Origin of the sequence: Chelatococcus sp. HY11 (genome assembly GCF_018398335.1) — a bacterium.
Taxonomy (GTDB): domain Bacteria; phylum Pseudomonadota; class Alphaproteobacteria; order Rhizobiales; family Beijerinckiaceae; genus Chelatococcus.
In genome coordinates, this window is the sequence record NZ_JAHBRX010000001.1 from 2,410,001 (window position 1) to 2,870,164 (window position 460,164).

Here is a 460,164-nt window from a genome sequence, read left to right on the forward strand (position 1 = left end):
ATCCACCGATCAGATCGACACAATAAGGCACCGCGGCGAAAACTGCGTTGAGGCAGGTATCGATGGCCGCGGGCTTGCCCGGGAGCAGGATAATAAGGCTTTTGCCACGTGTGCCAGCGAGTTGACGGGACAGGATCGCGGTCGGCACCTCCTTGAGGCTTGCCGTGCGCATGGCTTCGCCGAAGCCGTCCAGGATGCGCTCGCACACATCCTCGGTTGCCTCGGGCGTCACGTCGCGCGGCGCGGGCCCGGTACCGCCGGTCACCAGGATCAAGCTGCAGTGGTGAACGTCCGCGAGCTCGCGTAGCGTAGCGGCGATCGTCCCGCGATCATCCGGCACAAGCCTCGCCTCACGCCGCCAAGGGCTCGCCAGTACATGGTCGAGATAGGCCGAGATCGCAGGCCCGCCCCTGTCCTCATAGAGGCCCTGGCTTGCCCGGTCCGACACTGTCACGACACCGATTACCGCCTCGTCCGCCATTTCCGCATCCATTCCGCCGCTCGCGCCGCGCCAGCGGGCGTTGGCCGCCAGCGCGCATCAAAGATTGGATCAAGGCTAGAGCAGATGGGGGCGAGATGGAATCATGGCCAGAAGGAAACCATGGCCAGAAAGAACACGGCCTGACGGAAGCCTCGCCTGACGGAAGCCTGGGGCTTGGAAGGCGCCAAACGGCAGGGCAAGCGCAGGAAAGCCGCCCCTGTTGGCATAGGGCGCGCATCGCCTTCATTCAAAAAGCCGCACACATTTTCTGCTCGATGCTCTATTCCTGTTTTGAAATCCAGTCCTGGGCAACGACTGCCCACAGGGTGGAACAGAAGGAAAAGCCCCCGTGAATGCTCAGACCTCTTCCGTTCTCGCGCGTATCGATGCTGATCTCGACCAGAGCCTGGAACGGCTGTTCGCTCTTCTGCGCATTCCGAGCATTTCGACAGACCCGGCCTACAAGGGCGACTGTGCCAGTGCCGCAGCCTGGTTGAAGGCGGATCTCGAGGCACTCGGCTTCGATGCCACGGTCCGCCCCACACCCGGGCATCCCATGGTGGTCGCCCATCAGAAGGAGGCGGGCAACGGCCCACATGTTCTCTTCTATGGCCATTACGACGTCCAGCCGGTCGACCCCCTCGAGCTTTGGTCCGCGCCGCCGTTCGAGCCGGCCCTGCGTGAAGATGAGACAGGCGCCAGGATCATCACCGGGCGTGGTTCATCTGACGACAAAGGGCAGTTGATGACCTTCATCGAGGCCTGCAGGGCCTGGAAAGCCGTGACCGGCGCTCTGCCCATCAAGGTCAGCATCCTGCTCGAGGGCGAAGAGGAATCGGGAAGCCCCAGCTTGAGGCCATTCCTCGACGCCAATCGCGATGAGTTGAAAGCCGATGTCGCGATGATCTGCGACACCGGCATGTGGGATCGCGACACACCGGCGATCACCACAATGCTGCGCGGCCTCGTCGGTGAGGAGGTGGAGATCACCTGCGCCTCGCGAGACCTCCATTCCGGCTTCTATGGCGGTGCGGCGCGCAATCCCATCCATGTGTTGTCCACGATTGTCGCCGGCCTGCACGATGCGGATGGACGCGTGACGCTGCCGGGATTCTACGACGGCGTACCCGAACTGCCCGCTGAGGTTCAGGAGCAGTGGCGCAACCTGCCCTTCGAGGAGAGCGCCTTTCTCGGGGAGATCGGCCTGGCTGATCCGGCCGGCGAGCGCGGGCGCAGCGTTCTCGAACAGGTCTGGTCACGCCCGACCTGCGAAGCCAATGGCATAACGGGCGGCTACACCGGCGAAGGGTTCAAGACCGTCATCGCCTCCAAGGCATCCTCCAAGATCTCGTTCCGCCTCGTCGGGCAGCAGGATCCGGACAAGATCCGAGCGGCCTTCCGCGCCTATGTCCGCAGCAAGGTGCCAGCGGATTGCAGCGTCACCTTCAAGGAGCATGGCGGCAGCCCGGCCATCAGCCTGCCTGTGGACGGCGAATGGCTCGGCCTGGCCCGTCAGGCACTCGGTGCGGAGTTCGGGCGCGATACCGCGCTGATCGGCTGCGGGGGCTCGATCCCGATCGCAGGCGATTTCAAGCGCATGCTCGCCATGGATTCCCTGATGATCGGCTTTGGCCTGAGCGACGACCGCATTCACTCGCCCAACGAGAAATATGATCTCGCCAGCTTCCATCACGGCATCCGCTCATGGGCGCGCATCATCGGGGCCTTCGCGGCCGCGCGCGGATAAGCCAGCCATGAGCCAGTCCTTGACGATCACGGGCAGAGATCCCGCGACAGGCCGCTCGCTCGCCATTGACATCGCAGACGGGCTGATCGCGTCGATCACGGCGGGGCCGAGGGACGAGGGCGCGTGGCTCGCGCCCGGCCTCGTCGACCTGCAGGTCAACGGCTTCAACGGCCATGACATCAACGGCGGCGGACTGACCATCGCGACGGTCGAGGCGCTGGTGAACGCCATGCTGCGGGTTGGCGTCACGACCTTTTTGCCGACGATCATCACGGCGTCGGAGGAGGCCATCGTCACGGCGCTCGGCGTGATCGCGGCGGCGCGCGCCGGCGATGCTCGCATTGCCCACGCGATCCCCAGCGTCCATGTCGAAGGCCCCCACCTGTCGCCGGAGGACGGCCCCCGTGGGGCGCACCCGCGTACTCACGTGCGGCCGCCAGATATCGACGAATTTCAACGCTGGCAGGCGGCAAGCGGCGGTCTGGTCGGGCTGGTGACACTCTCACCCCATTACCCGGAGGCGCCGGCCTATGTCCGCGCGCTGGCACGCCAGGGCGTCCATGTCGCGATCGGCCATACCAGCGCCGCCCCGGCCGAGATCACGGCCGCCGTGGACGCTGGGGCGACGCTTTCCACCCATCTTGGCAACGGAGCGGCGGCCACCCTCCCCCGCCATCCCAATTTCATCTGGACGCAGCTGGCCGAGGATCGCCTCGCCGCCACCTTCATCGCCGATGGCCATCATCTCCCCGCAGATACATTTCGTGCCATGCTGCGCGCCAAAGGCCTGGAGCGCGCGGTGCTGGTCTCGGATGCGGTCGCGCTCGGCGGCCTGCCGCCCGGTCTTTACGATCAGCCAATCGGCGGCCGTGTCGAGTTGACCAAGGATGGCCGGCTAGGCGTCGCCGGTACGCCATTCCTTGCCGGAGCGGTGCGCCCACTGGCCGATTGCGTCGCGCAGGCGACGATCATGGGGGGCCTCACACTCACTGATGCCCTGCGGCTCGCCACGGTCAATCCCGGCCGCTTCACCGGCAACCGCGGCGTCATCCGGGTGGGAGCGTCGGCTGATCTCATTCGCTTCCATTGGGCGCCCGGCGATCCGACCTTGTCGATCGAAGCCGTCTTCTCCCGCGGAGAACGGCGCGTCTGACGGCTACTCGCCATCTACTGGCGCGCCGAATGTGCAACCTTTCATCTCCGGCAACGTTGAAGCTCTGTGGTACAACGCGGAGAAACATCAATGCTGCCATTGGAGGCGCGACCCTGGGAGATCGTAACGTTTGCCACGACCTCGCCACCCGACCTGATTTCCCCCCCGACCGAGGTAACACCTCTTACAGGGCGGAAGATTGCACGGCGCATGCCGGCTCCGGCCATGCGGCTCGCATCCATCAGCTGCGCGGCGATGCTGGCGATCGGCGCTACGCTTGGCCCGATCTTCTACCCCGAGCCCGCAATGGCTCAAGAGCCTGTCGAGGCGGCGGCATGCCGGAAGGCTTCCATCGAGACACTGAGGCAAGCCGGCGGCAACTCGCCCTTGAAGGATGTCAAGCTCGATCTCGATAGTCTCACCATCGCGAAGGCCAATGCCGAGGTCGGCGGCGTCAAGATCCATACCGTGCTTATCGGTCAAGCAGCCATCCAGCGCGAAAACTCCGATGAGCCCCATACTTTTCTGTGTCTGCTTGGCGAGAAGGAGAAAGTGCTGATGACTTTCTTCACGAAGCGTTGAAGCAAGCACCAATACTGATAAGGGGTGCGGGGAACCATCAGCGGCTCTCATCCCGTCCATGGGCCTTGGCGCCAGCCGATACAAATGGGAAAATTATTGAAAATCAATATATTATTACATCAAGCGACTGATGATCCGAGAGAATCCCACGCCACATCTGTCAGATGCAGGTGCAACTAAAACTCCACCATCCCGCTAACGTTACTTCAAGCTCGATGACGCAGACCATGCGCTGGCCGGTATCCGGCTGAACAAGTTTGAGCTAGACTATAACCTGCGCACCATTTCCGCCCGTCCGCTTCAACTGCGGACCTGCGATATGAAGCGCGGCTTTTGAAACCGGCTTGCGTTCAAACGACTGAAGTGCATCGCCTCATATAACTTCGAGACCCTAGACTGCGAACAGTGCGTTGGGAGTGCGATAAGTCCATGATCGAGTTGAAACGCCGCAGCTTCGTCTCCGGTCTTGCGGCCGGCATCACCGGCCTTGGCCTCAGCGGCTGCGTGAGCCCGAATCCGGAACAGGCAGGCCCAGGTCCCGGTGCCGGGCGACGCATCGCCGATCGCGAGATCCCGCCTCCGGCGGACCTGCCGGCGTCCGATGGGCAGGTCGCCTCGTACTACGGCCCTGTGGATGGAGAGCGTTTCCCCATCCATGCCGTCAATCTCTCCGAGATCAACCCCGCGTACCTGCGTCGCTCGGTGGCCTATTCCACGACCGAACAGCCGGGCACGATCGTGGTCGATCCGCGCCAGCGCTACCTCTATCTCGTCCAGGAGAACGGGCGGGCGATGCGCTACGGCGTCGGCGTCGGTCGCGAGGGTTTCGGCTGGTCCGGCGCGGCGACCATCAATTCCAAGCAGGAATGGCCGGACTGGTATCCGCCGAAGGAGATGATCCAGCGCCAGCCCGAGCTGAAGAAAGTCGCGAGCCAGCTGCAGAGCGGCCTCGGTGTGGCCGGCGGACCGCGCAATCCACTCGGCGCCCGCGCCATGTATCTGTGGCAAGGCAACAAGGACACGCTCTATCGCATCCACGGCACTTTGGAGCCATGGACAATCGGCAAGAACGTATCGTCAGGTTGCATCCGCATGATCAACCAGGACGCGATCGATCTTTATCAGCGTGTGCCTGTCGGCACCAAGGTCGTGGTCCTGCCTGCCGGGGGCTCACACGCCTAAGATCATGGCGCGGGTCCGTCATCGATGTGACCGGGACGAGCCCGGCCAAGAAAGCTTCGGGTGGTGAAGCGCGATCAATCTTGGCGGCGCGGGTCCGATTCCGCGTCCAGATAAAGCCGGCAATCCGGATGCAGGCGCAATGCGCTCGCCGGGCACGCCGTATCCAAAGGGCCCTCAAGAGCGCGTTCGACAGCCTCGCGTTTGGCCGCGCCAGGCACCACGCAAAACAGGCGGCCGGCATCGAGGAGGCGCGGGACCGTGAGGGTCACGGCGCGCCGGGGCACATCCGCAATCGTCGCGAAGGCGCCATCATCGACCTGCTGCTGGCGGCACACATCGTCGAGCGTGACGATCTTGACCGCTTGCGGGTCCGCGAAATCAGCAACCGGCGGATCGTTGAACGCAAGATGTCCGTTGACGCCTATGCCGAGGCAGACAATGTCGATCGGTGCCGCCGCGAGGCTTGCCGCGTAAGCCGCCACCGCCGCGTCGGCGTCCGTACCGGGGTCGATCAGGTGGACGGCGGCAAAGGGCAACCGATCGAAAATCGCGCGACGCAACCAGCTCCCGAAACGCTGGGGCGCGTCTGCGGGCAGGTCGAGATATTCGTCCATATGGAAAGCCGTGACCCGTCGCCAGTCGATGCCCGGCTCCGCGATCAGGGACTGCAACATGTCGCTCTGGCTGACGGCGGCGGCAAAGACCATGCGCACACCGGCCTGCCTTGCCAATCGCGAACGGAGCTCGGTGGCAACGTCAGCCGCGGCGGCGCGTCCCATCTCCGGCCGCGTGTCAAAGGACAGAACGACCGGCCGCACAGCTTGCTGTCCTGCAACTGATTCCATCAGGCCTTCCCTCTCGACCTCATCATTCACCCGCCGCCGCCAAGGGTGACGGCATGCCGGTTCGCGTGCCCCGGGAGGTCGCGCATCCACCGCCGGCTTATGAAACTCCTATGCAACCGATTGCATGTCAAGCCACCGAAGTTCACCCCCTCGCCCCTATGCCGCGTTCGTCAGCAAGGCGATTTTCCGCTAGTCTCTTCGTATGATCAGATATTTCGAGAACAGTCGGGTGCGGGAAAAGGCTTGATGGACGACGAAACATCCCGGCGGCGCGTACCCACCATCGATCAAGTGGCAGCCTTGGCGGGCGTTTCGCGCGCCACCGTTTCACGCGCCTTCACCCGGCCGGAAATGTTGAGCGAAGCCACTGTCCAGCGGGTCAAGGCCATTGCCCGGGACGTCGGCTATGTCCCGAATCAGGTTGCGCGCGCGCTGAGCACCGGCCGGCACGGCAATCTGGCGCTCATCGTTCCCGATGTCGCCAATCCCTTCTTCCCCCCGCTGATCAGGGCCGCGCAATTGCGCGCCGACGAAGCCGGCTTCTGCGTTTTCCTCGGCAATTCCGACGAACTGGCGGCGCGTGAGGACGTCCTTGTCGGCCGTTTCACCAGTCAGGTCGAGGGAATGATCCTCGTGTCCTCGCGTCTCGATGAAGAGCGTATCCGGCTCTACGCCGAACGACGGCCGATCGTGCTCGTCAATCGCGACGTCGCCGGCATTCCGAGGGTACTCATCGACAGCGCGACGGGCATCACGGCCGCGCTCGCACACCTCATCGACCATGGCCATCGCCGCATCGTCTATGTCAGCGGACCATCGGCCTCGTGGTCCAACCAGCAGCGCCGCCTCGCTTTGCGCCGGGAGGCGGCCAAGCGTGGAGTCGAGATCATCGCCATCCCGGCGCGCCCTCCGACACATGAGACCGGCTACGCGGCAACGGGGCAGATTCTGGCCTCCAAGGCCACGGCCGCGCTAGCCTTTGACGATCTCGTCGCGCAGGGGCTTCTCGCGGGCCTGGCCGAACGCGGCATCGACGTGCCCGGCCAGTTCAGCGTCGTCGGCTGCGATGACGTGCTCGGAGCGACCACCTATCCCCCGCTCACGACCGTCTCCGCGCGTTGCAAGGAGGCGGGCCAGGTCGCGGCCGACCTGCTCATGGATCTTTTGAAGGTCAAAGCCATGCGCGACGTCCGCTATGTGCTTGAGTCCCATCTCGTCGTGCGCGGAACGACAGGGCCGGTCGCCGTCTCCTGATCGGTCTTCGTGCCGGCGATCGACGAACGCCGCTTGACACGCAACCGGTTGCACGACACTTTTTCAGGAGAGGCGATCCAGAGCGCCAGCGTCAGAGGGGATCCGATCATGACATTCGCAGGTTCGACATCCGGTAAGCCCGCACGGAAGCGGCCCATCCTTGCCATCACAGCGGCGGCGTTCTTTGCGTCCATGCTGCCCGCCCAGGCCGAGAAGCTCACGATCTGGGGCGGCTGGCCCGAGATGGAACCGTTCTACAAGCGCGTCGGCGAACAGCTGAAGAAGAAATATCCGGATCTGGAAGTCAGCGTCGAACTGATCGCACTGCGCGAACATGAAAAGCGCAATGCACTCGCGCTGCCTTCAGGGGCGGCTGCCGACGTGATCGAGATGGAGGTCGAGGCGACCCGCTATCTGGAAGGCGGCCTTGTTCCCGCAGCGCCGGACAATGTCGTGAAGTTCGTCAAGGACGGCAAGCATTTCGACAAGTTCTTCCAGGACAGCGTCACCTTCGAGGACAAGATCTACGGTGTGCCGCTGTTCCGCGGACAGACCGCGCTCTACTACAACACCGACATGTACGCGAAAGCGGGCCTCTCCGGCGCGCCGAAGACCATGGAAGACTACACCCCTTACGCCGAAAAGCTGACGCAGCGCGATGCGCAGGGCAAGCCGACGGTCAGCGGCTGGAGCCTGCGCCTGTCGGGCGGCGGCCAGGGCGTGGCCGAGAAGTTCTGGATCAACCTGTTCCAGTTCGGCGGCAATCTGCTCGAGGAGAAAGACGGCAAATGGAAGGCCGCCTTCGCCAACGAGGCCGGTCGCAAGGCTTTCAAGCAGTATGTCGAGAATGTTCAGGTCCTGAAGACCGTATCGCCGGAGATGAAGGCGGATGCGGAAGCTTTCGAGCTTGAGCAGACGGCCATGTTCATCCGCGAATCCTGGGTGATCGGCGACATCGCCAAGAAGTCGCCCAATCTGAAATATGCCACCGCGCCGCTGCCGCGCGGCTCCATCGTCATCCCGGTCAATCTCTATGTGCCGACGAAGCCGGGCAAGAAGGCCGACCTCGCTTGGGAATACGTCCTCCAGGCGAACGAGCCGGAAAACCTGCAGTGGCTTCTCGACAACATCGGCTGGTTGCCGAACCGGAAGGATGTCGATTACTCCGCCATCATCGCAAAGACGCCCGCCTTCGGCGCCTTCGTCAATTTCCCCAGTGACTACAAGTTCTTCTCCCTGCCCGCCATCGCACCGGCCAGCGAGATCCTGACCCGCGTCGCGGCGCGCCTCGTGGACGGCTATACCAATCCGAAGCTCCAGAGCGACGCGGCCATCGACGCCTTCCTCAAGGAAGCGGCGGCGGAGGTCGATACCATCTTGAAGCGCGAAGGCCTGCTCGCCACGCCGTAATCCGGCGTCGCGCAACACGTGCCTTCAGCGCATCGCCGGTGTGTTTCTTCTCCCCCGGAACACACCGGCGAATTTTCTTGGTCCCGAATGCGGAGAGAAGGCGTGCGGGAACTGGCCGGTACCTGGCATCGCAAGGGCTTTACTTTCGCCATCCTGGCGCTCCTGCCCGCGCTCATCATCTATACGCTCGTCCGTTTCATCCCCATTATCGAGACGTTGCGTCTCAGCCTGTTCCAGTGGAACCTGATCTCACGCCGCAAGCCCTTCATCGGGCTAGACAACTTCCGGGAACTCTTCACGGACTCCCTCTTTCTCGAGGCGTTGCGCAACACCACGATCATCGCCTTCGGCGTGCTGGCCATCACGGTGCCGCTTGGCCTTGTCCTTGCCGCGCTCATCCACCACCGCACACGGTCGCGTTTCGCGGGCTTTTACGAGACGTCGATCTTCATTCCGCACGTCGTCTCGCTCGTGCCCGCGGCCATGGCCTGGAAATGGATATTCGACGCGCGTCTTGGCCCTCTCAATACCCTCCTCGGCTTTTTCGGGCTGCCGCCGCAGGCCTGGCTTTTCGACCCCGTGCTCGCCATCATCTGCGTCATCGTTCTGTGCTCATGGCAAGCGCTGGGTTATGCCGTCCTCATCTTCCTCGTCGGCTTCAAGAACATTCCCCAGTCGCTCTACGAGGCGGCGCGGCTTGACGGCGCCTCGGCGCTGCAATGCTTTCGGCACATTTCCATACCGCAGCTCAAGCCGGTCCTTCTCTATGTTTCGGTGATCACGCTGATCGCGGCCTTCAACATCTACGCGCAGGTTTTCGTTCTGGCATCGGATTCGCAAGGCGCGCCGGGCCGGTTGGTCCGCGTGCTGGTGCTCGACATGCTAGAGAACAGCTTCCGCAACTATCGCGTGGGCTATGCCGCCGCCGAGGCGGTCATCCTGCTCGCCATCGTGCTCGCCCTCACCGCCATCCAGTTCAGAGTCTTCCGCGAAAAGGGCCGCCCATGAGCGACAGGTCCCTCCCCGCCGCCGAGGCCGGCCCAAGCGCGACGACAGGCGAGCGCGTCCTGAACGGCGTGATCGACGTCATCCTGATCGTCTTCTGCATCCTGATGCTGCTGCCGCTGGTGTTCCTGGTGTCGAACGCCTTCAAATCGCCGCAGGAACTGCTGCAGTGGCCACCCACCATCATTCCGCGTCAAGCGACACTGGAGAACATCACATCGGTTCTTGCCGAAACGCCTCTTCTGCGCTGGATCGGCAATACCTTCCTCTTCGCGGTCCTGTCGACCGTAGCCATCGTCACGACCTCGGCGGTGTCGGGCTATGTGCTCGGCAAATTCCGGTTTCCCGGTGTGCACATCATCTTCGGCATGATCCTCGCGACGGCCATCATCCCGTTCGAGGTCTATATGATCCCGCTCTACCTCGGGGTGCAGCAGCTCGGCCTTCTGAATTCGCTGTGGGGTTTGCTCATCGGCTATCTCGTGATGAGCTTCGGCATCTTCCTCATCCGCCAGTATGTCATCGCGTCAATTCCGGACGAACTGATCGAGGCAGCCCGCATCGACGGGGCGAGCGAGGGCTGGATCTTCCTGAGAATCGTCGTGCCGCTCATGCGTGGCCCGCTGGGGACGCTCGCGGTGCTCGCCTTCTTCCAGTCCTGGACGGCGTTCACCTGGCCGATGATCATCACAGCCACCAAGGAAAGTTACACGCTGGAAGTCGGGCTCGCGCTGTTCCAGACGGGCTTCACCGTCGATCTCGGCCGGCTCAGCGCCGCTGCGGCGCTTGCTCTCCTGCCCAGCATCCTGTTCTTCGCCTTCATGCGCCGCAATTTCGTGCAGGGCGTGGCATCGAGCGGGCTGAAGGAATAGCGGAGGGTTTGCCATGCGTTTTGCCTTTGCCAGGCGAGAGATTACGCCCGCGGCACCTACCGAACTCTCAGGGTTCGCAAGTCGCGCGGGGCTTGCCACCGGCACGCTCGATCCGCTGACGGCCCGGCTCCTTCTTGTGGAAGTGGCCGGGAGGCGCGTCGCCATCCTCGCCTTTGACCTCATCGGCGTGCCGGAAGATTTCCGAGCCCGGCTCGCTTCACATCTCCCTGCCGATCTCGATCTCGTGCCTTGCGCCACCCACACCCACGCCGGCCCGCCTGTGCTCGCCCGCTCCATGCTCGGCCATGCCGATCCGGCCTATGCGGACCGCCTCGTCGCGACGACCGTCGACCTCCTGCGAGAGGCCACCGCCGCGCTGCAGCCGGGCCGCATTGACGCAATCAAAGTGCCTGTGCCCGGCATCGCCCATAACCGCCGCCTCGACGATGGCCCCGTCGATCACAACGCCGATGCGGTGGCCTTCTGCACGGAGGATGGCGCGCTCGGCGCAGTCTGGATGAACTTCGCCTGCCATCCCGTCGTGCTCGGGCCGGACAATCTTCGCTACAGCGCGGATTTTCCCGGCGCCGCACGCCGCCGGCTGGAGGATCTTCTGTCCGCACCGGTGTTGTACACGACAGGCTGCTGTGGACAGATCAATACCGGCCACAAGACGATGGATTCGATCCGCCAGAGCGGGATGTCCAAACGTACGCCCGAAGAAGCTGAGCGGATCGGGACCCTGCTGGCAGATACGGTCGCGCCCGGTTTGCACGGGTTGAAGGGCCGGCCCGTGGAGACGCTCGCCTATGGCGAGACGTCACAGACCGCCGCTTTCACCGCCGTCGAGACCTCCATGCGTGTCCGGATCGCCCATGATGCGTCCCAGGTCTTGGCGAACCCCGCCGCGAGCTTTGGCGAGAAAGCCATGGCGCAGATCGACCGCGACTGGCTGACACATGAACACGCCGGCACCACCCTGACTGTGGGCGCGCTCCGGCTGGGCGATTTCACGGCCTTTTTCCTGCCCGGCGAGGTCTTCGTCGATCAGGCGCTGGCCTTGCAGGAGAAGGTCCCGGGAGCGTTGGTCGTCGGCTATGCCTATACCAATCCAGGCTATATCCCTCCCCTCACCGCCATCCCCGATGGCGGCTATGAAGTCGATATCGCCTGGCGTCCCTATGGTACGCCCGGTCCTTTCGCGCCCGGCACCGCGGAAGCTCTGGCAGAGGCTGCGCTGACGCTGGTCTGACGGATGCGCGTCAACATGACGGTCGCTCTGGATCCTCTTTCCCGGCGCTACACGCCGCCGGGAAGGGATCCATGAACATCGCCGGCCTAACTGCGTCCGATCAAGGCCGAGGCCTCATGGATGACGCAGTGAAACCGCGCTGACAGCCGCATTCACGCCCACTCCAGCGCCTTGCCCCCGGCGGCCGCGCTCTCCTGCGCGAGGATGGCGATGCGCGTCGCGCGCAACGCGTCGGCCGTCGGCACGGCGAGCGGCTCGCCCTTGGTCAGATGGTCGAGCGCGAAACGCGCCGGCGGTTCACCGGGTGGCAACGGCCACTCGCGCAAGGGCGTATCATGGGTTTCGACCAGGAGCTTGTCCTCGGCGAAGAGCACATCCGCCCGGCCACGGGTGCCGGTGATGCGCATGGCGTAATCCCCATGACGGGGCGAGGCCTCCGGCTGCAACCAGTCGACCTCGATGGCGATCTGAGGTCCTCCCTTGACGGTGAGGACCGCGCGTCCAGCGCCGGCAAAGTGCCGCTCGCCCGGCAGGGCCCCGACACCCGGCGCGTCGATGGCCGACACCCAGCCCGAGACCTTGCCCCGCGTGCCGCCGACGAGCCACAAGGCGAGATCGATATCGTGCACGGTGAGATCGGCGAGGATGCCGCCATATTGTCCGGCGTCGAACATCCAGTCCGGACGCCGCGCGGCATGGAACTTGTGCGGGCCGGTGGCATGGATCGTGACGATCTCGCCGATAACGCCATCGGCGATGAGGCCGCGCAGCGCCAGCGTGACCGGATAGAAGCGCTTCTCCAGCATCAACGCGACAAGCGGCCGCCCGGCAAGAGCTGCCTCCAGCGCATCAAGCCCGGCACGCGTGACCGCAAGCGGCTTGTCGACGATGGCGAAGATCCCGCGTTGGGCGAGTGTCGCGACGATGCCGGCGCGCGCGCCGAATTCCGTCACCACGGAAGCCGCATCGACGCGGTGCCGCTCGAGCATCGCCTCCACATCGGCGTAGCCGGGCGCCCCGGTGCGCTGCTCAAGGGTCGCACGGCGCGCCGGATCATGTTCGACGACGGCAGCGATGCCGACGTCTTCGCGGCGGGCGACCTCATCGAGCACATAGTCCACATGCTGGTGCGCCGCGCCGATGACCGCGATTTCAATACGCCTTGCCATGGCTTATCCCTCCGCGCCGACGGGAAATTCATCGGTCGAAACCGCGCGTCCTTCCTCCGACGAACGGTAGATGGCGCTTGCCACCCGAACGGCCTCGAAACCGTCGCGGAAACTCACGGCCGGCGCGCGCCGCTCGTGGATGGCGGCGATGAAATCCTGCCATTGCTGCACATGGCCGGCGATGCCGATATCACCCGGATTGGCGGCACCGCTCGCAATGCCGGAGCTTGCGCCCGGCGCCGGCACATCCGTGAAATCCCAGCGCACGACGCTTGCGTGCTCCACCGTGAAGGCCCCACGATCCGTAAACATGCGCAGACCGGCGGGGTGGCCCGGCGGCGTCGCCGTCGTGGTGACGAGCGTGCCGATGGCGCCGCTGGCGAAGGTCAGGATCGCCGCCGTCGTGTCCTCGATGGGCAGGTCGTGGCCCAGTGTCGTCGCGAGCCCTTGCACGCGCACCACCGGGCCGAACAGCCAGAGCATCAGGTCAAGGCTGTGAACGCCCTGGTTGAACAGCGAGCCACCGCCATGGCCGATCTCGGCGCGCCACGACTTCTCGCGATAGTACTCCGGCGAGCGCCACCAATGCACATCCGCCTCGATCAGCCGGGGCGCGCCGAGCCGCCCCGCGCGCAGGGCATCATGGATATAGACATGCTGCGGCTCGAGCCGCCGCTGCGAGACGACGCCACAGGTGAGCCCGGCCTGTTCGCCCTGCACGACGAGCCGGGCCGCTTCCTCCCAGTCCACGCACAACGGCTTCTCGACGAGCACATGCCGCCCGGTCGCGATAGCCTGGGCCGCCGGCGCGTAATGCGCGCCGCTCGGTGTCGCGATGACGACGATATCGAGATCGGCACCATCGATCATCGCCTCCGCTGTCGCGAACCATTGCGCTGCCTCGCCGCCAGCAAGCGCGGCAGCGTCCTCGGGCGCACCGCCGGCCACAGCCGCAAGCCGCAGGCTTTCGATCTCCGCAATGGCGCGCGCATGTGTCTGGCCAATCGCACCCGGGCCGATCAATCCAACCTTGAGATCCGGCATCCCCTCGCCCTTCCCTTTAACCCAACGCCTTCGCCATGGCCGCGATGACCGCCGCATGCACCACTTCATCGGCGAGCAGGACGTTCTGCGGCAGCCACCAGCTTTGCGCGGCGGTTTCTTCCGTGACGGGCAGATCATCCACCGGCCGGCCGCCGAGCGCGGCGACCTCGGCTCGGATGGCTGGCATGCGATTGATCGGCGGGTAACCGGCGCTTGCCGGAATGCCGGCCTCCTGCAGCGCGGCCACGACGGCATCGCGCAACGTCTTGTCGCGGCGGGCCGTCGCGAGCTGCCAGGGCATCAGATGACGCGCATGCCGGGTGGTACGCGCGGGATCCACGACCTGGACCGGCAGGCCCTCGGCTTGCGCCAAGCCGGCGAGGCTCTTCCAGCCCGCAGCACGCGCCGCATCCATCTCGTTGAGCGTGTCGAGCATCGCATCGGCTAGCACGCCCTGCATCTCGGTCATGCGCAGGTTCCAGCCGACGCGGTCGTGCTGATACCAGCCACCGCCACGGCTGCGGCCGGCGTTGTGCAGTGACCAGATGATATCGCCGAGCTCGGCGTTATCTGTGAGTACGGCTCCGCCCTCGCCCGCCGCGACATTCTTGCTGGTCTGGAAGCTTAGCGTCGCCATGTCGCCGAGCGTGCCGACGCGGCCGTCAACATGCGTGGCGTCGATCGCCTGGGCGGCGTCCTCGATCACGACGATGCCCGATCCGGCAAGCTGTTGCCTGATGGCATGAGCCTCCGCCACCGCGCCTGCGAGATGCACGGGAATGACGGCACGCGTCCTGGCGCCGACCTTCCGCCGCACGTCGTCCGGATCGATCATCAGCGTGGCGGGATCGATCTCGGCAAAGACGGGGATGGCGCCGAGAAGCAACGGGGCGCTCGCCGTCGCAAGGAAGGTATAGGCGGGCACGATGACTTCGTCGCCGGCGCGCACGCCCGCTGCCTTCAACGCAAGTGCGATGGCGATCGTGCCATTGGTGCAGCAGGTGGCCGCGCGCACGCCGTGCAAGGCCGCGAGCCGTCTGCCGAGCGCTTCCACGACATGCCCTTGCGTGCTGCCCCACAGGCCCGAACGCACGACTTCAAGCATGCGGCCCTCGACCTCCGCCGACGGCTTTGGCGGCCATGGAGGTATCAGACGCGCAAGTTCCGGTTGTGCCACGCCGGCTTTCAATACCTCTGCCATCGTCCTGAACCTCCACCTGTGCGCCCCTCGAACGCCGCCCGCGGCCGCTCTTCGATGAGCCCTGCACATTCGGGTTGGCCATGCTATTTCGCTCTATTCCGCGGCAAAGGTCAATGAAACCGATTGCATAAAATGAACCAAGGCCAAAACGCTACGGTGGCGCCACATTTTCTCCAGCAAATAAAGTGGTTTCCGTGAGGGAGTCCGCCCCCTGCGATAGCGCTTCGTTTCATGGAAAGACGCCATCTTGTCATGCCATCCAGGCACTTCATGCAACCGATCGCATGGCAGGAGCGGAAGGCGTGCGAGGGCTATGACGAATCATCGCCCCGCCGAAGGCGTCACCCCTGCGCGGCGGCTCACACGCCGAGCTATTCAGGGGTAGGCCCTGTTCAAATCCTATCCGCTGGTAGGGGCCTGGGCCTTGCCTGATATGGCCTTCCCCACCATGGCCGGGTTTCGTCCCGGCCCTCCCGACACGCAATGCCGGCGCGCTTCCGATCAGGGGCCGGCACAAGGCGGAGACAGCCGCGCGTCATGCGGGCACGGCTGTCATCGGCCAATCGCGCGGTCCAGATGCCTTGAGACGAAACCGTCCAGAAAGCCGTGAGGGCGAGACAGGCGTCAGGGAAGGACGGCGGTCGCCTCGATCTCGACCAGCGCTTCGGGCTCCACCAGCCGGACAACCTGCACGGTCGCCATGGCGGGGAAATTGCGGCCAAAGAACTCCCGATAAGCCGCCCCAAGGGCGCGGCCGTCGGCGAGATACGCGTCGATGTCGGTCACATACCAAGTGAGGCGCACCAGATGCTCGGGGCCGGCCCCCGCTTCCGCGAGGATCGCCGCGATATTGGCGAAGGTCTGACGGGCCTGCGCAACAAAGCCTTCCGGAAAGCGCCCTTCGGCGTCCCAACCGACGATGCCACCCGTCACCACGACGCGCCCTTCGGCCATCATGCCGTTGGCATAGCCCTTCGGGCGCGGCCAGCCAGCGGGCTGAAGAACGGTGTGCACGGGGCCGCTTTCGACAGGCGCCGTCGCTACCCCATCGGAATGTCCGTTGATCTTGTCCGTCATCGCGCTCTTGCCGCTCCCTCGATACCCCTGCCGGCCGCGATATACGCCGACCAGTTCACGCCCGCAGGTCTAATGACCTCCCGTGCCGACTTGATAATTTAAACTTGAAATATTTTCTGCGCAACCCGAGCCAAGCGGGACCTTCATGGTGCGTTGACAGGCACGACTGGAAGGCGCAAGAGGCCTTTGGAAAAGTACGATTCTTGGAAAAGCTAGGCTCCTGGAAAAGCCAAGGCTCCTGGAAAAGTCTTGTGAGACAGTCTTGCGAGAGCGCAAGCTGCCACTGATGGCCCACTTGCAGCTTTAATTCGCCCTTGCTTAAAGCAGGCAATCAGAGGCGCAGTGCCACAGACAATCACGCAACCGAGGTCTTAGCGCATGTTTTCACTTCAAAATCTGCTCTCGGTCGCAGAGGTCTTGCGGGACGTATCGCAGTCTCTCATCCTGCCGCGTTTTCAGAATCTGGACGACGGCGCCATCCGTGCGAAATCCTCGATCCACGACCTCGTGACAGATGTGGATGAGGCTGCGGAACGCGCCATCACGCCCGCGCTCAATAAACTTTTCCCAACGGCCGTAATCGTTGGAGAAGAGAGCACGGCGGCGGATCCGAGCTTGCTTGATCGCATCGGCGGCGCTGAGCTCGCCTTCGTGCTTGATCCGATCGACGGCACCAAGAACTTCGCCTCAGGCCTCCCGCTTTTCGGCGTCATGGTCGCGGCGATCGAACGGGGCGAAGTCGTCGGCGCCATCATCCACGATCCCGTGATGAATGACTTTGCCTGTGCCCTGCGTGGCGAGGGGGCCTGGGTGGAACATCGCGATGGTCGGCGCGTCGATCTGCGTGTCGCCGCGCCTGTGCCGATCGACGATATGAACGGGCTCGTCTCCTGGGCCTATCTTCCCGAGCCGGAGCGCTCGCGGGCAACCGCCAATCTGCCGCGCTTCGCCGTGACGAGCAGCTACCGTTGTGCGGCCCACGAATATCGGCTGCTGGCCGGCGGCCATTGTGATTTCGCGGTCTATGCGAAACTGATGCCCTGGGATCACGCGCCCGGCTGGCTCCTGCATCGCGAGGCAGGGGGATATTCCGCGCGGTTCGACGGCTCCGCCTATCGCCCGACGCTGCACGGCGGTGGGCTGATCTGCGCGTCCGACGCCGCAAGCTGGAACGCCATCAAGGACGCACTTTTTAGCGACTGCCGCTGAATTTCTCGCCCTCGACGCCTCTTCGCAAGGCTTCCCTGGGGACAAATCACCATCTTCAGAAATCTCTGCGATAGCCTCTTGCATTCCGTCCAGCTTTACGGCATGAAGCACCCATCGGCGCCGCAGCAGCGGTCGCCAGATGGATGCGGGTGTAGCTCAGGGGTAGAGCACAACCTTGCCAAGGTTGGGGTCGAGGGTTCGAATCCCTTCGCCCGCTCCAGTTTTTTCAAGAACATCGGTAAGTTAGAGTAGGCCCGCCTAGGCGGGCTTTTCTCTTTTCAGCGCTCCGGAAACGCGCGGAAACGGAGCTCTTAGCTCACCACTTCGCCGAGGAAGCGTCGGACGCCCTCGTATTCGCCGGGGCTATCGTCGTTTGCGCTCCTCTCGCGATTGCTGATACGCATAGCGGCAGCGGCGAAAGTCACGGCGCGTCGCTCCCTGGCTTCAGGATAGCATGGCATCCACTCACCGTCCGTACCGCTGAGGGCGCGATACGCGGCTTGCGCCGATCTCACCCACTCCTGTCGCAATCGCTCGTCCGTGAAGGTGATGCTCCGTCGCGTGCTCTCCGGCCCGTCGACCTTTGGTAGCCATACCGTGAGGCCGTGACGCGGGGCGCGGACAAACGCGCATTCCTGGAGCAAGAAACCATTCGTCCGGCAATCGAAGAGACTGCGGACTGACATGGCAACCCGCTTTCCGCATGAATTCTCAGGTGGCCAAAGTCAGCGCATCTGCGTTGTCCGAACGCTTAAATTTGCCGTAGATCAATCTGTCGGACCAATGCTGTTGCCTGCATTTATTGAGTGTCAGGAGGGCCGCGCGACAAGTTCCGCATATTCCACAAATGGCAATATTCCTGGCATGGGATTGTCCGCCCGCCAGGCGATACCTATGGAGATTTCCTGGCCTAAATCTTCCACGGGCCGCAGAACAACGTCGCTGCCGACAATGCCCTCGATCCATTCGGGGAGGAAGGTGATCCCGAGACCCGCGGCCGCCAACGCCAGTGCAGCTGTCGTATTCGATACCCTGATTCCGGGATCCGGCACTATGCCCGTTTCGATGATCTGGTCGTGAAGCGACTTGAAACTCGATAGGTCAAACCGGTCAAGAGTGAAGACGTCATGCCCGACAAAATCGGAAAGCATGAGAGTGGACCGGCTCGCCAGAGGCGAATGTTTTGGGATGACGGCGACAAATCTGTCCGACACGAGCGGCCTGTAGCGAATAACATTGCCATTGCTCGGTGGCCTCATGATTCCGACGTCGTACTCGCCACGCTCGAGAGCGCGTAGTATCTCGGATGAATCAAATATCCTGACATCAAGCCGCGTCTTTGGGAAACGTTTACGGAAACGCCGCAGAATAAGGGGAAGCAATCGGTGCACCGCCGGGTTGATTGCGCCTATCTTGAGTTGCTCTCCACCCGGATACATATCGCCAGCGGCCAGCTTCGAAAGAAGCACCGCTTCATCGAGCTTGGTCAGAGCTTCGCGAGCAAGCGGCAGAAACACCTCACCGGAAGGCGTGAGCTCCACGCTTCGGGTTGAGCGAATGAACAGTTGAACGCCAAAATGGGCTTCAAGCTTCCTGATTTGCTGACTAAGCGTGGGCTGCGTCATGTTCAGGCGCTTCGCACCGCGACCGAAATGCAACTCTTCGGCCAGCACGATAAAACACTTCATGCTCCACAGTTCAAGTGACTGGCTCATATCCGGATGATCGTACTCCATACTTTCGTGACTTCTGCGAAGACGCGCTGTCACCGACCGCACTGACATTTCAAAACAAAGGCCGCCCTCACCACCTCCACGAGACAGCGTCTCATCATAGCCGTCAAAGTCGAAGTTTTGGAAGGCATATTCGCCAGAGTTATGGGTTTTCGACAGGCGGGACGTTCACCGGGTGTTAAATGTAGGTGGGAACAGAAGGGGTTCGCAGTCAGCCTGTGAACCCCCTCGCCATGCAGCGCGTATTGGCGCGCTCCACATCAACTCCGGGCGGAATGATCAGAAGCGAGAACTCGATTTCCCCCGAGCCGTATGGCTTCTTCCCGAACCGCGTTCTGCAATATGTCGTCATTCACCGGGGTGCCGGCCTTCATCATCCTTTTATGAACATTACCGACAAGCTGACTACGTATCCGAAGTTCGAACGAAAGCGCCATCGAAGCAAGTCTGCGCCGCGCCGCCATGGGCCAGACGTAATCCTGGCGTTCACGTTCCGCGCAAAAATTGAAGTCGGGCAAATCGGGCTCGCCTCGCTCTTTCCTATTTGCCTCGGTTTTTGTTTTATCGATCTGTCCTTCGGCATCGAAAGCGACCGCGTAGACTTCGGCCGCTCGTTCGCGCGACAACATGCCATTCTCGATCTCCGTCGATATCGCACCAAGATCGCGTTCCATGGGATTTCCGAAGCCGCCCCCGGTCGGGCTCGTTATCCTGACCACGTCGTCCCGTCCCATCTCCAGGACAGAGATTTTACCGATCGATCGCTCGTCAGCGCGCCCCGGATTGACGACTGTCCTTCCGAGAAGCCCCTGTTCGCCACCCCGAAAGCCCCAAGGCGCAAAAACGAAGCGGTTCATGTTGCGAACGGTCATAACCGCGCGGTTGGCGGTGTTTTCCATCTCCATTTCAAGCGCTGCTCCGCTTGCGAAGCGACCGGCGCGCCTGCTGTCGGGAACAATACGGATCGCCCGCATGATCATCGGCGTCTCGACTTCGATCACTTCAGACGGAACCATCCGTTGCGAGTAGCGCACCTCGGTTCCATCAACGCCATCGCTGATCCGCCGACCACCGCCGCCGCCATGAATTGTATTGATAACATTGACCCGGTCACGACCGGTCCTTGGGTCAGGAGCGGAAACCACGATGACACCTGCCATACCGGCGCCTGCGGCTCCCACCCCTCCAGGGAGTGCCTGATTGAGGCACCCCATGATGATGTCGTAGGCTCGTGTTGCCGATGCTGCACGCGAACCGCCTGACGCGGGGAAAACTGCGTTTAGAACTGTACCGCGCGGCGCATGGGCGTGGATTGCACGCAGAATCCCGGAATTGCGAGGAGTGAGGGGATCCATCGTAAGGATGAAGGTGATCAGGCACTGCACCACATAGGGATGTGTCGTGGCGCCGGTGACAAGATTGTAGGCCGCGGCAAGTTGGGGATCAGTTCCGGTGAAATCCACATCCAGCTCACCATCCCGAACCGTCAGCGTAACGCTGAAGTAAGCGAGCTGTCCCTCGTTGATACCTTCCAGGTAGTCAGCAAAACTATAGACACCTTTTGGAATTTTCTGGATCACGGCGCGGGCTTTTGTCTCGGAGTAGCCGATGACGTCACGCATGCCTTCTTCGACCATATCACGACCATAGCGGTCGCAGAGCTCGTTTATACGTCGATCCATGCTCTTCAGGCCTGAGATCATAGCCTGGATGTCGCCCCAAAGCTCCGCCGGAATGCGGCTGTTGTCCTCGAAGATGGATTTGATCGTCTTATTGAGCACCCCTCCCTCGTAAAGCTTTGTCGGCCTCACCCGGAGACCTTCCTGAAAAACCTCCGTGAATGCAGGAGAAATACTACCAGGTACAGCGCCCCCGATGTCCGACGCGTGAACAAAGGACCAGCCGACTGCAATAAGTTTGTCTTCGCGAAAAATCGGATACAGCAACGTGACGTCCATCAGGTGCGTCACAAGGCCATCCGTACTGAACGGATCATTGGTGATGACGATATCGCCGGGCTTCAGGTTTTCGCGACCGATCGCGTCAAGGGTGGGACGAAGAGGAGAGCCTATGAAAACATTCACCCCCGACATCATCGGATAGGCGAACATGTCCCCATCCGGAGTGGCGAGAGCGCATTGATAGTCCTGAACCAGCTTCACAAAAGTCGTGTGAGCGGTGCGGTAGACCGCAGCCGAGGCCTCTTCGACAATTGCATTGAAACGATTGCTCATAATGGCAGTTCGAACAGCGTCCATTATAGCTTAGCTCCGGGTCATGAAGATCGCGCCATAGGCGCCTGTACGTGCGATGAAGTCCGGCGGGACGACGATCGTGGCTTCGGACTGCTCGATGACGGCGGGGCCGTGCACCGTCTCGTTGAGGCCGAGATCGGCCCTGTCGTAGACGCGAACCTCCGGGTACACACGCCCCTGGAACCGCATCGGCCGCGCGCCCTTCACCGGTTCTCCGGCTACCACGGACTTCGGCGATGCAGGTTCGGGAATGGACATTGCTCCACGCACTCGCATGCGCAGGTCGACAAACTCGACCGGCGACGCCGGATCGGCGTGGCTGTAGATCCGCTCGTGTTCCCTGTGGAATGCATCATGCATCGCCTTCATATCCTTGTTCTCCACCGCGAGATCCGGAAGGCGCACGTCAACCTGGAACGACTGTCCCACATAGCGCATCTCAGCCCAGCATTCGAAGTTCTCGGATACGAGGCGATCAGCCGACGCCTGACGGCGTAGCCACTCTGCCGCCTTCTGCTTCAGAACCGCAAACTTCTGCGCGATGACCTCGCCATCCACGTCAAAGCCGTGAACAGTCTCCATGGTATCGTTGCTCAGCTCGGAGACGAGGCCTCCCAGCGCGCAGAATACCGAGGGCGTGCTTGGAACCAGGACGCGGTTGACGCCGATTTCAGCGGCGAGTAGAGGGCCCTGAATGGCTCCGGCTCCACCGTAGACCAGCAAGGTGAGTTCTTCCGGATCAACGCCCTGCCTTGCGAGATACGGCAATACTCCTGCAACCATGTTCGAGCTGGCAACCGTGACACACATTTCCGCGGCCGTTGTTACGTCGGTACCAAGACCTTCGGCGATCGACGCCATGGCTTTAGCGGCCGCCGTTCGATCCAGTTGCATGGCTCCTCCGAGGAGCGCTTCCGGCAGGTAGCCAGCCAGAAGATAGGCATCCGTCAGTGTCGGCGCGGTCCCCCCGCGTCCAAAACATGCCGGGCCGGGGAATGAGCCCGCACTCTGCGGCCCGACGCGCAAGACACCCCCGTCGATGGATGCAATGGAACCACCTCCGGCGCCGATCGCCTCGATACCTGTGACTGGCATGACGACGGGGAAATCGCCGACTTCCGCAGCCGTTGACGTGTGGGCTTCTCCATCGCGCACAAGCGAGATATCCGTGCTCGTCCCACCCATGTCCATGGTGAGAACATTCTGCTCGCCGATCGACCGACCGAGATACTGTACGGCTGTGACCCCCGAGGCCGGGCCGGACAGGAGGGTATGCACAGGGAATGTCCGCGCTTCAGCGGCTGCCATTGCTCCGCCATTCGACCGTGTGACGAAGAGCTGCGATCCCGGAAGCCTGTCCGCAACATAGTTTTCGACTGCGCCAATGTATTCATTCATGCGTCGCCGGACGAAAGCATTGAGGACGCTGACGATCGCACGCTCGTATTCGCCGATACGCGGCCAGATTTCGCTCGAGAGACTAACTTCGGCGTCTTCACCGACGATGCGTCGGATCACACGCCCAACGGCTTTTTCATGATCAGCATTGGCGTAACTATGGAGGAGTGCCACAGCGAAGCCCGCAGCGCCCGCATTCGCCGCCTGACGTGCAAGGACCTCGACCGCCGCCTCATCGACCGGCGTTTCAACAGCACCGCCCCGCTGTAGCCGCTCATCGACTTCGAAAACCATAGCGCGATCAACCAGCGACTTTGTGCGGTTCTCAAATATGTTGAGAGGGTTACGAACGCCCATACGCTGAAGTTCGAGCAGGTCGCGGTAGCCCTTGGTCACGAAGAATGCGATCTTCGGACCCTTGCGTTCGATCACGGCATTGGTGCTGACGGTCGTCCCATGCATGACAAGCGCCGGCTCACCCTTTTCTGGAACGAGGCGTTCAAGCAGACGCTCGAAACCCTGTTTGAACCCGTTTTCGAAGTTCGGGGGCGTTGATGGAACTTTCAGGCTGATGATGTCCTGTTCCCCTTCGCGCCATCCGCAAAAGTCAGTAAATGTGCCACCGATATCGACGCCGATCCTAAGCATATCCGCTACTTCTCCTGATTGGACGCGCCTTACTGGCGTTGGAGAAACATTAGCTTTTCCTCTTTTGACGAGAGAAGTTGCAATTCGCCAGCATTGATTTGCTGTTCGAATAAATCCGCATATCAAAATCAAACCTGATCAGCTGACTACCAACATAGTCTTTGATCGAGATGTCCAACGCATTTCAGATCAGTCGGTCCCTGAAGAGCGCAAACGCCAAACGACTATCGCAGCGGCACATTCGGATGCGCCGACATAAGCGAGGAATTTCGCGGAATGAGATTGGGCTCAGTTTCTGGACGACCTGGCGTTAGATACGATCTCCGAAAAGCGACAGCAGGGCGGGTGCTGAGGGCAGCAACTAAAGCGGACTAACCAAATGCTTTGTCCGTGCCTGCAAGAGCGATCGACTGGCGGACAGCTTGATACAGTTCCACTGCCCCTCGGTGACTTTCTGCGAGAGCTGAAGCCAATGCCGAGCGAGTTTGCGGATCAGTCAGGCGTTCGTGTTTGGCGACCACACCGCTTTCATCCAGGCCGAGGTCCGCCAGATCATAAGGATCGCTTACTGCTACTTCAGTCATCACCACCCGACCTCTCGTCGTTTCCAGCTTTATCGATTTCTCTTCAGAAAGGCGGAAAGCGAATCTCGCTTTGTAACGAAGTTCAGGAGAATCGTTTGCGACCTCGTCCCAGCGCGGGCCCGGCTCGACATTTGAAATCAAGAGACTGAAGGTTGCCGGTAAACTGAAGGCGACGTCGGCTGAAGCGAGTATCTCTTGCTGGCAGAATTTCTCGACGTCGACTGGACCTGCTACTGTGATCGTCAAGATCTCCTCGTCCTCGGCTAATTCTGGCAAGACCAAAGAAAGAGCCTTCAGATATTCCTGAAGATGCCAGCATGCAGGGAAGTGCTTGAAGCCAACCCGCGAAACCGCAGGCAGATTCTTGCGCGTCTTTGTCAGATCCAGTTGATCGGAGCCAGCCATTCGCCACATTCCCGTGGGTCCGTCGAGTGCGTTCGAAACACCAGTCTGGCCTGCCTGAACAAGATCGAGGGACATGACGGCGCCAGCCGCAGCCCAGCCAAGATTATTCTTCAGGGCTGGGACGGGGCGTTCGTACCATTTTCCGGTATATGGGAGCAGAGAATGAGATACAGCCACCCCGACGAGGGTCTCCAGAAATTCGGGACCTTTCCCTAGCGCCACCGCGGCTCCTATGCTCGCTGCGACGGTGTCCCAGACACCGACGGAGCGCACGACAGCTGCCCTTTCCCGCGATGGAGTCGCAGCGGCGGCGAGTACCCAATGCGCCTCATAGCCAACTGCAACACCTTGCAGCAGCCGATCCATGGAGAGATTTTCCCTTGCACCTATGGCCAGGATGGCTCCGATGATTGGCGCACCGGGGTGACCCAGTAGGGTGTCATCGTAATCGAGGGCATTTGCAGCTTGCCCGTAGAGATACGCCGTGTGAATCGTCGAGGGAGTGAGGCTTGCTGCTCCGGTAGCATTTTCATTGCCAAACAACGACGACGCGACGACCGCGCTTGGCTTGAAATGCTTGAGTCCAAGACCGGCCGAGAAGCAGGTGATACTGTCAATGAGACACAGTTCGGCGCGTCGGCGTACCGTGGAATCCCAGTCAGCACTCAGAAACATCCCGATCCGGTTCAGTAGCTCGGCCATAACGGTCGGCTCGTTCACGATAGTCCTCCTTCAAGATCCTGTTGCGGGCGGCTTCAAGCGATAGCACTACGCACTTCTGCTCGCGTCGAGCCGCGGATCCAGACGGTCACGCAATTGTTCACCGAGAACGTTGACAAGCGCGACCGTCACCACGAGCGCGGCCCCGGGTAGAGTAGCGATCCACCAGGCCGTACTGATCAAGGCGCGGCCTCCTGCAGCCATGCCTCCCCATGAAGGCTCTGGCGGTTGAACGCCCAGCCCGAGGAAAGACAACGATCCCTCGGTCAGCATCATCAAACCGAGGTCGAGGCTGGCAAAAACAATGACCGAGGGGAGAATATTGGGAAGCAGGTGCTTGATGAGGATGCGAATGTGCGAAGCGCCAAGCAGTTGTGCGCTGGCGATGTATTCCTGCCGCCGCACAACGATGACCTGACTGACGACCAGTCGCGCGTACAACACCCACCCGGTGATCGCCAAAACAAGGATGACGTTGGCCGTACTGGGCCCGAGCGCAGCAATCACGCCGATGGCGAGAACGAGTGTCGGCAGAGCCAGCTGAATGTCACCGAGCCGCATGAAAAACGTGAGAATCGGCCCGCCGAAATAACCGGCCACGAGGCCGATAATGACACCGGACACCATGCGGCAGATGACAGCGATAGCGCCGATGCTGAGAGATACCCGGGCGCCATACATGATCCTCGTCAGTATATCTCTTCCGAGATCGTCAGTCCCAAGCAGATGCCTGGTGGACCCTCCGGCTTGCCAGAACGGAGGCAACAGACGGGCGGACAGATCCTGAGAGTTGGGACCATACGGGGAAATCCAGGGAGCCAGGCAGGCAACGACCACGATCACTCCCAGCAGGCAAGCCGGAACGAGGAGCCGCAGATTGATCGGTCGAGCCGTCTTTGCAGACTGAGGATTTGGACCTTGGGGCAAAGAGGTAATGTCCGCCATTATCTCACCCCCCTCGTACGAGGATCAAGAACTGCATAGAGCATGTCGATCAGGAGATTGGTGATCACCACCAAGATGCCGACGACGAGCACAAAAGCCTGAATGACCGGCATATCGCGGGAGGTAATCGCTGACAGCGCCAGCGTGTTAACACCCGGCCAGCCGAAAACGGTTTCCGTAACGACAGCTCCGCCGTACAGCCCGCCAAGTTCAAGTCCTATGACGGTGATAATCGGCAGCGCCGCATTCGGAAGCGCATGGCCAAAGACGACGGACGCGGCCGATGCTCCTTTCGCGCGAGCGGTGCGCACAAAATCGGAATCGAGCACTTCAAGCATGGAGGACCGCACTATTCGAGCGAAGGTTCCAACTTGAAACGTGGCAAGCGTCACTGCGGGCAGGATGAGGTATATCGGGCCACGAAATCCGGATGTCGGAAGAAGCCGAAGCGTCGCACTGAATATCAGGATCATGACGATGCCGAGCCAGAACGACGGCAAGGACTGGACAAAGACAGATCCCATGATAACGGAACGGTCAAATCTGCTGCCGCGAAACGTTGCCGCCAGCACGCCAACGATCACGCCGATCGAGGCAGACAACGCCAATGCGCTGAAGATCAACAACAGCGTGTTCGGCAGTGCATGGAATATCAGTTCCAACGCAGGGCGTTGGCTTTGGTAGGAGACGCCCAGGTCTCCGCGAACGGCGTGCCATAACCAGTCCAGGTACTGAACGACAATCGGTCGATCGAACCCGTGAGCTTGCCGGATCTGTTCGATTTCTGCCGCGGTTGCATCTTCAGACGCGAGGAGAGCGGCAGGATCGCCCGCCAGGAACATCAACAGAAACGTGATGGCCGAAACTCCCAGCATCACGAGGATGCTGAAGATGAGACGGTTCATAAATCGCCTGCGCATACTACTCGCTCCCCTTTATTCATTTCATGGTTTCTTGGTGACGTTGGCGAGGTAGATGGCGCCATCAGGCCTGGGCTTCCAATCGACCTGTTTGCTTACGCCGTAGATCGCATCGGTGCTATAGAGGAAGGTGACGGGAGCAAGATCATAAAGGGTCTTGTTAAGATCGTCGTAGGCAGCCTGTCGCGAATTGGAATCGGCTTCACCACGGGCTTTGGTAATCTTCGCGTCCGTTTCAGGTGAGCTGAAATACATTCCACGACGGGCACCATCGAGCTCAAGCCCAAGCGCGAAATCAGCATCCATCAAGAGATTGTTGTTCGATCTAATGATCAGCTGGTTCCTGCCCATTTTTCCCGGCTGCCAGGTATCGACGAAGTAATTGGGATTAAACCGCGTCGTTATGCTGATACCTACATCCGCGAGGAAAGACGCGATGCTCTGCTGGACAGGATTGAGTTCAGCGCGGAAATTATAAAATTCCAGCTTCAGAGGTTTTGCGCTGCCATATCCCGCCTCAGCAAGAAGACGCTTCGCCTTTTCCGGATCGAACGGATACGGAGAAACCGCCTTCGTGTAGCCAAAGACACCTTTCGAATAGACCTGACCGACAGGTGTCGCAAAGCCGCCGAGAAGTTGTTCAGCAATCGCAGTCTTGTCGATCGCGTAGTTCAGCGCCCGGCGGACTTTCGGATCGGCGAGCGGACCTTCTTTCGCATTCATGCTCAGCCAGAATGTCTGGTTGCCATCGATGGACTGCACGGCCACGTCGTTTGAAGATTTCAACGCTGCGGTCAGATCGGATGTAACCTGTGTCGCAATGTCGATTTCGCCACTCTGAAGCGAGCTGATCTGTGTTGCCGGCTCCGAGATGAAGCGGAACTCGACCTTACTCGGTATCGGCTTGTCACCACGATAGTCGCAGTTTGCCGCGAGAACGACGCTGTCTCCGACATTCCAGCTCTCGAACTTGAACGGCCCGGTGCCGACCGGCTTCTTGCCGAACTCGACGTTCCCGACTTTCTCGATCGCGGATTCTGGAGTGATGTAAATGATTGTCGCCAGCGTCTTGAGAAACGAACTGTCCGGCTGTTTCAGGGCAAATTTGACCGTATGGTCGCCTTGTGCCGTTACAGATTTCACGTTGCTTACATAGCTGCGCTGCTTGGAGGCAAGCTTCTGATCGTTCACGATGCGGTCGAATGTTGCGACGACATCTGCTGATGTGAACGCAGATCCATCGTGAAACATAACGTCTTTCCGCAATTCAATCTCATAGGTCAGGCTGTCAGGCTGCTTGTAGCTCACCGCCAGATCCGGCTGGAGCTGCATGTTATCGTCGAGCCGAAAAAGCCCGTCGAACATGTTTCGGCTGATCTGCGCGAACATGACAAGAGTTTCGACATTGGGATCCAGCGTGTTCGGCTGCGTCGGCCAGAGAAGATTTACGCTGACGGGCTGCCCTGATCCGCATGCCGCACCCGACGTCGTATCCTGAGCGTGAGTTTGGGTTGCGGTACCTCCCGCAAGAAGCACAATACCGGCCGCCGCGAGCCATGTTTGTCTTGGCATGATCTGCTACCCCTTTTCTTAAATGTTGAAACGCTGCCTTTGAAGGTCCCGTAGATCTCCCTAAGCGAGTTGATGGATGCCTGTATCGCTATTGCAATTTGAAATCCGCCGGCATTTCCGGCACTGCGGCTAGTAGCGCCTTGGTATAATCCTGGGTCGGTCGATCGATGACGGCGGTGGCCTCGCCCGCCTCCACCACGCGTCCTTGCGTCATCACCACGACGCGGTCTCCGATCTGCCGCGCCAAGGCGATATCATGGGTGATAAACAGGTAGGTAAGCCCCTCGCGATCCTGGATATCCATCAGCAACTGGACGATCTGCGCCCTTACCGAGACATCAAGAGAGGTGACAGGTTCGTCGCAAATGAGGAGCTTCGGTCGAAGCGCGAGCGCCCGGGCGATCGCGATACGTTGCCGTTGACCACCCGAGAACTGGTGTGGGTAGCGATCGCCGTGAGAGGCTTTCAAGCCAACCATTTCAAGAAGCTCGCTCGCACGTCGACGCAGGTCGGTCTTCGACGTCGTAATGCCGTTGATCAGGAGGCCCTCAGCAACCAGCTCCGAGACCTTCATTCGAGGATTGAGTGACGCGTAGGGATCCTGGAAGACCATCTGGATGTCCCGGCGAACAGCGCGCCACGCTTTTGCATCGGCGCCTACGAGTTCGTGACCATTGAACCGTATGCTCCCGCTCTGCGGTGCAATGAGGCCCGCCACGCAGCGCGCCAAAGTGGATTTTCCACTGCCGGATTCTCCGACCACACACACGGTTTCTCCTTCGCGTGCGGATAGTGAGGCGTCATCAAGCGCAAGCGGAGCGGTTTTCCCGCCATTGCCCCAAAAGAAGGAATGCTTGACTCCGCTCACGATGAGAAGGTCACCGCTGACTGAGATAGACTCAGGCCGCCGCGTGCTGAGGGCCGTCCGCGAGGGCGCCCTCAGGGTCGGGGTGGCTTTCCAGAGCTGCTGGGTGTAAGGATCGACCGGATCTTTCGTGACCTGTTCCGTCACGCCATGCTCGACGACCTTGCCATGGCGCATGACGACGATCTCATCTGCCAGACTTGAGACAAGTGCGAGATCGTGGCTGATAAAAAGCAGCGATGTATCGAACTCGCGCACGGCCTCGCGAAGGAGATCGACGATCTGCTTCTGAACGATCACGTCCAGCGCGGTGGTCGGCTCGTCCGCCACCAAGAGGGCTGGCTTGCAGGCCAGAGCCATCGCAATCATGACGCGCTGGCGCATACCTCCGGACAGTTCGTGCGGATATTTGTCGAATATCCCCCGGCTCCGCGGCAGCCCGAGTCGTTCGAAGAGTTGCTCGACCCGGCCGCGCACATGATCGCGGTTAATCCTACCCTCGTGTATCCGGATGGCTTCCGCGACCTGATCGCCACATCGGCGCACCGGGTTCAACGCGGAGAGAGGATCCTGAAACACGTAAGAGATGCCGGCGCCGCGTATCGAACGCAGATCGGTTTCCGGCATGGTGATGAGGTCGCGGCCACGAAACTCGATTGCGCCACCGATGACGGCTTTGGCGGACTTGGGGAACAGGCGCGTAATCGCGAGCGAGGTCACCGATTTGCCTGAACCGCTTTCTCCGACCACGCCCACGGTCGAAGAACGCGCGACATCAAACGATACGTCGGAAACAGCTTCCACCTGCTCGCTGCTTTCGCCAAAACGCACAGAGAGATTGCGCAAGGATAACAGCGGAAGCGTCAGATCTGGCTTTGCCACCCTTGTCTCAGCCATTCTTATATCCATTATTCTGTTCGCCCCTGCTTCATCCAGCAATGGTTGTGTGACGATAGTCGGAGTGGCTTTCGGTGCGCCCGTAAGATGAAGAGAAGGTCGCCAGGCTTACTCTAGGTTCGCCAAAATCGTAGGGACTTATGCTGACGTGCTAGCGTCAACAGACCGGCCAGGAGTAATAAAACGCCTATTTGTGACACGCGGGTCGCATGCATAAGTCCACCTCTCATCCTTGTTTTATTAAGAAAACCATACAGAACAGGGCGCCACGGCAACCAATTGGAATTCAGCCGCATTGATTGACAGCGCTTATCAATAGGTGATCGCTGCCCGCATCAATCGGCTAACGTTCGATTAAATATCTGATAGAATGATATTTTATGAATTTTTTGCTAAGCGGTCGGCATCCGCCTATCAGACTGACCGAGGCGTTGAAGCGCGATGGCTCTACGCCACACTTCTTTACCTAGCTCGCGAAACACAGCATGTGCAGACGCTCAGGTGGCCGTCCGGATCCGCTTGCCTGGGCGACAGGCGTGCATGATCACCGGCTAGAAAAGGCACTCTGACTATAACCCAGAAGAATACAGGCCTCAAAATATCGACTTTGACACTTATAGAAAACTCCAATTAATTCGCTCGGGAAATAAACAATGGAGTGGGACATGCATTACAGAATCGGGAAAAATATACGCGCGGCACTTGCGACATCGGCACTGATCAGTCTCGCGTTGCCGGGAGTGGCTGGCGCGGCATCGCTTCGAGTGGGGGTCAACGCGGCTGAGATTGCCACCCTCGACCCTGCCAGGGCGAGCAATACTCAGGATGTATCAATAGTGTCTTGGGTATTCAATGGCCTTGTGCGCTTCCCTCCCGGTAGCGCCGATCCGGCCAAGATCGAGCCCGATCTTGCGGAAAGCTGGACAAGCTCCGAGGACGGTCTGGTCTGGACATTCAAGCTTCGGAAGGACGTCAGGTTTCATGGTGACTACGGAACCCTTACGGCTGACGACGTCGTCTTCTCGCTGCAACGTGCCAAGAACCCGGACACATCTTCCTACTCAAGCGATTATGCAGCTTTCAATTCAATCGAAGCCGTTGACCCATTGACCGTCCGCATCACGCTAAGCCAGCCTGTCGCTGGCTTTCTGGGATTGGTTGCAAACTACCACGGCGGCAACATCGTCAGCAGAAAAGCCGTGGAGGCGCTTGGCGCCAAATTCAAGGCGAACCCGATCGGGACCGGTCCGTTCATGTTTGACAAAGCTGTCACGCAGCAGTCGGTCTATCTCAAGGCATTCCCTGGCTACTTCCGCGGGGCACCGAAAATTGGCGATATCCGTGTGGATCTCATCCCTTCTGATTCGAGCCGGGAACTCGCGTTCCGATCCGGTGAGCTTGATCTTATCAACGGCAAGCGGGAACAGCGCTGGGTCGATCAAGCGAAAGCCTGGGAAAATTCTACCGTCGATATTTTCTCTCCGGGCGAATATCGCACCGTCTTCATCAACATGGCCCACAAACCGCTCGACAACGTCAAAGTTCGTGAGGCCATCGCTCAAGCGATCAATGTGGATCAAATTATCCAGTTCGTTGGAGCGGGGGTGGCTTTGAAAGGCTGCTCGGTCGTTCCAAACAACTATCTGGGCGAAGACTGCAGCTGGACCTATAAATATGATCCGGAAGCTTCGAAGAAGCTACTGGCCGAAGCTGGTTTCAAGGATGGCCTCAACCTTTCGGCAGTGGTCTCATCCAACTCCGCTCAGCAACCGATCATGGAAGTTATTCAGGCACAGCTTGCTGAAGCGGGAATCAACCTTCAGATGCGGATAGTTGATCATCCGACCTATCAAGAGCAGATCCGCAAGGATCTCAGTGACGTTGTCTTCTATGGTGCCGCGCGCTACCCGGTTGCCGACAGCTACCTCAGCCAGTTCTACCATTCTGACGCATCTGTCGGAAAGCCGACCGCGGTCACCAACTTCGCCCACTGCAATGCTGGCGACGCTGATATTACAGCTGCTCGAAAAGCTACGACGGACGAGGAGCGGTTGAAGTTCTGGTCCTCAGCTCAGAAGAAGATTTTCGAACAGGTATGTGGCGTGCCCCTCTTCAGCCTTATGCAGGTCTGGGTCCACAGCAAGGCGCTGAACTACGGTTACGAACTCGAGGGCTCCTTGAATCTGGCGCCACCGATTACCGAACTGACAACGATCAGACGCTGATCAGCTTTTCCCGACTTGCTCCGATCGACAGCGAGTAAGTGTTGCCGCGGTCGGGGTGTTTTTCTATGGCGTGAGTTTCGGGGTTCTGGCCGCGGCATGAACTTCTTCGACGAAGTCGGCAACCAGGTTGCTGTTTCTCGCACGGACCGGACGGATGAGCACATAGTCGAAGTCAATGACCGGCGTGAAGGGCCGCGATGCAATCCGTCCGGCGACATGCTCCAGAGCCAGAGGATCGGCGACGGTCACTCCCAGACCGGCTGCGACCATTTCTGCGACATTCGGAGCGGTCGTTGCTTCGATGACGATGTTCGGTTTCAACCCGAACCTCTCGAAGGCGGCGTCAACTTTTCTGCGCATCGTTCCTGGGGGCGCGTACGCAATGAACGGCTCCTCCTTCAGGTCCACCGGAGACAGCTCTGCCTTTTTGGAAAGGTTATGCCCCTGGGGCAGAGCCACCACTGCCGACGGACTGGTCACGCGATCGACCTGGACAGATGAATGTTCAAGACCGCTGATCGCGAGGGCCAAATCAAGACGACGAAGCAGGACAGCATCTGTCAAAAACTGTGAGCTGCGAGCCTCAATGGAAATGAAGACTTCTGGATGCCGCCTTCTGAAACCTGCTATGACACGGGTAATGAACGGGCCGGATAGTGCAGGCATGGCGCCAATGAGCAAATGGCCATGTTCCTCGCGACGGATCGCGTCCACGGCGCGAGCAAGCTGGTGGACGCCGCCGAAGACGCGCTCAACCTCTTCATATAAACGCATGCCGCGCCCCGTTGGCACGAGTCGCCCGCTCTCACGCTCAAACAATTGCAGTCCGGTATCTGCCTCCAGATCCTGGATGAGTTTGCTCGCGGCCGGTTGGGAAATCCGGAGGATCTCGGCGGCTCGACTGACGGTTCCGGCTTCGATGACAGCCATAAGCGCCTCAAGCTGTCTAAGGCTGGGATCTCTCATGCGCCATAACCTTTGCGAATACACTACCGAATTAAACGACTTTGACTTTCTACCTCTGTTTCCTAAGCTCGGCAATAATCAATGGAGATGAAGGTGGACGCAGACGTTATCGTTATTGGGGGAGCTGTCGTTGGGACCGCACTCGCCTATGGTTTTGCCAAGAAAGGACAGAGTGTCATTGTCCTTGATGGAGAAGATCAGGACATGCGCGCGGCGCGTGCCAATTTTGGTCTTGTCTGGGTCCAGGGCAAGGGTCCCAATGCACCTGCGTATCATCAACTAAGCCGCTATAGCGCTGACCTGTGGCCCGAGTTCCTTCGCGAATTGACAGAAATGATCGGGATGCAGGTAGATTACTCCCGACCTGGCGGCATGAACTACTGTTTGAGCGATGCTGAATACGAAGCGCGCATGGCGGTTATCAGGCGGACCCATAATCATGTGCCGCAGAACGACACGAGGATGGTCGATCGCCGCGAGCTCGAACGCATGATGCCAGCGGTCACATTCGGCCCCGAGGTAGTAGGCGCGAGTTATTGTGAAGCCGATGGCCACGTAAATCCATTGCAGCTTCTTGCTGCCCTGCAGCGGGGCACTATCGCGTTGGGCGGAAAAATCATTTTCCGCAGCAGCGCGGAAGCCATCAGACCCGGAACAAGCGGATTTGCAGTAAAGGCTGCTCTTGGCACTTATACAGCGCCGCGCGTCGTGGTTGCCGCCGGTCTCGCAACGCCTTCCCTCACCGAGCCACTCGGCTTCAAAATTCCCTTGAGATCCGAACGCGGTCAACTCCTCGTCACCGAGCGGCTTCAGCCACTCCTGCCCTTCCCCGGCAGTGGACTGAGACAAACTGCCGATAGCACCATCATGATCGGCGCAACGAAAGAAAATGCCACCGATCGTGGCGTGTCTGTGGACTCGGCCACGAAGCTTGCGCTTCGGGCTACACGAATAATTCCCGCACTGGCAGCGGCTCGATTGGTCCGTCAATGGAGCGGCTTTCGGGTCATGCCTCCTGACGGTTCTCCGATCTATGCGGAATCCGCAGACTACCCCGGTCTTTTTGCGGCGACGTGCCATTCAGGTGTCACATTAGCGGCCGCGCACGCCGCTGTTGTCGCCCCGGCAATGCTTGACGGGAGGCTCTCGACCGACCTTCCCGCGTTCTCAAATGGAAGATTCAATGTTCAAAAGTCTGCTTGAGCGGCACGGCGCGCCGTCTGACATGACCGTGCTCGTCAACGGAGTCGAGACGCCGGCCTGGGATGGAGAGACAGTCGCCAGCGTGCTCCTGCGTGTTCCAAATGCGGGCCGCAGATCACCGGTCAGCGGAAAACCCAGGCTTCCCTATTGCCAGATGGGCGTGTGTTTCGAATGTCTGGCGATTGTCGATGACGTCTCCTCGACGCAGGGATGTCTGGTTCCTGTTCGTCAAGGCATGCGCATCGAGAGTCAGCGCGGTCCCCGGGATATCTCACGATGAGCTACGATGTCGCAATCGTCGGCGCGGGTCCGGCCGGCATGAGTGCCGCCGTTCGTCTGCGCGAACTCGGTGCTTCAGTGGTCGTTATCGACGAACAACCATCGCCGGGCGGGCAGGTATTCAGAGGGACCGAGCGAAACGTCAAAAGCCCGGTATTCTCCGCACTTGGCAAAGACTACCAAAAGGGACAGGCGCTTGCGGCTGCTTTCAGGGCCTCTGGCGCTGAATATCTCCACTCGACGCAGGTCTGGCAGATCGAGGAAGGCTGGAATGTTTTCCTGACTTCCGAGGGCAAAGCGCGGCGCCTTACTGCCCGCTCCGTATTGCTCGCCAACGGCGCACAAGAACGTCCCGTGCCGTTTTCAGGTTGGACGCTGCCCGGCGTTATGACCGTGGGGGCCGCACAAATCCTTCTCAAATCCGGGGGAATGTTGCCCGAAGGCAAGGTCTGGATTGCTGGAGCAGGCCCGCTACCGCTTCTCTATGCAACCCAGCTTCTGAACCTGGGGGGGCGTATTGCCGGATATCTCGATACCTCGACGCCCCCAACACTGTCGGCCTTGAGCCGGTTACCGCGGGCCTGGCGTGACTTCGGAGGCCTGCTGAAAGGACTGGGATGGCTTCGCGACGTCAAACGCAGCGGCATGATGGTCCGGCATTTCTCAGACCTGCGGGCGGAAGGCGATGAGCGTCTTGACCATCTCACCTGGGAAGCGGATGGAAGGCGCCATCGTGTCAAAGCTGATGTCTTGCTTGTTCATGAGGGCGTCGTACCGCGCATCCATGAGACACTGGCGCTGGACTGCACGCACCGATGGAACGAGGAACAGGGATATCTGGCTGCCAAGCTGGACCGATGGGGAGAGACAAGTCGCGAAGGCCTGTTTGTCGCCGGCGATGCCGGAGGCATCGGCGGGTGGCTGGCCGCCACCATATCCGGAGAGATCGCAGCTCTCGGTATCGCTAGCAGGCTCGGCATTTCTTCCGAGATAGAACGACTCCGCCAAGTTGCGCATCTCGACCGGCGTCGTGATCGGGCTCTCGCGCTAAGGCCATTTCTGGATGCCATGTATCCCCCTCCACGCAATCGGCTTGCCGATGCGGTTATCGCGTGCCGCTGTGAAGAAGTCACTGCCGGCGCCATCCGTGCCGCCGCGCGCAACAGCCCCGCAGATCCCAGTGCGGTCAAGGCCGCGACACGATGCGGGATGGGGCCATGCCAGGGCCGCCAGTGCGGTTACACGGTGCAAGCGCTTCTCGCGGAAGTTCACGATCTCCCAATCGAGAGTGTCAATTTTTTCCACATACGTCCGCCGTTGAAGCCGATCACACTTGGGGAAATCGCGTCGCTGGAAACTGCGGAGGCCGCGAAATGAACCCGGATGTCCTGATCATAGGCGGTGGTCTGCACGGGCTTTCGGCCGCCCTGCAGGCGGCCCGTCAGGGCGCAAGAGTGCAACTCGTCGAGCGGCACTTTCTCGGACGCCATGCTTCAGGAGCAACAGCTGCCGGCGTTCGCACGCTCGGTCGAGACGTCGCGGAATTACCTCTCAGCTTAGAGGCTGCCAAAACTTGGCGCGACATGAAAGGACTTGTCGGCGACGACTGCGGGTTCGTTGCCTGTGGACAACTGCAGGTTGCCGAGGACGAACAGGCTCTGGCGAAGATCAAGAACCGCATCGATCGGCTCAAGACCATGGGCTATCATCACGAGCAGCTTGTCAGCCCAGAGGAGATGCGCAGCCTTTTACCCGGCCTATCCCCGCATTGTGTTGGCGGAGCGTGGGTTTCCAGTGACGGTTCGGCCGACCCGCATCAGGCCATCCGTGCCTTTCGGGACGCTGCAGTTCAAGCTGGGGTTACGATTACCGAAGAGTGCCTGGTAACGGCGCTGCTCCGATCACCAACCGGCTGGCGCGTGGAGACAACGCGCGGCGTTTTCGAGGCGAAGCTCATCGTCAATGCGGCTGGGGCCTGGGCCGATCACGTTTCAGCTCTTGCCGGCGATCCGCTGAAACACGCGATCCGCACCTCCATGATGGTCGTGACGGAACGCTCCGTTCCGAAAATCCGGCCAGTTGTAGGATCGCTCGGAAAGAAGCTTTCGTTGAAACAGACCCCTCAAGGAACCCTCCTCATCGGGGGTGGATCGCAGGGAAGACTTGCAGCTGACAGACAATCCGCCACCGTTGATGTCATGGCGCTCGCAGCGTCGGCACGGGCGGCGGTGCGGGTCTTTCCCGAACTGCGTGGGATACGGATCGTCCGAACGTGGGTGGGCATGGAGGCGATGACTTCCGACCATCGCCCCGTGATCGGCTTTTCCACCCAGGTCGAGGGCCTGATCCATGTCTTCGGCTTTTCCGGACACGGATTTCAACTTGTACCCTCCGTCGGGCGCGTTGTCGCTGACCTGATCTGTCAGGGTCGCACAAATCACAATCTGGACGCCTTCTGCGCAAGCCGCGTCTCCATAGAAAGGATTGCCGCATGATAGGTTATGCGATCCGAAGACTTCTGCTGGCGATCCCGACATTGCTCGCCATGCTCACTCTTGTGTTTGTTCTGGTTCGACTGGTTCCCGGGGACGCTGCCGTTGCCATGCTCGGTGATCGGGCAAGCGACGCCGCCCTTCAGGCGCTACGCATTCAACTCGGCCTCGATCAACCAATTGCTGTCCAATACTTACATTTTATGTCGGATATGCTGACTGGTAATTTCGGCCGGTCAATGGTGAGCGGCCGTACAGTGCTCGAAGAGGTGGCGCTGGTTCTCCCCTACACACTCGAACTCGCCGCTGCGGCAATGCTGGTAGGAACATTGCTCGGCGTTCCGCTGGGCGTTATCGCCGCCGTACGTCGTGACCAGTGGCTGGATTATCTCAGCCGTATCCTGTCTCTCGTGGGCCTGTCTTTCCCCGGTTTCGTTTCCGCCATTTTGATGCTTCTCGCATTTGCGGTTTGGTTACAGTGGCTGCCGGTGATGAGCCGCGCCACCAGCGACCCGGTCGACCATTTCCTTAATCTATTGCTCCCGGCGCTGAACCTCGGCCTGATCATGACGGCTTACCTCGCGCGCGTCACACGCTCTTCCATGCTCGATGTCATGGGTGAGGACTATATCCGTACTGCCCGTGCGAAGGGTGTTCACTCCCGCAGCCTCATCTTGCGCCACGCGCTCGGCAACGCCCTTATTCCCATCGTCACGGTGGTGGGTCTGTATTTTGGTACGCTCATCGGCAATTCCGTTCTCACTGAGATCGTCTTTACTCGTCCAGGGCTCGGCAAGCTCATCCTGGGCGCTCTGCAGTCCCGTGATTACACGATGCTTCAAGGACTGATGGTCGTCTTCGCAACCTTCGTCATCATCGTGAACACCACCACAGATCTTATTTACGCCCTCGTCGATCCCAGAGTGAGTCTTGCCCGATGACCGACGTCACCATTTCCCAAACCTTTCCCGCGCGGCAGCCCAACCCGGTTCTGAAGGCTTTGCGTCGCAATCGCTTTTCGTGGATCGGCATTGGGCTTCTGGCGCTGATCATCCTGCTTGCGGTTCTCGCACCGATTATCGCGCCATACGATCCATTGAAGCAGAATATTCTCCACCGGCTGAGCCCGCCCTCGCTCCAGTTCTGGCTGGGAACGGACAGCTATGGGCGCGATGTTCTTTCACGCCTTCTCTACGGCGCCCGCGTGTCACTATCGATCGGCTTTCTTTCCGTGTTGATAGCCATGGTCGTCGGATCGGCACTTGGAATTCTGGCAGGCTATATCGGCGGCGTGTTCGACCAGATCGTGATGGGTATCGTCGACGTGATGCTGTCCTTTCCGACGCTGCTGTTGGGATTGATGGTTGCTGCCATGCTCGGGGCAAGCTTCGAAAATCTGATCATCGCAATCGCCATCACGGAAACCGCTCCGTTCGCTCGCGTCGCGCGGGCGCCGACGATCGCCATGAAACGGCGTGACTTTGTTGAGGCAGGCCGGTCGCTCGGTTTCTCGCCATTCCGGATCATGAGAGTGCATATCCTCCCGAACATCCTCTCCGACATTGTTGTTGTCGCTTCGCTATGGATGGCGTCCGCCATCCGAACGGAGGCATCACTGGCATTTATCGGCCTTGGCGTTCTGCCGCCGACCGCAACCTGGGGCGGGATGATCCGCGAAGGCTTTGAAAACATCCTGAGTGCCTGGTGGCTGGTTGTCTTTCCCTCGCTTGCCATCCTCCTGACCGTACTCGCCCTGAACATACTTGGAGACGCGCTTCGCGACGCGATCGATCCGAAAACAAGGAGCGCGCAATGACGTTGCCGATTCAAGAAGCCGTCACCGAGCGAGTATAGCCCCAGCGTTTTGGCACTGGATGATGAAGGTCTTGACACCGGCCTTGGTCACACGGACGCCGAAGCCCCTCAATCTCCATCCCACAGAGATGCTTACCCCGTAGCTGGTGCTTCCAACGCCTCAACGGCCTTCTTCCAGGCGTTGTTGTCCGCAAGGATGGCGGCGCGCCGGCCGGCCCTCAACGGCGGCTAAGGCGACAAGATACCAGCCCTTCGTAGCAGCCAGTAAACCAGAACGCTCGCGCAGATACATAACCCGCCAGCGATCCAGGCCCCGCCATCGGTATCGAGAAGGGGCAGATCCTTCGTGTTCATGCCAAAAAAGCCGGTTACGAGCGTAGGCGGCAACATCATGGCGGTAATGATGGACAGCGCGTGCAGATGGCGGTTCGTCTCACTGTTGATCTTGGTGTCCATCTCGTCCTGAAGGAGGCGCGCCCGGGCGAGAAGCAGCCCGGCATCGTCGTCCAGCATATCGAGCTGCACGGCGAGGCGCTCGGCAACGGCTCCGAACCCCTGCGGAAGCTTCCGGTCGTGCAAGCGATCTAGCCTCCGAAACAGCCCACCGAGCGGGAGGAGTTGGCGATGGACCTGCGCGGTCATGCGGCGCACCGGTATGAGCTTGCGACGCTCGTCACGCGATGTTTCGCTCAGTATCTGATCCTCGATCAGATCCAGCTCGTCAGACAATTCCAAGAGTATATCGTTGATGGCGCCGCCAAACTGCGCGACAATCGCTTCGAGCAGCGTCGCCGGCCCGTCATAGGACTGACCCGACTCGACGATCCGGTGTATGACTTCGACGGACCGCAGCGGATGGCGCCGGAAACTCACGAAGAGGCGATCGCCGCAGGCAAAGCGCCAGCGCGCAAGTTCCTTGGTGTCTCCCGCGAATTCGCGCTGCAGATCGGCGAAAATGCCATGGATGACGCCATCGTCAACCCGCAGACAAAGGCGCTCATCCGGCTGGTAGAAGGTGGCCTTCACTGCGTCCGGCAAGTGCAAGTTGGCGATGAAGTTGCTCGCGCGCACGTCGCTTTGCGCCAGATGCAGCCAGAACCAGCCCTCATCAGAGCCGAGCGTGGCCGCATCGACGGGTAGGGTCAAACGCTCCGCAGAACCATTCCTCCGGAACCAATAGGCCCAAAGCAGACCAGAACGGTCTTCCGATTCGTCTTGCATGGCGCGCCCACTTCAGATGCTCACGGGGCGTGTATCCCGCAGATACCGTATATTTGCTAGAGAATATTCCGCAATAAGACGTAAAGAACAGCCGGCAAAATGATAGAGCAAGGCAACGACGGCGCCTAGGCCAAGAGAAGGTTTCGAAACCTCGACATCTGCAAGCCGGATATGTTGTCCGCTATTGTCCGGTTACATCAAACGAGAGCACGTGCGTTATGGACACCGGAAGGCCGCAAGCATCGGCCGCGAAAACTGTTCCGGCCGGGACAAGCTCGGCGGACGCATCTTGCGCGTGGGTGGATCGGAGTTGCCGATATCTCGCCGACGGGAACCACGATACGCTTTTGGCCACCATGGCGCCGAGCCAAGCGCGATGACGACGGCGGCTTTCGGGTCGCCGCCTTTGTTCCAGGCCCCGTATATTGAAGCACGATGCTCCGCTACCGCCGCATGCCTCATTCGGACGGCTTCGCGGGGCTGGAACGATGCGCCGCATAGGTTCCGGCTAAAGCAAGGACCGCGAGCAGAAGCGGGAGGAACGACAGCCATAGCACTGTATCCCATCCATAGACGGCGAGCAGCCCACCGGACAGGAAGGAGCCGATCGCCATGGTTCCAAACACCACGAAGTCGTTGAGCGACTGCACCCTGGCCTTTTCGTTCGACCGGTGACACTCCAGCACGAGCGCCGAGGCCCCCACGAAGCCGAAGTTCCAGCCGATGCCGAGCAGGATGAGCGTCAGCCAGAAATGCGCGACATCCACACCCAGCAAACCGACCGCCGCCGACACCCCGATCAGCGCCAGCCCAGCCGAGACCACGCTCGGCGCGCCAAAGCGCGTGATCAGACGCCCCGTCAAGAAGCTGGGAGCATACATGGCGATCACGTGCCATTGCAGGCCAAGGTTAGACGCTTCCTGCGGAAGACCGCACATACGCATGGCAAGAGGGGCCGCGGTCATGAGAAAGTTCATGAGCAGATATGACACGACCCCGCAGATCACCGCCGCGATGAACCGAGGCTGCCGCGCGATCTCGCCAAGCGGCCGCCCACCGGACATGTCAGCGGCTGTCGGCTTAGGAAGCCGGACGCCATACAGAATGACAGCGGAAAGGGCAGCCACCCCGCCCTGCGCCAGGAAGGATGCCGCAAACATATAGGGCATCCAGAGATACATGGTATGGGTGACAAGCTGCGGCCCGATCACCCCCGCAAATATCCCGCCGGCCATGACGAGAGACAAGGCGCGCGGGCGCCGCTCGGGCGGCACACAATCCGCCGCCGCGAAACGAAAAGTCAGGACGACGGCGGCATAGACTCCTCCGAAGAACGTCGCCGTGCAGAAAAGCCAGAAGGAACTCAGCATCACCGCCAGGAACGCGAGCAAACCGGCCAGCACACCGCACCCCGTTCCGGTCATGAATGCAGTGCGGCGGCCGTGCCGCTGGGCGATGGCACCGGCGGGCAAGGTGCTGGCTGCCATGCCGACCACGAAGATCGAGATCGGAAGGGTCGCCAGCGCCGGCGTAGGCGCCAGCATGTCGCCCACGATCGCCCCGGTCGCATAGACAACCACGGCGTTCGCCCCCGCAAGCGCCTGCGCGACGGTCAGCCTTGCGACGTTGCTCCGCGCGTAAGGGTAAACGGGCGCTCGAGATGGTTGGCCTGGTATGCGTGCGGAAGCGTGCGACATTGGGTACTTCAGAGGTTGGGTGATGGATCGAGCAGGGCACGCTGGTGTAATCGGCTTTTCCGCCCCGCGTCAAAAATCCGCCCTGACTCGCGCATTCGGCGCTGCGCCATCTGTGTCGACGATCCTTTTGTCAGGCCTGTGCCCCGACACCGGGACCATCTCAAGCGCCCTCCGCACGTCATCTTCTCTTTGGCTGATCTTCATGGCTCCGTTATGTGGGATGTGGATATTGCAACGCGACGCGGGGATGTATGGCTTCCACGGCCTATTCCTGCCAGTACATCATCGACGAGCTTGTCGAGATTGCGCCATTCCACCCGCAGTCCCGGCTACCTCCGCCATCTGGTGCCGGTCGATATGTACGTGCCGGAATTGTACTGAGGGCTAGGACGACACGGTCACGAGAATAACGTCATGTCATCCTGGGCCCGTCGTTGCGCAACGTCCCGGGATGACAGGCGGTGGTTGAGTGATCGCGCTCGGCGGATCACAGCGGACGAAGGCCTTTGGGCCAACGGCAACGGCACATCCCCACACTGTCGTCGAACTGTCGCACAAGCGTCATAGAAGCGGTCCCGAGAACGCGCTGCGGTCCAGTCGGGCGTGGGCATCCGTCATTCTGACAACTGCGATTTGTGACCGTGTTTCAAGCTCCACCGAGGACAACAGCCCTTCCTGCTCTCGAAGCAGATGGCATCGCCTTTTCGTATGGGCCCACAGCGATCCTCGAACGCCTTGACGTAAGCGTCGGCGCCTCGGAAATCCTGGCGTTGCTCGGCCCGTCCGGCTGCGGCAAGACCACGCTGCTCAAGCTCATCGCCGGACTGCTCGCGCCGACGGGAGGGCGCATCCGCATCGGAGGGGAGATCGTCGCCGATGCCCGCAAGGTGCTGCCGCCGGAGAAGCGCGGGCTCGGCATGGTGTTTCAGGACTATGCGCTCTGGCCGCATCTCAGCGTGGCCCGGAACGTCAGCTTTCCCCTGGAAATGCGCGGCGTTGGACGGGCGGAGCGTGACAGCCGGGCGCGCGAGGCCCTGCGCCGCGTCGGCCTGGCGGCCTTTGCCGACCGCTCGCCGGGATCGCTGTCCGGAGGACAGCAACAGCGCGTGTCGATCGCACGGGCGATCGTCTCCGAACCGCGTCTGGTCCTCTTCGACGAGCCCCTTTCCAATCTCGACCGCGACCTGAAGGAAACGCTCGTCGGCGAGATCTCGTCACTGATCCGCGAACTCGGCCTGAGTGGGGTCTACGTGACGCATGACCACGCCGAGGCCTTCGGGCTGGCGGATCGCGTCGCGGTGATGCGTGCCGGCAAGATCATTCAGCTTGATCCGCCGGAACGCCTCGTCAGTGACCCCGCCTCGCCGGATGTCTGCGAATTCCTCCACCTCGGAACGATGGCCGATGTCGAGATCCGGGAGGGGGACATCTACGTCCCCGCGGCCCGGATGGTCATTGGCCGACTTCCGGTCGGCGGCGACGGCGCGCGCCACGGCCGGCTGCTGCTGCGCCGCGATTCGCTGGTGCCCTGCCTGTCCGGGCCGCAGACACTGCCCGGCACCGTCACACGCGCGTTGTTCCGCGGCGATCATTATCTCTTGACCGTGCGCCTCGGCGAGGACGGCGCGCCCGGCCTGTCCGTCATCGTGATCGCTCCGAGCCGGGCGGCGATCGGCGAAACCATAGCCCTGAAAATTTCCATGGACCGACTGCGCTTCTTTCCGAGCGAGGCAGCCCGTCCAGCTGCACTGGAGACCACACCATGATGCGTAGAGCATTTCTGGCCAAAGGACTTATCGTCGGCGCGATCACGCTCGGCCTCGCCACGGCGGCCACCGCCCAGGAGAAGATCACGGTCTATTCCGCTGGCCCCGCCAATCTCATCGAAACCTTGGCGAAGGGCTTCACGGCGAAGACCAAGATCCCCGTGTCGGTGTTCCAGGGCACGACCGGCAAGGTCATGGCGCGCATCGAGGCCGAGGCCAGCAACCCGGTCGTCGACGTGCTGATCTCCGCCTCCTGGGATACGGCGACGGACTTCAGCAAGCGCGGCTGGCTCCTGCCCTACACCAGCCCGAATGCGGCGAAGGTGCCGGACTTCCTGAAGACCAAGGATGCCGTGGCGCAGGGCGTGTCCGCGCTCGCCATCGCCTGGAACCCGAAGAGCGGCACGCCGCGCCCGACCGACTGGGCCGATCTCGCCAAGCCGCCCTTCAAGGACCTCGTGACCATGCCGGATCCGGCTGAATCCGGCGCGACCTTCGAGCTGGTCGCCGCGCTCCAGGGCGAGAACTTCCAGCTGTTCAAGAACCTGAACGCCAATGGCATGGTCGTGGCCGGTGCCAATGCCGCCGCGCTGACGCCGGTGCTGCAGGGCGCCAAGGCCGCCGTGTTCGGCGCGGTCGACTACATCTCGCTCGGCGGGGCCGCGAAGGGCGAGAGCATCGAGGTTATCTTCCCCACGTCCGGAACGGTGATCGCGCCGCGGCCGATGCTGATCCTCAACTGGTCCAAGCAGCCCGACAGCGCCAAGGCCTTCATCGACTACGTGCTGTCCGACGAAGGACAGGCCGCGGTCGCCAAGGTCTACCTCATGCCGGCGCGTACCGACGTGAAGGCCGACCGTCCGCTGATCGGCGACCTCAAGATCATCTCCGTGGACACGGACAAGGTCTATGCGGCCCGCAAGGAAATCCTGTCCGGCTTCAACGCCGCGACCGGCGGAAAGTAAGCAGCCGTGATCAGTGGGGGACGCGCCGATCAGGGATTTGTTCTCACGACAGTGGCGGGTCTCCTCGTCGTGGTGGCGCTCCCTCTCGCTTTCGTACTGCTGCAAGCCATCTTTCCCAACTTCGGATCAGGCTCGCTGGCCGCGCCGTTCAGCGCGCTCGTCGAAGCCTTTTCCGACAGCAAGCTGCTGGGGCTGACGCTGAACACCATCACGCTCGGCGTGGTGGTGGTCGCCCTGTCCTCACTCATCGCCATTCCGCTCGGCGTCATCCGCGCCCTGTTCCGCGTGCCGCTCGCGTCGCTGTGGGATGTGCTGCTGCTCGTGCCCTTCATGATCCCGCCCTATATCGCGGCGCTCGCCTGGATCATGACGCTGCAGCCGCGCGGCTATCTTTTCCAGATCGCGGGGTTCGATCTCGGCAAGCTCCTGTTTTCCTTCTGGGGCGTCGCGATCGTCATGACGCTGAACGTGTTCCCGGCGATCTATTTCGCGGTATCGCGGACGGTGGGAGCCATAGGCAACCGGCTGACCGACGCGGCACGCGTCGCCGGCGCCACGCCCTGGCGCGCCTTTCTGCGCGTCACCCTGCCTTTGTCAGCGCCCGGCATCGTGGCAAGCCTGCTCATCGTCTTCGCGATGACGATCGAGGAATACGGCACGCCGGCGGCGCTTGGCGCGCGCGCCGGCTTCGACGTCCTCGTCACCGCCATCGACACGCGCGTGTCCGACTGGCCGATCGACCTGTCGGGCGCATCGGCGCTCTCGCTCGTGCTGGTCGCGCTCTCCCTGTCCGCCTTCGGTCTGCAGCTCTGGCTCCTGTCCTCGCGGTCCTACGAGACCGTGGGCGGCCGCTCGGCGGACACGACGCGGCACGCGCTCGGCGCGTGGACCCTGCCGGTTATCCTGCTCTTCGCGGTTGTCACCTTGCTGTCGACGATCGCGCCGTTGTTCGCGATCCTGGCGACGGCCTTCTCGCGTACGATCTCGGGCGGCCTCGCCCTGTCCAATCTCGGCGTCGACAACTTTCTGGCGATGGCCGAGGGTGCCTCCGGCGGCGTCGAGGCGCTGCGCAACAGCCTCCTGCTCGGCCTCGCCACAGCTCTCGCGACCGGCGTTCTCGGCGCGACATCCGCCTATTTCGTGGTGCGCACGAAACTCAAGGGCAGGCAGGTCCTCGATGCCCTGACGGTGCTGCCCAATGCCATTCCCGGTGTCGTCGTCGCCGTGGGGCTGATCCTCGCCTGGAACCAGCCCTGGTGGCCGGCGAGCCCCTACAACACGCCACTGATCCTGCTGCTGGCCTATTGCTGCATCCTGCTGCCCTACCCCGTGCGCTATGCCAATGCCGCCTTCCGCCAGGTCGGCGAAAGCCTCGAGATGGCCGCGCGCGTCTCTGGCGCCAAGCCGATCGTCACCTTCACGCGGGTCCTGCTGCCGCTCATCGCGCCAAGCCTGATCGCCGCCATGCTGATCGTCTTCGCGATCGCGTCGCGGGAGCTGGTGGCCTCGCTCCTGCTCGCGCCGGTCGGCATGCAGACCATCGCCACCTTCATCTGGCGCCAGTTCGACCAGGGCTCCGTGCAGCTCGGCATGGCCATGAGCGCCGTCACCATCGGCGTCACCACCCTGATCTCGCTTGCCTTCGCGCTGCTCTCCCGCAAGGTCGATCGCACCGCCTGACTTGGACCCTCGGCTTGGGGCTCTCCACTTGGGGCTCTCCGCTTCTGGCTCTCGCCCAAACATCTTGCAGATCGGCGCGCCGAGTTCAGGTAGAAGGACAATGGTCCGGACATCTGCGGCGAGACGGAAATCGGTGGAAGTCAAGCAATTACGTACCTTCGTGCATGTCGCGGAACTCGGAAGCATCAGCCTCGCCGCTGAACGACTGCACATCGCCCAGTCCGCGCTGACACGCCAGATCCAGGCCCTTGAAGCCGAAGTCGACGCGCAGCTGTTTCGCCGGCACGGCCGGGGCGTGGAGCTGACCGACCAGGGCGCGGCGCTGTTTGCGCGCGCCACGGTGATCCTGCGCGAGATCGAGCAGGCGCGCGCGGAGATCAAGTCCGAACAGGCGGTCCTCACGGGCGAGGTATCCTTCGGCATGCCGCCGACAGTCGCCGATGTGCTCTCCGGTGTGCTCATCGAGAAATTCTCACGGCTGCATCCGCGTGTGAAACTGCGTGTGGTTTCCGGCTACAGCGGACATGTGCTGGACTGGCTGCAGCGCGGCGTGATCGACCTCGGCGTTCTCTACGAGAACAAGCTGCCATCGACGATCCGGTCTCAGCCCCTGCTGCTCGAGCAGTTGTTCCTCATCGAACAGGCCGGACAGCGGCCAAGCGCGGCGCCTGTGGCGGCGCTCGCCGAAATTGCGGACCTGCGGCTCGTGCTGCCGAGCCGCAGGCACGGCCTGCGGCTCTTGATCGACAGCGTCGCCGCCCAGGCCGGCTATGCCTTCGAGCCGGTCGTCGAGGCGGATTCCCTGCCGGTGCAGATCGACCTCGTCCGTCGCGGCCTCGGCGCGACGATCCTGCCGTTCCTGTCCGTCTTCGCGGATGTCGAGGCCGGGACCCTCTCGGCGCGGCCCATCGTCGAGCCCGAGATCACACGCCGCCTCGTATTGGCCAGCGTCATCGACCGCCCGCCGACACCCGCCATTCGGCAATTCGCGGCCATGGCGGTGTCCGAGGTCGCCGCGCTGGTGAAGACGGGACGTTGGAAAGCCATCCTTGAGTAGCATCGGCAATCACAAAAATATGCCGGATCAGCATATCTGAAATAGCGAAACGGCGTTTCACGCTCGCGCCGCCCCTTGCTATCCAAAAGAGGCAAATAACGCCGTGGGTGGGATAGCATGACCTTCGAGATGTCTGGCGAGACGGATGATATCCGCGAGATTCGTGGCGCGGTGCGCAAGCTTTGCGAGCAGTTCCCCGGCGAATACTGGCGCAAGCTCGACCGGGAGGACGCCTATCCCCAGGCGTTCGTGCAGGAGCTGGCGGAGGCTGGCTATCTCTCGGTGCTGATACCGGAGGCCTACGGCGGCGCGGGCCTGCCACTCTCGGCGGCGGCGGCCATTCTTGAGGAGATCCAGCGGGCGGGTTGCAACGGCGCGGCCTGCCATGCGCAGATGTACATCATGGGCGCCCTGGTGCGGCATGGCAGCGATGCCCAGAAGAGCGCCTATCTGCCGAAGATCGCCTCCGGCGAACTGCGCCTGCAGGCCTTCGGCGTGACGGAGCCGACCAGCGGCACGGATACTACCTCCATCAAGACCTTCGCCGAGCGCCGGGGCGACCACTATGTCGTGAACGGCCAGAAGGTCTGGACATCGCGGGCCGCCTACTCCGATCTCATGCTGCTGCTCGCCCGCACAACGCCACGGGACGAGGTCGCCAAACGCACGGACGGCCTGTCGGTCTTCATCCTCGACATGCGTGAGGCGAAGAACAACGGCCTGACCATCCAGCCGATCCGCGCGATGATGAATCATTCGACGACGGAAGTGTTCTTCGACAATGTGCGCATTCCCACTGAGAATCTCGTCGGCGAGGAAGGCAAGGGGTTCCGCTACATCCTCTCGGGGATGAATGCCGAGCGCATCCTCATCGCCTCGGAATGTATTGGTGATGCCAAGTGGTTCCTCGAGAAAGCCACGGCCTATGCCAACCAGCGGGTGGTGTTCGGACGGCCGATCGGCCAGAATCAGGGCATCCAGTTTCCGCTCGCCAAGGCCTACGCTCAGATGCGGGCGGCCGAACTGATGGTGCACCGGGCGGCCGAACTCTTCGAGGCCGGCAAGGATTGTGGCGCCGAGGCCAATATGGCCAAGATGCTGGCGGCGGATGCGTCCTGGGCCGCGGCGGAAGCCTGTGTGCAGACCCACGGCGGCTTCGCCTTTGCCGAGGAATACGACGTCGAGCGCAAATTCCGGGAAACGCGGCTCTATCAGGTGGCGCCAATCTCGACCAATCTCATCCTCAGCTACATCGCCGAGCACGTGCTCGGCATGCCGCGCTCTTATTGATGATGGCCATGGCCTCACCCAAGGAACCGGTGCTCCCGCTGAAGGATCTGCTTGTCGTCGCCATCGAACAGGCGGTGGCGGCGCCGACATGCACCGTGCGGCTCGCGGATGCGGGTGCGCGCGTCATCAAGATCGAACGCGCCGGCGGCGAGACCGCGCGGCACTACGACCGGGCCGTCAAGGGCACGAGCGCCTATTTCGCCTGGCTCAATCGCGGCAAGGAAAGCACGGTCCTCGACATCAAGGATCAGGCGGACCGCGCCCTTGTCGAGCGGCTCGTCGCGCAGGCTGACGTCTTCGTGCAGAACCTCGCCCCGGGCGCCACCGAACGGCTCGGCCTCGGCTCGGCGGCGCTCGTCGCGCGGTATCCCCGGCTGATTGCCGTCGACATCGTCGGCTACGCCCAGGACACCAGCTTCCGCGACATGCGCGCCTATGACATGCTGATCCAGGCGGAAAGCGGCCTGTGCGCCGTCACCGGCACGCCTGACGCCCCCGTCAAAGTCGGTGTGTCCATCGCCGACGTGGCGACGGGCATGACCGCCCATGCCGCCATTCTCGAGGCGCTGATCGAGCGGGCCGCAACCGGCCGGGGCCGGGCCATCGAGATCGCCATGTTCGACGTGATGGCGGACCTGATGAGCGTGCCGCTGCTGCATCATGACTATGCGGAAAAGCCGACGCCACGCGCCGGCCTGAGCCACGCCGCCATCTATCCCTATGGCGCCTTTGCCTGCCGTGACGGCGAGATCGTCGCGGTGGTGCAGAACCCGCAGGAATGGGCGCGGTTCTGCGCGGGCGTGCTGGGCCGGTCGGACCTCACCGGGGACAGCCGTTTTGCCGACAACCCGTCGCGGGTCGCCAACCGCGAAGCCCTCGACGCAATCATCAAGCCGATCTTCGCCGCCGAAACAAAGGCGCGGATGATTGAGAAACTCGAACGTCATCAGCTCGCCTGGTCCAATGTCTCGCAGGTGGCGGATCTCTCCAGCCACCCGGCCCTCAGACGCATCGACGTCGCCATTCCCGACGGCCTATTCCGCAGCGTCGGCTCGCCGTCGCGGCGGGATCTCCAACCCGGACCCGTGCCGGCGCTGGGGCAGCACACGGACGCGATCCGCGCCGAATTCGCCGGAAAGCCATGATTGACAGGGCAAGACAGTGACGGGGCAGACCGCGCGGACAGATCAGTACGAGGACAAGACGAGATGACCGAGGCATCGCAACTCGACATCGAGCATCTGCGCGGCTGGATTGGCCGCTCCGAGGAGGCGAGTGACGTGCTGACGGATCGCCTCGTTCGCGGATTGCTTGCGACGATAGCAGGTGACGCGCAGAAGCCATGGGATAGCGCGGATGTCCCGCTCACGATGCATTGGTGCCTCGCGCCACCCATCGCACCGATGGCGGCGCTGGGGCCGGATGGACATCCCGCGCGCGGCGGCTTCCTGCCGCCGACACCCCTGCCCCGCCGCATGTGGGCCGGCGGGCGGCTCGAATTTCATGACAGGCTCAAGCGCGGCGACAGTGTCGCACGTCGTTCCGTGATCCGCGACGTGACAGCGAAACAGGGCCGATCGGGCACCCTGTGCTTCGTCACGGTCGACCATGACATCACCACGGCGCGAGGATTGGCGATCCGTGAGCGGCAAGACATCGTCTATCGCGAAGCCGAGCCTCCCCGCAGCGGCGCGGCACCGGCCGGCGGCGCGGCAACGCCCTCGCCCCCGGCGACGCCGGCCGCCCAATGGCAGCGCGTTATCCCGTGCAGCCCGGTACTGCTGTTCCGCTATTCGGCGCTGACCTTCAACGGGCATCGCATCCACTACGATCGGTCCTACTGCCGTGATGAGGAGAATTATCCGGGCCTCGTCGTCCATGGCCCGCTGCAGGCGACGCTGCTCGTGGAATTCGCGGCCTCGCTCAGGGGCGGACGCACACCCACGGCGTTCGACTTCCGGGGAGTAAGCCCGCTGTTCGATGGTGCCGATTTCACGCTGAACGCCAGCGATGCGGACGACGGCAGCCTGCGCCTGTGGACCGCCGACGCACATGGGTGGACAACCATGGAGGCGAAGGCCGTTTGGTAGCGGCCGCTGACGGCGGTTTCGGGGAGGGCACAGCCACTGCGCCGACATGCGCAAGACGCGCCGCGTATCGATAAGATTATGAAACGCGTGCAGTTCGGCAATAAAATTGCCCGTGATGACGGCGGGCGCGAAACAATCGTAATCGAGATTATTGGTTGTTCTCAAACACACAAGCTTGTCTATGATGTGTAATCAAGCGCGATCAGAAGAATATTGGGCGGAACAAGGCTAAACGACATGACGCAGCATAATCCTCCCGCCGCCTTGACCGATAGCGTGGCCACCGCCAATCGCGCCGCCTGGGCGGACCTCACGCGGGACCTCCTGAACAAGCGTGAAGTCGTGGCGACAGGCGGACCGCCGAAGGCCCGCGAGCGCCATATCGCGCGCGGCAAGCTGCTGCCGCGTGAAAGGGTCATGCGCCTCATCGATCCCGGCACACCCTTCCTGGAGCTCGGAGCGCTCGCGGCCCACGGTCTCTACGACGACGCCATCCATGGCGCGGGCATCATCACCGGCATCGGTCGCGTCGCGGGACGCGAGGTCATGATCGTCTGCAACGATTCGACGATCAAGGGTGGCACCTACTACCCCATGACCATCAAGAAGCACCTGCGCGCCCAGGATATCGCCCGCGAAAACAATCTGCCCTGCATCTACCTCGTCGATTCCGGCGGCGCCAACCTGCCGCATCAGACCGAGGTCTTCCCGGATCGCGATCACTTCGGGCGGATCTTCTACAACCAGGCCACCATGTCGGCCCGAGGCATTCCGCAGATCGCCTGCGTGATGGGCTCTTGCACGGCCGGCGGCGCCTATGTGCCGGCCATGTCCGATGAAACGGTGATCGTGCGCCACCAGGGAACCATCTTCCTTGGCGGCCCTCCCTTGGTGAAGGCTGCGACCGGGGAAGTGGTCACCGCTGAAGATCTCGGCGGCGCCGATGTCCACGCCCGCCAGTCGGGCGTTGCCGACCACTACGCGACCGACGACGTGCATGCCCTCGCGATCGTCCGCCGGATCGTCGCCAATCTCAACAGCCGGAAACGTCCGGAGATCGACATCGCCCCGCCGCGGGAGCCGCGTTATGCGATCAGCGATCTCGACGCCATCGTGCCGACGGACCTGAAGAAGCAGTATGACATCCGCGACGTCATCACGCGGCTCGTCGATGGCTCGAACTTCGACGAGTTCAAGCGGCTTTACGGCACCACGCTGGTGACGGGCTTTGCCCGGATCTGGGGCATTCCCGTCGGCATAATCGCCAACAACGGCATCCTCTTCGCCGAAAGCGCGCTGAAGGGCGCGCATTTCATCGAGCTCTGCTGCCAGCGCCGCATTCCGCTGCTTTTCCTGCAGAACATAGCCGGCTTCATGGTGGGGCGGCAGTACGAGGCCGGCGGCATCGCCAAGGATGGCGCGAAACTCGTGGCGGCGGTCGCCTGCGCCGAGGTTCCGAAGATCACGGTCATCGTCGGCGGCTCTTTCGGCGCGGGTAACTATGGCATGTGCGGCCGCGCCTATTCACCACGTTTCCTGTTCATGTGGCCGAATGCCCGCATCTCCGTCATGGGCGGCGAGCAGGCGGCGAGCGTCCTCGCCACCGTGCGGCGCGACAATATCGAGGCGGACGGCAAGACCTGGAGCGCCACGGAGGAAGAAGCCTTCAAGGCGCCCATCCGCGACCGCTACGAAGAGGAAGGCAACCCCTATTATGCGACGGCGCGGCTATGGGATGACGGCATCATCCTGCCGTCGGAAACGCGGCGGGTGCTTGGGCTTGCCTTCTCCGCGACGCTGAACGCGCCCATTCCGGCCACCCAGTTCGGCGTTTTGAGGATGTAGCCTTGACGAGCCCCATGATGACGAGCCCCACTATCATGACAAATGCCGCCGTCCTCATCGCCAATCGCGGCGAGATCGCCTGCCGCATCATCCGCACCGCGAGGTGCATGGGCCTGCGCACCATCGCCGTCTATTCGGAGGCCGATGCCGGGTCTCTGTTCGTGCGGATGGCGGACGAGGCCCATTGCATCGGCCCGGCGCCCGCCCGCGAGAGCTATCTCAATATCAGCGCCATCATCGACGTCGCGCGGCGCACCGGCGCGGCCTTCGTCCACCCCGGCTACGGCTTCCTGTCGGAGCGGGCAGAATTCGCCGAGGCCTGCGCGGCAGCGGGCGTCACCTTCGTCGGACCGCCGGCCTCCGCCATCCGCGCCATGGGCCTGAAGGACGCGGCCAAGGCCCTCGTCGCGGCGGCGGGCGTGCCGGTCGTGCCCGGCTATCACGGCGAGCGCCAGGAGCCAGACTTTCTCGGCGAGAAGGCGGCCGAAATCGGCTATCCCGTGCTCATCAAGGCTGTCGCCGGCGGCGGCGGCAAGGGCATGAAGCGCGTCGATGCGCCGGCCGATTTCGCGGGCGCGCTGGAAAGCGCCCAGCGCGAGGCAGCCGGCGCCTTCGGCGATCCCCGGGTGCTGATCGAGAAATACGTCCTCGCCCCGCGCCATATTGAGATCCAGGTGTTCGCCGATACCCACGGCCATGTGGTGCATCTGTTCGAGCGTGACTGCTCGCTCCAGCGGCGCCACCAGAAGGTCATCGAAGAGGCGCCGGCGCCCGGCATGCCCCCGGAGACGCGCCAGGCCATGGGAGACGCGGCGGTGCAGGCGGCGCGCGCCGTGGGCTATGTCGGCGCCGGCACGGTCGAGTTCATCGTCGACGCCAGCGAGGGCCTGAAGCCTGACCGCTTCTACTTCATGGAAATGAACACGCGCCTCCAGGTGGAACATCCCGTCACCGAGGCGATCACCGGGCTCGATCTCGTCGAACTCCAGCTCCGCGTGGCGGCGGGCGAGGCGCTGCCGTTCGATCAGGGTGGCGTGGCGATCAACGGCCACGCGGTGGAAGCGCGGGTCTATGCGGAGGATCCCGAAAAGGGCTTCCTCCCATCGACCGGGCATCTCTGGGCGCTCCGCCTCCCCACCGACGACGGCCTCAGGGTGGACACCGGTGTCGAGGCCGGCGACGAGGTCTCGCCGTTCTACGATCCGATGATCGCGAAGGTCATCGCCCACGGCGCGACGCGTGACGAGGCGCTCGATCGCCTCGCCGGTGCGCTTGGCCGCTCGGTCATCGCGGGCCCGCGGACCAATCTCGCCTTCCTGAAAAAGCTCTGCGAGGCCCCCGCCTTTCGAGCCGGCCATTTCGACACCGGCTTCATCGAGCGCAACCTGGACAGTCTCGGCGCCGTACCCCAACCTGTGGACGCGGAAGCTGTCCGTCGCGGCGTGCTTGCCCTCCTCGCGGATCACCATGACGACACGGCGCGCAAGCCCGGCTCAGAAGCGCCGTCTCCTTGGGACGCGCGCGACGCCTTCCAGCTGATGGGGCCACGCCGTCAGGGATTGTCCATCACGGTCGACGGGGAGCGCATCGATGACATCGGTATCGAATGGCTGCCCGCAGCGGATCAAACGTCGGCCATCGCGGTGCACTGGGCGGGCGGCACCACGCGGCCAGCTGAAACCGGCACGGACGGGACAGCGCTGGCAGCGACCCCCGACGGCGTTCTCGTCATCCGGGACGCGCGGCAGACGCGTGTCGGCCTTCACGATCCCTTCTCCGTGGACCTTGATCACCTCACGGGCGGAAGCGGCATTGCCGCACCCATGCATGGCAAGCTTGTGGCGATGCTCGTCGTGCCCGGCGATACGGTGAAGAAGGGCCAAAGGCTGGCCGTCGTTGAGGCGATGAAGATGGAACATGTCCTGACATCGTCTTTCGACGGAACGGTCACCGCGATCCACGCAGCGCCCGGCGAGCAGGTGGCTGAAGGCGCGAGCCTGATCCTGCTCGAGCCTCTTGAGACGTGATGCCGATGAGACCCGCCTCCCTGGAGAATGCCCATGCCTGACACGCAGCCGGAACACCGCCAGCCGCATCCGCGTGGAGGGCTCTATTTCGAGGACTTCACCGTGGGTGCCGTTATCAGCCACCGCCTGACGCGGACGGTAACACAGATGGACAACATGTTATTCTCCAACATGACGCTCAACCCGCAGCCGCTCCATATCGACGCGCATTTCTGCGCGACGGAGACGGAATGGGGCCGCCCGCTGATGAATTCGCTCTTCACGCTCGGCCTCATGATCGGCATTTCCGTCAACGACACGACGATGGGCACCCTCATCGCCAATCTCGGCATGACGGACATCAAGTTCCCGGCGCCCCTCTTCGAGGGAGAGACCGTCAATGTGACGACCGAGATCGCCTCCAAGCGCGAATCACGCTCGCGACCAGACGCCGGCATCGTCGAATTCATCCATCGCGCCTACAAGCAGGACGGCACGCTCGTCGCCCAATGCGTGAGGCAGGCTTTCATGCTGAAGCGCAGCACAACGGTTTAGGGTGCCCCATGAAATCCCTTGGTCCCATGAGATCTCTGCTTTTCATCCCCGGCGATTCCCCGCGCAAGCTCGAGAAGGGCCTGACTTCGGGCGCCGATGCGCTCCTTCTGGACCTCGAGGACGCGGTCGCGCCGGGGGCGAAGGCGGAGGCGCGGCGGATTACGGCCGATTTCATTGCGGCAACCAAGGAGAAGGCGGACCGGCCCCTTCTCTACGTCAGGGTGAATGGCTTCGACACCGGCATGGTCGATGACGATCTCGCAGGCGTCATGCTGGCCGGCCCCGACGGCATCGTGCTGCCTAAGGCCTGTGGCGGGCCGGATGTGGCACGGCTCGGCACCAAGCTCGCCGTGTGGGAGGCGAAGGCCGGCACCGGTGACGGCGCGACGCGCGTGCTCGCCCTTGCCGCGGAGAGCGCCCGCGGGATCTTCGCGCTCGGAACCTTTGCCGACGCGAGCGAGCGCCTGATGGGGCTGACATGGGGTGGCGAGGACCTGTCCGCCGACGTCGGCGCCGAGACCAACCGTGACGCCAGCGGCGCTTATACGGAGCCCTACCGGCTGACGCGCTCGCTCACCTTGCTTGCAGCCGCCGCCGCATCGGTCATGGCTGTCGATGCGGTCTACACCAATTTCCGGGATCTCGATGGCCTCGCTGCCGAATGCCGGGAGGGACGCCGTGACGGGTTCGTCGCCAAGATGGCGATCCACCCGGCCCAGGTCCCGGTGATCAATGCAGCCTTCACGCCATCCGAAGAGGCGGTCACCCGCGCGCGGGCGGTTATCGCGGCATTCCGTGCCAATCCTGACGCGGGGGTCGTCGGCGTCGACGGCGAGATGCTCGATCGCCCCCATCTCCTGCGCGCCGAGCGCGTGCTGGCCCGGCTTGGACCGTCAGACCGCGAAGGCGCGTAGAACGCTTAGGTTCAATCGACATCCAGCATTCTCAGCTGTCATGGCCGGGCTCGTCCCGGCCATCCCGATTTATGGAGGCGCCCTTCCTATCGGGATCACCGGGACAAGCCCGGTGATGACGCTGGTATCTCTCGGCAATACTTGAATGTCGATTGCCCCTAGAGCGTGCTGTGCTTGGATGGAATGACACGGCGGCGAGGCGCGCTTATTTCGTGCGGCTCTCCTCGAATGTGGCGGTCTCCAGAACGACCCGCGACCGGAGCTTCATGTCCCCGAACTGGTCATGGGCGGAGATGATGAAGGAACGGGGCTCCGGCCCCGGTTCGCCGGCGACGATCGACAGGCTGATGATATCGCCAAGCCGCGTCATCCCTGTGAAGCGCGTGGTAAAATGCACGATGCGGCGCCCCGGGAACCATCGGCCGGCGGCGCCTCCCGCATAGGCGGCAATCAGCATGCCATGGGCGATGACATCATCGAGCCCGGCCGCGTGGGCGGCGGCGCTGTCGAGATGGATGGGGTTGTGATCCCCGGAAGCCGCCGCGAAACGCGCAAGCGTTTCCGGCGTGACCGGCGGCATGGCGATGGCCGGCTTGATGGTAAGTGGCATCGCCGGGTGACCAGCAGGGCGCGGCGCATTTCCAGCCGCCTCCTGCCTGACGGCAATGGTTGTGCCGAGTTCGGCTACCCTCTGGCCCGTCTCGTCGGCAACAGCGGTCGTCGTTGTCACGAAGACCAGCGCGCCGTCCCGCTTTTCGCTAGCGCCCGTGAGCCGGGGTGTGAAGGTCAGGCGTTGGCCCGCGACGATCGGCGCCCAGAAGGAGAAGGATTGTTCAGCGTGCAGAATGCGCGCCTGATCGATGTGAAGCGCCTCATAAACATCGAAGGGGCTTGGCTTGGCGATGCTCAGGGTGAAGAGGAATGTCGGCGGCGCCGGCAGGGCCATGTCCGCGAATGGCCGCGCTTGTCCTCGACGCTCAAGGACCGCCTCGGTATCGCCGATCGCCTCGGCATAGGCCGCGATGGCCTCGGCCGTCACCGCGATCGCATGCGCCGGAAAGACGCGCCCGATCTGCCGCTCGATACGCCGCGCGAGCGAAGGCCCCGCTGGATTGGCCGACGCGTCCCCGCCCTGTTCGTTCATGCCGTGGCGACGGCCTTGCTGCGCTTCTTTCGCGCCGGCTTTTCCGTCGCCTTGGCCGTATTATCCGGCGTGGCGCCGACACCATTCAGGAAGAAGGCGGTCGCGTGATCCACCACTTCTTCCATGCTGTTGGGCCCATTCTTGCGAAACCAGCCGGACATGCCTTCCGCCATGCCGAACAACGTAAGGCTCGCGAGCCGTGTATCCTGCGGCGGCAAGATCTCCGCTTCGACCGCTTCCACCAGCACATTGCGCACCATGGTCTCGAAACGGTCGCGCCGCTCGATCACGGCGTTACGCGCACGAGGCTTCAGGGAGCGGATCATGTCCGCCATGAGACGCCAGGCGTTGCGCCGCACGATCGACCGGTCGAACACGTAGCGCACCGTTGCCGTCAACCGCTCGCGCGCATCCTGCCCGGGCGCTTCGATGACCGCGCCGAGCCCGTCGAGCATGGCCTTCATCTCACGCTCTTCGATCGCGAGCACGACGGCTTCTTTCGACGGAAAGTAATTGTAGATCGCCGAATGGACGAGGCCGACCTCGGCACAGATATCGCGCGTCGACGTGCCCGTGTAACCAAACTTGGCGAACCGGTTGAGCGCAGCCGTGAGAAACTCTTCCCGGCGTGGCATCTCGGATTTGTTGCGCGTCATGAAAACCTCATATCTGCAATGCTCAGTATATGAAAACGAGGGCCTTGACCAGAGCGACCGCTCTGTGCGACATCATTCCAGACAGAGCGACCGCTCTCTCTGTGATGTTCAAGGTCGCCAAACTCAAGCAGGAGGAGCTGATGCCAAGGACGCCAGCAATCGACGTCAGCGTGCGGCCGATGCCACGGGAGATCGCGCATCGCTACGGCAGGCTTCCCGAGTATCGCCACATCTTCGAGCATATCTTCAAGCGCCCCGAGGTCATCAATGATGGCATCCCGCTGGAAGAGATGGCCGCGGAGATGGACCGGCACAACATCGAGCAGATCCTCGTCAGCGGCTACGACGCGCGCAAGACCCGTGACCTCCATGTCGAGAACGACTGGGTGGTCGGACTGACCAAGGCGATGCCCGGGCGCGTCATTCCCGGCGTCGGCATCGACCCGACGCGCGACATCATGGAATCGCTCGAGGAGATCGATCGCTGCGCCAGGGACCACGGCTTCCGCTTCCTGCGGATGCTGCCCTACGCGGCCGATCTCAATCCGGATGACCGGCGCTTTTATCCGATCTATGCCAAATGCTGCGAGCTCGACATGGCGGTCTGGCTGCAGGTGGGTCACACCGCCGGCCTGATGCCCTCCGAGCCCGGCCGCCCTATCCATCTCGACCGCATCGCGCTTGATTTTCCCCGGCTGAAGATCATCGGCGGCCATATCGGCTGGCCGTGGGAGACCGAGATGATCGCTATGGCGCTGAAGCATCCCAACGTCTATCTCAGCACCTGCGCCCATGCGCCCGACCACTGGCCCGACAGTGTCGTGCAGTTCCTCAAGACACGCGGCAAGCGCAAGGTGATCTTCGGTACGAACTGGCCTTACATCGGCTATGATCGTTACTTCGAGAAGTTCGACCAATTGGGCCTCGACGAAGCAACCGAGCGCCTTTTCCTACGTGACAACCTCCTGCGCGTTCTCGGTCTTCCACAGGAATCCTGAGCCATGCTGCTGATCGACCACTTCGAAAAGGTCGCTCGCGGGGCACCCGATCGCGTCTTCATCCACTTCGTCGGCGACGAGGCGGCTGGGGACCGTACGGTCACCTACGCCGCCGCGGCGGAACGCGCCGCCCATCTGGCGGCGCATCTGCGCACCTGCGGGGTCAAGCGCGGCGATCCCGTCGCGATCCTGATGCCCAATTCGATCGAATGGCTCATCATCTATTTCGCCTGCCAGAAGATCGGCGCGATTGCTGCCGGATTGAGCGCGGATCTCCTTCCCGGCGAGCTCCAGTCCTACATGGATACGCTCGCGCCGCGCGTGCTGGTGACCGCCGCGGCGCAGAATGCGCTGGCGCTTGAACTTGCCGCGACCAACCCCGGCCTCGCGCATGTCCTCAGCGACGCGCCCGTCGGTGGCATGATGGACGCCTGGAGCCCGGCGGACGAGCCGGTGTGGGCGCGAGACCCGGAGATCCCCGACGACGCGCTCCTCAGCATCGTCTTCACATCCGGCACGACCGGCGCCAAGCCCAAGGCCGCCCTGCAGCGCTCAAGCAGCATCATCAATGGCATCGCCGGCTATCAGGAAAATCTCCGGCTGACCTCGCAGGACAGGGTCATGCTGGTGACCCCGCTGCTCCATGGCATGGCGCTGAACTGGGGCACGACGATGTGCGTGCTGTCGGGCTGCACGATGGTGCTGGCGCGCCGTTTTAGCGCGTCCCGCTTCTGGGACCAGGCGGACCGCAGCGGTGCCTCGGTGCTCTGGACCATGGGCGCCGTGGTCGCCATCCTGCTGACGCTCCCACCGTCGGACGTCGAGCGCCATGCCGTCAAGAAGCTGCGCATCCTGTTCGCCAACGGCGCGGCCGGGCGGTGGCGGCAGATCCGTGAACGGTGGGGCTGCGACGTGCTCGACGGCTATGGCATGACGGAGACGCCGGGCACGCTGGCCGGCGCGGACTGCTATGACCTGCCGGATGCCTATCCCTGCGTTGGCAGGCCCGTGCCTGGCGTGGATCTACGGATCGTCAATCCCGACACCGGCGTGGAGGTCGGCGTACGCGAGGTTGGGGAGATTACGGCTCGCTTCGGCCAGGGCTTTGCCGGCTATTTCAACAACGAGGCGGCCTTCCAGGAAGTCGTTCGCGACGGCTGGTTCCACACCGGCGATCTCGCTTATCGCGACGAGGACAATCGCTTCTTCTTTGTGGATCGCCTGAAGTCCATCATCCGCCGCGGCGGCGAGAATATCGCCAGCCTCGAAATCGAGAACTGCATCGTCCAGCACCCCGAAATCCGTGAAGTCATCGCGCTGCCGCAGCCGCACGACGTGCTCGGCGAGACGGTCCTCGTGGTCCTCATTCCGATGGAAGAGGGCCGTGAATTCTCGCTGGAGGAGATCCGGCGCTTCTGTGAAGGCAAGCTCGCGCCTTTCAAATGGCCGGAATCCGTCCGGCCCAGCGACGGCGCCGATGTGCCGCGCACGGAAACGGGCCGCGTGAAAAAAGTGCTGTACCGCAAGGCATTGGGACTGATTCGATGACGGTTGATCCCGCGACATTTGCCGATACTGACGCGATTGCCGCCCGTTGGGCCTCTTTCAAGGCACAACCCGCCGGCATCGATCGGGTCGCCACCCTCAAGGATGCGGTGGCGCGTCACGTGCAGGCGGGCGACACGCTTTACTTCGGCGGCTCCATGGCCCGGCCCAATGCGGCGATGTTCGAGGTCGCGCGGCAGTTCTGGTCGCGCGACCCGGGGTTTACGCTCGCGGCGCCGGCCATCGCCAACCAGCACGCCCCGCTCATCCGCGCCGGGCTCGTGAAAAAGGTGATCGCCTCGATCCACGCGCTGACCTTTCCGACGCCCGCGCCGCATCCCCTTTACGTGCAGGCCGCCCGCGACGGATCGGTTACCTTCGAGAGCTGGTCGCTGCTCACTCTCAAGCAGCGCCTGATGGCGGCGTCGCTCGGCTTGCCCTTCATGCCGACGGGCTCTCTCGCCGGCAGCGACATGGCGAGGGAACTCGCCGCGACCGGGCAGGTCGCGACGCTCGACAACCCCTTTGGTGATGGGGCAGCCACGGTGGTGGCACCCTTCGCGCCAGACGTCACATTCGTGCATGCGCTCGCGGCCGACCGCTTCGGCAATGCCATCATCTGCCCACCTTTCTACGACGGCGCCTGGGCGGCCTTCGCGGCAAGCCGGGCTGTGATCATCACCGCCGAGCGCATCGTGGGGGATGATTTCATCAGCCGCTATTCGCACCAGGTGCAGATACCCGGTCATTGCGTCGCGGCGGTCTGTGAGGTACCGCTCGGCGGCCATCCGAATTCCCTTCCGGGCGACGCCGTGCCCGAAGTGCCGGGCTATCCGGACGACTACGCCTTTCTCGAAGACTTGCGGAATGCTGGGAAGAGCCCGGAAGCGCTCGATCGCTGGTCGCGGGAATGGATCCTCGACTGCGACAGCCACGAAGCCTATCTCGCCAAGCTCGGCGCGGATCGTCTTCACGCCTTGCGCGGGCGCAGGGCGAAGGACGGATGGCGTCTCGAATGGCCGGAACTCGCCGGCCCGGCCGCGGCGCGCGCGTCATCGGATAACGAACGCCATGCGGTCCTCGCCGCGCGCATCCTGCGCGAGCGGCTGCGCAGCGGCGACCTGTCGTGCATCCTTGCCGGCCTCGGCATCTCGTCGCTCGCCGCCTGGATGGCATCGCTGCTTGAACGGCGGGACGGACACAACGTGCCGTTGATGGTCGAAGCCGGCATGTTCGGATATGTGCCCTCCCCTGCCGATCCCTTCCTGTTCAACTATCGCAACATGTCGGGCGGCCTCATGGAAACCGATGCCCTGACGACGCTCGGCGTGCTGACAGGGGGGCCGCGCAATCGGGCGGTGGGCGTGCTCGGCGCCGCCCAGGTCGACCGGGCCGGTAACCTCAACACGTCGAAGCTTCCGGACTTCATGCTCACCGGCTCCGGTGGCGCCAATGACATCGGCAGCGCCGCCTCGGAAGTGCTCGTCACCATGGCGCATTCGCCAAAGCGGCTCGTCGAGGCGGTGCATTTCATCACGACCCCTGGCCGGGCCGTGCGAACCATCGTGACCGAGCTCGGCGTGCTGGAACGCCGCGCCGGCAACGAAGAGTTCGTGCTGTCGCGGGTGCTTGCGCGCGATGGCCATTCCAAGGCCGACCTCGTCGCCATGGCCATTGCCAAGACGGGCTGGGCATTGGCCGTGGCGGACGATGTCCAGCTGGAACCGGCGCCGGACGCGGAGGAGATCAGCCTTGCGCGCCAGCTCGACCCGAAAGGACTGTTCCTTGGCTGACGACGATGATCCTTTCAGCGCACCGCTGAGCTTTCGCACGGATGTGCTCGCCGGCCAGGTCGCCCTCATTACCGGCGGCGGCACCGGCCTTGGGCGCGCCATCGCCATTGCCATGGCGCGGCTTGGAGCGACCGTCGTGCTATGCGGGCGCCGACCCGAACCGCTGGCGGAAACGGCCGAGCTGATCCGCAGCCACGGCGGGGCGGCGCATCCGCATGCCTGCTCGATCCGCGCGCCCGATGAGATCGCTGCCATGCTCGACGAGGTGTTCGCGACCTTCGGCCGGGTCGATATTCTCGTGAACAACGGCGGCGGGCAGTTCGTCCAGCCGGCGATCGACCTGTCGCCCAAGGGGTGGCACGCGGTCATCGACACCAATCTCACCGGCACATGGAACATGATGCAGGCCACCGCCCAGCGCTGGCGCGGCCGGGCCGAGGAAGGACGTATCGTGAATGTCGTCCTCGATATATGGCGGGGCATTCCCGGCATGGCGCATTCCGTCGCCGCGCGTGCCGGGGTCATCTATCTCTCCAAGACCCTCGCGGTCGAATGGGCGCCGCTCGGCATCCGCGTCAACTGCCTCGCGCCGGGCATCGTCGATACCGGCGCGCTGGAGCAATACCCCCCGGATGTGCAGGCGAGGATCCGCACGGACGCCAATGTCCAGCGTCGTCCCGCCAGTTCCCTCGAAGTCGTTGAGGGCTGCATCTATCTGGCGTTGCCATCAGCCCGCTTCGTGACCGGCGAGGTCTTGACCGTCGATGGCGGTCAGCAGTTGTGGGGCGACGTTTGGGCCGTTTCGAAGCCAGATTACTTTCGCTTTTCATCATGACAGGACATGACGATGCCCGAGACCTTCACCAGCATTGATCTTGTCGTCGAGAACGGCGTCGCGCGGCTGACGCTGAACCGCCCTGAGGTTCTGAATTCCCTGACGCGCGCCATGATCGGAGAACTCCTGCAGGCGCTCGCGCAGCTGCGGGACGATCCTGAGGCGCGCGTGCTCGTCCTCACCGGAGCGGGGCGCGGCTTCTGCGCCGGCATGGATCTGGGCGATCCCCTGACCGGCCTCGGCACGAGCCGTGAAGAACGCTCCGCCGTGACGCGCGAGGTCATGGACAGGGAGACCAACGCGCTGATCCGCGCGCTCTACACGCTGCCGAAGCCCAAGGTGATCGCCGTCAACGGCGTGGCGGCGGGCGGTGGCGTCGGCGTCGCGCTGGCCGGGGACATCGTCATCGCGTCCCACTCCGCGTCCTTCGTCCAGGTCTTCACGCCGAAGCTCGGGCTGATCCCGGATTGCGGCTGCACATGGATGCTGCCGCGCCTCGTCGGGCGCGCCCGCGCCATCGGGCTCACCATGCTCGGCGAGAGACTGCCGGCGGAGACGGCGGCGGAATGGGGGCTGATCTGGAAGGCGGTTCCTGACGGAGAACTCGTCGGCGCGGTGGAGACCGTCGCCCGGCACCTCGCGAACGGCCCGCGCGCAGCCTTGGCACTCGTCGCCGAAGCCATGGATCGCAGCGACAAGTATACGCTGGATGAACAGCTCGCTTACGAGCGCGATACCAACGCGCTGCTCAATGCCTCCGCGGATTTCGAGGAAGGTGTGCGCGCTTTCATGGAAAAACGCGCGCCCCGTTTCGATTGACGCCACCGCGATAACAGCCTCGCTGCCGGCCGTGGCCATTGCCGGACAGATGGATACGTACCTTCCCGAACGGGAACTCTATCCAGCAGGGCTTGGAACATGCCAGCTGACGGCAGGAGACCGACACCGATGATCGAACGCACAATCTACGACAGCGATCATGAAACCTTCCGCGATCTCGTGCGCCGCTTCTTCGAGCGCGAGGTCGCGCCCTACCACGCGGCGTGGGAAGAACAGGGCTACGTGCCACGTGAACTCTGGCAGAAGGCGGGCGCCGCCGGCCTCCTCTGCACGTCCGCACCGGAGGAATACGGCGGCCTCGGCCTCGACAGGCGCTACGCGGCCATTATCTTCGAGGAGCAGGCGCGTCTCGGCTTAAGCGGCCCCGGCTTCTCCGTCCATTCGGAAATCGCCGCCCCCTATATCGTGGCCTATGGATCGGACGAGCTCAAACGGCGCTGGCTGCCGGGGCTGATCAGCGGCGAGGTCATCGCCGCCGCCGGCCTGACGGAGCCGGGCGCGGGCTCGGATCTCGCCAATATCAAGACGACTGCCTTGCGCGATGGCGACCATTACATCGTCAACGGCCAGAAGACCTTCATCAGCAACGGCCATAACTGTGATCTCGTCGCGCTGGCCGTCAAGACGGACCCGACCCAGCGCTCCAAGGGCGTGTCCATGCTTCTGGTGGAGGCAGACCGCCCGGGCTTCAGCAAGGGCGCGCCGCTGCACAAGCTAGGCAACAAGGCCCAGGACACCTGCGAATTGTTCTTCGACAATGTCCGCGTCCCGGTCTCCAACCTTCTCGGCGTGGAGGGTGAGGGCTTCACGCAGCTGATGCAGGAACTGCCGTGGGAGCGTGTCCAGATCGCGGTGTCCGCCATTGCCACGGCCGAGGGGGTGCTTGAGGAAACCCTGCGCTATGTGAAGGAACGCAAGGCCTTCGGCAAGCAGATCATCGAGTTTCAGGCCAATCGCTTCACCCTGGCCGAGTTGCAGACCGAATTGCAGATTGGCCGCGTCTTTGTCGATCGCTGCCTTGAGCTGGTCTGCGACGGCAAGCTCGATAGCAAGACCGCCGCCATGGCCAAATATTGGTCCACCGACTTCATGTGCAAGCTGATCGACAACTGCCTGCAGCTACATGGTGGATACGGTTATATGGTGGAATACCCCGTCGCCCGCGCCTTTGCTGATGCGCGTGTCACCCGCATCTATGGCGGCACCAACGAGATCATGAAGGAAATCATAGGTCGGTCGTTGTGAGCGCGCGCGCCTCCGGGCCACTCTCGGGTGTGCGCGTCATCGAGATGGAGGGGGTCGGACCGGGCCCCTTCTGCGGCATGTTGCTGTCCGACATGGGCGCTGACGTCGTCCGTATCGAACGGCCTATGGCCAATGATGCGGCTGTCGACCTGCCGGCGGAACTCGACCCGACGCTGCGCGGACGCCGGACGCTGACGCTTGATCTCAAGACACCGGAGGCACAGGCCCAGGCCATGGCGCTGATCGCACGCGCGGATATCCTCATCGAAGGGTATCGGCCGGGGGTCATGGAGCGTCTCGGCCTTGGGCCGGAGGCCTGCCTCGCGGCCAATCCGCGCCTCGTCTACGGGCGGATCACCGGCTGGGGGCAGACGGGACCTCTCGCCCGCACGGCCGGGCATGATATCAATTACATCGCTCTCACCGGCGTCCTCGACAGTATTGGCGAAGAAGGGCGCACGCCCGTGCCGCCCCTCAACCTGGTCGGCGACTTCGGCGGCGGCGCGATGTTCCTCGCCTTCGGCGTGGCCTGCGCGCTTCTCCATGCCCGCGCGACGGGCCAGGGCCAGGTGGTCGACGCGGCCATGGTCGATGGCGCGAGCGCATTGATGGCGCAGTTCTACGGCTTTCTCGCACAGGGCTCGTGGCTGACGGAGCGTGGCCAGAACATCCTCGATGGCGGCGCGCCCTGGTATGGCACCTTTGAGACGGCCGACGGCCGCCACATCGCCGCCGGCGCCTTCGAGGGTCGCTTCTGGCTGATGTTCCTCGAAGGCCTCGGCCTCGACGCGGCGACGCTGCCGCCGCGGGAGGAACGCACCCACTGGCCGGCACTGCGCACGCGGATCGCGGCCGTGGTGAAGGCCAAGCCGCTGGCGCATTGGCAAAAGGTTTTCGACGGGTCGGACGCCTGCGTCATGCCAGTGCTGACATTGAACGAAGCCCACACCCATCCGCATCTTGTGGAGCGCGGCACCTTCGCGACCGTGGACGGCCTGTTGCAGCCATCACCGGCGCCACGCTTCAGCCGCACGCCCGGCGAGATCCAGACCGGCCTGGCGCGCGCCACCGACAGCGAGACGATTCTCGCGGATTGGGCATAAGCCCCCATCATCGCGGCAAGAGGCAGGGGGGCACCCTGCGCCTCGTCATATAAGCCCAGGGCCGATCGCGTTAGACCGTGCGGAAATCACCACCACGGGCGTTGAGCGCGGACACCATCTCCAGGGCTTCCGGCTGGGCCAGCAGATCCATGAACAACGTGCGTTCGACGTCGAGGCCCTCATAGAGCGGCCGTTCCGCCGTCTCGCGGATCAGGCGCTTCACAGACGCAAGCGCATTGGAGGGAATAGAGGCGAGGTCGCGCGCGCGCTCCATAGCGCGTTCGAGCACCGGGCCATCCGTCACCTCGATGACGATGCCGGCCGCGAGCGCCTCGCGCGGGGACAGCCGACGCCCATGCATCACAAGGTCCAGCGCGCGCGCTGGACCGACGATGCGCGCGAGCCGCTGGGTGCCGCCGGCTCCGGGCAAGGCACCGATGCGGATCTCGGGCAGGCCGATCATGTAATCGCCGTCCTGCGCCAGCCGGAAATCGCAAGCGAGCGCCAGCTCCAGCCCCCCCCCCATGGCGTTGCCGTTGATGGCGGCAATGATGGGTTTCGGCGACATGTCGATACGACGGAGCATTACGTCGATGGCGCGCTCAGGCACATGCGCGCCGTCGCCGAAACGGTCGCCGCGCTCGTTCAATTTGCGGACTACGGCTTCAACGTCGCGCAGATCGAAATGCTGGATGAAGACATCCGGCTCGCCACCCGTCAGGACGATCACTTTCACGTCAGGCTGCGCGATTGTGCGCCGAAGAGCACGGTGCAGTTCATCCGTCACGGAATCGTTCATGTAGCCGTGGGGGGGGTTGGAAATCCTCAGGACAGCAACGGCGTCCTCGACGGACAGACTAACATGGGACATGGGCGTCTCATCTCCATTTTCTCTTGGGATTAAACCAGAGCGAGCGCTCTGTAAAGTCGCTTGGCGAGAAGCTTGACGAGAGCGACCGCTCTGTCATAGTCTGCGCTCGTCCCGGGCCATAGAAGCCGGACTGCAGGGAGGCAATACATGTTGCGGCGACAATTTTTAGCGGCCAGTGCGATCGTCCTGGCCAGCACGACTTTCGCGCCCCTGGCGCATGCACAGGGAGAGCCGGTCAAGATCGGCATGCTCGCGCCCGTGCGCACCGTTCTCGGCAACCAGGCCGTCGAGGCGGCCAAGATTGCGATCGACATGGCGAATGCCAAAGGCGGCCTCAACGGCCGGCCTTTCCAGCTCGTGGTCTATGACGACGGCAATTCGCCAGTCGAGGGCGTGAGCGGCATGCAGCGGCTAGTCGATCAGGACAATGTCAAGATCGTCATTGGGCCCTATGGCAGCACAGTCGCGCTCGCGGGGCTGCCGATCGCGACCGCCGAGGAACTGCTTTACCTGCCGGTCGCCGCGAAGCACCCGGATGTCACGACGTCCGGCTACGACAAGGTTTTCCGTTTCAACTCCACCGTGAAGATGGACGGGGATGTCCTTGTCGAATACATGCAGAAAGCAAACCCCAAGGGCGTTGCCTATATCGGCGAGAATAACGACACCGGCCGCGCCTATCTGGCCGGGCTGCGTGCCATGTTCCCCAAAGATCCGGACAATCGCGTCGTCTTCAACCAGCTCTACGATACTTCATCGAGCGACTACAGCGGCCTTGTAACCGCGGCGAAGGCCTCGGGCGCGGAGATGCTCTATCTCGCCGGCAACAACGTCGAGCAATATGGCAACATCATGCGCGTCGCCAAGGAACTCGGCTACAAGCCCAAGTATCTCGTGCTCGCGCCCGGCATTCTGAACGCGCGCGCCGTGGAACTAGCAAACGGTGGCGCCGAGGGCGCGATCTGCACGGATATCTATGTGCCGAGCATGCCCGGCGCCGAGAACGCGGCCTTCGTCGAGGCCTACAAAAAGAAAGTGGGCATCGCGCCGGAGAAGCTTGAACTGCTGTGGTTCGAGGGCGCCAGCGTTGTAACCCAGGCGATACAGAAAGCCGGGACGACTGATATCGCCAAGCTCGCCGCGCTGATCCACCAGGACACCTGGACCACGCCACGTGGCGAACTCAAGTTCGACAAGACCGGCCAGGCGCTCAGCACGCCGTTCATCGTCGAGGTCAAGGACGGCCGCATCCAGCGGCAGTGAGGCGCCTTCATGTTAGAGTCGATCGCTCAGCAGGCCTTCAACGGCTTCAGCGCGGGCATGAGCTACGCGCTGATCGCCCTGGGGCTCACCCTCGTCTTCGGGGTCCTGCATATCATCAACTTCGCCCATGGCGAGTTCTACATGCTGGGCGGTTTCGGCGTGGTGCTCGCCACGACGATGCTGGGCGCTCCCTATATCATTGCCGTGCCGCTAGGGATGATCGCGGCCATCGCCGTGGCCTTCCTGGTGGACACGGTGACCGTCAGACCGGTCCTACAACGAAGAGATGGCGGCAACTCCGCGCTTATAGGCACCTATGCCGCAAGTATCCTGATACTTGAGGCTGTGCTCTATACTTACGGACCCGCGCCCCGCCGCATCGACGGGGTTATCGGCGCGCTCCACATCGGCGATGTCGTCATCACCTATCAGCGCATCCTGGTCATCGTGGGCGGATTTATTCTGCTTGCGCTGATCCATATGCTTCTCAAGTATACGAGCCTCGGCCGCGATCTCCGCGCCGTTGCGCAGGACAACTTCGCCGCGCGGGTCATCGGCATCGATGTCAAGCGCGTGCGCACCACGACCTTCCTGCTCGCCGCGGGCGTCGCTGGCATCGCCGGGGCACTGATGGTGCCAATTTCCCTGTTCACGCCGTATATCGGCCAGCATGTCGTCATCAAGGCCTTTGTCGTCGTAGTCATCGGCGGCATGGGCAGCGTCGTCGGCGCGGTCGTCGCCGGCATCGGCATCGGATTTCTGGAGATATTCCTGCGCGGATTCGTCATCGACGGTATCGCACAGGCGATACTCATGTCCCTGCTCATCGTAACATTACTCGTGCGCCCGCAGGGCTTGTTCAAGGCGCGATGATGACTTCGCTCTCCTTCCTGAAAGACAAGCGGCTAGACTGGCTCTGGCTCGCCGCCATCTGCGTTGTCGCGGCAGGCGTGCCGGCGCTCGGCTTCTCGAATTACATCTCGGGCCTCATCGTTCTCGGCGCGGTCTATGCACTGCTCGGATTGAGCCTCAATCTGGTCTTCGGCTATCTCGGCTTCACCTCCTTCGGTCACGCGGCCTTCTTCGGGCTGGGCGCCTATTTCGCGACGTTGATCAACGTTTATCTCGGCGTCAACTTCTGGCTGGCCGTCGCCCTGAGTGCCATACCGGGCATGCTTCTCGGGGCGCTCATCGGCTTCGCCTCACTGCGCATCGGCGGTGCCTATTTCGCCATAGCCACCATGACGGCCGCCGAGATCCTCCGCCTTCTCGCGGAAAACTGGGTCGATCTCACGCGCGGGCCCATGGGCATGATGATGCCGCGCCCGACCCTCGCCTTCCTCGCGCCCTTCGCCAGTTTCCAGCAATACTATCTGGCGATCGTACTGCTGGTCACCGGCATCGCCTATCTCGCGATCAAGCGGTTGCTGCGCTCGCCGATCGGACGGTCGTGGATTGCCGTGCGCGAGAGCCTCGATCTTGCCGAGAGCGTCGGCATTCCCACGCTACGTGTCCGCGTGCAGAACCTCGCACTGTCGGGAGCCTTGGGCGGTATCGCTGGCGCGCTGATCATCCCCAAGATCCTGATCGTCACACCCAATCTGCTGACGCCGCTCTATTCGGCAACCGCCGTGCTGATCGTCATCCTCGGCGGACGCGGATCACTCCTCGGGCCCATCATCGGCGCGGTCATCTTCGCCTGGTTGCCGGAAGTCCTGCGCTCGGCTGGAGAGTTGCGCTTCGCGGTGTTCGGCGTGCTCCTCATCGTGGTTGTGCGGCTTCTGCCGAAGGGTCTTGTGTCGCTCTGGCCCTCGAAACAGGAAAATGTAGGACCGTCGGCGCCTGAGGCCCCACAAGCATTCCCCGATATTAGCTCGAGCCCGGTGTCGGCGCCGATCGCGCAATCGGCCGGCGAGGCGCCGTCCGGCCCCCCCGTCTTTGCCGTCTCCGGGCTGACCAAGCGCTATGGCGCCCTGGTCGCCCTCAAGGACGTCTCGTTCTCCCTGCGCAAGGGCGAGATCCTTGGCCTGATGGGTCCCAACGGCGCCGGAAAATCGACCTGCATGAGCATGGCGAGCGGCTTCGTGCGGCCCACCAGCGGCAGTATCAGCCTGTTCGGCAAGGATGTCTCGGCACTGCCGCCTCATCAACTGACCGAACTGGGGTTGGCGCGGACCTTCCAGCAGACGACGATCTTCGGAGATCTTTCAGTCTACGACAATATACTGATCGCCGTTTACAACCGACGGCCGGTGTCGTTCGCCGCGAGCCTAATCCAGTCGGCCCGTTTCCGGGCGGACGAGGCGGCTCGCGCCGAGATCGTGTGGCAACTCGTGGCGGAGGTGGGGCTGATGGAGAAGGCCGGGTCGCTGGCCCGCTCGCTGGCCTATGGCGAGCAGCGGCTCCTGTCCATCGCCATCGCGCTCGCCACCGACCCCAAGGTCCTCCTTCTCGATGAACCGGCGGCCGGGCTCAATCCCGTGGAAGCAGCCACCCTGACGGCGCTGCTGCGGCAGCTCAGGCAGCGCGGCCTCGCGATCGTCCTCGTTGAGCACAATGTGCGCATGATGATGAGCGTCTGCGATCGACTCGTCGTGCTGCACCACGGCGAACAGATCACCGAGGGCGAGCCAGCGGTGGTTCGTAACCATCCCCTGGTGAACGAAGCCTATTTCGGCGTGGGACAGACCCAATGAGCGCGCTCGTCACACGGGACCTCGCGGTTCACTACGGGCCGATCACGGCCATCAGCAAGCTGAGCATCAGCGTCGAGCCCGGCGAGATCGCCTGCCTCGTCGGCTCGAACGGCGCGGGCAAGTCCTCCAGCCTCAAGGGCATCATGGGGTTGGAGACCGCGTCTGGCGGTGTCCTGCTGAATGGCGTGGCTGTCGAGAGCCTGCCGACTTCCAGCCGGGTCCAGCGTGGCATCGCGCTGGTGCCCGAGGGACGTCATGTCTTTCCGCACATGACCGTGCAGGACAATTTGCTGGCCGGTTGTCGCGACAGACACGGCATCGATGTGTCGGCACGCATGGCGGACATCATGGCGATTTTCCCCCGTCTCGAGGAACGCCTCGACCAGCTCGCCGGCACCATGTCCGGCGGCGAACAGCAGATGCTGGCAATCGGTCGGGCGCTGATGTCGGAGCCGAAGGTGCTTCTTCTTGACGAGCCGACGCTGGGGCTGTCGCCAGCCATGGTCGATCGCGTGGCGGAGACGCTGGCCACCTTGCGCAAAAAGGGCCTCTCGATCCTGCTCGCCGAGCAGAACCTGAACATGGCATTGTCCGTCGCCGACCACGGCTATGTCCTTGAGATGGGGCAACCGACCCTGTCAGCCTCCGCGGCGGCCTTGCGTGCGGACCCCCGGGTGCGCGAGGCCTATCTCGGCGCCGAATGAACGCCGCGATCACGGCCAAAAGGCCGGGCGGCGGAAGAGTGGAGGACATCCAGATGTCCAAGGTGCTTTACGAAAGACGAGGCGCCGTCGCGCTCGTCACGATCAACCGTCCCGCTGTCCATAACGCGCTGGATCCTGAGACCCTGGTGCTGCTGGAACAGACTTGGCACCGTATCCGCGACGACGATGCCGTCCGCGTCGCGGTGATCTCCGGCGCCGGCGACAAGGCCTTCTGCGCGGGAGCGGATCTCAGCCGGCTGATAACGCTGTTCAATGGCGCGCGCCAGCCGGAGGACGCGTGGGATGAGCGCGTCGTCGCGGATCCGGCGGTCTTTGAGACAGCGCTGCTCCGGGACTTCGACGTCACCAAGCCCGTGGTCGCGGCTCTGAACGGCTATACCATCGCCGGCGGCATGGAACTCGCGCTCGGCGCGGATCTTCGGATAGCGGCGGAGACGGCGCGGCTCGGCATGCAGGAGGTGAAATGGGGCCTTTTTCCGGCCGGGGGCGCGACCGTCCGGCTACCCCGGCAAATCTCCGAGGTGCGTGCCATGGAGCTGCTGCTCACGGGCGAGCGGATCGACGCGCAGACCGCGCTCGCGTGGGGGCTTCTCAACCGCGTCGTGCCCCAGGGTGACGTGCTGGCCTCAAGCCTCGCGCTGGCGGAAAAGATCGCCGGTCACTCCCCGGTCGCCGTCAGGGCCATCCGCCGCTCGCTGCGCGATGTGCAGGGCCTGCCCGCCGGTGACGCGCTCGCGCTCGAAAAGCGCATCTCGGCCGATGTCTTCCTCAGTGAAGACGCGCGGGAGGGCCAGATGGCCTTCATCGAGAAACGCCCGCCCGTCTTCAAAGGTCGCTAGGGTATCCTGTGTTCGGATTGAACCCCGCCGTCATTCCGGGGCCTCGCATCAGCGAGGAGCCCGGAACCCATGAACACGCGGTTTGACAAAAAGAAGCGTCGGACTCTGCCTCACCCTTTCGTTGACCGTCGTGTTCATAGGTCCCGGGCTCGGGCCTTTCGGCCCGCCCCGGAATGACAGCGGCGATTCCGTATAAGACTGGCATGCTCCAGGGCGCGTTCCGATCTGATGGAAACGCCCTGCCTCAGACGGCCTCGATCGCGATGGCGATCCCCTGGCCGACGCCGATGCACATGGTGGCGAGCGCGCGCTTGGCGCCGCGCAGGTTCAGTTCCAGCGCCGCCGTGCCGGTGATGCGCGCGCCCGACATGCCGAGTGGATGGCCGAGCGCGATCGCGCCGCCGTTCGGATTGATATGGTCGGCGTCCTCCTTCAGGCCAAGCTCGCGCAAGACGGCGATGCCCTGGCTTGCGAAAGCCTCGTTGAGCTCGACGATATCGAAATCCTGGGGCGAGAGGCCGAGCCGCGCGCACAGGCGGTTGGTCGCCGGCACCGGGCCGATGCCCATGATGCGCGGAGCGACACCGGCCGCAGCCCCGCCCACCACACGGGCCAGCGGCTTCAGGCCATAACGCTTGACGGCGGCCTCCGAGGCGATGATCAGCGCCGCCGCGCCGTCGTTGACGCCCGACGCATTGCCGGCCGTAACGCTGCCGCCTTCCCTGCGGAAGGGTGTCGGCAATTTGGCGAGCTTCTCCAGGGTAGTGTCGCCGCGCGGATGCTCGTCCTTGGCGACGACGACCGCTTCGCCCTTACGCTGTGGAATGGAGACGGGCACGATTTCCTTGGCCAGCCGGCCGTTCTCTTGCGCGGCCACGGCACGCAGCTGCGAACGGAGGGCGAAGGCGTCCTGATCGGCCCGGCTGATGTGGAAGTCGGCCGCGACGTTCTCGCCTGTTTCGGGCATGGAATCGACGCCATATTGCGCCTTCATCACCGGGTTGATGAAGCGCCAGCCGATCGTCGTGTCGAAGATCTCCGCCTGCCGGGAGAAGGCCGTTTCCGCCTTCGGCATCACGAAAGGCGCGCGCGACATGGATTCGACGCCGCCGGCAATCATGAGGTCGGCTTCGCCGGCCTTTATCGCCCTTGCGGCGTTGATCACCGCGTTCATGCCCGAGCCGCACAGCCGGTTCACCGTGCTGCCGGGGACCGCCAGCGGCAAGCCTGCGAGAAGCAATGCCATGCGCGCGACGTTGCGGTTGTCCTCGCCGGCCTGGTTGGCACATCCGAAGATGACATCGTCGACCTCCTCCCAATCGACGTCGGGATTGCGCGCCATCAGCGCCTTCAGCGGGACGGCGGCGAGATCATCGGCGCGAACGCTGGAGAGAGAGCCACCGAAGCGACCGATAGGCGTGCGCACGTAGTCGCAAATAAACGCGTCCGACATTGTCCATCCCCTGATACGGGCCTCAAAAGGCCTTCATTCCATATACATCGCATTGCGGATGGCATCCGCCACAGCCATGAGCCGCGGCCCCACCCGGTCGATCAGATCGTCCCGCGAGAGCAGGACAGCAGGCCCGCAGCAATTGAGCGCGAAGGTCAGCGAGCCGCCGCTGCCAACGACGAGCGGCACGCCGACGGCATTGATCTCCTGCCGCCAGTCACCGATCAGCAGCACGAAGCCGCGCTCGGCATAGCCTGCGAGCGTATCCTCGATACCCTGGCGGATCTCCGCCCAGTTGTCGCGGTGGCTCAAGGCTTCCATGAGCTGCGCGCGTTCCGCGAGATCAAGCCCGGCGAGGAAGGCCCGCCCCATAGCCGAACGCGCCAGGCTGATGTGGGATCCGACCTCGATGCCCATGTGCAGTGGGCTCGCGCCACGGCAATGCTCGATGTAAACCATCGAGGTGCCGTCCTGCGCGCCCAACGCCACGGACACGCCGGTTTCATTGGCGAGCGCCTGCATATGCGGACGCGCGACATCACGGACGCTCATGCTGCCGAGCGCGGTGAAGCCCAACGCCAGCGCTTTGATAGAGAGCGTGTATTTCGCCGTAACGGGGGCGTAGGTGAGAAAACCGAGGCTGCTCAAGGTATAGGTCAACCGTGAAACGGTCGCCTTGGGCAGGCCCGTACGCTGCGCCAATTCCTGATTGCCGAGAGGCGGGTCCCCGCGGCGGAAGGCGCGCAGCACATCGAGCCCGCGTGCCAGCGCGGTGACGAATTGCGGATCACGACCGCCGTCGCCTTCGGCCTCGGGTGTGGCCAGCGCGATCTCCCGCCTGCGCATGGTCAGTCCCGCGCGTGCAGATCGAGCCCGAGCAGGGCCCGGCGTTTCAGCCAGGGGCTCGGCCGGTAGCGCGGATCGCCGTAGAAGGCGTGCATGACCTCCAGGACGGCGAGTACACGCGCCGGCCCGACGGCATTGCCGAGCTTGAGCGGGCCTTTGGGATAGCCGAGCCCGAGTTCCACGGCCCGATCGATATCCTCGGGCTGAGCCACCCGCTGCTGCGCCATGTCGGCACCGATGTTAGCAATTGTCGCCGCAATGCGCTGTGCGACGAAGCCGGGGCTGTCGTTGATGACCGTGACCGCATGGCCGGCCGCCGCGAGCATACCATGCGCCGCCGTGACCACCTCCGGCCTCGTCGCCGGATTGCGCATCAGCGTGCGCCGCTTCTCCAGGCCGAACAGGCAGTCGACGGCAACCGCGCGGGCGGGATCGACGCCTTCCGCCAGCGCCGCCGTGGTGCAATCCTCGCCAAGGGGAGTGAGGAGGATCACCGCATCGGCGCTGGGCCGCTCACCAGTCTCCAGGGTAACGCCGCCAGCGACGATCGCGTCCTGAAGGAGCGTAGCGGCGGCCGGATGGCGCCGGCTGATCCAAACGGTTACGCCGTCAGGCAAACCCGGCGCAACCGACTCGGCGGGCCGCTCGATCTTGCCGCCGGGATAGGTGTAGAAGCCCCGGCCCGTCTTGCGGCCAAGTAGGCCACCGGTGTGCCGCTGCGCCGTGATAACGACCGGGCGATAGCGCGGCTCCTCGTAATACTGACGATAGATCGCCTCCATCGCCGGATGGGAGACGTCGAGGCCCGTGAGATCGAGCAGCTCGAAGGGCCCCATACGAAACCCCACGGTCTCCGTCATGATCCGGTCGATGTCGGCGAAACCGGCGATGCCCTCCTGAACGATGCCCTCCTGGACAATACGCAGCGCCTCTGTCGTATAGCCACGCCCGGCGTGGTTGACGATGAAGCCCGGCGTATCACTGGCGCGCACCGCGTAGTGGCCCATCCGCTGCCCGATGGCGAGCAGCGCCGCGACCACGCTTTCATCGGTCATGACGCCGCCGATGACCTCGACGATCTTCATGAGCGGTGCTGGATTGAAGAAATGGAACCCCGCGACGCGGCCGGGCAGGCGCGCCGCCGCCGCGAAAGCCGTCACGGAGAGCGAAGAGGTGTTCGTGGCGATGATGCAATCGTCGCGGACCACGGCCTCCAGGTCCCGGAGGAGCGCCGTCTTGATGTCGATGCGCTCGGCAACCGCCTCGATCACGACATCACAGGGCGCAAGCGGCGCATAGCCCGTTTCAGGGCCGGCGTCCGTCGGCCGGATGCGCGCCACTGCGGCATCCGCCTCCGCCGGCGACAGCTGGCCCTTCTCCGCCTTCCGGCGGATCAACCCGGCACAGAAGTCACGCGCCTCCTCGCAAGCGCCCTTGCGCGCATCGGCGAGCAACACGGTGATCCCCGCCTCTGCCGCGACCTGGGCGATGCCGCGGCCCATAACGCCGGCACCGACGATGCCTATGGTGAGGCTCGGAGACTGCGGGTCGATGGTCATGTCATTCACCCTTGAAAACGGCGGGACGCTTCTCAAGGAAGGCGTTCATGCCCTCCTTCTGGTCCTTGGTGTCGAACAGCTGCGCGAAAGCCTCACGCTCCAGGGCCAGCCCCTCGCCAAGGGGCAGGTCCGCGCCTTCGAGAACCGCCCGCTTGATCTCACGCGCGGCGATCGGCGGCAGGGCGGCGATGGCGGTTGCAAGCGCGAGCGCCCGAGGGAGCACCTCCGCATCAGGCACCACTTCAGAGACGAGGCCCAGGCCATCCGCCTCGCGCGCCGTGATAAAATCCCCGGTCAGGAGGAGCTTCATCGCCTTGAATTTGCCGATGACCCTGGGAAGACGCTGCGTACCGCCGGCGCCCGGCATGATGCCGACCTTGATCTCCGGCTGGCCGAACTTGGCACCCTCCCCGGCAATGATGATGTCCGCATGCATCGCGAGCTCGCAGCCGCCGCCGAGGGCGAAACCGCAGACAGCGGCGATGACAGGCTTGCGGAAGGCGCGAATGGCAGCATAAGCGGCCGCCCCTGGGCTCGCCTGCATGTCCGCCGCGTTCATGACCGACATTGCCTTGATGTCGGCTCCTGCCGCGAACACCTTCTCACCGCCGGTGATGATGACGACGCGGATGTCGGGATCGGCGCCGAGCTCCGCCAGATGCGCGACGATGAGGGCGCGCACGCCGTCATCGATGGCATTGCGGACTTCCGGGCGGTTGAGCCGCAGCAGGCCGATAGACGTGGCAGGCCGTTCGAGCAGGACAGCGGACATGTGAAATTCCATTGTACGGAATAAATTTCTATTGCTTGACCTGTACTTACCGCGACATCATTCCGAGATCAAGATTTCAAAAATTAATTCCATTGTACGGAATATATTAACCGCTTAGCGACTCAGCGTCGCACAGAGATAGATTTGCGTCGAATCGGAGGCAAGCCGTCAATTCGGGTGCGATTTCCTCCTGGTCTTGCGCGAAAGCCACGACGTCAGTAGACCGTTGAAAAGCGAGAAAGCGCAAAAGAATTAACCGCTTAACAGTCGGTTAAAGCCCCCCTTTCCGCATCCGCTTGACTTCCTCTGGCGCCGAGTTACTTTCCGCTCGCCATGCTTAGTTATCGTGATGTCGATTTCTCGGAGGTTTGATCCCCCATCGCTGGCTATTGGAATGGGTGTGTAACACGTTGTTTTTCAATCGGATAAGGACATCCGGATTGTTGGAAACCGATGACACACAGGGTCTTGCAGCTTGCCACTGACTGGAAGCCTTTCCCCCCTCGGGTATCAACCGAGGACAGGATGGTTTTATCCGTGCTTGCTGCAGGATCGTCTTATAGCCCGATGATTTGAGCCAGAACGTCTAGGCAATGACCGTTACGGCCAACGACTGCCGGATATCTCCAGCAGCCATGATGATCACCGTGCCTTTTTGTGCGGTTTTTCGCATGTCGGGCCTGGAGCCAGTCCATCCGAAACGGCGAAGATTCACTTTCACAACCGGCAGCAGCACCGCAAAAGGCGCGGCGTTGCCGTGAACACCTCCAGCATCCATGGAGGAACGGGTGCAGATTATGGATTTCCTCAATACCGACGACATCGCGCTTGAGTTGGACGCGCGCGGCAAATCGGCGGCTCTCGATGCGCTTGCAGCAACGCTCAGTCGACGGACAGGCATTGCCAAGGACAGGCTCCTGACCGCGCTCAACGCCCGCGAGCGTCTTGGCTCGACCGCAATCAACCATGGCGTCGCCATTCCCCATGCCCACCTGGACGATCTGGCGAAACCCGCTGCGGCCTTCGCCAGGCTGGAGCAGCCAGTTGATTTCAGCGCGCAGGACGGCGGGCTGGTCGATGTCGTCTTCGCCTTCATCTGGCCGACGCATTGCAAGGATGGCTTCCTTCAGAATCTCGCCCCGATGTGCCGCTTGCTGCGCCAGCCCGAATTGCTCGCCCAGTTGCGACAGGCCACAAGCGCCGAAGAGATCGGCCAGTGTCTCAACGCGGCCCACGAACAGACCCCTCTCCCGCGCCAGGGGCCCCGCAGCGTCAGCCAGCTCCGCGCCTGAAACGCTGAACCGCAGCCTGCTCCGACGGCGGCTTGCAAGCCGTCGCGGCCACCATTGCCGTGACACCGGTTGAATTTCCCCGGCTGAGCCGCTATAAGCGGCGCGCCCGCATGCTGTGGGCAACATCTGCTGGTTGGGGAGGACGCCATGTCGCACGACGCCCTCTTCCAATTGGGGATGGGCGCAGTTTTGCTGAATGCCTCCCAAACGGAAGAATCTTTTCGCTTGATCGCGGCCGAAACGCGCGCTCCGGTCAATGGCGCGATGTATTTTCATCGCAAAGCCATGGTCGAAGCAGCTATGCGGCCTAATCGGCGCAAGAGGCTCAGCATGATCGCATACGCCGGGGCTGGCACAGCCGACCGGCGGCTTGGCGCGATGCCTCCTCCATCCCATCGATGCGCTTCGAATCGATACGCCGCTTAAGCGACGTCGCCTGTATGTCGGACGGCGCGCGCATCCTTGACCCGCCCTATTTTCGAGCGGGCATGACGATGCGCCGTTGAGCTGACTGCGCAGGCGGTAGCATCGCCTCAGAGCAGAGCCGAGCGCTCCGCTTGACCGCCGCGTCGCCGGCTATCCGGAATTCGTCCACAACACCGCCGTTCACATCCGCGCTATCGCGCCTTTCGTCGAGCGGGTCGCCCAGGCCAAGCCATGATGATTCAAACGCCGTATTATCTCATCGACAAGTCCAAGCTGCTGCGCAACCTCGACATCATCCGGGATGTGCGCGAGCGCTCCGGCGCCAAGGCGTTGCTTGCCCTAAAGTGTTTCGCGACGTGGTCCGCCTTCGACCTGATGCGCGCGTATATGGATGGCACGACCTCCTCGTCCCTCTATGAGGTGCGCCTCGGCCGCGAGACCTTCGGGGGCGAAACGCATGCCTATAGCGTGGCCTATGGCGACGACGAGATCGATGAGGTCGTCACGCATGCCGACAAGATCATCTTCAACTCCGTCGGCCAGCTCACGCGTTACGCGGACAAGGCCGCCAGTCTGCAGCGCGGCCTGCGGCTGAACCCCCAGGTCAGCTCGTCGGATTTCGATCTCGCGGACCCGGCCCGGCCCTTTAGCCGCCTCGGCGAATGCAATGTCGACCGGATCGAGGCTGTCATGGACCGCGTTTCCGGCTTCATGATCCACAATAACTGCGAGAACGGCGACTTCGTGCTGTTCGATGGTCTGCTCTCGACGATCGAGGAGCGCTTCGGCTCTCTCCTCAGGCGTGTCTCCTGGGTCAGCCTCGGCGGCGGCATCCACTTCACCGGTGAGGGCTATCCCGTCGAGGCCTTCTCGGAGCGCCTGAAGGCCTTCGCCGAGCGCTACGGCGTGCAGGTCTATCTGGAGCCGGGCGAGGCCGCGATAACCAAGAGCACGACGCTGGAGGTGACAGTGCTCGACACGCTCAACAACGGCAAAGACCTCGCCATCGTCGACAGCTCCATCGAGGCGCATATGCTCGATCTCCTGATCTATCGCCAGAGCGCCAAGCTGGAGCCGAACACCGGCGACCACGCCTATATGGTCTGCGGCAAGTCCTGCCTCGCTGGCGACATCTTCGGTGAGTTCCGGTTCGAGGCGCCACTGAAAGTGGGCGATCGCATCTCCTTTCAGGATGCCGCCGGCTACACCATGGTGAAGAAAAACTGGTTCAACGGCGTTCGCATGCCGTGCATCGCGCTCCGCGAACTCAACGGCGAGATCAGCCTGATCAAGCAATTCTCGTTCGAAGACTACAAGGCGAGCCTCTCCTGAGGCGAACCATCCCTGAACTCGTGGTTAGGAGGCACCGAGCCGCAATGAAACGTAATGTCCTCATCATCGGCGCCGGCGGCGTTGCTCAGGTCGTCGCGCATAAATGCGCTCAGAACAATGACGTCCTGGGCGACATCCATATTGCCTCGCGCACCGCCGAGAAATGCGCCGCCATCGTGCGGTCCGTCCATGAGAAGAAGGCCATGAAGCGGCCGGGCGTTCTCGAGGCCCATGCGCTCGATGCGCTCGACGTCGAGGCCACCAAGGCTCTCATCGCGCGGACGAAGACAGAGATCGTACTGAACGTGGGCTCAGCCTTCATCAACATGTCGGTCCTGCAGGCCTGCATCGAGACCGGCGCCGCCTATATCGACACGGCCATCCATGAGGATCCGCTGAAGATCTGCGAGACGCCGCCGTGGTACGGCAACTACGAGTGGAAGCGCCGCGAGGCCTGTGCCAAGGCCGGCGTCACCGCAGTGCTCGGCGCCGGCTTCGACCCGGGCGTCGTCAATGCCTATGCGGCCCTGGCGCGTGACGAATATTTCGACCGTATGGATTCGATCGACATCATCGACATCAATGCCGGCGATCACGGCCGCTATTTCGCGACGAATTTTGACCCGGAGATCAATTTCCGCGAGTTCACCGGCCAGGTCTGGTCGTGGCAGAACCGGCAGTGGACCTCCAACACGATGTTCGAGGTCCGCAAGGACTGGGATCTTCCCGTGGTCGGGAAACGCACCTCCTACCTCACGGGCCATGACGAGATCCATTCGCTGTCGAAAAACCTCGACGTGCCGCATATCCGCTTCTGGATGGGCTTTGGCGAGCGCTATGTCACCGTCTTCACGGTGCTGAAAAACCTCGGCCTCTTATCCGAGCAGCCGATCAAGACGGCTGAAGGCCTCGAGGTGGTTCCTCTGAAGGTGGTCAAGGCCGTGCTGCCTGACCCGTCATCGCTGGCGCCCGACTACACGGGGAAGACCTGCATCGGCGATCTCGTGAAGGGGGTGAAGGACGGCCGCGAACGCGAGGTCTTCATCTACAACGTCGCCGATCACGCGGAAGCCTATGCGGAAGTCGGCAGCCAGGGCATTTCCTACACGGCCGGCGTCCCGCCGGCTGCGGCCGCGATGCTGATCGCCCGCGGCGACTGGGACGTCAAGACCATGGCCAATGTCGAGGAACTGCCGCCGCGCCCCTTCCTCGACCTCCTGAATCATATGGGCCTGCCGACGCGCATCCGTGACGAAAATGGCGACCGCGCACTCGACTTCGCGGATGATGCGGAGGAGCCAGTGGCGGCCAGGCGCGTGGCCTCCGGCCGCCGCTGACGGTCCCACCTCCGACCCAGCCCGGCCGAGGTCCATCCGGATCTTCGGCCGGGTCCAACCCAAGCGCCTTCCGGTATTGCCATGCCCCCCTCCGCACTCACGCCGTTCGACCGGTTGAAGGCTGCCTGCGCCGATGACTGGCGCGCCTATTGCCAGCATGACTTCGTGCGCCAGCTGGGCGCCGGCACGCTGCCTGGCGAGGCGTTCCGGCACTATCTGGAGCAGGACTATCTGTTCCTCATCCATTTCGCCCGGGCCTGGGGGCTCGCCGTCTACAAAAGCCGGTCAGTTGCCGAGCTTCGCCAGGGCCTCGACATGCTGAAGGCGATTGTCGACGTGGAGCTCGGCCTCCATGTCGACAATTGCCGGCAATGGGGCGTCGCGGAGGATGATCTGTTGCGCGTCCCCGAGGCGCGGGCGACCATGGCCTATACCCGCTATGTGCTCGATGCCGGCAACCGGGGCGATCTGCTCGATCTCCATGTGGCGCTCGTGCCGTGCATGATCGGCTATGCGGAGATCGCGACCTGGCTGAATGCGCAGCCGTTCCTCAAACGGGACGGCAATCCCTATGCGAGCTGGATCGCGATGTACGCGAGCGACGAATTCCAGGACGCAGCAGACGCCGAACGCCGCTGGCTGGACGAGCGGCTGGCATCCGTTGATCCGGCGCGCTTCGCGGAACTCGCCGGCACCTTTCGCGACGCGACACGGCTCGAAGCCGACTTCTGGCAGATGGGGCTGGAGCGCCGCTTTTAGAATCGGCTGCGCTCTGTGGAATCCAGGCGTCGTTCAAAGGCTCGGGCCTGTCGGTCGGCCGCGTAATGACGATGTGGAGCATACTCAGGGGTTCCGTCCCGGGGCGACGGACCTCCTCAGCCGAACGCCGGGTCCGTCGCGGTTGGCTGGTAGGAAGCGGACACCGGCTTCTTCCAGCGCCTTGACGACGAGCATCTCCGTCGTGCGCTGCAGCTCGTGCCGATGGCACTCGAAGTCGCGCACTGTGCTCCGGGACACACCGGCGGCCGTCGCGAGCTGATCTTGTGTCCAGTCGAGCAGCCCGCGAGCTGCGCGACATTGTTCGGGACGTAAATTCATGGGTTTAGGCCATTGCAATTGCCACCCGAAGTCAACCATAATGTAGGAACTTGAGCAACACCCCACCCCTGTGATCAACTTCGCAAGAGGTCCTGCCGTCGCACATGCCGGATGCCGCGCTATATTTGACCATTCTCATCGCTCTTCCCTTCGTGGGAAGCGTCGTCGCGGCCTTTTTTCCGTCCAATGCACGCAATGCGGAAGCTTGGCTTGCCGGCACGGTGTCGCTCACCAACCTCGTCATAACTATTCTGTTCTTGCCGTCGGTGCGCGACGCGAAGGTTGTCCGCGCGGAATATGAGTGGCTTCCGGACTACGGCCTGAATTTCATCGCTCGCATGGACGGGTTCTCCTGGTGTTTTTCGATTCTTATCTTCGGCATCGGGTTCCTGGTCGTTCTTTATGCGCGTTATTACATGTCGCCGGCGGACCCGGCACCGCGCTTCTTCTCCTTCCTGCTCGCCTTCATGGGCGCGATGACCGGCGTCGTCCTCGCCGGCAACCTCATTCAGCTGGTATTCTTCTGGGAGCTGACGAGCCTTTTCTCGTTCCTGTTGATCGCTTACTGGCACCATAACCAGAATGCCCGTGACGGCGCCCGTGTGGCGCTGACTGTCACGGCAGCCGGCGGACTGTGCCTTCTCGGCGGCATGCTGATCATCGGCCATATCGTCGGCAGCTATGACCTGGACGTCGTGCTCGCCTCCGGCGATCGCATCGTCTCCCATGAGCTTTATCTGCCGACATTGCTGCTGGTGGCGATGGGTGCCCTCACGAAGAGCGCGCAGTTCCCCTTCCAGTTCTGGTTGCCGCGCGCCATGGCCGCCCCGACACCCGTCTCCGCCTACCTGCATTCGGCGACGATGGTGAAGGCCGGCGTGTTCCTGCTGGCGCGGCTCTGGCCTGTCATGTCGAACCACGAGTACTGGTTCTGGCTCTTCGCCTCGGTGGGGGTGCTGACGCTGCTGATCGGCGCATTCCTGGCCCTTTTCCAGCAGGACCTGAAGGGCCTCCTCGCCTATTCCACCATCAGCCACCTCGGGCTGATCACCCTTCTGCTCGGGCTCGGCAGCCCACTCGGCATGGTGGCGGCGGTCTTCCACATCATCAACCACGCGGCCTTCAAGGCCTCGCTCTTCATGGCGGCCGGCATCATCGACCATGAAGCGGGCACGCGTGATGTCAGGCGCCTCGGCGGCCTGTTCCGCGCCATGCCGATCACGGCCACGCTCGCCATGGTGGCCGCCGCCTCCATGGCCGGCGTGCCACTGCTCAACGGCTTCATCTCCAAGGAGATGTTCTTCACCGAGACCATCGAGACCCATGTGGACTCGGCGCTCGATAGCGCCTTGCCCTATCTCGCGACGCTGGCCGGCATGTTCAGCGTCGCCTATTCGCTGCGCCTGATCGATCAGGTCTTTTTCGGGCCGGTCGCCACCGACCTGCCGCGCAAGCCCCATGATCCGGTGATCTGGATGCTGGTGCCGATCGGCCTGCTCGTGCTGATCTGCCTGCTGATCGGCATCCTGCCCGGCCCGACCGTCGGCAGTTTCCTCGCCACCGCTGTCGAGGGCGTGCTCGGCCCCCATCTGCCGTACTACAGCCTGGCTGTGTGGCACGGCTTCACGCTCGCGCTGATCATGAGCTTCGTGGCCCTCATCGGCGGCGTCATCACCTATTTCACGCTGAAGAACTACCTCTCTGGCAATATCGAAGGCGCCCCCCTCCTGCGACGGCTCAAGGGCAAGCGCATCTTCGAGCGTGCCATCGTCATGCTGTCGTGGCGGTGGGCACGCGGCATCGCCGATATCGTCGGCACCACGCGGCTGCAACCACAGCTCCGCCTGCTGCTGGCCGTGGCCATTCTGGCGGGACTTTGGCCGCTGTTCAGGGGCTCACTGTCGCTCGATATCGGCTGGCCTTTCACGGTCGATCCAAGCTTCGTGCTGCTCTGGACCGTGGGATGCGGATGCGCTCTCGGCGCCGCCTATCAGGCCAAATATCATCGCCTCGCGGCCGTTATCATCATGGGCGGCGCCGGGCTTGCCACCTGCATCACCTTCGCCTGGCTTTCGGCGCCTGATCTCGCGCTGACACAGCTGCTGGTGGAAATCGTCACGACGGTCCTCCTCCTGCTCGGCCTGCGCTGGCTGCCGCAGCGTCTGGAGGATAGCGGTGTGTCCATTACCTTTGGCGCACGGTTACGGCGCCTGCGGGACCTCATCATCGCCGTCGCCGGGGGCGCGAGCCTGGCGGCTGTTGCCTATGCGGTCATGACCCGCCCGCAGCTCAACAGCATTTCCAACAATTTCCTTGAACGCGCCTATGCGGAGGGCGGCGGCCGCAATGTCGTGAATGTCATCCTCGTCGACTTCCGGGGCTTCGATACCCTGGGCGAGATCACCGTGCTCGGCATCGTTGGCATCACGGTCTTCGCGCTGCTGCGCCGCTTCCGCCCGGCCCGTATTTCCGTGGAAGCACCGAAACAGAAAAGGTTCCAGAACCAGTTCGATGCCGACCGCTATGACGCGCCCAAGGCCGGCATTGCCGTGCATTACATGATCGTCCCCGGTCTCATCATGCGGCTTCTATTCCCGGTCGTGGCGATGATGGCCGTCTTCCTGTTCATGCGTGGTCACGATGCGCCAGGCGGCGGCTTCGTGGCGGGGCTGACCTTCGCCATCGCCTTCATCCTCCAGTACATGGCGGGCGGTGCCCGTTGGGTGGAGGCTCGCCTGCGTGTCCTGCCGGTCCGCTGGATCGGCGCCGGCCTGCTGGTTGCCGCGGCAACAGGCCTGGCGGCGCTTGCTTTCGGCCGTCCCTTCCTCACATCGGCCTTCCAGTATGCCGATTTGCCGGTGTTCGGCCGCGTACCGCTGGCAAGTGCTCTTTTCTTCGACCTCGGCGTGTTCTCGCTGGTTCTGGGTGCCACCGTGCTTGTGCTGATCGCCCTTGCCCATCAGTCGATCCGCATCTACCGCGCCATGGCAGCCGCCAAGGCGGCAGAGGCCGAAGCCATCGAGGAGGCCCGCTGATGGAACTCGTCATCGCCATCGCCATCGGCGTGCTTTGCAGCTCGGGCATCTGGCTCCTTCTGCGTCCGCGCACGTTCCAGGTCATCATCGGCCTGTCGCTCCTGTCCTATGCGGTCAATCTCTTCATCTTCGCGATGGGGCGGCTGCGCGCCGGCGCGCCGCCTGTGCTCGGCGCCTCGGGCACGGGCGACCTCGCGAGCTATGCCGATCCGCTGCCGCAGGCCCTCGTCCTGACCGCGATCGTCATCAGCTTCGCGATGACGGCGCTCTTCCTCGTCGTGTTGCTGGCGTCGCGTGGCCTGACCGGCAACGATCACGTCGATGGCCGTGAGGTGGACCAGTGAACTGGCTCGAACACCTCACCATCGCGCCGATCCTCATCCCGTTAGTCGCCGGCGCCTTCATGCTGCTTCTCGACGGGCGCAATCGCTTTGTCGCGGCCGGCATCAATGTGGCCTCCACCTTCACGCTGCTCGTTATCGCCATTCTGCTGGTGTGGTTCGAGAGCGCGCAGGATGCCGGCGGCCATGTCTATCTGCTCGGCAACTGGCCGGCACAGTTCGGGATCGTGCTGGTCGCCGACCGCCTGTCGGTCATGATGCTGCTGGTCACGGCCATCCTGGGTTCAGCCACGCTTCTTTTCGCGTTGGCGCGCTGGCACAAGGCCGGCAGCTATTTCCACCCGCTGTTCCAGTTCCTGCTGATGGGGATCAACGGCGCGTTCCTCACCGGCGACATCTTCAATCTTTTCGTTTTCTTCGAGGTGATGCTCGCCGCGTCCTACGGGCTGGCGCTGCATGGCTCCGGCCCGGCGCGCGTCAAGGCCGGCCTCCACTACATCGCCATCAACCTTGCCGCCTCGCTGCTGTTCCTCATCGGTGCCAGCCTGATCTACGGCACCGCCGGCACCTTGAACATGGCGGCGCTCGCCACCCGGATCGCCGGCCTTCCGTCCGACGAGCGGCTCCTGTTCGAGATCGGCGCGGCCGTGCTCGGCATCGCCTTCCTTGTAAAGTCTGCCATGTGGCCGCTCGGCTTCTGGCTGCCATCCACCTACGCCGCCGCATCCCCGCCCATCGCGGCGATGTTCTCCATCCTCACCAAGGTCGGCGTCTACGCGGTGCTGCGGCTCGGCTTCCTGGTGTCATCGGGCGACGACGACGTCTCGCTGCTCTTCGGCGGAGACTGGTTGCTGGTGGGCGGCATCGCAACAATCCTTTTCGGCATGATCGGGATCATGGCGTCGCAGGAGATGGCCAGACTCGCGGGCTTCAGCGTGCTGGTCTCGTCCGGCACCCTGCTGGCGGCCATCGGTGTCGGCGGCGCGGCGGTAACGAGCGGCGCGCTGTTCTATCTCGTCTCGTCGACGCTCGCCATCGCGGCCTTCTTCCTGCTCATCGAGCTCGTGGAGCGTGGCCGCGCGCCGGCTGATGACGTGCTGGCCGTAACCATGGAGGCCTATGGCCTCGATGATCCCGATGAACTCGAGGAGGACGAGGTCGGCATTGCCATTCCGGCGATCATGGCGCTTCTTGGCTCGGCCTTCATCGCCTGCTCGGTGCTTTTGTCCGGCCTGCCGCCCCTGTCAGGCTTCGTGGCCAAATTCGCCATCCTGTCAGCGCTTGTCGACCCGACGCGGGGTTCGCCGGAAAGCTGGGCGGCCTGGGCCGTCTTCGCGACAATTCTGATGTCCGGGCTCGCGACATTGATCGCGATGACACGCGCGGGCATCCGCACGTTCTGGGCCTCAATCGAACGCGATCTGCCGCATGTACGGGTGGTTGAGCTTGCCCCCATCGCGATCCTGCTCTTCCTGTGCATTGCTCTCACCGTGCAGGCCGGTGGCGCCATGCGCTACATGCAGATGACGGCCGAGGCGCTGCACCGCCCTGGCGCTTACATCGGCGCGGTCTTCGCCGCTCCGCCCGCCAAGACGGAAACGACCGGGACGGAGCCGGGCACGACGGAAGCGGATGGAGGAAGGCCATGAGGCGCGTGCTTCCCTACCCGCTGATATCCCTTCTGCTCCTGGTGATGTGGTTGATCCTCAACCAAAGTGTATCGCCCGGCCAGATTCTCATCGGCGGGATCTGCGCGCTGCTCGGCCCGCTTGTATTGACGCGGCTTGACGTGCCGCCGCTCCGCCTTCGCAGGCCATGGGCGATGCTGCGTTTGATCGGCAGGACACTTGTCGACATCGTTCGCTCGAACATGAATGTCGCGCGGGCTATCCTGAATCCGAAGCCGACGCGGCGGGCCGGCTTCGTCGCCATCCCGCTGGCCCTGCGCTCGCCCTATGGCTTCGCGACGCTCGCCTGCATCCTCACCGCAACGCCGGGCACGGCCTGGGTAAGCCTTGACCCGGCGGACGGGACACTGATCATCCATGTCCTCGATCTCTATGACGACGATGACTGGGGCGCGATCATCAAGAACCGGTACGAAGGACTGCTGATGGAGATTTTCGAATGAGCGTGGCGATCCTCGGCTGGTCCCTCCTCGTCGCGCAGATCTTCCTGGCGACGGCGATGGCGATCGCTGCGTGGCGCATCATGCGCGGACCGCGCGCGCAGGACCGCGTGCTGGCCATGGATGCGCTCTATGTGAACGGCATGCTTCTGCTGCTTGTCCTCGGCATCGGTACAGGGCGCACGCTCTATTTCGAGATCTCGCTGGCGATTGGCCTTCTCGGCTTCGTCGCCACCGTCGCGCTTGCCAAGTTCCTCATGCGCGGTGAGGTGATCGAATGAACAATCTAGCCGCCCTCCCGGCCTGGGCCGCACTACTGACGGCATTTCTCGTGCTCCTCGGCTCGGCGCTCGCGCTCACCGGCAACATCGGCCTTTTGCGCTTCGGCAGCTTCTATGAGCGCGTCCATGCGCCCACCCTCGGCGCGACACTCGGCATGGCGAGCATTCTCGTCGCCTCGATCGTGTGTTTTTCGGCGCTTCAGACGCGGCCGGTCGTCCATGAGATCCTGATCGGTGTCTTTGTCACCATCACCACGCCGGTGACGCTCATGTTGCTGGTTCAGGCCACGCTCTACCGCGACCGCCTCGAGGAAAAGGACCCTCTGGAGAAGCGCGGGCGGAAGGCAGGCGCGCCATCGCGATCTTCCGATACCGCCGCCTGAGGCGACCTCGGTTCCGCTTCAGGAATGTAAGGGGCCGCTCACTCGGGCGTGCTCCTGCGGGCATGCGTTGCCGCGGCCTCCTGCCAGAGCGTCAATGCAACCGTCAGCACCATGAAGCCGGCCGTCGCGGCGAAGACGAGTGACGGAAGTCCGCGATCCAGCAACAAGGCGAAGAAAAGCGGACCCGAGAAGTTGGCGATATTGAAGCCTGTCGTCACGATCCCGAACACGCGGCCCTCGGCGCCACGCGGCGCGGCGGCGCGTACCAGCATATCGCGTGACGGGGCGATCACGCCCGAGAGGAACCCGGCGAGCGTCAGCATCACGACGAGCGCGGGAGCCGGCAACCGCGTCACCGCGATGATCGCGACGAGTACGGCTGTGACGCCGAAGGCGACGGCCGCCACATAACCATGGCGGCTGGTGCGGTCCGCCAGAATGCCACCGGCGAGCACGCCGAAGGCGCTCGCGAAAAGGAAGCCGGAGAGCGCCGTATTGGCCATGACGAGATCGACGCCATAGCCCATCGTCAGAGCCGACACCGAGAAATTCTGCAAGCCCCCCGTGCTCAGATTGAGCAGCATGAACAGCACGATCAGAACGAGAACAGCCGGGCTGAGAAGCGCGCTGATCCCGTCGGGGGCCTCGACCGCGCCTGGGGTTTGTGTCACTTGGGCACGGCGCGGCTGGCGCGCCAAGTCCTCGGGCGTTCGCGCGATCAGGATGGCGGCGACGCAGCCAATTCCTCCCGCGACCGCGAAGGCCAAGGCAACGCCACCGAAAGCCGCGATTCCGAGCAGTACGGCCGGCGCGATTGCCCCACCGAAATAGCCGGCGAATGTATGGAAGGAGAACGCCTTGCCCATGCGTCCGCCATCGATGCCGTGTGACAGCCAGGCGTAATCAGCCGGATGATAGACACAATTGGCGAGGCCGGCGAAGGCCATGCCGACAAGCAGAAGAGGGTAGGTCTGGGTGGCCGCGAGCCCGATGAAGCTCACCCCTCCAAGGAGGAGCCCCCCGATCAGCAGCCGACGCGGGCCGAAACGATCCGTCAGAAAGCCGACCGGTGTCTGCGCCAGCAAGGTGACGAGATTGAAGACCGTAAGCGCCAGGCCGATCTCGACGAAGCCCACTCCGAAATGCGCAGGCAGGAGCGGAATGAGCGCCGGCAAGGTCATGATGTGGAAATGGCTGACGAAATGCGCCATGCACACCTTGCCGAGAAGCGCGAGCTCCTGGCCGCCCCATCGCCCCTGCAAGGCCGCGAATGCCGACATCACGAGAGCTCCGCGCGTCTCGCCTCGCCGTCCGTTCGAGCTGGCCGCGTGAGAACGGCGAAGACCAGGGTGCAAGCGAGCACGAGCAAGCCGAGAAAGACGATCACCCCGGCGGTGCCCCAGAGCGTGGAGACCACGCCGGTCACCGGCTGGAAGATCGCGGCGCCCGCGAAGAAAGCGAAATTGATCGCCGCGAGCGCCTTGCCGGCCTTGTCAGGCGAGAATATCGATCGGCCCATCGCAAAGAGCAGCGGCTGAACCGCGATCGTCGCGCCAAAGGCGAAAAGCACAGCGGTGTCAAAGGTGACAGGCAGACGCGCATGGCCGAGAAGGTTCGACAGCAAGCCGTCCGGACCGCCCATGGCAAGCAGGAGAAGCATCACCCCGGCGATCGCGTGACCCGTGGTGATCAGCGCACGGCGATGGCCAATGCGCCGGTCCAGCATGCCAAATGCGATCGGGCCGATAACGAGGGCGACCGTCATCGGCATCAGCACGTTACCCGCCTCGACCCGGCTCACGCCTTTAATGTCCATGAGCCATGGGCCACCCCAGAGGCCGCGGATGCCGATCATCACCGCGAAGGACGCCAGGGCGAGAATGATGATGCCGCGCATGCGGGTGGACACGCCGATCCGCACGACCTCCCGAACCTCCGCGCGCAAGGTGGCGTGCTCGGCTCCGCGCTCGGGAGGCGTGTTGGGCACCAGCAGGAAAACGAGACCGGCGACGACGATGCTCGCCATCGCGGCCGCGGCATAGCCAGCGCGCCACCCGGACGTTTCGATGAGCCAGGCCAGCGGGCTCGCTGACAGCAGCATGCCGCAGTTGCCGACGCCCTGGATGAGGCCCGACCACAGCCCGAACTTCGCCGGCGTCAACATCTTCGCGGCCAGCGTCATCGGGCAGAGCAGCATGCCGCAACAACCGATGCCGAGCACGATCTGCGCCATGAGGAAGCCGGTTGCCCCACCGATAACCGCCGCCAGCGCGGCCCCTATGGTGACGATCGTGAAGAGGGTCAGCGAGACCGTGCGCACGCCATAGCGGTCCAGTGCCACGCCGACAGGAATCTGGCCGGCCGCAAAGGCGAAATGGTAGGCGCCCGTCAAGCTGGCGAGCGCTTCCGCGCTGACGCTCAGATCAAGCGCCATCACGTCTGTCGCCATCGCCGGCAGCGTGCGCACCATGTTGGAAAGCATATGGCCAAGGGCGAGCACGAGAAGCGGTGCGCCGAAGGCCGCTGTCCCCTGAAGGACAGACACTGATTGTACGGACGCAGACTCTCTTCCGCCGGACGCAACCGCTTGCGACCTTGCCATGGATCGTGAACTCCCTCGGCGCCGGACTCCTCACGATCCGGTCGCATTGATGGCTGCACAGTCCTTGTGCAATTCCTGCCATCTTCCCGGATAGTCGAGAGACGCGGTAAAGCCAAGCGCGGGAGGGCAACCGGCGTGCATAGCGGCTATGCGCCGCGTTGTGATGCTACTTAAGCTTAGGCGAAGCGCGCTGCTGGGGCGGAGGCAAGCTTTTCAGTTTTTACTAGCGGCCACGTGACGGCGTGGGCAACACACACATCTCTTCGCCGGAGAACAGGCGCGAGCGGGTCAGGAAGCGTTGTTCCGTGCCGTTATCGAGCGAGAACATGCCCCCCCGGCCGGGCACGACGTCAAGAATGAGCTGCGTATGCTGCCAGGCCTCGAACTGCGAGGCACTGATATAGACCGGCGTCCCCTCGATCTCACCGAGCTTGACGTCACGGTCGCCGACGATGAATTCGGCTTGCGGATAGCACATCGGCGAGGAGCCATCGCAGCAGCCTCCCGACTGATGAAACAGGATGGGGCCGTGCTGCGCCTTGAGTTTCTCGATCAAGGCAACCGCCGCTGGCGTCGCCGTTACCCTGGCCGGGGACACCTCCGTCATGATCACCGTCCTCGCTTGTCGTTGACGCCATTCTTCCCAAAAAAGAGGCCGGACGGTGACAGCTCCGTCCGGCCAGGTTGCGCGAGGGAGCGCGCTCGGGAGGATCTTCAGGACGCCATATCGAGAACGATCCGGCCCTCGATCTGTCCTTTGTGCATCTTGTCGAAGACTGCATTGATGTCTTCGAGCTTGGCCGTGGATACGGTCGCATGGACTTTGCCGGAGGCGGCAAAATCGAGCGATTCCTGCAGGTCGAGGCGGGTGCCGACGATGGAGCCGCGGACCGTTATGCCGTTCAGCACCATGCCGAAGATATCGAGCGGGAAGCCGCCTGGCGGCAGCCCGTTGAGCGAGACCGTGCCGCCGCGCGCGACCATCCCGATCGCCTGCTCGAAGGCCTTGGGGCTGACCGCCGTCACCAGAACGCCCTGCGCGCCACCATCGGTCTCCCTCTTGATGACCGCCGCAGGGTCTTCCTCCTTGGCGTTCACGGTCAGGGTCGCCCCCAGCCGGCGCGCGAGGGCGAGCTTCGCCGGGTCGATGTCGACGGCGGCGACATTAAGCCCCATCGCCTTGGCATATTGCACGGCCATGTGGCCGAGACCGCCGATACCGGAGATGACGACCCAGTCACCGGGCTTGGTGTCGGTGACTTTCAGGCCCTTGTAGACCGTCACGCCCGCGCAGAGGATGGGGGCGATCTCCACAAAGCCGATATTCGCGGGCAGGTGGCCGACATAATTCGGGTCCGCGATGACATAATCGGCAAAGCCGCCGTTGACGGAATAGCCCGTGTTCTGCTGTTCAACGCACAGCGTCTCCCAGCCGCCCAGGCAGTGCCGACAATGGCCGCACGCGGTGTAGAGCCAGGGAACGCCGACCCGGTCGCCTTCCTTGACATGCGTGACGCCGGCGCCAACCGCCGAGACGAAACCGACACCTTCATGGCCAGGGATGAACGGCGGGTTTGGCTTCACTGGCCAGTCACCCTCGGCGGCGTGCAGATCCGTATGGCAGACACCCGAGGCCTTGATCGCGACCTGGATCATACCCGGTCCCGGTTCAGGCACCGGCACTTCCTCGATGACGAGGGGCTTGCGGAATTCCCGCACGACGGCGGCTTTCATGGTCTTTGCCATAGAGCTTTCTCCTTGCATTGACCCGGCTAAGCTAGGGGCAGCCGGGAGGCCGCCCCATGACCAAGATCAACCTTGCTCAGAAGAAGCCAAGCTTTTTCGGCGAATAGCTGACCAGCATATTCTTGGTCTGCTGGTAGTGGTCGAGCATCATGCGGTGGTTTTCGCGCCCGATGCCGGACTGTTTGTAGCCGCCGAAGGCCGCGTGGGCCGGATAGGCGTGGTAGCAGTTCGTCCACACCCGGCCGGCCTGGATCGCGCGGCCAAAGCGATAGGCCCTGTTGCCGTCGCGCGTCCACACGCCCGCGCCGAGGCCATAGAGCGTATCATTGGCGATGGCCAGCGCCTCCTCGTCGTCCTTAAAGGTGGTGACGGAAACGACGGGGCCGAAGATCTCCTCCTGGAAGATCCGCATCTTGTTGTGGCCCTTGAAGACGGTCGGCTTGACATAATAGCCGCCGGCGAGATCACCGGGCAGTTCGTTGCGTGAGCCACCAGCCAACACCTCGGCGCCTTCCTGGCGGCCGATGTCGAAGTAGCTGAGGATCTTCTCGAGCTGCTCGGACGAGGCCTGCGCACCGATCATCGTGGAGGGGTCGAGCGGGTTGCCCTGCTTGATGGCCGCGACGCGCTTCAAAGCCTTTTCCATGAAGCGGTCGTAGATCGACTCATGGACGAGCGCACGGCTGGGACAGGTGCAGACCTCGCCCTGGTTGAGGGCGAACATCACGAAGCCTTCGATGGCCTTGTCGAAATAGTCGTCGTCCTCGGCCGTTACATCCTTGAAGAAGATGTTCGGAGACTTGCCGCCGAGTTCCAGCGTCACCGGAATGAGGTTCTGGCTCGCATATTGCATGATCAGCCGGCCCGTCGTCGTCTCGCCGGTGAAGGCGATCTTGGCGATGCGCGGGTTGGACGCCAACGGTTTGCCGGCCTCGAGGCCGAAGCCGTTGACGATGTTGAGCACGCCCGGCGGCAGGATGTCCGCAATCAGTTCGGCCAGCACGAGGATGGAGGCGGGCGTCTGCTCCGCTGGCTTGAGCACGACGCAGTTGCCGGCGGCAAGCGCGGGCGCGAGCTTCCACACCGCCATCAGGATCGGGAAATTCCAGGGGATGATCTGGCCGACGACGCCGAGCGGCTCGTGGAAATGGTAGGCGACCGTGTCGTGGTCGATCTCCGAGATCCCGCCTTCCTGCGCGCGGATGGCGCCGGCGAAATAACGGAAATGGTCGATGGCGAGCGGCAGGTCGGCGGCGGTCGTTTCGCGGATCGGCTTGCCGTTGTCCCAGGTCTCGGCTTCAGCGAGGAGCGCGAGATTGTCCTGCATCACATCAGCGATGCGATTGAGCAGCAGCGCGCGCTCGGCCACGCTGGTGCGACCCCAGGCATCCTTGGCCGCGTGCGCCGCATCGAGCGCCGCCTCGATGTCGCTGGCGTCGGAGCGGGCGACTTCGCACAGAAGCTTGCCGTTGACGGGGGAGGTGTTCTCGAAATAGCGGCCGCTCAGCGGCTCGGCCCATTTGCCGTTGATGAAATTACCGTAGCGCGCCTTGAAGGGCGTGGCCGTCGCGCGAACGATCTCTGGCTTGTTCAAGGTTTCCTCCTGCATGCGTCGATTCACGGCCGCATATCGATTGCGGTCTCATGCAGTGGATCATCGCGCTGGATGCTGAGGAATGTCAGCCGGGCTCCGCCTGTTTTGCAGCGCACCATGTCGCAGGACTGCGACAGGTGTGATCAAGCGGTCAGTGGTTGCGGCCGAGCCCGAAGCGCGAGAGCTTGCGATGCATGGTGGCGCGGCTGACACCGAGCAGGCGGGCCGCAGCCGAGACATTGCCCTTGGCGCGGGACAGCGCGCGCTGCACGGCCCCCCGCTCAGCCGTCGCGAGATCCTCGCCGGGGCCATCGGGGCCCTCGAAAAGGTCGGCAGCCGGAAACGGCGAGCCAAGGCGCGCGTCCGTCAGACCATAGGCCATGCGGGCCGCGCGATTGGCCCCGACCACGAGATCCTCGCGATCGACGGCGATGAGGCCGACGGCGCCCTTGCCGAGATCCGGCCCGAGCATGACGCGCGCATGGTTGAACGTATCGCGGAAATGGCGCGCCTCGATGCCCTGAGCCGCTTCGTTGGCCGCCGTCGCAATCAGGCGCAGCATGGTCGGGGTCAGATCCGAGCGACAGGTCGAGACATCGAGCGTAGCGACCAGCCGGCCCTCGGCGTCCCATATCGGCGACACCGTGCAGCTCAGGCCGATGTTGCGGGTGAGGAAATGCTGATCGCGATGGATGGTGAGCGCGCGCCCCTCCGCGAGACATGTGCCGACGCCATTGGTGCCCTCGCTCGCCTCGCTCCAGACCATGCCGGTCCAGAGGCCGAGATTGAGGAAATCCGCGTCGTCACCGGCCGCGCCGCGGCGATCGAGCGGCACGCCGTCACGATCGGTCAGAAGCACACAGCAGCCGGCATCGCCTACGGCATCGAACAGCCGGTCGAGCGTCGGCTGCGCGAGCCGGACGAGCCGCTCGGTGCGCTCATAAGCCAGATCGAAGGCAGCGCTTTCAAGGCGATGCGGCGGACGATGCTGGTCCGGATCCAGACCATATTGGGTGACCGAACGCGACCAGGATGCCGCGACAGCTGATCGCGCCGCCGAGGCGCCATCGCTCAATGTGGAATACACCCGTGCGGCATGGTGCGCCTTCGCCGTCCCGCCCATCCCTGCGACCTTTCCGTTCCGCCTCTGCCAGTTCCGGAGCTTTTACAGCCGCTGCTTATCTATGCCGCCATAGTCCGGCGGCAAGGTGGGTCCTGTCAATCACCTGCCGCGCGGACCGCATCGGCCAGGCGTTCCGCCAGCATGATGACGGGAATGTTGAGATTGGCGCGGGGCGCCGTCGGCATCACGGAGGCATCGATCACGCGCAGCCCACTGACGCCATGGACGCGGCCGGAGGCCGGGTCTGTCACCGCCTCGCGATCTCCCGCAGAACCCATGCGGCAGGTGCCGCAGGCATGCCACTGGCCAAAGGCATTATCGCGGACATAAGCCGCGATCGCCTCATCACTCGCAAGAAGATCCGCGAGGCTCATGCCGCCGGCCACGAAATGCTTGAAGAAGGGCGCGCGCAATATCGGCAGCGCGTCGAGGGCCACCGCTGCCGGCGCGGTGATGAGGAAATTGCGCAGGCCATAGCGCCCGAGCGCCTTGGCGAAACCGCTGTAGCGCGACGGGGAGGCATGGGCGACGTGGCCGGCCAGGGCCTCGCAAGCGAGAAGCCGGGCCATGAAGCGCACCGAAGCCGTCAGCCGCGTGACATCGCGAATGTCGGCCAGATGGTTGAAGGCCGTGAGCGGCGGCACGGACGGGTCCGCGCTCTGCAAGGTGACGCTGCCGCGCGCATAGGGCTTGTTGATCCACGACAACAGCGTCGCGATCTGCCGGCCAAGCGGATGCCAGGCGGATTTCGCCACCACCATCATGTACATGTCCGATGGCATACCGTCCGCCATCCCGGAGCTGTAACGCAGGCCGAGATGGATATGACGGCGCGTCGTGCCCCGCAGCCGCGCGGCGCGGGCGAGATAGGCCGACAGCGAAATTCCTGGATGTTCCTGCAGGTTTCGGCCTACTCCCGGGAGGTCATGCACAACCGTGAGTCCCAGCCGGTGCAAATCCGGCGCCGGCCCTATGCCGGATTTCATCAGGAGCGCCGGGCTGTGAATGGCGCCCGCGGCCACGATGGTCTCGCGCGCGCCGATGATGCGCGTTACGCCGTCTGCCGCCCGCAACTGGACGCCGACCACCCGACGCCCGTCCCAGGCGAGGCCCGAGACGGAAGCATCCGCCATGACGACCAGGTTGGGGCGTTGACGGGTCTCGCGATCGAGATAGGCGCGCGCTGTCGACACGCGATGCACGCCGTCGTTCGAGAGCGTCATCGGGAAATGGCCGTCCTCGAAGCGGCCGTTCTGGTCGCCGAGCGCGGGAAAGCCAGCCGCTTGCAGCGCCGCTTCGACGGCCAGCGAAAAGGCTGGCCAGCGCTCGCGAGGGACACGGTGGATCGGGATCGGCCCGCTGTCCCCGTGCAGCGGGCCGCCGTAGTCGAGATCCCGCTCAAGCTTCCTGAAATAAGGGAGCACCGACTGCCAGTTCCAGCCGGTCGCGCCCAGCCGCTCCCACTCGTCATAGTCGTCGGGCGTGCCGCGATTGGCGACCTGCCCGTTGATGCTGGAGCCGCCTCCCATCAGCCGCGGCTGCTCATAGCGCCCGAGTGGTGGGCGCTCGGCTGCGTTGTGCGCGACGGGTCGGAAATAGGCGGGCAATGCGGGCCAGTGGTTGACGGGGTCGAAAGCGACACGGCCGGGATAAATATCCAGCATCGCCGGCGTTTCCTCTCCCGGCTTGATGTCCCGCCCGGCCTCGATGAGGAGCACGCGCCGCCGCGGATCGGCGGAGAGCCGGTTCGCCAGCACGCAACCGCTGCTGCCGCCACCGACGATCACGATATCGAAGGCATCCGAGGCAGGCCCCTTCTCGGGTCCGGCCGCCGCCTCAGCCGACATGGGTGGCGAACCGTTCCGCGAAGGCGCTGGCGCCGGCTTCCGCGACCTCCTGATCCTCGGCCGTCGAGCCGGAGCTGACACCGACAGCGCCGACGACGACGCCCTTGACGGTGAGGGGAATGCCGCCGGCGAGCGTCGTGAAGCGACCATTGGCCTGGGCATGAATGCCGAAGGCGGCCTGCCCCGGCACCACGACCGGCGCGAGGTCGCGTGTTGCCTTGCGGCTGCCGGCCGCCGTGAGGGCCTTGTTGATCGCGATGTCCATGGCGATGAACTTGGCGCCATCCATGCGCCGCGCGGCGACGAGATGCCCGCTTTCGTCGACCACCACGATGTTTTGCGGCACGTCGATCGCCTCCGCCTGCCGCTGCGCGGCATCGAGCACATGGTTGGCCTCGTTCAGGCCGATGCGGGTGATGACCTGCATGATGCGCTCCCCTCAGCCGATCCAGAAACCGCCGTTCACGTCGAGCGTTGCGCCGGTGATATAGGCCGCCTCGTCCGACGCCAGGAAGGCGACCGCGCTGCCGACATCGGCGGTTGCGCCCAGCCGCGCCAGGGGAATGGCCTGCTGCAGCCGCTCCCGCGTTTCCGGGGTGACGTTCTCGCGGATGAGATCGGTATCGATCAGGCCCGGCGCGACCGCATTGGCGGTGATGCCATGCTTCGCCATCTGCCGGGCGAGCGTGCGGGTGAACCCCAGGATGCCAGCCTTGGTCGTGGCATAGTGGATGCCGCCGTTGATCGCCCCCTGCCGGCCGACCAGCGACGACATGCTGATCACACGGCCGCGTCCCCTGGCGATCATGCCCGGCAAGACCGCTCTGGTAAAAAGATACACGCTCTTCAGGTTGGTGGTCATCAGGCGGTCCCATTCCGCCTCGTCGATATCGAGGATGGAGAGCGCATTGTCCTGGCCGGCATTGTTGACGAGGATGTCGATGCCGCCGAGGCCGCGCTCGACCTCGGACACCATTCGCGTCACATCCTCCCCTCGACCGGCATCACCAACGACCGCGAGCGCGCCCTCTCCCAGCGCATCGGCCGTTCGACGCGCCGTGTCACCGTCGATATCGGCGATGGCGACCCGCGCGCCGCGCGCGTGGAGGGCCTCGGCCACGGCCCGGCCGATGCCGCGCCCCGCGCCAGTGACGACGGCGACCCGGCCGTCGAGACGAGACAATGTCATGTTGGTTATCCCTTGACGGACCCCTTGGTGAGACCGGACACCATGAGCCGGCCGAACAGGGCGAAGATGATGAGAATGGGCAGGATGGCGAGCGTGGCGGAGGCGGTCAGCGGCCCCCACTCCCGGCCGAAGAACCCAATGAAGCTGTAGATCGCGGGCTGGACGGTGCGGAGCGCCGGTGAATCGACCATCACCGAGCTCGCCACAAATTCGTTCCACGATCCCACGAAGACCAAGATGGCAGCGGCGCCCAAGGCCGGTCGCACCAGCGGAAGGATCACGTGGCGCAGGATCTGGAAGGTGGTGCAGCCATCCGCCGTTGCAGCCTCATCGAGCTCGCGCGGAATGCCCTCGATCGTGCCCTTGATCACCCAGATCGCCATCGGCAACTGGTGCGCCGCGTAGAGCATCGGCAGGACGATCGGCGTATTGGTGAGCCCCAGAGACGCAAAGTAAACGTAATTGGGAATAAGCAGGGCCGCCGCCCCAATAGACAACGGTATACTTGCGACCACCGCCAGAAAGAGCACCCTCCGCAGGGGGAAGTTGAAACGGTCGAACGCGTAGGCGGCCGGAAGGGCAAGCACGAGGGCAAGAACCACCGCGACCAGCGCATTGACCAGGCTGATGCCCAGGTTTCCACCGAAGCCGCTCAGGAACACGCGCTCATAGTTTTCGAGCGTGGGTGTGAAGCTGACGAATGTCGGCGGAAAGCGAAACAGGTCCGCCTGCCCCTTGAACGAGGTGATGATGCCCCAGATCAGCGGCGCGATGTTGAGGATGACGAGACAGCCGAACAACCCGCTCCACAGCCAACCGAGGCTGGGCACGAAACGGCGGACCGGCGCGGCGGCGACAGGCGATGACATTGTTGCGGAGGTCATGGCCGTCATCCTCACGCTTGCCAGCGGGCGAGCCGCACATAGGACATCACGAGAAGAATATTGCCCGCGAACATGACGATGGCGAGCGACGTGGCCGAGCCGAGATCGTAGTTCGTGAAGGCGCGCTCGTAGACATCCATGGCGAGGATGCGTGTGGCGTCACCGGGACCACCGCCGGTCATCACCAAGGGTGTCTCGACGGTGTTGAAGGTCGACAAGGTCAGGACGATGGCGATGAGCAAAAGAGGTGTCTTCAGCAACGGCAGCGTAATCATGCGGAATATCTGCCAGTTATTGGCACCGTCGATACGCGCGGCCTCATCATAATCATCCGGGATGCTTTTAAGACCCGCCAGGAGCACAAGCACCGCGTAACCGATACGCTTCCAGACCGAGACCGCGACAAGCAGCACCATCGCGCCGGTTGGATTGTTCAGCGGCTGCATCGCATCGAACCCGAGGAGCTGGATGACATAGCTCGCAACACCAATGTCGTTGACGAACACCCAGCGGAAGAGAAGCGTCGCGACCACCGCCGAGATGATCCACGGCACGATGACGACCATCTGCACGATGAAAGCCGTGCGCGCCGGCAGCCGGTTGATCCAGATGGCGAGCGCCATGGCGATGATGATGGTGAACACGACACAGGCCGCCGTGAAGACGCCACTGCGGCCAAGCGTCGGCAGCAGGGAGGGGTCCTCCAGCAACCGCGCATAGTTTCCGAGGCCGATGAAATCCGTCGGGGCTCCATACTCGATACGGAACAGTGTGAACCAAAATCCGTAAAGCACAGGAGAGAACAGGACAAAGAGAAGTAGCGCAAAGGCCGGCGCTATATAAACATACGCGATCGCGCTCGGTCTCATGTTGGTATCATGCCTTGGTTCGCAACGATATCTGCGGCAATTCCACGACGTGTCGGGCGTGCCTCATGTCCGGATCCGCGAAACGTCGACCAGACCGGATGTCGGCTATTCCGCCGCGGGCTACCGCGCGCTTGGCGGGGCATGCGCAAGCGCCCCATGCCCCGTATCGCGCATCAGCGGTTGTTACGGCGGTTGAATTCCTTTTCCGCCTCCTCGAGCGCGGCCTTCGGTTCCGCGCCATTCACGACGACGTTCTGCGCCGCCTTGTTCAGGGTCTGCCGATAACCGCCGACGCCGAAGTCAATGGGGGCGAGCCAGCCGAAATTCCGCGCGCCCTCGGTGGTCACGGTCATATAGCCGTTGCCTGGCTTATCGAAGTAAGACGCGAGCGACTTGATGGTCGTGCCCAGTGTCGGTGCCTGACCACCCACCGTCACCCAAATGGAATCGCCTTCCGGGCCGGTCATATATTCGAGAAAGCGCCCGGCAAGTTCCTGGTTCTTCGAGCCGGACCATACGCCGACCGCCCAGCCAGCCATGACAGCCGGCGAATGGGGCTTTGTTCCATTGCCCGGCCACAGCATCTGACCGACCTTGTCCGCGCCGATCTTCGCCTGGACGCTCGAGACGCGAACGCTCGCGCCCGTGTACATGGCAAGGCGCCCGGCCGAGAATTGCTCGATCAGATCATCCGGCGTCCAGGTCGCCGCCTGCTTCGGCGTGACCCCGTGCTTGCTGATCATGTCCGTCTGCAGCGTGAGCGCCGCCACGCCGGCAGGCGTCGCGAAACGCGCCTTGCCGTTCTCCTCGAAGATGGTGCCCTGCTCCGCGAGCGTCGCGGGGATCATCATCTGCGGATCGGCCTGCGCCTCGCTGAAGCCCTGACCGAACCCCCACCGGGTCACGGTGCCGGACGCGTCCTTGACGGTGAGCTTCTTCGCGGCGTCCGTAAATTTATCCCAGGTCGTCAGGGTCGCCGGATCAATACCCGCCTCTTTCAGGAGATCCGTGCGATAGATCACCGATATGTAGTTCCGCGACGTGAACAGGCAATACTGCTTGCCGTTGATCGCGCATTGATCCCAATAGGCGCCCGCTTGGTCGGCAACCTGCTCCTTCGTCCATTTATCGATGAAGAGCTTGCGCAGATCCGCCATGGAGCCGGACTTGATGGCATCGCCGAGAAGATCCGTGATCACCCAGATCACGTCGGGCGCATTGCCACCCCGGCTCGCCGCGAGGAACTTCGGCGTCATCTGATCCCAGACCTGAGGCTCCACCACGATCTTGGCGCCGGGATTGGCCGCCTCGAACTTGGCGATGATCTCGGCCAGGGCCTTCTCGCGCGGCGCATTTCCGGCCGGGTTCAGAAATGTCCACATGCGGATCGTCTCCGCCATGGCGCCGCTCACTGGCAGCGCGGCGGCCAGTGCGAGCAGGCTCGCCCCACCAATCAGACGCAGGCTTTTCGCCCCTATCGTCGTCATCATCACTTCCCTCCCCTTTCCTTCATTCTGAGTCGCTAACTATTCAGATGCCCTATCTGGATCTTGAGCAGACAAGTCATTGAGGGCGCCCTGCAATGACCTGTCGATATGCTTGCGCGTCGCCGCGCGATACTCGTCCACATCGCGAGCGCGCAGCGCGGCGATAATGGCATGATGCTCGACACCCTCACTCTCAAGGCGATCACGCCAGGAATTGAGGCCGCGCTGGATCCACGCACCAAGCAACTGCATCTGGATCGAGCGATAGAGCGAGATGAGGAGATCGTTGCCGCTCAGTTCCACCAGGGAATGGTGGAACCGTCCATTGAGATCCACATGCAGCCGATGCGACATGCGCTGCGGCGCAGCCTCCAGCTTGGCCTGGATGCTTTCCAGGGGCCCGAGACTTTTCAGGGTGATCTTTCCCGACGCGAGACGATCGATGGCGAGTTCGCCAGCCATGACCTCGAGCCCGAAACGCACCTGCCACAAGTCCGCGACCTGTTTCGGGGTGGGGGTCCTGATGTGGAAGCCACGCCGTGGGATCGCCTCGATGTAGCCTTCCGTCGCCAGGCGCATCAGCGCCTCGCGCACGGGGGTCAGGCTCACGCCGAATTTCAGCGACAACTCTTGCGGATAGAGCCGCGCGCCGCGCTCGAAATATCCGAACAGGATCATTTCCAGAAGCGTGCGATGCAGTGTCTCCTGCAACGTCTCGCCGGGCTTGCCGACCAGTTGGCCAAGCTCGGATGGATCGGGCAACGCGGAGGTCATGCCGGCACCCTCGGCGCGTCGGTTTGTGAAAGCAGGAAGCCATCCAGCATATCGACATTCGGATCGCCACCGTGCCCCGGGGCATCGCGCGCCACGAGATTTCCATCCGCCAGGGACAGCGGCACCAGCGGCAGCTCATCCCGCAAGACATTCGGCAGGCGGTTCGCCTCGTAGCACCAGGCCGCCGGCAAGGCGCGGCACACATGCAGCGCCGCGGACACGCCGACACTCGTGCCGACACCATGGGGCGCGAGCTTCAGCCCCTCGCGTGCACAGAGCTCGCCGATTGCCATGAGACCGCTGACGCCGCCAGCACGCGTGATATTGGGCTGCAGGATGTCAACGGCCCCAGCCTTTGCAAGCATTTCGAAAGCCGGCAAAGTGAATTCGTTCTCGCCTGCGGCGATCGGCACCGGCGAGGCCCGCCGCACCGCGGCGAGCGCCGCCGGATCGTCCGGCGGAATAGGCTCTTCCAGCCAGGCGATATTGAGATCCTTCAGCCCCTCCGCGAGGGTGATGGCGTCTCTCAAGCCATAGGCGCAGTTGGCATCGAGCATGAGCTGATGCCGGCCAAGCGCCTCGCGCACGGCCGAGATATGATCGAGGTCCACGCCGATGCCCCTGCCGATCTTCAGCTTCACGGCGTGATAGCCCTGCGCGATGAGAGCTCGCGCCGCCGCGGCGGAAGCGTCAGGTGTCGGCAAGAGCGCAACGGGGCTGACATAGGTCTCGACCGGCCCGGGCGACCCGCCGAGGCGCGTCGCGAGCGGCTGGCCGGCACTCTTGGCAATCAAATCCCACAAGGCGATATCGACCGCCGCGAGCGCCTCGATCGCCGGCCCCCGGGTATGGCCAAGGGCCCGGAAATAGGTCGCGAGATCCCCCAGCATGCGGGCTGGCTCACCGACATCCTGCCCGATGACGACCGGCGCGATGACATTCTCGACAAGGCTCGCCGCCGCAAGCGGATAGGGGAGGCCAAAGCCCTCCCCCCAGCCGCTCAGGCCATTGTCCGCCGTCACCTTGACGAGCGTCGCATACTGGCCGGTCCGTGGGATACGGCGAAAATGGCTCGCTGGCGCCAGGATTTCGGGCGGCACATTGGCAAGCCCGCCATACTGGCGCGCAAATGTTGCAGCCAAGGGATAAACACTCATGCCGACAAGCTTCATGGGCCACCTCGCCCCAAAGCTTATAAATTATAATTTATTTTTTTCAAGCGATAGCGATAAAGCTTCCCTGCCTCGATTTTATATTGAATTACAATGACTTATGTCTGACGCGTCAGGCGATCGCGATCCGGACGCGGCGATTTTGTTTGCCTTTTTTCTCGATGCCGGTCACGGCGACGCTGCCGATTTCGCCGGTGCGCCGCACATGGGTGCCCCCGCATGGCTGCAGATCGAGGCCCGCGATTTCGACGAGCCGGACCCGGCCCGTCCCCATCGGCGGCTTGACCGACATCGTCTTGACGAGCGAGGGATTGGCGAGAAGTTCATCGTTGGTGATCCAGCGCTCACTGACGGCAGCGTCCTGTGCCGCCATGGCCGTGAGTTCCTCGCTGAGACGATCCTTGTCGAGCGTGGCCTCGGGGATGTCGAAGTCGAGCCGCCCTTCGCCATCGCCCACTGACCCACCCGTCACGGGATAAGGCAGGATGACCGAGAGGAGATGAAGTGCCGTATGAGCGCGCATGCGTGCGTAGCGAATGGGCCAGTCGAGCGCGAGCGATACGCTTTCCCCAACCTCCGGCCTGCGGGCGCCCTCCCCGATCTGATGCAGAACAACGGAGCGATCGGCGCCGTAGACAGCGTTCAAGACGGTGAGACTGGTGCCGTCCGCCAAGGTCATCGTGCCACGATCACCGGGCTGGCCGCCGCCCTGGACATAAAAAATGGTCTGATCGAGTTGTAAGCCGACGTCATCGACCGCAATCACGCGTGCCGTGGTCTCGCGGAGATAAGCATCGTCACGAAAGAGAAGCTGCGTTTTCATGCGCCAATAGTTAGAGCATTTTCGAGCGCAATGGAAACCCGATCGCGTGCACCTCCGGATAGGCGGCGGGTACGCCTGATGCGGGCCTCACGGCGAAATCGGGACATCCCGCTCAGATCATGTCAGAAGCCGTGCAGCGCGCCACCATCGACCACCAGAATATGGCCCGTGACATAGCCAGCCGCGCGCGATGCGAGATAGGTCATCGCCCAGCCGATATCCGCACCGCTCCCAAGCCTTTTCATGGGAATACGCCCATCGATCTTGGCGCGCCGCGCCGGGTCGCTCGATGTCGCCTTGCGAAAAAGCGGCGTATCGATCCATCCGGGGGCGACGCCATTGACACGCACCCCGCGCGGCGCGAGCTCGGTGGCCAACGCGCGTACCATCCCCACATGCGCGGCCTTCGCGGCGGAATAGCCGATGACATTCGGAATGCCAAGAAACGAGCTCATCGATGCTGTAAATAGGATCGAGCCGTTGCCGCTCGCCTCGATCTGTTTGACGAATGCCCGCGAACAGGCAAAAGCGCCTGAGACATGAATATTCAGGACGTCCTGAAACTCTTCCGACGTCATCACCTCGAGCGGTTGCTTGACGGTTCGTCCAGCATTGTTGACCAAAATTGAAACCGCGCCGCGCTTGTCCTGCACCAGCCCTGCGAAATCATTCGCCTCGTCGAGTTTGGTGACATCGCAGACGAAGCCCGCCGCGTTTTCTCCCAATTCCGCGACCGCCTGATCGAGCTTTGCTGCGTCTGTTCCCGTAATTGTCACCCGCGCGCCGGCAGAGAGAAAACAACGCGCGATGTCGAGGCCGAGCCCGCTGCTTCCCCCGGTTATCAGGGCGTGATGGCCGGCCAGCCCAAAGACATCTTTCAGTGTTTCATCTGCCGGCAGCCGCATTTAACTTATCCTTCCACAGTCTCTGAAACCGGCCCGCCGGACAAAACGCTCGACGCGCAATTAAGCCGGGCCATCCTCCGCACCGCGAACATCCACGAGGATCTTCGTGAAACCGCCGGGATCGGCATCCCACGCGCGCATCGCATCCGCGGCCTCGGCAAAGGGCGCCACGCGGGAAATAACGAGATCACCGATTTCGGGGCGTTGTTTCATGGCGGTAATGACATTCTCGAAATCGAGGCGTTGGGCGCCACGCGACCCTCTGATATCGATCTCCTTCATCAGGAAGAAGCGGGTCTCGTAAGTCACCGGATTCTTCGCATAACCGACATAGACGACGCGCCCGCACGAACCGACGATATCGATCGCTTGCGTGAAGGTCTGCTCCGCTCCCACGGCCTCGATAACGACTTGCGGGCCATCATCCCCCGTGAGTTCGCGTATGGCCGCAGCCACATCGACCTTGGAGGCATCGACGCCATCTTCGGCGCCCAAGGCTTTCGCCTGCGCGAGCTTGGCACCGGCGAGATCAACAGCGATGACCCGCGCCCCCCGGGTCACGGCGCCAAGTACGGCGCCAAGACCGATGACACCGCAGCCAAGCACCACAACCCGCTCCCCCTCCATCACCTCGGCCCGGCGCACGGCATGAAAGCCAACCGCCAGCGGTTCGATCAAGGCAAGATCACGCAGCGCCAATCCGTCAACGGGAATAACCTTGCCATGCGGCACAACGATGAACTCGGTCAGCGCGCCTTCCCGTTGCACACCGAGCGTCTCATTGTGCTTGCATGCGTTGGGCCGACCCATGCGGCATGCATTGCAAAGGCCACAATTGAAGTAGGGCAGAACGCAAACATGCTGACCGACCCGGAACTGGTCGGGAACATCAGCCCCAATCGTCTCGATGACGCCGGATATCTCATGCCCCGGAACACGAGGATATTTGACCAGCGGGTTCTTTCCACGGAAACTGTTCAGGTCAGATCCGCAATAGCCGATGTACGCTGTTCGAATACAGATCTCGCCACTTCCGGCGGGCCGCCAGGGCAGCTCCGTATAGGACAGCACGCCGGGCTGATCGATGGAGAGCGCTTTCATGACACATCTCGCTCAAACGATCGCGACGGTGCAGCGATCGATATCATCCCAATCAAGATCGACACCGAGCCCAGGCCGCGCTGGAAGCTTCGCCATACCGTTCTCGATCGGCAGAGGGTCCTTCAAGCCGAAAGCAAATCCCTCGACCGGATAAAGCAACTCGAAGAAATCACAGTTCTTGACTGCCGCGCAGCAATGAAGATTGACGATTTCGGCCGGGTGGAAAATCGATGTATGGATCTCGCAGTTGACGCCGAAGGCTTCCGCCAGCCGCGCGGTTTTCATGACGCCGGTAACGCCGCCGGTCCAGGAGACGTCGGCACGCACGCGATCGACAACACGGGTCGCTATGCATTCGGCGATGCTGTAGGGATGTTTGGCAAGCACTTCCGTGCCGACCAATGGTATCTCGAGAGTTCGTGTCAGCTCGCGCAGCGCATGGACATCCTCGTCGTAGAGAGGCTCTTCATACCAGTAGTAGCCGAGCGCCTCCAACGCGCGCCCGAAGCGGATCGCCTGCTCAAGATTGAATGTCGAGACGGGATCCGACATCAGCGTGAAATCGGGACCCACAGCCTCGCGGACGAGCCGGTGGGCCTCCAGGTCCTCCTCCAGATCCTTGCCCGGCGTATGCAACTTGTAGGCTTTCAGCCCTTCCGCCTTGGCACGCAGCGCCTCCTTGGCGTAATCCTCCGGCTTCGAAAGGATCATCGAGCTGCCGTAGACAGGAACATCTTCCCTATAGGCGCCGAGATACTTGTAAAGCGGCTGGCCGGCGGCCTCGGCGGACAAGAGCCATTGCAGCGTATCGAACGGACCATAGCCGTAGATGGGCAAATGGCCCCACCAGCGGTCAGCCGTCCGAAACTCATGCCATGCCTTTTCCCGATCGCGCGGATCGCGCCCCAGCATGAAGGGCCGCAGAGTATCGGCGATAAGCTTACCCGCGCCTTCCGCTGAACGCCCTGCGAATCCGAAGGTTGTCGCGCTTAAGCCCTCGTCCGTCTTCATGGTAACGGCCAGGAACTGAAAAGCGGAGAAATCTCCGGTCCGGAACGCGCCTGCATCGAATGCATCCGGCAGCCGCCGGCAGCAGCGCACTTCGACATCGCTGATCTTCATGATTTCGGCCTCAGAACTTTCCAAAGCGCAGATAGGCTTCCTGAGGGTCGACGCCCTCAAGAATGGCCTTGCGAACGAGATTTTCCGTCGTGATCGCCTGCTCCGCGGCCGCGACGATCTCCTCGGCCCGCGCCTGCGGGATGCGGATCAGCCCGTCACGATCACCGATCATGTAATCTCCCGGCGCGATCACGACATCGCCGATCTTGATGTCGACATCGAAAGCGCGCGGCAGCCAGTAGCCCACGATGTCGCGGGGCGTGTAGCCGCGCGACCAGGTCTGGAACTCGAGCGCCAGAAGAAAGTTGCTGTCGCGAACATACCCATCAGCGATGCAGCCCAAAACGCCCTTATTCTTCAATGTCTCAGCCGACAGCTCACCCATATTGGCGACGACCCGGTCATTCGGCTGCGAAACCCAGACATGACCGGACTTGGCTTTCGAGAGGAGGCCGGTCCATTCCAGCAATGTCTGGTGCGGATCCGCCTTCGGATCCACCCGACCGTCGATGGTGAAAGCCGGACCGGCAAGGACCTTCTCGGGCATATTCGGCCTGATTTCGGCGGGCAGCGTGAAATCCTTCAGCCCCATGGCCCGCATGACATCATGCACGACGCCGGTATAGCAGCTCTCGAGCCGCAGCGTGAGATTGTCAGTCATCCAGAACTATCCTTCGATTAGCATCGACCAATCAGGCAGCCGGCAAACAGGCCGGCCCGATCGGCTCAAAACTCTTGTAGGTCAGCGCGAATTCACGATGGCCCAGCTCTTCCGATTTCGTGCGCCTGCCCTGGCCAAGGCCGACCACGAGATCACGGATCTCGCGCCCGACATCATCGAGCGTCGCCTCCCCGGCGAGGATGCGGCCCGCGTCGACATCCATGTCCTCCGCCATACGGCGATAGGTCTCGGGATTGGCGCAAATCTTGACGACCGGCGAGATGGCGGATCCGACGACCGAGCCACGCCCGGTCACGAACAGAACGGCATGGCTGCCACAGGCGATAAGCTCCGCGATTTCCGCGGTGTCATTGATATTCGGAAACCCGAAACGAACTTCGCCGTCCGGCACAACGTCGAGGAGATAGAGACCGCCCCGGGGCGGGTGGTCTCCCGGCTTGATGAGCCCGGCGATCGGCGATGAGCCCGACTTCGCATAGGCGCCCATCGATTTTTCCTCGATGGTGGACAGGCCGCCATCCGCATTCCCCGCGGCAAAGGAACCATATCCCAATGTCGCGTAGTATCGCGCCGCCTTCTCAACGCTGTCCCGCAGAACAGCGCCAAGTTCCGAAGTAACAGCGCGGCTCGCCATGATATGCTCGCAGCCGATGAGCTCCCCTGTCTCCTCGAAGATGCAGGCGGCGCCTTCCGCGACAAGCTGATCGAACGCGCGACCGGCCGCGGGGTTGCCTGTGATGCCCGATGTTCCATCCGACCCGCCGCAGACCGTGCCGACGACGAGCTCGTCTATGCCCATGGGCACCGGGTCCTGCGCCGCAAGCAAGGGCAGTTGCTCCCGCACCCAGGCTTGTCCCTCGGCGATCGAGGCGCGCGTTCCGCCGCTCGCCTGGATGACCACCGTCTCCACCGGCCGGCCGCTCTGCCGCACCACATGGGCAAGCCCATATTTGTCAAAGCTTTCGCAGCCCAGCGAGAGCAGGAGCACCGCGCCCACATTGGGGTGGGTGCACAATTCCTCCATCATGCGCTGCGCATAGCCATTGGGATAGCAGCCGGGAAAGCCGATGAGATGGACATCCTGATCGCGGAACGGCCAGGCGATCTCGCGGGCGACATGATGCGCACATTCCACGAGATAGGCGACCGCGACCACATTGCGGATGCCCTTGCGCCCGTCCGCCCGCAGGAAGCCGCGCATCGGCGCTGTCAAATCGGTGCTCATGTCACGTCTCCGTGGCGCGCGCGGGCATCATCCAACGTGTGGGTCGCGGTATAGTCGCTCTTCATATTGTGGACATGCACGTGTTCGCCCGCACGTATATCCGCCGTTGCCGAGCCGATGGGCGCGCCATACTTGATGATCTTTTCGCCGACCCTGATATCCCTGGACGCAAGCTTGTGACCGAGGGGAATATCTTTCGGCAAAACCGCTTCATGACCGGCGATGCGCACCGCGCTGCCTGCCTCGATACGCCGGCGAACCACGACCACATTGTCGTCCGGTCCGAGCAGAATCACACGCGCGTCGAGTTCGCCCCGCAGACCTGGTTCAGCTTCCATCATCGTCTCGCCAACACGGCGCCTCATGCATGCGATGCCGAGCGTGACGCGACGCTCGGCATCGTGCGCTTTCTTAGAAAGTCGGAAGGGATGTATTGACGGTTCCCATCCACTTCTTCTGCAATTCCTGAATTTCACCGGTGGTCCACGCCATGAAGATGGTCGTATTCAACCAATGCAAGAAATCGCCCTCATTACGACGCAGGCCGATGCTCATCGGCGCTGACGCAACCACGAATTTGACAGCGAGATTGGGATTGCGCTGCATGAAGGCGGCCGCCAACCCGCCGCTTGTCACGATGCCCTCCACCTGGCCCGCGAGCAGGGCCTGGCTGGTTGAGGCGTCATCGTCATAGCGCTGGATGACCGTGCCCTCGACGGCGCGCTTTGTCACCGCGATGTCATTCGTCGTGGATCGTGTAACCCCGATCTTCTTGCCCTTGAGATCCGCCAGGCTCGTCAGCGTGCTGTCTTTAGATGTCAGGAAGACCTGCTGATCGACGTAGACCGTATTAGTGAAGGCAATCGCCTTCGCACGTTCCGGCGTAACCGAGAACGACGAAATGGCGATATCGATCTTTCCACTGGTCAAGTTCGGAATACGGTTGGAAGCAACCGTATCGACAACATTCAACTTCACGCCAAGATCGCGTGCGATGATTTTCGCGAGCCCGACATCATAGCCGTCCGGCTCCATCTTGTCGTTCGTCAAACCGAAGGGCGGTGTGCCAAGGCTGACGCCGACATTGATTGTTCCGCGCTTGACGATGTCGTCCAGCAGGTTCTGGGCGGATGCCACGCCCGCTGAGGCGACAAGCGCCAGTCCTACAGCTGCGGCTTTCAGTACACGAAGCATGTTGTTCTCCCTAGGTTATCGGCTGATGGACGCCATTATTGTGAAACTTCTCGTCCAGGCGTCGGCTCGCGAACGAGAGGCATGAGCACAGGACGAAATACATGGCCGCGACCGTCAGATAGACGCTCAACGGCTGATAGGTGGCATTGGCAACGATCTGGCCGGCGCGGGTCAGTTCCACGAAGCCGATGATGGACGCCAGCGCCGTGTTTTTCACAAGCTGGACGAAGAAGCCCACCGTCGGTGGAATGGCGACGCGCACCGCCTGCGGCACGATGACGAAGCGCATGGTCTTGGGCCAGTTCAGCCCGATCGCCGCCGCCCCCTCCCATTGCCCCTTGCCGATCGACTCGACGGAACCGCGCCAGATCTCACCAAGAAAGGCAGCCGCATAGAGGGTGAAGGCGAAACCGGCCGCGACCAGCGCCGGCACGTCATAACCCGCGAAAGCGAGGCCGAAATAGGCGATGAAGAGCAGGACCAGCAGCGGGGTGCCCTGGATGACGTATATATAGGCCTTCGCGATGAAGCGCAGCGGCGCATAGAGCGAGATCCGCGCCAGCATGATCAGCGCCCCGAAGATGGCGCCGCCAAAGAGCGCCATGAACGACAGAAGCAGGGTCCATAAGCCGGCCTGCGCCAGGAAAAGGACATGGTTGAAGGAAAACGTCTGGAACATGCCGCTTCTCCTCAACGCCCGACATATTTGAAAGCAAACAAGGTGCGGTCGAAGACTGTAAACAGGCCTTTGAAGGCCGCGGTCAGCCCGAGATAAATCACCGCGACGATCAGGAATGCTTCCAGGCTACGAAAGGTCAGACCCTGTATATCGTTGGCAACGCCCGTCAGCTCGGGGATGGAAATCACCGAGACAACGCTTGTCGCCAGCATGACCAAGATGAACTGGCTCGTCAGCGCCGGATAGACCGCCGCCATGGCCGGCTTGAGGATGACGTGACGGAACGTGAGGTAAGGCGACAACCCCAGCGCGCGTGCGGCCTCGACCTGCCCCTTGTCGATCGTCTCGATGCCGGCGCGGGCGATCTCGGTGATATAGGCCCCCGCGTAGAGTGAGAGCGACAGGATGCCGGCCGTCAGCGCGTCCAATCGAATGCCAATAGCGGGGAGCCCGAAGTATACGATATATATCTGCACCAGAAATGGCGTGTTCCTGATGATTTCGACATAAGATCCCGCAATCAAGCGTGCCGGCTTTATTGAGGACAGGCGCGCGAATGCTCCGACAATGCCGATGACAAGGCCGAGCAGCATCGCCGCCGCCGACAGAAGGATCGTGTACAGGCCGGCGTGCACGAACTCAGGCCACCGGGCAAGCGTTCCAGAAAAATCGAAATAGAACATCCATCCTCCCGGACTTGAGCGCAAACGGGCACACGCTCCTTACGACCCGTTCAGCGAAGGCCTCTCAAGGGCTTCTTCTCCAGGCCGGTAGCAGTTCACCATCACGACACCGCCGCCGGAGACGCAGGAACCGGTCGGCTAAACCAGCCCTCCATACGGGAAGGCGAGAATCCGCACAACGAAAACGCAAGAACGCCCTTCGCAGAGATCTATACCATATCAGAAATCATATCCTGCCAGGATACGACAAGTAATACTTTAGATGCCCCGCAAGGCGAAGCATAACGCCTCTCAGGACCCGTCGTTGTCACTTTCCAACGCCGCCGCAACGCTTGCCAGGGCATCCCTGCGACTGCATTGCAGATGCAATTCGAGCGCCTCGCACGTCTGATCCAGCGATCCCCCGGCGATCGCCTCGATTACCTTGCGGTGCTCACCAACAGAGCGAATGTGGTCCCACGCATTGTAGATGAAAGTTGTATGCGTCTGCTCGAGCAGACGCATATGCCACTCAGCAACAAGTGAATTTCCTGCCGCCAGGATGATTTTCTGGTGAAACTCGCGATCGAAGACAAGCGCCATCGCGAGATCATCGGGCGTGTCCAATTGCGCGAAATGAGCATGTCGATCAAGAGTATTCTCAAGAGACGCCACAAACTCGGGCGTCATCTGGTGCCTGCCGAACAATTTATGGACGGCATTCATCTCGATCATGATCCGCGCTTCGTAGATCTCCTCAACCTCGGCGCTGGTGAAGCGCCTGACAACCGCGCCCTTGCGCAGCGGCGAAACCACGAGCCCATCGGCCTCCAGCCGCAGCAGAGCTTCCTTGATGGGCGTGGGGCTGATCGACAACTCGACCGCCAGCTCTTCCGGCAACAACCGCCGCCCTCCGGCCAACTGGCCGTTGAGGATGCGGGTCCGCAATTCGCGGTAGGCCTGATCAGCCAATGTAGCACGAACGAAGCTTGCCATAGCGGCATCATTTCACATGGATCGACGCTCGATGCAATATCTTAGATAAAAAATTTTCTATTTTAGATGGAAGATTGTTCGGTTAGGATCCGGCCTGCGCGGAAGGCCACAGCCCCTGCGCGATGAGCACCTCAGCCTTGTGAACCTTCACGATCGACAGGCCGGGACGCACTGCCTTCAAAACCATCGCATTCCTTGGGAGACCGTCTTTGGGCGACCTGATGACAATGACTAGTCCGGCGCTGCCGGCCCACGCCGCAACCGGCACCGCGCCTTACGTGGCTCTCCAGGACATCACCAAGTACTTCGGATCCTTCCAGGCTCTTGATCACGTGAATCTGGAGGTGCGACGCGGCGAGCGCATCGTCATCTGCGGGCCGTCAGGTTCAGGCAAGTCCACGCTTATCCGTTGCATCAACGGTCTGGAACAGGCGAAGAGCGGATCGATCGTCATCGACGGCACCATTCTCAGCAGCGAGCGCCGGGCCTTGATCGCGTTGCGGCGCGACGTCGGCATGGTGTTCCAGCATTTCAACCTGTTCCCGCACCTTACCGTTCTTGAGAACTGCATGCTGGCGCCGGTCCAGGTGCGCGGGCAGGCGCGGGGTGAAGCCCGCGACATTGCCCTGTCTTTCCTGCGCAAGGTACGCATAGAGGATCAGGCCGAAAAGTATCCGACACAGCTGTCAGGCGGCCAGCAGCAACGGGTCGCGATCGCCCGGGCGCTATGCATGCAGCCTAAGATCATGTTATTTGACGAGCCTACCTCCGCCCTTGATCCAGAGATGGTCAAGGAGGTACTCGACACCATGGTTGCCCTCGCTGAGGAGGGGATGACCATGCTGGTCGTCACCCATGAGATGGGTTTTGCACGACAGGTAGCGGATCGGGTGATTTTCATGGATCGCGGCCGCATCGTCGAGGAGGCGCCGCCCGCGACGTTCTTCGAAGCGCCGCGCCATGTGCGCACCCGGGCATTCCTCGCCCAGCTCCTCCACTGAACGCCCGAGATTCCGGCGCGATTCAGACACGGCGCAGCAGACGATGCGCCGCCCCGGTCGCCCTCCCCCTTCCTTCCCAAGCGGGATACACCCCATGAAGATTACAGCCGTAGAGCCTTTCATCCTTCATCTGCCGCTGACCGCCAGCTCCATCTCCGACTCCACGCACAACATTACCCACTGGGGCGTCGTCGGCGCGAAAATTACGACGGACACGGGCCTTGAGGGCTTCGGCTTCACAGGCACGCATGCCCATCTCCCCTCCGACCGGCTGATCACCGCCTGTATCCGCGACTGCTATGCACCGTTGCTGGTTGGCGAGGACGCGACGGAACATGCCCGGCTCTGGACGAAGCTCGCGCGCTATCCCGCTCTGCAATGGGTGGGGCGCGCCGGCATCACGCATCTCGCGCTCGCGGCTGTCGACATCGCCTTGTGGGATCTCAGGGCAAAGCAGGCTCAGCTTCCGCTCTGGCGCTACCTGGGTGGAGCTCACCATGCCGGCGTGGAAGCCTACAATACCGAGATCGGCTGGCTGTCGTTTTCTCTTGAGCAGATCCTGGAAGGCACAAGGCGCGCCATTGAGGTGGACGGCTTCCAGCGCATCAAGATCAAGGTTGGCCACGACAATCCGATGACCGACATCGCGCGGCTCACAGCCGTACGACGCGCGGTCGGGCCGGAGATTCGCATCGCCATCGACGGCAACGGCAAATGGGACCTGCCGACATGCCTCAGATTCTGCGCCGCCGCCAAGGATCTCGACATCTTCTGGTTCGAGGAGCCGATGTGGTATGACGATGTGGGCTCGCATGCGTCGCTCGCCCGCGCGACGAGCATCCCGGTCGCGCTCGGCGAACAGCTCTACACGCTCGACGCTTTCCGCGCCTTCATCGGGGCCGGGGCGGTGCATTATGTGCAGCCTGATGTCACCCGGCTTGGCGGCATCACCGAGTATATTCAGGTCGCGGACCTCGCCCACGCGCATCGCTTGCCGATTGCCCCCCACGCGGGCGAGATGAGCCAGGTGCATGTGCATCTGTCGTTCTGGCACCCGGCGGCCAGCATTCTCGAGTATATCCCCTGGATCAAGGATCACTTCGAGGAGCCGATCGCGGTCAAGGATGGCTTTTACGTCAGGCCCGAGCGCCCCGGCGCCGGCACCACCCCCCTGGCCGAGAGCCTTGCGGGGTTCAGCCAGCCCGTCGCGTAGCGCGGCGCCTCCGCCGGCGGAAACGCGGGCGGCCCTGTCCGGCTGTCATTGGAGAACGAAGAAGTCCTCCACACGGCGCTTCGCCTTGATCAGCACGGGAAGAAAGACCCTCTCCATCTCAGCGACGGAGTAGCGGTCTTTCTGCGTGGAGACATTGATCGCCGCTGCGATGTCTCCCGAGCGATCATGGACGGGCACGGCGATCGATCGCAGGCCGAGCTCCAGCTCCTCGTCGACGATGGCATAGCCACGCCTTGCCACCATGCCGATCAGCGCGCCGAGTTCGCGCGGATCAGTTACCGTGTTCGGCGTCCGCTTTCCGAGTTGCGCCTGCGCGAGGAAAGTTTCGAGCCGGTCTGCGGCCAGGCCGGACAGCAGAACACGCCCCATCGATGTGCAATACGCGGGCAATCGCGCCCCAATGTGCAGATCCGTCATGACGATATAGGGACCGGGCACCCGCGCGACATAAACGACATCATCTCCCGAGAGGGCGGAGGCCGAACAGGATTCGCCGAGTTCTTCGGCGACCCACCGCAAGATAGGCTCCGCATAGGACCATAGTCCGGTCCCGCCCAGCCAGATCCGGGCAATGGAGAGCAGTTTGGGTGACAGGGAGAAAAGACGGCCGGACTGCGTGGCGTAACCTTCCTCCACCAAAGTGAGCAGAAAGCGGCGCGCGCCGGCGCGCGTCAGCCCGGCCTTCGCGGCCATCTCTGCCAGTGTCATCCCCGATGGATACGCGGCAAGGATCTCGAGCACGGCAAGACCTCGCCCAAGTGAACCCACGAGATCACGGGAAGGCTTCTCGGCGGTCATATCCATTCCTGCCCTCTCAACAGAACGTTGACTCTCCCTGAGTCGCGGCCCTAAAGTATCATATATAGAACATATGTTCGCAATGCGAACAAATTGCGGAGAGGATAGCCGATGGCGAAGTTTCTGCCACTGGCCCAAGCGGTGGCCGAGAACCTCAATGACGGCGATGTCGCTGCCTTTGAGGGTTTCACCCATCTCATTCCGACGGCGGCGGCGCATGAGGCGATCAGGCAGAACTTCAAGGATCTGACTCTCATCCGCATGACACCCGACCTGGTCTACGACCAGATGATCGGCATGGGCATGGCCAGGAAGGTGATCTTCTCCTATGCCGGCAACCCTGGGGTCGGGCTGCTGCGACGCATGCGGGACGCGATTGAGAACAGCTTTCCACATCCCCTCGCGATCGAGGAGCATAGCCATGCCGCGATGGCCAATGCCTACGAGGCGGGCGCCGCCGGACTGCCTTGCGCGGTCTTTCGCGGCTATCGCGGCGCCGGTCTCGCCGAGGTCAACCCCAACATCCGGCAGGTCACCTGCCCCTTCACGGGTGAGGTTCTCGCCGCGGTGCCGGCGCTGCGTCCAGACGTCACCTTCATCCATGCCCAAAAGGCGAACAAACGGGGCGACGTCCTGGTCGAGGGCATCATCGGCATCCAGAAGGAAGCCGTTCTTGCCGCCAAGAGAGCGGTCGTCACCGTCGAGGAAGTGGTCGATGACTTCGAAGGCCTGCACCCGAACCTGACGGTGCTGCCGGCATGGACCGTGACGGCGATCTCAGTGGTACCAGGCGGCTCACACCCGTCCTACACGCAGGGTTATTACGCGCGCGACAATGCCGCCTATCTTGAATGGGATGAGATCGCCGCCGACCGCGACCGGTTCAGGGACTGGATGCAAAAGAACGTCATTGAAGCCGGCACAGAAGATTTTGCAGCCCGGGTCGCGCATCTGAGGAAGGCAGCATGAGCACGTTCACGCCCAACGAGATGATGACGATAGCCGCCTCGCGCGCCTTGAGGAACGATGACGTCTGTTTCGTCGGCATCGGGGCGCCCTCGGCGGCCTGCAATGTCGCGCGCCTCACCCACGCCCCCGACATCACCCTGATCTATGAGAGCGGCACGATCGGTACCGCTCCGGATGTGCTGCCGTTGTCCATCGGCGATGGCGAACTGTGCGAAACGGCGACGACCACGGTCTCCGTGCCCGAGATGTTCCGCTACTGGCTGCAGGGTGGGCGCATCTCCATCGGCTTCCTGGGCGCCGCGCAGATCGATAAGTTTGGCAATATCAATACAACAGTGATCGGGGATTATCACCACCCCAAGACACGCCTGCCAGGGGGTGGCGGCGCGCCGGAAATCGCGACCTCCTCGCAGGAAGTCTATATCACCATGGCGCAGTCAAAGCGGGGCATGGTCGAGACAATCGACTTCTACACCTCATTTGGGCACGGCGAGGGCGGCGATCATCGGCAACGTCTCGGCATCGACACGAAGGGGCCGACTTTGCTGATCACGGATCTTGCCATCTGGAAGCCGGACCCGACCACGAAGGAATTCACTGTCGTGTCGCTGCACCCCGGCGTGACGCGGGAACAGGTGCAGGAGACATGTGGCTGGCCGGTGACATTCGCCGACGAACTCACCGTGACGCCACCTCCAACAGGGCTCGAGCTGACTACCCTGCGCGATCTGAAGGCGCGCACCGATGCAGCGCACAAGGGGCAGGCCAGCCAGGCCTGAGCGCTCGCGTTACCCTCAGAGCGGTTGCTGCTTGATATGGGCGAATAAAAGGACCGCGCGGCGCTACAGGGTCAGGAAAATGCCCGGTGGCCGCGACGTCGCCCCGATCCAACCTGAGCCTTTTCCGCGTGCCGCGCGGACAGCGTGCGGCGCTTCAACAGAGCAAAAACCTTTTGGCTGATGCGCGGCTTACTCGTCACCTTGACGAAAGACCCCTCGCATCTTCATCAAAACGTCACATCTAAAATATATATTTACCTATTTAAGTTGACCAACATAGCTTTCATGTTGGAAAGTAAGCTTCTTTGGTCATCAACTTCTATATTTAAAACTGTCTTGTCGCAGATCTCCTGCCATTTCTCCAGAAGAAGCCGCGACATTTCCTTTCCCTCATCGGTCAAGATAAGATTCTTGATCCTGCGGTCATTCGCATCCTGCTGCCGAAGTACGAGGCCGGATTTCTCCAGCTCGTCAATCAGCCGTACAGCGCTTGGGCCTTCGATCTCAAGATAGGCGGCCACCGAGGTTTGCGTGAGATCGCCTTCCTTGGACAAGGCGAGCAACGCGCGCGCACGCGCCAGCGTGACACCCTGGTGACGCAGTTCCTCCTTGAAGGAGCCGATGAGTTTCTGCCTGACCTTCAGGAGCTCTGAAAGAACTTCATTCCCAAGGACAGCCTCCCGTCTCAGTGAAGTCTCTTCTTTCCGAACGCTCGTCATACGATCCTCTGCCAGCCCCAGCGCATCACATCGATAGAATAGACTCCCGCCGCGAATCTCGCTCGCTGGAAATTTGCCCGTGGCGGCAATCTGGTGCGCTAACTGGTTAGAACGTGCGTCGATCTCCATTGTAAGTGCGCCAGCGCACACCCGGCGACCGGCGGCGCAGCAAACCCACAACGTTGTGAAGTAAAAAGAAGGCGGCGCAAGCGCCGCCTATCGAGTTGGGTCAATATTTGGAGGTCATTCCAAATATCACCTCCCAATTCGCTGGAATCACGCACGAAAGTCAAGCACATAACAGTAATCACACTATTGACTAGACAGATAATTGATTATGCTAACTAATTGTGTTTCATCGATCACACCTATGATTCTAATAGATTGCGTTGCCGCTAATCTGCCGCAATGCAATTGCTTATCTTCGCTTTCTGGTGAACCTAAGACGAACTGCACGACGCAAGCGCTCTGCAGCAAGTTTGGACACCGGAGATTTACGATGAAGCTGATCAAGAGCCTTTTGCTCGGCAGCGCTGCTGGCTTTGCCGCCGTTGCGGGAGCACAAGCCGCCGATCTTCCTATGACCAAGGCCGCACCGGTCGACTACGTCCGCGTGTGTTCCGTCCATGGCGCGGGATTCTTCTACATTCCCGGCAGCGACACCTGCATCAAGCTGGCCGGCCGCGTCCGCGCCGAATTCATGTACCAGCAGCCGCTCAACAACGGCCTTGGGCAGGGCCGGAATCGTGACGCCACGGGCTTCCGTGGTCGTGGCCAGCTCGACGTCGATGCCCGCACGTCTTCCGAATGGGGCACGGTCCGCGCGTATTTCCGCTTTCAGCTGACGCGTGATTCGGGCGCGTTCCGCGCGAGCTACGATGGTCCGCAGGGCAGCTCGACAAACTCGAACCTCGACAAGGCCTTCATCCAGTTCGCCGGCATCACGGCCGGTGTCGCCCAGTCGTTCTTCGACTTCTACGCCTCGGCGGCGAACTTCGCCTCCGCGCCGGGCACATCGATGGGCTCGGACGCCGGCAACACCCAGCTGCTCGCCTACACCGCGACCTTTGGGCAGGGCTTCTCGGCCACGATCGCCATCGAAGACCGCAACCAGCGCAACGTCACTGCGGGGGTCGGCGTCGGCCGTGGCTACTATGCGGTCGCAGGCGAACGCATGCCCGACGTCGTTGCCGCTCTCCGCGTCGACCAGGGCTGGGGTTCGGCTCAGCTGTCAGGTGCCGTCCGTCAGCTGAATGCCAGCACCATCTACGGGGACCAAAACTTCGGCAGTCGTGTCGACACCGAGTGGGGCTACGCAATCCAGGCCGGTGTGAAGATCAATCTGCCTGCACTTGCAGCAGGTGACGCCCTCTGGCTGCAGGCGGCTTACGCCGAAGGCGGATTGAACTACCTCGGCATCAGCGGGCCGTCGCTGGGCACGTACAATTCCTCTTACATCCCAACGGCTGACGCCGTGCTCATCAACGGTCAATTGGAAAAGACCAAGGGCTGGAACGTTCTCGGCAACTTCATCCACTACTGGACGCCCAGCCTGCGCTCCACCCTGTTCGGCAGCTTCTGGCAACTCGATTACGGCAGCAAGGTCACCAACAACACCGTCTTCCGTGACTACAAGATCTATCAGGGGGGTTCGGCCCTGATCTGGTCGCCGGTCAAGGCGATGGATATCGGCGTCGAGGTTCTCTACGCGAGGTTCGACCCGAGCCGCCGCTGGAATGACAGTGTCTACCAGAAGAGTTCCGAGGATCAGTGGCAGGGCCGCATCCGCTTCCAGCGCGACTTCTAAGCCCTCCGTAGCCGCCGGCTGGATTGTCAGCCGCACGAGGCCGGTACCACACAGGTACCGGCCTTTTCGCTGTTACAAGCGCGATCCCCGGTCGATGCGCGTGCTCGCCGCGACGCCGCCAGAATGAAGGCCGGGACGGCTCGCAAACCCCGCTGAACTGCAGTATACACACCGGTCATATCAGAAGGTTCAAGAATAGATCTGTTGCGGGGGCAAAGCGATGGCACTGCGTTCCGATGGGCAAGGCGTACCTCAACCCCCGGCCACGGTTCTGATCGTCGGCAGTGGCCCGGCGGGGCTATTCGCAGCCTCGGAGCTTCTGCGCCATGGCGTCAGGCCTCGTATCGTCGAGAAGAGGCTCGCGCCGCACCATGAAACACGCGGCACGGTCATCCAGCCCGCCGTCTTGGAAATCCTGGATCGCGGCGGCCTGATCGGTCCCTTTCTCGATGCCGGCACGCGCATCGAACACATCCAGATCCTCGGGCCTGGTCTGCGCGAACTGGCGCGGGCGGACCTCGCCGGCATAGGCAGCAAATATGCGTTCCAGTGCAGCCTGCCCCAGTGGCGCACCGAGGCCATCCTGCGGGAGCATCTGGCGCGTGAGGGCATCACGGTCGAATACGGAATTGACGTCGAGTCGATCGACGAGCAGCCCACGGGCGTCCAGGTGACGCTTGAGATCGACGGACGCACGGAAACTTTGGATGCCGCGTATGTGCTGGGAGCCGGCGGCGGCCACAGCGTGACGCGACACGCGATGGGCCAGCAACTCGTCGGCGAGACCTACGACGGTCGCTACATCGTCGCCGATGTGGCGCTCAGGCTGTCCACGCCGCCCGGTCACGGCCGTGTCATTGTCGGACCTGACGGCTTTGTTCTGGTGTCACCGCTTCCAGACCACCGTTGGCTGATCTTCGTCAATCGGGACGACGACGATCTGCGCGACGCGCTGCCCGCCGAGGCGGAGCTCAGCGCGCTGGTCAACGCGCGCATCGGCGCCGACGCCGGGCTGCACGATCTGCGTTGGGCCTCTTATTTCAGGATGCACAAGCGCGCCGTCCCCAGCCTCGGAGACGGGCGACGCTTCCTGCTCGGCGACGCGGCGCATATGTCGAGCCCGCTGGGCGGCGAAGGCATCAATGCGGCCTTCATGGACGCGGCCGACATCGCCTGGAAGCTCGCCCTGGTGATCCAGGGAGCCGCCAGGCCGGCTATCCTCGACAGCTATGCCATCGAGAGAGGAATGGCCGACCAGCACGTCCTCGACGTCTCCGATGAAATTCACAGCTTCATCATGGGCCTCGTTGCCCAATGCGGCACCGATCCCGCGCCGTCTCTGCAACCGGCAAGCCCGGCTGAGGTTCTCCTCACCCTGCGCAGGCGATCGATGCTCGATGTGTGCTATGCCGGAAGCATGTTGATCGCGCCACAGCCGGCCAACGACGCAACCGGCACGCGCCTTCCGACCTGGCATCGCCTGAGCGGGACGCGCCACCATCTCATCGTTTTCGGCGACGCGCCGGGCCGCGAGGCTTTCGACGCACGCTGGCAACACACCGTCTCGATCGTCGATGGGCGCAGCATCGGCCTGGAACCGACGGAAACTGGCGCTTCCAACGATGGCGCCATCCTCGTCCGGCCCGATGGTTTCATAGGCTTTCGGGCACCCATGCTGGATGATAGCGCGATCAGCGCACTCGATGCGCATCTGGCCTCGTACCTTTTGCCACAGCATTCAGACGCCGCCGAGGGAGTGCCTGCCGCGGTCGCATAGATTGCACGCTTCACGCCAGCGCGGCGGTCAGGGATGAGATGCGATGATCACGCTATATTCCTATCCGGAACTGTTCGGCGTCGCCGACAACAACGGCTACGGCCTCAAGGTCTTTGCCTTCCTGAGGCTCGCGGGCGTTCCCTTTGTCCACGAGCATGTCTTCGATGCCTCGGCGGCACCGCGCGGGCAGCTGCCCTATATCGTCGATGACGGGGAGCCGATCGGCGACAGCGACGCGATCATCGCCCATGTCGCCGCAAAATATGGGCGCAGCCTAGACGCGGCCCTCACCCCGTCCGCGCGCGACACCGGACATCTGGTGACGCGCATGCTCGATGACCTCTACTGGGTCATGTCCTATTCCCGCTGGAAGGACGAGGCGTTCTGGCCCCAGTTCCGCGATGCCCTGCGGCAACACCACCCGAACCTCACGGACGAGGCCCTCAACAAGGCAAAGGACTTCAACGCCCAGCGCTACCACTTCCAGGGCATCGGCCGCTACGCTCCGCCCGCGGCCTATGCGCGGGGCCTCGCGGACCTTCGCGTGCTGGCCAATCTCATTCCAGCCGGAGGCTATCTGTTCGGCCCGACGCCGACGAGCTTCGATGCCGGCGTCTATGGCTTCATCGCCAACATCTATTTCTACCCGATCGAGACGCCGCTGAAGCAATTCGTCGCGCGCCAGGCCAATCTCGTCGACCATTGCCTGGCCATCCACGGGGCCATCGGCTGCCAGACTGCCTGATTGCGCTTTATGTGAAAGGCGGAAGGCAGGCCTGCCCGCCCACCGCCCTTTCATCAATCGGTCAGGCCGCAGCCGTCTGGGGGCCGATTATGGCGGCCACCTCCGTGACCTTGTCGGCCGGAAATCCGCCTTCGCGGGCATGGCGATAGATATCGTCCGCGCTTTCGGCCTCGTGGACACAGTAGATCTTGTCCCCCGCGACATAACTGGTGTGCCACTTGTATGGCACTCCCAGTCCCGCAACCACATCGCAGGACTTTGCCGCGATCCCCTTCAACTCATCGGCTGTCAGTCGATTCGCCCCGGGAATGTCGCGTTCGATCACGAACATCTTCATCTCATGCTCCTGTTGGTGTCGTGCTCACCCAGGCTTTATGATGGCAAGCCGTTTGACAGCGCGCAGAACGCTGCCAAGAATTGTGAGAAACATATCCAACGCTTCGTCAAACGGCCCGACGCGACATTGATCGTCCGCTCGGGGGCGTGCCGGAAACGGGACTCATGGCTGGAGTTTCAATCGGTGGCACGGCGGATAAAACTTCTGGGCAAGCCGGCAATCCTCGACGAGGAAGGCCGTAGTCAGGTCGTGCGCGGCCATCAGGCGTGGGGGCTTCTCGCGCGCCTGGCCCTCTCGCAACGACCGCTCGACAGGCATACGCTTGCCGCCGAGCTTTTTTCCGAAAGTGTTGATCCCCTCGGATCATTGCGGTGGTGCCTCGCCGCGCTGCGAAAGGCACTCAATGCTTCGGACTGCCTCGTCGGTGACCCGATCGAGCTGCGATTGCCTCCCGGAACTGAGGTCGATCTCTGGCTGCTGGAGCGGGACGCGCTTTCGATCGAGGACATGGAGCCGCTACTCGGCGCGACCGATCCACAATCCGGCCCCGAATTCTCGACGTGGTTGCTGGCGGAGCGTGCGCGCCTCGCCGCCATCATCGACCGCAGCATCAGGCGCGAGACGATGCGAGCGCTCGCGATCCACGACCATGACCGGGCAATCCGGATCGCTGAAATCGCCGTCCGCCGCGACGCCTTTGACGAGAGCGCCAACATCTTCCTCGTCAAGGCCCTCATCTTGGCAGGCCGGTCGGAAGCGGCACTGAAGCATGTCGAAGCGGCCGAGCACCTGTTCGCGGAGGAACTCGGGGTTGCTCCGTCGCCGGCCCTGCGCAGCGCGGCCCGGTTGTCGGTTGCCGCGCCTCCCGGCGGCATCTCGTCTGAGGCGCATGTAAGGTCCCTGATCCGCTCAGGGACGGCCGCCCTCGAGGCCGGGGCGCCGGACGCAGGCATCGAAACACTCCGCCAGGCCGCCGCCCTCGCCGAGAAGGTGACGGACCACCACTTGCGCGCCGAAGCCATGCTGGAGCTGGGAAGGGGCCTTGTCCATTCAGTCCGGGGCTTCGATGACGAAGGCGCCATCATGCTCCAGCAATGCACCGAAATCGCCAGCACGCGCGGCTACAACGGGATCGCTTCGGCCGGGTTCATGGAACTCGGATATGTCGAAGCGCTGGCCGGCCGCCGTCCGGGCGCGGACGGGTATCTGCGAACGGCGATGGGCTTCGCCGAAAGCGCCCGCGATCTGATCGGCATCCATGCAGTCATCGCCTTCAACTTGGTCGATTGGGGGAAGGTCGAACGCGGACTGGAACACTATTCGATCTCGCTAGAGCACGCGCGCAGTGCCGCCAATCGCCGGGGCGAAATCTGGTCACTGGGGCTGGGCGCGTGGGGCCAGCTTGCCGCCGGACATCTGGATGACGCCGAAGCGTGGCTACGCGCGTGTCTCGACCTCGTTGATGACGTCCATTGGGTCGCGTTCCGTCCCTGGCCTATCGCGCTCCTGGGCGAGACGGGGCTTCGTCGACAGCAGGCACCTGCCACCCTCCGTGGGCCTCTTGAAGAAGCCTATGCCCTCAGTTGCCACCTCAGGGACCCCTGCTGGGAAGCCGCCGCGGCACGTTCACTTGCCTTGACCTATGCCGCCGAAGGCGAACTGGTGGCGGCGGCGCGGTGGCTGGATGAAGCCTATGCGCGCTGCATCCGCGAGACCGACGCCTATGTGGGACTTCAAGTCGAAATTCTCGCCAACAGGGTGGAGACGAACGAGAAGCTTGGCCGCAACGACGTGGCAACTGCGCTGTCCCGCGAATGGGTCAGTCTCGCCGCCCGCGCGCATATGGACGCTCACGTGGGCAGAGCCGCGGCGTTTCTTTCTGGACGGTATTCCGACTAGGCAGCGACACAGAAGCGGATGTCGACGGCAATTGTCCCTCGTCTTGGCGTGTTTGGAGCAGGCAGAGCGTCCGAGAAGCTTCGCGTCGAGCCTCAGGACAGACGGTGTCAGGCAACGCGCTTCAGCATGTGCGCGAATTCTGTCTTCTCGACGTTGTTCACGCCGTTGGCGTGAAAATGCGCGATGTGCGAGCCGTGCTCGTGATGCTTCGCCCGTGCCTCGACAGAGGCCCACTCCTCCACGAACACGAAGCGTCCAGGCTCGTCCTGATCCTCAAAAAGGTCATAGCGGATGTTGCCGTCCTCGTTGCGGGACGGCTCGACAACCGCCGAAAGGTCGCGGCGCAGTTCATTCTCTTTGCCTGCCTTAGCCTTGAGCCCGACGACGATAAATAGCTCGCTCATTTTTCATGCTCCTTGCTGGGATGAAGGCGGCGGCCGCGAACGCGAACGCCACCTTCGTCACATGTATCAGTTGTTCGCGCGCCCCTTGGCCGCCTCCTCAGCGGCTTTCTCGGGATTGAAGCCGTCGAAACTGTTGAAGACATCCATGAAGCCGGGGATGGTCGCCTCGCGCGCCCAGTCGCGCTGGAGCTCGCAATACATCTGCACGCGGCTGATGAGCTTGGCACCGGCCTGCTCGATGCGGCGCAGGGCCGCCTCGTGCGCGCCGAGCGAGGTTCCGCCGACCGCATCGACCGGCACATAGACCTCGTAGCCTTCCTGGATCGCATCGAGCGCGGGGAATGTCAGGCACGCTTCGGTCCAGAGAGCGGTCATGATGAGCTTCCGGCGGCCAATCGCCTTGACTGCCTGCTTGAATTCGGTGTCCTCCCAGCTGTTGATCGAAGTGCGGTCGTAGGTCGGCAGGTGGCCGAGCACGTCCCGCAGTTCCTGAATCGGCGGCTTGTTGCGGCCGGTCGCAACATTGACCGTCGAGTGGATGATCGGAAGGTTGTAGTTCACGGCTGCCTTGGCCGTGCTCACGATGTTGAAGACCAGCTCGTCCCGGGGCATCGAGCGGATCGACGATACCTGGATGGGCTGATAGTCGATGATGATGAAGGCCGAATTCTCGGGCGTGAGCAGTTGATCGGTTTTGGCGTTGCGGATGTCTTCGCTGGCCATTGGCAAGTCTCCTTTCCTCGATCGTGTATTGGCGCTGGAGGTGGGCCGAAGCCCTCGATCAGGTGCCGCGTCGCTGCTTGATCGGCTCGAAATTGGTAGGTTCCGCATAGTCGAGCAGCAGGAATGGGCTGATATGCGCGCCCGGCGTGTGGTCCAACGAGCGAACCGGAAAGCCGCCGCCTACCCAACGCTGCCGGTCGTTGCCGTATTGGCCCAGAGCCCTTTTGGCCATGTTCGACCTCTGATCCCTATGCATCGCGTGGCGGGTTGCCTGATGAAAAATGAGTATCAGCGCAACGATAAGGCAAAAAGATTGCTATTGACGACGCAGCGTCCTATTGAGGGGACGATGCGGGATCTCAACGATCTTTATTATTTCGCGGCCGTCGTCGATCACGGCGGCTTCTCACAGGCGGGGCGAGCGCTCGGCATTCAGAAATCAAGGCTGAGCCGCCGCGTGCTTCTCCTCGAGGAGCGTTTGGGCGTGCGCCTCCTCAACCGTTCCTCGCGGCGCTTCTCGGTGACCGAGATTGGCCGTGAGTTCCACGAACGCTGCATCGCGATGCTCGTCGAGGCGGAAGCGGCCGAACAGATCGCCGCCGAGGTACAGGCGGAGCCACGGGGCATAGTGCGGATGAGCTGCCCCACCGCGCTTCTCTCCTTCCAGTTCGGCGAGCTAGTTGCTCGCTTCATGATGCGGAATCCCGGCATCCAAGTGCACCTGGAGAGCACCAATCGCCGCGTCGACGTGATCGCTGAAGGATTCGATCTGGCGATCCGCGTGCGATTTCCGCCGCTGGAGCCGACCGATCTTGTGATGAGGAGGCTCGACGAAAGCACCCAGTGCCTTGTTGCAGCCCCTGCGCTGATCATTGGCGCACCGCAATCGCCCGGCGATCTGCACAACCTGCCCAGCCTTGATCTGGGGCCGCCGCATCGGGATCACGCCTGGCAACTGCACCACGCCGATGGCCAGGTGGCAACCGTTCCGCATTCGCCTCGCCTGGTCACGGATGACATGTCGGTCCTTCGCGATGCGGCGATCGCGGGGGCGGGAGCCGTGCAATTGCCAACCATCTTCATCTGGGATGACATCAGGGCCGGAAGCCTCATACACGTCCTTCCCGATTGGCGGCCTAGGGCGGGTATCGTCCATGCCGTCTTCCCTTCGCGCCGTGGGCTCCTTCCTTCGGTTCGGGCACTTGTCGATTTCCTCGCCCGCGAGTGCGCTATCCAGCGAGCACAGGCCGACAAGATCGTGCCCCCAATCGATGATCCGAGGCCGGATTAGCTCGCCCGCCAGCGCCACATTCGCCGTGAACCCTGTCAATGCGGAGCCGCCGGAACAGCGGCACGGCAACGACGACCGCTCCCATCAGGACATTCGCAAGAGCGATGGTGTGCGCCAGGCTGACTCCGGCCATCAGGTCGCCTTTCTCGTGGCGTGGGTGGCCGCCCGGACGCTCGGGGCAACATCGGTGCCCAGAAGCTCGATCGAGCGCTTCATCGCCGCCGTATCGAGCGAGGCGGTACTCATCTGGAAGGTGATGCGCGAGACACCGCCGAGCGCCTCGCTGGCATGGAGCATCTTGGCCGCGACAGTCGCCGGATCGCCGATCAGGAACGCGCCTTCCGGGCTCGCCATGGCGTCGAACTGTTCCCGCGACGGTGGCGGCCAGCCGCGTTCGCGGCCGATCCTGCCGGTCAGGTGCGCCCAGCCGGGGAAGAACGCCTCTCTGGCGGCTGCGTCGGTTTCGCCGACGAAGCCCATCGCATGGACACCCACCTTGAGCTTGTCGGGGCTATGCCCGGCGCTCTTGCCAGCCTCGCGATAGAGATCGACGAGCGGGCGGAAGCGCTCGAAGGTCCCCCCGATGATCGCCACCATCAGCGGCAGCCCGAGCGTGCCGGCACGGGCAAAGGATTGCGGCGTGCCGCCGACGCCGATCCAGAGCGGCAGCCGTGGCTGATGGGGACGCGGATAGACGCCCTGCCCCTCCAGCGCCGCACGGAAGCGACCCTTCCAGATCGGGTAGGTCGTCTCGTTGAGCTTCAGGAGCAGAGCGAGCTTCTCGGCGAAGAGTTCGTCATAGTCGCGCGGGTCCGCGCCGAACAACGGATAGGCCTCACCGAACGAGCCGCGGCCGACGACGATCTCGGCCCGGCCCCCGGCGATCAGGTCCAGCGTCGCGAACTCCTGGAAGATCCGGACCGGGTCGGCGGCGCTCAGCACCGTCACAGCGCTCGTCAGTCGGATCTGGCTGGTGCGGGCCGCGGCGGCGGCGAGGATGATCGCTGGCGCGGAATCGAGAAACTCGGCGCGATGGTGCTCGCCAATGCCGAAGACATCAAGCCCGGCCCGGTCGGCGACCTCGACCTCCTCGAGGAGATCGGCCATGCGATCGGTCGGCGAGGGAGGTCTGCCCGTCGCCGGATCGGGCAGGATTGCTGCAAAACTGTCGATACCGATTTCCATAGGTGATCCTTATGCTCATTCAGCGGCGCGGGGATATGGGTTCGAGAGCACCGCATGTCAGAACCGATAGTTTGCCATGACGCCGATTAGCTTGATGACCTGAGCCGGGCCGGTCTCCCTAATGAACGTTCCCGGATCGAAGACGCCGACCGAGGCCGCCAGGTTGAGCTCCGGCGTGGCCTGCCAGGCCACGGCGATTTCGGCCTGTGTACCGATGAAGCGCGCGTCGCTATTCCTGCCGCTGCGCACGAGGGCGCCCGAGATCGCGTAGATCCCGTCGTCGGTGCTCTGCCGCCAATAGGCCGAACCCGACAGCGACAGCTCAACATCCCTGCGCGGATGGATCGTGATGGAAGGCCGAAGCTGGATCAGGTTGCGCGGCCCGATCGGCGACTGGGACACAAAGTACTTGCCCCTTGGAAAGAGGGGATTGAGCGTTCCCAGTTCGGGATCGTCCGGATCGTCGTCGCCCGAAATCACATCCGTGGCGAGCTTGAGGTCGGGCTGCAGCGGAGCCTGGGCAAAACGATAGCCGATCTCCCCACCGATTCCCCATGCCACCTTCCGGTGGCCTGCGAACCTGCCACGCTGAATGGCACCCTCGAGGTTCCAGTATGCGCTGCCGGTATCGCCGAATATGCGGGTTCCGATGGTATGGACCAGTTCCTTGCCGACGCCCTGATCGTAGACCGCATTCCGGTCGCGCAGCCCCAAATAATAGATGTCGAAGCCGTTCGCTCTACCATCTCCCAGCCATTGCGTCGCATAGACGCCCCAGAGAGATTTCTGGGTCGACGTCCGATCGTCGAAATTGTCCAGCCGGTTGTCGACCGGACGAAAGGCAAGAGCCGTGACCTGCCGGGTGCTGTCCGTCAGAACCATGTCCAAGCCGTCGAAGGCCTGAGGGATATTAGGACCGTAGCGCGTGTCGACGAAGCGTCCCGCGCCCAGCGCGATCAGCTTGCGGCCTGCAGACATCCGCAGCGAAGTCGCCTCCGTGACCTGCGTCTCCACCTCGATGAAGGCCTGCAGAATATCCGCGCCGGTCGTATCGACGGGCCGCTTGGCGCGGCGGACGCCCGATATTCCGGAGATGATGGGCTGAGCGAACAGGCGCAGCTTTCCGACATGGAAATCGGCATAGGGCATGAAGCGATGCCAGACATAGCCGTCGTGTGGCGCTTCACCCCAACGGACATTGGCATAGTCTTCGTAGCGCGATCGGAATTCGAGGCCTGTCGTGAGATAGATCGATCCATCCGTGCTCAAAGGGATGTATTTGAGCGGCTCCGTCCACCGCCCTGTCCGCCGGGCGGGGTCTGCCAGATAAGACCAGCTTTCGGGGTAACGCTCGATCGTCAAGGTCGGCGCGCGGCCGATATCGGTCCCGACCTGTGCCTGTGCGTCAGCTTGTGCAGCACCAACGATAATAGCGACGACGAAGCCCCGGATCGACGTCGCCGGCGGTCGCCAGCCGCTCCCGCCTGAGCGACGCGATTGATGCCGGGCGTGGCCGCTTCCGGCCGAGCCTTGAGATGGGATGACGGATCCCGACAAGCATTCAGTCCGGCGGAATGCATCGCGCAGGATTCTCGTCATCCCGCTTCGATCAGCCGGCCGCTTTGGGCACCGGCGTGTTGAGCAGCTGCTGCTCCCAAAGATAGGCGATGCCGCTGCCGCTGAAGTGCTGGATGAGAATCTCGGTCAGCTCCTCGGCATGCTCGGTGCGCGCCCAATCGCGTTGCCATTCGCCAGCGAGCGCCATCACGGTCATCACATTCGCGCCAGCCGCGATCATTCGCTGGATGGCAACTTCGTGAGATTCCTTCGAGATGCCGCCCGACGCGTCAGTGATCACGGTCACGTCCCAGCCTTCGCCGGCGGCCTGGATGACAGGCATTGCGACGCAGACCTCGGTCCACAGGCCGGCGATGATCAGCTGCTTGCGGCCCGTCGCCTTCACGACGCTCACCACATTCTCGTCCTGCCAGGTGTTCACCCAGGTGCGATCGATGACGTCCTGGTCCGGAAATACGTCGGTGATCTGCTTAAAGAGAAGTCCACCGCGCGCCGCGATCACGCTGGTGAGAATGGTCGGAACATTGAAGGCTTTTGCTAGCTTTGCAAGAGCCGTTGTATTGTTGACGACTATTTGAGGGTCGTGGCTGTTTAGATTGGCAAGCTGATAGGGCTGATGGTCGATCAGAACGAGAACCGAATCCTCAGGACGAAGGAGCGACTTAAGGCCATTGCGAAAGGTCATGATTATCCTCTTCTCGCGTCAGTTTCAGGCGGGATAAACTGCTGAAACGATGCCTTTTATTGCCGCTTTTGCGAGAAATACGGTAGCTCCATGATCCGTAAAACTGTGTCGCAGAATGAGGAACGCTGCATAGGATATCGAAAATCTGAAGACGTGAACGTCGCGGATGCCGGTGGGGGCGCGTCAGATCTTCAACGCACGGAGCAAGCTTTCCAGATTTCGCTCGCCATCCCTGGTCTGAGCTCCAGCCTTGAGCCCGCCACGGATGAGCTTTTCGGCCGCGGGGCGCTGAAAGAGGCCCGCCCATGCGTCATGCTCGCGACGATACCCGTCTCGAAGCTCTGCGGGGGGCACGGCCTTCTTGGCTGCTGCAATAACGCCTTGGGGTAAGGCAGCAATGTTGCGCGCCAGCCTATCAACAAAGCCGTCGAGCTCCGCCGCCGGCAGAGCGCGATTGATCCAGCCATACCGCTCCGCCGTCGTAGCGTCGATCAGCTCACCTCCAAGGATTACTTCAAGTGCGCGACCGCGTGTCATCCGACCGGACAGATATTGAGTGGCGCCTCCTCCGGGCGTGATGCCCATCAATGCCTCGCACTGAGCGAGGCCGGCGCGTCCTTCAGCGGCAAACGCCATATCGGCCGCCGCGACGAATTCCGCGCCGCCGCCGCGGGCGAGGCCTGCGAGCTTGACGATCGTCACTTGCGGCTGCTGGCGGAGAAGCTCCCCGAACGCTTGGAACGGATTGAGGCCTTCGGGCGCTTCGCGCGCGAGATCGTCGAAGGCGTGGGGCTGATCGATCAACGTCATGTCGACGTGGGCGATGAAGAACTCCGGATCCGCGCTCTGGAACACGATGACGCGGGCGCTCGGGTCGTCGCGCAGGGACAGGAGAATGCTGCGGATCTCGCTCATCAACGGAACGTCGAGGACATTGACCGGCGGATTGTCGATCGTGATCGTCGCAACCCCGTCGGCCCGAGAAATACCAAGCGTGCGGAAATCTGTGTCAGCCATGGCGGATCTCTCTATTTCTCAAGGATTCCAGATCCTGTGTTTGCACATTCAAGGGCGGCTGTGCTGCTGGAGGCGGTTCAGCCACGAGAACGGAATGGGGCTTCAGGACGAGCTCGATCGCTTTTGCGCCCGCCAACAAGGGGTCAGGGAAAGCCCGGCGCACAAGGCGTAAAGTCGCGCGAGCCCGCCGATCGAGGAGGCCAATGGCGCGTCATCCATGAAACGCGGGACGCCGAGCCCGCGCCGTCGCCTGGAGGACTTACTCCCGGGCCTCCTGCCAGTGGGGATAAGTGACATAGGCGGTGAGCGCCCCCTGCTCGTGCGAGCGGATCGTGACCTTCTCGCCCTTGGGCATATGGACGATCTCGCCTGGCCCTGCGGTGACGCTGCCTGAGTTTCCCGCCACCGACAGCCGCCCCTCGAGAACGACCATCACATCATCGACGGCCATCGTCTCCTCGAGTGTCTGGTTCGGCCCATAGCGCCCATAGCCGATGGTGATTGGGGAGCCATGGCGCTGATCGACCAGATTGCCCACAAACACGTCCCCGTCCTGTCCGGGGGAACGCTCCAGCGCTGCGTCGGAGATGGCGAACTTGCGAACCTTCATGGGACCTGTTCCTTCTAACCGGTGTGGTCGAGTGGCTGGCCTGAACTCTCGTGTGCCAACGCGAAATCTCAGGATGATCTTGTTCATGTCGCCCCGCCCGCCCAAGCCGCCCCTGTCGCCCAAGCCGCCGGCGATCATGTTATCTCCCCCGGTCAGTCCGGAAGGGGGATGTGCTCATCCCGGTCATCGGCCGGGAGATCGAAGCGGCCCTTGCCCCAGTTCTGCGCGCGCCATTCGGCTTTGGCTTCTTCGATGCGTTCCTGCGAAGACGCGACGAAATTCCACCAGATGTAGCGGGGTCCCGAAAGGCTCGCGCCGCCGAGGACCATCAAGCGCGCGCCTCTGTCACCAGCCGCGACGGTGATTCTGTCGCCCGGACGGAAGACCATCATCCGACCGGCCTCGAAATCCTGGCCGGCGATCGAGATCGAGCCTTCGACGATGTAGATACCCCGGTCCTCGTGATCCTGCGGCATCGGCAGCCGGCTTCCCGCGTCAAGCTTCACGTCGGCGTAGAAGGTTTCCGAGTACATTGTCGCAGGGGCCTTCTCGCCATAGGCGTTGCCGAGGATGAGCCGGACCGAGACGCCGCTATCCTCGATCACCGGCAGCGCTTCCTTGCCATGATGCTCGAACATCGGTGCCATATCCTCGTGACGCTCGGGCAGCGCCAGCCAAGTCTGGATTCCGAACAGGCTGTTCGGGCCACTGCGGGCCGTCGAGGAGGTGCGCTCGGAATGGGACACACCACGACCGGCAACCATCCAGTTCAATTCGCCGGGACGGATGATTTGGTCGGCCCCGGTGCTGTCCCGATGATGAAAGTCGCCACGAAACAGGTAGGTGACGGTGCCCAGACCGATATGCGGGTGCGGCCGGACATCGACCCCCTGCCCCGTCAGAAACTCGGCGGGGCCCGCCTGATCGAAAAAGATGAAGGGCCCCACCATCTGCCGCTTTGGCGCCGGCAGGGCGCGCCGGACCTCGAAGCCGCCGAGGTCGCGTGTTCGCGGAACGATGAGGGTCTCGATCGCGTCAATGCCGACCGCATCGGGACAGCCGGGTTCGACCGCCGGGTTCCAACTCATGCACGCCATCCTCTCATCAGACTTCCGGTCCTGGGCTTCCAGAACGTCTAAAGTGGCGCGCGACCCTCGATCAAACTAGCCCCGTGATGCGCTAAGCCGTGTCGCAGCAAGTGGAACGCGCCGGCGACGTCCGCGAACACGGCGGCTTGCATGGGTACGATCGTCGAACACGATTGCTTGACCAGGCGTCGAGCCGCGCGTGTCCTAGCCGTCATGGCCCCAGACGTCCGGATTACGTGCGAAGTACTCGATCAGCATCTCCGTGAGCACCCGCACTTTCCGCGTGGGATGCTGACTCGGCGGGCGGACGACATACGCGGCTCCCGGAGGCACCGGATAGCGTGTCATGATCGGGATCAGCGCGCCGGAGGCCACATATTCATGCGTGATGCAGTTCGGGAGCCAGGCGATGCCGAGACCTGCCGCCGCCGCCGCGGCAAGCGCCGTGGCGCTGTCGGCCTTGAACCTGCCCTGCGGCTGAACCGTGACGATCTTGTCGCCATCCATGAACTGCCAGGTTTCCGTTCCCTGCATGAGGGACTGATGGGTGACGAGTTCGTCCGGGGCTTCGGGTGACCCGTGCGCTTCGACATAACCCGGGCTTGCGACAAGCTTTCCATGGATCGGCCCGACGCGCCTCGCGATCAGGTTGGAATCCTGAAGGTAGGCGCCCCGGATCGCGCAATCGAAACCCTCTACGATGAGATCGACGAAGCGATCACTGTAGGAGGTGTGGACGTGGAGCTGCGGATGCTGACGCGCCATTTCCGCTATAACGGGGGCGAAATGCGTCGGGCCGAAAGTAAGCGGCATTGCGACCCTCAGGACGCCACGCAGTTCGCCGGTGGGGACGATCGTTTCCCTGGCCGTATCGATCTCGGCGCCGGCTCGGGCCGCATGGTCTCTGAACGTGATGCCCGCCTCGGTGAGCGCGGCGCCGCGGGTCGTGCGCGCAAGAAGCTGGACGCCGAGCTCCGCTTCGATCCGTAAAAGCCGCCGACTGACGATCGATTTGGAGACGCCGAGCCGGCGCGCGGCGGCCGACACGCCCCCCGCGTCAGCCACCGCTACGAATGTTCGGAGATCCTCGATGTCCAATTCGGGCGTTCCTCGTTTCGCGACGCAGCGTACCAGACTATGGCACTAGCCCGTCACCAAAAGGAACGTCAGAATGCTTTTGGCAGCGTCACAGCCTGGCGCGTGTCTCGAAGCGGCTCGCTGACGACCTATCCCTTTTCTCGCTCGGGATGCTGACGGTGGACGCCGACGTGCTGAACGCCGACCTTCTGGCGTTCGTCACGCATTGAAGCGGCTGCGGGCAGGTCTCTCAGCCTCAGGACCTGTCGCCGCGTTCCGGCGCCTCTTCCGGAATGGACGCCGTATTTGCTGGCCCCTGCCATAGTCAACGGCCCCCTTGCCGACGCGCCTAACCGTTCTCCAAAGCGCGTCATGGCGCGATGAGATAACCATGAAAGCAGCCATCTACGATCATCCCGGCCCGCCGGATGTCCTTCGCCACGCGGATGTGCCCGATCCGGTTTGCCCAAGCGACGGTGTCCTGATCCGCGTCGAGGCTGCCGCTGTCGAGGGCGGCGACCTGATCAATCGCGCGTCCACGCCTCCGCCTCATCCAGCCTTCGTCGTCGGCTATGCGGCCGCCGGCGCAATCATCGCGGTCGGAGAGAACGTGAAGGATCGTCAGGTGGGCCAGAAGGTGACGAGCTTCGATCTCGCCGGTTCGCACGCGGAGTTGCGCGCCGTTGCCGCCAACCGGACCTGGCCTGTGCCGCAAGGGCTCGACATGGCCGCTGCCGCGGCTCTGCCGATCGCGTTCGGGACCGCCCATCATTGCCTCTTCGCGCGAGGCGGTTTGAAGCGTGGGGAGACCGTCCTCATCCAGGCCGGCGCCGGTGGCGTCGGACTCGCCGCCATCCAGCTCGCGCATCAAGCAGGCGCGACTGTGCTCGCGACGGTCTCCGGGGTCGAGAGGGCAGAGCGCCTTATCGAGCTTGGCCTGGATCATGCGATCGATCATCACTCGTCCGACGTCGTCGATACGGTCATGCGCCTGACGGAAGGGCGTGGCGCAGATCTCGTCGTGGACCCGGTAGGAACCACCTTGCAAGGTTCCCTGGCGGTGCTCCGTCCCGAGGGGCGGCTGGTCTTCGTCGGCAACGCCGGCGGTTCGCAGCTCAATATCAATCTGTGGCCCGCGCTCCAGGCGAACCAATCGCTTTTTGGTGTCTTCATGGGAACGCAATTGGAGAAGCCGGATGTATACCTCACGGTCTCCCGCATGCTGGAGCTGGCGGCAACCGGGAGCCTCAAGGTGATCGTGGACAGGACGTTTCCCCTCGCGGCGGCTGCTGAGGCCCATGCCTATGCCGAAAACAATTCCATCCTCGGGCGCGTCGTCATCGTCTCGTAGAGGCAATGAGCGCCCCGGTCAGGTGATGGCGCCCATCGAACCAAACCAGGAGAGAAAAATGGATAAGCCCGAATTCATCGTCACGCCGGGCTTTGGCGAACGTTTCCGCCAAACCTTGCATTTCTCGACAGCCGTCAAGATCGGGAACCGGGTGGAGACGTCTGGCCAGGGTGGTTGGAATGACGACCTGCAGATTCCCGAGGCAATCGAGGATGAGATCGCCGCGGCCTTTGGCAATATCGAGCTTGTTCTGGCGAAGGCCGGCGCGAGCTGGAGCCATGTCATTCACATCAACACTTATCATGTCGGTGGCTTTCCGCCGGTCGTGAACGAAACGATCGTGAAGCTGTGCCGCCAGTACATGCCCAACCACGCACCAGTCTGGACGCAGGTGGGGGTCGAGGCTTTAGGCTTGCCGGCGATGCGCTTCGAGATTCGCGTCACCGCCATCATCCATTAGGCGGCTTCCGCCACGCGAGGAACCAACACCGGCTAAATGCATTGCGATGGTGTCGCATGGAGCGATGCTATGCCTGATACCTCAATTCGGCACCGCCATGGGCAGATTGGCCAGCACCGCTTGTTCCTTCGCGAGGCGGGTCCAAACGGCGCCCCAGTGCTGCTGCCGCCGCACGGCTATCCCTACGCGTCCCGCTGTCGCTCGTCCGCGAGTTTCTCTCCCGACATCATGCCTGTCGCCACGCACCGCGCCGGCAGGAGCCGGCGCGACCTGTTGTCACTTTCTTGAAGGAGGCTGCCATGCCGACCAAGCCGGCCATTGCCCGCATCTGGCGCGGACGCACACGCCGCGACCGCGCCGACGAGTATGAGGCCTATAACCGCAGGGAGGGCGTTCCGCCGCTTGAAAAGACCGCGCTCGGCGTGCAGCTTTTCCGTGAAGACAGCGGAGAGGAAACGTGGTTCACCACCATCTCCTACTGGGCCGACATGGACGCGATGACCGCGTTCACCAAGGGCGATCCGACAAAGGTCCATCATCTCGACCGCGACGCCGAGTTGTTGATTGAGCTACCCGAACGCATTGAGATCCACCGCATCCTGATCGACCGGCAGGGGCTGCGCTGAAGGAGGTTGTGGCGAGGTCGACAGGGGGAGCCGAGCCGCATTTCATGAGCGAACCCAAAGCCCTCCCGCACCGTATCGCCAGCGATCTCGCTCTCGATCTCGCCAATACCTTCGGTGTTCACGATATGGTGGGCAAGGGCTGGCCGGCGTCGGCCAGCGAGGCACGCTGCGCCTGCGCCGTCCAAAGGACAGCGTCAGCGTCCTGTCGGCATTCGATCCCGATCAGATCGGCGCGGATGGACCTGGCTCGACGGACGGCTGCCGCCCCCCTTCATCTCCGGATCATGCGTGTGGTGACGATCCGCCTCGCCGCCGCCGCCGGAAGTCTGGCTACGGCGATCGCGCTCGTCATCCGCAGGCGGCTTTCGAACGACGTGTCCGTCTTTCGCATTCTCATGCGATGCGCCAGGCCCGCCATGACGAATGGATGCTGGCGTCTTGGTTGAAGTTGACACGTAGGAGCTCCTATCAGCATTAACGGTCTTGCTGAAGACCTTGATGGGTCGTGTTTTGCCGAATGTTCGCTTGATCCCCCTTCTGCGCGGGGTTTTCATTCGCCTTTTGGGTGGCGGGTTTTTCCTTGTCCGCGCGAGGTCCCGTGGGGCCCTTTCCGGATCTTCCCCCTGCTGGAATGGGGGGAGGCTTTTGTGACATTTCGGATCTCCTGGCTTTGGCGACGCGAATCGGCACCTGGAAGATCAATCGACACCTGACACACATGTTCCGAGGCGGGGTCGAATCAATCCCGCTTCCTCAGCAGCTTGAGAGGGACGGAGAAGCAATGACAGAGGAGAAACAATAGAGAATGCGGCAAATGTCTGGTGACCGGCTTTCCTCACGATGACTCGCGGGGAGGCTGTCTCTGAGGCGCTCGAGGCGGGAGCTCAGCCGGCCGACGCAATGAAGGCGGCGACACATGAACAGATGTCCACGACCATGATATACAATCGAGAGGCTTTGGAGCAGATGGACGTGTCGCGAAGCTTCGCGTGGAGCGTTCGGACCAATCTGAACGGGAACCGGTAACACGCACCCCGGATATAGGTGCTAAGTCATTGGCGCGCCGGGGAAGATTCGAACTCCCGACCCCCAGATTCGTAGTCTGGTGCTCTATCCAGCTGAGCTACCGGCGCGCGTCCCGCTGATGAAGCAACATATTGCTGTCATCAGGTGAGGTCGGTGAATTAGAACCTCCCGCTTCGCTTGGCAAGCCCCTTTAGTCACAAGACTGAAAGAAAGTGGTCAATTGGGGATAACCTCCCCCGGGAGCGCCTGTGAGGAACCAGCGGACGTCGGGGCCGTGGGGTGCATTGCCATCTGGACATCGCCTGCCGCTCGCGGTGGCCATTCCTGGCAGGGATCGGCGCGCTCATGCGTCAGACATGGCCTTGCAGCAAGCCCGCCTGATGCGGACTTGCTCCAGATCAGGCAGCGCGATCCGGTATCACGATGCGGAAATGCGCGCCCTTCTCGGACGGTTCGAGCGTGATGTCTCCGCCATGCAGATGGACGAGTTCGGCCGCGATGGCGAGACCAAGGCCGGAGCCGCCCGCGCGGGTCGTGCCTTGGAACGCCTCGAACAGCTTGCCACGGGCTTTCTCGGCGACACCGGGGCCATTGTCGATGATGTCGATGGTCACGGCACTGGGGCGGTCGCTTGCGCGCCGCGCTGTCACGACGAGACGGCGCGGCTCGCCGACAGGTGGATGCTGTTCCATGGCCTGCAGGGCATTGCGGCACAGGTTGAGCAGCACCCGTGACATCTGCTCGGCATCCGCATCGATGACGAGATCCGGCTGGATGTCCTGCACGAATTCTAGGTCATCCCCGACATCGAGGAGATCGCGCAGGTCTGAAAACAGCGGTGCCGCCGGCGCACGCCGGCGCTGAGGCACAGGCTCCGCCGCGCCGCCATAGGCGAGCGTCGCCTGGCAGAAATCGATGGCTCGCCCCAGCGTGGCGACAAGACGTGGCGCGAAACGCGCCGTGCCCGGATCGGCGACCTGCAGGAGACGATCGGACAGAAGTTGCGCCGCAGTGAGCATGTTGCGCAAGTCGTGGTTGATCTTGCTGACGGCGAGGCCGAGGGCCGCGAGATGCCGCTTCTGGCGCAGGACGTCCGCAAGGCTGTTCTCCATCTCCGCGAGCGCCCGTTCGGCGATGCCGATCTCGTCGCTGCGCGCCGAGGGTACGATGATGCGGCTTGAGTCCTCCGGGGCGGAGGCGAAGGCCGCGACATTCGCGGAGAGCCGCCGGACGGGACGGACGATCAGCCAGTGCAGGGCGAGATAGACCAGCCCGGCCGTAATCGCCGAGATGATCAGGGAGACGAGGAGAATGCGGCGGGAGAAATCGAGCATCGCCGACCGGAGCGGCCGCGGATCGATGATCATTTCCACGAAGGCAGCAGCGCCCATGCCCGGTCCGATGACCCGCACCGGCTGGTCGTTCGTCTGTAGCAGGGTGCGGAAGGCGTCCACGATCAGGGTCGGCCAGTCGGGCTCACGCAGATCGATGGTCTCGGCCACCTCGGCCGGCGTATCGGCGAGCGCGACCAGATGGCGGGCGCCGCCGACCTTCACGGCGATGGCTTGCGCGCCGACGCTCGCGAGGAGCTTCTGCTCGAAGGCGGGGTTGATACCGCCCTCCGGCGTGGCTTCCAGCACGAGCCCGGCGACCTGGGCCGTAGACAGCCTGTCGTTCAGCCAAGAAACACGAAAACTCGCGATCGAAGGCCCATAGATCAGCACTTCGGCGATCATGACGAAGAGCACGGTGAGGATCAGGAGGCGCGCCGAAAGCCCGAACAAAGGCGCAGAGCCGCCACTCGGGTGAGGCCGCGCCGCGCCCTCAGCTCCGAGAATTGGCGGAAGTTGGGATCGGGAGCCCTCCATCCGCTTGGTCCATCAACCAAAAGATCGCAGAAAACGTACCATGCCCTTCACCCATCGGCTCCGCGTCTGCGGCCCATAGAAACTCAAGGCCACATCGCGCGAAACAGCGGAATAGGTCGATGTCGGCATTTCCAGCCGGGAGAACTGCGCGATCGTCAACCCTTCCGCTATGGCAAGTGTCCAGGGGACAATGAGTTCCCCGGCCGCCGGACCAACGATCGCGCATCCAAGGATGCCACCGCGCCTGGTCAAAACCACCTTAATCTCACCCGCGGCCGCGCGATCCGCCTCGGCGCGCTCATTCTGGGCAAAAGGCGCGCGCAGGATTCGCACGTCACGGTGCCGGGCACGCGCCTCGGTTTCGCTGAGGCCGACGGCCGCGATCTCCGGGTCCGTCATGGTGAGACGGGGGACGGCGGGAGCGGCGGGCGCCGCGCGGAAGAGGATGCCGCGCACGATCCGGCGCGCCTCATCCTTGGCGAGGTGAGCCGCGAAATGGCTGTCCGTGCCAGCGCCCGAGGTTGCGGCCAGCGCATAAACACGGCGATTGCTGGTGGCGTGGCCGCGACGCAGGGCTATCCCCGTTTCCGTTGTGGCGATGCCGGCGGCCTGGAGGTCCAGCCCTCCGAATGTGGGCTTGCGTCCCACGGCCGCGCAAACATGGCTCGCCTCGATGGCGATGTCGCCATCACCCTCGGTCTCGACATCCACATGGAGCGCGTCGCGGGTCGCCTCCACGCGCTTGACCGTGGCGCGCTCGTGAATGGTGATGCCTTCCCGCCGCAGCGCGGCAAGGGCGAAAGCCGCGATCTCCGGATCCTCCCGGCGCAGGGCCGGACCACGATCGATCAGCGTCACCTCGGCGCCCAGGCGCCGTTGCGCCTGCGCCAGCGTCAACCCTGTGCGGCCGGCACCGATGATGACGAGGCGCTCGGGATGATGGGTCGTGTCGAGGATGCTGTCGTCTGTGAGAACGTCGATATCGGCAAGGCCCGGGATGTCTGGGATGACGGGTTCGGACCCGGTCGCGATCAGGAACCGGCGCGGCGTAACCGTGGTGTCGCCCACGCGCAGACTGCGCCCATCGATAAAACGCGCCTCGTCCTGCAGGATACGCACGCCAAGCGCCGCAAGGCGATAGGGGGATTCCTCCGCGACGGACGCCGCGACAACCCGTTGCACATGGGCATGGACGCGGGGGTGGTTGATCCGCGCCGCGCTGGCCCCCATGCCGAGAAACGCGGAATCACGCGCCGCGCGTACATGCGCGCCGGCATAGGACAGGGCCGCGGAGGCGGCTGCGCCGGCGCTGCGCCACGGGCCATCGAGCGTCTGATTGGCAACGAGCACCACAGGCGCGCCAAACAACGCGGCGGTCGCCGCCGCCGTGAAGCCCCCCGGTCCGGCGCCGACCACACAAAGGTCGGGACGCAGGATCTCAGCCATGGTTGCTCCGCTCGGCGACGAGATCGGCAATGGCCTGCCTCAGTTCCGGGATGCCCATACCGCCACGGCTGGATGTCGGGGCTATGCCCGGGAATGCCGCCGGCCGCTTTGCGATGGCCGCCTGCGTCTCCTCCAGGCGACTGGCAAGCGCCGCGGCCGTGAGTTCATCGGCTTTCGTCAGGACGATCTGATAGGACACCGCCGCCACGTCCAGCATGTCGAGCACTTCGGCGTCGATGTCCTTGATGCCATGTCGCGCGTCGATCAGCACGTAGACGCGGCCCAGCGTGGAGCGCCCCTTGAGGTAGCTGCGGATCATCCGTGTCCACGCCGCGACCTTCTCCTTGCCGGCAGCCGCATAGCCATAGCCGGGCATGTCGACCAGGGTGAAGGCCGGTCCCGCGCCGATGGCGAAAAAGTTCAACTGCTGCGTGCGCCCGGGTGTGTGCGAGGTCCGCGCCAGCGTCTTGCGTCCCGTCAGGGCATTGACGAGGCTCGACTTGCCAACGTTGGAACGGCCGGCGAAGGCGATTTCGAGCCCGCCGAGAGGAGGCAGACTGTCCCGCGCGGCGGCGGCCCACACGAAATCTGCGGGCCCCGCGAAGAGCTTCCGCCCCGTCTCGAGCAAGTTGGCATCGGTGCTGGATGTCGCAATGGTCATGCGCATCTTATCGAGCTTTGCCCGGAATTCTGCAAGCACCACCGTCGCATAGAGTAAGCAGGTTGGTATTTTAGGCGGAATGAGCCGGAGGCCGTGCTCAGAACCCCATACGTCCCAGCGTGTCATCACGGTCGATGAGGCGGTGCTTCAAGGCGCCGGCGACATGCAGGACGAGCAGGGCCACGAGACCATAGGCCAGCGCCATATGAATGGAGCGCAACACCATAAAGAGGCCCGCGTCAGGCGCTACAAGGTCCGGCATCGTGAACAGCCCGAAGGGCCGGGTGGGCAGGCGCAGGGGCGATGCCGAAGCCATCAGCCAGCCCGTCAGCGGCAGCGCCGCCATCGCCCCATAGAACAGGACGTGGACCAGCCGTGACATCCGCCACTCGGCCCTCCGCATGGCCTGCGGCGGTGGCGGCGATGTCCTGAGCCGCCAGACGATACGCCATACAACCAGGACGAGAGCGACAAGCCCGTAAGATTTGTGGGCTTGATAGAGCGCGAAGGTGGTGCCGAGATCGGCGTGAAGGCGGGTCATGGTCAGGCCAAGCGCGACGAGCCCAACGAGGAGGGCTGCCATGACCCAGTGCAACACCCGCCCCTGCAGACTCCAACGAGCAGCGGCGGGTATCGACGCAGGCTTCATTCCTGGGACGCCTCGGTCGATACAGTGATTGTCACGTCGTCGGATACCAATGGCTGGCCATTGATCATGCCGAACTCAGAACGCCGGACGACGCCTTTGGCGACAAAATCGACCACCGCGTGGGAGCGCCCGGCGTCGCGCCCCACACTGACGGTGAAGACCGCCGGCTTTGTCACGCCGAGCATGGTCAGATCGCCGTTGACGATGGCCGTCTGTTCGTCGCGTTTCTCCACGTTCGTGGACGAGAAGGTGATGGTCGGATGGTGCGCGACATCAAGGAAACCGGGCGCGCGGATGTAGTCATCAAGGCTGGACGATCCGGTGTCGAGCGACGCGGCCATCACGTTGAAGGAGACGCGGCTGCGTGCCGGCCGGTTGAAATCCAGCGCGAGGCGACCGGAGAACTGGCGGAAGACGCCTCGTGTCTGGGGAAAGCCGACGGCATCGATCACGAAGGTGATGGTCGTGCGCGCGGGATCGATCCGAAAGGCCGATTGTGCCAGCCCGACAGAAGGCGCGAGAAAGACAAGGAGAAGCAGCAACGGCTTGATGCGCATGACGCACACACGCGGTCACCACCGCGCCACCCGTTCACATGAGCTGACCTGTTTCGGTCGGATCGGATAAGTGCCACTGATTATAAACGCGTTCACGCCCGCGCCGCACTCTTCGTGCGGGCGGGCGCTTCAAAGCTTTGTGAAGGAGCCCCGCAGATTGGCCGGGCGCTAAGCAGCTATCAGGCTTTGGCCTTCTTCATGAACATCCCGCGCAGGTTGTCCCACAGCTCGATCTTCACGCCGTTCTTGCGCATGATCCAGCCCTGCTGCAGCACCGAGAGCAGGTTGTTCCAGGACCAGTAGATGACGAGACCGGCCGGGAACGACGCCAGCATGAAGGTGAAGATCACCGGCATCCAGGAGAACATCATCTGCTGGATGGGGTCGGGCGGCGTCGGGTTCATCTTCATCTGGACGAACATCGTGAAGCCCATGATGATCGGCCAGGCGCCAAGCATCAGGAAGTGCCCCAGCACCGGCACCGTCGACGGATCCCACGGGATCAAGCCAAACAGGTTGAAGATCGTCGTCGGATCCGGCGCGGCCAGGTCGTGGATCCAGCCGAAGAAGGGCGCGTGCCGCATCTCGATAGTGATGAAGAGCACCTTGTAGAGCGCGAAGAAGACCGGAATCTGGATCAGCATCGGCCAGCAGCCGGCGATCGGATTGATCTTCTCCTTCTTGTACAGCTCCATCAGCGCTTGCTGCTGCTTCATCTTGTCATCGGCGAAACGCTCGCGGATGGCGACCATTTCCGGCTGCACGGCCTTCATCTTGGCCATGGAGGCATAGGACTTGTTGGCCAGCGGGAAGAAGGCGAGCTTCACCAGCACCGTCACGGTGATGATGGCGATGCCGAAGTTGCCGAAGAGCTTGTAGAAGAAGTCCAGCAGCCAGAACATCGGCTTGGTGATGAAATAGAACCATCCCCAATCGATCAGCAGGTCGAAGCCCTTGATGCCCAGGGTGTTCTCGTATCCCTGGATAGCAGCAACTTCCTTAGCGCCCGCGAAGAGATGCATTGTCGTCTGCACCGAGGCGCCGGGGGCGACAGTCAACGGCCCCGAGAGCACGTCGGCCTGATAGGTCGGCTGATTGTTGAACTGGCGCTCGGAGAAACGGCCGGAATAGGCTTGTTTCTGATCGGGAATCAGCGCGGTCGCCCAGTATTTGTCCGTAATGCCCGCAAAGCCGCCCGTCACATCCGGGAACTGGAGGCCCGTTCCGCCACCCGGCAGGGCCGGCTCCTTGGCGAGCTTCGAATAGCTGACCTCCTGCAAGCCCTTGTCGCCAAGCACACCGACGAGGCCTTCATGCAGGATGTAGAAATTCTGGGTCTGCGGCAGGCCGTGACGCGAGATAAGGCCGTAGGGGTGAAGCGTCATCGGCGTTGTGCCGGTGTTCTCCACGCTGTCCGTCACGGTGAACATCGCGTCGTCGTCGACCGCGATAGTGCGGAGGAACCTGACGCCCTGCCCGTTGTCATAAGTCAGCGTGACCGGTGTCTGCGGCGTCAGGCGCGCGCCCTCGGGCACGGTCCAGAGCGTTTCCGCATTCGGCAACGCCGGCACGCCCTCGCCGCTGCCGACCCAGCCGAACTCGGCGTAGTAGGGATGCGGGCTGCCGGACGGCGACAGCAGGATGATGTTCGGGCTCTTGGGGTTGACGGTCTCGTGGTAGGCCTTCAGCGAGACGTCGTCGATGCGTCCTCCCCGCAGGGCAATCGAACCCGCGATCTTCGGCGTGTCGATGATGACACGGGGGCTGCGCGCCAGCGCCGCCTCGCGGCTGACCGGCGCGGATGTGGCACCGCTCTGTCCCGGCACCGTCTGCGCGGAGCCAGCATCACCAGGCGCTCCCGGCTGCGGCGCGGTGCTCGAAGGCTGCCCCGGCGTCGCATTTTGCTGAGTCTGGGTAGCAGCCTGTCGCTGCTGCTCCACCTTCGGCATGCCGAAGAAATAGTTCCAGCCCGTCAGCACCACGATCGATAGCACTATGGCGAGGATCAGGTTCTTGTTGTCGCCGATCATGGACGATCCGTTGTGTTGGCAGGACGGTGGGCGGAAGGCCGCTCAGCTCGCTTCCGTGTTGACGAAAATGTGGCGATGGCCCGCTTGAGATCAACCGCAAGCATGTCGAAGGGGGCGGATAAAGCGCCGCGCCGGGCCACGACAACAACATCGAGCGCTGCTTCCGGCCACTCCGGCCTCAGCTTGCGCAATACCTCGCGTAGCCGGCGCCTGATACGGTTGCGCTCGACGGCGTTGCCAGTCTTCTTGGTCACGGTAAGGCCAAAGCGCGGCCCCCGCTCCGGCCCTGTGGCGGCCGAGAGGGCAGCATCCGCCTGCGACAAGCAACCAAAACCCGGCACATTCACGACATCGTGCTCATGAGCATCGGCGTCGGGAATAGGCCGGGCGAGCGACTTTCCGCGCGCGCGATCAATCCACTGAACACTCATGCGCTCAGTGTGAAATCGTTTGCCGCGCGCAGCAGCCAGAAACTCGGAACGCTTTTGAAGGCGCGGCAATTGGGCCGAGCGCCGCCCATGCTGAACCGCCGGGACGTCGCACATGCCAGCCTGCGCCGTGTCAGGCTGACAGGCGCGTACGGCCCCGTGCGCGACGCGCAGCGATAATCTTGCGCCCGCCCTTGGTCGCGATCCGCGCGCGAAACCCATGCCGGCGCTTGCGCACGAGCTTGCTCGGTTGATACGTCCTTTTCACGGCCCAGTCTCCGGTCCCGTAGGGGCGCGGCGGCCTCAAGACCTCGCGCCCGACATCGCCCCGGCAAGCCGGTAACGACCTTGATGATTGTTTGCTGCCGATTGTCACCCCGAAACGATAGACGCCGAGACGACGACCAAGACGACGATCGGCGCCCGTTAAGAGCGCCGTCGACATGAGCGGCTTATGGCGGAAGGCATTCAGAAAGTCAACGGCATCAGACGGACGTCACGACCTCCTTGTTGCCCCTGACGCCGTCCTCTCCTGGCTTGTCGGCGTCTGGCGGGCGACGCGCGGCATAGTGCTGCGCCATGGCCGCGCAGACCATCAGCTGAATCTGATGATAGAGCATGAGAGGCAGCACGATCGCACCGACAGCCTGCGCGGGAAAAATGACGTTCGCCATCGGAATCCCGCTGACAAGGCTCTTCTTCGACCCGCAGAAGACAATGGTGATCTCGTCCTCCTTCGAGAAGCCGAGCAGACGGCTGCCGTAGGTGGTCGCCAGGATGACGCAGCCGAGAAGCACGACATCGACGGCGGCCATGACGAGAAGCGTCGTGACGTCAAAGGTCTGCCACAACCCTGCGACGACCGCCTTGCTGAAGGCGCCGTAGACGACCAGCAGGATCGAGCTGCGGTCCGTCATCCCGAGCACGCGGTTGTGCCGACGGACAAAGCCGCCAATCCAGGGCTGCAGAAGCTGGCCCGCGACGAATGGCGCCAGAAGTTGCAGAAGGATCGCGATCACCGCATCGCTGGAGACGCCGCCGCCCTGGGTATGCAGCAGCACGCCCACCAGGAGAGGAGTCAGGGCCATCCCGAAGATGTTGGAAGCGGAAGCGGCGCAGATCGCAGCGGGCACGTTGCCGCGCGCCATCGATGTGAAGGCGATCGAGGATTGCACGGTCGACGGCAGCACGCAGAGGAAAAGAATGCCGGAATAGAGCGTCGGCGTCAGCAACGACGGCGACAGGGGCCCCAGCGCCAGCCCGACCAACGGGAAGAGGACGAAGGTGACCGCGATGATAACGAGATGCAGGCGCCAATGGCGTACGCCAGCGACCACGGCCTCTCGTGAAAGCCGCGCGCCATGCAGGAAGAACAGCAGCGCGACCGCGAAATCCGTGAGATAGCCGAGATAGTCGACGAACGCGCCACGCGCCGGAAGAAGCGAGGCGAGCAGGACGACAGCCAGAAGGATGATGATGAATTTGTCAGGCCGGAAGCGAAAACGCACGATCACGGGCCTCTATCAATGATCAATCGGGATAGGTCCGCACATAAAGCGGTCATAGCGGGGTTGTGAACCCCTTGCTCGGCAACGGCGCTATGCGCTCCATGCGCGCAACCATGCTTCCATGCGACGGCTGAGGTGCTCGCAGAACGGTTGACGGCGACCACATCGCGGCTAATGAAGGTGCCGCGCAAGATGAATTCCAGCATGAAGGGCTCGACGTGACGCTCCAGTATTCCACCCAGGTCGACGTGACAGGTCGTCCCGTTCCGATTCATGGCGAGGAAGCGTTTGCCGGCATGCGCCGCGCCGGCCGGCTGGCCGCGGAAACCCTCGACTTCATTACCCCGGCGGTCAGGGCCGGCGTGTCGACGGCCGAGCTTGATGCCCTCTGCGAGGAGTTCATGCGCAAGGCCGGCGCCGTGCCGGCGACGATCGGCTACAAGGGTTACCGCCATGCGAGCTGCATTTCGGTCAATCACGTCGTCACCCACGGCATTCCCTCCGAGAAGCTCCTCTCGGAGGGCGACATCCTCAATATCGACGTCACGCCCATCCTCGATGGTTGGTATGGCGACTCGAGCCGCATGTATCTCGTCGGCGAAGTTTCCGTGAAGGCCGCACGTCTCGTGCACACCACCTACGAGTCGATGATGGCCGGCATTGCCCAGGTGAAGCCCGGCAACACCCTCGGGGATGTGGGCCACGCCATCGAGGCGATAGCGCTGCGCGAACGCTTTTCCGTGGTCGAGGACTTCTGCGGCCATGGCCTTGGCCAGGTGTTCCATGACGCGCCACAGGTCGTGCACTACGGCGAGCCCGGCACGGGCGTCGTGCTGGAGCCCGGCATGCTCTTCACCATCGAGCCCATGCTGAATGCGGGCAAGGCCGGGGTGAAGGTGCTGGGCGACGGTTGGACCGCCGTGACGCGGGACCGGTCGCTGTCCGCGCAGTTCGAGCACACCGTCGGCGTGACGGAGACGGGCGTCGAGATCTTCACCCTGTCGCCGAAGGGCTTCACCGAGCCCCCCTACCCCGCCGCCTGATCGCGGGCACGATGAGGTCTCAGGAATGCCAATCTCGTTGATCGACCGCTTGTTCATGATCCTCGGTGCTGTCGCCGGCCTCGCCGGCGTAGCGGCGGCAGCCGCGGCCACCCATGTCACGGGTGGCGGCAGCCTCGGCACAGCGGCGGATTTCCTGCTCTTTCACGCGCCCGTCCTCTTGGCCATAGCCATTGCCGACCATGTCGGGCTTGGTCGCGCCGGATTGCTGCGCCTTGGTGGCGTACTCGTCATTCTTGGGCTCATCGGCTTCAGCGGCGATCTTGCCATGCGCGCCCTCACGGGCACGCCCCTCTTCGCGATGGCGGCCCCCACCGGCGGCACGCTGCTGATGATAGCCTGGGTCGCCATCGGCCTGTCCGCTCTCATTCCGCGACGCTCTTGAAAGACACGACAAAGTCGTGTGTCTTCGCTAAAAGACTGCGCCATCCGCATCCTGCCAACGGCGAGACATAGCATGTCCGATAACAAAGCCGCTCCCACCCCTCTCGCCGACCTGCCCGACGTGCATACCCGCGCCGAGGTTCTGGTGCAGGCCCTTCCCCATATGCAGCGCTACGACCAGGAGATCGTGGTCGTGAAATATGGCGGGCACGCCATGGGTGATCCCGCAGCCGCCGAGGATTTCGCCGAGGACATCGTGCTCCTCGAGCAATCCGGCGTGAAGCCGATCGTCGTGCATGGCGGCGGCCCGCAGATCGGCCAGATGCTGAACCGGCTTGGCGTGAAATCCGAGTTCGCCGCGGGCCTGCGCATCACCGACAAAGCGACCGTCGAGATCGTCGAGATGGTGCTGGCCGGCTCCATCAACAAGCAGATCGTCGGCACCATCGCCGCCGAAGGCGGGAAGGCCATTGGTCTTTGCGGCAAGGATGGCAACATGGTCACCGCCCGCAAGGTGACACGCTCGGTCGTCGACCCCGATTCCAACATTGAGAAGGTGGTCGATCTCGGCTTCGTGGGCGAGCCGGAGCGGGTGGACCGCACGGTTCTCGATTCCGTGCTCGGCCAGGAGATCATCCCGGTGCTGGCACCGGTAGCGGTCGGCGCCGACGGCGAGACCTACAACATCAACGCCGACACCTTCGCGGGCGCGATCGCGGGTGCCATGCGCGCCAAGCGGCTGCTGCTGCTCACCGACGTACCGGGGGTTCTCGACAAGAACAAGAATCTCCTGCCCGAGCTCACCGTGGAGCAATGCCGCCACCTCATCGCCGACGGCACGATCACGGGCGGCATGATCCCCAAGGTCGAGACCTGCATCTACGCCCTTGAGCAGGGCGTTGAGGGCGTCGTGATCCTGGACGGCAAGGTGTCACACGCCGTGCTGCTGGAGCTCTACACGGACCACGGCGCCGGCACGCTGATCCGGAGGTAGGGCTGATCAACGTTCAGCCCGCGAACCTGCCTCCTGGAACACTGCCTCCTGGAACACTGCCTCTTGGGACGCGGCCTCTTGGGACGCTGCGTCTTGGGTCACCCGCGCGGGTGACCCAGCTGCGGGCTTGAACCCGGATTCAACGAACCGTTCCCGGCAATCCGCCTCAAGGCCGATAAAGCACACGATAGGCTGGTTTGACCAGCCGGCCGACCGGGTCAAAAAATGCCGGTTCCAGCACGATCGAGACGATCCGCAAGGCATCGATCTGCCGCAAGGCCAATGTCGCGTTGAGCGCCTCGAGGCTCGCCGCGCTCGTGAGCTCAGCGAGCGGCGTGCTATGGCGCCCGCCGTCATCACCGGTTTCCACCATGATCTGGTCCTCAAATCAATTAAACAACTGGCCTGACAATCCATTTTGGCAACCCCAGTTCCAGACCATGCGTGGGGAGCGAGCATTTGCGCGGGATGCGATGCTTTTCACGCGAGCAGACATCAGATCTTGCATCCTCCGCGCCCTGCAACCATCTAAGCAGGTTCCCCCTCGTCCACGCCTCGCGGTCGAGGTCCACTAGAGGGAGCGTGATGTCGACAGAGGCTGTCTCGCCTCGCCGGGCCTCAAGCCCGGGGCAAGCCTTCGATACCACGTTCCGGGAACGGAGCCTTTTCAACGTGTCCTTCCTCAAACCGCCCGTCGACGATCTGCCAAACCTGCCGGAAAGCCTGCCCAATGCCTTACGCCAAGCAGCTCCTTTCCCGGAGGCGCTGACGCACAAGCCATCGCTCGCGCATGTCGACACCTGGATCTTTGATCTCGACAACACACTCTATCCGCACGACGCCAAGCTCTGGCCACAGGTCGACCTCCGGATCACCCTGTTCCTCGTGGAGCTTTGCGGCCTCGACGGGATCTCGGCGCGCGCGCTGCAGAAATACTACTACCATCGCTATGGAACGACCCTGCGTGGCCTGATGGAGGAGTACGGAATCGATCCGGAAGAGTTCCTCGAATTCGCCCATAGCATCGACTACTCATCGCTTCTGCCTAATCCCCTTCTTGGGGAGGCCATCGCTGCTCTGCCGGGCCGCAAGCTGATCCTCACCAACGGTTCACGGGCGCACGCGGAAGCCGTCGCACTCAAGCTCGGCATCCGCGAGCATTTTGAGGACGTGTTCGACATCGTCGCATCCGGCTTCGTGCCCAAACCGGAGCAGAGCACCTATGAGCGTTTTCTTGATCGCCATAATGTCGATCCGGCAGGCGCGGTGATGTTCGAAGACATCGAAAAGAACCTCGTCGTGCCCCACGCGCTGGGCATGGCGACCGTGCTCGTCCTGCCGAAGACCCTCGACCCCTTCCGGGAGGCGGAGGAACAGGCCCCCATGATCGCGCCTCATATCGATTTCATGACCGACGACCTCGCCGATTTTCTTGGGCGCATGCGTGACCGTCGAGGCGAACCGTAAAGGTTTGAATCAACAAGGGCGCCTTTCAACGCCCTTGTTCGCTTCCGCCAGTCTCGGCGTTCTTTTCAGTTGACCAAGTTTTTGTGCGGCCAATCCTTTATTTGGCGAAGCGCCCCTCGTATTTGAACTGCGGCGCCGCCTTCAACTGGTCCTTCGTCGCATTCATGCGTGCATTCCACTTCTTGTCCGCCTCGCTCCACGTCAGCATCAGCGCGGACGGAGCAACAGCAACGTAATGCGTGCCCATGCCGAGGAAGCCCCCTACAGAGAGGATGTAGGCACGGATCGACGTCCCATCGACAACCGCGTCCTCGATCTCGCCAACGTTCTCGTCGCCGGCGTTCCTGACATTCAGCCCTTTGAGCGAACTGGCCAATGCCCCTTGCTCAACTGTGACAAAGCTTGGCCCCTGAGCAGGCGTCGGTGCATTCTGTGCAAACGCCGCCGTCGAAAGTCCAATAGCCGCGATTACAACTGCGATCCGAACCATACTTAAATCTCCTGAAATTCACAGCGGATGGATATCCGTATTTCCGTTATTGAGAATGGCGTCGGTACGATTTTGTTCCATGGCTCTATTTCGCCATGTGTTCTTTGTTTTTGCGATAATTTGTAAGTTCTTCCCGCGCAAAAGCCGCTCACCAACGGACCTGCCGCAGTGAGTCCATCGCCGGCTCCGCAGGCGCATTGACAGCACGGTCATAACCGCTCATTCTCATCGCCTGTTCCGAGGGGGGCCCCGTGAGGGGGCTGAGATTCCGCCGGCTTGTGAAAGAGCACCGCGGTGACCCTTAGGACCTGATCCGGGTCATGCCGGCGAAGGGACGGAAAAGGTGCAAGGCTCCTCACGATTCCATCAGATCGCTGTCACCCGGATCTTCTCAAACCAGGAGTGCATCCGCTTGAACCCAATTTCGATCCTGTCGGATCGGAAATGGGCTCGCTCGACCGCATCGTCTTCACGCGAAGCCCTATCCACTTCGCTTGAGAATGCCGTGGGCGGAGGCTCTCCTCATTAACGAACCGGGGCGCCTTCGCTCCGGCGAGGGTTCTCCGGAAAAGGAGATCCATGAACATTCATCAGCCATCCAAGGCGCATGCGAAAGCGCGCCAGACCATCACCCCAACGCCCGCAGCCGTCACCACCGGCGCCGTCGCGGGATCGGCCAAGATCTATTCCACCGCGCCGGATCATCCCGAGATCCGCGTTCCCTTCCGCGAAATCGCGCTTGATCCCGCCTCCGGCGAGGCCCCGTTCCGTGTCTATGACACTTCCGGCCCCTTCACCGACCCTGGGGCCGCCATCGATCTCAACAGCGGCCTCGCCCAGCCCCGCGCGCCATGGCTCGCGACGCGCAGCCTGACCGCGATCGCGCCACGCGCGGTGAGACCGGAGGACAACGGCAATATCGCCCCTGACAAGCTTGTCGCGCCCTGCCCAGCCGAACGCGCCGTGCTGTCCGGCCGAGCCGGGCAGCCGGTCACGCAGCTCGACTATGCCCGCGCCGGCATTATCACCGAGGAGATGGTCTATATCGCCCATCGCGAGAATCTAGGCCGCGCGGCGATGCTCGCGGGTGCGCAGGAGCGCCGCGCCGACGGCGAGGACTTCGGCGCCGCCATCCCCAGCTTCATCACGCCGGAATTCGTGCGCGAGGAGGTGGCGCGGGGCCGCGCGGTCATCCCCGCCAACATCAATCATCCCGAGCTCGAGCCCACCATCATCGGCCGCAACTTCCTGGTGAAGATCAACGCTAATATCGGCAATTCGGCCGTCACCTCCTCGGCCGCCGACGAGGTGGAGAAGCTGGTTTGGGCCATCCGCTGGGGTGCCGACACGGTGATGGACCTTTCCACCGGGCGCAATATCCACAATATCCGCTCGTGGATCATGCGCAACGCGCCCGTGCCCATCGGCACGGTCCCGATTTACCAGGCGCTGGAGAAGGTAGACGGCGACCCGGCGAAGCTCGACTGGGAGGTGTTCAAGGACACGCTCATCGAACAGGCCGAGCAGGGCGTGGACTATTTCACGATCCACGCCGGCGTGCGTCTGGCCTATGTGCCCCTTACGGCGCGGCGCGTCACCGGCATCGTCTCGCGCGGCGGTTCGATCATGGCGCGCTGGTGCCTCTCCCATCACCGGGAAAGCTTCCTCTATGAGCGCTTCGACGAGATCTGCGACATCATGCATCGCTATGACGTCACCTTTTCGCTCGGCGACGGCCTCCGGCCCGGCTCGATCGCCGATGCCAATGACGCCGCCCAGTTCGCGGAGCTCGACACGCTTGGCGAACTGACGAAAGTGGCCTGGGACAAGGGCTGCCAGGTGATGATCGAGGGACCGGGCCATGTGCCGATGCACAAGATCAAGGCCAATATGGACAAGCAGCTCGCCACCTGCGGCGAGGCCCCCTTCTATACGCTCGGGCCGCTGACCACCGACATCGCGCCGGGCTACGACCACATCACCTCCGCTATCGGGGCTGCGATGATCGGCTGGTTCGGCACGGCGATGCTCTGCTATGTCACACCCAAGGAACATCTTGGACTGCCGAACCGGGACGACGTGAAGACCGGCGTGATCACCTACAAGATCGCCGCCCATGCCGCCGATCTCGCCAAGGGCCATCCCGCGGCCAAGCTGCGCGACGACGCCTTGTCCCGAGCGCGCTTCGAGTTCCGCTGGGAGGACCAGTTCAACTTAGGCCTCGATCCGGACACCGCGCGTGCCTTCCACGACGAGACCCTGCCGAAGGAGGCCCACAAGGTCGCGCATTTCTGCTCGATGTGCGGGCCGAAATTCTGCTCGATGAAGATCACGCAGGATCTGCGCGCGGAGGCGCTCGCCATGGAGCCTTCTGCGATCGAGACTCTTGCCGACGACGCCGAGCGCCTCGCGGGCCTTGCCGAAAAGGCGCGCGAGTTCAACGCCAAGGGGGCGGCCATCTACGTACCGGCGGATTAGCGGAATGCCACGCCGATCCCTCCCTTAGGGCCCCTTCGGGGAGGGGGCGGCGCGCCAAAGAGGTCGGGTGGGGCCGCGCGGCCGGGAAATGCTCTGGCGGCCATACATGTGTGGCCGTCCGCTCAGCCGGGTCAGCACCAGAGCGAACCCCACCCGGCGCCTGCGGCGCCACCCTCCCCCGAAGGGGAGGGATCGGCGCGCGGCAACTGACCTGATGGCCCGGCGTGTGGCTGCCAAGGTGCCCTGCCCCCTTCAGGCTGCTTAGACTTCACCGCTGAAACGACAGAGAAGCTACAAATCGGCGCGGAACGCAATAGTCAAGATTTCACACCTAATATCTCTGCCGTCGCGTCAAATAAAATCCCTTTCCTCGTTTTATGAACAACCGTTCATCGATCTGATGCATTTGCCAGAACTTATTATCGTCATAATCGCCAGTTGACCTCGATCATTCGATTCTAGGGGCTCTGTGCTGGGCGGCGGTGCGAATGATAGAGGACCTGACTGATGCGGATGACCCGTTTCGCTTTGCTCGCCGGCACGGTGATAGCGATGCCGATACTACGCGTGGCGGCTGCGCCCCTCGACCCCGCGTTCATGGCCCCATCCATGGACCCTGCACAGCATAGCTTGCCGCGCGTGCCGCCAGACGGAACGCGGCTCCTGATTGCGCAGGGCGCGCCCGACGCGGGCGATCAGGATGGCCGTCCGCAACGGCAGCGGCCAGAAGGCCGCGAGCGCCCCGAGGGCGGCCAGCAGCCGCCGGGCGGAGGGCCGGGCAGGCCCGAGGGCGCGCGACCGGATATGCAGCGTCAGGAGATGCCACAGAGGCGAGAGATGCCGCAGAGGCAAGAGATGCAACGACCGGAAAGGCCGAGGCCGGAAGTGCCCAGGTCAGAAGTGCCCAGGTCAGAAGTGCCAAGGCCTGAGGGCCAGCGCCCCGATGCGCCGCGATCCATGCCTGATCGCCCCGCTATCCCGCCCAATGGTCGCCCCCTCCCACCTGGAGCCGAAGAGCGCGCGCCCGGCCGCCCTGTCCGCCCCGAGGCCGCCCCCCGCGAAGAGCCACGGCCTGCGCCACCACGAGAGGTCGTTCCCCGACCGGAAGCGCCCCGGCCGGAACCGGAGGGACGTGGACGTCCGCCACGCCAAGCACCCGGCCAGGTGCCAAGCCAGGCACCGAGCCAGGCACCGAGCCCCAATCGTCCCGGAGAGCCAGCGCGGGCGCCTGGCGCGCGACCTGACACACAACAGCAGCAACCGCGACCAGAAAGGCCCGCGCCGGTGGCGCCCCCCCGCCCAGGACGGCAGGCGCCGGACCAGTCCGCCCCACCTGGCGAGCCTGTGCCGCCCCCTGGCGCACGCCCCGGCGCGCAACAGCAGCCGGGCGACAGGCCCACACGCGGTGCGCAGCCGCCAGCAGAGCAACCCCGGCCCGAGCGGCCGGTCGCGCCGGGCCAGCCCGTTCCCCCAAGTCAGCCCGTTCCCCCAAGTCAGCCCCCCCTGGGCCAGCCGTCGCCGCCTACTGGCCCGCGTCCCGGCGCGCAGCAGCAGCCGGGTGACAGGCCCGGCTTCGGCGGCCCTCCCGGCCGCGACATGAGCGAGGAATGGCGCGGCCGTCGGCAGGTGGAGGAGCGCGATGGACGCACCATCATTCGCGAAGGCGACAACAGGGTCATCATCCGTGAGGGCGATCGCGAGGTCATCCGCCACGACGAGGTTGAGCGGTTGCGACGCGGCGCGCGCGATGTGAATGTGGTTAGCGGACGCGGCGGGGAGCGCACCATCACGGTGGTGCGACCGGACGGCAGCCGCATCGTCACCATGGAGGATGCCGATGGCCGCCTCATGCGCCGGATCCGGCGCGGTCCGGACGGGCGCGACGTGATCATCATCGACAACAGCCGCAGGCCGGCGCGTCGACCAGCCGGTCCCGGCTTTTATGCCCCGCCGCTGGTAGCACTGCCGCCACTTATGCTCGGTGCCGTTCCCCGCGACCGCTATATCGTGGAAGCTGAGGATGTCGGACCGGACGTGATCGAGGAGACCTTTCTGGCCCCCCCCGTGGAGCGGGTGGAGCGAGCCTACAGCCTCGACGAGATCCGTTATAATGAGCGTCTGCGCGAGAAGATGCGTCGCGTCGATGTGGATACTATCACTTTCGCCACGGGCTCGGCCGATGTCGCGCCCACGGAGGTTGGTCGGCTGGACGCCATCGCCCGCGGTCTGGCGGCTGTGATCAAGCGCAATGCCAACGAGGTATTTCTGGTGGAAGGGCATACCGACGCGGTTGGTTCCGACACCGACAACCTCGCCCTGTCCGACCGGCGGGCCGAGGCGGTCGCGCAGGTTCTGACCGACAGCTATGGCGTGCCGCCCGAGAATCTCGTGACCCAAGGTTATGGGGAGCAGTATTTGAAGGTGCAGACGGAGGGACCAGCACGCGAGAATCGCCGGGTCACCCTGCGCCGCATCACGCCGTTGATGTCACAGGGCAGCGCCCCACCGGCGCGTTAAGCCGCACGCATTTGGCCCAAAACAATGGCCCCGGGATGCGACCATCCCGGGGCCATTGTCGTTTAAGGTTGCGAGACCCGGCCGATCAGGGGTTCGGCAGCGGAACCGGCGAATGGGACAGGCTGCGCAGATAGGCGATCAGGTCGGCCCGTTCCTCCGGCTTCGCCACGCCGGCGAAGCTCATGATCGTGCCCTTCATGTAACTGCGCGGATTGGCGATGAAGTGGTCGAGCTCCTCATAGCCCCACTTCTCGCCCTTGGCGGCATGTTCCTTCATGGCCGCCGAATAACCGAAGCCTTGAACCTCGCCCTTCGGGCGATCGACGATATTGTAGAGATCCGGCCCGACCTTCGAGCCAGCGCCTTCCACGAAATTGTGGCAGGCGGCGCATTTCGCCGCAGCCTTCTGGCCGCGGGCGGCGTCAGCTGTTTGCAAGCGCACGGCGATCGGTACCACTTCCACGGCAGCCGGGGCGGCCGCGCCCGCGCCTTCCTCGGGCGCCGGCAGGTCATAGCCGGGTACGGCCGGCGGATTCTGCGAGAAGATCGCGCTGGCCACAATGCCAAGGCCCATCGCAAAAACGCAGGTGCCAAGGATGGCGCCGAAGATCTTGTTGAGCTCAAAAGAATCTAGCTGTTGCATCGACAAAACAGCGGCTCCGGTGCGGCCAATGGGCTGAGGCCGATTGGTAGGCTTCAGGCGAACGTTGATAGCAATAACGTGGCCGCACAGCGCAAGGACATGCAGCAAAGTCTGATTACCCGCTTTGAAGCCGGGTTGGCAACTCGTATAAGCGGCTTCCCCTTTGCTACCTTTTGCCGCTTTCCGGCATCAGCGGCTTTGGGGGAGTGATGATTTCGAGGAGACGAGCCGATGTCCCTGCCCGAAGTGATTTCCTACCAAGGCGAACCGGGCGCCAATTCCCATATCGCCTGCGAGGATGTCTATCCGACGTGGCAGCCCCTGCCCTGCGCGACGTTCGAGGACGCGCTTGCGGCGATTTCCGACGGTACGGCTACCCTCGGCATGATCCCGATCGATAATACGATCGCCGGCCGCGTCGCCGACATGCATCATCTCCTGCCGACGTCGGGGCTGCATATCATCGGCGAGTTCTTTCTGCCCATCCATTTCCAGCTGATGGCGCCGAAAGGGGCGACGCTCGCCACCATCAAGACCGTGCACAGCCACGTGCACGCGCTCGGCCAATGCCGGCGAATCATTCGCAAGCTCGGCCTCAGCGCCGTTGTTGCCGCCGACACGGCCGGCTCGGCGCGCTTGGTGGCGGAATGGAACGATCCGACGCAAGCCGCGCTCGCGCCGCGCCTGGCCGCGCAGATCTATGGGCTCGACATCCTGATGGAGGACGTCGAGGACGAAGCACACAATACGACGCGTTTCGTCGTGCTGGCGCGTGAGCCGCAATGGGCCCCGGCCGGAAACGGCCCGACGGTGACGAGTTTTGTCTTCCGCGTGCGCAACGTGCCCGCGGCGCTCTACAAGGCGCTCGGCGGCTTCGCGACCAACGGCGTCAACATGACCAAGCTCGAAAGCTACATGGTCGAGGGACATTTCCACGCCACGCAGTTCTATGCGGAGGTCGATGGCCACCCCGATGATCCCGCGCTGAAGAACGCCCTCGAGGAAATCGGCTTCTTCTCGAAGGAACTGCGCATTCTCGGCGTCTATCCGGCGCATCCCTTCCGCGCGACCCAGATCCCAGCGGAATAAGGCCGTCGAGCAGGTACAGGAGGAAAGGATCGTCGAACGCGAGCTTTGCCTTTCGGCCTTCCTTTTCCATGAGAGCTGAAAAAAGACGGCCGTCATCCCTTCGTCGCCCTTTTATGGCCTTTCTCTCACGCGAGTTTACCCCCGCACGATGAGAGGGAAGGCCAATGACGCCCACGTTCAGACACGCAGACAGCTGCGACATGGCCAATGTCTCCCGCTTTTACGAGCATGTTTGGCAGGAGACCTATCTCAGCCTCATGGATGTTCGGGAACTCAGCAGCTGGCGCGCTCGTCGGGACTGGCGGACCCTGCTGGCTGACGAAGGTACCGTGGTGGTGGCGGAACACGACGGCCAGCTGGTCGGTTTCGGCGCCTGCGGTCCCGCTCGGGATGGTGAACTCGGCACCTTTGGCGAGATTTACGCAGTCCACGTCGCGCGGCAGTTTCGTTCGCGCGGCATCGGAAGTGCCCTCATGGGACGGATGGCCCGGGAATTCGCCGAGCGTGACGTCGCGGATGTCGGACTTTGGGTCTTCCATCGTAATGTGACGGCGGTGGTTTTCGCCCGCTCGCTCGGCGCGGTCGTCACAGGCTCGCGCGACGACGAGCAGGGGGCGGGCAATACCGAACTCGCGCTCATCTGGCCGAAAGCAAGCGATCTCGCCTTGTTCGACGACGGCCAGCATGGATCTTTGCATCATTCACCAGGGCGCAGCCTCGGCATGATGCCGCTCGCGCCTTGCATTCCATCCTCCAAATAGCCCTGTCGGCTGGCCGGTTCAGGCCGGCCGCGTTTCAGAACGATCAGAACGCCTCTCCCTCATGCACGAAGGCGTGGAGGAGATGGTGGGCGATGGCGAAGGGCTTGGGAGACGACAGCCCGTCGGGATGCGTGCCTGCCAGAAGCGCGGCCGCCTCGCCGCGGGAGAACCAGCGCGCGTCCTCGAGCTCAAGCCGGTCGATGGTGATCTCGTCATGCAACGCCTCGGCGATGCAGCCGATCATCAGCGAGGCTGGAAACGGCCAGGGTTGCGAGGCGAGGTAACGGACGCGGCCGACCGCGAGCCCCGCTTCCTCCTTCGTCTCGCGGCGCACGGCATCCTCGATGGTCTCGCCCGGCTCCACGAAGCCGGCGAGACACGAGTACATCTTGTCGGTGAAGCGGGGCTGCCGACCAAGAAGACAATGGCCGTTTCTCACGGCGAGCATGATGACGACGGGGTCTGTCCGCGGAAAATGCTGGGCCCCGCAGGTGTCGCAGATGCGCCGCCAGCCTGCCGCCTCCACCCGTGTTCTCGCCCCGCAATTCGCGCAGAAGCGGTGGCGCGCGTGCCAATGGAGGATGGCCTTGGCTTCACCGAGAGGGCCGAGAACCTCCGGGGACAAGAGCCCCTGCGAGGCGAGTGAACGAAGATCCACGGCATCGAGATGCGGCCGCTCGGCGATGACGCTCGCAGCATCGCTCGCCAGCATCGTCGTGAAAAGGGGCACGCCGGCGATTGTGCCGAGGAAGATGCTCTCGCCATCCGCGCCGAGCGCCGCCGCCTCCGCCAGCGTGAAGCGCGGATCGAGAGCGGGCTCACGCTTCAGGATCGGCACGTCGCCAGCGAGCACGAAGGTCGCGGCATCGGGTCTCTGGCGAAAGGCGCCAACCGTTTCGGCGTTCTCCCGCCCTTCCGAATGCCGCTCCAGGCGATTGATCGCGAAGCCTACGCGCCCGGAACGGTCCAGCGTCGCCGCGAGCGGAGCAATCGGCGCGGTCTTGGAATCATCATGCGTCATGGCACAGCCTTTCGGCCCTTCTTCTACCTGAGCCCCGGGATAGACAGAAGAGCCGTTTCGCTCATGCTCCCGGGCAGCGCCGCGCGGGCCCCTTACGTCTTGCACAGGGTTTGCGAATTACACCCCGGATGGCTTGCATCGGCCCCGTCTTTCCACGATATAGGCGGTGGGAGGTTGGCGTTGGACGTTCCACTCGCCAACCGGGTCAGATCCGGAAGGAAGCAGCCCTAACGAGAATCGGGCGGGTCTTCGTCCAGCCTCCCACCTTGTCATCGTCGGATCTCCGGCGACAACCGTCCGGCATGGGAGCCCGCGTCCAGCATGGGGGCCTGCGCCCAGCGTGCGATCCCGCCGGTGTGAGATGGCCTTGGTGTGTGGTGGCCTTGGCCGAACCGGCCCGATGAGATGACCGAACGGGTGCAATGACCGATCAGCCCAGCGCCAACGACGTGCCGCACGCCTCCGCCGAGGATGAAGCAGGTCCCGCGCTGCCCGGCTTCGATATGCCGCCACCCTCGGCCGTTCCTGCCCCGGCCTACCGTGTTCTCGCGCGCAAATATCGCCCCCTGAGCTTCGATGATCTCATCGGGCAGGAGGCAATGGTGCGCACGCTCTCCAACGCTTTCTCGACCGGCCGCATTCCGCAGGCCTGGATGCTGACCGGCGTACGCGGCGTCGGCAAGACGACGACGGCGCGCATTTTGGCGCGCGCGCTGAACTATGAGCCGCTCGACGGCGGCCCCTCCCAACCGACAATCCACATGCCGGCCCTCGGGCGCCATTGCGCCGCGATCATGGAATCGCGCCATGTGGATGTGCTGGAGATGGACGCCGCCTCCCACACCGGGGTCGAGGATGTCCGCCAGATCATCGACGGCATCCGCTATTCCCCAAGTTCGGCGCGCTACAAGGTCTACATCATCGACGAGGTCCACATGCTCTCGGAGAAGGCGTTCAACGCCTTCCTGAAGACGCTGGAGGAACCGCCGCCGCACGCGAAATTCGTGTTCGCCACCACCGAAATCCGCAAGGTGCCGGTGACGATCCTCTCACGGTGCCAGCGTTTCGACCTGCGCCGCATCGATGCCGGCGCGCTCGTTGCCCACCTTGGGCGCATCACCGACGCAGAAGGCGTCAATGCGGACCCGGAGGCGCTGGCGCTGATCGCGCGTGCCGCCGAGGGCTCGGCGCGCGACAGTCTGTCGCTGCTCGACCAGGCCATCGCCCATGGCGGCGGCGCGGTCACCACCGACGAGGTCCGTACCATGCTCGGCCTCGCGGACCGGGCTCGCGTGATCGATCTTTTCGAGGCTGTGATGCGCGGAGACCTCGCCGCCGCGCTCGCTGAATTGACCGCGCAATACGACGCGGGCGCAGACCCCTATGTCGTCCTCAACGACCTCGCTGGCTTCATTCACCTCGTCACGCGCTTCAAGCTGGTGCCCGATGCCGGCAGGGACGCGGCGCTGACCGAGGCCGAGCGGCTGCGGGGCGCCGACCTCGCCTCACGGCTCTCCTTGCGCATTCTGGCGCGGAGCTGGCAGATCCTGATCAAGGGCTTGCCCGAGGTCCAGCAGGCCGCACGTCCCATCGCGGCCGCCGAGATGCTCCTGGTGCGCCTCGCCTATGCCGCCGACCTGCCGACCCCGGACGAGGCGCTGCGCACCCTGCGCGATGGCGCGCCCTCCACCGGGGGTAACGGCGGCTCCCGTCCTAGCGACGGTGGCGGCGGCAATAGTGGCGGCGGCAGCGGCGGCGGGCCTCGCCTGACGATCGCCGCCAATACCGGCTCAGCCCTACTGGCTGACGCGACGCCACGTCAGGACCCAGCCCGCGAGGTGGTCCGCGCCTCGGCCGAGCCGCAGATCCGGCTGGCGCGCTTCGAGGATGTGGTGGCGCTGGCCGGTGAACAGCGCGATATCGTGCTGAAACGCGCCCTGGAGCAGGACGCCCATCTCGTCCATTTCGAGGACGGGCTTATCGAAATCGCGCTGCGCGAGGGCGGGAGCCGAACGCTCGCGGGCGATCTCGGCAAGCGCCTGCAGGAATGGACCGGCCGGCGCTGGATGGTCGCGCTCTCGTCGAAGCCCGGCGCGCCGACCCTGCACGAAATGGCACAGGCCCGCGAGGCAGAGCGCCGCAGCGGCGCGGAGGGGCATCCGCTCGTTCAGGCCGTGTTGTCGCGGTTTCCCGGGGCCGCCATCGTCGATATCCGCGATATAGCGGCCACGGCCGAGGAGCCGCTGCCGGCGATCGCCGAGACGGACGAGGCGACCGAGGATGGGGGAGCGCTCGCATCCGACGACGACCTGTCCTATCTAGACGACAGGTGATTCGGGATTGAGACGGGAGTGACCGATGCGTGACCTGATGGGGCTGATGAAACAGGCGCAGGGCCTGCAGCAGAAATTCGCTGACATGCAGGCCGAGTTCGAGGCGCTCGAGGTTACCGGCACGGCCGGCGGCGGGGCGGTCACCGTCGTGACGACCGCCAAGGGTCAGATGAAGAGCATCGCCATCGACGAGAGCCTTATCGTTCCGGGCGAAAAGGAGATCCTCGAAGATCTCGTCGTCGCCGCCGTCAACGACGCCAAGGCCAAGGCCGAGCGGCTGATGCAGGACAAGATGGGTGAGATGACCAAGGGCCTTCCCCTACCGCCCGGCATGAAGCTGCCGTTTTAGACCGATCTCCTTCCGGCGGAGAGAAACGATCCACCCTTCCGCAAGTGATACGATGGACTTATTTGCGTTCCCTCTCCCCCGAGGGAGAGGGAGAGGGTGAGGGCTACAACCGCGGTTATGGCCCTCTCCCGGACGCCACGCGTCCGACCTCTCCCCGCCGGGGAAAGGCTGAGAACGGCGCAGCCGCATTGCGTTTCCAGACGATCGGTTCAGATCATGCCCTCCCCCATCGGCCCCGAGATTGAACGGCTGATCCAGCTGCTGGCCCGCCTGCCCGGCCTTGGGCCGCGCTCGGCGCGGCGGGCGGCGCTGACTTTGATCAAGAAGAAGGAGCAACTCCTCGTGCCGCTCGCCGACGCGACGCGGGTCACGGCCGAGCGCGTGCTGGTCTGCACCTCCTGCGGCAATATCGATACCGCCGATCCCTGCACCATCTGCTGCGACGCCCGCCGCGACCCGACGCTTCTCGTCGTCGTGGAAGATGTCGCCGACCTTTGGGCGCTTGAGCGGGCCGGCGTGATCAATGCCCGCTACCACGTCCTCGGCGGCGTGATCTCGGCCCTCGACGGCATCCGCCCCGAGGACCTCAACCTCGACAGGCTCGTCGCCCGCGCCGCCGAGCCGGGCCTGACCGAGATCGTGCTGGCGCTCAATGCCACCGTCGACGGGCAGACGACGGCGCATTACATCACCGACCTTCTGTCATCCTATCCCGTGAAGATCACTCGCCTCGCCCACGGCGTGCCGGTGGGTGGCGAGCTCGATTATCTCGACGAAGGCACCCTCGCCGCAGCCATCCGCCAGCGCACGACGTTCTGAAGGCTGCGCCGGCAACGACCATCGGCCGTGGCCGGGACCAGAGGCCGGCGGAAGCTCTCGCAATCCGCGCTCAATCCGCCAGTTCACTCACCAGAAAAACGCGCACGCTGTCGGCCTCGACGCCGCGGGCGATGAAGCTCTGGCCGATTCCGCGCGCCAGGATGAAGGTGAGCGCGCCGCGCTTGACCTTCTTGTCCTGGGCCATGGCCTCCAGGAGGCTGTCGGCGGTGCCGATATCGCCGGGCACATCCTGCAGGCGTGTCGGCAACCCGAGCCCGGCGAGATGAACCGCGACGCGCGCGGCATCATCAGGCGGACACAGGCCGCGCTCCGCCGAAAAGCGGAAGGCGAGCGCGAGGCCGATCGCCACGGCCTCGCCGTGCACCAGCCGGCTGCCGTCGTAGCCGGTGGCGCGTTCCAGCGCATGGGCGAAGGTGTGGCCGAGATTGAGCAAGGCGCGGTCGCCATCCTCCCGCTCGTCGCGCACGACCACGGCCGCCTTGGCACGGCAGCTCGTCGCCACCGCATGGTCGCGCGCCGGTCCCGGCCCGAAGATGGCCTCGGCATTGCTTTCGCACCAAGCGAAGAAACCGGGATCGTCGATGAGGCCATATTTCACCACCTCGGCATAGCCGGCACGGAACTCACGCGGGCTCAGGCTGTCGAGCAGCCCCGTATCGGCGATGACGAGGCTCGGCTGGTGGAAGGCGCCGATCAGGTTCTTGCCGTGCTTTGAATTGATGCCCGTCTTGCCGCCGACCGAGGAATCGACCTGGGCCAGGAGGCTCGTCGGCACCTGTACGAAGCGCAGGCCACGGCGGACAATGGAGGCCGCGAAGCCGGCGAGGTCGCCGATGACACCGCCACCAAGCGCGATGACGAGATCGCCACGCTCGATGCGAGCGGCCAGAAGCGCTTCGCAGACCTCGACCAGGCGAGGATAGCTCTTGCTGCCCTCACCGGCTGGCACCGTGATGATCGTCGTGCGGAGACCCGCCGTGGCGAGCGCCTCGCTGAGACGCTGGCCATAAAGCGCGCCGACGCTTTCGTCGGTGACGATGGCCGCCGCCCCGCCCGGCGCCAGCGCCGCGATACGCGGCGCCGCCTCAGTCAGCACGCCGCGGCCGATGAGAATGTCATAGGCGCGATCGCCGAGAGGAACATGCACGGTTTCGCGACCGTCTGCGGCGTGTGTCACGGGGGTCATCGATCGGGATCCACTTTGGATAGCGAGAGGTAACTGCGCAAAGCCTCGACGATTTCCTCGACGATGGCCTCGTGCGGCGCGTCGCGGGAAATCACGGTGATGTCGGCCCCGGCGTAAGTCGGGTAACGCTCGTCGATCAGGCGCCGCAGCGTGCCCTCAGGATCGGGCGTATGCAGCAGCGGACGACCTGGGCGCTTGCGCACGCGGCGAAACAGCACATCGAAATCCGCTTTCAGCCAGATCGAGATGCCGGCCTCGGCGATGTTGGCGCGCGTCTCCTCATTCATATACGCGCCGCCCCCCGTGGCCAGGACCTGCGGCCCCTCGCTCAGCAGGCGGCCGACGACACGGCGCTCACCATCACGAAATTGTGCTTCGCCCTGGCTCGCGAAGATTTCAGGGATCGTCATACCCGCGGCGCGCTCGATCTCGTGGTCGGCATCGAGGAAATTGAGATTGAGCCGCGTGGCCAGCCGGCGCCCCACCGTGCTCTTGCCCGCCCCCATCATGCCGATGAGGACCAGCGACCGCCCGTTGAGCGCCCGGTGCAGGGCTTCGATCTCGGGGTCGGTTACCCCAATGTTGCGCGACTCGTCCATACGGCTTTCACTATCATGGAGTTTTTGTTTACGTCATTCCCGTAACTTGATCAGGGCCACACTTTCGGCTGAAATCTCGCGATGGGTTGAAGAGAGCTGTGCCGACCGTCTTCCGTTTCCTCATGATCATCGGAATTCTCGCAGGGCTTGGCTATGCCGGGCTCTACGCACTCGCAACGATGGTCGAGCCCAAGCCTCGCACCGTGACCGTAACGGTTCCGGCGTCGAAGTTCGAGAAGTGATGACGATGGCGGCCGAGGCGCGAGGCGAGACGACCGATGCCGGGAGCAGGCGGCCGCCACTGGCGGGCGGCCTCGCCGAGCGCTTCCTTGAAATGCTCGCGGCCGAGCGGGGCGCCGCGCGCAACACCCTCCAGGCCTATGAGCGCGACCTCGGCGACTATCTCAGCTTTCTAGCGCAGGGGGGTCTGACGCCGACAGGCTGCACCCAACCCGACATCCGTGCCTTTCTCGCCGAAATCCACGCGCGCGGGCTCAAGGCCTCGTCAGCGGCGCGGCGCCTCTCCGTGGTTCGGCAGTTCCACAAATTCCTCTATCTGGAAGGCCTGCGCGCCGACGATCCGACCGTCACCATCGAGGGACCGAAGATCGGCCGGCCGCTGCCCAAGGTGCTCAGCGTGGAGGAGGTGGACCGGTTGCTCGCCACCGCGCGCGAAGGCATCGACGATGTGAAGAGACCGCTTGTCGAGCGCCGCCGCGCCGCGCGCCTCACCTGTCTGCTGGAACTCCTCTATGCCACGGGCTTGCGCGTGTCAGAGCTCGTCTCGCTGCCACGCAGCGCAGCCCGGACCCGCGAGCGCTTCCTGCTCGTGCGCGGCAAGGGCGACAAGGAACGCCTCGTTCCGTTGACCGAGGCCTCGCTGAAGGCAGCCGCCGCGCATCTGGACCTCATTGCCACGGACAAGGAAGTCGCCCGGCAGAAGCGCTGGCTGTTTCCCGCCGACAGCGCCGAGGGGCACCTGACGCGCCAGGCCTTCGCGCGTGATCTCAAGGACCTCGGCATCGCCGCCGGCATCGCGCCGGACCGCCTGAGCCCGCATGTGCTGCGCCACGCCTTCGCCAGCCATCTCCTGCAGAACGGCGCCGACCTGCGCGTGGTGCAGGAACTTCTCGGTCATGCCGATATCGCGACGACGCAGATCTATACCCACGTCCTCGATGCCCGCCTCACGGCGATGGTGCGCGACCTGCACCCCCTGGCTCAGGACTGAGCGCGATCGCCATTTCAAGGCGCGGACGGCCGCTGTGACGGCAGAGGCAAAGGCAATATAGTCACGTGTCATCCCCGGCGGCGCGAAGCGCCGGGAATGACACGCGATGATTGCCGCCGCTGGCTTCTTCCCGACGGGAGAGGAAGCGCCGAATACCGTTGCTCCCAGAACCTGCTCAGCCCCGCCGCAGCAGGAAGACCGCCTGTTCGCCGAACAGGTTCCACACCCACCACGGCATGTTGAACCGTACCGGCTGGCCGCTGGAATTCAGGGCAAGGGCACGTTCCGTCTGGACGTTGAGCTCGTTGCAGAGCGCGACGAAGTCGCGGATCGTGCAGAAATGGATGTTCGGTGTGTCGTACCAGGTCTCGGGCAGGTTGTCCGTCACCGGCATCCGCCCGGACAGGGCAAGATCGGCGCGCACGCGCCAATGACCGAAATTCGGGAATGAGACGATCGCCCGGCGGCCGATGCGCAGCATGTGTTCCAGAACCTCGCGCGGCCGGCGCGTCGCCTGGATGGTCTGGGACAGAATGACATAATCGAAAGCATCGTCCGGATAGGCGAACAGATCGGTATCCGCGTCGCCCTGGACGACCGACAAACCGCGCGCCACGCATTGGTTGACGCCCTCGCGTGACAGCTCGATGCCCCGGCCGTCCACTTCGCGCCGTTCAGCGAGCAAGGACAACAGCGTTCCGTCGCCACAGCCGACATCGAGCACACGTGCGCCGCGATCGACCATCTCGGCCATCAGCAGCAGATCGACGCGTTGCGTCGTGGAGGGATCTTCAATCGCCAAGGGGAAGAACCTTTCGGGGCGGACGGGTATCCGCTGCACGTTTTTGGGGAATCGCTCTAAAGCCCGCGGGCACGCGCGGCGGAATCGAGGAAGCCACGCATGGTGGCGAAAAACACGGGTTCATCGAGAAGGAAGGCATCGTGACCCTTGTCGCTCTCGATCTCGACAAAGCTCACGGAAGCGGCGGCCGCATTGAGCGCGTGCACGATCGCGCGTGAATTCGGGGTCGGAAACAGCCAGTCCGATGAGAACGACGCCACGCAGAAGCGGGTTTTCGTGCCACGAAAGGCGTTGGCCAGCACGCCGCCGTGATCGGCGGCCAAGTCGAAATAGTCCATGGCCCGCGTGATATAGAGGTAGCTGTTGGCGTCGAAGCGTTCGACGAAGCTCTCGCCCTGATAGCGCAGGTAGCTCTCGACCTGGAAATCGGCATCGAAGGAAAAGGTCGGCGCATCGCGATCCTGCAGCCGGCGCCCGAACTTGCGGTGGAGCGCGGCTTCGGAGAGATAAGTGATATGCGCGCCCATGCGCGCCACGGCGAGGCCTTTGGCCGGGCGAACCCCCGCCTGCAGGTAGTGGCCACCGCGCCAGTCCGGATCGGCCATGATGGCCTGGCGCCCGACCTCGTGGAAGGCGATGTTCTGCGCGGAATGGATGGGGCCGGTGGCGATCGGCATGGCCGCGAAGACCCGCTCCGGATAGCTCGCCGCCCATTGCAGCGTCTGCATGCCGCCCATGGATCCCCCGACAACGGCGAACAGCTGCACGATGCCGAGATGGTCCAGCAGCATGGCTTGCGCGCGCACCATGTCGCGGATCGTCACCAGCGGGAAGCTGAGCCCCCAGGGCTCGCCGGTCGCCGTATTGAGGGACGCCGGTCCGGTCGTGCCGAGACAGCTGCCCACGACATTCGAACACAGGACGAAGAACCGGTTCGTGTCGATAGGAAGACCGGGGCCGACACTCGTCTCCCACCAGCCGGGCTTGCCGGTGATGGGGTTGCGGTTCGCCACATGCTGGTCGCCGGTCAGCGCATGGCAGATCAGGATGGCGTTCGAGCGGTCGGCGTTCAACGTGCCGTAAGACTGATAGGCGATCTGCCAGGGTGCCAATGTGGCGCCGCTGTCGAGAACCAATGGCTTGTCGAGCCCAAAGCGCGCGACAAGACTGTCCGGTTCATCGACCTGCGAAGCGGGAACTGGGGCAGTGTCAGCACTAACCAACATGAGACTGTTAAACCCTTTTCCACCTGAAACGGCATGAGCGCAATCAACAGGCCGCGTTCGTTATATCGAACACAGACCCGGCTCGGCAACAGTGTTGTAGGAAAAGCGAGTCCTGCCAGAAAAGCGAGTCCTGCCAGAAAAGTAAGCGCTCGCAGCAAGAGATGGAGCGCGTCCTCCAGACGGGCACGGGCCAGATGGACGGCCAGCCAAGGCCTTTCACTCAGAGCCTTACACTCACTTGCGTTCGTGCCGCCGCACCTTAAAAGTGTTCCACTTGAAATGCCCACTGGGCCAGATTGCCACAACGTTTTTGGGAACGGAACGCACGCGTATGGCCAATTCGGTGACACAATCCGCAGACAGCGCTCCCGCTTCCTCCACGCCTTCGTCCGTCCCGCCCGTCGACCTCAACGTTCTGCGCGCGGACATCGATCGCATTGACGCGGCCATGCATGCACTCCTGATGGAGCGCGGCGACATCATCGACCGGCTGATCGCGTTCAAGCGCACGCAGGGTCCGGGCTCGGCCTTTCGGCCTGCCCGGGAGGCCGCCATGATGCGCAGGCTCGCGGAGCGGCATCGTGGCATCCTGCCGCTCGACACGGCGGAGAGCATCTGGCGTGTCATCATCGGCACCTTCACCTATGTCCAGGCGCCTTACAGCGTACATGCCGACATCTCCGGCGGCGATGGACCCATGCGGGATTCCGCGCGATTTCATTTCGGCTTCACCGTTCCTTATATCGCCCATACCAGCGCGGAAGCCGTCATCCGCGCCGTTGCGGATTCCAACGGCGATCTCGGCATCTTCCGGCCGGACGGCGCCGCCGCATCCGGCCCCTGGTGGACCGGCCTCACCGGTCCCGGCGCCCCGAAGATCATCGCGCGGCTGCCTTTCATCGACCGGCCGCAGCATCCGGCCGCAACGCCGGTTTTCGTCATCGCACAACCGCTGACGGACGGCGGCTCAAGTGAAGTGCGGCTTGTCGCGGCAACCGTCGAGCGATGGCGGGAGGAAGCGCGTATCGCGATCGTCCGGCTCGGCGGGCAGGTTCTCGGATCGGCCGGCGTCCGCGATGGATTGTCGCTTCTCGTCTCCGTTCCCGGCACCGTGACGCTGGAGGCCCTTGATAAGGCCTTGACGGCGGAGCGTCTGGGGCGCATCGACCTCAGTGAAATCGGAAGCCACGCCGAGGTTTTCGTGCTCGATAGGCCGGGCATGGGGGGCTGACCTCCCGCCGCGCGGTCTCCGTTCGTCCTTTATCCGGAGTGTCTTATCATGGGTCTTGTGGCCGATCGTCCCGTCCCGCGGGCCGGAATTCTGTCGATCGATGCCTACGTGCCGGGCAAGAGCAGCGTCACGGGCGTCGACAAGGTCTACAAGCTGTCGTCGAATGAGACGCCGCTGGGACCGAGCAAGACAGCCATCGAGGCCTATAAGCAGGCGGCGGCGACCCTTGAGCATTACCCCGATGGAGCCGCCACCCGCCTCCGGGAGGCGATCGGCGCCAGATTTGGCCTTGATCCCGCCCGCATCGTCTGCGGCGCCGGCTCCGACGATATCCTCAATCTCCTGACACACGCCTATATCGGCCCCGGCGACGAGGGCGTCTATTCCGAATATGGCTTCCTGGTCTACAAGATCGCCATCATTGCCGCGGGCGGCACGCCTGTCGTCGCCAAGGAGACGGAGCTGACCGCGAGCGTCGACGCTCTTCTAGCCTGCGTGACGCCGCGCACCAAGGTGGTCTTCCTCGCCAATCCCAACAATCCGACGGGCACCTATCTGCCGTTCGACGAGGTGAAGCGCCTGCATGCGGGCCTGCCGCCGCATGTCCTGCTCGTCCTCGACGCGGCCTATGCCGAATATGTCCGGCGCAACGACTATGCCTCGGGGCTCGAACTCGTGTCGACCAGCGAGAATGTCGTCATGGTGCGCACCTTCTCCAAGATCTACGGGCTTGCGGCCCTGCGTCTCGGCTGGGTCTATGGCCCCGCCCACGTCATCGACGCCATCAACCGGATCCGAGGTCCCTTCAACGTCAATGCGCCCGCCATAGAGGCCGGCATCGCGGCGATTGCCGACGAGGGTCATGTGGCCGCCTCCATCACGCATAACGAGACATGGCTGCCTTGGCTGACGAAGGAAATCTCAGCGCTCGGTCTCAAGGTGACGCCGAGTGTCGGCAACTTCATCCTGATCCATTTCCCCACCGAGGCGGGCCGTGACGCCAAGGCGGCTGACGGTTTCCTGTCCAAGCGCGGGCTCGTGTTGCGCGCCGTCGCGTCCTACGGGTTGCCCAACGCCCTGCGCATGACCGTTGGCGACGAGGAGGCCAATCGCCGTGTCGTCGCCGCGCTCAAGGACTTTCTCGGGGGCGCGCATGCCTGACCGGCTGGGCCCGCCGCGCTCCGAACCCCTGATCGGACGGCTTGCCATCATCGGGCTCGGGCTGATCGGATCGTCCATCGCCCGCGCCGTTGATCATCTCAAGCTCGCTGGCACGCTGGTCGTCAGCGATGCCTCGCCTGACGTACGAAAGCGGCTCGTTGAGCTGGGGCTGGGCGATGTCGTCGCCGACACGGCCGCCGAGGCCGCCGCCGGCGCGGATATGGTGATCCTCTGCGTGCCCGTCGGTGCCTGCGGCGAGGTCGCGGCCGAAATCGCCGGGGCGCTGAAGCCCGGCGCGATCGTGTCCGACGTCGGCTCGGTGAAGGGCGCCGTTGTCGCCGCCGTGGCGCCCCACCTTCCCGATGGCGTGCATCTCGTCCCGGCGCATCCTGTGGCCGGCACCGAGCATTCGGGACCGGACGCGGGCTTCGCGACCCTCTTCCACAATCGATGGTCGATCGTGACGCCGCCGGAAGGCGCCGATCCCGAAGCGGTCGCGGTGACGCGGGGACTGTGGGAGGCCATGGGCGCGCAGGTGGAGATCATGACGCCGCAGCACCATGATCTGGTGCTCGCGATCACGAGCCACGTGCCGCATCTGATCGCCTACAACATCGTCGGCACCGCCGCCGATCTGGAAACCGTAACGCAGTCCGAGGTGATCAAGTTCTCGGCCGGCGGCTTCCGTGATTTCACGCGTATCGCCGCATCCGACCCGACCATGTGGCGCGACGTGTTCCTCACCAACAAGGACGCCGTGCTCGAAATGCTCGGCCGGTTCAACGAGGATCTGGCCGCCCTCCAGCGCGCCATCCGCTGGGGCGACGGCGAGGCGCTGTTCAACCTGTTCACGCGCACCCGCGCCATCCGCCGCAGCATCATCGACAGCGGCCAGGAAACCGCCGCGCCCGACTTCGGCCGGCGCCAGGGCGAGAGCCACGACGGCTGATCGCCGTACTCTTATTCAGCGGCGCGGATCTCCTGCGAGGCACCTCGGTCCTCGAAATCGAGCGCCTCAATGCGCTCGCCGCGCTTGACGATCTTGTCCGTCGACGTGCGGATCTGCGCCACATCCTCCTGCGCCTGCCGGAAATGCGTATCGAGTTTCTCGACCCGGTCGCGCAGCCGGACGACGTCCTCCAGGATGCGGCGCACTTCGAGCTGGATGGTCTCGGCCTCCTCCCGCATGCGCGCGTCCCGCACCAGTGACTGCATGACCTGGATGGCGAGCGCGAGAAGCGACGGCGAAACGATGATCACCCGGGCCCGATGCGCGCGCGCCACCACATCCTCGAAATGTTCCTGCAGGTCGGCATAGATCGCCTCCGACGGCACGAACAGCAGCGCCAGATCCTGCGTCTCGCCGGGCACGAGATACTTCTCGGCAATGTCCTTCACATGGGTGGCGACGTCGGCCTTGACCCGCGCCGCTGCGGCGCGGCGCATCTCGTCGTTCGTGCCACCACGGAAAGCGAGAAAGCTCTCCAGCGGAAACTTGGCATCGATGACGAGGGGGTGATCGCCCGGCAGGCGGATGAGGCAGTCCGGCCGGCGGCCGTTGCGCAGTGTCGCCTGGAAGGCATAGTGCCCTGCGGGCAGGCCATCCCGGACAATCGCCTCCATGCGGCCCTGGCCGTAGGCGCCGCGCGCCTGCTTGTTGGCGAGGATATCCTTGAGGCCGACCACCTCGCCGGTCAGATTGGTGAGGTTCTTCTGGGCCGCGTCGATCACCGCAAGACGCTCGTTGAGGCGCGCGATATGCTCACCCGTCGTCCGCGACGAAACCTCGAGCCCCTGGCCCACGCGATGCTGGAGGCCGTCCAGCCGCTCGGCGACGAAGCGGGCGAAATCCTGCTGGCGGGACCCGAAGATCTCGGCGATCGTCTGCAGCCGGCCTGTCATCTCCGCCTGGATACGATTGAGTTCCGCGACCTTGTCGTCCATTTCCCGCGCTCGCTCCGCCGCCTCGGCGGCCTCGACGCGGCGCTCGCGGTTGGTGCGCGCCAAGAAAACGGCGAGCAAAAGCAAAATGACAACGGCCGCGCCCGCCGCGCCGACAATGACTTCACCCGCGGTGAGCGGATATCCTGCCAGGTTAAACAGGGTCTGATTCATCGCGGAACTGGGACTCGCCTCGACATCAATGCGAACAAAAGAAGAACACATTGACCCTTGCGGCGCAAGTGATTATGTGGCTGTTACGCTGTCGTTTTCCGGCCTCGACAGCTTTGTCCGCAGCCTCCTGTAAAAAAGGCCCTCGCAAGTCTGCACCATGGCTATCAAACCTATCGTCCTTATCCCAGACCAGCGTCTCAAGACCGCCTCCGAGCCCGTGACGGAGATCACCGACGAGATCCGCACGCTCGCCGCCGACATGCTGGACACGATGTATGACGCGCCGGGCATCGGCTTGGCCGCGGTGCAGATCGGGATCATGAAGCGTCTGCTCGTCATCGACGTCGCCGGCAAGGATGAGCCGCGCGCGCCGATGGTCGTGATCAACCCCGAGATCACATGGGAATCGGACGAGGAGTTCAGCATTCATGAGGAAGGCTGCCTCTCGATTCCCGACTATTATGAGGAAGTGGAGCGCCCGGCGAAGATCCGCGTGCGCTACATGGACCTCGATGGCAAGACGCAGGAGATCGAGGCTGAGGGCATTCTCGCGACCTGCCTGCAGCACGAGATCGACCATCTCGACGGTGTTCTGTTCATCGACTACCTGTCGAAGCTGAAGCGCGACCGCGTGATGAAGAAATTCGCCAAGGCGGCCAAGCGCGAAACGGTGGGCTGAAGCCGCCTGACGGTCGGTGCCGCTGTGGTCATTCCGGTGCAAGCCGAAGGCTTGAACCCGGAATCCACGAACACTGTCAGGACCTTATAATTCGCCTCGCGTGGTCTTGGATCCCCTTCCCGGCGCTACGCCGCCGGGGATGACATCCCTTCAGAGAACGCTTTCCCTTGTCTTTGTCATGGCCTCTTTGTCATGGCCGGGCTTGTTCCCGGCCATCCCGATCGGCGAGGCGCCTCACGGCGCACCGCGCTCACGCCTTGAGCCGCTCCGCATGCCACTTGAGGTGATCGGCGATGAAGGTGGCGATGAAGAAGTAGGAGTGATCATACCCCTCTTGCCGGCGGAGCGTCAGCGCAATGCGAGCCTTCGCGCAGGCCGCCTCAAGAAGCTCCGGCTTGAGTTGGTTCGCGAGGAACCCGTCCGCCATGCCCTGGTCGACCAGGATGTCGGCGACGCGCACACCATCCTCGATCAAGGCGCAGGAGTCGTAGGCGCGCCACGCGGCCTTGTCCGGGCCGAGATAACCGCCCAAGGCCTTCTCGCCCCACGGGCAGTTCAGCGGTGAGACGATCGGCGCGAAAGCCGACACAGCCTTGAACCGGCCTGGATTCTTCAGGGCGAGCGTCAAGGCGCCATGCCCGCCCATGGAGTGGCCGGTGATGCCTTGCCGCGTTCTATCGGCCGGCAGTTCCGCACCGACGATCTCCGGCAGTTCCCGTGCGATATAGCTCGCCATGCGATAATTGCGCGCGTAAGGCGCGACGGTGGCATCCACATAGAACCCCGCACCGAGGCCGAAGTCATAGGCGCCGTTGGGATCATCCGGCACGCCTTCCCCGCGCGGGCTGGTGTCCGGTGCGATCACCATGAGCCCGAGTTCCGCCGCCACGCGCTGGGCGCCGGCCTTCACGGTGAAGTTCTCCTCGGTGCAGGTGAGGCCCGAGAGAAACCACACAACCGGCACCTTGCCCGCTGCCGCCTGCGGCGGCACGAAGGCGGAAAAGCGCATGTCCGTGCCGGTTTCGGTGGAGCGATGCTTGTAGACGCGCTGCTCGCCCCCGAAGGAGCGAGCGCTGGAGACGAGTTCGAGCGTCATCACGCGGCCCCGTCAGTACACGACAACGGAGCGGATGGACTTGCCCTCATGCATCAGGTCGAAGGCCGTGTTGATTTCATCGAGCGGCATGGTGTGGGTGATCAGGTCGTCGATGTTGATCTTGCCCTCCATGTACCAGTCGACGATCTTCGGCACGTCGGTGCGGCCGCGCGCGCCGCCGAAGGCCGAGCCCTTCCAGACGCGGCCGGTGACGAGCTGGAACGGCCGCGTGGCGATCTCCGTGCCGGAAGGCGCCACGCCGATGATGATCGACTCGCCCCAGCCGCGATGACAGCATTCGAGCGCCTGCCGCATGGTGTGGACATTGCCGATGCATTCGAAGGAGAAGTCGGCCCCGCCGCCGGTGAGATCGACGATCGCCTCGACCACCTTGTCGCGGCCGACCTCGTCCGGATTGACGAAATGGGTCATGCCGAACTTCTTGGCCATCTCGGCCTTGGCGGGGTTGAGGTCGACACCGATAATCTTGTCGGCGCCCACCATCCGCGCGCCCTGGATGACATTGAGACCGATGCCGCCGAGCCCGAAGACCACGACATTGGCGCCCGGCCAGACCTTGGCGGTATAGACTACCGCGCCGATGCCCGTGGTGACGCCGCAGCCGATGTAGCAGATCTTGTCGAAGGGCGCGTCCTCGCGCACCTTCGCGACCGCGATGTCGGGCAGCACCGTGAAGTTCGAGAAGGTCGAGCAGCCCATGTAGTGGAACACCTCGCCGCCATCGCAGGCAAAGCGCGAGGTTCCGTCCGGCATCAGCCCCTGGCCCTGGGTGGAGCGGATGGAGGTGCAGAGGTTCGAGCGCTGCGAGAGGCAGGTTTTGCACTGGCGGCATTCCGGCGTGTAGAGCGGAATGACGTGATCGCCGACCTTCACCGACGTGACCCCGGCGCCGACCTCCCGCACGATGCCCGCGCCCTCGTGGCCGAGGATCGCTGGGAATTTGCCCTCGGAATCGAGGCCGGAGAGCGTGTAGGCGTCGGTGTGGCAGACGCCGGTCGCCATCACCTCGATCAGCACTTCGCCAGGCTTCGGGCCGCCGATCTCGACGGTCTCGATGGTGAGCGGCTTGTTGGCCTCCCAGGCAACGGCTGCGCGGCTTTTCATGTCCTGTTCCTTCTTCCCTGAGGATAGTCCGCAAAGATCGTTCCGGCTTCCCGACCCGTTAGGCCTGATCGGGTGAAGCCATTATTTCAGATAAGAGCGTATGATGCGCATGATCCCGTCGATCTCGGCCTCGCCATCGACGGGCTCGGTTGTGCCCCCGCCGCGCCCGGCCTCCAGAAAGGTCTCGCGCAGGTGGCTTTCCAGCACCTCGGCCATCAAGCCGGTCGCGGCGCCGCGCAGCGCGGCGATCTGCTGGAGAAGGGCGCCGCAATCGGCCCCCTGCGCCACCGCAAGCTCCAATGCCTCCGCCTGACCCTTGATCCGGCGGAGACGGTTGATGGCGCGCTTCTTGTCGTCCGGTGAATGGGGCATGGCATTCCACATACTGGAGACGAGTATTCCGCCCCGGACTATTATACTCCATGGGAGTATGTCAAGCTGGTGACGGCGAGACCGTCGAGGCCTGCTGGAGTTCCGGGTCCCGTTCCCAGGCTGCTGTACAGCAGCTTGTCTAGCCGGACGTCCGATACCTCCATTAAATTACTGAGGATTCTATGGTCATAGCAGAGCGGACATTACGTCTTCGCAATCCCGATGGAGAGCACCACATACCCATCCGCATCTTCGCGCCTGAGCGGGACGAGACATCCTGGATGTGCCGCTACCAGATCGCTTGGCCCGAGGGGCAGCAGAACGGCCGGGCCGGCGGCGCTGATTCCGTGCAGGCGCTCGTGCTCGCGCTACAGATGATCGGCGCCGACATTTATACGAGCAGCTATCATCAGTCCGGCAGGCTGACGACTGAGACCCCGGGCGGCGGCTACGGCTTCCCGGTTCCGGCAGGCATCCGCGACCTGCTGCAAGGCGACGACGCCAAGTTCTTCTGACCACCAGGGAGAAAGGACGCTCGCGACGACGGCTTGCGTCCGATGTCCTTGGGTGGAAAGACCCGATTTCCCTTCTCCCCTCGCATCCGCTAAAAGCCCCCCGGAGCCATCAAGGCCTCAAGGTCGCCACCCGTCACGCCGAGTCACACCAATGTCGCTGCGCATCGTCTTCATGGGCACGCCCGATTTCGCCGTGCCGGTCCTCGCCGAGATCATCGGCCAGGGACACGAGGTCGTCGCGGTGTATACCCGCGCACCCGCGCAGAGCGGGCGGGGGCTGGCCGAACGCCCCTCCCCCGTCCATGCCATGGCCGAACGCTTCGGCATCCCGGTCTTCACGCCGAAGACCCTGCGCACGGACGAGGCGGCTGAGACCTTCGCCTCCCTCGAAGCGGACGCCGCCGTGGTGGTGGCTTATGGCATGCTCCTGCCCAAGGCGATCCTGGACGCGCCGGAACTGGGCTGTCTCAACCTGCATGCCTCGCTGCTGCCGCGCTGGCGCGGCGCGGCCCCCATCCAGCGCGCCATCATGGCGGGCGATGCGGAGACGGGCGTCGCCGTGATGAAGATGGAGGAAGGGCTCGACACCGGCCCTGTCGCCATGGTGGAGCGCGTCACCATCGGCCCGCAGACGACTGCCGGCGAATTGCACGACAACCTGTCGCGCCTTGGCGCCGACCTGATGGCGCGGGCGCTCGCCGCGCTCTCCCGCGGCGCGCTCAGCTTCGTGCCGCAGCCGGACGACGGCGTCACCTATGCCAGGAAGATCACCAACGAGGAGGCCCGCATCGACTGGTCGCGGTCCGCCAGCGCATTGCATAATCAGATCCGGGGCCTCTCACCCTTCCCGAGCGCCTTCTTCGAGATCGATCTCGGCAAGGGCCGTGAGCGGGTGCGCGCCCTGCGCAGCACGCCCGCCGAGGGACAAGGCGCAGCCGGCACGTTGCTCGACGGCCAGTTCACCGTCGCCTGTGGCGAGGGCGCTCTTCGGCTGCTGCAGGTGCAGCGCGCCGGCAAGGGTGTCATGAACGCCGACGATTTCCTGCGCGGCGCACGGCTCGCGCCCGGCACGGTGCTCGCCTGACATGCCGCGCTACAAGCTCGTCGTGGAATATGACGGCCGCGCCTATTGCGGCTGGCAGTGGCAGGACAACGGCCGCGCGGTTCAGCAGGCCGTCGAGGAGGCGATCGCGCGCTTCGCCGGCCATGCCGCGCGCGTGCAATGCGCCGGGCGCACCGACGCCGGCGTGCATGCGACCCATCAAGTGGTGCATGTCGACCTCGACAAGGCCTGGCGGACGGACACGGTGCGCGACGCCACCAACGCGCATCTGAAGCCGGAGCCCGTGGCGATCCTGTCCGCCGAGGTTGTGGGCGAGGATTTCGATGCCCGCCATTCGGCAGTTAAGCGCCACTATCTCTACCGCATCCTCAACCGACGCCCGCCGCCGGCGATCGAGATCGGCCGGGTGTGGCACGTCCCGCGCCAGCTCGACGCCGATGCCATGCATGCGGCAGCCCAGACGCTGCTCGGCCGGCACGATTTCACGACGTTCCGCGCGGCGGATTGCCAGGCCAAGAGCCCCATCCGCACGCTCGACCGGCTGGATGTCGAGCGGATCGGCGACGAGATCCGTGTCTTCGCGGCGGCGCGGTCATTCCTGCACCATCAGGTGCGCTCCATGGTCGGCACGCTGGAGCGCGTCGGTGCCGGCCAGTGGCCCGTGACCCAGGTGGCTGAAGCCCTCGCCGCGCGACAACGCGCCGCCTGCGGCCCCATGGCGCCGGCCACGGGGCTCTATCTCATCGGCGTGGATTATCCCTGAGACGTCTCGGCAATTGCCGGGGTGAAGCCATCGGGACCTCGGTGGTTATTCCGGCTCGGGCCGCAGGCCGGAATCCATGAACACGACGGCAGACGAATGGTCTGTTGGTCCGACGCGTCTTCTTGTCCGACGCTCTGTTCATGTCATCCGGGCAGCCGCCGATCCCTCCCCTCCGGGGAGGGTGGCCTCGCGCCAGCGACGTCGGGTGGGGCCCTGAGGCCGGCGGAGGACGATGCTCGCCTCCATGTTGCTGTCCACCCATCAGATCAGCGGCAGGTGGTCCCCACCTGGCGCCTGCGGCGCCACCCTCCCCGGAGGGGAGGGATCGGCCCGCGCGACTGATTTGACGACACGCCCGCCTCGCAGGCTCTAAACCTAGACCTTGTCGCGGGCCATTCCCTTTGCCGCCTCCGATATCGATGGCTACCGAGCCGACGACGCGAAATAGTCCTGCAGCACCCGGCGGAAGATCGCCGTCAGGCCGTCGATGTCGGCGGTCGACACGTGCTCGTCGACCTGGTGCATGGTCTGCCCGACGAGCCCGAATTCCACGACCGAGCAGTAATCCTTGATGAAGCGCGCATCCGAGGTGCCGCCTGTCGTCGACAGCGCCGGCTTCAAGCCGGTTTCCGCCTCGATCGCCCGCGACAGCACCGCAACGAAGGAGCCTGGCTCCGTCACGAAGGCCGTGGCATTGGTGGGCAGGAAGGTGACGCGCGTCCGCTCGTCGAGGCCCGCGTCGGTGATCCGCCGCCGGATCTCGTCCGCGAGCGTTTCCGGCGTCCAGATATCGTTGAAGCGGATATTGAAGGCGGCGCGCACCTCAGCCGGAATGACATTGGTCGAGGGATTGCCGATGTCGATGGTGGTGAATTCCAGGTTTGACGGGGCGAAATGCGCCGTGCCGTCGTCCAGCGGCGTGTCCTTCAGCGCAGAGATCAGCGCCGTGAGATGCTGGATCGGATTGTCGGCAAGCTGCGGATAGGCCACATGGCCCTGCTTGCCCGCCAGCACGATGCGGCCGGAAAGCGAGCCGCGCCGGCCGATCTTGATCATGTCGCCCAGGGCCTCCGGATTGGTGGGCTCCGCCAGGATGCAGTGGTCGAACTTGTCGCCGCGCTCGTTCTTCACCCATTCCAGAAGCTTCACCGTACCATTGACGGCGGGGCCTTCCTCGTCGCCCGTCAGCATGAAGCCGATCGATCCGGGAAAATTCGGATTGGCCTTGATGAAAGCGAGCGCCGCCGCGACCATGGCCGCCACGCCGCCCTTCATGTCGGAGGCGCCGCGGCCGAAGATGCGCCCATCCTCGACCACACCCCCGAAGGGATCATAGCTCCAATGGGCCTCGTCGCCCGGCGGCACCACATCCGTGTGCCCCGCGAAGAGCAGGAAGGGCGCCTCACGGCCGTAGCGCGCGTAGAGGTTCTCCACGTCCGGCGTATCGGGAGCCGTGAAGGTGAGCCGGTGCGTCGCGAAGCCGACCTCGGACAGCCTCTGGTCGATGAGTGCGAGCGCCCCGCCCTCATCCGGCGTGACGGACCTGCAACGGATTAGATCCCGTGTGAGGGCAACCGCAGGAGACGGCTCTGCCGGCGGTGCGACGGAAGCAGGCAGTGTGACTTCGGGAGTTTGGGTGCTGGTGCCGGGAGACTCGGATGACGACATGGACGACGGGCCCCGTGGGCTGAGGGAGGCGCGATTCGACCGACCGCGCTGCTCCGATGTTAGACCGATATGGTAACGCCCCCAATGTCGCGTGAGGTGCCCCATGTCACATCCTGTGAGGCAATCCCCGACAAACAGGGCGCATAAGGGGAACAGCCGAGCGCGGAATTCGTTCTTCGGCAAGAAGGCGTCATCCAAGGGCGATTGTCATCAAGGGAGATCGTCATGCCTCGTGGAGATAAATCCGCCTATTCCGACAAGCAAAAGCGCAAGGCCGAACATATCGAGGAGAGCTACGAAAGCCGTGGCGTCAGCGAGAAAGAGGCTGAACGCCGTGCCTGGGCGACGGTGAACAAGGACAGCGGCGGCGGCAACAAGAGCGGCTCCGGCCGGGGCAAGCCGGATACGAACGCGGCTGCCAAGAAAGGCGGGAAGCTCGGCGGCAAGACGGCGGCCTCGCGCAGCGCAGCAGACCGCTCTGCCTCCGCGCGGAAAGCGGCCGCGACGCGCAAGCGCAACGCGGCTGAGCATCGAACGCAATGACGCCCATCGACATTCCGGGTGGCTATTCGGGATAGCCTGAGCCGGCCATGCCGATGTGAGGTCGTGCGGTCGATCAGGCAGGCCGACGGATCGTTCAAGGCTGCGGTTTGATGAGCGCCAGCCCTGATTCCGGATCGAAAGCCTTGCGCAAGTGGCGAGGCGCCTCGCTTATCAACACCTCCAGAGTTGGCCGGACGTGCCCGGACGCGAAATGCCCAGCCACCGCGCGGCCGTCGCGCAGACCCAAGACGGCATGGAGGTGAAGTGCGGGCTTGCCCTCCGGGGACAACGCGATATCACCCATGAGCGACGCGACCTCCGCCTGTTCATCGACGGGAATGTCGCGATAGGCCTTGTTGTCCCAATCGAAATACTGGAGCTTGGCCTTGCTGAAGGCGCCAATAGCCGTGACCTGAGCGCCCGAGAGGCTGTTTTCAGCGGCAAAGCGCTCGATACAAGCGATGGCTTCGTCGCCCTGCTCGAGCACCACGGCAAAAATGCGTTGTCCATCGGCATTGTTGAGCAGCTGGCTCTTCATCGATCCTCCTGAAAGTGGGGGCCGAGCGCGAAACGGGCAACGCGCGCTGGCGGGTAGCCCGCTTCCTCGAAGCTCTCTTCGCGGACGGTTTCTCTTAAGGGCTTACGACGCAAGCCGGGCCGCAATCCACAGGGAGGGAACCTCGCCACGGCGCGCTTGTTCCGCGCAGGCGACGATTTCCGACAAAGCCCATTTACAGAGATGGCATGGCTGAGCTAGGTTGCGGCCACGTTACCCAGCCGGGGGCTGTGCCCTGCAGGTTGAAGGCGCCCGTAGCTCAGCTGGATAGAGCGTTGCCCTCCGAAGGCAAAGGTCACACGTTCGAATCGTGTCGGGCGCGCCATTTACGAACAAAACTGGGCACTCCTGCCGGAGTAGCCCCATTTCCCATCACAAGCCGCTCTAGAACGTCTCTCCGCCCGTGGATGCGGATTTCTGTATCGTCGACCTCGACCTGGTCGATGACGGAGCGCAGATAGGCACGGCGGAACGGGATGGCGCCGTTGGCGACGTTCTCGCGCATGAGGGTAGCGAAGGCGCTGATCTTCTCTTCTGTGATTCTGGTTTCCGGCTGGAGTTCTGCAAAGGCGCGGTCCTTGGCCGCCTTCGCATGGTCGCGCTCCGCTTTGAGGGCGGCGAGCCGGTCCTTCAGAGTCGGGTCGGAGGCGTCGGCGATGCCGTTCTCGATTGCTTCGTAGAGCCGTGACAGGCGGCCTTCGCACTCTGCGACCTTGTTCTGAAGAGTGGACAAGCGCTGCGCATGGTCTTCGCTGCGCGAGGCCTGCCGGGCCATCAACCCGCCGAGAATGGCGCGGACCCTTTCGGGCGTGAATAGCGATGTATTGAGCTGGTCGGTGACGATTTGGTCGAGCTTGTCCATCGGAATGGACCGGCCCGGGCAGGCAGACTTTCCCTGCTGGGCGCAGGTGGCGCAAGTGTAGTAGCGATAGCGTCCTGACTTACCCGTGCGCAGGGTCATGCCGCCGCCGCAGCTGGCGCAGGTCGCAAGGCCAGTCAGGAGAATGGGGCCGGTGACGACGCGCGGCGGCGTTTGTCTCGGGTTGCGAGATTTCAGACGGGCCTGCACTGCATCGAACAGGGACGGGTCAATGATAGGGTCGACAGCGACCATGATCTGGTCGGCTTCAGGCTTGTCTTCCTTTGTCTTCCAGACTTTGCGGTTAAAGCGGTACTCGCCCTTGTAGGTCGGGCTAGTCAGGAGGGCGTGCAGCGGGCCAATACCCCACCGAGCGCCGCGCCGGGTGCGGTGGCCCCGTTCGTTCAGGTAGCAGGCAAGAGCTTTGACGCCGAGGGGGCCGCTCGTGCCGTTGCCTTCGCGAACAAGGCGGAACATGAGCCGCACCACCTCAGCTTCCACGGCATCGATGGCAAGGCGCTTCTTGGTCTTTGCTCCCCGCTGCTCCGCAGCCACAATGGCGTATCCATAAGGCGCTGCAGCGCCATTCCAGAAGCCCTGCCGGGCATTCTCCTGCATGGCGCGGAGGACGTGCTTTGCGTTTTCCTTGGACTGGTACTCATCGAACAGGGCAAAGACCTGCCGGACCATGACGCTCATAGGGTCATCGCCGAGATCTTGTGTGATGCTGACGAGCTTTACGCCGTTCTTGCGCAGGCGGCGGACATGGTATTCGAGCGCGAAATGGTCGCGGGCGAAGCGGCTGAAGGAATGGACGACAACCACGTCGAAGGGGGAGTCGCCGCCCGCAGCAAGGTCTAGCAGCCGTTGCAGCTCGGGACGGCGGTCGTCGGTGCCGCTAAGTCCGGCATCGACGAACTCGATGACAACCTGCCAGCCGCGCGCCTTGCAGAATTCCTGCGCCTGTCGCCGCTGGTCGGGGATGGAAAGGTCGTTCTCGGCCTGGCGGCCGGTGGAGACACGCAAATAGAGGGCAGCGCGCAGGCTATCAGCGTTTTTCGCATCCAGAATCGTGCGATTGAGAAGTTTCACGGCAGTGCCCCCTCGTTTTCCAGCACTATCGCAGCTGTTTGGGGCCGTTTCGAGTCATCATGCTTGTTGGGGGTTGTTTGCAGTAGGCGCAGTATCTGCGGCATCAGAAATGCTTCGATGGCATCCAGTTCTTCGGCGGTGACGGGCAGATGCTCAAGGTCTTCGCAGACAACAGAAGGACGCGTGCCGCCACTGCCGCAGGCCTTCTGGCCAGCAACAGGGCGCAGCAGCTCGCGATGGCTGGACTGACGTCCGCGCATCTCCGCGTCCTCGGGAAAGGGTTGAAGTTGAAAATCATTATGCTGACGGCTTATTCATCGCCGTCCTGGCGTCGGTCTTTCAGGCCGCCGCCGGGGTCAAAGGCGTCAGACTCATCGCCACGGCGAGTGTTTTCCTGCAGGAGCTCGAAAGCAGGGCTATCAACGGCTGCCTTGAGGAAGGCAAGAAAGGCCCCGCCGACTGCCTGCGCCTCCAGCGTCACGCGCCGTGCGTGGCCCCACGCGTAGGCGTTCTCTTCCATCTGCCGGAAGTAGGTTGGATCATCCATGTCCGGGCCATGATGGCCGGACATGAGGATGGCCAGGAGATTGATGATCTCCTGAAAGGCCTCTGTGGTTTCTTCGGGCGTTGAGCCGTCGACTTTGAGCCGGTCGAACCCTTCGGCGATAAAGCGCTCAATCGGGTCCGGCATAATAATGGTGGTCTTCGTATTCGACATGGCCGAAACCTTTGAAGAGCGTGGCGTTTAGTACTGACCTTGTAACAGGCCAGTACTATGTCGTTCCACGCGAAAACCTCGCGCCCGCCGGCTACCCCATGCGGGGGCCGGTCGTGCGCTGGCGGATGACGCGGTTCACGGCATCGAGGCTCGCAAATATCTCACGCGCTTGCGGCGAATGCGGCGTAGCCAGCGCCAGCTCGCGGTGCAGCGTGCCGCGCAGGGTATGAAGTGCGGACAGGCTCAAGTGCTGAAGGTCTTGCAGGGTGTAGGTGCGGGACATCGTATTTCCTTTCTCTCGCGGCCCCGCCAATCGGGGCCTTTGAGCCCCACACACAGACAATCGGCAGAAGGACCGATGGCGGGTTGCGAAAGAGAAAGGAGAGATGGACAGTCCTGGGCACGGAGAGAGCGAGGTGCGGGCCTGCTGCGTGCCACGCTCGGCGCGTCGCAAACTCTCGCGAAGTTTGCTGGCCGCAGCACGCACGTGGTAGAATGTCCTTATATTTGGAGAGACTATTTAAGAGATTTGCGTGTCTATTATGATTAGCGTACGCGGCCATTTAACGATGGCGCAGCTACGGCAGGCATTATTTGAGGCCCTTGGAGAAATCGAAGAAGGATACAACTTGCGCCACGCGCGCAATGTCACTGTCTTCGTAAATCCCACTGATGAATTCGGCGAAAAGATCATCCTGCGCGACGAGCGCGGGAAGGTGCTTTCGCGCGTGACGAAGAAAGGGCCCTACCGGTCGGCGGCAGAGGAATACAACCTCTGACGCACAGCCGGAGCAAACGCGGGAAAGGTGGTGCGGCATGAAATTGCCGCCCTGTTACATAGGTTTGGAACAAGCGCGCCAGGTGCTGGCGGAGATCGGCGTCGAATTGACGCCACGCCAGATGAAGCGCGCAGCCGACCGAGATGCCCACGGTCATCGGAAGTTGCCGTTTTTCGTCGACCCGGTGGAAGGCACGCTGAAAATTGAAAAAGGCACGCTTGTTGCGATTTACCAGCAACTGCAGAACGATGCTGTGCGTGATTTCAAGGATAAAGATTGACTTCTATGTTCATATTTTGTTCTATACTTTAAACAACAAGAAAAACAATGATTTCCGATGGCAGACATAAGGAAACGCAAGGGCAATAACGGCACGAATTATCAAGTCCGGTATTCCAGAAAAAGCACAAAGACCGGCTATGCCTACGCCACCTTCGATACGTTGAAGGAGGCGCGCGCTTTCACTGAAAATCTGGGCAGTCTCAAACATATCGCCGGCGGGCGGAAAGTGACCGTGCCTGAGGCCGTGCAAATCTGGCTCGATACCTGCGAGAAGATTGGCCGTGACGGCCGGGAGAAGGTTGAGACCACCACCCACGTCGAATATCAGCGGCGCGGCGCCATCATGAAGGCGTATGATTGGGAAAAGCATCTGCACGAGCTTGAGGCCGCCGATGTCGTGCATTTTCGCAACTGGCTGCTTCAACATAAGAGCCGGGATTTGGCGCGCCGCACCCTGTCCTCTTTCCATTCGGTAATCATCGAGATGCGGCTTCAGGGCCTGATCAAGGACGACCCTGCCGCTGGCATCACCATTCGTGCCGATGGCCGGTACGAAGAGGATGACAGCGAAGTTCGCATCCCGACTGACGACGAGGTCCGCGCCCTTTTGAGGGCTGCGGATGTGATGGGCGAAGGGTCAGAGCAGCTGGCGACGGCCTGGCGCCGTTATCGCCCCATGATTTACCTCGCCGTGTTTTCCGGTATGCGCCCATCCGAGTACCGGGGGCTTGCCTGGAGCAATATTCAAATCGACCGTGTCCACGTCCGGCAGCGCGCCGACCGCCTCAACCAGATTGGGCCGGTCAAATCCCGTGCCGGTAGGCGTACCATCTATCTCCCCGAAGCTGTCGGGAAGATGGTCCTGGATTGGAAAGAGCATTGCCCGGCCTCCTCACTGGGCCTCGTGTTCCCGACGGCGCAGGGCAAGCCGATGGCGCTCAATAACTTCGCGCGGCGCTGCTGGGAGCCGCTGATGAGAGCGGCGAACCTGATGGAGCCCGACCCCAAGGGGAAAGAGGGAGCCATGCGGCCGCGCTTTACGCCCTACGGCTTGAGGCACTATTTCGCATCCAAGCTGATTGCCAAGGGCGAAGACCTGAAATTTATCCAGACCAGCATGGGTCATGCCGACATCCAAATTACCTTGAATGTCTACGGGCATCTGTTGAAGGATAAAGAGGCCAGACATCAACGCACCGCGGAGGAGTTTGCGGCAGAATTGATGGCGGCAGAGTAGGCTTTTGCGGCAGGAACAAACGGAGAAAATCGATGTGGCAAATATGTGGCAAATCGGCTGGAGGCCGCAGAAACCTTAGACTCTTTCTCAGCTTCCCAAGCTGAATGTCGCGGGTTCGACCCCCGTCGCCCGCTCCACTTTAAATTCAATGACTTAGCATCAAATCAATTTTCGTAATCACTGATATTTCGCGTTTTTTGCCACAAATCGTGAGTCCGCTGAAACCCGCACAAATCCTCGATTGTCCGGCGTGGCCCGCTTGGGCTTGTGGCAAGGATGTGGCAAATCGATACCGAAAAACCGACACTCAGCCGATACAGCTGAGTGTCTAGCGGCATATTCTGCAGCCTAATTACGGAAATTTCGGATCGCTGTAGGTCTGCATCAGAACCCGGGTTACTCGCCAGCTGTAGTCAGTTGCCATTGTGTTGCCCTCGCTCACTAGCCTGTCCACCTTCAGGCTGAATAACGCCTCGATGATGTTCGGGGCACCGGCCCTGATGGCTTTGGCATCCGCTTCGACGTCCGGTGCGGCGCGATAGCCGTGGGGCTGGTTCTGGATATGCTCGACCAGCGCTTCGACGGCTTCTTCATAGGAATGACCGCACACCTCCACGAGGAAGCGTACGATTCGGGCGTTGCAGACATAGTCCTGGCCATTGGGATAGCGTACCAGCCCGTATTCCTTGCCGAACGCCGCTCGGTCCCTGTCCTCACGTCCGGGATCTTCCTCATTGTTCCAGTCGACTAGGCCGGTCATGGCGTCGTAGCGCCATAGGCTTTGCAAAAGCTCGTTGCGCATCGGTTTGTCCTATCTGCCCGTGGGCGTTGCTTGCTGGAGGCGGCTCCGGACTGCCCGGGCCGTGTTTTCATAGTTGGCTGAGTTCAGTTGCCTCTGCTGCGTGTCCGGTGGCCGCCGGGCCCCCTTGCGAAGGGGTTTCCTCAACCATCGACGCTGAGTTCTGGCCGGGCGCGCCGTCCGGTCAAACCCCGCCCGCACCACTCCCGCCTTCAAGGGGCGGGACCGTGTTAGGGCCTGACCCGCCGGCTCATTCGCCCGTCCTTCCTTGCCCGCGTCTTGAGGAAAACCCGCAACGCAAGGAGCAAGGTCATGACGACCACCACCGAAACCCCGCGGCTGGATGTCTACAGCCGCATCACCAACCAGATCATCGAAGCCCTTGAGCAGGGCGTGAAACCCTGGACCCAGCCCTGGAACGCCGCCCACGCGGCAGGCCACGTCTCCCGGCCGCTGCGCCATAACGGCCAGCCTTATGCCGGCATCAACGTCCTGACGCTCTGGGCGTCCGCGATGACGGCGCACTACGCGGCGCCGATTTGGATGACCTTCAAGCAGGCCATCGAACTGGGCGGCCATGTCCGCAAGGGCGAGAAGGGCTCGCCCGTCGTCTACGCCGACACGATGCGCCGCACCGAAACCGACGACGCCACCGGCGATGAGACCGAGCGGGCCATCCCGTTCCTGAAGGCCTACACGGTCTTCAATGTCGAGCAGATCGAAGGCCTGCCCGAGCACTTCCACGCCCTGGCCCATGCCAGCCGCAATCCCGACGAGCGGGTTGCCGAGGCTGAAGCCTTCTTCGCCGCGACCCGGGCCGATATCCGGCATGGCGGGGATTGCGCCTATTACAGCCCGGCGCTGGACTATATCCAAATGCCGCCCTTCGAGGCCTTTCGCGATGCGCAGGCCTATTACGCAACGCTCGCCCATGAGGCGACCCACTGGACGCGGCATACGACGCGGCTGGACCGGGATTTCGGGCGCAAGAAGTTTGGCGATGACGGCTATGCCCGCGAAGAGCTCGTGGCAGAGCTGGGCGCGGCGTTCCTGTGCGCCGACCTCGGCCTGAAGCTCGAAGACCGGGCCGACCACGCCGCCTATATCGGCCACTGGCTGTCCGTCCTGAAGGATGACAAGCGCGCTGTCTTCGCCGCTGCCGCGCACGCGCAGCGCGCCGCCGACTATCTCGGGCGCTTCAGCCGCCCGCTGGAGGCCGCCGCCTGAGCGGCGGCCGTTCTTCCCGGATGCAAATTTGCTGGTCATGGCCGTCGTCTTTCCCGTACCGTTATTGCGGGATCGAGCCGGACGGCCCGGGCCATTCGTCCTCCGGACGGATCGGCAGCCTTTTGTGCGCATCCGTCAGGCTGTCCATGTACTTGTCGCAGAAGCTCAGCCGGTCGAGGATGGCGTTGGCCCGCCGCTGGCCCATGACCTCAGCCACATCGAAGCGCTGGCCTAGGTATTCAAGGACCACGTAGTAGGACTCCCCGTAGTAGCGCGCCACGCGCAGGCCGGGTTTTGTCCTGATCTGATGGTCGATTTCGTCCTTCTCGGCCTGCGCTTTGTCATGCTGGTACAGCACGAAGCGGTGTTCGTGGGAGCGATCGAACTTCTGCCATTCCGGCTCCGGCTCCCAGGAGGGAGCCTTCTTGATCTTCTTGAGCCAGATGGCGTTTTCGGTGAACTTCACCGTCGCCGTCACCTGCGCGACGTGCCGGATTTTCTGCTGCATGAAGGGGCGTCCGCACAGGCCGCCGAGGAAGAACCCGACGGCGGGGGCGGTCACAGCCATCGCCTCGTAGCTGATCCAGCCCGCAATCCCGACAGCGGCGACAGCCAGAACACTCGCCATTTCATCGGCGGACTGCGCGTCAAACGGGCGAAGGTGACGGAGGGCGACGCTGATGGTGGTGCGCCCACCTTCGACCGTGATGTCCGTCCGGGGTTCGCCCTCAAAGACTTTCCCAATCGCGTTCATGACCGTTCTCCTTGCGTTGCGCCTTGTTTGGCGCTGACCTGCATGAGAATGTGTCACCGGAAGACGCGGTGTTTCCTCGCGCTTTCCTCGCAATTGCGGATCGGTCCATGGAGTATGCGGACGATATACTGGCCAGGATTCAGGCGGCGCTGATAGATTATCACGCAGCAACCCACACCAATGGGCATAAGAGGTCATGGTCCGTTATTGCGCAGGAGATTTACGACTCTGCCTTTGACACGCTGAGCGTGGGCGATGACGGCGTTTCCGGAGATCCCTACAAGGCGCTCGCTGAAGCGCTGCGGCGCTTTGCTGCTGGGACGCAAACGCCCAGCAAGGACCGGCTCGACGCCCTTTGCGCATACCTCCTGTCTAAATCCTTCATCACCGATGCCGATTTGCGGCCCGGGGATGCCAGCCATCCCCTCGTCCGTGCGCTGTCGGCCTTTTTCGGTAGCCCGGAAGAAGGCCGTGACTTTGCTGTACTGCACGGGCGCTTCGCGGCCAGCCGCCCGCTAGCATCCGGCCATACGGAGGTGTCCGTTATCACGGTCAGAAATGGGGGAGATTATGCGCCTGTCATCGAGGACAGGCTCTACCACCTGCCGATTGCGCCGCAGTCGACGAAGCGCGATGCGCTTGTTCGCCTCCTGAAGCGCCGGGGCGGCAGCGAGCAGCGGTTTGATGGCTGGCTGTTTCACCGAGACGGGCAAGCCTGCCTTGTCGTGCAGGACAGTTTGCGGGGGGAGCCGAGCATCTACACGGTGCTCGACCGCAAGATAGCGGCAGGCGAGACACCAGCCGCCATGTTGCTCGTGAAGTCGCGGGATTTTGGCGCGCCCGCGCCAGGATACGAGAAGGGCAGGATGAGCTTCGTTGCGGAGGATACGAGCGCACGGGACGTTGCCTTCGGGAAAATCAAAGAGCGGATCTGGGAATACCGGCAGGAGGGCGAGCCCGATGGCCAATAACCCTGGCCAGGCAGATGACGCCGAACGCCGGCGGCTGCACGCGGCGTTCCTTGAGGCCGTCAATATCGGCGATGTCGACAAGGTGCGGCAGTCCCTTGCCAACCCCGCCATCGACATCAACTACGCCGAACCGGGGACCGGGCTTACGCCGCTCCATATCGCGGCAGGACGCAACGCTGTTGCTGTCCTGCGACTTCTGCTCGCGACCGAGCGCTGTGACCTTGGCATGAAGGATGCGCAAGGGCGCACGGCGGCGATTGTTGCCGTCACCGTAGGGCGCAACCCTGCGGTCGGCCGCTACCTCGCTGACCTTCAGCACGGCGCGGGGATTGCAGTCCCCGCGCAGCGCCGCCGCCCCGGAGAGCAGACGGACTCAGGGTGACGCGTACTTCCCGGCGAACACTGGATGCACGGGACTGCTTTCGTCGAAATACTCCACGCGCTGGAGCATCAGCGGATTGTAGCCCGCCCACACCACCAGCTGGCGCTTGAGTCGGTCGCTGCGTGCGAACTGGCGGCTGACCTCATCCGGCGTCAGGAGGTCATACTGCTCCAGTGATTCCGAGCGCCCGGTGATGCCGGTGGCCCTTTGGTCGGTTGCGGCTTCTCCTTCCCGGGTGACTTTCACCACGGTCTTCCCCAGCCGCTTTGAGACGTACTCCGTCGTCATCAAATCGTTGTTGCCGAAGAACTGGAGGATGCCCGCATTGCCGACGAAGGTCTCCCAGCGCTCCTTGTAGAGCGCCTTGCCCTGTCCCCAATCCTGCAGCACCACCCAGAGCTTCACGCCGAACGAGGCAATCTGCCCGGCAGCGTCTTCGAGCTGCTTCATGTGCCCCAACACCGGGAATTCGTCGAGGCAAGCCAGGACGGGGACGGCGGGCTTTGCCTTCTCCCGTTCCATCGCGTCGAGGAGCAGGTTGATGAACACGCGCAGCCACCGGCTGCAGCGTGCCATCCGGTTGGCGGGCAGGCACAGGTAGACGGTCATCCCCTGTGGTGCCGTCTTGAGCGTCGAGAGGTCGAAGTCGTGCCCGTCCAGCACGCGCGCCATCGCCCGGAAGTCTAGAAATTTCGTGTGGCGGCGGGTTGTCGAGAGCACGCCTGCACGTTCGTTGGGTGGCCGCTCGTAGAAATCACGGGCCGCGCCTTCGATGACGTCCCCGACATCGGCGAGGGTATCGCTGCGCTGGAGGCGCGCCGCGTTCTTGAGCATGGCGAGTTCGAGGGTAAAGGGGGCATCCTCACCTTCCCCAGCCGTGACAAACACGGTTCGCAGCAGCGCCCGAAGGGTGACGAGATTGCGCCGTCCCTCGAACGCGGGGTCTGTTGCGATGTGTAGCAACAAACCTTCGATCCAGCTCTGCGCGCTGTCATCCCAGTGCGGGTCCTTACCGCCCGCGATGACCAGCGCGTCGGAAATCAGCCCCGCATCCTCGATGATGGTGTCGCTCTCGGGCACGAGTAGCGACAGGGGGTTAAAGCTCGTGCGGTACGGCTTCAGCCGTTCAGGGACTATATGGAAGGGGTCGAGGATGCAGACCTTTTGACCTAGCGATGCGCGGCGCTCGGCAGTGATGGTGGCCAGCTCCCCCTTAGGGTCGAGCGCCAGGACGCTGCCGCGATAGAAGAGAAGGTTGTTCACGAGCGTCACCGACTTTCCCGTCCGGGAACCGGCAATCGTCATCACATGGCGGTTGTCGTCGATGCCGATGAGGTGGCCATCAAGAGCGCCAACTAGAATCTTAGCCCCGGGGCTTCCCGGGTCATACGCGAGGGGACGGCTGTTCATGATGTTCTCGCAGGGCTCCCACCGTGCCTGCGGGACGCTCTGGCGATCGAGAAAGCGCGTCGTGACGCCGCGCGCGATATCGCTCATGAAGTCCTTCGTAAAAGCGTCCATCGGGGTGCTCCTGCCGACCGGGGTTACTCCGGCCATTTTGGAGTGCCCATCCGGCAGTCATCCTCGCTATTTCCTCGCGCGTTATCGCGGATGTGCCAGCGCTCCCCCCCGGGATGCTCCCTTTATCGTTGTCACCCTTCGAAGCCTGCTTGAACGTGCCTTCCGGCGCCTTGCCGTCAATGACCCGCCCGCACCACTCCCGCGCATCAAGGCTGCGGCAGGACCGTGTTGGTCATGACGGCGGCGGCTGATGCCGGCCGGCCTTTCGTTCCGCGTCCCTCGGGACACGCAACAACGAACGAAAGGAGAGCCCCATGGGCCTTGATATGTACGCCTTCGCCATCCCCGAAACCCCGGCAGCGCCGATCGATTTCGAAGCCGAGACCGGCAGTGAACTGCACTACTGGCGCAAGCATCCGAACCTCCACGGCTGGATGGAGGCGCTATATCGCGCCAAGGGCGGCAGAAATGACGACTTCAACTGCGTCAACCTGCAGCTCACGGCTGATGATCTCGACCGGCTCGAAACCGATATCCGCAGCGGCAACCTGCCGCCGACCAGCGGCTTCTTCTTCGGTCAGTCCGATGGAACGGAACTCGCGGACGACCTGGCGTTCGTCGAGAAGGCGCGGGCTGAGATCGCAGACGGCATGACCGTCTTCTACACCTCGTGGTGGTGAACATTCCGCGGCGGCCTGATGTGGCCGCTGCGGTCTTTTTGTATCTTGCGGGGGATGGGCGCGGGCACGCCCACATCATCGTTCCTCGTCTCGGGCCATGATGCGGAAGGGACGCCATTCCCGATGTTGGGCGCAGAAGATGGGCCATCGCTTCTATCGCAAGGATGCGTCTTGGCGGCTTCAGATATCCTGCCACGTAATCTGTTGGGCGAGATTTTCTGTCGTTGGTGGTGGGCGCGATTGTGCCTTTCCGCTCCGGTGTTGCCCTGAGTTCCCGCTCATTCGCTGACAAGGGATTTCCCTCGACAATAACCGCCCCAGTCCTGAGCGGGCGCGCAGCCGGTTCAAGGCCAAGCCCCTTGCGGGGTGGCGCGGGGGTTTCCCCATCCTTCGCTCGCTGCGCTCACTGCAGGACGGGTGATACCGCTCCCCCGCGCCAGCCATGAACCGCCCGCTTTTCCGCCCGCTCCTGAATGAGGCGTGTCGAGGAAAACCCATAGCGAAAGGAGCTACATCATGACACGCAACACCAACCAGAAGAGCAAGCCCGCCCGTGAATTCACCCCGCCGGCCTACATCGCCTACCATGTCGATGAACGCGGCGAGAAGAAGTTCTGGAGCCGCATCGGCGCCGCCTGGCGCCACCAGAAGGGCGAAGGCCTGACCCTTCAGCTGGACCTGATCCCGGTCAATGGCGGCCGCATCGTCCTCCGGGCCCCGTCCGAAGCAACCGAAGAGGCGGGCGCGTAAGCGCCCCCTCCCACCCGGAAAGGAGACACACCATGACACCCATGCGCCGTATCGAAGCCGCCCGCGCCGCACTCGCCCGCGCGGCCTGGACGAGAGGGACCACGCCTTTTTACGCCGAGGATGAAGTCATCGATCTGCTGGTCGATATCCGCCACCTCTGCGACGCCGCCGGGCTGGACTACGCCCGCTGCAACTATCTGGCCCGCAGCCACTACCATCACGAAACGGGGGGCGCGTCATGACGCGCTCCTTCCATAAACTTCGTAGCGCTTGGAGCCGAGCTGCGGCTCCGGCGCTTGCCGCTTTCAACGCTGCCGCGGCGCGCGGCGTTGAAAGACAGGAGTGAAGAAACGCGCGCTCGTCTGGCTTCGCCGCGAGCGCGCAGAAAAACGGCGCGGTTGACAAGCACCCGCGCCGTTGTTTGCATCTTGCGACCCTTACGTGGTGGGGAGCATCAGCACATTGTCCGTGCCGCAAAGCAGCCGGACATCGTGCTTCGCCCAGGCCTTGAGATCACATCGCGGGCAGCAGTAGCGGACTCGCTTGCCGCTCTTAGGGGTAACAGGCTCAGCTTCGCTCTCGCCTGTGATCGAAGGGGAAGGCTGGGGCGCGTCCTTCCAGGTCAGCGCAAATCCCTTGCCGAGGAGCCTGCCCGCGGCCACGTCGAACGGGCCGCCGGTGATGATGTAGTGGCCGAGAGTTTCGCCGGTCTCCTTGCCGCCCTCCACCCCGGTGTCGGACGGCTGGAGGCCGATCGCCTTCATCTTCTCCGCCCATTCCCGGTTATGGTAGCGGCCGCGTCCCGGCTGGCCCTCATGGCGTTGCCATTGATGGGCCATCTCGTGGACCAGCGTGCCGAGGATGTCCATCTGGCTACGGCTCGCAAAGTGCATGGGGTTGAGGGCGATTTCGTCGGCCTGCTGGCCGGTATCGTTCTGGAAGCGCGCGCCGGCGAAATACCCGAAAGATCCTTTGCGGCGCTGGAAGGTGATGAGCGCGTTCGGCAGCGTGCCGCCGAACAGCGCCTTGTTGAAATGCTCATGCGCCTGCTGGAGGCGCTCATAGGTTTCCTTGGTCGGTTTGATTGTAAGAGCAGCGGGGTCGACGGGGGAGATTGTGGGAGCGTTCATGGAGGACCATCCTTGTCCGCCGGTCCCGTGTTGTTGGAATGCACACTCCAATTTCGTATCAGGACCGGCTTGCTTGAGGCCCTGAATGTCGCCCGTTCTTAAGCCCCGCTTCCTCGTGCTTTCCTCGTTCTGCTGTATTTGAAAAAGCAATGTACGAGCACTCATCCTGCCATTATGCTGCGATGTACATTTCACTTGTGGCCCTGTCTCATGGCATAATCATAGAGAGGGGCAAATCCGCAGTAGGGCCTTGTACAAGGTGTGCGCGGTACTACCGCGCTCACCTTGCCGGGGGAACTCTCCGGTTCCCCGCGGACCCCCTCAGGGCATCCCTAGAGCCGATGAGTCCGTCCTTGTGACGGCCTATGCGGCAAGGGATGCGGTCAGCCGCGTGCGGGCATCGAGCCCTCGCGGCTGAGGGCAACGTTTCGGCGTTGCATCCCGACCAAGGGAGACTGCGCTCTCCCTGGACCCATCGCGCAAAGGGGCTGGCCGCGCCCCCTTGCAACCCCTGTCTGCCGTAGCCTTTGGCGGAGGCAGACGCGGCCAGGGCTGTCGCGCCCTGGACCACGACCGGTGTGTCGGCACCGGCTTCGAGCAAAAGGGAGACTTCGGCTCTCCCTTTGCAAACCCATCGACCGGGGAATGGCGCTCCCCGGAACCCTCGCAAATGGCGCGCGGGCGATGGCGGCGGCAGCGTCCCGATCACGGCTGTGCGCGCGCGTGGAAAGCGCGCGGATCGGGGCGGCATGACGGCGCTAACGATGAGGCATGACGGAGAAGACGAAACGCGAAGCCCCGATCTCTTACCGGCCCCCGTATGAACTGCGGGAGCAGTTCCGGGCGCGGGTCGCCGACTCGGGGCTCTCCGTCAATGCTTTCATCACCGCTGCCGTGTTCGGCGGCGATGCGCCGAAGCCTGCCCGCCGGGCATCCGCGTCGCGTGCGGATGTGGCGCGCCTGCTGGCCGAGACCGCGCTGCTGAACGAGCGCCTGAAGGGTCTCGCCGGTGATGCCGATCCGGCGCTGTTGGCGGAAGCCGCGCGCGATCTTTGTGAAATCCGTGCCGCCTGCCTTCGGGCGCTGGGGCGCTCGCCATGATACCCAAGGCGAGCCAGCGCGGCGGCGGGAAAGACCTCGCCACCCATCTGCTGAACGCGTTCGACAATGAACTTGTCGAGGTGGCGGAGGTCTCGGGCGCGATAGCGCCGGATTTACACGGAGCCTTCGCCGAGTGGGAGGCCATCGCCACCGGTCTCACCAAGTGCCGCAACTATCTCTACAGCCTCTCGGTCAACCCGGACCTCGGGCAGGGTCAGCTGTCGCGGGCACAGTACATGGACTATGTCGACCGGGTGGAGAAGGCGCTTGGCCTTTCCGGCCAGCCGCGGGCCATCGTCTACCACATTAAGGACGGCCGGGAGCATTGCCATGTCGTCTGGTCGCGGATCGACTACCAGACCGAAAAAGCCGTCCATCTCGCCTTTGATCGCGAGAAGCTGATGATGGTGACGCGGCAGTTCGCTCGCGAGCATGGGCTGTTGCTGCCGGAGGGATATGGGCTGGGGCGCTTCGATGAGCGGCGGCAGAAGGTCTCGCTCTATGAGCGGGCACAGGAGCGCGCGACCGGGCTCTCGAAGGAGGAGCGCCAGCTTCTCGTCACGCAGGCTTGGCGGCAGAGCGACAGCCCGAAGGCTTTCGTCCGGGCGCTGGAAGACCTTGGCTATGTGCTGGCGACGGGCAACCGGCCCTATGTGCTGGTCGATATTTATGGCGGGATAAATGCCCTCCCCAAGCTGATCGACGACCGCAGCGTCCGCACCAAAGATATCCGCGCCTTCCTTGAAAGGGAGTTCCCGCCGGAGTCGCTGCCCACCGTCGACGAGGCCAAGGCGCTGGTCGCGCAGCACAGGAAGGCGCGCGAGCAGTTCGCGAAGGCCCGGGATGATGGTGAGCAGCTGGAAAAGCTCGCGCGGGCGCAGGCCGCGCGGCGCGCGCCGATTGAGGCGGCGCGCGCTGACATGATTGCGCGTCAGGAGCGAGAACGGGAAACGCTGTTGCGGGAGCAACTGGCGTCGCGGCAGGCGTTGCGGGCGGGGTATCTCGCTGAGACGGCGCGGGTGCGCCAGCAGCGAGAGGAGGCGCGGCCGACGGGACTGGCCGCGTTCCTCGGGCGCGTGACCGGGGTGTCGGCGATCATCCACCGGGTCCAGCGGTACAAGGATGCGAAGCGGTATCTGGCGTTCCGGGAGATTAAGCAGGGCCTAGCAGCCGGGCAGCGCGTGGAGACCGCGTTGCTGCAGCGGCGTCATGAGATGCAGGCGCTCGACATGAAGCGGCAGCTGACGGCGCTGACGGCCGTCGAGGCGCGGGAGCGCAAAGCGCTTGAAGAGAAAAGGGTTCGAGAACAGCGTCTGAAAGACCGGGCAGGCCATGAGCATATGCCGGCCCTCGCCCTTGATCTGAAACCGCGCGGGCGCGGCGCGTCAGTGCGGCGGGCAAAGGATAGGTATCGGGACAGGTCCGGACGTGATCAGGAGCACGATGAAGAGCGCGCGATGCGCGCGCGGATGGCGGAGGAAGAAAAGCGTCTGGAGCCGGAAGCGGCCGATATCGACCTCAAGGAAGCGCATCGCGAGGCGCTGGAGCGGCAGGAGCCTTGGGGCAAGGAGGTCGATTTGCCGGGAGACTTTGCGCGGGCAGCATGGGGCAAGGATAGTGGCGGTGATGGCGGCGATGACGGGACGGAGGAGCCGGTGCGGATATCGCGGGCGGAGCGGAAGAGTGAGCGCCAGCGGTCGCGGCGGCGCGGCAGGGATGATTTTGAGAGGGAGAGGTAGGGAGCGCGCCCTTCGGGACGGGCTCTAGGGTCCGTCCGCTTGGGCCTCCGGCTGCAGCGCGACTTGACCGCCGAGTCCCGCCTGGCGGGTCTCGGCCCATGCGGGTGACGATCCCTCACGCGGGGTTTGAGGGCTCGGGAGCCCACCACCAAAGCAGGCCTTGGCTTTCTCTGTTTCCGCCGTCGCCCCTTAGCTAGTGAGGGCGACGGATGGCTCCAGACGAAGCAGAGCTTTGGGGCTATGGAAATACACCTGCATTATCAACGCTCAGTGCGTTCAAGAGCTTGCCGTTGCTCGGTGGACATTGCAACATGGGGCGCAATGGGGGAACTAATGAGCTTAGATTTAAATAGAAGTTATAAGGCTATTCTTGAGCGCGCCCGTCAGGGAAAATACGTAACCTACGGTGACGTTGCTGCCGCGAGTGGCGTCGAGTGGAAGAAAGCCCGTCGCCCTATACCCCAACACCTCGATAATCTTGTCAGGATTGCTCATGAGCGCGGCTGGCCGTTGCTTACCGCGATAGTCGTTAACAAGGACAGTGTTGAAACGGGGCACCTTGAGGGGGATGCACTTTCCGGCTTTCTTGCTGCCGCGAAAAAGCTCGGTCTGACAATCGATGATCCTCAGAAGTTTCTGCGCGAACAGCAGCAAGCCGTTTTCTCTTGGGCGGGCACCGCGCCGGATGAGCTAGGCGTAGAGCTTGAGGCATCATCAGAGGATGATGTTGGTGGCCCGCGCTTTGTCAAATACTTCAACCCGGTGCTCATGGCGCTGCAGGCGCTTGGCGGACAGGCCGCGCCGGAGCAGGTTTATGCGTGGATCAAAGAGAACAATGACATTCCCCAGGAGGAGATCGCGGCCCTAAACAAAAGCGGCCAGTCGAAATTCGAGAACAAGATTGGTTGGGCGCGGTTCTATCTGGCAAAGGGCGGGCTCATTGACGGCAGCAAGCGCGGGATGTGGGTGCTTACGGCCGAAGGGCGGAACTCAAGCCTCACCCCTGCAGAGGCGCTGGAGCTTTTCCGGGAAGTACGAACACAGTTCAAGGCTACCGATGACGAAGAAGAAGCTGCGCCGGACACGGTTGCGGGGCACGAGCTTTTTGCAGACCCTGCCCGCAGTTTCTGGTTTGTCGGCGCATCATGGGGCGGCACTGATGATCAGGCGCCCAGATTTTTCCAGGAAGGGATCTGGCAAAACGGCCAGCACAACAAGTTCACCGATGAAATCATGCGGATGAAGGTGGGTGACCGGATCGCCATCAAGGCGTCCTATACCCGCAAGCGCGGCTTACCGTTCGACAATCGCGGTAAAGTCGTCTCTTGCATGAAGATCAAGGCGATTGGGACCATCACCGAGAATTTGGGTGACGGGAAAACCGTCAAGGTCGATTGGGAAGTTCTCGACCCGCCACGGGAGTGGCTATTCTACACTTACCGGGTCACGGTCGTGGAGGCGGATAGCAGCGATGAGCTGGCGCGCCGCCTCATCTTGTTTGCTTTCGCCAATAGCAAGCAGGACTATAACTTTTGGATCAACGAGGTACCGTACTTCGCCAAGAAATACGGTTCCGGTGGGAAGGCGGCCTCCCTCGAAGAATTCTTCGACGATGAAGAGCTGGAGACCGAGGAAGAGGCGGCTGCGCCATCCTACACGTTTGCACAGATTGCCGATGAAGGCTGCTTCCTTCCCGCCGAGACGATCGCGCAGCTCATCGCGCGCGTCGAGAGTAAGAAAAACCTCGTGTTGCAGGGGCCGCCCGGCACGGGCAAGACGTGGCTCGCCAAGCGGCTTGCCTACGCCCTCATCGGATCGAAAGACCCGAAGGTAACCCGTGACAGGCTGCGTGTCGTTCAGTTTCACCCGTCCTTATCATACGAGGATTTTGTTCGTGGCTGGCGACCCTCTGGTGAGGGCAAGCTCAAGCTGACGGATGGGATATTCCTTGAGATCGTCGAAGCGGCGAAAGCCGAGCCCGACCGGCCGTTCGTCCTTGTCATCGAGGAAATCAACCGCGGCAACCCTGCGCAGATATTCGGTGAGCTGCTGACCCTGCTTGAGGATACCAAGCGTAGCCGTGAAGAGGCGATGGAACTTGCATACCGCCTGGATGCTGACGAACGCGTTTACATACCGCGCAACCTTCATGTGATCGGGACGATGAATATCGCCGACCGGTCGCTCGCCCTTGTGGATTTGGCGCTGCGCCGCCGTTTCGCATTCATCCATCTGGAGCCGCAGTTGAACGGGCTTTGGAAAGAGTGGTGCACGGCGCGGTGCGGCGTCTCGGCTGACGTCATCGCGTTAATCGAACAGCGCATGAATGCGCTCAACGACGAGATTGGCCAGGACCGCTCGCTCGGGCCCCAATACCGCGTCGGGCACAGCTACGTGACCCCGCAGTCGGGAGCTGCCATCGCGGACGGCAAGGCCTGGTTCAAGGATGTTGTTGCCACGGAAATCATCCCCCTCCTGGAAGAATACTGGTTTGATGCGCCTGACAAAGTTGCCAGCGCTTCGGCCAAGCTGATGGAAGGGCTTTGATGCTGGCGGCGGCATCGGAGCAGACCGTCTCGGCCGAGGGCCGGTTGATCGGCCGGATTCCCGTGCGGAACATATGGCTCTTGTTCCTGTATGCGTCGAATCTCGCCCGGTTTCATGGGCAGCATATGGCAGAGGTAGAAGACGCGCCTGACTTCCCGTCGCTGGTCGCGCGCCTTCTTTGCTATGCCGTCGACAGGCGTCTGCGGCGTAACCTCAGTCGCGGTTACCAGCGCCGTGAGGCCATCCTGCCGCGTGTCAGGGGCCGGATCGATGTCCTCAAGACCTACTCGCATGACCTTCTCAACAAGGGGATGATTGCTTGCCGCTTTGAGGAATTCACCTTCGATACACCGCGCAACCGCCTCGTACGCGCCGCGCTCGATGCGATGGCTGCCCGCATTGATGACGCCATTCTAAGTCATGAATGTGCCCGATTGGCCGGAGACCTAGGCCGGCAGGGGGTGGGAGGCGTAAAGCCGTCGCGGGCCGAGATGAGCGCCGACCGTATGGGTCGCCATGATGCGGATGACCTGCTGATGGTGACGCTGGCACGCCTGGTGTTTGACCTGCTGCTTCCCACAGAGGACCAGGGTGGTCACACCATGACGCGGGTGGAAAAGGATGCTGTCCTCGTCCGGCAGCTATTTGAGAAAGCGATCGGCAACTTCTATGCGGCTGAGCTGTCGGCGCTCGGTTGGAAGGTTTTGCAAGGAAAACGGCTTTCGTGGCAGATCGAAGATGCCACGAACGGTATCGCCGCCATTCTTCCCGGAATGACGGCTGATATCATTCTCGACCATGCTCTAAATGACCGGCGGGTGGTCATCGATACCAAGTTCACCTCGGTCTTTGGCGCATCGCAGCACCGGGAGACCGTTCTTAAAAGCGGCTATATCTATCAGCTCTATGCCTATCTCCGGAGCCAGGAGCGCCTAGAAGATCCGCGTTCTCTAACGGCAAGGGGGATGTTTATTCATCCGTCGGTGGACGGTGACGTGGATGAGACCGTCAGGATTCAGGGGCATGACATCCGGTTCGCCACTGTCGATTTGATGCTGCCGACGGCAGCGATTATCACACGCCTGCGCACCCTCGTGCCATCGTTGACGGATCAGTAGCTTTATCAGGGTGGGTAAGGCGTTGTGCGCGTTTACGGAACTCTGAGCGCGCCCCGTCGTGGCGGGTCAGGCTCTAGGCTTTGCCCGGAGCCCTGTGGGCAGGTCTCCGCCCATACGGGGTGACGATCCCTCGCGCGGGGTTTGAGGGCTCGGGAGCCCACCACCAAAGCAGCCCCCTTGCTTCGCTGTTTCCGCCGTCGCCCCTCAGATGGTGAGGGCGACGGACGGCTCCAGACGAAGCAGGCGCTGAGAGTCGTGGATGAATGTCGCATTAGGGAAAATCATGCCCGCTTCGCGGTTGCCGTGAATGGCTGAAATAGCCATTATGGATCGACTCTGTCGCTGGGGGCCTTCCGCATTGAAAACCATGTCGGCCAAGGACGCCAAGAACGCTTTCGGGCTGTTGATCGATTCTGCGCGGGCCGAGCCCGTGGCCATCGAGAAGCACGGCCGCAAGGTCGTGGTGGTGCTGGCGGTCGAGGAGTTCGAGCGGTTGAGGCAGGTGGAGCAGATGGCCGCTGGCGGTGACAATAAGACGGGGAAGAGTGCCGTAAAATGAATGCGGTTGAGATCGAGGAATCCATTACCGCCCTCTCAGAACAGCCCTTTGATGCGGCTGAGTTCCCGTTCGCCTTCCTGCTGGCCTTTGGCAACAAGGAAACGACCATCAAGCGGCTGCGGTCGGGGGCGTCCAACAAGTCTGATGTCGGCGGCATTCTCCAGACCAGCAACATTCATATCAAGGTCGCGGCGCAGGGCGAGACGGGAAAGACCCTCGCTGCGCTGAAGGCGAGCCCCGCCACCGCCAGGGCGAAAGCGCGCTTTGTGCTAGCAACGGACGGGGCGGATTTTGAGGCGGAAGACCTGGAGACTGGCGAAACGGTCGCCTGCACCTTTGGGGACTTCCCCAACCATTTTGGCTTCTTCCTGCCGCTTGCCGGCATCACCACCGTCAAGCAGGTCCGTGAGAGTTCCTTCGACATCCGGGCCACGAGCCGTCTGAACCGGCTATATCGCACGCTTCTCGAAGAAAACCCTGACTGGGACGCCGCCGAACGCCGCCCGGAAATGAACCACTTCATGGCGCGGCTCATCTTCTGCTTCTTTGCGGAAGATACGGACATCTTCAACGGCACCGGCCTATTCACCGCCACGATTGAACAGATGAGCGCGCGCGACTCGTCCAACACGCATGAGGTGATTCAGGCGCTGTTCCGCGCGATGAACACGAAGATCGGCGAGCGTGCGGCAGCGAACCTGCCGCGATGGGCTGATGCCTTCCCATACGTGAACGGCGAGCTTTTCTCCGGCAGCATCGACGTGCCGCGCTTCAGCAAGATTGCGCGCTCATACCTGCTGCATATCGGCAATCTCGATTGGACGAAGATCAATCCCGACATCTTCGGTTCGATGATCCAGGCTGTCGCGGATGATGAGGAGCGGGGCGCCCTCGGCATGCACTACACCAGCGTGCCGAACATCCTGAAGGTGCTGAACCCGCTGTTCCTTGATGATCTGCGCGACAAGCTGGAGGAAGCCGGGGACAATGCGCGGTCGCTTCTCAATCTCCGCAAGCGCATGGCGAAAATCAGGGTCTTTGACCCGGCGTGCGGATCGGGGAATTTCCTCGTCATCGCGTATAAGGAGATGCGGGCGATTGAGGCCGAGATTAACCGACGGCGCGGTGAGTTCGACCGCCGGACGGAAATACCGCTGACGAATTTCCGGGGTATTGAGCTACGTGATTTTCCGGCGGAGATCGCCCGGCTGGCGCTCATTATCGCTGAGTTTCAGTGCGACGTCCTCTATCGCGGGCAGAAGGAGGCGTTGGCGGAGTTCCTGCCGCTTGACGCGCAGAACTGGATTACCTGCGGCAATGCATTGCGGCTGGACTGGCTGAGTGTCTGCCCGCCTACGGGAACGGGCGTGAAGCTGCATGGCGATGATTTGTTCAGCACACCGCTCGACCAGGCGCAGATAGATTTCGAGAATGAGGGTGGGGAGACCTACATTTGCGGAAATCCGCCGTATCTAGGTAATAAGCTGCAATCTGAAGAACAGAAGTCCGACCTTCAACGAGTATTTGAGGGGCGAGTAGATGGTTGGAAATCCCTCGACTACGTCGCTGGATGGCTCATGAAGGCTGTTGACTATGGGCTGTATACCAGGTCAGCGACGGCATTTGTTGCGACAAACTCTATCTGTCAAGGTCAGCAGGTATCCATTCTTTGGCCCCACATATTCTCTAGTGGGTACCAAGTCGCATTCGCTCACACCTCATTCAAGTGGTCAAATCTCGCCAGTTTTAACGCCGGTGTGATTGTTGTGATCGTCGGTATATCGAATCATGTTGGTCCGAAGCGCTCACTCTTTTCGATTGACGCGCAAGGTCGTTCTATTGAGAAGACGTGCAGTCAGATCAATGCTTATCTGGTTGATGGACCGAATATTGTTATTGAGAGTAGACGCGATCCACCATTGGGATGTTCCCCGATGTTGTTTGGTAATATGCCGAGGGATGGCGGCCACCTTATTGTAACAACTGAAGAGAGATCTCGCCACTGGAACGACAGCGTATTTCGGCGCTACACTAAGAGATTCATGGGCTCTGAGGATTTCATTCAGGGAAAGGTGCGGTATTGCCTCTGGATCGAAGCCGAGCAGTACGAAGACTCTATGAATTCGCCGGAAATCCAACGCCGGCTGGAAGAAGTCCGTCAAATGCGCCTTGAAAGCAAGGCAAGCTCAACGCGGGACTATGCACGCTCTCCTTACAGGTTTGTCCAGATTCAAGGGAAGCCGTCTCATTCCTCATTGATCATTCCTCGGCACAGTTCAGAACGAAGACGATATTTGCCTGTCGACCTGCTTGATGCAGATACCGTGGTCGCTGATAGTGCATTCGCACTGTATGACGCTCCATTATGGCATTTGGCAATAATCGGTTCTCGCCTTCATTTAAACTGGGTTTCGGCGGTTTGCGGTAAGTTGAAAACTGACTACCGATACTCAAATACAATAGGGTGGAACACTTTTCCGATACCTATTCTGACCGAGCGGAACTTGAGCGACCTTGAGCGCTCGGCTGTTAACATCCTGTTGGCACGCGAGCACTATTACCCTGCAACGATTGGGGACATTTATGACCCAGATCGAATGGAGAGTGAGTTCCCTCTCGTGAATGAAGCGCATCAAAATAACGATGAAATACTTGAGCGCATATATATTGGCAGGCGGTTTCGGAATGACACTGAGCGCCTCGAAAAGCTGTTCGACTTGTTTGCCCTTCAGCTGACGTCATTCAGTAATATTAAATCGCGATCGTCGCAACGCGGAGGGCGTGGTGGAAATCTATAGCGTTTGCCAACCAAGCACTAGAACAACTCTTGATGCGATTGACATGATAGCGCAGGTTCCTGATCTGCAATCGATCGATGTGGCTGCCGCTTATATTACATCGGGCGGACTTCAACGGATACTTGCCACTTTGAGGAGCCGTATTGGGGACCTGACGCATATTCAGACCCGCTGGCTGACCTCGGCCGATTACTGCCGCACTGAGCCAGTCGCATTAGAGGTTTTGAGCGGACTGCCGGGAGCTTCAGTAAGGTTGGCCGATGGCCAGGGGGTGGTCAACCGCAGAGGTAATCCGCTGAAGCCGTTTCATCCAAAAGCTTTCTTGTTTCGTAGTGCACAGTTTGATTACGCCCTCACTGGCTCAGGCAATGTTTCGAGATCAGGACTATCAAATGGCTGCGAGGCAGGCTTAGCGGTTGGCATCGACAGGCTGGCCGCGGGGGAGAATGCAAGGGCGAAAGACACAATTGCTGAACTTAGAAGCTGGTTTACTCACTATTGGAGCACTGCGGATGCGTTAACGGGCCCTCTTCTCGACGGCTACCGCAAATTGTACGAAAGCACTGAGAATCTTCAGAACCCCGTTCCCACTGACGATGATTTGGCCACTCCCTATTCCACAAGGGGGTCTCTCACCAGCAAAGACCTACAAAAATTGCGGGCGTGCCGCTTTTTCTGGATTGAGGCAGGCGGCATCACCAAAAATCGCGGCCCCCACCTTCCAGGAAACCAGCTTATGATGAAGAGACTGTCGAGAGTCTATTTCGGTTTTCTTCCAGAAGTTTTGCATCGCAACTCACCGATTGGCACCGTCGACATTTCATACTCCGGACAACCACTAGTAAGCTGCTCGTTAACCTTCAGCGATAATGGGATGGACAAACTGGTTCTGCCTGTGCCAGGCGCCGGAGGGCCGCCCAGCTACGACAACAAGAATTTACTTTTCAAGCGAACAGGTGCTCGCGAATTCCACCTGACCATCGGTTCATCAGCAGAGCGTACCGCTTGGAAAAAGCGTAGCCAGGCTGTGGGGGCAAGTTTCACCATGAGCGGAGTCGGGCGTGAGTGGGGAGTATTCTAAGTGGGAGGGAAGATGAGCTATAAAGGGAGAACGGTTCCATCTGTATCGGTAAGCTACGCTCAGCACGGCAGCTCCAGAAAGACAAATGCATTAGGCATGAGGCCGATGCAAGAGCGCGCTTACGACCGTCGTGGCGAGCAATACTTGCTAATAAAATCTCCTCCGGCTTCGGGCAAGAGTCGGGCGCTGATGTTCATTGCGCTCGACAAGCTGCAAAATCAGGGCCTGAAGCAAGCCATCATCGTTGTCCCCGAGAAATCCATCGGCTCCAGCTTTAACGACGAGCCGTTGTCGAAGTACGGCTTTTGGGCGGACTGGGTCGTTCAGCCCAAATGGAACCTGTGCAACGCCCCTGGCGAGGATGGCGGCAAGGTCAATTCCGTCGGTGCGTTTCTTGAAAGCAGCGACAATGTCCTGGTCTGCACTCATGCAACATTCCGCTTCGCCGTCGACAAGTTCGGCATCGAGAGGTTCGATGACCGCTTGATTGCGGTGGATGAGTTTCATCACGTTTCCGCCGACCCAGAGAGCAGGCTCGGCCAGCATCTCGGCCAGTTGATTGCGCGTGAACGGACGCACATTGTAGCGATGACCGGCTCCTACTTCCGGGGGGATGCTGTTCCCGTCCTGGCGCCGCAGGACGAGGCCAAGTTCGATACGGTCACTTACACCTATTACGAACAGCTCAACGGCTATGAGTATCTGAAGCAGCTGGATATCGGGTACTTCTTCTATTCAGGGCGGTATTCGGACGACATTCTGCAGGTTCTGGACCCGGCGGAGAAGACGATCGTCCACATCCCGAGCGTCAATTCGCGCGAAAGCACGAAGGACAAGATCAGGGAAGTCGAACACATCATCGAGGAGTTGGGGGAGTGGCAGGGCATTGACCCGGCCACGGGTTTCCAGCTGGTGAAGGCGGCCGATGGCCGTGTTTTGCGGATTGCCGATCTTGTCGACGATGACGCATCGAAGCGCGATCGTGTTTCTGGGTCGCTGAAAGACCCGGCGCAAAAGAACAACCGGGATCATGTCGACATCATCATTGCGCTCGGCATGGCAAAGGAAGGGTTTGACTGGATTTGGTGCGAGCACGCGCTGACGGTCGGCTATCGTTCCAGCCTGACTGAGATTGTGCAAATCATCGGTCGGGCCACGCGGGATGCACCGGGAAAGACCCGTGCCCGCTTCACCAATCTCATCGCCGAGCCGGATGCGTCGGAACAAGCCGTGACGGAAGCGGTCAACGACACGCTCAAGGCCATTGCCGCGAGCCTTCTTATGGAGCAGGTGCTCGCCCCGCGATTCAACTTCACGCCCAAGAACCAGAATAGCGGCCCGGTTGAGGGCTTTGATTACGGCGAAGGCGGCTATGACCCCAAGAAGTGCAATGTCGGCTTCAATGAGGAGACGGGGCAGTTCCAGATAGAGATCAAGGGACTGGCCGAACCCAAGAGCAAGGAAGCGACCCGCATCTGCCAGGAAGACTTGAACGAGGTGATTGCGGCCTTTGTACAGGACAAGACGGCCATCGAGCGCGGTCTGTTCGACGAGGAACTTATCCCCGAGGAACTGACGCAGGTCCGCATGGGTAAAATCATCAAGGACAAATATCCCGAACTTGATGACGAGGATCAGGAAGCGGTGCGTCAGCACGCGATAGCCGCGCTGAACCTGACCCAGCAGGCAAAGCAGATTGCACTGGGTGACGGCGATGCCGAGCCCAGCGCCAACACGGCCCTGATTGATGGCGTACGCAAGTTCGCGATGGATGTCCGTGAACTCGACATCGACCTGATTGACCGGATCAACCCGTTCGGCGAGGCGTACGCTATTCTCGCCAAGACGATGAGCGAGGATAGTCTGAAGCAGGTCGCAGCGGCGATTGCCGCCAAGCGGACGACGCTGACGCCGGACGAAGCAAAGGCTCTCGCCGTACGCGCCTTTAAATTCAAGAAAGAGCGAGGACGGCTGCCCTCGATCAGCTCGACTGACGCATGGGAGAAGAAGATGGCCGAGGGCGCCGCAGCCTTTGTCCGCTTCAAGGATGAGGGCCGCTATGAGTGACCCGGATCTTGATGAACTGAGGGCGGAACTCGACGAGTTTGCCCAGCCCGAGAAGAAGGGCGGGCGGTCGCCCCGCGAGGAACGCATCATCGCTGGATTTGAAGAAATCCAGCGCTTCGTCGACAAACATGGCCATGCCCCGCAGCACGGCGAAGATCGTGACATCTTTGAGCGCCTTTATGCGGTGCGTCTTGACCGTTTGCGCGGTCTGGAAGAATGCCGAACCGTGCTTACTCCTTTGGACCACCAGGGTTTGCTGACTGGTGCCGATACGGTCGCCGCAGCTGTAGCTGACGATGAAATCGACGAGGATGAACTGCTGGCCGAGCTGAGCGGTGCTGACGGCAGCGCCGATATCACGGCCCTGCGCCACGTTCGAGGCAGCGCTGAAAAGCGCGCGGCCGAGGAGATCGGCAACCGTACCGTCTGCGAAGACTTCGACAGGTTCAAGCCGCTCTTTGAACAGGTCAGGAAGGACTTACAATCAGGTGTTCGTGAGACTCGGCCTTTCCAGACAATGGCCGAGATTCAGAAGGGCGAATTCTTTATTGTCGGCGGCCAGATCGCTTATGTCGCGGAAGTCGGCGAGGAATTCACAACGCAGTATGAGCGGCGCGATAGCCGTCTGCGCGTCATTTACGACAACGCTACGGAAAGCGATGTTCTCCTTCGTTCACTCCAGCGCGCACTTCACCGTGATGATGCCGGAAGGCGCATAACGGACCCCGTGGCGGGGCCGCTTTTCGCGAGTGAAAGCGCAGAGGGCGATCAGGCAAGCGGGACCATCTATGTGCTGCGTAGCAAATCGGACCATCCGGTTGTGGCGGCCAATCGTGACGTGTTGCACAAGATCGGAGTGACAGGCGGGGAAGTCGCGCGGCGTTTCGGCAACGCGAAACTGGACCCGACTTTCCTGATGGCCGATGTCGAGTTGGTAGCCACCTATGAGCTTTACAATATCAACCGTTCCAGACTTGAGAACTTAATTCACCGAATTTTCGATGTGGCGCGTTTGGATGTTGAAATCAAAGACAGATTTGGCAATCCCGTTGTTCCACGCGAATGGTTCCTCGTTCCGCTCTTTGTCGTAGACGAGGCTGTAGAGCGGATCAGGGATGGAACAATTACGGCGTACCGCTATGACCCAAAATCAGCAGCGCTTGTGCGCGCTGCCTGAGGGAAATTGCCAAGAGGCATCTCATACCGCCGCGCGCGCCGCCCTTGGCAGACTCATGCAGGAGACGGCCGCATCCTCGCCGATGACCGTAACGAGACGGGCGATATGTGCCGGAGGTACGCGCATCCGGGCCTTTTGCAGTGCGGCCATGACCGCTTTGATATGACCCTCCGGGCCGAGCGCCTGAATAACGGCCTCGTGCAAGAGTAATTCGGCGGTGGAGACCACGGGAAGCTTCGGAAAGCTGCTCGCGCAAAGGCTCATAGCCTTGCGCTCATCGATGAGCGCGATTCCGTCCGCCTCATAGGCATAGGCGATGGTCGCGGCTTCGCCATCATCAAGGGTTCGCAGGGCTGATCCATCAATAAGGCTTTCATAGACGCGGCCTCCCATCTCTCCGACGGTGACAAGATCAATCGCTCTCGCATCAATCAAACCCTGCAGGGCGCCCGCGTCATTATGGCCGTTGCGCATACCCTGGATTAGTTCGGCCCGAGCGTTGGCCGTAACTGCCCACCGGTTGGGAAGGGCCGCCATGATAGCGCGTGCACACCCGGTCGCATTGAGGTTGATAACAACGCTGGCGTCGGCCACGAGAACAGGGTGCGGATTAATGAGGAAGTTTGACGAGCTCATTCTCTTCGCTTTCCTCAAGTTCTGCGCCGTCAAGAACCTCCCTCATTTCGTGCCGATCCAGATGGAGCAGGCGCGCCAGTTGGCCTTCGCTATAAAACCCGCGCTTCCAGGCTTCGCGCGCCAGCAGCGCAAGCCGGGGCGGCACCGGGCCGCGTGCGTCCGCTGCATGGAGGGAACGGTCGGGCAGTTCGCCCAGTACCTGACGGGCCTGTTCATTCGTGATCCCGCCATTCTTTTGAAACCAATCCCACGTCCCACTCTTAGCCAAGGACAGGTCTTCCAGCCGGCGTACGATGGCCTCACGGGCGAGACCGAAATCATGCGCAAGCAGGATAATATGGCGGCGGGTCAGGTGGGACTGGCCTGCGGTGATCTCCGCAAAACGCTGGCGCACTGCGCGCGCGGGCGCGAGGAACGCGGGCGCGAACGCGCCGGCATATCGTTCTTCGCGTGAGGAGAATTTCTCATCTTCGGTCAGCGCCTCTGGCTGGCGGCGGGCCGAGATAAAATGAGCAAGCTCGTGAATCCCGGTTTGCCGAAAGCGCTCCGGCGGATGGCTTGCATTGAGCAAGATACAGGCGCCGACAGCGTCATCATAAGCGAATAGTCCTGACACTTTACCGTCGAGCCGCCGTACATAGACGCGGATGCCGAGCTGTTCCAGGATTGGCACTATGTCGAGTACCGCCCCGGGCCCGAGGCCCAGCCAGTCGCGCAGCTCCTGCGCGTCCTGCTCGGCCTGCGCGCGCACGTCGCCCGGCAATATCGGACGCTCCGGCGGGAAATTGCGAATACGCTTCACGCCGAGCGCATTTTCCAGTTCGACCTCGGCACGGACAAGGTCGTTCAGTAGGCGCACTGCATTCTCAATCGCGTCACCGCCGCTTTGAGGCAGCTTGCGGAAGCGCGGGACCATATCAAGGTGTACTGCCTCCTGACGCAAGATTGCGTTGGCAGAAGTGCCATAAATCGTTGCTAGCTTCTGTAGCTCGTCCATGCGTATGCGACGTTGGCCTTTTTCGATGGCCACGATGGTGGTGCGGGCCACGTCAATGGCTTCAGCGGCGGCCGATTGCGTGAACTTTGCCGTCTCGCGCGCTATGCGCAGCCGCTCGCCGACCTCCGTGTCGGGAAGTTTGTCTGAATTCTCAGTCATTGTTCAGTACGCGCCCAGTGTCTTACGAACGAGCGCGCTCCCAGGGAGCTCATGTAAGTCTTCCATTCTTCTGAATGCTTGTTGAGGAGGGTCGCCAATCGCTCGTGAGCATCAGCGGGCGAAAGGCCCAGGGCCGGACCAAGCAATGCTGCATGTCGGGCGATCTCGGCCTTATGGTCCTCGGATGCCATGTCCGCGAGGTGATCCATGTGAAGGACACCAGCAACCGCATAGTCGCGGAACGCGCCCTTCACTTTCGTAAAGCCCGGCGCGACCGCTTCCTCCAGCGTGCCAGCCGTCATGTCAGCGCAGATATAGGTGTCAGGATCTTCGGTGAGGCCTGCAGCGTGAACGCTCACGCGACGGAGCATACAGGCAGCACATACACCGCATTGCCGCTGCTTTCCGTTCACGGAGCTCCACTGGCTATTGCGCCAGCAGGATTTGGTGCCGCGCCAGCTCTCGGCGGTATCGATAGCCGCGAACGCGCGCAGCGTCTCGCCCTTGGTATTCCACAGGCGCGGGAAGACATAGCGGACCTCCTTGCCCAGCAAGGCTTTGACAAGCCGCTCCATCCGTCGCGTGAAACGAGGGTGATTGCGGAAATCGGGGTAGGCATGTCCTACCGTCAGGAGGGCGGGACCAATCGCGCCCTGACCGCTTTCCGGAATGACGATTTCGTCGGCCCCAGTCAGATAAGCCGCTATTGCGCTGATAACAGCAAACTTGAAGCCGCGCGTCCGGGCGCTTGTTTCTCGGTTGGGCATATCTGACAGCACGTCATATGGCACAGCGGTAAAGGGCTCCGGCCTGCCGTTCAGACGTGGTCGGTCGGACGTCTTCGATCCAACGCGCACCCGCACTAGGCGATCACCAAGCGCTGCGCCCGTAAGCCCTGCAACAGCACGCGAGTCCATGCCATCACTGAAGGCGAGGATCGCTTGCGTCGGTACTGGCAAAGGCAGCATACCCGGCGAGAGAACAGGTTCTGGTCGCTTGCGGGTTACGAACTTGATTGCCCACACATCCCCGGTGAGAAAGCCAAGCGCATCATGCAGGGCCTCAGCCACTTCCGGCGCGGCCCATCGCCCTGGATCGTGGACCGGGACGCGCAGGCTCAGGCGGCGGCCCCAGCCGTGGGTTGGCCGCTTTACGATCTTGTCAGCATATTCCACGGCCGCTGCAACGATGAGAGCGTCGTGGGTTATCGCCTCCCACCCTGCGAATGCGAACGACTCCAGCGCAGCGGTCGAGAACCTGACATCGCGCCCTAGCGTGAAGGCGACACGTCCGGTCCGCGCGTGTCGGCCCTGCTCGACGACATCAATCTCTTTTGCAGGCATATGCATGAAATAGGGATCAGCGCTCATAGGCTTGGCCCCTCGTCGATTCCCGTGTGTCGGGGGAGACGGTCACCGCCATGCGGCGCCTTTCCATCAGACATCATCCCCGAAACAACAGCTGCGAAATCCTGCTGGCGGCGCGCTGCGTCAAGCCGCTGACGCACAAAATTCGCACTGCGCGCACCGGCTTCACGGAGATAATGTTCTTCGACGCTTCGGAACCCGCCGCACACGCGCTCTGCGCAGGCATTTTCCAAGGTTGCCCTGTAGGCCGTGTCGCCCGTTAGCCCGTCCGCAACGGATTGGATCGCGCAATCGATGACAAGATTGCTGGCCGCTGACCGTACACTTTTTTGCCGGACCGCCTCCAGACGCTGAATTTTGTCGTCCGCAAAAAGAGACCCCTGACCTCCGGATAGAATATCGCGGATGGATGCAAGTGGCGCCTCGCGCAAATCCTTCCGAAGGGCGTGAGGCAAGGCTTCGCAAACCTCGGCTGCGGAGTAAGCGGCCTTGGCCGCTCGCTCCGCGAGGTCTTTCCAGTGCCGTCTCATCGGCAGACTTTTATGAGGCCCATCACTCATGGCGACTCTCCATGTCAGGACTATAGTAGAAAAGTGCTGACAATGTCAAATTCGGTGTCGAGCTTGACCTCTCTTGCGTGTTGGGATTGCGAAGGGGCAGCACCCATGCAAGCGAGGCATAGGTCGTCTGGACATAACTTCCCGCGTTGCCGTTCGCTCAATCCATGACGCCATCACGGCCGGGCGCGCCGCCCGGTCAACGGCCTGCCCGCACCACCCCGGCTTTGCCGGGCCGTGTTGGCCGTACCTGCTTTCAGCAGTGACCCGGCGGCTTGTTCGCCCGTCCTTTCTCCTTGGCGTCTTGAGCCAACCGACAACAAAGGAGAAAGTCATGACCGAGACGCTATCTATCCCTCTCAACAAGCTCGTCCCATGGGACGGCAATGTCCGCAAGACCGGTGTGTCCGAAGGAATCGAAGAGCTTTGTGCCTCGATTGCCGCACACGGGCTCTTGCAGGCGCCCATCGTCCGCAAAGTCAAAGGCGGTAAATATGCTGTCGTCGCCGGGCAGCGCCGATTGCTCGCCCTGAAACAGCTCGCTGAGAAGGGGAGCATCGCCAGCGACGCGGAAATCCCGTGCCAGCTTGTGACTACCAACGCTGATGCTGGTGAAATCAGCCTTGTCGAGAATGTCGTCAGGGTCGCCATGCACCCTGCAGACCAGTTCGAGGCCTTCCGAGACCTCGTGGACCGTGGTCTCAGCGCCGATGTCGTCGCTCGGCGGTTCGGGGTTAGCGAAGCTGTTGTCATCAAACGTCTGAAGCTGGGGCGTTTAAGCCCGGTCATCCTTGAGGCCTATCGTAACGGCGATATTGACCTCGAAGTCGCGCAAGCCTTCGCGATTTCGGATGATCACGCTGCCCAGGAGTGTGTGTTCTGCGATTTGCCGGAGTGGAACCGTTCAGCACGCCTTATCCGCAGCGTCCTGACGGAACATGAAATCGCTGTTTCCGACAAGCGTGTGCAGTTCGTTGGGCTTCATGCCTACGAGGAGGCTGGTGGCCTGGTGCGCCGCGACCTGTTCGACGACAGCCATAGTGGAACAATCCTGGACCCGGCGTTACTCGACCGTCTCGTAACCGAGAAGCTCGTTGCTATTGCCGACGGTGTGCGCGCCGAAGGCTGGGGCTGGGTTGAAATCATGCCTACGCTCGACCGTACCGCACTGGCAGAATATCGCCGTGCGGCTGCCGAGCGGGTTCCGTTGACTGACGAACAGCAGGCGGAAATCGACGCCCTGACTGCCGAGTACGATGAACTCGCCGACTCGGCTGAAGCTGACGAAGGCGATGAAACGGTGCTGGCGCGCCTTGATGAGATCCAGGCCCGTCTCGATGACATCGAGGCACAGCAGGAGCGCTGGAGCGACGACGTCCTGGCGTCCGCTGGCGCTATCGTCAGCGTGGGCTGGGGCGGTGATGTTGCTGTCGAGCGGGGTCTGATGCGTGGCGATGACGCCGTCGAGCCGGAGGTTGCTGAACAACCGGTTGCGGATGTCGTGCCATCAGCAGGGCTTCCGGCCACGCTCATCACCGACCTGACCGCACGTCGAACGTCGGCGTTGCAGGCAACAGCCGCTGGCAACGTATCAGTCATGGTAGCAGCCGTCGTTCATGCTCTGGCTCTACAGGCCTTCTATCGCTTCGCGCACGAGACCTGTGTGAAGCTGTCTGTCGATTTCGCCAGCCCGGAGCGCAGTATGAGCGTGCCGGAGGCCTATGCCGCCGTGCAGCGGATGGCGGATTCGCATCGGGCATGGAGCGAGCGTCTTCCCGAAGATCCTGCCATGCTCTGGAACTGGTGCCTGCAGCAGCCGCAGGATGTGTTGCTGGCGCTGCTTGCCCATATCGGAGCGTTGTCAATCGATGCCATCCGACAGAAGGGTGATCGTATCGGTGGCGCACGTCTTGCCCACGCGGACGCTTTGGCGGAAGCGATTGGGTTCGATATGGCAGAGCACTACGTTCCCGACGTTCCGACCTACTTCGGCCGGGTCAGCAGCGCGCAGATCGTATCGGCGCTCTGCGAGGCGAAAGGCACGCCTGCAGCCCCGGCATGGAGCCGGATGAAGAAAGCCGAGCTGGCAGCGCTTGCTGCCCGTGAGGTTGCCGGGACGGGCTGGCTTCCGGAAGTTCTTCGCGCTCGTGACCCGTTGTCCGACAGCTTGGACAACGCAGCTTAGTAGCCAATCAGCGACGACGCCAACCGCGCCCTCGGCGCGGTTGGCTTTTTTCTGTTCGTGGTCTAATTCGTCCCGTACGGGACGTTTTGGAGCTGTGCTCGGCAGTGAATACTAAAATCATCCCGTTCGGTTCTTTTTCTGGATTTTTAACGAATGTTTCGGTAAAATCGTCCCGATAGGGGTGATTTATGCAAACGATCCTAGACAGCAAGAGCTTGGGCCTTCTCATCCGCACAGAGAGGAAGGCGCAGAAATTGACGCAGGAGCAGCTGGCGGGCCTGACGGGTGTCGGCGTGCGCTTCGTGCGCGAGCTGGAGGCTGGAAAGGAAAGCTGCCAGATCGGCCGCGCCCTTCAGGTGGCGGCGTCCCTGGGGCTGACCGTGTCTGTCGGCAGACGGCAGGAGGGCGGCTGATGGCGCATCTGCTGGATGTGTGGTTCGGCGAGACGAAGGCCGGTGCGCTCGCTCAGGACGAGGCGGGGGCTCTGAGCTTTGCTTATGACCCCGGCTATCTCACGGGGCCGGACCCGCGCGCCATCTCTTTTTCGATGCCACTGCAGGAGGCTCCCTATACGGATAGGGTTGTTCGCCCTTTCTTCTCCGGCCTGTTGCCGGATGAAGGGGCGCGCCAGCGTCTGGCGGGTGCGCTCGGAATCTCGGCGGGCAACGCTTTCGGGCTGCTGGAAGTTATCGGCGGTGAATGTGCCGGTGCCTTGTCTCTCTATCCGGCTGGTGAGGCACCGCCCTCGTCCGACGATGACGGCATCGAAATTTTGAGCCAGCCCCGCCTTGAGGAAATCCTCGGCAAGCTGCGTGAACGCCCTTTGCTCGGCGGCGAGGAAGGGGTGCGGCTTTCGCTCGCCGGCGCGCAGGACAAAATTGCTGTCTGCGTGGAAGGCGATGCCATTGGGCTCGCCAAAGGCGGGCGCCCGACGACGCATATCCTGAAGCCTTTCATCCAGGCGCTCGACGGCACGGTTGAGAACGAGCTGTTCTGTCTGCGGCTGGCAGCGCGCCTGAAGCTTCCCGTGCCTTCTGTCGAAATGCGCTACGGCGGAACGATCCCGTTTCTTCTTGTGGAACGCTACGACCGTGCCGCCCACAATGACGGGACCATCACGCGTCTTCATCAAGAGGACTTCTGTCAGGCGCTCAGCGTGCCGCCAGAACTCAAATATGAGGAAGAAGGGGGGCCGGGAACAGAGCGGTCGTTGGGGCTGATCGACCGGGCCACCGCTCGCCCGGCGGCGGATCGGCTGGCCTTCATACGTGCGCTGATTTTCCATTACCTTGTCGGCAATGCCGACGCGCACGGGAAGAATTATGCCTTGCTTTATCGCGGTAAGGTTCCCGACCTTGCGCCACTCTACGATGTCGTCTGCACGGCCGCCTATCCGCGGCTTGCGAAGAAACAAGCCATGGCGATTGGCGGGCGGGCGGTCCCTGACACCATCCAGTTGAAACACTGGCTGACGCTCGTGCCAGAAACGCGAGGCGCGCAGCGCTTGTTAGTCAAGGACATCGCCGATCTTGCTGGACGCATCGGGAAAGAGGCGGACGGGCTTCTGGCCGAGTTTGAGGAAGGCGGCACCAAAAATAAGGTCCTGAAGGCCGTCCGCGCGGTTATTGAGACGCGTGCGACTTATCTCCTGCGGATTGCAGGCAACGTGTGAGGGATCAGCCGAGTCCTACCCGACGGCAAGGAACGAGTTTGTCGACGCCTCGGATCCATAGACCTAGAAAGAGTAAGTAAAAAAGTCCGTGTCCCACATGACCACTTCAAAGAGAATCGAACGCTTCAGAAATGATTTGATTTTCGCCATTCCGCGATTTCCAAATGACCGGGCGTCCAAAAAGGTGATGGAGCAAAAATCAATCACAGATGTCCTAATCGCCTACTTCAACTGGCGTATTCGCTTTGTCGGGCAGCGATCACGATCAGTTTCCATCTGCGCCGAAGCTAAGAATGACTCTCGCTGGACTGTATGGGAACCACAGGTAGCAAAGCTACTTGCCAGAGTCCAAGCTGGTGAGGACTTGACGCCCCATCTATCACTCGCGCCTTTGACGCAAGGCTTTACGCCTGCTTCATCTGCCCCTAGCGCGACACTTGAGGACCGTTGGTCCGACAAAGACCAAGTTTTAAATGTGATGGGATTCCATCATTTCCATTTGGGCGATGTCACAGCTTCGCAAGATCATGCTGACCGGACAAACGAACTTGCGTTCTGTCATGTGACGAGAAACGAATTTGAAATCGTCGCCATCTTCGATCACGACGTGTTTACTCCAGGGTCTACGGAACGCACTCGACTCCATGCCTTGCACGAGCAGCGCGCAACAGCGAATGTGCCTTCTGGTTCCGCAGTTTTGATGTCTGCAATTACCACCGCCGGGACGACTATGGGGGGAACGATGGCTGCGCAGCAGGTAGTTCGACTAGCGCTCGTGGACAAAGGGTATCCATAGTTTGACTGCGGCGATGGCGACAAAGCCGAGGTAGGATTCCTTGGTCTTGTCGTATCGGGTGGCGACGCGTCGCCAATTCTTCAGCCTGTTGAAGAGCCGCTCGATCTGGTTTCGCCATTTGTATTTGGCTTTGTCGTGCGGGATCGGGTCGCGCCGATTGCTCTTTGCGGGGATGACGGCTTCGATGTCGGCCTCAGCGATCTCCTCGCGAATGGCGTCTGCATCGTAGCCCTTGTCGGCCAGGAAAGCCTCGATCCGGTCGGAAATCATCCGAAACAAAGGCGCAAAGCCTTGGGTGTCGTGGGTTTGCCCGGGCGTCAGGAGGAAACCGAGCGGACGGCCTTTGGCATCGCATCGGGCATGGAGCTTGGTGGTGAAGCCGCCGCGCGATCGGCCAAGCGCCTCGGCCTCCTGAGTCCCCTTTTTATGCCGACCGCACAATGATGTGCCCGGACAACCGTGCTGTCGATCATGTCGGCGCTTCGATCGCGCTCGACCAGTTCGGCCAGGGTTTCGAGCATTGCCTCGAATACGCCGGTCTCGACCCAGCGTCGGTAACGGCGGAAGACGCTGTTCCACTTGCCGTATTCGTCAGGCAGATGCCGCCATTGCGCTCCCGTGCGCGCCATCCACATCATGCCTTCGAAATAGCTGCGATTGTCCTGAGCAGGCCGGCAGCCGCGACCACGTTCAGCCGGAAGAAGCGGACCGATCAGACCCCATTCCTCGTCCGTCACGCCAATCCGTTCGCCCAAGGCTACCTCCAAATGGAAGCCTTGAATCAAAACCAGATTCCTCAGTCAACCTTTGTCCACGAACGCTAATGAAGGAAATCGATCCTTTGCTGGACGATCCGTCTGCGGTACCGCAACTCCAAAGCTATGGGATCTCGGTTCAGCGTCCTGACAAATTGAGATGGCGCATGAACCATCTCGATTTTGGTCTCTACGACAAAATTGGCAACCTATTCCTGATTTTGCAGAAGGGACCAACCTGACCACCGCCTGGCGCCTCACAGACAGAAATTATATAACACTTACAATAATATAGAGGTTCCCAGTTTCATCCTGTCCGGTGCGCCATTTCTTGTTTCCCATACGAGTGGCTCGCGCGCCCTCGTGCCAAAATTAAGCGCTCGGCTCGTCCTAAGGTCGAGCAGGGATCGATTGATCGCTCGCGGACGATTATGCGGGCGAAGAGCATCCGCATGAACAACGTGCTTCCGGGCTGGATCGACAGCCTGCCGGCGACCGAAGAGCGTCGCGATAGCGTGCCGATGCGCCGTTTTGGCAAGGCGGAGGAAATAGCCGCGACCATTGCTTTCCTCCTGTCGGATGCAGCCGGCTATCACCGGACAGAATATCCGGGTCGATGGCGGCGTGACCCGCGCGGTCTAATTCCACACAAGAGCATAACTTGCGGATCCGGAGGCGGTGCCGGCTCTTCCAGCCGGGACCACCCGCCATAACGGAGAAGACATGGCCGTGCTGAGATGTCTCCGAGCGGCGCTTCTTCGTTACGGCTCAGGGCCGCGCAACCTCGTTTCCGTATTCCGTGTTTTTCTGCAGAACCGCCGACAACTGCTGCTTCAGGAGCGCGATGAAGTCGCGCTCGACATCACTCAACGCCCGCTGTCCCGAGAATATCACGTTGAGCGGCTGCCGTATGACGGGGTCGACCAACGTGGAAACCGTTACGCGTTCACGGAGCGCGCTATCCAGCACGGCTTGCGGCGGAAGCACGGTGCAGAGCTCATCCTGCTCCACCATCGCAAGGCTTAGGGGAAATGACTCGACTTCAATGCAGGCTCTAAGCCTTATCCCCGTCGCCCTGGCCGCCTGGTCGAGCAGGGCGCGTATTCCGAAGGACGCTCCACCAAGGACGAGCGGGAGATCCTTCAACCGCGAGAACGGAATGGCGACGCCGTCTTCGAGGCCAAGCGCCTTGTTGGCGATCAGGGCCAGCGGTTCATAAAGGCCAAGTGGAACACGCGTCGCCTGGGCATTTGCGGTTTCCACGACCGCGAAGGCGACAGCACCGCTACTGACGAGATCGTGCAGCGTCTTCGTCCGCGCCTCGACGATCCTGAAAGTGTACCCGGGCCATGCACGGCGCAAGCTGGTGATCGCGGCGGCCATGGCCCTGGCGACCGTGCTGCCACTGTCCGCAACGGGAATCATGCCAATGCGAACGAGCTGGCTATGGCCCGCAACCACCGCGTCACGCCCGGTCGCAATCTTCTTCAGCCCAACCTCGATGGCATCGACAACCGTGCGCAGCCTCTCGCCAGCCGTATTGATCGCCAGACTGCCGCCCGCGATGCGATAGAGAGGTGTATCGAGGGTCTGCTCAAGCTTGCGAAGCTGGGCGGTAACAGCCGGCTGTGTCACGTTCGCGGCCCGCGCCGCGGCGGCGATGCCACCGCTGCGATGCAAAAGCTGGAAGTAGCGCATCTGCCGCAGCGTAATCTTCGGCTGAAAGACAACATTCTGCTCGCGGCTCTGCAGAATATTTCTGAGCGCATCCACGAATACACGCGCGGCAGGATGGTCAACGCGGATGCGTGCGCCTATCCACCGCGACGCGCCCAGCCGCAGCGGCTCGACATGGACGTCGATAAGACCCAACCGGTTCGACAGCATGCTGCGCGGCATGACAAAGGCGGCCTGGGGTTGCTCGATCATCAGCCGCGGCAGCCGGGTCGGGTCCTCGTCGACGATCTGAATTCGATGAGCGAAACCGCCTGCTTCTGCCGCCTGCATCAAGCTGTTCTGCAGGTCTCGCGACATCCGGAGCAGCACAAGCGGTGTGCTCTCGACCTCCCCTAATGGCTTCGCCAGCGATACCGCCACCCAGGGATCGTCGATCAGCGGGATCATATCCCGGCTTCCGGAATGGCTGGGATCGATCATGTCGATCTCGATCACCCCGCATGGATCGGCGGCGATCAGTGGCCCCACCCCACTCGGCTCGCTCGCGGGCCCCTCGGGACCAAAAAGAAATCTGTAGTCGAAGAAAACATCGGGATTCAGAGGATGCAGCAGCTCGACGCAACGCCCGAGGGCCTTCGACAACCGCCCGATGGCAAAGCTGAGATTGAGATCAATGGCGACGCGCCGAATGCCGCCCTCCGCTCCTGACTGAATATAGGCGCGTGCGAAGCTCTCCGCGTGCAGCAGCGTGACGGCATTCCTGAACAGCCAGAGCGCCGCCGGCTGGGGATAGACACGCTTACCCGCATGCTGGAACAAGGCAACGCCAAACTGTTCCCCCAGAGCCTGCAGACCAGCGCTCAGGGTCGACTGTGCGATGCCAAGTTCCGCCGCGGCCGCCACCAAGTTGGGATTCTGGCAAGCGACAGCAAAGTAACCGAGCTGTCTCAGTTCCATCCCCGATGTGTTCATCGCGGCCCCTTCAGCCGTGGAAGCGTCCTTCTGGCGTCCAAGAGCAGCATAGAGCGCCGCAGGATGGAAGCCACAAATCTGAGCATGGGGTGAACATAATCACGGCGTGAAGGCCAAGCGCAGGTGACGTTCGATTTTCATGATTGTCAGCTTCGGCATTTCTCGCGTCCAAAGTGAGGGCAACCTCCCCGACACTCCGTGGAAATTCTTCATACGCTGAATGAGGGGCATTCCATGTCCATAGCCGGTCGCGCATTCATCCTGGCAGCTTCGCTGGTGGCCGGTATCGGCATGGCCGAAGCCGCACCCGATTCCCTCACCAAGGCGGGCAAGATTGTCTTCTGCTCGGACCTCAACAGCCCTCCCAACCAGTATATGGCAGAGGATGGCTCGACCCCGACCGGTGTCGCTATCGACATGCTGAAGGGCATTGGTGACGAGCTCAAGCTGCCGATCGAGATCATGAACGTGAAGTTCTCCGGCATCTTTCCCGCTCTCGATACCGGCCAGTGCGACGCCATCATGGCCAGCACCTCCAAGAGCCCAGAGCGTCTTCAAAAGTACAATTTCGTCGATTACTGGGCGGTGGCCTCGGGTCTGCTCGTCAAGAAGGGCAACCCGCAAAATCTGAAGACCTATCTCGACCTGTCCGGCAAGCGCGTCGCGGTGCTCCTTGGCAGCGCCAACCAGCGCCGCCTGGAGGCCGCGAACGAGGAATTGACCAAGCTCGGCAAGCCGCCCATGGAGATCGCCGCTTTCCCCGGCAATACGATCGCATTCCAGGAACTTGATCTGGGCCGCGTCGACGCCATGGTCGGCGATACCCTGGTGTTGTCCTATTTCCAGACACGATCGAACGGCAAGTTCGAAATTGGCGGCGCGCCAGTGCCCCCCTCGACGCTCGGGATCATCGTCACCAAGCCGCGCGAGGACGTCGCCGCCGCATTCCGCAAGGCGCTCGACGATTTGCAGGCAAGCGGCAAGCTGCAGGCCATGGCCGACAAATGGGGGGTTGCCGCCGGCATGACCATGTGCACCAGCGCCAAGCCCTGCCCGTGACCTGCCTTCGACCCTTTTGGGATCGTCAAGACATTGAGCCGAGCCGGCTAGCACCATGCTGAATTCAATTCTTGCCTATTTCGATAGCGACGTGAGCTTCGTCTTCGACACGAGCTTTTTCCTTCGCTTCGTGTTCTCGCCGAGCCCAGCGCTATTGAAGGGGCTGGGTCTGACAGTGGTGGCCGCGGTCACCTCGCAGGTTCTCGGCGTCATTCTGGGTTGTCTTCTGGCGCTCGCGGGTCTCAGCCGGTTCGGGTTGCTGCGCGGTTTCAATCAAAGCTATCTCTTCTTCTTTCGCGGAACGCCGGTTCTCGTGCAACTCGTGCTGATTTATTATGGACTGCCCTATCTCCTGGGTGGTGCGGACCTGTTCCCGCCGCGTGTCTTCATCGGGCCGCTGTGGGTGCAGGGCGCGCTGGTCGCCGGCATCGTCACTTTTGGGCTGCATGAGGCAGCCTATATGAGCGAGATCATCCGTGCCGGCATCCAGTCCATCGATGAGGGCCAATCCGAGGCCGCGCAGGCTCTTGGCATGACGCCCGCGCTTGCCATGCGCCGGATCATCCTGCCGCAGGCTGCTCGCGTCATCGTGCCGCCGCTCGGCAACCAGTTCAACCAGATGCTGAAAACGACCTCCCTGCTCAGCGTGATCGCGGTGCCGGAGCTTTTCCGAGTCGCGGAAGAGGTGCAATCGGCGACCTACAAGTCCTTCGAGGTCTATCTCGGTGTCTCCGTCTACTATCTCGCGCTCACCGGTGCCTGGACGATCATCCAGATGCTGATCGAGCGGAGCCTGTCGGGTTCGCGCCGCACCGTCACGGCCAACGCGAGGGCAGCGTGATGAAGTCGGCTGCGCGTGAACCGGCCTTTGTGGAATGCGACGGCGTGGAGGTGCACTTCGGTGCCCTGCCAGTCATCCAGGGGGTCTCCTTCTCCGTTTCCAGGGGCGAGGTCGTTGCCATCATCGGGCCCTCGGGATCGGGCAAGACCACATTGATCCGCTGCCTCAATCATCTGCTTGCGCCGTCGGCCGGCACAGTACGCATCGCCGGCGAGACGCTCGGCGTGCGGGTGGGGGCGAACGGCGGGCTGATCAAGCTGCCGGCGCGCAAGGTCGCCGCCCAGCGCCGCTCCATCGGCTTCGTGTTTCAGCGCTTCAACCTGTTTCCGCATCTCACCACCCTCCAGAATGTCATGGAGGCTCCGGTGCACGTCCTTGGCAGGTCGAAAACCGACGCGCGCGCCGTGGCCGAGAAACATCTCGCCCGAGTCGGGCTTGCCGACAAGGCCCACGCCTATCCACGCCAGCTCTCGGGGGGCCAGCAGCAGCGGGTGGCTATCGCCCGCGCGCTCGCGATGGATCCCGAGCTGATCCTTTTCGATGAACCGACCAGCGCCCTTGACCCTGAGATGGTGGGCGAGGTCCTCGCCGTCATGCGCGACCTTGCCGCGCAGGGCATGACGATGCTGATCGTCAGCCACGAGATGGGCTTCGTCCGCGAGGTCGCCGATAGGGTGATCATGCTTGATGCCGGGCGGATCGTCGAACAAGGCCCGCCGGCGGAGGTGTTCGACCAGCCGAAGAGCCCGCGAACGCAAGCTTTTCTCTCGAAAATTCTCTGATCCCGCCCAGCCGTCACGATGTGCCGGGCCCCTTGCATCTGAACCGGAAGCTGACCATGACCGATGTCAAGACAATCGCCGCCGCGCTCGACGTCGAGAGCGCCGCCATCACCAGTGTCGAGCCGGAGGAGTGGCGTCTTGTCCGCACTGGCCGCCATGGCGACAATGCCGGCTCGTACGGCCAATATTTCGGGACCTACGACATCGCGGCCGGCATGCTCCGCGACTACACGGGTTATACGCTGTACCCGCTGGTACGAATGGCGCGGTCCGGCAAGTATACGGCGGCCGAGATGGCGCAGCTGTTCACCGAGTTCGACCCGGCCTATTCGCATTATCTCGGCTACAGCGGCCTCAGGAAGCTCGGCGACTTCGCTGAGCGCCTGCGCGAGGCCTTCCCCACCGCCGGTATCGAGGACATCGCCACGGGCCTCGCGGCGCTCAACCGCTACGCGAACCGCCTCAACGCCTGGAACCATCATTACTTTCCCTGGGACCTCGGCGATCAGTTCCGCTACGACAGCGTGCCGCCCGAGGATCGCTCCTATTTCGACGTGTCACGCATCCCTTCCGAAGCGATTGGCGATGCCTGGATCAGGATGTCCTGGGAACCACTCGGCATTTCGGTGAAGGTACAGCTGGCGACCTTCCGCAATCCCGAGCTCTGCCGCGATGTCCTGGAAGCGGCGCCATTCCGCGTGCCCCAGTCGCACGCCATGGTCACCGGCAAGTCGATCTATGCCTGGACACCGATCCTCTCCACGGCACCGGTCGCCTGGCGCGAGGTGATCCGCGAGGCGCCTTTCGGGCGCGTGCGTTTCTCACAGAACACCGGTCAAAAGATCATCGTGCAGTATGGCCCGACCACCGAGGATCTTCTCGCTCCCGTCCTCGGTCAGATCGCCGTGGAAGATCTCGGCCAGATCGAGCGCCTCGGCGCCGCCATCTGGGAGAGCAACTACACCACCAAGGACGTCGTCTGGCTGACCGTCGAACGGCTGTGACCATATTGGCGCGGCGCCCCGTCACGGGTGCCGCCCCTCCGGGCGGCACGTCCGCCGTCCGTCCATCTCACCGAGGCGGCGCCATGGCGGCCGCTTCGTCGAACAGGGGCCCGACCAGCCCCATCAGTTGCGGGCAGGTCGCGCGCCGCCCGGTACAGGATGCGTTCATGTCGTCACTCCAATCGCTGCGCGCCTATCTGGCTGAACTCGATGCGAGCGGTGAACTTGCCCATGTTCCCGACGAGGTCTCGCCGCATTTCGAACTCTCCGCCTGCCTGTCCGTTGCCGACGGCGGCAAGGCGTTGATTTTCGACAAGGTCGCGGGCAGCAGCTTTCGGGCAGTCGGTAATTTGTTGTCGAACCGCGACCGGATCGCCCGTGCGCTGAAGATCGACAAGGATCAGATCCAACGCCGACTTATCGAGGCGATCGATGGCGCAATCCCGCCTGTCGAAATCACCGGGGGGCCGGTTCAGGAGGTTATCACTACGGCCGATCCACTGGCTGGCCTGCCGGTGCCTACCTTCTTCGCCGCTGAGGCCGGGCCCTATATCACGGCGGGGCTGATCGTCGCCAAGGACCCGCAGACCGGACGGGGCAACGCTTCCTACGCCCGCATCCTGGTGACCGGTCCGGCGACCGGCATGATCGGTATCGCGCCCAACCACCATCTCGCCCATCTCGCCCGCAAAGCCGCCAGCCTCGGGCAAAAGCTGGAGATCGCGGTCGTGCTCGGCGCACATCCCGCGATCCAGCTCGCGGGGTGTCTCTATCTCGGGCTGGGCGACGACGAGATGCATTGCGCCGGCAAGCTGCTTGGCCAGCCGGTGGAGCTCGTGCGTTGCCGGACTGTTGACCTGATGGTACCGGCCCACGCGGAGATGGTGCTGGAGGGCACTATCGATGTCGACACGCCCATCAAGGAGGGGCTAATCTCCGAATACCATGGCATGTACGAGGACTACGGCGCCGGCTTCCTCACCGAGTTCCGCTGCCGGACGCATCGCCGGGACGCCCTGTTCCAGGTCATCGAGCCCGGATATCACGGCGAGCATATCTACCTCGGAGCCCTGCCGATCGCCGCATCCTTGCGCATCGCTCTGGCACGCGTCTTCCCCAATGTCGGTGAGGTCGCCGTCACCGCGTCGGGCGCCGGGCGCAACGACGCCGTGGTGCAGATGGTCAAGCCGAAACCCGGCCAGGGCAAGCGCGCCATTTTCGTGTGCTGGGGCGCAGTCAATATCGTCAAGTCGGTGACGGTGGTTGATGAGGATATCGACCCGTGGGACCTGGCCGCTGTCGACCGCGCGCGTTGCGCGCGGATGAAAGGCGACCGTGATATCGTCATCGTGCCGGCCGTTTCCGCGGATCGGTCCGAGCCACTGGAACACGGCGGGTTGATCACCAAGATCGGCTATGACGCCACCGCGAAGGACGGTGATCGGCCGGAAGGGATCACGCAAGCCCTGCCGCCGGCCGAGTTTCTGGACGCGGCGCGCATGAAGCTCAGAACCCTCGGCATTCTTTGAGGCGGCGACCCGATGAGACACGCCCCGCCCCTTACCCTGGCCCCTTGTGGGAAGAAGGAAGGGGTGGCGAAGCTCTCGCCGCAACGTGGGCTCCCGGAGCCGCAGAAATCCCAAAACAAAGCCCGCGTGAGTGACCTCACGCGGGCTTTGCCGCTTGGGACGAGTGCTGAAGCGGGGGGAGACGCTATCAGGCGCCCGTCTTGGCCGCGGCCGCGAATGCGCTCAGTTCCTCGACTGTGCGATGGGGGAACGCGACGCCGAGATTCCACGGGAAGTGGAAGTGGATCCACCGATGCAGGCGGATGACGTACGTCATCATGGAGCCTGTCAACGCGATGTAATCATCCTTCGTTTTCAAATCATCGAGCGCTGCGAGATAGTCATTGCCGAGCCGGTGCAGATCATGCAGCGCCAGATCGCCCATGAACTCGAAGACATTGAAGGGCTTATGCAGGAACGCGCGTGTCATGACGCGGAGCTGATCAAGCGTCAGGTCATCCTGATCCTTGGCCAGACGGACGAAGCGATAGAACACATTGGCGCCGAAGATCATCAGGAATGCTTCCAGATGAACCATGATCGAGAAAGATTGCCCGCCTGAGCCGGCGCCGGTGTCGATGACTCCAAGGCGGATCTTCTGGATCTCCAGGGGCTCATCGAGCCAGATGCGGTCGATCTCTGCCTCGAGTTCGGCCTGCACGGCCTGCCAGGTTTTGGTTGCTGGGAGCGTGGTGCTCATTTGTTTCAGTCCTTCGCTTCACGCAGGATGCCGAGCACGCTACGGCGGACAGGATCGGTGACCGTGCGGCGCCAGACGGCATCGCCGACGCTTTTGAGGGCGGCGAGACTGTCGTCCTCCACATGAGCGAATTCGTTGACCACCGCCGTCTCGGTGATGGCGCCGTAGGTCAGGCAGATCGACTGGCCGGGGGCGTTCAGATAGACCGACCCGACGGTGCGGGTCACCATCACGGGCTTGCCCATGTAAACGAGCCGGCTCGGCAACCAGATGCCGTCGCCGGAGATGACGACATGGCCGAATAAGCTCTTCAGGGGCAGCATGGCGCGGATGGCCGCGCAGAGTTCGGGATTGCCTTCGACATCGAGCCTCATGCCGATCGTGAGATCAAGATCGGGAACATTGAGCTCGAGCCGCGGCTGCGGGGTTGGGCTGGCTGATACGGCCATGCAGGCAACGTCCTTCTGTTGGGGATCAGCGGTTGCTGCCGAGACGTTCGAACCCGATCAACCTGTCGAGCACCAGCATCAGGGCCGTCGTGGCGACGATCATGAGCGTGGCGAAGACCGAAGCGACCGGATCGTAGGTCTCGGCGATGTAGGAAAAGAGCCGCATCGGGAAGGTCACCGTATTGGTACCGCCGATGAAGGCGATGATCACCGCTTCGTCGAGCACGGCGACAAAGGAGAAGATGGCGGCCGCGAAAATGCCGCGCCCCGCGAGCGGCAAGGTGACCGTGATGAAGGCGCGCAGCGGGGTCGCGCCGAAGACCCGGGCAGCTTCCTCCGTCGAACTGTTGAGGCTTTCGATGGTGCCGATCAGAGCGCGCACGATCATGGGAAAAACGATGATCACATAGGCGATCAGCACCGCCCAGATGCTGCCGAGCAGCCCGATCGCCGCCATCACCGGCAAAGCCGCGAAGCCGATCACCACATTCGGCACGAACAGCGGTGCCAGCGCCGCGACGCTGAGAGCGCCGCGTCCGCGATAGCGGCCGCGCACAATCGTCAGCGCGGTGATGAGCCCAAGGACAAGGCTGATGAATGTGACGACGATAGCGAGGACCAGCGTCAGCCACAACGACGACAGGAAGTCCTGGCGTCCCGCGGCAATGCCGTACCAGCGCGTGCTCCAGCCCTGAGGCGGGAAGCTCACGACGTCGCCGGCGGTGAACGACGACATCACCACGACAGCGACCGGCAGAATAAGGAAGATCATGCCGACATAGAACGCGCAACGAGCCAGAATGCGCGCCGCGCGGGCCGCGGGAGAGCGACTGAGAACCATCATGCCGCCAGTCTCCATCGCCGCGACGAGAACACGCGCACCAGCCCCAGACTGAACAGGGCGCTGATGGCAAGCAGCACCACGGAAAGCGCAGCCGCCAGCGGCCAGTTGCCGCCGGCCGTGCCCACTCCCACCGACACCCGCTGGATAAGCAGGCCAGCCATGGTGATCGTGCCGCCCCCGAGCAACGCCGGCACGATGAAGGCGGCCACATTGAGCGCGAAGGTGAAAAGCGCGCCGGTGACGATACCCGGCATGGTCAGCGGCAGCGTCACGGTGCGGAAGACGGTCAGCGGCGGCGCGCCGGACACGGCGGCCGCATGTTCCACATCCCGTGGCACCTTCTCGACGGCCGTGATGAGCGAGAGGATCATGTAGGGCAGGCTCGCATAGACCAACCCGATGAGAATGCCCGTCTCGGTGCCGATGAGACGCGTCGGGCCCTGGGTGAGACCAAGGAGCTGCAGCAGCCTGTCGACGAGGCCCGCGCGCTCGAGCAGGATCTGCCAAGCGTAGATCTTGATGACGAAGGTCACCAGGAACACCGAGGCCACGATCGCGATATAGGCGCCTTTCAGGTGGCCCGCCCGCCGGCAGATATGGTAGGCGATGGGATAGGCAATCAGCACGGTGAAGACGGTGGAGAGTGCGGACAGCCAGATGGAGCGCAGCAACGCCTCGTAATAGATCCGCGAGGTGAAGACCTTGATATAGTTCTCCAGCGTGAAGTTGGCTGTGTAGACCGCAAACACCGACGGCTTGAACACGCTGATGACCGCGAGCCAGCCGATGAAAACCGCGAAGAAAGCCAGCACCGGCAGGCTTGCGAGCGCAAAGGCGGGTGAGGCCGCGAAGGGTAGATCAGGCCGACGGCTCCCACGGACGGGGACGGCGCTCATGAGGCCGCTCCCGCAACCTGATGGACCTCGTTGGGGTCGATGCGAAAGACCACCGTCTCGCCTGGCTGGCCGCCGGCTTCGCCCAGGACCAGCGCCTGCACCGGCTGAGGGAAATCCTCGGCTTTGAGCACGATCTGGCTGGTCGCGCCGCGATAGACGCGGCTCTCGATCAGCGCGCGAAAATGGTTGGAAGGCAGCGCCCCAGCTGGGTCAAGCCCCACGAAATCAATGGCCTCAGGACGGATGGCAACAGTGACCTCGCCGCCGACCGCGACCGGGTTCGTCGCCATCGCCAACGCCTTGCCGGAAGGCAGTGTCACGCCGTCTCGGCCGACCCGCAGGCGCACCAGATTGGTATCGCCGAGAAATGTTGCGGCCGTCAGCGAGCGTGGCCGGCGATAAATCTCGGTGGGTGTGCCGATCTCGCGGATCTCGCCACCGCTCATTACGGCGATACGGTCCGAGATGGCGAGCGCCTCGGCCTGGTCGTGGGTCACGTAGAGCACCGTCATGGCCATACGGCGTTGCAGGGCCGCGATCTCCAGGCACATCTGCTCGCGCAGCTTCGCGTCGAGGTTGGACAGGGGCTCGTCGAGCAACATCACACGCGGCTTGACGGCGATGGCGCGTGCGAGTCCCACACGCTGCTGCTGGCCGCCGGAGAGTTCGGTCGGATAACGCTTGTCCATGCCCGGCAAGCCCACAGTGGCGAGCGCTTCCTCGACGGCAGCGGCGATCTCACGCCGCGGCTTGCCGCGGATCTTCAAGCCATAGCCCACATTGTCGGCAACCGTCATGTGAGGGAATAGCGCGTAGTTCTGGAAAACCACGCTGATATCGCGCTCGTGAGTCGGCACGGCCGTGATGTCGCGCGTGCCGATCAGGATCCGCCCGGCGGTCGGCGACAACAATCCCGCAACGAGCCTGAGGGTCGTCGTCTTGCCGCAGCCGGAGGGTCCAAGCAGCGTGAAGAACTCGCCCGGCTCGATGGTGAAGGAAATGCCCTTCAGCGTGGGAGGCGCGGCCCCATAGGCATGGGCTAGCGACTCCGCAGTCAGGCTCGCGGCGGTCATCGTTTGTTCCAAACTCCTGGCATGGGGATGGCCGCATCATACCCAAATGGCGAATACACGGCTTGGGCTGGGTCGCGCCTCCCAGCCAACGAGGGGCCCGGCCGGGAGGCATCGAGAGAGGCGTTGCCGGTCAGTTGACGGCTTCGTAGAAGGTTTCCGAGATCTGCTGGTTGATGGGCGTTATTTTGTCCCACGGCATCCGCAGCAGCGTATCGATCTTGGCTTGGCCATAGACCATCTTGGCCGCGACGTCATCGGGAACGACGACGGTCTTGTTTGACGGCGCGTAGTAGCCGTTGAGCGCGAAGATCTTCTGCGCTTCCGGCCGCAGCATGTAGCCGATCAGCTTTTCCGCCCAGTATTTGTTCGGCGTGCGGGTCACCATCGCGGTGGTGGCGATCATGACGCCGCCTTCCTTCGGGATGACGAAGGCGAGGGGCAGTTTGCTCTCCTCGGCGAAGGCCGCGACCTGGCTGTCGGTCCATACCGCAAGACCGGCGCCGGCATTGGTGAAGCCAGCGCGGGTGGTGGCGGTGTTGGTAGTGATGGCGGCGAGGCGCGATTTGAGATTCTTCGTCAGAAGTTCGCCGACCTTCTTGTAGTCTTCCGGCTTCTCCGGCCAGGCGCCGTTCAGCTCCTTGGCCATGATAGCCATCCAGGCGACGGTGTTCTGGGCGTCTGGCTGGCGCACCACGATCTTGCCCGGCGTCTTGTCCGAGGCGAGGTCGAACCAGGAGGTCGGCGGGGTCGGCCACTGCCTCTTGTCATAGGCAAGGCCCAGAGCCGAGAAGTTGACCGCGACACCGTCCGGGGTCTTGGCGATGTCGTAGATATCCTTGAGCTCCGGGATGTTGTCCGGATCGAGCTTGACGATCAGTCCCTGCTGGCCGGCGATCAAATTCTCGACGATGCCGGCGATGAGGATATCGAGCTCTGGCGAGGCGCCCTGCGCCTGCAGTTTCGCGAGCGGCGGAGCGCTCGGAACGAGCTCCACCTTTATGCCCGTATCGGCTTCGAATGGCGCGATGACCGCCTTGCGCATATTGGCTTCGAAAGGACCGGCATAGACGTTCATCGTCAACTTGGCGGGCTTCGGCGGCTCAGCCGCCCCGGCCGACGCGGGCACGAGCGCCGCGGCCGCGATTGCGCCCGCGGCAGTCAGCTTCAGGAGGCTCCGGCGATCCAACATATTGATGTACCCCTCATTTTTAGAATGTTTTACGTTTGGCCGCCCCGACGTGCGAGTCGCCGAAACAGCAATCGTGTTCCTGAAGCAAACCGGCCCGGATCGCGCTTGCCAATGATAGTGATGTCGAAACTGCCGATAAGGGCGGCCGAACCGTGCCGTGATGGGTCACGACGCCGTGCCGGCCCCTCCCGCATCGAGACGTCGGATCGCCTGATGGATCACGGCCGCGCCCTTGGCGATTGCGTCATTCTCTGTCCATTCCTCCGGCGTGTGGCTGCGGCCCTCCCGGCACGGTATGAACACCATCGCCGCCGGCGCGATCCGCGCGATCCAGGCCGCGTCATGCCCGGCGCCGGAAGCGAGCGCCCGACGCGACAGACCAAGCGTGTCGGCGGCCTCTGCCAATGTCTGCTGGAGCGTCGTGTCGCAGGCTACCGCGTCGTTGTCCGAGATGATGCGGGGGCCGGTCACGGCGGCACCGTGCTGCCGCTCTAGAATCGCTGCCTCCGCCGCCAGCGCCGTGATGAAGGCCTCCATCGCGGGACGACATTCGGCGCGTGCGTCAATCAACAGCTCCACCTTGGAGGGAACGACATTGGCGGCGTTCGGGAGAACGCGAAACTCGCCCACGGTCGCCGTGAAATGTCCCTCGCCCTCCGGATGCGCCATGGCGAGTGCTCTGACGGCGCGCACGAGATCCGCCGCCGCTACCAATGCGTCGCGGCGGGCATGCATCGGCGTAGTGCCGGCGTGATCAGGCCGCCCCTCTATGATGAACTCGATCCGGGTGATCCCGACGATGGCCGAGACCACACCGATATCATCGCCGCTGTCTTCAAGGATCGGCCCCTGTTCGATGTGCAGTTCGATAAAGGCCTTGATGTCGCCGCGCGCCGCGTCGGCCAGACGGTCGGGATCCCCACCCACCTGCCGGATGCCCTCCGTCAACGTGAGATCGCCGCTGACACGCCCGAGCCATGCTGGATCAAGACGGCCAGCCATGGCCCGGCTGCCGACGCAGGACACGTCGAATATGCTGACTTCCTCGGCGAGAAAGTCGATCACCTCGAGATCATGTTCAAGCACGATGCCCGCATTCGCCAATGAGCGCGCGACTTCGAGGGCCGTGACCACCCCCGCCACCCCGTCGAAACGGCCCCCATCGGGCACGGTGTCGGAATGCGAGCCGATCAGGAGGGTGCCAGTGCCGGGCCTGCTGCCGGCGCGCCGGCCGATCAGATTGCCGGCCGCATCTATCCGCGTCTCGAGACCGGCGGCGCGCATCCGCGCTTCGATATAGGCACGCCCCTCCAGGAAACGCGGCGTGAACGCGCGCCGCGTCCAGGGCTTGTCCGGATCGGTGATCCGCGCCAGCGCCTCGATATCCTCGGCGATCCGGTTCGCCTTGACCGGCCAGTTCTGTCCGCTCATGCCGTGCTCGCGATCGCACGGGTGAGTGGCGGGCGAACGAACCGGCCGTTGCCGGGCTCGGCGAGCACAGCCCGGCCGTCATAAACCTGCTCGCCACGCAGGTAGGTGGCGGTAATGCGCCAGGGCATCGTCATCCCGTCATAGGGGCTCCAGTCGACCACGTTGTGACCACTGGCGGCCGCCTCATAGACGTAGGGCTCAGGCGTCATGACGATGATGTCGGCATCGAAGCCGGCGGCAAGATTGCCCTTGCGGTCATCGATACGGAAATGCCGGGCCGGATTGGCGCTCATGAGCCGCGCCGCCCAGGTCAGCGGCACGCCGCGCTCCAGCGCGCCCTTGACGAACAGCGGCACCATAGCCTCGAGCCCCGGCACGCCGGATGCATTGGCCAGCATGTTCGGGTCGGTCTTGCGATCCGCGGTCCACGACACGTGATCCGTCGAGACGAGCCAGACATTGCCGGCCGCCACCTGCCGCCAAAGTCCTTCGACCTCCGCGCGGGGACGCACCGGTGGATTGATCTTGGCCTTGCCGCCGAGGCGGCGCACGTCGTTCTCCTCGTCGAGCACGAGGTAATGGATGCAGCATTCCACTGTTGCGGTGAAGCCTTGCGTGCGATACGCGGCGGCGATGTCGTAGCCGCGCGAAAGCGAGCAATGCACCACATGGGCATCACAGCCCGCCATCGCCCCGATCTCGTAGATCTCGTGCATGGCAAGCAGCTCGGTGATCGGGGGGCGTGAGAGGCCATGGGCGCGCCAATCGGTGATGCCCGAGGCCCTGACCTGCGCCATGTAGGTCTCGACCGCCTCATGGTTCTCATTATGGACACCGGCCGCCAGTCCCTCGCGGGCTATTGCCGTGAAGCATTCAAGGAGGAGCTGAGGCGGGATGCGCGGAAAACGCACGGGATGAGTGCCGAAAGTGGAGAACTTGAAGGCGCAGGCCCCCGCCGCGACCATCTCGGGTATGCGCGCCGCGCCTTCCTCGGGATTGACCGTGCCATGCAGCGCGAAATCAACCCGCGCCTGGGGCGCGGCGTGTGCGACCTTGCTCTTCAAAGCCTCGGCGGAGCAGATGAGATTGCCGTCGTCATAGGGCATGTCGACAATCGTTGTAACGCCACCAGCCGCCGCCGATCGCGTCGACCAGATGAAATCCTCAGCGCCCTTCTGCGAAAGCGAATGAACCTGCGCGTCGATGGCGCCAGGCAGGATGAGCGCCTCGCCAAGGCTGTGCCGCTCGCGCGCCGCCGGGGGAGCACCCTGCCCCACCAAAGCGACGCGGCCATCACGTACCGCCACGAAGCCACCCGGAACAACGCGATGGGGCAAGACGAGTGTGCCAGCCAGCACGAGATCGAAATCAGACATCGTGATTTCCCTGAAGAGCGTTATCGGTCGCGGGCGGCGCAAGCGCGCGCCTCTGTCGTGTCATCGTCTGGCCAGCGGGGCGAGCCCGGACGGACCCGCCCGTCGATCGGAGGCCTGGGCTCAGTTTAATGCGCCAACCCTGGCCTCGACCGCCGCCAGCAGTTCACCGCTCTGCGCCATCTTGATCGCAGGCACGGACTGGCGCTGCATGTAGGCATCCTCCTGCTGCAGCGGCAGGCGGCTCTTGATGAGGTCGTACAGCGCCTGGCTGCCGCCGCCGAGCTGGAAGCCGCCCAGCGCTTCCTGGGTGAGGAAGATGGCCTTCGCGGCGAGCATGGCCTCGATGCCGAGAATCTTCGGCACATTGTCCAGCACCTGGCGCGTCTTCCGGCAGGCCCACGTGGCCATGGAGACGTGGTCCTCCTGGCTGCTCTTGGTGGGAATGGTATCGGCGGTCGACGGGAAGGCGAGCGTCTTGTTTTCCGAAGCAACGGCGGCTGCCGCCGTGGAGATGATGCCATAGCCATAGTTGAGGCCGATGGGCTTGCCGGCCAGGTTCGGCGGCAGACCATAGTTCAGGGTGGTGTCACACAAGGCGAACAGACGACGCTCGGAAATATTGCCGATCTCGACAAGGGCAATTGCCAGGATGTCCATGGCGAAACCCAGCGGCTCGCAATGGAAATTGCCGCCAGAGAGGAATTCGAGCGCGCCACGGTCGTTCCAGAACACCAGCGGGTTGTCGGTCGCAGCGTTCAATTCCCGCGTCACGATGGCCTTGCAGTGATCGAGCTGGTCACGGCAGCTGCCGTGCACCTGGGGCAGACAACGGAAGGAATACTGGTCCTGCACGCGGGCGGAATGTTTCGGGTGGAGGATGTCGTCCTCCAGATGCACCGCGCGGCAGGCTTCCGTGGTGCGTCGGCTACCGGCGATGATCCGGCGAATATTCTCGGCCGTGGCGATCTGGCCCGGCTGCTTGCGCACCGCATGGATGCGTGGATCGAAGGCCGCCTGCTCGCCGCGGATGGCCTCCAGGCTCAGGGCGCCGGTGGCGTCGGCGAGCTTCATGAGGCGCTCGGCATCCCAGAGGTTGAGGGAAGCCATGCCAGCGCACAGGCTGTTGCCGTTGATAAGCGCGAGGCAATCCTTGGCGCGCAGGTCGAAAGTCACGGGCGCGATGCCGGCCTTCTCCAGCGCCTCGGGGGCCGGCATACGCTCGCCCCCGAAGATCGCCTCGGCCTCTTCGTAGCCGATGAGCACGGAGACCATATGCGCGAGCGGCGCGAGGTCGCCGGACGCACCGACAGAGCCCTGGATCGGCACAACAGGATGCACGCCGCGATTGAGCATCTCGACCAGCCGGTCCACGACCTCGATCCTCAGGCCCGAGGCACCAAGGCAGAACGCATTGATGCGCACCGCCATCATGGCGCGGACGATCTCCTCGGAAGCCGGCTCGCCAATGCCCGAGCAGTGGGAGAGAACAATGTTGCGCTGGAACTTGTCATTGTCAGCCTGGCTGATGGCGTAGTCCTTCAGCTTGCCAACGCCGGTATTGAAACCATAGGTTGGCGGGGCATTCTCGGTCAGCCAGTTTTCCTCAATGTAGGCCCGTACGCGCACGATCTCATGACGCGCGCGATCCGCAATCGCGACCTTCGCCCTTTGGCGGGCAATCTGGACGACATCTTCGATCGTCAGGCTGTTACCGTCTAGAATGATAGTGCTCAATGGACCGATCCTTGCCACTCTTCTACGCCGCCAAGCGATATCCAGCTCAGTGATATCCGGGCCAAGGCCAAGGAGCTCGCCATGACATCATCCGTCGAGCTGAACGCCGGGCCACCCACGACATCCGTATCGGACGCGCAACCGAGCGGGTACATCTGAAATCCGAAAGCGGCCAATAGGAATTTTCGATTGTTGACCACGCCTGCCGCCGGTCCGCAGCAGCGCGCCTGAACCCAAGATCACGAGGCGATCCCATGCGCGCGAGCATCCTGCGGCTGGCCCTGACCACATGTCCTTCGTGGAAGCGACGAAGGGAGCCAAGTCACCGCTTCGTGTTGTCGCGCCCTACTCCTATCGGCTACTATGCCGGCAAGGCGCGTGGGAAAATGCGCCCGCGCCATAACCTGCGGAGGGCCTCCGATGAACTCCCTGAGTTTTAGCTGTACCGTCTGCGGTCATGTCTGTGTTGAGAACGAGGTCAAACCGCTCGGGCGTTTTTGCATATGCCCGGTTTGCGCGGCCGTGACCCCGATGCCCCTGTTGGGAAGAGACTCCCGCTGGTGGCTGGCGGCCACTTCACACCCGTCAAACAGAACACAGCAAAGTATACTACCAACGAAACATTAGATTTTTTCGTTGAATGCTTTCACCGCTTTGATGCCGGAATAAGGCAGGAATATTTGTGGCGGCTTTTCATAACAAGCCGCAAAACCTGCAGCTACGGCGATTGGAATGTCCTTGACAGGTTTGTCCATGCGCGGCCGGCAGCCCGCCATCGCTCAGAAAGCGCGTTCCAGGAAGACTTGAAGCGAAGTCTGGCGCCCGGCGAGGGAGGTTGAGACGACACGGCCAAGGATTTCGGCGTTCTGCCAGGCGGTTGAGCCCTCCACGCCAATCTTGATGCCGTTGAAAGGCTTCCAGACCAGGTTCGCCGACAATCGGTCTATCCTTATATGTCCAGCCTCGGAGCCCGGAAACGGCAGCTTGAGATCGTAGCGGCTGACATAGGCGTTCGTGGACCACGTATCGGACAAATCATGGCCGATCGACAAGACACCCGACCAGCCGCGCGTCGCATGGCCAATCGCAAGCAAAGGAAGCACAGCCCGTCGATCGAGCTGCGAGCCGATATAAGGGGCGGCGTCAATCGCACCCGCGATCTGACCGGACAATATCGTATTCCGTCCAAAAAGCGCATGCTGCCAAGTCGCTCCGATGATAGCGGCTCTGCCGAGGCGGCGCGACGAGTCGCCTGTGAGCCGCTGGTCGTGCAGAGCGACGGCGCCATGGATGGTGAGCGTGCCGTCGTCGTAGAGAAGCCTCGCCACACCGTCCGGCATGCGCGCGCCACGCGAAAAACCCAGAGCGCTCTGGTTGCTTTCAAGGGTTTCGGCGGATAGTGAAAACTGAAGTGTGTCGGTGAGACGGCGATTGACGCCAAAGAGGCCGACCGTGCGGCTCGGGATACGGCCGACCAGAACGAAATCCTCTCCCGTCCAGAAATCGAACCAGGACGCTGTCACACCGGCCGTGAACGGCCCTAAGGTGATGCTGGCTTCCTCGACCGTCGGATTGTCGTCGCTCGTCGTATCGAACATGAATTCGATTGCAGTGGATAGATACAGCCCGTTGGCAAGAGCCTGTCCACTTTCCAGCCGCAGTGAGGCCGTGATTGGAAATGTCGTTACATCCGGCGAGATACGCACAAGGCCCGCTGCCGGGGCCTTGATACGATACCAGTCGTACTGCATGCCAGTCGACAACGTTCCCGAAATAGAGACGCAGGTATCCGATCCCGGAACATAAAAGCCGGCGGGAGCATCACTTCCATCGGCCTCATCATCGTCGTCATCGTCGTCTGGATCATCCCCCAGATCCTCAGCCTGCCGTGTGCCATTCCCTGCCTTGCTGGAAAGCAGCGGACTTTGCTCTGGTGCCGATACCGTGCAGCCGTGCAGCGCCGACCGTCGCTTGACGGCGGCGAGCGCGCCCGTTGCGGCCTGCGGCCCAAGAAGGCTGACAAGCGCGGCGATGACACCGGGATGTAAAAGCGAGCGATGCCCCATTGCCATCACTGAAGACATTCCGCGACTCATCAGCGCCACGCATTCTTTTGAGGGCGGCCGCGGCGGCATGCAAGAGCCGATCCGAGACGTCCCCTCCAGAATAGCGCTTCGCTGACGCGGCCGATGGATCTCCACCACGGTCGTTGAAGTTCACAGGCGACTAGACCGGCATCGTCTTGAAGAGGGGGGGGGAACAGGCTACCCAAGGACCGTCGGACATGGCGCCGTCGCCCCTGACCAGCCTGATGGATCTCGACGGACACCATCTGTTTTCGCCGGGACGGTTGACATTCAGGGTCAAATTACGTTGATATCAACTTAGATAGGGACATGTCAGGCGCCGACCCGAAAGTGCTTCACTGGGTCCGACGCCCCATTCGGCGTGTCCTTGCGATTCGATATCGCCTGACACTTCGAGAACCCGACAAACGAGGAGACGACCATGAAGATCGTGACCAGCCTGAGCTTCCAGGGGCAATGCCGCGAGGCATTCGAGTTCTACGCCAAGGTCCTCGGCGGAAAGATCACCGCGGCGTTTCCCTATGGCGATGCGCCTCCCGGCATGCCGATCACCGACGAGAAATACAAGACCTGGCTGATGCATTGCTGGCTCGAAGTGGGCGACCAGGCCTTGATGGGCGCCGATATGGATGTCGAATGGGCGCGCAACATCGACAAGCCCAAGAACGGCTTCGATGTGACCCTGCACACCACGGACAAGGCAGAGGGACAGCGCTGGTTCCAGCAACTGTCCGAAGGCGGCCAGGCGGTCATGCCGTTCGGCGAAACCTTCTGGTCGCCGGGATTTGGCTCGCTCATCGACCGGTTCGGCGTACCATGGATGGTGAACACCATTCCCTCGGCGGACTGGAAGCCGCAGGGCTGATTTGAAGCCCGAAGAGTGGCAGGCGCACCCGATGCCCGGATCATGCATCGGGTGCTGTTGGCGGAGCCGGAGGAGATCATGAACCATCCCTATCGCTGGGTCATCGTCGCGGCTGGTGGCGTTCTGGGCTGCGTCGCGGCTGGCGCCATGTTTTCCCTGCCCGTCTTCCTGCGGCCGATGTCAGAGGATACCGGCTGGTCCGTCACCGGCGTGTCGATGGCCATGACGATCGGCTTCCTCGCCATGGCGGCGGCCAGCATGGTTTGGGGCAACCTCTTCGACAGGTTCGGTCCCCGCCCGGTCGTGCTGACGGGCTCGGTGGTCCTGGCCGCGAGCCTTGCACTGGCCAGCCGGGCGGCCTCTCTCACTGAGTTCCAGCTTCTGTTCGGCCTTCTGGTCGGGGTAGCGACCGCCGCCGTCTTCGCGCCGATGATGGCGGCCGTGACGGGCTGGTTCGACACCCAGCGCGGCCTTGCGGTCTCGCTGGTCTCCGCTGGCATGGGCCTGGCGCCGATGACGATGGCGCCGCTCGCGGCCTGGCTGGTCACCATCCACGACTGGCGCACCGCCATGCTGATCATCGCCGGCATCGCGGCGGGGCTCATGATCCCCGCGGCCCTCCTCGTACGGCGTCCGCCGGCACTGGAAGGCGGGCATGCCGAAGCGGCGGCCGATGGGCAGCAATCGGGGATGACAGTCCGGCAGGCTGTACGCTCGCCGCAATTCCTTATCCTGATGCTGGCGAACTTTTTCTGCTGCGCCACCCATTCCGGCCCGATCTTCCACACCGTGAGCTATGCGGTGACCTGCGGCATCCCGATGATCGCCGCCGTGTCGATCTACAGCGTCGAGGGTCTGGCGGGCATGTTCGGCCGCATCGGCTTTGGCCTCGCGGGAGACCGCTTCGGCGCGCAGCGTGTCCTCGTCATCGGGCTCATGGCGCAGGCGTTCGGTGTGCTCGCTTATGCCTTCGTCGATCAGCTTGGCGGCTTCTATGCCGTCGCGGTGGCCGTCGGCTTCATCTATGCCGGCACGATGCCGCTCTATGCCGTGATCATCCGTGAGAACTTCCCGCTGAAGATGATGGGCACGATCATCGGCGGCACCGCGATGGCCGGCAGCCTTGGCATGTCGACAGGACCCCTGCTCGGTGGCCTCATCTACGACCATTTCTCCAGCTATGTATTGATGTATGTCGGCTCCTGGGGCATGGGCCTGACGGCCATGCTGATCCTGATGGCGTTCCGGCCGTTTCCCAAAAGGCAGATGGAGCCCGCGACGGCTTGAGGGCCCCATCAGTAATCAATGCAGATCATGCGTATAGACGAATTTCGGCATGCTCCATTTATAGCGCAGAGCGAGCAGCCTGAACGCCAGGCCCGTCAGCATGGCGACCAGCATGACCAGACTGTGGCTGAGTTCCGTCGACTGGCCCGCGACGTAGATGACGCCTGTCGCGACGGAAACCGTCGCATAGAGCTCAGCACGGAATAGTAATGGCACATCCGTGCAAAGAATATCCCGGAGAACACCGCCGACGCAGCCAGTGATCAGCCCGGATGCGATGACGATCGTGAACGGCATGCCAAGCCCGATCGCCACATTGCAACCGATGACCGTGAAGCACACGAGGCCGACGGCATCGAGAAACAGAAACACATGGCGCAGCCGATGCATGTAGCGGGCAATGGCAATGGTAGCGAGAGCAGCACAGCCGGTAATCAAGAGATAGGAGGGATGCTGCACCCAGGACAATGGATAATGGCCGAGAAGCACATCACGCACAGAGCCGCCGCCAAGGGCCGTCACGCATCCAAGAAGATAGACGCCGACCCAATCCATGTTGCGCCGTCCGGCGGACAGCGCCGCGGTCATGGCCTCCGCGACGATCGCGATGAGATAGAGACCCTGCAACACCTGTTCTGATTGGGCACTCAAGACACGCTCCCGGAAAACGCGGACCGAATTGTCGACGGTACCACCTTCCGGGAGGTGTGGCGCTACTTCCGGTATTGCGCGTCGGTGACGTGCTCCATCCAGTCCACAGGCGAGCCGTTGAGCTTTTCCTGGATGGCGATGTGGCTCATGGCCGTCGTCGGCGTGGCGCCGTGCCAGTGTTTTTCACCGGGGGGGAACCAGACCACGTCTCCCGGCCGGATCTCCTCGATGGGGCCACCCTCGCGCTGCGCCCAGCCGCATCCGGACACGACGATCAGCGTCTGTCCCAGCGGATGCGTATGCCAGGCCGTCCGCGCGCCTGGCTCGAAGGTGACCAGAGCGCCCGCGACCCGCGCCGGCTCCGGCGGGCTGAGAAGCGGATCGATGCGAACCGCCCCGGTGAAATAGGCCTCCGGCCCCTTTCCGGAGGGCTGCGATCCGCTCCGCACAATATCCATGACATATCCTCTCGCTGCTGGTCATCTGGCCCGCCGCGACGCCACTCGGCGCGGCAGGACCAAGATGGCGTGCCCGCGCGCAATGCGCCAGCGGCAGCGAAGCAGCCAGCGGTAAGGAACAAGACGGCCCCACTATCGCCATCTCGCGCGAGCCTCAGATCGCCTCGATCCGTTCGGCCGTCTCCAGGCCGGCGACCACGCGCTCCAGGTTGTCGATCGCCTCCTCCGGGAGGGCGAGGCCGGCGAGGCGACGGAACTTGGCGCGGAGCTCCCCTTCGGGAAGCGGATTGTCGAACCCGCCGATCGGCACGTCGGACCGAGCCGAATAGGTTTCACCGGACGTGAGCTTGATCTCGACGCGAGCCGCCCGGACGCCGGGCAGGAGCGCCGTCAGAGCCCGGTCTTCCATGACGGCGACCTTGCCGATGAGCGCTACCATCGCAGGATCGTGGACGATGGCGTCGGTATAGACATCGGCGTCGTTGCTGCCGTGCATGAGCTGCACGGCCACATTGAAGGCAATCGAATGTTTAGCCGCATAAGCATTCGCGACCGTATTGCCGCCAAGGCGCGTCGCCGGATCGTAGGTATGCACCGTCACGGACGCGATATCGGACGGCTTCACGTCGTGGGTGACGCGAATATCGCGCGCGGCTTCGATCGGCGCATGGTTCCAGCGGCTACAGGCGTAGATCTTGAAGTAATTGCGCGTCAGGAAAAATTCGGTGAAACGCGGCTCGACATCGAGCGCGAAGCGCTCACCCAGGATTGCCCCGAAGACGCTCGACAGCGCGCCCGGTTCACCGCAGAAGCCGGCGCGCACGAAGCGCGGGGCGAGCAGCCCGTTATGGTTGGTGAAGCCGGTGAACAGGTTGCGCACCGAGGCGCCCGTGTTCGCCGCCATCTGCGAGGAGGCGATCGGGAGACCAGCCGCCAGCTCGATGGTGCGGGCCGTCATCGCCTCGTCGAAGCCCATCAGGCGCGCGGCGCCGACGGCTGTGCCGACGATGGCATGGGTGCCGAAGGGGTGCACCGGGCCCCGCAGCTTCGTGGCGCGGCCAACGCGCACGGCGATCTCGTAGCCGATGATGACGGCCTGGAGAAAGGCCGCACCCGAGGCGCCTTCCTCTTCCGCCAGGGCCCAGAGACCGGGAATGATATGCACGCCCGGATGGTTGACGGCGAACTGGTTGCCCTCGTCGAGCTCCAGCGAGACGCCGCCCGCGCCATTCACCAGCGCCGCGACATGGCTCGCGGCGGTCAGATCGGTCCCGAACAGGGAGGCCTTGCCCGGTGCGAGCATCGGCGCGAGCCGCGCGAGGTTGCGAATCTCCGGCAGTTGCGAGCCGCCGAGCATGACGCCCAGCGTGTCGCGCACGATGAGCTTGGCGTGATGGACGACCCCGGCGGGCACATCCGCGAGCTTCAGCGACAGGGCGAGCGCGGCGAGCGCCCTCGCCTCCTCCGACGGCTCGGTCACGACAGGTTGGAGCTGGTCGTTCAACGCTGTCACGCCCCCTCTCCCGCCGCGATCAATTTTGCGATCAGATCCGGCTTGCGCGCCTGCGGCACCGGATAGGTACGGCGGCTCTGGCCGAGGCCGAGGCCGAGGAAGCTCTCCGCCAGCATCACAGCGAGCGAGGCCGGCTCCACCACCGGCACCGGCAGCGCCGCCGCGAGCCGCGCCGCCATGTCGGGTGACATCGCCTCGCCGAGCACAAGCACCTCGGCGCCGTCTTCCTCGATCGCCAGCTTGGCGGCGGTGAGGATCGCGCCTTCGGTCGCCGTTTCCGCATAGGCGCGCACGCCGGTGCATTGGAGGCTGAGGCCATATTCCTGCGCGAGCTTCTTGGCGCGGGTATAGCCGGACGGCGGCGCGACGATGCCGAAGCGCGCGCCGAGCGTCAGCGCGTAAAGCATGGCGCTGCGACCGGCGGCGACAACGGGAATGTCGAGCACGGAACGGAGCGCATTGGCGCCGAAATCGCCGAACTCTCCGACACAAACCGCGCTGAAGCCTTCCGTCTCCGCATTCTGCCCAGCGGCGAGCGCGGCCAAATCGGCAAGGGTCCAGTCATGGGCGCTGATCGGAGCGGCTGGGATGCCCGGCGCGACACGGAGCTCGACCTTGGCCTCACCGCTGAGGGGGGCGGCGCGATCGGTCGCGACAATCATCAGGATACGGGACATCGCTCTCTCCTCAAACGGTCGCGGCGGCGTCGCCCATGGCGGCGAGGCGCGCGGTCGCGGGCGTGACGGGCGACGGGAATGTGAGGCGGCTGTGGCTGAGCTTCAGCCGGATCGCGGTTTCAGCCAGGCGGTAGGTCAGCGGCCCCGGATTGATGATCGGCACAGGCAGGCGCTCGGCGAGATAGGCGTGGGCCTCGTGCATGGTGGTGGAGCCGAGGATGATGACATCCGCGCCGTCCTCCTCCACGCAGCGCATCGCCGCCTCGTAGAGCGCCGGAAAGAACTCGTCCTCCTTGCCGGCAAGGAGGCTCTGGTTATTGGGCTGCAGGCCGGCGGAGCGCACCGAGGCGCATTTCGCGCCGAGGCCGAGCTCGGCCAAAGTCTTGGCATAGAGGTGACGCCAGCGGTCCCACATCGCGAGGACGGAGAAGCGGTCGCCCAGCATGAGCGCCGTGAGCATGGCATGGCGGCCCGCGCCGATGACGGGGATATTGAGCACCGAGCGCAGCTGCGCCATGCCGGAATCGCTTACGGTGTCGATACAGACCGCGTCATAGCCGTCGGCCTCGGCCTGAAGGCCCGCTTCGAGCATACCGACATCGGCGAGCACGGAATCCTGTTGGCTGACGTAGTTGACGGGCGCGATGCGCACCGGCTTGAAGTCGAACGCGATATCGGGGCCGAGCTTCACGGCGGAGAGCTGCGCCTTGCGCTTTTCGAGATTGTCCGCATCCATCGGAAACGGCACGATCACCAGTACCCTGGCCATGATGGATAGATCTCCCTGAACTTATGACGAGAGCCGCGCCGCGCCCGCGCCCGCGAAGCGGCCGAGCACGACGGCGGTCAGAAGGCCGTTGCCGCCGAGATAGCCCCAGGACGAGGGCCCGGAGAGGCCGCGGGCGGCACCGCCGGCGGCGAAGAGGTTGGGCAGGCGCGCGCCGTCGCGGCCGAGCACGCGCGCTTCCCCGTCGACGGCGAGCCCGCCTTGGGTGTGAAAGAGCGCACCCCGCACTTTCGCCGCGAGATAGGGCGCCTGGAGCGGTGGGTTCTCCGTAAAGTCGCGGCCGAAGGGGTCCGACGCGGCACCCGCCGCATAGGAGGAAACCTCGGCGAAACGCAATTCGAGGGCCACCCGCGGCACGCCGATGGCGTCAGCCAGCTCTTCCACGGTTTCCGCGGTGACGACCGCGTCTTTCTCCAAGACGCGGTGATAATCCTGGAAGGTGAGCGCCGGCTCCTCGCAGCGCCGGTCATAGATCGTCCAGGCCGTGCCCTCGGGCTGGGCGAGCACAGCGGAGGCCTGTTCGGAATAGCCGCTCATCTCGTTCGAGAAACGTTCTCCGTCGCGGTTCACCTGGAAGCCGCCACGGATCACGAGCGCCCATGTCAGGGGCAGCTTGGGGCCGTTGGCGACGCAGTGGCCCTGGTAGCTTCCAAGATCCGCGCTCGCGGCATCGAGAGCCTCGCCCCAGTCGAGCGCCTCGCCCCGGCTGCCGTCGTGGCCGCAATAGACGGCCTCGGCCATCTCGGGGATGTGCCGGGCAACGACAGCGGGGTCGGCGCCGTATCCGCCGGTGGCCAGCACCAGCGCCCGGCAGCCGATGACCTGCTCGGCGCCATCGGCGTCACGGTAGCCCACCGCCGTGACACGGCGATCGGCATCGGCGTAAAGCGTCTCCACCGTGGCGGAGGTGACGAGCACCGCGCCGGCCTTGCGCGCCGCCGCCAGCAGCCCCTCCTCCATCTCGGTGCCGGTCCGGCTCCTGGGGACGTGGTAGCGATGGCGGGAATGGCCGGGATAGAGAATATCGTCGAGCAGTTCAAAGCCAACGCCATGGGTATCGACTAGCCATTCCACGGCAGGTCCGGAGGCCTCGGTGACAACCCGCGCCAAGGCCTCGTCGGTCCGGCCCTTGGCCTTCTTCATGATGTCCGCGAGAAAGAGTTCGGGACTGTCCTCGATGCCCTTCTCGCGCTGGAAACGGGTGCCCGCGCCGGGCAGCATGCCGAGCGTCAGCGCGGTGTTGCCGGAGGGAGCCGCGTCGCGCTCCAGCACGATCACCGAGGCGCCGGCGTCCCGGGCCGCCAAGGCCGCGCACAGACCAGCCGCGCCGGCACCGATGATGAGCACATCAGCCATTTGGGAGGCCGAGGCCTCGCCGGCGGGGCGAACCTGCGCCATCGCCTTACCAGCTCACCTGTTCGGCGATCAACGGCCCGGCCAGCCGGAAACGATCGATGAAACGCTTGCCGCTCGCGAGCGTGCCATGGGCAAAGACGAGGCTGCCGTCATCCGTCAGCGCTTCCACGAAGGTCTCGTAGCGCTTGCCCGCCTGCTGCGCGGCGGCCAGAGCCTCCGCGAGGCCGGAACCGCGCCCCTCGCTGTCGACGGCGACGAAATCCTCGGTCACCAGCGTCGAAGCCGCTGTCGTGTCGCCCTTGGCGAGTGCTTCCGCGAGCTGGGCGGCGACGTCCGTTGCCGGCGGCAGCGGCGGTCCGGGCACGCGCGAGACACCACCACGGGCGTAGGCGCTCGGGGAGACTTCACGCAGGATGGTGACGACGCCATCCGGCGGGGCCGCCATCACGGAGCGCACGACGCGGGTCATGCCCTTCAACAGCCGCGACTTGGTGGCGGCGTCATAGCCTTCGATGACGGTTGTTTCGACGACGGGCATCCATGGCCTCCCGATTCATTAGGGGTTGCGCGGCACGGGCGTGGCCGGCGCATTGTTCGCGGAACGGGATCGGGGCGCGCTCAGGCGGCCGCGATCTCGTCGATCATCTCGGCGATGGTCGCGACACGGCACACCGGCTTCAGCGCGGCGATGGCCGTCTCGTGGGTTGCCGTGTTGAAGGCCGCGCTGCCATCCGACAGCACCACCGTGGAGAAGTCGCGCACATGCGAATCCCGCACCGTGGAGGCGACGCCGCCATTCGTGACGATGCCGCCGATGATGAGCTTCTCGATGCCGCATTTGCGCAGCACCCACTCCATCCGCGTCATGTAGAAAGCGGAATAGGCGATCTTCTCGACGGTGAGATCCGCCGGTTGCAGCGCGTCCACGAGGCTGTGGCCCCAGGCGCCGGGAAGGAAATCACCCTTCTTGAGGAAGGGGCGCAGTTCCTTCAGATGCGGCGAGATCAACGGCTCGCCGCCCTTGGCCGGCACGAGCGTGAACTGCGTGGAGACGAACCAGCCGCCCTTCCGGCGCAACAGGTCGGCCAGCGGCTTGATGCGCGCAGGCAGCGCCGCGATCTCGGGCGCGCCCTGGCCCGCCCGGCCATAGGCCCCATCCGGATGGATGAAGTCGTTCTGCAGATCGACCGTCAGCAGGGCCGTCTTCGACAGCGGAATATCCGCGTGGCTCATGATGCGCGCTCCACAATGACATTGCCATAGTCGTCGATGCGCGCCGTGAGGTCGGGATCGACCACGGTCGTCGCGTCGGGCTGTTCGAGGATGGCCGGGCCGCGCACCACCGTGCCGACCGGCAGGTCGAGGCGGGCGTAGATCGCGGCCTCATGCCAGGCGCCGTCGAACCACACCTTGCGCGCGCCGAGCCGCGCCTTGTCGAGGCTCGCATCGCCGCTCGGCCGGAGCGCCGCGAGGTCGAAGCGCGGGCGGCGGCCGATGGCCGCGGTGCGCAGGTTGACAATGCGCGCCGGCACGCCGTTCAGGAGACGGCTGAACGAGTTGCGGTAGGCCTCCTCGAAGGCGGTGCGGATCACCGCCTCGCTGACGCCCGTCGTGCCGTTTGTGATGCTCACCGGCAGCGGCACCGACACGGTGTGCGTCTGGCCGACATAATGCATGTCGAGCTCGAACAGCACGTCGATGCGATCGACCGCGAGGCCCGCCGCCTCGACGACGGCCTTCGCCTCGCTCGCCTCGGCGACCATCCGCTTGTCGAGCGCCGCGGCGTCGATGCCTTCGAGGCTCAGGTTCACGGTCTGCACCTGGTCATGCCGGATATCGGCGATGACGCAGCCGAGCGCCGAGGTGACGCCGGGATAGCGCGGCACGAGCGCGGCCTTGAGGCCGACGTCCTTGATCAGCGCGCCGACATGCAGCGCGCCGCCACCGCCGAAGGGCACGGCCGCGAACTTGGCCGGATCATGGCCGCGCTCGATGGAGACGAGGCGAATGGCGCCGGCCATCTTGGCGTCGGCGATACGGACGATCGCCTCGGCTGCCACCATCACGTCGATGCCCAGGGGCTTCGCCACATGTTCGTCGATCGCGGCGCGCGCCGCCTCGATGTCGAGGCGCTTCAGCATGCCGCCGATCGGCCGGTCGGAATTGATGCGCCCGAGCACGACATTGGCGTCGGTCAGGGTCGGCCGGGTATTGCCCTGCCCGTAGCAGACGGGACCGGGGCGCGAGCCGGCGCTTTCAGGGCCGACCTGCAGCATGCCGCCGGCATCGACATGGGCGATGGAGCCGCCGCCGGCGCCGATGGTGGTGATCTCGATCATCGGCGTGCGGATGACGAGGCCGAAATCGATGGTGGTCTGGGCCGCGAGCGCCGTCTTGCCGCCGACGACCAGCGAGACGTCGAAGGAAGTGCCGCCGAGATCGCCGGTGATGACGTTGGGGAAGCCGGCAGCTTCCGAAATCGCCGCTGCCGCGATGACGCCGGCCGCGGGACCGGAGAGCGCGGTGCGCACCGGCAGGCGGCGCGCCGTCTCGGTCGACATCACGCCGCCGTTCGACTGCACGATGTGGAAGCGCCCGCCAAAGCCCTCGGACTTCAATGCATCATCGAGCTTGCCGAGATAGCTGCCGACCACCGGCTGCAGATAGGCATTCAGCGCCGTCGTCGAGGTACGCTCGAACTCGCGGATTTCCGGCAGGATCTGGCTTGAGCAGGCGATATTGCCGTTCGGCCAGACTTCGGCGGCAACGGCCAAAGCCTTCTGCTCGTTCTCGGGGTTGGCATAGGCGTTGACGAAGACGATGGCGAGCGCCTCGCAGCCAGCGGCGACGAGCTCCTTCGCCGCCTTACGCACGGCGTCCTCGTCGAGAGCCTCGCGGATCGTCCCGTCGGCCAGCGTGCGCTCGTTGACCTCAAGCCTGAGGTCACGGTCGATCACCGGGACGAAATCCCCCCACAGGCCCCAGGTGTGACGCCGGTCGCGCCGACGCATCTCGAGCACATCGCGGAAACCCTTGGTGGTGATGAGGCCGCAGCGCGCGCCCTTGCGCTCCAGGAGCGCATTCGTGCCGACCGTGGTGCCGTGCACGACGGACGTGAGATCGGCGATCGCACCGAAGGCCCTCAGGCCGTTGAGGAAGCCGACCGCCTCGTCACCCCGGTTCGAGGGCACCTTGGCCGTGCGGAAAGCCTTGGCCGGCTCATCGTAGAAGAACAGATCCGTGAAGGTTCCGCCGACATCGACGCCGACGATGCGCCCCTCGCGATTCTTGACAGGCGCGTTCATGATAGGCGCGTTCATGCCGCGGCTCCCTTGCGGAGGCTGGCCGTCGCCGCCTCATCGAGTTCCCCGTCGTCGCTCACGACGACCCCATAATCCCGGCGGGCGCTCTCGGCGCTGATGTAGCCGAGGCGCACATCCCGCGCGACAAGCGAGGCCGCACGCGCCAGCGGGCTGCCCCAGCCGCCACCGCCCGGCGTCTGCAGTTTCACGGCGCGTCCGGTCGGCACCGGCACGCCCGTGACCTTGGAGACGAGCGGCGGCGAATGCTCGCCATCCTCCGCCTCCCAGGTGAAGCGGTTCAACCCGGCCGGGCCGCCGCCGAGCACGCCGAAAGGCGCGACCTTGCCGCGTTCGCCGAGCAGGAAGACTTCCGCGTCGGACAGCGCCTCCACCTCATAGATCGCGCCAAAACCGCCGCGATGGGTGCCAGGGCCGGCCGAATCCGGCCGTAGCGCCCATTGCCGGAACATCACCGGATAGCTCGCCTCGAGAATTTCGAGCGGCGGGATCGTCGCCGTCGAGATCGGGTTGTTGGCGTGGTTGAGGCCGTCCGTTTCCGGGTTGCCGCCCATGCCGCCGCCGAAGAAGGAGAACATCACCCAGCGGTCGCCATTGGCACGATGGCCGGCGAAGGAGAGCGCGTTGATGGTGCCGAAGGGCGCGGCGGTCGCGCGCTCGGGATCGGCCTTTGCCAACGCGCCGAGCACCACGCCGATGAGGCGCAGGATGGTCTCGGTGTAGCCCGCCATCGGCTTCGGGGCGGTCGCGCCGAGCAAGGTGGTCGGCGGGATGACGAAATCGATCGGCCTGAGGCAGCCCGCATTGGCGGGCACATCCGTGAAGATATGCTTCAGCGCCACGTAGCAGGCGGCCGCCGTCGTCGCGTAGGAGATGTTGATCGGCCCCTGAGCCGGCGGTGACGAGCGCGAGAAATCGAGCGTCATCGTCTCGCCGGCGATGGTGAGATCGAGCGCGACGGTGAGCACGTCGTCGGTGATGCCGTCGTTGTCGAGCACGTCCTCGAAGGAATAGCGGCCGTCCGGCAGGGCGCGGATGGCGCTGCGCATCAGCGCCTCGGCACGATCGGAGAAGGCCTCGAAAGCCGCCGACACGGTCGCCGGGCTGTATTCGTCGAGAAGGGACTCGAAGCGGCGCTGGCCGAGATCGAGGGCGTTGAGCTGCCCGTTGAGATCGCCCCAGTTCGACGTCGGAACACGGGAATTCGCGGCGAGCAGGTCGACGATATCCTGGTTCAGCTTGCCGGCGGAGAACAACTTGACCGGCGGGAAGCGCACGCCTTCCTGGAAGCTCTCGGTGGCCTTGGGGTTGTAGCCACCCGGCACATTGCCGCCGATATCGAGCCAATGGCCGGCGGAGGCGAGCCAGCAGAACAGCTCCCCGTTGCGGAAGATCGGCCGCACCAAGCGGAAGTCGTTGAGATGGGTGCCGCCCACATAGGGGTCGTTGAACAGGAAGGTGTCGCCTTCCTCAAGGCCGCCCTCGCGCGCCACCTTGTCGATCACCGCCTTGACCGCGAAGGCCATGGCGCCGACGAAGATGGGCAGGCCGTTGGTGCCCTGCACCAGCGTCGCGCCGGTCGTCGCATGGTAGAGGCCGTGGCAGGCATCCCGCGCCTCGGCGATGATCGGGTTGAACGCCGAGCGATACAGCGTGGCGTCCATCTCGTCCGCGATCTGCTCCAGGCGCCCCTTGAGCACGGCAAGGGTGACAGGATCGATACTCGTCATGCCGCGGGTTCCTTCTTGAAATCCTCGTAGGTGCGCCCGAGAGCCAGTAACTCTGGTGTGCCGATCAGCGCGTTCAGGGCGTTGAAATCGAACATCCGGTCCTTGAACGGATCGTTCGTGCCGTTGACCTTCAGCGAGCTGTAATAGTCCTGCGCGGTGCGGGCGAGCGCGCGCACGATGCCGCCGGGGAAGATCACGATCTTGAAGCCGAGATCGCCGAGCTCGTCGGCGCTGGCGAGTGGCGTGTCGCCGCCTTCCACCATATTGGCGAGCAGCGGGAGTGTGCCGCCAAGCGCGCTGGTCACAGCCACCAGCTGCTCCCTGGACCGTGGCGCTTCGACGAAGAGCACGTCCGCGCCAGCCTCGGCATAGAGATGCGCGCGTTCGATCGCGCTCTCAAGCCCTTCGACAGCCACCGCATCGGTGCGCGCCACGATCAGCGTCTCTTCACTGACACGGGCATCGACAGCCGCCTTGACCTTGCCGGCCATCTCACCGGCACTGACCAGGCTCTTGTCCTGCAGATGGCCGCAGCGCTTCGGCAGCGTCTGGTCCTCGAGCTGGATGGCCGTGGCGCCGGCCCGCTCGAACAGCCGCACGGTGCGCTGCACGTTGAGAGCGTTGCCATAGCCGTTGTCAGCGTCGACGATGAGCGCCGTCGGTACCCGATCCCGGACGAGGGTGATGACGTCGGCCACCTCGTTCATCGAGACGAGCCCGATATCCGAGCGCCCCAGGCGCGTGTAGGCAATCGCCGCGCCGGACAGATAGAGCGCCTCGAAACCGGCCGCGGCGGCGATCGATGCGGTGAGCGCGTCATAGATCCCGGGGGCGACAACCGGCGCCTTCTCCGTCAGTCTCTGCTTCAGAGTCATATCAATGATCCTCGAGCGCCGGCTCCGCGAGCAGCGCGTCCAAATCGTCAAGGCCGGTTGCCTCGTCCAGCCCGTCGATCGCCTGCCGGATGCGGGTCGCGTGGTTCTCGCCCCAGACCGGCACGGCCAGTTCCATGAATTTCGCGATGACCTCGTCGGGACCATAAGGGTCCACCGCGTCGCCGCGGTTGGTGAAGGTCTGGCCGCTGAGGACGCGACCATCGGCCAGACGGATCGTAACGCGCGCCGGGCGCTTGTCCGGCAGCATGGCGCTCATCGCCGGGTCCTCGTCGACCTTCACCCGTTTGGCCAGTTCGAGGATGCGCGCGTCGCCCAGCGCGGGCGCGCGGAAGGCCGGCACGGAGGCACTGCCATGGGCGATCGTGGTGGCGACGGCGAAGGGTAGCGAGAATTTCGCGGCCAGCATGTTGGCGGGCTCCTGCCCGTCGAGCTGCGCCGCCCAGACATAGGTCACCACGTCGATACCGGCGATGTCTGCGGGATCGATCGGGCCGTGCTCGGCGATAAGCTTCGCCACCACATCGAGCGCCCCATGGGTGAAGCGACAGGCGGCGTGGCGCTTGAAGTAGTTGCGCTCAATCTCCCAGCGGGCGCCGAGCTCCTCCACCATCACATCGGGGTTGAAGCCTTCCGCCAGGATGCCGCTGTAGACGGTCCGCACGCCGTCGATCTCACCCGAGAAGCCGCTCGCCACCAGATCCCAGGCGGTGAGGCCATTGCGGGCGGAGAAGCCGGCGAAGCTGTTGCGCACGGTGGCGCCTTCGAGCATGGCGCGCAGGCTGGCGCCGACGCTGAGCGTCGAGGACACATTGATGGTCGCGACGAGCGCGTCGGTATCGGCGCCTTCCAGATAGGCCGCCGCGAAGGCGGCCCCCACGGTGCCCCAGGTGCCGTGCGGATGCACGGTCGTCCGCAGACGCGAGGCAGCGCCGATCCGCGCGCCCACCTCATAGCCGAGAATGAAGGCGAGCAGGAAATCCCGGCCATTGACCTCTGACAGTGGCCTCGCCGCCAGCGCCGCCGGCAGGACGTGAATGCCGGGATGGCCGCGCGCGAAGGAATTGCCCTCGTCGAGTTCCAGCATGGTGCCGGCGACGCCGTTCGCGAAAGCGGCATCGTCGGCGCGCAGACGGCGCCCAGCGCCGATGGCGGCCGCACCTTCTGTCCCGCCCCGGCGCGCGAGACGCGCCACCAGCGCGCGCGTTTCCGGCTCCTGCATGCCGGCTGCGACCGCGCCGACGCAATCCAGGATCACAAGCTTCGCCTGGGCGACGAGCGCCTCGTCGAGGTCGTCGAAATCAAGCGCCCTGGCGAATTCCGCGAAACAGACGAGCCAGGCCGGTTGCGGCTCGGCCAGCAGCACCGAGGCCGGCACGACGTTTGGGGTCACGATGCCCATTTGGCTTTTCCTTACAATCCGAGATAGGCGCGCTTGAGCTCGGGATCGCTCGCGATGCTTTCAGCCGTCCCTGCCATGGTGACGACGCCGTTCTCGATGATGTAGGCGCGTTGCGCGATCTCCAGCGACTGCACCACATTCTGCTCGACCAGCATGATCGGCATGCCGTCCGCGTTGAGCTTGCGGATCAGCGTGAACATCTCCTCGACGAGGAGAGGCGACAGGCCGAGCGAAGGCTCGTCCAGGATGAGGAGGCGCGGTTCCGCCATCATGCCACGGCCGATGGCGACCATCTGCTGCTCGCCGCCGGAGAGCGTGCCGGCCGCCTGGCCCATGCGCTCGCGCAGACGCGGGAAGGTCTCGAAGACGCGCTCCAGATTGCGGGCGCGGTTGTTCTTCCCCCGGCGGTAGCTGCCGAGCTCCAGATTTTCCCGCACATTCATGTTCGGGAAGATCTTGCGGCCTTCGGGCACATGGATGAGCCCGGCCTCGACGATCGCGGTGGAAGCCGCGCCCATCAGCGGACGGCCCTCGAACGTGATCGATCCGGCGCGGGGAGTCAGAACGCCGGACAGAACCTTGTTGAGCGTCGTCTTGCCCACGCCGTTCGAGCCGAGCACCGCGACGATCTCACCGCTGTGCACGGAGATATCGATGCCGCGCAGCACCTCGACCTCGCCGTAACCGGCGCGCAGACCGGAGATCTCAAGCATGGCTCGCCTCCTCGGCACGCAGACGGTCAGCGGCGCCCTTGCCGAGATAGGCCTCGACCACGTGGGGATCGATGCAGACCTCGCGTGGCGTGCCCTGGGCGATCATCTTGCCCTGCGCCAGCACATAAACTTCGTCGCACAGGTTCATCACCGCCTGCATGACGTGCTCGATCATCAGGATCGTCACGCCCTCGTCGCGGATGGCACGGATGACCGGCACGATATCGCGGATCTCGGAGGGGTTGAGCCCCGCCAGCACCTCGTCCAGCAGCAGGAGCTTCGGCTCCGTCGCGAGCGCCCGCGCCAGCTCCAGCCGCTTGCGGCCGGCAACCGTGAGGCTTGACGCCGGCTTGTCGAGATCGCCGCCGAGGCCGACGCGCCGCGCGACGGCTTCCGCCTTCTCATGGGCTTCCGCCGCGCGCGCATGGCGCAGATAGGCGCCGACGGCGATGTTCTCGCGTACGTCGAGGCCAGCGAAGGGCTGCACGATCTGGAACGTGCGGGCGATGCCGAGCTTCGCCCGCTCGTGCGCCGGCAGCGGCGTGATATCGCTGCCCTCGAAGAAGACGCGTCCGGCGGTCGGATCGAGAAAGCCGGCGATGATGGCGAACAACGTGGTCTTGCCGGCACCGTTCGGGCCGATGAGACCGACGATGCGGCCCTTGTCGACCTTGAGCGAGGCGCCGCCGACGGCCGTGAGGCCGCCGAAGCGCATCGTGATATCCTTGACCTCGAGCATCACGCGGTCTCCCCGGCGGTTTTGGCCACGGGCTGCGACTTGAAGCGGAGCTTGCGCAGAAGACCAAGCACGCCTCCCGGCGCGAAGGCCACCACCACGATCAGGACCGCGCCGTAGACCGCGAGATCAATGCCCGCGACACGGCCGGCCAGAAGCTTGCTGGCTTCGCCGAGCCCGTGCAGCGTGAAGGCTCCGATGATCGGCCCGAGCACGAGACCCCGCCCTCCGACCATCGGCGCAAGCAGCGCCTCGACGGAGATCCAAAGGCCATAGGCGATGTTGGCATCGATATAGAGGAAATATTGCAGGTAAAGGCAGCCGGCGACCGCCGTCAGCGCCGCCGACACCGTGATCGCCTTCAGCTTGACCGACAGGACGTCGACGCCAAGGGCCCGCGCGGCTTCCTCGTTCTCGCGCACGGCGACAAGCTGTGCGCCGAAGCGCGAGTTGGTGATCATCTGGCAGACAATGAGCCCGACCGCGACGAAACCGAGCGCCAACCAGAGAAAGGCCGCGCGGCTGGTGAACTGCATGTTCCAGAAGCCGACATCGAGCTTCATCAGCATGCCTGCGGCACCGCCCGTGAAGCCCGCCGCATTGGCGAGGATGCGCAGCACCTCGGCGAAGGCGAGCGTGACGAGAGCGAAATAGGATCCGCGCAGACCCGCCCGGAACGACAGAAAGCCAATGACCCAGCCGACCGCCGCGCCACAGGCGACCGCGACCGCGGTCGCTACCCAGGCATTGATGCCAAAACGCACCTGCAGGATGGCGGACACATAGGCGCCGGTGCCGAAGAAGGCCGCATGGCCGAAGGACGATTGCCCGCCGACGCCGCCGAGAAGGTTCCAGCCCTGCGCCGCCAGCGCGATGATCAACACGAAGACGACGAAGTTGAGAACGACGTTCGATGTCACCGCGAAGGGCAGGAGCGCGAGGAGCGCGACAATGAGAATGATCGGGATATAGCCGCGTCGCGTCATGCCCGTGCTCCGAACAGACCGGTGGGCCGGAACAGCAGCACCAGGATGAAGATGAGGAAGATGCCGATCTGGCCGAGGCTTTCGCCCAGGAACAGGCCGCAGAGGCTTTCCACGACACCGATGAAGAGACCGCCGATCAGCGCGCCAGTGATCGAACCCATGCCGCCGAGCACGACGATGGTGAAGGCGACCAGCACGAAGGCACCGCCGACGCGCGGATTGACGTAGAAGGTGGGCATCAGCAGGCAAGCGGCGATCGCGAGCGTCGCGCAGCCGATGCCGAAGGTCACTGCGAAGACATGGGACACGTTGATGCCGACGAGGCGCGCGCCGAGCTTTTCCTTGGCAACCGCGCGGATGGCCTTGCCCGTGTCGGTGCGGGCGAGCAGCAGCCACAGAAGGGCCGTGACAACCACAGCGCCAACGAAGCCGAAGAGCCGCGCCTGCGAGATCAGAAGCGGCCCAACCTCGAATACATTGAACGAATAGTCCGTCGAGAGACTGCGTGTATCGGAGTGGAAGCCGGCCAGGAGCGCATTCTCGATGACGATGGAAAGGCCGAGCGTGACGAGAAGGATGTTGCCATCGTCACCATGGCTCGAAGGGCCGATGATAAAGCGCTGCACGGCATAGCCGAGCGCAAAGAAGATCAAGGTGAGCGGCAGGATCGCCAGATAGGGATCAAGTCCAAGAAAAGTATGGGCTAGCCAAACAGCAAACATCGCGCAGGTCAGGAAGGCACCATGCGCGAAGTTGATGATGTGCAAGACGCCATAAACCAGCGTCAGACCCAGCGCGATGAGCGCATAGACCGCACCGGTCAGAAGGCCATTGAGCATGGCTTCCGCGACGATGGGAAGGGAATACATCGAGCGATCCGCCTACAATAAAGGGGAAGCGGGCGACGCGAAAGATGCGTCGCCCGGAGGAAGGTCAGCCCCGGACGGGGAAGACCGGCTTGGCGTCCGAGAAGGCCTCAGGATAGACCACGCGGATGGTCGCCTTCTGGACCTGGGTCGAAACGGGGGCCGCGCCTTGATTCTGGCCACCCTCGAACTTCGTCGGGCCATAGGGCATCAGGTGCTTGTCGAAGGTGGAGGCGGCGATCGAGTCGATCAGCTTGGCGCGATCGGCAGATCCCGCGCGCTCCATGGCATCCGCCAGCAGCAACACGCAGGAATAGTTGAGCGGCGTGTTGTAGTTCCACTGCTTGCCGGCATCGAGAACGCGCTTCTGTAGCTCGGCATTCTTCGGATTGCGCGGATCATGCCAGTGGTTGACGTCCATGATGTTCTCGGCTGCTTCCGGGAATTCCTTGACGAAGCGCATGTTCGAGGCCGCGCCATTGACCACCGCATAGACAGCCTTCGGACGCACGCGCTGTTGCTGCATGGTCCGGGCGAGAAGGACCGTCTCGCCATAATAGGTGCTGGGGATCACGAGGTCCGGATTCAGCGAGCGCAGGCGCAACGCCACATTGGACAGGTCGCGCGAAGGCGTCGGGATGGCGATGGTCTCGATGATCTCGAAGCCGTGCTTCGGCAGTTCGGTCTGCATCAGCTTGGCGAGGCCGGAACCGAACAGGCCATCCTCATGGACAAGCGCGATGGTCTTGGCGGGCTTGCCGGCCGCGTCATTGATGCGCACGAGGTTCTGGATGGCGGCCTGCGTGCAGATGCCGAAGCCGGGCGCGAAGCGGAAGGTGTTCTTCAGGCCGCGCTGGATGATTTGATCCGACACGCCGACGTCGACGATATAGGGCAGGTCATAACGCGCCGCCGCCTGGGTCGCGGCAAGGCAGATCGGGCTGGCGAAACCGCCGACGATGGCCGCGACACCTTCGCTCTGCATGCGCTCGACTTCCTGCACGCCCGCTTCCGGGTTGGAGCGTGCGTCGCCGAACACCATCTCGATCTTGGCCCCACCGAGCGCCTTGATGCCGCCGGCCGCGTTGATGTCAGCGATCGCAAGCTCGGCGCCCGTGCGCCCGAACTCACCATCCATGGCCAGCGCGCCGGTGACAGGCTGCAGAATGCCGACCTTCACCGGCGGCGGCTCCGCCGCGCGCAGGACCGACGGCGCCGCGATCACAGCGGCGGCGGCCATCCCCCCCTTGAGAGCGCCGCGCCGGCTTATGGATTTGCTGAACAGGGTCATCACTCTATCTCCTCTGACGACCGCCCCCCTCGGTGGCGGCCTCCTTGCTTTTGGTTGCTTCCAACGCACAACCGGCAGACAGGTGTCACTCAGGCCTTCGTCCTGCGTGACACCTCCGCCCGCCGCATCTGGGGCTTCGTCTCCTGCCGCGCCAAGGCTTCCGGCCTCGTCTTGGAATCACCTTTCCGTGCGCGCTCGACAGGCGTCCAGGAACGTGAATTGGCGGCTCCGGTCCGCACCAGGTCCATCTGGAAGGAATAACGATCCGGCCGATAAAAGGCTTGCAGATGCTCGATACCTTCCCCGGAGGGTCCGTAGACCACGCGGGTCAAGGCAAGAAGAGCTGCTCCGATTTCAAGCCCGAGCGCTTCCGCGATCTCCGGTCCGGCGAGCGTGGCGCCGATCATCTGGCTGGCACGCTCGGCGACGAGACCCGAGCGCTCGAGCAGTTCGAGCAGGGGCTTCGACGCGAGGTCAGCCTCCGAATAGGAGACACCGATGCGTTCGGGAACATGCGTCACAAGATAGGAGAAGGGCTGCCCGTCGATGATACGAAGGCGCACGGAGCGCTGCACGCGCTCCCCTGCCGCCAGGTGAAGGGCCTCCGCCAGGACGGGCGTGGGCGCGACATAGCCGAAGGATAAAAGCTTGACCTCGGTGCGGCGCCCCATCTCGACGAGATGTGACAGAAGGTTTGCGAAATCAGCGGTGATAGGAAAATTGGCCTTGCTGCCATTGACGAAGGTACCCGATCCGGGCCGCCGCTCGATGAGACCTTCATCAGCCAGCTTGTCGAGCGCACGGCGCACGGTGACACGCGAAACGCCGTGTTGCTCGGCCAGGGCCGGCTCGCTGGGCAGGCGGCTCTGCGGACGCTCCTCACCGCTGACGATGCGATCCCGCAACAGCAGATAGAGTCTGCGCGCCTTCAAAGGCTCGACGCTCGCCATCACGCCCCTCTTCTGTTCTATCTAAGATACAGAAATCTGTATTATTCATGACACATCTTCACCACCTGTCAAGCACTGCGCATGGCGGCTTCACAGGACGCGGCCGAGATCCGGATGCACAAGCAGAGGCCGGCCGATCGCCACGAGATCGGCATGGCCCTCACGCAGAATATCCTCGACCTGGACCGCCGTCCTGATGTTGCCGACGGCGATGACGGGCACCTCGATCCGTTCGCGGATGGTCCGCGCGAAACCGAGCTGATAGCCCGGCCCGGTGTTCGGCGGCGGTTCCGGGGAGAGGCCGCCGGAGGACACATGCACAGCGTCCAGGCCCAGGGGAATCAGCACCGTCAGCGCTTCAGCGATCATCTCGGCGGTCAGCCCGCCCTCCTGATAGTCGCTGGCCGATACGCGGATCGTCACGGGCACGTCGCGCCCGACCGCTTCCCGCACCGCGCGGATGACATCGGCGACGATACGGCTCCGCCCTTCAAGATCTCCGCCGTAGGCGTCCCCGCGCGTGTTCGACAGTGGCGAAAGGAACTGGTGCAGGAGATAGCCATGGGCCGCGTGCAATTCCAAGCCGTTGAAGCCCGCAGACAGCGCCCGGCGGGCCGCCTTGGCAAAAGCCATGACGACGCAGGTGATGTCGTCGAGGCTCATAGCCTCCGGCATGCCATAGTCGTCGTCATGGGGGATGGCGCTCGGCGCGATCAGCCGGGAGCCCGGATGCGGACGCGATTTCCGGCCGCCATGGCTCAACTGCATGAAAATGGGGACGCCCTCGGCCTTGACCGCTGCGGCGATGGCCGCCACCGGCGCCACATGCGCCTCGCTGAACAGGCCGATGTCATCGGCCATCAGCCGCCCCTCGGGCGCGACCGCCGTCGACTCGATGATGACGAGCCCGACCCCACCCCGCGCGCGCCGCGCATAGTGATGGACGTGGTAGGCCGTTGCGAAGGCCTCGGCCGTGCCCTGGTACTGCTGCATCGGCGGCATGACGATGCGGTTCTTGAGCGTGAGCCCGCCGATGGCGAAAGGCGTGGAGGCGAGGCTCATATCAACCACCCCGCCGTGGCATGGCCCAGGGCCGGCTCCTGGCATCGGCCGTGACGAAGGCCTTGATGGCGTCGGACTGACTCATCGTGAGGTCGATATCGTCCCAGCCGTTGAGCAATTTGGTGCGCCAGACAGGATCGACGGTGAAGGGCACGCTGAGATTGCCGACGACGATACGGCAATCCTCCAGATCGACCAGCATGTCGCACGCGCCATCCTCCAGCGCCGCGATCAGGCGCTCACCGTCCGCCTCTGTCACCTTGGCCGGCAGAAGGCCGTTGTTGACCGAATTGGAGGCGAAGATATCGCCGAAGCTCGGCGCGATGACGCAGCGGATGCCATAGTCGACGAGCGCATAGACCGCCGCCTCGCGGGAGGAGCCGCTGCCGAAGTTGCGACGGGACACGATGATCTGCGCGCCCGCGCGCTCCGGCGCGTTCAGGGGAAAGTCCGGCCGCGGAGCGCCCGCCTCGTCGAAACGCAGATCATGCAGGAGATAGCCGCCGTAGCCCTCGGCGCGCGAGCGCTTCATGAAGCGCGCCGGGATGAGCTGGTCCGTGTCGACGCTCGAGAGCGGCAGCGGGCAGGCGATGCCGTTCAGCTTGGTGAAGGCTTCCATCAGTCGCGCCCCTTCAGAAGCGGACGCATGTCCGTGAGATGGCCCGTGATAGCCGCCGCCGCGGCCATGGCGGGCGACATGAGATGGGTGCGGGAGCCGGGACCCTGGCGGCCACGGAAATTGCGGTTGGTGGTCGAGGCGCAGCGCTCGCCCGGCGCCACCAGGTCGCCGTTCATGCCGACACACATCGAACAGCCGGAATCGACCCATTCCAAGCCGGCCTCGGTGAAGATGCGATCGAGGCCTTCCTCCTCCGCCTGCCGCTTCACCTGCGCGGAGCCCGGCGAGACGAGGCCGGGGACCTGCGCCTTGCGGCCGGCGAGCACGGCGGCGGCGGCGCGCATGTCCTCGATGCGGCTGTTGGTGCAGGAGCCGATGAAGATGCGGTCCACCCGGATGTCGGTGAGCCTCTGGCCGGGCTTCAGCCCCATATAGTCGATGGCGTCGCGGATATGCGCCGCGCGGCCTGGGTCGCCCGCCTTGTCTGGGTCCGGCACCACCATGGTGATTGGCAGCGCGTCCTCGGGGCTCGTGCCCCAGGTCACGATCGGCGCGATCTGCGAGCCGTCGAGACTCACTTCCTTGTCGAAGACGGCATCGGCGTCGCTGGCGAGCTTGAGCCACTCCTCCGCCGCCCGGTCGAAATCGGCGCCTTGCGGCGCGAAGGGGCGCCCCCTGAGATAGGCGATCGTGGTCTCGTCGGGAGCCACCATGCCGCAGCGCCCGCCGGCCTCGATGGACAGATTGCAGAGCGTGAGGCGCCCTTCCATCGTCAGGCCACGGACTGATGAGCCCGCATATTCCATGGCGTGCCCGGCCGCTCCGTCCGCGCCGATGGCAGCGATGACGGAGAGGGCGATATCCTTGGCGACGATGCCGGGCGCGAGTTCGCCATCGACGCTGATGCGCATGCGCTTCGGCCGCTTCTGCCATAGCGTCTGCGTCATCAGCACATGGGCCACCTCGGACGCGCCGATGCCGAAGGCGAGGGCGCCGAAGGCGCCGTGCGTCGCGGTATGACTGTCGCCGCAGACGATGGTGAGGCCCGGCAGGGTCAGCCCCTGCTCCGGCCCGACCACATGGACGATGCCCTGGCCGGGGTCGTCGAGGCCGAACAGCTTGAGATGGTGGCGGGACGCGTTGCCGCGCAGCCGCTCGATCATGTCGCGGATCGCGGGATCGATCTTGGCAAGGTCGCGCACGCGCGTCGGGACGTAGTGATCCTCGATACCGAAGGTGAGATCCGGCCGCGCCACCTCGGCGCCGCGCCCCTTCAGCTTGTCGAAGGCGTGGAAGGACCCTTCATGCAGGAAATGCCGGTCAATCCAGAGGAGGCTCTGCCCATCCTCGCGATGAACAACGACATGCGCGTCCCAAACCTTGTCAAACAATGCGCGCGGGGTCGCGACCAATGCCATCGGCCTTGTCCTTCTTGCCTCTCCTCAGGAAGGTTACGCTCAATTGCCCTTCCAAGGCAAATCTTGTTTTAATTCTAATACAGATTAATATCCTAAATATGTGACAGGTTCCTGTCCGTTCAAGGCTGATGCTGGGAGGCTTCCGTGAGTGATGTGATCCGTGACGGCGACAAGACCTTCGCGTTCGCGGTACCTGTCGTCGTCATCGGTGCCGGCGCTGCCGGCCTCATCGCCGCACTGGCGGCGCGCGAAGCCGGCGCGGACGTGCTCGTTCTCGAACGCGACGCCCTCCCGCGCGGCTCGACCGCCCTTTCCGCCGGACTCATTCCCGCCGCTGGCACCCGCTGGCAGAAGGAAGCGGGCATCACCGACAGCCCCGAGACCTTCGCCGCCGACGTCATGGCCAAGGCCAAGAACGAGCCGGACCCTGCCCTCGTCGCGCTGGTGACACGGGAAGCCGGCCCGGCCGTCGAGTGGCTCGGCGCCACCTACGGCCTGCCCTTCTCCGTGATCGCCGACTTCAGCTACCCCGGCCACAGCGCGCGCCGCATGCACGGCCTGCCGACGCGCTCCGGCGAGGAGCTGATCGACGCGCTGCGTGGCGCCGCCGAGAGCGCCGGCATCGACATTCTCTGCGAAGCCCATGTGACCACGCTCTTTGCCGACGCCGACAACCGCGTCACCGGCCTCGCCTTCGTCAGGCCGGACGGCTCACGCGATGAAGTCGGCTGCGACCAGCTCATTCTGGCCAGCAACGGCTATGGCGGGAATAAAGATCTCGTGAGGGAGCACATTCCCTCCCTCGCCGAGGCGCTCTATTTCGGCCACGAGGGCAACAAGGGCGACGCGCTTCTCTGGGGCGAGGCGCTCGGCGCCGCCACCCGCCATCTCTCCGGCCACCAGGGCCACGGCTCCGTCGCGCATCCCGCCGGCATCCTCATCAGTTGGGCGACGATCACCGAAGGCGGCGTGCAGGTGAATCTGAACGGCGAGCGCTTCTGCGATGAATCGCGCGGGTATTCGGAACAGGCGGCCGAGGTGCTGCGGCAGCCGCAGGGCCTCGCCTGGACGGTGTTCGACCACCGCATCGCCGACATCACCCGGCAGTTCGAGGACTACAAGCGCGCCGAGGCCATGGGCGCCATCGTCACCGCCAACGACTGGCCCACGCTCGCCGAGCGCATGGGCGTGCCGGCCGAGGCGCTGGCCGCAACCATGGCCGCGACGGCGGAGGCCAAGGCGGCGGCTACCCAGGCAGGAGCCGGGCGTGATGCCTTCGGCCGTGACTTCACCGGCGTTCCCGCTTTGACGGCGCCCTATTGCGCGGTGAAGGTGACCGGTGCGCTCTTCCACACGCAGGGCGGCCTCGTCGTCGACGGCGATGCGCGTGTGCTCGACGGCGCGGGCCGGCCGCTGCCGAACCTCTTTGCCGCAGGCGGCGCCGCCTGCGGCGTCTCCGGCTCGAAGGCCGCCGGCTATCTCTCCGGCAACGGCCTCCTCACCGCCGTCACCCTCGGCCGCGTCGCGGGCCGGACCGCGGGGGCCGGGGCTGCGGCTGGTTGAGGGACAAATAGCGCCACTTCGTCCGCGCTTACCCTCGCATCGCTTCCCCTGGAACCACACCGTCATTTAAGAATTGCCCAAGCGATACGATCGTCATCACCGGGCTTGTCCCACGGCTGTCCGGTTGAATTTTGTGGACGTGGCGCATGGCATTGATTCTACTTGTTTCCAAGCACTTGCCGGTGTTTTGGACACGAGCGGAAGCAACGCCATGCGGCATCAGAATAGCGTCTTTCACGCCCTGCTGAAGCAGGTTCCATGGTCGCTTTTCGAGAAACTGGTGGATGAGCACCGCGCCGACCGGGGCGTGCGGCGGCTGACGACGAAGGGACAGTTCGTGGCTCTGCTTTACGGCCAGTTCGCCGGCGCCGCCTCCCTGCGCGAGATCGAGACGGCGATGGCGAGCCACGGGGCCCGGCTCTACCATTTGGGCGGGGACGAGATCTCGCGCTCGACCTTGGCCGACGCCAATGCCGGCCGGCCCCACGAGGTCTTCGGCCAGCTCTTTTCGGCCATGGCGGGCGGTGCCGGGCGCGGCTTGCGCCGCGCGACGCAAGGAGCGGTCAGGCTGATCGATTCGACCGGCATCAGGCTGGCCGGCATCGCCAGCGACTGGGCCCGCTTCTCGAAAGATGTCCGCGGCGCCAAGGCGCATGTCGTCTACGATCCCGACGCCGAGGCGCCCCTTTACCTCGCCGTCACGCCGGCGCGGGTGAACGACATCGTCGCGGCCCGCGCCATGCCCGTCGAGCCCGGCGCGACTTACGTCTTCGACCTCGGCTACTACGACTTCGCCTGGTGGGCGCGCCTCGACGAGGCCGGCTGCCGGATCGTCACCAGGCTCAAGGCCAACACGCCCTTGTCCGAGGTCGAGGACCTCGCCTTGCCCGCTGGATCGAGCCTGGCTTACGACCGCGTCGGTCTTCTGCCGGCCCGTCAGGCCGCCTCGCGGAAAAACCCGTTCCACAAACGCGTGCGCGAGATCGGCGTCGTCCTCGACGGCGGCAAGACCATCCGCGTCGTCTCCAACGATATCAAGACTCCCGCGCAGGACATCGCCGATCTCTACAAGCGACGCTGGGCCATCGAGATGTTCTTCCGATGGGTCAAGCAGACCCTCAAGATCAAGCACTTCATCGGCCGATCCGAAAACGCCGTCCGCATCCAGATCGCGGTCGCCCTGATCGCCTATCTCCTGCTCAGGCTCGCGAACGACGCCGTCAAGATCACACAGAGCCCGCTCGCCTTCGCAAGGCTCGTGCGCGCCAACATCATGCACAGGCGAGACCTCCGTCATCTCGCAAAGCCGCCCGAAATCCCACGCTCCGACACAAGACAACTCGCACTCGCCCTATGACAAAACGAACCGGACAGCCGTGGGCTTGTCCCGGTGATCCCGACCAGAAAGGCGTCTCTATTCATCGGGATGGCAACGGAACTCGGCAACAGCCGAGTTCCGCATTGAATAAGCTGAAGTCGGGCAAGCCCGGCCATGACGGCCGGGAACGCTGAATGTCGATTGAACCTAAAACGGCGCCTTCTCCGGCTTGAACTGGCTGGCCACATTGCCGCTCAGTTCGATGGTGTCGGGGTTGAGCATCATGACGGGCGCGCCGGGCGACAGGTCGAAGCGCGACAGTCCTGCCCAGATGACGCTGGGGCTTGTGGTCAATTGGAAGAAATAGACCTTGTTGGTCAGGTTGCAGACTGTCCGATACTCCGTGTTATACACGCCAAAATTCTTGTAGGGCGCGCCGAAGGGCACGGATACATTGGCCATGAGCGCGAACATCGAGGCGACGGCCTCTCGCTCACTCTTCGGCTCGGGCAGCACACGCTGGTAATAGGCCGCGCGCTGGAAGCGATCCGTCGGCGAGACATTGCCCGGCAGCGGCGTGTTGGAGCTCGGGTTGGCGAAGTCGCTCTTCTCCGACATCGTCTTGAGCAGCACGAGTTGCTGGTCATAGGACGGGTCGTTGGTCATCACGCGGAATTCGCGGCCATGATGGACGACGGGCTTGCCGTCGATATATTCGATGATCGCCGAGTCGCCCGTCGCGTCCTCCAGCGCCAGATGCACCGTCGCCTTGCGGCCACGGGCCTCCACCATCACCGGCTGGATCGTTTCGAGCAACGCCAGCGCCTCGGTGACGGTCGCCGCGTTGTCGAGCGCGAACTGCAGCCACAGGCCCGCCTGCAGGCCGGGCTTGGCGGGATCGCGCGGGCCGAAGTCGGTCGCGTTGAGATAGAGCAGATGCCCGGCGAGCCCCTGTTCATTGAGGCCATCGACGCTGCCGATGCCATAGACGGTCGTGACCAGGCTGCCGTATTTCGAGGTCCAGCGCGCGGGGTTGACCGCCACGACGGTCGCGGGACCAAGGCGCCCACCGTCACGCGCCATGCCACGGGGAAAGACCGTGAGGATAGGCTCGGTGGATTCCGGCCAGTCCATGGTGCGGCCGACGATGACCATCTGCGCGTTGTCGTTCCACAACACCCGGGTGCAGGCCTCGGCCGCGCTCTGCGGACGCAGCCCCGCCACGCCTGCGATTGCCCCGCCGAGAAGTCCACAAAATGTCCTGCGCCGCATATCAACCCCACAAAGCACTTCAAACGGGGCGACCATAAGCCAAATTGTAGTGCAGGGCACGGGATGCGGAAGCATTTACCAACAAGGAAGCAGTTGCCGACAGGCAGACAGCCGCGGTCTCCACCACGCGGGGGATGGCCAAGGGACGCTCCCTTGACTTCCGGAGCGAACGAGCCAACGTTAAGCTCATGATCAGAACCGGCGCCATTTTCTCCGTCAACGTTCATCGGGTTTGCCCGATCGCGGGCCTTTAGCCCCCGAGCTCGGCCCCGCGCGCCCCGAGCTCAGGGGGCGCTTTGACGGAACCGCAGGTGCGACCGCCCGGACTTAAGGCGCCTCCTATTTTCCCTGAAGCTGCGGGTTATCCAGAGCGCATGGCGCATGGATCCGCATTTCAACTTAAGAATCTCAAGCCACAGGATCCCAAGACCGATGTCCAGCACACAAGCCAAGAAGCGGCGCAAGCCCAAGATTGTGGTGAGCGAAGCGGATTATGATCGCCTCGTCGGCCTGGCAACAGCCGCCCTCGACCGGATCCCCGAAGTGGCGGAAGAACTTCTCGCTGAAATGGACCGCGCTTCGGTCGTCGCCGACAGATCCGTGCCGCGCAACGCGGTGCGCATGGGCTCGACGCTGGAATACCAGACGGCCGAGGGCGAAAAGCGCCGCGTTACGCTGGTCTATCCGGGCGATGCCAATATCGCCGACGGCAAGATCTCGATCATGACGCCGATCGGCACGGCGCTGATCGGCCTCTCGCCCGGCCAGTCTATCAACTGGATCGCCCGCGACGGGCGGCAGCACGAGTTGACGGTCGTCACCGTCGAGCAGCCTTCAACGGCATCGTGATAGCAGCGCGGCGATGCCGCGCTGACCTTTCCGCCACACCCTTTCAAGGTTTAGCCCGGCTCATCCGCCAATAGTTGGTGGGAAAGGTGCCTTGACGGCGGATGCAATCGATTACATCCTCCTCTTACAGGTTCCGTAGTGAACACAATCGGGGAGGAGATGATGATCAGCAGTTCTGCCACGCGCCGGGCCATTCTCGGCGCAGTCGCCATGGGTGCCATGGTGACCCTCGGGGGCGCCGCCCACGCCCAGCAATCATTCAAGATCGGCCTGTCCAACGGCTGGGTCGGCAGTGAATGGCGCACCCAGATGATCGAAGAGGCGCAGGCCGCCGCCGCGGCCTGGAAGGCCAAGGGCGTCAATGTCGAGGTGGTGGTGCAGAGCGCGACCGTCGATGTGCAGGGGCAGATCGGCCATGTGCGCAACTTCATCAACCAGGGCGTCAACGCCATCATCATCAACCCGAACAGCCCGACGGCCTTCGACCCCGTGTTCGCGCAGGCGAAAGGGCGCAACATCCTCGTCGTGTCGACGGATGCAGAGGTGTCCTCCAAGGACGCGATCTATGTCGGCATCGACCAGAAGGACTGGGCGGTGAAGTCAGCCGAGTGGCTGGCCAAGACACTGAATAACAAGGGTAACGTCGTCACCATCAACGGCATCGCGGGCCATCCCGCCAACGAGATGCGTGTCGCCGGCTATCGCGAGGTCTTCGCCAAGCATCCCGACATCAAGGTGCTGAACCAGGCCAATGCCGATTGGGACCAGGCCAAGGGCCAGCAGGTGATGCAGAACCTCCTCGCGACCTATCCCAACATCAATGGCGTGTGGGTGCAGGATGGCATGGCCGACGGCGCCTGGCGCGCAATCGAGGCGGCCGGCAAGAAGGCTGAGATCGCCGCCACGGGCGAGATCCGCAAGGACTTCCTGACGCGCTGGTCCGAGCAGAAGCTGAACTCCGGCGCATCCGTGAACCCGCCCGGCGTCATGGCCTCCGCGCTCAACGTGGCCGTGCACCGCCTGATGGGCAAGGAGTTCAAGGACGGCGTCTTCAAGGGCCAGTATGGCAATGCCATCTATATCCCGATCCCCTTCGTGGATAACAGCAACCTCGCGCAGGCGCTGAAGCAGGCGGAAGGCAAGCCGGGCTACTGGTCCGTGACGGCGGTCGTCACGCCGGAAGAAGCCCAGCAGTATTTCAAGTAGTCATGACGTCGGGCCGGGCCGCGACAGGCGGCAGAGACGCTGCGCTTCTCGTCGCCGAGCGCGTCGGCAAGCGCTTCGGCGCGGTCGTCGCGCTGTCGGATGGGCGTTTGCGTGTCGAGGCGGGCGAGATTCACGCCCTCCTCGGCGCCAACGGCTGCGGCAAGTCCACGCTCTGCAAGGTGGTCGCCGGCACGGTCGCCCCCGATGCCGGGGCCATCGCCGTTGCGGGCCAGCCGGTTCAGTTCCGCAATCCGCGCGATGCCGAGGAGGCTGGCATCGCGTTGTTCTACCAGGAACTCAGCCTCATCCCGCAGTTGAGCGTCGCGGCCAATATCGGCCTCGGCCGTGAGCCGCGCACCGGCCTCGGCTTCATCGACCGCCGCCGCCTGCGCAGCGAGGCGGAGACGCTGATCAAGCTGTTCGACGGCGTCGTGGGCCCTGAACTCACGCCCGACGCGATCGTTGCCGAGCTCACACCGGATCTCCGCCAGATCGTGGAGATCCTCAAGGTCTTTGCCCGGCGCCCGCGCCTCATCATCCTCGACGAGGCAACCGCTGCCCTCGACGGGCGCCAGTCCGCCCGCCTCTTCGAGATCCTGCGCGCGCGCAAGGCCGAAGGTATATCCACGCTGATGATCTCCCACCGCCTCGACGAGGTCTTCGCGGTGTGCGACCGCATCACGGTGATGCGTGGCGGCGTGACGGTGGCGGAACTCGTCACGGCCGAGACCGACCGCGACGCCGTGGTGCGCCACATGGTCGGCGATGCGCGCATCCATCCCGTCACCAGCCACCGCGTGCCGCCCGCGGCCGCGCCGCCGCGCCTCGCCGCGGAGGATGTGCGCAACGCGCGGGTGCATGGCGTGTCGCTGTCACTTCGCCCGGGTGAGATCGTCGGGCTGGGAGGGCTGCAGGGGCAGGGACAGTCGGCACTGCTGCAAGGTCTGTTCGGCGCCCTGCCCTTCACGGCGGGTCGTGTCACCATCGCCGGCGAGCCCGTCGCCATCACGCGCACGGCCGATGCCATCCGGCGCGGCCTCGCCTATGTCTCCGGCGATCGCGGGCGGGACGCCGCGCTCAGCGGCCGCTCCATCTTCGAGAATCTGGTGGCGGCGCTTCTCGTGCGCGAACGGCGCCGGCTGGTGCGGCCGTCCGAGCTCGATCCGCTGGCGACACGCCATGCCGACAGCCTGAATACCAAATACGCCGGGCTCGACGCCGCCATCGGCACGCTCTCCGGCGGCAACCAGCAGAAGATCTTCATCGCGCGCTGGCTCGCCACCGGCCCGCGTGTGCTCCTGCTCGACGATCCGACCAAGGGCATCGACCTCGCCGCCAAGGGCGATCTCCTCGCCATCATGCGCAAGCTCGCCGACGAAGGCGCCAGCATCCTCATCTATTCCTCGGAGGATGCCGAGCTCCTCGAATGGTGCGAGCGCGTGCTCGTGTTCAACAGCGGCCGCATCGTCGCAGAACTCGCCGGGCCGACCCTCGACCATTTCCATCTCACGCGGGCGGCCTATGGAGAGGCCGCATGAGCGCGGTGGTCCGCTCCCGGCCGTGGCTGCTGACGCTGATCGCGCTTGCGGTGCTCGTAGCCGTCAACACGGCGCTGCAGCCGAGCTTCGTGCAGCCCTCGGTGCTGCAATCCAACCTCACCACCTTCCTGCCGCTCGCGCTGGTCGCCATCGGCCAGACTTACGTGGTGCTCGGCGGGGACATCGACCTCTCGGTCGGCGCGATTGCGGCGCTCGTGAACGTGGTCACGGTCAGCATCATCGCGGCGGTCGGCGGTGACGGGCTCGCCCCGATTGTTGCGGGCCTCGCGGCGGGGCTCGCCACGGCCGTGGTCTGCGGCGTCATCAACGGCATCCTGATCGCCGTGCTCCGTTTGCAGGCCATCGTCACCACCTTCGCGACCGGCATCGTCTTCGCGGGAACAGCCCTGTTCGTGATGCCGCAGGCCGGCCTGCCCGTGCCGGAGGCGTTCTGGCGCAGCTACGGCGCTTCGCTCGTCGGCCTGCCGGTGGTGCTGTGGATCCTTCTCGCCGGCCTCGCCTTTGCCCTCTTTCTCGCGCGCAGGCCCTTCGTGGCGCATCTCACGGCAGTCGGCGGCAGCCGCGTCGGCGCCTTCCAGACCGGCCTCAGCCTGTCGCGCGTGCGCATTGGCGCCTTCGTCCTGTCCGCGCTTTTTGCGGGTTTCGCGGCCCTGTGCCTCACCGGCGAGACGGCGAGCGGCGACCCGCTGCTTGGGCAGAGCCTCGCCCTCTCCTCGATCTCGGCCGTGGTGCTCGGCGGCACGGCTCTCTCCGGCGGCTCAGGCGGGCCGGTGGGTTCCATTCTCGGCGCGCTCGTCCTCGGCATGATCGGCAATGTCATCTTCTTCGCCGGCCTGCCCTTTGCTTGGCAGACGCTGGTGCAGGGGCTGATCGTGCTGGCCGCGCTCGCCGGCGGTGTGCTGGTGACACGCCGATGAGATTGAAAACCCTGCTCACCAATCCCCTGACGCTGGCGGCCATCGCCATCCTCGCCCTGCTGGCCATCGGCGAGACGCTTTCGCCGGGCTTTGCGCGCGGCGACCAGATCGTGCGGCTGCTGACCGTCGCCGCGATCCTCGGCATCGTCGCGGCCGGGCAGAACCTCGTCATCCTCGGCGGCCGCGAGGGCATCGACCTCTCGGTCGGGCCGATGATCTCGCTGGGCGCCGTCATCGCGGGCAATATCATGGCCGGAGCCAACGCGGCGATCCTGCCCGCCGTTCTCGCGGCAACGGCGGTGACCTTCCTCATCGGCATCGTCAACGGCCTCGGCGTCACGCTGGTGCGCATTCCCCCGCTCGTCATGACGCTCGGCATGACGGCGATCGTCCAGGGCGGGCTCGTCGTCTATTCACAGGGCATCCCCTCGGGCAACGCGGCGCCGGCGCTGATGGCCTTCATCAATCGCCCGCTCTTCCTGGGCTTGCCCGGCATCCTCTTCGTCTGGGCGATCATCGCCATCAGCCTCACCTTCCTGTTGCGGCGCACCGCCTTCGGCTTCGCGGTCTACGCCATCGGCGCCAACGAACGCGCGGCGATGCTGGTCGGTCTGCCGGTCAACCGCATCCGCTGCCTGCTCTACGGGCTGTCCGGCTTCTTCGCCGGCCTCACCGGCGTCTGCGTCATCGGCTACACCGGCAATTCCTTCATCAGCGTGGGTGATCAGTATGTCCTGTCGTCGATCATCGCCGTGGTCATCGGCGGCACATCGCTGGCGGGCGGCGCGGGCGGCTACATCGGCACCGTTCTCGGGGCGGTGGCGCTCGTCCTGCTGCAAAGCGTCCTGACGACCCTGCAACTCGAAAACTATGGCCGGCAGATCATCTTCGGCATGACGCTGCTTGTGCTCATGCTGCTCTACGGGCGCCAGGGCCGCTTGCGCGTGTAAAGGACAACGGGCTCGCGATGGCCACACCAACCAGGCGCACACCAACGACCCGCGCACCGACCAATGGGGCGCCGACCGTTGCCACCGTCGCGAAGCTCGCGGGCGTTTCGACGGCAACGGTGTCGCGCGCCCTGCAACGGCCCGACAAGGTGCAGCCGGAGACGCGCCAACGCATCATGGAGGCTGTCGCGGCAACGGGTTTCGTGCCGAACTCGCAGGCGCGCAACCTGCGCAGCCGGGCGAGCCGCACCGTCATCCTCCTGGTGCGTGACATCTCCAACCCGTTCTATCTGGAGATCTACAAGGGCGTCGAGGAGGCGGCTGTCGAGGCAGGCTACAGCGTGCTGATGGGGGATGCCCGCGACGACGACCAGCGGATCCAGCACTATATCGACACCGTGCGCGCCCGCCACGCTGACGGCCTCATCCTCATGATCGGCCGGTTCCCGGAAGTGCTGAAGGCGGAAATCCCGCGCCTGCCGCCGATCGTCATCGCGCTGGAGACCTTTCCCGACGTCGCCTTGCCGACCGTCAAGATCGACAACGTCGCGGCCTCCCGCGAGGCCGTGAACCACCTCATCGGCCTCGGGCACAGGCGCATCGCCCATATCACCGGCCCGATGCCGGAGCGACTGGCGCTCGACAGGCTTGCCGGCTACCGCGCCGCGCTGTCCGAGCATGGCATCGCGGAGGATGATGCCCTGGTCATCAATGGCGATTTCAGCCTCGCGGCGGGGCGCCGCGCCGTGCGGCAACTGTTCGAGGCGGGCACCGCCTTCACCGCCCTCTTCGCGGCCAGCGACCAGATGGCCGTCGGCGCCATCAGCGAGCTCAGGGCGCGCGGGCTTCACGTACCCGCCGACATCTCCGTCGTCGGCTTCGACGACATCGTCCTGGCGGATGCCTTCGAGCCGCCGCTCACGACCGTCCATCAGCCGCGTTTCGAGATCGGCCGGCAAGCCATGGCACAGATGATCGCGATGCTGTCGGACGCGCCACCGGTGGCGACACCGGATATCCTGATGGAAACACGCCTGATCATCCGGGGTTCGACCGGCCCCAATCCCCACGCCACAAGGCGCTCACGCCTGCGCGGACATGTATCATCCGCATGAAGGAAGCCGGCCAATAATCGGGCGGACCGCCCGTTCCAACGCAGGAGGACGACATCATGAAGGGCCCAGCCATCTTTCTTGCCCAGTTCGTCGGGGACAGTCCGCCCTTCAACACGCTGGATGGCCTCGCCGGCTGGGCGGCCGGCCACGGCTATGCCGGCGTGCAGATTCCCACGAAGGACGCCGCCATCTTCGATCTGAAGAAGGCCGCGGACTCACAGGCCTATTGCGACGACATCCGCGCCCTGCTGGACAAACATGGCCTCGTCGTCACCGAGCTGTCGACGCATCTGCAGGGGCAGCTCGTCGCCGTCCACCCGGCCTATGACCTGATGTTCGACGCCTTCTCTCCGCCCGAGGTGCGTGGCAGGCCGGAGGCGCGCCAGGCCTGGGCCGTCGAGCAGCTCAAGCTCGCCGCGAAGGCCTCGCGCCATCTCGGGCTCAATGCCCACGCCACGTTTTCCGGCGCGCTCGCCTGGCCCTATATGTACCCTTGGCCCCAGCGCCCCAACGGCCTCGTGGAGGAAGCCTTCACGGAACTCGCGCGCCGCTGGACGCCCATCCTCGGGGCGTTCGAGGATGCCGGTGTCGATCTCGCCTACGAAATCCATCCCGGCGAGGACCTGCACGACGGCGTCACCTTCGAGCGCTTTTTGGAGGCGGTCGACAATCACCCGCGCGCCTCCATCCTCTACGACCCGTCGCATTTCGTGCTGCAGGCGCTCGATTATCTCGCCTTCATCGACATCTATCATGACCGCATCCGCGCCTTTCACGTGAAGGATGCGGAGTTCAACCCGACCGGCCGCTCCGGTGTCTACGGCGGCTACCAGGGCTGGGTGGAGCGTCCCGGCCGGTTCCGCTCGCCGGGCGATGGGCAGGTGGACTTCGCCTCGATCTTCTCGAAGCTCGCCCAATACAACTACGGGGGCTGGGCCGTCGTAGAATGGGAATGCGCGCTGAAGGACCCGGAACAGGGCGCCTCCGAAGGTGCGCCCTTTATCCTCAGCCACATGATCAAGCGCTCCGAGCGCATGTTCGACGATTTCGCCGCGAGCCAGAGTGACAAGTCCACCAATCGCAAGCTGCTGGGACTGAAGCCATGATTGACGCGACGCAGAAGACGACGGACCCAGGGATGGCTCCCCGCCGCATCCGGCTCGGCATGGTCGGCGGCGGCGAGGGGGCCTTCATCGGCGCCGTCCATCGCATGGCGGCCCGCCTCGATGGTGACTATGACCTCGTTGCCGGCGCACTGTCCTCGACGCCTGAGAAATCCCTGCGCTCGGGCGCGGCGCTCGGGCTTGATCCCGCCCGCGCCTATCCCGACTTCGCCACTATGGCGCGAGCCGAGGCCGCGCGGCCGGATGGCATCGACGCCGTTTCGATCGTCACGCCGAACCACCGGCATGCTCCGGCGGCGCTGGCCTTCCTGGAGCAAGGCATCCACGTCATCTGCGACAAGCCGCTGGCCACGAGCCTCGCGGAGGCAACGGCTCTGCGAGATGCCGCCATGAAAAGTGGGATCATCTTCGCCGTGACCTACAACTATTCCGGCTATCCCATGGTACGGCAGGCGCGCGCCATGATCGCCGACGGGGAGATCGGCGCCGTCAGGGTCATACAGGTTGAATATGCCCAGGACTGGCTGAGCGAGCCGATCGAGCAAAGCGGCCAGAAGCAGGCGGCTTGGCGCACGGACCCTGCGCAGTCCGGCGCCGGCGGCGCCATCGGCGACATCGGCACGCATGCCTATCAGCTCGCCCATTTCATGAGCGGGCTCGATCCTGTCGCCCTGAGCGCGGAATTGACCAGCTTCGTCCCCGGCCGGCGGCTCGACGACAATGTCCAGGTCAACCTGCGCTATGCCAACGGCGCACGTGGCACGCTCTGGGCAAGCCAGGTCGCGCCCGGCAACGAGAACGGACTGCGTATCCGCATCTATGGCGAGAAAGGCGGGCTCGAATGGGCGCAGGAACATCCCAACCAGTTGAGATGGTCGCCGCTCGGTGAGCCGCCACGCGTCATCGCGCGCGGGGCGCCGGGCGCGAATGCACCGGCCGCGCGGGTCACACGCGTGCCATCCGGGCATCCGGAAGGCTATCTGGAGGCCTTCGCGACCCTTTATACGGAAGTTGCGCGCGCCATCCGTGCCAGCCAGGCGGGCGCTGCCCTCCCCGCCGAGGTGGACTTTCCAACCATCGCGGACGGCGTTGCCGGCATGGCCTTCATCGAGGCCGCGGTCGCCTCGTCCCGCAACGACGGACGCTGGACCACGATCGAGGCGTGAGGCCCATAGCGTCTGCACCACTCACGATGTCCGACACCGGCTTTTGCCGGAACGTCCGGCCGTCCTTCGCGGTTAAAGATGGACATCGCGTTCGATACGCGCCGTCCAGAGGAGAGGCAGGATGTCCGAACTCCGCGAGGGCCATGGTCGATGGCCGCGAACCATCTTCGGCAGAAGCGGCGTCACCATGTTTGGGGCAGCCGCGCTTCTCTTGGGAGCTGGCCTCGCCATGGGGGGCCACGCAGCCGCGGGCCCTGCCTGGCCTGGGTTATCCGATGGGAGCAGCGGCGAGGTCGCCCTGATCAAAACCGAGCAGAAAAAGAAGAAAAAGGTATATCGCAACCGCCAAGCCGTACCACAGCAATGCCGCCCGTGGTGTCCGCGTGACACAAACCCGTGCGATCCGCCGGATTTCAAGATCGCGGACGGACGCTGCGACTGGCGCGATGAATTCTGGTAGACGCCGCTCGCCGGCTTGTCGCATCAGGCCGGCCAGCGCAAAAACGCACGCCCAAAAAAGGCATGCCCCTGCAAGGAGATGCAGAGGCTAAAGCGCTGATGCTTCAGCGCATGATCATACGCGGGCGGACACGCTCGACGATGACCTCACGGCGGGGAGCCATGGTACGCGAGCGCGGCGACGACGCCTGAGGAATGGAGATCGAGAGCCGCGGACGGGTCACGGTTGCCTTGAAGGCGATGGCCTGCTCACGGACTTCTTCCTCGCTACACCCCATGAGGCCAGCGGCGATACTGATCCGATCCTCGAAGCGATCGGCCAGGTCCATCGCAGCCTCGAAGGCTTCCCGAATGGTCGGGGGCTCATGCCGAGGACGCAAAATGCGTGGGGGCTGCTCTGTTCTCGCTTTCAACGATCCTACTCCGAAACATTCATGCACCGCGGTCACTGGCGATGCGACAACCAACGACTCATCTTTAATGCTGCGACGCACAAACTGCTAGTGCGTTGCAGCACCAATCGGTCAGATTTCGTATGAAATGCCCGAAAACATAGGAAATATGGCTTTTGATGGGCAGGGTTGCACCTCACGCATAGCCCAGAGCAACCTCCGCTTGCCGCTTCCACGTTACCGCACCGCAAAATCCTTCCGGCTTGACCCTGACGGCTGATCACCGCATGGATGCCGCCAGGCATCGCGTGGCACGCGCGACCGCCGAAAACGCGGTAAAAACCCGGCCAGGACGCCGGCCGGGCAGCATGGGATGGACGAGTGATGACAGCGACTTCAGGACATCAGACACATGACGCGGCGATGCGCAGCCGTGTCACACTCGCATCCACCCTTCCGGATGACGCGGGCAAGGCCGCATTGGCTGGACGCGTCTTTCGTCCGGATGTCGGCGGCCCGTCCATCGTCGCCGTCCGCGACGGTGAACTGATCGACATCACCGCCGAATTCCCCACGATGCGCGATCTGTGCGAGGCCCCCGATCCGGCGGCCGCGCTGCGCGAGGCCGATGGCGAGCCGCTGGGGCCGCTTGACTCCCTGCTCACGAACACAATCCCCGACGGCCGTAGTGCCACCGAACCCTGGCTGCTCGCCCCCATCGACCTGCAGGCCATCAAGGCGGCGGGCGTCACCTTCGCCGTCTCGATGCTGGAACGCGTGATCGAAGAGCGGGCCCGCGGCGACGCCACCGCCGCTGCCGCCATCCGCACGGAGATCGTGAGCCTGGTCGGCGAGGACTTTGCCAAGCTCAAACCCGGCTCCCCGGAAGCCATGCGTCTCAAGGAGGTGCTGCTCGCGCAGGGTGCCTGGAGCCAGTATCTGGAAGTCGGCATAGGCCCGGATGCGGAAATCTTCACCAAGGCCCAACCGCTTTCCGCTGTTGGCACCGGCATGGATGCGGGCATCCATCCGATGTCCACCTGGAACAATCCGGAGCCGGAGGTCGTGCTCGCGGTTGCCTCCACGGGCCGCATCGTCGGCGCGACGCTCGGCAACGACGTCAATCTGCGCGACGTCGAGGGCCGGTCGGCGCTTCTCCTGTCGAAGGCCAAGGACAACAACGCGAGCTGCGCGATCGGGCCTTTCCTGCGCTTCTTCGACGCCGACTTCACGCTGGACGACATCCGTCGCATGAACGTCACGCTGACCGTCGAGGGGCCGGAAGGCTTTCGGCTCGATGGCTTCTCGACCATCGAGAAGATCAGCCGTGACCCCGCCGATCTCGTCGGACAGATGCTCGGCAAGCACCACCACTACCCCGACGGCGCCGTGCTCTTCCTCGGCACGCTCTTCGCGCCGGTGGAGGATCGCGACGCGCCCGGCAAGGGCTTCACGCACAAGCAAGACGACATCGTCACCATCGCGACGCCCCAGCTTGGCCGGCTCGTCAACCGCATTCGCCATACGGATCGCTGCGAGCCTTGGAGCTTCGGCTTCGCCGACCTGATGCGCAATCTGGCCGGACGCGGGCTTCTGTAAAGCTCGCGCTTCTGGTTAAAGCTCTGCGTAGGCGGGTGTCGATGTGCCCGGCACCCACCTACCGAGACTGCGCAAGCCACCATTCAGGCCCGCCCTGATTCCCGTGGAGCAACAGCCCACGATCCCAGCTACAGAGCAACGCGAGGCCAAGTCTGGGGCTCCCACGAGATAAGTGTAGCCGGCTCCCAAAGCCGTTACCAAACTGTCCACCAGGCCCGCTGCCAGGCCCCAGAGGATTGTCTTGCAGCCAACACCCGCAGCCGGCTCGGGCCATTCCAACGTCCTGTCGTAGCGATTCATCGCGAAATGCGCGATCGCCGTCGTCGCGAAGGTCGCTCCCAGGTCAATCGCGATAAAAACGGCCATCGATGCCCCCGCTGGAACATAGGCTGCGACGAGAACCGCCTTTGCCGTCTCCGTCAAAATGGCGACGCCGAGCAGAATGTGATCGACATGGACGTTGGGGCGCGGAAGGGGACGGTCCGTCGGCAATAACAGGGATGTCATCCGACCGCGGATGGGGGTTACGATCCCAGCCTGGGCCATCCCCCAAAGCGGCTGTATCGCCATTCGCCCCAAAGTCTTGCCAACGAGCGCGGCGCCCGTTCCGCCTTGTCCGGCCAGTCGGGCGCCGATATCGCTGCAACCCAGAACCGCGGTCGTCCCAGCCGCAGAAGATAATGCGGCGGGAACAGCTTCTGCCAACGCATGACGGATCTGGAGGGCGAGCTGATGTCCGCGCTCACTCTGCCGGACATCAATGGCACCGTAAGACAGGGACGATCCGCGTTGATATAAAAGAGGAATGTGAGATGCGCCTTCCAAAATAAATCACGCCTCAAAACAGAAAAATTTAATACTTAAATTTCAACTACCATGATTCCGTATTATTTTATAAGAAAACAAGAATTATAATATTATTACGCGATATATCTATATAACTACATCTGCCACTCACATATCAGGCCTTGCACACTGGGCAAGAAGCCAATCCCGAAACGCCAGAACTGCTGGACGCTCGGCCTTTTCCTCCGGGTAAACGAGGTAATAGGCCTCGCTGCTCATAAACGGCCTTTCGAAGGGCACGGCCAGCGCGCCCGAGCGGATCTCGTCCTCAACGAGGAAATGCGGGACAATGGCGGCGCCGAGGCCGGCGCAGGCAGCCTGCGCGACCATCGCGAACTGCTCGAAGCGCGGCCCCATCACCGCGCTTTCCGTCGGCAGCCCCTGCGCCTGCAGCCAGTTCTTCCAGGCATGCGGGCGCGTTGCCTGCTGCAGCAGCGGCACGCCGAGGAGATCGGCGGGTTCGCGCAAATGAAAGCGCGCGATCATCTCCGGGCTCGCGACGGGCACGATAACCTCGCCCATCAGGCGATGGAGCCGCGCGCCGGGCCAGACCGGATCGCCGAAATGGATCGCCGCGTCGAGGCCCTCGGGCTTGAAATCGAAGGGCACGAGACGCGTGGCGAAATTGACCGTGACGCCGGGATAGGCTTGGAAAAACCCCGGAAGGCGCGGAATGAGCCAGCGCGTCCCGAAGGTGGGCAGGATCGCGAGGTTGAGCACGCCGCCCGTCCCGCGAAAAGCCATGGCATTGATGGTCGCAGCGGAAAGCTGCCGGAGACTGTCGCGGATGTCAGCGGCATAGGCGGCGCCAGCCGGCGTCAAAGTCACCCGCTGACGCACGCGCTCGAACAGCTTCAGACCGAGCTGGCCCTCGATCAGCGCGACCTGTCGGCTCACAGCCCCCTGGGTGAGGTTGAGCTCCTCGGCGGCCTTGGTGAAGCTGCCGTGGCGCGCGGCCGCCTCGAAGGCCGTGAGGGCCGCCAGCGGTGGTATCGAGAGACGATGCTTGTGCATGAAATGACCTTACAACGGATCGAGATCATTCCAAGCGTTCATGACTTGGTGAAAACATATCGGTTGAAAGCCCGGCCGCGGACCGTCATTGTCCAGGCAAGAATGGCGGAAGGTGGGGCCGGATATAGCCAATTCTCGCTGGGAGATGGCTTGTCGTTTTCTACAATCCGCAAGCTTCGGGCGATCTTCCAGGCCGCCGGTGACGACGTAATCCATGCCGCCCAAACGGCGCCTTGTCCCAAGGCGCCGCTATGCGCGTAGACAACAAGGTTGGACCAACGATGCCCTCAGCGATCTCCCCGGTCAAAGATGAAGTGCTTGCCATCCTGAGCCGCCTGGGGGTGACGGACAAGGTCTACGGCGCTACGGGGCTCGCCGCGCGCTCACCCATCACCGGAGAGACGATCGCGACGCTGCGCGAGGACGACAAGGCATCGACGGCAGCCGCCATCGGCCGCGCCGACGAAGCCTTCAGGGCCTGGCGCCTCGTCCCCGCCCCCCGTCGCGGCGAACTGGTGCGCCTTCTCGGCGAGGAGCTGCGTGCCGCCAAGACCGACCTTGGCCGCCTCGTCACCATCGAGGCCGGCAAGATCACCTCAGAGGGCCTCGGCGAGGTCCAGGAGATGATCGACATCTGCGATTTCGCCGTCGGCCTGTCGCGCCAGCTCTACGGTCTGACGATCGCCACCGAGCGTCCCGACCATCGGATGATGGAGACATGGCACCCGCTCGGCGTCTGCGGCGTCATCTCGGCCTTCAATTTCCCCGTCGCCGTCTGGTCGTGGAACGCGGCGCTCGCCTTCGTCTGCGGTGATTCCGTGGTCTGGAAGCCGTCAGAGAAGACCCCGCTGACGGCACTCGCCGTCGAAGCCATCTTCAACCGCGCCGCCGCGCGCTTCGGCGAGGTCCCGGCCGGCCTGCTTGAAGTCATCATCGGAGGTCGCGAGGCCGGAGAAGCGCTGGTCGAGGACGTCCGCGTCCCTCTCGTCTCCGCCACGGGCTCCACGGCCATGGGCCGCAAGGTCGGTCCGAAGCTCGCGGAGCGCTTCGCGCGCGCCATTCTCGAGCTCGGCGGCAACAACGCCGCCATCGTCGCGCCGACGGCCGATCTCGACCTCGCGTTGCGCGGCATCGCCTTCGCCGCCATGGGCACCGCCGGCCAGCGCTGCACCACGCTGCGCCGCCTGTTCGTCCACGACAGCGTCTATGACGCGCTCGTGCCGCGCCTCGCCAAGGTCTACGGCAGCGTCTCCATCGGCGATCCGCGCACCACGGGCACCCTCGTCGGCCCGCTGATCGACAAGGCCGCCTTCGACGGCATGGAGAAGGCGCTCGCCGAAGTGAAGGCGCTCGGCGCCGCCGTGCACGGCGGCGGCCGCCGGGAGATCGGCGGGTCGGACGCCTGGTACGCCGCGCCGGCCCTCGTCGAGATGCCGGCACAGGCCGGCCCCATGCTCCACGAGACCTTCGCGCCGATCCTCTATGTCGTGCGCTACACGGATTTCGACGACGCGCTCGCGCAGCACAACGCGGTCGGCGCGGGGCTGTCGTCCTCAATCTTCACGCTCGACCTGCGCGAGGCAGAGCGCTTCGTTTCGGTCACGGGCTCCGATTGCGGCATCGCCAATGTCAATATCGGCCCCTCGGGCGCGGAAATCGGCGGCGCCTTCGGTGGCGAGAAGGAAACGGGCGGCGGCCGCGAGGCCGGTTCCGACGCCTGGAAGTCCTATATGCGCCGCGCGACGAACACCATCAACTACGGCACGACCCTGCCGCTGGCCCAGGGCGTAACCTTCGACGTGGACGCGTGAGCCGAGAGGCTCCGCGCCGCTCCACCCCATCATGATCTGACGAGGCATTACAATGAGCGACAAGAAGGGCTCCTTCGACTGGGCCGATCCGTTCCTGATCGAAAGCCAGCTGACCGACGACGAGCGGATGATCCGCGACACGGCCCATGCCTATGCGCAGGAGAAGCTCCAGCCGCGCATCCTGGAAGCCTATGCCCATGAGAAGACCGATCGCGAGATCTTCAACGAGATGGGCGAGCTCGGCCTGCTCGGCGTGACCTTGCCGGAGGAATATGGCTGCGCGGCCGCGTCCTACGTGGCTTACGGGCTGGTCGCCCGCGAGGTGGAGCGTGTCGATTCCGGCTATCGCTCCATGATGAGCGTGCAGTCCTCGCTCGTGATGTACCCGATCTATGCCTATGGCTCCGAGGAGCAGCGCGAGCGCTACCTGCCCAAGCTTGCCTCGGGCGAGTGGGTCGGCTGCTTCGGGCTGACCGAGCCGGACGCCGGCTCCGACCCGGGCGGCATGACCACCCGCGCCGAAAAGATCGATGGCGGCTACCGCCTGATCGGCACGAAGATGTGGATTTCCAACTCGCCGATCGCCGATGTCTTCGTAGTCTGGGCGAAGTCGGCCGCCCACGAGGGCCAGATCCGCGGCTTCGTGCTGGAGAAGGGCCTGAAGGGCCTCAGCGCACCGAAGATCGGCGGCAAGCTGTCGCTGCGCGCCTCCATCACCGGCGAGATCGTGATGGACGGCGTCGAGGTGCCGGAAAGCGCGCTTCTGCCGAACGTCTCCGGGCTGAAGGGACCGTTCGGCTGTCTCAACCGCGCCCGCTACGGCATCTCCTGGGGCGTGCTCGGCGCCGCCGAGGACTGCTGGCATCGCGCACGCCAGTATACGCTGGACCGCAAGCAGTTCGGCCGGCCGCTCGCCGCAACCCAGCTCGTCCAGAAGAAACTCGCCGACATGCAGACCGAGATTTCGCTCGGCCTGCAGGGGAGTTTGCGCGTCGGCCGCCTCTTCGACGAGGGCCGCATGGCCCCCGAGATGATCTCCCTTGTCAAGCGCAACAATTGCGGCAAGGCGCTCGACATCGCCCGCGTCGCCCGCGACATGCATGGCGGCAACGGCATCCAGGAAGAATTCCACGTCATGCGTCACGCGCAGAACCTGGAGACGGTCAACACCTATGAGGGCACGCACGACGTGCACGCGCTGATCCTCGGGCGCGCCCAGACGGGTATCCAGGCGTTCTTCTGAGCGCCTTCGGGCCCCACCCGGCGGCTTCGCCGCCACCCTCCCCCAAAGGGGGGAGGGATCATCCGAGCTAAACCGGACACGGCGATGCGATGAGCGACGCTGACGAGCGAGGCACCTCCGATCCCTCCCCTTCAGGGGAGGGTGGCCCGGCGCATCGCGCCGGGTCGGGTGGGGTTCCCCGCCGCCAACGTCGCTCGCCCCTCCCCACGACTCTTCCGCGCGGGTTGCGCCAGCAGATGACCCCGCAGGAGGTCAAGGTCTGGAACTGGCTGCGTGAGGAGATCGTGCCGGCGGGCTTTCATTTTCGCCGGCAGGTGGCCATCGATCGCTACGTCGTCGATTTCGCCTGTCTCAAGCACCGCGTTGTCGTCGAGATCGATGGCATCCAGCATGGCTTCGACGATCATACAGCCGATCGGATCCGCGACTCCAAACTCGCAGCCCTCGGTTTCCGCGTCTTGCGTTTCACCAATGGCGACGTTGAGCGCGACAAGCGGGCTGTCATGGACACGATCTATGCAGCCTTGACTGCGGGTGGTCCCCACCCGTCGGCTTCGCCGCCACCCTCCCCCGAGGGGGAGGGATCCTCAGGCTGCACTGTCCGTCATGAAACACATGGCGTTCGCGACGCTGAAAAGCGAAGCACCGATCCCTCCCCTCCAGGGGAGGGTGGCCCGGCGCTGAGCGCCGGGTCGGGTGGGGTTCCCCGCCGCCAGCCACATCCGCAGGGCTCGAAAGAGAGACAATGAGTAGGACTGACGACAAGGCCAGTAGCATCGCTCCCCTCCACGGCCTCAAGGTGCTCGAACTCGCGCGGATCCTGGCAGGGCCGTGGTCAGGCCAGCTCCTGGCCGATCTCGGCGCCGATGTCGTCAAGGTCGAGCGGCCCGGCGCCGGTGACGACACGCGCAGCTGGGGCCCGCCTTTCGTAGCCAAGGCGGATGGCGACGGCGACCTCTCGGCCGCCTATTTCCATGCCACCAATCGCGGCAAGCGTTCCATCACGGCCGATTTCGAGAGTCCCGAGGGCCAGGCGCTCATCCGCCGGCTGGCAGCGGAAGCCGATGTGCTCATCGAGAACTTCAAGGTCGGCGGCCTCAGGAAATATGGCCTCGACTACGAGAGCCTGAAGGCCGTCAACCCGCGGCTCATCTATTGCTCGGTCACCGGCTTCGGCCAGGATGGCCCCTATGCCGCCCGCGCCGGGTATGACTATTTGATCCAGGGCATGGGCGGCAGCATGGATCTCACGGGCGAGCCGGACGGCGAGCCGATGAAGATCGGTGTCGCCTATGTCGATATCTTCACCGGGCTCTATGCGACCGTCGGTATCCTGGCGGCCCTGCGGCGCCGCGACGCGACGGGCCTCGGCGGCATGGTCGACATGGCGCTGCTCGACACCCAGGTCAGCGTGCTCGCCAACCAGTCGCTGAACTTCCTCGTCTCCGGCGTCTCGCCGAAGCGGCTCGGCAACGCCCATCCGAATATCGTGCCTTATCAGGTCTTCCCGGTCTCGGATGGCCACGTCATCGTTGCCGTTGGCAACGACGGGCAGTTCCGGCGGTTCGTCACCGTGCTCGGCGCCCCGGCGCTGGCTGATGCGGAAGCCTATGCGACCAACAAGGCGCGTGTCGCCAACCGCGACCAGCTCTGTCCGCTCCTCGCCCAGCTCACGGCGCAGCACAGCCGCGCCGATCTCCTCGGCCAGCTGGAAGCGCAAGGCGTTCCGGCCGGGCCGATCAATACGGTGGCCGATGTCTTCGCCGATCCGCAGGTGCTGGCGCGGGGCATGAAGGTCGACCTGCCCAACCCGGCGGCGGCCGGCGGCAGCATCCCCTCGGTCCGTTCGCCCATCGTCATCGACGGCGTGCCGCAGGTGGCGCGCCGTTCATCGCCCGCCGTCGGTGAGCAAACTGAAGAGATCCTGCGTGATCCGAACTGGGGGGGCCAGTCATGACTTCTTTCAAGCCACGGACCGGCGGGCAGATCCTCGTCGACCAGCTCGTGAAGCAGAATGTGGAGCATATCTTCTGCGTGCCCGGCGAGAGCTATCTCGCGGTGCTCGACGCGCTGCATGACGCCGCGATCCCTGTCACGGTGTGCCGGCAGGAAGGTGGCGCCGCCATGATGGCGGAAGCGCAGGGCAAGCTGACGGGGCGGCCGGGCATCTGTTTCGTGACTCGGGGGCCCGGCGCCACGAACGCCTCGGCAGGCATCCACATCGCCAAGCAGGACTCGACGCCGATGATCCTGTTCGTCGGCCAGATCGAGACCGGCATGCGTGAGCGCGAAGCCTTCCAAGAGGTCGACTACCGCGCGGCTTTCGGCCCCATCGCCAAATGGGCGACCGAGATCGACGATGCCGACCGCATCCCGGAAATCATCTCGCGCGCCTTCCACGTGGCCATGTCCGGCCGGCCGGGGCCGGTGGTGATCGCCCTGCCCGAGAACATGCTGACGACCATCGCCGAGGTTGCCGACGCGCCCTATGTGGAGGCGGTGGAGACGCATCCGGCGTCCGCGCAGATGGCCGATCTCGAAAAGCGCCTGTCGGCGGCGCGGAACCCGATCGCCATCGTGGGCGGGAGCCGCTGGTCGGAGGAAGCCGTCGCGCAGTTCACCCGCTTCGCCGAGCGGTTCAACATGCCGGTCGCCTGCTCCTTCCGGCGCCAGATGCTGTTTCCGGCGGACCACGCCTCATACGCTGGCGATCTCGGCCTCGGCGTCAATCCGAAGCTTCTCGCCCGCATCAAGGATGCCGATCTCGTGCTGATGGTGGGTGGGCGCCTCTCGGAAGTGCCGAGCCAGAGCTATACTCTCTTTGGCATTCCGGGCCCGGGCACGGAACTTGTCCACGTTCATCCGGATGCGGGCGAGCTCGGCCGCGTCTATGCGCCGGCACTCGCCATCAACGCCTCGCCGACGGCATTCGCGGCAGCGCTCGACGCCATCGCCCCGCCGAAGGAACTGCCCTGGGCGGCCGGGACAGCGCAGGCCCATGCGGACTATCTCGCCTGGAGCGACCCGACTGGGGTGAAGACGGTCGGACGCCTGCAGATGGGCGCCATCATGCAGTATCTTGCGGAAGTCCTGCCGGACGATGCCATCATGACCAACGGCGCGGGCAACTACGCCACCTGGCTGCACCGCTTCCACCGCTTCCGCCGCTACGGCACCCAGGCGGCGCCAACCTCTGGCTCCATGGGCTACGGCCTGCCGGCGGCGGTGGGCGTGAAGAAGCTCCATCCCGACCGAACCGTGGTCTCCTTCGCGGGCGATGGCTGCTTCCTGATGCACGGCCAGGAATTCACCACCGCCGTGCAATATGACCTGCCGATCATCGTGCTCGTCATCGACAATGCGATCTACGGCACCATCCGCATGCACCAGGAGCGCGAATATCCCGGCCGCGTCTCTGCCACCTCGATGAAGAGCCCGGATTTCGCGGCCCTTGCCGTCGCCTATGGCGGCTACGGCGAGCGGGTGGAAACGACGGAGCAGTTCGCTCCGGCACTCAGCCGCGCCATGGCTTCAGGCAAGCCGGCGATCCTGCATCTCATCCTCGATCCGGAAGTCATCACGCCCACGACGACGCTGACCGCAATCCGCGAGAAGGCGCTGGCCTCGGGCCACTAACCCAGTGGTCGCACCCCCCGCGGTTATTCCGCGGGGGCCTTCATTCCTGCGTTGGCCGTGCCGCGGCGAGGCGTATGCCGCAGCGTGACAAGGGCAAAGGTGAGGCTGGCCGCAGCGCAGACCGCCATGCCCCCGAGCATCGGGAGAGCGGAGCCATCGACGAAAAGCCCGACCAGGGCGATCATCACCGAACCGGTGGCGAACTGCAAAGTGCCCATGAGCGCGGAAGCCGTGCCGGCGAGGGCGCCGTGATCCTCCAATGCCAGGACGGCGGACGTAGGGATGACGAGCCCGAGCGCGCCATTTGCGACGAACAGCAGCACGACCATGATCGCCAGATGGTCGAAGCCCAGTGCGAACAGCACAAACAGCAACACCATCAGCACGGCATAAATCGTCACGGCAGGCCGCACGATGTTACGCAGTCCGTAGCGGCGGCCCAGCATGCTGCTGAACTGCGAGACGCCAATGAAGGACACCGCGTTGATCGAAAAGGCAAAGCTGTAGAGCGTCGGCGAGAGTCCATAGTGCTCGATGAGCACGAAGGATGAATTCGCCAGAAAAACGAAGAAGCCCGACATGCCGAAGGCACCGATGAAGACGAGCCCCAGGAAATGCCGGTCCCTGAGAAGTGTCCCATAGGCGCGGAAAGCGCCGCCAATGCTACTTTCGACACGGTTCTCCGGTGGCCGCGTCTCCTTGAGCCGCGTGCCGATGAGGACGAGGCCAAGGACCGCGATGACAGCGATGATCCCGAAAACGGCACGCCAACCGGCGACGCTGATGACGATACTGCCCGCCAGCGGCGCCAGGATCGGCGAGACGCTGAACACGAGCATCAGGAGCGACATCAGCTTCGCGGCATCAGGACCACGGTGCAGGTCGCGCACGATGGCGCGCGGGATCGCCGAGCAGGCACAGGCGCCAATGCCCTGCACGAAGCGGAAGGCGATGAGCGAAACGATATCGGGCGCGAGCGCACAGCCGACACTGCCAAGGGCAAAGACCGTAACACCAAAATACAGCGGCGGCTTGCGCCCCACCATGTCCGACACGGGGCCGTAAAACAGCTGCCCGAATCCCAGCGCCACGAAATAGGCCATGATGCTGAGCTGAACCGTGTTTGTGTCGGCGCGCAGATGCTCGCCGATGGCGGGCAAGGCCGGCAGATACATATCGATCGCAAACGGACCGATCGCCGACAGCAGCCCGAGGATGATCGCGTGACCGAGAAATTTCGGACGCGGCGCGCCGGCAGGCGACACTGTTGAAGGCATGACACGCAATCCGAAAAGGAAAAGCCCCCGCACCCAGCGGGCGCCAAAATAAATACCGCCCGCTGGGTACGGGCGGCACGAAGAGACAACTACCAACAGGGCTCAAAAGCCCAATTTTCAAGACATTATGATGTCCCAAGCAACCGTGCGGTGTAAAATCGCACGTGGCGTGCGGCATCGCATTTGGCGCGCCGGTCGTGGCGCGTCAGGCATCGAGTCGCTTGGCGACGAGCGCCCGCAGGGACTTGAGATCCTTGACGAAGGCGCGGATGCCTTCAGCGAGCTTCTCTGTCGCCATCGCATCTTCATTGAACCGGAAGCGGAAGGCCTTCTCGTCGAGTTCGATGCGGGCCGGCGTCTCCGTGACATGGGCCGCATCGAGCTTGCGGGGCAGCGGCCCAGGCTCCGCGGCAAGCTGATCGAGAAGCGCCGGACCGATGGTCAGGCGGTCACAGCCTGCCAGCGCCTCGATCTCGCCCGTATTGCGGAAAGAGGCGCCCATGACCACGGTCTTGATGCCGTGAGCCTTGTAGTAATTGAAGATATTGCGCACGGAGACGACACCCGGGTCCGTCTCGCCGGTGTAGGGACCACCGCCAGCCTTCACGTGCCAATCCAGAATGCGGCCGACGAAAGGCGAGATCAGGAACACGCCGGCGTCGGCGCAGGCAACGGCCTGAGCCAATGAAAACAGCAGTGTCAGGTTGCAGTCGATGCCCTCGCGCTGCAGTTGCTCCGCCGCGCGAATGCCTTCCCAGGTCGCGGCGACCTTGATGAGGATGCGCTCGCGACCAATGCCACGCTCCTTATAGGCGGCGATCAGCGCATGCGCCTTGGCGATCGTCGCCTCCCTGTCGAAGGAAAGGTCCGCATCAACCTCGGTCGACACACGCCCCGGTACGATACCGGCCAGCTCGGCGCCGAAATTCACAGCCAGGCGGTCACAGACCGCGTCGGCGAGGGCCGCGCCACGGAAGCTTTGCTTCGCGCCCCAGGCAAGGGCCTCGTCAACCAGCGCCGCATAGGCCGGCGTCTCGACCGCCTTGAGCAGAAGGCTCGGATTGGTGGTGCAGTCCTGTGGCTTGAGCCGGCGCACCGCCTCGATGTCACCGGTATCGGCGACCACTACGGTCATCTTCCGCAGATCGTCGAGTTTCGTCGATGTGGCCAACGCCAAAGCCATCACGCTTCTCCCTGAAAGATAAGATATGGTGTTGCCGTGCTTCATAGTCCAATCCGGAGCCCTTGTCCCGGCTCAAGCGGCACCAATTCCCCGGTTAGAACAATACGGAAGTGTTGCATTCGACCTACAGCTTCTGCGCGATGAGCAGGCTAGCGTGCTTTTTGGCGTGGCCAACAGGGGCACCGCCTTTCTATTCGGGCAACTCATGGTCACGCGTTCGCAATCCACGGTACTCGACCCCGCGGCAGACGCAGCAGCCCTCCTGCGGCGCATAGGCTTCGCCTTGCTCGTGGTGGCCGTGCCGGTCGCGGCTCTCGTGACGCGTCGCGCGGCCGTGATCATGGAACCGATCGGTGTTGCCCTACTCGTCATGGCCGCGCTGCTCGACGGGCAGGCCCGCATGCTTGCGACGGTTCGACGCATCGTCACCTCGCGCGCCGGCCTTGCCGTCCTGATGCTGGTTGGGTGGGCCGCCCTTTCGCTTATCTGGACACGCTTTCCGAGCACGGGCGGCAACAAGCTCATCAATATCCTCGGCGCGATCGTGCTGGCGCTCGCCGGCACCGCCGCCCTGCCGGAGCGGGTGCGTTCGTCGAACCTCTACCTCACGGGCATCGGCGTCGCCGCGGCGGCGATGCTCGCGATCGCCCTGGCCATGGTCGGCCAGTCCGACGACGATCCCGACGCGGCAGCCAGCCTCGGACGCGGCCTCGCGGGCCTTGCCCTGATGATCTGGCCGGCGCTGGCGTGGCTCGTCTCGCGCCAGCGCAACATGCTGGCGCTGGCGCTGTCGGCCGTATCGGCGGTCGCAATGGTGGCCGGAGCGGTGCCGATGGCACTGCTCGCCTTCGCGCTGAGCGCCTTCGTCTTCGGGTTGACCTCGATCCGCCCGAAAATGGGAATCCGGGTTGTGTCATGGGGCATGGCCGGCATCGTCCTGGCCGCGCCCTTCATGCCGTTCGTGCTGCAACCGCTGGTCAAGCTCGCCTTCGGCGTGGCGCATCCGTGGACGGAGACCATGCGCGCGTGGACGAGCATCGTGCGCGCCGATCCGCTGCGGCTGATCACCGGCTATGGGTTCGACGCGAGCCTGCGCGGGCGCGTCGCCGGAGAGATCCCCGTCACCGCCCCGACCGGCCTGCCTTTCGAGATCTGGTATGAACTCGGCCTTGTCGGTGCCGTTTCGCTGGCACTGGCGCTCGGCTGGGCGGCGCAACGCGCAGCCGCCGCCCATGCGGTCCTCGTGCCCGGCATCACCGCGGCGCTGACGGCCGGTTTCGTGCTGGCCTGCATGGGCGCCGGCACGGCGATTGCCTGGTGGGTCACGACCTTGAGCATTACGGCCATCGCTTTCGTTGCCATCGAGCGCGGACAGTTCCGCACCAGCCGGCCGAAAGCGCGGTTGTGGATGGCGGCCAACGATCGCTGAGGGCGGCACGGTCCGCCTTGCCGAAGCGTATGGTGTGAAAGGCCGCATTGCGGTATCCCTCAGGGCATGAGCGATGCAGCCCCTCTGAAGCCCGGTGACCACGTCTTTCTGGTCGACGGCTCCTCCTTCGTGTTCCGCGCCTATTTCCAGTCCATGAACCAGGACAGGAAATACAACTATCGTTCCGATGGCCTGCCCACGGGCGCGGTCCGGCTGTTCTGCACGAAACTGTTCCAGTTCGTGCGCGAAGGCGCCGTCGGCACGAAGCCGACCCATCTCGCCATCATCTTCGACAAATCGGAGCAGTCTTTCCGCAAGGAGCTCTATCCGCTCTACAAGGCGAACCGCTCGGAACCGCCCGAAGACCTCGTCCCGCAATTTCCACTGATGCGGGAAGCCGTGCGGGCCTTCGGCCTGAAGCCCGTGGAGCAGGACCGCTACGAGGCGGATGACCTCATCGCGACCTACGCCAAGCAAGCGACCGCCGCTGGTGCCGACGTACTCATCATTTCCGCCGACAAGGACCTGATGCAGCTGATCGGGCCCCGCGTCGCCATGTACGACCCGGCATCCGGCACACAATCCAAGGGCAGCTTCCGCCCCGAGCGGCGGATCGGCCTCGACGAGGTCGTGGACTATTTCGGGGTCACGCCGGACAAGGTCGTCGATGTCCAGTCGCTGGCCGGCGATTCGACCGACAACGTCCCCGGCGCGCCCGGCATCGGCATCAAGACCGCCGCCCAACTCATCAGCGAATACGGAGGCCTGGATGAGCTTCTGGCCCGGGCAGGCGAGATCAAGCAGCCGAAGCGGCGCGAGACGCTGACCAATCCGGAGATCGTCGAGAAGATCCTCATATCCCGGCAGCTCGTCTCCCTGGTCGATGACGTCGCGGTTGAGACGCCGCTGACCGATCTCGGCCTCGTCGAGCCGGACGCCGCACCCCTCGTCTCGTTCCTGAAGGCGCTGGAATTCACCACCATCACGAAGCGTGTGTCCGAGCTCTACGGCGTCGACGCGGCCGAAATCGAACCGGACGTGAGGCTCGCCGTCGGAAAAGGCTCGATCTGGAGCGGGGCCGGGGCCGGCGAAGCGACTGACAACACGGGCGCGGGCGCCTCCGGAAGCACGTCGCCGGCGGCGACCGTGGTCGCGCCGTCGAGCGCCGCCCCCACGCCCCGACAGGGCGAGGCCGGGCTGGCGACCCCCGCCGATCTCGCCGCCAAACGCGCGGGTGAGGCGCTGGCCACGCCGGTCAACCGCGACGCCTACGAAACTGTCACGACGCTTGAACGCCTTGACCATTGGATCGCAATGGCGCGCGAGGCCGGCCGCGTGGCGATCGACACGGAGACGACCTCGCTCGATGCCATGCAGGCCGATCTCGTCGGGATCTCGCTTTCGGTCACGCCGGGCGAGGCCTGCTACATTCCCTTGCAGCACAAGGCCGAGGGCGGCGACGGGCTGTTCGGTGGCGGGCTTCTGCCGGGGCAGATCGCCGTCGCCGAAGCCATTGCCCGGCTGAAGCCGCTGCTTGAGGGCCGGGACGTCCTCAAGATCGGGCAGAACCTCAAGTATGACTGGCTGATCTTCAGCCGGCACGGCATCACGATCAGCGCTTATGACGACACGATGCTGATGTCCTACGCGCTGGACGCCGGGCGATCCGGGATCGCGGGCCACGGGCTCGATGCCCTGTCCGAGAAATTCATCGGCCATACGCCGCTCACCTTCGGCGATGTCGCGGGCAAAGGCCGCAACGCCGTCACCTTCGACCGGGTGGCGATCGACAGGGCGACCGCCTATGCGGCGGAGGACGCGGATGTTGCGCTCCGGCTCTGGCAGGTGTTCAAGGCGCGTCTCGTCGCGGAAGGCAAGACGACTGTCTACGAAACGCTGGAGCGCCCGCTTCTAGGCGTGCTCGCCCGCATGGAAGGGCGTGGCATCGCCATCGATCGCCAGATCCTGTCACGGCTCTCGGGCAGTTTCGCCCAGACGCTGGCCCGTCTGGAAGAGGAGATCTACGAGCTTGCCGGCGGGCGCTTCACCATCGGCTCGCCCAAGCAGCTCGGCGACATCCTTTTCGGCAAGATGGGGCTGCCCGGCGCCAAGAAAACAGCGACGGGACAGTGGAGCACAGGCGCCAGCGTTCTCGAGGATCTCGCCGCCGAAGGGCATGCCCTGCCCGTGAAAATTCTCGAATGGCGCCAGCTCGCCAAGCTGAAGTCCACCTATACGGACGCCCTCCCCGGTTATGTGAACCCGCAGACACAGCGCGTGCACACGTCCTATTCGCTGGCGGCGACCACGACGGGACGGCTGTCATCGTCCGAGCCGAACCTGCAAAATATTCCCGTGCGCACGGAGGAAGGGCGCAAGATCCGCACCGCCTTCGTCGCGACGCCGGGCATGAAGCTGATCTCGGCCGACTACAGCCAGATCGAGCTGCGCCTGCTTGCCCATATCGCCGACATACCGCAGTTGCGCAAAGCCTTCTCGGACGGCATCGACATCCACGCGATGACCGCCTCCGAGATGTTCGGCGTGCCGGTGGCCGGCATGGACCCGATGATCAGGCGCCGGGCCAAGGCCATCAATTTCGGCATCATCTACGGCATCTCGGCCTTTGGCCTCGCCAACCAGCTCAGCATCCCGCGCGAGGAAGCGGGCGCCTATATCCGCAAATATTTCGAGCGCTTCCCCGGGATTCGGGACTACATGGACCAGACCAAGGCGTTCTGCCGCGAGAACGGCTATGTCACGACCATCTTCGGCCGGGTCTGCCATTACCCCGACATCAAATCCTCGAACCCGTCGCAACGCGCTTTCGTGGAGCGCCAGGCGATCAACGCGCCACTCCAGGGCTCTGCCTCGGACATCATCCGCCGCGCGATGGCCCGCATGGAAAAGGCGCTCGCGGAGGCCGGGTTGTCCGCCCGCATGCTGCTGCAGGTGCACGACGAGCTGGTGTTCGAGGTGCCGGACGCCGAGGTCGACGCCACACTGCCGCTCATCCAGGGCGTGATGGAACAGGCGCCCTTGCCGGCGGTGGCGCTCAAGGTGCCGCTGCATGTGGATGCGCGCGCGGCGTCGAACTGGGAAGAGGCGCATTGATGGCGCCTCCGGCACCCACTCAGCCGGCCCGCTAGGCGGGCCGGCCCGACGACGCGCATCATGCCCTTCAACTCGCCGGTCTTTCTCTTCCTCTTCATTCCGCTGGTGATCGCGCTCAACGCCGCCTTGCCGGCGGGCTGGCGCAATGGCTTCCTCGTCGTCGCCAGCATCTTCTTCTACGCGTGGGGCGAGCCGGTCTTCGCACTGGTGGCGATCGCCTCCAGCCTCATCGACATGGTTTTCGCCGAGGCGATCGTCCGCAGCCGCGCGCCCCGCCTGCGCAAGCTCTGGCTCACGATCGGCGTCGCGACCAATCTCGGGCTGCTGATCTACTGCAAATACACGGGCTTTCTCTTCGACAACCTGCATGCGCTGCTGGTGACGATGGACGTGCCCCGGCCGGAGGTGATCCTGCCGCTTGGGATCTCGTTCATCGTGTTCGAGAAGATCACCTATCTCGTGGATGTCTATCGCGGCGTCTGCGGCACGGCGCGCTCGATCCGCGACTATCTCCTGTTCGTCTTCCTGTTTCCCAAGCTGCTGGCCGGCCCGATCCTCAAGTTCCACGAGATGAAGGGCCAGATCGAGCATCACCGGGTCACGCTCAATGATCTGGAGGAAGGCGCCTTCCGCTTCCTGCAGGGCCTCGCCAAGAAAGTTCTCATCGCCGATCAGGTCGCGGTTCTCGCCGACCAGATCTTCGCCATGCCGACGAACGAGCTCGGCTTCGCGACTGCCTGGCTCGGTGCGCTCGCCTTCACGGTGCAGATCTATTTCGACTTCTCCGGCTACACGGACATGGCGATCGGGCTCGCCCGCATGCTGGGCTTCCGCCTGCGCGAGAACTTCAACCAGCCCTATCTGGCGGTGGGCTTCGCCGATTTCTGGCGGCGCTGGCACATCTCGCTGTCCACCTTCATCCGCGACTATCTCTACGTGCCGCTCGGCGGCAACCGCGTGCCGCCCTGGCGCGTCTATCTCAATCTCTGGGTCTGTTTCCTCGCGTCCGGCCTGTGGCACGGGGCGAGTTGGACATTCGTGATCTGGGGCGCCTTCCACGGACTGTTCGTCTCGGCGGATCATTTCGGCATGAAGCGCATATGGCCCTTGCTGCCGCGCGTGGCTGGCATCGCGATCACATTCCTTCTCGTCGTCATCGGCTGGGTGCTGTTCCGCTCCGTCAGCCTCGCGCAGGCGGGAGGCTTCCTGGCCGCGATGGCGACCCCTTGGGTGGATGGCGCCGCGCCCTTACCGCGCGTGCAACTGGACACCGCCTTGTGCCTCGCGGCCGGCCTCATGCTGTCCTTCCTGCCGCTCGGCGCCATGCAGCATCTCGGGCGCCGCGTTCTGGCGCGTGCCCTTCCGGTCGCGCAACAGCTCGTGATGCTCTGTTTCGCCATCTGGGCCTTCGGCCGGGTCTTTACGGAGACGTTCAAGCCGTTCATCTATTTTCGGTTCTGACAGCGGAGAGGCGCTTGAAGTCGATTGCCCGCCACTGGTTTCTGCTCGCGGTCGCCCTACTGGTGCTGGCGCCGGCCGCGGCCATGGTGGCGCGGGCTATCCCGCTGAAGGGACCACAGCGCTTCTCCATCGCCAAACTGGCCGGCGTCACGCCCGAGCTGCCGCCGATCGAACCGAGCCTCGCCACGCTGCGCTCAGGCGCGCTGCAAGCCAGCGTCGCGGCCGCCCTCGCGGAGCGCATGGGCCAGCCCCGCGAATTCTTCATCCGCGCGAACAACGGCGTCGCCTATGCGCTCGGCCGCAGCACGGTGCCGAGCATCGTCATCGGCCGAGACCGGATGCTCTATGAAACCACCTATATCGACGACTGGTGCGGGCGGGGCACGCCGATCGACGCGGAGGCACAGGCCGCGCGCATCGCCCGTATCGCCGCGGCGGTTCGGCGGGCTGGGAAGACCTTCGTCTTCATCATCAGCCCAAGCAAGGTCGCGCTTTATCCGGACGGCCTCCCCGAGCCGTGCACGCCCGCGGCCAGCCGCGATTATGACCGGCTCCGCGCCGCGCTTGCCCATCATGACGTGCGGGTGATCGATGGGCATGAGCTCGCGAAGGCGGCGAAAGCCGCGCAGGACCTGCCTGTCTTCAACCGCGACGGCATCCACTGGAACGACCTGAGCGTCTATCCAGCCATCCGCGACACATTCGCGATGCTCGGGGAACAGCTCGACAGTCCGCCGCGCCAGCTCACGCTGAGCCATGTGGACGTCGACAGCTGGCCCTTTGACGACGAGGATGACCTCGCGCGCCTCCTCAACCTGCCGATGACACTCCCGGTCTACCCCTCGCCGCACGGACGTTTTACCACCGCGGCGGAGGGGACGCCGGCCCGGCTCGTGGTGGTGGGATCGAGCTTCATGTGGCAGTTCCTGCGCATCCTGGCGATGAACGGGGCGCTCGGCGACAGCAAATTCTATTTCTATTTCAGCCGCATCGTTGATTTCCGCGACGGCGGCATCTTCGAGTCCAAGGTGCCGTTCCAAGCCGCCTCCGACCTGCCCGGCAGCCTCCCGAAGGCGGACGCCGTGATTCTCGAAGCCAATGAAACAGCGCTCGGCTCACCGCATATCGAGGCTTTCGAGAACGCGCTCGCGACGGTGACCGGCGAAGGCGCGAACGGCCGCCTGCCGGATCCCTGAACGCGCGTTCATCGCAGCGCGAGCGTGTCTTTCACCGCTTTCCCACCGCCACAGAAAATGCCATAAGAATCTGAGACATAGCTGAGCTTGGACATAGGGAGCAGGCTTATGAGCTGGGTGATCCTCGCCATTATCGCCGGTTTGGTGATCTATGGCATTACGACCTACAACGGCCTCGTCGGGCTCCGGCAGCGCGTCAACCAGGCTTTCGCCGACATCGACGTCCAGCTGAAGCAACGCCACGATCTCATCCCGAATCTTGTCGAGACGGTGAAGGGTTACGCCCAGCACGAGAGCGCCACGTTCGAGGCGGTGGTCGAGGCGCGCAACAAGGCCATCGCAGCGCAGGGCCCGCAGCAGCAGGCGGCCGCCGAGCAGCAGCTCTCCGGTGCGCTCGGCCGCCTCATCGCGCTTGGCGAGGCTTATCCAGATCTCAAGGCAAGCGCCAATTTCCAGCAGCTCCAGAACGACCTGTCCGACGTCGAGAACAAGCTGGCCTCGGCGCGGCGCTTCTTCAACAACGCCGTCAGCGAATACAACGCCTCGATCCAGGCCTTCCCGGCCGTTCTCTTCGCGCCGCAGATGGGCTTCACGCCACGCGAGTTCTTCGATGTCGGACCCGAGGCCCGGCAGACGCTGGATGTCGTGCCCACCGTCAAGTTCTGACACCACTCCGCCGGGTCGCATTCAGGGCCGCGCCTTATGCAAGCCTTCGGCCTCTACACCCACATCCGGGCGAACAGGATCCGCTCCGGCTTCCTCATCGCCGGCCTGTTCCTGCTCGTTTATGTGATGGTTTTCGCGGGGGCGCTGATCGTCGAGGCCTTCGCCTATGACGAACCTCCGCTCGAGGTCATGCTGGCGCGCGCCTTCAACGATCTCGTCGTGGCCTTTCCCTGGGCGACGGTCGCCGCGCTCGTCTGGCTGTTCATCGCCTATCAGTTCAACCGGGGGCTGATCGCGCTCGCGACCGGCGCGCATGCCGTGACGCGCCAGCAGGAGCCGAAGCTCTATCAGCTTCTGGAGAACCTCTGCATCTCGCGCGGCCTGACCATGCCGCGGCTCTACATCATGGAAAGCCCCGTTCTCAATGCCTTTGCCTCGGGCATGAACGAGAAGCAATATACGGTGACCGTGACGCGCGGCCTGATGGAAGCGCTCGACGACCAGGAGCTGGAAGCCGTGCTGGCGCATGAGCTGACCCATATCCGCAACGGCGACGTGCGCCTCATGGTGGTCGCGGTGGTCATCGCCGGCGTCATCTCCTTCTTCGGTGAGCTGCTGTTTCGCGGCCTCACGCGCATGTCCTTCGGATCGGCGCGCCCACGCATGCCGCGCAGTTCCTCCAACGGGGACCGCAAGGGCGGCGGAGGCGCGGCCTTTGCCGCCATCCTGATCGCGCTTGCCCTGATCGCCCTGTCCTGGCTGCTCTCCCAGGTCATCCGCTTCGCGCTGTCACGCTCGCGCGAGTATCTCGCCGATGCCGGCGCCGTGGAGCTCACCAAGAACCCGGATGCGATGATCTCCGCGCTGCTCAAGATCGAGGGGCGGGGCGAACTGCCGAGCGCGCCCTCGGCTGTGATGGAGATGTGTATCGACAACCCGCGCTCGGGTTTCACGGATCTCTTCGCGACCCATCCCTCGATCGCGTCGCGCGTCGACCGGCTCGTGCGCTTCGGTGGCGGCCGCATGCCGGAGCTGCCGCCGCCCGCCGATCCCGCTGACGGCGGCACGGACGCGAATTCCGAACCCCATGCCGGCCCGTGGGGCACCGCTTTGCCGGACAGTGCCTCGCAGCAGCCCGCGCCCGGGCGAGCCTCTTCCCAATCCCAGGGCTCTATTCCACGAGGCCCCTGGGGGCCTCTTTTCCCGCCCGGCGGCGGACGCTAAGAGCCGGCGCGTTGATCCCTCCCTGAAGGGGAGGGTGGCCTCGCGCCAGCGAGGTCGGGTGGGGCCACGCGACCGGAGACGGCGCTATCCTGGCCGGCACGGGTTGCCATCTCCCAGTCAGTTTCGCGTCGGGTGGACCCCACCCGGCGCCTGCGGCGCCACCCTCCCCTGAGGGGCGGGATCACGCGTCGCGACCGAATTGAGGGCTGTAGCCGAAAGCGCATTCCGTTTTTTCGCCGGTTGGCACGCTATTCGGCTGGCGAGAGCACAGGCTTCGGCCCGAGACGGAAGGCCGCCGGCCGCACAAAGAGGAAGTTGAGCCAGGTTCCACTGATGATGCGCGCGACGATCAGCGGGGTGACGACCGCGGCGGCGGTGACAAGGAATGCGCCCCAGCCGACGCCGATGACATCGAGCGCGCCCGACTTCATCAAGAGGACGCGTGTCACGGCCATCGGGAGGAAGAAGGCGAGGTAGATCACGATGGAATTCTCGCCGCAATAGCGCAGCACTTCCCCCTTGCCCACCGAGACGAGCAAAGACGCCACGGTGATGATGGCGGCTGAGCCCGCGATGCCGAGGATGAGGCTCAGGACCGGCAGGCTGGCGAAGGTCGGCAATCCCTCGACCGGGCTCGCGCTGAAGGCGAAGAAACCGTTGACGAGCGCCCAGACGGCAAGGCCGCCGACAGCAGCCAGACGGTGCTTCGGCACCTGCGCGGCGAAGCGGAAGATCATCGGCGCGCAGAGATAGCCGACGAGGAAATAAACCCAGCGCTCGCAGAACTCGTCGATGACCGTCCAGCCTGTCGCGACGGGTGCGATCTCGAGCGCCGCGGCGACCGCCACGAGGAGAATGCCCGGCACGCCTTTCAGCAGCTTGGTGACGATCGACAGAACCGCGAGCAGGTAGACGAACCAGAGCGTCCCCAGCGGCTCGATGAAGCCCAGCAGGAACAGCCGGACGAATTCGACCGGGTTGCCCTCGGCCATGCCCCAGCCCTTCATGCCGAACTGGATGACGTACCAGAGCACATAGAAATAGACGAAATGCAGCACCCGCTTGTCGCCGTAGCTGCGCCAGTCACGGTCGATGACCCGCGCGAGGAACAGACCCGAAAGCAGGAAGAAGTCCGGCATGCGGAAGGGCCGCGCGAACACGACGATGGTGTTCATGAAGCCTTCGCGGCCGACGGCATATTCGAGCCCGAGCGTCGAATGCATCATCACGACGAGAATGATGCAGATGCCCTTGGCGATGTCGACCCAGGCAACGCGGCCCGGCGCCGGCACGGTTCCACTATGTCCATTCAAGCCAGCCAAGGCAGCCTCCGTGATACAGGACAGTTCCAGCTTGGCACAGGCCGGTTAAGGGAACCGCTGCATGGTGCCGCTGAAACTCACGGGAGCAAGAGACGTGCCGGTTGGGAAGGATGCCTTTACGACGAGGTTCTCCCTCTGTCACGTCCCCTCACCCCGGCCCTCTCCCCGCCGGGGAGAGGGAGAGCGGCTGGCATCGTTCGCCTTAGAGCAAATGGTAGCCGCCACGAGGACAGCCGTCTAACCTCTCCCCGGCGGGGAGAGGTCGCGCCGAAGGCGCGGGTGAGGGGGGAGATCCATCGATGCGAAAGGCGATTGTCCGCGCGCGGCAACTGCGCGCAAACCAGACCACGCCCGAGGAAAAACTCTGGCATGTCCTGCGTCACCGCAAGCTGAATGGCCGTAAATTTCGCCGCCAGCATCCCATCGACCGCTTCATCGTGGATTTTCCCCGCATCGAGGCGAAGCTCGTCGTCGAAGTGGATGGCGCAACGCATTCAACCGCCGCGGAGACGCTCTACGATCGAAACCGCGAGGCCATTCTGACGGCCGCCGGTTTTATGAGGTCCTGCGGATCGGCAATGCGGACATCTATGAGAGCATGGAGTTTGTCCGCGAAACCATTCTCGCCGCTCTGGAGCGTCGGGGAACGTGGTAACCCCTCACCCGCGCCTGCGGCGCGACCTCTCCCACCGGGAGAGGTTCAAGGTGGCGCTTCACCGGGAAGTTTCAGCACCCCACGGTAGATCGTTGGCGTCCCTTCTCCCCGCCGGGGAGAAGGACAGGATGAGGGGAGAACGACCGATAAAGCCCCTCTCCCCCGGCGGGAAGAGGTGAAGGGCGGCGTCAGCCGCGCTTGAACGAGCTCACGTCGCGGACGGCGCCGCGGGCAGCGCTGGTGGCGAAGGCCGCATAGGCCTTGAGAGCCGTCGTGACGTTGCGCTTGCGCGGAGCCGCCGGGTGCCAGCCGGCTGCGCCCTTCGCGTCCATCGCGCGACGCCGATGCGCGAGGTCCTCATCGGAGACAGCGAGGTGGATGCGACGGTTCGGGATGTCGATGTCGATGATGTCGCCATCCTCGACAAGCCCGATGGTGCCGCCTTCCGCAGCCTCCGGCGAGACATGGCCGATCGACAGGCCGGATGAACCACCCGAGAAGCGACCGTCCGTCACGAGAGCGCAGGCCTTGCCGAGGCCCTTGGACTTCAGGTAGCTCGTGGGGTAGAGCATCTCCTGCATGCCGGGTCCGCCGCGCGGCCCTTCGTAGCGGATGAGCACGATGTCGCCGGCCTTGATCTTGCCGCCGAGAATGCCTTCGACCGCCGCGTCCTGGCTCTCGAAGATGCGCGCGGGACCGGAGAACTTCAGGATCGACTCGTCCACGCCGGCCGTCTTCACGATGCATCCATCCTCGGCGAGATTGCCGTAGAGCACCGCGAGACCGCCATCCTTGGAATAGGCGTGCTCGGCGTTGCGAATGACGCCCTTCTCACGGTCGGTGTCGAGATCCTCCCAACGGCTCGCCTGGCTGAAGGCGACCTGCGTCGGGACGCCGCCGGGCGCGGCCCGGTAGAAATCGCGCACCGTCTCGCTCTCGGTCCGCACCACGTCCCAGCGGTCAAGCGCGTCGGACAAGGTCGGCGTGTGCACGGTCGGCAGCTCGGTATGAATGAGGCCCGCGCGGTCAAGTTCGCCGAGGATCGCCATGATGCCGCCGGCGCGATGCACGTCTTCCATGTGCACGTTGGCGACAGCCGGCGCGACCTTGCACAGGCAGGGCACGCGCCGTGACAGCCTGTCGATATCGTTCATCGTGAAATCGACTTCGCCCTCGTGGGCGGCAGCGAGCAGGTGGAGCACCGTATTCGTCGAGCCGCCCATGGCGATGTCGAGCGTCATGGCGTTCTCGAAGGCCTTGAAGCTCGCGATGGAGCGCGGCAACACCGTGGCATCGTCCTGCTCGTAGTAGCGACGGGCGAGATCGACGATCAGATGCCCGGCCTCCACGAACAGGCGCTCACGGTCGGCATGGGTGGCAAGGGTCGAACCGTTGCCGGGCAGTGCGAGACCGAGCGCTTCGGTCAGGCAGTTCATCGAATTGGCGGTGAACATGCCGGAGCAGGAGCCGCAGGTCGGGCAAGCCGAGCGCTCGATGATCTTGACGTCCTCATCGGACACGTTGTCGTCGGCTGCCGCGATCATGGCATCGACGAGATCGAGCGCCTTCTTCTTGCCGCCGAGCAAAACCTTGCCGGCCTCCATCGGCCCGCCGGACACGAAAACGACCGGGATATTGATGCGCAAGGCGGCCATCAGCATGCCGGGGGTGATCTTGTCACAGTTGGAAATGCACACCATCGCGTCGGCGCAGTGCGCATTGACCATATATTCGACGGAATCCGCGATGATCTCTCGCGACGGCAGGCTGTAAAGCATGCCGTCATGGCCCATGGCGATGCCGTCGTCGACGGCGATCGTGTTGAACTCCTTGGCGACACCGCCCGCCTTCTCGATCTCGCGGGCGACGAGTTGGCCAAGATCCTTGAGGTGTACATGGCCCGGCACGAACTGGGTGAACGAATTCACGACGGCAATGATCGGCTTGCCGAAATCCGAATCCTTCATGCCTGTGGCGCGCCACAGGCCACGCGCGCCGGCCATGTTGCGGCCGTGAGTCGTAGTGCGAGAACGATAGCTTGGCATAACGCAGTGTCCTTGGGCGCCCTTTCACACGACAGACAGTTGCCGGGCGACGGGCGAATTATAGAGCAATTCCACTTCTCTTTAGCGCATTGCCGCAAGCTGCGCATCCCTTGCGGTGTGCCGCAGCGACATAGCCGCCCTGCCACGAACGGGACCGAGCCATGCACAGCCCCGCTTGCGATCCGCGTCGCCCACCATCATAACGTGCGCGATCAGGCTGGTCCTGAGCCCCCGGCGGAGCGCTTGGACACCTCGGCCGCGAGAACGGGTAGCTGGGACACAAACGCAGCAAGAGTGCATGCACGATAACGACGCTGAACCAGTGGCGGCCCCAGGCCAGGCATCGCCCACGAAGCGCGCTGCAGACGCGGACGCCGCCAGTCGCAATGTGCCAGTGGCGACCGCGGCTCGCGACAGGGAAACGGCGTCGGACCGGCGCAGAAGACGGCTTTCGATTATCGGCACCGTCCTCAGCGCGGCGCTGTTCCTAGGCTCCTTCGTTGTCCTGTGGCGCATCGTCGGCGACATCGACCTCGATGAGCTGTCGACGGCCTTCCGTTCGGCCAGCCAGCGGCAGATCACGATCGCGATACTCCTCACCGCCGTGAGCTACGCGCTGCTCACGGGCTACGACTACGTGGCCCTTAAACAGCTCGGCGAGCGCATCCCTTATCGCATAACCGCCTTTGCCTCTTTCACGAGCTACGCCATCTCGTTCACCCTCGGCTTTCCCCTGGTGACGGGGGGCACCGTGCGCTACTGGGTCTATTCGCCCCACGGCATCAAGGCCGCGAAGATCGCGAGCCTCACCGTCATCGCGGGCATCACGTTCTGGCTCGGCATGAGCGTCGTCCTGTCCTGGAGTCTCGTGCGCCACGCGGCTGAGGTTTCGGTTCTCGCGAAGACTGGCCTCAGTCTCACCCAGCTGGCTGGCGTCGCGGGCTTCGCCGCGCTCGCGGCCTATTTCATCTGGGTCACCCTGAAGCACCCCGTGGTGAATGTGCGCGGATGGCGGCTGGAATTGCCGCGAGCGAGGCTCTCGTTCATCCAGATGCTGATCGGTGCCGGCGATGTCTGCGCCGCAGCCGGCGTGCTCTTCGTGCTGCTTCCCGGGGGGCACGGGCTCAACTACGAGACTTTCCTCGCGGTCTATGTCGTAGCGTGCATGCTCGGCATCGCGAGCCATGCGCCCGGCGGCATCGGTGTTTTCGAGGCAACCATCCTGATCGCGCTCGATCGTCTGCCCACGGGGGGCGTTCTTGGCGCGCTCCTTCTGTTCCGACTGCTCTATTATCTGGTGCCGTTCGTCATCGCGCTGACAATGCTCTTCATTCATGAGGCACGCCGGCGCGTCAAACGCGCCAACGGCAAGGCTGCAAAACCGAATTCCCAGTGAAACTGTCACAAATCTCGCCAATAATAGATTATTTCCGTCCTGCTTCGTACGCGGGCGGAGAGGGTGATGCGTGAGGTGACAGGAATGGCGGATGGCGGAGATACCACGAGACGGGACAGGTCGTTGTCCCTCAGCGCCCGTGGCATCGCCATCCGAACGGCCCTCGTCGCGATCGGCATTTTCTCGCTGACGGCAGCCCTGGGCGGTGGCTCATTCCTGTGGACGGCAGGCGCGGCAGTCCTGACACTGTCGGCGGCCTTCGCGCTGTTTCGCAACACGACGCCTCTCCAGCAACGCCTGAAGGCGCCGACCAAACGCCGTGAGAAGGGCATTCCACCGGCGGCGGTCCTTGCCGCCCTGCCCGAACCCGTCGTCGTGGTCGACAGGCGCAGCCTTGTCACCGGCATGAACGCGGCGGCGAAAACCATGTTGCCGGGGCTGCGCGAGGCGACGCCCCTCTCATTCGCGCTGCGCTCCCCGGATGTGCTGGGCGGCATCGAGGCCGTGCTGCGCGACGGTGAGACGCGTAGCGTGGAACTCATCGAGCGCGTGCCGATCGAGCGCAGCCACGAGGTCCATATAGCGCCGCTGGAGGCGCCGGGCGGCTCGGGCGCGGATCAGCGCGGCGCCGTCCTGATGTTCCGTGATCTCACGGCGGCGCGGCAGCTCGAACATATGCGTGTCGATTTCGTCGCCAACGCGAGCCATGAGTTGCGAACGCCGCTCGCCTCGGTGCTCGGCTTCATCGAGACGCTGCAGGGTCCTGCCCGCGACGATGCCAACGCCCGTGAGCGCTTTCTCGCCATCATGCGCGATCAGGCCCGGCGCATGTCGCGCCTGATCGATGACCTTCTGTCGCTGTCACGCATCGAGATGCATGCCCATGTGCAGCCGTCCACCACCGTGGATCTTCTCGGCATCGTGCGGCATATGATCGACACGCTCACGCCGCTCGCGGCCGAGGGCGGCGTGTCGATCGCCTTCAACGCGCCGGAAGGACCCATCGAGGTCAAGGGCGATCGCGACGAGTTGCTGCGCGTCTTCGAGAACCTCATCGAGAATGCCGTTAAATATGGGCAATCCGGCGAAAGGGTCGAGGTGTCCGTAACGAAGGCACCCGACCGCGCCGGCGTTCGTGACGAGGTTGAGGTGTCGATCCGCGACTTCGGCCCCGGCATACCACCGGAGCATCTGCCGCGGCTCACGGAGCGGTTCTATCGCGTCAGCGCGACTGACAGCCGCCAGAAGGGCGGCACAGGTCTTGGCCTCGCGATCGTCAAGCATATCGTCAATCGCCACCGGGGGCAGTTGCTCATCGAATCCACCTATGGCAAGGGGGCGACATTCCGGGTACTATTGCCGCTCGCGAGCAGCGCCCCGCGCGCCTTGCCTGTGACATCCGCGCCGCCCGCCTCCGCGGCCACCGACCCCGATCGGTCGCACGTAGCCTAAGCCGGCTAAGCTCGAGCGCTGTCATTTAACTGTCACGCAAGCGTCATAGAGACGAGGCGTTGAGACATTAGGGATACCGCGTTCGCTCATTCAGCCTTCAGATCAGTCCGCGAATGCGGTGCAAAGGCTACGTTCGCCAATTGGGAGACCTCTCGTGAAACTGTCTTCACTCATTGCCGTGGCAGGACTTGCCGTTGCGGCTTTCGCAACGCCTGCGGCTGCCCTCGACATCTCCGGCGCCGGCGCCAGCTTCCCTTACCCCGTCTATGCCAAGTGGGCCGAAGCCTTCAAGAAGGAAACCGGCAACGGCATCAACTACCAGTCCATCGGTTCCGGCGGCGGCATCAAGCAGATTAAGGCCAAGACCGTTACCTTCGGTGCGACCGACGCGCCGCTCGGCGGCGCTGAGCTCGAGAAGGACGGCCTGGTCCAGTTCCCGATGGTCATGGGCGGCATCGTTCCGGTCGTGAACATCGATGGTGTGAAGCCCGGCGAGCTCGTCCTCGACGGTGACACGCTCGCCAAGATCTTCATGGGCGAGATCAGCAACTGGAACGACCCGGCGATCAAGAAGCTGAACGCCAGTCTCAACCTGCCGTCGCAGGGCATCGCCGTCGTCCGCCGTTCGGACGGTTCGGGCACGACCTTCAACTTCACCGACTATCTCTCGAAGGTCAGCGCGGATTGGAAGTCCAAGGTCGGTTCAGCCACCGCCGTCGAATGGCCGGTCGGCATCGGTGCCAAGGGCAACGAAGGTGTGGCCAACAACGTCAGCCAGACCAAGGGCTCCATCGGCTACGTCGAGTATGCCTACGCCAAGCAGAACAAGCTCTCGCACACCAAGCTCGTCAACAAGGACGGCAAGGTTGTCGAGCCGGTCACCAAGACCTTCCAGGCTGCCGCCTCCAACGCCGACTGGAACAGCGTCCCCGGCTTCGCCGTGGTGCTGACGAACGAGCCGGGCGCTGACTCCTGGCCGATCACCGCCGCCACCTTCATCCTGGTGCACAAGGTTCCGGCGAACGCCGAGCACGCTGCCGAGGCGCTGCGCTTCTTCGATTGGGCCTATGCCAAGGGCGGCGCGCTCGCCGAGGAGCTCGACTACATCCCGATGCCCGCCAATGTCGTCTCCACGGTCAAGGCCAAGTGGGCCTCTGACATCAAGAACGCCAACGGCAAACCGCTTTACACCGTGTCGAACTAAAATCCTGAACGACATCAGGCGGGCCTCGAGCCCGCCTGATTGCTCTCGGGTGCCCAGCCGCTGCCGGCGATGACAGTCCGGCAACCGGGCAAGGCGCACCAGAGCCGGCCTTCCCTAAGGTTCTGTCGAGACTTTCGGCTTGTCTCCGGACCGTCCACGCGATTACGGCGCTGCTCGCCTCTCAAGGCTGGCGCACACTGCTCGACCTCGCCTAATGTCCGCTTGCGCGACAAGGACGAGGGCAGCCGAATTCCATGACAACCACGCAAAGGCAACGGGCTATGGCAGACTTGGCGCTGCAGAATAGCGGGTTATCATCGAGCGCTTCCGTCGACCGGAGCCGCGTTCTGACCCGCTTCAAAATTGGCGACGCGACCTTCAAATACATCACGCTGGGATCGGCCGTTACCGTTCTCATCATCCTCGGCGGGGTGATCGTCGCGCTCATCGAGGGTTCCATGCCGGCCTTCGAGGCCTTCGGCATCGGCTTCCTCTGGGGCCAGTCGTGGAACCCCGTGACGGAAAGATTCGGCGCGCTCGCGCCGGTCTACGGCACGATCGTGACCTCACTCATCGCCATGCTGATCGCCATTCCGATCGGCATCGGCACGGCGATCTTCCTCACCGAGATCTGCCCGCCCTGGCTGCGCCGGCCCATCGGCACCGCCATCGAGCTCCTCGCGGGCATTCCCAGCATCATCTACGGCATCTGGGGCCTGTTCGTCTTCGCACCCTTCCTGCAGAGCACGGTACAGCCCTTTCTTATCTCGTTGTTCGGGCCGATCCCGATCCTCTCCTCGGTCTTCGCCGGCCCGCCCTACGGTATCGGCACGCTGACCGCCGGCCTGATCCTGGCGATCATGGTGCTGCCCTTCGTGGCCTCGATCTCGCGCGACGTGTTCGAGACGGTTCCCTCGGTGCTCAAGGAAGCAGCCTACGGCCTCGGCTGCACGCGCTGGGAAGTCGTGCGCAGCGTCATCATCCCCTACACCCGCGTCGGCATCATCGGCGGCGTCATGCTCGGCCTTGGCCGCGCGCTGGGTGAGACGATGGCAGTGACCTTCGTCATCGGCAACGCCCATCGCATCTCCGCCTCGATCCTGCAGCCCGGAACGACAATCTCGGCGACCATCGCCAACGAATTCACCGAGGCGGTGGGTGACGTCTACACGTCCTCGCTCGTCGCGCTCGGCCTCATCCTCTTCGTCATCACCTTCTTCGTTCTCGCTGCAGCGCGCCTGATGCTGATGCGGATCGAGAAGCGCACCGGGGGTTGATCGTCATGGACGTTGCAAAAAACCCCGCGGCCTACGCCAAACGCAAGCGCGCAAGTGCGATCGCCATGGGCCTGTGCGTCGCCGCGGCCGCCATCGGCCTCGGCTGGCTGGTACTGATCCTCGGCACGCTCCTGTGGGAAGGCTTCGGCGGGCTGTCCGTCGCGGTCTTCACGGAAAACACGCCACCGCCAGGCAGCCAGGGCGGTCTGATCAACGCCATCGTCGGCAGCTTGATCATGACCTTCCTCGGCACGCTGTTCGGCACGCCGCTCGGCATCCTCGCCGGCACCTACATGGCCGAGTACGGACGCTACGCAAAGCTGTCGATGGTGATCCGCTTCATCAACGACATTCTGCTCAGCGCGCCATCTATCGTCATCGGCCTCTTCGTCTACGAGATCATGGTGGCGCGCATGGGCCACTTCTCCGCCTGGGCCGGCGGCGTGGCGCTGGGCATCATCGTGGTTCCGGTCGTCGTGCGCACCACGGAAGACATGCTCAACCTCGTGCCTAACCAGCTGCGTGAAGCGGCCTCCGCGCTCGGCCTGCCCCGCCACGTGGTGATCCGCAAGATCGCCTATCGCGCCGCCAAGGCCGGCATGGTGACGGGCGTGCTGCTCGCCGTGGCGCGCATCAGCGGCGAGACCGCGCCGCTTCTCTTCACGGCGCTCAACAACCAGTTCTGGAGCACGGATCTGAACGGTCCGATGGCGAGTCTTCCCTCCGTCATCTTCCAGTTCGCGCTCAGCCCCTACAAGGACTGGCAGGCACTCGCCTGGGTCGGCGCCCTCATCATCACCTTCGCTGTTCTCGCCCTCAGCATCACGGCACGGACGCTCTCTTCGCCGGGGAAACAAAGATGACGACTGCTACGGAAAAGCCCCAATCCGAGAAGGTCTCGGTCAAGAACCTCAAGTTCTTCTACGGTGACTCTCTCGCGCTGAAGGGCATCAACCTGCCTCTCTACGAGAATATCGTCACCGCCTTCATCGGCCCGTCCGGCTGCGGCAAGTCTACCCTGCTGCGTGTCCTCAACCGGATGTACGACCTCTACCCGAAGCAGCGCGCCGAGGGTGAAGTTCTGCTGGACGGCGAGAATGTCCTCTCGCCCAAGCAGGATCTCAACCTGCTCCGCGCCAAGGTCGGCATGGTCTTCCAGAAGCCGACCCCGTTTCCGATGTCGATCTATGACAACATCGCCTTCGGCGTGCGCCTTTACGAGAGCCTCTCGAAGAGCGAACTCAACGACCGCGTGGAATCGGCGCTCCGCCGGGCCGCGCTGTGGGACGAGGTGAAGGACAAGCTCGACGCCAGCGGCCTCAGCCTCTCGGGCGGCCAGCAACAGCGCCTGTGTATCGCCCGCACCGTCGCCGTGAAGCCGGAAGTCATCCTGCTCGACGAGCCATGCTCGGCGCTCGATCCTATCTCGACCGCCAAGATCGAAGAGCTGATCGACGAGCTGAAGCGCGACTATACCATCGCGATCGTGACGCATAGCATGCAGCAGGCTGCGCGCGTCTCTCAGTATACGGCCTTCATGTATCTCGGCGACCTCATCGAGTTCGACGATACCTCGAAGATCTTCACCGCGCCGCAAGACAAGCGCACGCAAGACTACATCACCGGCCGGTTTGGCTGATCCCGGTGGCCAAAGCTAGAGGACCTGAGGCAATGCCTGAACATATCGTCTCATCCTTCGACGAGGATCTCGACGAACTGCGGACCAGGATCGTCGAGATGGGCGGCGTCGCCGAGAAGATGCTCGCCGACTCCACGCTGGCACTGGTCAAGCGCGACAGCGCGCTTGCCCAGTCAGTCATCTCCGCCGACGCCCGTCTCGACGGGCTGCAGCGCGATGTCGAAGAGCTCGCCGTGCTCACCATCGCGCGGCGCCAGCCCATGGCGGTCGACCTGCGCGAACTGGTCTCGGTCATCCGCGTGGCGGCCGATCTCGAGCGCATCGGCGACCTCGCCAAGAACACGAGCAAGCGCGTCGTCGCCATCAGCGGCGAGGCACAGCCGCAGAAGCTCGTGATCGGCGTGCAGCACATGAGCGATCTCGTGCAGGAGCAGCTCAAGGACGTGCTCGATGCCTATGTGCAGCGGGATGACGCGCAGGCGCTCGACGTTTGGCAGCGTGATGACCGCATCGACGCGCTGTACACGTCGATCTTCCGTGAGCTGCTCACCTATATGATGGAAGATCCGCGCAACATCACGTTCTGCACGCACCTTCTGTTCCTCGCCAAGAACATTGAGCGCATCGGCGACCACACCACCAATATCGCCGAGACGGTTCATTATCTGGCGACAGGCGTCACGCTGTCCGTGGACCGCCCGAAGGGCGATACCTCAAGCTTCACCAAGGCACCAACAGATCCCAGCAACTGATCCCACTGATCCTGTGAACCGGGGGGCCAGGACAACAGTGGAACCATAGGACTTTCGATGGGACCACGTATTCTGATCGTCGAGGACGAGGAGCCGCTGACGCTGCTCCTCCGTTACAACCTCGAGGCCGAGGGCTATACCGTCGACAGCGTCGCCCGTGGCGATGAGGCTGAAATCCGGCTGCGCGAGGCGGTGCCGGATCTCGTGTTGCTGGACTGGATGCTGCCGGGACTTTCCGGCATCGAGCTGTGCCGGCGCATCCGTGCGCGCGAGGAGACCGAGCGGCTGCCGATCATCATGTTGACGGCACGCGGCGAGGAGACCGAGCGTGTGCGGGGTCTCGCCACCGGTGCCGACGACTACATCGTCAAGCCCTTCTCGGTGCCGGAGCTGTTGGCGCGCGTCCGCGCCCTGCTGCGGCGCGCCAAGCCTGGACAGGTCGCGGCGCAGCTCGTCGCCGGTGACATTGAACTTGATCGAGAAACCCATCGGGTCAAGCGCGGCGGCCGGGAACTGCATCTCGGACCGACGGAATTCAAGCTGCTCGAGTTCCTGATGCAGAGCCCAGGTCGTGTCTTCACCCGCGAGCAGCTTCTCGACCGGGTCTGGGGCCACGACGTGTATATCGACGAGCGGACCGTCGACGTGCATGTGGGGCGCTTGCGCAAGGCCATCAACCGCATGCGCCGGCCCGATCCGATCCGCACGGTGCGCGGTGCCGGCTATTCCTTCGACGAGACCTTCGCCAAGGCTGGCTGAAGCCGGTCGATCACAGTCCCGTCGTCTCACTCCCAAAAAAGGCCGCCACGATCGCGTCGTGGCGGCCTTCTTCAGGACCCCTATATTTGCCGGCTATCCGCGGTTGCCCGGGCAGCGGCTTCAGATCAAGCCCGCTTGCGATCCCGCCTGCGGTCGGCGACAGGCTGATAGGCAATGCGCGCGTGGTGCGAACAATAGGGCATACCGAGTTCCGAACGCGCCCCGCAGAAGCGGAACTCCGGCGTCGTCGGATCGCCCATGGGCCATCGGCACATGGATTCACGGAGTTCCATGATGGTGACCCTCTCCGACATGGGGATCACCACGTCCTCGCGGGGCTGAGGCAGGCGCACAAGCACCGGGGCGGCCTCGGCGACAGGCTGGGGAGCGAGCGCCGCATTGGTCCGCATCGGGCCCGACGTGGTGGCGGCCGGGGCCGGAGCCGTGACACCGGGCTGCCGGACCGGCTTGCGCGGACGTGGCGCCGAACTGGCGGTGCTCTTCGCGCGCCCGGACAGGCCGAGGCGGTGCACCTTGCCGATGACGGCGTTGCGGGTGATGCCGCCCAGTTCGGCGGCGATCTGACTGGCGCTGAGGCCATCAGACCAGAGCTTGCGCAAGAGCTCTACGCGCTCATCGCTCCAAGATTGGCTCGGGTCGGTCATCGCCTTCTCCGTCAGCGGTTGCAGTGCGCGGAATCCCTTATTTTTCGCGGCCAGCCCGACAGGAGCCAAACCCCGTTGCATGTTGACAACGAACGCGAATGATAAGTTCCGCTACACGAGATGTCGTAGTCGTTGAAGGCGAAACTACAATATGCCCGGACTCGGGGGCAAGAGTCCCCCCGCCACACCTGCCGTTTTCCCCAAGAACCTCGTGTGAGGGCTCAAGGCGAAAAGCGTCTTCCGTTCCGGCACATATCAATTTCTGCAGATGGGAGACGGGGCGCTTTCCTCCCCGGTCGCTAGCCGGCGTCCGGGGCCTGCCGGGCGTTGATGAAAGTGATCACAGTCTTTGAATTGACATGGAAAACATGACCTTTAGAATTGGTGGAGTGCCGCCCCTCCGTGGGCGGCACTTTGATTTTCCGAGACGCGGGTCCGATATCAGTGGTGTCTGCCCCGTGGTTTCTGGAAACTTTTCTCTTGCGGAGGTTGAAATCGTGATTTCGCCGTTGCTGCCGACTTATGCGCGTCCCGACATCGAATTCGAAAAGGGAGAGGGCGTATGGCTCATCACGCGACAAGGCGAACGATATCTCGACCTCGGCGCCGGCATCGCCGTGAACGCGCTTGGCCATGCCCATCCGCATCTCGTGGAGGCCTTGACCGAACAGGCGTCCAAGGTCTGGCACACGTCGAACCTCTACCGTATCCCGGGTGGTGAGAGGCTGGCGCAACGGCTCGTCGACGCGACCTTCGCCGACACGGTCTTCTTCACGAATTCCGGTGCCGAGGCCCTGGAATGCGCGATCAAGATGGCGCGGAAATATCACGCGGTCAGCGGCCATCCCGAGCGGTTCCGCATCATCACCTTCGAGGGCGCGTTTCACGGGCGGACGCTCGCGACCATCGCCGCCGGCGGACAAGCCAAATATCTGGAGGGCTTCGGTCCGAAGGTTGAAGGCTTCGACCAGGTGCCTTTCGGCGATTTCGAGGCACTCGAAGCCGCCATCACCGATGAAACCGCCGCGATCCTGATCGAGCCGATCCAGGGTGAAGGCGGCGTGCGGTCCGTGCCCCCCGCCGATCTCAAGCGGCTGCGCCAGATCTGCGACGACAAGGGCCTCCTCCTGATCCTGGACGAGGTCCAGACGGGCGTCGGCCGGACCGGCAAGCTGTTCGCGCATGAATGGTCGGGCGTGACGCCTGACATCATGGCCGTGGCCAAGGGCATCGGCGGTGGCTTCCCCATGGGCGCATGCCTCGCGACGGCCGAGGCCGGCAAGGGCATGACGGCCGGCACGCATGGCACCACCTTCGGCGGCAATCCGCTCGCGATGGCCGTGGGCAATGCCGTGCTCGATGTCATCCTCGAGGAGGGCTTCCTGGAGGACGTGCAGCGCAAGAGCCTTCTCTTCAAGCAACGCCTCGCGGAGCTGAAGGATCGCTATCCCGATGTCATCACCGAGATCCGCGGTGAGGGTCTGCTGCTCGGCCTGAAGCTGACGCCGCCGAACGGTGATTTCGTCAACGCGGCCCGCGCGGAGAAGGCTCTGGTTATCCCAGCCGGCGCCAATGTGGTGCGGCTGATACCGCCCCTCACCATCACAGAAGCCGAGATTTCGGAAGCTCTGGCGCGCATCGATGCCGCAGCCAAGGCCGTGTCGGAGGCTCATGCCAAGGCCGATGCAGGCCAACCGGAGTTGGCTCCATGACGACGACAGCGACGACCGCACCCAGGCATTTCCTGGACCTCGCGGACTTCTCCGGAGATCAACTGCGTCGTGTCCTGACGGCGAGCACATCCCTGAAAGCCGCGCGCCGCAAGGGCCAGCCGCAGACCACCCGCCCGCTCGACGGGAAGGTGCTGGCGATGGTCTTCGACAAGCCCTCGACCCGCACCCGCGTGTCCTTCGACGTCGCCATGCGCGAACTCGGTGGAGAGCCCCTGATGCTGACCGGCGCGGAGATGCAGCTCGGCCGCGGCGAAACGATCGCCGACACGGCCCGTGTGCTCTCGCGCTATGTCGATGCGATCATGATCCGCATTCTCGATCACGACGCGATGATGGAGCTGGCGGAATTCGCCGAGGTGCCGGTCATCAACGGGCTCACGAAGCTGTCGCATCCGTGCCAGGTGATGGCCGACCTCCTGACCTTCGAGGAGCACCGGGGGCCGATCAAGGGGCGTACCGTCGCCTGGACCGGGGACGCCAACAATGTTCTCGCGTCATGGGTGGAAGCCGCGTCACGCCTTGATTTCAGCATCAATATCGCGACGCCCCCGGAACTGGCGCCGCGAGCCGATCTCATTGCGCGGGCGAGGCGCGAAGGCGCCGAGATCATGCTGACGGACGACCCCTTCGCCGCCGTGAAGGGCGCCGACGCCATCATCACTGACTGCTGGGTGTCGATGGGCGACGAGGACGAGGCTTTCCGCCACAACCTCTTGCAGCCTTACCAGGTCAACACCAAGCTAATGGCTGCAGCGAACGCGGGCGCCATCTTCATGCACTGCCTTCCGGCCCATCGCGGGGAGGAGGTGACCGACGAAGTCATGGATGGTCCGCAATCCGTTGTCTTCGATGAGGCGGAAAACCGCCTGCATGCCCAGAAGGGCATTCTGGCGTGGTGTATGGGAGCCGTTCAGTAATGGCCGATGTGAGCGCTCAAACCGCAGATGACCGGGTCCTGCCTTTCGCCGTCGAGGGTCTCGATGTGCGGGGCCGGGTGGTCAAGCTCGGCCCGGCGCTCGACACCATTCTGCGTCGCCATGCCTACCCTCCGGCGGTCGCGCGTGTTCTCGGCGAGGCGACCGCCTTGACCGCTCTTCTCGGCTCAGCCCTGAAGTTCAACGGTCGCTTTCAGCTGCAGACTCGCACTGACGGCGTGATCGACATGCTGGTCGTCGATTTCGACGCGCCGGACCGTCTGCGCGCTTGCGCGCGTTTCGACGCCGAGCGTCTCGCCGAGCTGGCCGAGACCGGGACGCTCGCAACCGGGGCGCTCCTCGGTCACGGACATCTCGCGCTCACGGTCGATCAAGGCTCCGAGATGTCCCGCTACCAGGGCGTGGTTGCGCTCGAGGGGGATGATCTCGAGGCAGCTGCGCACCAGTATTTCCTCCAGTCCGAGCAGATCCCGACGCGGGTAAGGCTCGCCGTGGGTGAGGCCTTCTCCAGCGACGAGGAAGGCGCAGGGATGCGCTACCGCGCCGGCGGGCTGATGGTGCAATTCCTGCCGTCCTCCTCCGATCGTCAACGGCAGCCGGACCTCCATCCCGGTGATGCGCCAGAAGGACATGACACCGGGCGCGCCGAGGCCTTCGAGGACGACGCGTGGGTGGAAGCCAAGCTTCTCGCCGATACGACCGAAGATCACGAGCTCATCGATCCGGCCCTGCAGAGCGAGCGCCTGCTGCTGCGGCTTTTCCACGAGCGCGGCGTTCGTGTCTTCGAGGGCCAGCCGGTCCACGAGGAATGCCGCTGCTCGCGTCCCCGCATTCTCGCCACCCTGCGCAGCTTCTCACAGCAGGATCGTGACGACATGGTCGGCGACAACGGGCAGATCGGTATCACCTGCGAATTCTGCTCGCGCCACTACCAGATCGAGCCGGCGGAACTCACCGACGAGCCGGCCTGACGCCGCGCCGTCGGGCAGCCCCGATTAGCCCTTCAGCTTTGCGGTGAGTCGACGCATGAAGTCCGCGCCGGCCTCCAGTTCCGCCAGCGTGATGTATTCGTCCGGCTGATGGGCGCGATTGATGGAGCCAGGGCCGCAAACCACCGTCGGCACGCCTGCATTCTGAAAGCGGCCGGCTTCCGTCGCGTAGGACACGGTGAGCGTGCTGTTGCGCCCAGTGACGGCCTTGACGAGCTCTTCCGCCGGCGAGCCTGGAAGCGGCCGCAAGCCGGGCACATCGGCATGGCAGACGGTTTCGATCGACGCCTCCGGCGCCGTTTGGCGCATGCGGGCCAGGACCGTATCCGCGTAGGCCGCGAACCGGGCCGGAATCTCATCGCCGTCAAGATCTGGCAATCCACGGAATTCCCAATGGAAATGGCATTCCTTGGCCATGATGTTGCGGGCTGTGCCGCCCGCGATGGTGCCGACATGGATGGTGGAGCACGGCGGATCAAAGCGCCCCGACGCGTCGCCGCGCTCGGCATAGACCTCCGCCAGGCGCACGAGCTCGGCCACGAGCAGGCCAGCCGCCATCACCGCGCTGGCGCCGAGCGCGGGCTTGGCCGAATGGGCCTCCTTGCCATGCACCGTGGTGGTGAAAGTCACCACGCTCTTGTGCGCATCGGCGATGGTGAGGTCGGTCGGCTCGCCGACGATCACCGCGCCCGGTCGGGGAAGATCGATGCCGAAGCGATTGATGCCATCGACCACGCCGAGGCACGTGGTCTCCTCGTCATAGGACAGGAACAGGTGGATCGGCCGGGCAAGATCGGCAGCAATGAAATCGGGCACATGGGCCAGCGCCAGCGCCACGAAGCCTTTCATGTCAACCGCGCCGCGCCCATAGGCGCGCCCGTTCTCGACACGCAGCCGGTAGGGATCGCTCGTCCACGTCTGGCCGGCGACGGGCACCACATCTGTATGGCCGGACAGCACGACGCCGCCATCGATCGCGGGCCCGATCGTCGCGAACACTGCGGCCTTGTCGCCATCGGCGTTCGGCAGCCGCACGAAGGGCACACCCCAGCTTGCGAGGTAGTCCTCGACATAGGCGATGAGCGCGAGGTTCGACTTCGGTGTCTCCGTGTCGAAGGCAACGAGATCGGCCAGGAGATACAGCGGGGCCAAACGTTTTCCGGTCATACCCGTCGTCCGATCATGTCCGTCTTCCGATCATCGTCGCTGGTTTTCATGGGAATGCCGTCCAGAAGGCGCGGGAGGCCGTTTCCGCCAACGGATCGATCACCCGCATGTCAGTGCACGACGCGCTTGATATAAGGACTTTCAAGCGGAAAAAGCGGAATTTCCACGGAGAAGGCCTCACCCGCCTCGCTTTCCATCTGATAGGTACCGAGCATGGTGCCATGGGGCGTGGATAACGGGCAGCCGCTCGTGTAACTGAAGCTCGCACCCGGCTCGATAACGGGCTTCTCGCCGACCACCCCTTCGCCACGGACTTCGTGCTGACGACCCAGGCCATCCGTAATATGCCAGTGCCGCGCCATCAGCTGCACAGTCTCCTCGCCGAGATTTGTGATCTCGATGGTGTAGGCCCAGAAGAACCGCTTTTTCGCCGGCGCCGACTCCTTTTCCAGGAAGCGCGGCACGACACCGACACGGATGTTGCGGGTCACCGCTTCGTACATGGCTGCGCCTCCAACTGAGACACCGCCTTGGCAGGTCAGACGGTGCCCGAACACAAGGACCAAGAGACGGCCCGCCCTTGGTTAAGCCTCTGCGTGGGCGAGCGTCAATCCCGTCACCATGAACTATGCTGCAATGCGGCAGTTCCGCAGCAGCTCCGGAGTAGGCGCATTTTGCTTTGCCGGGCGCGCCCACTTGCTCTAAGGGCAGGAGGTCATCTCATGGACCGCAACGAAGCCCTTTAGTCGAGATACCCATGGCAGCTCCCAAGATCCTACCCGGCATCCAGCCGGCCGAAGCCATCCTGGAGCTGGAGAAGGCTGGCGTGATCACCACCGCGGTTCCTTTCGCGGATGATCAGGTCCAGCCGGCGAGCCTCGACCTGAGGCTCGGGCGCCGGGCCTTTCGGGTCCGGGCCAGCTTCCTGCCCGGCCTGGGGCGGCGCGTCGTGGAGCGGCTGGAACACGTTGCACTGCATGAGATAGACCTGACCCAGGGCGCCGTTCTTGAAACGGGTTGTGTCTATATCGCCGAAATTCTGGAGGGCCTCGCCCTGCCGGCGGACCTCGCGGCGTCCGCCAATCCGAAAAGCTCAACGGGGCGTCTCGACGTCTTCACCCGTGTGATCGTGGATGGTTCGCGCGAATTCGACATCATCGATGCGGGCTATACCGGGCCGCTCTATGCCGAGATTTCGCCACGCACCTTCCCGGTGCTGGTGCGCACCGGCGCGCGCCTCTCGCAGGTGCGCTTTCGCGCGGGCGTGAGCCGCTTGGACGACGCCGCCCTCACCGCGCTCCATAGCCGCGAGAGCATCGTCACCTCGAACGCCCCGTCGATCCAGGACGGGGTGGCCGTCAGTGTTGACCTGTCCGGCTTCGATAGCGGCGGGCTTATCGGTTATCGCGCCAAGCGCCACACCGGCCTCGTCGACGTCGACAGGATCGGAGCCTATGCGGTGCGCGATTTCTGGGAGCCCCTTTACGGGCACGGCGAAGGCTCGCTGGTGCTCGATCCCGGCCAGTTCTACATCCTCGCCTCCAAGGAAGCGGTCCATGTCCCGCCGGACTATGCGGCCGAGATGGTCCCCTTCGATCCGCTGGTCGGCGAATTCCGCGTTCACTATGCCGGCTTCTTCGACCCCGGCTTTGGCCATGCGGGTGCCGGCGGCGCAGGGTCGCGGGCGGTGCTCGAAGTGCGCTCCCACGATGTGCCCTTCATCATCGAGGATGGCCAGATCGTGGGGCGGCTGGTCTATGAGCGCATGGCAGCACGTCCGCGCGTCCTTTACGGCGCCGGGGCGGGCTCCAACTACCAGGCCCAAGGCCTGAAGCTCTCCAAGCATTTTCGCATGGGGGAATAGGTCCGGCGGAGCGTTTCGACCATAAACAACGAAATTAGTTCGTATTTATTTTAATTTTTACATGATGAGCTGTATTTTATGGTTGACGCCATATGGCCTGCCGTGAAATCGTCTTGCCGATGGTGGGCTCTGCGCAGCCGCCGATCAGGGGGACAGGTCAGCAGCCGCCATGAGCATCGAAATTCGTAATATTTTCAAGCAGTTCGGAACGACGCCCGTGCTAAGGGGCGTCGATCTGGCGATTGCTGACGGCGAGTTGATCGCACTTCTCGGCGCCTCCGGCTCAGGCAAGACCACCTTGCTGCGCATTCTGGCAGGCCTCGACTGGCCGCAATCCGGGGAGGTCCTGGTCGATGAGAGCGACTGGCTGCGTCTGAGTCCGCAGGAGCGCCAGATCGGCTTCGTCTTCCAGCACTATGCTCTCTTCCCGCATATGACCGTCTTCGAAAACGTGGCGTTCGGGCTCAGCATCCGTCCACGTGAGACGCGGCCGGCGAAAGCCGATATCGCACGACGCGTCGTCGAGCTGCTCGAACTCGTCCAGATGGGCGCCTACGGCGGCCGCTATCCTGCCCAGTTGTCCGGCGGACAGCGCCAGCGTGTCGCCCTGGCGCGAGCCCTCGCCATCCAGCCCAAGATGCTCCTGCTCGACGAGCCGTTCGGCGCGCTCGATGCCCGCATCCGCAAGGACCTGCGCCGTTGGCTGCGCGGTCTGCACGAGCAGCTCGGCATGACGACCATCTTCGTGACCCACGACCAGGAAGAGGCCTTCGAACTCGCCGACCGCGTGGTGGTGATGGGCGAAGGCGTCATCGAGCAGGTCGGCACGCCCGACGAGATCTATGAACAGCCGGCCAGCCCCTTTGTGGCGCGGTTCCTCGGCGGTGTGAACGAATTGCCGGCCGAGCTGCGCAACGGCCATGTGCATGTCGCGGGCGCGGACACGAGCCGCGTCGGCCGGCTCGCCCTCGGCGACGGCCAGGCCGTGCTCTTCGTGCGCCCGCATGAGATCGACCTCCTGCCGGATGCCTCCGGCACCGCCGTCATCAAGGATATCGTGCCGAGCGGCGCCCTCATCCGCTACGAGGTCGCCCTGCCCCAGGCCGACAAGGTTGTCGAGGTGGAGCTCGCGCGCGAGACGACACGCGAGCGTGCCCTGACCCGCGGCGACGCCGTGCGGGTCAATATCCGCCGCGGCCGTGTCTTCCATCCGCCGAAACGCCAGTCCGCGACCGCCCAGAATGGCAAGGTCGCCCAGGCAGCCCATACCCATTGACCGATTAAGCGGGCAGCGACCGTTGTGTCGCCAGCCCTGACCGGAGCTACTTTCATGAGACGTTCATTCGGCCTTGCCCTCGCGCTCGCGGCGAGCGCCTTCGCGCTTGCTGTCACGCCCGCCGCACAAGCGCAGGACGCCAAGCCGGCCCAGCCGGTGGAGCTCCTCAATGCCTCCTATGACGTTGCGCGCGAGCTGTTCGCGGCGATCAATCCCGTTTTTGCAGCCGAGTGGCAGGCCAAGAACGGCCAGAAGGTCGAGATCAAGCAGTCTCACGCCGGCACATCGGCGCAGGCGCGGGCCATCCTCGAAGGCCTTCAAGCGGATGTCGTGACCTTCAACCAGGTCACGGACGTGCAGATCCTGCATGACCGGGGCAATCTCGTCGCCGCCGACTGGCAAAAGCGCCTACCCAACGCGGCCTCGCCCTTCTACTCGCTTCCGGCTTTCCTCGTGCGCAAGGGTAACCCCAAGGGCGTCAAGGACTGGAACGACCTCGTCAGAAGTGATGTGAAGGTTATCTTCCCTAACCCGAAGACCTCCGGCAATGCCCGCTATACCTATCTCGCAGCCTATGCCTATGCGCTGGAAAAGAACGGCGGCGACCAGGCCAAGGCGCAGGACTTCGTCCGCCAGCTCTTCGCCAATGTGCCGGTCTTCGACACCGGCGGGCGCGGCGCGACCACGACCTTCGTCGAGCGCAACCTGGGCGACGTCCTGATCACCTTCGAGTCGGAAGTGAACGGCATCCGTCGCGAATATGGCGACAAGGGCTTCGAGGTCATCGTTCCCCCTGTCAGCCTTCTCGCCGAATTCCCGGTCAGCGTCGTGGACAAGGTCGTGGATCGCAAGGGCACGCGCGCGGTGGCGACCGCCTATCTGGAGTTCCTCTACACCGACAAGGGCCAGGACATCCTCGCGAGCTTCTTCAACCGCGTGCATGCGCCGGCTGTCGTCGCGAAATACAAGCAGCAGTTCCCGGAGGTGCGCCTCGTGAAGGTGGAGGACGTGTTCGGCGGCTGGGCGAAGGTCCAGAAGGAGCACTTCGCCTCGGGCGGCATCCTCGACAAGGTTTTCGTCAACCGCTGACCTTTGCGAAGGAACATGGCTGTGACAGCAACCGTGGCGGGCACCCTGGGTGGTGCGGATGAAAGAGGCGCGCAGGCAATAAGCCGGCGTGGGCGGGGGTTCTCTCCTCCGCCTCCCGCGAAACCCGTGAAGGCACGCCGGGTGCTGCCGGGCTTCGGCATCACCATGGGCCTGACGCTGACCTATCTCGGCATCATCGTGCTGCTGCCGCTCGCCGCGCTCATCCTGAAATCAGCGGAAATCGGCTTCGACGGTTTCTGGCAGGTGCTGAGCAGCCCACGGGTCCTCGCCTCGTTCCAGCTCACCTTCACCGCCGCGCTCATCGCCACGATGATCAATGCCGTCTACGGCCTGCTGATGGCCTGGATCCTCGTGCGCTATGACTTCCCCGGCAAGCGCTTCGTCGATGCGCTCGTCGACCTGCCTTTCGCGCTCCCGACAGCGGTCGCGGGCGTCGCGCTGACGACGCTCTTCGCCGGCACCGGCTGGTATGGCCAGTGGCTGGAGCCGGCCGGTATACAGGTCGCCTACACCATCATAGGCGTCGCCATCGCCATGGCCTTCACCAGCGTGCCCTTCGTCATCCGCACAGTGCAGCCGGTGCTGGAGACCCTCGACAGCCAGATCGAGGAGGCCTCGGTGACGCTCGGCGCCTACCCCTTCACGATCTTCCGCCGGGTGATCCTGCCGATGATCGCGCCCGCCTATCTCACCGGCTGCGCGCTCGCCTTCGCACGCTCGCTCGGCGAGTTCGGCGCCGTCATCTTCATCGCCGGCAACCTGCCCTTCAAGACCGAGATCGCCGCGCTCCTCATCTTCATCCGGCTGGAGGAGTTCGACTATCCCGCCGCCTCGGCGATCGCGGCGGTGCTGCTGGCGCTCGCCTTCATCATCCTCTTCGCCACCAATGTGCTGCAGGCACGCTGGCTGCGCCGCCGCGAGGCCTCAGCATGAGCATGCTCGCCCTGGAGGCGCCGCGCGCCTTCCCCCAGGCCACCGCCGTCGGCGCGAACGCGCGCCCGACACGATCCGGCCAGCGCCTCCTAATCGCCACGGGGCTCGTGCTCACGGCCCTCTTCCTCGTCGCGCCCGTCGCCGTGATCTTCTCCCAAGCCTTCGCGCGCGGCTTCGCGGCCTATCGCTCGTCCATCCTTCAGCCCGAGACGCTGCATGCGATCTGGCTCACCGCCGTCACAGCGGTGATCGCGGTCCCGATCAACATGGTTTTCGGCGTGGCAGCGGCCTGGGCCATCGCGAAATTCCGCTTTCCCGGCAAGAAGACCCTTATCAGCCTGATCGAGATCCCCTTCTCGATTTCACCGATCGTGGCGGGCGTCGCCTATCTGCTCGTCTATGGCTCGCAGGGCCTGTTCGGCGAATGGCTGGCCGATCACGACATCCGCATCATGTTCACACCGGCCGCGATCGTGCTCGTCATGCTCTTCGTGACGAGCCCCTTCGTGGTGCGAGAACTCCTCCCGCTCATGCAGGCCCAGGGCTCCGAGCAGGAGGAAGCGGCCGCCACGCTGGGCGCGACCGGCTTTCAGATCTTCCGCCGCGTGACGCTGCCGAACATCCGCTGGGCCCTTCTCTACGGCACGGTGCTCTGCAGCGCGCGCGCCATCGGCGAGTTCGGCGCGGTGTCGGTTGTGTCTGGCCGCATCCGCGGCGAAACCAACACGCTCCCGCTGCAGATCGAGCTCTTGTACAACGACTACAACGCCGCCGGCGCCTTCGCGGCCGCCTCCACGCTGACGGTGATCGCGCTCATCACGCTTCTCATCAAAGCCGTCATCGAGCGGCGGATAGGGCACGCCTGAGAAGATCGGGGACCGGGCCGGGGGAAAGCCAATCCTGCCGAGACCCGCCTCCTGCCAAGACCCGCCTCCTGCCAAGACCTGGATCTTGCCAAGACCTGGATCTTGCCGGCGCAGTGACAAACCACCCGTCAAGGAGACAGGTCAATCGATGAGCGCAAAGTGCATGCGCGCGCTGCGCGTCGGGCCTTCCGGAATGAGGTTTCCGCTCCGCCGTCCGATGCTCTAGAGTGAACAGCGTGCAGCTCATTCTTGAGCCGACTGGCATTGGGGCGATGATGGAAGAAGTCTATATCCTGAATACCTGGGAAGTCATTGCCGTTTCGCTCGTGATCGGGGCCGTTGTGATCGTTGGCTTCTTCTTTATCCTCAACGCTCCTGAGCGCTGGAGACAGCGCCTGAAACGCTGGCGGAAGCATTAGCCGGCGCGCGCTCCTCGGCACGCGTGGCCCGCAGATCCTGCGCGAGGAAATTGCGGGCGAGGCCGTGATAGAGCGGCTCCGGGCAAATCAGCCGCGATGTCACATAGCCGAGCACCGACGCCGTCATCAACGCCAGAATATTGTCGTAGCTTTCCGTCATCTCCAGAATGATGACGAACGCCGTCATGGGCGACTGGACAACGCCGGCAAAGTAACCCGCCATGCCGAACAAGGCCCCGAGGCCGACTTTGCTTCCAAGAAGCAGGGCGATGCTGCTGCCCAAGCCCGCGCCAACCGAGAGCGATGGCGCGAAAATGCCACCGGGAATTCCGGACATCATCGAGAGAAAGGTCGCCAGCAGCTTGCTCAGAAAAAAGAGCGGCGGCGCCGGTTGTCCCTCAATGGCGTGTCGCGCCTGCTCATAGCCGGAACCGAAAGCGCTGCCGTCCGACAGGATGCCGACGATTGCGACGAGGAAGCCGCAAACGGCCGCCGCCAGAACCAGCCGGAAAAGCTTGTTCGGCTGTGCCCAGCGCTTCAAACGAAGGGTGCAGCGCAGAACGGCGAGGCTGAAAGCCGCCCCCAGCAGCCCCCCGGCGAGGCCGCAGGCGACAACGAGCAGCCAGTCGTGAGCCTGCACCATCACTTCATGGCTCTTGCCGAAATAGGTGTAGTTGCCCACGAGCGCGAGCGCGGCGAGCCCAGAGAGGATCACCGCGTTCAGGACAAGGCCGTTGGCGCGGGATTCATAGGACCGGCTCATCTCCTCGATCGCGAAGACGATGCCGGCCAACGGGGTGTTGAAAGCCGCGGAGATACCGGCCGCCGAACCAGCAAGAATGAGCCCGCGCGCGTTGTTGATGCCGCCCCAGCGCGCCGAGAGCTGCATGATATAGGCGCCCACCTGCACAGTCGGCCCTTCCCGGCCGATCGAGGCGCCACAACCCAGCCCAAAGAGGGTCATCGCGACCTTGACGACAGCGATCCGAAGAGAGAGCAGCCGCGAACGGCCCTCGGGCGTCGCGACATTCTGCGCGGCCATAGCCTGCGGAATGCCGCTGCCCTGCGCATTCGGCGCGATCTTCAACGTCAGATAGGCACACAGCAGAAAGCCGAGCGGCGTCAGAACCAGCGGGAAGAGATAACCCCACTCGCCTGTCGAGCGAATGGCGTTGAATATATCCTGTGCGAGATCGGCAGCTTTCGCGAAGACGACCCCGAAAATCCCAATGGATATAGCCCCAGCCCAGAAGACGAGCCGTGGCTTCCATTGTGCTGCATTACCCCAAACGGCACGGGACCTACGCCAGAGCTTCATTCTTCCCGGACGATGAGGCATTGGCTGGGATTAACCTTTACGGAAAGAGGGGCTTTCAACATCGGGACATACGAATCCTATGAAGACAACCTGCCCGCGCGTAGGCCGCATGTCCATCCGCGATAACAATCCGTCTTCAAGGGAATCATCAAAATCCACTCAAGCCGTTGACTTTAATTAATTATTTCTCGACCAGAGCGAGCCGCAACGGAGGAGGGCTCTTGACGGATTTCTTGAAGGTCGGCCGGTCGATCACACCGCCCCTCTGACAAGATGCGGTGCGGGCGCAAACGGGTAGCCTGAGCCGCGCAAGACCTGGGCGTGGCAGGTGTAATCAGACTTGTGGTCAGACTTTGATGTCAGGCCCGCCGGACGTCCACCAGGCAGCTGTTCGGCGCCGACCCGCCCGAGAGCTGCGAGGTTGGGCGGTCCGAGGTCAGGACATTGGGATTGCCGCCCCGATCCAGGCTGCCGCCCTCGGGATCATCGACCGGATCGAACCAGCTTCCGGTCGGCAGCACCACAACGCCGGCCATCACCGCGGCGGAGAGGCGCGCGGCCGTCTGGCTGCGGCCGCGGTCGTTGAAGATCTCGATGATGTCGCCGTCAGTGATGCCGCGCGCCGCCGCGTCCGTGGGATTGAGCAGCGCGACCTCATGTCCGGCCAGTTTGGCGCGCTGGCTTTCGCCAACGAGCTCGAGCTGGCTGTGCAGGCGATGGGCCGGCTGGGGCGAAAGGAGATGCAGCGGATAGGTCTCGGCGAGCGGCGCGCCGAGCCATTCCTCCGGCGGCATCCAGACGGGATGGCCGGCAATATCGGGATAGCCAAACCCGGCGATGGCGTCTGACACGATCTCGATCCGCCCGGAGGGCGTCGCGAGCGGATGGGCCACGGGATCGGCGAGGAAATCGGCGAAGGGCACGCCGGGGGCGGCAGCCTCCTCACCGAGATCGAGGCCGGCATAGCCCTCGGCCTGAAACGTCTCGAAATCCGGCAGCTCCGGATGCCTCTCCCGATAACCCGCGTAAAGGCGGCGCAGCCATCCGTTTTCGTCAAGGCCTTCGGTGAAGGCTTCCTCCACGCCCAATTCCCGGGCAATGCGCGCGAAAATGCGGAAGTCGCTCAGCACGTCCGGTGGCGGCTCCGCGATCCGCCGGCTCGCCACCAGCCAGTTATCGCGCGAGGAGGCGGCAATGTCGTCGCGCTCGAAGGGCAGGCTCGCCGGCAGCACGATATCGGCGTGGCGGGCGGTCGAGGTCCACACGCTTTCATTGACGATGACGGTATCCGGCCGGCGCCACGCTTCGGCGAGCCGGTTGAGATCCTGATGATGGTGAAACGGATTGCCGCCGGCCCACCAGACGAGCCGGATGTCCGGCAGCGGAAGATCACGGCCGTTATAGGCAAGGCGCTCGCCCGGGCGCGTCAGAAGCTCGGTGATGCGCGCGACGGGAATGAACGCCGCGACCGGATTGCGCCCTTGCGGCAAGGCCGGCCCCTTGAGGTGGCGGATCGGCTGGCCGACGGAACTGACCGCCGTCAGCCCGAAAGCGAAGCCGGCGCCGGGTCGGCCGATCTGACCGGCCATTGCCGCAAGCGCGATCGCCGCCCAATAGGGCTGCTCGCCGTAGCGGGCGCGCTGCAGTGACCAGGAAGCGTTGATCAGCGCGGGTGCCTCGGCGAAGGCGCGGGCGAGGCCACGGATGGTCTCCGCCGGCATTCCGGAAATGCCTTCGGCCCATTCCGGCGTCTTGACGATGCCGTCGGTGGCTCCCGTGAGATAGGCGGCGAAGATGTCGAAGCCGGTGGTGTAGCGCTCGAGGAAATCGAGCCGGGCGAGGCCTTCCGCCAACAGCACCTGCGCCATGGCGAGCATGACGGCGGTATCGGTGTTCGGGCGGATGGCGACATGCTCGATACGCTCGCGGCCGGCGATCTCGGGCGCGTCCGTACCCACGGGGCTCACGACGACGACGCGCGCGCCGTTCGCCACGATGCGCTCCAGCCAGCGCTCGGCGCGATGCTGGCCGGTGCCGCCCGCCTCGACCTGCGCATTGGTGAGGCGGAAGCCGCCGAAGGAGATAACGAGCCGCGCGTTCGCGGCGATGAGGTCCCAACTCGGCGCGGCGTCGGTGGCGCCGACGAAGGCCGGGCCGATGATATGCGGCAGCAGCACGGCGGCCGCGCCATAGCTGTAGGTGTTGACCGACGATACGAAGCCGCCGCAGCAATTGAGAAAGCGCTTGAGCTGGCTCGGCGCGTGGTTGAAGCGCCCCGCGCTGGCCCAGCCGTAGGATCCCGCGAAGATGGCCTCGTTGCCGTGTGTCTGCCGTATCCGCGTGATCTCGCCGGCGACGAGCTTCGCGGCCGTATCCCAGTCCACCGGCACGAAGGGCTCACGCCCCCGCCCCTTGCCGTCGCGCGCGCCTTCCGCGGCGGCCAACCAGCCCTGCCGCACCATGGGCTGGGGCAGGCGCTTGGGGTGATCGGCGAGGTCGAGAAAAGCCACGCCGATCGGGGACGGTTTCGGGTCGCGCCGGAAGCCACGCAGCTCCGCGCGGCCTGCGTCGTCATGCACAACCTCATAGGTGCCGAAATGCGTGCCGAAGAGGTGCATGACGTTACTCCGAGATTCCGCGCGGCTGTTTGCTACTGCGCGGGCTTGAGATCGAAGGACCGTACCCAGTCGTCGCCGCGCGCGGCCCAGGTCACGCGCTTCGAAGTGCCATAGGTCGCCGGCTGCACATAGAGGAACAGCGCGGGCGCCTCCTCGCACATCAGCGCGGTCGCTTGCTTGTAGAAGCCCTGCCGCGCGGCCTTGTCGGTGGTCGAGCGGCCCTGGTCCAGCAACTTGCCGAAGGCTGCGTCATCCCAGTACGCGTACTGGTTGCCCGGCGCAAAGAGCGTGAGCAAACCGTCCGCGTCGATGGTCGGCCAAGCCTGCGCCAGCACCGACATCGGGGCGAGCTCCCGCGAGCGCAGATACTTGTTCATATAGGTGCTGAAATCCATCTCCGAGATCTTCACATTGAGGCCGATCTGCGTGAGCTGGTCGGCGACCACCTGTGCAACCTCGGTTCCCTGGAGATAAACGCCGGTCGGCACATCGAGAGCGATGGGTTGTTTCAGATCCACACCCGAGGCCTTCAGGAGCTGCTGTGCCTTGTCCGGGTCATAGGGGTAGGGCTTCAGCTCCGCGTTGAAGCCGAAGTAGTTCGGTGACAGCACCTGGCAGGCCGAAACCTCGGCCGCGCCATCGAAGATGGCCTGGGCGATGCCTTCCTTGTCCACGGCGTAGTTCAAGGCCTGGCGGAAAGCCTTGTTGTCGAAGGGCGGCTTCTGCGTGTTGAACTTGATGAACAGGCTGCGCGTGCTCGGCACCGAGCCCGCCGCGGCGTTCCCGCTGTCCTTGATGCGCTTGACCTCGGTGAGCGGAATGCTCGTGATGAGGTCGACCTCACCGGCCAGCAGCGCGGCGACGCGGCTGGCGCTCTCCGGGATGTTGCGGAAGACGACAGTGTCGAAGGCCGGCTTCTCGCCCCACCATTTCGCGTTGGCCTTGAGCGTGATGTGGTCGCCGGGCACGTTCTCGGCGAGCTCATAGCGGCCGCCGGAGAGTGTCTCGGTGGCGGGCTTGTGGCTCGCCGCCCATTGCGGCGGCAGCAGGAAGAACATGGACAGCTGGTCGGCGAAGGCCGGATAGGGAGCTGACGTCGTCACCTCGATCTCTGTCGGGCTCACGACCTTGACGTCTTTCACAAGGTCGAACCAGGCCTTGATGCGCGCGTTGACCTTGGGATCGCGCACCCGGTCGAGGTTCCACTTCACCGCCTCGGCGTCGATCTTCTCGCCATTGGCAAAGACGGCGTTGTCCACCAGCGTGAAGCGCCAGGTGAGATCGTCGACCTGGTTCCAGGATTTCGCCACGACCGGCTGCAGCTTCAGATCCGGGCCGCGGATGACGAGCGAGGGATAGATGTGGCTGAGGACGCTGAGATCCGTGCCGACGGAAGCCGACATATGCGGATCGAGCGTGTTGACGTTGGTGCCGAGCGCAATGGTGAGCGTCGCGGCGCTTGCGAAAGCGGGAAGGCTGACCGCGACGGCCACTGCCGTCGCACCGATGATCCTTGACCAGTGACCCATGACAATTCCCCTCTTCTTCATGCCTGCTGCAAGCCGTTGGGCGAACGGGTGAGAAATTCGCAGCCCGTCGACGTCACCAGAACGGTGTCTGAAATCTGCGTGCCGCAGACGCCCGGGATGCGCAGGTTCGGCTCCAGTGTGAAGAGCATCCCCGCTTCCAGCGGGTAGCTCGTCTTGGCGTCAAGCGACGGGCCCTCGTGGGCGCCGAGCCCGATGCCGTGGCCGATGCGGCCGGGCAGAAAGCGGCCATAGCCGCGCTCCTCAAGCCCGCGACGGGCCTTTGCGTAGAGTTCGGAGATGGGCGTGCCGGGCTTGATGAGCGGCACGATGCTCTCGCGGATCTCGATGATGGAATCGATCGCCCGCCTGGTCTCATCCGGCAGGGTCCCCACGGCGACCGTGCGCTCGTTCTCCGCATGGATGCCGTTGATGATCGTCCAGATGTCGATGAAGACCGGCTCGCCCTTCAGGGGCTTGCGCACCGTCGGGTTGTCGCAATTCATGAAAATGCGCTCGTTGGTGAGCACCCAGGTCCACAGCCCGTTCTGCGCGCCGCCCTCCAGGCTGCCGAAATCGCAGACCTCCGCATCGGGGTAGTTGTCGGTCCAGAACCGGTTCATGGCGGCCATGGAGGTGATGGCGATCTCACGCTCGTTGCCGCCTTGCCTCACCGCGTCGACGGCCGCGTTCATGCCGACATCGGCGATGGCGGCGGCGGCGCGGGCATGGGCGATCTCATCCGCGTCCTTGATGAGCCGCGTCTCGAAGACGAGCCGGGAGACATCGGCAAAGCGGGCGCCGGGCAGGATGCCCTGCAACTCCCGATAGCGCGTCATCGGAATGAAATCTTCCTCGATGCCGACGACAGCCTCGGTAAAGCCCGCCTCGGTGAGCATGGTCTTGAGGGCTTCAAGCCAGCTCGGTCCCATGGTGACCTTGGTGGACCAAGCGCCGTAGAGGCGGATGTCCTCGAGAAAGGTGGAGGCGCGCGCGTGGTCGTCGCGCAGCGCATGCACCAGCATGGAGGCCTTGCCCACGCGTGGCAGCACCGCGACCACCGGGTGACTGTAGATGATCGGGTTGAAGCCCGTGAGATAGAAACTGTTTTCTGGCTTGAAACACAGCATCACGTCGATGCCGGCCTCCTCCATGCGCTGACGCAGGCGTTCCAGACGGGGTTGATGGGACATCGCGTTCATGTCGTCAGGTCCTCAGCCTTGGGTCGAAATAGTCGCGCAGCCAGTCGCCGAGCAGGTTGACGCTCAGCACCGTGAGCATGATCGCGAGGCCGGGAAAGGTCACAACCCACCAGGCGGTGGAGATGTAGACCCGCCCCTCGGCGAGCATGCGCCCCCAGCTCGCGGCGGGCGGCTGCACGCCGAGCCCGAGAAAGCTGAGCGCCGCATCCATGATGATGATGCGCGCGAGTTCGAGCGTGGCCACGACAAGCGCCGGCGTCATGACGTTCGGCAGGATATGCCGCAGCATGATCTGCGCCGTACTCGCGCCGATGGTCCGCGCCGACTGCACGAATTCGCGCTCGCGCAGCGCCAGCACCTGCCCGCGAATGATGCGCGCGTAGCGGATCCAGCTGGTCAGCGCGAGGACGATGACGAGATTGGTGAGGCTCGGGCCGAGCGCCGCGACCACGAGCAGCGCCAGCAGCATGAGCGGTATGGCGAGCTGGATATCGACGAGCCGCATCAGCAGCCGGTCCGTGATGCCGCCGCAATAGCCGGCGACGATGCCGAGCATGACGCCGACGAGACCGCCGAGCACCACGGCATAGGCGCCGATCGTCAGCGTGATCCGGCTGCCGTAGACGATGCGGCTCAGGATATCGCGTCCGAGCTGGTCGGTACCGAGCGGATGAGCGCCGGGCGCGAAGAGCCCGGTCCATGTCGGCGGCGCCATGCGGGCCTTGAGGTCGCCGCGAACGGGATCCGGCAGGCCGAGGGTCGGCGCGAGCAGCGCGCCGGCGACCAGCACGACGAGGATGACGAGCCCGAAGAGTCCGCCGCGGCTCTGCACGAGCGCGCGCAGGAAAGCCCTCATGGCTCCTTCCTCCGGATGCGCGGATCGAGCACGCCATACAGCAGATCGACCAGGAAATTGATGCTCACATACACTGTGGCGATCACCGCGACGCCCGCCTGCACTACCGGAAAATCCTTGGATTCGATGGCCTGCACGATGAGCCGCCCGACACCGGGCCACGCAAAGACGGTCTCCGTCACCACCGAGCCGCCGAGCAGTTCGCCGGACAGGATGCCGACCATGGTGACCACGGGGATGAGGGCATTGCGCAACGCATGCCAGACGAACACCTGGCCGGGCGGCAGGCCCTTGGCGCGGGCCGTGCGCACATAGTCCTCCTTCATCGAATCGAGCAGGCTCGATCGCAGCAGCCGCGCGATGGAGGCGCTGACGAAGACGGCGAGCGTGAAGGCCGGCAGGATGAGATGAGAGAGGCTGCCATAGCCGCCTGTCGGCAGCCAGCCGAGATCGACGGCGAAGAACAGGATCAGCATGATGCCGAGCCAGAACACCGGTGTCGCCTGGCCGAGCAGCGCCAGCGTCATCACGGCGAATTCGGCGAATTTGCCGCGCTGGGTCGCGGCGATGGCGCCGGCCCCGCCGCCGATCAGCACGCCGAAGACCATAGCCGTCACCGCCAGCGTGATCGTGGCCGGCATACGCTCCAGCACGACCGTGATGGCGGGGCGGTTGAACAGGAAGGACTGGCCGAAATCGCCCTGGACGGCCTGGGCGAGGAAGCTGAGATATTGCTCCCAGAGCGGCAGGTCGAGCCCGAGCGAGGCGCGAAAGGCATCGAGCTGTTCCGCCGAGGCGCCGACCGGCAGCAGCAAGGCGGCGGGATCGCCGAGGAGGCGTGTCACGAAGAAGACGATCGTGACGACGCCCCAGACGGCGACGAGCGCCTCGCCGAGCTTGCCGATGACGTAGCGGATCACGCGGCGGTCCTGGCGAGAAAGTCGCGAATGCCGGCGAGCACGCGCGCATTGGCCTCAACATGCACGGCATGATTGGCGCCTTCGATCTCCAGAAGCTCGGCGCCCGGCACCTTGTCCGCGATCAGCCGCGACTGGCTCGGAGGGCAGATCCAGTCCGCGCCGCCGACGACGACCAGGGTCGGCACGTCGATGTCCGGGAGCTTGTCCCGCAGATCATAGTCCTTCTCGGTGAACAGCGCATTGTGCGTCTCCGCGTGGAGATGCATGACGCGGGTGCGCTCCAGCGCCGCGTCCGGATCGAATTTCTCAAAATAGAGCGGCTGCAGGGCGAGCCAGATCAGCCTCAGCTCGGTGTCATCGACCACCTTGTCCGAGAACATCTTCTCCACCATGCCGAGCGAAGCGCTGGTGGCCTTGTGCAAACGCGCCTTAAAATTCTCGACCGCCTCGGCCTCGTGGTGATGGCTCGGCGCCGTGCCGCGCAGGATGAGGCGCGAGAGGCCACGGCTGCCATATTTGACCGCATAGGTCAGCGCGATCATGCCGCCGAAGGAGCCGCCGATGAGGACGATGCGCTTTCCGCCGCACAGCGTCTGGCGGAAGGCCTCAAGGTCATCGGCATATTGCTCGAAATTGTAAGGCGGCGTGAGGGACGACAGCCCGCAGCCACGCTGGTCATAGGCGAGGAGCCTGTAGTCGTCGGCGAGCGGCAGGAAGGCCTTGAAGTCCCCCGTGTGATCGCCGATGCCGCGACCGCCATGGAGCACGACGATCGTCTCGTCGTTGTCCTCGCCGGCCACGTCATAGACAAACGTGGCGCCGTTCAGGTCGATGCGGCGTGTTTCATTCGGCTGCATGATCGAGACCCTCGCCTTCGTTGTTTGCCCGGTCCGCGTCGACCCATTCGTCGCCGAGAAGTTCCGGCGTCGAGAAGGCGACGAGATTGGCGTAGTGCAGTTCGCGATCCTCGACGAACAAGGCCCGCACGATGCCCCGCGCGAGCCGGTCCGCGCCCTCGCTGATCGCCGGAATGTCGCCGGAGAGCTTGCCGTGGCTGAGCGTCGCCGGGAAATTGAAGGCATGGATATACTGGAGCGCCGGACATGTGCCGGGCTCGCGCTCCAGAAACTCGAAGCTCGCCCCGAGATCGGGCGAGTATTCGAGTTCGACATTCGCCATGCCCCCGGGCGGCGCGAAGCGCTCACCCCAGAGGCGGATATGCGGCGCGAAGGCGGCGAGCTCGGGCCGCAGACCGAGATCGACGTTGAAGCCCGTGGCGAAGATCATGAAATCGACGTCGTAGCGCGCTTTGGGCGTGACGACTTCGAGATGGTCGCCCTTCTCATGCACCGCCATTACCGGGCTGCCGAGGTGAAAATAGGCATGGGGGTGGCGCGACACGCGCAGGGTGCTGTCGCGCGGCGGCGGCGTCTGCGCTGACAGCGTTGTATGCAGGAAGCGCCATTTCCACTCATCCGGCAGGCCGGCAAAGCCGTGGACGACGCCCTGGCTGCCGATGCCGGTGAATTTGTTGATGCGCGGGATGTCCTTGCGGCGGATGAAGAGATCAAGCCGCCCGGCCCCGGCCTCCAGCGCGGTCGCGGCATTGTCCATGGCCGAGGCGCCGGCACCCACGACACCAACGCGCTTGCCCGTGAGCGCCTCGAAATCGATATCGTCGGCAGAATGCGCCCAGAAGCGCGGGTCGAGCCGCTTGACGAAATCGGGCACATAGGGGCCACCAAGGCCGTCGCGGCCCGTGGCCAGCACGAGATGGCGGGCAATGACGCGCCCGGCCTGTCCGCCGTGGTCGATCGCCACATCGAGAAGGCCATCGGGCCGGGTCGCCACATGGGTGATGGTCGTTTCATTGACCACCGGCAGATCGAGCACCCGCCGATACCAGACGAGATAGTCCATCCAGACTTCGCGCGGGATCTTGTCGAGCGCCTCCCAGGCGGCACGGCCGAAGCGCGCCTCGTGATAGGCACGGTACGTCAATGCCGGCAGGCCCATCGCCGGTCCCGTGAGCTGCTTCGGCGACCGCAGCGTCTGCATTCGCGCATAGGTGATCCACGGCCCTTCACGCCCGGCCGGTGCCTTGTCGTAGAGCACATGGTTGGCGACGCCGTAGCGTTTCAGCATGGCCGAGGCGACGAGCCCGGCCATGCCAGCACCGACGATCACCACGTCGCGCACAGTCTCGCCGTCCACCACACGCTCGGGCACCCAGGCCTTGGCGGGCAATTCGAGCCAGGCGAGATCCTGCCGGAGACGGGCCTCCAGGGCTTCGAGCCCGATGGCATCGGCGCCGGCAGCCATCGCGGGCGCGCTTTCCATGTCTGCGGTCGCAGTCATAGGTCTGTCCCTTCCTCGGCGGGAGCGGATGGGTCACCGTCCTCGCCAGCGGGCTGGCGGTCGCGACCATAGAGGACATCGGCAAGGCTCTCGCGCCCGCCGGGATCAAGCCGCTTCAATCCGGGCACGAGCGCGGCGGAGACCACGTCAAATGCGCTGATCAGGGCCTCGATGGCGGGTGTGAGCGGTTTAGCGAGCGGCGTGACGATGCCGAAAACGAAGGGGATGTGGACATCGAGCGGACGGATCGCCAGCCCCTCGATCGGCAGGCTGTAGGCGGTCGCCGGCTCGACCAGTGCCACCCCGAAGCCGGTCCTTGCGACGCCGAGGGCCGTGAAAGACGCGTTGGTGTCGAGAATGGCGGACGGGGTCACGCCAGCCTGCCTCAACCCTTCGTCAATGCGCCGGCGCAGCCGGTAGGGATTGGCCATGGTGACAATACGCCGGCCCGCCAGATCGGCGAGACGGACCACTTCGCCACGTGCAAGCGGATCCCCAGCCGGCACGGCCGCGACGCATGGCGCTTCGCCGATCCACTGGATATCGAGCCCCGGATGCTCCAGCGGCAGGCTTGCCACGCCAACGTCAGCGGAACGCGCCAGAACGGACTGCACCACCCGTTCCGCCGGCGCGGACTGCACATGCACCTGGTTCGGCACGAGAGCCGCGTCGATAACCGCCAACGCTCTTGGCACGAGACCGGCCGCGAGGGCCGGAATGGCGGCGATCTCGATGGCGAGCGAAGCATCCTCGCTGATGGCCATCGCGCGTTCACGCATATGCTTCAGGCTGACGAGCAAGCGCTCGACCTCCTCATGAAACAGGACGCCGCGGTTGGTCGGGGTGATGCGTGGACCGTTCCGGTGCAGCAGAGCGAAACCGAGATTGGCCTCCAACTCCTGGATGAGACGCGTTACGGCCGGCTGCGAACGTCCCAGAAGGCGCGCAGCACCCGTGATGCTGCCTGCCGACATGACGGCGGCGAAAGCATCCAATTGCCGGAGGTCTAGGGTCTCAAAATTCATGTGTCGCATATTATTAAATCTATCGTTATTATCAAGTATGCATCGCACTGCCGTATTTGCGGCTCTCTGGAAATTCCACTATTCACTTTTTGGATTATATGACAATGTAAATCTATAAAACGCATATTAGCGTCGAGCGCAGGCGGCCACGTGACGGCAGGGCGAAAACCAGGCTGAACCCGCCTGTCCCGAAACGGCCTGTGCCAAAATCGACTGTCCCATGGGAGCAGCACCGCCATGCAGACTGACATCATCCAGGGGCTCGCCAGCATCGCGGCGGGATCTCCCCTCGCGGAAGCCTTGAAGGCGCGGGCGGAGATCATGAGATTGAGCGACGCCAGCCACGACGCCGTGCTGCTGCCGAAGGCACCGGGAGGCTTGAGCCATGCCATGCGCGCGGCGCTGGCCACCCGTATGGCCCTTTGGCTCGGCGACGATGCGCTAGCGGCTCATTATCAAACCTTGCTCGCCAAAACCGGGGCAGCTGCGGGCGAACTCGCCGTCACGGTAGCGGCAACGGAGGCCACACCGACGCAACCGCGCCTCGCGGCGATTGTCCGGCACATCGATCTTTTGACGCGCGAACCACGCGCGGCCACCCGTGCCGACATCGAGGCGCTGGAGGCAGCGGGGCTCGACGAGGCCGATATCGTGAGGCTGTCCGAGCTCGCGGCCTTCGTGAATTATCAGGCCCGCGTCATCGCCGGCTTCCGCAGCCTTCAGGGCGTGATGTGATGGGAAATGTCATGAGCGAACCAGTCCAGAACAGCCCCGTCCACGAATTCACGGCCGAGCCCCTGCAGTGGTCGCCCTACCTCAAGCCGGTGCGGCTGGAGGAGGCGACGCCGGAACAGCTCGACGCGATGAAGGTGACGCCCTCCAACAAGAAGGTATCGGAGTATGTGCTGACGCTGGCGCATGATCCGGAATCGCTCGCGGTGCGCTCGCCGCTCTTCAACGCGATCATGTATGGGCGCGATGGCCTGTCGCGGGCGGAACGCGAGCTTGGCGCGGTCGGCGCCTCGATCGTCAACCGCTGCGTCTACTGCGCGTCGGTTCACGCGGCGCAGTTCAACCGCCTGACCGAACGCACCGACGTCATTGCGCGGATCTTCGCTGACGGGCCGGCCGCCGAGCTGGAGGAACACCAGCAGGCGATCTTCGATTTCGCGGTCAAGCTATCGGAGACGCCGCCGGCCGTGACCCGCGAGGATGCCGCCGCGCTGCGCGACTGTGGCCTCTCGGCCCTCGAAATGGCCGACCTCGTGCTGTCCGCGGCCATATTCGGCTGGGCCAACCGGCTCATGCACACGCTCGGCGAGCCGCTTCGTCCGCCAGCCAAGCCCGTGGCCTGACCGGCGCGCCCATGAACGGCGGCGCGTCACGCGCGCGCGGCGAGGCGTATCCTGGGATCCAACCGCGAATAGAGAACGTCGACGATCAGGTTGATCAGGACAAAGGCGACGGCCGTCACGAGCAGGCCGCCCTGGATGACGGGATAGTCGCGGCGCAGGATGCCCTGGATCACGAGCCGCCCGATGCCGGGCAGTGAGAAAACCGTCTCGATGACGACGGAGCCACTCACCATATGGCTGGTGATGATGCCGATGACGGTGACGACCGGCACCACGACGTTGCGCAGGGCGTGCCTGTTGATGATCTGCCAGCTTGGCAGCCCCTTGGCGCGGGCGGTGCGTACATAGTCCTGATTGAGAACCTCCAGCATGCTGGAACGGGTGATGCGCGCCAGAAGGCCCATCTGCAGGAAGCCCAGCGTGAAGGCAGGCAGTGTGAGAGCCCGCAGCCAGCCCACCGGGTCCTCGGTGAAGGGCACATAGCCGCCGGTGGGAAACCAGCCAAGCCCCACCGCAAAGGCGAAGATCAGGATCAGCGCCAGCCAGAAATTTGGCAGGGACACACCAAGCAGGGCGCTCGCCATGCAGGCCTGATCCACCCAGCTGCCGCGATAGACGGCGGCGATCACCCCGGCCGTCACCCCGAAGGTCACCGTCAGCACCATCGCATAGAGGGTCAACGACACCGTTATCGGAACGCGCTCGATGATGGCGCTCGTCACGCTGCGCTGGAGCAGGATGGACTGGCCGAGATCCCCCTGGAGGAGCGCGCCATACCAGTGCATCAGCCGTACGAGAAACGGCTCGTCGAGCCCGAGCTGCTGGCGGACCAGCTCCACCTCCTCCTGCGTGGCGTTCGCACCGGCGATGACCGCGGCGGGGTCACCCGGTACGAGCTGCATGATCGAGAAGGCGATCAGCGTGACCAGGAAGATCACCGGGATAGAGGCGATCAGCCGATGCAGAATATAGCGTGTCATTCTGCGCTCCCTCCGGACCAGCGGAAAGCCACGTCGGGCGTAGCCCTCATGTCAGGCGGGACCATGGAGATTCGTCGCACACTCATGCGTCCGCCCTGTCTTTCAGGCGTGGATCGAGCACGTCGCGCAAGGCATCCCCCAGAAGGTTGAGCGCGAGCACGGTCAAGGTGACGGCAAGACCGGGAATAAGAGTGATCCACGGCGCCTCGCGGATATAGGCCCGGCCGTCGGCGATGATATTGCCCCAGCTCGGCGTAGGCGGCGGCGTGCCGACGCCGAGGAAGCTGAGCACCGCTTCGGCGAGCACGGCATAGGCAAAGATGAAGCTGAGCTGCACGATCAACGGCGCGAAGCTGTTGGGGAGGACGTGGCGCAGCAGCACGACCAAGGGCCTCACGCCCGAGGATACGGCCGCTTCGACATAGCTCATCTCCCGCACCACCAGAACGGACGCCCTGACGATCCGCGCGGTGCTCGGAACATAGATCGCCGAAAGGGCCAGCACCACATTGAGGTCGGAAGGCCCCAAGGCCGCAGCGATCGCGATCGCCAGCATGATTGAGGGAAAGGCCATCAGGGCGTCCATGCACCGCATGATGATGCCGTCGAAGGCCCGGAAGTAGCCGGCGCAGGCGCCGACGATCGTTCCGAGCACGCCGGAGACGATCATCACCCAGAAGCCGATGCGTAGGGACACGCGCGCGCCCATCACGAGGCGACTGTAGAGATCGCGTCCGAGATGATCCGTGCCGAACCAGTACTGTCCGCTGAACGGCGGCTGGAAGCGGAACCGCATCTGGATGCGCAGCGGATCATGGGTGATGAGCCACCCCGCCATGATCGCGACCAGGGTCATGAACGCGACGATCGTAAAGCCAAAGACGAAGCTGCGATGCGCCAGCAACTGCCGGAAGACCCGGGAACGCCAGAAGCGCTTCCGGGGTTCCGGAGATGAGACCTCATGAGACGAGACTTCATGAGACGAGACTTGCGTTTGCGAGGCCACAGCGGGAGAAAGAGCGGCGGCCTCGGTCAGGCTTACATTCTCATGCAAAGCTGACGCCCCAGAGGCGCGTGGTGCGGAACGGCGTGAAGCCAACGACCTTGTTGCTGCGTACCTGGGTCTGGCCGATATCGCCCAGCTTGATCGACAGAACATTGTCGAGGATATGCTGCTGCGCCTTGTACCAAGCTTCCTTGCGTTCCTCGGCGGTCGGCTTCAGCTGCATATCGGCGACCATCTGCGCCAGGACGGGATCTTCTGCGTTATTTGACGACGTCTTGCCACCGAGATCGCCGATCGACAGCACGGGGTCGCCCAGCCAGGGTCCGGTGCCGAACTGGCCGGGGTTGAGCGACCAACCGGTCTTCTTCGCGCGCAATGCAACGACCGCAGGCCAGTCCATGGTTTCGATCTGGGTCTTGATGCCGATCGATTTCAACAGCTCGGAAATGATGAGCGCGGTGTTGGAGTGCCAGGGAAAGGTGCTGGCGCTGATGATCTGGATGACTTCATCCTTATAGCCTGCGTCGGCAACCAGCTTCTTGGCCTGTTCGGCGTTCTTCGCATTATAGAGCGGCGCCTTGATGCCCTCGGGATAGAGCGGATAGCCGGGATATTGCAGATAGGGATTGAGGCGATAATTGCCGTCGCTGGCGCCAGCCAGGATTTCGTCCATATCGAGGATGGATGCGATCGCCTGCCGGAACGGCAACTTGTCCATCGGCGGAACGGCCATGTTCAGGGTCAGATTCTGCATGGCCGTCGGCATGCGGTTGATGACCGTGAGCGCCTTGTTGTTCTTGAGACCGGGCACCGCGTGTTCCGGCACGAGGTCAGCGAGGTGGATCTCGCCCGTCTCTATGGCCGCGACCATGGCCGAAGGCTCGGCGATGATGCGGAACGTAAGCGTATCGAACAGCGCGTCCTTGCGCCCGCCGTAGCCGCTCGGGCCGGGATAGCGCGTATCAAGCGCGTAGTCGTCGAAACGCGCCAGCTTCACGTGGCTGTCGGCCTTGTTCTCGACGAGCTTGTACGGACCTGTGCCGATGAAGCTGGTCTTGCCCGGATCCTTGTCACCGTCTTCAGCCGGCAGGATCGCCACCAGCACTTCCGGCTGACTGAAGTTGTTCAGGAAAAGCGGCTGCGGCGCCTTGAGCTTGATCGCCACCGTGCCGGGATCGACAATGCTAACCTCGGCGATCTGGTCGAGATAGCGCCGGCGCAAGCTCATGCGCTGGTAGCGCTCGATGGACGCCTTGACGTCCGTCGCCGTCATCTCCTTGCCGTTGTGAAACTTGACGCCCTTGCGCAGCTTGAAGGTGTAGGTCAGCCCGTCGGGAGAGATCTCCCAGGATTCCGCGAGACCCGCCGACGGCTGCAGCTTCTCGTCGCGCGTTACCAGTGCTTCGTAGAGATGCAGGTTGATGATCCGCCCGACATCGTCCGTGGTTCCCATGATATCGAGCGACGGAATCGGGCTGCCGATGCCGACGATGATGTCACCGCCCTTCTTTCCGGCGGTTTGCGCGAAAGCCTTGCGGTTCGCCAATATGAGCGCCGTCGCCGGGGCGCCCGCAATCAATCCTCTGCGTGAAATCAACATGGTTCCGCGATCCCCTCTTGTTTATATTTGAACCTGATTGACTTGCTCTTTTCAGTCTCCACACGATTCTGTGCTTGGTGCACTCCGCGCGGCGACCGCTAGGCCGCAACCGCCCCATCATGCCACCACTGGCCGGCGATGATGGTGCCGCGCGGCACGAAACGCCGGTCGGCCTGCAGTGATCCGCCGATGCTGTCCTTGAAAACTACCGCGCCCTTGCGAACTTCGAGAAGCGTCGCGTCGCCGATAGCTCCCGGCCGCAGCGTGCCGAGATCGGGCCGCCGGCATACCGCCGCCGGCGCCTCAGTGGCGGCGCGGATCACCTCGACCAGCGGCATCCCAAGCACGAGGAACTTCGACATGGTCGCGAGCACGTCATAGGCCGGCCCATCGATGCATTTGAGATGGACATCGCTGGAAATCACATCCGGCGCGAGGCCGGATTCCAGCATGACACGGGCCACATCGAAGCCGAACGAGCCGGATCCATGCCCGACGTCCATGATGACGCCGCGCTCCTTGGCGGCAATCATGCAATCCCGCAGCTGCCCGCGGCTGGTCAGGGGCGAGTTTTCCTTAGGGGTGCAGTAGTGGGTCAGCACGTCGCCGGGTCTGAGCGGATCGACGATATCCTCGATGCGAGGCGGCATGCCCGCGCCGATGTGAACCATGACCGGCAGGTTGCCCGCGAGTTCCGCCGCACGCAGCGCCATATGCAACGGAATGGCGCCAAGCGCCCCCGTCGTCGAGGCCCCGACGCGGATCTTCACGCCCACGACATGCTCGGCATGGGCCTTGGCGGCCTGGACGCAGAGCGGAATATCCAGAAAGCGTAAATCCTCGGCCTCGCCGACGTGAACACCGTCACCGACGAAGATGCCGACCAGGCTGAGGTTGATGAAAGCCAGTATCCGCACGGGTGAGCGCACCGCGACATGGTCGACGAACCCGCGAATATTACCCGCGCCGGCGCTGCCGGCATCGACTGCCGTCGTCATGCCGGAGGCGCGGGAGACACGCTCGGCCTCGACACCGAGAAAGGTCGCACCCCAATAGACATGGGTGTGAAGATCGATCAATCCGGGCACGACATAGAGGCCGCCGGCGTCGCGCACCTCCCTTGCCGATGCATCGCTGATCGAGGGCGCGACTGCCGCGACGCGACCGTCGGCGAAGGCGACATCATGGGGACCATCGAGCCCCTGGGCGGGGTCTATGACATGGCCATTCTTTATCAGGAGATCATAAGCCATATAGAACTCCGCGAGGTCAGGCTCTATGGTTCAGGCGGTATTAGCCGAAATCTTCTGGGGCGAGCGGGCGGGCCAAGCCTCGAGGGCACGGCGCGCGACGTCCCCCTTCGAGGGAACAGGCGATGCGGCGCTCGCTTCGGTCGCCTTGGCGAGAAGGCCGCGGACCTTGTCCGTGATCAGCCGAAGCTCGGCATCATCGATCCGGCGGACGTCGAAAAGAAGATAGCCACGGTCGGCATGGAGCGAGCGCAGCACCACCTTGACATCGCCCGCGGCGAGCGCCTCGCCGAGCTGATGGGCGTTCAGCCCCGCCACCGCTGGATCCACATGCAGCATGAGCCGCTCGAAAGGGTTGCCCGGCGGGTCGGGCTGGCGCTCGAGACGCAATCCAGGAATGCCGGCCAGCAGAGTCTCGGCCTGCGCCAGCCGCTCCTCCTCACCACGCTTGATCGCCGCGCGATCGACGGCCTGCCATTGCGCGAGCGCCGCCATCGCCCCGGCGATGCTTTCCTTGCCCGCCTTCATGACCCGACCAACGCCGCGGTCCTGATAGTAGCAGGCGCGGATGAAGGCCTCCTCGCCGGCGATGATGCCGGCGGTCGTTCCAGCGGCAGCCTTCTGCGCGCTGAAGATCACGGCCGTTGCGCCGGCGGCGATCATCGCGGGCCAGTCATATTCCGCCGCGGCATCGACGATGACCGGAACGCCATGCTTCCGGCAAATCGCGCAGAAGGTAGCGAGATCGATCATGCCGCTCTGCACGGTGTGATGGGAAATGACATAGAGAGCGGCGGCAACCTCGCCATTGAGCGCCGCTTCCAGCTGAAAGACCGCGCAGGACGTCGCCGTCCCGATCTCAATGACCTCGGCGCCGGCGATCCTGACCATCTGGCTGACCGGCGCGCCGAAATTGACCTCGTGGCCCTTCTGCAGGACCACGCGCTTCTTCATGCCGGCGGTGTCCGGCAGCTGCTCGACCTTCGCGAGATCCTGGCCGGTCATGGCCGCGGCCACGCAGATGGAGATGCCCGCCGCGGAGCAGCCCGTGACGATGCCGGCCTCCGCGCCGGTAACGGCGGCGATCGTCTCGCTGGCCGCGCGCTGCAGGTCCGCGATCTCCACCCAGCTCGGCAGGATATCGCAAACGGCCTCGACCACCGCCGGCGAACACCGGCTCGCACCGTGAACGGTCTCGGTGCCCGATGCGTTGATGACACGACGCAGCCCGTGCTGCTGGAAAAAGGCCGACATATTGATGATCCCGCTCAGGCTGCCATGGCAGCGACATCATGATTGGCGAGAGCGCGCGCTGCCGTGGTGACCTCGGCCCGCTCCATCTCGTTGAGATTACTCTGCAAGGGCGCGATCGGCCCCATATCGGCCACACCCGCGAGCGTCACAGCATCATGGATGGTACGCGCCGGGCCAAAGGCGTCCCGACAATCCTCGAGCGGCATGAAAAGCTGCCGAATGGCCTCGGCCGTGGCGCGATCATCAGCCTTGAGCGCCGCCAGCAGCGCGCTGGACAGACGTGGAGCGACCGCCACCGAGCCAGAGGTGAAGCTCGTCAGACCAAAGGCCTCGAAATGGGTGATGACCGGACGCTCGCCGATGCCGCTGATGATGCGGCGGGGATCGACGGCCTCCAGGAGCGCGCGCAGAAAATCGTCCTCCGCGGGATCCCGGCGCACCACCGCGTATTTCACCCAGCCGACCACACCGTCGTCCACAAGGCGGCGCAGGTCGGAGGGCTCGATGCAGCGATCATGCTTGGCATACATGAGCACCGGGGTGCCGATCTTGTCTGACAAGTAGCGCAGCGACGTGGCAAGCCCGGCGGAGGTGTAGCTGCCGGCATAGGCGGGAAGCGCCATCGCGGTCGGGAATTTGAGGTCCCGCACGACGGGCGCCTGATCGATCATGCGGCCGAAATCCGGGCCGACCGCCGGAATGATCCATGTGTCCGGAGAAACGGCGTCCGTCAGAAAGGCGAGAGTTTCGGCGTAGGCGCTGACGGGAAGGTTGTAAAAATTGGCGTTGCCGCCATACATCAGCGTCGAGACCCCGCCACGCTCAAGATATTTGATCAAGGCGGCATTGGCGGGCTTCGCCAAGGTCAGCGCAGGCGTTTGGGCCAGAGGAGGAACGGCGATAACGGACTGCGCGAGATCGTGAAAGGTAACCGCACCAACCTTCATGCCGCTCCCCACTTGTATAAATGTCAGATATATTTATAGCTTGGATGACCCTCGAGTCAAGCGACCGGAGTATCATCGGAACCCATGGCGAAACAGATGCCGGATGATGGAGCAGAGATGAGCGGCAGCGTTGCGAAATATCGGCCCGCCCAGCGTTTGCGGCTGGGAGACCAGCTTTATGAGCAGATCCTCCAGCGCATCGTGTCCGGCGAGTATGCCGAAGGGGCGCGCCTGCCCTCAGAGAATCAGTTGTCTGACGTCTTTGGCGTCTCCCGTTCCATCGTGCGCGAAGCATTGTCCCGGCTTCAGGTCGATGGGCTGGTCGCGGCCCGGCAAGGCTCCGGCACCTATGTCCAGCGCCGGCCGAATTCAGAGTTCTTTGACTACGCGCCCAAGGGCGCGGTCGCGGACGTCCTGCGCTTCTTCGAACTGCGGATCGCCATCGAGGGCGAGGCCGCCTATCACGCCGCGCAACGCCGCACCGAGGCGGATCTCGCGCATATCCTGTCGATCAACCAAAGGCTCGAAGCCATCATCGGCGCGCGCGAGGTTGGCAGCGAAATCGACATCGAACTCCATGAGGCGATTGCTGAAGCGGCCCACAACGAACTCTTCGTCGCAACCCTGCGCAATCTTCGGCCCCTGTTCGACGCCGGCCTGAAAATGACCCGCGGCCTCTCGCTGAAGAAGCGGCCGGAGCGCCACCGCCTCGTCCAGGACGAGCACGACGCGATCATCTCGGCCCTCGTCGAAGGCAATGCCGACCGAGCACGGACCGCCATGCGCCATCACATCGACAATGCCCGGACGCGGCTTGTTTCCGATACCGAGCCATAGACTCAATCGACATTCAGCGTTCTCAGCGTCATGGCCGGGTTTGTCCCGGCCATCCCGATGAATTGAGGCACCTTTCCAGTCGGGATCACAGGAACTCGGCGATTGCCGAGTTCCCTATCAAGAGCCGAAATCGGGTAAACTCGACTTTGGGGACAAGCCCGGTGATGACAATGGTATCTCTTGGGACATCCTTGAATGTCGATTGGTCCTAGGGCCAGGTCCGCATTCCTCCAATCATCGTGGGGCGGGCCTAAAGGCCCGAGCCCCGGAATGACCGCGCCCTTGAACGCCCTCACGCGTCGCGCGTGAAAGGAAAATGCGTCCGTGGCACGCGCCGGAACGGCAGGCTGGCGAAGTCGTAAGCCGCCGGCCCCGGCACATCCACATCGATCATGGTCGGGAAGACGCTGGTGAAAGCCGCGCGGAACTGGTTTTTCGCCTTGATGGCGAGAATACCGATACGGCTGAGGTCAATGCCGTGAAGATCAAAGAAGCTCGGATCCGTCACTGTCAGACAGGTTTCGGTGACGATGACCTGGATGCCCTCGATTTCCAGCACGGCGGTCTGGCCATAGTCGAAGGCAAGGCCGTTGCAGAACGGCCCGGTATTGACGATCCGCCCGTCCGTCAGGCGCGTCACCCGCGCCCGCGCGGTGACCGGAGCTCCGAAATCAGGCGTCAGCCGGCCGCCCAGCGCGACCTCGATCTCTCCCCCGATGCCGACCTCGGCCGCCTTGGCAACGGTCTCCGGGTCCCAGAAGAAGGCCATCACCGTCGGCACGTCAGGGCGGGCATCGAGCACGGCGCGGAGCAGGCCGGGCGTGTCCGCGTTGGCGCCGGCGCCGGGATAATCCGCGGAATCGATCACGGCGACAGGGCCCTGGCCCTGCCTGGCGATGCCAAGCGCGCGTGCCATGCCGCCGGGCGCCGTCGGCATCGCGATGAACAGGCGATCACGGATCCGCCGGAGCTCACCGAGCGTGGCACTGATCGCCCGCTCCGCTGACGTGCTGTCCCCATCGGCATAGGCCACGACGGAGGCGCCGGCATGCGGACGATCGCCGTAGGCATAACCCTGGTAGATCGTCAGATCGAGGAGGCCGGCGCCCTCCGCAAGCCCCCTGGCGAAGGCCGCGGCTTCGGCCATCGGACCGTCAGTCGTGCGCGCATTGATGCTCGGCAGGAGCGCGTTCATCGGCCGCACCACGCCGACCGGATGAATTGTGCCGGCTACGCGCTTCAAAAGCAGGGACAGACATTTCTGCGCCGTCTCGGCCATGTCCGTATGCGGGTGGCATTTGTAGCCCACGACGATATCGCACAGGTCGATCTGCGGCTGCGTGATATTGGCGTGGAGGTCATAGGACGCCCCGAGCGGGGTATCGCCGATGACCTCGCGCACGCGGATGAGGAGGTCGTGGTCGGCATGGTCAATACCCTCGACCTGCATCGCGCCGTGCTGGCCGAGATAGACCGCGTCCCAACGGCCGGATCCGTCGGGCGGGCCCTCCGCGAGCCCTGCCAGCAGCTCCGCGAGAAGTTCCTCATAGGTGTCCCGCGTGACTTCGCCGGAAGGCGTGGCGAAGGTACAGCGCAGATAGGTGGGCTGCCACTCCGGACGGACCTCGAAAAAGGCGACAGCCCCGCCGATCTCGGTGTTGGTGCCGCGATAGAAGGACACCGCCTCCTCGCCTTTCGCCCATTCGAAATTCTTGAAATCCCGCAGTGTCGCCTTGATGCTCGCGAAACTGTTTCCTTCGTGCCCCAAACGAGCAATGGCGATATTGGGCATGTCCGCAAATCCTCAGCCGTTCCAGCGATAGCGCTCGATCGTGTCTTCATTCAGCGTGATGCCGAGGCCGGGCTTGTCCGGCACACTCACGAGTCCGTCGACAACACGCATGGGCTCGACCAGGAGATCTGTGCGCAGCGGGTTGTCGGTGGCATTGAATTCGAGGTAGGGCGCGTCACGCTGCACCGCCAGGACATGCAATGTCGCGGCAACGAGAATATCCGTCGACCAGCAATGCGGGATGACGCGAGCCCCCCGGGCCTCGGCATGGTGAACGATGCGCACGGCCTCCGAGATGCCTCCGACCCGCGCGACATCCGGCTGGATGATGCGCAGGCCGCCCCTCTCCATCAGGTCGATATAGGGATATTGCGTGGTTTCCTTCTCGCCGGTGGCGATCGGCGTCGGCGATTGGGCGACGAGACGCGCGAAGCCGGATACATCGTCCGGCGACAGCGGCTCCTCCAGGAAGTAAACCCCGGAATCGGCGAAGGCCCGGCCGAGATAGAGAGCGTCGTCGAGCGGCATCGGCACCCCGATGTCGATCATGAGATCCATCGCGTCGCCGATCTCCGCGCGGATCGCGGCGACGGCGCGGGCATCGGCGCGCGGATCCTGCCCAAGGCCGCCCCAGCCGAATTTCATGGCCTTGAAGCCGGCATCGCGGTGGCGGCGAGCAAGCGCGATAGTATCGCCGAGGTCAGGCTGGGACAGGTCGCTGGCATAAGCGCGGACAGCATCACGGCGTGGCCCGCCCAGCAGGCGATGAACCGGCAGGCCGGCGATCTTCCCCAGCAAATCCCATAACGCGATGTCTATCCCGCTGATCGCATGCATGAGGGCGCCGCGCCGGCCGTAGGTGGCCGAATGCTTGTACATCTTGTCCCAGAGGCGACCGATGTCGCGCGGGTCCTCGCCGATCAGCAGGTTGCGCAAACCCTCCGCGGAGACCGAGCACAACGGGGCGTCGAGGATAGCCTTGCTGACGAGCGGATTGGTATGGGCCTCCCCGATGCCGACGAGACCCTCGTCCGTGTGCACCCGGATCAGAAGCACCGACTGGCAGCCATCCCCGATGGCGCGCACCACCGGAAGCCTCAGGATGATGCTTTCGACATCCGTTATTTTCACGGCCTTATCCCCACCTGGATCAGCCGGCCGTTGATCCGCCGGATTATCGCGGTCGCGCCGTCACCCCTCCTCGCCCCCACAGCGAGGGTGGACGAAACAACGGCGCCCGCCTCTGCGAAGCGTCCTCCCGTGAGAAGCGCTACGATGATGTTCGACAAATATACAACTTGAAGCCCCTGCGCAAGAGGGGTCACCGCGTCCGCAGCCGTGCGGGGACACAGCCCCGTCGCGCAAAAGGGCTTTCGCGACTTGCGCATATCCAGGGATCGATAATTCAGTGGAAATATTTCCCCATGAAGCGCGTCGCTCGATTATCGCGCGTCATCACCCAGCTCAATGAGCTTACAGATACCGATAATAGAAAATCGCCCCACCAAATGCGCGCATATCACTTAGTTTACGGGCGCGATATCTGCGCCTCGTGCTTGTCGAGCTCCGCCGATATCGATTGGGCCGCGCCGATCACTGCCTCCGCGTAGAAAGCTGTCTTCTCGGAATTCGAACCAAGGCCCGCATCGAGGACGAGACTGAGGCTTGCCACGACGACCGAGCGGCGGAATACGGGCGCCGCAATTCCCAGACGCCCGGATCCGACCTCCGAGGTGGTCGCAGAAAACCCCTTCCGGCGCACCTCCTTCAGCGCCGCCCGGAAATCATTCCACGAGGTCCCATCGGCATGGCGCAATTCTTCCTCGTGCCTGAGGTAGAGCGCCTGGAGCGCGCGATCCGGCAGGAAGGCGAGGATCGCCTTCGCGGGAGCCCCGACGAACAGCGACATCGCAGCACCGCGTTCGTAGCTCGCCGGCAGATGCGGCGCGGCTCCGTCGACTTTGTGGACACTCATGATCCGATCGCGGAAACGGCGGCACAAGATGACCGCCGCCGCCTGGTTGGCCTTGTCGAGAAGCCCCTGCATGGGCTGGTCGGCGATGTGGATGAGCGGATCGTTCTGACGAATCAGCCTGTCGAAATGAATGAAGGCCGGCCCAAGCGCATAGCCTGCTCCGGTGACAGGGTCGAGAAACTCGGCGTGGCTGAGCTCCCGCACATTGCGGTAGGCCGTGCGGACGGAAATACCCATCTCGCGGGCGATGTCCTCGACTGTCAGGACGGCCGCATCACCGTCGAAGAGTTGCAAGATGGCGAGGAGATTGCTCTGCGTCATGCGCGTTTCGTCGTTTCCGTCTGTGGCGCCTCTTTATGGGCTTCACAACGTAGATGCAAATCATCATAATTGACAATATACGACAATTTATCTTGATTGCTGATATGCGGCAGTCGTAGATTGTTTACGCGTCAAGGGAGCCCGAAGAGGCCCCTGCCACAGCGATGGGGAATTGACATGAAATTTCTGCAGACACTTGTGACGGGCCTGTTCGCGGCGACGATCGCCTTTTCTCCGGCAGCGGTTCAGGCTCAGGAGAAGCAGGAAGTGCGCGTCGCCATGCTGGCGCCGAGCGCCTTGCTCTGGCTGCACGCGATCGCCAAGGATCAGGGCTTCTACGCGAAGCACGGCATCGAGGTGAAGGAACTCGTCGCCTCGACCAGCCCGGCCTTGCTGCAGGCCGTTTCGAGCGGCAGTGTCGAGGCCGGCATCGCCGTTGCGGACCTCGCGATGCGCGCCATCGACCAGAACGCGCCGATCGTGATCTCCGGCGCCATTCTCGGCCATTCGATCCTGCGTTTCGTCGGCGGTAAGGGTGTCGAGAGCGCCAAGGATCTTGAAGGCAAGCCGGTAACCGCCGGTGGCGTTCAGGGCGGCACCGCCAATCTCCTGCGTTATCTGATGATCGAGGCCGGGGTCGACGGCAAGGGCGCCAAGCTTGTTGCCATGGCGAATTCCAAGGATCGCATCCTCGCCCTGCAGAATGGCCAGGTCGCGGGCTCCCTCCTGATCGCCCCCTTCGATTCGATGGCGCAGCGCGACGGCATGAAGGTTCTTGGCGACTACACGCAAGACTACCTGCAGACGCCGCTGATCCTGAACAAGACCTGGGCCGCTTCCAACCGCAAGGCTGCCGTTGGCCTGACACAGGCGACACGGGATGCCGCGAACTGGATTTATGATCCGGCTAACAAGCAGAAGGCCATCGATATTCTGGCGGCCTATACCAAGGTCGATCCGGCCCTCTGCGCCGAGTCCTACGCCTTTATTATCGAGCAGCAGAAGGCTATCGGCCGCGGGCTGGAAGTGACACCCGACAGCCTGCGCAATCTCCTGAAGATCAGTGAGGCCGTCGGCGCCGCCAAGGAAAGCGACAAGCCGTTTGAGCTGAAGAATTACTACGATCCGAGCTTCCTCGCCGGAAACTGAGGCCCATCCCATGCGCAGGCCGAAGGCCCGCGCATGGCCCTCGCCGGAATGGATATGATGAACCAGGAACGTATTCCCGTAAATCTGCTGACAGGTTTCCTTGGCAGCGGAAAGACGACCCTATTGAATTCGTGGCTTCGCGATCCAGCCTTTGCTGACGTTGCGGTCATCGTCAATGAATTCGGCGAGATCGGAATCGATCACACCCTGATCGCCGCAAGCAACGACAACACCATCGAGCTCAGCACAGGGTGCCTGTGCTGCTCGGTGTCCGGCGATCTCGTGACGACACTGCGCGAACTGAATGAAAAGCGCGCGCGGGGCGAAATCCGCCCGTTCACCAGGGTCTTCATCGAGACCACCGGCGTAGCCGATCCCGTCCCGGTCATCCAGTCGCTGATGACCTTCCCGGTCGCTGGCCGCTACGTGCTCAACCGGATCATCACGGTGGTGGACGCGCTGCATGGGCAACGCACCATCACGGATTTCGAGGAAGCCGCGCGTCAGGTCGTCGTCGCCGACGACATCATCCTGTCCAAGACAGACCTTGCCGCGGTGCCCGATGAGCTGGTGGCGCTCCTCAAGGCGCGCAACCCCTCCGCGCGCGTCCTTCTGTCGTCCTCCTCGGCGCCGGTCATGCCGACGCAATTGCTCGAACCCGGGGCTTTCAATCCCCAGGCGGAAGTCCGGGACATGGATGCCTGGCTCGTGGCATCTGGCCTGGCGCCCGCCAAGGCCGATGAGCATTCGGATGCGCACGCCGCGCACCGGCATCACGCTCACGACCACACCCATCACGACCATGCCCATGATGGCCATGCTCAACACGGCCACACCCATAAGCATTCGCACCATCATCACGGCAGCGATTTCACGACATTCACGCTGACCTTCGATGAGGCGCTCGCTTGGGAGCATGTGGCGCACTGGCTGGATGCGTTGGTCATCGCTCATGGCGACGACCTTCTCCGGGTGAAGGGTATCCTCAACATCGAGGGCCAGGACAAGCCCGTCGTGGTCCAATCCGTCCAGCGCCTGTTCCACCCACCGTTCCAGCTGCCGAGCTGGCCCGCGAGCGGGGCCTCCTCGCGCATCGTCTTCATCACCCGGGGCCTCACGCGCGACTACGTCTCCCGCGTCCTCGCGACCATCACAAGCCGGCCAGAGCCCTCACGGCTCGCGGGCTGAACCATCTGCTTCCCGAAAAAGGAAACCTCATGGATACCCTAGTGAAGAATGGACTCATCGTGACGCCGGAAGGCCGTTTCGAAGGCTCCATCGCCGTCACCGACGGCCGGATCAGCGGCATCTTCAAGGGGGACGCCGCACCAGAGGCGAACGGCGCGGAGATCATCGACGCAAAGGGCCTTGCGGTATTCCCCGGCGTCATCGACATGCACTCGCACCATCGCCAGGGCAGCCTCCCGGGCTTCGAGTACAAGGACACCATCTACACCGCGACCCTCCAGTGCGCGGCTGGTGGCGTCACCACCTCAGTGGCGATGCCCAACGTCAACCCGCCCCCGAACAGCCTGAAGCTTCTCAAGGACCAGTTCGCGATCTACGAGACGGATGCCGTGGTCGACTGGAACTTCAACCCGGCGCCCACGATCCTTGAAGAAGTCGCCGGCCTCGCCGACCAGGACATCGCCGCGTTCAAGTTCTTCATGGTCGTCGATACCGGCCGCGACTACCCGCATATGCCCGGCATCGGCGTGCACGATCACGGCAGGATCCTTGAGATCATGAAGGCCTGCGCCCGGGAAGGCGTGCCCTTGATGGTGCATCCGCACGACCAGGCGCTCATGGACGTCATCGAGCAGGAATACTGGGCGCGTGGCGAGCGTGACGCGCTGGCCTATGCCAAGGCCTATGCAGCCTATGACGGCGTGATCTGGGAGACGGCGATCGCGACGCTCCTGCGCCTGCAACGGGCCGCCGGCTGCCATCTCCACATCCTCCACACCCAGACCGCCGGCAGCGTGGACCTGATCCGCAAGGCCAAGGCCGCGGGCCAAAAGGTCACCTGCGAGATCAACCCCTGGGCGCTGTTCCTCGGCTGCGACTGGTCGTCCATCCAGCGGCTCGGCTCCTACGCGCTCTCCTATTGGGTGCCGGAGAAGAACGTGCCGGGCCTGTGGGAAGGGTTGAACGACGGCACCATCGACATCATCGCCACCGACCACGCGCCCCATATGCGCGAGGAGAAGGAAATCGGCTGGACCGACGGTTGGAAGGCCCATACCGGCACACCATCCGCGCAATTCTACCTCAGCATGTTCCTCACGGCCGCCCGCGACGGCAAGATCACGCTTGAACGCGTCGCGGAAGCCACGTCCCAGACGCCAGCGCGGCTCTTCGGCCTCAAGGACAAGGGTCATATCGCCGAGGGCTATCACGCCGATCTCGTGCTGGTCGACCTCAATACCGAATACGAAGTTCGGGACGAGGACGTGCTCAGCCTGTGCGGCTGGAGCCCTTACGCCGGCCGCAAGCTCGTCGGCAAGCCTGTCCGCACCCTCCTGCGGGGACAGACCATTTACCAGGACGGCAAGGTCGTGGGCGAGAAGGGCTTCGGCCGGCAGGCGAAGGCACAGCACGCGGCACGGACCGCATGAGCATGGCGATGGTGACGCCGCACGCCGAGCCGGTGGCGGTCGCGCAGCATATGGCAGACTGGATGGCGGGGCTGTCCGCCACGTCCATCCCGGCCGTGGCGAAGGCTGCCGCCTGCCGCTCGGTCATCGACGTCGTCGGCGTCGCCCATGCCGGCCTGGGCATGCCGCTCGCGCGGCTCGTGCGCGAGGAGGTGCTGGACGAGGCAGCGTCGGGGCCGTCCCGTGTGCTCGGCACGACGCGTCGCGCGGCGCCCATCGCGGCGGCACGGGCCAACGCGACCGCGGCGCATGTGCTCGATTTCGACGCCAATTTCAATCGCGGCATGGTCTTCGGGCCGGCCGCGCTGTTCCCGGCCCTGTTTGCGCTCGCCGAGAGCGAGGGCGCCACAGGCGAGCGCTTCCTGGCGGCTTTTGCGATCGGTACGGAGATCGTCCGGACGCTCGCCGAGAGCCTCTCCGACATCCCTTATCGCAAGGATCGCGACAGCCTCTTCTACAAGGGCTGGTTCAACACGGGGGTTCTCGGTCCTGTCGGCGTCGCCGGAGCGACGGCCTGGTTGATGGGGCTCCCGCGTGAGGAAACGGCCCAGGCGCTGGCGATCGCCGCCGTGCAGGCCTGTGGCCTGCGGATCGGCGTTGGTTCGGACATGAAGCCGTTGCTGTGCGCGCGCGCCAGCGAAACGGGCCTGCGAGCCGCCTTGCTGGCGCGCAAGGGTGTACAGGCGCCGCTCGATGCCTTCGAAGGGCCTCGCGGTTTCATTCGCGTCATCAATGCGGGCAATTGGACCGACCAAGCCTTCGCCGGGCTCGGCAGCTTCCAGGATGCGGGCGCATCCTACAAGCTTTATCCGGCCTGCTCGTCCGTGCAGGCGGCCGCCGAGGCGCTTATGCGGGTTCTGGCGGATAATGCGGTGGCGGCACGGGACGTCGCGGGTGTGCGATGCGAGGTCACGCCGCATATCGCCGCCAATCTCGCCTTTGAAGACCCGCAGAACGTGACGCAGGCGCAATTCTCGCTGTCCTACGCCCTCGGCTGCATTTTGCACCGGGGCGACTTCGTGGCGGCCGATCTGAACGCGGACGACCTCGTCAATCCCGCCATTCGCGCGGAGATGGCGAAGGTTACCATGCAGGCCGGCCTGACCTTCGCCAGCGAAGCTGAAGCGCGCGACGCCGCCGAGGCGACCCGCATCACGGTGACCATGCGCGACGGCCGCCAATTCAGCGCCCAGCAGAATGCGTCGACGGGGAAGCCGATCAACCCCATCAGCGACGCGCTGCTGGAGAAGAAATTTCTGGCCAACATGGCGCAGGTGATGCCCGCACCCACGGCACAGGACCTCCTGGGGCGGATCCGGTCTCTCGAGAGCCTGGGCGACATGCGCCGTCTGTTCCCGGATGAGGGGCCGCAGCCATGAAGGTGGCCATTCTCGGCGCCGGTGCGATGGGGCTGACAGCCGCCGCCATCCTCGCCTCGCGCGGACATGAACCCGTTCTGTGGTCTCCCTCCGGCGCTTCGACCACGGGCCTGGCGAGCGTCACCGCAACGGGAGCGCTCACGGGTGAATGGCCGGTGGCGGTTGCCTCGGACCCGGCCACCGCCGTGGCCGACGCCGACGCTGTCCTGCTGGTCGTGGATGCGGCGGGCCATCGGCCGGTGATGGATCGCGTCGCGCCGTTCCTGCGGCCGGGCGTGCCCTTCATCATCAGCGCTGCCCATTCCCTGAGCGCCCTCTACCTGGCACAGCTCCTGAATGTGCGCGATGTGGCGTTGCCGATCGTGTCTTTGAACACGAGCCCCGGCACCGCCCACCGCGAGGCCATCGGGCATGTGGACATCCGCACCGTCCGTGCGCGCATCGAGGCGGCCGTGATGCCCCCGGAGGCCGCGCCGGAGGCTCTCGCCGTTTGCCGCAGCCTGCTTCCCGCGCAGTTTGAAGAACGGCCCGAGGCGCTCGCCATCGCCCTGCTTTCAAACTGCAATCCCGTGTTCCATGTGCCTGTCTGCCTCCTCAATGCCAGCCGCATCGAGCATGCTGAAAACTGGGCGCCGTATCACGAGACCACACCGGCCGTCGGCCGGCTGATGGAAGCGCTCGACAGCGAGCGCCTCGCCATTGCCTCGGCCTTTGGGATCAAGATCCATAGCGTCAACGAGCATTTCCATCGGTCGTTCCGGGTGCCGGCCGGCTCGATGGCCGAGATGAATGCGACCCTCCACGCCAATGGCCGCGGACCGCGTGGACCGCAATCCATGGAGCATCGCTATCTGACCCAGGACATCCCATACGGCATCGTCTTTGCTTCTCACGTCGCGCGTCTCGCCGACGTCGCCGCCCCCGTGCATGACGCGGTGATCGCCATCGCCAGCATCATGCTCGGACGGGATGTTTCGCTCGACAACAACCTTCTGCCAGCGCTGGGGCTCAATGAACTGACACGCCAAGGCCTTTTGCAACTCGCCACGGACGGTTTCCGTCATCGCCCGCTAAACTCCGGCCCGCAAGACTTCCCCCTGGGGTCTGCCGACCCACAAGTCTCCCGATAGGAAAACGCCATGACGGTTTGGCAAAAAAGCTACGATTTTCTGCAGGGAGATACCCGGTCGGCCGGGTTTGTCCGGATCATGCTCTCGGTCATCGTCGTGCTGCTTTTCTGGCAGCTCCTGACCTCGACCGTCGTAACGAACCGTTTGCTGCTCGTGCCGCCAGCCGAAGTCTTCGCGGCCCTCTTCACGGAGACAAAGAGCGGCGCCGTCTGGACCAACGGCGCGGCCACCGGCATTGCTCTTCTGATCTCGTTCCCGGTCGCGGTTCTGGTGGGCGTCGCCGGCGGCCTGCTGCTGGCGTCCAACAGGCTCGTCTCGCTGACCGCCGGGCCCATGCTGATGGCGCTCTATTCGGTGCCTGTCGTTGCCCTGGCCCCGCTCTTCATCGCCTGGCTCGGCCTCGGCTTCGCGTCAAAATTCGTGCTGGTGACCCTCGTGGCTGTCTTCCCCGTGCTGGTGACGACGGAGGTCGGCCTTCGCGCCACGGACAAGGGCTTGATCGACGCCGCGAAATCCTTCAACGCAAATGGCTGGCAGATCTTCACGACCGTGACGCTGCCCTATGCCCTTCCCTATGTGGTCAGCGGCGTCCGCGTGGCCTGGGCGCGCGCCCTCGTCGGCATTGTCGTCGCAGAATTCTTCGGCTCCTTCGCCGGCTTCGGCTTCGCGATCCTGGCGGCAGGCCAGACTTTCGATACGGCGACGCTCCTGGCCTATGTCATCCTGCTCGGCGCCATGGGGGTCATCGGCAGCCTCCTGTTTCAAACGATCGAGCGTCGCATGGCGCCCTGGCGGCACGAATGAGACCGGCGGTGCCCTGCCCTTCCATCCCGTTGCCCCATGAACGCGGAGCCAACCATGTCCGAAACACCCTCGCTCACCATTGAAGGCGTCTCGAAGGTTTTCGAGCGGCCTGGCCGCCCGACGATCGAGGCGCTCCGCGACATCAACCTCACCCTCGGCAAGGGCGAATTCGTCTCGATCGTCGGCGCCAGCGGCAGCGGCAAGTCCACGTTGTTGCGCATCATCGACGGGCTGATGCCGGCCAGCGCGGGTCGCATCGCGGTCGGCGGCAAGACGGTCACGCGGCCAGGCAAGGACCGCGCGATGGTGTTCCAGCACGACTCGCTCCTGCCCTGGAAAACCGTCATGGACAATGTCGGCTATGGCCTCGCCATCGGCGGCATGTCGCGCAAGGAACGCGAGGAGATCGCGCGCTATTTCATCAAGGTCTCCGGCCTGTCGGGCTTCGAGAATCATTATCCCCACCAGTTGTCCGGCGGCATGCGCCAGCGTGTGAACGTCGCGCGGGCGCTTGCGGTGAGTCCGGACATCCTGCTCCTGGACGAGCCCTTCGCCGCGCTCGATGCGCAGACCCGCGAAATCATGCAGACCGAGCTGCTCAATATCTGGGAGCGCGAGAAGAAGACGGTCGTGCTGATCACTCACCAGATCGACGAAGCCGTGTTCCTCTCGGACCGTGTCATCGTGTTCAGCGCCCGGCCCGGCCAGATCCGCGAGGAAATCGTGATCGACCTGCCGCGCCCGCGTGATCTCGAGGTCAAGCGCAGCAGCACCTTCGTCGGTTATGTCGACCATATATGGAAGCTCATCGAGCAGGAGGTCCGTGCTGGCATGCAGCTCAGCTGACTTGGGGCAAGCTGTTTAAAGACGACCTATCTATGGGCTTGATCGGCACCGGCCGGTAGAGTACCAATCACGAACCTGACGTGTCTCACAAGCTGTTCTTTTGGGACACTTCATGCAAAAAGCGCTTTAATTTCAAAGGCGTTTTTGGCGGGCGTAGTTCAATGGTAGAACGGCAGCTTCCCAAGCTGCATACGAGGGTTCGATTCCCTTCGCCCGCTCCAGATTTTTCCTCCTCCCAGTTTGCCTGTCCCCCGTTTCGGCCCAAGCGAACGCGAGCCTCGGGTTAGGTCACAGTGCCGCAACGGGTGGGCAGATCATTTCCCTCCGGACATCGGCGTGCTAGGCCGATGGCGACTGAAACGCGGGGAGAACCGTTCTGAGCAGGCAGAGGCAACGGCGTGGCATGGGCTGGAGTGCGATGATCGCGCTCGGCATGGCCTATCTCGTCGCCGCCCAGATGCTGCTCATGGGCATGATCGTGGGCATGCAGGCAGCCGCGATGCCCGCCGGCCCCGCCACCATCCTCTGCACACCGAGCGGCGAGAGGCCTTCTTCCGCGCCAGACCGCGCTCATCTCCCGGCTTGCTGCGTGCTTGGATGCAGCATGCTCGGGCAGGGCATGGCACCGCCGCCGGCTACTCCGGCGGCCGCGTTTACGCCTCCGCACGCGGTCGCGTCGCCCTTCGCGTGGGTTCAGGACGCCCCGCCGCATGCGCATGCGCGCATGACGGACAGGGCGCGCGCGCCACCACGGCCGGCCTGAAATCCACCTATCGCTCCATGGTGATCAGGCGCAAGTCGATCCCCTTTCCCTTCTGGCCCGCTTGACGCCGGGCCACCTCCTTCCCTGGAGTTTTCCCCATGTTGACGTCCCTCCTCCGTCCGGCCGCGCGCACCGCAGCCGCGCTCGCGCTTGCCGTCCCGCTGGTCGTAGCGGCTGGCCAATCGTCCGCCATCGCCCATGAATTCAAGGTGGGTAACCTGCAGATCAAACATCCGTGGTCCCGCGCCACCCCCCCGGGGGCAAAGGTGGCGGGCGGCTACTTCGTCATCATCAACACCGGTGACACAGCCGACCGTCTGGTCTCAGCGACAGCCGACATCGCCGGCCGCGCGGAGATCCACGAAATGAACGAGAAGGACGGTGTGATGACGATGCGCGAGTTGCCGGGCGGCGTCGAGATCCCGGCCAAAGGCGAGGTCGCCTTCAAGCCCGGCTCCTACCACATGATGTTTCTCAACCTGCAGAAGGCGCCGAAGCAGGGCGAGCCCTTCGCCGGGACCCTGACCTTCGAGAAAGCCGGCGCCGTTTCCGTGTCTTACGCGGTGGAGGCGATCGGCGCCTCCCCCACAGAGAAGAGCGGCCACCAACACTAGAAGCAGATGCGAGATGGGGTCGGCGGCCGCACCGCCGTCCTCCTTGCCGCTTCTCTTGCGCGGTACGCGGACCATTCAGGGCGTAATCCGCGGTCCTTCCGATGCGACGCTGCGCAGGAAGGACCGCGTGTAGCGCGCCCCCGGGATCGGCGCATCGAACAGGTCCCGCGCGTGGAAACCCGCCGTGTTGTTCATGAGAAAAAGACGGCGCTGTCGCTGCGGCAATGCAATGCGGCGGGCATCACAGGCGATGGATTGCTTCATGCGCTGAACGAGGCGGCTGTCGAAATCGCCATCACCATCCACGGGGCCCTGAAGATCCCCGTTCATGAACACCGCTCGCTCATCGCCACTGGTATCCCGCCAGAACACAGGTGCTTCGATGATACGAGCGCCAGCCTCCTCGGCGCGATCGAGCGCCCCGGCATAGACGATCGGCGTCGCCTCGAAGCGATAAGCCCTGTTCCACCCCAGCACGCCAGCCCATTCATCGAATTGCGGCCAGGCGGCAAATGGCACCCAGTAAAAGCAACCCGGCTTGTTGTAGGCGATGACGATATTGTAGAGCCCGATATAGCGCGGCACATAAACAGCGGAATTCTTCAACATTCCATCTGTATGGAAGCCTAACTTCTCCGTCGGCGCGTAAAACTTGACGCCAGCCTTCTGAAGCGCCTCCTCATTGTCCGGCGATGCCGTGTAGACGGTAAAGGGCGTTCCATTGCGCGGGTCGAGCAACGGCATCATGAAGGCCGAAATTATTGCGGATGCAATAACGCTCCCCATGAGGGCATCGGTAGCCGGCTCCGAGGCGATCCCCTGGGGCACATCAATGCCGACAAACCCACTCCCGGTATCGTCAAGTCTATCACGAATAACATGGACATCATCAGCCAATAACGCCTCAATCGCAAATTCGTATCCGGCAAAGAAAGCGGCGCCCCGCAGCATGGCCAGGGAAGCAGGGAACCGCTCTCCTTCTTGCAACTGCTTGATAAATGCTACGCATTTATCAAGGGACAGGCGAACAATCGTCCCCTCCTGACATACACTCTTGTTGTAAACGCTGCTCGCCAAGGAAGCCTCCATGCGCCCATCACGTGTCAGCAAATTGACCCGGCCGGCTGCCCCAACCTATAGGCGGCTCTATGTTTGCTCGGATTCTTCACTCCCGCCGCTGGGGCCATCCGAGCACTCGGGTGATTGCAGGCACATCTCGATGCTGCCCAACACCTCGTCAAGATCGAAATCCATTTCAATACCCTCGTTCATCGCCATTCCCTTTCTGTATGATTTGGTAAGAAGCGGGCTTGATGCGTTTTTGTTTAACGAAGCCCGGCCTGAAAAATATCTCGCGTATAAATTCAGGCAATAACAAAATCTCTCAATCGTATGTCAAATTCAGCATCGAAATAATGAAGTAATTTACGTACAAATTATAGATTTGACCAATTCCAACTTCTTGTTGTAGCACACCCATACAAGCGATGGTGTGGATTCGAAAGCTGCTATACGAATGAGAAAAATTCGGTTCATCCGTTAAGTATTTCAGATCTATGACCGAAGCCATAGCGATGGACAGGGCCGCTTCCCCTTTTGAACGGGCAAGGCGCCGACGGTGAGGCGCGGAGCCACGCTCTCCCGGGCACCTGCCTAAGCGAACCCCGTATGGTTGACGATAAAGACATGCACGCTCAGGACAACGACATCGCCCGTCCGCATCAGCAGACCGCACATCGCAGTGCCGATTGGGCCTTCAAATGCTACGTCCTGTTTTCATTCCTTGTGATGTACCTCATCGGAACAGGGCTCATCGTCATCTCCTGGGTGGCGACGGAACATGGAACGGTCGCGCTTGTCGGCCAGCTTTATTTCACCGGGGGCATGGTGAGTATCGCGCTGTCCGTCATCGGCGGCGTGCTCGTCGATCGTCATAGCCGCCGCACGATGATCCTGCGCAGCCAAAGTCTTCGGGTTATCGCGGCCTTCATCCTGCTCGCCGGCCTTCAGGACAAGACCTGGCTGACGTTCTGCCTCTTCAGCTTCACCATTATCAGCGCGGCGGGGCCAGCCTTGAGCGTCGGCGCCATGGGTGGCGCCTTCCAATCCTTCTTCCCGTCCGACAGACGCATGAATGTCGTGCTGCGCCTCTCCATCGTTGGGCAGGTGGGTTTCATTTTCGGCACAGGCACGGCAGGCACCATACTGCACATCTGGGGCGAGACCGCCTGCATGCTCATATTCATTGCGACATCTATCGCGCTTCTATGTCTCGGTGAATACTTTACCCGTGGCATGTCACTTCCTCCGGAGCGAAAGCGGAGGAGCTTCACGGATGACTGGCGCGACGGGCTCAAATACACGTTCGATTCACCGCACATCGGCCTGCCGATCATCGGCGTTTCTCTGCTTTTTTCCGTTGCGCAGATGACCAATACGCTCGTTCCAGGCTTCGTGCGCGAGACACTGCATGCCGGCAGCGATGTCTTCGGCGTTTTGGAGGCGGCTTGGTCGGCCGGCGGCGGCCTTGTTCTGCTGATGTCGGCGAGCTTGCAGCGCCGCGCCTGGAAAAGCGGCATTGAATTCCTGTTGCTCGCCCTTCTCGGCGCGGCGATGATCGGTTTCGCCCTCTCGAAATGGGTGCCTCTCTCCTTCGTGCTTTATGCGGTGATGGGCGGTCTGTTCTGCCTGTCGCGGTCTCTCTGCAACGGCCGGCTGCTGACCTTGACCGATCCGGCGCAGATCGGCCGCACGCAGGCCCTGAGCTCGATGCTCACAAGTACCATCGGCATGACCATGTACATGCTCCCCACCTTCGTGAGGACCGACGACATCGGCCGCTACTACCAGATATGGGGCGTCGCTATCATTGTACTCGGCCTCTGCCTGGCCGCGCTGTCGATACGCCTGTCTTCCCGCGTGCACTCTCGCCCCGGCAGCGTGCGCACGACTCGACAGGGCAGCGCGAGCCCTACCATGCGAGGCCGCTAGAGCGGCGGATGCTCACGTTGGTCCGACGCGCGGAAATATCTTGTTTATTGGGGCCGAACCTGTTCAATAAACTGCTCGGAACTTCAGTTCGATGTACAAGGCTGCTTTGAACGCGGCTACTTCGGCGCCAGGAATTTACCAATCGCGTCGATGTCACGGGTGCGCGCTGCGATGATGCCCGCCTGACACATGGGATACTGGATGGCGCGGCCTTCTGTTCCCCAATCGCCATTCGCATAGAAGCCGCAAGCCTTGTCCTTGAAGGCGATCCAGGCCCGCTGCTCCTCGAGCAGATCTGTCTTGGTCTGACCCTCTGCCTGCGCGAAAACGCGCTTCCAAGCCGCGTTGAGCTTATCGTCCTCGCGCTTCATCCAGTCGCCACCGCAGCTGCTGAACGCCATCGTGGTCGCGTTCGCCTGCTTCATGCAGCGATCATAGGCCTCATCCGCCAATGCCGCTGGAACAGCGAGGCCGAGGCCAAGTTTCAACGCAACCAGAATCACCAGGGACTTGCTCATCGCCATATCGCGTTCCTCTACCGCCAGACGAGCCGGTATAGAATGATTGCCGCGATGGATGAAGCGTCTATACAACGCGCGGCAGAACCCAGCGCATTGCAGATATGTTCCGCCGACTTTGTCGGGTTGTATCAGGCTTCGCCGGCGTGTCGCGGCATCGCCTTACGGTCCTTGCGGCGAACGCGCACGATGAGTTCAACGCCGACGAGTTCCATACCCTCCGGCGCTTCCGGCGGTGGCCCCGCGAGCGCGCTGGCGGAAATCACTCCATGAGGGATATCGACCAAGGTCTGGTCGTCCTCGATGAAATAGTGGTGATGAACCGATACATTCGTGTCGAAATAGCTCTTCGTTCCATCAACGGCCAACTGCCGCAGAAGGCCCGCTTCAGTGAACTGGTGAAGCGTATTGTACACCGTGGCGAGCGACACGGCGGCCTTCGCGCGCGTGGCTTCCGTATAGAGGAGCTCCGCCGTCACATGACGATGCCCTTTGGAAAACAAGAGCCAGCCAAGCATAAGGCGCTGGCGTGTAGGCCGGAGACCAGCAGCACGGAGAATTTCCCGCACGTCATGGAAGCCACAACCAGTTTTCACCGGCGCCATGGGGCCCTCAAGCAGGGCAGCCAACTCGGAATGCACGGGAACGCCGCGCGCGGTGGAAAGGCGTAGATGATCTGACATATCGAATTCCTCGACTACACCTATAAGCGAGTCATTCGCAAATGCAATATGATTCGCACACAAAATCGACTGAAAAAAACAAGTCGAACGCAGCATTATCCAGTTTATAATTATTTTAAATTGAAACAACGGAATATATAATTAGATCTTCCTACGCAATTTGAAGCAGTCCATTCGCCGCGAATCGCTTGGCGGATAGGGATATAGAGGACTTTGCGGGGATCCGGACAACAACAACTCGCTATAGTGAGCTTGTGCGCGGGCCATCGCCCGTTACTTCAATGCCCCGCTCATCTGTCACGACGCATAGGCCGGAGCAACGGGCAGACGTGTCGTTCGCGAAGTCTTCGAAAAAAGTCGTCTGGCAACGTTTTCTGCAAGCGAATCGATACGACCGCCTGTCGTTTAATCCGACACCCGCCATACATCACCGGCATACATCGAGCCATTGCTGGATCTGCTCGGCGAGATCCTGCACATGATGCTCGGGCGTCAGGGAAAACTGGCGCAGCAGATAGGCCAGCGCCGCGAGAACCACGGCAATCAGAACGAAGCTGACGATCGAGAGCCGCTCCTGGCGATATGTGGCCGCGAAAGCCGCGAGACAAAACCCGCCCAGAAGAAAGCCAGCCAGCACCTCCGAACGCGTGTGGTAGCCAAGCCGCACCCGGCTCCACGCGATCAGGAGAATGAGCAAAAACCCGCCAGCGGCGAACAAGGCCTTCGTGAGGAGCGATCTGCCACCCGACAGGCTGATCGCCAGCCCACCGTAGACGATAATGCTGAGCGCCACATGTCCGCTCGGGCTGCGGATGCGATCACCCGTCAGCAGGTCGCCGCAGACGTGAAACGCCAGCTTGGCAAAGCCCGTCAGTCCCATGCCGGCGATGAGGAGGATGCACCACTGAAGCGCCAGGCGACGATGGCCCCCCAACCAGCAGAACAGGGTGATAACGAGGCCGACCGGCAACAGGACGCCCACATCGCCTAGTCCCGTCACCCGGTGCAGCATATCGATCGCAATCCATTCTCTTCAGCTGGCACGCACCCTAAAGCGTGCGCCCTTAAAAGGGGACCTGCTTCGTTGAGAAAGGATCGCAAATTGTCGTCAGGCGAGGGTCGACCGGCTCCGGCGCCAAGGGCCTGGCAACGGTTATATCATTGTCCGCCCACTCTCATCGGAGGGGGCGAACTACCCCCGCTCGTGGAGCAGGAGGCGGGAAACGCGGTCGGTCGGCCGTATTCCGTCACCGCACGACTGCTCGCCGCGATCAGAAGGCGTTCCGGTAGGAATGGGGGTGGAACACCGTCATGGCCATGATCTTGATGTCGAGCCACAGGGTCCAGTTGTCGATGTAGTAGAGATCAAACTCAACCCGCTTTTCCATCTTCGAGTCCGTGTCGGTCTGGCCACGATAGCCGTTCACCTGCGCCCAGCCCGTGATTCCGGGTTTCATATTATGACGCCGGGCGTAGGAGCCGATCTTCGTCTCATATTCCCGATCGTGAGCCAGCGCGTGTGGCCTCGGGCCGACGATCGACATATGGCCTTTGAGGACGTTGATCAGCTGCGGCAGTTCGTCGAGATTCCAGCGACGCAGGAGGCGGCCGATGCGTGTCACCCTCGGATCGTTGCGGGTCGCCTGCTGGACGACATCACCGTCATCCTGGGTGGTCATCGTGCGGAACTTGTAGATGCGGAACTCCTTCTGGTTGAAGCCGAAGCGCCGCTGCACGAACAGCGCCGGCCCCTTGGAGTCCATCCGCACGAGCACCGCCACGAGCAGCATCAGCGGAGACAGCATGATGAGAGCAAGACTTGCGACGACGATGTCGAAGCAACGCTTGAGAATGACTTCGTAAGGCGCCAGCGGCGGACGGGCCAGTTGCAGGCTGGACAGCGGGCCGCGCTGCACCAGGCTCACGTCCTCGAAGCGCTCGAGGATCCGTTCCGGGCTCAGATGGATCTCAGCCGGTATCTTGGAGAAGGCCTTGACGGTCTCGTCGATGGTCACCAGATCCGACCAGGGCAGCGCGATGAAAACCGAGTCGGAGTTCAGGCGCCGCGCGCTTTCAACAGCATAGCGCAGGCTAGCCACCATATCCTTCGCGGCATCTCCACCCTGGCGCGGCCCGATGATGGCGGTGCCGACCACCTTCACGCCGAATTCAGCCGGCCGGTAGCGCTTCAGGAAAGCGGCGATATCGCTTTGGCCCCCAACCACATAGAGGCGCTGGCCGGCGATCAGGCCGCGATTATTGGCTGCGGATACCAGGGTGACCATGACATAGCGGCCGGCGAGCAGCGCAAGCGGGCAAACGGCGTAGAGCAGGAGAAAGGCGCCCCGGGAATAGTTTTCCGAGGTCTTCAGGACGAAAAGGAGCAGAACGACCGACAGAAACGCCAGCGTCCACAGGCGCATCACGCTCGTGAAATGCGAGCGGAACGAAAGATAGCGCGTGTGACCGTAGGCGCCCGAGAGAGCGCCAAAAGCGACGAACAGGACAGCGGTCGCAAGGCCCGCGTTGAGGAAGAGCGCAAGGGGCCCCGCATCGCCGTAGGCGATCCAATGGTAGACGACACCCGTCAACCAGGAGGCGCCGACGATGACGGCGATGTCACCCGCGAACGCGGCGGCCGAGAACACGTTTCGCGAGAGCGTGGTGCCCTCGCTGGGAAAATCAGCCTGCGTCGAAATGGTGTCTGTCTTGGACATAACCGCTGCCCCTAACGAACTCTTTCGGACAGCACCTTGTCTCTTAATGAAACAATTACCGTCCTCTGCCATCTGAATTGCAGATGGCGTGCCAGCGGTCGCCTCTTGCGCATGCGGCGATGATCACCGTTGAATTTATTGACTTTTTCAAAACAGAGCGGCGAGACGGCGCCTCCGCGCGGGATGTTGACCGTTAACGAATCCTAACGCCCCGCTTGCTGCGGCATAATCCGGGACGAGGGAGGCGGGCTTTCGCGCGACAATGGCACAACAATGCGTGTGACCGGCTGGATGCATACGCCCCTCGTCATTCGACCGTTGAAGGCTGCTCCCTCGCAAGCTAAGAGACGAAGGGGGACCGGGGGAGGACGAGGTCGTTGTGCTCCATGTCCGCCCCCCGACGGGAGCAATGGACCAGTCAAAAGCTCAGATATCGATCGGCGTTATCATCGGCGGGTTCGCTGGCGGGGGCGCGCAACGGGACGCTGTGCTTCTGTCGAATGCGCTGGCGCGGCTGGGCGCGAAGGTCACGGTCGTCGTGCTGCGAAGCGAGGGGCCGCTCCAGACGCTCCTCGACGAGAACGTCACGGTCATCGCGCTCGCTCCGCGCCTGCGGCTGTCGATACAGCGGCTCAGGCGCGCCTTCCTCCATGCACGTCTCGATGTCGTCCTGAGTTCCGAAGCGAGCCTCAATATCGCCTGTGTGCTGGCGGTCCGTTCCCTTGCGCGCCGACACCGGCCCGCCCTGATCCTACGTGAGGTCGGCGTTCCCTCGGTCGGCATCAAGCGCGATCCTTATATCCAGAACAGGCTCGCCTACCGGATGGCGCGATTCTACCGTCAGGCCGACCATGTCATCACGCTGACCGAGGGCGCGCGCCAGGATTTGATAGATCTGTTCGGTGTTCCGGAAACCATGATCTCGGTGCTTCACACAAAGCCGATCATCACCCCGGATGTCGCGGCGTCCCTGACCGCCGGCGCAGCGATACCCCGGCGCGACGCAGGCCGCATCGTGACCATGGGCCGCCTTTCCGCGGAGAAGGGCCATCGCGATTTGATTCACGCCATGGCCCTCATGCCGCAAGACATCAACTGGCAACTTTTCATCGTCGGCGAAGGGCGGGAACGCCCACATCTGGAGCGGCTTGCGGCACGTCTCGGCCTCGGCGATCGAATCACTTTTGCCGGCTATGCGCACGATCCGTTCGCCTGGTTCGAACGCGCGGAGCTCGCCGTATCGAGCTCGCTCTACGAGGGTTTCGGCAATTCACTGGTCGAGGCGCTGGCCTGTGGCACGCCTGTGGTCGCGACCGACTGCCCCTACGGTCCCCGTGAGATCCTGGATAACGGCCGCTTCGGACGGCTGGTGCCCCCCCGCGAGCCGCGCGAGCTGGCGGCCGCCATCGCGAAGGAGCTTGGACGGCCGGTCGATCGCGACGCGTTGCGGGAGCGTGGGCTCCAGCACATGACAGATCGTTCCGCAGAGGAGTTTTTGGAAATAGCCCAGCCTATCGCAGAATCGGCCAGACGTAGCAGTCTGATGATGGCGTAGAGTCGGCGCGATGCGAATTTTCAGTCATGCGCCAATCATTCACTTGTCTTATTGAGGATGCCGCGTCCATGAGTTGATTGGCAGTCCCTGCCATTCACACCGAAGAGATGGATTCGCAATCCTTTGCCGCTCGCCCGCCTTCGCCATGCATCCTTCCTGATCGAGATTCACGCTGGCGAGCAGCTTGCGGACATCGGCTGGCCATCGGTCTCCGATGACACCGGCTTTGTTTTCCACGCCTTTCAGGCGCGCGAATTCCTTGAATTGTGGATCGACACCATCGGTGCCGCGCGAGGCTCGCAGGGTTTACTGGTCACCATCAGCGATAGCGAAGGCCCGGTCTGCCGTTTTGCCTTCGCCAGAGAAACGCGCTGGGGGGCCAGGATCCTCCGCTTCATGGACGGGGGTGTCGCTGACTACGGCGCTCCGGTGATCCGTCGTGGCTATTGTTTCGAGGCCGACGCCTTCCGCAGTCTGTGGCGCGCCGTCCTCAGCGCCTTACCGCGCATCGATGCGGTCGATCTTCGCAAGATCGCGCCCACCATCCTCGGAACCCCCAGCCCGCTGATGCATCTGGGCGTCAGCACGAGCGACGATCGCGGATCCTTCATCGCGCCGGGACAGGATCTCGATGTCTATATCGGGGATCCCGCCCGCCTCGGACAAGCGCGGCAGGCCGCCAGCAAGCTCATGAAGCTGCGGCGCCAGAGCACCGTGGCGATCGATTTCGACCCGCCCCGCGCCGCGCTGCCGGCCATTCTCGATTTCACCTTCCGCCACAAGAGCGCGCAATATATCGAGACCATCGGCCTCGATGTCACGGATCTACCCGGCCAGCGGGCGTTCTTCACGGGGCTGGCCGAGCGATCGCGGACAAGGCCTCTACGGACCGTCTCGACCGCATCCGTCGATGGGCAGCTCGCCGCCACGCATCTCGGCTACCGCCGGGGCAATCACCTCTACTACATCCTGCCGAGCCTCGATCGCGCCCGCTTCGGCAAGACGTCCATAGGCTCAGCGCTTTTGCTGGAGGTGTTGCGGCATCTTGCCGGATCCGGCGATGCCGTTGTCGATCTCGGCTGCGGCACCGAGCGCTGGAAACACGCCTGGATCACCGGCTCGTTCCCGTTGTCCACATTACTGAAGCCCCGGACAGCCGTGGGTCTCGTTTATTGCGCCGCGTTCAGGCTCCGCGACCGGCGGCGCAGGGCGGTCCCCGCCGGCCGGACAGATCAGATCGAGGAGGCCGGCAAGCGATGAACCCCGGAGACATCGTGGCGGGCCTTGCCCGCAAGGCCGGCCGCCATCTCAACACGCAACCGCTCTCGATGCGCAACCGGCAGCCGCTGGTCAGCTTCACCTTCGACGACATTCCCGATTCGGCCGCACGACAGGGCGCGGCGGTCCTTGAGGCCCACGGAATCAAGGGCACCTTCTATGTTGCCGCCGGTCTTCTTGGCACCCGAGACGCGTTCTGGAACCTGGCGACAGCCGACGACATCCGCCGCCTCCACACGACCGGGCACGAAATCGGCTGCCATACCCTCGACCATCGCAAGGTCGATGAACTCAGCGCGGCGGAACTCAGCGCTGAGTGCGACGCCAATCACGCCGCCCTGAACGCCATTTGTGGTCCGATCGACCTGCCGAACTTCGCCTATCCCTTCGGGCGGCAGTCTCTGCCCCGGAAGCTCGACCTGCAGCGGCGCTTCGCCAGTTGCCGCAGCGTCTATGAAGGGGTCAATACCGGCAGGATCGACCGCGCGATGCTCCGGGTGACCGAGCTTTACGACCGAACGCTCACCGCTGAAAAACTGGCGCGAACGCTCGATGCCGCCGCGGCGCAAAACGGCTGGATCATCTTCTACACCCATGATGTCACGGATGCCCCGAGCTGGATCGGCGCCTCGCCCGGGCTCATGGCCAATGTCATCAAGGCCGTCACGGACCGTGGCTTTGCCTGTGTGACGGTGAAGGAAGCCCTCGCGCGGATCGGCCTCCGGAAGGCCTGATCCGCGTTTGCAGGTGCAATGGTGGTACCGCCGCCAAGCGCTGAACGCTCGTGGGAAGCCTTTGCTTAACCGCGAACAGCGATCAGGGACTTTGTGAAGCCGTAGAACTTCTCCCGCGCGATGGCGGAGTTCGGGAAGAGCGACTGCATGTCGCGCACATCCAGCAGGCTCGCGTCGCTCAGGATTTCGTAGGCCTGATCACGCGTCTCGGCCTTTGGATAGAAGCCAAGCTTGCGGCGCATCACGGCGGCGATGCGGAGCGGCTCGGGCAGCCAATGGATGGCCGGCGTGCGGAAATGCGGCTCGATCGGGAACCAGAAGTTGGGCGTCTGCACGAAATGGCGCGGCGCCAGGCGCTGGATCTCATCGGCCATGCGGCGCTTGTTGGCAAAGCTCCCGACATGCTCCAGCACCGAGTTGGAGTGGACGATGTCAAAGGCATTGTTGTCGAAGCCCGGCATGCTGCAGGCATCGCCGGCAAGGCTCAGAAAGCGGCTGTCGGGCACCTGCTCCGCGGTGAGGTTGACCAGCGTGATATGGAGAGGCCGATCGCTCCACAGGTCCTCGAGGCCCTTCCAGTAAGAGACGCCACCGCCGACATCGAGAACGCGGCAGCTGCGCTTGGTCTTGAGCACTTCATCGACGAGGCCGAGAAAGCGCTCCAGGCGGCGGCGACGGAACTTGTTCTGGTAAACGGCGGTTTCGGTGGTGGCGAGCGACATAACAGATCCCCTTCAGGGAAGAATGAGAGGGCGGACAGTGTGTTTGCTTGGGACCAACCGCCGCTTCGCTGATACCAAATGCAAAGGCCGCGCCAGTTCGCCTCAGGCACCCCAGGAGACCATGCCAACCGCCTGAAACCCTGATCCTGCTTGGTTTGAAGCCATCTCCCGCCAAAAGCGGCATTTTGGTTCAGCTTTTGCAATCTGAACAGCGAGGCCCGCCAGAAGCGTGTGGAGTGTATTAAAATGGCACAGGTGCAATGCACAAATCCCGGACAGCGGTCATTAACCAGCGCCGACTGTGCCAATGCCATCCGACCGATCTTCGGCATTCCGGTCCAAGCGGCCACAAGCGATGCCATGATCGATGAGCTCGACCGTCGCTGCGATGCCGCACGGGCGGGCGAGCCACTGCAGGTGGCCTTCCTCAACGCGCATAATGCCAATCTGTGCTGGGAAAACGCCGACGTCGCCGCCGCCTTCCGGCGCGGGCTCGTGTTGAACGATGGCATCGGGCTTGAGATCGCCACCCGCGTCCTGCATGGGGAGGCCTTCCCGGACAACCTGAACGGCACTGATTTCGTGCCGCTCTATCTGGAGAAGACGAGCCGGGTCTTCCGCATCTTCCTGCTGGGTGGCGCGGAGGGCGTTGCCGATAAGGTTCTCTCGACCTTTCAGGCGCGTGCGCCGCAGCATCACTATGTCGGAACACGGCACGGCTATTTCACCGACGCGGAGGCTGCTGACGTCGCCCGCGAAATCGCGGCATCGGGCGCTGATCTCGTGCTCGTGGCGCTGGGGAGCCCGCGTCAGGAGCTTTGGATGAGCCGGCATCTGGCCACCACCGGTTGCCGCGCCGGCATATCGGTCGGCGGTCTGTTCGACTTCGCTTCGGGCACGAAGCCGCGCGCGCCGATGCTCGTGCGGCGCCTGCAATGCGAATGGGTCTTCCGCCTTCTTCTGGAGCCGCGCCGCATGGCGCGCCGCTACCTCAAGGGCAATTTCGCCTTTCTGGCGCGGGTCGCCCGGGAGCGGCTGGCGCCGCACAGCATGCCGGTCTGGACGCAGGGATGACCCGGCTACGCTTCTCCTTCTCGCCGCGGACGGGAGAGATGCAGCAGGTTGAAGCGCAGGATGACCGCGCCGCCCGCGGCGGCGAACACCAACGCCTTTGCGGCCATCGCCAGCATGGGGGCGGTAATGAAGTGCTGGATCGCGACATCCGCGATCAACGTTGCCAGGGCCATAAGGCTTATGACGACAAATCCTTTCTTATCAACTGGCATGCGATAGTGCCGGCGACCGACGACAACGAAGAGGACGCAGGCAACGATATGCGCCGACATCAGCGCGATCGCCGCGCCCATGGCGCCCTCCCAGGGCACCAGGAGCGTGGCGAGCAGGGCGGACGTTGCCACGAAGACAAGAGACCCGATGAGTTCGAGATGACTGGCGTTCGAGAAATAGATGACCTGCGCGAAATAGAAGTTGCGCATCGTCATGAAGCCGAAGGCGATCGCGAACAGGGGAATCTGCGTGCGCGTGGGCTCATAGAACGCCTCGCCGACGAGCAGCCGCACCACCACGTCCCCGAAGACGAGGAAGAACACCGCGCCAAAGGTGGCGGTTGCCATGCAGGCATTGAAGGCGTGCCGCAGCACCCGGTCCGCGTCCTCGCGCTCACCGGAATTGGCATGCTGCTTGGCGACCGTGACCAGCGCCATGGCGATCGATTCGCCAACGACCATGAAGGCCTGTCGCAGGAAGTCGGCCACGACGCCATACGGGCCCAGCGCGCCCGCGCCGCCGAAATGGGCGAGCAGCAACCGGTCGACGCTTTGGCCGACAGCCATCACGCCGAAGGATATCAGGAGCGGCCAGCCGTAGATGATCAGCGAACGCATGGCATGGCCGCTTGGCGCGAGCCGCACGTCGCGAATGGCCATGATGCCCGGGATGGCTGCGCCGACATGGGCCAGCGCGACCGCGAAGGCGAGCGACACGGCGCTGCCGGTCATCGTCAGCGCCGCCGCGCCGAAGACAATAACGAGGCCCGCGCGCAACAGCATGAGCACCGCGACCGTGCCGGCCTTCAGACGCGTGCGGCTGATCTCCAGCAGCGCCTCGTAACCCGCCATGCTGACCAGCAGGATGAACACGGCGGTGAGGAATTCGGGCCCTGCGATGCCGGAAACCCACAGGCCGGAGAGCACGACGGCGACGCCGATGAGCGCCGCGCTCAACAAGATGCCGAAGGACGCGATATAATCGCCGGCGGCCTCGCGGCGATACACACCGAAAAACGCGAAGCGCATCCATTGCGTGGAGAAGCCGTAGACGATGCTCGTCCAGGCGAAGATCAGAAGATACTCACCATAGGTCACAGGGCCCGCCATCCGCGAGAAGATGGCAAGGGCGACAAGATTGCCGACCGCCGACAGAACGCGCGCGGCAAGGAAAAGCAGCATGTGACCTTGCTTCGTTGGGTGATACGACCGGACCGGGCGGCCCATTCCGCATCCTATCCAATGTCTCGCGCGCCCTTACAAGCCATCGACGGTCAGGGAATGTGATGAAAGTCCTGCAAATCCTCCACACGGACGAAATCGGCGGCATCCAGACCCTGGCCCACATGATCGAGCAGGGGCTCGTCCAGCACGGGGTGGAAGTCGAAACCGCGATCATGTTCCCGCGTCCGTTCATGCCCGCGAAGGACAAGATCGTAGCGGCGATCGCCATGGCACGCCGCATCATGGCCGGTGGCTGCGACGCGCTCATCGCTTATCAGGCCACAGCGTCGATCCTCGTCGGCACGGCGGGCCGGCTGGGAGGCTATAAAAACCGTATCGTCCATCAGACAGCCATCCCCGGGGAAACAGCGCCCTTCGTGCGCTGGCTGGACCGTTTCGTCGGCACCACCGGCGGCTATACCGCGAATATCGCCAATTCCGTTTTCACCCAGAACGAGTTCGCTCATTACCCGATCCCCTATCGTCGCGATCTCCGGCTGATCGAGCACGGCCTCGATGCGCCGCACCCCACCCTGACGATGGCGGAGGCGCGCCAGCGGTTCAATCTGCCCGCAACCGGCAAGCTGATCCTCAATGTCGGACGCCTCGTCGATCAGAAAAACCAGGACGTCCTCATCAAGGCCCTGCCCGCGCTGCCGGCGGCATCGCTGGTCATCGCCGGGGACGGCCCGAAGCGCGCGCATATCGAGGCGCTGGCCCGCGAGTTCGGCGTTCAGGAGCGATTGATCCTGCTCGGCAATGTCACGCCGGGCGATGTGCCTGACCTGTTCGCGGCAGCCGACGTCTTCGCCTTTCCCTCCGTCTGGGAGACCTTCGGGCTCGCCGCTGTGGAGGCCGCGATGGTCGGGCTGCCGTCTGTGGTCGCCGATCTCGACGTGCTGCGCGAGGTGCTCGCCACCGGCGAAATCGCTCCCATCCGCTTCGCCAATCCCCATGACGTCAAGCGCTGGAAGGATGCCCTCGCGCAGATGCTCCGCAACCCGCCGCCGCCGGCGGTGCGACGGGAAGCCGCCCGCGCCGTGACCGCGAAATATGCGCGCGAGCGCATGGTCGATTCCTACCTCGACCTTCTGCAAGTCGCGCATTGACCATGGCCCTCCGGGACGGAGGCTGGGCGGCGTGGCTCTGTCGCATCGCGTGCATGGGCAGCCTGCTGCTTGTCGCGTCGCAGGCGCTGGCCGGCGCCCCAACGCGCCCGGACCCGGCAACGCCTTCCTTCCGGCGCGGCACCAATGTCACCTGGTTCGCTTTCCCCGCCACGACCACGCAGGGCGCGCGCGCCGGCTACACGGCCTCGCCCTATGCGGTGCCGGACCCGGCCGAACCCGCTCGTCTCCGCGCCCTGGGCTTCGACCACGTCAGGCTTCCGGTGGATTTCGGCCCGCTTCTGGCAGCCGACCGTACCAGCCGCGACCGACTGCTCGGCGACATCCTCCAGAGCGTCCGCAGCTATCAGGCGGCGGGCCTCGGGGTGATTGCCACCCTGATGGCGCCCGGCCTCAACGGGGCATTGCCGGAAGCCTTTCTCGATGGCGTCAACGGCCGGCAGTTCCAGCGCTATCTGGCGCTCGCCACCCGTGTCGCCCGCCGGCTCGACGCGCTTCCGCCCCAGCCGCCCGTGGTGCTTGAACTGCTCAACGAACCGCAGCAGGCATGCCGCGCCCACACCGGAACCGACTGGACGGCGCACCAACAGGCCCTGGTCGCGGATTTGCGCAAAGGCGGCATCAGTCTGCCGCTCCTGCTGACAGGGGGCTGCTGGTCGACGATCAAGGGGCTCGTCATGCTCGATGGGGGCCTTTTCAAGGATCGGCGCAATCTGGTCAGCGCGCATTTCTACGACCCGTTCGTCTTCACCCATCAGGGCTCGACCTGGACACTCCCCTTTCTGGCGGAGGTGCGTGGCGTGCCCTATCCCGCTTCGCGTGGACGTCTCGAGGACACCCTCGCCCGGACGAACGCCGCCTTCGCCGCGTCGTCCCGCTGGCCACCGGCGGAACGCGACAAGCAGCGCCATGCTGCGGAGGAGGCGATCCGCTGGTATTTCACCTCCGCGCCGGGGCGGGCCGCGATCGACGAGGCCTTCGCCTCCCTGAAGGCGTGGCAAGACCGCAACGATGTCGATCCAGCACAGATCGTATTCACGGAATTCGGCGCGATGCGGCCGGCGGGATCCGTCACCAGCGACGATGCCTCGCGGGCACGCTGGCTTCATGACGTTTCGACAGCCCTTGCCGACAACGGCTGGGGCTGGACCCTGTGGCTCCTGAACAGCCCGCCCTTCGGGCTGGAAGGGGCGCCGGGCAACAGCTGCCCCGCGCCTGAACTGGCACAGGCGATCGGCCTGACGCTTCCGACATCCTGCCGGTCTGTGCCAAAGCGATGAGACCTTCCGGGGAATCCAGGACCGGGACAGGAGAGCCGCCCAACAGATGGAAAGGCGCGGAACGCACTACGTCTTTTTAACGCGTTGTTAAATCAGCAATTTTTATAGCCGCGCCTCTCCAGGGCGCTGGTTGCCCGGCCATGGCCTGCCGCTTGCTGAATAGAAGCTGTCGGTGTTCCAGACCCCGCGCGAATGTCTCAAAATGAGACGAAATTCAAGCATCGGGTCAGGAAAGATCAGACGGAAGCTCCTGCGGAGCCTGAGAGGCAACCATGGCTGTTATGAGTTCACGCTTCGAACCCCTGGGCAACCTGCGCGCGATGAACGCGGTCAGCGAGCCCTTCATCGGCGAAGCCACGACCCGTTTCGACCCATGGGCGACGCTGCAGGGCCTGCGCCGCAGGTTGCCGCTCATCGGTGCCATCGCCGCCGCCACCACCGCTCTCGCCATTAGCTATGTCGCCGTGACGCCGTCGAAATACACCGCGACGACGCAGGTGCTGATTGACACGCGCGGCCTGCGCATTCTCGACAATGACATCGCGAACCGGGCGACGACGGGCGACAACGACCTGATCGCCATGGAAAGCCAGCGTCAGGTCATCGAATCCCGCAGCGTGCTGGAAAAGGTGATCGATCGGGCCGGCCTCGAGAACGATCCGCTGTTCGGCGCGCGCCCCGCCGGCCTGCGCAGCCAGGTCATGTCGATCTTCGGCTCGGGTGAGCGCGAGGATCGCTTCTCCAAGGCCCTCAAGGCGTTGCAGAAGAGCCTGACCGTGCGCCGTGGCGATCGCTCCTTCGTCATCGACATCGGCGTCGTGACGGAAGATCCGCAGACATCCCAGCACGTCGCCAACGCTGTCGCCGAAGTCTATATCGGCGAGGAGCAGCGCGCCCGCGCTGACGCCGTTGGCCGGGCCAACACGGCGCTTGCCGCCCGCCTCTCGGAACTCCGCGAGCGCGTCACCGTCGCGGAAGGCAAGGTCGAGGCCTACAAGAAGGATCACCGCATCATCGGGATCGATGGCGGCCGGGCTGACGAGCAGGATTTGCGCGGCCTCAACGCGCAATTGCTGGCGGCCCGGGCTCAGGTGGCGGAACTGCAGTCGCGCGTCGACCAGATCAAGTCCATCCAGAGCAACCGCGCCATCGACGCGCTCGTCCTCCCGGAGACCCTGCAGGCCAGCAGCATCACCGCTCTCAAGGAGCAGTATGCGGCCCTCATGCGCCAGCAGGCCGAGATCGGCCAGTCGCTCCTGCCGCAGCATCCGCAGATGAAGGCGATCGCCGCCCAGGCCGAGCAGATCCGCCAACTGATGCGCGCCGAGATCGGCCGTGTGGCGACAGCCACCTCCGCCAACCTCGATCGCGCCAAGGCGACTGTCGCCGACCTCGAGAAGCGCTCCGCCGCGCTCAAGGACAACGTGCTGTCCACCAACGAGACGAGCGTGCAGCTTCGCGAGCTGGAGCGTGAGGCGGATTCGTCACGCACGGTCTATGCCTCCTATCTGCAGCGCAGCAAGGAGCTCGGCGAGCAGCAGGGAGTCGACACCAGCAACACGCGGATCATCAGCGACGCGGTCCTCCCGCGGGAACGCAGCGGCGCTTCGCCGATCCTGATCATCGCCGCCGGCTTGCTGCTCGGCGCGGGGCTCGGCACGACCCTCGCCTGGGGCCTCGACCAGGTTGACGACCGCCTGCGTGACGCCAACCAGGCGGCTGCCGCCAGCGGCCTGCCGGTTCTCGCAAGCGTCCCCGGCGCATGGCGCCGCGCGTCCGGCAGCCAGTTCAACTTCCCGGCCCCCGCCCGCGGTGGGCGCAGCACCCTGAAGACGATCGAGCGGCTCACCGTGACGAAGCCTTTCCTGCTCGGCCAGCTCGCCTTCTCGCTGGAAAGCATGCTGCCCCCCTCCGACGCGCGCACCGTCGTGATCGTCTCTCCCGATGCCAACGACCTGCGGGCCAAGATCGTGGTCGACCTGGCCGTCACCTTCACTCAGGACGGCGAGCGTACCTTGCTCGTGGACGGCGACTCCCGGGGTCGCCAGCTCTCCCAGCGCGTCCTGGCCACCGAGGTGGCGAACGGCGAGAACGTCATCACCCCGCTCCCGGCCGGCGCCAGCCTGCGTATCCTACCCATGGGCGCCACGGCCACCGGCCAGATGGCCCGTTCGCAGCGCACGATGCTCGACGACATCAGCGCCGCCGGCACTGATGCCCCGAGCCTCACCTTGATCGATGCCGCCCGGCCGCAGGACGACCTCACCGTGCAGCGCTTCATCGCCTCGGCGGATATGGTGCTCGTTCTGGTTGACCAGGGCGCCACCCGTCAGCGCGCCTTGAACGAGACGCTGGCTTCCATCCGCGCCCTGCGCCCACGCGCGGTCGGCATGGTGTTCGTTGAGGCATAACCCTTGCCATGGCGCGCCCCAGCGGGGGCGCCGGCTGTCTCATATGTCGATTCAGCTGGCCCCTGCGACGGCTTCACGCTATGAGCGTTGCACAGACACCAAACAGTTATCAGACCTTGGCCATGGCTCCAGCGCAGAGCGACTTTCGCCAGTCCCTCGTGCTCCCCATTCTGCTGGCGGCGCTCGCCTTCAATTTTGCCCTGTGCTTCGTGAACACGAACGTCATGGGCGTGAGCGCCAGCATGGTCATGCTGGTCGAAGTCATGCTGGTCGGCTGCACCTTTCTGCTGATCGCCGACCGCTCCCCCGCGCTCTATTTCGTGCTTCTCGGGATTTTCTCCTATGTCGGGGCGCTGATGCTGTTTCGCGGCGTCATCGACCCGAAGATCCTGCGCGACCTGATGATACCGGTCGTCTTCTTCATCCTCGGCCTCAAGCGAGGCAACCTTGCGCTGGGCGACCGCGCGGTGACGTGGTCGATCCTGATCGTGCTCGGCGCCGCCTTGTTCGAATGGATGTTCCTCGACACCTTCCTCAAATATTTCGACGTCATCGGCTACTACGTGTCGCGCGGTTCGGTCGATGCCGCAGCGACAACGGGTGAGGCCGGCCTTTTCGTCTCCGGCACACGTTTCGAGGGACGGACGCTCCTGCCTTTTCTCGGGGAGCACCGGGTGTCCTCGGTGTTCCTCGAGCCGGTTTCCGTTGGCAATTTCGGGGCCGTCGCCTTCGCCTGGGTGCTGAGCCGCGACATCCGGCGGCCTCAGGCCTTCATTTCCAAGACGCTCGCCATCATGACGATCCTCGTGCTCGGCGACGCACGCTTCGGCATGTACCTGTGCGGGATCACGCTGGGGCTCTACCTCGTCGCGCCCCTAGTGCGCCCCGGCATGGTTTTCGTCGCGCCCTTCCTCGCCATCATCGCCCTCATCACCTATGCCTCGGTGAAGGGCAACATTGCCTGGGACAACACGATCTTCGGCCGTTTCCTGCTCGCCGGGCAGCTCATCAACACGCTTGGCCTCGGCGAAGCCATGGGGCTTGTCTACACAAGCACCGATTTCAACGACTCAGGCTATGCCTACGCTCTCTCGCAGCTCGGCGTTCTGGGCTTTGCCGGTGTTTGGGCGCTCTTCGTGTTCGTTCGCGTGCCGGAAGGCCAGCCACGACGCTTCATGCTGTTCGTCGCCTTCTACATCATCCTGCTGCTGTGCATCAGCGTGTCCTTCGCAACCATCAAGACCGCAGCCCTGTTGTGGTTTCTCGCAGGCATCTGCGCGCGCAGCCCCGAGGCCATGGCATGGGATATCGAGGCCAGGCGTTACACTGACAGCCTGAAAAGAACGATACGGCTCAGCCCCGCGGCCGCCACGTGATGCCTTCGGGCCGACGAGGAAGCCGGCGATGAACGACGGAGCCGGCGGCCGACGAAGTTGGCTCCCGCCGCGATCAGGCGCGGTTGCCAGACTTGAGCAATTTTTCAGCGATGCCGTAGAGCTTTTCGCGACGCTCCATTTCCTGCCAGACCTCGTCCGGGACGATGCCGGTTTCCGCCCAGAGGACGGTGAGATGATAAAGCAGATCCGCGCTCTCGCGGATGACTTGGATACGGTCGCCCTGGACGGCGTCCAGCCCCACTTCCGCCGCCTCCTCGACCAGCTTCTTCGCCATTTTGGCGACGCCCTCCTGGGCAAGCTTGACCGTGCGTGGGGCGCCCTGTCCATGACGCTTGATCGCGAGGACCGCTTCATAGAGGCGCTCTATGCAGTCGTTCCCCGCCGCCAGCTCCGCTTCGTTCCTATGCTTCATCGTGTTCTTGTCCGCGATGTCGCTATCGCGTTCCCCTCGTGACAAAACTGCCATGTCAGCTTCGATACTACCTCGCCGCGTTGAATCAATATCGAATCAGAAATCACGCTTTATAGTTGATATAAGAAACAAAAATACAACCATAGCGCATTGTTATTGACGGTTCGATGACGGGTGGGACGTGTTGCCCAGGCAATGTAGGTGTTCGTCGTCCGACTACCCGGCAAGATGCCGGAATGCCGCGACCACCTGCTCGTAGACCGGCCGCTTGAAGGGCACGACGAGCTGCGGCAAATGTGCCATCGGCTCCCAACGCCAATCTTCGAATTCGGGCTTGTGGGCACCGCCGCCGGGCGTGCGAATATCGATCTCGCTCTCATCGCCTGTAAAGGCGAGCGCGAACCACTTCTGCGTCTGGCCGCGATAACGCCCCTTCCAAGCCTTGCCGATCAGCTCCGACGGCAGGTCATAATCGAACCACTCCGACGCTTCAGCCAGAAGGCGCGACGAACGAACATTCGTCTCCTCGTAGAGTTCACGATAGGCCGCCGTCAGCGGGTCCTCGCCGTCATCGATCCCGCCCTGCGGCATCTGCCACGCGAAAGTGGCGGCAACGCCTTCCGGATCATTCCCGGACGCGCGCCGCCCGACAAAGACCTCACCGCGGGCATTCAGCAGCATCACCCCGACACAGGGGCGATAGGGCAAGGCGGCCTTCTCGGTGGGGCTCAGACCGGCCCCTGCTTTGGCATTCTTGTCCGCCATGAAGCTCTCCCTCGGACGCTCGCCGACAGGAAGGAGATCGTGCCGGCCGTTGCGAAAACGCACACGGCCCCCGCGCGGTTGCGCGGGGGCCGTACTGAACAGTAACTGACGCAGTCTTACAGGGCGGCAGCCAAGGGATCAATTCCCGTATCGGCCAGTCGGTTCAGGCCCAGCCTGCCGAGCCTTAGCTTGAACCACTCTCGCCCAAGGTGCCCCTGCGGTCAGTTCTTGGCAGGAGCCGCATTGTCCTTTTGGGCCCCCGACGCATCGGCCTTCTTCGACTGCAGGGCCGGATTGGCCTTGCCGCGCAGGAGGTCGAAGGCGGCGATCAACTGGTCGTCCTTGGAGGGATCCGTCGGGACATAGGCCGAAGAAGCGCCGCGCTCGTCGTCGCTGTTCTTCAGATGGCCGCGAAGACCGGCTTCACCCTTGTTTTCGTCCCGGCCCTTCAGCTCATCCGGCACATTCGGCACGACCTCGATGTCGGGATCGATGCCACGTGCCTGAATGGAACGTCCGGATGGCGTGTAGTAGCGGGCGGTCGTCAGGCGCAGCGCGCCGTTCGAACCGAGCGGAATGATCGTCTGCACGGAACCCTTGCCGAAGGAACGGGTGCCGAGCACCGTCGCGCGCTTGTGGTCCTGGAGCGCACCGGCCACGATCTCCGAGGCGGAGGCGGAGCCGCCGTTGACAAGCACCACGACGGGCTTGCCCTTCGCCAGATCGCCGAGCTTCGCATTGAAGCGCTGCGTCTCGTCCGCGTTGCGTCCTCGCGTCGAGACGATCTCGCCGCGATCAAGGAAGGCATCGGACACCAGGATCGCCTGATCGAGGAGGCCGCCCGGATTGTTACGCAGGTCGATCACATAACCCTTGAGCTTGTCCTGCGGGATGGCAGCCGCGATTTTCTCGATGCCGTCCTTCAGGTTCTCGAAGGTCTGCTCGTTGAACTGGGAGACGCGGAGATAGCCGACGTCGTCCTCCTCGCGGAAGCGCACCGCCTTGATGCGGATCACGTCGCGCGTCAGGGTCACGTCCAGCGGGTCCTTCTGGCCGGAGCGGATGACCTTGAGCTTCACGTCGGTCTTGACCGGGCCGCGCATCTTGTCCACGGCCTGGTTCAGGGTGAGCCCCTGAACCTGCTCGCCATCGATCGTCGTGATGACGTCGTTCGCCAGGATGCCGGCGCGCGCCGCAGGCGTGTCGTCGATGGGGCTCACCACCTTGATGAGACCATCTTCCATCGTCACCTCGATGCCAAGGCCACCGAACTCACCGCGGGTCTGCACCTGCATGTCGCGGTAGCTCTTGGCGTCCATGTAGCTCGAATGCGGATCGAGCGAGGACAGCATGCCGCTGATCGCGGCTTCCACCACCTTGCTCTCATCCGGCTTTTCCACATAGTCCGACCGGATCTTTTCGAATACGTCGCCGAACAACGTCAACTGACGATAGGTCTCAGCGGACGCGGCAATCGCACTCGTGCTCGTCAGAAGAGGCGACTGCGTGGCGACTACGGCGGCACTCGCGCCGATCAGTGCGCCAACCATCACGAGAGTAACTTTACGCATCATCCGCGTACCTTTTCGCCTTGCGATTTCGCCCACCACGGGCTCGGATCGATCGATCCACCGTCCTTGCGGAACTCCACATAGAGAACGGGACCGTTCGATCCGCCTACAAAAGCCGTTGAAAGCGGCGACGCCGTTTCACCCATGACAGCCACCGGCTCTCCCGCCAGCACGAACTGCCCGAGTGCCACGTTGATCCGTTCCATTCCGGCTAGCAATATATAGTACCCGCCACCGGCGTTGATGATCAAGAGTTGTCCGAAGGAACGGAACGGCCCCGCGAAAGCCACCCAGCCATCCGCTGGCGAGGCAACGGTCGCCGCCGGGCGCGTCGCCAGGGATATGCCCTTGGTCGTACCGCCGAAGCCGTCAGATGCGCCAAAATCACGCAATCTTGAGCCGCTGACGGGCAGCGGCAGCAGGCCCCGTGCCTCCGCGAAGGCGATCTTGGGCGAGAGGCGCGCGGGGTCACGAAATGCCGTGCCGGCAAGGTTTTCCTGACCTGTCTGAGCCGCCGCCGCGCGTCGCGCCGCCTCTGCCGCGCGTTGGGCGGAGGCGATTTCGCTCTCCATGCGATCGATCAAATCTTTGAGGTTCTGGGCCTGGGACGACAGCACGGCAACGCGCGATGCCTCGTTGCCCGCCGTTTTTTCCACATCGCCAAGCTGCTGCTGGCGTGCTGTGACGAGCCCAGAAAGCCGCGCCCGCTCCCCGGCAAGCGTCGCGAGATCGGTCTTCAAAGCTTCGCGATCATGGGCGATCGTCTCGCGCAGACGCACGAGTTCGGCGAGATCGGAAGCCAGAGCCTCCGTTTCTGCCTTCAATTCAGGCACCACGGCGCCGAGCAGGATCGAGCTGCGCACAGCCTCGAGCATGTCGTCGGGATGGACCAGCACCGCCGGCGGTGGCCGCCGTCCCATCCGCTGCAAGGCGGCCAGCACCTCGACGATCACGTCACGGCGGCCAGCGAGGGAGCGGCGAATCGCCTGCTCGCTCGCATTCAGCACGGATAGACGCTGCTCGATCTGGCTGACCCGTGTCTCCGCGGCCGTCGCGCGCTGATTCGTCTCGATCAGCGCTGCGTTCAGCCGTGAGCGATCCGCCTGCAGCGACGCGATCTCCTCATCGAGCTTGGCCCTGGCTTCAGCACGGGCGCGCATCTCGTTCTCGATCGCCTTGAGCTCTTCCTCGCGCTGGAGCTTGTCCTCCTGGGCGCGCTGCGCCTGTTCAAGCGGCGCATAAGGCGTCGCCGGCGCACCCGTCTGAGCCCAAGCTTGCGTGGCAATCGGCGCCCCCGCGGCGACCGAGGCCATTGCCAGCCGGGCTGCAAAACGTTTGCCCGTCGAGAGGCAGGACATCAAAGGCAAAGGCGAGCTCTTAAAAGCATTATGAAATCTGGCGATCCGGCGGCATCCAAGGCGACCGCCCGCTTGCGCGAATCGATCATACCCGATGATAGGGATGACCCGTTAGGATTGTCATAGCGCGGTAGATTTGCTCGGCGACGAGAATGCGCACGAGTTGGTGAGGAAGCGTGGCCGCACCAAAGGCCATGATGCCGGCTGCATGGGCGCGAACACGCTCATCGAGCCCGTCAGCCCCGCCAATCACGAAATTGATGCTGTCCACGCCCGCATCCCGCCAATCCGCGCAACGCTTCGCGAAGGCGGGACTGGGCATGGATGCGCCGGTCTCGTCGAAAGCCAGAACGACGCCATTGCCGCAGCGCGCGACAATGGCCGCCGCCTCTTCCGTCTTCCGCTCGCCGGCGCGCTTCGCGCGGCTTTCGGGCAACTCGACGACATCGACCGCACCGAAGCCGAGCGTCCGCGCCAGCGGCGTGGACCGTTCGAGGTAGCGCTCGACGAGGATACGCTCCGGGCCCGCCTTGAGGCGGCCCACCGCCACCACCGTCAAGCGCATGGTCTCAGCCGTGCGCCCGTTTGCTGACGGAGGCTTCCTCGCCCTCGCCCGCCGGGGCTCCCGGCGCGCGTTCGCTCGGCCGATCGGCGCCCCACATCTTCTCGAGATTGTAGAAGCCCCGGACTTCCGGGCGGAATATATGGACGATGATATCGCCGGCGTCGATCAAGACCCAATCGCAGGTCGTCGTTCCCTCGACACGCACGGGGCCGTAGCCGGCAGTCTTGAGCGATTCGACAACCTTCTCCGCGATCGCGCCGACATGACGGTGCGAACGGCCGGATGTAACGATCATGGTATCAGCGATCGAGGTCTTGCCGACAAGATCGATAACGACCGTTTCCTCGGCTTTCATATCCTCGAGACAATGGACAGCAATCGCAGTTGCGTCACCGCCATAACCACTCCCGGGAGCCTCGGCTGTAACTCCGGCTGCCGGATGGAGCGATCCATTGCTCGCTCCAAGCATGGGCAAAGGATTCAGTGCCAGTTCCTCGCTTCACATGGCGCAATTGCCACAACACCAAGATAGCGGCGGTTGGCCTTATCTTCAATGACAATGGGCCGCAAAGGTATCAGTCCTTGGTCGCGGCGGGCAAATCCACCCGTTCGCGCAGGGCGGTGGAGGATTGCGCGGACCTCGGTCCATGCAGGAAAACCCACGCGGGAGGCGCTGCCGACGGTAGCGCGCGGGCGCGTCGCTCGGACATCCGAACATGTTGCAGGGCAACAGCCGCCGGCGCCCGTGCCGCCTTGATCGTCGCGCCTGGACGATCGACGACCGCCATCGGCATCAGGGAGGCAAGTCCCCGCCAGTTCTGCCAGCGGTGGAAAGTGCCGAGATTGTCCGCGCCCATGATCCAGACGAAGCGCGTGCGGGGGCAGCGCTGCCTGAGATAGGCCAGCGTATCATAGGTGAAGCGGGTGCCGATGGCGGCCTCGAACCCGGTGATGTCGATGCGTGGATGGTCGGCCACGGCCTTCGCCGCGGCCATCCGCTCCGCCAGCGGCGGCAGCCGCGCGTTATCCTTCAAGGGGTTGCCGGGCGTCACGATCCACCACACGCGGTCCAGCCCGAGTCGCTTCATCGCAACGAGGCTTGCCAGCCGGTGCCCCTCATGCGGCGGATTGAACGATCCGCCGAACAGCCCGATGGCAAGCCCGGTGCCGTGCGGCGGCAGGACGGGAAAAGGCGCCCGCCGGCGCGGCTGCCCCTCACTCAAGGTCGCGTCTGACCGCTGCCGTGCACGCGATAGTTGAACGAGGTCAGCTGTTCGACCCCGACCGGACCCCGCGCATGCATGCGACCCGTGGCGATCCCAATTTCCGCGCCAAAGCCGAACTCGCCGCCATCGGCGAACTGGGTCGAGGCGTTGTGGAGTACGATGGCCGAGTCGACCTCGCGCAGGAATCGCGCGGCCGCCGCTTCATCAGCCGTGACGATCGCATCGGTATGATGCGAGCTGTAGGTGCCGATATGCGCGAGCGCGCCATCGAGCCCGTCAACCACCCGGACCGCGATGATGGCGTCCAGATATTCGGTCCGCCAGTCCTCCTCGTCGGCCGGTTTGACGCGGGGATCGACGGCCTGTGACGCCGCATCGCCGCGAATCTCGCAGCCCGCCTCCGCGAGCGCGCCGATCAGCGGAGAAAGATGGGTCGCGGCGCAAGCCTTGTCGACGAGCAGCGTCTCGGCGGAACCGCAGACGCTCGTCCGGCGCATCTTGGCGTTGAGGACGATGTCGCGCGCCATGCCGAGATCGGCCGCCGCATGCACGAAGACATGACACAGACCTTCGAGATGGGCGAAGACGGGCACGCGGGCCTCTTCCTGCACGCGCGCGACAAGGCTCTTGCCGCCGCGTGGCACGATGACGTCGATCGCGCCCTCAAGGCCGGTCAGCATCAGGCCGACGGCGGCGCGGTCGCGCACGGGCACGAGTTGCGCGCTGTCGGCGGGCAGGCCGGCGTCGCTCAAACCCTTGGCGAAAGCCGCCGCGATGGCCGTGGCCGACCGCAGGCCATCCGAGCCGGAGCGCAGGATCACCGCATTGCCGGCCATCACGCAAAGCGCCGCCGCATCGGCGGTGACATTGGGGCGGCTCTCGAAGATCACGCCGACCACGCCGAGCGGCGTCGCGACGCGCTCGATCCTGAGGCCGTTCGGCCGCTCGAAGCTGGCCAGCACGCGCCCGACCGGGTCCGGCAACCCCGCCACCAGACGCACGGCCTCGGCCATGCCGGCGACACGCGCCTCGTTCAGCTCCAGACGTTCAACGAAGGAAGCCGCCTGCCCGTTGGCACGCGCCTCGGCGACATCCTCCGCATTGGCGGCGAGGATGAGAGGGGTCGCCGCGAGAATGGCATCCGCCGCCCGTTCCAGCGCGGCCGCCTTGGTGGCCGCGGGCGCGAGAGCGAGCACGCGCGCGGCGGCACTTGCCCGGCGGCCCATGTCAGCCATCAGTTTCGGCACATCGGCGGCGCCGTCAGCTGGCGGCAAACCGGCCTGCCGCGCCGCGTTGCCCGCCTCGCCGAAGCTCACCACCTTGCCCATCGCCATGCCTCCGCCCGCGCGTGACCGCACGGCCTTGTCCGAACCCGAGCCTTGTTAGGTAAGGGATTGCGGGCTCTGGTCAAGCAGATCCTGCGCGGACGCGGTGATCGCGATATCCGCATCGTCGCGGCCGACGAGCGCCAGATCATCCCGATGGATGACAGTCGCCCGGCCCGCGTAGCCGAGAACGGCCTCGATCGCCCGGCTCGATTTGCCCGCGATGCGCTGCGCCTCCTCGGCATCATAGCCAATGAGGCCACGACCGATTTCACGGCCTGCTTCGTCACGGATAATCACCGCATCACCCCGGCGAAAAGCGCCGTCCACCCGCTTCATGCCCGCGGGCAGCAGGCTCGCGCCGCTGCGGAGCGCGCGGGCGGCGCCGGCATCCACATGCACCGTGCCGCGCGGTTCCAGCGTGCCGGCGATCCAGCGCTTGCGCGCGGTGACGGGATTGGATGGGGTGAGGAACCAGGTGCAACGCGCCCCCGTGGCAATCGCCCGCAACGGGTTCTTCACCCGGCCATCGGCGATGACCATATGAGCGCCGGCCGCGGTCGCTATTTTCCCAGCCTCGATCTTGGTGCGCATACCGCCGCGCGAGAATTCCGACGCGGCGCCGCCCGCCATCGCCTCGATGCTCGCCGTTATCGCCTCGACCACGGGGATCGGCCGCGCCGTCGGATCGGTCGCCGGTGGTGCTGTGTAGAGCCCGTCGATATCGGAGAGAAGAACGAGGAGATCGGCTTCGGCCAAAGTTGCGATGCGGGCGGCCAGCCGGTCGTTGTCGCCGTAGCGGATCTCGCTGGTGGCAACCGTGTCATTTTCGTTGATGACGGGAACGGCCCGCATCTCCAGCAGCTTCGCGGTGGTCGCGCGGGCATTGAGGTAACGGCGCCGCTCTTCGGTATCGGCCAGCGTCACCAGCACCTGCCCAGCCGTGATGCCGTGGTGGGACAGCGCCTCGGCCCAGTTACGCGCGAGCGCGATCTGGCCCACCGCCGCAGCCGCCTGGCTCTCCTCCAGCTTCAAGGCGCCGCTCGGCAGACCAAGGACGGTGCGGCCGAGCGCGATGGCGCCCGACGACACCACGAGCACGTCGGCGCCACGGCCATGCAGCTCGGCAATGTCTTCGGCAAGCGCGGCGAGCCAGGCATGGCGCAGGCGGCTGCCCTTGCGGGATGTCGCGCTGTCGACCAGGAGCGACGAACCCACCTTGATGACGACGCGGCGGAAATCAGCGAGAGACGGGGTGGCGATGGTTGTCATGTTCGGACCTCGGCCATCGCAATAGAGCAACCTGCCCGCTCTGCACAATGGTGTGCGTCAGGGGAATTGCGAGGCCAGTCTTATTTCTTGTCGGGCGCGCCCTCATCCTGTCTTTCTCCCGCCGGGGAGAAGGAACGCCAACGGGTATTTGTTACACAAGGCCCTGCGGAAGGCTCCCCTAACCTTTCCCTTGAGGGAGAGGTCGGCGCGTAGCGCCGGGTGAGGGGCCGGCTCAGGCCCGCCCGCGCGCGCTCATCGCGGGAGCGACCATGGCATCAAGCCAGTTACGCAATTCGCACGTCCGCAGGCCGGGATCGATGACATCGGCCTCGATGCCGAATTTCCAAGCGATATCGGCACGCGTCGGGTCCGCGGCCAAGGCCTCGATGTCAGTCACATAGGCACGGATGTCGGCCGCGTCGCGGAACAGACCTTCGTCGAGCAGCGTCTCGGTGCGGCTCGCCACGATGATGGCGATATCGGTGATCGTGAATTCCGGATGATACTGCACGCCCCAGAAGATGCCACCGTCGTAGCGGATTTCAGCCGCCTGGACGTCGGAAAAGGCGTTGGTCGCCGTGACGGTCATCCCGGCGGGCCGGACGTCCACCTCGTCGGTGTGGATCGCCGGCGCGTCATAGACCGGACCCTTGCCCTGATGGAGCGGATGGCCGAGGCCGGCCTCCGTCAGGCGGATCTTGCGGGCAAGTCCCATCTCGCGGCCCTTGGGGGAGCGTCGTACGCTGCCGCCGGCGGCGGTGGCAGCAACCTGCAGCCCCCAGCATGAGCCGAAGAAGGGCACGCCCGAGGCAAAGATCGCCCGCGCGAATTCCACTTGGCGCATCACTTCGGGATCCGCGGCGTAGACATTGAGCGACGAGCCCGTGATGGCGACGCCATCATATCCTTGGAGCCCACCCGGGTCCGGCAAGTTGGCGCCGGCATCGGCGGGGTAGCAGATGTCGATGACCGCATTCGGCGCCAGGCCACGCAGCACGTCCGCGTAAGATTCACTATAGGTGGCGCCGGCCAACGAAACCCGGCGCCGGCGCGCCTCCGCCGTATTGCCCTCGGCAACAAGTATGCGCGGCCGCATGGTGGACATCCCTCGATCAGACAATTCAGACACTCTCACGTCACGCGATAACGCTTTACATATGGGCAATTCGAAGGCCGACGAAAATGGCGAATTGCGCCTTGGTACTCATTCTTCCCGCATAAAGGCGCCATTCACACAGGGCAGCCGCGCGGCGTCACGGCGGGATCCCCTTCCGGACACCCGAGCCAGCTGTCGAAGCCCAGCCGCCGCCCGCTCTCGACTCCTTGCGCAAGCTGGAATGCGGGCACGTCGTCATGCGCGAGAATCACTTCGAGTGTAAGAGCAAATTCCGGTCCGATGGCGAAGCGGGCCAGCGTGGCGAAATCCCGGGCATCCGCACCGCCGCTCACCAGCGCCATGAAATCGGGATAGCGCAGCGGCCCCACATGGACGCCGACGCCGCCTGCGAGGTCGAAGATCCGGGAGCCGGCGATGGTGTCGACGCCCAGGCGACTATGCTGCTCTCGCCTTATCCCCAGGCTGCTCTGCTCACTGACAGGCAGATCGACCCATTGGCCATGAAAGGGCTCCACGCGGATTCGCCAGCCGGTTATGGCCGCCATCACCGCGGCGACATCACCCGCCGCGCGGCAGGGCCGCGCGAACACCGCCGCGAAAGGCAGAAGCAGCTCGTCGTCCCGGCCGAGCCGGCCGCGCAGGCCAGGCAGCCCTAGCCCGATCAGGGCCAGCATCACCTCTGTGATGGAATCTGGGGCGGCCCTCTCCCGGCGGCCATAGGCAACCGGCAGCCGGTATTTGGCGTGCACTTCGTAAAGGAGATGCAACAGCCGATCATTGAAGATGTCGAGGAAATCGCGAAGCCCGAGATCCTTGGCGCGCATGAGGCGCTGGAGCGCTTCAGTCTGAACGATCGGCAGCGCACCGAGCGCTCCCGTCAGGCCCATCGCCGCGACGGTCATGGCAAGATCGCCATCCGGCGTTGCCTCGATCCGTTCCAACTCGGCCGCCGGAAAGCCAAGCCGCGTGCTGCCCCGCAGGATCACGTGCCTGGAAAAGATATCGGACCCAACAGCTGTCTCGATGAAGCGCATGGCCTCCACGAAGGACATCGCATCGAGCCCGATAGCGCGGAGAGCGGCCACCACATCCCTGTTCATAGAATGATCCGCTCGCCAGCCCGCGCCGGCCATGTCTTGACGATCTCGCCGCCGTGGCCGGCCAGTGAAAGCCGCGTGAAGGCGTTGATCCCGCAGTGGAGCGCGAGGAAACGCTCCAGGACGGTCGCGAGAAGGAACGCCTCCCCGCTGTCGATACGGGCGGTATCGCATGTCGCGACAAGGTCGAGGCCGCGGCACAACGCGCCATGGCCACCGGGGGCGCGCGCGACCGCCGGCTTCGCGGCCAGGCCGCGCAAGGCCGCGATGGCGGCCCCGCTCTCAGCCGTGCAGCGCAGATCGTGCAGCGCAAGAATTTCCTTGAGAGCCACGAGCGCGTCATCGTCGCCTGACAGCGAAAGGTGGTTCAGTACGAGATGCGATATGAGCCGGCGATGACTGCCGGCGTCCCCGCGGCGGCGCAACACCTGGGCCGGTGGCGTGAGGCAGGTCACGGTCTCCACAGGTGCCCCGGCCGCCAGCATGAGATGGGGACGTCCCCCGCCAAAAGGCAGCCGTGCCGGCAGGTCACCGTTGCTGCACAGCCCCGAGACGGCGAGTGTCGATCCCATGAGGTCCAGCGGCCGGCGTTCGCCATCAACGAGCGAGAGGACGATTTCGCTGGCATCGCCCCCGAAATTGGCGCGGCGATGTGCCTGCCAGAAGAGCCCCTCCCGTTCGGGAGCCGAGAACAGCTGCGCGCAGCGCTCAACCTTCCCGTCCCGGCGAATGATCTCAACCGTATCCACGCGGTACATCTCGAAGGCTTCCGGGCGACGCGCGTCCGGCAGGACACGGTGGTCGCCCATGCCATGGACGATCCGCAGCGGCTCGGCGCTGTGGGAAAACAGATTGATGACCGGCGTGCAGCCAAGCGCGAAGCTCTCGGCCGATAACTGGCGTTCAATGGCTGCGGGCCACTGTCTGAGATGAAGCGATATCTCGATCCCGGCCATGTCCGGCTCCGCCATCTGCCCGGCCAGCGCGGCTGGAAAGGCAATGTCGAGGAACATGAACTTGTCCGGACAGGCGAAGTATTCGCTGAGGAGCCGATAGCCGAGCTGGGACTGCCGGCCGTAAGGCATCAGGCCCTCATCGGCCGTGAGTCCAGCCGGCGAGACACAGTCCGGGTCGGCGAACCGCATGACCTCGCCCTCGGGGGGAGAGCCAGGGCGGCGGGGGCGAAAGCCCACGGCGACGATCTCCCTGTTGAGGAGCGCATAGAGACGCCGCGCCTCCTGCGGGGTGCCGCACAGGAAAAGCCGGAGGCTGTGCGGCCACGCCGTCGGCGCGGCTGCCCCGGCAAGTGGCGCGAAGGTCAGCCTCAGCATGCCACGGGCGCCGCAAGCCGGCGGCATCGCCCCCGCAGCCTGCCCATAGCCGCCGAGATCCGCCGAGACCAGGGTCTGCGGCCACAGCACGACGGGATAGACCGTCTGGAAGCGGCAACGCTGGCCGTCCACCGGCTCGCTCTCGACAGTCTCGCCGGCCGGAATGTGATAGGGCGCGGTCAGATCGGGCCGGGGCTTGAACTGCACGATCGCCGTGGAAGGCACAGGCGCTGTGAGATGCGGATAGAGCCGCTCCAGGAGAGGATCCGTCAACTCCGGCAGGTCGTCGTCGAGCTTCTGCCGCAGCCGCGCCGTCAGGAAGGCGAAGGCTTCCATCAGATGAGCCACAAAGGGATCATCGGTCTGCTCGGCGCTGAAGCGCAGGCGACCGGCGATATCCGGATGCGCGGCCGCGAAGCGTTGCCCCGCCTGGCGAAGATGGGCAAGTTCGTCGCTATAGGCGCGCAGGAAGTCGTTGGTCATTCCCCGACGCTTTCAACTGTAAATCGGCCCGTATCGACGGTGTAGCGGGTATCGAACATCAGCCTTTGCGAGCCGCGCGCCAGACCGATGACGGCACTTATACGCAAGCAGATGCAGGCGTCCTCGCTGTCGCCCTGAGCGACAGCCTCGACGCGAACGGACATGAGCTGTGGCAGGATCGCGGGCAGGCTTTGCTCGATTGTCTGGCGGAAGCCTTCATGGCCGGGTCCGTCAAGGCCGGAGCCATACGGCTCGGAGAGCCCGAACGACAGAAGCGAGCGTCGCAACTCCGGCAAAGCGGACGGCAGAGGAACAGATGGCCGCCGGGTGTTCAGCACCATTTCGATGTCGCTCCGCAGCCGATCGCGCAGGCGCATGAAATCCACATGGACAATGCCATCGACAGCCAGCCGCTCCTTGAGTGACGCAGCGAAATGCTCCGCCAGGCCTATCTGGCGCCGGGAATTGATTGGAGTGGAATTGGCCGGACTGGAATTTATGGAAGGTGCATTCATGGAAGGTGCATTCATCGGAACGGAATTGATGGGATCCGGGTAGCTCCTCATGCCGGCCGCGCCCGGTTATCGACACGCCCTTCGAACTCCGTATAGAGATCGAAACCGACGACGGCCTGCCGCGGTTCGATATGCGGAACGAGATGGATGACACAGGCGAGCGCTCCCGGACGGCCGGGAAGCGCACGGATCCGCAACCGCGCCTCCCGCAACGGGTAACGCGCCTTTTGCGCGGGCGTCGCATCGGGATTACCGATGCAATAGGACTGCAGCCACCCGCCGAGGTAATCCTCGAAGCGTTCAACATCCGTGAAACTGCCGATGCGATCGCGGGCGATGACCTTGATGTAATGCGCGAAACGGCAAAGGCTCAGGATATGTGGCAGCATGCCGGCGATCCTGTCCGCCGCGCGCGTCCGTCCGCGCGCAGTCCCGACCGCGAGGGAAGGACAATCGAAGATGGCGAGCCACGGCCTGTAGGCGCAAGGCACGGGAACGATGAAGCCACAATCGGCCAGTCGATGCGCCAGATGGTCGGACAGGTTAATCTCGACCCCGCGTCGCTCGAAGCCAACGCCATCGCCCTCGCAATGACCAAGACCGAATGGCCCCTGCGGCAGGTCGGCGATCAGCCCGCGCCTGTCCTCCTCGCTGCCAATTCCGGTGAGGTCGCCGAGCCATCCATGCCGGGCAAACACGTCAGCGACACAGGCGGCGAAGGCATAGATGCCGCTACCCCAGAGGAAGGCATCATGACCACGCGCCAGGCTCTCGGCGTAGCAGAAGCCATGACACAAGCTGCCGTCATCACGGTAAGGCGCGCGCATAAGCACGCGCGGCACGACGACCCCAAGAAACCGCGCTTCATCCAACCGTCGCAACGCCTGCCAGCGCCTGTGGTCACCGTCCGCCAGCAACGCCTCGATGTCGCCGGTCGCCGACATCTCGCTGAAGGACGAGATACCGAAGAGGCCGGCCGCCGCAGGGACGATGACAGGCGCGAAGGCGGCAGCGCCGACAGCCGCGAGCCCCGCCAGCCAGCCAAGATCGTCACAACGCCCCTCATGTCGCGGCGCATGCGGCACCGGCATGTCAGCCAGCAGCAGCCCATAGGGAAGCCCCCCCGGCATGTCGAACCCTTCAGCATGGATCAGGCGGAAGATCTGCGTCTGATCGATCTCCAGGGCCTGCGCCACATCCTTTGCCAGCTCATCATGCGTGATCACAAGCATGCGCACGATGATGGAACGATGCCGACAGCAATGGCCGACAAGATAGGCGAGCCCGCGCCAAGCCGCTTCAAGCGTCTGAAAACGGGGATGCTGCAGCACCGCGTCGAGCTGCACCCCGATCCTCCCGTCGATCCACGCGACAAGGCGCGCCAGCTCGCCGAGCAGGCGCGCGCGCTCCGTGTCACCACCCTCGCCCCCGTGCGCCGCCATGCGGCTCATTCGATCCGCGGGATACGCGCCACGAGGCGCATGGACGTCGTGAGCTCCTCCATCTGGAGCCAAGGACGCAGCCACGCGATGGCGTGATAGGAGCCGGGCTGCCCCGGTATTTCCCGCACTGACACCTTGGCCTCAGCCAACGGATACTTGGCCTTGACGTCCTGCGTCGCGCCCTCGTTGCCGTTGACATAGTTCATGATCCAGCGGTTGAGCCAGGCCTCGCATTCGCCTGCTTCGACGAAAGAGCCAACCTTGTCGCGCGCCATGACCTTCAGGAAATGCGCGAAGCGCGACATGGCCATGACATAGGGAAGCCGCGCCGAAATCGCCGCATTCGCCGTCGCCTCCGGCCGGTCATAGACCGTTGGCTTCTGCAGGCTCTGGGCGCCGAAGAACACCGCGTAGTCCGTGTGCTTGTAGTGGCACAGGGGGAGGAAGCCGAGCCGCGACAGCTCTGCCTCGCGCCGGTCGGTGATGCCGATTTCCGTCGGACACTGCTGGTCGATATCGCCGTCGTCACTGACGAAGGCATAGCTCGGCAAGGCCCGGACCTTGCCGCCGCCCTCCGCGCCGCGGATAGCCGTGCACCAGCCGTGGGCGGCAAACGCATCCGTCAGCCGCGTGCCGAGCACATAAGCGGCGTTCATCCAGGTGAACTGCCCGTGCGACAGCGGCTGCGCCGGCCCTCCCACCTCGCGGACGGCTTCATCGAAATCAAACACCTCGGTCGCCCTGCCGTTGCGGCCGTAGGGCAGCCGGGCCAACACACGCGGCATGACGAGCGTGACGAAGCGCGCGTCGTCGCTCTCGCGGAAGCTCCTCAGCTTGATATACTCCTGACTCTCGAAGATCTTCGAGAGATCCCGCGGCCGAGAGAGCTCCGTATAATCCGACAGGCCGAACATGGTCGGGGCCGCCGCCGCGATGAAGGGAGCGAAAGACGCGGCTGAAACCTGCGCCATGCAGATCAAAGTCTCCACATCATTGGCGCTGGCCGAGAACTCGTAGTCACCGATCAGGGCCGCATAGGGCTCGCCGCCGGGCGTTCCGAACTCATCTTCATAGATCTTCTTGAATATCACGCTCTGATCGAACTCAACCGCTGTCGTCAGCGACTTATGCAGCTCAGGCTTGGTGATATTCATCATCCTGACCTTGAGATTGCTCCCCGTCTCAGAATTCGTGACGAGGTGATGCAAGCCGCGCCAGGATCCTTCCAGCTTCTGGAAGGCGGGATGCTGCATGACGGCCGCCAGCTGCCGCGACAACTCACGATCAATGCGCTCGATTGCTGAGTTCAGGGTTTGGACGAGATTGCGGTCGTAGGTGACCGTGCCGCGCATCGCCTCGTGCATCAGGGTGCGCATCAGTTCCGTCGTCCGATCAGGCTGCGTCTGCGGCGTCGCGATGACGATCGATCCAAGTATGCCGCTATCGGTGACTTCGGGCGAAAGAACTTCAACTTTTGTTTCTGTCTCGGACATGGAGACTACTCCTTCGCGCTGTCCGGCTTATCGATGCCGAGTTCCGATGACAGAGCCAGGATCTTCTGTTCGCTCTTCAGGACATCCTCAAGCAGAAGCTCTAAATTCTCGGAACGGTCGATTTTTCCCATGAGATCGCGCAGATGGTTGCGCGCTTCGAGCAAGCGCCGCAGCGGCTCGATCTGCGCGACGACGTTCGCCGGCTCAAAATCGTCCATCGTGCGGAAGGCAAGATTGACCGAAAAACTATCGCCCTCCTGGGTCAGGGTATTGTCGACGCGCAAGGAGAGCGCCGGCGCGACGCGCCCCATGACATCGTTGAAATTGTCACGATCGATCTGCACGAACTTGCGCTCCCGCAGGGGCGGGAGAGAGGCTGCCGCATCGCCGGAATAATCGCCCATGACGCCCACGACAAAGGGCAGCTCCTTCTGGACAACCGCGCCCTCGACCTCGACATCGTATGTAATATGAACGCGCGGCTTACGCACACGCGCCAGTTTTTGATGAATTCCATCTGCCATTACGAACTCCTTACGCCGCTTCGGACGCTTTCTTGCTAACGCACGTTTCGCCCCGCCCGTTATTCGCCGTCATCAACAGGTCCTATACCAGCCGCCAGCAGAAACAGGCGACGCGCCTCCCTGTCGGGGATCAACTCCGGCAGGAGGTCCATCAATGGCAGGCGCGCGCGGCGTACGGCTTCCTCCAGTGTGTAGGAGATCGGCGAATGCGGCTCGACGCGGCGGAGGTAAGCGGCAATGCGGAGGATTTCCGAGATGGCTGCTTCGCGGCTGGCATAACGGTGTTGTTTTGCCGGGCAATCATCACGCGCCGCTTGCGCGGCCCCCACTGAGGGGCCTTCTTCTTCGGCGTCAAAAACGTCGTTTTCCGGAGCAAGGCCGAGATAGCAGCACGCCTCGCGTACCTCCTCCAGAACGTTCAATATCTGCCGCAGGGACGGCGCCGCTTCTCCAGCCGCGTGGTCAAGTGCTGCTCCCGCGGCCTCCACAGCGGCGTGCGCATCGACGACGGCGGCGTGGATCTCACTGCCCCGGCCCCGGGGAAGGGCACGCGCCGCCGTTGCCACCGTTTCCAGACAGAAGCCGGCCTCGTTTAGCGCGGCTTCGCGCGCGGACGCAGAGGTCAGCCGCTCGATCCGGGCGGCGCGCTCATAGTGCCATAGTGCGAAGGCGCCTGCCTCGGTAGGCACCAGTGGCGCCATACGGATCGGCGCGACGAGCGTTCCCTCCATGCCTTCACCGTTCAGTCCGGCGATGGCGGCGAGCCTGCGCTGCAACCCATCCTCATCCGGCTGGGGATGCAGGTTCTCCCAATGGGTCTCGACCAGCCCGGCGATGATACGAAAGCCATCGCGCAGGCCGGGAAATCCCTGCAATCTCAGTAGCGCCTCGCTCAACCAGGCAGCGACCTCGAGATCCTTGCTGACACCGCCAAGCAATTGCATCGCCTGTGCGGCGACGCGCCGCCATGCCTGCATGGCCTCCAACGCGTTGGCGCTGCCCTCCTCGCTCTCGTACATCGCGCGGCGCTCGACGGCGCGAGCCGCCGCTCGAGCGTCTCTGAGCTCATGGTAATTCGCGGAGGTCGCGGCGTCGGCTCGCACATCGACTCCAGCTGGCTGTTCGCCGGCAAAAGAAGCGACGATCGCATCTAGATCCACGGGGGGAACATTCATCCGGGACACTCGGGTGCGGCCGGGCCAAGAGCGCGGCCGTCACCACCGCGCGCGATGTCGAGCGCCTCAGCGACCGCGAGGCGATAGTGCGCCTCGATCTCCGCGCCGCGGCGGCCGACCGCGGCCAGCAGCACAGCTGCCCCGACCGCCGTCGGTGCCAATCGCCCGTCCGGCGGGATCTCCGGCTTATCCGGCGGCGCCAGATTGCCCGTCCAGTAAGCCGCGAGCGCGGCATAGCCCGCGGGCCCATCACATGCCACAGCTTCCGCCGCCGCGAGACACGCGCGACGCGTATCCTCGACAGGTGCCCACACCCAAGCCTCCGCAGCCGCGATCGCGGCTTGCTCCGCCCCCTCACCTCTAAGCCCATCGGGCAGGGCACGACGTGCGGACAGGCAGGCCCACCACACACCCTCCCGCTTTGGAAGGGCGAAAGCCAGGAAGCGGATCGCGTCAGTCCAAAGACCAGCGTCGACCAGCCGGGCAATAAAGGCCCGAGACGTGGCGGCAGCGTCCAGGCTGAACGACAACGCCGGATCAATGAGCCCTGCCTCAGCGACGCAAGCAGCCGGACATATATTCGCGATTTTGAACAAATTATCGAAGTTCACAAATTCGCCTACGTTAATATACGGTCAATCACATGCTATATACGCATCTCGTTCTAATTTATACGGACGATACCGCCATCGATGACGACAGATGAGGTTCCTTTGACATTTGTCACAGCGCCGTCGATATCGACTTTCATCTTTCCTTGAATCGTAACCGCTCCAGCCTTGATTGTTACTCCTGTCGGCGACATCTCGATTGAACTGTCACCACAAGACAAGACAACAGACTCAGCCGCTTTCAGGGCGTACTTTCCCTCCGAAACCGAGACACTTCTGTTGCCTTTCGCTATAATGACCGTCTCATTGCCATTGTTGACCGTCAACTTTCGGTCATTATCGATACTGATCGATTGATTATGTCCAACGGTGACGACCTCGTCATGGACGGTTTCGCGACGACTGTCGCGCTCCGCCCGGAGCCAGACCTCTTCACTGCCCTTCTTGTCCTCAAAACGCAGGACGTTGGCATTGGTCATTTGACCGCCCGGCGTCGTCCGCGTCACGATACCTGACTGCGTCTTCGCCGCTGGTAAATCCCATGGTGGGCGATTGCCGCCGTTATAGAGCGCGCCTATAACCAATGGCCTATCGGGATTTCCCTCCAAGAACTGGACGACGACTTCCTGCCCGACTCTTGGGATGAATATAGAGCCCCAGCGATTTCCCGCCGCTGGCTGCATGACGCGCACCCAGCATGAACTATGCTCATCCTTCTTTCCATCGCGATCCCAATGAAATTGGATTTTTATACGTCCATGCTCGTCGCAAACGATATCTTCGCCTGCCTGGCCGACAACGGTTGCTGTCTGGAGACCCGGCATGCACCGCGGTTCCTTCACTGGAGGCCGAAACCGCGAATCCGACTGCAAGGCGCTGAAGCTGTTGCGATAAAAGGTCTCCCCTCCATCCGGAGATGCCGCCCCCGCCACAGCCTCGTGACTGACCTTCGCCACGACCCAAGACCTGCCACATTCAGCGCGCACCGGGTGGGCCGCAATCTTGCAGCGCATCCCAGGCGCAAGCCGGGCATAGAGACTATCGCCGCACGCACTCTGAAATTTCATCTCCTCGCGCTCCATGCCGCGACGAACAGCGGCAGCCGCCTCTCCGTCACGCAGGGGCAAGCCGCGATGGTCGTACCACTCGATGGTCCCCATCGGCTCAATCGCGTGGCGCGCCGTCGCGGTCTCGCGGACAGTCGCGGCGGGCTTCAGCTCGTCAAAACCGCCGAGCGTGTAGCGACCGGCATGGACCACGAATCCCGACCGCCATGCGCTCAGGCCGCCGCCGACCGGCACATTGGCACTGAAATGCAAATCGCCATCCGGATGATCCATGAACGCGGTCTCGTCGTCGCCGATGACCATGACATGCCGGCCGCGTTCATGCCGGAAATAGTAGAACAATCCTTCCTCAGCCAGGAGCCGCTCCACGAAATCGAAGGTCGTTTCTCCATACTGGACAATATATTCGCGTGAACTTCGGCGTATGGACAGCGCGCATTCGACGTCGTGACCATTGTCCCGATGGAGGATACGTTTCACGACATCGACCACTGTCATGCTCTGAAAGATACGGTTGTCCCGCGCATGCTGTAGCAAAGCAAAGCGCGGCACAATCGCCATCTTAACCAGGCGCTGGCCACGACCTATGATACCGTCAAGCCAGAAATCCCGCACGACACCCGAGAAAACACGCTCCTGCCCGAGAGGGTTAGCAACGAACACCGTCACAACTCGCCCCAGCACAACGTCAGGCTCGATAACGTCTTGCGATGACAGCGCTTCAATCAGCAGATCGAAAGGGCGCGACAGCCCTTCCTCACAACGAAAGGCGTAGGGATGGAGACACCCCTCCCCTAACGGCCCCTCGAGCCGGATCCACGATTCCACCGCGCTCATCATGAAGCGCTATCAGGCCGCGGCAGCGACATCAAAAGATCCGACAATATTTGTTCCGGGCTTATTGTCAGCACCGCGTGTGATATACTTATATTCCATCTTCGTGAACGAAACTGAGAAATTCTCCTCGTCTTCGCTGTCACCGCGCCCGGTGAAAGAATAGGAGGAAAGCATGGCGTTTTCGAGCTGGATTGTGAGGTACGTGGAGTTACCAGACGCCAGGAAGATCAACTCGATCTTGGACGCGTCCTTGACCTTCGATGCGTGCTCGAACAGCGTCGGCGAACTCCCGTCCACCTTCCGCCGGATGTGCACCTCGCTGATCGTCGCCTCACCAGCTTCGCGATTGGCCGCATTTCCGACCCTCTGGCCGATATACCGCCCAACACCCCATTCCACACTTGTGAGCTCAAGAGTCCCCTTAAATTCCGGATTTGTGACTGACCCTTTTATTTTATCGTGCTTGAGATATATCGACATACACTCAATCCCTCAACAAAAATCGATGTGAGATTTGAGGATATGACCTCGTTCGGGTAAATGCACCCCCTCGGAACTTCTCTGCAATAATATGAGCACAAAGCGCAATCATGCGCTGATATACACAAGAAAGATAAATTGATATGAAGATATATTTTTGTTATCGTATCTATCGGCGATAGATACGTCAGACGCTCTCGTCATCGCAGAAATGCCGTCGATCCTGACAGCAGCAAGACATGGCTGTCATAGCATACCGTGGAGCGGCGATGGATGCGCAAACGCCACGGATGGCGCGGTACATCGTTCAGAACATGCCAACCCAGTTCGGTGATATATTTGCGCAGCACGGATTCCGGGGCGCAATCCGGCGGAACATCGCCCTTGCTCCCCCCTATCCACTTGCTCATTGGCGTCGCAGCCTCGCCCCAGTCGTAGGGAATGCTTAGCACTGTCAGGCCCCCGTCGGTCGATATTTCGCGCATCGCCCTGAGAGCCTGCAAGGGATCTGCCAAGCAGTCCAGCAGGTTGAGGGCGGCCAAACAAGCGAACGACGCGGGGAGGAAGGGCGGGTGATGTATGTCAGCGACCCAGAAATCCACGGAGTCACGACGGAGAAGGGGCACGGCGACCGTCTGGATGTTGAAGCTGTTGCCGATATCGCGCAGTGGATACGTCACCCTGCCCTCTCTCAGCGCTTGCTGAGCGAGGCGTAGTAACGGGATACTGACATCCAGGCCCAGCACGAGCGCATCCGTGCGCTCGGCCAATGCGAAGGTGGCGCGCCCACAGGCGCAGCCCGCATCGAGAACAGCCCCTTTCGGTAGACTGTGTATGCCATCGAGACCGGCGTCGAGACAAGCGAGCACACCACCGGGCTGCGCATCGGCGACAGCAGCGGCCGCGCCCGCATTGTCGCCATAGTGATCCCAGCCGTATGTCGAGAGATGGCGCTGCATGGTCGGGAACCAGCCGGATTGGGAAAGCGCTCCGCTTAACCAGCCTTGCAGTTCAACCGGCCAATCCTGGGGAAGAAGGGTGTAGACGAGTTGATCCGACAGAAAGCGCGCCGGATCGGTGACCAGAATCGGCAAGCCATCGATAATGGGATAACCGCTTTCGCACTCCGGGCAACGCAGGACGCCCGCCACAACATCCCTAACTGTGCGATTGCTCTGAGGCAGCAGTCGCAACGGCGCGGGAGGGGACGCAGTGACATCCTCGCGCCAACGCGCCAGACAGGTTGGACAACGCGGCGACAGGGCTTCAAAATGTGCCAGGCGCATAACTAGCCGCCGATCAGAACCGTTGGGCATCCGGGCGACTGGATGCGCCCCGTCGGCGCCGGAATCGGTGCAACGCACGCCGCGTGCAAGGTCTCGTCCCCCACACGCGCGGCAGGCAACCCGCCGATGAATACCGTTGACGAGGCAGCAGATATCATTCCCGGTCCTCCTGGCAAGCAACCGGCCATGACACAGGGCGCGGTGACATCGCCAAGACGTGCCGCCGGGAGGCCACCAATCAGAACACTGGGCTCCCCCCTCACCAACGCCAGCGGCATGGCTGGATGCGCGCAGGGCGCCGGCACGGGCGCCGCTGGGTGAATCGGGGCGTGACAATGCGGCGATGTTTGCCGCACGAGGTCGCCCAATCTTGCTGCAGCCGGCATCCAGAGTATCCGTCTATCCGCGTCGTACAATGCCCAGATATGCGGAATATATCTGGTATAATTTCGCATAAAATTATGCATCTGAGAACCATCACGACGGGATACAGGTTTTACTCTCATTTGGAAGCCATTTTCGATAATTGATCCATGCCAAGCACGGAATGAGACACGAAAAACACTCATTGTCGCATCCGAAGCATCTAGGATGGAGCCTGCCATGCAGGCCGTTCCGGATGCTGGCCCACATGTGCCTGGGAAGATCAGCGATATGGACCTGCCGCATGCGTGCCGATTGTGCCGCGACGTTCGCGCACAATTCTCGCGCGTGGGATTTCGGATATCACGGATAAAAGAGAGGGTCGTCTCGGACAAGACCATGGGCATTGGTGAAGAAAAATCCCGTTCTGAAAAAGACTATATCCGGCTCCTTGGTGGAATTGCACGGCGATATATGCTCGAAATTATTGTGATATACATTTTCTCCGCCGCTCTCGCCGGCTGCGTTTCAGGCCGGCCGCCACGGGCGGCAATGCTGGACGCGACAATCGTCGCTGGGCCATCAGTCAATCCGGATGATGACGGCAGGGCCTCGCCCGTCGTCGTTGAGATATTCGAACTCTCATCGCTGACGCCGTTTCAGGACGCGAACTTCGACGGTCTATATGTGAAAGGGAAACAAACGCTTGGAGATAGTTTGCTGGCTACCCATTCGACGGTAGTTTCACCAGGCGCTCGCAAGGCCGTGACGAGCAAGCTGGCAGCGCAGACGAACGCGCTCGGCGTCATTGCGGGCTTCGCGCATTTTGACAAATTGCAGTGGCGCGGCAGTTTTCAGACGCAGCCGGGCAATGATGTTAAAGTCGCCATCGCGGTTGACGGCTCCGGCATCAATATTCAACCCGCGCGCTGATGTGCGCTCATACAAAACATTCCGCTGGCGTTCCCAATGGGGCCATGAACAGTTAATTTAAGGCAAATTCCGATTAAATGTCTGAGTACAGCAAGGTTTCATGGTCGGAGGGAATGTTCATCCGGCCGCAACATTTCCAGCAGGAGACGCGCTACCTAGAACAGCTCATTCGACGTCGCTGCCATGTCCTGCGGCCGTTCGGATGGGGGCTGACGCATATGGAAATCGACCGCGAGCTGCTGGCGACGCGCCATTTCGGCCTCCGCCAATGTGCTGGTGTCTTCGAGGACGGCACCGCCTTTTCCCTTCAGGACGGAGATGGTCGGCTTGCCCCGCTGCCGCTGACACCGGCCGCGAACGGAGCCTTCGTCTATCTCACGTTGCCGTTGCGCCGTCCCGGCTCGATCGAGATCGCTGCCTCGGAAGAGAGGGCCCCGTCGGCGCGGTGCCACACCGCGACGGTCTCCGCCCTGGATACGCACAGCCCATCTGGCGGCACAGCCGAGATCAATATTGGCAAGCTGCGCCTGCGTTATGCGCTCGGCAAGCCGGGGGCGCCTCCTTCCGACCTTGCCTTGCCTGTGGCGCGGATAACGGATGTCGATGCCGCGACAGGCGCACAGCTTGATGATCTGCATAGCCCACCGGCACTCCTGCTCGCTGCTTCACCTTCCCTCTCCCGGATGATCATCGAGGTGGAGGGGCTTTTGAGCCAGAGCGCGGAGGGGCTCGCCGGCCGCTTGCGCTCAGGACTGGACACGGCCGGGCCCGCCGAACTCCTGCTGCTACAAAGCGTAAACCGGCATCGCCTGCAGCTTCAGCACATCAATCAGCATGGCCTCCACCACCCAGAGACAGTGTTTCAGTTCCTGCTCGGGCTTGTCGGCGAGCTGACAACCGCCGCTCCGTCAGTGCAGCCGATGGTCGAGAGCTATCGCTACGAGCATGAGAATCCCGCGGGCAGCTTCCTGCCCCTTCTCGCCGCGATCCGCCTCTATCTCGGTGGCGTGCATGATCGTGGCGCTGTCCTTATCCCATTCGTCGATGGGGGGGATGGTATTCGCTTCGCAGCGACCGATGATCTCAGCTTGCAGCACGGGAGACTATTCGCGGATGCGGCGATTATCCTGGCCGCGCGGGCCGACATGGAGGCGGGTACTCTTATCCAGAGGCTTCCGGCGCAGCTGAAGATCGGCTCCGGGGATCAGATCCAGCATCTCGTCAACGCGGCGCTGCCAGGCGTCAAATTGCGCCCGTTGCCGGTCGCGCCGCGGCAGATCCCCTTCCGTCCGGGCAGCTCCTATTTCGAGTGTGACCGCACGAGCCCGCTGTGGAAGCAGGTTCAAGCGACGGAGAGCCTCGCCCTGCACGTCACAGGCGAATTCCCCGGCCTCGTCCTCGAGATCTGGGCTTTGCGGGGCTAGGGCGGGATGCGCGTCGACAATCCTTTCGCAACTCCAGCGCCCCCTGCGCAGCAATTTGCGCCGGCAGGCCCGACATCTCCGGATGCCCTTTCGATCGTCCCGTCTCCGATCGCGGCGATGTCGGCACCGTTCGGTCTGGATGAGGCCAGCGCGGATGTCACGCGGGCTTTCGCGGCTGCCGCGCATAGCCCCGTTCTCGCCTCGGCGGCACCGCTGATCTGGCTGGCCGGGCGGTTCGCGAGCTTTACACCCAGGGATGTCGGCGCGTTGCGAGATTGCCTGGTCGGTGAGATCCGACGCATCGGAGCCCAAAGCGCGCTTGATGTGAGCACGCGGGCCATCGTCTGCTACGCCCTCGCCGCGACCTTTGATGATCTGGCGCTCAACGCCGCGTGGAGCGGGGGCGATGCCTGGGCGCACAACACGCTCGTCAGCCTGATGTTCAACGAGGCCTGCGGCGGTGAACGCTTCTTTGATCTCCTGGCGCAGCTCGAGCGCGAGCCCAGGCAAAACGCCGACAAGCTCACGCTGATGTCCCTATGTCTCGCGCTCGGTTTCCAAGGCAAGTTCCGCATCTTGCCGAACGGCGCGGCGCAACTCGCGCTCATCCGCACCAATCTCAACAGAATGCTTGAGGAAACGGCGGACATTCAAAGGGCACAGATGCTCACGCGCGCCCTTCCCGTCAACGCTCCGCACCGCGCTCCGCAGGCATCGAGGGCCGTGTTCGCCATAGCGATCGCACTATCGCTCGCCATCCTCGGCACGGGCGTGGCCATGACCGCGAGCCTCAAGAGCAGAGTGGAGGCCGCGGCGGCTAAGGCCGCTCTGCTGATACCTAGTCATCGTCCAACTCCGCGCGTCGCAGCCGATCTCCCCCAACAGCAACCCGTATTGCCCAGCCGCCGCCCATCCAAAGTGGTAGCGGCCGTACCCGCCCCAGCGCTCGAAACCGCCTCCACGCATCTCCGGCGAATGCTGGCTCCCGAGATCCTGGAAGGGCGGGTCAGCATCGTGGACGAACCCGGCTTCACCGTGGTCCGACTCATCGACGGGAAGCTCTTTGCCAGCGCGAGCACCACTCTGTCGGCGACAGGCGGTCAGCTGCTTTCATCCGTCGCCGGCGCGCTCCAGGGCTTGCCGTCCGCGTTAACCGTCATCGGCCATACGGACAACCAGCCGATCCATACGCTCCAGATCAGCTCGAACGCCATTCTCGCCATGCGTCGGGCCGAAGCCGTCGCAGCAGCCCTTCGCATGCAACTGCCGGCCGGCACCAGCATCCAGCCGGAGGGCCGTGGCGATCGGGAGCCGCTAGCAAGCAACAGCACGCCTGAAGGCCGCGCCCGCAACCGCCGTGTCGAGATCATCGTCCCGGCGGGTGCGTCATTGCCAGCCTCTCGACCATGAGGACCGCGACCCATGACCAAGACAGCCTGGCTTCTTGCCATCATCGTGCTCGGACTGGCGATCGAACTCGCTGTCGCCGTCTGGTTTGGTGCGCCATCCCTTTCCATCGCTGGCGCGCAGCCGTTCACCGACGTGCTGCCACGCATCCTTGTGATCGGGCTGATCGGTCTCGCGGCCGTCGCGGCCGTGCTGGTACTGCTCTGGCGACGGCGCGGCTCACCAGACAGGCTCCGAGCCGCGGCTGAGCGTGCCGTAGCTGCGGATCTCTCGGCGCTTCGCTGCCATATCAAAACGGTCCTCCGCCGCGCCAATGGCCGTTGGCGCGGCCTTCGGCCCGTCGCATATGCCTCACCGTGGTATCTGGTGCTGGGCTCATCGCAAGACTCGGCGAGCCAGTTGCTCAAGGCCATGGGACTGCGGCTGGAAGCAGAGCGCCAGGCAGGACAGGCATCCGGGGGCTCGGCGGGCCCTCTCGCCCTGGTGTGGTCGGGACGGCAGGCCCTCGCTCTGTCAGTGGTCGCCCCGCTCGATGGACTGCCACGAGCGAGAGACACGGACGACCTCGAAAGCGAGGCTCGCTGGCGGGGCGTTCTCAAGCTTATCCGACGGACGCGCCCTTTGCAGCCTCTGAACGGCCTCATCCTGGAGCTCAACACCTCGGCGCTCCTCGACGCCACGGCGGATCATCGCGCCAACCTCGCGGAAGCATGGCGCGACCGTATCGCCCAAGTGGCGCAGATCGCCGGCCCCTTCCTTCCCGCCTATCTCGTCGTAACCGGCATCAACAATCTGGGTGGCTACCACGCGAGTTGCGCCGATCTCGACGAAGTCACGCTGCTTGACCTCACCGGCATGACCCCGGCTGGCACCACAGGTATGCGGGCCAAAGAGCAGATCCGGGCGTTGCACGACGGCTTGCGGGCCATGCTTCTGCGCCTCGCCCGGCACAGCGTGCGTCGTGCGGGAATGGCCACGCAGGCGGATCATACCGGCCTCATCCTGGAATTTCCGGTGGAGGTCGCGATCCTGACGGATCGAATCACGCAATTCGCCGCGGCGCTCCTGCATCCCGACTGCGGCAGGCTTTCGCCTGTCCTGCGCGGTGTCCAGCTTGTCCAGTCCCCGGCCATGGAGAGCCATCTCCCCGGCGATCGCCTCCTGCGGGGCGCGGCCCGGTCTCTCGCCCTCGATGTCACCCAATTCCGTCCGAGGGAGAGTATAGCAGCCAGAGCAAAGAGTTTCGGCGTCGCCGCGCGCTTCCTTTATCGTGACATCCTGCCTGAAGCCGGCCTTGCAAGCCGACGTCATCCCTGGCGAACCGCCTGGCGAGCGACGCTCGCACCGCTGGCGGCGCTGGCCTTGCTCGGGGCGAGCATCCCGCTCGGGCTCGTCTGGCGGGACAAACTCCAGGAAACCCGCCAGACACTGACTGACATCGAACAATCGCTCGCCGCCAGCGACAGCGCCATCCGCGCACTCGATAAGGACGCTGGCGGGGACGCGCCGGACCTGAAGCGTGTCCTGCCTGTCCTAGACCGCCTGTCGGCGAATTTGCCGGTGGTGGCTGGGCTTGGAGCGGGGCTGCCGCTGGCCGGCGCGCGCGACGTGCTTCTTGATGCCCATCGTGAAGCCTATGATCGCGCGCAGGCGCAGCTCCTGTTGCCTCGCCTCCTTCTCAACCTCCAGACTCAGCTGCCGGTCGCGAGCCCGCAGAATCTCTCACCCGCTGAGGAACTTGCGCTTTTCGACAGATTGAAAACCTATCTCACACTCGGCGGGCAAAGCCCGGGCGGACAGGATCAGGCCCGAGCCTGGCTTAACATGCATGGGAGAGAGATTGCTCCCGAGCTCGATGAAACCACCTCAGAGCATCTGGCGGCCCATGTCCGCGCCCTTATGGTCCACCCTTTGACACATTCACCGCTTGACGGCTCCCGGATTGCGGCCGCTCGTGCGGCGCTGTCGATCAATACGCTTGTCCTGCGGGGTCTCACCGCCTTGCAGGTCCGGGTGCGCGCTGCCGATCTGCCCGCCTGGCGGCTGATCGATGCCGCGGGACCGATGGCAGGCCGGCTGCTCGTCCGGCGCTCGGGCAAGCCGTTGAGCGAGGGCGTTCCCGCCTTCTACACACGGGCCGGCTTTCTGACGGTCGTCGCGCCCGCGCTGCGCGAGGTCGCGGCCGCGCTCGCGAAGGAGGGGTGGGTCATTCCGCTCGCGACGGGGCCGGACAATCGCGACCTCGCGAAGGTGTTGGAGCAGGAGATCGCGGAGGACTATTTCACCGGCTATGTGGATGCATGGAACGGGCTGATGGACGATATCGCTGTGACCCAGGCCAACAACCTGCAGCAGGCGAGCCAGCAGTTGACACAGCTTGCGGGCCCCGCATCCCCTCTGGAACGGCTTTATCAATCGGCCAGCCAGGAAACGGATCTCACGCCGCCCACGACACCAAAACCCGCATCCGCCAGCGCCTCCGCGCCCGATCAGGCCCGCGCCCCCATGACGGGTGAACCCGTCACCACCCGCTTCGCATGGCTCAGAGACCTCGTCGCGACGGGCGACAGCGGCTCATCGCGTCTGCGGCAGACGATCGACGGCTTCGGCGCTCTCGGCCGGCAGATGGCTGAAACCGCCTATCTTCCGCAGGACGCGGTACCCACCCCGTCTGCCGGTTCGTCCGCCGGACAGTTGGCCGACAGCGCGGCTGGCCTTCCCGCGCCACTAGCGCGGATTGCCAGCGACATCGCGCATACTGCTGCCAGCATGACATCCGCCGCGACGGAAGACCGCGTAGCGACCGCCTGGCGCGAGGTGGAGCCGTTCTGCCGGCTCGTCACAAGCAACCGCTATCCCTTCTCCGGCCGCGCGAGCCAATCGATCTCGCTTGAAGATTTCGCCTCGCTTTTCGGGCCGCAGGGGCGGCTGGAGAAGTTCTTCACGACTTACCTGCGGCCCTTCGTCGATACCAGCGCACCGGCATGGCAGGTCCACCCCGTGCATGGCATGGCACTCGACATCGACCGCCCGGCGCTGGAGCAATTCCAGCGTGCCGCGCGCATACGCGATGCCTTCTTCACGGATAATCCCGCCGCGCCTTCGGTTCGCTTCAGCCTCGAACCCCTGCGGCTCGATGCGGCAGCCGAGACCCTGACCTACGCCATAGGAGGGCAGACGCTCGTCTACCGGCACGATCCGGCGCGCCTGTGGCCCATGCAATGGCCACCGGCAGACGGGCAGCTGACGGCGCAACTCGAGCTCAGCCCCTGGCTTGACAACGAGCCGGGCAGCCTCGACTTCCATGGCCCTTTCGCGTTTCTGCAATTGATCGAGGCGGGAGCGCCAAAGCCTGAGGGTAAGGCGCCTGACCGCTTCATCCTGCGCTACACGCTTGGCTCACGCACCGCATCCCTGCGCCTCACCGCCGCGAGTATCATCAACCCCTTCAGCCTGAAGGATCTACGGCAGTTTCGCTGCCCCGAGATACCGTGAGCGTTCGGCGCCCAGGGAATGAGCTCCAGGTTCAATCGACATTCTACATCCTCAGCCGTCATGGCCGGGCTCGTCCCGGCCATCCCGATGGCAACGCGCCCTTCCTGTCGGGATCACAGGAACTCGGCTGTTGCCGGGTTCCCTATGAAGAGCCGAAATCGGGTAAACCCGATTTCGGGGACAAGCCCGGTGATGACGGGGTTATCGCTTGGGCAACACTTGAATGTCGATTGAACCTAGTAGTTCCATTCCATGCCGACGCCCACGGCACCGCCGCCGGCGCCCGCTTCGGCCTCGAGCTTGATGTTGCGGCCGAGGTCGATGTCGATCGCGGCGCGGCTGGATTCCGGGGTCGCCCCCTGCTTGATGCTCAACCGCATGCGGTCGTTGATCTGTTTGCCGATGCCGACCGCCACGCCGCCCGAACCATCGGAATTCGTGGTTCCGAGATCGATCGAGTCGAGACCGAGCGACGAACCGATCGCGCCGAGCGGACCACCGCCCTCACCCGTCAATTCAGCCAAAGCCTGGGCGAGCTGGATCGCCTGCCCGGTCGATAGGCTGCCGGATGGCTTGCCGAACAGAAGTCGCGCCAGCACTTCATCCCGAGGCAGTTCTGGCGAGGATGTGAACTCGAGCTGCGGATTGGAGGCCTTGCCCGTCACGAGGATACGGGCGGTTATCCCGGCCGCGGTGGATTCCGCCTCGAAGTTGATGCGCGGGTCGAAGTCGCCGTCGAGTGAGACTTCGCCTCGGGTGAAGGTGAGCTGGCGGCCAAGCAGCGACAGCGTTCCCCGACGCAGCGTGAAGGCGCCGTCGGCCTGCGGCGAGGCGCTCGTGCCGCGGATCGTCAATTGCCCGCCGAGCTGGGCGTTGATGCCCTGCCCGCGCACCACGATGCCGCTGCGCGCCGCCACGCGGATGTCGAGCGTCGCCGCGAAGGGATTGGCCGCCTGCGAGGCGGCTGCCCGCTGTTCCGCGGCGACGCGCGCCCGCACGGCCGGAGGCGCGTTGACACGCGTCACCGGGATCGGTGTCGCCGAGAAGGGGAAACGCTTCGGCAGGGTGATTTCCAGAGCCGAGAATTCAATGAAGCCCGTCACGCTCGGGCGTGTCGCCAACGCGCCGGCGATGGCGAGATCCACATTCGCGGTCGCGTTCACGATCGGGCTCGCCATGAGCTGGGCGTTATTCGCCTTGATGGCGATCTGCCCGGGGAAGCCGGCCGCCGGATCCAGCGCGATGCGCCCGGAGCCTGTTATCTGTCCGCCGTTGCGTGCTCTCGCCGTCAAGCTGGATATGACGAGCTCACGCTCCGACCCGTTGATAACGGCTTCGATATTGGTGAGCGTGACGCCATTGGCGGCATCCTGAAAGCGCCCGTTCGTGACGCGAATCGTTCCCGCGGCGGCCGGCGCGGCCGCCGTGCCACGAATGCGCAGATCGGCGATGGCCTGCCCGGTGAGGGTCTGGCCCCCCGCCGACAGGCGCGCGTTCATCAGGCCGAGATCGATGCGGCCGTTGACGCCGATGTCGAGCGCACCCGCGCCAAGCGGAGCCGAGCCGGTGATCTGCAGATTGGAATTCGCAAGACCGGTGACGCGGGCGTCCACATTGACACGGCCGTTCCCGAGTGTGCCCTCGGCATTGACGCCGAGCGGCCGGAGACCCGCGTCGCTGATCTGTGGCGCGGTGAGATTGGTGATGGTGAGATTGTAGCGGCCCGATGGTTGAGCGGCGGATCCTGACAAGGTCACATCACCGTTGAGCGCCCCGGTTACACCGAGGCCTGGCGCGAACAGTTCGGCGATGGCCAGCGGGATGGCCCGGGCCGCGACCCTGAGGTCCAGCCGCTCGCCGGCCGAACCGGCGACCGTCAACCGTCCCGATCCGGCGCGCACTTCCACATTGGACAGGGTGACGGTTCCGTCGCGAAGGCTGATGCGCGCGTCGGGTGACAGCGACAGCGTCTGGCCGCGCGACAGGGTGAGCCGCCGGATCAAGGCGTCAATGCCGCCGTCCGTGGGCGTGATGCGGGCCGAGGTCGCGAGATCCGCCCCTTGCACCACGGCATTGAGGTTGAGATCGGTCGTGTTGCCCTGCCCCTCGGCGGTGAGGCGGGCACGGGACACCGTGAGGCCGCCCGTCGCGACGCCGTCGATATCCACCTGTCCATTGAAAGCCGGCGCCTTGAAGAGGTCCCGCCCGTTGGCGTTGATCTTCGCATCGGTCAGCGTGACGCCAAAGGCATCAATGCGGTTCGCCGAGCCCGTGATACGGGCCGCCTGCTTGCCACCGGGCGCATCAAAATTGGCCATCAGCTCCAGACGGCCGGCAATTTCGGCAAGGACAAGCGGCGCGAGGTCGCGCAGATCTCCGGCCGTCACCGCCAACTGGCCTGTAACCAGTGAAGCCGGCGTCGCCGCCAACGAACCGCGCACCGCGACCGAACCGAGCGCGATATCGAGATCGCGGACCTCCGCGGCGCCATCGGCCTTGCGCGCGAATTGGCCGCTGCCGCGCGCCGGCTTGCCGTTGACGCTGCCATCGAGCTTGAGCTCGCCCTGCGGCGCGTTCAGCACATCGGACGCCGTGATATCCAGGGCAAGCCGCTCGATGGGACGCCCCATGGCCTTGGCATCGCGCAGCTGGATGGTGGCCTTGCTGTCGAGCTTGGAAAGGCTGCCAGTCAGATTGGCGGAAATATCGCCGCGACCGGTCACACGCGGGTCGAGACGCTGCAGATCCGGAAGCGCGACCTTGGCGACGACATTGGCCCGCTGGTTCGTCGCCGAGCCATCAGCGGTCAGCGATACATAGGCGGCATCGGCCGAAAAAGTCTCAAAGCCAAAGCTGCCGTCACCAGCGCGGCGTACCGTGCCCTTCACGGTCGCACGCCCACCAAGAAGGTTGTCCGCGATGGCGATGCCCGTCTTCAGATCCTGGGCGGCGCCATCAAGGGTCACGACCAGCCGGCTCATGTCAAAGGCCGCGTCGACATCGGCGGCAAGCCGCACCCGCCCGCTCAGGTCCTGCTCGACAAAGCCGCGCAGCGCGGCCATGTCGGCGCGCTCGATCGTGAGCTTGCCTTTGACGGATACCGGATCGACCTGCCCGACATAGGACGCGACGATGGGCGCGGCCTCGATGCGCGAAGAGGCGATATCGAGCCGACCAGTCCGTTCAGCCCTTCCCTCAGCGGCCAGCGTGAGCCGGGGCCCGAGCGCGGACGCGACAGCCTTGTCACTGGCCGACAAGGCCTCAGCGACGCCGTCAAGCTTGACGGCGAACCGGGTCGCCTCGGCCGTGAGGGGGCCATCGCCCCGGGCCGTCGCGTTGAGCGTGACGGTTCCCGTGCCATAGCGGCTGCCGGCGGCGGTCACGCCAATGTCGCGGCCCACCAGCTTCAGCGTCGCCTCGGGTGCGTTGACCGTGCCGCCAAGAGCCACATCGGCAACCAGAGATTGCCAGGAGGCCATCGGCACGATGCGGCCATCCGGACCGGGGACCTTGGGAAGAAAGCCCGCGAACGGCGCGGCATCGCCGAGAGTGAGACGCGCCTTTCCCGCCACGGCTCCGCCCTGGGCGATGGCGCCGTCGCCGGTCAATTCAAAGGCGGTGTTCGACGCCGCGACATGACGCAGCGTGACCGCGCCATCGTCAGCGAATGACGCATCAAGCTTGATGGTGGTGGGGCCGACCAGTGGCTCGAGTTCCTGCGGCAGCACCGCGCCCACGTCGGCGAGGAGCGTGGCGTCGAGGCCGCGCGACGTCCCGCTGCGTTTCAGCGTCGCCTCGCCTTCGGCGCCGGCCTTGTCACCAAGGGTCAGACGCAGACGCCCGCTCCAGTCGTCGAGCGGACCGTCGCCGCTGATGCTGAGGGAGATGGGCGGCTCGCCGCGCAGGGCGGCAAGGCGGGAAACAAGGCCGCCTGGCGGTTCGCTCGCATCGACCGCGAGCTTGAGCTGCTGCGTGTCCGGACGGAAATTGAGCTGAATGCTCGCGCGGCCGGGCGTATCGTCGACGCGGTCCGCGGACATGTCCAGAACGAGGCCTTGCGCCGGATCGACCAGACGGGCCATGCCGGTGAGAGAGAGCGCAGCGGGCACGCCGAGCAGCGGCTCACCCAGCGTCAGGCGCGCGACATCCATGCGCTCCAGTGCGATGCCGAACGGCAATTGCGGCATGCCGGAGGACGGCTCCGCCGGCTTCGTCGCAACGGGCATGTCCGGCGCCCGCGCCACGTCGAGATGGCCGAGACGCACAAGTTCGATATCGAGCCGCCCGCTGATCAGGGCGAGAGGACGCCACCGCAGATCCGCCTGATCCAGAGACAGCCAGACGCCGCGCGGATCGGCGATCGTCACGTCGCGAACCCGCATCTCCGCCGGAAGCGCGCCCTCCAGACGTCCGATCCGGATCGTCATGCCGTCACTACTGGCGAAACGCTCGACTAGCCGCACGATTTCGGCGCGCCCGAAATCCGTACGCGTCAGCACGACGAGCCCAAGCGCCACGACAACGACCAGCCCGATGAGGGCCGTCAGTGCCACGCGCAGGATGGGAAATGAAACTCGTCGCATCAGAAAGACTGCCCAAGACTCATGTAAATGCCGTATGGCGGATCGCCCTTGTCACGGTTCAGACCACGGGCGACGTCGAGGCGGAGCGGACCAAGGCTGGTGTAGTAGCGAAGCCCGATACCCGCCGAATATTTGATGTCGTCGTCGAAGGACGGCACGCTGTCACGGAACGCGCCACCCGCATCCACAAAGGGCACGACGCCGATGGTGTCGGTGACCTTCACACGCATCTCCACCGAGCCCTCGAGAAGACTGCGTCCGCCGATGACACGGCCGAAGGCGTCCTTCGGGCCAATGCTCTGGTAGTCGTAACCGCGTACCGAGCCGCCACCGCCGGCGAAGAAGCGGTGGGGCGGCGGAATATCATAGAGACCGGCGCCGACGATGCTGCCCATGCGCACCCGTCCCGCGAGGATATAGCGGGAATCCGTGTCCAAACTGAGGTAGGCCGAGGCCGTTCCCGTCATCGAGGTCATGCCGATGGTCGACCCGAGGAAGCTCGGATAGGGCGTCACGGTGCCTGTCACCCTGAAGCCGCGTGTCGGGTCGAGCTTCGAATCCGTGGTGTCGTAGGTGGCCTCGACCGGAATACCGACGAGGGTGTAGTAGCTGCCGCCGCCGCCGACGTCACTGTAGGCGCGCGTGAATTTGGCGCGCTCGAAACTCAGGCCCACCTGCGCGGTGAACTCCTTCGAGAACTCACGCTTGACGCCGACAGACCCGAGGAAGCCCTGCTGGGTATAGTTCTCCGTGACGTTGCGCAGGTAGTTGGCCTTGACGATCAGGTCATCCTGGACCGTGAAGATTCCCGGCACCTCGAAGGTGCCGCCGAAATTGAAGCCCAGCCTTTCGCGCCAAGGCACCTCCTTGCCGTCGGCGCCCAGGATCTTGCCGGACGCCCCGGCGACCGTCGCGTCGAGCCGCAGGCGCTCGGCATTGCCAAACAGGTTGCGATGCCCCCAGTAGGCATTGACCGAGGGACCATCGGTATTCGAATATTTGGCGCTGAAGCCCACGAAACGCGGCAGGCGCTCCTTCACCTCGACGTCGATCGGCAATTCGCCCGCGTCATTCAGGGCGCTTCCCTCGCGGATCCGCACGGAATCGAAAACGTCGTAGGAATTGAGCTCCCTGCGGAAATCATCAAGCGCGGCGGTCGAGAAAACATCCCCCGGGCGGAAGGTCACCCGCCGGCGGATGAAGCCGGGATTAAGCCGCTCGGTGCCCGAAATCTTGACATCGCCGAAGCGGACGAGTGGGCCGGGCTCGACACGCAGCGTCACATCCATCTGGCCGGTGGCATAGTCCACGATGGCATCGCGCTTGACCGCCTTGGCGAAGGCGTGACCGATGTCGCGGAAACGCGCGACGAGCGCCGCCTCGGCGGACAACACGACGCTGCTCTCGGCCGGCTCACCACGCGCGAAGTTCAGCTTTGCCCAGGCTTCTGGCGGATCGACAGCTGCACCTGTGGCGGCATTGACGCCCTTCAGGCTGCCGAAGGTGAACAGACGGCCCGGATTGACATTGATGACGACAGGCACGGGCCCGGCGCGACGGGCGCTGTTGACGCGGGCCGCGGCCGTGGTCGAGTCCACGTCGACGCCAGCTACCGTCACGGTGATCTTGGCTTCGTAGTAGCCGAGCGCCGCCATGGTCGAGAACAGCCGCGGCAGGTCGGCGGAGGCGCGCTGCACCAGCCCCTCCGCGCCGGAAGGCGGGCTTTTCTTCAGTTCTTCGAGGTTGGAGGCATCGCGGATCCGCTGTTCAAGCGTATCGTCATCACCACCGACATCGATGGTCACTTCATACGGGACCGCATCGGGCACCGGAATTTGTGGCTGCTCCGGCTCCGCCTTGCGTCCGAAAAGGCGATCGAAGAACGAGCGATTGTCGGGTTTCTCCGCCTGCCCGGACGCGCCGGCGCCACTTCCCGCGGACTGCGCGTTGAGCGCCCCTGGAGCGGCCACGAAGGACACAAGACATAATCCCACGCCAGCCAGCCAAACCCGCGGCTGCGCCCAGGCTCTCAGCTGGGCTCCGGCCGTGAGGCTTGCTTCGCGCTCTCCGACCGGCGCAGCACCTGGGCTGCGGCATCTCCTGTTCGGAGCGGGATTGAAGGACTGGACTTTCACTGAACGCAACTCAACTCGCCGGGACCGCCGGACGCGACAACACTACGCGTCGCGCGACCAACGGACCTATCAACAACTGCAATTCCTTAAAATCCATTCGATCATGATAAGGATGACAAATGATGAACGCTACCTCTTGGCGATAAATCATCGATTCAGCGCAAGACGCGCGGTATCGCCCGCTCTTCCAATGGCAGCGCGCGGGCGTTATCACCCCAGTCTCGACTCTGTCGGTTTCCCGCCGACAAAGTCTGACGGCAAGATCCATTTCAGCGAACCCTATCGGGACCATGGCCCCACCTCTTCTGCTGCTTCAAGATATTGCGCTGACCTTCGGCGGAACGCCCCTGATCGAACAGGCATCCCTGTCTGTTGGTTCCGGTGAACGGCTTTGCCTTGTGGGACGCAACGGATCGGGCAAGTCCACGCTTTTGAAGATGGCGGCCGGCCTTATCGCGCCGGACCGTGGACAACGCTTCCTGCAACCGGGCACGACCCTGCGCTACCTGCCGCAGGAGCCCGATCTCACGGGCTTCACCAACACGCTCGCCTATGTCGAGGCAGGGCTCGCGCCCGGCGACGACACCTACCGGGCGCAGTATCTGCTCGAACAGCTCGGCCTCGATGGCACGGAAGATCCCGCGCGCCTGTCCGGCGGTGAAGCGCGCCGCGCCGCACTGGCGCGGCTGCTCGCGCCCGAACCGGACATTCTCCTCCTCGACGAGCCCACCAACCATCTCGACCTGCCGGTGATCGAATGGCTGGAAAGCGAACTCCGCTCGCTGCGCTCCGCGCTCGTGCTCATCAGCCACGACCGACGCTTCATGGAGACCCTGTCACGCGCGACGGTATGGCTCGACCGCGGCACCACACGTCGGCTGGAGCAAGGCTTCGCGGCCTTTGAAGCATGGCGTGATACCGTCCTCGAGGAAGAGGAACGCGACAGGCACAAACTCGACCGACGCATCGCGCAGGAAAACGACTGGCTACGCTACGGTGTGACAGCCCGGCGCAAACGCAACCAGGGACGTCTGCGCGCCCTCCACGCCATGCGTCAGGAACGCCGGGACGCCCGACGCGCCGTCGGCGACGTCAAGATGACGGTAAGCGAGGGGGATATCTCCGGCAAGCTGGTGATCGAGGCTGTCAACATCTCGAAGGCTTACGGCGCGGAACCGGTGGTCCGCGACCTGTCGATCCGTATTGCCAGGGGCGACCGCATCGGCATCGTGGGACGCAATGGCGCCGGCAAGACCACGCTCATCAACATGCTGACGGGGCAACTCGCCCCGGACAGCGGCACCGTGAAAATCGGCGCCAATGTCACCATGGCGAGCCTGGACCAACGCCGCGCAGGCCTCGATCCCGATGTCACCCTGCGTGACGCCTTGACGGGGGGCGGCAGCGATACCGTCCTGGTCGGGGACGCGCCCAAACATGTCATGTCCTATCTCAAGGACTTCCTGTTCACGCCAGAGCAGGCCAACATGCCCATCGGCAAGTTGTCCGGCGGCGAGCGCGGCCGGCTGATGCTGGCGCGCGCGCTTGCCCTGCCTTCAAACCTGCTGGTGCTCGACGAGCCGACCAACGATCTGGACCTGGAAACCCTCGACCTGCTCGAGGAAATGATCGACAGCTACAGCGGCACCGTCATCCTCGTCAGCCACGACCGCGACTTCCTCGACCGCACGGTGACATCCTTGCTGATGGCGGAAGGCCAGGGGCGCTGGCAGGACTATGCCGGCGGCTATACCGACATGCTCGCCCAGCGCGGCGCCGGCGTGGAGGCCACATCCCGTGGCAACGGCGGTGCGACCGGGAAGGCGGCGAACCAGGCTTCGACGCCACGCTCCGAGCCGACCGAACGGGCCGCGTCGAAAGCCAAGCTCAGCTTCAAGGACAAGCACGCGCTTGAAAGCCTGCCCGACCGCATGGCCGCGCTGGAGCGTGACATCGCGAAATTGAAGGCCGTGCTCGATGATCCCGATCTCTACGCGCGGGATCCGGCGCGCTTCACGAAGGCGACGGAGGCGATGTCCAAGGCCGAGGCTGATCTCGTGGCTTCCGAAGAGGAGTGGCTGCGCCTCGAAATGCTCCGCGAGGAGATCGAGAGCGGAGGCTAGCGGCTGTGGCCCGCCGAAAACAAGCTGTCATTCCGGGACGCGCGTAGCGCGGGCCCGGAATCCACGAACACGGTGGTGGACAGGAATCCGCGCCGGATGGACACTTTCTCAGTGTCCCGTCGTGTTCATGGATTCCGGGCTCGGGCCTTTTCGGCCCGCCCCGGAATGACGGCGTCACGGTGCCAAATCGGAAATCGGCACGCTCCAGAGGCAGGAACGACAGGCTGTGGCCACCTTCATCCCCGTCCAGGATCCGGATGATCCCGCCATCGCGGACTACCGCGCGGTTCGGGAGCGAGACCTGATCGGACGTGGCGAACGCTTCATCGCCGAGGGCGAGGTGGTCCTGGCGGTGCTCCGGCGCCAACCGCATTTTGCGGTGGAATCTCTGCTCATCAGTGACAAGCGGCTGCCAGGTTTCGACAGGACGGCCTGGCCAGACGGGCTGCCGGTCTTTGTCGCCGCCCAAGCGGTGATGGATCAGATCGTCGGGTTTCACATCCACCGCGGCCTGCTCGCCATCGGCCGCCGTCTATCCACGCCGGATGCGCGGGAGCTCATCGCGCAGCTTCCGCCAGCGGCGCTGGTTGTCGGGCTTGTCGGCATCGCCAATCACGACAACATGGGCGGTATCTTCCGCAATGCAGCCGCCTTTGGCGCCGATGCCGTGCTGCTCGACGCGACCTGCTGCGACCCGCTTTATCGGAAATCGATCCGTGTCTCGGTAGGCGGGTGCTTCGTCGTGCCCTACGGGCGCGCCATCGACGGCGAGGATATGCTGGCCGCGCTGGCGGAGAACGGTTTCACATCTGTCGCGCTGAGCCCGTCGGGCACGACGTCCCTCCACGAGGCGCGTCCCGCGCGACGCTCCGCCATCATCTTCGGCGCGGAGGGGCCCGGTCTGCCCGTCGATCTTCTGGACAGAACACAGACGGTTCGCATCGCCATGGCCGGAGCCATGGATTCGCTCAATGTGGCGACATCGAGCGGTATCGTGCTGCATCACTATGCCGCCAGCCGGCTCGCACGGTAGAAACGAAGCTCAGTTGCCCTTCTCGGGCGCGGGTGGCAGTGGCAGGATCTCGATGCCCTCCTCGAGCAGATCGCGAACCTCCTCGCCGGTCGCCTCGCCATAGATAGCGCGCTCTTCAACCTCGCCAGAATGAATGCGGCGGGCCTCATCGGCGAACTCATCCCCGACATAGGCGGCGTTCTCAACCACATGCTGCCGCAGCGCGCGTACCATTTCACGGAGCTGATGTTCCCGCTCGGTCAGCAATGCGGCCTGCGGTGCCGGCACCGCAGGCCGGTTCGAACCGCCTGCCTCGCCAGTCGCCTCCGTGGGTGGAAGGGCCTTTGAACGGTCATGATCCGTCCGCGCCACGCTCGGTGACATGATCGCCTTCTGCACCTTGTCGGATCCGCAGACCGGGCATGTCACAAAGCCACGCGAGACCTGCGCCTCGAAGGCGTCGCTGTTCTTGAACCAGCTTTCAAAGCCGTGGCTCTTATCACATACGAGTTTGTAGCGGATCATGATGCGGGTCGAGGGCTGTTCCGAAAATACAATCAGGCGCAAGGCTGGCGCTGGCGGTCCTCGCCAGCTTCAGGCGTTTTCCAGCAATGCGTCGAGCTCGCCACGCCGTTCCAGCGCATAGAGATCATCGCATCCACCAACATGATGATCGCCAACGAAGATCTGCGGGACGGTGCTTCGTCCTCCGGCACGCGCAATCATCGTCGCGCGTTCGTCAGCCTTGCCTGAAATCTCGATCTCCTCAAAAGCCACGTTCTTGGAGGCCAGCAGTTCCTTCGCCGACTGGCAATAGGGGCACCACGACTTCGTATAGATCGTTACATCAGGCATATCAGAACGCCGTTTCACAACAGTTGTGCTCTAGTCACATATAGGTGCCATCATGCCTCCGCGACAACCCTCGCGAAGGTCAATATATCAACGTGGGAAGCGCCACCGCGCAGCAGAGCGCGGCAAGCCGCGTTGGCGGTCGCCCCTGTCGTCAGCACGTCGTCGACCAGAATAACACGTTCGCCCGCCAGGCGCCTGTTGTCAGGCACAAGAAATGCGCCCTGGAGGTTGGCGGCGCGCTCCACCCGCGTGAGCCCGACCTGTGGCCGCGTATTCTTGCGGCGGTGGAGCACCAGGCCGTCACAGCGCAGGCCGCTTCGCCGCGCGACCTCCTGCGACAGGACCATGGCCTGGTTGAAACGGCGCGACCACAGGCGCCGGGGATGCAACGGCACTGGCACGATGAGCGCGGCCTCAGCAAACAGCTCTGCACCCGCTGTCGTCATCATGCGGCCCATGGCTTTCCCAAGCTCGAGGCGATCGCCGTATTTCAGGCGATGAACCAGTTCGCGGGCTGTGCCGTCGTAGCGAGCGACGGCCCTTGCCCTCTCGAAGACAGGCGGGTCGGCGATGGCGGCCGGTGACAGCAGCGGGCCACCGAGATCCACCGCGAAGGGCGTGCCCAGCCGTTCGCAGTAGGGACGGGTGATGAAGGGCAGCTCGCGCCAGCACGCGGCGCAAACCCCATGCGGCTCGGCCGTCGCGTGCCCGCAGGCAATGCAGGTCGGCGGATAGATCAGGCCGACGAGGCGGCTCGCCAGCGCGCCAGCGCGCCCATGCAGCACCTCAGCCGAGCGCCGCAGCCAGCCGCTCCTGACGAATTCGGCCATGCCAATGTCTCCCCCACCCCTCAGTTTAGGGCGTCGGAGCAAGCCGTCAAAGGCCCACAGCCAGCGGAACGTCGATGCCAGCCGACCATCACGCCCGGGGAGGCATTCAGCGATAATCTTTGACCGCCGGACCGAAGCGCAGGATAACGCGGGCCATCACCGCCCCCTCGCTCCATCAGGATGAAGGACCATCCATGGCCGCCCCCCTCGTCTTCGACCGTGCCCTCGCCCGCCGTCGCCTGGAGCGCGCCCACCGCGAGGGCTTCATCGACTTCCTGGTGGCCCGTGCCGCGGAGGATCTCGTCGATCGGCTTGCCGCCGTGAAACGCGAGTTCGACCTGGCGCTGGATCTCGGCACGCCGACCGACGCCGCGGCGTCGGCTCTGGCGGCCTCGGGGCAGGCCGGACGGATCGTGCGGGCGGCGCCCACCGCCGCTGCCCTCGGCCAAAGCAAAGGCAGCGCGGTGGTTGCGGACGAGGAAGCCTTGCCCTTCGCGGAGGCACGCTTCGACCTCGCCGTGTCCCTGCTGGCGCTCCAGGGGGTCAACGACCTTCCGGGATCCCTTGTGCAGATCCGCCGCAGCCTCAAGCCGGATGGATTGTTTCTCGCCGCGCTGTTCGGCGGCTCCACGCTGACGGAACTGCGCCAGATCCTAGCGGAGGCCGAAAGCGAGATCGAGGGCGGGGTCAGCCCGCGCGTCGCGCCCTTCATCGACATACGCGACATGGGCGGGCTGCTGCAGCGCGCAGGCTTTGCCCTGCCGGTCGCGGATATCGACACGGTCAAGGTGCGTTACGAGCACCCCATCGGCCTGATGCGAGACCTTCGCGCCATGGGCCTGACGAACAGTCTCGTCGAACGCCGCCGCAAGCCCCTGAAGCGGCAGACGCTCGCCCATGCCATCGCGCTTTACTACGAGCGCTTCGCCGATGACGACGGCCGCTTGCCCGCTACCTTCGACATCCTCTGGGTATCGGGCTGGGTGCCCCACGAGAGCCAGCAAAAGCCGTTGAAGCCCGGCTCCGCAAAGGTGCGACTGGCGGATGCCTTGAACACCAAGGAGATCAAGACCGGCGACGAGGGGTAGCGCGGGGGCTATCGCCATCTTCCGGCCGGACCACCGCGATCGGTCCCACCTGGCGCCTGCGGCGCCACCCTCCCCAGTGAGGAGGGATCGGCGCTTCTCAGCGCAGAAGATCGACCAGCACCGGGATCAGCGGTTCGTCAGCGGGCGGCATCGGGTAGTCGCGCAGCGCCGTGGCCCGTACCCATTTCAGGGTCTGCCCCTCACGCGGAGCGGCGATGCCCTCCCAGCGCCGGCAGATATAGAGCGGCATCAGGAGATGGAAGGTCTCGTAGGGGTAGCTCGCGAAAGTGAGCGGTGCGAGGCATTCCTGTTTCACCGTGATGCCGAGCTCCTCGTTGAGCTCCCGGATCAGCGTTTCCTCGGGCCGCTCGCCGGCCTCCACCTTGCCCCCGGGGAACTCCCAAAGGCCCGCGAGCGCCTTGCCCGGCGGACGTTGGGCAAGGAGGATGCGCCCGTCAGCATCGACGAGGGCGCAGGCCGCGACGAGCGTCAGCTTCACACTCACGAGCGGTAGTCGCCGTTGATCTCGACATAGGCCTTGGTGAGGTCGCAGGTCCACACCTTCGCCGAACCACCGCCGAGCCCGATATCAGCGGTGATGCGGATATCCGCGCCGCGCATATAGGCCGATGTCGCGGTCTCGTCGTAGGAGGCATCGCGCTCGCCATCGACGGCCACGCGGATATCGCCGAACCAGATGGCGAGGCGATCACGTTCAGCAGGCTCGCCCGCCTTGCCGACAGCCATGACGACACGCCCCCAATTGGCGTCCTCGCCGGCAACGGCCGTCTTCACCAACGGTGAATTGGCGATGGACAAAGCGATGCGCTTGGCGGACGCGTCGTCCACGGCGCCCTGAACCAGAACCTCGACGAACTTGCGCGCGCCCTCGCCGTCGCGCACGACCTGATGGGCGAGGTCGAGCAGCAGCGCGTCGAAAGCCGCCTTGAATGCGACGAGCCGTGGGTCATCCACCGCCTCGACCGGCTTGGCGCCGCGAGCCGCCGCGGCACCCGTCGCAAAGGCGATGAGCGTATCGGAGGTGGATGTATCGCTATCGACGGTGATGGCGTTGAAGGAGCCTTTCACACCACCGGACAACAGCGCCTGAAGGACCGGGGCGGAAATCGGCGCGTCGGTCACCACGTAGGACAGCATCGTCGCCATGTCGGGAGCGATCATGCCGGCGCCCTTGGCGATGCCGTTGATGGTGACCGTGATGCCATCAATGTCAGCGGCGCGCGTAGCAACCTTGGGGAAGGTATCCGTCGTCATGATCGCCTTGGCGGCATCGAGCCAAGGTTCCGGCGAGGCGCGACGGGCGCAGTCGGCCAGCACCCCCTCGAATTTCGTGGCGTCGAGCGGCTCGCCGATTACGCCGGTCGAGGAGAGGAAAATCTCGCTTTCCGCGCAGCCGACCGCGGCGGCGGCGAGCTTTGCGGTGAGCGCCGTCGACTCGCGGCCCTTCCGGCCAGTGAAGGCGTTGGCATTGCCGGAATTGACAACGAGCGCCCGCGCCTTGCCGCCGGCGAGCCGGTCCCGGCACCATTCTACCGGTGCTGACGGGCACTTGGAACGCGTGAACACGCCCGCCACGCTCGTGCCCTCATCAAAGATGGCGAGCAGCACGTCCGTTCGGCCCTTGTAGCGAATGCCCGCCGCGGCGGTGGCGAAGCGCACACCGGCGATGGGCGGCATGGCCGGAACGGACTTCGGGGCGAGTGGCGAGACGGGATGTTCTTTTGCCATGGTCGGGCCGATCGGGAGGGGACACGCACGCCGGCAGGTGCGGCGCGGACGGGGTGAACGGAAGTACGGCATGGAGCGCAGGCCATACTTCCGGATCATCAGGTCGAAGACACAGCCTGGCGTTCATGGCTGCCTGCCGACCGAAGCGTGATCTGACAGGCTGTTCCCGCCAGTTCCAATCAGGGCTTCTTGGGCTCGGCGGGCGTTGCCGGGGCCGGCGCGCCGGGCGTAGGAGCGGGCGCCGCCGGCGGCTCGTCGAGACGCTCGATCTTCGCATCCTTGCGCAGGGAAACGATGATGTCCTGCTGGGCCTTCTGCGCGAGGTAGCTGTCGACCTGCTCCTTGACCTCGTCGAAGGTGGGGACAGGCTTTTCGCGCTTTTCCTCGACCTTGATGACGTGCCAGCCGAACTGGCTCTTCACCGGCGCCGAGATCTCGCCCGGCTTGAGCTTGAACGCGGCCTCGGCGAATTCCGGCACCATCCGGTCCTTGGTGAAGAAGCCGAGATCCCCGCCTTCCTTCGCCGAGCCGGGATCCTTCGACACCTCGGCGGCGACCTTCGTGAAGTCCTCGCCGGCCTTGAGGCGCGCTTCGATCTTCTTGGCGTCAGCCTCGTTCTCCACGAGGATGTGGCGGGCGCGCACCTCTTCCTCAGGCTTCATGCCCTTGACCGTATCCTCGTAGAGGGCCTTGGCCGCCTCGGGTGTCGCCGCCTTCTTCACCTCGGCCGCAAGGTAGTCATCCAGCAGCACCTTGTCCCGGAAGTAGGCCAGCCGGCGCGCGAAGTCCGGCGTGTCGCCGATCTTGGCCTTTTCAGCCGCCTGCGCGAGGATCTTCATGTCGATGAGGTAGTTCAACAGATAGGTCCGGCGCTGGGCTTCCGGCATGGCCGGCAGCCGGTCCCCCAGATCCTCGCTGGCCACGTCGAGATCCCGCTGCGTGATCGCCACGCCGTTCACAGTGGCAAGCGGCTTGTCCGGGTTCGCAGCGGAAGCGGCCGGCGCGGCAGGTTGAGCCGCCGGGGCCGCGGCGCCCTGGGCCAAGGCGGGAACGGAAAGCGCGCCCACGCCTGGCAATCCCATCAGGGCGGTGGCGGCTGTGGTGAGAAAGAAGCGACGAAGGTTCATGGGTGCTTCCGCGATGCGACCAGGGGCCGATGGAGGGCTGGCAGCCGCAGGAACGGCGTCAGCCTTTTGAGCTTAAGTGGCTTGCATGAGTGGCCGAAGCCGCGTTGCTTGGCAAGACCTTTTGGCAAGACCTTTAGTTGGCGGAAGCCTCTGGTATGGCACGGGCTCGTTGACATCCCGCCCAGCATTGCGACCACCGGGCCGCGAGCCGGCGCCTATATATATATAGCGCCACAAGGCTTGTTTGGCAGTAACCGGGTTGACAGATCCTCGTGATACACCCATTTCGCCGAACAGCACGGGGCTTCGCCGCTTCGAAACATCGGCGTGCGATATGGGCGAAATCAAGGTCGGCGCGATAAAGTCGATCGCGCGGCGCCCATGTCCCCGCTGTTGTGCTGGACCCGGCGCCCCTTGGGGGTTAATCGTGTGACCGACGGCGCGGGATGCCTTCCCGTGCCGGAATTGATCGTCCGGAAAGAATCTCGATGCTCGGCGCTATTGCGAAAAAAATATTCGGTTCTGCCAACGACCGTCGCCTGAAGACCTATACGGCCAAGGTCCAGGCCATCAACGCGCTTGAGCCCGAACTCACGGCCCTCTCTGATGAGCAGCTTCGCGCCCGGACCGAGGAATTCCGCCAGCAGCTCGCAGCCGGCAAGACACTCGACGATTTGCTCGTTCCAGCTTTCGCGACCGTGCGCGAGGCCGCCAAGCGCGTGCTCGGCCAACGGCATTTCGATGTGCAGCTCATCGGCGGCATGGTGCTTCACGAAGGCGCGATCGCCGAGATGCGCACCGGTGAAGGCAAGACCCTTGTCGCGACGCTGCCCGTCTATCTCAATGCCTTGGCCGGCAAGGGCGTTCACGCGGTGACCGTGAACGACTACCTCGCCAGCCGTGACTCGGGCTGGATGGGCCGTGTCTACCGCTTCCTCGGGCTGACGGTCGGCGTGATCATCCATGGCCTCGACGATGACCAGCGCCGGGAGGCCTATGCCTGCGACATCACCTATGGCACCAACAACGAATACGGCTTCGACTACCTGCGCGACAACATGAAGTATGACCTCGCGCAGATGGTGCAGCGCGGGCACAATTTCGCGATCGTCGACGAGGTCGACTCGATCCTGGTCGACGAAGCGCGCACGCCTCTGATCATTTCCGGGCCGCTCGACGACCGCTCCGATCTCTACAACGCCATCGACGTGCTGATCCCGAAGCTCAAGCGGGAGGACTACGATCTCGACGAGAAGCAGCGCGCGGTCTCGCTGACCGAGAGCGGCAATGAGCACATCGAGGAGTTGCTGGAAGGCGCGGGCCTCCTGAAGGAGGGCTCCCTCTACGACGCCGCCAACGCGACGCTTGTTCACCACGTCAACCAGGCGCTGCGCGCCCACACCCTGTTCCAGCGCGATAAGGACTACATAGTCCGCAACGACGAGGTGGTCATCATCGACGAGTTCACCGGCCGCATGATGCAGGGCCGGCGCTATTCGGAGGGCCTGCACCAGGCGCTCGAGGCGAAGGAACACGTCCAGATCCAGCCCGAGAACCAGACGCTCGCCTCGATCACCTTCCAGAACTATTTCCGTCTCTATAAGAAGCTCGGCGGCATGACCGGCACGGCCGCGACCGAGGCGGACGAGTTCCTCGACATCTACAACCTGCCCGTGGTGGAAATCCCCACCAACCTGCCGGTCAAGCGCATCGACGAGGATGACGAGGTCTACCGGACCGACGGCGAGAAATACAAGGCGATCGCCCGCGACATCATGGAGGCGGCCGAGAAGGGCCAGCCGGTTCTCGTCGGCACGACATCGATCGAAAAGTCGGAGGTGCTCGCCAACTTCCTCTCCCAGACGGGCTACAAGCACATCGATTTCAGCAAGCCCGACGCCCTGAAGCCGGTGTTCGAGGCCGCCCGGACCGGCAAGTCATCCAAGCATTTCGCGGTGCTGAACGCGCGCTTCCACGAACTGGAAGCCTTCATCGTCGCCCAGGCGGGCGTTCCCGGCGCCATCACCATCGCCACCAACATGGCCGGCCGCGGCACGGATATCCAGCTTGGCGGCAATGCCGACATGCGGCTGGAGCAGGAACTGGCGGACTTGCCGGAAGGCGAGGAGCGGGCCGCCCGCGAGGCCGAGATCCGCGCCGAGATCGCCAGGTTCAAGGAACGGGCGCTGGCAGCCGGCGGCCTCTACGTCATCGGCACCGAGCGCCACGAGAGCCGGCGCATCGATAACCAGCTGCGCGGCCGCTCCGGCCGCCAGGGCGACCCCGGGCGCTCGAAGTTCTTCCTGTCGCTCGAAGACGACCTGATGCGCATCTTCGGCTCGGGCCGCATGGACACCATGCTGCAGCGTCTTGGCCTGAAGGAGGACGAGGCGATCGTCCATTCCTGGATCAACAAGGCGATCGAGAAGGCCCAGGGCAAGGTCGAAGCGCGCAACTTCGACATGCGCAAGAACATCCTGAAATACGACAACGTGATGAACGACCAGCGCAAGGTGGTCTTCGAGCAGCGTCGCGATTTCATGGCCCAGGAGTCGGTGCGCGAGACCATCGACGAGATGCGCCACGGCGTCGCCGAGGAGCTTGTCACGCGTCATATCCCGGAGAACTCCTACCCAGAGCAGTGGGATGTCGCCGGCCTCGCCGAAGCGATCACCAACGAGCTCAACATCACCGTTCCGGTCGAGGACTGGGCGAAGGAAGAGGGCATCGCGGACGACGAGATCCGGGACCGCCTCAAGGCTGCCGTCGACGCCGCCTATACGGAGCGCGTCGAGAAGAACACGCCCGAGGTGATGAATTACGTCGAGAAGCAGGTGCTGCTGCAGACCCTAGACCATCTCTGGCGCGAGCATCTCGCCACGCTTGACCATCTGCGTCAGGTCATCGGCTGGCGTGGCTACGCCCAGCGCGATCCGCTGAACGAATACAAATCCGAGGCCTTCCAGCTCTTCGATGGCCTCATCGGCCGGCTCCGCGAGCAGGTGACGACACAGCTGATGCGGGTCGAGGTGATGTTCTCGCCGCCCCCCGAGGCCGAGCTGCCGCCGATGGAAGCCCACCACCTCAATCCGTTCAGCGGCGAGGAGGAGATGGCGGGCTACGGCGATACGCTCGTGGCCTCCCGGCCCCAGGCCGAAGCCGTCGCGGTGGACCCCGCCGACCCGTCAACCTGGGGCAAGGTCGGCCGCAACGATCCCTGCCCTTGCGGCTCGGGCAAGAAATTCAAACATTGCCACGGGCGGTTCATCTGAGCGATCGCCCGGCGCGGGTCGCTTCTCCCTGTCAGGAGAGGTCGTGCGCGCATCGTCCGGGTGGGGGCTTTACGGGTATTCGTCGTAACCCTCACCTGTCCCTCCCTCATCGGGAGAGGGGACGCAAGCGACTGGCGTCGCATTCCCCGTTTCCGCTCGTTTCTGGATATCCAACCGCGCCCGGCGCGTGGCTCACTGCATGATGCGTAGAGTCGAAGAGCCAACCTTGGTGAGGTTGCGCATACGGGAATCGTAGGTAGCCCAGTTCACCCGGCTCTTGCGGCGTCCTGTCTTTCCGCGCGCGACGGGGCCGATCGCCCCGACGACCGGATCGCCGAAGGTCGGGGTCGGCACCTCCCCCGTGACGGGATAGCCCTGGGCGGTCAGGATCGCACGGACACGCTGGCAATAGTGCACCGAGCGATAGGAGAAGCGTGTCTCCCCGTGGCCCGCGCGGTATTTCATGACCGTCGTGCAGATATCGCCGCCCGCCAGCCTCCAGGCGCCCGTGAGATAGGTGATGCCGTAGCGGATGTTCGTGGCGGGCTCGGCGAGCTCCGCGAGCGAGCCGCTGAAGCCGAGCATCCGTGCAGTCGAAGGCAACACCTGCATCAGCCCGACTTCTCCATAACTGCCTGACGCAGAAATGTTATAGGCGCTCTCGACCTCCGCGACCGCGTCGGCGATCTGAGGCGGCAAGCCTGATTTCAACGCCTGCTCGCGGACGAGCGCCCGCAATCGCACCTTGTCCCGACCGGGTGATGGAACGGAGGCTTCCGGCGTTGCGGGCTTTGGCGCGGGCGCAACCGCGGCCTCGGCCGGCGTCGCTACCGGCTTGGGCGCCTGACCGTTCTCGGGCGCGGCAAGCGCTTGCCCCATCGCGAGGACAGCGACGGTTAAAGCTGCGACGGGGACACCGGTCCTGACCACCATGGAGCTGTTCCTCTTGCCGGAAACGCCGGCCGGGAGCGACAAGGCACAGTCTGTCATGCGCCATAAGAGCTTATCGTAGTGTGACGGCCAAATATAAATTCATTGGAAACACGACCCAAAAGCTTACCGCCGCGGACAGAACGCGACAGGCACGCGCGCCATATCCTCTCCAAAGATAAGGGCAGCTTCAGGGACACGGCCAAGGCTACGCCCTGGGCGAAGCGCCAAAGGAAAAGGCCGCCGTCAATCGACAGCGGCCCGAAGATTCCTCGTCAGACGTGCCTGCCGGCTTAGAACAGGGAGAGCGGCCACACACTGCGCGATGATGCCTCGTTTGCATCCTTCGCGGGCAATTCCGCGCGTTTGTCGGTTGATGTCGTCTTTCCACTGTTGGACGACTGCTGCCGCTGCGGAGGCAGCGGAGCCGCGGCGGGCACCGTCTGCGAGATGGCCTCTGCCGCCGGCGCCGCAGGTTTCGTGGGCGCGTCCGCCCAGGACATCACGCGCTGGAACAATGACTTCTTCGGAGCAACGCTCTCACCCGCCCCGACAGCGGCGAGAACCGGCGCAGGCGTTGTCGCCTCGTCACGCACCGTCGACGATGTCGATACCACGTCGGCTACCGCCGGCTTGGCCGCGGGCGCCATCGAAGCGACGGCTGTCACAGGCTGCGCCGCCTTTGGCGCGACGCCCTCCTCCAGCACGATTTCCTCCGGCCCGTTCATCAGCGCTTCCGGACGGCTCACGTTCTCGAGGGGCCTCGCGCTGCTGCGCGCGGCGAACATCATGACGCCGCCATCCGAACCGCCGAAGCCGTTGGACGCAGAGCTGAAGGACTTATGCTGCCCGCCATCCTGATAAACCAGGCGGACGGCCGAGGTGCCCGAGCGCACCAGCTCGGCGACCTTAGCGTCATCCCGGTGCTGCTTCGCCTTCACGGCCGAAGCCACGGCCTCGTCCTCGCGCAGGGTGGGGCAAGCCGCAACGGGATCGAGCCGGATGCCGCTCGCTGAGACGGCGTTGAAGACATACTGGCGACCGCAGACGCCGACCTTCGGCTCCTCGCGCGTCACCTCGAAATTGTCGGAACCGCGCTTCAACATCTGCCAGAAGGCGATATTGGGATCCTTGCGGTGCTTGGCCATGTTCTCCGGGGTCATCCGGAAGGGATAGGCCTGGAACTGGAAGGAACGCTGACCGCCGCCGAAGGCCTCGCGGCCAAGCGCGTAGATTTCCGCAATCTGCTCATCCGTCATGGAATAGCAGCCGCGCGACGAGCACGCGCCATGCACCATGAGGAAGGACCCGGTGCGGCCGTTCGCCCGGTCATAGGCGTTGGGGAAGCCGGTGTCGAACGAGAGGAAGAACTGCGAGTTCGGATTCATCTGCGCCGGCGTGATATTGTAGAAGCCTTCCGGCGCCTGCCGGTCGCCCTCGCGCACCTTCGGGCCGAGCTGACCCGACCAGCGGCAGATGGGATAGGTCTTCAGAAGCGCGTAACGGCCCGTGTTGTCCTTCTTCCAGACCTCAAGCTCCGCCTCCTTCTTATAGGCGCGGATGAGAATGGGAGAAGACTTTGTCATGCCCTTCTCGGACATGAGCGCCAGCGTAGCAGCGGGCAGCGGAGCGTTTGCACGGGCGCTGCGATTGTAGCCGTTCCCGTCCTGGCAGGAGGCGAGGCCTAATCCCACGACGGCGATCAATGCGACGCGCTTGAACATCAGCCATCCAATCATTCGACCGGTCAAAAATGTCACCGGTTGTTAGCTTTTACGCTCTGAAGCGTTACCCCAATCTTACCAAATTATGGCAGACCGGTGGCACCTCACAGGTCGGCACGCGAACGAACTGACGACTCGGCTCCATCTTTTCGTCACTTTAGACGGAATCAGACGGGTTTCACAACCGTCTGCCGATCGCCAGGAATTTGTCAGCCCGGCGGTCGCGGACCTCCTCGGGAGAGAGGCCCGCGAGATCCTGGAAACTGGCCGCGATGGCGTCGCCGGTTGCCGCGATCGCCTGGGTCGCATCCCGATGCGCGCCGCCTGACGGCTCGGCGATGATCGCATCGATCACACCGAATTTCAGGAGGTCCTGCGCGGTAATTTTCATGCCGGTGGCGGCATCCTGGGCGCGGGAGGAATCGCGCCAGAGAATGGAGGCCGCGCCTTCCGGCGAGATCACCGAATAGATCGAATGCTCCAGCATCAAGACCTTGTTGGTGGTGGCGAGCGCGATGGCGCCGCCGGAGCCGCCCTCACCGATGATGACGGAAACGCTCGCGGTCGGCAGCGCGAGACAGGCCTCCGTCGAACGGGCAATGGCTTCGGCCTGGCCACGTTCCTCGGCATTGATGCCGGGATAGGCGCCCGCCGTGTCGACGAAAGTGATGACCGGCAGCGAGAAGCGTCCGGCGAGCTCCATGAGGCGTACCGCCTTGCGGTAGCCCTCGGGCTTTGCCATGCCGAAATTGTGGCGGATGCGCTCCTCGGTGTTCGAGCCCTTTTCCTGGCCGATCACGCAGACACTTTCGCCACGGAAGCGACCGAACCCGCCGACGATCGCCTCATCCTCACCGAATTTGCGATCGCCCGCGAGGGGGGTGAAATCGTCGATCAATGCGGCGCAGTAGTCGATGAAATGCGGTCGCTGCGGATGACGTGCAACCAGCGCCTTCTGCCATGGGGTCAGCGCGGCGTAGAGCTCGTCCAAAGCGCGCGAGGCCTTGGCCTCCAACTTGCCGATCTCCTCGCCGATGGCAACGGCATCGCCGGACTGGGCCAACGCTCGCAGCTCCTCGACCTTGGCCTCGAGTTCAGCGACGGGTTTTTCAAAATCGAGATAGCTGCGCATCAACTCACAATAGGGGTCAGCAAAGCCCTTCAACACCCCGAGATCGAAGGGCCGAACACAGCCTCCGTCTAAGGGGCCGGCGAAGGCCGGACCTTGGCGTCAGGAGGGCTGCAAGTCAATATCCCGGCCGGAGTGAATATCCCGGACCACGCGCAGCATCCGTGCGCCACCGCACCAATGCGGCACCGCTCATGTCGGAACGTCGGGGCTTCGGCACGCGCCCGGCACGCGTCCCGTGGGGACCGGGGGGCCGGGCGTCGGCAGGAGAACCGGGCTGAGGCTTCGTGAGCGACGGACTTTGCGGACCGTGACAGGCCGGTGGAGTTGCTTGGTCGCCTCCATCACGTGGACACCCGCGAAGGGAAGCGAAAGCCGGGCGCCGGCCCGTTCCCAGGCCACCGCGGCCCGCAGGAACAGGCGGCCGCGCAGGGGCGGCACATAGAGCGCCTCTCCCCAGTTCTCAGGCGAAAACAGGCTGCGTCTGAGCAGCCCCGTCAGCTGCGAGCGGCTGTAGGGCAGGCCTTGCCCGAAGGGCGTGGTATCCATGCGCGCCCAAAGACCGCGCCGGTTGGGCACCACCACGATCATCCGCCCGCCCGGCGTCAGGATGCGCCACACTTCCGATAGCAGGTCCTCCGGCGCATCGCTCGTCTCCAGCGCATGCACGATGATGACACGATCCATCGACGCATCGAGCAGCGGCTGCATGGCCGGGTCCACGAGCGCTGACGAGGAAATGCCGTTCGGCGGCCAGTTCACCACCCCTTGCATGGCGGGCATGAAGGCGAGCGTCCGTTCCATGCGCGGGCGGAAGGGCGCGAGATAGGGTGTCGCATAGCCGATACCGAGAAGCCGCTGGCGCGGCATGTCGCCCCACAGGCTGTCGATGGCACGGCCCACCAACCGGCGCGCGACCACGCCGAGCGGCGTCGCGTAGAAGCTCTTCAGATCGACGACATCGACAGGCATGGCCTCTCCCGCATTCCCTGGAGGTTGCCAGGGACGCTCCAGGCTATCAATGGGGGCCGCGCCCGCCATGCGCAAGTGACAGGATGGCCTTGCCCTCCACCGCACATATCGCCATTTTCGGCGCTGAGACCGCGAGGCATCATCGCGGCCGTGATAGCTACCCGCGCTACCGGCGCGATTTCCCAGCCCCCCTTCGCCAACCCATGAGGTCGCCGATGCCCGCCCTGATCGAGGTCTTCCCCTGCCGCAGCGACAACATCGGTGTGCTCATCCATGATCCCGCGACCGGCGCGACGGCCGCTATCGATGCGCCGGAAGCCGACCCCATCCTTGAGGTCCTCGCTGCCAAGAACTGGTCCCTGACCGATGTCCTGGTAACGCATAAGCACGCCGACCACGTTGAGGGTATCCTGCCACTCAAGGATCGCTATGACCTTCGCGTCACCGGTCCGGGCGCCGAGGCCGGCGACATTCCCGGCCTCGACGTGGCCGTGCGCGAAGGCGACAGGGTGAGGGTCGGCACGCTCGAAGCCAAGGTCATCGCCACGCCCGGGCACACCGCCGGCCACATCGGCTACTGGTTTGAGAAGGACGAGATGCTGTTTGCGGGCGACACCCTGTTCGCACTCGGCTGCGGTCGTCTTTTCGAGAATTCGCCCGAGGAGATGTGGCAATCCTTGCAGAAGCTCGCAGCCCTGCCGGATGCGACGCGGCTTTACTGCGGCCACGAATACACGCAATCCAACGCGCGCTTCGCTCTCACCGTCACGCCCGATGATCCGGCGTTGCAAAAGCGTGCCGCCGCTATCGACGCGATCCGCGCCGCCGGCAAACTTACCATTCCCGTGACGCTCGGCGAGGAAAAGGCCACGAACCCCTTCCTGCGCGCCAATGAGCCGACGCTGGCGAAAGCCGTGGGTTTGGAAAACGGGCGCGCTGCTGATGTCTTCGCCGCGCTTCGGCGCTGGAAGGACAAATTCTAGAGCGCGTTTCGATCTGATTGCATCAGATCGGCGCTCCAACCTTTGTTATTTCAGGCATAATTTTATCGACCCTCGTTTCACTCCGGTCGGATTATGCTCTGAGGCTGAGGTCTCGGTGACGCGCGGCGTCGCCACCCGTGCGCGGCCGATGGGGCGGGATCAGCTTTGCCGGCTACGCACAGGCCTTGCCCGTCGCGCCGGGCGGGAGGCAACGAAAGCCCCGAAGACGATCAACGCGCAGGCGATCGCCAGCGCGATGCTGGCCTCGGCAAAGCCGGACAGGACCAAGAGCAAGGTCGAGATGACAGGCGTCGCATAGGCGGCGACACCGAGGAAGCCGATGTCGCCCCGCTTCACGCCGAAATCCCAGCAATAAAAGGCAGCGCCCAACGGCCCGATGCCGAGCAGGACTACTGCCAGCCATTGCGACCAGAATTCTGGCCACACCGTCACCTCGAACGCGAGATGGCACAACGCGCTGAGCAACGAAGTGGCAAGGCAGAAACCGGCGACCGCGTCCGTCGGGACGGTTCCGAAAGCCCTCGACGACAAGGAATAGATCGCCCAGATCACGGCCGCGCCCAGGGCCGCGAGATAGCCCGGGACATAGGCGCCGCTGAAGGACAGGTCCTGCTTGCTGAAGATGAGGACAAGGACACCACCGAAGCCGAGGATCGCACCCAGAACCTGCGCCGGCCGCAGCTTCTCGCCCGGGAGCAACGCCGCGAACAGGACGATGAGCAAGGGCCACAGGTAGTTGATGAGGCCCGCCTCGGCCGGCGGCGCAATGCGCAGCGCGGCAAAATAGAGAGCGTGATAGCCGAAAAGCCCGCTGACTCCGACAAGCCAAACCCGCAATGGCTGGCGCAGCGCGGCGATGCCGGTGGGCTTGACGATCCACGACGCGCAGCCGAGAAGGCCGCCGAGGGCAAAGGTCATCGCCGCGAGTTGGAACGGCGGCACGTTTCCGGAGGCCGCCGTCAAGGCGGCAAGAAGTGACCAGAGAGCGATGGCCCCCAAGCCGATCCGGGTCGCCCCCGTCAACGCGATCATGCCTGCCACCCCAGCGATCCCTGCGCCTGGAGCGCAGCGCTGCCAGCCGGATCTGGCTGAGAACAAAATGCTCCAGATTCAACGCGATAGAAAAGCGTCGGCACGCAAAGCCGCTCGCAATTTTTGCGCGTCGACGCTCCAGTGTGGCTTATGCATCAAGGGTCAACCGTTGGCTATATATTGGGCACCATTGATGGTCAGAACCGAGCCCGTCATGAACGCGGCCTTGTCCGACGCGAGGAACGCGACGGCAGCGGCGATTTCCTCGGCCTTGCCGAGCCGGCCAGCAGGGATGCCCGAAACGATCTTGGCGAGCGTGTCAGCCGGAACGGCCGCCACCATTTCGGTGTCGACGTAACCGGGGCAAATGCAGTTGACCGTGACGCCCTTAGGCGCGTTCTCAAGCGCGAGCGCTTTGGTGAAACCGATGATGCCGGCCTTCGCGGCCGAATAGTTCACCTGACCGACCTGCCCCTTCTGGCCGTTGATCGAAGAAATATTGATGATCCGGCCGAATCCGCGTGAGCGCATGCCATCGATCACGGGCTTGGTCATGCAGAACATGCTGTTCAGATTGGCATGGATCACCGCCGACCACTGCTCATAGCTCATGCGGTGGAACATGCCGTCCCGGGTAATACCGGCATTGTTGACCAGAATCTCGACCGGGCCGAGATCTTCGGCGACGCGGTTCAAACCAGCCGCGCAGGCCTCGGGATCACCCGCATCCCACTTGTAGGCCTTGATTCCGGTCTCAGCGGTGAAGGCACCCGCAGCCTGCTCATTTCCGGCAAAGGTCGCAGCCACGCTGTATCCTTCAGCATGGAGCGCCTTGGAAATGGCCGCACCGATCCCACGTGTGCCGCCTGTGACCACCGCTACCTTGGACATGAGCACCCTCCCACAATCGATTATTGTGAACGCCAGCCGTCATACACACTCACCATGCCTGGCACCGTCAGTTGCCGGCGCCAGACAGTTTGCGCGATAGCCCTGAAACGGGCCCTCAGTCCGGCCCCGTGAGCTTATCGCTCGACGGTCAAAGCAATCCCCATGCCGCCGCCGATGCAGAGCGTGGCGAGCCCCTTCTTCGCATCGCGCCGAACGAGTTCATGCAGCAGCGTGGTCAGGATGCGCGCACCCGACGCGCCGATCGGATGGCCGATGGCGATGGCACCGCCGTTGACATTGACCTTGCCGGTATCCCAGCCGAGATCGCGATTGACCGCGATGGCCTGCGCAGCGAAGGCCTCGTTCGCCTCGATCAAATCAAGGTCGTCTACCTTCCAGCCCGCCTTGGCGAGGGCCTTGCGCGCCGCTGGAATGGGCCCCGAGCCCATGATTGCAGGCTCCACGCCGGCCGTCGCCCAGGACGCGATCCGCGCCAGCGGCTTCAGGCCGCGCTTCTCGGCAGCCGCGGCGCTCATCAGCACAAGCGCGGCCGCGCCGTCGTTCAGGCCGGACGCATTGGCGGCCGTGACCGTCCCCTCCTTCGAGAAGGCGGGGCGCAGCTTGGCCATAGCCTCGAGCGTCGCGCCGTCACGGATGTATTCGTCCGTGTCGATGACGATGTCGCCCTTGCGCGAGGCGATGGTGACCGGCGCGATCTCATCCTTGAAGCGGCCGGCCTTCTTCGCGGCCTCGGCCTTGTTCTGCGAGGCGACCGCGAAGGCATCCTGCTCCTCGCGGGAAATCTGCCATTTGGTCGCGACATTCTCGGCGGTCACGCCCATGTGATAACCGTGAAAGGCATCCCACAGACCGTCCTTGATCATCGTGTCGACGAACTGGATGTCACCGAACTTGGTGCCGGCGCGCATATGCGCGGCATGAGGCGACAGGCTCATCGATTCCTGGCCGCCCGCGACGATGATGTCCGCATCGCCATTGGCGATCTGCTGCAGCCCGAGCGCGACCGCGCGCAGGCCGGACCCGCAAACCTGATTGAGACCCCAAGCGGTCTTCTCGACGGGGATGCCGGCCTTCATCGCCGCCTGGCGGGCCGGGTTCTGGCCCTCGCCCGCTGCAAGCACCTGGCCCAGAATCACCTCATCCACCTCGCTGGCGGCAACGCCGGCCTTGCCCAGCGCCGCGGTGATGGCGGTGGCGCCCAGCACATGGGCCGGCACCGACGCGAAGGATCCGTTAAACGATCCCACGGGCGTGCGCGCCGCCGCAACAATGACGATATCGTCCGAGGCCATCCTCAGTCTCCTGTTCTGTCCGCGATCCCCGTGAGGTGTCGCAGAGATCTTCTCTTATAGATGCTATTTGGCTGGCGCATTTGACAGGCGTCAAGCATATCAGGTTCACGCCATGGCCGGGGGCCCTCAGTGTGCATTGCAAACAAATGAGTTTCCGATACCCATATAACGTCATATCCTTCCCATGGGAGGAGCTGCGACGCACAAGAGGCTTAAGTAGGCCTAAAGGCTGAAGGTCACAGCCGTTGTAGCTGGGGTTGATAGGGAATCGGACAAAGGCAGCCATGGCGAATGAAACCAAGCCGGTCGTCATCAAGAAATACGCTAATCGACGCCTCTACCACACGGGCAGCAGCACCTATGTGACGTTGGAAGATCTGGCCAACATGGTCAGAACCGGTGAAGATTTCGTCGTCTATGATGCGAAAACGAGCGAGGATATCACTCGCTCGGTATTGACCCAGATTATCTTCGAGGAAGAGAATAAGCACGGTGAACACCTTCTGCCCGTTGCTTTCCTCAGGCAGCTCATCCGCTTCTATGGCGACAGCATGCAGGCGCTCGTACCGCGCTATCTCGAATTCTCTATCGATAACCTGACCCGGGACCAGCAGAAGCTGCGAGAGACGATGAGCCAGACTTTCGGTCCAGCCGCCGCCTTCCAGGCGATGGAGGAGCAGGTTCGCGCCAATATGTCCATGTTCAGCGAGGCGCTGCGTCTCTTCACCCCTTTTTCGGCTGCGCCTGGAATTCAACCCACGCCATCAAGCGCCGCGCCAGCACCGAAATCGCCGACGGACGAGGACGACCTCGGCGAACTGAGGCGTCAGGTGTCGGAAATGCAGGCGAGGCTTGATCGGATCGGCAAGGACTGATCGGAATAGGCCCGGCCCGGTGGAGCCTGCCTCTTGTCAGGGCGGATGTACCGGGCTTTGCCGCTGATAGAGCCGGGCTTGGGGAATCCCGATGCACCGCTAACGATCCATCACGCGTCTTCCGGATTGCCGGAAGCGCTGGGCCAGGACCTAGCTCGCCCGCATATCAATGAGCGGTGGCAGGACGCGGTTACGACGGGCGGTGGAGAGCTGCGGCCCTTCGTCCCACAGGGTGGCGGCGCCGATGTAATCGCCCTGCAGATAGGTCACGCCCCAATCGGCCAGGATCGATGCTGTTTCGCGATCCTCCACCCACTCCGCAACGGTGGCGATGCCTAGATGCTGGGCGAGTTCCACCAGCGTACGCGTGAAGAAGCGATCCTCCCTTGACCGGGAGAGGTTGCACACGAAGCTGCCGTCGATCTTGAGAATATCGACGGGGAAGCTCCGGAGATGTCTGAAGGACGTGTGTCCAGAGCCGAAATCGTCGATCGCGATGGTCACGCCGAGAAGCTTGAGAGTGGCGAGGCGCCCCTGCACGATATGGGGGTCATCGATCGCGGCGGTCTCTGTCAACTCGACGATGAGGCGCTGGGCGACGGATGGATTGGCGCCGAGATGAGCCGTGAAAGCCGCCCATGTATCGTTGGTTCGCAGCGTAAGCGGTGAAATATTGATCGCAAGCCGCTCGGTCGGTGCCTTGATGAGATGGTTCACCGCCAGCTGCAGTACTCGATAGTCGAATAGCGGAATAACACCGTGACGCTCGGCGAGAGGGACAGCTTCAGCCGCGCCCATGATGGTGCCGTCGGCAAGCCTGATGCGCACGAGGGCTTCGTGGAAGGCAATCTCATGCGTCTTGGCGGAGACCACGGGCTGGCCCGCGAGCATGACCTGCTGTTCGTTGAGCAGCCGGACAGGATCGACCAGCGTACCGAGCTCGGCTGAATTGACGACGGCCGGCGCCGCCATCTCTTCATGCGCCATGGTCTGGGTCACGAGCGCAAGGTCGCCGGACCGGTGCACGTCAGCGGATCGCAGCTTGGCCGATCGCAAGGCATCACTGACATTGCGCAGCAATGCCTCCACGCTGCAGCCCTGATCAGGGACCTGCACCGCGCCCATGCGTACTCTGAGCTGGACCGCCCCTCGCCTTGTCGTCGCGGGGGTGGCCTCGACGGCGCGCGCCATGCGCTCGGCGATGCCACGAACCTGAGCCACGGGGCAGCCGCGTAGCAGTACCGCGAAGCGGTTGCTGGCATGGCGAATGATCTGGTCACGGCGACGAGCGACCTTGCCGATGCGCCCGGCAACGATGTTCAGCGCTTCGTCGGCCGCGTCGCTGCCGAACTCACCGTTCAAATCATCGAGATTGTCGAGTGCCAGAACGAGGAGTGTGAACGAAACGCCGCTGCGCACGGCCTCGCTCATGCCTGAAGACAAAGCTTCGGCGAGATGAGCCCAGTTCGTCATCACACCGGCAGCCCCCGCATCTGGCGGGCACTCCGACTGCAGATCCCTCATTTGCGCCTTCTGCGCCATCCGATCCGCCTTGGAGGCCCTGCGACAGGCCGCTCTTTCTTGATCTTGGGAACGGACGCACCGGTTCGCGCTTCCGTACCCTTCGTTCAGGGTCACTATAGCGCATGCTGTTGGGAATTGGTTAATGAAACGTCAAGAAATGAAAGGCTTGCCGCCAAATTTACACAATCTACTATAGCGAGCATCTGGAGCAGATTGCACGCAGGCTCATCGAGGAAGCAGATCGCGCAGGCACCATAAGCAAAAAGCCCGGCAGAGCCGGGCCTTTACGGTAGAAGCAGATCGCTGGGGAGTTAGGCTTCAGCGCGCGGCTTCAGCACCTGACGACCACGGTACATGCCCGTCTTGAGGTCGACGTGGTGCGGACGACGCAGCTCGCCCGAATCCTTGTCCTCGATATAGGTCGGCTGCTTCAGAGCGTCGGCGGACCGGCGCATGCCACGCTTCGATGGCGATGTTTTTCTTTTCGGAACGGCCATGACAAACTCCGCGCGATGAGCCGTGGATAAGCGCGAGCTGCTTCGGGCTCCCGGATCATCCAGCAATCAAAAGGATGCGGGCTTATACAGGGCCTTCCGCGCTCTGGCTAGCCCCTATGGCAGATTTAAACTCAAGACGTGCCGAAAGGACCGTACCTCCCGGCGCTGGCAGCAGAATGACCCCATCGGCCAGACCAACGGTCATAGTCCTGTGCAGCCAATCGTCGCGCCGGGCATGCGCGCACCGATACGGCCGGCATAAACGGACATATAGCGAGTTGGACGCCGGGCGTCGCGCTGCAGCGGGTTTGGCAGGGCTGCCGCGAGCAGGGCCGCCTCGCGACGCGACAACTGCCTCGCCCCCTTGCCGAAATAGTGCCGCGCCGCCGCCTCGGCTCCGAAGATTCCCTCGCCCCATTCAGCGACGTTGAGATAGACCTCCATTGTGCGCGGCTTTCCCCACACCACATCGACCATCATCGAGAGCGGAATTTCGAGACCTTTGCGGATGTAGGATCGCCCGGGCCAGAGGAAGACGTTCTTGACGGTCTGCATCGTGATGGTGGACGCGCCGCGCGCCGGTCCGTCGTCTCCCGCGCCATCCAGGACATCGTTCAACGCCACCCAGTCCACACCGCCATGGCCGCAGAAACGCGCGTCCTCCGCAGCGATAACCGCCCTGACGAGCTCGGGCGACATGCTCTCCAGCGGCACCCATTGCCGATCGACGGGCGCCAGGGAAAACCACCGCCCGATCATCAGCGTCGAGACCGGAGGAACGAAACGATACATGAGCGCGAGGAGGACCGGCAGCGCGAGGACGATGAAGAGAATGCGCCAAACCATCCGGCGAATGGGGAAGCGACGCTTGGACCTGCGTGTTTTCGTCGGGCCCGTGGCAGCCTCCGCTCCATCAGACGTCGCTGCCTTCTGCACGAGCAAGCGAGAACTCCTCCGGTTGTTCATGACCACCGCCGGACACCCGCCAATCGCGAACGCCGCCCTCGGACGATACGATCGTCACTGCAGCTTAGCCTACACGGGCCGCGGAAAAACAGACCGAACTGACGTAAGGGGCTGCAAAATTCCGTCAGGCATGCGAAGGACGGCCATGCGGAATGAGGACAGGCAAGGGAGCAGGGCTTGCAGAAGGACAGCCACGTCGCATTCGCGGATCGCCTGACGCAGGTCGCGGCGGCCGTTGAAAATGCCCTTGCCCGCCACCTCGCCACCGAGCTGCGCGAGGGTGAGATCGCGCGCCCCGAAAGGCTCATGGCCGCGATGCGCCATGCCGTGCTCGGTGGTGGCAAACGGCTGCGCCCGTTCCTGGTCATCGAAGCCGCCCGGCTTCTCGGACGTGACATGGACCATGCGATGAACGCAGCCTGCGCGGTGGAAGTGCTGCATTGCTATTCGCTCGTCCATGACGATTTGCCCGCCATGGATGATGACGACCTCCGGCGCGGGCGACCGACAGTTCATGTCGCCTTCGACGAGGCAACCGCCATTCTCGCGGGGGACGCCCTGCTGACACTGGCGTTCGAACTCGCGGCGACGCCGCACGGCGCCGATGACGCGCGGGTCCATCTTGAACTCGTGCGTGGGCTGGCGCGCGCCGCAGGTCTCGGCGGGATGGTCGGCGGACAGATCCTCGACCTCACGGCCGAGGGACGCTACGGCGATGCCCCGCCTGGTGAAGGTGGCATCCGTACCCTGCAAGCCATGAAGACCGGCGCGCTACTCGCCTTCTCCGTCGAGGCCGGCGCCATTCTCGGCCACGCGACAGCCGGAGAGCGCAGCGCCCTGGTGGCCTATGGCAAGGCCCTCGGCGCGGCCTTCCAGATCGCCGACGACGTGCTCGATCGAGAGGCCGACGCGGTGGCTATGGGCAAGCGCACGGCCAAGGATGCGGACAAGGGCAAGGGAACCCTGGTGGACATTCTGGGCTTGCCAGCCGCCCGCGCTGAGCGGGATGCCATTGCCGCGCAAGCGATCGCGGCGCTGTCGGGCTTCGGCCCACAAGCGGACATCCTGCGCGCCGCCGCGCGTTTCACCGCTGAACGGCGGACCTGATCACACCGGCCTGATCACACTGACACCTGAGTGCCGACCTCGACGACCCGGCCTGTCGGAATCTGGAAGAAGTCCGTCGCGTCACTCGCGTTGCGCGCCAGCGCGATGAAGAGCTTGTCCTGCCAAAGGGGCATGCCGGATTGGGCGGCCGGCCGGATGGACCGGCGCGACAGGAAGAATGACGTCGACATGATGTCGAACTTGAAGCCGAGCTTGCGCAGGATCGCGAGGCCCCGGGGCACGTTCGGCATTTCCATGTAGCCGAATTTCATCTCGATTCGCCAGAAGCTGTCCGTCACACGCTCCATGGCCACACGCTCGGCATTGCCGACGCGGGGCGTATCGGCCGTGCGCACCGTCAGGACGACGTTCTTCTCATGAAGAACCTTGTTGTGCTTCAGGTTGTGCAGCAGGCTCGCGGGTGCCGTGTCCGGATCACTCGTGAGGAAGACCGCCGTGCCCCTGACGCGGTGCGGAGGGCTCTTCTCCAGCATGGCGATGAGCTCAGTGAGCGGTACATCGGTCTTACGGGTTTTGGCGAAGAGGATCGCGCTACCCCTCACCCATGTCCACATGATGAGGATCAGCACAGCCGCCATCATCAGCGGCACGAATCCGCCCGAGAACAGCTTAAGCAGATTGGCGGAGAAGAAGGCGAGGTCGATTGTCAGGAAAGGCGCCATCAGGGCGGACGCCGCGATGAACGCCCAACGCCAGCCCTTCCAGATGAAAACGATGGCCAGGATGCCGTCCACCACCATCGCCCCGAACACCGAGATGCCATAGGCATGCGACAACGCGCTGGACGTCCCGAACATGACGACAAGCAGCAGCACGCCGATCAGAAGCAGTGAATTGACGCGCGGGATATAGAATTGTCCGGAATGCGACGCCGAAGTGAAGCGGATCAGCATGCGTGGCAGTAGGCCGAGCTGGATGGCTTGGCGCGTGAGCGAGAACGCCCCGGTGATCACCGCCTGGCTGGCAATGATCGTGGCCAGCGTCGCCATGCAGATGAAGGGAACCAGGAGCGGCTCCGGCACCATGCGATAGAACGGGTTGTCGGCGGCGGCGGGGTTGCTCAGCACCAGCGCGCCTTGCCCGAAATAGTTGAGCACCAGCGCCGGAAACACGAAGCCGAGCCAAGCCGCTCGTATCGGACCGCGCCCGAAATGCCCAAGGTCGGCGTAGAGCGCCTCGGCACCCGTGACCGACAGACAGACGGCCCCGAGAATGAAAAGCGCGATACCCGGGTGATGCACGAGAAAGGCGATGCCGTGGATCGGATTGATCGCCCGGAACACGTCCGGGTCGTCGGCAATATGGATAAGGCCAAGGCCGGCAAGGCTCAGGAACCACAACGCCATGATCGGCCCGAAGAACGCCGCCACCTTGCCGGTCCCCCGGCTCTGGACCGCGAACAACGCGATCAGGATCACGAGGGTGATCGGCACGACGAAGGGGTCGAGTTCGGGTGTCGTGAGCTTGACGCCCTCCACCGCCGACAGCACCGAGATCGCCGGCGTGATGACGGCGTCGCCGTAAAAAAGCGCCGCCCCCACGGCGCCGAGCATCAGGATGGCCATGCGGCCCTTGCGAATGCTGCGCTGAACGAGCGCCACAAGCGTGAGCGTGCCGCCCTCGCCGTTGTTATCCGCCCTCAGCAGGACCAGCACATATTTGCAGGTCACGACCAGGATGAGAGACCACAGGATGAGAGACAGGACGCCGAGCACGGTTTCCCGCAGCGTCACCGCCGAGCCCCCGGTCGCGACAGCTATCGCCTCGCGCATCGCATAAAGCGGGCTCGTGCCGATGTCGCCGAAGACGACACCCACAGCACCCAGCATCAGGATGGGAAAGGAAGCTGAATGGGATTGGCCTTCGCCTTCATCGCCATCGACGACGTCGGCGCCGTCCCGCTCTCTCAAAGCCGCATCTTTATGCATGGAGACCTGCTCCGGGGTCGGCTTTCAGCAAGGACACCCGAAGGTCGCTCATCTGACCCGAGCCCCTCGGCGCATCTGCGGCGGATGGGAGCCCGCAATGCGTGATGCATCAACGCTCAAGCTTAAACACAGTTCCAACGATTGCCGGCGAACCCACATAGGCACCCCACCCCGTGAAATCGACCGAACCGGTTCTGTGCCTCATGCGGCAGCCCTGCCCTTGGGGGGACACGTGCTATTCGGCCGCACGCCTCTCGCCCATGCCGAAACGCCGCTCGATATAGTCTGATACCAGCGCCTTGAAGTCGGCGGCGAGCGTTGGCCCGCGCAGTGTCATCGCCTTGGCGCCATCGATGAAGACGGGAGCAGCCGGCATCTCGCCCGTTCCTGGCAGCGAAATGCCGATATCGGCATGTTTCGACTCGCCAGGGCCGTTGACGATGCAGCCCATGACCGCGACGTTCAGCGCCTCGACGCCGGGATAGCGCGCCTTCCATTCCGGCATGGACGTGGAAATCCATGTCTGGATGTCACGCGCCAGTTCCTGAAAGACGGTCGACGTGGTCCGCCCGCAGCCAGGACAGGCCGCGACCAGTGGTACGAAGGTGCGGAAGCCCATGGTCTGCAGGAGTTCCTGCGCCGCCTTCACCTCCACCGTGCGGTCGCCGCCGGGCTCGGGCGTGAGCGAAAAACGGATGGTGTCGCCGATACCGTCCTGCAGGAGAATGCCCAGGGCGGCCGAGGAGGCCACGATGCCCTTGGAGCCCATGCCCGCCTCGGTGAGGCCGAGGTGGAGCGCATAATCGGAACGGCGGGCAAGCTCGCGGTAAACCGCGATCAGGTCCTGAATGGCGGACACTTTCGCCGACAGGATGATGCGATTACGCGGCAACCCGATCTCCTCGGCCCGCGCCGCCGACAGAAGCGCGGACTGGATCATCGCCTCCTGGGTCACGGTGCGTGCCGGCAAGGGGCGCGCCGCTATCGCGTTCGCGTCCATCAGGCGGGTCAGGAGTTCCTGGTCGAGTGAGCCCCAGTTGGCGCCGATACGCACGGCCTTGCCGCGCCGCGCCGCTTCCTCGACGATCATCCCGAATTGCCGGTCCTTCTTCTCCTTGAAGCCGACGTTGCCGGGGTTGATGCGATATTTGTCCAGCGCCTCGGCGCAAGCGGGATGGTCCGCCAGCAGCTTGTGGCCGATGAAGTGAAAATCGCCGACGATCGGCACATCGACGCCACGGGCGCGCAATTTGTCCCGGATGTGCGGAACAGCGCGCGCCGCCTCGTCGCGGTCGACCGTGATGCGCACGAGTTCAGACCCCGCCCGCGCCAGCGCGGCGACCTGCGCCACCGTGCCATCGATGTCGGCGGTATCCGTATTGGTCATGGACTGGACAGCGACGGGGGCGCCGCCGCCCACCACCACGTTCCCGACAGTCACCCCCACCGTGCGGTGGCGCGGCCGCGGACCACTCAGTTCAGGCATTGAATCAGGCAGGGCCATCAGGGCGGAACTCATGGGTGGACACTCTTATCCGCCGGGGCGGAGCACTTCAAGACGCAGACGCGATGGGCATGGTGGCTATTGCCCTGGAGGCTATCGCCTTGGAGCCTCACGCCTTCGCACCACAATGGCCACAGAGCCCCGTGATCTCGATCACCTCCGCCCGTGGCGTAAACCGCGCCTTGCGGCGGATGCCCTGCATAGCGGCGCTGAGCTCGGGCGAGGATATCTCGTCCACGCCGCCACAGCTCTCGCAGATCAGGAAGATCACGAGCTCGTCCGCGGCATGCTGATGCGGGCAGGCCACGAAGGCATTCTGCGTGGCGAGCTTGTGAATGAGGCCATGTTCGAGAAGAAAGTCCAGGGCCCGATAGACGGTGATCGGCGCCATGCGACGTTCGTGACGCCGGGCCAGATCCTCCACAAGGTCATAGGCTCCCATGGGGCGATGGGTAGCGAGCAACGTCTCGAGAACCTCACGGCGAATAGGCGTCAGCCGTACGCCCAGCCGCTCGCACAGGGCTTCCGCCGCGGCGAGCGCCTGCGGTGCCTGGGCCGCACGCTCTTGCGCATGATCGCAATCATCCTCGTGGGAATGGCCATGCGCATCGCCATGGACATGCCCCTGATGGCCCGTGTCGCCCGGGTGCTGACCCGTACGGGATGAAGCCATCGTCTCGTGAACCGAATTCTTGGAAATCGTCACTGCCGGCAATCTCACCTCGCTTGCCGTTGCCCCACCCGCCGCTGCCGACCCGCCGCGCCCCTGAATGAGCGGATCGGACCATACCGGCTCGCACCGCCGGGCTCCCGTATCCCAATCACTTGCGTATCATGGACCATACACGATGCGCCAGTGTGGCCGGGATCCCATGCCGCCTCCCCTTACATCGTGACGACCATCGGTAACTTGAAGGGGCCGTGCGACCTCCCTGTGACAACGCCTTCATGCAAGAGTGATAAGGCCACGGCGCTTTGCAGTTGCATCGCAGCATGCGAGTAGTATGGCTTGGCAGATTGCAAGACCTGGCAGCCTGACTTAGGCACTCACTCGGCGGCCTGCAAAAGCTGGCAGCCGATCGGATGCCCTCGAAGAGGCTTCCTTCCCTCGCCTCATGATCACGCTTTGATTTTCCCTGAGGAGTAACATCATGTCACTGAAATCGCGGACGGCTGTCGTGACCGGATCAACGAGCGGCATCGGGCTTGCCATAGCGCGCGCTCTCGCCAGCGACGGTGCCAATGTGGTGATCAACGGTTTCGGCGACGCGGCAGCGATCGAAAAGGAGCGCAGCAGCATCGAGAAGGACTTCGGCGTCAAGGCCGCCTATGTCGCGGCTGATCTCACCAAGGGTGAGGAATGCGCCAAGCTGATCACCGAGGCGGAAAAAACGTTTGGCACGGTCGACGTGCTCGTCAACAACGCCGGCATCCAGCATGTGGCGCCGATCGAGGAGTTTCCGCCGGAAAAGTGGGACATGATCATCGCCCTGAACCTCTCGGCGGCGTTCCATGCCACCCGCGCCGCCGTGCCGGGCATGAAGGCGCGCAAATGGGGCCGCATCATCAATACCGCCTCGGCCCATGCCCTTGTCGCCTCGCCTTTCAAGGTGGCCTATGTCGCGGCCAAGCACGGCATCGCCGGGCTGACCAAGACCGTGGCGCTCGAGACGGCGACCTTCGGCATCACCTGCAACGCCATATGCCCCGGCTATGTCTGGACGCCGCTGGTGGAAAAGCAGATCCCCGACACGGCAAAGGCCCGCGGCATGACGGAAGAGCAGGTAAAGCGCGACGTGCTGCTTGCCGCCCAGCCCACCAAGGAATTCGTGACGGTGGAAGAAGTGGCGGCGCTCGCCCTGTTTCTCGCGTCCGACGCGGCCCGCTCGATCACCGGCTCGCTGCAGCAGATCGATGGCGGCTGGGTCGCCGAATGACGGGCATAGGAGGATGACGCGTCCAGCATCGCAACCGGCGCCGGCCGGCCCGCTGCATTGTGTCCTTTACATGCCGGCCAGCAATCGCCGCGCGATCGAAAAAGCACGGTCGCTCAATGCCGATGCCATCATCCTCGACCTGGAGGACGCGGTCGCGCCCGCCATGAAAGCGGAGGCACGAGGGGCGATGCGTGACGCACTCGACCCTGCCGGCCCGCTGGCCGGCCTTCGCGTCGTCCTGCGCATTAACGGCCTCGACACCGACTTCGGTGCGGATGATGTCGCGGCGCTCGCCTACGCGCCGCGCTGGCCGGATGCGGTCCTCATCCCGAAGGTCTCCAGCCCGGACCATCTCGACAGTGTCGGTACCGCCATGCGCCGGGCGGGAGCGCCGGGCGACTTGGCGCTATGGGCGATGATCGAGACGCCGGCGGCGCTCCTGAACCTCCGCGACATCGTCACAGCGGCGCGGGAAACCGGCCTCGCCTGCCTCGTGGTCGGCGCGAACGATATCGCCAAGGAAACGCGCATGCGCGTGGGGCCAGGCCGCGCGACGCTCCTGCCATTGCTGTCATCCATCGTCGTCGCGGCGCGCGCCGGCGGCCTCACCGTGCTTGATGCGGTCTATAACGCGATCGGAGACGCGGAGGGCTTTGCTGCCGAATGTGCGCAAGGGCGCGACCTCGGCTTCGACGGCAAGACGGTGATCCATCCGAGCCAGATCGCTGCGGCAAAGGCCGCCTTCGCGCCTTCCGCCGACGAGATCGCCGAGGCGGAGGCTATCGTCGCGGCCTTCGCCCTGCCCGAGAACGCGCGTGCCGGCGCCATTTCACTTGATGGGCGGATGGTTGAACGGCTTCATCTCGCCATGGCTGATCGCGTTCTGGCCGAGCGGTAACGCCCCGCCAGCGCGACACGATCCGAGATACAGGAAAAGGGCGCCTGATAAGGCGCCCTTCTCTTACGCGCCCTTCTTGTTCGCGCGCTCGATGGCCTGCCGGATAAGGTCCTTCGCCTCCTCGGCATCGCCCCAGCGCGCGATCTTCACCCATTTGTTGGGTTCGAGATCCTTGTAGTGCTCGAAGAAATGCTCGATCTGCTTAAGCGTGATCTCCGGCAGGTCGCTGTAGTTCTGCACCCGGTCGTAACGCTTCGTCAGCTTGGGCGCGGGAACCGCGATGATCTTCTCGTCGCCACCGGATTCGTCCTCCATCAGGAGGACCCCGACCGGGCGGCAGGCCATGACGGCGCCGGGGATGATCGCGCGCGTATTGGCGATCAGCACATCGCAGGGGTCGCCATCGTCCGACAGCGTGTGCGGAATGAAGCCGTAGTTGCCGGGGTAGCGCATCGCCGTATAGAGGAAGCGGTCCACCACCAGGGTTCCGGCCTCCTTGTCGAGCTCATACTTGATAGGCTCGCCACCGATGGGCACCTCAATCACGACATTGATGGTATCGGGGGGATTGGAGCCGATCTTGACGGCATCGAGACGCATAGGGACCTCTTACGCATTGTTGCATTGCACCATGTCGGCGAGCGTTCATAACCGCCCGCGCCATGGGGCCGCAAGCCCCGAATAGCCAGCCAATCAAATTTGCGCCATGGCGCGAAACGGCATTGCCGCGGTTGCGCGTAGCCCGGCACCGCACGGGCGCCATCCCAGGCCTATGCGAAAGTGAAGGCTACCTTTTCCAGCGTCACACCGCTGAAACGCACCGGTGCCGTGCCGGCACGCCGGCCGCCCAATCGCTCGTAGAACGCGCAGGCCCGTGCATTGTCAGCCAGGGCCCAGACCACGAGGCCCTTGAGGCCACTGGATGCGAGATCGCGACGAGCCGTGGCAAACAGCCGCGTGCCGAAGCCAAGGCCCTGGAACAATGGATCGAGATAGAGCTCGTCGATTTCGCCGCGCTGGGTCATGTTCAACGTGCGGCTCGGGCCGTAGCTGACATAACCGCCGATGCGGTCTCCGAGATCGAGAACGAGAAGAGGACGCTCGCGGCGTATCATCGCGGACCACCAGACCGGTCCGCGCTTGGCGATCATGCGTTCCAGCGCAAGACCCGGGAGGACGCCACGGTAAGCTTCCCTCCAGGCTGCGTCATGCACGTCTGTGAGGCCCGGCACATCGGCGGGGACAGGACGACGGACACTGACGACGAGCTCACCCATGGAGATAATCTAAGGCCATATCGGGGTCTGCGACAAGGGCCGCGAAAGCGGGTAGCTGCGGCTTGACTAAAATCTCCTTCACAACATTGAGAAATGGCCGGCGAATGCTCAGATTGCACGGGTACCGGCACGCGGAGCGACATCGCTCCGCCGCGCCCCATCCCCACATCCTGGACCGGCGATGATTGCCGGTTCGCCAGAGGCCTGCTATGGGCGGGACCATAAAGGCTGATTTCGAGGATCCGTGCTCAACCGTTTACTGAAGCCCGAATTGCGCTACGCCCGGCGCATGGCCCGCATCGCCCGATGGGATCGCCCGCTCGGCGGGTTCCTCGACCGCGCGAATGCCTTCGCCAGCATGCTGTTCGTTGATCACGGCATCTTCCGCGTCGTTTATCTCAATCGCCACCGGGTGACCGATCGCTTCTGGCGCGCGGCCCAACCCACGCCAGCGCAGTTGCGCGCCATCGCCCGGCAGGGGATTCGGACGATCATCAATCTGCGTGGAGGCCGCGACTATGGCTCCTGGCCACTTGAGCGCGACGCCTGCGCCGCCGCCGGCCTCAGCCTGAAGGAGTTCGTCTTGCGCTCGCGCGAGGCGCCGGAGAAGGAAACCCTGTTCGCGGCGCGTGACCTCCTGGCGGATCTCGACTATCCGGTTCTCGTCCATTGCAAGTCCGGCGCCGATCGCGCCGGCTTCATGGCCGCGCTCTTCCTTATGATCGCGGAGAAAAAGCCGGTGGCCGAGGCCAAACGCCAGCTTTCAGCCCGCTATGGCCATTTCCGCTTCGCCAAGACCGGCATTCTCGACGCCTTCCTCGATCTCTACGAGCGCGAGGGGGAGGCCAAGGGCATCGATTTCTTCACATGGGTGGAAGAGCACTACGATCCCGAGGCGTTGAAACGCGATTTCAAGACACGTTTCTGGTCCGACGTGGTCGTCGACCGCATGCTGCGGCGCGAGTAGGTCTCACACGGGCTCCGTCTCACCATCATCGGCCAGCTGCAGCCGATGGAAATTGGCGTAAAGCCCGCCCGCCGCGACCAGATCGTCATGACGGCCCGTCTCGGCGATCCGGCCGCGATCCATCACCACGATGAGGTCAGCCTGCCGCACCGTCGAGAGCCTGTGGGCGATGACCAGCGTCGTGCGGCCCTGCATCAGCTCCGCCAGAGCATCCTGCACCAGCCGCTCGGATTCGGCGTCCAGCGCCGATGTCGCCTCGTCGAGCAGCAGGATCGGCGCGTTCTTGAGAATGGCGCGGGCCAGCGACAGCCTTTGGCGCTCGCCACCGGAAAAGCGCGAGCCGCGATCGCCCGCGCGTGTCTCGTAGCCCTCGGGCAGCCGCATGATGAAATCATGCGCCGCCGCGGCGCGGGCCGCGGCCTCGATCTCCGCGTCGCTCGCGCCAGGACGGCCGAAGGCGATGTTGGCGCGGATGGTATCGTCGAAGATCACCACATCCTGGCTGACCACCGAGATCGACGAGCGCAGGCTCGCCACCGTCACGTCACGCACGTCCTGACCATCGATCGTCACGGAGCCGCCCGTGACGTCATAGAGGCGCGGAACGAGCGCCATCAGCGTCGACTTGCCAGAGCCGGAACGGCCGACGAGCGCGGCGGTCCGGCCAGCGGGCAAGGTCAGGCTGATCCCATCCAGGGCGGAGGCTTCCGCATTATAGGCGAAGCGCACATCCGTGAAGGCGAGCTCGCCCTTGCCGAGCGACAGCGGCCTCGCACCCGGCTTGTCGACGATGGTCGCCGGCTCGTCCATGACCCCATAGAAGCGCTTCAGCGCCGACATCGCTTCCTGCACGATCGCGTTGAGGTTGCCGAGCGTGCGGATGGGCTGGGCCGCCATCAGAAGGGCCGTCACGAAGCCGGTGAAATCACCGACGGTGCTTGTTCCGGCAAGAATGCGCCAGCCGGTGTAGGCCAGCACCGCCGCGATGGCGAGACCGCCGGCGACTTCAAGAAGCGGATCCAACCGGGCGCGGGCGTTGGCGGCCTTCATCTTGAGGTCGCGCACCTTCTCGAAGGCCCCGCGCGCCTGATCCTTCAGGTAGCCCTCCAATCCGAAGGTCTTGGCCACGCGCGCGCCGCCCAGGCTCTCGGAAACGAGGCTCGCCATCGCGCCGATTTCTTCCTGCGTCGACGTCGCGACGCGCCGCAAACGCTTGCCGAGTTTGGCGATCGGGCGGCTGGCGAAGGGCGCGATCGCGCCGGCGAGAAGCGTAAGGACCGGATCGATCCACAGCATCGCGATGACGAGCGCGATCATTGTGGCGCCATCGCGCAGCAGCACGGTGAAGACCCGCGCCATCGCTTCCTTGATATAGATGAAATCGGTGCTGAAGCGCTGGGTGAGCATGGCGGGGCTCTCGCGCGAGAGCTGCGCCAGATCGCCGTCGATGAGATGCGCGTAAAGCGCGCTCTGCATGTCGGCTTCGATGCGGGTGACCACCTTGTTGGTCAGCACCGTCTGGAAATACATGGCGAAGCCGCGCACAAGGGTCGCCGCGATGACGATCAGCGGCGCAAGCAGCAACGCGCGCTCATCCTTGGCCGTAAACGCGTCGAACGCTTTGGAGATAAGGATCGGGTAGGTGCCTGTTGTCGCCGCGACCACGACGACGAGTACAAGGGAAAGGGCCAGCGTCGGCCAATGCGGCTTCACCCACTCGTGCCAAAGACGCACGAGCATGGGAATTGTATCGCCGGACAGCTCGGGCAGCTTGATCGATTTCATGGCGACCGCGCTAGCACACCACAGGGCGACTCACAACGCGGAGGCTTCTGATAGCGCCCCTCCGCAGCGAAACTGCCAGACGCAGGATTGCTTGATCTCGCTGTCCTCCAGCGCGCGTGTCACCGGGACGCGGTAAGTCGCGAGGGCTTCCAGTCGGTCCTTGGGCAGATAGCTGCGCCCGGGATCACCGATCAGCACGGTTGCCCCCCGCACCGCCAGCGACGAGAGCCACCCGCTGACGCGCGCGGCGAGATCGCGCTCATAGAAGATATCGCCAGCGAGAACCACGTCCCAGCCTTCGTCGAGGCCGATGATATCCCGCGTCATCGGCGTCACCGCAACGCCGTTCACGGCGGCATTGAGGCCGATGGCGGAGACAGCGAAGCCATCGATATCCGCGCATGTCACATCGACACCACCGGCGCGCGCCGCCGCGATGCCGACGAGCCCTGAACCCGCCGCGAAATCAAGCACCCGCCTGCCACGCACGACATCCGGATTGTCGATGACATAGCGCGCCAGCGCCTGCCCGCCAGCCCAGGCAAAAGCCCAGAACGGCGGCGGCAAGCCGAGGGTGCCGATCTCCTCCTCGGTCTTCTGCCAGAGCTCGGTTGCCTCGTCGGCGACATAGAGACTGATCTCCGGCGCATGAGGCACGGGCAGGAGGCGGGTATGCGCCTCGATGAAGGCGCGCCGTTCCGCCGCGGTGTCGCCGATCATGGCTTCACCTCCGCTCGGCCGATCGAGGCCGATTCTTCCAGAAGTCCGGCGTAAAGGCGGCCTACCGCGTCCATGACATGGCGTTCCGTGTAACCCGTCAGGATGCGGCTGCGGGCAGCGCCACCGAACCGCGCCACAAGCGCCGGATCAGCAGCGAGGCGCTGCAAGGCATCGGCAAGGGCACCCGCCTCGGCCGGCACCACGAACCCTTCGACCTCATCCCGCACCAGGCTGCGACAGCCGGGCACGTCGGTCGTCACGAGAGCCTTGCCGCAGATGGCGCCTTCGAGAAGCGTGCGCGGCAGCCCCTCCCCCCCTCGCGACGGCAGAAGGCAGACATGATGGCCGCGCCATACCGCCGCCGGGTCCCGCGTCGGGCCATGCCAGTGAATGCCGGGGATCTCCCCCCAGGCCCGAAGACGCTCAGCCGGCACAGCCTTGGGATTGGATGGATCAGGGGCACCATAGAGCGACAGCGTCACATCGGCCCCCGCAAGGCGCGCGCGGCGCACGGCCTCGACGGCGAGGTCGATGCCCTTTGACCACAGCATACGCGCCACAACGGCCACCTTGAGCGGCGGCAGGGCCGGCATGGGCGCCACCGGATAGGCTTGCGGATCGACCCCCGCGCCACCGACGATCAACACCCGTGGATCGACGGGGCTGAGCCCCAGCACCCGCGGATCATCCTCGTTTTCAAACAGATAGCGCGTTCCCTCACCGTCCAGCGGCCCGCGCAGAACGCCGCTGAGCCCGAGACGCGCCAGCCGGCCGACGAGATCCCTCCGCGCACCGAAGAAGCCGAAGCCGGTGACCGCATAGACACGATTGCGAATCTTCGCGAAGCGCGCGGCGAGGCCACCGAGCAGGATCACCCTGAGCGCGATGCAGTGCAGGATATCGGGGCGCTCATCCCTGAGGATCTGAATGAGTGTCCTGAGATAGCGCAGGACAGCCAGGGGATTGAGGCTGCGCCGCTCGGCATCGAGCGCGATGACGCGCGCGCCTGTGGCTTCGATCTCGGCGCGGTGCGCACGCACGCGTGTCACCACCGTGACATCGAGGCCCATCTCCCGCGCTTTCCGGGCCATCGGCAGGAAATGCGAGACGAAGAACCAGTCTTCAGTGATGAGGAACAGGATGGAGCGGGCTGTCACGATAGGGCGAACCGGTTGAACGTGGCTTGGTCGGCGTGGCTTGGTCAGACCTGACTTATTTCAGACCTGACTTGGATAGAGCTTGGTTGAGTTGAACCCAGGCTCGCGCCCCTTACCATCCACGCTCACGTCCCCGCAATCGCCATCGATGCCACAAACGCTCGCAACCGCGGCCGGCAAGCCGGCCGCGATCACACCTTTCGCATCGTCACATGGTCGCGCCGACTTGCCACGGTACGAATTCGGTGTCGCCGTAACCGTTTTCCTCGGACTTCGAGCGCTCGCCCGAAGCGACCTTCAGGACCTTCTCGAAGATCTCCTTGCCCTTGTCGGCAATCGAGACCCCGTCGAGCACATCGCCGCAGTTGAGATCCATGTCATCGATCATGCGCTCGTACATGACGGTGTTCGTCGCGATCTTGATCGAAGGGGTCGGCTTGCAGCCATAGGCGGAGCCGCGACCGGTGGTGAAGCAGAGCACATTGGCGCCGCCAGCCACCTGCCCGGTGGCCGAGACCGGATCGTAGCCGGGCGTGTCCATGTAGACAAAGCCATGCCGGTCGATGGGCTCGGCATAGTGATAGACGCCGGCGAGCGTCTTCGTGCCGCCCTTGGCGGCCGCGCCCAGTGACTTCTCGAGGATCGTGGTGAGGCCGCCAGCCTTGTTGCCGGGCGATGGATTGTTGTTCATCTCCATCTTGTTGCGGGCGGTGTAATCCTCCCACCATTGGATCATGGAGACGAGCTTCTCGCCGGTCGCGCGATCGGCCGCGCGGCGCGTGAGCAGATGCTCCGCCCCATAGATCTCGGGCGTTTCCGACAGGATGGCGGTACCGCCCTGGTGGACGAGGATATCAACCGCCGCGCCAAGCGCGGGATTGGCCGTGATGCCGGAGTAGCCGTCGGACCCGCCGCACTGCAGCGCCAGCACGATCTCGGAGGCCGGCACCGTGGTGCGCTTGGCCTGCCCCACGATTGGCAACATGTCGCGGATGGCCTCGACGCCCGCGGCAACCGTCTTTTTGGTGCCGCCGACATCCTGGATGACGAAGGAGCGGAAGGTGTCGCTCTCCTTCACACCATAAGCCTCCATCCAGCGGCTGATCTGGAAGCCCTCGCAGCCGAGACCCACCATGAGGACGCCGGCCATGTTGGGGTTCGTGGCATAGCCCCATTGGGTGCGCTTGAGGATCTCATAGCCCTCGCCCTTCACATCGAGGGCACAGCCGCCCCCGTGCACCAGCGGGATAACGCCATCGATACTGGGGTGATCGTCAAGAAGGCCAGAGCGCTCGATCTCCTTGGCGATGTAGCGCGCCACGGTCGCCGAGCAATTCACGGACGTGAGGATGCCGATGTAGTTGCGCGTGCCGACCTTGCCATTGGCGCGGCGGAAGCCCTGGAAGGTCGCCTGCTCGGCAAGCGGCAGCACGGGCTCTTCGCGCGCATCCTCGGCAAAATGATACTCTCGCGCGAACTCATGCATCTCGACATTGTGTTCGTGCACCCAATCGCCGGGGGCAATCGCGCTGGAGGCAAAGCCGATGATCTGCCCGAACTTGCGGACCGGCTCGCCCTGAGTGATCGGCACGATCGCCATCTTGTGGCCGCGCGGCACGCGCGCCGTCGCAACCACGCCTTCGGCCACAGCGCCCGGCTCGATCGGATCGACGGCAACGATGATGTTGTCGGCGTCATTCAGCCGGATGGTGCGGGAAGCCCGGGGGCGGTCCGAAACTAACTGATCCATGGACGGATTTCCTCAAGCCGCGGATATCTCGGCTCGCTCCTTCGATTTCATCGCACAAATTGTCATGGGCGGCGCAATACGCAAGAGCCACCACGCCACGCCACCCGCTCTCCTGGATTCATTCCAATCGAGCAGTTACGCCTAACATGTTAGATCCGCGTAAACGAGCCTTCTCGTCAATGGCATCCGCGACCTATTCCGCCAGGATCACGCCCTTGCGAACGAGAAAACAGCCGTAGGGCCGGAGGTCTCCGACCTGCACCACGGCGAAAGCTTTCCGCGCGGCATCATAGAACGCAAAGCGTTCGATCCCCTCCGCCGGCAATGGTCGTCCCGCCGTGGCGTCGACCACGCGCTGGACCTCCTGCTGGATGGGGGGCACCGTATCGCGATCGCCGACAACCTCCATACGCCGGACGGGATCGGACACGAAATCATCGATCGGCAGAACCGACAGAACGGCCTCCACAGCCCGGGCCAGAGGCAACGCCGGCAACCGCACGAGCTTGCCCGACGCCGTCGCGCGCGCCACCGCCTCCGCCGGGAAATTGGCGTCGACGATGGCGAGGTCATCGCCATGCCCCATCGCGGCGAGAACCCACAGGAGATCCGGCGTCAGCAGCGGATCAATGCCCTTGAGCATGCGTTTTCCTCATCAGTCAGTCAGGTGTGGACGGGCCAAAGCATAATCCGACCGGAGTGCAACGCGGATTGATAAGATTATGCTTGAAATAAAAGAGCTTCGAGCGCCGATCCGGTGGAAACAGAGCGAAATGCGCTCTCTGATGCGCGTTGAGCGCGCTCGCGGCCGTCATCCCGGCACCGGCGCCTCGGATTGCAGCAAGCCTTTTTGCTTGAGATCAGCCCAGAGGGCGGTCGGCACGGGCGTGGCGAAGGCTGCGATATTGGCGCGTACCTCCTCCGGCGCGACGCCGCCGAGAATGAGCGTCGCGACCGCCGGATGCCCCAGCGCGAACTGCATCGCGGCCTTGGCGAGCGGCACGCCATGCGCCTCGCAGACAGCCTCGATCGCCGCCACACGGTCCATGATCGGTTGCGGCGCCGGCTTGTAATTATAGCGTGCGCCAGGAACCGCGCCGGTGGCGAGAATACCGGAATTGAACACGCCGCCCAGCATGACGCCCACTTTACGCTCCAGCGCCAGGGGCAGGAAGCTCTCCAGGGCGGGTTGTTCCAACAACGAATAGCGCCCGGCCAGCAGAACACAGTCTATATCGGCCATGCGCACGAAGCGCTCGCACATATCCGCCTCATTGACGCCAATGCCGATGGCGCGCACGACGCCTTCGTCACGCAGCCGCCTCAAGGCCGGATAGGCCCCCTTCATCACGTCCGCGACCCGCCCCTCGATGGCGTCAGCGCCGTGGGTCCATACGTCGATATCGTGGACAAGGACGATCTCGACATGGTCAGTCCCCAAGCGCAGCAAGGATTGCTCGAGCGACCGCAGCGTGCCGTCATAGGAATAGTCGAACCGCGCGCGATGCGGCAGGCCGCCAGCGAAACCAGGCGCGGCCACGTCCTTGACCGTCCCCTTGGCGCCGTCCGAGGACACAGGCGCCGGGGACGGACGCCACGGGTCCATCACGCGACCAACCTTGGTCGAGACGATCACCTCATCACGCGGCAGGCGGCGCAGCCCGGTGCCTAGGCGATGCTCAGCGAGGCCGCTGCCATAGAGCGGAGAGCTGTCGAACAGGCGGATCCCCCCTTCGACAGCCGCGGCGATCGTCGCCAGCGCCGCGTCTTCATCGAGCCGCTGGTAAAGATCCCCAAGCGGCGCGGTGCCAAAGCCGAGCACGGGGACATCGAGATCCGTCCCACCAAGGTGGCGCCTCGCGATAGCGTCTTGTGTCGCCGCAACTGCAGAGCCGGGCCTTTGCGGATCAGCCTTGTCCCGGTCGAGATTTTCTTGTTTGGATTTTTCCTGCGAGATGTCTGACGTCATGGGCGCGGCACCGGTCAATACGGCTGGAATGCAACCATGGACATACCAGAATTTGGACGAACGGGGGGAGGCAAATCGCTCCAACCGCGAATTCGTGGCGCGCCATCCGCACATGGCTTGTCCGGTTGCCGAAATCCTGCCGTTCTTTGCAAAAATCAGCCCACGATAAGCGCTGAGGACAACTCCACGCCCCCGTTTCACAGGTTGAGCTGCCAACGGAAGAAGGCTAGGCTCTACGCGCATTTATAAGACGTTTAATATACTCTCAATATTATCCCGTTAGATATTTATTAACGATACTGATCTTTAATTGAGTGATTGCAAGATAGGGGGCTGCCATGGGCTATGCGTGGCCAACGTCATTTTCCAATATTGAAGAAGCCGATCACGCTGTAAATATTACCCATGATGCAGACCAGCTGACTATCTCCTTTTCGTGGGCTTTTCCGGTCATTCATGACGTGGTCAACCCGGTCTATGCTCATATTCTGCGAAATAACCCGGAGCTATCCGAGCAATTGAGCCGGATTCACGGGGCAGCGATCATGACGCTCCTCGCCGATACGAGCTGCGACAGGCAATCGATCATCACATGCCTCTACCAGACTTATGATCGACTGGGCCTCGACCGCAGGCAGTGCGTCGCGCTGCACAACATCATCATGAATGAACTGACGGCCGTGATCGCCCTTCGCAATCGCCAGTCACCGCGCCGACGCGCGGAGCTTGAGGCCGTCATAGCCCTGCGGCTCGGACTGATCGATGAGAAATCGCGTTGGCGCACCCCTCCCGGAGGCGCACGCCGCGCGGCGTGAGAGCAGACACATCCCGGGCAAGACGTGGGTGGTGAGACCGGCCTTGCCTCGTCAGAATGCCTTGAACGTGATGAGCGTCCGCGTATCCGCGATACCCGGCACGGTCTGCACCTTCTGGGCGACGAAGTGGCCGATGTCCACATCCGCGTCGACATGGAACTTCACAAGTATGTCGTAGTCCCCCGCGATCGAATAGATTTCCGAGGCGATCTCGCGATCGGCGATCTCGCTGGCAACCTCGTAAGTTCTACCCAGCTTGCATTTTATCTGTACGAAGAAGGTCTGCATTCCCGAACTCCTCGGAAGAGCGATGACGGGCTCATGGCTTGATGTGTGGATCGGATCCTTCCAGAAGCACGCCCCTGCTTCCAGAAGGCGCGTTCAGTGCTCGCGAGCGAAGAGGGATGGCTGGACCCGCCGCGTCGCTTCGGCAACGCAGCCCGCCGCGACCGCCTTGATGAGATCGCCCGGCACGAACAGAAGGCTGCCCAGCGCGGCCTGCTGAAGGCTGAGTTTCGCCGAAAAGGCGAGCCAGGCTATGCCGAACGCATAGACGACCACGATGCCGCCGATAATGGAGGCGGCCATCGCGGCCCAGAGAACAGGCAGGCGCGAAAGCCGCGCCATCGTCCAGCCGGTGACGGCGACGCCGGGTATCCAGCCGATGAGAAAACCTGCCGTCGGCCCCGCGAGCACGCCGATGCCGCCTCGTCCCCCGGCGAGAAGAGGCGCCCCCAGCAACACGACCACGATGAACAGGCAGACGGCAGCGGTGCCATAGCGCGCGCCGAGCAATACGCCCGCCAGCATCACCCCAAGCGTCTGCATGGTGATCGGCACGCCAGCCACGAAGGGGAGATTGAAAGCCGGAAACAGGCCGAGCACGGCGAGAAGGGCCGCGAAAAGAGCGATGCGTACGAGATGACGCGTTTCCATGCCTACTCCCTGTCGCGGCGATCGGTTGATGATTCTGCCGGTGCCGAGCGCCGCTTGTGCCTTCTAGCTTCTCGCGATGAAAAGCCTCGCGCGTCAAGCGATTCCGATACATGATCGGCCATCACGAGCGTTTCCGCCACAAAGTTCGCAACGAGGCGCAGCGGCCGGCGACGACTAGACCGGGCGCGCCAGGCTTCCTCCCGGGTCTGCCAGAGGGCGAGCAGCACCGGCACGAAACGCAACACGAGCGCGACGGCGAGGGATAACCGTTCCGGATCAAGCCCGAAAAGGCGCAGCGGGCGCAATACCGGTTCCACCGCCGCCATCAGCGCGCGCAGCGTCGTCGTCATCGTGACGAGATCGGCGGCCAGGACCATGAGGACAATGCGCAATATCGATACGGCCGCCGCCTCCCAGCTGTCAGCCCAGACCTGCAGGAGCCCGATGCCGACAAGGATGGGCACGAGCGGCTTCAGCGCCGTGACATGCATGAGGGCCTCGCGCCCCAGCGTCCCGTAGATGCTCAGCACGACGCAGAGGCCAAGCATGAGCAGGCGCCAGTCGGAAACCGGCAGTACGGCGATGCTGATCGCGGCGACAGCGATGAGCTTCGCGCCGGCAGGTACCCGGTGCAACCAGGTCGGGCGCGCGAGATAGGCCGAGATCATGGCGCCATGGCGCGGCGCGCGGCCGCCTCGTGATAAGCCGGCAGGATACGATCGGGAGAGCCATCGTCCACGATCCGACCGCGCTCCAGCCAGACGACGCGATCGCAATCCGCCAGCAGCTCCAGATCATGGCTGGCCATGACGATCTGCAGCGGCAGCTCCCTGATCAGCCGCCGGAACGCCATGCGCATCGGCAGATCGAGACTGGCGAAAGGCTCGTCAAGGAGCAGCAGCGAAGGCCGCGCCGCCAGTACGCTGATGATCGCGACCCGCTGGCGCTCACCGCCCGACAGTTCATGCACCGCCCTGCTCTCCCAGCCTGGACAGCCGTGCTCGGCAAGACAACGCGCGGCTTCAGCCTCTGCCGCGCGGCCCTTCAGTCCGCCATTGCCGAAGGCGAAGGCGACCTCCTCACCCACCGTCGGAAAAATGATCTGATGGTCGGGATTCTGGAACACAAAGCCAATGTCGCCCGGCAGTTCCCTCCGGTGGCGACGCGTGTCGCGTGCGCCGAACCATACCTCGCCACTATCCGGCAGAATGAGGCCGTTGATCAGCCGCAGCAGGGAGCTTTTGCCGGAGCCGTTGTCCCCGATCAGCCCGACCCGCCGTTCGGAGAGCGTCAGATCAAGTCCATCGAAGAGTTTGCGTCCGCCACGCGACAGCTCAACCCGATCAAACCTGATGCGGTGCGGACGGGAGGTCTCGGTCATTGCAGGCACACCCTCCTCAGCGGGCGATGACAAAAGCCGGGATGAATGGACATGACAACGTCCGCATCCTCTGATGTCGGTGAACGCATCCGCGAGAGGGCGGCCTTTCGCGGCGAGCCTCTCACCGCAGACGCAGCGGCGAGCGCGGGTCAACCAGCAGCCACAACGTCCCGGCGATCGATGCGACGCCTATGGCGCCGAAGGATATGGCATCGCTTGCCGCCCAGTCCGGTGCCTCGAAGGGCCGCGCCTGGAACAGCGCCACCGGATTGCTGACCCCCTGATGGGACACGATAAGGAAGGCGAACAGGTTCGCGCCAAAATGCATGCCCATCGCGGCCCCAAGATCGCCGGTGATGACGACCGCGATGACCGTCACCACGGCGAAGGCGGCGATATTCGCGAGGAGAGCTGCGTTCATCCAGCCCGTCGCCTCCGAATCCCAATGGAGAAGGGTGAAGATGAGGGTGGGGATGCCCGCCCAGATCCATGGACTAGCGAAGCGCGCTCCGAGGATCTGCATGATATAGCCCCGGAACAGAACCTCCTCCGCTGAAGTCTGGACCAGCAGGATGACAACGAAGGGCAAGAGCCAGACGAGCCAGGTACCGAAGCCGATATCACCGGGAGCGAGTGAGGGGTCCACCACGTAGGCCGCGAATTCCGCGATGAAGCTCGCGAAGAGCGCCGCGAGGGTCCCGCGGACGAAATGATCCTGCGTAACACGCCCATCGGCGCCGAGCACACTCGCCGGAGGGCGCTTCTGCAACCGCGCCAGCGCCAGCCAGACGCCAATCCAGATGGTTCCGATGGACGCCAGCATGATGAACATGCCGCTCGGGGTCGCCAGGAGGTCGGCGGTCGTCAGAAAAGCCTCCTCCCCGCTTGCCTCGCCGTCCGCGAAGCTGAAGAAAAGGCTCGCAAAGGCCACGATGAAGAACTGCGCGATAAAGCAGATCAGGACCGTGACAACGCAGCCAGCGACGAGAAGCCCGATGCCGAGACGCCCCTCACGCGCATTGTCGAGGTAACGGATGAAGGGAGGCCGGCTCTGCATGCTCACACCACATGATCCGATCGCGGGATACGCGAAAATCTCCGAAGGGGCTCGCCTATCACCAGGGCGAAGATCCGCAATCCATCGTTTTTCCCGGCCGTCGCGGCCGGAAGCGCCAGGAGCCTCACGACTCCCTATCACCCCGGCCCGACGGTCAATACACACGAACCGGCGATATTGTGAAGCCCTTCCCCGGAGAGCTCGCACGCGGGCGGGCCGTCAAACGAAGATATCCTGCGACGACATCTTGGGGCCCGATCCTGTTCGCGAGCCCTGGCAAACGGACATCGCGTCAGCCGCGATTCGCATAAGCCAGCCGATCCTCTTTATCATCGCATCATCAGTGGCGCATTTCCCCTGACGGGAGCTTAGGCTAGGCTAAAGCGTTTTCCTATCTTCGGGGCCGCCCTTGCGCCGTATTCTCTGGATCATTCTCCTACTCGCTGCGATCGGGCTTCTCGCACGTGTCGTTGTCGTCATGCGCAACAGCTCCGAAATAGCGACGGCGGCTTATTTCGAGCGAGCACGTGAGGATCACTCGCGCATGCGGGCCTTGCTGCGCCGCATGCCGAAAGGCGGCGATCTCCACACGCATCTGTCCGGCGCGGTCTATGCGGAACGCTTTGTCGCATGGGCGATACGCGACGGGCTTTGCCTGAGGCGCTCCGACATGACGCTGGTGGCGCCACCCGCGGGCACCTCCCAGGATCAGCCGTGCGGCGCGGACCCATCCGCCATACCTGTCTCAGAGGCCGTATCCGGGCGAAATGGCCAGACGAACTACGATCTCCTGATCAATGCCCTGTCCATGCGCTGGTTCCTGCCCTCGCGCGAGGTCCCGTCGGGACAC

The 460,164-nt window shown here is 63.8% G+C and carries 416 protein-coding genes, 4 tRNA genes, 1 other RNA gene, 4 pseudogenes and 1 riboswitch (2 of these 426 only partly in view); of the genes and pseudogenes, 196 read left to right on the forward strand and 229 right to left on the reverse strand.

The features are described 5' to 3' along the window. Positions 1-481 carry the 5' portion of a molybdopterin adenylyltransferase gene (gene mog, locus KIO74_RS10995; protein ID WP_213332020.1) on the reverse strand. The gene continues 53 nt to the left of window position 1, outside the view, so the window shows 481 of its 534 coding nt (coding positions 1-481); the start codon lies at positions 479-481; its stop codon lies off the left edge, out of view. Between the two features lie 349 nt (positions 482-830). On the opposite strand from mog, the gene KIO74_RS11000 reads away from it, so the two are divergent. From KIO74_RS11000 to KIO74_RS11015, 4 genes are all read left to right on the forward strand, one after another. Further along, positions 831-2,228, forward strand: a complete 1,398-nt coding sequence (locus tag KIO74_RS11000) for a dipeptidase (protein ID WP_213332021.1) — start codon at positions 831-833, stop codon at positions 2,226-2,228. Between the two features lie 7 nt (positions 2,229-2,235). Beyond that, entirely contained in the window at positions 2,236-3,381 is a 1,146-nt protein-coding gene (locus KIO74_RS11005) for an N-acetylglucosamine-6-phosphate deacetylase (RefSeq protein ID WP_213332022.1), read from the forward strand. A gap of 90 nt (positions 3,382-3,471) precedes the next feature. After that, complete coding sequence (locus KIO74_RS11010) at positions 3,472-3,963, forward strand: hypothetical protein (protein ID WP_213332023.1); 492 nt, start codon at positions 3,472-3,474, stop codon at positions 3,961-3,963. Positions 3,964-4,392: 429 nt separating this feature from the next. Continuing rightward, positions 4,393-5,145 (forward strand): L,D-transpeptidase, encoded by a 753-nt coding sequence (locus tag KIO74_RS11015; protein ID WP_213332024.1) that lies wholly within the window; start codon positions 4,393-4,395, stop codon positions 5,143-5,145. 74 nt (positions 5,146-5,219) lie between these two features. Here KIO74_RS11015 and KIO74_RS11020 read toward each other — a convergent pair whose 3' ends face one another. Beyond that, complete coding sequence (locus KIO74_RS11020) at positions 5,220-5,990, reverse strand: glucosamine-6-phosphate deaminase (RefSeq protein ID WP_249730946.1); 771 nt, start codon at positions 5,988-5,990, stop codon at positions 5,220-5,222. A gap of 246 nt (positions 5,991-6,236) precedes the next feature. On the opposite strand from KIO74_RS11020, the gene KIO74_RS11025 reads away from it, so the two are divergent. The 5 genes from KIO74_RS11025 (at position 6,237) to KIO74_RS11045 (ending at position 11,783) form a co-directional block, all read left to right on the forward strand. Next, positions 6,237-7,244 (forward strand): LacI family DNA-binding transcriptional regulator, encoded by a 1,008-nt coding sequence (locus KIO74_RS11025; protein ID WP_213332025.1) that lies wholly within the window; start codon positions 6,237-6,239, stop codon positions 7,242-7,244. 108 nt (positions 7,245-7,352) lie between these two features. Beyond that, positions 7,353-8,654, forward strand: coding sequence for an extracellular solute-binding protein (locus KIO74_RS11030; protein WP_213332026.1), 1,302 nt, complete (start codon positions 7,353-7,355; stop codon positions 8,652-8,654). A gap of 102 nt (positions 8,655-8,756) precedes the next feature. Further along, a complete protein-coding gene (locus KIO74_RS11035) occupies positions 8,757-9,662 on the forward strand; it encodes a carbohydrate ABC transporter permease (protein WP_291962816.1) in 906 nt (301 codons plus the stop codon). Then, positions 9,659-10,531, forward strand: coding sequence for a carbohydrate ABC transporter permease (locus KIO74_RS11040; protein WP_213332028.1), 873 nt, complete (start codon positions 9,659-9,661; stop codon positions 10,529-10,531). The genes KIO74_RS11035 and KIO74_RS11040 overlap by 4 nt, the downstream gene beginning before the upstream one ends. Before the next feature lie 13 nt (positions 10,532-10,544). Then, on the forward strand, positions 10,545-11,783 hold the full coding sequence (locus tag KIO74_RS11045; protein WP_213332029.1) for a hypothetical protein: 1,239 nt from the start codon (positions 10,545-10,547) through the stop codon (positions 11,781-11,783). A gap of 152 nt (positions 11,784-11,935) precedes the next feature. Here the strand turns inward: KIO74_RS11045 and KIO74_RS11050 are convergent, their stop codons facing one another. From KIO74_RS11050 to KIO74_RS11065, 4 genes are all read right to left on the reverse strand, one after another. Beyond that, positions 11,936-12,952 (reverse strand): Gfo/Idh/MocA family protein, encoded by a 1,017-nt coding sequence (locus KIO74_RS11050; RefSeq protein ID WP_213332030.1) that lies wholly within the window; start codon positions 12,950-12,952, stop codon positions 11,936-11,938. A 3-nt stretch (positions 12,953-12,955) separates the two neighbouring features. After that, positions 12,956-13,996, reverse strand: coding sequence for a Gfo/Idh/MocA family protein (locus KIO74_RS11055; protein ID WP_213332031.1), 1,041 nt, complete (start codon positions 13,994-13,996; stop codon positions 12,956-12,958). A gap of 16 nt (positions 13,997-14,012) precedes the next feature. Further along, positions 14,013-15,197: a DegT/DnrJ/EryC1/StrS family aminotransferase gene (locus KIO74_RS11060; protein WP_213332032.1), complete on the reverse strand. Its 1,185-nt coding sequence runs from the start codon at positions 15,195-15,197 to the stop codon at positions 14,013-14,015. A 624-nt stretch (positions 15,198-15,821) separates the two neighbouring features. Beyond that, on the reverse strand, positions 15,822-16,274 hold the full coding sequence (locus KIO74_RS11065) for a RidA family protein (protein ID WP_213332033.1): 453 nt from the start codon (positions 16,272-16,274) through the stop codon (positions 15,822-15,824). A gap of 378 nt (positions 16,275-16,652) precedes the next feature. Between KIO74_RS11065 and KIO74_RS11070 the strand changes: the two genes are divergently transcribed. Then, the gene (locus KIO74_RS11070; RefSeq protein ID WP_213332034.1) at positions 16,653-17,483 is read left to right on the forward strand and encodes an inositol monophosphatase family protein; all 831 of its coding nucleotides are present in this window, start codon (positions 16,653-16,655) and stop codon (positions 17,481-17,483) included. A gap of 145 nt (positions 17,484-17,628) precedes the next feature. Further along, positions 17,629-17,703: transfer RNA gene (locus KIO74_RS11075), tRNA-Gly, on the forward strand. A gap of 589 nt (positions 17,704-18,292) precedes the next feature. Here KIO74_RS11075 and KIO74_RS11080 read toward each other — a convergent pair. From KIO74_RS11080 to KIO74_RS11115, 8 genes are all read right to left on the reverse strand, one after another. Beyond that, positions 18,293-19,219 carry a LysR family transcriptional regulator gene (locus KIO74_RS11080; protein ID WP_249730947.1) on the reverse strand — a complete coding sequence of 309 codons (927 nt, stop codon included), beginning with the start codon at positions 19,217-19,219 and terminating at the stop codon, positions 18,293-18,295. Between the two features lie 257 nt (positions 19,220-19,476). After that, positions 19,477-21,474 (reverse strand): hydantoinase B/oxoprolinase family protein, encoded by a 1,998-nt coding sequence (locus KIO74_RS11085; protein WP_213332035.1) that lies wholly within the window; start codon positions 21,472-21,474, stop codon positions 19,477-19,479. A 6-nt stretch (positions 21,475-21,480) separates the two neighbouring features. Continuing rightward, entirely contained in the window at positions 21,481-23,517 is a 2,037-nt protein-coding gene (locus KIO74_RS11090) for a hydantoinase/oxoprolinase family protein (RefSeq protein WP_213332036.1), read from the reverse strand. 371 nt (positions 23,518-23,888) lie between these two features. Continuing rightward, on the reverse strand, positions 23,889-25,226 hold the full coding sequence (locus KIO74_RS11095) for an MmgE/PrpD family protein (RefSeq protein WP_213332037.1): 1,338 nt from the start codon (positions 25,224-25,226) through the stop codon (positions 23,889-23,891). A gap of 48 nt (positions 25,227-25,274) precedes the next feature. After that, on the reverse strand, positions 25,275-26,171 hold the full coding sequence (locus KIO74_RS11100) for an ABC transporter permease (RefSeq protein ID WP_213332038.1): 897 nt from the start codon (positions 26,169-26,171) through the stop codon (positions 25,275-25,277). Then, positions 26,171-27,076, reverse strand: a complete 906-nt coding sequence (locus tag KIO74_RS11105; protein WP_213332039.1) for an ABC transporter permease — start codon at positions 27,074-27,076, stop codon at positions 26,171-26,173. The genes KIO74_RS11100 and KIO74_RS11105 overlap by 1 nt, the downstream gene beginning before the upstream one ends. A 39-nt stretch (positions 27,077-27,115) precedes the next feature. After that, on the reverse strand, positions 27,116-28,663 hold the full coding sequence (locus KIO74_RS11110; protein WP_213332040.1) for an ABC transporter substrate-binding protein: 1,548 nt from the start codon (positions 28,661-28,663) through the stop codon (positions 27,116-27,118). 88 nt (positions 28,664-28,751) lie between these two features. Next, positions 28,752-30,425 (reverse strand): ABC transporter ATP-binding protein, encoded by a 1,674-nt coding sequence (locus KIO74_RS11115; protein WP_213332041.1) that lies wholly within the window; start codon positions 30,423-30,425, stop codon positions 28,752-28,754. 665 nt (positions 30,426-31,090) lie between these two features. On the opposite strand from KIO74_RS11115, the gene KIO74_RS11120 reads away from it, so the two are divergent. Beyond that, positions 31,091-32,650 (forward strand): ABC transporter substrate-binding protein, encoded by a 1,560-nt coding sequence (locus tag KIO74_RS11120; protein WP_213332042.1) that lies wholly within the window; start codon positions 31,091-31,093, stop codon positions 32,648-32,650. A 63-nt stretch (positions 32,651-32,713) separates the two neighbouring features. Here KIO74_RS11120 and KIO74_RS11125 read toward each other — a convergent pair whose 3' ends face one another. Beyond that, the gene (locus tag KIO74_RS11125; RefSeq protein WP_213332043.1) at positions 32,714-33,616 is read right to left on the reverse strand and encodes a LysR substrate-binding domain-containing protein; all 903 of its coding nucleotides are present in this window, start codon (positions 33,614-33,616) and stop codon (positions 32,714-32,716) included. Positions 33,617-33,703: 87 nt separating this feature from the next. On the opposite strand from KIO74_RS11125, the gene KIO74_RS11130 reads away from it, so the two are divergent. Genes KIO74_RS11130 through KIO74_RS11155 form a run of 6 tightly spaced genes read left to right on the forward strand, consistent with a single transcriptional unit; the run spans position 33,704 to position 39,406 of the window. Next, positions 33,704-34,819 (forward strand): NAD(P)/FAD-dependent oxidoreductase, encoded by a 1,116-nt coding sequence (locus KIO74_RS11130; RefSeq protein WP_249731265.1) that lies wholly within the window; start codon positions 33,704-33,706, stop codon positions 34,817-34,819. 22 nt (positions 34,820-34,841) lie between these two features. Further along, complete coding sequence (locus tag KIO74_RS11135; protein ID WP_249731266.1) at positions 34,842-35,099, forward strand: (2Fe-2S)-binding protein; 258 nt, start codon at positions 34,842-34,844, stop codon at positions 35,097-35,099. After that, positions 35,096-36,475, forward strand: coding sequence for an NAD(P)/FAD-dependent oxidoreductase (locus KIO74_RS11140; RefSeq protein ID WP_213332046.1), 1,380 nt, complete (start codon positions 35,096-35,098; stop codon positions 36,473-36,475). The genes KIO74_RS11135 and KIO74_RS11140 overlap by 4 nt, the downstream gene beginning before the upstream one ends. Then, a complete protein-coding gene (locus KIO74_RS11145; protein ID WP_213332047.1) occupies positions 36,472-37,593 on the forward strand; it encodes an NAD(P)/FAD-dependent oxidoreductase in 1,122 nt (373 codons plus the stop codon). Before KIO74_RS11140 ends, KIO74_RS11145 begins: the two co-directional genes overlap by 4 nt. Continuing rightward, complete coding sequence (locus tag KIO74_RS11150) at positions 37,590-38,531, forward strand: ABC transporter permease (RefSeq protein WP_213332048.1); 942 nt, start codon at positions 37,590-37,592, stop codon at positions 38,529-38,531. The genes KIO74_RS11145 and KIO74_RS11150 overlap by 4 nt, the downstream gene beginning before the upstream one ends. After that, positions 38,528-39,406 carry an ABC transporter permease gene (locus KIO74_RS11155; RefSeq protein ID WP_213332049.1) on the forward strand — a complete coding sequence of 293 codons (879 nt, stop codon included), beginning with the start codon at positions 38,528-38,530 and terminating at the stop codon, positions 39,404-39,406. Before KIO74_RS11150 ends, KIO74_RS11155 begins: the two co-directional genes overlap by 4 nt. Before the next feature lie 227 nt (positions 39,407-39,633). On the opposite strand, the gene KIO74_RS11160 is transcribed toward KIO74_RS11155, so the two are convergent. Both KIO74_RS11160 and KIO74_RS11165 read right to left on the reverse strand, forming a co-directional pair. Continuing rightward, positions 39,634-40,626 (reverse strand): CorA family divalent cation transporter, encoded by a 993-nt coding sequence (locus KIO74_RS11160; RefSeq protein WP_213332050.1) that lies wholly within the window; start codon positions 40,624-40,626, stop codon positions 39,634-39,636. Between the two features lie 458 nt (positions 40,627-41,084). Continuing rightward, on the reverse strand, positions 41,085-42,323 hold the full coding sequence (locus tag KIO74_RS11165) for an MFS transporter (RefSeq protein WP_213332051.1): 1,239 nt from the start codon (positions 42,321-42,323) through the stop codon (positions 41,085-41,087). A 767-nt stretch (positions 42,324-43,090) separates the two neighbouring features. On the opposite strand from KIO74_RS11165, the pseudogene KIO74_RS32630 reads away from it, so the two are divergent. From KIO74_RS32630 to KIO74_RS11220, 12 genes and pseudogenes are all read left to right on the forward strand, one after another. After that, positions 43,091-43,429 (forward strand): annotated as a pseudogene (locus KIO74_RS32630) (ABC transporter ATP-binding protein); the annotation flags it as partial. 342 nt (positions 43,430-43,771) lie between these two features. Next, a complete protein-coding gene (locus KIO74_RS32635) occupies positions 43,772-44,089 on the forward strand; it encodes a TOBE domain-containing protein (RefSeq protein ID WP_502762109.1) in 318 nt (105 codons plus the stop codon). After that, positions 44,089-45,054: an ABC transporter substrate-binding protein gene (locus KIO74_RS11175; RefSeq protein ID WP_213334940.1), complete on the forward strand. Its 966-nt coding sequence runs from the start codon at positions 44,089-44,091 to the stop codon at positions 45,052-45,054. The genes KIO74_RS32635 and KIO74_RS11175 overlap by 1 nt, the downstream gene beginning before the upstream one ends. A 6-nt stretch (positions 45,055-45,060) precedes the next feature. Continuing rightward, positions 45,061-46,734 carry an ABC transporter permease gene (locus KIO74_RS11180; protein ID WP_213332052.1) on the forward strand — a complete coding sequence of 558 codons (1,674 nt, stop codon included), beginning with the start codon at positions 45,061-45,063 and terminating at the stop codon, positions 46,732-46,734. A 133-nt stretch (positions 46,735-46,867) separates the two neighbouring features. Next, a complete protein-coding gene (locus KIO74_RS11185) occupies positions 46,868-47,791 on the forward strand; it encodes a LysR family transcriptional regulator (protein ID WP_213332053.1) in 924 nt (307 codons plus the stop codon). 117 nt (positions 47,792-47,908) lie between these two features. Beyond that, positions 47,909-49,081, forward strand: coding sequence for an acyl-CoA dehydrogenase family protein (locus tag KIO74_RS11190; RefSeq protein WP_502762048.1), 1,173 nt, complete (start codon positions 47,909-47,911; stop codon positions 49,079-49,081). Between the two features lie 8 nt (positions 49,082-49,089). Next, entirely contained in the window at positions 49,090-50,226 is a 1,137-nt protein-coding gene (locus KIO74_RS11195) for a CaiB/BaiF CoA transferase family protein (RefSeq protein WP_349629180.1), read from the forward strand. Positions 50,227-50,289: 63 nt separating this feature from the next. Then, on the forward strand, positions 50,290-51,171 hold the full coding sequence (locus KIO74_RS11200; protein ID WP_213332054.1) for an HTD2 family dehydratase: 882 nt from the start codon (positions 50,290-50,292) through the stop codon (positions 51,169-51,171). Positions 51,172-51,408: 237 nt separating this feature from the next. Further along, complete coding sequence (locus tag KIO74_RS11205) at positions 51,409-53,016, forward strand: carboxyl transferase domain-containing protein (protein WP_213332055.1); 1,608 nt, start codon at positions 51,409-51,411, stop codon at positions 53,014-53,016. Positions 53,017-53,051: 35 nt separating this feature from the next. After that, a complete protein-coding gene (locus tag KIO74_RS11210; RefSeq protein WP_213332056.1) occupies positions 53,052-55,043 on the forward strand; it encodes an acetyl/propionyl/methylcrotonyl-CoA carboxylase subunit alpha in 1,992 nt (663 codons plus the stop codon). A 33-nt stretch (positions 55,044-55,076) separates the two neighbouring features. Then, positions 55,077-55,577, forward strand: coding sequence for a MaoC family dehydratase (locus tag KIO74_RS11215; protein WP_213332057.1), 501 nt, complete (start codon positions 55,077-55,079; stop codon positions 55,575-55,577). 26 nt (positions 55,578-55,603) lie between these two features. Beyond that, positions 55,604-56,491, forward strand: a complete 888-nt coding sequence (locus KIO74_RS11220; protein ID WP_213332058.1) for an HpcH/HpaI aldolase/citrate lyase family protein — start codon at positions 55,604-55,606, stop codon at positions 56,489-56,491. A gap of 205 nt (positions 56,492-56,696) precedes the next feature. Here KIO74_RS11220 and KIO74_RS11225 read toward each other — a convergent pair whose 3' ends face one another. Both KIO74_RS11225 and KIO74_RS11230 read right to left on the reverse strand, forming a co-directional pair. After that, on the reverse strand, positions 56,697-57,635 hold the full coding sequence (locus KIO74_RS11225) for an FAS1-like dehydratase domain-containing protein (RefSeq protein WP_213332059.1): 939 nt from the start codon (positions 57,633-57,635) through the stop codon (positions 56,697-56,699). Then, positions 57,632-58,291 carry a TetR/AcrR family transcriptional regulator gene (locus KIO74_RS11230; protein ID WP_213332060.1) on the reverse strand — a complete coding sequence of 220 codons (660 nt, stop codon included), beginning with the start codon at positions 58,289-58,291 and terminating at the stop codon, positions 57,632-57,634. Before KIO74_RS11230 ends, KIO74_RS11225 begins: the two co-directional genes overlap by 4 nt. Positions 58,292-58,431: 140 nt before the next feature. Here KIO74_RS11230 and KIO74_RS11235 point away from each other — a divergent pair, with 140 nt between their 5' ends. The 7 genes from KIO74_RS11235 to KIO74_RS11265 all read left to right on the forward strand — a co-directional run bounded on the left by KIO74_RS11235 (position 58,432) and on the right by KIO74_RS11265 (position 66,650). Beyond that, entirely contained in the window at positions 58,432-59,289 is an 858-nt protein-coding gene (locus KIO74_RS11235) for an amidohydrolase family protein (RefSeq protein WP_213332061.1), read from the forward strand. 3 nt (positions 59,290-59,292) lie between these two features. Continuing rightward, positions 59,293-60,837, forward strand: coding sequence for a class I adenylate-forming enzyme family protein (locus tag KIO74_RS11240; protein ID WP_213332062.1), 1,545 nt, complete (start codon positions 59,293-59,295; stop codon positions 60,835-60,837). Next, positions 60,834-62,627 (forward strand): CoA-transferase, encoded by a 1,794-nt coding sequence (locus KIO74_RS11245; RefSeq protein WP_213332063.1) that lies wholly within the window; start codon positions 60,834-60,836, stop codon positions 62,625-62,627. The genes KIO74_RS11240 and KIO74_RS11245 overlap by 4 nt, the downstream gene beginning before the upstream one ends. Continuing rightward, positions 62,620-63,462, forward strand: coding sequence for an SDR family oxidoreductase (locus KIO74_RS11250; RefSeq protein ID WP_249730951.1), 843 nt, complete (start codon positions 62,620-62,622; stop codon positions 63,460-63,462). The genes KIO74_RS11245 and KIO74_RS11250 overlap by 8 nt, the downstream gene beginning before the upstream one ends. A gap of 12 nt (positions 63,463-63,474) precedes the next feature. Continuing rightward, positions 63,475-64,281: an enoyl-CoA hydratase-related protein gene (locus tag KIO74_RS11255; protein ID WP_213332065.1), complete on the forward strand. Its 807-nt coding sequence runs from the start codon at positions 63,475-63,477 to the stop codon at positions 64,279-64,281. A gap of 129 nt (positions 64,282-64,410) precedes the next feature. Further along, the gene (locus tag KIO74_RS11260; protein WP_213332066.1) at positions 64,411-65,547 is read left to right on the forward strand and encodes an acyl-CoA dehydrogenase family protein; all 1,137 of its coding nucleotides are present in this window, start codon (positions 64,411-64,413) and stop codon (positions 65,545-65,547) included. Beyond that, positions 65,544-66,650: a CaiB/BaiF CoA transferase family protein gene (locus tag KIO74_RS11265; RefSeq protein WP_291979931.1), complete on the forward strand. Its 1,107-nt coding sequence runs from the start codon at positions 65,544-65,546 to the stop codon at positions 66,648-66,650. The genes KIO74_RS11260 and KIO74_RS11265 overlap by 4 nt, the downstream gene beginning before the upstream one ends. A gap of 70 nt (positions 66,651-66,720) precedes the next feature. On the opposite strand, the gene KIO74_RS11270 is transcribed toward KIO74_RS11265, so the two are convergent. Then, the gene (locus tag KIO74_RS11270; protein ID WP_213332067.1) at positions 66,721-67,521 is read right to left on the reverse strand and encodes an enoyl-CoA hydratase/isomerase family protein; all 801 of its coding nucleotides are present in this window, start codon (positions 67,519-67,521) and stop codon (positions 66,721-66,723) included. A 147-nt stretch (positions 67,522-67,668) separates the two neighbouring features. On the opposite strand from KIO74_RS11270, the gene KIO74_RS11275 reads away from it, so the two are divergent. The 5 genes from KIO74_RS11275 to KIO74_RS11295 are packed head-to-tail and all read left to right on the forward strand — an operon-like array spanning position 67,669 to position 73,044. Beyond that, positions 67,669-68,784 (forward strand): ABC transporter substrate-binding protein, encoded by a 1,116-nt coding sequence (locus tag KIO74_RS11275; protein ID WP_213332068.1) that lies wholly within the window; start codon positions 67,669-67,671, stop codon positions 68,782-68,784. A gap of 9 nt (positions 68,785-68,793) precedes the next feature. Beyond that, positions 68,794-69,657 carry a branched-chain amino acid ABC transporter permease gene (locus tag KIO74_RS11280; RefSeq protein WP_213332069.1) on the forward strand — a complete coding sequence of 288 codons (864 nt, stop codon included), beginning with the start codon at positions 68,794-68,796 and terminating at the stop codon, positions 69,655-69,657. Beyond that, on the forward strand, positions 69,657-71,480 hold the full coding sequence (locus KIO74_RS11285) for a branched-chain amino acid ABC transporter ATP-binding protein/permease (protein WP_213332070.1): 1,824 nt from the start codon (positions 69,657-69,659) through the stop codon (positions 71,478-71,480). The genes KIO74_RS11280 and KIO74_RS11285 overlap by 1 nt, the downstream gene beginning before the upstream one ends. Then, positions 71,477-72,184 (forward strand): ABC transporter ATP-binding protein, encoded by a 708-nt coding sequence (locus tag KIO74_RS11290; RefSeq protein ID WP_213332071.1) that lies wholly within the window; start codon positions 71,477-71,479, stop codon positions 72,182-72,184. The genes KIO74_RS11285 and KIO74_RS11290 overlap by 4 nt, the downstream gene beginning before the upstream one ends. 53 nt (positions 72,185-72,237) lie before the next feature. Continuing rightward, on the forward strand, positions 72,238-73,044 hold the full coding sequence (locus KIO74_RS11295) for an enoyl-CoA hydratase/isomerase family protein (protein WP_213332072.1): 807 nt from the start codon (positions 72,238-72,240) through the stop codon (positions 73,042-73,044). A gap of 244 nt (positions 73,045-73,288) precedes the next feature. On the opposite strand, the gene pcaF is transcribed toward KIO74_RS11295, so the two are convergent. From pcaF to KIO74_RS11320, 5 genes are all read right to left on the reverse strand, one after another. Continuing rightward, positions 73,289-74,497 (reverse strand): 3-oxoadipyl-CoA thiolase, encoded by a 1,209-nt coding sequence (gene pcaF / locus KIO74_RS11300; protein WP_213332073.1) that lies wholly within the window; start codon positions 74,495-74,497, stop codon positions 73,289-73,291. A gap of 33 nt (positions 74,498-74,530) precedes the next feature. After that, entirely contained in the window at positions 74,531-75,343 is an 813-nt protein-coding gene (locus tag KIO74_RS11305; RefSeq protein ID WP_213332074.1) for an IclR family transcriptional regulator, read from the reverse strand. A 2-nt stretch (positions 75,344-75,345) separates the two neighbouring features. Further along, positions 75,346-76,902 carry a 3-hydroxyacyl-CoA dehydrogenase gene (locus KIO74_RS11310; RefSeq protein WP_213332075.1) on the reverse strand — a complete coding sequence of 519 codons (1,557 nt, stop codon included), beginning with the start codon at positions 76,900-76,902 and terminating at the stop codon, positions 75,346-75,348. A 1-nt stretch (position 76,903) separates the two neighbouring features. Beyond that, complete coding sequence (locus tag KIO74_RS11315; protein WP_213332076.1) at positions 76,904-77,674, reverse strand: enoyl-CoA hydratase-related protein; 771 nt, start codon at positions 77,672-77,674, stop codon at positions 76,904-76,906. A 586-nt stretch (positions 77,675-78,260) separates the two neighbouring features. After that, positions 78,261-78,452 carry a hypothetical protein gene (locus KIO74_RS11320; RefSeq protein ID WP_213332077.1) on the reverse strand — a complete coding sequence of 64 codons (192 nt, stop codon included), beginning with the start codon at positions 78,450-78,452 and terminating at the stop codon, positions 78,261-78,263. Between the two features lie 19 nt (positions 78,453-78,471). On the opposite strand from KIO74_RS11320, the gene KIO74_RS11325 reads away from it, so the two are divergent. From KIO74_RS11325 to tenA, 5 genes are all read left to right on the forward strand, one after another. After that, on the forward strand, positions 78,472-78,966 hold the full coding sequence (locus KIO74_RS11325) for a PTS sugar transporter subunit IIA (RefSeq protein WP_249731268.1): 495 nt from the start codon (positions 78,472-78,474) through the stop codon (positions 78,964-78,966). A 147-nt stretch (positions 78,967-79,113) separates the two neighbouring features. Further along, positions 79,114-79,392, forward strand: a complete 279-nt coding sequence (locus tag KIO74_RS11330; protein ID WP_213332079.1) for a hypothetical protein — start codon at positions 79,114-79,116, stop codon at positions 79,390-79,392. Between the two features lie 234 nt (positions 79,393-79,626). Further along, entirely contained in the window at positions 79,627-80,724 is a 1,098-nt protein-coding gene (gene nspC / locus KIO74_RS11335; RefSeq protein WP_213334962.1) for a carboxynorspermidine decarboxylase, read from the forward strand. 44 nt (positions 80,725-80,768) lie between these two features. After that, on the forward strand, positions 80,769-82,061 hold the full coding sequence (locus KIO74_RS11340) for a saccharopine dehydrogenase family protein (RefSeq protein ID WP_213332080.1): 1,293 nt from the start codon (positions 80,769-80,771) through the stop codon (positions 82,059-82,061). A gap of 81 nt (positions 82,062-82,142) precedes the next feature. Further along, positions 82,143-82,820, forward strand: coding sequence for a thiaminase II (gene tenA / locus KIO74_RS11345; RefSeq protein WP_213332081.1), 678 nt, complete (start codon positions 82,143-82,145; stop codon positions 82,818-82,820). 84 nt (positions 82,821-82,904) lie between these two features. Here the strand turns inward: tenA and KIO74_RS11350 are convergent, their stop codons facing one another. Then, a complete protein-coding gene (locus tag KIO74_RS11350; RefSeq protein ID WP_213332082.1) occupies positions 82,905-83,159 on the reverse strand; it encodes a helix-turn-helix domain-containing protein in 255 nt (84 codons plus the stop codon). Between the two features lie 104 nt (positions 83,160-83,263). Here KIO74_RS11350 and KIO74_RS11355 point away from each other — a divergent pair, with 104 nt between their 5' ends. The 6 genes from KIO74_RS11355 to mnhG are packed head-to-tail and all read left to right on the forward strand — an operon-like array spanning position 83,264 to position 89,327. Further along, a complete protein-coding gene (locus KIO74_RS11355) occupies positions 83,264-86,194 on the forward strand; it encodes a monovalent cation/H+ antiporter subunit A (protein ID WP_213332083.1) in 2,931 nt (976 codons plus the stop codon). Then, on the forward strand, positions 86,194-86,538 hold the full coding sequence (locus KIO74_RS11360; RefSeq protein WP_213332084.1) for a Na+/H+ antiporter subunit C: 345 nt from the start codon (positions 86,194-86,196) through the stop codon (positions 86,536-86,538). Before KIO74_RS11355 ends, KIO74_RS11360 begins: the two co-directional genes overlap by 1 nt. After that, positions 86,535-88,184, forward strand: a complete 1,650-nt coding sequence (locus KIO74_RS11365; RefSeq protein WP_213332085.1) for a monovalent cation/H+ antiporter subunit D — start codon at positions 86,535-86,537, stop codon at positions 88,182-88,184. The genes KIO74_RS11360 and KIO74_RS11365 overlap by 4 nt, the downstream gene beginning before the upstream one ends. Beyond that, positions 88,181-88,666, forward strand: a complete 486-nt coding sequence (locus tag KIO74_RS11370) for a Na+/H+ antiporter subunit E (RefSeq protein ID WP_213332086.1) — start codon at positions 88,181-88,183, stop codon at positions 88,664-88,666. The genes KIO74_RS11365 and KIO74_RS11370 overlap by 4 nt, the downstream gene beginning before the upstream one ends. Then, on the forward strand, positions 88,663-88,944 hold the full coding sequence (locus KIO74_RS11375) for a K+/H+ antiporter subunit F (protein ID WP_213332087.1): 282 nt from the start codon (positions 88,663-88,665) through the stop codon (positions 88,942-88,944). The genes KIO74_RS11370 and KIO74_RS11375 overlap by 4 nt, the downstream gene beginning before the upstream one ends. After that, positions 88,941-89,327, forward strand: coding sequence for a monovalent cation/H(+) antiporter subunit G (gene mnhG, locus KIO74_RS11380; RefSeq protein ID WP_213332088.1), 387 nt, complete (start codon positions 88,941-88,943; stop codon positions 89,325-89,327). Before KIO74_RS11375 ends, mnhG begins: the two co-directional genes overlap by 4 nt. A gap of 38 nt (positions 89,328-89,365) precedes the next feature. Here mnhG and KIO74_RS11385 read toward each other — a convergent pair whose 3' ends face one another. The 25 genes from KIO74_RS11385 to KIO74_RS11505 form a co-directional block, all read right to left on the reverse strand. Further along, entirely contained in the window at positions 89,366-90,607 is a 1,242-nt protein-coding gene (locus KIO74_RS11385; RefSeq protein WP_213332089.1) for an MFS transporter, read from the reverse strand. Further along, the gene (locus KIO74_RS11390; protein WP_213332090.1) at positions 90,607-91,929 is read right to left on the reverse strand and encodes an MFS transporter; all 1,323 of its coding nucleotides are present in this window, start codon (positions 91,927-91,929) and stop codon (positions 90,607-90,609) included. The genes KIO74_RS11385 and KIO74_RS11390 overlap by 1 nt, the downstream gene beginning before the upstream one ends. A 223-nt stretch (positions 91,930-92,152) precedes the next feature. Next, the gene (locus KIO74_RS11395) at positions 92,153-92,536 is read right to left on the reverse strand and encodes a DUF779 domain-containing protein (RefSeq protein ID WP_213332091.1); all 384 of its coding nucleotides are present in this window, start codon (positions 92,534-92,536) and stop codon (positions 92,153-92,155) included. 107 nt (positions 92,537-92,643) lie between these two features. Continuing rightward, entirely contained in the window at positions 92,644-93,675 is a 1,032-nt protein-coding gene (gene adhP, locus KIO74_RS11400) for an alcohol dehydrogenase AdhP (RefSeq protein ID WP_213332092.1), read from the reverse strand. 76 nt (positions 93,676-93,751) lie between these two features. Next, positions 93,752-95,269: an aldehyde dehydrogenase gene (adh, locus tag KIO74_RS11405; RefSeq protein WP_249730952.1), complete on the reverse strand. Its 1,518-nt coding sequence runs from the start codon at positions 95,267-95,269 to the stop codon at positions 93,752-93,754. Between the two features lie 151 nt (positions 95,270-95,420). Then, positions 95,421-96,392 carry a GAF domain-containing protein gene (locus KIO74_RS11410; protein ID WP_213332094.1) on the reverse strand — a complete coding sequence of 324 codons (972 nt, stop codon included), beginning with the start codon at positions 96,390-96,392 and terminating at the stop codon, positions 95,421-95,423. A gap of 95 nt (positions 96,393-96,487) precedes the next feature. Further along, positions 96,488-98,239 carry a GMC family oxidoreductase gene (locus KIO74_RS11415; protein WP_213332095.1) on the reverse strand — a complete coding sequence of 584 codons (1,752 nt, stop codon included), beginning with the start codon at positions 98,237-98,239 and terminating at the stop codon, positions 96,488-96,490. Then, positions 98,229-98,666, reverse strand: coding sequence for a GlcG/HbpS family heme-binding protein (locus tag KIO74_RS11420; RefSeq protein WP_213332096.1), 438 nt, complete (start codon positions 98,664-98,666; stop codon positions 98,229-98,231). The genes KIO74_RS11415 and KIO74_RS11420 overlap by 11 nt, the downstream gene beginning before the upstream one ends. 12 nt (positions 98,667-98,678) lie before the next feature. Beyond that, the gene (locus tag KIO74_RS11425; protein ID WP_213332097.1) at positions 98,679-99,428 is read right to left on the reverse strand and encodes an SDR family NAD(P)-dependent oxidoreductase; all 750 of its coding nucleotides are present in this window, start codon (positions 99,426-99,428) and stop codon (positions 98,679-98,681) included. A gap of 5 nt (positions 99,429-99,433) precedes the next feature. Continuing rightward, positions 99,434-100,312: a carbohydrate ABC transporter permease gene (locus tag KIO74_RS11430; RefSeq protein ID WP_213332098.1), complete on the reverse strand. Its 879-nt coding sequence runs from the start codon at positions 100,310-100,312 to the stop codon at positions 99,434-99,436. An 11-nt stretch (positions 100,313-100,323) separates the two neighbouring features. After that, positions 100,324-101,181 (reverse strand): carbohydrate ABC transporter permease, encoded by an 858-nt coding sequence (locus KIO74_RS11435; RefSeq protein ID WP_213332099.1) that lies wholly within the window; start codon positions 101,179-101,181, stop codon positions 100,324-100,326. Between the two features lie 173 nt (positions 101,182-101,354). After that, complete coding sequence (locus KIO74_RS11440) at positions 101,355-102,671, reverse strand: ABC transporter substrate-binding protein (protein ID WP_213332100.1); 1,317 nt, start codon at positions 102,669-102,671, stop codon at positions 101,355-101,357. Positions 102,672-102,707: 36 nt separating this feature from the next. Next, a complete protein-coding gene (locus KIO74_RS11445) occupies positions 102,708-103,442 on the reverse strand; it encodes a GntR family transcriptional regulator (protein WP_213332101.1) in 735 nt (244 codons plus the stop codon). Beyond that, on the reverse strand, positions 103,439-104,599 hold the full coding sequence (locus KIO74_RS11450) for a mandelate racemase/muconate lactonizing enzyme family protein (protein ID WP_213332102.1): 1,161 nt from the start codon (positions 104,597-104,599) through the stop codon (positions 103,439-103,441). Before KIO74_RS11450 ends, KIO74_RS11445 begins: the two co-directional genes overlap by 4 nt. A gap of 127 nt (positions 104,600-104,726) precedes the next feature. After that, positions 104,727-105,437 (reverse strand): alanyl-tRNA editing protein, encoded by a 711-nt coding sequence (locus tag KIO74_RS11455; RefSeq protein WP_213332103.1) that lies wholly within the window; start codon positions 105,435-105,437, stop codon positions 104,727-104,729. A 122-nt stretch (positions 105,438-105,559) separates the two neighbouring features. Then, positions 105,560-106,342: an SDR family NAD(P)-dependent oxidoreductase gene (locus tag KIO74_RS11460; RefSeq protein WP_213332104.1), complete on the reverse strand. Its 783-nt coding sequence runs from the start codon at positions 106,340-106,342 to the stop codon at positions 105,560-105,562. Between the two features lie 60 nt (positions 106,343-106,402). Continuing rightward, on the reverse strand, positions 106,403-107,443 hold the full coding sequence (locus KIO74_RS11465; protein ID WP_213332105.1) for a zinc-binding alcohol dehydrogenase family protein: 1,041 nt from the start codon (positions 107,441-107,443) through the stop codon (positions 106,403-106,405). Between the two features lie 12 nt (positions 107,444-107,455). After that, complete coding sequence (locus tag KIO74_RS11470) at positions 107,456-108,565, reverse strand: enolase C-terminal domain-like protein (RefSeq protein ID WP_213332106.1); 1,110 nt, start codon at positions 108,563-108,565, stop codon at positions 107,456-107,458. Positions 108,566-108,575: 10 nt separating this feature from the next. Then, positions 108,576-109,226 (reverse strand): RraA family protein, encoded by a 651-nt coding sequence (locus KIO74_RS11475; RefSeq protein ID WP_213332107.1) that lies wholly within the window; start codon positions 109,224-109,226, stop codon positions 108,576-108,578. Between the two features lie 31 nt (positions 109,227-109,257). After that, entirely contained in the window at positions 109,258-110,472 is a 1,215-nt protein-coding gene (locus KIO74_RS11480) for a UxaA family hydrolase (RefSeq protein ID WP_249730953.1), read from the reverse strand. Then, entirely contained in the window at positions 110,469-110,810 is a 342-nt protein-coding gene (locus KIO74_RS11485) for a UxaA family hydrolase (RefSeq protein ID WP_213332108.1), read from the reverse strand. Before KIO74_RS11485 ends, KIO74_RS11480 begins: the two co-directional genes overlap by 4 nt. 73 nt (positions 110,811-110,883) lie before the next feature. Continuing rightward, positions 110,884-111,666 (reverse strand): transporter substrate-binding domain-containing protein, encoded by a 783-nt coding sequence (locus KIO74_RS11490; RefSeq protein ID WP_213332109.1) that lies wholly within the window; start codon positions 111,664-111,666, stop codon positions 110,884-110,886. Positions 111,667-111,676: 10 nt separating this feature from the next. Beyond that, positions 111,677-112,345 (reverse strand): amino acid ABC transporter permease, encoded by a 669-nt coding sequence (locus KIO74_RS11495; RefSeq protein ID WP_213332110.1) that lies wholly within the window; start codon positions 112,343-112,345, stop codon positions 111,677-111,679. Positions 112,346-112,356: 11 nt separating this feature from the next. Beyond that, on the reverse strand, positions 112,357-113,028 hold the full coding sequence (locus tag KIO74_RS11500) for an amino acid ABC transporter permease (protein WP_213332111.1): 672 nt from the start codon (positions 113,026-113,028) through the stop codon (positions 112,357-112,359). Between the two features lie 291 nt (positions 113,029-113,319). Continuing rightward, positions 113,320-114,003: a GntR family transcriptional regulator gene (locus KIO74_RS11505; protein ID WP_213332112.1), complete on the reverse strand. Its 684-nt coding sequence runs from the start codon at positions 114,001-114,003 to the stop codon at positions 113,320-113,322. 227 nt (positions 114,004-114,230) lie between these two features. Between KIO74_RS11505 and KIO74_RS11510 the strand changes: the two genes are divergently transcribed. Both KIO74_RS11510 and KIO74_RS11515 read left to right on the forward strand, forming a co-directional pair. Continuing rightward, on the forward strand, positions 114,231-115,004 hold the full coding sequence (locus KIO74_RS11510) for an amino acid ABC transporter ATP-binding protein (RefSeq protein ID WP_213334979.1): 774 nt from the start codon (positions 114,231-114,233) through the stop codon (positions 115,002-115,004). A 94-nt stretch (positions 115,005-115,098) separates the two neighbouring features. Further along, the gene (locus KIO74_RS11515; RefSeq protein WP_213332113.1) at positions 115,099-116,217 is read left to right on the forward strand and encodes a mandelate racemase/muconate lactonizing enzyme family protein; all 1,119 of its coding nucleotides are present in this window, start codon (positions 115,099-115,101) and stop codon (positions 116,215-116,217) included. Positions 116,218-116,262: 45 nt separating this feature from the next. Here KIO74_RS11515 and KIO74_RS11520 read toward each other — a convergent pair whose 3' ends face one another. After that, positions 116,263-117,036, reverse strand: a complete 774-nt coding sequence (locus KIO74_RS11520; protein WP_213334982.1) for an IclR family transcriptional regulator domain-containing protein — start codon at positions 117,034-117,036, stop codon at positions 116,263-116,265. Between the two features lie 111 nt (positions 117,037-117,147). Between KIO74_RS11520 and KIO74_RS11525 the strand changes: the two genes are divergently transcribed. Both KIO74_RS11525 and KIO74_RS11530 read left to right on the forward strand, forming a co-directional pair. After that, a complete protein-coding gene (locus tag KIO74_RS11525; RefSeq protein WP_213332114.1) occupies positions 117,148-118,005 on the forward strand; it encodes a CoA transferase subunit A in 858 nt (285 codons plus the stop codon). Continuing rightward, the gene (locus KIO74_RS11530; protein WP_213332115.1) at positions 118,002-118,784 is read left to right on the forward strand and encodes a CoA-transferase subunit beta; all 783 of its coding nucleotides are present in this window, start codon (positions 118,002-118,004) and stop codon (positions 118,782-118,784) included. Before KIO74_RS11525 ends, KIO74_RS11530 begins: the two co-directional genes overlap by 4 nt. A 254-nt stretch (positions 118,785-119,038) precedes the next feature. On the opposite strand, the gene KIO74_RS11535 is transcribed toward KIO74_RS11530, so the two are convergent. Further along, positions 119,039-119,632, reverse strand: coding sequence for a MarR family winged helix-turn-helix transcriptional regulator (locus tag KIO74_RS11535; RefSeq protein ID WP_213332116.1), 594 nt, complete (start codon positions 119,630-119,632; stop codon positions 119,039-119,041). 370 nt (positions 119,633-120,002) lie between these two features. Here KIO74_RS11535 and KIO74_RS11540 point away from each other — a divergent pair, with 370 nt between their 5' ends. The 3 genes from KIO74_RS11540 (at position 120,003) to KIO74_RS11550 (ending at position 123,832) form a co-directional block, all read left to right on the forward strand. Next, a complete protein-coding gene (locus KIO74_RS11540; protein WP_213332117.1) occupies positions 120,003-121,310 on the forward strand; it encodes a porin in 1,308 nt (435 codons plus the stop codon). A gap of 220 nt (positions 121,311-121,530) precedes the next feature. Beyond that, positions 121,531-123,087, forward strand: coding sequence for an FAD-dependent monooxygenase (locus tag KIO74_RS11545; RefSeq protein ID WP_213332118.1), 1,557 nt, complete (start codon positions 121,531-121,533; stop codon positions 123,085-123,087). 43 nt (positions 123,088-123,130) lie between these two features. Continuing rightward, on the forward strand, positions 123,131-123,832 hold the full coding sequence (locus KIO74_RS11550; RefSeq protein ID WP_213332119.1) for a glutathione S-transferase family protein: 702 nt from the start codon (positions 123,131-123,133) through the stop codon (positions 123,830-123,832). A gap of 61 nt (positions 123,833-123,893) precedes the next feature. On the opposite strand, the gene KIO74_RS11555 is transcribed toward KIO74_RS11550, so the two are convergent. Continuing rightward, positions 123,894-124,169: a DUF4242 domain-containing protein gene (locus KIO74_RS11555; RefSeq protein WP_213332120.1), complete on the reverse strand. Its 276-nt coding sequence runs from the start codon at positions 124,167-124,169 to the stop codon at positions 123,894-123,896. A gap of 183 nt (positions 124,170-124,352) precedes the next feature. Between KIO74_RS11555 and KIO74_RS11560 the strand changes: the two genes are divergently transcribed. Then, entirely contained in the window at positions 124,353-126,068 is a 1,716-nt protein-coding gene (locus KIO74_RS11560) for an ATP-binding protein (protein ID WP_213332121.1), read from the forward strand. Between the two features lie 107 nt (positions 126,069-126,175). Here KIO74_RS11560 and KIO74_RS11565 read toward each other — a convergent pair whose 3' ends face one another. From KIO74_RS11565 to KIO74_RS11575, 3 genes are all read right to left on the reverse strand, one after another. Continuing rightward, positions 126,176-126,472, reverse strand: a complete 297-nt coding sequence (locus tag KIO74_RS11565; protein WP_213332122.1) for a putative quinol monooxygenase — start codon at positions 126,470-126,472, stop codon at positions 126,176-126,178. A 66-nt stretch (positions 126,473-126,538) separates the two neighbouring features. Continuing rightward, on the reverse strand, positions 126,539-127,195 hold the full coding sequence (locus KIO74_RS11570; RefSeq protein ID WP_213332123.1) for a hydrolase: 657 nt from the start codon (positions 127,193-127,195) through the stop codon (positions 126,539-126,541). A gap of 58 nt (positions 127,196-127,253) precedes the next feature. Continuing rightward, positions 127,254-127,427, reverse strand: coding sequence for a hypothetical protein (locus KIO74_RS11575; RefSeq protein WP_502762049.1), 174 nt, complete (start codon positions 127,425-127,427; stop codon positions 127,254-127,256). A 117-nt stretch (positions 127,428-127,544) separates the two neighbouring features. Here KIO74_RS11575 and KIO74_RS11580 point away from each other — a divergent pair, with 117 nt between their 5' ends. Beyond that, on the forward strand, positions 127,545-128,486 hold the full coding sequence (locus KIO74_RS11580) for a LysR substrate-binding domain-containing protein (RefSeq protein ID WP_213332124.1): 942 nt from the start codon (positions 127,545-127,547) through the stop codon (positions 128,484-128,486). 132 nt (positions 128,487-128,618) lie between these two features. Here the strand turns inward: KIO74_RS11580 and KIO74_RS11585 are convergent, their stop codons facing one another. The 7 genes from KIO74_RS11585 to KIO74_RS11615 form a co-directional block, all read right to left on the reverse strand. After that, the gene (locus tag KIO74_RS11585; RefSeq protein WP_213332125.1) at positions 128,619-129,671 is read right to left on the reverse strand and encodes an Atu2307/SP_0267 family LLM class monooxygenase; all 1,053 of its coding nucleotides are present in this window, start codon (positions 129,669-129,671) and stop codon (positions 128,619-128,621) included. Positions 129,672-129,728: 57 nt separating this feature from the next. Then, positions 129,729-131,228, reverse strand: a complete 1,500-nt coding sequence (locus KIO74_RS11590; RefSeq protein WP_213332126.1) for an alginate export family protein — start codon at positions 131,226-131,228, stop codon at positions 129,729-129,731. 52 nt (positions 131,229-131,280) lie between these two features. Next, entirely contained in the window at positions 131,281-131,934 is a 654-nt protein-coding gene (locus KIO74_RS11595; RefSeq protein ID WP_213332127.1) for a hydrolase, read from the reverse strand. A gap of 183 nt (positions 131,935-132,117) precedes the next feature. Then, entirely contained in the window at positions 132,118-132,951 is an 834-nt protein-coding gene (locus KIO74_RS11600) for an enoyl-CoA hydratase/isomerase family protein (protein ID WP_213332128.1), read from the reverse strand. 259 nt (positions 132,952-133,210) lie between these two features. Next, positions 133,211-133,561 carry a EutQ-related cupin domain-containing protein gene (locus KIO74_RS11605; protein ID WP_213332129.1) on the reverse strand — a complete coding sequence of 117 codons (351 nt, stop codon included), beginning with the start codon at positions 133,559-133,561 and terminating at the stop codon, positions 133,211-133,213. 152 nt (positions 133,562-133,713) lie between these two features. Next, complete coding sequence (locus KIO74_RS11610; RefSeq protein WP_213332130.1) at positions 133,714-134,649, reverse strand: pirin family protein; 936 nt, start codon at positions 134,647-134,649, stop codon at positions 133,714-133,716. Between the two features lie 204 nt (positions 134,650-134,853). Continuing rightward, positions 134,854-135,747 carry a LysR family transcriptional regulator gene (locus KIO74_RS11615; protein WP_213332131.1) on the reverse strand — a complete coding sequence of 298 codons (894 nt, stop codon included), beginning with the start codon at positions 135,745-135,747 and terminating at the stop codon, positions 134,854-134,856. A 370-nt stretch (positions 135,748-136,117) separates the two neighbouring features. Between KIO74_RS11615 and KIO74_RS11620 the strand changes: the two genes are divergently transcribed. From KIO74_RS11620 to KIO74_RS11630, 3 genes are all read left to right on the forward strand, one after another. Then, the gene (locus KIO74_RS11620; protein WP_213332132.1) at positions 136,118-137,077 is read left to right on the forward strand and encodes a quinone oxidoreductase family protein; all 960 of its coding nucleotides are present in this window, start codon (positions 136,118-136,120) and stop codon (positions 137,075-137,077) included. 58 nt (positions 137,078-137,135) lie between these two features. Further along, positions 137,136-137,537 (forward strand): RidA family protein, encoded by a 402-nt coding sequence (locus KIO74_RS11625; RefSeq protein ID WP_213332133.1) that lies wholly within the window; start codon positions 137,136-137,138, stop codon positions 137,535-137,537. A gap of 299 nt (positions 137,538-137,836) precedes the next feature. Beyond that, a complete protein-coding gene (locus tag KIO74_RS11630) occupies positions 137,837-138,163 on the forward strand; it encodes an antibiotic biosynthesis monooxygenase family protein (protein WP_213332134.1) in 327 nt (108 codons plus the stop codon). Between the two features lie 194 nt (positions 138,164-138,357). On the opposite strand, the gene KIO74_RS31715 is transcribed toward KIO74_RS11630, so the two are convergent. From KIO74_RS31715 to KIO74_RS11685, 11 genes are all read right to left on the reverse strand, one after another. Continuing rightward, entirely contained in the window at positions 138,358-138,618 is a 261-nt protein-coding gene (locus KIO74_RS31715; protein ID WP_291979933.1) for a hypothetical protein, read from the reverse strand. 601 nt (positions 138,619-139,219) lie between these two features. Continuing rightward, positions 139,220-139,296, reverse strand: a tRNA-Arg gene (locus KIO74_RS11640). A 291-nt stretch (positions 139,297-139,587) separates the two neighbouring features. Continuing rightward, positions 139,588-140,973 (reverse strand): sensor histidine kinase, encoded by a 1,386-nt coding sequence (locus KIO74_RS11645; RefSeq protein ID WP_249730955.1) that lies wholly within the window; start codon positions 140,971-140,973, stop codon positions 139,588-139,590. A gap of 96 nt (positions 140,974-141,069) precedes the next feature. Next, positions 141,070-142,503 carry an FAD-dependent oxidoreductase gene (locus tag KIO74_RS11650; RefSeq protein WP_213332137.1) on the reverse strand — a complete coding sequence of 478 codons (1,434 nt, stop codon included), beginning with the start codon at positions 142,501-142,503 and terminating at the stop codon, positions 141,070-141,072. After that, complete coding sequence (gene yihA, locus KIO74_RS11655; protein ID WP_213332138.1) at positions 142,496-143,164, reverse strand: ribosome biogenesis GTP-binding protein YihA/YsxC; 669 nt, start codon at positions 143,162-143,164, stop codon at positions 142,496-142,498. Before yihA ends, KIO74_RS11650 begins: the two co-directional genes overlap by 8 nt. Before the next feature lie 97 nt (positions 143,165-143,261). Further along, on the reverse strand, positions 143,262-143,813 hold the full coding sequence (locus KIO74_RS11660) for a cytochrome b (RefSeq protein ID WP_213332139.1): 552 nt from the start codon (positions 143,811-143,813) through the stop codon (positions 143,262-143,264). After that, positions 143,810-144,370, reverse strand: coding sequence for a YceI family protein (locus tag KIO74_RS11665; protein WP_213332140.1), 561 nt, complete (start codon positions 144,368-144,370; stop codon positions 143,810-143,812). Before KIO74_RS11665 ends, KIO74_RS11660 begins: the two co-directional genes overlap by 4 nt. Positions 144,371-144,549: 179 nt before the next feature. Continuing rightward, positions 144,550-146,400, reverse strand: a complete 1,851-nt coding sequence (gene yidC, locus KIO74_RS11670; protein WP_213332141.1) for a membrane protein insertase YidC — start codon at positions 146,398-146,400, stop codon at positions 144,550-144,552. Further along, complete coding sequence (gene rnpA, locus KIO74_RS11675; RefSeq protein WP_213332142.1) at positions 146,397-146,945, reverse strand: ribonuclease P protein component; 549 nt, start codon at positions 146,943-146,945, stop codon at positions 146,397-146,399. The genes yidC and rnpA overlap by 4 nt, the downstream gene beginning before the upstream one ends. A gap of 16 nt (positions 146,946-146,961) precedes the next feature. Then, positions 146,962-147,096 (reverse strand): 50S ribosomal protein L34, encoded by a 135-nt coding sequence (gene rpmH, locus KIO74_RS11680; protein WP_213332143.1) that lies wholly within the window; start codon positions 147,094-147,096, stop codon positions 146,962-146,964. Positions 147,097-147,313: 217 nt separating this feature from the next. Further along, positions 147,314-148,342, reverse strand: coding sequence for a bile acid:sodium symporter family protein (locus KIO74_RS11685; RefSeq protein WP_502762050.1), 1,029 nt, complete (start codon positions 148,340-148,342; stop codon positions 147,314-147,316). Positions 148,343-148,554: 212 nt separating this feature from the next. Between KIO74_RS11685 and map the strand changes: the two genes are divergently transcribed. From map to argB, 3 genes are all read left to right on the forward strand, one after another. Next, positions 148,555-149,379, forward strand: a complete 825-nt coding sequence (gene map / locus KIO74_RS11690; RefSeq protein WP_291955580.1) for a type I methionyl aminopeptidase — start codon at positions 148,555-148,557, stop codon at positions 149,377-149,379. A 25-nt stretch (positions 149,380-149,404) separates the two neighbouring features. Next, positions 149,405-149,782 carry a DUF423 domain-containing protein gene (locus tag KIO74_RS11695; protein ID WP_249730956.1) on the forward strand — a complete coding sequence of 126 codons (378 nt, stop codon included), beginning with the start codon at positions 149,405-149,407 and terminating at the stop codon, positions 149,780-149,782. 72 nt (positions 149,783-149,854) lie between these two features. After that, positions 149,855-150,775, forward strand: a complete 921-nt coding sequence (gene argB / locus KIO74_RS11700; RefSeq protein WP_213332144.1) for an acetylglutamate kinase — start codon at positions 149,855-149,857, stop codon at positions 150,773-150,775. A 166-nt stretch (positions 150,776-150,941) separates the two neighbouring features. Here argB and KIO74_RS11705 read toward each other — a convergent pair whose 3' ends face one another. Next, positions 150,942-151,148: a hypothetical protein gene (locus tag KIO74_RS11705; protein ID WP_213332145.1), complete on the reverse strand. Its 207-nt coding sequence runs from the start codon at positions 151,146-151,148 to the stop codon at positions 150,942-150,944. 212 nt (positions 151,149-151,360) lie between these two features. On the opposite strand from KIO74_RS11705, the gene KIO74_RS11710 reads away from it, so the two are divergent. Continuing rightward, positions 151,361-152,242: a pyrimidine 5'-nucleotidase gene (locus KIO74_RS11710; RefSeq protein WP_213332146.1), complete on the forward strand. Its 882-nt coding sequence runs from the start codon at positions 151,361-151,363 to the stop codon at positions 152,240-152,242. A gap of 97 nt (positions 152,243-152,339) precedes the next feature. On the opposite strand, the gene KIO74_RS11715 is transcribed toward KIO74_RS11710, so the two are convergent. Beyond that, the gene (locus tag KIO74_RS11715; protein WP_213332147.1) at positions 152,340-152,732 is read right to left on the reverse strand and encodes a PRC-barrel domain-containing protein; all 393 of its coding nucleotides are present in this window, start codon (positions 152,730-152,732) and stop codon (positions 152,340-152,342) included. Positions 152,733-152,962: 230 nt separating this feature from the next. Continuing rightward, positions 152,963-153,084, forward strand: a riboswitch (TPP riboswitch). A 227-nt stretch (positions 153,085-153,311) separates the two neighbouring features. On the opposite strand from KIO74_RS11715, the gene thiC reads away from it, so the two are divergent. Next, positions 153,312-155,210, forward strand: coding sequence for a phosphomethylpyrimidine synthase ThiC (gene thiC, locus KIO74_RS11720; protein WP_213332148.1), 1,899 nt, complete (start codon positions 153,312-153,314; stop codon positions 155,208-155,210). 561 nt (positions 155,211-155,771) lie between these two features. On the opposite strand, the gene KIO74_RS11725 is transcribed toward thiC, so the two are convergent. Beyond that, entirely contained in the window at positions 155,772-156,071 is a 300-nt protein-coding gene (locus KIO74_RS11725) for a hypothetical protein (RefSeq protein WP_213332149.1), read from the reverse strand. A gap of 735 nt (positions 156,072-156,806) precedes the next feature. Between KIO74_RS11725 and KIO74_RS32215 the strand changes: the two genes are divergently transcribed. Beyond that, positions 156,807-157,727 carry an OmpA family protein gene (locus tag KIO74_RS32215; RefSeq protein ID WP_283772122.1) on the forward strand — a complete coding sequence of 307 codons (921 nt, stop codon included), beginning with the start codon at positions 156,807-156,809 and terminating at the stop codon, positions 157,725-157,727. An 85-nt stretch (positions 157,728-157,812) separates the two neighbouring features. Here the strand turns inward: KIO74_RS32215 and KIO74_RS11735 are convergent, their stop codons facing one another. Next, complete coding sequence (locus KIO74_RS11735) at positions 157,813-158,370, reverse strand: c-type cytochrome (RefSeq protein WP_213332150.1); 558 nt, start codon at positions 158,368-158,370, stop codon at positions 157,813-157,815. A gap of 231 nt (positions 158,371-158,601) precedes the next feature. On the opposite strand from KIO74_RS11735, the gene KIO74_RS11740 reads away from it, so the two are divergent. Both KIO74_RS11740 and KIO74_RS11745 read left to right on the forward strand, forming a co-directional pair. Continuing rightward, positions 158,602-159,459 (forward strand): prephenate dehydratase, encoded by an 858-nt coding sequence (locus KIO74_RS11740; RefSeq protein ID WP_213332151.1) that lies wholly within the window; start codon positions 158,602-158,604, stop codon positions 159,457-159,459. Between the two features lie 164 nt (positions 159,460-159,623). Further along, on the forward strand, positions 159,624-160,220 hold the full coding sequence (locus tag KIO74_RS11745) for a GNAT family N-acetyltransferase (protein ID WP_213332152.1): 597 nt from the start codon (positions 159,624-159,626) through the stop codon (positions 160,218-160,220). 43 nt (positions 160,221-160,263) lie between these two features. Here KIO74_RS11745 and nudC read toward each other — a convergent pair whose 3' ends face one another. Continuing rightward, positions 160,264-161,241: an NAD(+) diphosphatase gene (gene nudC, locus KIO74_RS11750; RefSeq protein ID WP_213332153.1), complete on the reverse strand. Its 978-nt coding sequence runs from the start codon at positions 161,239-161,241 to the stop codon at positions 160,264-160,266. Between the two features lie 168 nt (positions 161,242-161,409). Between nudC and ffs the strand changes: the two genes are divergently transcribed. The 4 genes from ffs (at position 161,410) to recR (ending at position 164,742) form a co-directional block, all read left to right on the forward strand. Continuing rightward, an RNA gene (ffs, locus tag KIO74_RS11755) (signal recognition particle sRNA small type) lies at positions 161,410-161,507 on the forward strand. Between the two features lie 156 nt (positions 161,508-161,663). Continuing rightward, positions 161,664-163,574 (forward strand): DNA polymerase III subunit gamma/tau, encoded by a 1,911-nt coding sequence (locus KIO74_RS11760; protein ID WP_213332154.1) that lies wholly within the window; start codon positions 161,664-161,666, stop codon positions 163,572-163,574. Between the two features lie 25 nt (positions 163,575-163,599). Further along, complete coding sequence (locus KIO74_RS11765; protein ID WP_213332155.1) at positions 163,600-163,923, forward strand: YbaB/EbfC family nucleoid-associated protein; 324 nt, start codon at positions 163,600-163,602, stop codon at positions 163,921-163,923. 216 nt (positions 163,924-164,139) lie between these two features. After that, positions 164,140-164,742: a recombination mediator RecR gene (gene recR, locus KIO74_RS11770; protein ID WP_213332156.1), complete on the forward strand. Its 603-nt coding sequence runs from the start codon at positions 164,140-164,142 to the stop codon at positions 164,740-164,742. 70 nt (positions 164,743-164,812) lie between these two features. Here recR and aroB read toward each other — a convergent pair whose 3' ends face one another. Then, positions 164,813-165,949, reverse strand: a complete 1,137-nt coding sequence (gene aroB / locus KIO74_RS11775; RefSeq protein ID WP_213332157.1) for a 3-dehydroquinate synthase — start codon at positions 165,947-165,949, stop codon at positions 164,813-164,815. Further along, complete coding sequence (locus KIO74_RS11780) at positions 165,946-166,548, reverse strand: shikimate kinase (protein ID WP_213332158.1); 603 nt, start codon at positions 166,546-166,548, stop codon at positions 165,946-165,948. Before KIO74_RS11780 ends, aroB begins: the two co-directional genes overlap by 4 nt. Positions 166,549-166,646: 98 nt before the next feature. On the opposite strand from KIO74_RS11780, the gene KIO74_RS11785 reads away from it, so the two are divergent. Next, complete coding sequence (locus KIO74_RS11785) at positions 166,647-166,790, forward strand: histidine kinase (RefSeq protein ID WP_213332159.1); 144 nt, start codon at positions 166,647-166,649, stop codon at positions 166,788-166,790. Between the two features lie 5 nt (positions 166,791-166,795). After that, positions 166,796-167,779, forward strand: a complete 984-nt coding sequence (locus KIO74_RS11790; protein ID WP_213335021.1) for a site-specific tyrosine recombinase XerD — start codon at positions 166,796-166,798, stop codon at positions 167,777-167,779. 175 nt (positions 167,780-167,954) lie between these two features. Here the strand turns inward: KIO74_RS11790 and metW are convergent, their stop codons facing one another. Next, positions 167,955-168,575: a methionine biosynthesis protein MetW gene (gene metW, locus KIO74_RS11795; protein ID WP_502762110.1), complete on the reverse strand. Its 621-nt coding sequence runs from the start codon at positions 168,573-168,575 to the stop codon at positions 167,955-167,957. Positions 168,576-168,637: 62 nt separating this feature from the next. Continuing rightward, complete coding sequence (gene metX / locus KIO74_RS11800; protein WP_213332160.1) at positions 168,638-169,807, reverse strand: homoserine O-acetyltransferase MetX; 1,170 nt, start codon at positions 169,805-169,807, stop codon at positions 168,638-168,640. Between the two features lie 331 nt (positions 169,808-170,138). On the opposite strand from metX, the gene KIO74_RS11805 reads away from it, so the two are divergent. The 3 genes from KIO74_RS11805 to KIO74_RS11815 are packed head-to-tail and all read left to right on the forward strand — an operon-like array spanning position 170,139 to position 173,148. Continuing rightward, the gene (locus KIO74_RS11805) at positions 170,139-171,038 is read left to right on the forward strand and encodes a chorismate mutase (RefSeq protein WP_213332161.1); all 900 of its coding nucleotides are present in this window, start codon (positions 170,139-170,141) and stop codon (positions 171,036-171,038) included. Positions 171,039-171,086: 48 nt separating this feature from the next. Further along, a complete protein-coding gene (gene hisC / locus KIO74_RS11810; protein WP_213332162.1) occupies positions 171,087-172,199 on the forward strand; it encodes a histidinol-phosphate transaminase in 1,113 nt (370 codons plus the stop codon). After that, complete coding sequence (locus KIO74_RS11815) at positions 172,192-173,148, forward strand: prephenate/arogenate dehydrogenase family protein (RefSeq protein ID WP_213332163.1); 957 nt, start codon at positions 172,192-172,194, stop codon at positions 173,146-173,148. Before hisC ends, KIO74_RS11815 begins: the two co-directional genes overlap by 8 nt. Positions 173,149-173,159: 11 nt before the next feature. Here the strand turns inward: KIO74_RS11815 and KIO74_RS11820 are convergent, their stop codons facing one another. Continuing rightward, entirely contained in the window at positions 173,160-174,314 is a 1,155-nt protein-coding gene (locus tag KIO74_RS11820) for a DNA recombination protein RmuC (protein WP_213332164.1), read from the reverse strand. A gap of 157 nt (positions 174,315-174,471) precedes the next feature. Between KIO74_RS11820 and KIO74_RS11825 the strand changes: the two genes are divergently transcribed. Beyond that, on the forward strand, positions 174,472-174,993 hold the full coding sequence (locus tag KIO74_RS11825) for a peptide deformylase (RefSeq protein ID WP_213332165.1): 522 nt from the start codon (positions 174,472-174,474) through the stop codon (positions 174,991-174,993). 250 nt (positions 174,994-175,243) lie between these two features. On the opposite strand, the gene fghA is transcribed toward KIO74_RS11825, so the two are convergent. The 3 genes from fghA to KIO74_RS11840 form a co-directional block, all read right to left on the reverse strand. Next, on the reverse strand, positions 175,244-176,089 hold the full coding sequence (gene fghA, locus KIO74_RS11830) for an S-formylglutathione hydrolase (protein ID WP_213332166.1): 846 nt from the start codon (positions 176,087-176,089) through the stop codon (positions 175,244-175,246). Positions 176,090-176,101: 12 nt separating this feature from the next. Continuing rightward, a complete protein-coding gene (locus tag KIO74_RS11835; RefSeq protein WP_213332167.1) occupies positions 176,102-177,214 on the reverse strand; it encodes an S-(hydroxymethyl)glutathione dehydrogenase/class III alcohol dehydrogenase in 1,113 nt (370 codons plus the stop codon). A gap of 81 nt (positions 177,215-177,295) precedes the next feature. Beyond that, positions 177,296-177,586 carry a metal/formaldehyde-sensitive transcriptional repressor gene (locus tag KIO74_RS11840; protein ID WP_213332168.1) on the reverse strand — a complete coding sequence of 97 codons (291 nt, stop codon included), beginning with the start codon at positions 177,584-177,586 and terminating at the stop codon, positions 177,296-177,298. A 182-nt stretch (positions 177,587-177,768) separates the two neighbouring features. On the opposite strand from KIO74_RS11840, the gene KIO74_RS11845 reads away from it, so the two are divergent. The 3 genes from KIO74_RS11845 to truA all read left to right on the forward strand — a co-directional run bounded on the left by KIO74_RS11845 (position 177,769) and on the right by truA (position 179,927). Then, positions 177,769-178,101, forward strand: a complete 333-nt coding sequence (locus KIO74_RS11845; RefSeq protein WP_213332169.1) for a DUF6968 family protein — start codon at positions 177,769-177,771, stop codon at positions 178,099-178,101. A 151-nt stretch (positions 178,102-178,252) separates the two neighbouring features. Continuing rightward, positions 178,253-179,185, forward strand: coding sequence for a methionyl-tRNA formyltransferase (fmt, locus tag KIO74_RS11850; RefSeq protein ID WP_213332170.1), 933 nt, complete (start codon positions 178,253-178,255; stop codon positions 179,183-179,185). A gap of 1 nt (position 179,186) precedes the next feature. Further along, on the forward strand, positions 179,187-179,927 hold the full coding sequence (gene truA, locus KIO74_RS11855; RefSeq protein ID WP_213332171.1) for a tRNA pseudouridine(38-40) synthase TruA: 741 nt from the start codon (positions 179,187-179,189) through the stop codon (positions 179,925-179,927). A gap of 423 nt (positions 179,928-180,350) precedes the next feature. On the opposite strand, the gene dapE is transcribed toward truA, so the two are convergent. Then, positions 180,351-181,595 carry a succinyl-diaminopimelate desuccinylase gene (gene dapE, locus KIO74_RS11860; protein WP_213332172.1) on the reverse strand — a complete coding sequence of 415 codons (1,245 nt, stop codon included), beginning with the start codon at positions 181,593-181,595 and terminating at the stop codon, positions 180,351-180,353. 225 nt (positions 181,596-181,820) lie between these two features. On the opposite strand from dapE, the gene KIO74_RS11865 reads away from it, so the two are divergent. Continuing rightward, positions 181,821-182,138, forward strand: a complete 318-nt coding sequence (locus tag KIO74_RS11865; RefSeq protein ID WP_213332173.1) for a plasmid stabilization protein — start codon at positions 181,821-181,823, stop codon at positions 182,136-182,138. A 94-nt stretch (positions 182,139-182,232) separates the two neighbouring features. Here the strand turns inward: KIO74_RS11865 and KIO74_RS11870 are convergent, their stop codons facing one another. After that, positions 182,233-182,676, reverse strand: coding sequence for a PPC domain-containing DNA-binding protein (locus KIO74_RS11870; RefSeq protein WP_213332174.1), 444 nt, complete (start codon positions 182,674-182,676; stop codon positions 182,233-182,235). A gap of 266 nt (positions 182,677-182,942) precedes the next feature. Here KIO74_RS11870 and KIO74_RS11875 point away from each other — a divergent pair. Then, positions 182,943-183,019: transfer RNA gene (locus KIO74_RS11875), tRNA-Arg, on the forward strand. Here the strand turns inward: KIO74_RS11875 and KIO74_RS11880 are convergent. The 4 genes from KIO74_RS11880 to KIO74_RS11895 all read right to left on the reverse strand — a co-directional run bounded on the left by KIO74_RS11880 (position 182,990) and on the right by KIO74_RS11895 (position 185,646). Continuing rightward, positions 182,990-184,645: a recombinase family protein gene (locus KIO74_RS11880; RefSeq protein WP_291979995.1), complete on the reverse strand. Its 1,656-nt coding sequence runs from the start codon at positions 184,643-184,645 to the stop codon at positions 182,990-182,992. The genes KIO74_RS11875 and KIO74_RS11880 overlap by 30 nt on opposite strands. Then, complete coding sequence (locus KIO74_RS11885) at positions 184,642-184,905, reverse strand: hypothetical protein (RefSeq protein WP_213332175.1); 264 nt, start codon at positions 184,903-184,905, stop codon at positions 184,642-184,644. The genes KIO74_RS11880 and KIO74_RS11885 overlap by 4 nt, the downstream gene beginning before the upstream one ends. 50 nt (positions 184,906-184,955) lie before the next feature. Next, positions 184,956-185,363 (reverse strand): hypothetical protein, encoded by a 408-nt coding sequence (locus KIO74_RS11890; protein WP_213332176.1) that lies wholly within the window; start codon positions 185,361-185,363, stop codon positions 184,956-184,958. Positions 185,364-185,454: 91 nt separating this feature from the next. After that, on the reverse strand, positions 185,455-185,646 hold the full coding sequence (locus tag KIO74_RS11895) for a hypothetical protein (protein ID WP_213332177.1): 192 nt from the start codon (positions 185,644-185,646) through the stop codon (positions 185,455-185,457). A gap of 259 nt (positions 185,647-185,905) precedes the next feature. Between KIO74_RS11895 and KIO74_RS11900 the strand changes: the two genes are divergently transcribed. The 3 genes from KIO74_RS11900 to KIO74_RS11910 are packed head-to-tail and all read left to right on the forward strand — an operon-like array spanning position 185,906 to position 187,661. Further along, positions 185,906-186,142, forward strand: coding sequence for a hypothetical protein (locus KIO74_RS11900; protein ID WP_132653509.1), 237 nt, complete (start codon positions 185,906-185,908; stop codon positions 186,140-186,142). A gap of 37 nt (positions 186,143-186,179) precedes the next feature. Further along, positions 186,180-186,422, forward strand: coding sequence for a hypothetical protein (locus KIO74_RS11905; protein WP_165911886.1), 243 nt, complete (start codon positions 186,180-186,182; stop codon positions 186,420-186,422). Positions 186,423-186,479: 57 nt separating this feature from the next. Further along, a complete protein-coding gene (locus KIO74_RS11910) occupies positions 186,480-187,661 on the forward strand; it encodes a tyrosine-type recombinase/integrase (protein ID WP_213332178.1) in 1,182 nt (393 codons plus the stop codon). 352 nt (positions 187,662-188,013) lie between these two features. Here the strand turns inward: KIO74_RS11910 and KIO74_RS11915 are convergent, their stop codons facing one another. Next, on the reverse strand, positions 188,014-188,463 hold the full coding sequence (locus KIO74_RS11915) for a hypothetical protein (RefSeq protein WP_213332179.1): 450 nt from the start codon (positions 188,461-188,463) through the stop codon (positions 188,014-188,016). 309 nt (positions 188,464-188,772) lie between these two features. On the opposite strand from KIO74_RS11915, the gene KIO74_RS11920 reads away from it, so the two are divergent. Beyond that, positions 188,773-189,687 (forward strand): ArdC family protein, encoded by a 915-nt coding sequence (locus tag KIO74_RS11920; RefSeq protein WP_213332180.1) that lies wholly within the window; start codon positions 188,773-188,775, stop codon positions 189,685-189,687. A gap of 61 nt (positions 189,688-189,748) precedes the next feature. Here KIO74_RS11920 and KIO74_RS11925 read toward each other — a convergent pair whose 3' ends face one another. After that, positions 189,749-190,441: a hypothetical protein gene (locus KIO74_RS11925; RefSeq protein ID WP_213332181.1), complete on the reverse strand. Its 693-nt coding sequence runs from the start codon at positions 190,439-190,441 to the stop codon at positions 189,749-189,751. A 107-nt stretch (positions 190,442-190,548) separates the two neighbouring features. Between KIO74_RS11925 and KIO74_RS11930 the strand changes: the two genes are divergently transcribed. Both KIO74_RS11930 and KIO74_RS11935 read left to right on the forward strand, forming a co-directional pair. After that, positions 190,549-191,412, forward strand: coding sequence for a hypothetical protein (locus tag KIO74_RS11930; protein WP_213332182.1), 864 nt, complete (start codon positions 190,549-190,551; stop codon positions 191,410-191,412). Next, positions 191,402-191,794, forward strand: a complete 393-nt coding sequence (locus KIO74_RS11935; RefSeq protein ID WP_213332183.1) for an ankyrin repeat domain-containing protein — start codon at positions 191,402-191,404, stop codon at positions 191,792-191,794. Before KIO74_RS11930 ends, KIO74_RS11935 begins: the two co-directional genes overlap by 11 nt. On the opposite strand, the gene KIO74_RS11940 is transcribed toward KIO74_RS11935, so the two are convergent. Further along, positions 191,786-193,315: a type IV secretory system conjugative DNA transfer family protein gene (locus tag KIO74_RS11940; protein WP_213332184.1), complete on the reverse strand. Its 1,530-nt coding sequence runs from the start codon at positions 193,313-193,315 to the stop codon at positions 191,786-191,788. The genes KIO74_RS11935 and KIO74_RS11940 overlap by 9 nt on opposite strands. A gap of 314 nt (positions 193,316-193,629) precedes the next feature. Here KIO74_RS11940 and KIO74_RS11945 point away from each other — a divergent pair, with 314 nt between their 5' ends. The 3 genes from KIO74_RS11945 to KIO74_RS11955 all read left to right on the forward strand — a co-directional run bounded on the left by KIO74_RS11945 (position 193,630) and on the right by KIO74_RS11955 (position 194,987). After that, entirely contained in the window at positions 193,630-193,995 is a 366-nt protein-coding gene (locus KIO74_RS11945) for a phosphoglycerate kinase (protein ID WP_213332185.1), read from the forward strand. Positions 193,996-194,511: 516 nt separating this feature from the next. Then, positions 194,512-194,745 (forward strand): hypothetical protein, encoded by a 234-nt coding sequence (locus KIO74_RS11950; RefSeq protein WP_097140738.1) that lies wholly within the window; start codon positions 194,512-194,514, stop codon positions 194,743-194,745. Positions 194,746-194,777: 32 nt separating this feature from the next. Then, the gene (locus tag KIO74_RS11955; RefSeq protein WP_213332186.1) at positions 194,778-194,987 is read left to right on the forward strand and encodes a hypothetical protein; all 210 of its coding nucleotides are present in this window, start codon (positions 194,778-194,780) and stop codon (positions 194,985-194,987) included. Between the two features lie 195 nt (positions 194,988-195,182). On the opposite strand, the gene KIO74_RS11960 is transcribed toward KIO74_RS11955, so the two are convergent. Continuing rightward, positions 195,183-195,875, reverse strand: coding sequence for a SprT-like domain-containing protein (locus KIO74_RS11960; RefSeq protein WP_213332187.1), 693 nt, complete (start codon positions 195,873-195,875; stop codon positions 195,183-195,185). A gap of 771 nt (positions 195,876-196,646) precedes the next feature. Between KIO74_RS11960 and KIO74_RS11965 the strand changes: the two genes are divergently transcribed. From KIO74_RS11965 to KIO74_RS12005, 9 genes are all read left to right on the forward strand, one after another. Continuing rightward, the gene (locus KIO74_RS11965; protein ID WP_213332188.1) at positions 196,647-196,976 is read left to right on the forward strand and encodes a hypothetical protein; all 330 of its coding nucleotides are present in this window, start codon (positions 196,647-196,649) and stop codon (positions 196,974-196,976) included. Beyond that, positions 196,973-198,715: a relaxase/mobilization nuclease domain-containing protein gene (locus KIO74_RS11970; RefSeq protein WP_213332189.1), complete on the forward strand. Its 1,743-nt coding sequence runs from the start codon at positions 196,973-196,975 to the stop codon at positions 198,713-198,715. The genes KIO74_RS11965 and KIO74_RS11970 overlap by 4 nt, the downstream gene beginning before the upstream one ends. 333 nt (positions 198,716-199,048) lie before the next feature. Beyond that, positions 199,049-201,262 carry an AAA family ATPase gene (locus KIO74_RS11975; protein WP_213332190.1) on the forward strand — a complete coding sequence of 738 codons (2,214 nt, stop codon included), beginning with the start codon at positions 199,049-199,051 and terminating at the stop codon, positions 201,260-201,262. Beyond that, the gene (gene mcrC / locus KIO74_RS11980) at positions 201,262-202,380 is read left to right on the forward strand and encodes a 5-methylcytosine-specific restriction endonuclease system specificity protein McrC (protein WP_213332191.1); all 1,119 of its coding nucleotides are present in this window, start codon (positions 201,262-201,264) and stop codon (positions 202,378-202,380) included. The genes KIO74_RS11975 and mcrC overlap by 1 nt, the downstream gene beginning before the upstream one ends. Before the next feature lie 367 nt (positions 202,381-202,747). After that, positions 202,748-202,939, forward strand: coding sequence for a type II toxin-antitoxin system prevent-host-death family antitoxin (locus KIO74_RS11985; RefSeq protein ID WP_349629183.1), 192 nt, complete (start codon positions 202,748-202,750; stop codon positions 202,937-202,939). Beyond that, entirely contained in the window at positions 202,936-205,737 is a 2,802-nt protein-coding gene (locus KIO74_RS11990; protein ID WP_213332193.1) for a class I SAM-dependent DNA methyltransferase, read from the forward strand. The genes KIO74_RS11985 and KIO74_RS11990 overlap by 4 nt, the downstream gene beginning before the upstream one ends. Then, a complete protein-coding gene (locus tag KIO74_RS11995; RefSeq protein WP_213332194.1) occupies positions 205,724-206,818 on the forward strand; it encodes a hypothetical protein in 1,095 nt (364 codons plus the stop codon). Before KIO74_RS11990 ends, KIO74_RS11995 begins: the two co-directional genes overlap by 14 nt. Before the next feature lie 12 nt (positions 206,819-206,830). Continuing rightward, a complete protein-coding gene (locus tag KIO74_RS12000) occupies positions 206,831-208,885 on the forward strand; it encodes a DEAD/DEAH box helicase (protein ID WP_213332195.1) in 2,055 nt (684 codons plus the stop codon). Continuing rightward, positions 208,878-210,062 (forward strand): GIY-YIG nuclease family protein, encoded by a 1,185-nt coding sequence (locus KIO74_RS12005; protein WP_213332196.1) that lies wholly within the window; start codon positions 208,878-208,880, stop codon positions 210,060-210,062. The genes KIO74_RS12000 and KIO74_RS12005 overlap by 8 nt, the downstream gene beginning before the upstream one ends. A gap of 21 nt (positions 210,063-210,083) precedes the next feature. On the opposite strand, the gene KIO74_RS12010 is transcribed toward KIO74_RS12005, so the two are convergent. From KIO74_RS12010 to KIO74_RS12025, 4 genes are all read right to left on the reverse strand, one after another. Beyond that, entirely contained in the window at positions 210,084-210,698 is a 615-nt protein-coding gene (locus KIO74_RS12010) for a PIN domain-containing protein (RefSeq protein WP_213332197.1), read from the reverse strand. Continuing rightward, positions 210,673-211,854, reverse strand: coding sequence for an XRE family transcriptional regulator (locus KIO74_RS12015; protein WP_213332198.1), 1,182 nt, complete (start codon positions 211,852-211,854; stop codon positions 210,673-210,675). Before KIO74_RS12015 ends, KIO74_RS12010 begins: the two co-directional genes overlap by 26 nt. Next, entirely contained in the window at positions 211,851-212,924 is a 1,074-nt protein-coding gene (locus tag KIO74_RS31725; protein ID WP_297258670.1) for a 7-cyano-7-deazaguanine synthase, read from the reverse strand. The genes KIO74_RS12015 and KIO74_RS31725 overlap by 4 nt, the downstream gene beginning before the upstream one ends. Before the next feature lie 296 nt (positions 212,925-213,220). Next, the gene (locus tag KIO74_RS12025) at positions 213,221-213,781 is read right to left on the reverse strand and encodes a hypothetical protein (protein WP_213332200.1); all 561 of its coding nucleotides are present in this window, start codon (positions 213,779-213,781) and stop codon (positions 213,221-213,223) included. A 331-nt stretch (positions 213,782-214,112) separates the two neighbouring features. On the opposite strand from KIO74_RS12025, the gene KIO74_RS12030 reads away from it, so the two are divergent. From KIO74_RS12030 to KIO74_RS12045, 4 genes are all read left to right on the forward strand, one after another. Beyond that, positions 214,113-215,963: a ParB/RepB/Spo0J family partition protein gene (locus tag KIO74_RS12030; RefSeq protein WP_213332201.1), complete on the forward strand. Its 1,851-nt coding sequence runs from the start codon at positions 214,113-214,115 to the stop codon at positions 215,961-215,963. Between the two features lie 188 nt (positions 215,964-216,151). Further along, positions 216,152-216,376 carry a helix-turn-helix domain-containing protein gene (locus KIO74_RS12035; protein ID WP_213332202.1) on the forward strand — a complete coding sequence of 75 codons (225 nt, stop codon included), beginning with the start codon at positions 216,152-216,154 and terminating at the stop codon, positions 216,374-216,376. Continuing rightward, positions 216,376-217,635: a type II toxin-antitoxin system HipA family toxin gene (locus KIO74_RS12040; protein ID WP_213332203.1), complete on the forward strand. Its 1,260-nt coding sequence runs from the start codon at positions 216,376-216,378 to the stop codon at positions 217,633-217,635. The genes KIO74_RS12035 and KIO74_RS12040 overlap by 1 nt, the downstream gene beginning before the upstream one ends. Positions 217,636-217,732: 97 nt before the next feature. Then, positions 217,733-218,431 (forward strand): hypothetical protein, encoded by a 699-nt coding sequence (locus KIO74_RS12045; RefSeq protein ID WP_213332204.1) that lies wholly within the window; start codon positions 217,733-217,735, stop codon positions 218,429-218,431. Here the strand turns inward: KIO74_RS12045 and KIO74_RS32640 are convergent. Then, positions 218,402-219,168 (reverse strand): annotated as a pseudogene (locus KIO74_RS32640) (IS5 family transposase). The gene KIO74_RS12045 and the pseudogene KIO74_RS32640 overlap by 30 nt on opposite strands. Before the next feature lie 86 nt (positions 219,169-219,254). Here KIO74_RS32640 and KIO74_RS12055 point away from each other — a divergent pair. Continuing rightward, on the forward strand, positions 219,255-219,428 hold the full coding sequence (locus tag KIO74_RS12055) for a hypothetical protein (protein WP_213332205.1): 174 nt from the start codon (positions 219,255-219,257) through the stop codon (positions 219,426-219,428). Between the two features lie 195 nt (positions 219,429-219,623). Continuing rightward, positions 219,624-219,828, forward strand: a pseudogene (locus KIO74_RS12060) (SDR family oxidoreductase); the annotation flags it as partial. A 126-nt stretch (positions 219,829-219,954) separates the two neighbouring features. Here the strand turns inward: KIO74_RS12060 and KIO74_RS12065 are convergent. Beyond that, a complete protein-coding gene (locus tag KIO74_RS12065; protein WP_213332206.1) occupies positions 219,955-221,835 on the reverse strand; it encodes a LysR family transcriptional regulator in 1,881 nt (626 codons plus the stop codon). Between the two features lie 234 nt (positions 221,836-222,069). Between KIO74_RS12065 and KIO74_RS12070 the strand changes: the two genes are divergently transcribed. The 5 genes from KIO74_RS12070 (at position 222,070) to KIO74_RS12090 (ending at position 227,050) form a co-directional block, all read left to right on the forward strand. Further along, complete coding sequence (locus tag KIO74_RS12070; protein WP_213332207.1) at positions 222,070-222,894, forward strand: ABC transporter substrate-binding protein; 825 nt, start codon at positions 222,070-222,072, stop codon at positions 222,892-222,894. A 55-nt stretch (positions 222,895-222,949) separates the two neighbouring features. Next, positions 222,950-223,735 (forward strand): amino acid ABC transporter permease, encoded by a 786-nt coding sequence (locus tag KIO74_RS12075; RefSeq protein WP_213332208.1) that lies wholly within the window; start codon positions 222,950-222,952, stop codon positions 223,733-223,735. Then, the gene (locus KIO74_RS12080; protein ID WP_213332209.1) at positions 223,735-224,517 is read left to right on the forward strand and encodes an amino acid ABC transporter ATP-binding protein; all 783 of its coding nucleotides are present in this window, start codon (positions 223,735-223,737) and stop codon (positions 224,515-224,517) included. Before KIO74_RS12075 ends, KIO74_RS12080 begins: the two co-directional genes overlap by 1 nt. Before the next feature lie 56 nt (positions 224,518-224,573). Next, positions 224,574-225,521, forward strand: coding sequence for a cucumopine synthase-related protein (locus KIO74_RS12085; RefSeq protein WP_213332210.1), 948 nt, complete (start codon positions 224,574-224,576; stop codon positions 225,519-225,521). 167 nt (positions 225,522-225,688) lie between these two features. Beyond that, positions 225,689-227,050 (forward strand): UbiD family decarboxylase, encoded by a 1,362-nt coding sequence (locus KIO74_RS12090; protein ID WP_213332211.1) that lies wholly within the window; start codon positions 225,689-225,691, stop codon positions 227,048-227,050. Positions 227,051-227,237: 187 nt separating this feature from the next. Here KIO74_RS12090 and KIO74_RS12095 read toward each other — a convergent pair whose 3' ends face one another. From KIO74_RS12095 to KIO74_RS12140, 11 genes are all read right to left on the reverse strand, one after another. Further along, complete coding sequence (locus KIO74_RS12095) at positions 227,238-227,789, reverse strand: cucumopine synthase-related protein (RefSeq protein WP_213325978.1); 552 nt, start codon at positions 227,787-227,789, stop codon at positions 227,238-227,240. Positions 227,790-227,794: 5 nt separating this feature from the next. Further along, positions 227,795-228,238 carry a hypothetical protein gene (locus KIO74_RS12100; protein WP_213325977.1) on the reverse strand — a complete coding sequence of 148 codons (444 nt, stop codon included), beginning with the start codon at positions 228,236-228,238 and terminating at the stop codon, positions 227,795-227,797. 25 nt (positions 228,239-228,263) lie between these two features. Beyond that, a complete protein-coding gene (locus KIO74_RS12105) occupies positions 228,264-229,082 on the reverse strand; it encodes an ABC transporter permease (protein WP_213325976.1) in 819 nt (272 codons plus the stop codon). Next, positions 229,079-229,978 carry an ABC transporter permease gene (locus KIO74_RS12110; protein ID WP_213332212.1) on the reverse strand — a complete coding sequence of 300 codons (900 nt, stop codon included), beginning with the start codon at positions 229,976-229,978 and terminating at the stop codon, positions 229,079-229,081. The genes KIO74_RS12105 and KIO74_RS12110 overlap by 4 nt, the downstream gene beginning before the upstream one ends. Further along, entirely contained in the window at positions 229,975-231,051 is a 1,077-nt protein-coding gene (locus KIO74_RS12115; RefSeq protein WP_213332213.1) for an ABC transporter ATP-binding protein, read from the reverse strand. Before KIO74_RS12115 ends, KIO74_RS12110 begins: the two co-directional genes overlap by 4 nt. A gap of 130 nt (positions 231,052-231,181) precedes the next feature. Further along, the gene (locus KIO74_RS12120; protein ID WP_213332214.1) at positions 231,182-232,240 is read right to left on the reverse strand and encodes an extracellular solute-binding protein; all 1,059 of its coding nucleotides are present in this window, start codon (positions 232,238-232,240) and stop codon (positions 231,182-231,184) included. Positions 232,241-232,405: 165 nt separating this feature from the next. Further along, positions 232,406-233,671: a Zn-dependent hydrolase gene (locus KIO74_RS12125; RefSeq protein WP_213332215.1), complete on the reverse strand. Its 1,266-nt coding sequence runs from the start codon at positions 233,669-233,671 to the stop codon at positions 232,406-232,408. Then, positions 233,668-235,047 (reverse strand): hydantoin-5-propionate amidohydrolase, encoded by a 1,380-nt coding sequence (gene ertD, locus KIO74_RS12130; protein ID WP_213332216.1) that lies wholly within the window; start codon positions 235,045-235,047, stop codon positions 233,668-233,670. Before ertD ends, KIO74_RS12125 begins: the two co-directional genes overlap by 4 nt. A gap of 120 nt (positions 235,048-235,167) precedes the next feature. Further along, the gene (gene hutH, locus KIO74_RS12135) at positions 235,168-236,781 is read right to left on the reverse strand and encodes a histidine ammonia-lyase (RefSeq protein ID WP_213332217.1); all 1,614 of its coding nucleotides are present in this window, start codon (positions 236,779-236,781) and stop codon (positions 235,168-235,170) included. A gap of 623 nt (positions 236,782-237,404) precedes the next feature. Next, the gene (locus KIO74_RS32220) at positions 237,405-237,536 is read right to left on the reverse strand and encodes a hypothetical protein (RefSeq protein WP_283772124.1); all 132 of its coding nucleotides are present in this window, start codon (positions 237,534-237,536) and stop codon (positions 237,405-237,407) included. A gap of 24 nt (positions 237,537-237,560) precedes the next feature. Beyond that, the gene (locus KIO74_RS12140) at positions 237,561-238,865 is read right to left on the reverse strand and encodes a porin (RefSeq protein ID WP_213332218.1); all 1,305 of its coding nucleotides are present in this window, start codon (positions 238,863-238,865) and stop codon (positions 237,561-237,563) included. 424 nt (positions 238,866-239,289) lie between these two features. Between KIO74_RS12140 and KIO74_RS12145 the strand changes: the two genes are divergently transcribed. Together KIO74_RS12145 and KIO74_RS12150 are read left to right on the forward strand one after the other, a co-directional pair. After that, positions 239,290-239,733: a VOC family protein gene (locus KIO74_RS12145; protein ID WP_213332219.1), complete on the forward strand. Its 444-nt coding sequence runs from the start codon at positions 239,290-239,292 to the stop codon at positions 239,731-239,733. Between the two features lie 78 nt (positions 239,734-239,811). Then, on the forward strand, positions 239,812-241,020 hold the full coding sequence (locus tag KIO74_RS12150; RefSeq protein WP_213335032.1) for an MFS transporter: 1,209 nt from the start codon (positions 239,812-239,814) through the stop codon (positions 241,018-241,020). A gap of 15 nt (positions 241,021-241,035) precedes the next feature. Here KIO74_RS12150 and KIO74_RS12155 read toward each other — a convergent pair whose 3' ends face one another. The 21 genes from KIO74_RS12155 to leuC all read right to left on the reverse strand — a co-directional run bounded on the left by KIO74_RS12155 (position 241,036) and on the right by leuC (position 262,448). Further along, on the reverse strand, positions 241,036-241,671 hold the full coding sequence (locus tag KIO74_RS12155; RefSeq protein ID WP_283772125.1) for a trimeric intracellular cation channel family protein: 636 nt from the start codon (positions 241,669-241,671) through the stop codon (positions 241,036-241,038). Positions 241,672-241,733: 62 nt separating this feature from the next. Further along, a complete protein-coding gene (locus KIO74_RS12160) occupies positions 241,734-242,129 on the reverse strand; it encodes a (R)-mandelonitrile lyase (protein WP_213332222.1) in 396 nt (131 codons plus the stop codon). A gap of 154 nt (positions 242,130-242,283) precedes the next feature. Further along, positions 242,284-243,642, reverse strand: coding sequence for an MmgE/PrpD family protein (locus tag KIO74_RS12165; protein ID WP_213332223.1), 1,359 nt, complete (start codon positions 243,640-243,642; stop codon positions 242,284-242,286). Next, positions 243,639-244,319: an aspartate/glutamate racemase family protein gene (locus KIO74_RS12170; RefSeq protein WP_213332224.1), complete on the reverse strand. Its 681-nt coding sequence runs from the start codon at positions 244,317-244,319 to the stop codon at positions 243,639-243,641. The genes KIO74_RS12165 and KIO74_RS12170 overlap by 4 nt, the downstream gene beginning before the upstream one ends. 10 nt (positions 244,320-244,329) lie before the next feature. Continuing rightward, positions 244,330-245,088, reverse strand: coding sequence for an aspartate/glutamate racemase family protein (locus KIO74_RS12175; RefSeq protein WP_213332225.1), 759 nt, complete (start codon positions 245,086-245,088; stop codon positions 244,330-244,332). A 21-nt stretch (positions 245,089-245,109) separates the two neighbouring features. Beyond that, on the reverse strand, positions 245,110-246,504 hold the full coding sequence (locus tag KIO74_RS12180) for an FAD-dependent oxidoreductase (protein WP_213332226.1): 1,395 nt from the start codon (positions 246,502-246,504) through the stop codon (positions 245,110-245,112). Positions 246,505-246,508: 4 nt separating this feature from the next. Beyond that, positions 246,509-247,000 carry a nuclear transport factor 2 family protein gene (locus tag KIO74_RS12185; protein WP_213332227.1) on the reverse strand — a complete coding sequence of 164 codons (492 nt, stop codon included), beginning with the start codon at positions 246,998-247,000 and terminating at the stop codon, positions 246,509-246,511. Between the two features lie 80 nt (positions 247,001-247,080). Then, complete coding sequence (locus KIO74_RS12190; protein WP_213332228.1) at positions 247,081-247,695, reverse strand: cysteine hydrolase family protein; 615 nt, start codon at positions 247,693-247,695, stop codon at positions 247,081-247,083. After that, positions 247,692-249,782, reverse strand: coding sequence for a hydantoinase/oxoprolinase family protein (locus tag KIO74_RS12195; RefSeq protein WP_249730959.1), 2,091 nt, complete (start codon positions 249,780-249,782; stop codon positions 247,692-247,694). The genes KIO74_RS12190 and KIO74_RS12195 overlap by 4 nt, the downstream gene beginning before the upstream one ends. Then, the gene (locus KIO74_RS12200; RefSeq protein WP_213332229.1) at positions 249,779-251,512 is read right to left on the reverse strand and encodes a hydantoinase B/oxoprolinase family protein; all 1,734 of its coding nucleotides are present in this window, start codon (positions 251,510-251,512) and stop codon (positions 249,779-249,781) included. The genes KIO74_RS12195 and KIO74_RS12200 overlap by 4 nt, the downstream gene beginning before the upstream one ends. Next, the gene (locus tag KIO74_RS12205) at positions 251,509-252,387 is read right to left on the reverse strand and encodes an isocitrate lyase/PEP mutase family protein (RefSeq protein ID WP_213332230.1); all 879 of its coding nucleotides are present in this window, start codon (positions 252,385-252,387) and stop codon (positions 251,509-251,511) included. The genes KIO74_RS12200 and KIO74_RS12205 overlap by 4 nt, the downstream gene beginning before the upstream one ends. Before the next feature lies 1 nt (position 252,388). Then, complete coding sequence (locus KIO74_RS12210) at positions 252,389-253,807, reverse strand: MmgE/PrpD family protein (RefSeq protein WP_213332231.1); 1,419 nt, start codon at positions 253,805-253,807, stop codon at positions 252,389-252,391. Between the two features lie 11 nt (positions 253,808-253,818). Next, positions 253,819-254,520, reverse strand: coding sequence for an ABC transporter ATP-binding protein (locus KIO74_RS12215; RefSeq protein WP_213332232.1), 702 nt, complete (start codon positions 254,518-254,520; stop codon positions 253,819-253,821). Next, positions 254,513-255,259, reverse strand: a complete 747-nt coding sequence (locus KIO74_RS12220) for an ABC transporter ATP-binding protein (protein ID WP_213332233.1) — start codon at positions 255,257-255,259, stop codon at positions 254,513-254,515. The genes KIO74_RS12215 and KIO74_RS12220 overlap by 8 nt, the downstream gene beginning before the upstream one ends. Then, on the reverse strand, positions 255,259-256,242 hold the full coding sequence (locus KIO74_RS12225) for a branched-chain amino acid ABC transporter permease (protein WP_213332234.1): 984 nt from the start codon (positions 256,240-256,242) through the stop codon (positions 255,259-255,261). Before KIO74_RS12225 ends, KIO74_RS12220 begins: the two co-directional genes overlap by 1 nt. After that, positions 256,239-257,111: a branched-chain amino acid ABC transporter permease gene (locus tag KIO74_RS12230; protein WP_213332235.1), complete on the reverse strand. Its 873-nt coding sequence runs from the start codon at positions 257,109-257,111 to the stop codon at positions 256,239-256,241. The genes KIO74_RS12225 and KIO74_RS12230 overlap by 4 nt, the downstream gene beginning before the upstream one ends. Positions 257,112-257,175: 64 nt before the next feature. Next, complete coding sequence (locus KIO74_RS12235) at positions 257,176-258,399, reverse strand: ABC transporter substrate-binding protein (RefSeq protein WP_213332236.1); 1,224 nt, start codon at positions 258,397-258,399, stop codon at positions 257,176-257,178. A gap of 89 nt (positions 258,400-258,488) precedes the next feature. Beyond that, entirely contained in the window at positions 258,489-259,349 is an 861-nt protein-coding gene (locus KIO74_RS12240; RefSeq protein ID WP_249730960.1) for a GntR family transcriptional regulator, read from the reverse strand. 90 nt (positions 259,350-259,439) lie between these two features. Next, a complete protein-coding gene (locus KIO74_RS12245) occupies positions 259,440-260,411 on the reverse strand; it encodes an oxidoreductase (protein ID WP_213332239.1) in 972 nt (323 codons plus the stop codon). Position 260,412: 1 nt separating this feature from the next. Continuing rightward, a complete protein-coding gene (leuD, locus tag KIO74_RS12250; protein ID WP_213332240.1) occupies positions 260,413-261,030 on the reverse strand; it encodes a 3-isopropylmalate dehydratase small subunit in 618 nt (205 codons plus the stop codon). Further along, a complete protein-coding gene (gene leuC / locus KIO74_RS12255; RefSeq protein ID WP_213332241.1) occupies positions 261,030-262,448 on the reverse strand; it encodes a 3-isopropylmalate dehydratase large subunit in 1,419 nt (472 codons plus the stop codon). The genes leuD and leuC overlap by 1 nt, the downstream gene beginning before the upstream one ends. Before the next feature lie 144 nt (positions 262,449-262,592). Between leuC and KIO74_RS12260 the strand changes: the two genes are divergently transcribed. Together KIO74_RS12260 and KIO74_RS12265 are read left to right on the forward strand one after the other, a co-directional pair. Next, the gene (locus KIO74_RS12260) at positions 262,593-264,011 is read left to right on the forward strand and encodes an FAD-dependent oxidoreductase (protein ID WP_291980264.1); all 1,419 of its coding nucleotides are present in this window, start codon (positions 262,593-262,595) and stop codon (positions 264,009-264,011) included. A 211-nt stretch (positions 264,012-264,222) separates the two neighbouring features. Then, complete coding sequence (locus tag KIO74_RS12265; protein ID WP_213331659.1) at positions 264,223-265,368, forward strand: IS4 family transposase; 1,146 nt, start codon at positions 264,223-264,225, stop codon at positions 265,366-265,368. A 168-nt stretch (positions 265,369-265,536) separates the two neighbouring features. Here the strand turns inward: KIO74_RS12265 and KIO74_RS12270 are convergent, their stop codons facing one another. Further along, a complete protein-coding gene (locus KIO74_RS12270; protein WP_213332242.1) occupies positions 265,537-266,601 on the reverse strand; it encodes a linear amide C-N hydrolase in 1,065 nt (354 codons plus the stop codon). Positions 266,602-267,033: 432 nt separating this feature from the next. Between KIO74_RS12270 and rnk the strand changes: the two genes are divergently transcribed. The 8 genes from rnk (at position 267,034) to KIO74_RS12310 (ending at position 275,487) form a co-directional block, all read left to right on the forward strand. After that, the gene (gene rnk / locus KIO74_RS12275; RefSeq protein ID WP_213332243.1) at positions 267,034-267,450 is read left to right on the forward strand and encodes a nucleoside diphosphate kinase regulator; all 417 of its coding nucleotides are present in this window, start codon (positions 267,034-267,036) and stop codon (positions 267,448-267,450) included. Between the two features lie 210 nt (positions 267,451-267,660). Beyond that, entirely contained in the window at positions 267,661-268,656 is a 996-nt protein-coding gene (locus KIO74_RS12280; RefSeq protein ID WP_249731278.1) for a substrate-binding domain-containing protein, read from the forward strand. A gap of 2 nt (positions 268,657-268,658) precedes the next feature. Beyond that, on the forward strand, positions 268,659-270,194 hold the full coding sequence (locus tag KIO74_RS12285; RefSeq protein WP_213332246.1) for a sugar ABC transporter ATP-binding protein: 1,536 nt from the start codon (positions 268,659-268,661) through the stop codon (positions 270,192-270,194). Then, positions 270,191-271,132: an ABC transporter permease gene (locus tag KIO74_RS12290; RefSeq protein ID WP_213332247.1), complete on the forward strand. Its 942-nt coding sequence runs from the start codon at positions 270,191-270,193 to the stop codon at positions 271,130-271,132. The genes KIO74_RS12285 and KIO74_RS12290 overlap by 4 nt, the downstream gene beginning before the upstream one ends. After that, entirely contained in the window at positions 271,129-272,082 is a 954-nt protein-coding gene (locus KIO74_RS12295) for an ABC transporter permease (RefSeq protein ID WP_213332248.1), read from the forward strand. The genes KIO74_RS12290 and KIO74_RS12295 overlap by 4 nt, the downstream gene beginning before the upstream one ends. A 17-nt stretch (positions 272,083-272,099) precedes the next feature. Then, complete coding sequence (locus tag KIO74_RS12300) at positions 272,100-273,197, forward strand: LacI family DNA-binding transcriptional regulator (protein WP_213332249.1); 1,098 nt, start codon at positions 272,100-272,102, stop codon at positions 273,195-273,197. A gap of 56 nt (positions 273,198-273,253) precedes the next feature. Beyond that, positions 273,254-274,303, forward strand: coding sequence for a sugar phosphate isomerase/epimerase family protein (locus tag KIO74_RS12305; RefSeq protein ID WP_213332250.1), 1,050 nt, complete (start codon positions 273,254-273,256; stop codon positions 274,301-274,303). Continuing rightward, on the forward strand, positions 274,300-275,487 hold the full coding sequence (locus tag KIO74_RS12310; RefSeq protein WP_249730961.1) for a Gfo/Idh/MocA family protein: 1,188 nt from the start codon (positions 274,300-274,302) through the stop codon (positions 275,485-275,487). The genes KIO74_RS12305 and KIO74_RS12310 overlap by 4 nt, the downstream gene beginning before the upstream one ends. Positions 275,488-276,050: 563 nt before the next feature. Here KIO74_RS12310 and KIO74_RS12315 read toward each other — a convergent pair. Beyond that, positions 276,051-276,275 carry a hypothetical protein gene (locus tag KIO74_RS12315; RefSeq protein WP_213332252.1) on the reverse strand — a complete coding sequence of 75 codons (225 nt, stop codon included), beginning with the start codon at positions 276,273-276,275 and terminating at the stop codon, positions 276,051-276,053. Positions 276,276-276,722: 447 nt separating this feature from the next. On the opposite strand from KIO74_RS12315, the gene KIO74_RS12320 reads away from it, so the two are divergent. Beyond that, entirely contained in the window at positions 276,723-277,937 is a 1,215-nt protein-coding gene (locus KIO74_RS12320) for a fumarylacetoacetate hydrolase family protein (RefSeq protein ID WP_502762053.1), read from the forward strand. A 15-nt stretch (positions 277,938-277,952) separates the two neighbouring features. Here the strand turns inward: KIO74_RS12320 and KIO74_RS12325 are convergent, their stop codons facing one another. Together KIO74_RS12325 and KIO74_RS12330 are read right to left on the reverse strand one after the other, a co-directional pair. Continuing rightward, positions 277,953-278,444: a hypothetical protein gene (locus KIO74_RS12325; RefSeq protein ID WP_213332253.1), complete on the reverse strand. Its 492-nt coding sequence runs from the start codon at positions 278,442-278,444 to the stop codon at positions 277,953-277,955. 447 nt (positions 278,445-278,891) lie between these two features. Then, positions 278,892-279,797, reverse strand: a complete 906-nt coding sequence (locus KIO74_RS12330) for a LysR family transcriptional regulator (RefSeq protein ID WP_213332254.1) — start codon at positions 279,795-279,797, stop codon at positions 278,892-278,894. A gap of 281 nt (positions 279,798-280,078) precedes the next feature. On the opposite strand from KIO74_RS12330, the gene amaB reads away from it, so the two are divergent. From amaB to KIO74_RS12355, 5 genes are all read left to right on the forward strand, one after another. Beyond that, positions 280,079-281,608, forward strand: a complete 1,530-nt coding sequence (amaB, locus tag KIO74_RS12335) for an L-piperidine-6-carboxylate dehydrogenase (RefSeq protein ID WP_213332255.1) — start codon at positions 280,079-280,081, stop codon at positions 281,606-281,608. A 52-nt stretch (positions 281,609-281,660) separates the two neighbouring features. After that, complete coding sequence (locus tag KIO74_RS12340; RefSeq protein ID WP_213332256.1) at positions 281,661-282,851, forward strand: acyl-CoA dehydrogenase; 1,191 nt, start codon at positions 281,661-281,663, stop codon at positions 282,849-282,851. Positions 282,852-282,940: 89 nt separating this feature from the next. Then, a complete protein-coding gene (locus KIO74_RS12345) occupies positions 282,941-283,600 on the forward strand; it encodes an endonuclease domain-containing protein (protein ID WP_213332257.1) in 660 nt (219 codons plus the stop codon). Next, positions 283,597-284,808, forward strand: a complete 1,212-nt coding sequence (locus KIO74_RS12350; RefSeq protein WP_213332258.1) for a CaiB/BaiF CoA transferase family protein — start codon at positions 283,597-283,599, stop codon at positions 284,806-284,808. Before KIO74_RS12345 ends, KIO74_RS12350 begins: the two co-directional genes overlap by 4 nt. Continuing rightward, on the forward strand, positions 284,805-286,487 hold the full coding sequence (locus tag KIO74_RS12355) for a thiamine pyrophosphate-binding protein (protein ID WP_213332259.1): 1,683 nt from the start codon (positions 284,805-284,807) through the stop codon (positions 286,485-286,487). The genes KIO74_RS12350 and KIO74_RS12355 overlap by 4 nt, the downstream gene beginning before the upstream one ends. A 23-nt stretch (positions 286,488-286,510) precedes the next feature. Here the strand turns inward: KIO74_RS12355 and KIO74_RS12360 are convergent, their stop codons facing one another. Both KIO74_RS12360 and tal read right to left on the reverse strand, forming a co-directional pair. Next, entirely contained in the window at positions 286,511-287,764 is a 1,254-nt protein-coding gene (locus KIO74_RS12360; RefSeq protein WP_213332260.1) for a multidrug effflux MFS transporter, read from the reverse strand. 205 nt (positions 287,765-287,969) lie between these two features. Further along, positions 287,970-288,947 carry a transaldolase gene (tal, locus tag KIO74_RS12365; protein ID WP_213332261.1) on the reverse strand — a complete coding sequence of 326 codons (978 nt, stop codon included), beginning with the start codon at positions 288,945-288,947 and terminating at the stop codon, positions 287,970-287,972. Between the two features lie 154 nt (positions 288,948-289,101). Here tal and KIO74_RS12370 point away from each other — a divergent pair, with 154 nt between their 5' ends. The 6 genes from KIO74_RS12370 to KIO74_RS12395 all read left to right on the forward strand — a co-directional run bounded on the left by KIO74_RS12370 (position 289,102) and on the right by KIO74_RS12395 (position 298,037). Beyond that, a complete protein-coding gene (locus KIO74_RS12370; RefSeq protein ID WP_213332262.1) occupies positions 289,102-290,376 on the forward strand; it encodes an O-antigen ligase family protein in 1,275 nt (424 codons plus the stop codon). Between the two features lie 66 nt (positions 290,377-290,442). Beyond that, entirely contained in the window at positions 290,443-293,490 is a 3,048-nt protein-coding gene (gene polA / locus KIO74_RS12375) for a DNA polymerase I (RefSeq protein ID WP_213332263.1), read from the forward strand. Positions 293,491-293,550: 60 nt separating this feature from the next. Further along, positions 293,551-294,951 carry an MBOAT family O-acyltransferase gene (locus tag KIO74_RS12380; RefSeq protein WP_213332264.1) on the forward strand — a complete coding sequence of 467 codons (1,401 nt, stop codon included), beginning with the start codon at positions 293,551-293,553 and terminating at the stop codon, positions 294,949-294,951. 14 nt (positions 294,952-294,965) lie between these two features. Further along, positions 294,966-296,147 (forward strand): alginate O-acetyltransferase AlgX-related protein, encoded by a 1,182-nt coding sequence (locus KIO74_RS12385; protein WP_213332265.1) that lies wholly within the window; start codon positions 294,966-294,968, stop codon positions 296,145-296,147. A gap of 108 nt (positions 296,148-296,255) precedes the next feature. After that, positions 296,256-296,813 (forward strand): LemA family protein, encoded by a 558-nt coding sequence (locus tag KIO74_RS12390; RefSeq protein WP_213332266.1) that lies wholly within the window; start codon positions 296,256-296,258, stop codon positions 296,811-296,813. A gap of 36 nt (positions 296,814-296,849) precedes the next feature. After that, the gene (locus KIO74_RS12395) at positions 296,850-298,037 is read left to right on the forward strand and encodes a M48 family metallopeptidase (RefSeq protein WP_213332267.1); all 1,188 of its coding nucleotides are present in this window, start codon (positions 296,850-296,852) and stop codon (positions 298,035-298,037) included. 248 nt (positions 298,038-298,285) lie between these two features. Here the strand turns inward: KIO74_RS12395 and KIO74_RS12400 are convergent, their stop codons facing one another. Next, a complete protein-coding gene (locus KIO74_RS12400) occupies positions 298,286-299,359 on the reverse strand; it encodes an acyltransferase family protein (RefSeq protein ID WP_249730962.1) in 1,074 nt (357 codons plus the stop codon). Between the two features lie 299 nt (positions 299,360-299,658). Between KIO74_RS12400 and KIO74_RS12405 the strand changes: the two genes are divergently transcribed. Then, positions 299,659-300,102, forward strand: a complete 444-nt coding sequence (locus KIO74_RS12405) for an endonuclease domain-containing protein (RefSeq protein ID WP_249730963.1) — start codon at positions 299,659-299,661, stop codon at positions 300,100-300,102. Between the two features lie 100 nt (positions 300,103-300,202). Here KIO74_RS12405 and ilvD read toward each other — a convergent pair whose 3' ends face one another. Further along, positions 300,203-302,059, reverse strand: a complete 1,857-nt coding sequence (gene ilvD / locus KIO74_RS12410) for a dihydroxy-acid dehydratase (RefSeq protein WP_213332269.1) — start codon at positions 302,057-302,059, stop codon at positions 300,203-300,205. 298 nt (positions 302,060-302,357) lie between these two features. Here ilvD and KIO74_RS12415 point away from each other — a divergent pair, with 298 nt between their 5' ends. The 8 genes from KIO74_RS12415 (at position 302,358) to phoB (ending at position 310,538) form a co-directional block, all read left to right on the forward strand. Beyond that, entirely contained in the window at positions 302,358-303,455 is a 1,098-nt protein-coding gene (locus KIO74_RS12415; RefSeq protein ID WP_213332271.1) for a lysylphosphatidylglycerol synthase domain-containing protein, read from the forward strand. A gap of 66 nt (positions 303,456-303,521) precedes the next feature. Then, positions 303,522-304,907, forward strand: coding sequence for an ATP-binding protein (locus KIO74_RS12420; protein WP_249730964.1), 1,386 nt, complete (start codon positions 303,522-303,524; stop codon positions 304,905-304,907). Positions 304,908-305,061: 154 nt separating this feature from the next. Beyond that, positions 305,062-306,111, forward strand: coding sequence for a phosphate ABC transporter substrate-binding protein PstS (gene pstS, locus KIO74_RS12425; protein WP_502762057.1), 1,050 nt, complete (start codon positions 305,062-305,064; stop codon positions 306,109-306,111). A gap of 281 nt (positions 306,112-306,392) precedes the next feature. Next, positions 306,393-307,388, forward strand: a complete 996-nt coding sequence (gene pstC, locus KIO74_RS12430; protein WP_213332272.1) for a phosphate ABC transporter permease subunit PstC — start codon at positions 306,393-306,395, stop codon at positions 307,386-307,388. A gap of 5 nt (positions 307,389-307,393) precedes the next feature. Next, positions 307,394-308,251 carry a phosphate ABC transporter permease PstA gene (gene pstA, locus KIO74_RS12435; protein WP_213332274.1) on the forward strand — a complete coding sequence of 286 codons (858 nt, stop codon included), beginning with the start codon at positions 307,394-307,396 and terminating at the stop codon, positions 308,249-308,251. Continuing rightward, positions 308,248-309,027: a phosphate ABC transporter ATP-binding protein PstB gene (gene pstB, locus KIO74_RS12440; protein WP_213332275.1), complete on the forward strand. Its 780-nt coding sequence runs from the start codon at positions 308,248-308,250 to the stop codon at positions 309,025-309,027. Before pstA ends, pstB begins: the two co-directional genes overlap by 4 nt. Before the next feature lie 32 nt (positions 309,028-309,059). Beyond that, positions 309,060-309,779 (forward strand): phosphate signaling complex protein PhoU, encoded by a 720-nt coding sequence (gene phoU / locus KIO74_RS12445; RefSeq protein ID WP_213332276.1) that lies wholly within the window; start codon positions 309,060-309,062, stop codon positions 309,777-309,779. A 57-nt stretch (positions 309,780-309,836) separates the two neighbouring features. Continuing rightward, on the forward strand, positions 309,837-310,538 hold the full coding sequence (gene phoB / locus KIO74_RS12450) for a phosphate regulon transcriptional regulator PhoB (protein ID WP_213332278.1): 702 nt from the start codon (positions 309,837-309,839) through the stop codon (positions 310,536-310,538). 125 nt (positions 310,539-310,663) lie between these two features. Here phoB and KIO74_RS12455 read toward each other — a convergent pair whose 3' ends face one another. Beyond that, on the reverse strand, positions 310,664-311,203 hold the full coding sequence (locus KIO74_RS12455) for a GcrA family cell cycle regulator (RefSeq protein WP_213332279.1): 540 nt from the start codon (positions 311,201-311,203) through the stop codon (positions 310,664-310,666). 497 nt (positions 311,204-311,700) lie between these two features. Between KIO74_RS12455 and KIO74_RS12460 the strand changes: the two genes are divergently transcribed. From KIO74_RS12460 to KIO74_RS12470, 3 genes are read left to right on the forward strand one after another with little or no spacing between them, the layout of a single operon-like run. After that, complete coding sequence (locus tag KIO74_RS12460; protein WP_213332280.1) at positions 311,701-312,915, forward strand: aspartate aminotransferase family protein; 1,215 nt, start codon at positions 311,701-311,703, stop codon at positions 312,913-312,915. Continuing rightward, positions 312,912-313,853, forward strand: coding sequence for an ornithine carbamoyltransferase (argF, locus tag KIO74_RS12465; protein WP_213332282.1), 942 nt, complete (start codon positions 312,912-312,914; stop codon positions 313,851-313,853). Before KIO74_RS12460 ends, argF begins: the two co-directional genes overlap by 4 nt. After that, a complete protein-coding gene (locus KIO74_RS12470) occupies positions 313,853-314,842 on the forward strand; it encodes an Hsp33 family molecular chaperone (protein ID WP_213332283.1) in 990 nt (329 codons plus the stop codon). Before argF ends, KIO74_RS12470 begins: the two co-directional genes overlap by 1 nt. A gap of 24 nt (positions 314,843-314,866) precedes the next feature. Here the strand turns inward: KIO74_RS12470 and argE are convergent, their stop codons facing one another. Then, positions 314,867-316,027 carry an acetylornithine deacetylase gene (gene argE / locus KIO74_RS12475; RefSeq protein WP_213332284.1) on the reverse strand — a complete coding sequence of 387 codons (1,161 nt, stop codon included), beginning with the start codon at positions 316,025-316,027 and terminating at the stop codon, positions 314,867-314,869. A 110-nt stretch (positions 316,028-316,137) separates the two neighbouring features. Continuing rightward, positions 316,138-316,530, reverse strand: a complete 393-nt coding sequence (apaG, locus tag KIO74_RS12480; protein WP_213332285.1) for a Co2+/Mg2+ efflux facilitator ApaG/CorD — start codon at positions 316,528-316,530, stop codon at positions 316,138-316,140. 254 nt (positions 316,531-316,784) lie between these two features. Here apaG and KIO74_RS12485 point away from each other — a divergent pair, with 254 nt between their 5' ends. The 5 genes from KIO74_RS12485 to cysW all read left to right on the forward strand — a co-directional run bounded on the left by KIO74_RS12485 (position 316,785) and on the right by cysW (position 322,076). Continuing rightward, complete coding sequence (locus tag KIO74_RS12485; RefSeq protein ID WP_213332286.1) at positions 316,785-317,891, forward strand: 2'-deoxycytidine 5'-triphosphate deaminase; 1,107 nt, start codon at positions 316,785-316,787, stop codon at positions 317,889-317,891. Positions 317,892-318,060: 169 nt separating this feature from the next. Further along, on the forward strand, positions 318,061-319,167 hold the full coding sequence (locus tag KIO74_RS12490; protein ID WP_213332287.1) for a sulfate/molybdate ABC transporter ATP-binding protein: 1,107 nt from the start codon (positions 318,061-318,063) through the stop codon (positions 319,165-319,167). Between the two features lie 54 nt (positions 319,168-319,221). Further along, positions 319,222-320,256 (forward strand): thiosulfate ABC transporter substrate-binding protein CysP, encoded by a 1,035-nt coding sequence (gene cysP / locus KIO74_RS12495; RefSeq protein ID WP_213332288.1) that lies wholly within the window; start codon positions 319,222-319,224, stop codon positions 320,254-320,256. 165 nt (positions 320,257-320,421) lie between these two features. Beyond that, complete coding sequence (gene cysT / locus KIO74_RS12500; protein WP_249731279.1) at positions 320,422-321,210, forward strand: sulfate ABC transporter permease subunit CysT; 789 nt, start codon at positions 320,422-320,424, stop codon at positions 321,208-321,210. A gap of 2 nt (positions 321,211-321,212) precedes the next feature. Then, positions 321,213-322,076, forward strand: a complete 864-nt coding sequence (cysW, locus tag KIO74_RS12505) for a sulfate ABC transporter permease subunit CysW (protein WP_213335101.1) — start codon at positions 321,213-321,215, stop codon at positions 322,074-322,076. A 366-nt stretch (positions 322,077-322,442) separates the two neighbouring features. Here the strand turns inward: cysW and KIO74_RS12510 are convergent, their stop codons facing one another. From KIO74_RS12510 to KIO74_RS12550, 9 genes are all read right to left on the reverse strand, one after another. Then, positions 322,443-323,834, reverse strand: coding sequence for a chloride channel protein (locus tag KIO74_RS12510; RefSeq protein WP_213332292.1), 1,392 nt, complete (start codon positions 323,832-323,834; stop codon positions 322,443-322,445). A gap of 338 nt (positions 323,835-324,172) precedes the next feature. Next, positions 324,173-326,431: a molybdopterin-dependent oxidoreductase gene (locus tag KIO74_RS12515; protein ID WP_213332293.1), complete on the reverse strand. Its 2,259-nt coding sequence runs from the start codon at positions 326,429-326,431 to the stop codon at positions 324,173-324,175. A gap of 32 nt (positions 326,432-326,463) precedes the next feature. After that, on the reverse strand, positions 326,464-327,960 hold the full coding sequence (locus KIO74_RS12520; protein WP_213332295.1) for an ABC transporter substrate-binding protein: 1,497 nt from the start codon (positions 327,958-327,960) through the stop codon (positions 326,464-326,466). Positions 327,961-327,977: 17 nt separating this feature from the next. Continuing rightward, positions 327,978-329,159, reverse strand: coding sequence for a M24 family metallopeptidase (locus tag KIO74_RS12525; protein WP_213332297.1), 1,182 nt, complete (start codon positions 329,157-329,159; stop codon positions 327,978-327,980). Positions 329,160-329,163: 4 nt separating this feature from the next. Beyond that, a complete protein-coding gene (locus KIO74_RS12530) occupies positions 329,164-330,015 on the reverse strand; it encodes an ABC transporter permease (RefSeq protein ID WP_213332299.1) in 852 nt (283 codons plus the stop codon). Further along, positions 330,012-330,935 (reverse strand): ABC transporter permease, encoded by a 924-nt coding sequence (locus tag KIO74_RS31740; protein ID WP_213332300.1) that lies wholly within the window; start codon positions 330,933-330,935, stop codon positions 330,012-330,014. The genes KIO74_RS12530 and KIO74_RS31740 overlap by 4 nt, the downstream gene beginning before the upstream one ends. Then, positions 330,932-331,792, reverse strand: coding sequence for an alpha/beta fold hydrolase (locus KIO74_RS12540; protein ID WP_213332301.1), 861 nt, complete (start codon positions 331,790-331,792; stop codon positions 330,932-330,934). Before KIO74_RS12540 ends, KIO74_RS31740 begins: the two co-directional genes overlap by 4 nt. Further along, a complete protein-coding gene (locus tag KIO74_RS12545; RefSeq protein WP_213335104.1) occupies positions 331,779-333,257 on the reverse strand; it encodes an NAD(P)-binding domain-containing protein in 1,479 nt (492 codons plus the stop codon). Before KIO74_RS12545 ends, KIO74_RS12540 begins: the two co-directional genes overlap by 14 nt. A gap of 32 nt (positions 333,258-333,289) precedes the next feature. Beyond that, positions 333,290-334,327 carry a LysR family transcriptional regulator gene (locus KIO74_RS12550; RefSeq protein WP_502762058.1) on the reverse strand — a complete coding sequence of 346 codons (1,038 nt, stop codon included), beginning with the start codon at positions 334,325-334,327 and terminating at the stop codon, positions 333,290-333,292. Positions 334,328-334,555: 228 nt separating this feature from the next. Between KIO74_RS12550 and KIO74_RS12555 the strand changes: the two genes are divergently transcribed. After that, on the forward strand, positions 334,556-335,053 hold the full coding sequence (locus tag KIO74_RS12555) for a CMD domain protein (protein WP_213332303.1): 498 nt from the start codon (positions 334,556-334,558) through the stop codon (positions 335,051-335,053). 11 nt (positions 335,054-335,064) lie between these two features. Then, the gene (locus tag KIO74_RS12560) at positions 335,065-335,673 is read left to right on the forward strand and encodes a peroxidase-related enzyme (protein WP_213332304.1); all 609 of its coding nucleotides are present in this window, start codon (positions 335,065-335,067) and stop codon (positions 335,671-335,673) included. A 26-nt stretch (positions 335,674-335,699) separates the two neighbouring features. Here the strand turns inward: KIO74_RS12560 and KIO74_RS12565 are convergent, their stop codons facing one another. The 6 genes from KIO74_RS12565 to KIO74_RS12590 form a co-directional block, all read right to left on the reverse strand. After that, positions 335,700-336,653 (reverse strand): ABC transporter permease, encoded by a 954-nt coding sequence (locus tag KIO74_RS12565; RefSeq protein ID WP_213332305.1) that lies wholly within the window; start codon positions 336,651-336,653, stop codon positions 335,700-335,702. A gap of 82 nt (positions 336,654-336,735) precedes the next feature. Further along, positions 336,736-337,707 carry an ABC transporter permease gene (locus tag KIO74_RS12570; RefSeq protein ID WP_283772126.1) on the reverse strand — a complete coding sequence of 324 codons (972 nt, stop codon included), beginning with the start codon at positions 337,705-337,707 and terminating at the stop codon, positions 336,736-336,738. Further along, the gene (locus KIO74_RS12575) at positions 337,700-339,259 is read right to left on the reverse strand and encodes an ABC transporter substrate-binding protein (RefSeq protein ID WP_213332307.1); all 1,560 of its coding nucleotides are present in this window, start codon (positions 339,257-339,259) and stop codon (positions 337,700-337,702) included. The genes KIO74_RS12570 and KIO74_RS12575 overlap by 8 nt, the downstream gene beginning before the upstream one ends. Before the next feature lie 98 nt (positions 339,260-339,357). Further along, on the reverse strand, positions 339,358-340,512 hold the full coding sequence (locus tag KIO74_RS12580) for an amidohydrolase/deacetylase family metallohydrolase (protein ID WP_213332308.1): 1,155 nt from the start codon (positions 340,510-340,512) through the stop codon (positions 339,358-339,360). A 30-nt stretch (positions 340,513-340,542) separates the two neighbouring features. After that, the gene (locus KIO74_RS12585; protein WP_213332309.1) at positions 340,543-341,763 is read right to left on the reverse strand and encodes an aminotransferase class V-fold PLP-dependent enzyme; all 1,221 of its coding nucleotides are present in this window, start codon (positions 341,761-341,763) and stop codon (positions 340,543-340,545) included. A gap of 14 nt (positions 341,764-341,777) precedes the next feature. Further along, a complete protein-coding gene (locus KIO74_RS12590; RefSeq protein WP_213332310.1) occupies positions 341,778-342,710 on the reverse strand; it encodes a dihydrodipicolinate synthase family protein in 933 nt (310 codons plus the stop codon). A gap of 117 nt (positions 342,711-342,827) precedes the next feature. Here KIO74_RS12590 and KIO74_RS12595 point away from each other — a divergent pair, with 117 nt between their 5' ends. After that, complete coding sequence (locus KIO74_RS12595; protein ID WP_213332311.1) at positions 342,828-343,547, forward strand: FadR/GntR family transcriptional regulator; 720 nt, start codon at positions 342,828-342,830, stop codon at positions 343,545-343,547. Between the two features lie 292 nt (positions 343,548-343,839). Here KIO74_RS12595 and KIO74_RS12600 read toward each other — a convergent pair whose 3' ends face one another. The 3 genes from KIO74_RS12600 to KIO74_RS12610 form a co-directional block, all read right to left on the reverse strand. Then, positions 343,840-345,339 (reverse strand): M81 family metallopeptidase, encoded by a 1,500-nt coding sequence (locus tag KIO74_RS12600; RefSeq protein WP_213332312.1) that lies wholly within the window; start codon positions 345,337-345,339, stop codon positions 343,840-343,842. A 12-nt stretch (positions 345,340-345,351) separates the two neighbouring features. Further along, positions 345,352-346,470 carry a mandelate racemase/muconate lactonizing enzyme family protein gene (locus KIO74_RS12605; RefSeq protein ID WP_213332313.1) on the reverse strand — a complete coding sequence of 373 codons (1,119 nt, stop codon included), beginning with the start codon at positions 346,468-346,470 and terminating at the stop codon, positions 345,352-345,354. A 397-nt stretch (positions 346,471-346,867) separates the two neighbouring features. Then, a complete protein-coding gene (locus tag KIO74_RS12610) occupies positions 346,868-347,635 on the reverse strand; it encodes an IclR family transcriptional regulator (RefSeq protein WP_213332314.1) in 768 nt (255 codons plus the stop codon). Positions 347,636-347,812: 177 nt separating this feature from the next. On the opposite strand from KIO74_RS12610, the gene KIO74_RS12615 reads away from it, so the two are divergent. The 10 genes from KIO74_RS12615 to KIO74_RS12660 all read left to right on the forward strand — a co-directional run bounded on the left by KIO74_RS12615 (position 347,813) and on the right by KIO74_RS12660 (position 356,977). Then, positions 347,813-348,784 carry an ABC transporter substrate-binding protein gene (locus tag KIO74_RS12615; protein WP_213332315.1) on the forward strand — a complete coding sequence of 324 codons (972 nt, stop codon included), beginning with the start codon at positions 347,813-347,815 and terminating at the stop codon, positions 348,782-348,784. 54 nt (positions 348,785-348,838) lie between these two features. Next, on the forward strand, positions 348,839-349,972 hold the full coding sequence (locus KIO74_RS12620; RefSeq protein ID WP_213332316.1) for a CobW family GTP-binding protein: 1,134 nt from the start codon (positions 348,839-348,841) through the stop codon (positions 349,970-349,972). A gap of 29 nt (positions 349,973-350,001) precedes the next feature. Next, a complete protein-coding gene (locus tag KIO74_RS12625) occupies positions 350,002-351,402 on the forward strand; it encodes a dihydroorotase (protein WP_213332317.1) in 1,401 nt (466 codons plus the stop codon). A gap of 2 nt (positions 351,403-351,404) precedes the next feature. Next, positions 351,405-352,820 (forward strand): MmgE/PrpD family protein, encoded by a 1,416-nt coding sequence (locus tag KIO74_RS12630; RefSeq protein ID WP_213332318.1) that lies wholly within the window; start codon positions 351,405-351,407, stop codon positions 352,818-352,820. Continuing rightward, a complete protein-coding gene (locus tag KIO74_RS12635) occupies positions 352,817-353,950 on the forward strand; it encodes an NAD/NADP-dependent octopine/nopaline dehydrogenase family protein (protein WP_213332319.1) in 1,134 nt (377 codons plus the stop codon). Before KIO74_RS12630 ends, KIO74_RS12635 begins: the two co-directional genes overlap by 4 nt. A gap of 9 nt (positions 353,951-353,959) precedes the next feature. Next, positions 353,960-354,754, forward strand: coding sequence for an ABC transporter permease (locus tag KIO74_RS12640; protein WP_213332320.1), 795 nt, complete (start codon positions 353,960-353,962; stop codon positions 354,752-354,754). A 54-nt stretch (positions 354,755-354,808) separates the two neighbouring features. Then, positions 354,809-355,600: an ABC transporter ATP-binding protein gene (locus KIO74_RS12645; RefSeq protein WP_213332321.1), complete on the forward strand. Its 792-nt coding sequence runs from the start codon at positions 354,809-354,811 to the stop codon at positions 355,598-355,600. A gap of 147 nt (positions 355,601-355,747) precedes the next feature. After that, positions 355,748-355,821 (forward strand) — tRNA-Gly (locus KIO74_RS12650). A gap of 182 nt (positions 355,822-356,003) precedes the next feature. Next, positions 356,004-356,363, forward strand: a complete 360-nt coding sequence (locus KIO74_RS12655) for a DUF2946 family protein (protein ID WP_213332322.1) — start codon at positions 356,004-356,006, stop codon at positions 356,361-356,363. Between the two features lie 98 nt (positions 356,364-356,461). Beyond that, positions 356,462-356,977, forward strand: coding sequence for a copper chaperone PCu(A)C (locus KIO74_RS12660; RefSeq protein WP_213332323.1), 516 nt, complete (start codon positions 356,462-356,464; stop codon positions 356,975-356,977). A 75-nt stretch (positions 356,978-357,052) separates the two neighbouring features. Here the strand turns inward: KIO74_RS12660 and KIO74_RS12665 are convergent, their stop codons facing one another. Then, positions 357,053-358,054, reverse strand: a complete 1,002-nt coding sequence (locus KIO74_RS12665) for a hypothetical protein (protein ID WP_213332324.1) — start codon at positions 358,052-358,054, stop codon at positions 357,053-357,055. A 69-nt stretch (positions 358,055-358,123) separates the two neighbouring features. Next, entirely contained in the window at positions 358,124-358,249 is a 126-nt protein-coding gene (locus tag KIO74_RS32225) for a hypothetical protein (protein WP_283772127.1), read from the reverse strand. A gap of 396 nt (positions 358,250-358,645) precedes the next feature. Between KIO74_RS32225 and KIO74_RS12670 the strand changes: the two genes are divergently transcribed. Continuing rightward, a complete protein-coding gene (locus tag KIO74_RS12670; RefSeq protein ID WP_213332325.1) occupies positions 358,646-359,968 on the forward strand; it encodes an MFS transporter in 1,323 nt (440 codons plus the stop codon). Between the two features lie 116 nt (positions 359,969-360,084). Here the strand turns inward: KIO74_RS12670 and KIO74_RS12675 are convergent, their stop codons facing one another. The 4 genes from KIO74_RS12675 to KIO74_RS12690 form a co-directional block, all read right to left on the reverse strand. Further along, complete coding sequence (locus tag KIO74_RS12675) at positions 360,085-360,492, reverse strand: lysozyme inhibitor LprI family protein (RefSeq protein ID WP_249730966.1); 408 nt, start codon at positions 360,490-360,492, stop codon at positions 360,085-360,087. Positions 360,493-360,617: 125 nt separating this feature from the next. After that, on the reverse strand, positions 360,618-361,091 hold the full coding sequence (irr, locus tag KIO74_RS12680; RefSeq protein WP_213335110.1) for a Fur family transcriptional regulator Irr: 474 nt from the start codon (positions 361,089-361,091) through the stop codon (positions 360,618-360,620). A 505-nt stretch (positions 361,092-361,596) separates the two neighbouring features. Further along, positions 361,597-362,181: a phosphatase PAP2 family protein gene (locus KIO74_RS12685; RefSeq protein ID WP_213332326.1), complete on the reverse strand. Its 585-nt coding sequence runs from the start codon at positions 362,179-362,181 to the stop codon at positions 361,597-361,599. Positions 362,182-362,440: 259 nt separating this feature from the next. Beyond that, positions 362,441-363,886 (reverse strand): undecaprenyl-phosphate glucose phosphotransferase, encoded by a 1,446-nt coding sequence (locus tag KIO74_RS12690; RefSeq protein WP_213332327.1) that lies wholly within the window; start codon positions 363,884-363,886, stop codon positions 362,441-362,443. A gap of 409 nt (positions 363,887-364,295) precedes the next feature. On the opposite strand from KIO74_RS12690, the gene KIO74_RS12695 reads away from it, so the two are divergent. The 3 genes from KIO74_RS12695 (at position 364,296) to KIO74_RS12705 (ending at position 367,453) form a co-directional block, all read left to right on the forward strand. After that, complete coding sequence (locus KIO74_RS12695; protein ID WP_213332328.1) at positions 364,296-365,441, forward strand: glycosyltransferase; 1,146 nt, start codon at positions 364,296-364,298, stop codon at positions 365,439-365,441. Positions 365,442-365,564: 123 nt separating this feature from the next. Further along, the gene (locus tag KIO74_RS12700; protein WP_213332329.1) at positions 365,565-366,701 is read left to right on the forward strand and encodes a GNAT family N-acetyltransferase; all 1,137 of its coding nucleotides are present in this window, start codon (positions 365,565-365,567) and stop codon (positions 366,699-366,701) included. Beyond that, the gene (locus KIO74_RS12705) at positions 366,698-367,453 is read left to right on the forward strand and encodes a polysaccharide deacetylase family protein (RefSeq protein WP_213332330.1); all 756 of its coding nucleotides are present in this window, start codon (positions 366,698-366,700) and stop codon (positions 367,451-367,453) included. Before KIO74_RS12700 ends, KIO74_RS12705 begins: the two co-directional genes overlap by 4 nt. 65 nt (positions 367,454-367,518) lie before the next feature. Here the strand turns inward: KIO74_RS12705 and KIO74_RS12710 are convergent, their stop codons facing one another. Then, positions 367,519-368,175 (reverse strand): class I SAM-dependent methyltransferase, encoded by a 657-nt coding sequence (locus KIO74_RS12710; protein ID WP_249730967.1) that lies wholly within the window; start codon positions 368,173-368,175, stop codon positions 367,519-367,521. 246 nt (positions 368,176-368,421) lie between these two features. On the opposite strand from KIO74_RS12710, the gene KIO74_RS12715 reads away from it, so the two are divergent. Continuing rightward, entirely contained in the window at positions 368,422-369,249 is an 828-nt protein-coding gene (locus KIO74_RS12715) for a WecB/TagA/CpsF family glycosyltransferase (protein WP_213332331.1), read from the forward strand. A gap of 5 nt (positions 369,250-369,254) precedes the next feature. On the opposite strand, the gene KIO74_RS12720 is transcribed toward KIO74_RS12715, so the two are convergent. Beyond that, a complete protein-coding gene (locus KIO74_RS12720; RefSeq protein ID WP_249730968.1) occupies positions 369,255-370,643 on the reverse strand; it encodes a lipopolysaccharide biosynthesis protein in 1,389 nt (462 codons plus the stop codon). 104 nt (positions 370,644-370,747) lie between these two features. On the opposite strand from KIO74_RS12720, the gene KIO74_RS12725 reads away from it, so the two are divergent. The 4 genes from KIO74_RS12725 to KIO74_RS12740 all read left to right on the forward strand — a co-directional run bounded on the left by KIO74_RS12725 (position 370,748) and on the right by KIO74_RS12740 (position 376,879). Next, positions 370,748-371,794 (forward strand): glycosyltransferase family 4 protein, encoded by a 1,047-nt coding sequence (locus KIO74_RS12725; protein ID WP_213332333.1) that lies wholly within the window; start codon positions 370,748-370,750, stop codon positions 371,792-371,794. A gap of 53 nt (positions 371,795-371,847) precedes the next feature. Next, the gene (locus KIO74_RS12730; protein ID WP_213332334.1) at positions 371,848-373,092 is read left to right on the forward strand and encodes a glycoside hydrolase family 5 protein; all 1,245 of its coding nucleotides are present in this window, start codon (positions 371,848-371,850) and stop codon (positions 373,090-373,092) included. Positions 373,093-373,364: 272 nt separating this feature from the next. Further along, positions 373,365-375,503 (forward strand): GumC family protein, encoded by a 2,139-nt coding sequence (locus tag KIO74_RS12735; protein ID WP_213332335.1) that lies wholly within the window; start codon positions 373,365-373,367, stop codon positions 375,501-375,503. 122 nt (positions 375,504-375,625) lie between these two features. Further along, on the forward strand, positions 375,626-376,879 hold the full coding sequence (locus KIO74_RS12740; protein ID WP_213332336.1) for a surface polysaccharide polymerase: 1,254 nt from the start codon (positions 375,626-375,628) through the stop codon (positions 376,877-376,879). 88 nt (positions 376,880-376,967) lie between these two features. Here KIO74_RS12740 and hisE read toward each other — a convergent pair. From hisE to KIO74_RS32455, 22 genes and pseudogenes are all read right to left on the reverse strand, one after another. Further along, positions 376,968-377,312, reverse strand: a pseudogene (gene hisE, locus KIO74_RS12745) (phosphoribosyl-ATP diphosphatase); the annotation flags it as partial. Positions 377,313-377,528: 216 nt separating this feature from the next. Then, complete coding sequence (locus KIO74_RS12750; protein WP_213332337.1) at positions 377,529-378,077, reverse strand: RNA pyrophosphohydrolase; 549 nt, start codon at positions 378,075-378,077, stop codon at positions 377,529-377,531. A gap of 221 nt (positions 378,078-378,298) precedes the next feature. After that, positions 378,299-379,648 (reverse strand): S41 family peptidase, encoded by a 1,350-nt coding sequence (locus KIO74_RS12755; protein WP_213332338.1) that lies wholly within the window; start codon positions 379,646-379,648, stop codon positions 378,299-378,301. Next, positions 379,648-381,006 (reverse strand): murein hydrolase activator EnvC family protein, encoded by a 1,359-nt coding sequence (locus KIO74_RS12760; RefSeq protein ID WP_213335119.1) that lies wholly within the window; start codon positions 381,004-381,006, stop codon positions 379,648-379,650. Before KIO74_RS12760 ends, KIO74_RS12755 begins: the two co-directional genes overlap by 1 nt. 85 nt (positions 381,007-381,091) lie before the next feature. Further along, the gene (gene rlmH, locus KIO74_RS12765) at positions 381,092-381,571 is read right to left on the reverse strand and encodes a 23S rRNA (pseudouridine(1915)-N(3))-methyltransferase RlmH (protein WP_213332339.1); all 480 of its coding nucleotides are present in this window, start codon (positions 381,569-381,571) and stop codon (positions 381,092-381,094) included. Between the two features lie 4 nt (positions 381,572-381,575). Beyond that, positions 381,576-382,040: a ribosome silencing factor gene (rsfS, locus tag KIO74_RS12770; protein ID WP_213332340.1), complete on the reverse strand. Its 465-nt coding sequence runs from the start codon at positions 382,038-382,040 to the stop codon at positions 381,576-381,578. 106 nt (positions 382,041-382,146) lie between these two features. Then, positions 382,147-382,794: a nicotinate-nucleotide adenylyltransferase gene (locus KIO74_RS12775; RefSeq protein ID WP_213332341.1), complete on the reverse strand. Its 648-nt coding sequence runs from the start codon at positions 382,792-382,794 to the stop codon at positions 382,147-382,149. After that, a complete protein-coding gene (locus KIO74_RS12780; protein ID WP_213335122.1) occupies positions 382,791-384,032 on the reverse strand; it encodes a glutamate-5-semialdehyde dehydrogenase in 1,242 nt (413 codons plus the stop codon). The genes KIO74_RS12775 and KIO74_RS12780 overlap by 4 nt, the downstream gene beginning before the upstream one ends. A 147-nt stretch (positions 384,033-384,179) precedes the next feature. Next, positions 384,180-385,394: a glutamate 5-kinase gene (proB, locus tag KIO74_RS12785; RefSeq protein ID WP_213332342.1), complete on the reverse strand. Its 1,215-nt coding sequence runs from the start codon at positions 385,392-385,394 to the stop codon at positions 384,180-384,182. 232 nt (positions 385,395-385,626) lie between these two features. Beyond that, entirely contained in the window at positions 385,627-386,490 is an 864-nt protein-coding gene (locus KIO74_RS12790) for a type 1 glutamine amidotransferase (protein ID WP_349629184.1), read from the reverse strand. 134 nt (positions 386,491-386,624) lie between these two features. Then, the gene (gene tssG / locus KIO74_RS12795) at positions 386,625-387,611 is read right to left on the reverse strand and encodes a type VI secretion system baseplate subunit TssG (protein WP_213332344.1); all 987 of its coding nucleotides are present in this window, start codon (positions 387,609-387,611) and stop codon (positions 386,625-386,627) included. Next, the gene (gene tssF, locus KIO74_RS12800) at positions 387,608-389,422 is read right to left on the reverse strand and encodes a type VI secretion system baseplate subunit TssF (RefSeq protein ID WP_213332345.1); all 1,815 of its coding nucleotides are present in this window, start codon (positions 389,420-389,422) and stop codon (positions 387,608-387,610) included. Before tssF ends, tssG begins: the two co-directional genes overlap by 4 nt. Then, the gene (locus KIO74_RS12805) at positions 389,419-389,937 is read right to left on the reverse strand and encodes a type VI secretion system baseplate subunit TssE (RefSeq protein ID WP_213332346.1); all 519 of its coding nucleotides are present in this window, start codon (positions 389,935-389,937) and stop codon (positions 389,419-389,421) included. Before KIO74_RS12805 ends, tssF begins: the two co-directional genes overlap by 4 nt. A 47-nt stretch (positions 389,938-389,984) precedes the next feature. After that, the gene (gene tssC / locus KIO74_RS12810) at positions 389,985-391,379 is read right to left on the reverse strand and encodes a type VI secretion system contractile sheath large subunit (protein ID WP_213332347.1); all 1,395 of its coding nucleotides are present in this window, start codon (positions 391,377-391,379) and stop codon (positions 389,985-389,987) included. A gap of 5 nt (positions 391,380-391,384) precedes the next feature. Further along, the gene (gene tssC / locus KIO74_RS12815; protein ID WP_213332348.1) at positions 391,385-392,872 is read right to left on the reverse strand and encodes a type VI secretion system contractile sheath large subunit; all 1,488 of its coding nucleotides are present in this window, start codon (positions 392,870-392,872) and stop codon (positions 391,385-391,387) included. A 5-nt stretch (positions 392,873-392,877) separates the two neighbouring features. Next, positions 392,878-393,396 carry a type VI secretion system contractile sheath small subunit gene (tssB, locus tag KIO74_RS12820; protein WP_213332349.1) on the reverse strand — a complete coding sequence of 173 codons (519 nt, stop codon included), beginning with the start codon at positions 393,394-393,396 and terminating at the stop codon, positions 392,878-392,880. Between the two features lie 59 nt (positions 393,397-393,455). Then, entirely contained in the window at positions 393,456-394,571 is a 1,116-nt protein-coding gene (tssA, locus tag KIO74_RS12825) for a type VI secretion system protein TssA (RefSeq protein WP_213332350.1), read from the reverse strand. After that, on the reverse strand, positions 394,568-395,101 hold the full coding sequence (locus tag KIO74_RS12830; protein WP_213332351.1) for a DUF6931 family protein: 534 nt from the start codon (positions 395,099-395,101) through the stop codon (positions 394,568-394,570). The genes tssA and KIO74_RS12830 overlap by 4 nt, the downstream gene beginning before the upstream one ends. A gap of 134 nt (positions 395,102-395,235) precedes the next feature. Continuing rightward, positions 395,236-397,089: a type VI secretion system Vgr family protein gene (locus tag KIO74_RS12835; RefSeq protein ID WP_213332352.1), complete on the reverse strand. Its 1,854-nt coding sequence runs from the start codon at positions 397,087-397,089 to the stop codon at positions 395,236-395,238. Between the two features lie 9 nt (positions 397,090-397,098). Continuing rightward, entirely contained in the window at positions 397,099-397,566 is a 468-nt protein-coding gene (locus tag KIO74_RS12840) for an Hcp family type VI secretion system effector (protein ID WP_213332353.1), read from the reverse strand. A 200-nt stretch (positions 397,567-397,766) separates the two neighbouring features. Next, positions 397,767-398,717, reverse strand: coding sequence for a class I SAM-dependent methyltransferase (locus KIO74_RS12845; RefSeq protein WP_213332354.1), 951 nt, complete (start codon positions 398,715-398,717; stop codon positions 397,767-397,769). Positions 398,718-398,854: 137 nt separating this feature from the next. Next, on the reverse strand, positions 398,855-399,457 hold the full coding sequence (locus KIO74_RS32455; RefSeq protein ID WP_349629185.1) for a PAAR domain-containing protein: 603 nt from the start codon (positions 399,455-399,457) through the stop codon (positions 398,855-398,857). Here KIO74_RS32455 and tssJ point away from each other — a divergent pair. The 4 genes from tssJ (at position 399,456) to tssM (ending at position 406,474) form a co-directional block, all read left to right on the forward strand. Continuing rightward, complete coding sequence (tssJ, locus tag KIO74_RS12855; protein ID WP_213332355.1) at positions 399,456-400,148, forward strand: type VI secretion system lipoprotein TssJ; 693 nt, start codon at positions 399,456-399,458, stop codon at positions 400,146-400,148. The two genes, KIO74_RS32455 and tssJ, sit on opposite strands and share 2 nt — an antisense overlap. Positions 400,149-400,225: 77 nt before the next feature. Next, positions 400,226-401,572 (forward strand): type VI secretion system baseplate subunit TssK, encoded by a 1,347-nt coding sequence (gene tssK / locus KIO74_RS12860; RefSeq protein ID WP_213332356.1) that lies wholly within the window; start codon positions 400,226-400,228, stop codon positions 401,570-401,572. Positions 401,573-401,689: 117 nt separating this feature from the next. Continuing rightward, positions 401,690-402,982, forward strand: coding sequence for a type IVB secretion system protein IcmH/DotU (gene icmH / locus KIO74_RS12865; protein ID WP_213332357.1), 1,293 nt, complete (start codon positions 401,690-401,692; stop codon positions 402,980-402,982). Positions 402,983-402,994: 12 nt separating this feature from the next. Further along, on the forward strand, positions 402,995-406,474 hold the full coding sequence (gene tssM / locus KIO74_RS12870) for a type VI secretion system membrane subunit TssM (RefSeq protein WP_213332358.1): 3,480 nt from the start codon (positions 402,995-402,997) through the stop codon (positions 406,472-406,474). A 236-nt stretch (positions 406,475-406,710) separates the two neighbouring features. Here the strand turns inward: tssM and KIO74_RS12875 are convergent, their stop codons facing one another. Both KIO74_RS12875 and KIO74_RS12880 read right to left on the reverse strand, forming a co-directional pair. Continuing rightward, on the reverse strand, positions 406,711-411,057 hold the full coding sequence (locus KIO74_RS12875) for a translocation/assembly module TamB domain-containing protein (protein ID WP_213332359.1): 4,347 nt from the start codon (positions 411,055-411,057) through the stop codon (positions 406,711-406,713). Then, on the reverse strand, positions 411,057-413,036 hold the full coding sequence (locus tag KIO74_RS12880; RefSeq protein ID WP_213332360.1) for an autotransporter assembly complex protein TamA: 1,980 nt from the start codon (positions 413,034-413,036) through the stop codon (positions 411,057-411,059). Before KIO74_RS12880 ends, KIO74_RS12875 begins: the two co-directional genes overlap by 1 nt. Positions 413,037-413,482: 446 nt before the next feature. Between KIO74_RS12880 and KIO74_RS12885 the strand changes: the two genes are divergently transcribed. Further along, a complete protein-coding gene (locus KIO74_RS12885) occupies positions 413,483-415,315 on the forward strand; it encodes an ABC-F family ATP-binding cassette domain-containing protein (RefSeq protein ID WP_213332361.1) in 1,833 nt (610 codons plus the stop codon). A gap of 226 nt (positions 415,316-415,541) precedes the next feature. Then, the gene (locus tag KIO74_RS12890) at positions 415,542-416,348 is read left to right on the forward strand and encodes a TrmH family RNA methyltransferase (RefSeq protein WP_213332362.1); all 807 of its coding nucleotides are present in this window, start codon (positions 415,542-415,544) and stop codon (positions 416,346-416,348) included. Positions 416,349-416,357: 9 nt separating this feature from the next. Here the strand turns inward: KIO74_RS12890 and KIO74_RS12895 are convergent, their stop codons facing one another. The 3 genes from KIO74_RS12895 to KIO74_RS12905 all read right to left on the reverse strand — a co-directional run bounded on the left by KIO74_RS12895 (position 416,358) and on the right by KIO74_RS12905 (position 418,012). Continuing rightward, complete coding sequence (locus KIO74_RS12895; RefSeq protein WP_213332363.1) at positions 416,358-416,852, reverse strand: DUF1178 family protein; 495 nt, start codon at positions 416,850-416,852, stop codon at positions 416,358-416,360. 69 nt (positions 416,853-416,921) lie between these two features. After that, entirely contained in the window at positions 416,922-417,182 is a 261-nt protein-coding gene (gene grxC, locus KIO74_RS12900) for a glutaredoxin 3 (protein WP_213332364.1), read from the reverse strand. A gap of 50 nt (positions 417,183-417,232) precedes the next feature. Then, on the reverse strand, positions 417,233-418,012 hold the full coding sequence (locus tag KIO74_RS12905; protein ID WP_213332365.1) for a ComF family protein: 780 nt from the start codon (positions 418,010-418,012) through the stop codon (positions 417,233-417,235). Positions 418,013-418,206: 194 nt separating this feature from the next. Here KIO74_RS12905 and KIO74_RS12910 point away from each other — a divergent pair, with 194 nt between their 5' ends. Beyond that, the gene (locus tag KIO74_RS12910; protein ID WP_213332366.1) at positions 418,207-419,100 is read left to right on the forward strand and encodes a methyltransferase domain-containing protein; all 894 of its coding nucleotides are present in this window, start codon (positions 418,207-418,209) and stop codon (positions 419,098-419,100) included. A gap of 97 nt (positions 419,101-419,197) precedes the next feature. On the opposite strand, the gene KIO74_RS12915 is transcribed toward KIO74_RS12910, so the two are convergent. The 3 genes from KIO74_RS12915 to KIO74_RS12925 form a co-directional block, all read right to left on the reverse strand. Then, complete coding sequence (locus KIO74_RS12915; protein ID WP_213332367.1) at positions 419,198-419,605, reverse strand: (deoxy)nucleoside triphosphate pyrophosphohydrolase; 408 nt, start codon at positions 419,603-419,605, stop codon at positions 419,198-419,200. Continuing rightward, complete coding sequence (gene argJ, locus KIO74_RS12920) at positions 419,602-420,849, reverse strand: bifunctional glutamate N-acetyltransferase/amino-acid acetyltransferase ArgJ (protein ID WP_213332368.1); 1,248 nt, start codon at positions 420,847-420,849, stop codon at positions 419,602-419,604. Before argJ ends, KIO74_RS12915 begins: the two co-directional genes overlap by 4 nt. Positions 420,850-421,028: 179 nt before the next feature. Further along, positions 421,029-421,976 carry a peptidylprolyl isomerase gene (locus KIO74_RS12925; RefSeq protein WP_249730969.1) on the reverse strand — a complete coding sequence of 316 codons (948 nt, stop codon included), beginning with the start codon at positions 421,974-421,976 and terminating at the stop codon, positions 421,029-421,031. A gap of 488 nt (positions 421,977-422,464) precedes the next feature. Between KIO74_RS12925 and secA the strand changes: the two genes are divergently transcribed. Next, positions 422,465-425,248 carry a preprotein translocase subunit SecA gene (secA, locus tag KIO74_RS12930; protein WP_213332369.1) on the forward strand — a complete coding sequence of 928 codons (2,784 nt, stop codon included), beginning with the start codon at positions 422,465-422,467 and terminating at the stop codon, positions 425,246-425,248. Between the two features lie 192 nt (positions 425,249-425,440). On the opposite strand, the gene KIO74_RS12935 is transcribed toward secA, so the two are convergent. The 4 genes from KIO74_RS12935 to KIO74_RS12950 all read right to left on the reverse strand — a co-directional run bounded on the left by KIO74_RS12935 (position 425,441) and on the right by KIO74_RS12950 (position 430,003). After that, positions 425,441-426,181, reverse strand: a complete 741-nt coding sequence (locus KIO74_RS12935) for a lytic transglycosylase domain-containing protein (RefSeq protein ID WP_249730970.1) — start codon at positions 426,179-426,181, stop codon at positions 425,441-425,443. A gap of 290 nt (positions 426,182-426,471) precedes the next feature. Then, a complete protein-coding gene (locus tag KIO74_RS12940; RefSeq protein ID WP_213332370.1) occupies positions 426,472-427,902 on the reverse strand; it encodes a L,D-transpeptidase family protein in 1,431 nt (476 codons plus the stop codon). 178 nt (positions 427,903-428,080) lie between these two features. After that, positions 428,081-429,034, reverse strand: a complete 954-nt coding sequence (locus KIO74_RS12945; RefSeq protein WP_213335148.1) for an acetyl-CoA carboxylase carboxyltransferase subunit alpha — start codon at positions 429,032-429,034, stop codon at positions 428,081-428,083. A gap of 189 nt (positions 429,035-429,223) precedes the next feature. Further along, positions 429,224-430,003, reverse strand: a complete 780-nt coding sequence (locus KIO74_RS12950) for a class I SAM-dependent methyltransferase (RefSeq protein WP_213332371.1) — start codon at positions 430,001-430,003, stop codon at positions 429,224-429,226. Positions 430,004-430,218: 215 nt separating this feature from the next. On the opposite strand from KIO74_RS12950, the gene gloB reads away from it, so the two are divergent. After that, entirely contained in the window at positions 430,219-430,986 is a 768-nt protein-coding gene (gloB, locus tag KIO74_RS12955) for a hydroxyacylglutathione hydrolase (protein WP_213332372.1), read from the forward strand. Positions 430,987-431,145: 159 nt separating this feature from the next. On the opposite strand, the gene yddG is transcribed toward gloB, so the two are convergent. The 3 genes from yddG to KIO74_RS12970 all read right to left on the reverse strand — a co-directional run bounded on the left by yddG (position 431,146) and on the right by KIO74_RS12970 (position 434,243). After that, positions 431,146-432,039: an aromatic amino acid exporter YddG gene (gene yddG, locus KIO74_RS12960; protein WP_213335151.1), complete on the reverse strand. Its 894-nt coding sequence runs from the start codon at positions 432,037-432,039 to the stop codon at positions 431,146-431,148. A gap of 162 nt (positions 432,040-432,201) precedes the next feature. Continuing rightward, positions 432,202-432,930: an acetoacetyl-CoA reductase gene (gene phbB, locus KIO74_RS12965; RefSeq protein ID WP_213332373.1), complete on the reverse strand. Its 729-nt coding sequence runs from the start codon at positions 432,928-432,930 to the stop codon at positions 432,202-432,204. 134 nt (positions 432,931-433,064) lie between these two features. Further along, a complete protein-coding gene (locus tag KIO74_RS12970) occupies positions 433,065-434,243 on the reverse strand; it encodes an acetyl-CoA C-acetyltransferase (protein ID WP_213332374.1) in 1,179 nt (392 codons plus the stop codon). Positions 434,244-434,527: 284 nt separating this feature from the next. On the opposite strand from KIO74_RS12970, the gene phaR reads away from it, so the two are divergent. Then, complete coding sequence (phaR, locus tag KIO74_RS12975; RefSeq protein WP_213332375.1) at positions 434,528-435,118, forward strand: polyhydroxyalkanoate synthesis repressor PhaR; 591 nt, start codon at positions 434,528-434,530, stop codon at positions 435,116-435,118. Positions 435,119-435,268: 150 nt separating this feature from the next. On the opposite strand, the gene KIO74_RS12980 is transcribed toward phaR, so the two are convergent. The 3 genes from KIO74_RS12980 to mtgA all read right to left on the reverse strand — a co-directional run bounded on the left by KIO74_RS12980 (position 435,269) and on the right by mtgA (position 438,075). Beyond that, positions 435,269-436,642 carry a bifunctional diguanylate cyclase/phosphodiesterase gene (locus KIO74_RS12980; RefSeq protein WP_213332376.1) on the reverse strand — a complete coding sequence of 458 codons (1,374 nt, stop codon included), beginning with the start codon at positions 436,640-436,642 and terminating at the stop codon, positions 435,269-435,271. 311 nt (positions 436,643-436,953) lie between these two features. Then, the gene (gene rpmF, locus KIO74_RS12985; RefSeq protein WP_213332377.1) at positions 436,954-437,139 is read right to left on the reverse strand and encodes a 50S ribosomal protein L32; all 186 of its coding nucleotides are present in this window, start codon (positions 437,137-437,139) and stop codon (positions 436,954-436,956) included. A 201-nt stretch (positions 437,140-437,340) separates the two neighbouring features. Next, a complete protein-coding gene (gene mtgA / locus KIO74_RS12990; RefSeq protein ID WP_502762111.1) occupies positions 437,341-438,075 on the reverse strand; it encodes a monofunctional biosynthetic peptidoglycan transglycosylase in 735 nt (244 codons plus the stop codon). A gap of 207 nt (positions 438,076-438,282) precedes the next feature. Here mtgA and KIO74_RS12995 point away from each other — a divergent pair, with 207 nt between their 5' ends. Beyond that, positions 438,283-439,212: a polyprenyl synthetase family protein gene (locus KIO74_RS12995; protein ID WP_213332379.1), complete on the forward strand. Its 930-nt coding sequence runs from the start codon at positions 438,283-438,285 to the stop codon at positions 439,210-439,212. A gap of 14 nt (positions 439,213-439,226) precedes the next feature. Here KIO74_RS12995 and KIO74_RS13000 read toward each other — a convergent pair whose 3' ends face one another. From KIO74_RS13000 to KIO74_RS13010, 3 genes are all read right to left on the reverse strand, one after another. Further along, a complete protein-coding gene (locus tag KIO74_RS13000; protein ID WP_213332380.1) occupies positions 439,227-441,161 on the reverse strand; it encodes a potassium transporter Kup in 1,935 nt (644 codons plus the stop codon). A 235-nt stretch (positions 441,162-441,396) separates the two neighbouring features. Continuing rightward, positions 441,397-442,680, reverse strand: a complete 1,284-nt coding sequence (gene ispG, locus KIO74_RS13005) for a flavodoxin-dependent (E)-4-hydroxy-3-methylbut-2-enyl-diphosphate synthase (RefSeq protein ID WP_213332381.1) — start codon at positions 442,678-442,680, stop codon at positions 441,397-441,399. A 94-nt stretch (positions 442,681-442,774) separates the two neighbouring features. After that, positions 442,775-443,338 carry a Fur family transcriptional regulator gene (locus KIO74_RS13010; RefSeq protein ID WP_213332382.1) on the reverse strand — a complete coding sequence of 188 codons (564 nt, stop codon included), beginning with the start codon at positions 443,336-443,338 and terminating at the stop codon, positions 442,775-442,777. Between the two features lie 478 nt (positions 443,339-443,816). On the opposite strand from KIO74_RS13010, the gene KIO74_RS13015 reads away from it, so the two are divergent. Together KIO74_RS13015 and KIO74_RS13020 are read left to right on the forward strand one after the other, a co-directional pair. Then, positions 443,817-444,602 (forward strand): 3-hydroxybutyrate dehydrogenase, encoded by a 786-nt coding sequence (locus KIO74_RS13015; protein WP_213332383.1) that lies wholly within the window; start codon positions 443,817-443,819, stop codon positions 444,600-444,602. Between the two features lie 13 nt (positions 444,603-444,615). Continuing rightward, positions 444,616-445,500, forward strand: a complete 885-nt coding sequence (locus KIO74_RS13020) for an HpcH/HpaI aldolase/citrate lyase family protein (protein ID WP_213332384.1) — start codon at positions 444,616-444,618, stop codon at positions 445,498-445,500. Positions 445,501-445,563: 63 nt separating this feature from the next. Here the strand turns inward: KIO74_RS13020 and ppa are convergent, their stop codons facing one another. Further along, the gene (gene ppa / locus KIO74_RS13025; protein WP_213332385.1) at positions 445,564-446,100 is read right to left on the reverse strand and encodes an inorganic diphosphatase; all 537 of its coding nucleotides are present in this window, start codon (positions 446,098-446,100) and stop codon (positions 445,564-445,566) included. A 170-nt stretch (positions 446,101-446,270) separates the two neighbouring features. Next, positions 446,271-446,777: a GNAT family N-acetyltransferase gene (locus KIO74_RS13030; protein ID WP_213332386.1), complete on the reverse strand. Its 507-nt coding sequence runs from the start codon at positions 446,775-446,777 to the stop codon at positions 446,271-446,273. A gap of 244 nt (positions 446,778-447,021) precedes the next feature. Here KIO74_RS13030 and KIO74_RS13035 point away from each other — a divergent pair, with 244 nt between their 5' ends. Next, positions 447,022-447,744, forward strand: coding sequence for a protein tyrosine phosphatase family protein (locus KIO74_RS13035; RefSeq protein WP_213332387.1), 723 nt, complete (start codon positions 447,022-447,024; stop codon positions 447,742-447,744). 3 nt (positions 447,745-447,747) lie between these two features. Here KIO74_RS13035 and KIO74_RS13040 read toward each other — a convergent pair whose 3' ends face one another. From KIO74_RS13040 to KIO74_RS13065, 6 genes are all read right to left on the reverse strand, one after another. Further along, complete coding sequence (locus KIO74_RS13040; protein WP_213332388.1) at positions 447,748-449,529, reverse strand: ABC transporter ATP-binding protein; 1,782 nt, start codon at positions 449,527-449,529, stop codon at positions 447,748-447,750. A 30-nt stretch (positions 449,530-449,559) separates the two neighbouring features. Further along, positions 449,560-450,249 carry a class I SAM-dependent methyltransferase gene (locus KIO74_RS13045; protein WP_213332389.1) on the reverse strand — a complete coding sequence of 230 codons (690 nt, stop codon included), beginning with the start codon at positions 450,247-450,249 and terminating at the stop codon, positions 449,560-449,562. Continuing rightward, entirely contained in the window at positions 450,246-451,406 is a 1,161-nt protein-coding gene (locus KIO74_RS13050; RefSeq protein WP_291979852.1) for a glycosyltransferase family 4 protein, read from the reverse strand. Before KIO74_RS13050 ends, KIO74_RS13045 begins: the two co-directional genes overlap by 4 nt. A gap of 208 nt (positions 451,407-451,614) precedes the next feature. After that, complete coding sequence (locus KIO74_RS13055) at positions 451,615-453,156, reverse strand: UxaA family hydrolase (protein WP_213332390.1); 1,542 nt, start codon at positions 453,154-453,156, stop codon at positions 451,615-451,617. A 193-nt stretch (positions 453,157-453,349) separates the two neighbouring features. Beyond that, positions 453,350-453,799 carry an RbsD/FucU family protein gene (locus KIO74_RS13060; RefSeq protein ID WP_213332391.1) on the reverse strand — a complete coding sequence of 150 codons (450 nt, stop codon included), beginning with the start codon at positions 453,797-453,799 and terminating at the stop codon, positions 453,350-453,352. A 168-nt stretch (positions 453,800-453,967) separates the two neighbouring features. After that, positions 453,968-455,125, reverse strand: coding sequence for an aldo/keto reductase (locus tag KIO74_RS13065; protein WP_213332392.1), 1,158 nt, complete (start codon positions 455,123-455,125; stop codon positions 453,968-453,970). 338 nt (positions 455,126-455,463) lie between these two features. On the opposite strand from KIO74_RS13065, the gene KIO74_RS13070 reads away from it, so the two are divergent. After that, entirely contained in the window at positions 455,464-455,940 is a 477-nt protein-coding gene (locus KIO74_RS13070; protein ID WP_213332393.1) for a hypothetical protein, read from the forward strand. A gap of 51 nt (positions 455,941-455,991) precedes the next feature. Here the strand turns inward: KIO74_RS13070 and KIO74_RS13075 are convergent, their stop codons facing one another. From KIO74_RS13075 to KIO74_RS13095, 5 genes are all read right to left on the reverse strand, one after another. After that, positions 455,992-456,228: an Lrp/AsnC ligand binding domain-containing protein gene (locus tag KIO74_RS13075; protein ID WP_110372972.1), complete on the reverse strand. Its 237-nt coding sequence runs from the start codon at positions 456,226-456,228 to the stop codon at positions 455,992-455,994. A 93-nt stretch (positions 456,229-456,321) separates the two neighbouring features. Then, complete coding sequence (locus KIO74_RS13080; RefSeq protein ID WP_213332394.1) at positions 456,322-456,876, reverse strand: biotin transporter BioY; 555 nt, start codon at positions 456,874-456,876, stop codon at positions 456,322-456,324. 2 nt (positions 456,877-456,878) lie between these two features. Then, positions 456,879-457,544 (reverse strand): energy-coupling factor transporter transmembrane component T family protein, encoded by a 666-nt coding sequence (locus KIO74_RS13085; protein ID WP_213332395.1) that lies wholly within the window; start codon positions 457,542-457,544, stop codon positions 456,879-456,881. Then, positions 457,541-458,257, reverse strand: a complete 717-nt coding sequence (locus KIO74_RS13090; RefSeq protein ID WP_213332396.1) for an energy-coupling factor ABC transporter ATP-binding protein — start codon at positions 458,255-458,257, stop codon at positions 457,541-457,543. Before KIO74_RS13090 ends, KIO74_RS13085 begins: the two co-directional genes overlap by 4 nt. 121 nt (positions 458,258-458,378) lie before the next feature. Further along, the gene (locus tag KIO74_RS13095) at positions 458,379-459,314 is read right to left on the reverse strand and encodes a CPBP family intramembrane glutamic endopeptidase (protein ID WP_249731290.1); all 936 of its coding nucleotides are present in this window, start codon (positions 459,312-459,314) and stop codon (positions 458,379-458,381) included. 409 nt (positions 459,315-459,723) lie between these two features. Here KIO74_RS13095 and KIO74_RS13100 point away from each other — a divergent pair, with 409 nt between their 5' ends. Next, positions 459,724-460,164, forward strand: partial view of an adenosine deaminase family protein gene (locus KIO74_RS13100; protein WP_213332398.1) — the beginning only. It continues 1,101 nt past the right edge of the window; only the first 441 of its 1,542 coding nucleotides appear in the window; its start codon is at positions 459,724-459,726; its stop codon lies beyond the right edge, outside the window.

Coding starts and splice junctions, on each gene's coding strand:
- KIO74_RS11005 (WP_213332022.1), top strand. CDS start 2,236: ATGAGCCAGTCCTTGACGATCACGGGCAGAGATCCCGCGACAGGCCGC.
- KIO74_RS11010 (WP_213332023.1), top strand. CDS start 3,472: ATGCTGCCATTGGAGGCGCGACCCTGGGAGATCGTAACGTTTGCCACG.
- KIO74_RS11015 (WP_213332024.1), top strand. CDS start 4,393: ATGATCGAGTTGAAACGCCGCAGCTTCGTCTCCGGTCTTGCGGCCGGC.
- KIO74_RS11020 (WP_249730946.1), bottom strand. CDS start 5,990: ATGGAATCAGTTGCAGGACAGCAAGCTGTGCGGCCGGTCGTTCTGTCC.
- KIO74_RS11025 (WP_213332025.1), top strand. CDS start 6,237: ATGGACGACGAAACATCCCGGCGGCGCGTACCCACCATCGATCAAGTG.
- KIO74_RS11030 (WP_213332026.1), top strand. CDS start 7,353: ATGACATTCGCAGGTTCGACATCCGGTAAGCCCGCACGGAAGCGGCCC.
- KIO74_RS11040 (WP_213332028.1), top strand. CDS start 9,659: ATGAGCGACAGGTCCCTCCCCGCCGCCGAGGCCGGCCCAAGCGCGACG.
- KIO74_RS11045 (WP_213332029.1), top strand. CDS start 10,545: ATGCGTTTTGCCTTTGCCAGGCGAGAGATTACGCCCGCGGCACCTACC.
- KIO74_RS11050 (WP_213332030.1), bottom strand. CDS start 12,952: ATGGCAAGGCGTATTGAAATCGCGGTCATCGGCGCGGCGCACCAGCAT.
- KIO74_RS11055 (WP_213332031.1), bottom strand. CDS start 13,996: ATGCCGGATCTCAAGGTTGGATTGATCGGCCCGGGTGCGATTGGCCAG.
- KIO74_RS11060 (WP_213332032.1), bottom strand. CDS start 15,197: ATGGCAGAGGTATTGAAAGCCGGCGTGGCACAACCGGAACTTGCGCGT.
- KIO74_RS11065 (WP_213332033.1), bottom strand. CDS start 16,274: ATGACGGACAAGATCAACGGACATTCCGATGGGGTAGCGACGGCGCCT.
- KIO74_RS11070 (WP_213332034.1), top strand. CDS start 16,653: ATGTTTTCACTTCAAAATCTGCTCTCGGTCGCAGAGGTCTTGCGGGAC.
- KIO74_RS11080 (WP_249730947.1), bottom strand. CDS start 19,219: ATGGAGTACGATCATCCGGATATGAGCCAGTCACTTGAACTGTGGAGC.
- KIO74_RS11085 (WP_213332035.1), bottom strand. CDS start 21,474: ATGGACGCTGTTCGAACTGCCATTATGAGCAATCGTTTCAATGCAATT.
- KIO74_RS11090 (WP_213332036.1), bottom strand. CDS start 23,517: ATGCTTAGGATCGGCGTCGATATCGGTGGCACATTTACTGACTTTTGC.
- KIO74_RS11100 (WP_213332038.1), bottom strand. CDS start 26,171: ATGGCGGACATTACCTCTTTGCCCCAAGGTCCAAATCCTCAGTCTGCA.
- KIO74_RS11105 (WP_213332039.1), bottom strand. CDS start 27,076: ATGAACCGTCTCATCTTCAGCATCCTCGTGATGCTGGGAGTTTCGGCC.
- KIO74_RS11110 (WP_213332040.1), bottom strand. CDS start 28,663: ATGCCAAGACAAACATGGCTCGCGGCGGCCGGTATTGTGCTTCTTGCG.
- KIO74_RS11115 (WP_213332041.1), bottom strand. CDS start 30,425: ATGGCTGAGACAAGGGTGGCAAAGCCAGATCTGACGCTTCCGCTGTTA.
- KIO74_RS11120 (WP_213332042.1), top strand. CDS start 31,091: ATGCATTACAGAATCGGGAAAAATATACGCGCGGCACTTGCGACATCG.
- KIO74_RS11125 (WP_213332043.1), bottom strand. CDS start 33,616: ATGAGAGATCCCAGCCTTAGACAGCTTGAGGCGCTTATGGCTGTCATC.
- KIO74_RS11130 (WP_249731265.1), top strand. CDS start 33,704: ATGAAGGTGGACGCAGACGTTATCGTTATTGGGGGAGCTGTCGTTGGG.
- KIO74_RS11135 (WP_249731266.1), top strand. CDS start 34,842: ATGACCGTGCTCGTCAACGGAGTCGAGACGCCGGCCTGGGATGGAGAG.
- KIO74_RS11140 (WP_213332046.1), top strand. CDS start 35,096: ATGAGCTACGATGTCGCAATCGTCGGCGCGGGTCCGGCCGGCATGAGT.
- KIO74_RS11145 (WP_213332047.1), top strand. CDS start 36,472: ATGAACCCGGATGTCCTGATCATAGGCGGTGGTCTGCACGGGCTTTCG.
- KIO74_RS11150 (WP_213332048.1), top strand. CDS start 37,590: ATGATAGGTTATGCGATCCGAAGACTTCTGCTGGCGATCCCGACATTG.
- KIO74_RS11155 (WP_213332049.1), top strand. CDS start 38,528: ATGACCGACGTCACCATTTCCCAAACCTTTCCCGCGCGGCAGCCCAAC.
- KIO74_RS11160 (WP_213332050.1), bottom strand. CDS start 40,626: ATGCAAGACGAATCGGAAGACCGTTCTGGTCTGCTTTGGGCCTATTGG.
- KIO74_RS11165 (WP_213332051.1), bottom strand. CDS start 42,323: ATGTCGCACGCTTCCGCACGCATACCAGGCCAACCATCTCGAGCGCCC.
- KIO74_RS32635 (WP_502762109.1), top strand. CDS start 43,772: ATGGTCATTGGCCGACTTCCGGTCGGCGGCGACGGCGCGCGCCACGGC.
- KIO74_RS11175 (WP_213334940.1), top strand. CDS start 44,089: ATGCGTAGAGCATTTCTGGCCAAAGGACTTATCGTCGGCGCGATCACG.
- KIO74_RS11190 (WP_502762048.1), top strand. CDS start 47,909: ATGACCTTCGAGATGTCTGGCGAGACGGATGATATCCGCGAGATTCGT.
- KIO74_RS11195 (WP_349629180.1), top strand. CDS start 49,090: ATGGCCTCACCCAAGGAACCGGTGCTCCCGCTGAAGGATCTGCTTGTC.
- KIO74_RS11200 (WP_213332054.1), top strand. CDS start 50,290: ATGACCGAGGCATCGCAACTCGACATCGAGCATCTGCGCGGCTGGATT.
- KIO74_RS11205 (WP_213332055.1), top strand. CDS start 51,409: ATGACGCAGCATAATCCTCCCGCCGCCTTGACCGATAGCGTGGCCACC.
- KIO74_RS11210 (WP_213332056.1), top strand. CDS start 53,052: ATGACAAATGCCGCCGTCCTCATCGCCAATCGCGGCGAGATCGCCTGC.
- KIO74_RS11215 (WP_213332057.1), top strand. CDS start 55,077: ATGCCTGACACGCAGCCGGAACACCGCCAGCCGCATCCGCGTGGAGGG.
- KIO74_RS11220 (WP_213332058.1), top strand. CDS start 55,604: ATGAGATCTCTGCTTTTCATCCCCGGCGATTCCCCGCGCAAGCTCGAG.
- KIO74_RS11225 (WP_213332059.1), bottom strand. CDS start 57,635: ATGAACGAACAGGGCGGGGACGCGTCGGCCAATCCAGCGGGGCCTTCG.
- KIO74_RS11230 (WP_213332060.1), bottom strand. CDS start 58,291: ATGACGCGCAACAAATCCGAGATGCCACGCCGGGAAGAGTTTCTCACG.
- KIO74_RS11235 (WP_213332061.1), top strand. CDS start 58,432: ATGCCAAGGACGCCAGCAATCGACGTCAGCGTGCGGCCGATGCCACGG.
- KIO74_RS11240 (WP_213332062.1), top strand. CDS start 59,293: ATGCTGCTGATCGACCACTTCGAAAAGGTCGCTCGCGGGGCACCCGAT.
- KIO74_RS11245 (WP_213332063.1), top strand. CDS start 60,834: ATGACGGTTGATCCCGCGACATTTGCCGATACTGACGCGATTGCCGCC.
- KIO74_RS11255 (WP_213332065.1), top strand. CDS start 63,475: ATGCCCGAGACCTTCACCAGCATTGATCTTGTCGTCGAGAACGGCGTC.
- KIO74_RS11260 (WP_213332066.1), top strand. CDS start 64,411: ATGATCGAACGCACAATCTACGACAGCGATCATGAAACCTTCCGCGAT.
- KIO74_RS11270 (WP_213332067.1), bottom strand. CDS start 67,521: ATGTCCCATGTTAGTCTGTCCGTCGAGGACGCCGTTGCTGTCCTGAGG.
- KIO74_RS11275 (WP_213332068.1), top strand. CDS start 67,669: ATGTTGCGGCGACAATTTTTAGCGGCCAGTGCGATCGTCCTGGCCAGC.
- KIO74_RS11280 (WP_213332069.1), top strand. CDS start 68,794: ATGTTAGAGTCGATCGCTCAGCAGGCCTTCAACGGCTTCAGCGCGGGC.
- KIO74_RS11285 (WP_213332070.1), top strand. CDS start 69,657: ATGACTTCGCTCTCCTTCCTGAAAGACAAGCGGCTAGACTGGCTCTGG.
- KIO74_RS11290 (WP_213332071.1), top strand. CDS start 71,477: ATGAGCGCGCTCGTCACACGGGACCTCGCGGTTCACTACGGGCCGATC.
- KIO74_RS11295 (WP_213332072.1), top strand. CDS start 72,238: ATGTCCAAGGTGCTTTACGAAAGACGAGGCGCCGTCGCGCTCGTCACG.
- pcaF (WP_213332073.1), bottom strand. CDS start 74,497: ATGTCGGACGCGTTTATTTGCGACTACGTGCGCACGCCTATCGGTCGC.
- KIO74_RS11305 (WP_213332074.1), bottom strand. CDS start 75,343: ATGCGCAGGCGGGAGATCGCGCTGGCCACACCCGAGGCCGAAGGCGAC.
- KIO74_RS11310 (WP_213332075.1), bottom strand. CDS start 76,902: ATGACCATCGACCCGCAGTCTCCGAGCCTCACCATAGGCATCGTCGGT.
- KIO74_RS11315 (WP_213332076.1), bottom strand. CDS start 77,674: ATGTCCGCTGTCCTGCTCGAACGGCCTGCCACGTCTATCGGCCTGCTG.
- KIO74_RS11320 (WP_213332077.1), bottom strand. CDS start 78,452: ATGGATGCTGGAGGTGTTCACGGCAACGCCGCGCCTTTTGCGGTGCTG.
- KIO74_RS11325 (WP_249731268.1), top strand. CDS start 78,472: ATGGATTTCCTCAATACCGACGACATCGCGCTTGAGTTGGACGCGCGC.
- KIO74_RS11330 (WP_213332079.1), top strand. CDS start 79,114: ATGTCGCACGACGCCCTCTTCCAATTGGGGATGGGCGCAGTTTTGCTG.
- nspC (WP_213334962.1), top strand. CDS start 79,627: ATGATTCAAACGCCGTATTATCTCATCGACAAGTCCAAGCTGCTGCGC.
- KIO74_RS11340 (WP_213332080.1), top strand. CDS start 80,769: ATGAAACGTAATGTCCTCATCATCGGCGCCGGCGGCGTTGCTCAGGTC.
- tenA (WP_213332081.1), top strand. CDS start 82,143: ATGCCCCCCTCCGCACTCACGCCGTTCGACCGGTTGAAGGCTGCCTGC.
- KIO74_RS11350 (WP_213332082.1), bottom strand. CDS start 83,159: ATGAATTTACGTCCCGAACAATGTCGCGCAGCTCGCGGGCTGCTCGAC.
- KIO74_RS11355 (WP_213332083.1), top strand. CDS start 83,264: ATGCCGGATGCCGCGCTATATTTGACCATTCTCATCGCTCTTCCCTTC.
- KIO74_RS11360 (WP_213332084.1), top strand. CDS start 86,194: ATGGAACTCGTCATCGCCATCGCCATCGGCGTGCTTTGCAGCTCGGGC.
- KIO74_RS11370 (WP_213332086.1), top strand. CDS start 88,181: ATGAGGCGCGTGCTTCCCTACCCGCTGATATCCCTTCTGCTCCTGGTG.
- KIO74_RS11375 (WP_213332087.1), top strand. CDS start 88,663: ATGAGCGTGGCGATCCTCGGCTGGTCCCTCCTCGTCGCGCAGATCTTC.
- mnhG (WP_213332088.1), top strand. CDS start 88,941: ATGAACAATCTAGCCGCCCTCCCGGCCTGGGCCGCACTACTGACGGCA.
- KIO74_RS11385 (WP_213332089.1), bottom strand. CDS start 90,607: ATGTCGGCATTCGCGGCCTTGCAGGGGCGATGGGGCGGCCAGGAGCTC.
- KIO74_RS11390 (WP_213332090.1), bottom strand. CDS start 91,929: ATGGCAAGGTCGCAAGCGGTTGCGTCCGGCGGAAGAGAGTCTGCGTCC.
- KIO74_RS11395 (WP_213332091.1), bottom strand. CDS start 92,536: ATGACGGAGGTGTCCCCGGCCAGGGTAACGGCGACGCCAGCGGCGGTT.
- adhP (WP_213332092.1), bottom strand. CDS start 93,675: ATGGCAAAGACCATGAAAGCCGCCGTCGTGCGGGAATTCCGCAAGCCC.
- KIO74_RS11410 (WP_213332094.1), bottom strand. CDS start 96,392: ATGGGCGGGACGGCGAAGGCGCACCATGCCGCACGGGTGTATTCCACA.
- KIO74_RS11415 (WP_213332095.1), bottom strand. CDS start 98,239: ATGTCGGCTGAGGCGGCGGCCGGACCCGAGAAGGGGCCTGCCTCGGAT.
- KIO74_RS11420 (WP_213332096.1), bottom strand. CDS start 98,666: ATGCAGGTCATCACCCGCATCGGCCTGAACGAGGCCAACCATGTGCTC.
- KIO74_RS11425 (WP_213332097.1), bottom strand. CDS start 99,428: ATGACATTGTCTCGTCTCGACGGCCGGGTCGCCGTCGTCACTGGCGCG.
- KIO74_RS11430 (WP_213332098.1), bottom strand. CDS start 100,312: ATGACCTCCGCAACAATGTCATCGCCTGTCGCCGCCGCGCCGGTCCGC.
- KIO74_RS11435 (WP_213332099.1), bottom strand. CDS start 101,181: ATGAGACCGAGCGCGATCGCGTATGTTTATATAGCGCCGGCCTTTGCG.
- KIO74_RS11440 (WP_213332100.1), bottom strand. CDS start 102,671: ATGATGACGACGATAGGGGCGAAAAGCCTGCGTCTGATTGGTGGGGCG.
- KIO74_RS11445 (WP_213332101.1), bottom strand. CDS start 103,442: ATGACCTCCGCGTTGCCCGATCCATCCGAGCTTGGCCAACTGGTCGGC.
- KIO74_RS11450 (WP_213332102.1), bottom strand. CDS start 104,599: ATGAGTGTTTATCCCTTGGCTGCAACATTTGCGCGCCAGTATGGCGGG.
- KIO74_RS11455 (WP_213332103.1), bottom strand. CDS start 105,437: ATGAAAACGCAGCTTCTCTTTCGTGACGATGCTTATCTCCGCGAGACC.
- KIO74_RS11460 (WP_213332104.1), bottom strand. CDS start 106,342: ATGCGGCTGCCGGCAGATGAAACACTGAAAGATGTCTTTGGGCTGGCC.
- KIO74_RS11465 (WP_213332105.1), bottom strand. CDS start 107,443: ATGAAAGCGCTCTCCATCGATCAGCCCGGCGTGCTGTCCTATACGGAG.
- KIO74_RS11470 (WP_213332106.1), bottom strand. CDS start 108,565: ATGAAGATCAGCGATGTCGAAGTGCGCTGCTGCCGGCGGCTGCCGGAT.
- KIO74_RS11475 (WP_213332107.1), bottom strand. CDS start 109,226: ATGACTGACAATCTCACGCTGCGGCTCGAGAGCTGCTATACCGGCGTC.
- KIO74_RS11480 (WP_249730953.1), bottom strand. CDS start 110,472: ATGAGCACCGATTTGACAGCGCCGATGCGCGGCTTCCTGCGGGCGGAC.
- KIO74_RS11485 (WP_213332108.1), bottom strand. CDS start 110,810: ATGGAAGCTGAACCAGGTCTGCGGGGCGAACTCGACGCGCGTGTGATT.
- KIO74_RS11490 (WP_213332109.1), bottom strand. CDS start 111,666: ATGCTTCGTGTACTGAAAGCCGCAGCTGTAGGACTGGCGCTTGTCGCC.
- KIO74_RS11495 (WP_213332110.1), bottom strand. CDS start 112,345: ATGTTCCAGACGTTTTCCTTCAACCATGTCCTTTTCCTGGCGCAGGCC.
- KIO74_RS11500 (WP_213332111.1), bottom strand. CDS start 113,028: ATGTTCTATTTCGATTTTTCTGGAACGCTTGCCCGGTGGCCTGAGTTC.
- KIO74_RS11505 (WP_213332112.1), bottom strand. CDS start 114,003: ATGGCAAGCTTCGTTCGTGCTACATTGGCTGATCAGGCCTACCGCGAA.
- KIO74_RS11510 (WP_213334979.1), top strand. CDS start 114,231: ATGACTAGTCCGGCGCTGCCGGCCCACGCCGCAACCGGCACCGCGCCT.
- KIO74_RS11515 (WP_213332113.1), top strand. CDS start 115,099: ATGAAGATTACAGCCGTAGAGCCTTTCATCCTTCATCTGCCGCTGACC.
- KIO74_RS11520 (WP_213334982.1), bottom strand. CDS start 117,036: ATGACCGCCGAGAAGCCTTCCCGTGATCTCGTGGGTTCACTTGGGCGA.
- KIO74_RS11525 (WP_213332114.1), top strand. CDS start 117,148: ATGGCGAAGTTTCTGCCACTGGCCCAAGCGGTGGCCGAGAACCTCAAT.
- KIO74_RS11530 (WP_213332115.1), top strand. CDS start 118,002: ATGAGCACGTTCACGCCCAACGAGATGATGACGATAGCCGCCTCGCGC.
- KIO74_RS11535 (WP_213332116.1), bottom strand. CDS start 119,632: ATGGAGATCGACGCACGTTCTAACCAGTTAGCGCACCAGATTGCCGCC.
- KIO74_RS11540 (WP_213332117.1), top strand. CDS start 120,003: ATGAAGCTGATCAAGAGCCTTTTGCTCGGCAGCGCTGCTGGCTTTGCC.
- KIO74_RS11545 (WP_213332118.1), top strand. CDS start 121,531: ATGGCACTGCGTTCCGATGGGCAAGGCGTACCTCAACCCCCGGCCACG.
- KIO74_RS11550 (WP_213332119.1), top strand. CDS start 123,131: ATGATCACGCTATATTCCTATCCGGAACTGTTCGGCGTCGCCGACAAC.
- KIO74_RS11555 (WP_213332120.1), bottom strand. CDS start 124,169: ATGAAGATGTTCGTGATCGAACGCGACATTCCCGGGGCGAATCGACTG.
- KIO74_RS11565 (WP_213332122.1), bottom strand. CDS start 126,472: ATGAGCGAGCTATTTATCGTCGTCGGGCTCAAGGCTAAGGCAGGCAAA.
- KIO74_RS11570 (WP_213332123.1), bottom strand. CDS start 127,195: ATGGCCAGCGAAGACATCCGCAACGCCAAAACCGATCAACTGCTCACG.
- KIO74_RS11575 (WP_502762049.1), bottom strand. CDS start 127,427: ATGGCCAAAAGGGCTCTGGGCCAATACGGCAACGACCGGCAGCGTTGG.
- KIO74_RS11580 (WP_213332124.1), top strand. CDS start 127,545: ATGCGGGATCTCAACGATCTTTATTATTTCGCGGCCGTCGTCGATCAC.
- KIO74_RS11585 (WP_213332125.1), bottom strand. CDS start 129,671: ATGGAAATCGGTATCGACAGTTTTGCAGCAATCCTGCCCGATCCGGCG.
- KIO74_RS11595 (WP_213332127.1), bottom strand. CDS start 131,934: ATGACCTTTCGCAATGGCCTTAAGTCGCTCCTTCGTCCTGAGGATTCG.
- KIO74_RS11600 (WP_213332128.1), bottom strand. CDS start 132,951: ATGGCTGACACAGATTTCCGCACGCTTGGTATTTCTCGGGCCGACGGG.
- KIO74_RS11605 (WP_213332129.1), bottom strand. CDS start 133,561: ATGAAGGTTCGCAAGTTCGCCATCTCCGACGCAGCGCTGGAGCGTTCC.
- KIO74_RS11610 (WP_213332130.1), bottom strand. CDS start 134,649: ATGAGTTGGAACCCGGCGGTCGAACCCGGCTGTCCCGATGCGGTCGGC.
- KIO74_RS11620 (WP_213332132.1), top strand. CDS start 136,118: ATGAAAGCAGCCATCTACGATCATCCCGGCCCGCCGGATGTCCTTCGC.
- KIO74_RS11625 (WP_213332133.1), top strand. CDS start 137,136: ATGGATAAGCCCGAATTCATCGTCACGCCGGGCTTTGGCGAACGTTTC.
- KIO74_RS11630 (WP_213332134.1), top strand. CDS start 137,837: ATGCCGACCAAGCCGGCCATTGCCCGCATCTGGCGCGGACGCACACGC.
- KIO74_RS11650 (WP_213332137.1), bottom strand. CDS start 142,503: ATGGCTGAGATCCTGCGTCCCGACCTTTGTGTGGTCGGCGCCGGACCG.
- yihA (WP_213332138.1), bottom strand. CDS start 143,164: ATGACCATTGCGACATCCAGCACCGATGCCAACTTGCTCGAGACGGGG.
- KIO74_RS11660 (WP_213332139.1), bottom strand. CDS start 143,813: ATGAAGCCTGCGTCGATACCCGCCGCTGCTCGTTGGAGTCTGCAGGGG.
- KIO74_RS11665 (WP_213332140.1), bottom strand. CDS start 144,370: ATGCGCATCAAGCCGTTGCTGCTTCTCCTTGTCTTTCTCGCGCCTTCT.
- yidC (WP_213332141.1), bottom strand. CDS start 146,400: ATGATCGGCGACAACAAGAACCTGATCCTCGCCATAGTGCTATCGATC.
- rnpA (WP_213332142.1), bottom strand. CDS start 146,945: ATGTGCGACGTCCCGGCGGTTCAGCATGGGCGGCGCTCGGCCCAATTG.
- KIO74_RS11695 (WP_249730956.1), top strand. CDS start 149,405: ATGCCAATCTCGTTGATCGACCGCTTGTTCATGATCCTCGGTGCTGTC.
- argB (WP_213332144.1), top strand. CDS start 149,855: ATGTCCGATAACAAAGCCGCTCCCACCCCTCTCGCCGACCTGCCCGAC.
- KIO74_RS11705 (WP_213332145.1), bottom strand. CDS start 151,148: ATGGTGGAAACCGGTGATGACGGCGGGCGCCATAGCACGCCGCTCGCT.
- KIO74_RS11710 (WP_213332146.1), top strand. CDS start 151,361: ATGTCGACAGAGGCTGTCTCGCCTCGCCGGGCCTCAAGCCCGGGGCAA.
- KIO74_RS11715 (WP_213332147.1), bottom strand. CDS start 152,732: ATGGTTCGGATCGCAGTTGTAATCGCGGCTATTGGACTTTCGACGGCG.
- thiC (WP_213332148.1), top strand. CDS start 153,312: ATGAACATTCATCAGCCATCCAAGGCGCATGCGAAAGCGCGCCAGACC.
- KIO74_RS32215 (WP_283772122.1), top strand. CDS start 156,807: ATGAGCGAGGAATGGCGCGGCCGTCGGCAGGTGGAGGAGCGCGATGGA.
- KIO74_RS11735 (WP_213332150.1), bottom strand. CDS start 158,370: ATGCAACAGCTAGATTCTTTTGAGCTCAACAAGATCTTCGGCGCCATC.
- KIO74_RS11740 (WP_213332151.1), top strand. CDS start 158,602: ATGTCCCTGCCCGAAGTGATTTCCTACCAAGGCGAACCGGGCGCCAAT.
- KIO74_RS11745 (WP_213332152.1), top strand. CDS start 159,624: ATGACGCCCACGTTCAGACACGCAGACAGCTGCGACATGGCCAATGTC.
- nudC (WP_213332153.1), bottom strand. CDS start 161,241: ATGACGCATGATGATTCCAAGACCGCGCCGATTGCTCCGCTCGCGGCG.
- KIO74_RS11760 (WP_213332154.1), top strand. CDS start 161,664: ATGACCGATCAGCCCAGCGCCAACGACGTGCCGCACGCCTCCGCCGAG.
- KIO74_RS11765 (WP_213332155.1), top strand. CDS start 163,600: ATGCGTGACCTGATGGGGCTGATGAAACAGGCGCAGGGCCTGCAGCAG.
- recR (WP_213332156.1), top strand. CDS start 164,140: ATGCCCTCCCCCATCGGCCCCGAGATTGAACGGCTGATCCAGCTGCTG.
- aroB (WP_213332157.1), bottom strand. CDS start 165,949: ATGACCCCCGTGACACACGCCGCAGACGGTCGCGAAACCGTGCATGTT.
- KIO74_RS11780 (WP_213332158.1), bottom strand. CDS start 166,548: ATGGACGAGTCGCGCAACATTGGGGTAACCGACCCCGAGATCGAAGCC.
- KIO74_RS11790 (WP_213335021.1), top strand. CDS start 166,796: ATGGCGGCCGAGGCGCGAGGCGAGACGACCGATGCCGGGAGCAGGCGG.
- metX (WP_213332160.1), bottom strand. CDS start 169,807: ATGTTGGTTAGTGCTGACACTGCCCCAGTTCCCGCTTCGCAGGTCGAT.
- KIO74_RS11805 (WP_213332161.1), top strand. CDS start 170,139: ATGGCCAATTCGGTGACACAATCCGCAGACAGCGCTCCCGCTTCCTCC.
- hisC (WP_213332162.1), top strand. CDS start 171,087: ATGGGTCTTGTGGCCGATCGTCCCGTCCCGCGGGCCGGAATTCTGTCG.
- KIO74_RS11815 (WP_213332163.1), top strand. CDS start 172,192: ATGCCTGACCGGCTGGGCCCGCCGCGCTCCGAACCCCTGATCGGACGG.
- KIO74_RS11820 (WP_213332164.1), bottom strand. CDS start 174,314: ATGAATCAGACCCTGTTTAACCTGGCAGGATATCCGCTCACCGCGGGT.
- KIO74_RS11825 (WP_213332165.1), top strand. CDS start 174,472: ATGGCTATCAAACCTATCGTCCTTATCCCAGACCAGCGTCTCAAGACC.
- fghA (WP_213332166.1), bottom strand. CDS start 176,089: ATGACGCTCGAACTCGTCTCCAGCGCTCGCTCCTTCGGGGGCGAGCAG.
- KIO74_RS11835 (WP_213332167.1), bottom strand. CDS start 177,214: ATGAAAAGCCGCGCAGCCGTTGCCTGGGAGGCCAACAAGCCGCTCACC.
- KIO74_RS11840 (WP_213332168.1), bottom strand. CDS start 177,586: ATGCCCCATTCACCGGACGACAAGAAGCGCGCCATCAACCGTCTCCGC.
- KIO74_RS11845 (WP_213332169.1), top strand. CDS start 177,769: ATGGTCATAGCAGAGCGGACATTACGTCTTCGCAATCCCGATGGAGAG.
- fmt (WP_213332170.1), top strand. CDS start 178,253: ATGTCGCTGCGCATCGTCTTCATGGGCACGCCCGATTTCGCCGTGCCG.
- truA (WP_213332171.1), top strand. CDS start 179,187: ATGCCGCGCTACAAGCTCGTCGTGGAATATGACGGCCGCGCCTATTGC.
- dapE (WP_213332172.1), bottom strand. CDS start 181,595: ATGTCGTCATCCGAGTCTCCCGGCACCAGCACCCAAACTCCCGAAGTC.
- KIO74_RS11865 (WP_213332173.1), top strand. CDS start 181,821: ATGCCTCGTGGAGATAAATCCGCCTATTCCGACAAGCAAAAGCGCAAG.
- KIO74_RS11870 (WP_213332174.1), bottom strand. CDS start 182,676: ATGAAGAGCCAGCTGCTCAACAATGCCGATGGACAACGCATTTTTGCC.
- KIO74_RS11885 (WP_213332175.1), bottom strand. CDS start 184,905: ATGCGCGGACGTCAGTCCAGCCATCGCGAGCTGCTGCGCCCTGTTGCT.
- KIO74_RS11890 (WP_213332176.1), bottom strand. CDS start 185,363: ATGTCGAATACGAAGACCACCATTATTATGCCGGACCCGATTGAGCGC.
- KIO74_RS11895 (WP_213332177.1), bottom strand. CDS start 185,646: ATGTCCCGCACCTACACCCTGCAAGACCTTCAGCACTTGAGCCTGTCC.
- KIO74_RS11900 (WP_132653509.1), top strand. CDS start 185,906: ATGATTAGCGTACGCGGCCATTTAACGATGGCGCAGCTACGGCAGGCA.
- KIO74_RS11905 (WP_165911886.1), top strand. CDS start 186,180: ATGAAATTGCCGCCCTGTTACATAGGTTTGGAACAAGCGCGCCAGGTG.
- KIO74_RS11910 (WP_213332178.1), top strand. CDS start 186,480: ATGGCAGACATAAGGAAACGCAAGGGCAATAACGGCACGAATTATCAA.
- KIO74_RS11915 (WP_213332179.1), bottom strand. CDS start 188,463: ATGCGCAACGAGCTTTTGCAAAGCCTATGGCGCTACGACGCCATGACC.
- KIO74_RS11920 (WP_213332180.1), top strand. CDS start 188,773: ATGACGACCACCACCGAAACCCCGCGGCTGGATGTCTACAGCCGCATC.
- KIO74_RS11925 (WP_213332181.1), bottom strand. CDS start 190,441: ATGAACGCGATTGGGAAAGTCTTTGAGGGCGAACCCCGGACGGACATC.
- KIO74_RS11930 (WP_213332182.1), top strand. CDS start 190,549: ATGGAGTATGCGGACGATATACTGGCCAGGATTCAGGCGGCGCTGATA.
- KIO74_RS11935 (WP_213332183.1), top strand. CDS start 191,402: ATGGCCAATAACCCTGGCCAGGCAGATGACGCCGAACGCCGGCGGCTG.
- KIO74_RS11940 (WP_213332184.1), bottom strand. CDS start 193,315: ATGGACGCTTTTACGAAGGACTTCATGAGCGATATCGCGCGCGGCGTC.
- KIO74_RS11945 (WP_213332185.1), top strand. CDS start 193,630: ATGGGCCTTGATATGTACGCCTTCGCCATCCCCGAAACCCCGGCAGCG.
- KIO74_RS11950 (WP_097140738.1), top strand. CDS start 194,512: ATGACACGCAACACCAACCAGAAGAGCAAGCCCGCCCGTGAATTCACC.
- KIO74_RS11955 (WP_213332186.1), top strand. CDS start 194,778: ATGACACCCATGCGCCGTATCGAAGCCGCCCGCGCCGCACTCGCCCGC.
- KIO74_RS11960 (WP_213332187.1), bottom strand. CDS start 195,875: ATGAACGCTCCCACAATCTCCCCCGTCGACCCCGCTGCTCTTACAATC.
- KIO74_RS11965 (WP_213332188.1), top strand. CDS start 196,647: ATGACGGAGAAGACGAAACGCGAAGCCCCGATCTCTTACCGGCCCCCG.
- KIO74_RS11970 (WP_213332189.1), top strand. CDS start 196,973: ATGATACCCAAGGCGAGCCAGCGCGGCGGCGGGAAAGACCTCGCCACC.
- KIO74_RS11975 (WP_213332190.1), top strand. CDS start 199,049: ATGAGCTTAGATTTAAATAGAAGTTATAAGGCTATTCTTGAGCGCGCC.
- mcrC (WP_213332191.1), top strand. CDS start 201,262: ATGCTGGCGGCGGCATCGGAGCAGACCGTCTCGGCCGAGGGCCGGTTG.
- KIO74_RS11985 (WP_349629183.1), top strand. CDS start 202,748: ATGTCGGCCAAGGACGCCAAGAACGCTTTCGGGCTGTTGATCGATTCT.
- KIO74_RS11990 (WP_213332193.1), top strand. CDS start 202,936: ATGAATGCGGTTGAGATCGAGGAATCCATTACCGCCCTCTCAGAACAG.
- KIO74_RS12000 (WP_213332195.1), top strand. CDS start 206,831: ATGAGCTATAAAGGGAGAACGGTTCCATCTGTATCGGTAAGCTACGCT.
- KIO74_RS12005 (WP_213332196.1), top strand. CDS start 208,878: ATGAGTGACCCGGATCTTGATGAACTGAGGGCGGAACTCGACGAGTTT.
- KIO74_RS12010 (WP_213332197.1), bottom strand. CDS start 210,698: ATGAGCTCGTCAAACTTCCTCATTAATCCGCACCCTGTTCTCGTGGCC.
- KIO74_RS12015 (WP_213332198.1), bottom strand. CDS start 211,854: ATGACTGAGAATTCAGACAAACTTCCCGACACGGAGGTCGGCGAGCGG.
- KIO74_RS12025 (WP_213332200.1), bottom strand. CDS start 213,781: ATGAGTGATGGGCCTCATAAAAGTCTGCCGATGAGACGGCACTGGAAA.
- KIO74_RS12030 (WP_213332201.1), top strand. CDS start 214,113: ATGACCGAGACGCTATCTATCCCTCTCAACAAGCTCGTCCCATGGGAC.
- KIO74_RS12035 (WP_213332202.1), top strand. CDS start 216,152: ATGCAAACGATCCTAGACAGCAAGAGCTTGGGCCTTCTCATCCGCACA.
- KIO74_RS12040 (WP_213332203.1), top strand. CDS start 216,376: ATGGCGCATCTGCTGGATGTGTGGTTCGGCGAGACGAAGGCCGGTGCG.
- KIO74_RS12045 (WP_213332204.1), top strand. CDS start 217,733: ATGACCACTTCAAAGAGAATCGAACGCTTCAGAAATGATTTGATTTTC.
- KIO74_RS12055 (WP_213332205.1), top strand. CDS start 219,255: ATGAAGGAAATCGATCCTTTGCTGGACGATCCGTCTGCGGTACCGCAA.
- KIO74_RS12065 (WP_213332206.1), bottom strand. CDS start 221,835: ATGAACACATCGGGGATGGAACTGAGACAGCTCGGTTACTTTGCTGTC.
- KIO74_RS12070 (WP_213332207.1), top strand. CDS start 222,070: ATGTCCATAGCCGGTCGCGCATTCATCCTGGCAGCTTCGCTGGTGGCC.
- KIO74_RS12075 (WP_213332208.1), top strand. CDS start 222,950: ATGCTGAATTCAATTCTTGCCTATTTCGATAGCGACGTGAGCTTCGTC.
- KIO74_RS12080 (WP_213332209.1), top strand. CDS start 223,735: ATGAAGTCGGCTGCGCGTGAACCGGCCTTTGTGGAATGCGACGGCGTG.
- KIO74_RS12085 (WP_213332210.1), top strand. CDS start 224,574: ATGACCGATGTCAAGACAATCGCCGCCGCGCTCGACGTCGAGAGCGCC.
- KIO74_RS12090 (WP_213332211.1), top strand. CDS start 225,689: ATGTCGTCACTCCAATCGCTGCGCGCCTATCTGGCTGAACTCGATGCG.
- KIO74_RS12095 (WP_213325978.1), bottom strand. CDS start 227,789: ATGAGCACCACGCTCCCAGCAACCAAAACCTGGCAGGCCGTGCAGGCC.
- KIO74_RS12100 (WP_213325977.1), bottom strand. CDS start 228,238: ATGGCCGTATCAGCCAGCCCAACCCCGCAGCCGCGGCTCGAGCTCAAT.
- KIO74_RS12105 (WP_213325976.1), bottom strand. CDS start 229,082: ATGATGGTTCTCAGTCGCTCTCCCGCGGCCCGCGCGGCGCGCATTCTG.
- KIO74_RS12110 (WP_213332212.1), bottom strand. CDS start 229,978: ATGAGCGCCGTCCCCGTCCGTGGGAGCCGTCGGCCTGATCTACCCTTC.
- KIO74_RS12115 (WP_213332213.1), bottom strand. CDS start 231,051: ATGACCGCCGCGAGCCTGACTGCGGAGTCGCTAGCCCATGCCTATGGG.
- KIO74_RS12120 (WP_213332214.1), bottom strand. CDS start 232,240: ATGTTGGATCGCCGGAGCCTCCTGAAGCTGACTGCCGCGGGCGCAATC.
- KIO74_RS12125 (WP_213332215.1), bottom strand. CDS start 233,671: ATGAGCGGACAGAACTGGCCGGTCAAGGCGAACCGGATCGCCGAGGAT.
- ertD (WP_213332216.1), bottom strand. CDS start 235,047: ATGTCTGATTTCGATCTCGTGCTGGCTGGCACACTCGTCTTGCCCCAT.
- KIO74_RS32220 (WP_283772124.1), bottom strand. CDS start 237,536: ATGGACAAACCTGTCAAGGACATTCCAATCGCCGTAGCTGCAGGTTTT.
- KIO74_RS12140 (WP_213332218.1), bottom strand. CDS start 238,865: ATGTCTTCAGTGATGGCAATGGGGCATCGCTCGCTTTTACATCCCGGT.
- KIO74_RS12145 (WP_213332219.1), top strand. CDS start 239,290: ATGAAGATCGTGACCAGCCTGAGCTTCCAGGGGCAATGCCGCGAGGCA.
- KIO74_RS12150 (WP_213335032.1), top strand. CDS start 239,812: ATGAACCATCCCTATCGCTGGGTCATCGTCGCGGCTGGTGGCGTTCTG.
- KIO74_RS12160 (WP_213332222.1), bottom strand. CDS start 242,129: ATGGATATTGTGCGGAGCGGATCGCAGCCCTCCGGAAAGGGGCCGGAG.
- KIO74_RS12170 (WP_213332224.1), bottom strand. CDS start 244,319: ATGTCCCGTATCCTGATGATTGTCGCGACCGATCGCGCCGCCCCCCTC.
- KIO74_RS12175 (WP_213332225.1), bottom strand. CDS start 245,088: ATGGCCAGGGTACTGGTGATCGTGCCGTTTCCGATGGATGCGGACAAT.
- KIO74_RS12180 (WP_213332226.1), bottom strand. CDS start 246,504: ATGGCGCAGGTTCGCCCCGCCGGCGAGGCCTCGGCCTCCCAAATGGCT.
- KIO74_RS12185 (WP_213332227.1), bottom strand. CDS start 247,000: ATGCCCGTCGTCGAAACAACCGTCATCGAAGGCTATGACGCCGCCACC.
- KIO74_RS12190 (WP_213332228.1), bottom strand. CDS start 247,695: ATGAGCCACGCGGATATTCCGCTGTCGAAGACGGCCCTGCTGACGGTC.
- KIO74_RS12195 (WP_249730959.1), bottom strand. CDS start 249,782: ATGAACGCGCCTATCATGAACGCGCCTGTCAAGAATCGCGAGGGGCGC.
- KIO74_RS12200 (WP_213332229.1), bottom strand. CDS start 251,512: ATGACGAGTATCGATCCTGTCACCCTTGCCGTGCTCAAGGGGCGCCTG.
- KIO74_RS12205 (WP_213332230.1), bottom strand. CDS start 252,387: ATGACTCTGAAGCAGAGACTGACGGAGAAGGCGCCGGTTGTCGCCCCC.
- KIO74_RS12210 (WP_213332231.1), bottom strand. CDS start 253,807: ATGGGCATCGTGACCCCAAACGTCGTGCCGGCCTCGGTGCTGCTGGCC.
- KIO74_RS12215 (WP_213332232.1), bottom strand. CDS start 254,520: ATGCTTGAGATCTCCGGTCTGCGCGCCGGTTACGGCGAGGTCGAGGTG.
- KIO74_RS12220 (WP_213332233.1), bottom strand. CDS start 255,259: ATGCTCGAGGTCAAGGATATCACGATGCGCTTCGGCGGCCTCACGGCC.
- KIO74_RS12225 (WP_213332234.1), bottom strand. CDS start 256,242: ATGACGCGACGCGGCTATATCCCGATCATTCTCATTGTCGCGCTCCTC.
- KIO74_RS12230 (WP_213332235.1), bottom strand. CDS start 257,111: ATGTATTCCCTTCCCATCGTCGCGGAAGCCATGCTCAATGGCCTTCTG.
- KIO74_RS12235 (WP_213332236.1), bottom strand. CDS start 258,399: ATGACCCTGTTCAGCAAATCCATAAGCCGGCGCGGCGCTCTCAAGGGG.
- KIO74_RS12240 (WP_249730960.1), bottom strand. CDS start 259,349: ATGGCGAGCGTCGAGCCTTTGAAGGCGCGCAGACTCTATCTGCTGTTG.
- KIO74_RS12245 (WP_213332239.1), bottom strand. CDS start 260,411: ATGAGCCTCGCCTCCACGCCTTTCGCCATCGGCGGGCTCACGCTCAAG.
- leuD (WP_213332240.1), bottom strand. CDS start 261,030: ATGGAAGCCTTCACCAAGCTGAACGGCATCGCCTGCCCGCTGCCGCTC.
- leuC (WP_213332241.1), bottom strand. CDS start 262,448: ATGGCATTGGTCGCGACCCCGCGCGCATTGTTTGACAAGGTTTGGGAC.
- KIO74_RS12265 (WP_213331659.1), top strand. CDS start 264,223: ATGCGGCATCAGAATAGCGTCTTTCACGCCCTGCTGAAGCAGGTTCCA.
- KIO74_RS12270 (WP_213332242.1), bottom strand. CDS start 266,601: ATGCGGCGCAGGACATTTTGTGGACTTCTCGGCGGGGCAATCGCAGGC.
- rnk (WP_213332243.1), top strand. CDS start 267,034: ATGTCCAGCACACAAGCCAAGAAGCGGCGCAAGCCCAAGATTGTGGTG.
- KIO74_RS12280 (WP_249731278.1), top strand. CDS start 267,661: ATGGGTGCCATGGTGACCCTCGGGGGCGCCGCCCACGCCCAGCAATCA.
- KIO74_RS12285 (WP_213332246.1), top strand. CDS start 268,659: ATGACGTCGGGCCGGGCCGCGACAGGCGGCAGAGACGCTGCGCTTCTC.
- KIO74_RS12290 (WP_213332247.1), top strand. CDS start 270,191: ATGAGCGCGGTGGTCCGCTCCCGGCCGTGGCTGCTGACGCTGATCGCG.
- KIO74_RS12295 (WP_213332248.1), top strand. CDS start 271,129: ATGAGATTGAAAACCCTGCTCACCAATCCCCTGACGCTGGCGGCCATC.
- KIO74_RS12300 (WP_213332249.1), top strand. CDS start 272,100: ATGGCCACACCAACCAGGCGCACACCAACGACCCGCGCACCGACCAAT.
- KIO74_RS12305 (WP_213332250.1), top strand. CDS start 273,254: ATGAAGGGCCCAGCCATCTTTCTTGCCCAGTTCGTCGGGGACAGTCCG.
- KIO74_RS12310 (WP_249730961.1), top strand. CDS start 274,300: ATGATTGACGCGACGCAGAAGACGACGGACCCAGGGATGGCTCCCCGC.
- KIO74_RS12315 (WP_213332252.1), bottom strand. CDS start 276,275: ATGGACCTGGCCGATCGCTTCGAGGATCGGATCAGTATCGCCGCTGGC.
- KIO74_RS12320 (WP_502762053.1), top strand. CDS start 276,723: ATGACAGCGACTTCAGGACATCAGACACATGACGCGGCGATGCGCAGC.
- KIO74_RS12325 (WP_213332253.1), bottom strand. CDS start 278,444: ATGACATCCCTGTTATTGCCGACGGACCGTCCCCTTCCGCGCCCCAAC.
- KIO74_RS12330 (WP_213332254.1), bottom strand. CDS start 279,797: ATGCACAAGCATCGTCTCTCGATACCACCGCTGGCGGCCCTCACGGCC.
- amaB (WP_213332255.1), top strand. CDS start 280,079: ATGCCCTCAGCGATCTCCCCGGTCAAAGATGAAGTGCTTGCCATCCTG.
- KIO74_RS12340 (WP_213332256.1), top strand. CDS start 281,661: ATGAGCGACAAGAAGGGCTCCTTCGACTGGGCCGATCCGTTCCTGATC.
- KIO74_RS12345 (WP_213332257.1), top strand. CDS start 282,941: ATGAGCGACGCTGACGAGCGAGGCACCTCCGATCCCTCCCCTTCAGGG.
- KIO74_RS12350 (WP_213332258.1), top strand. CDS start 283,597: ATGAGTAGGACTGACGACAAGGCCAGTAGCATCGCTCCCCTCCACGGC.
- KIO74_RS12355 (WP_213332259.1), top strand. CDS start 284,805: ATGACTTCTTTCAAGCCACGGACCGGCGGGCAGATCCTCGTCGACCAG.
- KIO74_RS12360 (WP_213332260.1), bottom strand. CDS start 287,764: ATGCCTTCAACAGTGTCGCCTGCCGGCGCGCCGCGTCCGAAATTTCTC.
- tal (WP_213332261.1), bottom strand. CDS start 288,947: ATGGCTTTGGCGTTGGCCACATCGACGAAACTCGACGATCTGCGGAAG.
- polA (WP_213332263.1), top strand. CDS start 290,443: ATGAGCGATGCAGCCCCTCTGAAGCCCGGTGACCACGTCTTTCTGGTC.
- KIO74_RS12380 (WP_213332264.1), top strand. CDS start 293,551: ATGCCCTTCAACTCGCCGGTCTTTCTCTTCCTCTTCATTCCGCTGGTG.
- KIO74_RS12390 (WP_213332266.1), top strand. CDS start 296,256: ATGAGCTGGGTGATCCTCGCCATTATCGCCGGTTTGGTGATCTATGGC.
- KIO74_RS12395 (WP_213332267.1), top strand. CDS start 296,850: ATGCAAGCCTTCGGCCTCTACACCCACATCCGGGCGAACAGGATCCGC.
- KIO74_RS12405 (WP_249730963.1), top strand. CDS start 299,659: ATGCGAAAGGCGATTGTCCGCGCGCGGCAACTGCGCGCAAACCAGACC.
- ilvD (WP_213332269.1), bottom strand. CDS start 302,059: ATGCCAAGCTATCGTTCTCGCACTACGACTCACGGCCGCAACATGGCC.
- KIO74_RS12415 (WP_213332271.1), top strand. CDS start 302,358: ATGCACGATAACGACGCTGAACCAGTGGCGGCCCCAGGCCAGGCATCG.
- KIO74_RS12420 (WP_249730964.1), top strand. CDS start 303,522: ATGCGTGAGGTGACAGGAATGGCGGATGGCGGAGATACCACGAGACGG.
- pstC (WP_213332272.1), top strand. CDS start 306,393: ATGGCAGACTTGGCGCTGCAGAATAGCGGGTTATCATCGAGCGCTTCC.
- pstA (WP_213332274.1), top strand. CDS start 307,394: ATGGACGTTGCAAAAAACCCCGCGGCCTACGCCAAACGCAAGCGCGCA.
- pstB (WP_213332275.1), top strand. CDS start 308,248: ATGACGACTGCTACGGAAAAGCCCCAATCCGAGAAGGTCTCGGTCAAG.
- phoU (WP_213332276.1), top strand. CDS start 309,060: ATGCCTGAACATATCGTCTCATCCTTCGACGAGGATCTCGACGAACTG.
- phoB (WP_213332278.1), top strand. CDS start 309,837: ATGGGACCACGTATTCTGATCGTCGAGGACGAGGAGCCGCTGACGCTG.
- KIO74_RS12455 (WP_213332279.1), bottom strand. CDS start 311,203: ATGACCGACCCGAGCCAATCTTGGAGCGATGAGCGCGTAGAGCTCTTG.
- argF (WP_213332282.1), top strand. CDS start 312,912: ATGACGACGACAGCGACGACCGCACCCAGGCATTTCCTGGACCTCGCG.
- KIO74_RS12470 (WP_213332283.1), top strand. CDS start 313,853: ATGGCCGATGTGAGCGCTCAAACCGCAGATGACCGGGTCCTGCCTTTC.
- argE (WP_213332284.1), bottom strand. CDS start 316,027: ATGACCGGAAAACGTTTGGCCCCGCTGTATCTCCTGGCCGATCTCGTT.
- apaG (WP_213332285.1), bottom strand. CDS start 316,530: ATGTACGAAGCGGTGACCCGCAACATCCGTGTCGGTGTCGTGCCGCGC.
- KIO74_RS12485 (WP_213332286.1), top strand. CDS start 316,785: ATGGCAGCTCCCAAGATCCTACCCGGCATCCAGCCGGCCGAAGCCATC.
- KIO74_RS12490 (WP_213332287.1), top strand. CDS start 318,061: ATGAGCATCGAAATTCGTAATATTTTCAAGCAGTTCGGAACGACGCCC.
- cysP (WP_213332288.1), top strand. CDS start 319,222: ATGAGACGTTCATTCGGCCTTGCCCTCGCGCTCGCGGCGAGCGCCTTC.
- cysT (WP_249731279.1), top strand. CDS start 320,422: ATGGGCCTGACGCTGACCTATCTCGGCATCATCGTGCTGCTGCCGCTC.
- cysW (WP_213335101.1), top strand. CDS start 321,213: ATGCTCGCCCTGGAGGCGCCGCGCGCCTTCCCCCAGGCCACCGCCGTC.
- KIO74_RS12510 (WP_213332292.1), bottom strand. CDS start 323,834: ATGCCTCATCGTCCGGGAAGAATGAAGCTCTGGCGTAGGTCCCGTGCC.
- KIO74_RS12515 (WP_213332293.1), bottom strand. CDS start 326,431: ATGCACCTCTTCGGCACGCATTTCGGCACCTATGAGGTTGTGCATGAC.
- KIO74_RS12520 (WP_213332295.1), bottom strand. CDS start 327,960: ATGGGTCACTGGTCAAGGATCATCGGTGCGACGGCAGTGGCCGTCGCG.
- KIO74_RS12525 (WP_213332297.1), bottom strand. CDS start 329,159: ATGAACGCGATGTCCCATCAACCCCGTCTGGAACGCCTGCGTCAGCGC.
- KIO74_RS12530 (WP_213332299.1), bottom strand. CDS start 330,015: ATGAGGGCTTTCCTGCGCGCGCTCGTGCAGAGCCGCGGCGGACTCTTC.
- KIO74_RS12540 (WP_213332301.1), bottom strand. CDS start 331,792: ATGCAGCCGAATGAAACACGCCGCATCGACCTGAACGGCGCCACGTTT.
- KIO74_RS12545 (WP_213335104.1), bottom strand. CDS start 333,257: ATGGCTGCCGGCGCCGATGCCATCGGGCTCGAAGCCCTGGAGGCCCGT.
- KIO74_RS12550 (WP_502762058.1), bottom strand. CDS start 334,327: ATGCGACACATGAATTTTGAGACCCTAGACCTCCGGCAATTGGATGCT.
- KIO74_RS12555 (WP_213332303.1), top strand. CDS start 334,556: ATGCAGACTGACATCATCCAGGGGCTCGCCAGCATCGCGGCGGGATCT.
- KIO74_RS12560 (WP_213332304.1), top strand. CDS start 335,065: ATGAGCGAACCAGTCCAGAACAGCCCCGTCCACGAATTCACGGCCGAG.
- KIO74_RS12565 (WP_213332305.1), bottom strand. CDS start 336,653: ATGACACGCTATATTCTGCATCGGCTGATCGCCTCTATCCCGGTGATC.
- KIO74_RS12575 (WP_213332307.1), bottom strand. CDS start 339,259: ATGTTGATTTCACGCAGAGGATTGATTGCGGGCGCCCCGGCGACGGCG.
- KIO74_RS12580 (WP_213332308.1), bottom strand. CDS start 340,512: ATGGCTTATGATCTCCTGATAAAGAATGGCCATGTCATAGACCCCGCC.
- KIO74_RS12585 (WP_213332309.1), bottom strand. CDS start 341,763: ATGTCGGCCTTTTTCCAGCAGCACGGGCTGCGTCGTGTCATCAACGCA.
- KIO74_RS12590 (WP_213332310.1), bottom strand. CDS start 342,710: ATGAAGGTTGGTGCGGTTACCTTTCACGATCTCGCGCAGTCCGTTATC.
- KIO74_RS12595 (WP_213332311.1), top strand. CDS start 342,828: ATGAGCGGCAGCGTTGCGAAATATCGGCCCGCCCAGCGTTTGCGGCTG.
- KIO74_RS12600 (WP_213332312.1), bottom strand. CDS start 345,339: ATGCCCAATATCGCCATTGCTCGTTTGGGGCACGAAGGAAACAGTTTC.
- KIO74_RS12610 (WP_213332314.1), bottom strand. CDS start 347,635: ATGACGCAGAGCAATCTCCTCGCCATCTTGCAACTCTTCGACGGTGAT.
- KIO74_RS12615 (WP_213332315.1), top strand. CDS start 347,813: ATGAAATTTCTGCAGACACTTGTGACGGGCCTGTTCGCGGCGACGATC.
- KIO74_RS12620 (WP_213332316.1), top strand. CDS start 348,839: ATGATGAACCAGGAACGTATTCCCGTAAATCTGCTGACAGGTTTCCTT.
- KIO74_RS12625 (WP_213332317.1), top strand. CDS start 350,002: ATGGATACCCTAGTGAAGAATGGACTCATCGTGACGCCGGAAGGCCGT.
- KIO74_RS12630 (WP_213332318.1), top strand. CDS start 351,405: ATGGCGATGGTGACGCCGCACGCCGAGCCGGTGGCGGTCGCGCAGCAT.
- KIO74_RS12635 (WP_213332319.1), top strand. CDS start 352,817: ATGAAGGTGGCCATTCTCGGCGCCGGTGCGATGGGGCTGACAGCCGCC.
- KIO74_RS12640 (WP_213332320.1), top strand. CDS start 353,960: ATGACGGTTTGGCAAAAAAGCTACGATTTTCTGCAGGGAGATACCCGG.
- KIO74_RS12645 (WP_213332321.1), top strand. CDS start 354,809: ATGTCCGAAACACCCTCGCTCACCATTGAAGGCGTCTCGAAGGTTTTC.
- KIO74_RS12655 (WP_213332322.1), top strand. CDS start 356,004: ATGGGCTGGAGTGCGATGATCGCGCTCGGCATGGCCTATCTCGTCGCC.
- KIO74_RS12660 (WP_213332323.1), top strand. CDS start 356,462: ATGTTGACGTCCCTCCTCCGTCCGGCCGCGCGCACCGCAGCCGCGCTC.
- KIO74_RS32225 (WP_283772127.1), bottom strand. CDS start 358,249: ATGAACGAGGGTATTGAAATGGATTTCGATCTTGACGAGGTGTTGGGC.
- KIO74_RS12670 (WP_213332325.1), top strand. CDS start 358,646: ATGGTTGACGATAAAGACATGCACGCTCAGGACAACGACATCGCCCGT.
- KIO74_RS12675 (WP_249730966.1), bottom strand. CDS start 360,492: ATGGCGATGAGCAAGTCCCTGGTGATTCTGGTTGCGTTGAAACTTGGC.
- irr (WP_213335110.1), bottom strand. CDS start 361,091: ATGGCGCCGGTGAAAACTGGTTGTGGCTTCCATGACGTGCGGGAAATT.
- KIO74_RS12685 (WP_213332326.1), bottom strand. CDS start 362,181: ATGCTGCACCGGGTGACGGGACTAGGCGATGTGGGCGTCCTGTTGCCG.
- KIO74_RS12690 (WP_213332327.1), bottom strand. CDS start 363,886: ATGTCCAAGACAGACACCATTTCGACGCAGGCTGATTTTCCCAGCGAG.
- KIO74_RS12695 (WP_213332328.1), top strand. CDS start 364,296: ATGGACCAGTCAAAAGCTCAGATATCGATCGGCGTTATCATCGGCGGG.
- KIO74_RS12705 (WP_213332330.1), top strand. CDS start 366,698: ATGAACCCCGGAGACATCGTGGCGGGCCTTGCCCGCAAGGCCGGCCGC.
- KIO74_RS12710 (WP_249730967.1), bottom strand. CDS start 368,175: ATGTCGCTCGCCACCACCGAAACCGCCGTTTACCAGAACAAGTTCCGT.
- KIO74_RS12715 (WP_213332331.1), top strand. CDS start 368,422: ATGGCACAGGTGCAATGCACAAATCCCGGACAGCGGTCATTAACCAGC.
- KIO74_RS12720 (WP_249730968.1), bottom strand. CDS start 370,643: ATGCTGCTTTTCCTTGCCGCGCGCGTTCTGTCGGCGGTCGGCAATCTT.
- KIO74_RS12725 (WP_213332333.1), top strand. CDS start 370,748: ATGAAAGTCCTGCAAATCCTCCACACGGACGAAATCGGCGGCATCCAG.
- KIO74_RS12730 (WP_213332334.1), top strand. CDS start 371,848: ATGGGCAGCCTGCTGCTTGTCGCGTCGCAGGCGCTGGCCGGCGCCCCA.
- KIO74_RS12735 (WP_213332335.1), top strand. CDS start 373,365: ATGGCTGTTATGAGTTCACGCTTCGAACCCCTGGGCAACCTGCGCGCG.
- KIO74_RS12740 (WP_213332336.1), top strand. CDS start 375,626: ATGGCTCCAGCGCAGAGCGACTTTCGCCAGTCCCTCGTGCTCCCCATT.
- KIO74_RS12750 (WP_213332337.1), bottom strand. CDS start 378,077: ATGGCGGACAAGAATGCCAAAGCAGGGGCCGGTCTGAGCCCCACCGAG.
- KIO74_RS12755 (WP_213332338.1), bottom strand. CDS start 379,648: ATGCGTAAAGTTACTCTCGTGATGGTTGGCGCACTGATCGGCGCGAGT.
- KIO74_RS12760 (WP_213335119.1), bottom strand. CDS start 381,006: ATGTCCTGCCTCTCGACGGGCAAACGTTTTGCAGCCCGGCTGGCAATG.
- rlmH (WP_213332339.1), bottom strand. CDS start 381,571: ATGCGCTTGACGGTGGTGGCGGTGGGCCGCCTCAAGGCGGGCCCGGAG.
- rsfS (WP_213332340.1), bottom strand. CDS start 382,040: ATGCTTGGAGCGAGCAATGGATCGCTCCATCCGGCAGCCGGAGTTACA.
- KIO74_RS12780 (WP_213335122.1), bottom strand. CDS start 384,032: ATGGCTGACATGGGCCGCCGGGCAAGTGCCGCCGCGCGCGTGCTCGCT.
- proB (WP_213332342.1), bottom strand. CDS start 385,394: ATGACAACCATCGCCACCCCGTCTCTCGCTGATTTCCGCCGCGTCGTC.
- KIO74_RS12790 (WP_349629184.1), bottom strand. CDS start 386,490: ATGCGGCCGCGCATACTTGTTGCCGAGGGCAATACGGCGGAGGCGCGC.
- tssG (WP_213332344.1), bottom strand. CDS start 387,611: ATGAACAGGGATGTGGTGGCCGCTCTCCGCGCTATCGGGCTCGATGCG.
- tssF (WP_213332345.1), bottom strand. CDS start 389,422: ATGACCAACGACTTCCTGCGCGCCTATAGCGACGAACTTGCCCATCTT.
- KIO74_RS12805 (WP_213332346.1), bottom strand. CDS start 389,937: ATGAATGCACCTTCCATAAATTCCAGTCCGGCCAATTCCACTCCAATC.
- tssC (WP_213332347.1), bottom strand. CDS start 391,379: ATGGCGGCGCACGGGGGCGAGGGTGGTGACACGGAGCGCGCGCGCCTG.
- tssC (WP_213332348.1), bottom strand. CDS start 392,872: ATGTCCGAGACAGAAACAAAAGTTGAAGTTCTTTCGCCCGAAGTCACC.
- tssB (WP_213332349.1), bottom strand. CDS start 393,396: ATGGCAGATGGAATTCATCAAAAACTGGCGCGTGTGCGTAAGCCGCGC.
- tssA (WP_213332350.1), bottom strand. CDS start 394,571: ATGAATGTTCCCCCCGTGGATCTAGATGCGATCGTCGCTTCTTTTGCC.
- KIO74_RS12835 (WP_213332352.1), bottom strand. CDS start 397,089: ATGATGAGCGCGGTGGAATCGTGGATCCGGCTCGAGGGGCCGTTAGGG.
- KIO74_RS12840 (WP_213332353.1), bottom strand. CDS start 397,566: ATGTCGATATATCTCAAGCACGATAAAATAAAAGGGTCAGTCACAAAT.
- tssJ (WP_213332355.1), top strand. CDS start 399,456: ATGCAGGCCGTTCCGGATGCTGGCCCACATGTGCCTGGGAAGATCAGC.
- KIO74_RS32455 (WP_349629185.1), bottom strand. CDS start 399,457: ATGGCAGGCTCCATCCTAGATGCTTCGGATGCGACAATGAGTGTTTTT.
- tssK (WP_213332356.1), top strand. CDS start 400,226: ATGTCTGAGTACAGCAAGGTTTCATGGTCGGAGGGAATGTTCATCCGG.
- icmH (WP_213332357.1), top strand. CDS start 401,690: ATGTCGGCACCGTTCGGTCTGGATGAGGCCAGCGCGGATGTCACGCGG.
- tssM (WP_213332358.1), top strand. CDS start 402,995: ATGACCAAGACAGCCTGGCTTCTTGCCATCATCGTGCTCGGACTGGCG.
- KIO74_RS12875 (WP_213332359.1), bottom strand. CDS start 411,057: ATGCGACGAGTTTCATTTCCCATCCTGCGCGTGGCACTGACGGCCCTC.
- KIO74_RS12885 (WP_213332361.1), top strand. CDS start 413,483: ATGGCCCCACCTCTTCTGCTGCTTCAAGATATTGCGCTGACCTTCGGC.
- KIO74_RS12895 (WP_213332363.1), bottom strand. CDS start 416,852: ATGATCCGCTACAAACTCGTATGTGATAAGAGCCACGGCTTTGAAAGC.
- grxC (WP_213332364.1), bottom strand. CDS start 417,182: ATGCCTGATGTAACGATCTATACGAAGTCGTGGTGCCCCTATTGCCAG.
- KIO74_RS12905 (WP_213332365.1), bottom strand. CDS start 418,012: ATGGCCGAATTCGTCAGGAGCGGCTGGCTGCGGCGCTCGGCTGAGGTG.
- KIO74_RS12910 (WP_213332366.1), top strand. CDS start 418,207: ATGGCCGCCCCCCTCGTCTTCGACCGTGCCCTCGCCCGCCGTCGCCTG.
- argJ (WP_213332368.1), bottom strand. CDS start 420,849: ATGGCAAAAGAACATCCCGTCTCGCCACTCGCCCCGAAGTCCGTTCCG.
- KIO74_RS12925 (WP_249730969.1), bottom strand. CDS start 421,976: ATGAACCTTCGTCGCTTCTTTCTCACCACAGCCGCCACCGCCCTGATG.
- secA (WP_213332369.1), top strand. CDS start 422,465: ATGCTCGGCGCTATTGCGAAAAAAATATTCGGTTCTGCCAACGACCGT.
- KIO74_RS12935 (WP_249730970.1), bottom strand. CDS start 426,181: ATGGTGGTCAGGACCGGTGTCCCCGTCGCAGCTTTAACCGTCGCTGTC.
- KIO74_RS12940 (WP_213332370.1), bottom strand. CDS start 427,902: ATGTTCAAGCGCGTCGCATTGATCGCCGTCGTGGGATTAGGCCTCGCC.
- KIO74_RS12945 (WP_213335148.1), bottom strand. CDS start 429,034: ATGCGCAGCTATCTCGATTTTGAAAAACCCGTCGCTGAACTCGAGGCC.
- KIO74_RS12950 (WP_213332371.1), bottom strand. CDS start 430,003: ATGCCTGTCGATGTCGTCGATCTGAAGAGCTTCTACGCGACGCCGCTC.
- gloB (WP_213332372.1), top strand. CDS start 430,219: ATGCCCGCCCTGATCGAGGTCTTCCCCTGCCGCAGCGACAACATCGGT.
- yddG (WP_213335151.1), bottom strand. CDS start 432,039: ATGATCGCGTTGACGGGGGCGACCCGGATCGGCTTGGGGGCCATCGCT.
- phbB (WP_213332373.1), bottom strand. CDS start 432,930: ATGTCCAAGGTAGCGGTGGTCACAGGCGGCACACGTGGGATCGGTGCG.
- KIO74_RS12970 (WP_213332374.1), bottom strand. CDS start 434,243: ATGGCCTCGGACGATATCGTCATTGTTGCGGCGGCGCGCACGCCCGTG.
- phaR (WP_213332375.1), top strand. CDS start 434,528: ATGGCGAATGAAACCAAGCCGGTCGTCATCAAGAAATACGCTAATCGA.
- KIO74_RS12980 (WP_213332376.1), bottom strand. CDS start 436,642: ATGAGGGATCTGCAGTCGGAGTGCCCGCCAGATGCGGGGGCTGCCGGT.
- rpmF (WP_213332377.1), bottom strand. CDS start 437,139: ATGGCCGTTCCGAAAAGAAAAACATCGCCATCGAAGCGTGGCATGCGC.
- KIO74_RS13000 (WP_213332380.1), bottom strand. CDS start 441,161: ATGCATAAAGATGCGGCTTTGAGAGAGCGGGACGGCGCCGACGTCGTC.
- ispG (WP_213332381.1), bottom strand. CDS start 442,680: ATGAGTTCCGCCCTGATGGCCCTGCCTGATTCAATGCCTGAACTGAGT.
- KIO74_RS13010 (WP_213332382.1), bottom strand. CDS start 443,338: ATGGCTTCATCCCGTACGGGTCAGCACCCGGGCGACACGGGCCATCAG.
- KIO74_RS13015 (WP_213332383.1), top strand. CDS start 443,817: ATGTCACTGAAATCGCGGACGGCTGTCGTGACCGGATCAACGAGCGGC.
- KIO74_RS13020 (WP_213332384.1), top strand. CDS start 444,616: ATGACGCGTCCAGCATCGCAACCGGCGCCGGCCGGCCCGCTGCATTGT.
- ppa (WP_213332385.1), bottom strand. CDS start 446,100: ATGCGTCTCGATGCCGTCAAGATCGGCTCCAATCCCCCCGATACCATC.
- KIO74_RS13030 (WP_213332386.1), bottom strand. CDS start 446,777: ATGGGTGAGCTCGTCGTCAGTGTCCGTCGTCCTGTCCCCGCCGATGTG.
- KIO74_RS13040 (WP_213332388.1), bottom strand. CDS start 449,529: ATGAAATCGATCAAGCTGCCCGAGCTGTCCGGCGATACAATTCCCATG.
- KIO74_RS13045 (WP_213332389.1), bottom strand. CDS start 450,249: ATGATCGGCGACACCGCGGCGGAACGGCGCGCCTTCATCGAGGCGCAT.
- KIO74_RS13055 (WP_213332390.1), bottom strand. CDS start 453,156: ATGGATCAGTTAGTTTCGGACCGCCCCCGGGCTTCCCGCACCATCCGG.
- KIO74_RS13060 (WP_213332391.1), bottom strand. CDS start 453,799: ATGCTCAAGGGCATTGATCCGCTGCTGACGCCGGATCTCCTGTGGGTT.
- KIO74_RS13065 (WP_213332392.1), bottom strand. CDS start 455,125: ATGACGTCAGACATCTCGCAGGAAAAATCCAAACAAGAAAATCTCGAC.
- KIO74_RS13070 (WP_213332393.1), top strand. CDS start 455,464: ATGGGCTATGCGTGGCCAACGTCATTTTCCAATATTGAAGAAGCCGAT.
- KIO74_RS13075 (WP_110372972.1), bottom strand. CDS start 456,228: ATGCAGACCTTCTTCGTACAGATAAAATGCAAGCTGGGTAGAACTTAC.
- KIO74_RS13080 (WP_213332394.1), bottom strand. CDS start 456,876: ATGGAAACGCGTCATCTCGTACGCATCGCTCTTTTCGCGGCCCTTCTC.
- KIO74_RS13085 (WP_213332395.1), bottom strand. CDS start 457,544: ATGATCTCGGCCTATCTCGCGCGCCCGACCTGGTTGCACCGGGTACCT.
- KIO74_RS13090 (WP_213332396.1), bottom strand. CDS start 458,257: ATGACCGAGACCTCCCGTCCGCACCGCATCAGGTTTGATCGGGTTGAG.
- KIO74_RS13095 (WP_249731290.1), bottom strand. CDS start 459,314: ATGCAGAGCCGGCCTCCCTTCATCCGTTACCTCGACAATGCGCGTGAG.